Source organism: Marinobacter sp. M5B, assembly GCF_042604615.1.
Taxonomy (GTDB): domain Bacteria; phylum Pseudomonadota; class Gammaproteobacteria; order Pseudomonadales; family Oleiphilaceae; genus Marinobacter; species Marinobacter salarius.
In genome coordinates this window covers 2,882,784-3,336,846 of record NZ_CP156894.1, presented here as the reverse complement: position 1 = coordinate 3,336,846, position 454,063 = coordinate 2,882,784, and the positions used below count along the sequence as shown (strand labels likewise).

414 protein-coding genes, 6 tRNA genes and 1 pseudogene (2 of these 421 only partly in view) are annotated in these 454,063 nt (G+C 57.1%); 258 read left to right on the top strand and 163 right to left on the bottom strand.

Annotation, left to right across the window (positions count from 1 at the left end; genetic code table 11):
- Positions 1–1,753 carry the 5' end (the start) of a DUF1631 family protein gene (locus AAGD24_RS15140; RefSeq protein WP_305936652.1) on the bottom strand. Its footprint begins 1,949 nt before the window's first position, so only the first 1,753 of its 3,702 coding nucleotides appear in the window; its start codon is at positions 1,751–1,753; its stop codon lies beyond the left edge, outside the window.
- A gap of 208 nt (positions 1,754–1,961) precedes the next feature.
- On the opposite strand from AAGD24_RS15140, the gene AAGD24_RS15135 reads away from it, so the two are divergent.
- The 3 genes from AAGD24_RS15135 to AAGD24_RS15125 all read left to right on the top strand — a co-directional run bounded on the left by AAGD24_RS15135 (position 1,962) and on the right by AAGD24_RS15125 (position 4,654).
- Positions 1,962–2,747, top strand: a complete 786-nt coding sequence (locus AAGD24_RS15135; protein WP_075197018.1) for an ABC transporter substrate-binding protein — start codon at positions 1,962–1,964, stop codon at positions 2,745–2,747.
- Between the two features lie 104 nt (positions 2,748–2,851).
- On the top strand, positions 2,852–3,574 hold the full coding sequence (locus tag AAGD24_RS15130) for a hypothetical protein (protein WP_036209409.1): 723 nt from the start codon (positions 2,852–2,854) through the stop codon (positions 3,572–3,574).
- Positions 3,575–3,586: 12 nt separating this feature from the next.
- Positions 3,587–4,654 (top strand): peptidoglycan -binding protein, encoded by a 1,068-nt coding sequence (locus tag AAGD24_RS15125; protein ID WP_379865545.1) that lies wholly within the window; start codon positions 3,587–3,589, stop codon positions 4,652–4,654.
- 13 nt (positions 4,655–4,667) lie between these two features.
- Here AAGD24_RS15125 and AAGD24_RS15120 read toward each other — a convergent pair whose 3' ends face one another.
- Positions 4,668–5,333, bottom strand: a complete 666-nt coding sequence (locus AAGD24_RS15120) for a hypothetical protein (RefSeq protein WP_379865544.1) — start codon at positions 5,331–5,333, stop codon at positions 4,668–4,670.
- 235 nt (positions 5,334–5,568) lie between these two features.
- On the opposite strand from AAGD24_RS15120, the gene AAGD24_RS15115 reads away from it, so the two are divergent.
- Positions 5,569–6,357, top strand: coding sequence for a TSUP family transporter (locus AAGD24_RS15115; protein WP_278367792.1), 789 nt, complete (start codon positions 5,569–5,571; stop codon positions 6,355–6,357).
- Here the strand turns inward: AAGD24_RS15115 and AAGD24_RS15110 are convergent.
- Positions 6,354–7,139: a ZIP family metal transporter gene (locus AAGD24_RS15110; protein ID WP_036209419.1), complete on the bottom strand. Its 786-nt coding sequence runs from the start codon at positions 7,137–7,139 to the stop codon at positions 6,354–6,356. The genes AAGD24_RS15115 and AAGD24_RS15110 overlap by 4 nt on opposite strands.
- 134 nt (positions 7,140–7,273) lie before the next feature.
- On the opposite strand from AAGD24_RS15110, the gene AAGD24_RS15105 reads away from it, so the two are divergent.
- A complete protein-coding gene (locus AAGD24_RS15105; RefSeq protein ID WP_041334184.1) occupies positions 7,274–8,146 on the top strand; it encodes a diacylglycerol kinase family protein in 873 nt (290 codons plus the stop codon).
- 12 nt (positions 8,147–8,158) lie between these two features.
- Here AAGD24_RS15105 and AAGD24_RS15100 read toward each other — a convergent pair whose 3' ends face one another.
- A complete protein-coding gene (locus AAGD24_RS15100; RefSeq protein WP_041334185.1) occupies positions 8,159–8,965 on the bottom strand; it encodes a DUF1338 domain-containing protein in 807 nt (268 codons plus the stop codon).
- The gene (locus AAGD24_RS15095; RefSeq protein ID WP_082040547.1) at positions 8,952–10,082 is read right to left on the bottom strand and encodes an arginine N-succinyltransferase; all 1,131 of its coding nucleotides are present in this window, start codon (positions 10,080–10,082) and stop codon (positions 8,952–8,954) included. The genes AAGD24_RS15100 and AAGD24_RS15095 overlap by 14 nt, the downstream gene beginning before the upstream one ends.
- Positions 10,083–10,212: 130 nt before the next feature.
- On the opposite strand from AAGD24_RS15095, the gene AAGD24_RS15090 reads away from it, so the two are divergent.
- Both AAGD24_RS15090 and AAGD24_RS15085 read left to right on the top strand, forming a co-directional pair.
- Positions 10,213–10,641 carry an Lrp/AsnC family transcriptional regulator gene (locus AAGD24_RS15090; RefSeq protein WP_040474313.1) on the top strand — a complete coding sequence of 143 codons (429 nt, stop codon included), beginning with the start codon at positions 10,213–10,215 and terminating at the stop codon, positions 10,639–10,641.
- A gap of 624 nt (positions 10,642–11,265) precedes the next feature.
- Entirely contained in the window at positions 11,266–12,813 is a 1,548-nt protein-coding gene (locus tag AAGD24_RS15085) for a heme peroxidase family protein (protein ID WP_085679639.1), read from the top strand.
- Positions 12,814–12,877: 64 nt separating this feature from the next.
- On the opposite strand, the gene AAGD24_RS15080 is transcribed toward AAGD24_RS15085, so the two are convergent.
- Positions 12,878–13,153, bottom strand: a complete 276-nt coding sequence (locus AAGD24_RS15080; protein WP_007152627.1) for a YebG family protein — start codon at positions 13,151–13,153, stop codon at positions 12,878–12,880.
- A gap of 206 nt (positions 13,154–13,359) precedes the next feature.
- Between AAGD24_RS15080 and AAGD24_RS15075 the strand changes: the two genes are divergently transcribed.
- From AAGD24_RS15075 to AAGD24_RS15060, 4 genes are read left to right on the top strand one after another with little or no spacing between them, the layout of a single operon-like run.
- Positions 13,360–13,962, top strand: coding sequence for a LemA family protein (locus AAGD24_RS15075; RefSeq protein WP_164732149.1), 603 nt, complete (start codon positions 13,360–13,362; stop codon positions 13,960–13,962).
- The gene (locus tag AAGD24_RS15070) at positions 13,962–14,717 is read left to right on the top strand and encodes a YgcG family protein (protein WP_136633678.1); all 756 of its coding nucleotides are present in this window, start codon (positions 13,962–13,964) and stop codon (positions 14,715–14,717) included. Before AAGD24_RS15075 ends, AAGD24_RS15070 begins: the two co-directional genes overlap by 1 nt.
- Positions 14,718–14,776: 59 nt before the next feature.
- Positions 14,777–15,406 carry a TPM domain-containing protein gene (locus AAGD24_RS15065; RefSeq protein ID WP_136633679.1) on the top strand — a complete coding sequence of 210 codons (630 nt, stop codon included), beginning with the start codon at positions 14,777–14,779 and terminating at the stop codon, positions 15,404–15,406.
- Positions 15,407–15,456: 50 nt separating this feature from the next.
- Positions 15,457–16,713: a DUF5610 domain-containing protein gene (locus AAGD24_RS15060; protein WP_379865540.1), complete on the top strand. Its 1,257-nt coding sequence runs from the start codon at positions 15,457–15,459 to the stop codon at positions 16,711–16,713.
- A 4-nt stretch (positions 16,714–16,717) separates the two neighbouring features.
- Here AAGD24_RS15060 and AAGD24_RS15055 read toward each other — a convergent pair whose 3' ends face one another.
- A complete protein-coding gene (locus tag AAGD24_RS15055) occupies positions 16,718–17,632 on the bottom strand; it encodes a glutathione S-transferase family protein (RefSeq protein ID WP_379865538.1) in 915 nt (304 codons plus the stop codon).
- A gap of 208 nt (positions 17,633–17,840) precedes the next feature.
- Between AAGD24_RS15055 and AAGD24_RS15050 the strand changes: the two genes are divergently transcribed.
- Positions 17,841–19,523, top strand: a complete 1,683-nt coding sequence (locus AAGD24_RS15050; RefSeq protein WP_036209447.1) for an AMP-binding protein — start codon at positions 17,841–17,843, stop codon at positions 19,521–19,523.
- Positions 19,524–19,616: 93 nt separating this feature from the next.
- Here the strand turns inward: AAGD24_RS15050 and AAGD24_RS15045 are convergent, their stop codons facing one another.
- Entirely contained in the window at positions 19,617–19,814 is a 198-nt protein-coding gene (locus AAGD24_RS15045) for a hypothetical protein (RefSeq protein ID WP_036209452.1), read from the bottom strand.
- 126 nt (positions 19,815–19,940) lie between these two features.
- Here AAGD24_RS15045 and AAGD24_RS15040 point away from each other — a divergent pair, with 126 nt between their 5' ends.
- Positions 19,941–20,834 (top strand): LysR family transcriptional regulator, encoded by an 894-nt coding sequence (locus tag AAGD24_RS15040; protein WP_036209455.1) that lies wholly within the window; start codon positions 19,941–19,943, stop codon positions 20,832–20,834.
- 20 nt (positions 20,835–20,854) lie between these two features.
- On the opposite strand, the gene AAGD24_RS15035 is transcribed toward AAGD24_RS15040, so the two are convergent.
- Positions 20,855–21,508, bottom strand: a complete 654-nt coding sequence (locus tag AAGD24_RS15035; protein WP_075197031.1) for a lysozyme-like domain containing protein — start codon at positions 21,506–21,508, stop codon at positions 20,855–20,857.
- A gap of 204 nt (positions 21,509–21,712) precedes the next feature.
- On the opposite strand from AAGD24_RS15035, the gene AAGD24_RS15030 reads away from it, so the two are divergent.
- Together AAGD24_RS15030 and AAGD24_RS15025 are read left to right on the top strand one after the other, a co-directional pair.
- Positions 21,713–22,531: a DUF2059 domain-containing protein gene (locus AAGD24_RS15030; RefSeq protein WP_136633335.1), complete on the top strand. Its 819-nt coding sequence runs from the start codon at positions 21,713–21,715 to the stop codon at positions 22,529–22,531.
- Positions 22,532–22,605: 74 nt separating this feature from the next.
- Positions 22,606–23,784, top strand: a complete 1,179-nt coding sequence (locus AAGD24_RS15025; RefSeq protein WP_136633336.1) for a Xaa-Pro peptidase family protein — start codon at positions 22,606–22,608, stop codon at positions 23,782–23,784.
- Between the two features lie 13 nt (positions 23,785–23,797).
- Here the strand turns inward: AAGD24_RS15025 and AAGD24_RS15020 are convergent, their stop codons facing one another.
- The 3 genes from AAGD24_RS15020 to AAGD24_RS15010 all read right to left on the bottom strand — a co-directional run bounded on the left by AAGD24_RS15020 (position 23,798) and on the right by AAGD24_RS15010 (position 25,904).
- Positions 23,798–24,577 carry a substrate-binding periplasmic protein gene (locus tag AAGD24_RS15020; protein WP_379865535.1) on the bottom strand — a complete coding sequence of 260 codons (780 nt, stop codon included), beginning with the start codon at positions 24,575–24,577 and terminating at the stop codon, positions 23,798–23,800.
- Between the two features lie 92 nt (positions 24,578–24,669).
- Positions 24,670–25,626: a succinyl-CoA synthetase subunit beta gene (locus AAGD24_RS15015; protein ID WP_379865534.1), complete on the bottom strand. Its 957-nt coding sequence runs from the start codon at positions 25,624–25,626 to the stop codon at positions 24,670–24,672.
- Positions 25,626–25,904 carry a peptidylprolyl isomerase gene (locus AAGD24_RS15010; protein WP_036209475.1) on the bottom strand — a complete coding sequence of 93 codons (279 nt, stop codon included), beginning with the start codon at positions 25,902–25,904 and terminating at the stop codon, positions 25,626–25,628. Before AAGD24_RS15010 ends, AAGD24_RS15015 begins: the two co-directional genes overlap by 1 nt.
- Before the next feature lie 192 nt (positions 25,905–26,096).
- Between AAGD24_RS15010 and AAGD24_RS15005 the strand changes: the two genes are divergently transcribed.
- Complete coding sequence (locus AAGD24_RS15005; protein WP_036209478.1) at positions 26,097–27,683, top strand: ABC-F family ATPase; 1,587 nt, start codon at positions 26,097–26,099, stop codon at positions 27,681–27,683.
- On the opposite strand, the gene AAGD24_RS15000 is transcribed toward AAGD24_RS15005, so the two are convergent.
- On the bottom strand, positions 27,674–28,579 hold the full coding sequence (locus tag AAGD24_RS15000) for a haloalkane dehalogenase (RefSeq protein ID WP_075197035.1): 906 nt from the start codon (positions 28,577–28,579) through the stop codon (positions 27,674–27,676). The genes AAGD24_RS15005 and AAGD24_RS15000 overlap by 10 nt on opposite strands.
- 165 nt (positions 28,580–28,744) lie before the next feature.
- Here AAGD24_RS15000 and AAGD24_RS14995 point away from each other — a divergent pair, with 165 nt between their 5' ends.
- Positions 28,745–29,293, top strand: coding sequence for a DUF1415 domain-containing protein (locus tag AAGD24_RS14995; RefSeq protein ID WP_126811899.1), 549 nt, complete (start codon positions 28,745–28,747; stop codon positions 29,291–29,293).
- A 130-nt stretch (positions 29,294–29,423) separates the two neighbouring features.
- On the top strand, positions 29,424–30,038 hold the full coding sequence (locus tag AAGD24_RS14990) for a LysE family translocator (protein ID WP_041332348.1): 615 nt from the start codon (positions 29,424–29,426) through the stop codon (positions 30,036–30,038).
- A 61-nt stretch (positions 30,039–30,099) separates the two neighbouring features.
- Here AAGD24_RS14990 and AAGD24_RS14985 read toward each other — a convergent pair whose 3' ends face one another.
- Positions 30,100–30,528, bottom strand: coding sequence for an organic hydroperoxide resistance protein (locus AAGD24_RS14985; protein WP_075197036.1), 429 nt, complete (start codon positions 30,526–30,528; stop codon positions 30,100–30,102).
- A gap of 235 nt (positions 30,529–30,763) precedes the next feature.
- Here AAGD24_RS14985 and AAGD24_RS14980 point away from each other — a divergent pair, with 235 nt between their 5' ends.
- From AAGD24_RS14980 to AAGD24_RS14970, 3 genes are read left to right on the top strand one after another with little or no spacing between them, the layout of a single operon-like run.
- Positions 30,764–31,618: an NAD-dependent protein deacetylase gene (locus AAGD24_RS14980; RefSeq protein ID WP_199480696.1), complete on the top strand. Its 855-nt coding sequence runs from the start codon at positions 30,764–30,766 to the stop codon at positions 31,616–31,618.
- 53 nt (positions 31,619–31,671) lie between these two features.
- Positions 31,672–32,415, top strand: coding sequence for an AzlC family ABC transporter permease (locus AAGD24_RS14975; RefSeq protein ID WP_075197038.1), 744 nt, complete (start codon positions 31,672–31,674; stop codon positions 32,413–32,415).
- On the top strand, positions 32,412–32,735 hold the full coding sequence (locus AAGD24_RS14970; RefSeq protein ID WP_036209492.1) for an AzlD family protein: 324 nt from the start codon (positions 32,412–32,414) through the stop codon (positions 32,733–32,735). The genes AAGD24_RS14975 and AAGD24_RS14970 overlap by 4 nt, the downstream gene beginning before the upstream one ends.
- A 90-nt stretch (positions 32,736–32,825) precedes the next feature.
- Here AAGD24_RS14970 and AAGD24_RS14965 read toward each other — a convergent pair whose 3' ends face one another.
- The gene (locus tag AAGD24_RS14965) at positions 32,826–33,683 is read right to left on the bottom strand and encodes a DUF3750 domain-containing protein (protein WP_379865530.1); all 858 of its coding nucleotides are present in this window, start codon (positions 33,681–33,683) and stop codon (positions 32,826–32,828) included.
- Between the two features lie 193 nt (positions 33,684–33,876).
- On the opposite strand from AAGD24_RS14965, the gene AAGD24_RS14960 reads away from it, so the two are divergent.
- From AAGD24_RS14960 to AAGD24_RS14950, 3 genes are read left to right on the top strand one after another with little or no spacing between them, the layout of a single operon-like run.
- The gene (locus AAGD24_RS14960; protein ID WP_379865528.1) at positions 33,877–34,092 is read left to right on the top strand and encodes a dodecin; all 216 of its coding nucleotides are present in this window, start codon (positions 33,877–33,879) and stop codon (positions 34,090–34,092) included.
- A 49-nt stretch (positions 34,093–34,141) separates the two neighbouring features.
- Complete coding sequence (locus AAGD24_RS14955) at positions 34,142–34,690, top strand: isochorismatase family protein (RefSeq protein WP_379865526.1); 549 nt, start codon at positions 34,142–34,144, stop codon at positions 34,688–34,690.
- Positions 34,684–36,039 (top strand): nicotinate phosphoribosyltransferase, encoded by a 1,356-nt coding sequence (locus tag AAGD24_RS14950; protein ID WP_379865524.1) that lies wholly within the window; start codon positions 34,684–34,686, stop codon positions 36,037–36,039. The genes AAGD24_RS14955 and AAGD24_RS14950 overlap by 7 nt, the downstream gene beginning before the upstream one ends.
- Positions 36,040–36,077: 38 nt before the next feature.
- On the opposite strand, the gene AAGD24_RS14945 is transcribed toward AAGD24_RS14950, so the two are convergent.
- Genes AAGD24_RS14945 through AAGD24_RS14935 form a run of 3 tightly spaced genes read right to left on the bottom strand, consistent with a single transcriptional unit; the run spans position 36,078 to position 38,369 of the window.
- A complete protein-coding gene (locus AAGD24_RS14945; protein ID WP_379865522.1) occupies positions 36,078–36,743 on the bottom strand; it encodes a hypothetical protein in 666 nt (221 codons plus the stop codon).
- 41 nt (positions 36,744–36,784) lie between these two features.
- Positions 36,785–37,954, bottom strand: coding sequence for a GNAT family N-acetyltransferase (locus AAGD24_RS14940; RefSeq protein ID WP_379865520.1), 1,170 nt, complete (start codon positions 37,952–37,954; stop codon positions 36,785–36,787).
- 55 nt (positions 37,955–38,009) lie between these two features.
- A complete protein-coding gene (locus AAGD24_RS14935; RefSeq protein WP_085679673.1) occupies positions 38,010–38,369 on the bottom strand; it encodes a Spy/CpxP family protein refolding chaperone in 360 nt (119 codons plus the stop codon).
- Between the two features lie 189 nt (positions 38,370–38,558).
- On the opposite strand from AAGD24_RS14935, the gene AAGD24_RS14930 reads away from it, so the two are divergent.
- From AAGD24_RS14930 to AAGD24_RS14905, 6 genes are all read left to right on the top strand, one after another.
- Positions 38,559–39,245 carry a response regulator transcription factor gene (locus tag AAGD24_RS14930; RefSeq protein WP_036209506.1) on the top strand — a complete coding sequence of 229 codons (687 nt, stop codon included), beginning with the start codon at positions 38,559–38,561 and terminating at the stop codon, positions 39,243–39,245.
- Positions 39,242–40,564: a HAMP domain-containing sensor histidine kinase gene (locus AAGD24_RS14925; protein WP_085679676.1), complete on the top strand. Its 1,323-nt coding sequence runs from the start codon at positions 39,242–39,244 to the stop codon at positions 40,562–40,564. The genes AAGD24_RS14930 and AAGD24_RS14925 overlap by 4 nt, the downstream gene beginning before the upstream one ends.
- A 58-nt stretch (positions 40,565–40,622) precedes the next feature.
- On the top strand, positions 40,623–41,228 hold the full coding sequence (locus AAGD24_RS14920; RefSeq protein WP_085679679.1) for a YigZ family protein: 606 nt from the start codon (positions 40,623–40,625) through the stop codon (positions 41,226–41,228).
- A gap of 78 nt (positions 41,229–41,306) precedes the next feature.
- Positions 41,307–41,831: a DUF4136 domain-containing protein gene (locus AAGD24_RS14915; protein ID WP_075197047.1), complete on the top strand. Its 525-nt coding sequence runs from the start codon at positions 41,307–41,309 to the stop codon at positions 41,829–41,831.
- Between the two features lie 37 nt (positions 41,832–41,868).
- Complete coding sequence (locus tag AAGD24_RS14910; protein WP_036209515.1) at positions 41,869–42,222, top strand: translation initiation factor Sui1; 354 nt, start codon at positions 41,869–41,871, stop codon at positions 42,220–42,222.
- A 60-nt stretch (positions 42,223–42,282) separates the two neighbouring features.
- Entirely contained in the window at positions 42,283–43,536 is a 1,254-nt protein-coding gene (locus AAGD24_RS14905; RefSeq protein ID WP_379865518.1) for a D-amino acid dehydrogenase, read from the top strand.
- Here the strand turns inward: AAGD24_RS14905 and AAGD24_RS14900 are convergent.
- The 9 genes from AAGD24_RS14900 to AAGD24_RS14860 all read right to left on the bottom strand — a co-directional run bounded on the left by AAGD24_RS14900 (position 43,533) and on the right by AAGD24_RS14860 (position 52,662).
- The gene (locus AAGD24_RS14900) at positions 43,533–45,182 is read right to left on the bottom strand and encodes a fatty acid--CoA ligase (protein WP_379865516.1); all 1,650 of its coding nucleotides are present in this window, start codon (positions 45,180–45,182) and stop codon (positions 43,533–43,535) included. The genes AAGD24_RS14905 and AAGD24_RS14900 overlap by 4 nt on opposite strands.
- A 185-nt stretch (positions 45,183–45,367) precedes the next feature.
- Positions 45,368–45,649 carry a pyrimidine/purine nucleoside phosphorylase gene (locus tag AAGD24_RS14895; protein WP_007154483.1) on the bottom strand — a complete coding sequence of 94 codons (282 nt, stop codon included), beginning with the start codon at positions 45,647–45,649 and terminating at the stop codon, positions 45,368–45,370.
- A 72-nt stretch (positions 45,650–45,721) separates the two neighbouring features.
- Positions 45,722–46,054 (bottom strand): Na+/H+ antiporter subunit G, encoded by a 333-nt coding sequence (locus AAGD24_RS14890; protein WP_085679686.1) that lies wholly within the window; start codon positions 46,052–46,054, stop codon positions 45,722–45,724.
- Positions 46,055–46,093: 39 nt separating this feature from the next.
- Positions 46,094–46,363: a K+/H+ antiporter subunit F gene (locus tag AAGD24_RS14885; RefSeq protein WP_085679689.1), complete on the bottom strand. Its 270-nt coding sequence runs from the start codon at positions 46,361–46,363 to the stop codon at positions 46,094–46,096.
- Complete coding sequence (locus AAGD24_RS14880; RefSeq protein WP_379865514.1) at positions 46,360–46,848, bottom strand: Na+/H+ antiporter subunit E; 489 nt, start codon at positions 46,846–46,848, stop codon at positions 46,360–46,362. Before AAGD24_RS14880 ends, AAGD24_RS14885 begins: the two co-directional genes overlap by 4 nt.
- Entirely contained in the window at positions 46,848–48,365 is a 1,518-nt protein-coding gene (locus tag AAGD24_RS14875; protein WP_075197053.1) for a monovalent cation/H+ antiporter subunit D, read from the bottom strand. Before AAGD24_RS14875 ends, AAGD24_RS14880 begins: the two co-directional genes overlap by 1 nt.
- Positions 48,362–48,733: a Na+/H+ antiporter subunit C gene (locus AAGD24_RS14870; protein ID WP_075197054.1), complete on the bottom strand. Its 372-nt coding sequence runs from the start codon at positions 48,731–48,733 to the stop codon at positions 48,362–48,364. The genes AAGD24_RS14875 and AAGD24_RS14870 overlap by 4 nt, the downstream gene beginning before the upstream one ends.
- The gene (locus tag AAGD24_RS14865; protein WP_136634037.1) at positions 48,733–51,540 is read right to left on the bottom strand and encodes a monovalent cation/H+ antiporter subunit A; all 2,808 of its coding nucleotides are present in this window, start codon (positions 51,538–51,540) and stop codon (positions 48,733–48,735) included. The genes AAGD24_RS14870 and AAGD24_RS14865 overlap by 1 nt, the downstream gene beginning before the upstream one ends.
- Positions 51,541–51,849: 309 nt before the next feature.
- The gene (locus AAGD24_RS14860; protein WP_075197056.1) at positions 51,850–52,662 is read right to left on the bottom strand and encodes a crotonase/enoyl-CoA hydratase family protein; all 813 of its coding nucleotides are present in this window, start codon (positions 52,660–52,662) and stop codon (positions 51,850–51,852) included.
- Positions 52,663–52,776: 114 nt separating this feature from the next.
- Here AAGD24_RS14860 and AAGD24_RS14855 point away from each other — a divergent pair, with 114 nt between their 5' ends.
- A complete protein-coding gene (locus AAGD24_RS14855; protein ID WP_379865512.1) occupies positions 52,777–54,831 on the top strand; it encodes an FAD-dependent oxidoreductase in 2,055 nt (684 codons plus the stop codon).
- An 89-nt stretch (positions 54,832–54,920) separates the two neighbouring features.
- Here AAGD24_RS14855 and AAGD24_RS14850 read toward each other — a convergent pair whose 3' ends face one another.
- Both AAGD24_RS14850 and AAGD24_RS14845 read right to left on the bottom strand, forming a co-directional pair.
- Complete coding sequence (locus AAGD24_RS14850) at positions 54,921–55,085, bottom strand: hypothetical protein (protein ID WP_007154474.1); 165 nt, start codon at positions 55,083–55,085, stop codon at positions 54,921–54,923.
- Positions 55,086–55,199: 114 nt separating this feature from the next.
- A complete protein-coding gene (locus AAGD24_RS14845) occupies positions 55,200–56,195 on the bottom strand; it encodes a GlxA family transcriptional regulator (protein ID WP_379865510.1) in 996 nt (331 codons plus the stop codon).
- A 270-nt stretch (positions 56,196–56,465) separates the two neighbouring features.
- Between AAGD24_RS14845 and AAGD24_RS14840 the strand changes: the two genes are divergently transcribed.
- The 6 genes from AAGD24_RS14840 (at position 56,466) to AAGD24_RS14815 (ending at position 63,572) form a co-directional block, all read left to right on the top strand.
- Positions 56,466–58,268 carry an acyl-CoA dehydrogenase gene (locus AAGD24_RS14840; protein WP_379865508.1) on the top strand — a complete coding sequence of 601 codons (1,803 nt, stop codon included), beginning with the start codon at positions 56,466–56,468 and terminating at the stop codon, positions 58,266–58,268.
- A gap of 111 nt (positions 58,269–58,379) precedes the next feature.
- The gene (locus tag AAGD24_RS14835) at positions 58,380–58,640 is read left to right on the top strand and encodes a hypothetical protein (RefSeq protein ID WP_041332374.1); all 261 of its coding nucleotides are present in this window, start codon (positions 58,380–58,382) and stop codon (positions 58,638–58,640) included.
- 134 nt (positions 58,641–58,774) lie between these two features.
- Positions 58,775–59,077: a hypothetical protein gene (locus AAGD24_RS14830; protein WP_228209881.1), complete on the top strand. Its 303-nt coding sequence runs from the start codon at positions 58,775–58,777 to the stop codon at positions 59,075–59,077.
- 152 nt (positions 59,078–59,229) lie between these two features.
- Positions 59,230–61,260, top strand: coding sequence for a PhoX family phosphatase (locus AAGD24_RS14825; protein ID WP_228209880.1), 2,031 nt, complete (start codon positions 59,230–59,232; stop codon positions 61,258–61,260).
- Positions 61,261–61,494: 234 nt separating this feature from the next.
- Positions 61,495–63,135 (top strand): methyl-accepting chemotaxis protein, encoded by a 1,641-nt coding sequence (locus AAGD24_RS14820; RefSeq protein WP_085679710.1) that lies wholly within the window; start codon positions 61,495–61,497, stop codon positions 63,133–63,135.
- 65 nt (positions 63,136–63,200) lie between these two features.
- Positions 63,201–63,572, top strand: a complete 372-nt coding sequence (locus AAGD24_RS14815) for a hypothetical protein (protein WP_075197060.1) — start codon at positions 63,201–63,203, stop codon at positions 63,570–63,572.
- Here AAGD24_RS14815 and AAGD24_RS14810 read toward each other — a convergent pair.
- The 5 genes from AAGD24_RS14810 to AAGD24_RS14790 all read right to left on the bottom strand — a co-directional run bounded on the left by AAGD24_RS14810 (position 63,566) and on the right by AAGD24_RS14790 (position 69,944).
- Positions 63,566–64,882 carry an MFS transporter gene (locus tag AAGD24_RS14810; protein ID WP_075197061.1) on the bottom strand — a complete coding sequence of 439 codons (1,317 nt, stop codon included), beginning with the start codon at positions 64,880–64,882 and terminating at the stop codon, positions 63,566–63,568. The genes AAGD24_RS14815 and AAGD24_RS14810 overlap by 7 nt on opposite strands.
- 85 nt (positions 64,883–64,967) lie before the next feature.
- Complete coding sequence (locus AAGD24_RS14805) at positions 64,968–66,089, bottom strand: DUF1513 domain-containing protein (RefSeq protein ID WP_305936670.1); 1,122 nt, start codon at positions 66,087–66,089, stop codon at positions 64,968–64,970.
- On the bottom strand, positions 66,089–67,132 hold the full coding sequence (locus tag AAGD24_RS14800) for an imelysin family protein (protein WP_379865505.1): 1,044 nt from the start codon (positions 67,130–67,132) through the stop codon (positions 66,089–66,091). The genes AAGD24_RS14805 and AAGD24_RS14800 overlap by 1 nt, the downstream gene beginning before the upstream one ends.
- Positions 67,133–67,141: 9 nt before the next feature.
- Positions 67,142–68,560, bottom strand: coding sequence for a di-heme oxidoredictase family protein (locus AAGD24_RS14795; protein ID WP_075197064.1), 1,419 nt, complete (start codon positions 68,558–68,560; stop codon positions 67,142–67,144).
- A 55-nt stretch (positions 68,561–68,615) separates the two neighbouring features.
- Positions 68,616–69,944, bottom strand: coding sequence for an imelysin family protein (locus tag AAGD24_RS14790; RefSeq protein WP_379865503.1), 1,329 nt, complete (start codon positions 69,942–69,944; stop codon positions 68,616–68,618).
- Between the two features lie 187 nt (positions 69,945–70,131).
- Here AAGD24_RS14790 and AAGD24_RS14785 point away from each other — a divergent pair, with 187 nt between their 5' ends.
- Complete coding sequence (locus AAGD24_RS14785; protein ID WP_379865502.1) at positions 70,132–70,974, top strand: 23S rRNA (adenine(2030)-N(6))-methyltransferase RlmJ; 843 nt, start codon at positions 70,132–70,134, stop codon at positions 70,972–70,974.
- A 2-nt stretch (positions 70,975–70,976) separates the two neighbouring features.
- On the opposite strand, the gene dctP is transcribed toward AAGD24_RS14785, so the two are convergent.
- Complete coding sequence (gene dctP, locus AAGD24_RS14780) at positions 70,977–72,068, bottom strand: TRAP transporter substrate-binding protein DctP (RefSeq protein ID WP_087148973.1); 1,092 nt, start codon at positions 72,066–72,068, stop codon at positions 70,977–70,979.
- A 141-nt stretch (positions 72,069–72,209) separates the two neighbouring features.
- The gene (locus AAGD24_RS14775) at positions 72,210–72,608 is read right to left on the bottom strand and encodes a DUF4168 domain-containing protein (RefSeq protein ID WP_036209594.1); all 399 of its coding nucleotides are present in this window, start codon (positions 72,606–72,608) and stop codon (positions 72,210–72,212) included.
- A 241-nt stretch (positions 72,609–72,849) separates the two neighbouring features.
- Here AAGD24_RS14775 and AAGD24_RS14770 point away from each other — a divergent pair, with 241 nt between their 5' ends.
- From AAGD24_RS14770 to AAGD24_RS14755, 4 genes are read left to right on the top strand one after another with little or no spacing between them, the layout of a single operon-like run.
- Positions 72,850–74,352, top strand: a complete 1,503-nt coding sequence (locus AAGD24_RS14770) for an ATP-binding protein (protein ID WP_226909943.1) — start codon at positions 72,850–72,852, stop codon at positions 74,350–74,352.
- Entirely contained in the window at positions 74,342–75,727 is a 1,386-nt protein-coding gene (locus AAGD24_RS14765; RefSeq protein WP_091640904.1) for a sigma-54 dependent transcriptional regulator, read from the top strand. The genes AAGD24_RS14770 and AAGD24_RS14765 overlap by 11 nt, the downstream gene beginning before the upstream one ends.
- Positions 75,720–76,625: a DMT family transporter gene (locus AAGD24_RS14760; protein ID WP_036209597.1), complete on the top strand. Its 906-nt coding sequence runs from the start codon at positions 75,720–75,722 to the stop codon at positions 76,623–76,625. The genes AAGD24_RS14765 and AAGD24_RS14760 overlap by 8 nt, the downstream gene beginning before the upstream one ends.
- The gene (locus AAGD24_RS14755; RefSeq protein ID WP_085679728.1) at positions 76,622–76,912 is read left to right on the top strand and encodes a GIY-YIG nuclease family protein; all 291 of its coding nucleotides are present in this window, start codon (positions 76,622–76,624) and stop codon (positions 76,910–76,912) included. The genes AAGD24_RS14760 and AAGD24_RS14755 overlap by 4 nt, the downstream gene beginning before the upstream one ends.
- Here the strand turns inward: AAGD24_RS14755 and AAGD24_RS14750 are convergent.
- Positions 76,887–77,780, bottom strand: coding sequence for an alpha/beta hydrolase (locus tag AAGD24_RS14750; protein ID WP_085679731.1), 894 nt, complete (start codon positions 77,778–77,780; stop codon positions 76,887–76,889). The genes AAGD24_RS14755 and AAGD24_RS14750 overlap by 26 nt on opposite strands.
- A gap of 98 nt (positions 77,781–77,878) precedes the next feature.
- On the opposite strand from AAGD24_RS14750, the gene AAGD24_RS14745 reads away from it, so the two are divergent.
- The 3 genes from AAGD24_RS14745 (at position 77,879) to AAGD24_RS14735 (ending at position 81,193) form a co-directional block, all read left to right on the top strand.
- Positions 77,879–78,898, top strand: a complete 1,020-nt coding sequence (locus AAGD24_RS14745; protein WP_036209603.1) for an alpha/beta hydrolase — start codon at positions 77,879–77,881, stop codon at positions 78,896–78,898.
- A 63-nt stretch (positions 78,899–78,961) separates the two neighbouring features.
- Positions 78,962–79,618, top strand: a complete 657-nt coding sequence (locus AAGD24_RS14740; protein ID WP_036210301.1) for an OmpA family protein — start codon at positions 78,962–78,964, stop codon at positions 79,616–79,618.
- Between the two features lie 282 nt (positions 79,619–79,900).
- A complete protein-coding gene (locus AAGD24_RS14735; protein WP_379865498.1) occupies positions 79,901–81,193 on the top strand; it encodes a S8 family peptidase in 1,293 nt (430 codons plus the stop codon).
- 44 nt (positions 81,194–81,237) lie between these two features.
- Here AAGD24_RS14735 and AAGD24_RS14730 read toward each other — a convergent pair whose 3' ends face one another.
- Together AAGD24_RS14730 and serA are read right to left on the bottom strand one after the other, a co-directional pair.
- Positions 81,238–81,522 carry a hypothetical protein gene (locus tag AAGD24_RS14730; protein WP_007154450.1) on the bottom strand — a complete coding sequence of 95 codons (285 nt, stop codon included), beginning with the start codon at positions 81,520–81,522 and terminating at the stop codon, positions 81,238–81,240.
- A gap of 199 nt (positions 81,523–81,721) precedes the next feature.
- Positions 81,722–82,951 carry a phosphoglycerate dehydrogenase gene (gene serA / locus AAGD24_RS14725; RefSeq protein ID WP_036209606.1) on the bottom strand — a complete coding sequence of 410 codons (1,230 nt, stop codon included), beginning with the start codon at positions 82,949–82,951 and terminating at the stop codon, positions 81,722–81,724.
- A gap of 180 nt (positions 82,952–83,131) precedes the next feature.
- Between serA and AAGD24_RS14720 the strand changes: the two genes are divergently transcribed.
- From AAGD24_RS14720 to AAGD24_RS14710, 3 genes are read left to right on the top strand one after another with little or no spacing between them, the layout of a single operon-like run.
- Positions 83,132–84,535, top strand: coding sequence for an FAD-binding oxidoreductase (locus tag AAGD24_RS14720; RefSeq protein WP_036209609.1), 1,404 nt, complete (start codon positions 83,132–83,134; stop codon positions 84,533–84,535).
- A 44-nt stretch (positions 84,536–84,579) separates the two neighbouring features.
- Positions 84,580–85,086: a DUF2244 domain-containing protein gene (locus AAGD24_RS14715; protein WP_126811951.1), complete on the top strand. Its 507-nt coding sequence runs from the start codon at positions 84,580–84,582 to the stop codon at positions 85,084–85,086.
- Positions 85,087–85,118: 32 nt separating this feature from the next.
- Complete coding sequence (locus AAGD24_RS14710; protein ID WP_041332385.1) at positions 85,119–85,799, top strand: NAD-dependent deacylase; 681 nt, start codon at positions 85,119–85,121, stop codon at positions 85,797–85,799.
- Here AAGD24_RS14710 and AAGD24_RS14705 read toward each other — a convergent pair.
- The 5 genes from AAGD24_RS14705 to AAGD24_RS14685 form a co-directional block, all read right to left on the bottom strand.
- Complete coding sequence (locus AAGD24_RS14705; RefSeq protein WP_091640919.1) at positions 85,794–87,101, bottom strand: AarF/ABC1/UbiB kinase family protein; 1,308 nt, start codon at positions 87,099–87,101, stop codon at positions 85,794–85,796. The two genes, AAGD24_RS14710 and AAGD24_RS14705, sit on opposite strands and share 6 nt — an antisense overlap.
- 62 nt (positions 87,102–87,163) lie before the next feature.
- Entirely contained in the window at positions 87,164–87,826 is a 663-nt protein-coding gene (locus AAGD24_RS14700; RefSeq protein ID WP_126811953.1) for a fumarylacetoacetate hydrolase family protein, read from the bottom strand.
- 42 nt (positions 87,827–87,868) lie between these two features.
- A complete protein-coding gene (locus AAGD24_RS14695; protein WP_036209624.1) occupies positions 87,869–88,411 on the bottom strand; it encodes an adenine phosphoribosyltransferase in 543 nt (180 codons plus the stop codon).
- A 27-nt stretch (positions 88,412–88,438) separates the two neighbouring features.
- Positions 88,439–89,737 (bottom strand): NCS2 family permease, encoded by a 1,299-nt coding sequence (locus tag AAGD24_RS14690; protein ID WP_228209873.1) that lies wholly within the window; start codon positions 89,735–89,737, stop codon positions 88,439–88,441.
- A gap of 127 nt (positions 89,738–89,864) precedes the next feature.
- Positions 89,865–90,485, bottom strand: a complete 621-nt coding sequence (locus AAGD24_RS14685) for a trimeric intracellular cation channel family protein (protein ID WP_041332388.1) — start codon at positions 90,483–90,485, stop codon at positions 89,865–89,867.
- Between the two features lie 291 nt (positions 90,486–90,776).
- Between AAGD24_RS14685 and AAGD24_RS14680 the strand changes: the two genes are divergently transcribed.
- Positions 90,777–91,757 (top strand): NADPH:quinone oxidoreductase family protein, encoded by a 981-nt coding sequence (locus AAGD24_RS14680; protein ID WP_036209634.1) that lies wholly within the window; start codon positions 90,777–90,779, stop codon positions 91,755–91,757.
- A gap of 179 nt (positions 91,758–91,936) precedes the next feature.
- Here the strand turns inward: AAGD24_RS14680 and AAGD24_RS14675 are convergent, their stop codons facing one another.
- The 8 genes from AAGD24_RS14675 to AAGD24_RS14640 form a co-directional block, all read right to left on the bottom strand.
- Positions 91,937–93,766: a long-chain-acyl-CoA synthetase gene (locus tag AAGD24_RS14675; RefSeq protein ID WP_379865494.1), complete on the bottom strand. Its 1,830-nt coding sequence runs from the start codon at positions 93,764–93,766 to the stop codon at positions 91,937–91,939.
- Between the two features lie 71 nt (positions 93,767–93,837).
- The gene (locus tag AAGD24_RS14670; RefSeq protein WP_379865493.1) at positions 93,838–94,665 is read right to left on the bottom strand and encodes an SDR family oxidoreductase; all 828 of its coding nucleotides are present in this window, start codon (positions 94,663–94,665) and stop codon (positions 93,838–93,840) included.
- The gene (locus tag AAGD24_RS14665; protein WP_379867358.1) at positions 94,662–96,656 is read right to left on the bottom strand and encodes an acetyl/propionyl/methylcrotonyl-CoA carboxylase subunit alpha; all 1,995 of its coding nucleotides are present in this window, start codon (positions 96,654–96,656) and stop codon (positions 94,662–94,664) included. Before AAGD24_RS14665 ends, AAGD24_RS14670 begins: the two co-directional genes overlap by 4 nt.
- A 321-nt stretch (positions 96,657–96,977) precedes the next feature.
- Positions 96,978–97,796 carry an enoyl-CoA hydratase/isomerase family protein gene (locus AAGD24_RS14660; RefSeq protein ID WP_151982694.1) on the bottom strand — a complete coding sequence of 273 codons (819 nt, stop codon included), beginning with the start codon at positions 97,794–97,796 and terminating at the stop codon, positions 96,978–96,980.
- A gap of 174 nt (positions 97,797–97,970) precedes the next feature.
- Complete coding sequence (locus AAGD24_RS14655; protein ID WP_085679755.1) at positions 97,971–99,131, bottom strand: acyl-CoA dehydrogenase family protein; 1,161 nt, start codon at positions 99,129–99,131, stop codon at positions 97,971–97,973.
- Positions 99,132–99,397: 266 nt separating this feature from the next.
- Positions 99,398–101,014, bottom strand: coding sequence for an acyl-CoA carboxylase subunit beta (locus tag AAGD24_RS14650; protein WP_379865491.1), 1,617 nt, complete (start codon positions 101,012–101,014; stop codon positions 99,398–99,400).
- 10 nt (positions 101,015–101,024) lie between these two features.
- The gene (locus AAGD24_RS14645; RefSeq protein ID WP_151982688.1) at positions 101,025–101,891 is read right to left on the bottom strand and encodes an SDR family oxidoreductase; all 867 of its coding nucleotides are present in this window, start codon (positions 101,889–101,891) and stop codon (positions 101,025–101,027) included.
- Between the two features lie 153 nt (positions 101,892–102,044).
- The gene (locus AAGD24_RS14640) at positions 102,045–103,850 is read right to left on the bottom strand and encodes an acyclic terpene utilization AtuA family protein (RefSeq protein WP_151982686.1); all 1,806 of its coding nucleotides are present in this window, start codon (positions 103,848–103,850) and stop codon (positions 102,045–102,047) included.
- 171 nt (positions 103,851–104,021) lie between these two features.
- Here AAGD24_RS14640 and AAGD24_RS14635 point away from each other — a divergent pair, with 171 nt between their 5' ends.
- From AAGD24_RS14635 to AAGD24_RS14600, 8 genes are all read left to right on the top strand, one after another.
- Positions 104,022–104,639, top strand: a complete 618-nt coding sequence (locus tag AAGD24_RS14635) for a TetR/AcrR family transcriptional regulator (protein ID WP_036209652.1) — start codon at positions 104,022–104,024, stop codon at positions 104,637–104,639.
- Positions 104,640–104,899: 260 nt separating this feature from the next.
- A complete protein-coding gene (locus AAGD24_RS14630) occupies positions 104,900–105,961 on the top strand; it encodes a hypothetical protein (RefSeq protein WP_036210312.1) in 1,062 nt (353 codons plus the stop codon).
- Positions 105,962–106,019: 58 nt separating this feature from the next.
- Complete coding sequence (locus AAGD24_RS14625; protein ID WP_036209655.1) at positions 106,020–107,030, top strand: putative solute-binding protein; 1,011 nt, start codon at positions 106,020–106,022, stop codon at positions 107,028–107,030.
- 16 nt (positions 107,031–107,046) lie between these two features.
- Positions 107,047–109,098, top strand: a complete 2,052-nt coding sequence (locus AAGD24_RS14620) for a TRAP transporter large permease subunit (RefSeq protein ID WP_379865488.1) — start codon at positions 107,047–107,049, stop codon at positions 109,096–109,098.
- A 177-nt stretch (positions 109,099–109,275) separates the two neighbouring features.
- Positions 109,276–111,915, top strand: a complete 2,640-nt coding sequence (locus tag AAGD24_RS14615; RefSeq protein ID WP_379865486.1) for a S8 family serine peptidase — start codon at positions 109,276–109,278, stop codon at positions 111,913–111,915.
- The gene (locus AAGD24_RS14610; RefSeq protein WP_075196546.1) at positions 111,912–112,403 is read left to right on the top strand and encodes a protease complex subunit PrcB family protein; all 492 of its coding nucleotides are present in this window, start codon (positions 111,912–111,914) and stop codon (positions 112,401–112,403) included. The genes AAGD24_RS14615 and AAGD24_RS14610 overlap by 4 nt, the downstream gene beginning before the upstream one ends.
- A gap of 114 nt (positions 112,404–112,517) precedes the next feature.
- A complete protein-coding gene (gene parE, locus AAGD24_RS14605) occupies positions 112,518–114,413 on the top strand; it encodes a DNA topoisomerase IV subunit B (RefSeq protein WP_091640957.1) in 1,896 nt (631 codons plus the stop codon).
- A gap of 101 nt (positions 114,414–114,514) precedes the next feature.
- Positions 114,515–116,290 (top strand): SLC13 family permease, encoded by a 1,776-nt coding sequence (locus tag AAGD24_RS14600; RefSeq protein ID WP_379865484.1) that lies wholly within the window; start codon positions 114,515–114,517, stop codon positions 116,288–116,290.
- Here AAGD24_RS14600 and AAGD24_RS14595 read toward each other — a convergent pair.
- Positions 116,277–117,572, bottom strand: a complete 1,296-nt coding sequence (locus tag AAGD24_RS14595) for an EAL domain-containing protein (RefSeq protein WP_036209674.1) — start codon at positions 117,570–117,572, stop codon at positions 116,277–116,279. The genes AAGD24_RS14600 and AAGD24_RS14595 overlap by 14 nt on opposite strands.
- A gap of 553 nt (positions 117,573–118,125) precedes the next feature.
- Between AAGD24_RS14595 and AAGD24_RS14590 the strand changes: the two genes are divergently transcribed.
- Both AAGD24_RS14590 and AAGD24_RS14585 read left to right on the top strand, forming a co-directional pair.
- Positions 118,126–118,686 (top strand): cytochrome b, encoded by a 561-nt coding sequence (locus AAGD24_RS14590; protein WP_036209677.1) that lies wholly within the window; start codon positions 118,126–118,128, stop codon positions 118,684–118,686.
- Positions 118,687–118,739: 53 nt separating this feature from the next.
- Complete coding sequence (locus AAGD24_RS14585) at positions 118,740–119,321, top strand: YceI family protein (protein ID WP_036209679.1); 582 nt, start codon at positions 118,740–118,742, stop codon at positions 119,319–119,321.
- 62 nt (positions 119,322–119,383) lie between these two features.
- Here the strand turns inward: AAGD24_RS14585 and AAGD24_RS14580 are convergent, their stop codons facing one another.
- Positions 119,384–121,021 carry a methyl-accepting chemotaxis protein gene (locus AAGD24_RS14580; RefSeq protein WP_151982682.1) on the bottom strand — a complete coding sequence of 546 codons (1,638 nt, stop codon included), beginning with the start codon at positions 121,019–121,021 and terminating at the stop codon, positions 119,384–119,386.
- A gap of 105 nt (positions 121,022–121,126) precedes the next feature.
- A complete protein-coding gene (locus tag AAGD24_RS14575) occupies positions 121,127–121,366 on the bottom strand; it encodes a hypothetical protein (RefSeq protein WP_036209682.1) in 240 nt (79 codons plus the stop codon).
- A 210-nt stretch (positions 121,367–121,576) separates the two neighbouring features.
- Here AAGD24_RS14575 and parC point away from each other — a divergent pair, with 210 nt between their 5' ends.
- Together parC and serB are read left to right on the top strand one after the other, a co-directional pair.
- Positions 121,577–123,901 (top strand): DNA topoisomerase IV subunit A, encoded by a 2,325-nt coding sequence (gene parC, locus AAGD24_RS14570; protein WP_036209686.1) that lies wholly within the window; start codon positions 121,577–121,579, stop codon positions 123,899–123,901.
- On the top strand, positions 123,894–125,117 hold the full coding sequence (serB, locus tag AAGD24_RS14565) for a phosphoserine phosphatase SerB (RefSeq protein ID WP_136633265.1): 1,224 nt from the start codon (positions 123,894–123,896) through the stop codon (positions 125,115–125,117). Before parC ends, serB begins: the two co-directional genes overlap by 8 nt.
- 39 nt (positions 125,118–125,156) lie before the next feature.
- On the opposite strand, the gene AAGD24_RS14560 is transcribed toward serB, so the two are convergent.
- The 3 genes from AAGD24_RS14560 to epmB form a co-directional block, all read right to left on the bottom strand.
- On the bottom strand, positions 125,157–127,244 hold the full coding sequence (locus tag AAGD24_RS14560) for an EAL domain-containing protein (protein ID WP_199480383.1): 2,088 nt from the start codon (positions 127,242–127,244) through the stop codon (positions 125,157–125,159).
- Positions 127,245–127,403: 159 nt separating this feature from the next.
- A complete protein-coding gene (locus AAGD24_RS14555; protein ID WP_136632987.1) occupies positions 127,404–129,206 on the bottom strand; it encodes a GTPase in 1,803 nt (600 codons plus the stop codon).
- Between the two features lie 226 nt (positions 129,207–129,432).
- The gene (epmB, locus tag AAGD24_RS14550; protein WP_127401725.1) at positions 129,433–130,473 is read right to left on the bottom strand and encodes an EF-P beta-lysylation protein EpmB; all 1,041 of its coding nucleotides are present in this window, start codon (positions 130,471–130,473) and stop codon (positions 129,433–129,435) included.
- Positions 130,474–130,518: 45 nt separating this feature from the next.
- On the opposite strand from epmB, the gene efp reads away from it, so the two are divergent.
- Together efp and epmA are read left to right on the top strand one after the other, a co-directional pair.
- Positions 130,519–131,094, top strand: a complete 576-nt coding sequence (efp, locus tag AAGD24_RS14545; RefSeq protein WP_036209698.1) for an elongation factor P — start codon at positions 130,519–130,521, stop codon at positions 131,092–131,094.
- An 11-nt stretch (positions 131,095–131,105) separates the two neighbouring features.
- Positions 131,106–132,080: an EF-P lysine aminoacylase EpmA gene (gene epmA / locus AAGD24_RS14540; protein WP_036209701.1), complete on the top strand. Its 975-nt coding sequence runs from the start codon at positions 131,106–131,108 to the stop codon at positions 132,078–132,080.
- Here epmA and asd read toward each other — a convergent pair.
- Positions 132,052–132,930, bottom strand: coding sequence for an archaetidylserine decarboxylase (gene asd, locus AAGD24_RS14535; protein ID WP_126811982.1), 879 nt, complete (start codon positions 132,928–132,930; stop codon positions 132,052–132,054). The two genes, epmA and asd, sit on opposite strands and share 29 nt — an antisense overlap.
- Positions 132,931–133,110: 180 nt before the next feature.
- Between asd and motA the strand changes: the two genes are divergently transcribed.
- Both motA and motB read left to right on the top strand, forming a co-directional pair.
- Positions 133,111–133,962 (top strand): flagellar motor stator protein MotA, encoded by an 852-nt coding sequence (gene motA, locus AAGD24_RS14530; RefSeq protein WP_199480382.1) that lies wholly within the window; start codon positions 133,111–133,113, stop codon positions 133,960–133,962.
- A gap of 29 nt (positions 133,963–133,991) precedes the next feature.
- Positions 133,992–134,951, top strand: coding sequence for a flagellar motor protein MotB (gene motB / locus AAGD24_RS14525; RefSeq protein ID WP_075196536.1), 960 nt, complete (start codon positions 133,992–133,994; stop codon positions 134,949–134,951).
- A 6-nt stretch (positions 134,952–134,957) separates the two neighbouring features.
- On the opposite strand, the gene rsgA is transcribed toward motB, so the two are convergent.
- Positions 134,958–136,013 carry a small ribosomal subunit biogenesis GTPase RsgA gene (gene rsgA, locus AAGD24_RS14520; protein WP_091640967.1) on the bottom strand — a complete coding sequence of 352 codons (1,056 nt, stop codon included), beginning with the start codon at positions 136,011–136,013 and terminating at the stop codon, positions 134,958–134,960.
- A 257-nt stretch (positions 136,014–136,270) separates the two neighbouring features.
- On the opposite strand from rsgA, the gene orn reads away from it, so the two are divergent.
- Complete coding sequence (orn, locus tag AAGD24_RS14515; protein WP_036209714.1) at positions 136,271–136,813, top strand: oligoribonuclease; 543 nt, start codon at positions 136,271–136,273, stop codon at positions 136,811–136,813.
- 17 nt (positions 136,814–136,830) lie between these two features.
- On the opposite strand, the gene queG is transcribed toward orn, so the two are convergent.
- Entirely contained in the window at positions 136,831–137,895 is a 1,065-nt protein-coding gene (gene queG, locus AAGD24_RS14510; RefSeq protein WP_036209717.1) for a tRNA epoxyqueuosine(34) reductase QueG, read from the bottom strand.
- A gap of 155 nt (positions 137,896–138,050) precedes the next feature.
- On the opposite strand from queG, the gene AAGD24_RS14505 reads away from it, so the two are divergent.
- The 11 genes from AAGD24_RS14505 to AAGD24_RS14455 all read left to right on the top strand — a co-directional run bounded on the left by AAGD24_RS14505 (position 138,051) and on the right by AAGD24_RS14455 (position 151,100).
- A complete protein-coding gene (locus AAGD24_RS14505; protein WP_075196534.1) occupies positions 138,051–139,622 on the top strand; it encodes a bifunctional ADP-dependent NAD(P)H-hydrate dehydratase/NAD(P)H-hydrate epimerase in 1,572 nt (523 codons plus the stop codon).
- Complete coding sequence (gene tsaE / locus AAGD24_RS14500) at positions 139,622–140,128, top strand: tRNA (adenosine(37)-N6)-threonylcarbamoyltransferase complex ATPase subunit type 1 TsaE (RefSeq protein ID WP_075196533.1); 507 nt, start codon at positions 139,622–139,624, stop codon at positions 140,126–140,128. The genes AAGD24_RS14505 and tsaE overlap by 1 nt, the downstream gene beginning before the upstream one ends.
- Before the next feature lie 34 nt (positions 140,129–140,162).
- Positions 140,163–141,518 (top strand): N-acetylmuramoyl-L-alanine amidase, encoded by a 1,356-nt coding sequence (locus AAGD24_RS14495; RefSeq protein WP_041332406.1) that lies wholly within the window; start codon positions 140,163–140,165, stop codon positions 141,516–141,518.
- Positions 141,519–141,537: 19 nt separating this feature from the next.
- The gene (mutL, locus tag AAGD24_RS14490; RefSeq protein WP_075196532.1) at positions 141,538–143,448 is read left to right on the top strand and encodes a DNA mismatch repair endonuclease MutL; all 1,911 of its coding nucleotides are present in this window, start codon (positions 141,538–141,540) and stop codon (positions 143,446–143,448) included.
- A gap of 7 nt (positions 143,449–143,455) precedes the next feature.
- The gene (gene miaA, locus AAGD24_RS14485; RefSeq protein ID WP_127401720.1) at positions 143,456–144,499 is read left to right on the top strand and encodes a tRNA (adenosine(37)-N6)-dimethylallyltransferase MiaA; all 1,044 of its coding nucleotides are present in this window, start codon (positions 143,456–143,458) and stop codon (positions 144,497–144,499) included.
- Positions 144,500–144,539: 40 nt separating this feature from the next.
- Positions 144,540–144,788, top strand: coding sequence for an RNA chaperone Hfq (gene hfq, locus AAGD24_RS14480; protein ID WP_007154829.1), 249 nt, complete (start codon positions 144,540–144,542; stop codon positions 144,786–144,788).
- 119 nt (positions 144,789–144,907) lie between these two features.
- On the top strand, positions 144,908–146,206 hold the full coding sequence (hflX, locus tag AAGD24_RS14475) for a ribosome rescue GTPase HflX (protein WP_036209734.1): 1,299 nt from the start codon (positions 144,908–144,910) through the stop codon (positions 146,204–146,206).
- A gap of 78 nt (positions 146,207–146,284) precedes the next feature.
- Positions 146,285–147,478 carry an FtsH protease activity modulator HflK gene (hflK, locus tag AAGD24_RS14470; RefSeq protein WP_041332407.1) on the top strand — a complete coding sequence of 398 codons (1,194 nt, stop codon included), beginning with the start codon at positions 146,285–146,287 and terminating at the stop codon, positions 147,476–147,478.
- 2 nt (positions 147,479–147,480) lie between these two features.
- Positions 147,481–148,356, top strand: a complete 876-nt coding sequence (gene hflC / locus AAGD24_RS14465; protein ID WP_041336347.1) for a protease modulator HflC — start codon at positions 147,481–147,483, stop codon at positions 148,354–148,356.
- 184 nt (positions 148,357–148,540) lie between these two features.
- Positions 148,541–149,722 (top strand): ATP phosphoribosyltransferase regulatory subunit, encoded by a 1,182-nt coding sequence (locus AAGD24_RS14460; protein WP_036209740.1) that lies wholly within the window; start codon positions 148,541–148,543, stop codon positions 149,720–149,722.
- Between the two features lie 82 nt (positions 149,723–149,804).
- Positions 149,805–151,100 (top strand): adenylosuccinate synthase, encoded by a 1,296-nt coding sequence (locus AAGD24_RS14455; protein WP_036209743.1) that lies wholly within the window; start codon positions 149,805–149,807, stop codon positions 151,098–151,100.
- Between the two features lie 25 nt (positions 151,101–151,125).
- Here the strand turns inward: AAGD24_RS14455 and cmoB are convergent, their stop codons facing one another.
- From cmoB to AAGD24_RS14430, 5 genes are read right to left on the bottom strand one after another with little or no spacing between them, the layout of a single operon-like run.
- Positions 151,126–152,121: a tRNA 5-methoxyuridine(34)/uridine 5-oxyacetic acid(34) synthase CmoB gene (gene cmoB, locus AAGD24_RS14450; protein WP_085679786.1), complete on the bottom strand. Its 996-nt coding sequence runs from the start codon at positions 152,119–152,121 to the stop codon at positions 151,126–151,128.
- Between the two features lie 11 nt (positions 152,122–152,132).
- Positions 152,133–152,888, bottom strand: a complete 756-nt coding sequence (cmoA, locus tag AAGD24_RS14445; RefSeq protein ID WP_036209747.1) for a carboxy-S-adenosyl-L-methionine synthase CmoA — start codon at positions 152,886–152,888, stop codon at positions 152,133–152,135.
- Positions 152,881–153,252, bottom strand: coding sequence for a kinase (locus AAGD24_RS14440; RefSeq protein ID WP_075196529.1), 372 nt, complete (start codon positions 153,250–153,252; stop codon positions 152,881–152,883). Before AAGD24_RS14440 ends, cmoA begins: the two co-directional genes overlap by 8 nt.
- A 33-nt stretch (positions 153,253–153,285) precedes the next feature.
- Positions 153,286–154,287: a serine/threonine protein kinase gene (locus AAGD24_RS14435; protein WP_127401719.1), complete on the bottom strand. Its 1,002-nt coding sequence runs from the start codon at positions 154,285–154,287 to the stop codon at positions 153,286–153,288.
- A gap of 9 nt (positions 154,288–154,296) precedes the next feature.
- On the bottom strand, positions 154,297–154,719 hold the full coding sequence (locus AAGD24_RS14430; RefSeq protein ID WP_007154819.1) for a hypothetical protein: 423 nt from the start codon (positions 154,717–154,719) through the stop codon (positions 154,297–154,299).
- A gap of 145 nt (positions 154,720–154,864) precedes the next feature.
- On the opposite strand from AAGD24_RS14430, the gene AAGD24_RS14425 reads away from it, so the two are divergent.
- Entirely contained in the window at positions 154,865–155,980 is a 1,116-nt protein-coding gene (locus AAGD24_RS14425; protein ID WP_085681973.1) for an NAD(P)/FAD-dependent oxidoreductase, read from the top strand.
- Positions 155,981–155,995: 15 nt separating this feature from the next.
- Here AAGD24_RS14425 and AAGD24_RS14420 read toward each other — a convergent pair whose 3' ends face one another.
- Positions 155,996–156,775 (bottom strand): ComF family protein, encoded by a 780-nt coding sequence (locus AAGD24_RS14420; protein WP_075196527.1) that lies wholly within the window; start codon positions 156,773–156,775, stop codon positions 155,996–155,998.
- Between the two features lie 49 nt (positions 156,776–156,824).
- On the opposite strand from AAGD24_RS14420, the gene bioB reads away from it, so the two are divergent.
- The 9 genes from bioB (at position 156,825) to AAGD24_RS14375 (ending at position 166,540) form a co-directional block, all read left to right on the top strand.
- Positions 156,825–157,931: a biotin synthase BioB gene (gene bioB, locus AAGD24_RS14415; protein ID WP_143071122.1), complete on the top strand. Its 1,107-nt coding sequence runs from the start codon at positions 156,825–156,827 to the stop codon at positions 157,929–157,931.
- 28 nt (positions 157,932–157,959) lie between these two features.
- Positions 157,960–159,138, top strand: coding sequence for an 8-amino-7-oxononanoate synthase (gene bioF / locus AAGD24_RS14410; RefSeq protein ID WP_127401718.1), 1,179 nt, complete (start codon positions 157,960–157,962; stop codon positions 159,136–159,138).
- On the top strand, positions 159,135–159,887 hold the full coding sequence (locus AAGD24_RS14405; RefSeq protein ID WP_127401717.1) for an alpha/beta fold hydrolase: 753 nt from the start codon (positions 159,135–159,137) through the stop codon (positions 159,885–159,887). The genes bioF and AAGD24_RS14405 overlap by 4 nt, the downstream gene beginning before the upstream one ends.
- The gene (gene bioC / locus AAGD24_RS14400) at positions 159,875–160,699 is read left to right on the top strand and encodes a malonyl-ACP O-methyltransferase BioC (protein ID WP_127401716.1); all 825 of its coding nucleotides are present in this window, start codon (positions 159,875–159,877) and stop codon (positions 160,697–160,699) included. The genes AAGD24_RS14405 and bioC overlap by 13 nt, the downstream gene beginning before the upstream one ends.
- 19 nt (positions 160,700–160,718) lie before the next feature.
- A complete protein-coding gene (bioD, locus tag AAGD24_RS14395; RefSeq protein WP_127401715.1) occupies positions 160,719–161,411 on the top strand; it encodes a dethiobiotin synthase in 693 nt (230 codons plus the stop codon).
- A 51-nt stretch (positions 161,412–161,462) separates the two neighbouring features.
- Positions 161,463–161,708, top strand: coding sequence for a flagellar biosynthesis protein FlgE (locus tag AAGD24_RS14390; protein WP_127401714.1), 246 nt, complete (start codon positions 161,463–161,465; stop codon positions 161,706–161,708).
- Between the two features lie 88 nt (positions 161,709–161,796).
- Positions 161,797–162,498 carry a putative metalloprotease CJM1_0395 family protein gene (locus tag AAGD24_RS14385; protein WP_226909942.1) on the top strand — a complete coding sequence of 234 codons (702 nt, stop codon included), beginning with the start codon at positions 161,797–161,799 and terminating at the stop codon, positions 162,496–162,498.
- Between the two features lie 237 nt (positions 162,499–162,735).
- Entirely contained in the window at positions 162,736–164,535 is a 1,800-nt protein-coding gene (locus AAGD24_RS14380) for an acyl-CoA dehydrogenase C-terminal domain-containing protein (protein WP_036209767.1), read from the top strand.
- Between the two features lie 214 nt (positions 164,536–164,749).
- The gene (locus tag AAGD24_RS14375; protein WP_075196522.1) at positions 164,750–166,540 is read left to right on the top strand and encodes an acyl-CoA dehydrogenase C-terminal domain-containing protein; all 1,791 of its coding nucleotides are present in this window, start codon (positions 164,750–164,752) and stop codon (positions 166,538–166,540) included.
- A 66-nt stretch (positions 166,541–166,606) separates the two neighbouring features.
- On the opposite strand, the gene AAGD24_RS14370 is transcribed toward AAGD24_RS14375, so the two are convergent.
- The 5 genes from AAGD24_RS14370 to leuS all read right to left on the bottom strand — a co-directional run bounded on the left by AAGD24_RS14370 (position 166,607) and on the right by leuS (position 171,945).
- Positions 166,607–167,242, bottom strand: a complete 636-nt coding sequence (locus AAGD24_RS14370) for an endonuclease (protein ID WP_036209771.1) — start codon at positions 167,240–167,242, stop codon at positions 166,607–166,609.
- Positions 167,243–167,430: 188 nt separating this feature from the next.
- The gene (locus tag AAGD24_RS14365; RefSeq protein ID WP_007154806.1) at positions 167,431–167,694 is read right to left on the bottom strand and encodes a hypothetical protein; all 264 of its coding nucleotides are present in this window, start codon (positions 167,692–167,694) and stop codon (positions 167,431–167,433) included.
- An 87-nt stretch (positions 167,695–167,781) separates the two neighbouring features.
- Entirely contained in the window at positions 167,782–168,789 is a 1,008-nt protein-coding gene (gene holA / locus AAGD24_RS14360) for a DNA polymerase III subunit delta (RefSeq protein WP_041332415.1), read from the bottom strand.
- Positions 168,786–169,358: an LPS assembly lipoprotein LptE gene (gene lptE, locus AAGD24_RS14355; RefSeq protein WP_036209774.1), complete on the bottom strand. Its 573-nt coding sequence runs from the start codon at positions 169,356–169,358 to the stop codon at positions 168,786–168,788. The genes holA and lptE overlap by 4 nt, the downstream gene beginning before the upstream one ends.
- Before the next feature lies 1 nt (position 169,359).
- A complete protein-coding gene (leuS, locus tag AAGD24_RS14350) occupies positions 169,360–171,945 on the bottom strand; it encodes a leucine--tRNA ligase (RefSeq protein WP_199480392.1) in 2,586 nt (861 codons plus the stop codon).
- A 287-nt stretch (positions 171,946–172,232) separates the two neighbouring features.
- Here leuS and AAGD24_RS14345 point away from each other — a divergent pair, with 287 nt between their 5' ends.
- Entirely contained in the window at positions 172,233–172,781 is a 549-nt protein-coding gene (locus AAGD24_RS14345) for a zinc ribbon-containing protein (RefSeq protein WP_007154802.1), read from the top strand.
- Between the two features lie 174 nt (positions 172,782–172,955).
- Here the strand turns inward: AAGD24_RS14345 and lnt are convergent, their stop codons facing one another.
- The 5 genes from lnt to miaB form a co-directional block, all read right to left on the bottom strand.
- A complete protein-coding gene (lnt, locus tag AAGD24_RS14340) occupies positions 172,956–174,506 on the bottom strand; it encodes an apolipoprotein N-acyltransferase (RefSeq protein ID WP_136633632.1) in 1,551 nt (516 codons plus the stop codon).
- Complete coding sequence (locus AAGD24_RS14335) at positions 174,496–175,347, bottom strand: HlyC/CorC family transporter (protein WP_036209781.1); 852 nt, start codon at positions 175,345–175,347, stop codon at positions 174,496–174,498. Before AAGD24_RS14335 ends, lnt begins: the two co-directional genes overlap by 11 nt.
- Positions 175,344–175,817 carry an rRNA maturation RNase YbeY gene (gene ybeY / locus AAGD24_RS14330; RefSeq protein WP_036209787.1) on the bottom strand — a complete coding sequence of 158 codons (474 nt, stop codon included), beginning with the start codon at positions 175,815–175,817 and terminating at the stop codon, positions 175,344–175,346. The genes AAGD24_RS14335 and ybeY overlap by 4 nt, the downstream gene beginning before the upstream one ends.
- Complete coding sequence (locus AAGD24_RS14325) at positions 175,814–176,797, bottom strand: PhoH family protein (protein ID WP_136633631.1); 984 nt, start codon at positions 176,795–176,797, stop codon at positions 175,814–175,816. The genes ybeY and AAGD24_RS14325 overlap by 4 nt, the downstream gene beginning before the upstream one ends.
- Before the next feature lie 178 nt (positions 176,798–176,975).
- Positions 176,976–178,322, bottom strand: a complete 1,347-nt coding sequence (miaB, locus tag AAGD24_RS14320; protein WP_041332420.1) for a tRNA (N6-isopentenyl adenosine(37)-C2)-methylthiotransferase MiaB — start codon at positions 178,320–178,322, stop codon at positions 176,976–176,978.
- 175 nt (positions 178,323–178,497) lie between these two features.
- Here miaB and trmH point away from each other — a divergent pair, with 175 nt between their 5' ends.
- The gene (gene trmH / locus AAGD24_RS14315) at positions 178,498–179,238 is read left to right on the top strand and encodes a tRNA (guanosine(18)-2'-O)-methyltransferase TrmH (protein WP_136633419.1); all 741 of its coding nucleotides are present in this window, start codon (positions 178,498–178,500) and stop codon (positions 179,236–179,238) included.
- 178 nt (positions 179,239–179,416) lie between these two features.
- Here the strand turns inward: trmH and AAGD24_RS14310 are convergent, their stop codons facing one another.
- The 4 genes from AAGD24_RS14310 to AAGD24_RS14295 all read right to left on the bottom strand — a co-directional run bounded on the left by AAGD24_RS14310 (position 179,417) and on the right by AAGD24_RS14295 (position 183,733).
- Positions 179,417–180,433: a nucleoid-associated protein gene (locus tag AAGD24_RS14310; RefSeq protein ID WP_075196518.1), complete on the bottom strand. Its 1,017-nt coding sequence runs from the start codon at positions 180,431–180,433 to the stop codon at positions 179,417–179,419.
- Positions 180,434–180,597: 164 nt separating this feature from the next.
- Positions 180,598–182,256 (bottom strand): sulfate adenylyltransferase subunit CysN, encoded by a 1,659-nt coding sequence (gene cysN, locus AAGD24_RS14305; RefSeq protein ID WP_036209812.1) that lies wholly within the window; start codon positions 182,254–182,256, stop codon positions 180,598–180,600.
- A gap of 1 nt (position 182,257) precedes the next feature.
- A complete protein-coding gene (gene cysD / locus AAGD24_RS14300) occupies positions 182,258–183,166 on the bottom strand; it encodes a sulfate adenylyltransferase subunit CysD (protein WP_036209815.1) in 909 nt (302 codons plus the stop codon).
- A 162-nt stretch (positions 183,167–183,328) separates the two neighbouring features.
- Positions 183,329–183,733: a PilZ domain-containing protein gene (locus tag AAGD24_RS14295; RefSeq protein WP_036209818.1), complete on the bottom strand. Its 405-nt coding sequence runs from the start codon at positions 183,731–183,733 to the stop codon at positions 183,329–183,331.
- 414 nt (positions 183,734–184,147) lie between these two features.
- Here AAGD24_RS14295 and rimO point away from each other — a divergent pair, with 414 nt between their 5' ends.
- Positions 184,148–185,494 carry a 30S ribosomal protein S12 methylthiotransferase RimO gene (gene rimO / locus AAGD24_RS14290; protein ID WP_379865469.1) on the top strand — a complete coding sequence of 449 codons (1,347 nt, stop codon included), beginning with the start codon at positions 184,148–184,150 and terminating at the stop codon, positions 185,492–185,494.
- 53 nt (positions 185,495–185,547) lie between these two features.
- Here the strand turns inward: rimO and gatB are convergent, their stop codons facing one another.
- The 3 genes from gatB to gatC are packed head-to-tail and all read right to left on the bottom strand — an operon-like array spanning position 185,548 to position 188,812.
- A complete protein-coding gene (gene gatB / locus AAGD24_RS14285; RefSeq protein WP_379865468.1) occupies positions 185,548–186,999 on the bottom strand; it encodes an Asp-tRNA(Asn)/Glu-tRNA(Gln) amidotransferase subunit GatB in 1,452 nt (483 codons plus the stop codon).
- Between the two features lie 21 nt (positions 187,000–187,020).
- Positions 187,021–188,478, bottom strand: a complete 1,458-nt coding sequence (gene gatA, locus AAGD24_RS14280) for an Asp-tRNA(Asn)/Glu-tRNA(Gln) amidotransferase subunit GatA (protein WP_036209833.1) — start codon at positions 188,476–188,478, stop codon at positions 187,021–187,023.
- A gap of 46 nt (positions 188,479–188,524) precedes the next feature.
- The gene (gene gatC / locus AAGD24_RS14275) at positions 188,525–188,812 is read right to left on the bottom strand and encodes an Asp-tRNA(Asn)/Glu-tRNA(Gln) amidotransferase subunit GatC (protein WP_127401706.1); all 288 of its coding nucleotides are present in this window, start codon (positions 188,810–188,812) and stop codon (positions 188,525–188,527) included.
- Positions 188,813–189,189: 377 nt separating this feature from the next.
- Here gatC and AAGD24_RS14270 point away from each other — a divergent pair, with 377 nt between their 5' ends.
- From AAGD24_RS14270 to AAGD24_RS14240, 7 genes are all read left to right on the top strand, one after another.
- On the top strand, positions 189,190–190,230 hold the full coding sequence (locus tag AAGD24_RS14270) for a rod shape-determining protein (protein WP_036210335.1): 1,041 nt from the start codon (positions 189,190–189,192) through the stop codon (positions 190,228–190,230).
- A gap of 168 nt (positions 190,231–190,398) precedes the next feature.
- Entirely contained in the window at positions 190,399–191,241 is an 843-nt protein-coding gene (mreC, locus tag AAGD24_RS14265) for a rod shape-determining protein MreC (protein ID WP_252971559.1), read from the top strand.
- Positions 191,241–191,717 (top strand): rod shape-determining protein MreD, encoded by a 477-nt coding sequence (mreD, locus tag AAGD24_RS14260; RefSeq protein ID WP_036209841.1) that lies wholly within the window; start codon positions 191,241–191,243, stop codon positions 191,715–191,717. Before mreC ends, mreD begins: the two co-directional genes overlap by 1 nt.
- A gap of 14 nt (positions 191,718–191,731) precedes the next feature.
- Entirely contained in the window at positions 191,732–192,337 is a 606-nt protein-coding gene (locus AAGD24_RS14255; RefSeq protein ID WP_036209844.1) for a nucleoside triphosphate pyrophosphatase, read from the top strand.
- Positions 192,330–193,811, top strand: coding sequence for a ribonuclease G (rng, locus tag AAGD24_RS14250; protein ID WP_036209846.1), 1,482 nt, complete (start codon positions 192,330–192,332; stop codon positions 193,809–193,811). The genes AAGD24_RS14255 and rng overlap by 8 nt, the downstream gene beginning before the upstream one ends.
- Positions 193,812–193,866: 55 nt before the next feature.
- Positions 193,867–197,586 carry a YhdP family protein gene (locus tag AAGD24_RS14245; protein ID WP_379865465.1) on the top strand — a complete coding sequence of 1,240 codons (3,720 nt, stop codon included), beginning with the start codon at positions 193,867–193,869 and terminating at the stop codon, positions 197,584–197,586.
- Between the two features lie 22 nt (positions 197,587–197,608).
- A complete protein-coding gene (locus AAGD24_RS14240) occupies positions 197,609–198,469 on the top strand; it encodes a carbon-nitrogen hydrolase family protein (RefSeq protein WP_051947036.1) in 861 nt (286 codons plus the stop codon).
- On the opposite strand, the gene yjgA is transcribed toward AAGD24_RS14240, so the two are convergent.
- The 12 genes from yjgA to AAGD24_RS14180 all read right to left on the bottom strand — a co-directional run bounded on the left by yjgA (position 198,466) and on the right by AAGD24_RS14180 (position 207,809).
- Complete coding sequence (yjgA, locus tag AAGD24_RS14235) at positions 198,466–198,996, bottom strand: ribosome biogenesis factor YjgA (RefSeq protein ID WP_036209854.1); 531 nt, start codon at positions 198,994–198,996, stop codon at positions 198,466–198,468. The genes AAGD24_RS14240 and yjgA overlap by 4 nt on opposite strands.
- A 26-nt stretch (positions 198,997–199,022) precedes the next feature.
- On the bottom strand, positions 199,023–200,384 hold the full coding sequence (gene mgtE / locus AAGD24_RS14230; RefSeq protein ID WP_007155323.1) for a magnesium transporter: 1,362 nt from the start codon (positions 200,382–200,384) through the stop codon (positions 199,023–199,025).
- A gap of 112 nt (positions 200,385–200,496) precedes the next feature.
- Positions 200,497–200,766, bottom strand: coding sequence for an HPr family phosphocarrier protein (locus AAGD24_RS14225; protein ID WP_036209856.1), 270 nt, complete (start codon positions 200,764–200,766; stop codon positions 200,497–200,499).
- A gap of 7 nt (positions 200,767–200,773) precedes the next feature.
- Entirely contained in the window at positions 200,774–201,655 is an 882-nt protein-coding gene (gene rapZ / locus AAGD24_RS14220; protein ID WP_036209858.1) for an RNase adapter RapZ, read from the bottom strand.
- A 28-nt stretch (positions 201,656–201,683) separates the two neighbouring features.
- Entirely contained in the window at positions 201,684–202,154 is a 471-nt protein-coding gene (gene ptsN / locus AAGD24_RS14215; protein ID WP_036209861.1) for a PTS IIA-like nitrogen regulatory protein PtsN, read from the bottom strand.
- A gap of 95 nt (positions 202,155–202,249) precedes the next feature.
- Positions 202,250–202,558 carry a ribosome hibernation promoting factor gene (gene hpf, locus AAGD24_RS14210; RefSeq protein WP_007155319.1) on the bottom strand — a complete coding sequence of 103 codons (309 nt, stop codon included), beginning with the start codon at positions 202,556–202,558 and terminating at the stop codon, positions 202,250–202,252.
- Positions 202,559–202,682: 124 nt separating this feature from the next.
- Complete coding sequence (locus tag AAGD24_RS14205; RefSeq protein ID WP_075196569.1) at positions 202,683–204,209, bottom strand: RNA polymerase factor sigma-54; 1,527 nt, start codon at positions 204,207–204,209, stop codon at positions 202,683–202,685.
- 152 nt (positions 204,210–204,361) lie between these two features.
- Positions 204,362–205,087 (bottom strand): LPS export ABC transporter ATP-binding protein, encoded by a 726-nt coding sequence (gene lptB, locus AAGD24_RS14200; RefSeq protein ID WP_075196507.1) that lies wholly within the window; start codon positions 205,085–205,087, stop codon positions 204,362–204,364.
- The gene (lptA, locus tag AAGD24_RS14195; protein ID WP_075196506.1) at positions 205,065–205,598 is read right to left on the bottom strand and encodes a lipopolysaccharide transport periplasmic protein LptA; all 534 of its coding nucleotides are present in this window, start codon (positions 205,596–205,598) and stop codon (positions 205,065–205,067) included. The genes lptB and lptA overlap by 23 nt, the downstream gene beginning before the upstream one ends.
- An 82-nt stretch (positions 205,599–205,680) precedes the next feature.
- A complete protein-coding gene (gene lptC / locus AAGD24_RS14190) occupies positions 205,681–206,271 on the bottom strand; it encodes an LPS export ABC transporter periplasmic protein LptC (RefSeq protein ID WP_075196505.1) in 591 nt (196 codons plus the stop codon).
- Positions 206,272–206,829, bottom strand: a complete 558-nt coding sequence (locus AAGD24_RS14185) for an HAD family hydrolase (RefSeq protein ID WP_036209871.1) — start codon at positions 206,827–206,829, stop codon at positions 206,272–206,274.
- On the bottom strand, positions 206,829–207,809 hold the full coding sequence (locus tag AAGD24_RS14180) for a KpsF/GutQ family sugar-phosphate isomerase (RefSeq protein ID WP_036209873.1): 981 nt from the start codon (positions 207,807–207,809) through the stop codon (positions 206,829–206,831). Before AAGD24_RS14180 ends, AAGD24_RS14185 begins: the two co-directional genes overlap by 1 nt.
- A 226-nt stretch (positions 207,810–208,035) precedes the next feature.
- Between AAGD24_RS14180 and AAGD24_RS14175 the strand changes: the two genes are divergently transcribed.
- The 11 genes from AAGD24_RS14175 to AAGD24_RS14125 all read left to right on the top strand — a co-directional run bounded on the left by AAGD24_RS14175 (position 208,036) and on the right by AAGD24_RS14125 (position 216,722).
- On the top strand, positions 208,036–208,848 hold the full coding sequence (locus AAGD24_RS14175) for an ATP-binding cassette domain-containing protein (RefSeq protein ID WP_036209875.1): 813 nt from the start codon (positions 208,036–208,038) through the stop codon (positions 208,846–208,848).
- Positions 208,848–209,627, top strand: coding sequence for a lipid asymmetry maintenance ABC transporter permease subunit MlaE (gene mlaE, locus AAGD24_RS14170; protein WP_178380808.1), 780 nt, complete (start codon positions 208,848–208,850; stop codon positions 209,625–209,627). Before AAGD24_RS14175 ends, mlaE begins: the two co-directional genes overlap by 1 nt.
- Positions 209,628–209,665: 38 nt before the next feature.
- A complete protein-coding gene (gene mlaD / locus AAGD24_RS14165) occupies positions 209,666–210,121 on the top strand; it encodes an outer membrane lipid asymmetry maintenance protein MlaD (protein WP_007155310.1) in 456 nt (151 codons plus the stop codon).
- A gap of 26 nt (positions 210,122–210,147) precedes the next feature.
- Positions 210,148–210,801, top strand: a complete 654-nt coding sequence (locus AAGD24_RS14160) for a phospholipid-binding protein MlaC (protein WP_036210348.1) — start codon at positions 210,148–210,150, stop codon at positions 210,799–210,801.
- Positions 210,798–211,139: a lipid asymmetry maintenance protein MlaB gene (locus AAGD24_RS14155; RefSeq protein WP_036209883.1), complete on the top strand. Its 342-nt coding sequence runs from the start codon at positions 210,798–210,800 to the stop codon at positions 211,137–211,139. Before AAGD24_RS14160 ends, AAGD24_RS14155 begins: the two co-directional genes overlap by 4 nt.
- A 60-nt stretch (positions 211,140–211,199) precedes the next feature.
- Positions 211,200–211,442, top strand: a complete 243-nt coding sequence (locus AAGD24_RS14150; RefSeq protein WP_036209886.1) for a BolA family protein — start codon at positions 211,200–211,202, stop codon at positions 211,440–211,442.
- Between the two features lie 27 nt (positions 211,443–211,469).
- A complete protein-coding gene (gene murA / locus AAGD24_RS14145; protein ID WP_036209888.1) occupies positions 211,470–212,732 on the top strand; it encodes a UDP-N-acetylglucosamine 1-carboxyvinyltransferase in 1,263 nt (420 codons plus the stop codon).
- A 22-nt stretch (positions 212,733–212,754) separates the two neighbouring features.
- The gene (gene hisG, locus AAGD24_RS14140; protein WP_091641007.1) at positions 212,755–213,402 is read left to right on the top strand and encodes an ATP phosphoribosyltransferase; all 648 of its coding nucleotides are present in this window, start codon (positions 212,755–212,757) and stop codon (positions 213,400–213,402) included.
- Positions 213,403–213,573: 171 nt separating this feature from the next.
- Positions 213,574–214,896 (top strand): histidinol dehydrogenase, encoded by a 1,323-nt coding sequence (gene hisD, locus AAGD24_RS14135; protein WP_213479559.1) that lies wholly within the window; start codon positions 213,574–213,576, stop codon positions 214,894–214,896.
- Complete coding sequence (gene hisC / locus AAGD24_RS14130; RefSeq protein WP_075196501.1) at positions 214,889–215,944, top strand: histidinol-phosphate transaminase; 1,056 nt, start codon at positions 214,889–214,891, stop codon at positions 215,942–215,944. Before hisD ends, hisC begins: the two co-directional genes overlap by 8 nt.
- 34 nt (positions 215,945–215,978) lie before the next feature.
- Positions 215,979–216,722, top strand: coding sequence for a Nif3-like dinuclear metal center hexameric protein (locus AAGD24_RS14125; protein WP_036209901.1), 744 nt, complete (start codon positions 215,979–215,981; stop codon positions 216,720–216,722).
- A gap of 3 nt (positions 216,723–216,725) precedes the next feature.
- On the opposite strand, the gene AAGD24_RS14120 is transcribed toward AAGD24_RS14125, so the two are convergent.
- Complete coding sequence (locus tag AAGD24_RS14120; RefSeq protein WP_007155665.1) at positions 216,726–217,163, bottom strand: YhcB family protein; 438 nt, start codon at positions 217,161–217,163, stop codon at positions 216,726–216,728.
- 264 nt (positions 217,164–217,427) lie between these two features.
- Between AAGD24_RS14120 and zapE the strand changes: the two genes are divergently transcribed.
- The 5 genes from zapE to AAGD24_RS14095 all read left to right on the top strand — a co-directional run bounded on the left by zapE (position 217,428) and on the right by AAGD24_RS14095 (position 226,276).
- Entirely contained in the window at positions 217,428–218,525 is a 1,098-nt protein-coding gene (zapE, locus tag AAGD24_RS14115; protein ID WP_177190585.1) for a cell division protein ZapE, read from the top strand.
- A gap of 65 nt (positions 218,526–218,590) precedes the next feature.
- Positions 218,591–219,775 carry a thiolase family protein gene (locus tag AAGD24_RS14110; RefSeq protein WP_136633035.1) on the top strand — a complete coding sequence of 395 codons (1,185 nt, stop codon included), beginning with the start codon at positions 218,591–218,593 and terminating at the stop codon, positions 219,773–219,775.
- Positions 219,776–220,002: 227 nt separating this feature from the next.
- Positions 220,003–221,895: a DUF1302 domain-containing protein gene (locus tag AAGD24_RS14105; RefSeq protein WP_379865458.1), complete on the top strand. Its 1,893-nt coding sequence runs from the start codon at positions 220,003–220,005 to the stop codon at positions 221,893–221,895.
- A 33-nt stretch (positions 221,896–221,928) separates the two neighbouring features.
- Complete coding sequence (locus tag AAGD24_RS14100; protein ID WP_213479562.1) at positions 221,929–223,290, top strand: DUF1329 domain-containing protein; 1,362 nt, start codon at positions 221,929–221,931, stop codon at positions 223,288–223,290.
- A gap of 289 nt (positions 223,291–223,579) precedes the next feature.
- Entirely contained in the window at positions 223,580–226,276 is a 2,697-nt protein-coding gene (locus AAGD24_RS14095) for a LuxR C-terminal-related transcriptional regulator (protein WP_379865456.1), read from the top strand.
- A gap of 17 nt (positions 226,277–226,293) precedes the next feature.
- Here AAGD24_RS14095 and AAGD24_RS14090 read toward each other — a convergent pair whose 3' ends face one another.
- The 11 genes from AAGD24_RS14090 to pilB form a co-directional block, all read right to left on the bottom strand.
- Positions 226,294–227,190 carry an acyltransferase gene (locus tag AAGD24_RS14090; protein WP_036209915.1) on the bottom strand — a complete coding sequence of 299 codons (897 nt, stop codon included), beginning with the start codon at positions 227,188–227,190 and terminating at the stop codon, positions 226,294–226,296.
- A gap of 49 nt (positions 227,191–227,239) precedes the next feature.
- Positions 227,240–228,166 (bottom strand): glucosaminidase domain-containing protein, encoded by a 927-nt coding sequence (locus tag AAGD24_RS14085; RefSeq protein WP_379865454.1) that lies wholly within the window; start codon positions 228,164–228,166, stop codon positions 227,240–227,242.
- A gap of 78 nt (positions 228,167–228,244) precedes the next feature.
- Positions 228,245–230,446, bottom strand: a complete 2,202-nt coding sequence (locus tag AAGD24_RS14080; RefSeq protein WP_379865452.1) for a hypothetical protein — start codon at positions 230,444–230,446, stop codon at positions 228,245–228,247.
- Between the two features lie 154 nt (positions 230,447–230,600).
- Positions 230,601–231,155, bottom strand: coding sequence for a YfaZ family outer membrane protein (locus AAGD24_RS14075; protein ID WP_036209917.1), 555 nt, complete (start codon positions 231,153–231,155; stop codon positions 230,601–230,603).
- A gap of 101 nt (positions 231,156–231,256) precedes the next feature.
- On the bottom strand, positions 231,257–231,445 hold the full coding sequence (gene yacG / locus AAGD24_RS14070) for a DNA gyrase inhibitor YacG (protein WP_036209919.1): 189 nt from the start codon (positions 231,443–231,445) through the stop codon (positions 231,257–231,259).
- Between the two features lie 20 nt (positions 231,446–231,465).
- Complete coding sequence (locus AAGD24_RS14065) at positions 231,466–233,826, bottom strand: response regulator (protein WP_227662347.1); 2,361 nt, start codon at positions 233,824–233,826, stop codon at positions 231,466–231,468.
- A gap of 32 nt (positions 233,827–233,858) precedes the next feature.
- Positions 233,859–234,605 (bottom strand): tRNA (N6-threonylcarbamoyladenosine(37)-N6)-methyltransferase TrmO, encoded by a 747-nt coding sequence (gene tsaA / locus AAGD24_RS14060; RefSeq protein ID WP_036209925.1) that lies wholly within the window; start codon positions 234,603–234,605, stop codon positions 233,859–233,861.
- Positions 234,606–234,610: 5 nt separating this feature from the next.
- Entirely contained in the window at positions 234,611–235,213 is a 603-nt protein-coding gene (coaE, locus tag AAGD24_RS14055) for a dephospho-CoA kinase (RefSeq protein WP_379865449.1), read from the bottom strand.
- On the bottom strand, positions 235,214–236,089 hold the full coding sequence (locus AAGD24_RS14050) for a prepilin peptidase (RefSeq protein WP_379865447.1): 876 nt from the start codon (positions 236,087–236,089) through the stop codon (positions 235,214–235,216).
- Positions 236,090–236,174: 85 nt separating this feature from the next.
- Positions 236,175–237,395, bottom strand: a complete 1,221-nt coding sequence (locus tag AAGD24_RS14045; RefSeq protein WP_126812063.1) for a type II secretion system F family protein — start codon at positions 237,393–237,395, stop codon at positions 236,175–236,177.
- A 2-nt stretch (positions 237,396–237,397) separates the two neighbouring features.
- Positions 237,398–239,113: a type IV-A pilus assembly ATPase PilB gene (gene pilB / locus AAGD24_RS14040; RefSeq protein ID WP_085679891.1), complete on the bottom strand. Its 1,716-nt coding sequence runs from the start codon at positions 239,111–239,113 to the stop codon at positions 237,398–237,400.
- A gap of 399 nt (positions 239,114–239,512) precedes the next feature.
- Between pilB and AAGD24_RS14035 the strand changes: the two genes are divergently transcribed.
- The 3 genes from AAGD24_RS14035 to AAGD24_RS14025 all read left to right on the top strand — a co-directional run bounded on the left by AAGD24_RS14035 (position 239,513) and on the right by AAGD24_RS14025 (position 242,144).
- Positions 239,513–240,001 carry a pilin gene (locus tag AAGD24_RS14035; RefSeq protein ID WP_379867355.1) on the top strand — a complete coding sequence of 163 codons (489 nt, stop codon included), beginning with the start codon at positions 239,513–239,515 and terminating at the stop codon, positions 239,999–240,001.
- A gap of 122 nt (positions 240,002–240,123) precedes the next feature.
- Positions 240,124–241,641 (top strand): O-antigen ligase family protein, encoded by a 1,518-nt coding sequence (locus AAGD24_RS14030; protein ID WP_379865445.1) that lies wholly within the window; start codon positions 240,124–240,126, stop codon positions 241,639–241,641.
- Between the two features lie 59 nt (positions 241,642–241,700).
- Complete coding sequence (locus AAGD24_RS14025; RefSeq protein ID WP_379865443.1) at positions 241,701–242,144, top strand: pilin; 444 nt, start codon at positions 241,701–241,703, stop codon at positions 242,142–242,144.
- A gap of 58 nt (positions 242,145–242,202) precedes the next feature.
- Here AAGD24_RS14025 and AAGD24_RS14020 read toward each other — a convergent pair.
- A pseudogene (locus AAGD24_RS14020) lies at positions 242,203–243,124 on the bottom strand (MBL fold metallo-hydrolase RNA specificity domain-containing protein); the annotation flags it as partial.
- A gap of 131 nt (positions 243,125–243,255) precedes the next feature.
- On the opposite strand from AAGD24_RS14020, the gene cysQ reads away from it, so the two are divergent.
- From cysQ to AAGD24_RS13880, 28 genes are all read left to right on the top strand, one after another.
- A complete protein-coding gene (gene cysQ / locus AAGD24_RS14015) occupies positions 243,256–244,023 on the top strand; it encodes a 3'(2'),5'-bisphosphate nucleotidase CysQ (protein WP_379865442.1) in 768 nt (255 codons plus the stop codon).
- Positions 244,020–244,514, top strand: coding sequence for a transcription/translation regulatory transformer protein RfaH (gene rfaH / locus AAGD24_RS14010; RefSeq protein WP_379865440.1), 495 nt, complete (start codon positions 244,020–244,022; stop codon positions 244,512–244,514). The genes cysQ and rfaH overlap by 4 nt, the downstream gene beginning before the upstream one ends.
- Before the next feature lie 245 nt (positions 244,515–244,759).
- The gene (locus AAGD24_RS14005) at positions 244,760–246,253 is read left to right on the top strand and encodes a capsule assembly Wzi family protein (protein ID WP_379865438.1); all 1,494 of its coding nucleotides are present in this window, start codon (positions 244,760–244,762) and stop codon (positions 246,251–246,253) included.
- A gap of 16 nt (positions 246,254–246,269) precedes the next feature.
- Positions 246,270–248,768 carry an SLBB domain-containing protein gene (locus AAGD24_RS14000; RefSeq protein ID WP_379865436.1) on the top strand — a complete coding sequence of 833 codons (2,499 nt, stop codon included), beginning with the start codon at positions 246,270–246,272 and terminating at the stop codon, positions 248,766–248,768.
- Positions 248,768–249,733: a Wzz/FepE/Etk N-terminal domain-containing protein gene (locus tag AAGD24_RS13995; RefSeq protein ID WP_379865435.1), complete on the top strand. Its 966-nt coding sequence runs from the start codon at positions 248,768–248,770 to the stop codon at positions 249,731–249,733. The genes AAGD24_RS14000 and AAGD24_RS13995 overlap by 1 nt, the downstream gene beginning before the upstream one ends.
- A gap of 88 nt (positions 249,734–249,821) precedes the next feature.
- Positions 249,822–250,874, top strand: coding sequence for a dTDP-glucose 4,6-dehydratase (gene rfbB, locus AAGD24_RS13990; RefSeq protein WP_379865433.1), 1,053 nt, complete (start codon positions 249,822–249,824; stop codon positions 250,872–250,874).
- On the top strand, positions 250,871–251,743 hold the full coding sequence (gene rfbA / locus AAGD24_RS13985) for a glucose-1-phosphate thymidylyltransferase RfbA (RefSeq protein ID WP_379865431.1): 873 nt from the start codon (positions 250,871–250,873) through the stop codon (positions 251,741–251,743). Before rfbB ends, rfbA begins: the two co-directional genes overlap by 4 nt.
- Entirely contained in the window at positions 251,740–252,840 is a 1,101-nt protein-coding gene (locus tag AAGD24_RS13980; RefSeq protein WP_379865429.1) for a DegT/DnrJ/EryC1/StrS family aminotransferase, read from the top strand. The genes rfbA and AAGD24_RS13980 overlap by 4 nt, the downstream gene beginning before the upstream one ends.
- A 35-nt stretch (positions 252,841–252,875) precedes the next feature.
- Positions 252,876–253,790 carry a hypothetical protein gene (locus tag AAGD24_RS13975; protein WP_379865428.1) on the top strand — a complete coding sequence of 305 codons (915 nt, stop codon included), beginning with the start codon at positions 252,876–252,878 and terminating at the stop codon, positions 253,788–253,790.
- Positions 253,791–253,798: 8 nt separating this feature from the next.
- Positions 253,799–254,371 (top strand): hypothetical protein, encoded by a 573-nt coding sequence (locus AAGD24_RS13970; protein ID WP_379865426.1) that lies wholly within the window; start codon positions 253,799–253,801, stop codon positions 254,369–254,371.
- Positions 254,372–254,396: 25 nt separating this feature from the next.
- On the top strand, positions 254,397–255,326 hold the full coding sequence (locus AAGD24_RS13965; protein WP_379865424.1) for a ketoacyl-ACP synthase III: 930 nt from the start codon (positions 254,397–254,399) through the stop codon (positions 255,324–255,326).
- A gap of 11 nt (positions 255,327–255,337) precedes the next feature.
- The gene (locus tag AAGD24_RS13960) at positions 255,338–255,571 is read left to right on the top strand and encodes a phosphopantetheine-binding protein (protein WP_379865423.1); all 234 of its coding nucleotides are present in this window, start codon (positions 255,338–255,340) and stop codon (positions 255,569–255,571) included.
- A gap of 97 nt (positions 255,572–255,668) precedes the next feature.
- A complete protein-coding gene (locus tag AAGD24_RS13955; RefSeq protein WP_379865421.1) occupies positions 255,669–255,869 on the top strand; it encodes a hypothetical protein in 201 nt (66 codons plus the stop codon).
- 277 nt (positions 255,870–256,146) lie between these two features.
- Positions 256,147–257,316: a TDP-N-acetylfucosamine:lipid II N-acetylfucosaminyltransferase gene (locus AAGD24_RS13950; protein ID WP_379865420.1), complete on the top strand. Its 1,170-nt coding sequence runs from the start codon at positions 256,147–256,149 to the stop codon at positions 257,314–257,316.
- On the top strand, positions 257,316–258,746 hold the full coding sequence (locus AAGD24_RS13945; protein WP_379865418.1) for a lipopolysaccharide biosynthesis protein: 1,431 nt from the start codon (positions 257,316–257,318) through the stop codon (positions 258,744–258,746). Before AAGD24_RS13950 ends, AAGD24_RS13945 begins: the two co-directional genes overlap by 1 nt.
- A gap of 25 nt (positions 258,747–258,771) precedes the next feature.
- On the top strand, positions 258,772–259,581 hold the full coding sequence (locus AAGD24_RS13940) for a sulfotransferase family protein (protein ID WP_379865416.1): 810 nt from the start codon (positions 258,772–258,774) through the stop codon (positions 259,579–259,581).
- Between the two features lie 430 nt (positions 259,582–260,011).
- Complete coding sequence (locus tag AAGD24_RS13935; RefSeq protein ID WP_379865415.1) at positions 260,012–260,992, top strand: glycosyltransferase family 2 protein; 981 nt, start codon at positions 260,012–260,014, stop codon at positions 260,990–260,992.
- The gene (locus AAGD24_RS13930; RefSeq protein ID WP_379865413.1) at positions 260,970–262,313 is read left to right on the top strand and encodes an O-antigen polymerase; all 1,344 of its coding nucleotides are present in this window, start codon (positions 260,970–260,972) and stop codon (positions 262,311–262,313) included. The genes AAGD24_RS13935 and AAGD24_RS13930 overlap by 23 nt, the downstream gene beginning before the upstream one ends.
- Positions 262,314–262,364: 51 nt before the next feature.
- Positions 262,365–263,537: a glycosyltransferase gene (locus tag AAGD24_RS13925; protein WP_379865411.1), complete on the top strand. Its 1,173-nt coding sequence runs from the start codon at positions 262,365–262,367 to the stop codon at positions 263,535–263,537.
- Positions 263,538–264,069: 532 nt separating this feature from the next.
- A complete protein-coding gene (locus tag AAGD24_RS13920; protein WP_379865409.1) occupies positions 264,070–265,236 on the top strand; it encodes a glycosyltransferase family 4 protein in 1,167 nt (388 codons plus the stop codon).
- Positions 265,237–265,260: 24 nt separating this feature from the next.
- On the top strand, positions 265,261–266,232 hold the full coding sequence (locus AAGD24_RS13915) for a UDP-glucose 4-epimerase family protein (protein WP_379865408.1): 972 nt from the start codon (positions 265,261–265,263) through the stop codon (positions 266,230–266,232).
- Positions 266,233–266,234: 2 nt separating this feature from the next.
- Positions 266,235–266,792, top strand: coding sequence for a sugar transferase (locus tag AAGD24_RS13910; protein ID WP_379865406.1), 558 nt, complete (start codon positions 266,235–266,237; stop codon positions 266,790–266,792).
- Positions 266,793–267,000: 208 nt separating this feature from the next.
- Positions 267,001–268,941 carry a polysaccharide biosynthesis protein gene (locus tag AAGD24_RS13905; RefSeq protein ID WP_379865404.1) on the top strand — a complete coding sequence of 647 codons (1,941 nt, stop codon included), beginning with the start codon at positions 267,001–267,003 and terminating at the stop codon, positions 268,939–268,941.
- Between the two features lie 33 nt (positions 268,942–268,974).
- A complete protein-coding gene (cysC, locus tag AAGD24_RS13900; RefSeq protein ID WP_036210023.1) occupies positions 268,975–269,595 on the top strand; it encodes an adenylyl-sulfate kinase in 621 nt (206 codons plus the stop codon).
- Between the two features lie 6 nt (positions 269,596–269,601).
- Complete coding sequence (locus AAGD24_RS13895) at positions 269,602–271,371, top strand: SLC13 family permease (RefSeq protein WP_075196464.1); 1,770 nt, start codon at positions 269,602–269,604, stop codon at positions 271,369–271,371.
- 55 nt (positions 271,372–271,426) lie between these two features.
- Positions 271,427–272,824, top strand: a complete 1,398-nt coding sequence (locus AAGD24_RS13890) for an MBL fold metallo-hydrolase RNA specificity domain-containing protein (protein ID WP_379865402.1) — start codon at positions 271,427–271,429, stop codon at positions 272,822–272,824.
- A 34-nt stretch (positions 272,825–272,858) separates the two neighbouring features.
- Positions 272,859–274,121, top strand: coding sequence for a Vi polysaccharide biosynthesis UDP-N-acetylglucosamine C-6 dehydrogenase TviB (gene tviB / locus AAGD24_RS13885; protein WP_379865400.1), 1,263 nt, complete (start codon positions 272,859–272,861; stop codon positions 274,119–274,121).
- Between the two features lie 241 nt (positions 274,122–274,362).
- Positions 274,363–274,731, top strand: a complete 369-nt coding sequence (locus AAGD24_RS13880) for a histone-like nucleoid-structuring protein, MvaT/MvaU family (protein ID WP_007154106.1) — start codon at positions 274,363–274,365, stop codon at positions 274,729–274,731.
- Between the two features lie 49 nt (positions 274,732–274,780).
- Here the strand turns inward: AAGD24_RS13880 and AAGD24_RS13875 are convergent, their stop codons facing one another.
- The gene (locus tag AAGD24_RS13875; RefSeq protein WP_075196461.1) at positions 274,781–275,746 is read right to left on the bottom strand and encodes a sensor domain-containing diguanylate cyclase; all 966 of its coding nucleotides are present in this window, start codon (positions 275,744–275,746) and stop codon (positions 274,781–274,783) included.
- 2 nt (positions 275,747–275,748) lie between these two features.
- Positions 275,749–276,777, bottom strand: coding sequence for a response regulator (locus AAGD24_RS13870; RefSeq protein WP_036210039.1), 1,029 nt, complete (start codon positions 276,775–276,777; stop codon positions 275,749–275,751).
- A gap of 146 nt (positions 276,778–276,923) precedes the next feature.
- On the opposite strand from AAGD24_RS13870, the gene AAGD24_RS13865 reads away from it, so the two are divergent.
- Positions 276,924–277,784 (top strand): hypothetical protein, encoded by an 861-nt coding sequence (locus AAGD24_RS13865; protein ID WP_036210042.1) that lies wholly within the window; start codon positions 276,924–276,926, stop codon positions 277,782–277,784.
- A gap of 49 nt (positions 277,785–277,833) precedes the next feature.
- A complete protein-coding gene (gene sbcB / locus AAGD24_RS13860; protein WP_269400038.1) occupies positions 277,834–279,279 on the top strand; it encodes an exodeoxyribonuclease I in 1,446 nt (481 codons plus the stop codon).
- On the opposite strand, the gene AAGD24_RS13855 is transcribed toward sbcB, so the two are convergent.
- Positions 279,276–281,273, bottom strand: coding sequence for a tetratricopeptide repeat protein (locus tag AAGD24_RS13855; protein WP_075196459.1), 1,998 nt, complete (start codon positions 281,271–281,273; stop codon positions 279,276–279,278). The two genes, sbcB and AAGD24_RS13855, sit on opposite strands and share 4 nt — an antisense overlap.
- A 34-nt stretch (positions 281,274–281,307) precedes the next feature.
- Complete coding sequence (locus tag AAGD24_RS13850) at positions 281,308–282,819, bottom strand: flagellin (protein WP_075196458.1); 1,512 nt, start codon at positions 282,817–282,819, stop codon at positions 281,308–281,310.
- A gap of 382 nt (positions 282,820–283,201) precedes the next feature.
- Between AAGD24_RS13850 and AAGD24_RS13845 the strand changes: the two genes are divergently transcribed.
- The 5 genes from AAGD24_RS13845 to AAGD24_RS13825 all read left to right on the top strand — a co-directional run bounded on the left by AAGD24_RS13845 (position 283,202) and on the right by AAGD24_RS13825 (position 289,221).
- Entirely contained in the window at positions 283,202–284,704 is a 1,503-nt protein-coding gene (locus tag AAGD24_RS13845; RefSeq protein WP_007154099.1) for a flagellin, read from the top strand.
- Between the two features lie 71 nt (positions 284,705–284,775).
- Positions 284,776–285,216, top strand: a complete 441-nt coding sequence (locus tag AAGD24_RS13840) for a flagellar protein FlaG (protein WP_041332462.1) — start codon at positions 284,776–284,778, stop codon at positions 285,214–285,216.
- 182 nt (positions 285,217–285,398) lie between these two features.
- The gene (fliD, locus tag AAGD24_RS13835) at positions 285,399–287,390 is read left to right on the top strand and encodes a flagellar filament capping protein FliD (RefSeq protein WP_085679976.1); all 1,992 of its coding nucleotides are present in this window, start codon (positions 285,399–285,401) and stop codon (positions 287,388–287,390) included.
- 36 nt (positions 287,391–287,426) lie between these two features.
- A complete protein-coding gene (fliS, locus tag AAGD24_RS13830) occupies positions 287,427–287,828 on the top strand; it encodes a flagellar export chaperone FliS (protein WP_007154096.1) in 402 nt (133 codons plus the stop codon).
- 181 nt (positions 287,829–288,009) lie between these two features.
- The gene (locus AAGD24_RS13825) at positions 288,010–289,221 is read left to right on the top strand and encodes an argininosuccinate synthase (protein ID WP_036210071.1); all 1,212 of its coding nucleotides are present in this window, start codon (positions 288,010–288,012) and stop codon (positions 289,219–289,221) included.
- Here the strand turns inward: AAGD24_RS13825 and AAGD24_RS13820 are convergent.
- Both AAGD24_RS13820 and AAGD24_RS13815 read right to left on the bottom strand, forming a co-directional pair.
- Positions 289,218–290,243, bottom strand: a complete 1,026-nt coding sequence (locus tag AAGD24_RS13820; protein ID WP_075196456.1) for an AraC family transcriptional regulator — start codon at positions 290,241–290,243, stop codon at positions 289,218–289,220. The two genes, AAGD24_RS13825 and AAGD24_RS13820, sit on opposite strands and share 4 nt — an antisense overlap.
- A gap of 283 nt (positions 290,244–290,526) precedes the next feature.
- Positions 290,527–291,495 (bottom strand): response regulator, encoded by a 969-nt coding sequence (locus AAGD24_RS13815; protein WP_007155700.1) that lies wholly within the window; start codon positions 291,493–291,495, stop codon positions 290,527–290,529.
- A gap of 146 nt (positions 291,496–291,641) precedes the next feature.
- On the opposite strand from AAGD24_RS13815, the gene AAGD24_RS13810 reads away from it, so the two are divergent.
- Genes AAGD24_RS13810 through AAGD24_RS13800 form a run of 3 tightly spaced genes read left to right on the top strand, consistent with a single transcriptional unit; the run spans position 291,642 to position 293,833 of the window.
- Positions 291,642–292,124: a YajQ family cyclic di-GMP-binding protein gene (locus tag AAGD24_RS13810; RefSeq protein ID WP_036210083.1), complete on the top strand. Its 483-nt coding sequence runs from the start codon at positions 291,642–291,644 to the stop codon at positions 292,122–292,124.
- A 15-nt stretch (positions 292,125–292,139) separates the two neighbouring features.
- On the top strand, positions 292,140–293,525 hold the full coding sequence (locus tag AAGD24_RS13805) for an AmpG family muropeptide MFS transporter (RefSeq protein WP_379867353.1): 1,386 nt from the start codon (positions 292,140–292,142) through the stop codon (positions 293,523–293,525).
- A complete protein-coding gene (locus tag AAGD24_RS13800; protein WP_085679988.1) occupies positions 293,522–293,833 on the top strand; it encodes an MGMT family protein in 312 nt (103 codons plus the stop codon). The genes AAGD24_RS13805 and AAGD24_RS13800 overlap by 4 nt, the downstream gene beginning before the upstream one ends.
- Before the next feature lie 176 nt (positions 293,834–294,009).
- Here AAGD24_RS13800 and AAGD24_RS13795 read toward each other — a convergent pair whose 3' ends face one another.
- Positions 294,010–294,771 carry an SDR family oxidoreductase gene (locus AAGD24_RS13795; protein WP_075196453.1) on the bottom strand — a complete coding sequence of 254 codons (762 nt, stop codon included), beginning with the start codon at positions 294,769–294,771 and terminating at the stop codon, positions 294,010–294,012.
- 97 nt (positions 294,772–294,868) lie between these two features.
- On the opposite strand from AAGD24_RS13795, the gene AAGD24_RS13790 reads away from it, so the two are divergent.
- From AAGD24_RS13790 to gspD, 6 genes are all read left to right on the top strand, one after another.
- Positions 294,869–295,456 (top strand): FxsA family protein, encoded by a 588-nt coding sequence (locus AAGD24_RS13790; RefSeq protein WP_036210095.1) that lies wholly within the window; start codon positions 294,869–294,871, stop codon positions 295,454–295,456.
- A gap of 162 nt (positions 295,457–295,618) precedes the next feature.
- On the top strand, positions 295,619–295,906 hold the full coding sequence (gene groES / locus AAGD24_RS13785) for a co-chaperone GroES (RefSeq protein WP_007155569.1): 288 nt from the start codon (positions 295,619–295,621) through the stop codon (positions 295,904–295,906).
- Positions 295,907–295,971: 65 nt separating this feature from the next.
- A complete protein-coding gene (groL, locus tag AAGD24_RS13780) occupies positions 295,972–297,624 on the top strand; it encodes a chaperonin GroEL (RefSeq protein WP_036210097.1) in 1,653 nt (550 codons plus the stop codon).
- Positions 297,625–297,790: 166 nt separating this feature from the next.
- The gene (gene gspN / locus AAGD24_RS13775) at positions 297,791–298,585 is read left to right on the top strand and encodes a type II secretion system protein N (RefSeq protein ID WP_075196452.1); all 795 of its coding nucleotides are present in this window, start codon (positions 297,791–297,793) and stop codon (positions 298,583–298,585) included.
- Positions 298,586–298,590: 5 nt separating this feature from the next.
- Positions 298,591–299,442: a type II secretion system protein N gene (locus AAGD24_RS13770; RefSeq protein ID WP_036210102.1), complete on the top strand. Its 852-nt coding sequence runs from the start codon at positions 298,591–298,593 to the stop codon at positions 299,440–299,442.
- 32 nt (positions 299,443–299,474) lie between these two features.
- A complete protein-coding gene (gspD, locus tag AAGD24_RS13765; protein WP_336146470.1) occupies positions 299,475–301,427 on the top strand; it encodes a type II secretion system secretin GspD in 1,953 nt (650 codons plus the stop codon).
- Between the two features lie 18 nt (positions 301,428–301,445).
- Here gspD and AAGD24_RS13760 read toward each other — a convergent pair whose 3' ends face one another.
- The 6 genes from AAGD24_RS13760 to purE form a co-directional block, all read right to left on the bottom strand.
- A complete protein-coding gene (locus AAGD24_RS13760; RefSeq protein ID WP_379865394.1) occupies positions 301,446–303,422 on the bottom strand; it encodes a M48 family metallopeptidase in 1,977 nt (658 codons plus the stop codon).
- An 11-nt stretch (positions 303,423–303,433) separates the two neighbouring features.
- Positions 303,434–304,021, bottom strand: coding sequence for a LemA family protein (locus tag AAGD24_RS13755; protein WP_289599985.1), 588 nt, complete (start codon positions 304,019–304,021; stop codon positions 303,434–303,436).
- 38 nt (positions 304,022–304,059) lie between these two features.
- On the bottom strand, positions 304,060–306,120 hold the full coding sequence (locus tag AAGD24_RS13750) for a putative bifunctional diguanylate cyclase/phosphodiesterase (protein WP_379865392.1): 2,061 nt from the start codon (positions 306,118–306,120) through the stop codon (positions 304,060–304,062).
- A gap of 258 nt (positions 306,121–306,378) precedes the next feature.
- Positions 306,379–306,957 carry a superoxide dismutase [Fe] gene (gene sodB, locus AAGD24_RS13745; protein ID WP_036210113.1) on the bottom strand — a complete coding sequence of 193 codons (579 nt, stop codon included), beginning with the start codon at positions 306,955–306,957 and terminating at the stop codon, positions 306,379–306,381.
- 98 nt (positions 306,958–307,055) lie between these two features.
- Positions 307,056–308,171, bottom strand: a complete 1,116-nt coding sequence (locus AAGD24_RS13740; RefSeq protein WP_379865390.1) for a 5-(carboxyamino)imidazole ribonucleotide synthase — start codon at positions 308,169–308,171, stop codon at positions 307,056–307,058.
- Positions 308,172–308,349: 178 nt separating this feature from the next.
- A complete protein-coding gene (gene purE / locus AAGD24_RS13735) occupies positions 308,350–308,841 on the bottom strand; it encodes a 5-(carboxyamino)imidazole ribonucleotide mutase (protein ID WP_036210119.1) in 492 nt (163 codons plus the stop codon).
- Positions 308,842–309,020: 179 nt separating this feature from the next.
- On the opposite strand from purE, the gene AAGD24_RS13730 reads away from it, so the two are divergent.
- The 5 genes from AAGD24_RS13730 (at position 309,021) to AAGD24_RS13710 (ending at position 311,840) form a co-directional block, all read left to right on the top strand.
- A complete protein-coding gene (locus AAGD24_RS13730) occupies positions 309,021–309,980 on the top strand; it encodes a hypothetical protein (RefSeq protein ID WP_091641020.1) in 960 nt (319 codons plus the stop codon).
- Positions 309,981–310,176: 196 nt separating this feature from the next.
- Positions 310,177–311,016 carry a DUF2846 domain-containing protein gene (locus AAGD24_RS13725; RefSeq protein WP_379867351.1) on the top strand — a complete coding sequence of 280 codons (840 nt, stop codon included), beginning with the start codon at positions 310,177–310,179 and terminating at the stop codon, positions 311,014–311,016.
- 506 nt (positions 311,017–311,522) lie between these two features.
- Positions 311,523–311,598, top strand: a tRNA-Val gene (locus tag AAGD24_RS13720).
- Between the two features lie 69 nt (positions 311,599–311,667).
- A tRNA-Asp gene (locus tag AAGD24_RS13715) sits at positions 311,668–311,744 on the top strand.
- Between the two features lie 20 nt (positions 311,745–311,764).
- Positions 311,765–311,840, top strand: a tRNA-Val gene (locus tag AAGD24_RS13710).
- A gap of 13 nt (positions 311,841–311,853) precedes the next feature.
- On the opposite strand, the gene AAGD24_RS13705 is transcribed toward AAGD24_RS13710, so the two are convergent.
- Positions 311,854–313,260, bottom strand: coding sequence for a 3-oxoacyl-ACP reductase (locus AAGD24_RS13705; RefSeq protein ID WP_151982574.1), 1,407 nt, complete (start codon positions 313,258–313,260; stop codon positions 311,854–311,856).
- 166 nt (positions 313,261–313,426) lie between these two features.
- Here AAGD24_RS13705 and AAGD24_RS13700 point away from each other — a divergent pair, with 166 nt between their 5' ends.
- The 7 genes from AAGD24_RS13700 to nhaD all read left to right on the top strand — a co-directional run bounded on the left by AAGD24_RS13700 (position 313,427) and on the right by nhaD (position 320,904).
- Positions 313,427–314,764, top strand: coding sequence for an acetyl-CoA C-acetyltransferase (locus tag AAGD24_RS13700; RefSeq protein WP_075196447.1), 1,338 nt, complete (start codon positions 313,427–313,429; stop codon positions 314,762–314,764).
- Positions 314,765–314,865: 101 nt separating this feature from the next.
- Positions 314,866–314,942: transfer RNA gene (locus AAGD24_RS13695), tRNA-Met, on the top strand.
- Between the two features lie 153 nt (positions 314,943–315,095).
- On the top strand, positions 315,096–315,428 hold the full coding sequence (locus AAGD24_RS13690) for a hypothetical protein (RefSeq protein ID WP_126812161.1): 333 nt from the start codon (positions 315,096–315,098) through the stop codon (positions 315,426–315,428).
- Positions 315,429–315,510: 82 nt separating this feature from the next.
- Positions 315,511–316,113, top strand: coding sequence for a CBS domain-containing protein (locus AAGD24_RS13685; protein ID WP_151982570.1), 603 nt, complete (start codon positions 315,511–315,513; stop codon positions 316,111–316,113).
- A 77-nt stretch (positions 316,114–316,190) separates the two neighbouring features.
- Positions 316,191–317,612, top strand: a complete 1,422-nt coding sequence (locus tag AAGD24_RS13680; protein ID WP_036204758.1) for an acetyl-CoA carboxylase biotin carboxylase subunit — start codon at positions 316,191–316,193, stop codon at positions 317,610–317,612.
- Between the two features lie 20 nt (positions 317,613–317,632).
- The gene (gene oadA / locus AAGD24_RS13675; protein ID WP_036204760.1) at positions 317,633–319,429 is read left to right on the top strand and encodes a sodium-extruding oxaloacetate decarboxylase subunit alpha; all 1,797 of its coding nucleotides are present in this window, start codon (positions 317,633–317,635) and stop codon (positions 319,427–319,429) included.
- Between the two features lie 59 nt (positions 319,430–319,488).
- Positions 319,489–320,904, top strand: a complete 1,416-nt coding sequence (gene nhaD / locus AAGD24_RS13670; protein ID WP_041335954.1) for a sodium:proton antiporter NhaD — start codon at positions 319,489–319,491, stop codon at positions 320,902–320,904.
- On the opposite strand, the gene AAGD24_RS13665 is transcribed toward nhaD, so the two are convergent.
- The 4 genes from AAGD24_RS13665 to AAGD24_RS13650 all read right to left on the bottom strand — a co-directional run bounded on the left by AAGD24_RS13665 (position 320,894) and on the right by AAGD24_RS13650 (position 326,173).
- On the bottom strand, positions 320,894–322,375 hold the full coding sequence (locus AAGD24_RS13665) for an amidase (protein ID WP_085680020.1): 1,482 nt from the start codon (positions 322,373–322,375) through the stop codon (positions 320,894–320,896). The two genes, nhaD and AAGD24_RS13665, sit on opposite strands and share 11 nt — an antisense overlap.
- A 30-nt stretch (positions 322,376–322,405) precedes the next feature.
- The gene (locus AAGD24_RS13660; protein WP_041335958.1) at positions 322,406–323,413 is read right to left on the bottom strand and encodes a hypothetical protein; all 1,008 of its coding nucleotides are present in this window, start codon (positions 323,411–323,413) and stop codon (positions 322,406–322,408) included.
- 224 nt (positions 323,414–323,637) lie between these two features.
- A complete protein-coding gene (locus AAGD24_RS13655; protein ID WP_085680023.1) occupies positions 323,638–324,846 on the bottom strand; it encodes an acyl-CoA dehydrogenase family protein in 1,209 nt (402 codons plus the stop codon).
- Positions 324,847–324,868: 22 nt separating this feature from the next.
- Positions 324,869–326,173 (bottom strand): acyl-CoA dehydrogenase family protein, encoded by a 1,305-nt coding sequence (locus AAGD24_RS13650; protein ID WP_085680026.1) that lies wholly within the window; start codon positions 326,171–326,173, stop codon positions 324,869–324,871.
- A 293-nt stretch (positions 326,174–326,466) separates the two neighbouring features.
- Here AAGD24_RS13650 and AAGD24_RS13645 point away from each other — a divergent pair, with 293 nt between their 5' ends.
- The gene (locus AAGD24_RS13645) at positions 326,467–328,173 is read left to right on the top strand and encodes an autotransporter assembly complex family protein (RefSeq protein WP_197061290.1); all 1,707 of its coding nucleotides are present in this window, start codon (positions 326,467–326,469) and stop codon (positions 328,171–328,173) included.
- The gene (locus AAGD24_RS13640) at positions 328,170–331,913 is read left to right on the top strand and encodes a translocation/assembly module TamB domain-containing protein (RefSeq protein WP_379865386.1); all 3,744 of its coding nucleotides are present in this window, start codon (positions 328,170–328,172) and stop codon (positions 331,911–331,913) included. The genes AAGD24_RS13645 and AAGD24_RS13640 overlap by 4 nt, the downstream gene beginning before the upstream one ends.
- Positions 331,914–331,922: 9 nt before the next feature.
- Here the strand turns inward: AAGD24_RS13640 and AAGD24_RS13635 are convergent, their stop codons facing one another.
- Complete coding sequence (locus tag AAGD24_RS13635; protein ID WP_036204779.1) at positions 331,923–332,609, bottom strand: SIMPL domain-containing protein; 687 nt, start codon at positions 332,607–332,609, stop codon at positions 331,923–331,925.
- Positions 332,610–332,621: 12 nt separating this feature from the next.
- On the opposite strand from AAGD24_RS13635, the gene AAGD24_RS13630 reads away from it, so the two are divergent.
- A complete protein-coding gene (locus AAGD24_RS13630; protein ID WP_007155194.1) occupies positions 332,622–332,822 on the top strand; it encodes a hypothetical protein in 201 nt (66 codons plus the stop codon).
- Here AAGD24_RS13630 and AAGD24_RS13625 read toward each other — a convergent pair.
- Positions 332,807–333,574, bottom strand: a complete 768-nt coding sequence (locus AAGD24_RS13625) for a gamma-glutamyl-gamma-aminobutyrate hydrolase family protein (RefSeq protein WP_036204783.1) — start codon at positions 333,572–333,574, stop codon at positions 332,807–332,809. The two genes, AAGD24_RS13630 and AAGD24_RS13625, sit on opposite strands and share 16 nt — an antisense overlap.
- Positions 333,567–334,562: an amidoligase family protein gene (locus AAGD24_RS13620; protein WP_036204785.1), complete on the bottom strand. Its 996-nt coding sequence runs from the start codon at positions 334,560–334,562 to the stop codon at positions 333,567–333,569. The genes AAGD24_RS13625 and AAGD24_RS13620 overlap by 8 nt, the downstream gene beginning before the upstream one ends.
- Positions 334,563–334,740: 178 nt before the next feature.
- On the opposite strand from AAGD24_RS13620, the gene lexA reads away from it, so the two are divergent.
- Both lexA and AAGD24_RS13610 read left to right on the top strand, forming a co-directional pair.
- Positions 334,741–335,349, top strand: a complete 609-nt coding sequence (gene lexA / locus AAGD24_RS13615; RefSeq protein ID WP_036204787.1) for a transcriptional repressor LexA — start codon at positions 334,741–334,743, stop codon at positions 335,347–335,349.
- Between the two features lie 165 nt (positions 335,350–335,514).
- Positions 335,515–335,925 carry a cell division inhibitor SulA gene (locus tag AAGD24_RS13610; protein ID WP_371915653.1) on the top strand — a complete coding sequence of 137 codons (411 nt, stop codon included), beginning with the start codon at positions 335,515–335,517 and terminating at the stop codon, positions 335,923–335,925.
- A gap of 3 nt (positions 335,926–335,928) precedes the next feature.
- Here the strand turns inward: AAGD24_RS13610 and AAGD24_RS13605 are convergent, their stop codons facing one another.
- Both AAGD24_RS13605 and AAGD24_RS13600 read right to left on the bottom strand, forming a co-directional pair.
- Positions 335,929–336,189, bottom strand: a complete 261-nt coding sequence (locus tag AAGD24_RS13605) for a hypothetical protein (protein ID WP_007155189.1) — start codon at positions 336,187–336,189, stop codon at positions 335,929–335,931.
- A 51-nt stretch (positions 336,190–336,240) separates the two neighbouring features.
- Complete coding sequence (locus AAGD24_RS13600; RefSeq protein ID WP_379865383.1) at positions 336,241–336,717, bottom strand: DUF6586 family protein; 477 nt, start codon at positions 336,715–336,717, stop codon at positions 336,241–336,243.
- Positions 336,718–336,977: 260 nt separating this feature from the next.
- Between AAGD24_RS13600 and AAGD24_RS13595 the strand changes: the two genes are divergently transcribed.
- The 23 genes from AAGD24_RS13595 to flhB all read left to right on the top strand — a co-directional run bounded on the left by AAGD24_RS13595 (position 336,978) and on the right by flhB (position 358,885).
- Complete coding sequence (locus AAGD24_RS13595; RefSeq protein ID WP_036204795.1) at positions 336,978–338,336, top strand: DUF1329 domain-containing protein; 1,359 nt, start codon at positions 336,978–336,980, stop codon at positions 338,334–338,336.
- Between the two features lie 66 nt (positions 338,337–338,402).
- Entirely contained in the window at positions 338,403–338,729 is a 327-nt protein-coding gene (locus AAGD24_RS13590; RefSeq protein WP_379865381.1) for an SOS cell division inhibitor, read from the top strand.
- A gap of 71 nt (positions 338,730–338,800) precedes the next feature.
- A complete protein-coding gene (locus AAGD24_RS13585; RefSeq protein WP_036204813.1) occupies positions 338,801–340,252 on the top strand; it encodes a sigma-54 dependent transcriptional regulator in 1,452 nt (483 codons plus the stop codon).
- Positions 340,253–340,476: 224 nt separating this feature from the next.
- Positions 340,477–341,745, top strand: a complete 1,269-nt coding sequence (locus AAGD24_RS13580) for a PAS domain-containing sensor histidine kinase (RefSeq protein WP_085680029.1) — start codon at positions 340,477–340,479, stop codon at positions 341,743–341,745.
- Between the two features lie 12 nt (positions 341,746–341,757).
- Entirely contained in the window at positions 341,758–343,224 is a 1,467-nt protein-coding gene (locus AAGD24_RS13575) for a sigma-54 dependent transcriptional regulator (RefSeq protein ID WP_041335984.1), read from the top strand.
- 217 nt (positions 343,225–343,441) lie between these two features.
- Complete coding sequence (fliE, locus tag AAGD24_RS13570; RefSeq protein ID WP_036204822.1) at positions 343,442–343,810, top strand: flagellar hook-basal body complex protein FliE; 369 nt, start codon at positions 343,442–343,444, stop codon at positions 343,808–343,810.
- A 15-nt stretch (positions 343,811–343,825) separates the two neighbouring features.
- Positions 343,826–345,523 carry a flagellar basal-body MS-ring/collar protein FliF gene (fliF, locus tag AAGD24_RS13565; RefSeq protein ID WP_036204825.1) on the top strand — a complete coding sequence of 566 codons (1,698 nt, stop codon included), beginning with the start codon at positions 343,826–343,828 and terminating at the stop codon, positions 345,521–345,523.
- Positions 345,516–346,556, top strand: coding sequence for a flagellar motor switch protein FliG (gene fliG / locus AAGD24_RS13560; RefSeq protein ID WP_041333672.1), 1,041 nt, complete (start codon positions 345,516–345,518; stop codon positions 346,554–346,556). The genes fliF and fliG overlap by 8 nt, the downstream gene beginning before the upstream one ends.
- Entirely contained in the window at positions 346,556–347,407 is an 852-nt protein-coding gene (locus tag AAGD24_RS13555; protein ID WP_036204831.1) for a flagellar assembly protein FliH, read from the top strand. The genes fliG and AAGD24_RS13555 overlap by 1 nt, the downstream gene beginning before the upstream one ends.
- Positions 347,379–348,770 (top strand): flagellar protein export ATPase FliI, encoded by a 1,392-nt coding sequence (gene fliI, locus AAGD24_RS13550; RefSeq protein ID WP_227517887.1) that lies wholly within the window; start codon positions 347,379–347,381, stop codon positions 348,768–348,770. Before AAGD24_RS13555 ends, fliI begins: the two co-directional genes overlap by 29 nt.
- Complete coding sequence (gene fliJ / locus AAGD24_RS13545; RefSeq protein ID WP_036204835.1) at positions 348,770–349,210, top strand: flagellar export protein FliJ; 441 nt, start codon at positions 348,770–348,772, stop codon at positions 349,208–349,210. The genes fliI and fliJ overlap by 1 nt, the downstream gene beginning before the upstream one ends.
- A gap of 124 nt (positions 349,211–349,334) precedes the next feature.
- A complete protein-coding gene (locus AAGD24_RS13540) occupies positions 349,335–349,640 on the top strand; it encodes an STAS domain-containing protein (RefSeq protein WP_036204837.1) in 306 nt (101 codons plus the stop codon).
- Positions 349,641–349,672: 32 nt separating this feature from the next.
- A complete protein-coding gene (locus AAGD24_RS13535; protein WP_379865377.1) occupies positions 349,673–351,439 on the top strand; it encodes a SpoIIE family protein phosphatase in 1,767 nt (588 codons plus the stop codon).
- The gene (locus AAGD24_RS13530; RefSeq protein WP_036204841.1) at positions 351,436–351,780 is read left to right on the top strand and encodes an Hpt domain-containing protein; all 345 of its coding nucleotides are present in this window, start codon (positions 351,436–351,438) and stop codon (positions 351,778–351,780) included. The genes AAGD24_RS13535 and AAGD24_RS13530 overlap by 4 nt, the downstream gene beginning before the upstream one ends.
- A gap of 129 nt (positions 351,781–351,909) precedes the next feature.
- Positions 351,910–353,127, top strand: a complete 1,218-nt coding sequence (locus AAGD24_RS13525; protein WP_036204843.1) for a flagellar hook-length control protein FliK — start codon at positions 351,910–351,912, stop codon at positions 353,125–353,127.
- A 167-nt stretch (positions 353,128–353,294) separates the two neighbouring features.
- Positions 353,295–353,804 (top strand): flagellar basal body-associated protein FliL, encoded by a 510-nt coding sequence (gene fliL / locus AAGD24_RS13520; RefSeq protein WP_036204845.1) that lies wholly within the window; start codon positions 353,295–353,297, stop codon positions 353,802–353,804.
- Between the two features lie 103 nt (positions 353,805–353,907).
- Positions 353,908–354,906, top strand: coding sequence for a flagellar motor switch protein FliM (gene fliM / locus AAGD24_RS13515; protein ID WP_007155171.1), 999 nt, complete (start codon positions 353,908–353,910; stop codon positions 354,904–354,906).
- The gene (gene fliN, locus AAGD24_RS13510) at positions 354,899–355,414 is read left to right on the top strand and encodes a flagellar motor switch protein FliN (protein ID WP_228209794.1); all 516 of its coding nucleotides are present in this window, start codon (positions 354,899–354,901) and stop codon (positions 355,412–355,414) included. Before fliM ends, fliN begins: the two co-directional genes overlap by 8 nt.
- Positions 355,415–355,478: 64 nt before the next feature.
- Positions 355,479–355,895: a flagellar biosynthetic protein FliO gene (gene fliO / locus AAGD24_RS13505; protein WP_051946792.1), complete on the top strand. Its 417-nt coding sequence runs from the start codon at positions 355,479–355,481 to the stop codon at positions 355,893–355,895.
- A 1-nt stretch (position 355,896) separates the two neighbouring features.
- Entirely contained in the window at positions 355,897–356,661 is a 765-nt protein-coding gene (fliP, locus tag AAGD24_RS13500; protein WP_051946660.1) for a flagellar type III secretion system pore protein FliP, read from the top strand.
- A gap of 13 nt (positions 356,662–356,674) precedes the next feature.
- Positions 356,675–356,944 (top strand): flagellar biosynthesis protein FliQ, encoded by a 270-nt coding sequence (gene fliQ, locus AAGD24_RS13495; RefSeq protein ID WP_007155167.1) that lies wholly within the window; start codon positions 356,675–356,677, stop codon positions 356,942–356,944.
- 6 nt (positions 356,945–356,950) lie between these two features.
- A complete protein-coding gene (fliR, locus tag AAGD24_RS13490; RefSeq protein ID WP_036204848.1) occupies positions 356,951–357,733 on the top strand; it encodes a flagellar biosynthetic protein FliR in 783 nt (260 codons plus the stop codon).
- 15 nt (positions 357,734–357,748) lie between these two features.
- Positions 357,749–358,885: a flagellar biosynthesis protein FlhB gene (flhB, locus tag AAGD24_RS13485; RefSeq protein ID WP_036204851.1), complete on the top strand. Its 1,137-nt coding sequence runs from the start codon at positions 357,749–357,751 to the stop codon at positions 358,883–358,885.
- A gap of 380 nt (positions 358,886–359,265) precedes the next feature.
- Here flhB and AAGD24_RS13480 read toward each other — a convergent pair whose 3' ends face one another.
- From AAGD24_RS13480 to upp, 3 genes are read right to left on the bottom strand one after another with little or no spacing between them, the layout of a single operon-like run.
- Positions 359,266–360,141: a class I SAM-dependent methyltransferase gene (locus AAGD24_RS13480; protein WP_379865374.1), complete on the bottom strand. Its 876-nt coding sequence runs from the start codon at positions 360,139–360,141 to the stop codon at positions 359,266–359,268.
- Positions 360,122–361,378 carry a uracil-xanthine permease family protein gene (locus tag AAGD24_RS13475; RefSeq protein WP_007153962.1) on the bottom strand — a complete coding sequence of 419 codons (1,257 nt, stop codon included), beginning with the start codon at positions 361,376–361,378 and terminating at the stop codon, positions 360,122–360,124. The genes AAGD24_RS13480 and AAGD24_RS13475 overlap by 20 nt, the downstream gene beginning before the upstream one ends.
- A gap of 2 nt (positions 361,379–361,380) precedes the next feature.
- Positions 361,381–362,019 carry a uracil phosphoribosyltransferase gene (gene upp, locus AAGD24_RS13470; RefSeq protein WP_036204856.1) on the bottom strand — a complete coding sequence of 213 codons (639 nt, stop codon included), beginning with the start codon at positions 362,017–362,019 and terminating at the stop codon, positions 361,381–361,383.
- 225 nt (positions 362,020–362,244) lie between these two features.
- Between upp and flhA the strand changes: the two genes are divergently transcribed.
- From flhA to AAGD24_RS13400, 14 genes are all read left to right on the top strand, one after another.
- Positions 362,245–364,419 (top strand): flagellar biosynthesis protein FlhA, encoded by a 2,175-nt coding sequence (gene flhA, locus AAGD24_RS13465; RefSeq protein WP_036204858.1) that lies wholly within the window; start codon positions 362,245–362,247, stop codon positions 364,417–364,419.
- Between the two features lie 60 nt (positions 364,420–364,479).
- Entirely contained in the window at positions 364,480–365,775 is a 1,296-nt protein-coding gene (gene flhF / locus AAGD24_RS13460) for a flagellar biosynthesis protein FlhF (RefSeq protein WP_007153959.1), read from the top strand.
- A gap of 46 nt (positions 365,776–365,821) precedes the next feature.
- Entirely contained in the window at positions 365,822–366,634 is an 813-nt protein-coding gene (locus AAGD24_RS13455) for a MinD/ParA family protein (protein ID WP_036204860.1), read from the top strand.
- A 30-nt stretch (positions 366,635–366,664) separates the two neighbouring features.
- Positions 366,665–367,396 carry an RNA polymerase sigma factor FliA gene (locus tag AAGD24_RS13450; RefSeq protein ID WP_036204862.1) on the top strand — a complete coding sequence of 244 codons (732 nt, stop codon included), beginning with the start codon at positions 366,665–366,667 and terminating at the stop codon, positions 367,394–367,396.
- Between the two features lie 176 nt (positions 367,397–367,572).
- Positions 367,573–367,956: a chemotaxis response regulator CheY gene (gene cheY, locus AAGD24_RS13445; RefSeq protein ID WP_036204864.1), complete on the top strand. Its 384-nt coding sequence runs from the start codon at positions 367,573–367,575 to the stop codon at positions 367,954–367,956.
- 21 nt (positions 367,957–367,977) lie between these two features.
- Entirely contained in the window at positions 367,978–368,766 is a 789-nt protein-coding gene (locus AAGD24_RS13440) for a protein phosphatase CheZ (protein ID WP_036204866.1), read from the top strand.
- A 17-nt stretch (positions 368,767–368,783) separates the two neighbouring features.
- A complete protein-coding gene (locus AAGD24_RS13435) occupies positions 368,784–370,946 on the top strand; it encodes a chemotaxis protein CheW (RefSeq protein ID WP_379865371.1) in 2,163 nt (720 codons plus the stop codon).
- 32 nt (positions 370,947–370,978) lie between these two features.
- Positions 370,979–372,124, top strand: a complete 1,146-nt coding sequence (locus AAGD24_RS13430) for a chemotaxis response regulator protein-glutamate methylesterase (protein ID WP_305936738.1) — start codon at positions 370,979–370,981, stop codon at positions 372,122–372,124.
- Entirely contained in the window at positions 372,124–372,861 is a 738-nt protein-coding gene (locus AAGD24_RS13425; protein WP_007153952.1) for a flagellar motor protein, read from the top strand. The genes AAGD24_RS13430 and AAGD24_RS13425 overlap by 1 nt, the downstream gene beginning before the upstream one ends.
- A gap of 28 nt (positions 372,862–372,889) precedes the next feature.
- Positions 372,890–373,672, top strand: a complete 783-nt coding sequence (gene motD / locus AAGD24_RS13420; RefSeq protein ID WP_091641069.1) for a flagellar motor protein MotD — start codon at positions 372,890–372,892, stop codon at positions 373,670–373,672.
- Positions 373,673–373,918: 246 nt separating this feature from the next.
- On the top strand, positions 373,919–374,716 hold the full coding sequence (locus tag AAGD24_RS13415) for a ParA family protein (RefSeq protein ID WP_041336586.1): 798 nt from the start codon (positions 373,919–373,921) through the stop codon (positions 374,714–374,716).
- Positions 374,709–375,497, top strand: coding sequence for a chemotaxis protein CheW (locus tag AAGD24_RS13410; RefSeq protein ID WP_379865369.1), 789 nt, complete (start codon positions 374,709–374,711; stop codon positions 375,495–375,497). Before AAGD24_RS13415 ends, AAGD24_RS13410 begins: the two co-directional genes overlap by 8 nt.
- Positions 375,498–375,629: 132 nt before the next feature.
- Positions 375,630–376,118, top strand: coding sequence for a chemotaxis protein CheW (locus tag AAGD24_RS13405; protein ID WP_007153948.1), 489 nt, complete (start codon positions 375,630–375,632; stop codon positions 376,116–376,118).
- A gap of 68 nt (positions 376,119–376,186) precedes the next feature.
- The gene (locus AAGD24_RS13400; protein ID WP_007153947.1) at positions 376,187–376,579 is read left to right on the top strand and encodes a DUF2802 domain-containing protein; all 393 of its coding nucleotides are present in this window, start codon (positions 376,187–376,189) and stop codon (positions 376,577–376,579) included.
- A 17-nt stretch (positions 376,580–376,596) separates the two neighbouring features.
- Here AAGD24_RS13400 and AAGD24_RS13395 read toward each other — a convergent pair whose 3' ends face one another.
- Together AAGD24_RS13395 and AAGD24_RS13390 are read right to left on the bottom strand one after the other, a co-directional pair.
- Complete coding sequence (locus AAGD24_RS13395) at positions 376,597–376,899, bottom strand: EscU/YscU/HrcU family type III secretion system export apparatus switch protein (RefSeq protein ID WP_075194746.1); 303 nt, start codon at positions 376,897–376,899, stop codon at positions 376,597–376,599.
- Positions 376,896–378,269: a flagellar hook-length control protein FliK gene (locus AAGD24_RS13390; RefSeq protein ID WP_228209790.1), complete on the bottom strand. Its 1,374-nt coding sequence runs from the start codon at positions 378,267–378,269 to the stop codon at positions 376,896–376,898. Before AAGD24_RS13390 ends, AAGD24_RS13395 begins: the two co-directional genes overlap by 4 nt.
- Before the next feature lie 109 nt (positions 378,270–378,378).
- On the opposite strand from AAGD24_RS13390, the gene ccmA reads away from it, so the two are divergent.
- Genes ccmA through ccmI form a run of 9 tightly spaced genes read left to right on the top strand, consistent with a single transcriptional unit; the run spans position 378,379 to position 385,603 of the window.
- Positions 378,379–379,017 (top strand): cytochrome c biogenesis heme-transporting ATPase CcmA, encoded by a 639-nt coding sequence (gene ccmA / locus AAGD24_RS13385; protein WP_228209789.1) that lies wholly within the window; start codon positions 378,379–378,381, stop codon positions 379,015–379,017.
- Positions 379,001–379,732: a heme exporter protein CcmB gene (gene ccmB, locus AAGD24_RS13380; protein ID WP_374700661.1), complete on the top strand. Its 732-nt coding sequence runs from the start codon at positions 379,001–379,003 to the stop codon at positions 379,730–379,732. Before ccmA ends, ccmB begins: the two co-directional genes overlap by 17 nt.
- Before the next feature lie 21 nt (positions 379,733–379,753).
- Positions 379,754–380,497: a heme ABC transporter permease gene (locus AAGD24_RS13375; protein WP_085680044.1), complete on the top strand. Its 744-nt coding sequence runs from the start codon at positions 379,754–379,756 to the stop codon at positions 380,495–380,497.
- Positions 380,498–380,501: 4 nt separating this feature from the next.
- Positions 380,502–380,729, top strand: a complete 228-nt coding sequence (ccmD, locus tag AAGD24_RS13370; RefSeq protein WP_036204894.1) for a heme exporter protein CcmD — start codon at positions 380,502–380,504, stop codon at positions 380,727–380,729.
- 14 nt (positions 380,730–380,743) lie between these two features.
- Complete coding sequence (gene ccmE / locus AAGD24_RS13365; RefSeq protein WP_036204897.1) at positions 380,744–381,220, top strand: cytochrome c maturation protein CcmE; 477 nt, start codon at positions 380,744–380,746, stop codon at positions 381,218–381,220.
- A gap of 38 nt (positions 381,221–381,258) precedes the next feature.
- Positions 381,259–383,271 (top strand): heme lyase CcmF/NrfE family subunit, encoded by a 2,013-nt coding sequence (locus tag AAGD24_RS13360; RefSeq protein WP_228209787.1) that lies wholly within the window; start codon positions 381,259–381,261, stop codon positions 383,269–383,271.
- Entirely contained in the window at positions 383,268–383,804 is a 537-nt protein-coding gene (locus AAGD24_RS13355) for a DsbE family thiol:disulfide interchange protein (RefSeq protein ID WP_199447870.1), read from the top strand. Before AAGD24_RS13360 ends, AAGD24_RS13355 begins: the two co-directional genes overlap by 4 nt.
- A complete protein-coding gene (locus AAGD24_RS13350) occupies positions 383,804–384,283 on the top strand; it encodes a cytochrome c-type biogenesis protein (protein ID WP_075194752.1) in 480 nt (159 codons plus the stop codon). Before AAGD24_RS13355 ends, AAGD24_RS13350 begins: the two co-directional genes overlap by 1 nt.
- Before the next feature lie 42 nt (positions 384,284–384,325).
- A complete protein-coding gene (ccmI, locus tag AAGD24_RS13345; protein ID WP_228209786.1) occupies positions 384,326–385,603 on the top strand; it encodes a c-type cytochrome biogenesis protein CcmI in 1,278 nt (425 codons plus the stop codon).
- Positions 385,604–385,607: 4 nt separating this feature from the next.
- Here ccmI and AAGD24_RS13340 read toward each other — a convergent pair whose 3' ends face one another.
- From AAGD24_RS13340 to AAGD24_RS13315, 6 genes are read right to left on the bottom strand one after another with little or no spacing between them, the layout of a single operon-like run.
- Positions 385,608–387,359 (bottom strand): BatD family protein, encoded by a 1,752-nt coding sequence (locus AAGD24_RS13340; RefSeq protein ID WP_228209785.1) that lies wholly within the window; start codon positions 387,357–387,359, stop codon positions 385,608–385,610.
- Positions 387,353–389,164 (bottom strand): VWA domain-containing protein, encoded by a 1,812-nt coding sequence (locus tag AAGD24_RS13335; protein ID WP_228209784.1) that lies wholly within the window; start codon positions 389,162–389,164, stop codon positions 387,353–387,355. The genes AAGD24_RS13340 and AAGD24_RS13335 overlap by 7 nt, the downstream gene beginning before the upstream one ends.
- Positions 389,157–390,179: a VWA domain-containing protein gene (locus tag AAGD24_RS13330; protein WP_151982531.1), complete on the bottom strand. Its 1,023-nt coding sequence runs from the start codon at positions 390,177–390,179 to the stop codon at positions 389,157–389,159. Before AAGD24_RS13330 ends, AAGD24_RS13335 begins: the two co-directional genes overlap by 8 nt.
- Positions 390,173–390,643: a DUF4381 domain-containing protein gene (locus AAGD24_RS13325; RefSeq protein ID WP_228209783.1), complete on the bottom strand. Its 471-nt coding sequence runs from the start codon at positions 390,641–390,643 to the stop codon at positions 390,173–390,175. Before AAGD24_RS13325 ends, AAGD24_RS13330 begins: the two co-directional genes overlap by 7 nt.
- A gap of 19 nt (positions 390,644–390,662) precedes the next feature.
- Positions 390,663–391,607, bottom strand: coding sequence for a DUF58 domain-containing protein (locus AAGD24_RS13320; RefSeq protein ID WP_379867349.1), 945 nt, complete (start codon positions 391,605–391,607; stop codon positions 390,663–390,665).
- A gap of 10 nt (positions 391,608–391,617) precedes the next feature.
- Positions 391,618–392,580, bottom strand: a complete 963-nt coding sequence (locus tag AAGD24_RS13315; RefSeq protein WP_036204929.1) for a MoxR family ATPase — start codon at positions 392,578–392,580, stop codon at positions 391,618–391,620.
- A 144-nt stretch (positions 392,581–392,724) separates the two neighbouring features.
- Here AAGD24_RS13315 and AAGD24_RS13310 point away from each other — a divergent pair, with 144 nt between their 5' ends.
- From AAGD24_RS13310 to AAGD24_RS13285, 6 genes are all read left to right on the top strand, one after another.
- Entirely contained in the window at positions 392,725–397,611 is a 4,887-nt protein-coding gene (locus AAGD24_RS13310; RefSeq protein WP_036204931.1) for an NAD-glutamate dehydrogenase, read from the top strand.
- Between the two features lie 65 nt (positions 397,612–397,676).
- On the top strand, positions 397,677–398,354 hold the full coding sequence (can, locus tag AAGD24_RS13305) for a carbonate dehydratase (RefSeq protein WP_036204933.1): 678 nt from the start codon (positions 397,677–397,679) through the stop codon (positions 398,352–398,354).
- 124 nt (positions 398,355–398,478) lie between these two features.
- Positions 398,479–398,652, top strand: coding sequence for a hypothetical protein (locus AAGD24_RS13300; RefSeq protein WP_197061291.1), 174 nt, complete (start codon positions 398,479–398,481; stop codon positions 398,650–398,652).
- Between the two features lie 107 nt (positions 398,653–398,759).
- Entirely contained in the window at positions 398,760–399,806 is a 1,047-nt protein-coding gene (locus AAGD24_RS13295; protein WP_036204936.1) for a class I SAM-dependent methyltransferase, read from the top strand.
- 82 nt (positions 399,807–399,888) lie between these two features.
- The gene (locus AAGD24_RS13290; RefSeq protein WP_041333720.1) at positions 399,889–400,740 is read left to right on the top strand and encodes a UDP-2,3-diacylglucosamine diphosphatase; all 852 of its coding nucleotides are present in this window, start codon (positions 399,889–399,891) and stop codon (positions 400,738–400,740) included.
- 164 nt (positions 400,741–400,904) lie between these two features.
- Complete coding sequence (locus AAGD24_RS13285; protein ID WP_269400132.1) at positions 400,905–402,047, top strand: class I SAM-dependent methyltransferase; 1,143 nt, start codon at positions 400,905–400,907, stop codon at positions 402,045–402,047.
- Here AAGD24_RS13285 and AAGD24_RS13280 read toward each other — a convergent pair.
- On the bottom strand, positions 402,026–402,640 hold the full coding sequence (locus tag AAGD24_RS13280) for a riboflavin synthase (protein WP_041333724.1): 615 nt from the start codon (positions 402,638–402,640) through the stop codon (positions 402,026–402,028). The genes AAGD24_RS13285 and AAGD24_RS13280 overlap by 22 nt on opposite strands.
- A gap of 229 nt (positions 402,641–402,869) precedes the next feature.
- On the opposite strand from AAGD24_RS13280, the gene AAGD24_RS13275 reads away from it, so the two are divergent.
- From AAGD24_RS13275 to AAGD24_RS13255, 5 genes are all read left to right on the top strand, one after another.
- Positions 402,870–403,790, top strand: coding sequence for a hypothetical protein (locus AAGD24_RS13275; protein ID WP_085680056.1), 921 nt, complete (start codon positions 402,870–402,872; stop codon positions 403,788–403,790).
- 61 nt (positions 403,791–403,851) lie between these two features.
- On the top strand, positions 403,852–404,526 hold the full coding sequence (locus tag AAGD24_RS13270; protein WP_007153921.1) for a TetR/AcrR family transcriptional regulator: 675 nt from the start codon (positions 403,852–403,854) through the stop codon (positions 404,524–404,526).
- 57 nt (positions 404,527–404,583) lie between these two features.
- Positions 404,584–405,090: a L,D-transpeptidase gene (locus AAGD24_RS13265; RefSeq protein ID WP_082040526.1), complete on the top strand. Its 507-nt coding sequence runs from the start codon at positions 404,584–404,586 to the stop codon at positions 405,088–405,090.
- Between the two features lie 47 nt (positions 405,091–405,137).
- Positions 405,138–406,391: a mechanosensitive ion channel family protein gene (locus AAGD24_RS13260; RefSeq protein ID WP_036204949.1), complete on the top strand. Its 1,254-nt coding sequence runs from the start codon at positions 405,138–405,140 to the stop codon at positions 406,389–406,391.
- 2 nt (positions 406,392–406,393) lie between these two features.
- Positions 406,394–407,176, top strand: coding sequence for an S-methyl-5'-thioinosine phosphorylase (locus AAGD24_RS13255; protein WP_126812205.1), 783 nt, complete (start codon positions 406,394–406,396; stop codon positions 407,174–407,176).
- Here the strand turns inward: AAGD24_RS13255 and AAGD24_RS13250 are convergent.
- Together AAGD24_RS13250 and mfd are read right to left on the bottom strand one after the other, a co-directional pair.
- Positions 407,157–408,074: a CsiV family protein gene (locus AAGD24_RS13250; RefSeq protein WP_126812207.1), complete on the bottom strand. Its 918-nt coding sequence runs from the start codon at positions 408,072–408,074 to the stop codon at positions 407,157–407,159. The genes AAGD24_RS13255 and AAGD24_RS13250 overlap by 20 nt on opposite strands.
- A 46-nt stretch (positions 408,075–408,120) precedes the next feature.
- Complete coding sequence (gene mfd, locus AAGD24_RS13245) at positions 408,121–411,630, bottom strand: transcription-repair coupling factor (protein WP_379865359.1); 3,510 nt, start codon at positions 411,628–411,630, stop codon at positions 408,121–408,123.
- Positions 411,631–411,889: 259 nt separating this feature from the next.
- Between mfd and AAGD24_RS13240 the strand changes: the two genes are divergently transcribed.
- The 10 genes from AAGD24_RS13240 to sthA all read left to right on the top strand — a co-directional run bounded on the left by AAGD24_RS13240 (position 411,890) and on the right by sthA (position 422,366).
- The gene (locus AAGD24_RS13240; protein ID WP_369810894.1) at positions 411,890–413,293 is read left to right on the top strand and encodes a glyceraldehyde-3-phosphate dehydrogenase; all 1,404 of its coding nucleotides are present in this window, start codon (positions 411,890–411,892) and stop codon (positions 413,291–413,293) included.
- 345 nt (positions 413,294–413,638) lie between these two features.
- Positions 413,639–414,985, top strand: a complete 1,347-nt coding sequence (locus AAGD24_RS13235) for a Na(+)-translocating NADH-quinone reductase subunit A (protein ID WP_036204959.1) — start codon at positions 413,639–413,641, stop codon at positions 414,983–414,985.
- A 4-nt stretch (positions 414,986–414,989) separates the two neighbouring features.
- The gene (locus AAGD24_RS13230) at positions 414,990–416,195 is read left to right on the top strand and encodes an NADH:ubiquinone reductase (Na(+)-transporting) subunit B (RefSeq protein WP_036204961.1); all 1,206 of its coding nucleotides are present in this window, start codon (positions 414,990–414,992) and stop codon (positions 416,193–416,195) included.
- Positions 416,188–416,991 (top strand): Na(+)-translocating NADH-quinone reductase subunit C, encoded by an 804-nt coding sequence (locus tag AAGD24_RS13225; RefSeq protein ID WP_036204962.1) that lies wholly within the window; start codon positions 416,188–416,190, stop codon positions 416,989–416,991. Before AAGD24_RS13230 ends, AAGD24_RS13225 begins: the two co-directional genes overlap by 8 nt.
- Positions 416,992–416,993: 2 nt before the next feature.
- Entirely contained in the window at positions 416,994–417,659 is a 666-nt protein-coding gene (locus tag AAGD24_RS13220) for an NADH:ubiquinone reductase (Na(+)-transporting) subunit D (protein ID WP_007153910.1), read from the top strand.
- Entirely contained in the window at positions 417,659–418,267 is a 609-nt protein-coding gene (gene nqrE / locus AAGD24_RS13215) for an NADH:ubiquinone reductase (Na(+)-transporting) subunit E (protein WP_007153909.1), read from the top strand. The genes AAGD24_RS13220 and nqrE overlap by 1 nt, the downstream gene beginning before the upstream one ends.
- Before the next feature lie 37 nt (positions 418,268–418,304).
- Entirely contained in the window at positions 418,305–419,531 is a 1,227-nt protein-coding gene (gene nqrF / locus AAGD24_RS13210; protein ID WP_036204964.1) for an NADH:ubiquinone reductase (Na(+)-transporting) subunit F, read from the top strand.
- Positions 419,532–419,540: 9 nt separating this feature from the next.
- Positions 419,541–420,590 (top strand): FAD:protein FMN transferase, encoded by a 1,050-nt coding sequence (locus AAGD24_RS13205; protein ID WP_379865355.1) that lies wholly within the window; start codon positions 419,541–419,543, stop codon positions 420,588–420,590.
- A gap of 12 nt (positions 420,591–420,602) precedes the next feature.
- Positions 420,603–420,851: a (Na+)-NQR maturation NqrM gene (gene nqrM / locus AAGD24_RS13200; RefSeq protein WP_036204968.1), complete on the top strand. Its 249-nt coding sequence runs from the start codon at positions 420,603–420,605 to the stop codon at positions 420,849–420,851.
- Between the two features lie 123 nt (positions 420,852–420,974).
- Positions 420,975–422,366: a Si-specific NAD(P)(+) transhydrogenase gene (sthA, locus tag AAGD24_RS13195; RefSeq protein WP_036204970.1), complete on the top strand. Its 1,392-nt coding sequence runs from the start codon at positions 420,975–420,977 to the stop codon at positions 422,364–422,366.
- On the opposite strand, the gene AAGD24_RS13190 is transcribed toward sthA, so the two are convergent.
- From AAGD24_RS13190 to dusA, 5 genes are all read right to left on the bottom strand, one after another.
- The gene (locus tag AAGD24_RS13190) at positions 422,363–423,163 is read right to left on the bottom strand and encodes a glycerophosphodiester phosphodiesterase (RefSeq protein WP_379865353.1); all 801 of its coding nucleotides are present in this window, start codon (positions 423,161–423,163) and stop codon (positions 422,363–422,365) included. The two genes, sthA and AAGD24_RS13190, sit on opposite strands and share 4 nt — an antisense overlap.
- Positions 423,160–424,287, bottom strand: a complete 1,128-nt coding sequence (locus AAGD24_RS13185) for a 3-deoxy-7-phosphoheptulonate synthase (RefSeq protein WP_007153903.1) — start codon at positions 424,285–424,287, stop codon at positions 423,160–423,162. The genes AAGD24_RS13190 and AAGD24_RS13185 overlap by 4 nt, the downstream gene beginning before the upstream one ends.
- 16 nt (positions 424,288–424,303) lie before the next feature.
- Entirely contained in the window at positions 424,304–424,750 is a 447-nt protein-coding gene (locus AAGD24_RS13180; protein WP_041333737.1) for a TerB family tellurite resistance protein, read from the bottom strand.
- Between the two features lie 34 nt (positions 424,751–424,784).
- Positions 424,785–425,750, bottom strand: a complete 966-nt coding sequence (gene tal, locus AAGD24_RS13175) for a transaldolase (RefSeq protein WP_126812216.1) — start codon at positions 425,748–425,750, stop codon at positions 424,785–424,787.
- A gap of 120 nt (positions 425,751–425,870) precedes the next feature.
- Positions 425,871–426,893, bottom strand: a complete 1,023-nt coding sequence (gene dusA / locus AAGD24_RS13170; protein ID WP_036205838.1) for a tRNA dihydrouridine(20/20a) synthase DusA — start codon at positions 426,891–426,893, stop codon at positions 425,871–425,873.
- 245 nt (positions 426,894–427,138) lie between these two features.
- On the opposite strand from dusA, the gene AAGD24_RS13165 reads away from it, so the two are divergent.
- Both AAGD24_RS13165 and AAGD24_RS13160 read left to right on the top strand, forming a co-directional pair.
- Positions 427,139–427,918, top strand: a complete 780-nt coding sequence (locus AAGD24_RS13165; RefSeq protein ID WP_085680064.1) for a CLCA_X family protein — start codon at positions 427,139–427,141, stop codon at positions 427,916–427,918.
- Positions 427,919–427,959: 41 nt separating this feature from the next.
- Positions 427,960–428,730, top strand: a complete 771-nt coding sequence (locus AAGD24_RS13160) for an SDR family oxidoreductase (protein WP_041333741.1) — start codon at positions 427,960–427,962, stop codon at positions 428,728–428,730.
- A gap of 32 nt (positions 428,731–428,762) precedes the next feature.
- On the opposite strand, the gene AAGD24_RS13155 is transcribed toward AAGD24_RS13160, so the two are convergent.
- A complete protein-coding gene (locus AAGD24_RS13155; RefSeq protein WP_075194767.1) occupies positions 428,763–429,101 on the bottom strand; it encodes a hypothetical protein in 339 nt (112 codons plus the stop codon).
- Between the two features lie 194 nt (positions 429,102–429,295).
- Between AAGD24_RS13155 and AAGD24_RS13150 the strand changes: the two genes are divergently transcribed.
- Positions 429,296–430,210: an AEC family transporter gene (locus tag AAGD24_RS13150; protein WP_075194768.1), complete on the top strand. Its 915-nt coding sequence runs from the start codon at positions 429,296–429,298 to the stop codon at positions 430,208–430,210.
- On the opposite strand, the gene AAGD24_RS13145 is transcribed toward AAGD24_RS13150, so the two are convergent.
- A complete protein-coding gene (locus AAGD24_RS13145) occupies positions 430,190–431,167 on the bottom strand; it encodes a zinc ABC transporter substrate-binding protein (protein ID WP_085680066.1) in 978 nt (325 codons plus the stop codon). The two genes, AAGD24_RS13150 and AAGD24_RS13145, sit on opposite strands and share 21 nt — an antisense overlap.
- Before the next feature lie 162 nt (positions 431,168–431,329).
- On the opposite strand from AAGD24_RS13145, the gene gltX reads away from it, so the two are divergent.
- The 3 genes from gltX (at position 431,330) to AAGD24_RS13130 (ending at position 433,085) form a co-directional block, all read left to right on the top strand.
- Positions 431,330–432,814, top strand: coding sequence for a glutamate--tRNA ligase (gene gltX, locus AAGD24_RS13140; RefSeq protein WP_036204988.1), 1,485 nt, complete (start codon positions 431,330–431,332; stop codon positions 432,812–432,814).
- 112 nt (positions 432,815–432,926) lie between these two features.
- Positions 432,927–433,002: transfer RNA gene (locus AAGD24_RS13135), tRNA-Ala, on the top strand.
- A 7-nt stretch (positions 433,003–433,009) separates the two neighbouring features.
- A tRNA-Glu gene (locus AAGD24_RS13130) sits at positions 433,010–433,085 on the top strand.
- Positions 433,086–433,166: 81 nt separating this feature from the next.
- On the opposite strand, the gene AAGD24_RS13125 is transcribed toward AAGD24_RS13130, so the two are convergent.
- On the bottom strand, positions 433,167–434,018 hold the full coding sequence (locus tag AAGD24_RS13125; protein ID WP_085680068.1) for a 6-carboxytetrahydropterin synthase: 852 nt from the start codon (positions 434,016–434,018) through the stop codon (positions 433,167–433,169).
- Positions 434,019–434,092: 74 nt separating this feature from the next.
- Here AAGD24_RS13125 and AAGD24_RS13120 point away from each other — a divergent pair, with 74 nt between their 5' ends.
- The gene (locus AAGD24_RS13120; protein WP_341456172.1) at positions 434,093–434,728 is read left to right on the top strand and encodes a nucleotidyltransferase family protein; all 636 of its coding nucleotides are present in this window, start codon (positions 434,093–434,095) and stop codon (positions 434,726–434,728) included.
- A gap of 237 nt (positions 434,729–434,965) precedes the next feature.
- Positions 434,966–435,712, top strand: a complete 747-nt coding sequence (locus AAGD24_RS13115; protein WP_036204995.1) for a hypothetical protein — start codon at positions 434,966–434,968, stop codon at positions 435,710–435,712.
- Between the two features lie 61 nt (positions 435,713–435,773).
- Here AAGD24_RS13115 and AAGD24_RS13110 read toward each other — a convergent pair whose 3' ends face one another.
- The 3 genes from AAGD24_RS13110 to AAGD24_RS13100 all read right to left on the bottom strand — a co-directional run bounded on the left by AAGD24_RS13110 (position 435,774) and on the right by AAGD24_RS13100 (position 438,972).
- Positions 435,774–436,871, bottom strand: a complete 1,098-nt coding sequence (locus AAGD24_RS13110; protein ID WP_041333750.1) for a response regulator — start codon at positions 436,869–436,871, stop codon at positions 435,774–435,776.
- 49 nt (positions 436,872–436,920) lie between these two features.
- Positions 436,921–438,291, bottom strand: a complete 1,371-nt coding sequence (locus tag AAGD24_RS13105) for an MORN repeat-containing protein (RefSeq protein WP_075194775.1) — start codon at positions 438,289–438,291, stop codon at positions 436,921–436,923.
- 159 nt (positions 438,292–438,450) lie between these two features.
- The gene (locus tag AAGD24_RS13100; RefSeq protein WP_226909934.1) at positions 438,451–438,972 is read right to left on the bottom strand and encodes a hypothetical protein; all 522 of its coding nucleotides are present in this window, start codon (positions 438,970–438,972) and stop codon (positions 438,451–438,453) included.
- 98 nt (positions 438,973–439,070) lie between these two features.
- On the opposite strand from AAGD24_RS13100, the gene AAGD24_RS13095 reads away from it, so the two are divergent.
- A complete protein-coding gene (locus AAGD24_RS13095; RefSeq protein ID WP_085680077.1) occupies positions 439,071–441,995 on the top strand; it encodes an insulinase family protein in 2,925 nt (974 codons plus the stop codon).
- Positions 441,996–442,070: 75 nt separating this feature from the next.
- Here the strand turns inward: AAGD24_RS13095 and AAGD24_RS13090 are convergent, their stop codons facing one another.
- Positions 442,071–442,886, bottom strand: a complete 816-nt coding sequence (locus tag AAGD24_RS13090; RefSeq protein WP_007154087.1) for a pyruvate, water dikinase regulatory protein — start codon at positions 442,884–442,886, stop codon at positions 442,071–442,073.
- A 210-nt stretch (positions 442,887–443,096) separates the two neighbouring features.
- Between AAGD24_RS13090 and ppsA the strand changes: the two genes are divergently transcribed.
- Positions 443,097–445,433 carry a phosphoenolpyruvate synthase gene (ppsA, locus tag AAGD24_RS13085; protein WP_379867347.1) on the top strand — a complete coding sequence of 779 codons (2,337 nt, stop codon included), beginning with the start codon at positions 443,097–443,099 and terminating at the stop codon, positions 445,431–445,433.
- A 25-nt stretch (positions 445,434–445,458) separates the two neighbouring features.
- The gene (gene rraA, locus AAGD24_RS13080; protein WP_036205000.1) at positions 445,459–445,941 is read left to right on the top strand and encodes a ribonuclease E activity regulator RraA; all 483 of its coding nucleotides are present in this window, start codon (positions 445,459–445,461) and stop codon (positions 445,939–445,941) included.
- 64 nt (positions 445,942–446,005) lie between these two features.
- Here rraA and AAGD24_RS13075 read toward each other — a convergent pair whose 3' ends face one another.
- From AAGD24_RS13075 to AAGD24_RS13065, 3 genes are all read right to left on the bottom strand, one after another.
- Complete coding sequence (locus tag AAGD24_RS13075; RefSeq protein WP_226909933.1) at positions 446,006–446,308, bottom strand: PilZ domain-containing protein; 303 nt, start codon at positions 446,306–446,308, stop codon at positions 446,006–446,008.
- A gap of 181 nt (positions 446,309–446,489) precedes the next feature.
- Positions 446,490–447,161: a TIGR04211 family SH3 domain-containing protein gene (locus AAGD24_RS13070; RefSeq protein WP_036205846.1), complete on the bottom strand. Its 672-nt coding sequence runs from the start codon at positions 447,159–447,161 to the stop codon at positions 446,490–446,492.
- A 117-nt stretch (positions 447,162–447,278) separates the two neighbouring features.
- A complete protein-coding gene (locus AAGD24_RS13065; RefSeq protein ID WP_007154082.1) occupies positions 447,279–447,578 on the bottom strand; it encodes a YciI family protein in 300 nt (99 codons plus the stop codon).
- Positions 447,579–447,664: 86 nt separating this feature from the next.
- Here AAGD24_RS13065 and AAGD24_RS13060 point away from each other — a divergent pair, with 86 nt between their 5' ends.
- Entirely contained in the window at positions 447,665–448,543 is an 879-nt protein-coding gene (locus tag AAGD24_RS13060; protein ID WP_075194777.1) for a PHP domain-containing protein, read from the top strand.
- Here the strand turns inward: AAGD24_RS13060 and AAGD24_RS13055 are convergent.
- On the bottom strand, positions 448,540–449,079 hold the full coding sequence (locus tag AAGD24_RS13055; RefSeq protein ID WP_007154080.1) for a YecA family protein: 540 nt from the start codon (positions 449,077–449,079) through the stop codon (positions 448,540–448,542). The genes AAGD24_RS13060 and AAGD24_RS13055 overlap by 4 nt on opposite strands.
- 3 nt (positions 449,080–449,082) lie before the next feature.
- Positions 449,083–452,265: a ribonuclease E gene (gene rne / locus AAGD24_RS13050; protein WP_379865346.1), complete on the bottom strand. Its 3,183-nt coding sequence runs from the start codon at positions 452,263–452,265 to the stop codon at positions 449,083–449,085.
- Between the two features lie 704 nt (positions 452,266–452,969).
- Between rne and rluC the strand changes: the two genes are divergently transcribed.
- Both rluC and AAGD24_RS13040 read left to right on the top strand, forming a co-directional pair.
- The gene (gene rluC / locus AAGD24_RS13045; RefSeq protein WP_198324934.1) at positions 452,970–453,911 is read left to right on the top strand and encodes a 23S rRNA pseudouridine(955/2504/2580) synthase RluC; all 942 of its coding nucleotides are present in this window, start codon (positions 452,970–452,972) and stop codon (positions 453,909–453,911) included.
- A 50-nt stretch (positions 453,912–453,961) separates the two neighbouring features.
- Positions 453,962–454,063: the beginning of an HAD family hydrolase gene (locus AAGD24_RS13040; RefSeq protein ID WP_085680086.1), read on the top strand. 546 nt of this gene lie beyond the right edge of the window; only the first 102 of its 648 coding nucleotides appear in the window; the start codon lies at positions 453,962–453,964; its stop codon lies off the right edge, out of view.

Here is a 454,063-nt window from a genome sequence, read left to right as displayed (position 1 = left end):
GCACGGCTTTATCCGCCAGGATCATGTTCAGGCGTCGCTGCACGCCGAGCCGCGTCTGCCGCAGTCGCTCCTTGCCTTCCAGGGTCTTGGCGATACGTTCGGAGTTCCTCAGGAACGATTGTTCCTGGCGTTCTACCAGGCCCTGCAACCGGGTACCGATGGACCTGTAAAACGCTTCATCCCGTTCTTCCGTCTGGATGAGTTCATCGATAATCCCCGTCACCGTCTGTTCCAGGTTGCGGCTTGAACTCCGCTCGGCCAGGCAGAGGCGCATAAGATCGTTGACGATGGTCCTGGCCGGGTGGTTGTCGCGATCCAGGAATTCAGAGGTATCGAGCAGGACCTCCAGAACCGGAAGTCTCAACTGTTCAAGCTGTTCCCTCAGCGTTCTGTTCAGCCCCTGTTCATGCTCCAGTGGGGCGAACAGACGATCCACGAGGGTGACTTTGTCCCACGTACCGTCATCAAGTGCCTGTTCCAGATCCGGATTGGAGGATGCCAGGTTTCGAATGGCCTCCTCCATGCTGGGGCCCGGCTCGCCCAGCACCTTGCGCAGATCATCTCTGTGCGGTCGCAGTTCGGCGGTAAACTGTGGGTTGGTGCGTGGCCAGGTATCCCGCAGGTTACCCGGATCCTGTTGCAGGCTCATGAGGCGCAGTAACGAACGCCCAGGGGCAGAGGCGGGTGCCGCGGGGGGCGTGGAATCTACCACCGATGCTTCAGGATGGGGCGTCTCCGTTGGTGCTTCCCGGGCCTTATTGGATTCCCTCAGTGACCAGTTGGAAGGCAAGCTGGTCAGATCGAGCGCCAGCAGGCCCGCTGCACGAAGGTCGCGGTTCAGCGACTCTGCGGCTCGGGGCCAGAGGTCATCCAGCACGGTCTCGAAAGCAAGGTAGAGCGTGCCGCGATGCTGTCGGGCAATACCGAGTCGATCAATGGCGAATTGCAGACAGGTGCACAGTGACAGTGGTGAAAGAGGGTTGCTGCGGTCGTTGATATCGCAGGAAAAAAGCTGGTTGAGCAACTGGCTGAGCACGAACAGCGTATTGGTGTGTTTGCTGGCGAGCTCGGATGCCACCATCTGGAGTTCCAGCCAGTCCTCAAAAACATGCTGCTCCACGACCCTGAGTTCGCCGTTTTGGCTGTCGTTGTCCTTACTCGGGTTGAGCTGGTGGTCGAACGCTTGGAACTGCAGCGTAAAATCCCGGTATATCTGCTCCCCCCGACTGTTGAAGATAAAGCGCATGTCCTTCAGACGGGTGATCTCACGCACTTCCGCCGCTTGTTCAAGGTCGTCCCCGATACCCTCGCAGGCGTGGTCGATGAAGTCGGCTACCAGGGTGCCCAGCAGGCGCCGGGTGTGTTTTTGGTAGGTATCTCGCAACGACGGCAAGCTGGCGGAGGGTGGGGTGAGCTGATCAGGAATCCTTTGTGGCAAGCGTCGCAGATATTCAATGGTTTCCGCGTCGTGGGGATCACTGGTCATCCGCACACTGTCCCCAGCGGCAGCTTGTAGACCACCACTCACACGCGTGGGGTGATTGCCGTCAAACAGAAATAGTTCGGCGGGAGTGTGGTCCGACCCATTCAGGTGTTGTATCAGACCAGGCGAAGTGAGGTTCGCCAGTGTCAGTTGGGCGCCGTCGTCGCCGGACGAGGCCGCGACCAGTTCACATCCACAAGGAATAAAACCGCGAACAACGATGAGAGCGTTTTGACGGAGGCCGGTGATACGGGTCTGGCTTTCTGTCATAAACGGGGTCCCTGGGCAGGCCGGCTGCCAACAATTCCATAAACATGCATTCAGATTTTACACTTCTTCACACCTCACGGTAGACCAGTTTCAGCGGAAAATCTGTTTATTCCGATGGATAAGGTATTGACGGGTGTATTGGCATTATTGCTCAAAGTGACTAGCCTAAACTACCAATACCCCTACCCATTGCGACGAGGACAAAAGCATGCCAGCCAAACCAGGCCCAGAAATGACCGGCCCGTTGAAGTTCATTAGACCGGTCTTGCAAGGCCTCCTTATGCTGGCGGTGGTGTCGTCGGCCGTTGCTGACGAGAAGCTGTATATCTTCACCGAGAACTACCCACCCTATAACGCGTCAACCACGGGGCAGGGCTTCGCCCATAATGAAGACGATATCACCGGTATCTGTACCGATATGGTTAAAACCATGATGGAGCGGGTGGACTACGAATACGTCATGAAGATGCGGGACTGGAGCCGTGCCTACGAATGGGTCCAGGGGCGGGAGAACCATGCTCTGTTCTGCACCGCCAGAACCGAGGAGCGGGAAGACGAGTTTCAGTGGGTCGGCCCGCTGGCGTCGATCAAGTGGACCCTGTTTGCCGCGCCCGATTCCAACATCCAGTTGGAGTCCCTCGAAGGTGCCCGGCAGTACAAGATTGCCGGGTACAAGGGTGACGTCATGTCGGACTATCTGGTGAGTGAGGGGTTTGATCTGGTCATGAATGTGTCCGGTGAGCAGAATCCTCGCCGTTTGGTGCTGGGCCAGGCCGACCTTTGGGTGACAGATGGTCTCGTGGGGCCTCTGGTGGCGGAGGAAGAGCACGACATCACTGGCCTGAAACCGGTTCTCGTTTTCCGTGAGACGCCGATGTACCTGGCGGTCAGCAACGAAACGGCCCCGGCCATTGTGGAGGACCTTCAGGCAGCGCTTGATGAAGCGCGAGACAGCGGCGCCCTGGACAGTATCGCTCAACGCTACGAGCCTTGAGCGGTGGTAACAAATCCTTAACGCAACCAGTGGGGTTGTGGACAGCAGTAATGGCAAGCTTGTGCTAGCTTTTAACGTGTTTCCCGACGAATGCGGTGGCGTTAATGAGCAATCCCAAGCATACCCTTTTCTGGATGACGCTGTTCCTGGTGGTCGTTGTGGTGGTTTGTGCATTGATCCACAAACCATTGCAGGCCGCGTTTATGGCGAACTGGGTGTTCAACCTGTTAATTGTTTGCGTGCTCCTGGTTGGCATTGCCATCACCTATCGTCAGGTGTTCGTGCTGTTTCCGGAGTTGCGCTGGATTGCGCAGTTTCGCACCGGCAACGCCGGACTCTCTGTATTGCAGGAACCCCGTCTGCTGAAGCCGCTGGCGCGACAGTTGGATGATGACTCCAAGCGTGACCGCTTCTCGTTGTCCACCATGTCATTGCGTACGGTGCTGGATGGCATCCACAGCCGCATGGACGAACAGCGGGAAATCACCCGCTATTTCATCAGTCTTCTCATCTTTCTGGGATTGCTGGGCACCTTCTGGGGCCTGCTTGGAACCATCAATTCCGTGGGCGCCGTCATTGTAAACCTGGACATGAGCCAGGAGGATTTCGGCAAGGTGTTTGCCGGCCTGCAGTCTGGGCTGCTGGAACCCCTGGAGGGTATGGGCACGGCGTTCAGTTCCTCCTTGCTGGGGCTTGGCGGTTCATTGGTCCTGGGTTTTCTGGATATCCAGGCGGGCCACGCCCAGAACCGGTTTTACGACGGCCTGGAGGAATGGCTGACTGGCGTAACCAATCTCGTGGACCGGGTTGACGATGATCCGCGATAGCAGGCCCATCCCATGATCGGTTCCCGGCGTCGAACCCGCAGCAGCATCAACGTATGGCCCGGATACGTCGATGCACTGTCGGCATTACTGATGTTGATTATCTTCATGCTGTTGATCTACGTGGTCAGCCAGCTGTACCTGTCGCAAACCCTCTCGGATCGGGATTCGGAACTGGCCAGGCTCAACAGCCGCTTGCAGGAGATTTCCCGGTTGCTCGGTCTTGAGCAGGAAGAGACCGCCGCCCTGGAGAACGAGATGGCCGCGGTCCAGAACCGCTTCAGCGAAAGCCTTGCGATGAACGATACACTTCGTGAGGAGCTGGAGGAGGAGAAGGCCCAGCGGTTGGAGCAACAATACAATGCTGAGGCCCAGGCCCTTCGGGTTGAGGATCTTGGCAAGGCCGTCGCCAGGGCGGAGTCGGAGTTGGAGGATGAAGAGCAACTGACGGCCTCCCAGCGTTCGATTATCCAGCAGCTGTCGAACCAGATTGCGGCGCTGCAGGCGCAGCTCGGCCGCATCACCGCTGCGTTGCGGTTACAGGAGGACCTCACGGCCGAGAAGGAAGCCGAACTGGAAGAGGTGGGAAAGCGCCTGAATACATTGCTTGCCGAACGAGTCAATGAACTGGAACGCTATCAGTCTGAGTTCTTTGGCAGGTTGCGGGATATCCTGCAGGATAACGAGAATATCCGCATTGTCGGCGATCGCTTCCTGTTACCTTCGGAATTGCTGTTTGCCTCCGGCTCCGCCAGCCTTGGGCAGGAGGGCCAACAGGAGCTGGACAAGCTGGCAGAAGTGCTGCTGGACGTGGTGGACGCCATTCCGGAGGATATCGACTGGATTCTGCGCATCGATGGCCACACCGACCGGGTTCCCATCAATACCGAAGCGTTTCCCTCGAACTGGGAGCTTTCCACCGCCAGGGCCGTGGCCGTAGTGCGCTACCTCGCCTCTGAAGGTGTTCCCCAGAACCGCATGGTGGCTGCCGGTTTCGGGGAATTTTTTCCGGTTGCTTCGGGCGGTTCTGCCGAGGCGCTGCGACAGAACCGACGTATCGAGATCAAGCTGACGGACCGTTAAATGCCAGAGGCTGTCAGCCCGTCCGCCCGAAGAAACGTTCGAAGAACCCGGTTTCCCGCACGTCGGGAATGGGCAGATCGGCGTTGTCCTCGAGTGCCTTGCGCCAGAACCGCTCGGGGTCGTCGAGGTGCGCAACTTTTTCCCGTTCCTGTGCGCTGTAGGAATTATGGTCCCCACTGAGCCCGTGTTCCATGAGTTCCTGTTCCCAGAGATACAGGGCGCAACGAACAACGCGTAGCAGCCTGTTATAGCTGTCTCTGCTGATGGTAATGGCCAGCTCGGCGGTCAGGTTGATATGCGCCTGAAGGGTGGCCATTTCCTCTTTGTCGAAAACAATACGGTGGCCCGTGCCTTTCTTGCAGGCCATACAGGTTTTTTCCAGGGATTTGATGCCTTCTGGCATGTCTCGATGGCCGAAGTCCTGCTTCTGCTTGTCGTCGACCGGGGCGGGGATCCAGCCATACTGGGGTGAGCGGGCCACGATATGGCCGGGAACATCGCGCCGGTAGGGCGGGAGTTCCGAAGTATCACTGTAGCCGTCAAACTCGATTCGCATCCACGACGCCATCGTCCGGTGGCGCAACATCATGGCCAGGGTGATGGCTGAGGGCATGATCTCCTCAAGTGATTCTCCGTCGTCCCGGAGCCGTTCGTCCAGATGATCAACTGCTGCTGACATGGCTGTTCTCCATTTACCACGGGCAGAAGGGCCCACCTCCTGCCTGGCTGTTGTTCTTGTCGGAAATTCTGTCCGGCGGCTTTACCGGAAGCATTGATTAAAAACTAGGCGCTTTCTGTCATTTCTTCCGTTGTAGAAAAGTAGCCAGTTTGTTACTGGAAGTAAGGGCTTCCCGGCAGGTATGCTCATACACCTTTGTATTCGCGAACCTGGCTCCCGGAACCTCGATACCTCTATGTCTGACTTGGCGTTGTACCAGTATGTCCTGATTGGCCTGATTTTTATCTGGAGCGGGTTTGTCCGTTCCGGGCTGGGATTCGGCGGGGCGGTGCTTTCACTGCCTTTCCTACTGCTGGTGCTGGACGACCCGCTGGTGTTCCTGCCCATCATTGCAGTGCACCTGTTGGTGTTTTCCTCCCTGACCATCTGGATGAATAATCGCAAGTCGTCGGGTACGGGTGATGATGACGCGGCGGTCGTGGGTACGGTCGATTGGCATTATCTCTGGCGGATTCTGGCGATCATGATCGTGCCCAAGCTGATCGGGGTGTTCGGACTGATCACACTGCCGTCAGAGATCATGAGCACGATTATCTTTGTGATCGTGTCCCTGTACTCCATCTCCTACATCCTTGACCGGCCTTTTCGCAGCGGCAGCCGGACTGTGGACGCGGTGTTTCTGATGGTGGGCGGCTACATCAGTGGTACGTCCCTGATTGGTGCCCCGCTGATTATTGCCGTTGTGGCGCAGCATCTGCCGAAAGAGCGCCTGCGGGACACCCTGTTCGCACTCTGGTTCATCCTGGTGGTGATCAAAATGGCGGCGTTTATCTGGGTGGGCGTCGACCTGCAGCTGATCCACCACCTGTGGCTGTTACCCTGCGCTGCCATTGGTCATGTCATCGGACTTTACGTTCACGACCGCATGCTGAAGGCGGAAACACCGATCTTCTTCCGGGTGCTGGGCGTTGTGCTGTTGATCGTCAGCAGCATCGGTATGGCGAGGGTGTTGTTTCCCGGCTAACCCAGCGTGGCGTCAAGGAACATCATGATGACGAAACCGCCCAGAAGCGAGAAGGTGGCCAGGGTCTTGAAGCGGCCACGATGGGTCTCGGGGATGATCTCATCACTGATAATGAACAGCATGGCACCGGCCGCGAAGCCGAGGGTCCACGGCATGATGGGTTCTGCCAGCCATACCATGGTGCTGCCGAAAAGCCCGCCAACGGGCTCGAGCAGCCCGGTCAGCACCGCGATCCCGAAGGATTTCAGGCGTGAGTGCTCGATGGCCAGCAGGGAGACGGCCACGGCCAGGCCTTCGGGGATGTTCTGAAGCCCAATGCCCACCGCCAGGGCCACCCCATTACCGATGTCACCACCGGCAAACCCGACGCCAACGGCCATGCCTTCAGGGAAGTTGTGCAGGGCAATGGCGATGATGAACAGCCATATCCGGCGTATACGTGCGCTGTCAGGGCCTTCCCGGCCCAGGGTGAAGTGTTCGTGGGGTAGCCGCTGATGAATGCTGAAGAGCAGGCCTGCGCCCATGAGAAGACCGGCGATAACCATCAACGCGGCGCTCCAGGTAGCGCCGGTGAGCTCCTCGCCGTATTCGATGCCCGGGAGTAGTAGCGAGAAGAACGACGCCGCCAGCATGACCCCCGCAGCTGCGCTGAGCATGCCGTCCTGCAGCTGTGGCGTGAGCTTTCTGACCAGGAATACACCCAGGGCGCCGACACCTGTCCCAAGGCCTGCCAGCAGGCTGGCAATCGACCCCAGCCAGACAACATTGACATCTTCCAGCATCGGTCTCCCTTAGTTCGTCGGTGGCGGCGTTACAGCGCCGTTAAACCTTGACCATGTTGATGGCAAGTTCCGCTACCATGGCTTATACCTTAGTACGTCAAAAATCCAAAACAGACTCAGGAAGACGGTATGCAATGGTTTACTGGTTGATGGCCAACCCCAACGCCGGGGAAAAGGACAATCGTGGCGCTGAGTTCTGGCGAAATTACCTGGAAAGTGCGGGCATTGTCGATATCCGGGATTGCAGTCTTGACGATAAGAGCTGGACCGAAGAGGTGGGCCCCAGGGACTTCATCCTCGCGGCTGGAGGCGATGGCTCAGTAAATGCGGCGGCCGGTTTTTGTCTCGATACCGGCGCTACCCTCGCGGTTCTGCCTTCCGGGACCGCCAATGATTTTGCCCGCAACCTGGGGCTGCCTGACGATCCCCAGCATGTTTGCAATCTGGTCTCGGCAGGACGGACCCGTATGCTGGACGTAGCCACCACCGATAACGGTCTGTTTCTGAACGTGGCTCATATCGGACTCGGCACATTGCCGGTTCGAGAGTCGTCGGCGGACGCCAAACGACTTCTCGGTCGCTTCAGCTATGGCGTAGCGTTGCTGCAGAAACTGCGGGTGTATCGGGGTTTCCATGGCCTCATCGAAACCGAGAAGGGAACCGTAGCCGGGCGATGGCTGACCATTGCGGTGTCCTCCGGTGCCTTTTTCGGCGGTGGCAACGAGATTCCCCAGGCGTCGGCAGGGGATGGTCAATTGGATGTCGTGGCCGTGAGGCCGCGTTCGCTGTTCCAGCTTTTCATGACTTTTTTGACGGTGCGGTTGAGCCGTAACTCTCCGAAACGAACCAGCACAGTGGTTCACCTCAAAAGCCCGACCGTGTCGATCACCACCCGTTCGCGCCGAACGGTCACCATGGATGGGGACATCGCCGGCGATACACCACTTCGTGCTCAATGCAGGCCAGCCTGCCTGAAGGTCATCTGTGAGGAACTGGTAACGACCTGAAGGCTTTGTCCTTCAGGTTCGGCTGTCCGTGCTCTCGAAAATCTTGTCCGCCGAGGCGGCAACAAAGCCACTGTAGAGCTCTCCGTCAGGCTTGGCATAGCGACGTGCGAACTCGTAGAAGCAGCTTGGTATGGCCGCCGTCTGATCCGTAAACCGGACGTCGGCGCGGTCCGCCATGGTGGAAGATTGTTCCAGCAGCTCTTCCGGAGAGCCTTTGATCTCACCTCCGGAACTGTTCACACGGTAACCGTTGTCTTTGAGGGTCTGATTGATTTCAGCCACGGTTTTGAATCGGCTGAGATGATTGATGCTCACCGTAAAGTGGTTGGCCCGATAACCCCAAGCCGCTACCCAGGCCGCGTATTCACTTTCCTCCAGCAGGGTCTGGTAGGTGGCGTGGTCGACATCCCAGTGACGACCGGAATAGAGAAAGTCGTCCCGGGTGACGGCGGTAGGGTCCATCTGGCTCACCAGGCCTTCCACAATGGATTGCAGCGACCCGGAACACTGATCAACCAGCAATTCGGAAATGAACACCTTGGGGGCAGTCGGATCTGGATGCTCGTAGTGTTTTGCGTACAGTTTCTTGGCGTCGAAGTGATAGTCGCCGCCTTCGTGATATCCCAGCGCCAGGAAGTGCGCGGCCAGTTTGTCCAGGTTTACCTTCTCGATGTTGAAGGTACGCAGGGCAATGTGGTCATTCACAATTTCGCCGCCCTGGGTGTCATCCAGCAACCGGTGGATATCCTGTGCCGAGGGTGTCACCTCGCAGTAATTGTCCCAAAGGTGGCGGAACAAAGTATCTCTATCGGTGTGCATGGATGGCCTCCTGTTGTTGGCGCAGTGGAATGGCTGTGGTCGCAGCTCCGCTCTGTGCGGCTGCAAGTTCCATGAAACGGACTTCTCCATCGTTGCGCAGATTAAGCGACTTTGCCAGTGCTGCCGGTACCTGCAGGAGATTGTGAGCAGGCAGGTATCGGGCAGCACTGGTGACGGTGGCGCGGAAATTCGCCGTTTCGGTATTGGTGATGGCCAACAGTCGGCCCTGGCCACCCCGGTTCCATTCCTCGAGCGTCGGTCGCACATCATCAACAATCTGGATACGGCAGCCGACGGACGTCGATACCGAGCGGATATCGGCCAGTCTCGCCTCAACGGTCGGGCCGGCATCAAACAGATCCACGTAACCATTATGGCGGAACCCTTCGGCTTCGAGCATGGCGAGGGCCGGACGGGTTTGCGGGTGTACCTGCCCGATAACAGCGCGGGCGTTTTCGTCCATCAAATGGGTGTAGAGCGGGTGTCGGGGCATCAGGTCGGCGATAAAGCCGTTGTCGCCCGTGCCCACCATGCGTGTCACCGTGCTGAAATCAAGATCCACGAAATGGGTCCGCAACCAATCCCAGAAGGGCGACTGCCCGCCTTCGTCCGAGATGCCCCGCATTTCAGCGATGACAGTCTCAGCAAAACGCTGCGGATGCTGGGCCATAAACAGAAAGCGAACCCGGGAGAGCAGCTTGCCCGCGTGCGCCCGCCGAAACCTGGGCCGCAAAAACAGTGTGCAGATCTCGCTGCAACCGGTGTAATGATTGCACATGTTGAGGACTTCCAGTCGGCGGAGCAGATTCAGTTCCGGCGAGTGGTGAACGACCTGGCTGCGATGATAATGATACAGAGGGCGTCGGATGCCTACAGAGGCTTCAATACCGGTGGTACCCATGATTTCGCCGGTTTCCGGGTCTTCCAACACGAACAGATAGCCTTCGTCGCCTGGGGTACCGGTATGGCGGTTAAAACTGTCCATGGAATGACGGATTTTCTGGGTCAGGAAATCACGGTCATCGACCAGTGAGGTGAAACCGGGGCCGGATTCCACGGCAATCTGCTGCAGAGCGGCGAGGTCTGAGAGGGCAACCGGGCGGATAATCATAGACATGTCCTCATCTGCTGACCGCTGGAAGCGGAGAGTGGCAGGGCCAGTATGATGGGGTGTAGTGCCATTTTGTAGCGTCAAAAAATGATAAATGATGATATATTATGGCAATTTGACCAGGAATGATGTCGATATGATCAGCAAGCAGGACCAAAGGCTACTATTACACCTGCGCCAGAATGCCCGTTGCAGTGTCTCGGACCTGGCCAGGGCACTGGACCTGTCGCGCTCAACGGTGCAGAACCGCATTGCAAAGCTCGAAGCGAGTGGCGTGATTCGCGGGTATTCCGTTGAGCTTGGAGGCGAGTATACGGCAACCCAGGTGGAGGCCCATGTGTCGATCAAGGTTTTCCAGAAGCTGACGGCTCGAACCAACGCAGCCCTGGAACAGATCAGCCAGGTATCCCAGTTGTATTCTGTCAGCGGCGAGTATGATCTGATTGCCATCGTCCAGGCTCAGTCCCTGGAGGAGCTGAGTGCGGTTCTGGACGAAATCGGCAATCTTGAGGGTGTGGAGCGAACCAATTCGGCGGTGGTTCTGGAGACGCGTTTCAGGCGTTGATACCAGTATTTCCGGAAATGGTTTGTAAAAGCTGTAATGAGTTTCAACATCTTTGCATATGCGACATATCGTCTGAGTGTTGATTCCTCGCCCAGGTCTGTACCCATTCAGGTGGCTGATTTTACGGGGCAATGCTATTTAGGGCTGAGATAGGGGCTGGTCATTAGAGCTCGAAGTGGAAAACGCCAAGGGCGTTCGGCTAAAAAGTGTCAGATTTTGATACGTAGGGTGTAAAGCAAACCAGAAAACTCTGTAAATGTGTTTAAAGTGCAGTGATTGTGTTGGCTCCTGTCTGCAAAAATCTCAAATCCGTACTTTTTCGTGCTCTCCTGAAAAAATTCCGTCGTCACCCGCTGTCAGCAATGTATGCAGGCGTGCTGTTTTCCGGCGGTCGTGGAAGTTGTCCAATGTTGGCTGTCGGTCCTGAATGTGCCTGGCTGTTGTTGTTAACTGCCTGTTTGAGCATGGGATTCCGATGGGCCCGTAGTTCGGTTTTTTCACTTGATATCTCGCTGGCATGGAAGCTGCTATTTCCCTGGGGCTCGTCGCGAAGGGCACGACGCCCTGGCCGTTGTTCGCGGCTTCGACGGTCTGAGGACCTGATAGTCCAAATGGGAGAGAGGAATGAATATCAAGGAAACGTTCGAAACGAGCGAAAAAACGTACAAGAAAGTCAACATGTGTCCCGGCCATGGCATGGGCGGACGGCACCCGTCACGCAAGGGGCTTGACCAGTTATCCGGCCACGATGACCCAGGCATGTTTGGTCGTATGTTTCCGGGCCTGTCGGCCCTGGATGTGCCAGACAACAAGTTACAGGCGCTGGCGGAAGCCATGCTGGATCCCGATCCGACGGACAGTTCACTGGACAATCCGGGCATTCCGGGCGGTTACACCTACTTTGGCCAGTTTGTCGACCACGACATCACGCTCGATCTGAGCTCTTTGTCCGATAAGAAAAGGGACCCGCTGGGACTGGAGAACTTCCGTACCCCGGCGCTGGACCTGGATAATGTCTATGGTCTCGGCCCTGACGGCTCACCCCATCTGTATGCCAGGAACCCGGCGGACCCTTCGCAACGTGGTCCCAAGTTGGTGATTGGCCGGAACATCAACGTCGATTTTGGTGGCATCACCGGCGATTTTGCCAACGACCTTCCCCGCAGCCCGGAAGGCGTGGCATTGATTGGTGACCCGCGCAACGATGAAAACCTGCTGGTTGCGCAGACCCACCTGGCCTTCCTGAAGTTCCATAACGCTGTGTGTGACAAGCTGCAGAGCGAGGGCGTAGCGGCTGAACAGCTCCTGACTGAAGCCAGGAAAACCGTGACTTACCACTATCAGTGGATGGTGCTCCACGACTGGATGGAGCGTCTGTGCGGGGAAGGTGCGACCGACCGAATTCTCAACGATGGCCGGCAGTACTACCGGTTCAAGAAAACCCCTTACATGCCGGTGGAGTTTTCAGTGGCGGCCTATCGTTTGGGGCACAGCATGGTGCGCCAGCGCTATAGCCACAACCGGATCTTCGCTGATACCGGTTTTGATCTGTTGTTTGCGTTCTCCGGACTGTCTGGGGACATTATTGGAAATCTCGCACCGCAGCCTCCCACCGGGCCAACGCCAGTCAGTGTGTTGCCCAGCAACTGGATTATCGACTGGCGGCGCTTCCACGACCTTGACCGTCCATCGTCGATGCCATTCAATCCGTCGCGGAAACTGGACCCGTTGTTGGTGGAGGAACTTCATAATCTGCCGGGTGGTGGCGGTAACCTGGCTTTCCGTAATCTCAAGCGCGGCGTGAGCCTGGGCTTGCCCTCCGGCCAGGATGTGGCCCGTGAAATGGGCGTAGCCAATGCGTTGACTGCCGATGAAATTGCGACCGGGCCGGATGGCGAGGAAGCCAAGCGCCAGGGGCTGCATGAGTCAACACCGCTGTGGTACTACATCCTGAAGGAAGCGCAGGTGAAAGAGGCCGGTGACCGGCTGGGCCCGGTTGGGGCAGCCATCGTGTCCGAGGTGTTCGTGGGGTTGATCCACGGTGATCAGCAGTCGTTCCTCTGGCAGGAGGGCAAAGACTGGAAACCATCCCTGCCGGCAGCCACGCCAGGAACCTTCACCATGGCGGATATGTTGAGGTTTATTGGGGATATCAATCCCCTGGGAGACTGATCCGCGCAGACGTACCGAGGCGGGGAGGCGTGTGGTGAATGAGCGCCTCCCCGCCCATTCTGGGTTATGCGTCGGTGGTTTCGTTCAGCAATGAGGGTTTTTTCAGGGCCTTGGCGAACAGGTCCTTTTCCTCGGCAATGGCGAGTGCCGCTTTTTCCGCCATGGCTTCATCCAGGCCCTCAACTCGCGCCTGTAGAAACTGGGTGATTTCCTCGGCCAGTTCCAGGACTTTGTCCCGGGCATCGGCTTCCGCTTTGGACGAGAAGAGCATTGTGTCGGGGTGTTTCAGTGCCATCTCCAGTCCATCCCTCTCCGAGTAATACAGCGCTTGTACGGCCATGACGTTCTCCAGTGTGTTCCCGCACGTTGTCGTGTCTGGTGGGGTTCATTGAATCTGCGGTGAGTATACTTAAGGCATCTGTATATGTATACAGTGTTTTCGGCCGCCTGGGCGGCAGATGTCGGGCGGAAAAATGTGATAGTGTCTTAGGCCGACGATGACCAGACCCACCATCAAGGAACCGATACGCTATGCACGACCGACCCATGGCCAGCCCAGGCCGAACGCCCTTTCAGCTTGCTGCTCTGGCCTTGCTGGCCATGCTGCTCACCGGCTGCGGCATCAACAACATTCCAACGTATGACGAGCAGGTTAAATCAGCCTGGGCGCAGGTGGAGAACCAGTACCAGAGGCGGGCGGATCTGGTGCCGAACCTCGTTGAAACGGTGAAAGGTTTTGCGGATCAGGAACAGGAAACCCTGACAGCAGTCACCGAAGCGCGTTCAAAGGCGACCTCTATTCAGGTCGACGAAAGCATTCTCAACAACCCCGAGAAGCTGAAACAGTTCCAGCAGGTTCAGGGTGAACTCAGCAGTGCGCTCAGCCGCCTGATGGCGGTTTCAGAGCGCTACCCGGATCTGAAGTCAAACCAGAACTTCCTGGCGTTGCAGTCGCAACTGGAAGGTACGGAGAACCGTATCTCGGTCGCAAGGCGTGACTTTATCCAGGCGGTTGAACGCTACAATACGGAAATCCGGACCTTTCCAGGCCGTCTCTGGCACAGCATGCTTTACAGCGACCTTGAGTTGAGGGCCAACTTCGAGGCCACTACCCCCGATGCCCAGGAAGCGCCACAGGTGGAGTTCTGATGCCTGTTCGTTTCCACCCCGTTATCGTTTTTCTGGCCTTGATTGTGCTGTGCCAGGCCAATGCCCTGGCGCAATCCACTCCTGATTTCCCCGACCTGACCGGTCGCGTGGTGGACCGCGCCGACATGCTGCCCGCCAAAGTTGAACGTCGCCTCAGCCAGATGCTTGAGGCCCACGAGCAGTCAACGACCGAACAGGTGGTTGTGGTGACGCTGCCGAACCTTCAGGGCTATGCCATTGAAGACTTTGGCTACCAGTTGGGTCGTCACTGGGGAATTGGCCAGGAAGGTGAAGACAACGGTGCGTTGCTGTTGGTAGCCAAGGATGAGCGGCGGATTCGCATCGAGGTTGGCTACGGCCTCGAAGGTCGACTGACCGACGCCACATCCGCCACGATTATTAATCAGATCATTACCCCGGCGTTCAGGCAGGGGGATTTTGCCACCGGCATTGCCAACGGTGCTGCGGCCATGGTTCAGGTATTGGGTGGTGAGCCACTTGCGGTTCCGAAGTCCAGTCGCCAGGCAGCCAAAGACGATCGGCCCCATCCGGCGTTGGGCATCCTGTTTTTCGTCATTGTGCTGATTGCGTTCTTTAGAGGCGGTGTCGGCGGGGGCCGTGGTGGCCGCAGTGCCCTGCTGGCCGGTGCGCTCGCTGGTGGTCTTGGTGGAGGTCGCGGCGGCGGTTTTGGCGGTGGTGGCTTCAGCGGCGGAGGCGGTGGCTTCGGCGGCGGTGGTGCCTCCGGCGGTTGGTAAACCAGCGACTCAACGCGAGTAGACAGCGAACCTATTGATTCAGCAACACCGGAACGAACATGACGACGTTACTAACAGACAGTGAGCAACAACAGGTGGCTTCGGCCATCACAGAGGTGGAGCGTGAGACCGACGCGGAACTGGTAACGGTTCTTGCCGCAGCCTCCGATGATTATTCCTATATCCCCCTGCTCTGGGCCGGGGTTATTGCACTACTGGTGCCCGGAGCGATCAATTACTTTACCGGTTCGCTGGGCGCGGACTGGTTGCTGGTGGTTCAGTGGGTGACCTTTATCCTGTTATGCCTGTTGTTTCGGTTTCCGGGTGTGGGGCATCATCTGGTTCCAAAGGCTGTTCGCTTCTGGCGGGCGTCCAACATGGCCCGGCGGCAATTCCTGGAGCAGGATCTTCATCACACCCAGGGCGGCGTTGGCATGCTGATTTTCGTCTCGGAAGCGGAACACTATGTTGAAATTCTGGTGGATCAGGGCATTGCCGATAAGGTCAGCGACGGCGTTTGGGAAGAGATTGTCGGCACCTTTACCAACCAGGTTCGCAGTGGCGACACCCTGGCCGGCTTTCTCGGTTGCATCGAAAGTTGCGGCCAGCACCTGCGGGAGCAGTTGCCCGCAACCCGCGAGAAAAACGAATTGCCTAATCATCTGGTGCTAATACCGAAACGTTCTTAATGCCTGCCGCCGGTCTGCCGATAAACAGGGGCAGGCTGCGGAAGCATCCCATGTCCTGCCTGCAGACAGCGCTGATGAGGGGTGAGGGTATGGTTTCTCCAATTAATATTCCCGGTTCCGGAATGCCAGGTCGCTCCGGCGCGGAGCCATCGGGAAGCCGGTCGACAAACAATGCCCCCGAGCCTACCAAGGTCCGGGAACAGGGCAGGGGGGCGATCCGCACGCCCGAGGATGCTATTAACGCACTTCGAAGCAGGCTTGAACAACAGCTTCAGCAACGACTCGGGGCATCCGGCCCCGATGCATCTGCCTCCACCCGAAATCGATTCGAACCGCCGACAGCCGCCGACGTGGCCAGCCGCGTGCTGGGCTTCGTCCAGCAGCGCCTGCAAAAGGAAGCGGCTGCCGGTGCAGACTCGGAGCGCCTGGCAGGCCTGCTTTCCGATGCACGCCGTGGTGTTGAGCAGGGGTTCTCCGAGGCGCGGGAGCAGATCGAAGCCCTGGGGTTGATGACGGACACATTGAATCGTGATATCGGCGACAGCTTCACGCGCATCCAGGACGGTTTGTCTGATCTGGAGTCGCGGTATCTGCAAAACGGGATGCCGTCAGAGAGCCGGGTAGCAGCGGCGATGGTGGAGAGCGCCAGCAAAGAGTCTTTTGCGTTTGAGGTCACCACCCGTGACGGCGACCGTGTGACCGTTCGCATGGAGGAGCAACGCTACTCGGCAATGTCGGCAAGTGCCCGCGAGAGTGATGGCGTCCGGTCTGAAGAAGTACGCTCGGCCAGCCTGTTTTCGGGGCGTTATGCGTTCTCGGTGGAGGGCAGTCTGGATGACGGCGAGAAGGCCGCGCTCGCGGATCTTTTTGGCAAAGTGCAGCAAGTGTCTGGCCGTTTTTTCGACGGCGATATCCAGGGTGCCTTTCAAGCGGCCCAGTCGTTGAGACTGGGCGGGGATGAACTGGCGAGCTTCAGCCTGAACCTCTCTGCTACCCGGATGGTGTCTGCCGCTGCTTACGAGTCTGTATCCCGTGAGCCTTCATCCGAGCCCTCCGCAAACATGCAGTTGCGACCGCTTGGCAGTCTCGCCCGGGATATCCAGGGGCTTGCTCAGGAGTCGGTTGCCAAAGGCATGGACCTTCAGGCAATGGAAGGGCTCATGCAGGAACTGCTGGACGATATCCAGCGGCTCCAGGACGAGCGGGGCGGCGAAAACAAACCCGCGCCGCGCTCGTTAATGGATGATTTCCTGTCGTCAGTGTTGGCCGCTTTCGAAAGTGCCGGCCAGAAGGGCGAGCCGGCTTGAGGCATCAGGCCGGCTTGATTGCATAACCCTGTTTCGGGAAGTGGACATGGACCTGCCCGACACGCGCGTGGGAACGCTCCAGAGTCAGGGTTTGCTCATCTGCGAACACCAGGCGTCCTGCGACCGGGTCGCGCCCGTAGTCATCGGGTGCGACTTCGACCTTCTTTCCTGTTAACTCATTACCACCGGCAGACTCAATGGCTCGCGGCGTTTCATTGCGGGCAATGTCCAATGCCTGGTCAGCGGTGATTTCACTAGGTTTGCCGTGTCCGAAGGCTTTCATTCGCTCCAGCCACGCTGCCACGTTGGGAGCGTCCCGCAGCCAGGGTTTGCCCGCCAGATCGCAGACAAACCACAGGCCATGGTAGGCCGAAAAATCAGCGATGCAGGGAGTATCGCCGAACAAGAAGTCTTTCTCCAGCATCGACTCCATGGTTTCGATGTGCGCCATAACCTTGGCTTTTGCCTGCGGCCCTCGTACCGCTTTCACGCGGGACTTTGTGCCCATGGTGATGCGGTCCTTGAGGAAGCGTAAGGCGTTCAGCAGCGACGTGTCGCGGATCAGCTTTCGCAGCATGCGGCCATCGCTGGCGGCAATCACGCAGGCAAGAAACACCTCAAGGTCCGTGGTGTGCACAAAGTCGATGACTGCTTGCGGCTGGTTGGCCAGGCTCAATTCCGGTTTGCCACTCAGGCGTGCGATTTCGTCAGCGATGGCGCGGCTGTCGCAGAACACATCGGCGCCACTCTGGGCCACGGGAACTTTGCGGTAACCACCCGCCAGCGCGGAAAGCATAGGCCGGGGCGGCATTTCCCGGACGATAACAGACTGCCAGGAAAGGCCGGCGTAGCCGAGCATGGCCCTAACCTTTTCGGAAAAAGGCGACATGGCGTAGTGGTACAGAATGAACTCTTGCATGGGGAAACCCATCCTTATTTGGCAATGTTATCTGGCGCGATCCGGGAGGTTACCCTGCAATCCTGTCGGGCGAAAGGCCGGGAGTTGTCCGTGTGGGCCAGCTGGCCCGTCACCATCGCCCAGGCTTGAGGAAACGGGAAATACAGGTACTATGCTTTAGTTGCCCAAAAATAACGTCAGAAAAGACGACAACAATAAGGAGCCCTTGATGGCTGCAGACAGCAACAAGCAAACGTCCCTCCACTGCCTGTATTACTGGGCAAAGCAAACCCCCGACAAGGTATACCTGACCCAGCCATTTCCGGATGGCACCACCGAAGACATTACCTGGAAACAGGCCGCCGACCAGGTGTCCCGGATGTCGGCTCACTTGGCAACACTGGGCCTGCCGGAACGCAGCAATGTCGCCATTCTTGGCAAGAACAGTGCGCACTGGATCCTGTCAGACCTCGCCATATGGGCTGCCGGCCACGTTTCAGTTCCGCTATATCCGACGCTCAATGGTGAGACAGCTGCGTATGTGCTGGAGCACAGTGAAGCGAAACTGCTGTTCCTGGGGAAGTTGGACGGCAAGGCGGACGGCTGGAACGATATCAAGGGCCACATTCCCGGAGACCTGCCGGTTATTTCTTTGCCGATGTCGCCCCGGGACGACACGCCGAAATGGCTGGACGTTATCGCCCAGCAGCAGCCGGCCGAACCCAGCTTGCCGGACCCTGATGACCTGGCCACCCTGGTTTATACGTCTGGAAGCACCGGTCGCCCGAAAGGCGTTATGCACAGTTTTCGCACCATGATTTCCGTCGCCGATGGGCTGCAGCAGATATTCCCTGTCACCCAGGATGAAAGAATGCTTTCCTATCTGCCTCTTGCCCATGTTGCTGAACGTGCGGCGGTGGAAACCCAGTCGCTTTATTACGGATTCCACCTGTATTTTGCCAATTCCCTGGACACCTTCCAGGAAGATCTGCAAAGAGCCCGGCCGACCCTGTTCTTCTCGGTGCCCAGGCTGTGGATGAAGTTCTACCTGGCCATCAACAGCAAGTTGCCGCCGAAGAAGCAGAAGGTGCTGTTCAATATTCCGGTACTGAACAAACTGGTGAAAAAGAAGGTATTGAAGCAGTTGGGCCTGGATCACTGCCGTGCGGCCCTCACGGGGGCGGCACCGCTCTCGGGTGAAATTATTGGTTGGTACAGGAACCTTGGGCTGGAGCTGCTGGAGGTGTATGGGATGTCGGAAAACTTCGGCTATTCTCATGCCAATCGCCCGGGCCGGGCCAAGGTGGGTACCGTGGGTGTCACCAATCCTGGTGCGGAGCATCGTCTGGCTGAGAATGGCGAAGTGCAGGTCAAGAGCCCCGGCCAGATGCTGGGCTACTATAAGAACGAAGAGAAAACCCGCGAGGACGTTACCGAGGATGGCTTCCTTAAAACCGGGGATATGGGAGAGATCGACAGCGAGGGGTATCTGCGCATCACTGGCCGCGTGAAGGATCTTTTCAAAACCTCCAAGGGCAAGTATGTGGTGCCAGTGCCCATCGAAAGCCGTTTTAATCATCCCAAGGCAGAGGTTGTGTGCGTGGCGGGAGCCAACCAACCTCAGCCCTGCCTGATGGTACTGTTATCCGAAGAAGCACGGGAAGCGCTGGAAGCAGGAGGCAGTCGTGATGAGCTGGAGAGGGAGCTGGCTGCGGAGCTGGACGCCGTTAACAGTGGGTGCGAGGCTCATGAGAAGCTGGCGTTCGTGGTGGTGGTGAAAGAACCCTGGACCATGGAAAACGGTATGCTCACACCCACCATGAAGATCAAGCGAAATGTGATCGAGGACTTCTACAACCGCAAAATGGACGAGTGGTTTGGCAAGAAGCAAAAGGTGATCTGGGAGTTCTGATCCCCAAAACGAAAACACCGGTGAGCCTGGATATCCAGGGCCACCGGTGTTTTCGAAATCTGTCTTCCCTTACTTTCCCATACAGGGACGGGCTTAGTGCTCGCCCTGCATCATCTGGGGCATCTCCGGCGACGCGGTTGCTGCCCTCTTTCTCCAGGAATTCATCTTCCGGCTGATAACCTGTACGGCTTGCTTTGCAGCTGCACGGGTATATTGGCGCCTGACCTCAGTACTGTTGTGGAGGATACTGGACGGCAGCGGGTGTACGGTTGCGATATGGTCTTGAGTCATAGCGCCTTCCTCCTTATCTGGTGGATTAAAATATTGGTTAGCTGACTATATAAAGAAGTTTACGGCTTCGTATTTGCAGTTTAAATACGTTAAACTCCGTACTCACGTTGCAAATATGCAGTATCTATGGATTGGGATTATCTTCGATATATACACGCCCTGGCAATAGGGGGAACCCTTGCCAAAGCCGGTGAGATACTGGGCGTTCACCAGACCACGGTGCTTCGTCGCCTGGATCAGATGGAAGAGCAGATGGGCGTTCAGTTCTTTGAGCGCAACCGGGATGGTCTGCAACTCACACCCGTGGGTGAAACCGCATTCCGCGAAGCTGAAAGGCTGGCCGCCGATATGGAAAATCTTGAACGGCAGTTGGTCGGGCAGGATTCAGCGCCCGTCGGTAAGGTCCGGTTGGCGGCCACCGACACCATGGTGAATGCCCTTATCAGTCCGATGATTGCAGAGCTCGTCCGGGAATACCCGGACATCGAACTGGAAGTGCTCACCGACAACGATGTGCTGAACCTGAGCCACCGCGAGGCAGACCTGACACTGCGTCCGGTAAACAAACCCCAGGCCACACTGGAAGGGGAGCGCATAGGCACGATCGAGTCGGCCATCTACGCTGCTACCAGCTACCGTAAGCGTCATACCGACCTGGACCTTGAGCATTCGCCGGAGCAGGCGCTCTGGATTCTGCCGGATGAGAGCTTCAGCCACCTGGCGACGGGGCGGTGGTATCGCAAGCACCTGAAGAACGCGTCGTCCATCATCCGTTGCAACAGTCTCCAGGCAATGCACGCCCTGGCGCGGGCCGGGGCAGGGCTGGCGGCATTACCCTGCTACTTGGGCGACAGTACCAAGGAGCTGACGCGCCTGTCGGAGCCACTTGAAGGCGAGGGCGTTGACCTGTGGCTGATGGTGAATCACGACACGCAACAGATGGCACGGGTACGGATTGTAATGGAGTTCCTGACCGCCAGGCTGACCCAACTGACACCCCAGGTGGAAGGCGAGAGCTGACGCCGAATCATTGTCTGGGCTTACCAGTCACCACAGAAGGGCCAGAACTGGTAGAAACGCCAGCACTGGAATTCTTCCTCGCAGGTCTGGAGCTGGCGGTCATAGCGGAAGGCCCGGTTCTGGACCCGAGTGGCCAATGACCTTACCTCCGGCTTGGCGAGGTAGCTCTGTCGCTGGTAGCCGGTCCTGCCTTCGTGGTAGGCGAGGTAAAGTTTCTCGGGGCTGGTGAGAGGAATGCCCACTTCTCTGCGGGTCAGGTGGTTATACCAGCCCACGAAATCGAGTGCGTATTTCATGTTGGTTCGTACCACGGACAGACCGTCTCCGTTTGCGGCCAGGTACTCGGCCCACGCCGGGTCGAGCGCCTGGGCGTAGCCGTAGGCGGATGTTGGCCGGCGCCAGGGAATGAACCCCAGCAGGCGGGTCCGTGGTGGACGGGCATGACTGCGAAACGACGATTCGTAGTAAACAAAAGCCATCTGCGTTGCAATCGGGGTGCCCCAGCGCTCCCGTGAACGGCTGGCATAGTCGTACCATACTGGATGCTCACGGAAGATCTCACAGACGTCGTCCGGGTTTGCCGGTGGGTCTGGCTCCAGCAGGCTGAAACGCATGATGGCGACAATGGCGATTGCCAGCCCCAAGCCCAGTGTTGGCAGGCCATACCACCGCATTCGGGACTTCCAGATTTTCACCCGGTTGCTTTTAAGTCGTCCAGGTCGTCTGTTTTTCGGTCGATTACGGCGTTTCTTCATGGGCGGGACCGGGCCCTGTCACTCCATACTACAAAATGGTCATCTGTTACTGGCCGGCTTTGCTTGCAGCTCTCGCCAGCTCCATGGCATAACAGACCCTCGTTATCAGAGGATACTAGGTTCATGCGCACACTATCCCAAGTTAAACCGGCATTACTTTTTCTTTTGCTGGTCTGTGGTTCTGCCACCGCAAGCCCTTTGGCGGACTCGGTGCTCCGGGTGTCGCCCATTGATGAGGTTGTCGCCCAGTACCCGGCGATGATGAGCCAGGGCATCCGCCAGGGCCTGAAACAAAGCGGGCGGGTTGAGCCGTTTGTTGCCAACACCATCAGCAGTGTTGTGAGTAATGCGTTCAGTGTTGCCGAGATTCGCGCGCGGCTGATAGAAGACCTGGACCAGGGGCTCAGCGAGGGGCAGTTGAACTCGGTACTGGCCTGGTATGAAACGCCGCTGGCGGAGAAAATTTCCAAGGCCGAGGTGGCCGCCTCCAACCCCGACTCCTGGAAGCAGGTGGAAGCCAATGCCGCGGCGTTGCAGGAGGAATACAAGGGCAGCGAAAGGGCCAAACTGTTTACCCGCTTTGACCGGGCTGCCCGTGCAACGGAGAGTGCCGTGGATACCACCGTCGCTGTCCAATTGGGTTTAGCCTCTGCCATGGCAGCGTTCAACGGTAGCAAAGGCCCAACCTTCGAACAGCTTCAGCAACAGATCGAGAACCAGCGTGGCATGTTGCGGGGCATGGTTGCCCAGCAGGTCTACGATGGCTACCTCTACACCTATCAGGATCTCAGCTCTTCCGAGTTGAAGAAGTACATTGAGTTCCTCGAAAGTGATGCCGGCTCGGCATTCACCCGCGTGGTCACCAACAGCGTTCAGCGCTCGATCACGGACCCTGTGGAGTCCATAGGGAACCAGTTGGGGCGCTTTTTTAATCGGCGGTGACACCGCGAAAGATTGAAAAGCCCCTGTTTTGGGTCCAGTCTCCAGTAGTCACTTTCCGTAACGGAGACGGCCCCATGGATTTCAATGCCTACCAGCAAACCCTGGCCACCGAACTCAGGGGCCGGGAATGCCCCTTTCCTGAGGCGGAGTACCAGCAGCGTCTCAAACACCTTCGCTCCAGGATGCATGCGGACGGTCTCGGAGCTGTTCTGTTAACCGACCCGTCCGATCTGTTTTATCTGACCGGTTACAGTACCTTTGAAGTCTCCGTTCACGTCGCACTGGTGGTCACCGCCGATACGCTTACCCTTCAAGTGCCCTCCATCGAAACCGGTCCCGCCATGGTTACCACACGGGTCGATCACGTTATCGGTTACCGTTGGGAAGGTGTGGGCGATGTGTTGGATCCCCTGGCACACGCGCTGATAGGGCATGGCGGAAAGGTCGGCGTTGACTACTGGCATGGCTCGCTCCGCCAGGGGGTCCTGGAAGGGCTCAAACAGCGACTCCCGGACACACAGTTTGTGGATGCTTCAGGCCTGTTGAAAAGCATCCGTATTGTGAAATCAGCGGCCGAAATTGATTGCCTGCGGCACAGCGCCCGCATAACGGGGCAGGGCATCGAAGCCGCAGCAGCGGCCATCCGCCCCGGGATGACCGACAACGACATAGCGGCCATCGGCGCAGAAAGCCTTCTGGCGGGCGGCAGTGAATTCATGAGTATGCAGCCTATCGTAACGGTGGGGCTGCGCAGCAGTGTCATCCATACCAATCACAAGCGGTGCAGGATCGAAGGCGGCGATACGGTGTTCCTCGAATTTGGTGCTGCCTGGCAACGTTACACGGCACCGATGATGCGTACGCTGGTGGCAGGTCATCCCTCGGCGAGGATGCGGGCCGTTTTTGACGGCTGCCGTCGCGTGGTGGATGTCCTCAAGGCATCCATGGTGCCAGGCCGAACCTTCGATTCCGCCGCCAGGGCTGCGGAGCAGGTTATGGCTCCACTGGCCAGTGAGGTGTTTTTCTCCGGGGTGTTTGGCTACACGGTGGGGGCGCAGTTTCCTCCTTCATGGGTGGAGGGCTCCGGTTTTATAGCCCGGGGAGAGTCGACGGTGTTCCAGCCGGGAATGGTGTTCCACCTGCCCATATGCCTCAGGATTCCGGGGCAATGGGGCATGGGTTGCAGCGATACGGTACTGGTGGGAGAGCATGGTGGTGAACCGCTGACGGCCAACCCCTGGCGGCTCGACTGAGTTCAGCCCGCTGTTATCTCACTTTGTTCAATGATGCCTGGGGCCTGGTTTCAAAATAGGTGTCGTAGCGGCCATTTTCACGGAATATCTGCAGGCGCCTGTTGAATACCTCTAGCAGGGCTTGTGTCCGCGGTTCGTTGGCTGGAAACAGCAGGAAGCTTTGATTCTCCAGAATGGGCTCCGGGTGGTGGGTAATCCGGCGGGCTTCCTGTGGGTCTGTTTCCCGGCGAAGAATGTAGTAGCCGACGTTGATTTCTTCCGGGAAAGCATCAATCCGGCCAAACAGCAGGCGGCGGAAATTAAGTTCCGTGGAGGCGACCCATTCCACATTCAGGATACCGCTCTCGATTGCACTATCGAACTCGGGGCCGTAGCTGTACCCGATGCTTCCCCCAAGTTTAAGGTTGGCAAGGTCCTGCATCTGGTTCCATTCAATGGGCGTGTCCTTGCGATAGAACAGCACGAAGCGTTCGTTCATCACCGGTTCACTGTAGATAAAATCTTTCTGTCGGTCGGCGGTGTGCATCCAGATTGCAGTGGCGTCGTGCTGGCCAATTGCGGCTTCCCGATAGGCGCGTTTCCAGGGCCGGAAGTGAAACTCCACTTTGTAACCTTCCGCAGCGAAGATGTCCCTGACCAGTCGTGCAACTGTGCCTTGACCAGGCTCGCTTTCCACGAAAAAAGGAGGCCAGTCGCCAACGCTAATGCTCAATGGTCGCTCACCATCATTCGCTAATGCCAGAGTTGACCACAACGCAACCAGCGCAACGAAATACGCTTTTAAAGCTTTCATGCAATCGCCTACGCAAAGATACTGCACAAATAGGCAAGGGGATACCTTACGGACGCTTCTCCTTTTGATAGTAGACCAGGGATGATGATCCGTCATTCCAGCCGAATGTCACGCAGATAGAGGGTTTTGGGTTCCGGCAACGCAACCGTGAACAGAATTAGCCGTCTGATGGCCTGCATATTCATTGATCGGCTTTCGGGGGCTGCCTTGATCCTGTCGAGGTCCAGTTTGAATTGGTTGGGGCCGGGAGTCAGGGGAAGGCGAGTGTTGAAGCGGTCATTGTAGTTGTTGTCGCCCAGGTCATGCTCCATGTCGTTGATTCTCAAAATCATCGGCAATGGGTGGTCCTGAGGGTTGTACAAGTCGATGACGAGGCGGTCATAGTCGCGCCAGTCTTCGGGTAAATTGTGTAGGGAAACTCCGGAATAATGCGCTGTGGACAGGGATATCCTGAGTGCGCGCTTGTGGGCGTCTATGGCATGGTCGGTTACGGGTGCTATGACGCCATCCCAGAATGGTGAGGGATCTGGCTGGCGGAAGTCGTAGAGTGCCGGCAGCAGTTGGCTGACGTGGTACTGCTGAATGGCGACCCTTGCCGTGGCACCGATTTCGGCGGCCAGTAGCGCAGCCACGATGAGCCTCAGTGGCCAGATCACCGGCCGTGACTTCCGGGTGAGTGAGGCCCGTGGCCGCAACGCCAGGATGGTCCATACGCCCACTTGGTTGCGTAGGATATCCTGCCAGTCCATCTGGCGGCTGGTTCCGTGTTGTAGCAGTTCGATACCGGTGCCAAGCAGGAGTACGGCAAGTGTGCCGATGCCCCAGAGAGTCCAGCCCGTCCAGATCCGCCAGGGCTGAATGGCGAGGGTCAGCAGAGCAAAGAACAGAATATGCCCGAGATTCCAGGCTGATTTGAACAACGGCCCGTCGGACCAACCGGGGCCGCCGACAAAAAACAGAGGGGCAATCAGAATCATGCCCGCAAAAGCCAGATACCGGAGTATCTGGGTATTGCGGGCGGGCCGGTACGCTGGCAGGTTTAAAGCCATCAGCTCCGGCTGGTCACTTCCAGCAGGTGGTAGCCAAACTGGGTTTTCACCGGGCCGAGCACCTTGTTCACTTCACCACTGAAAACCACCTTGTCGAATTCCGGAACCATCTGGCCCGGGCCGAAAGCGCCCAAGTCGCCGCCGTTGCGGCCTGAGGGGCAGGATGAATGTTGCTTCGCCACTTCTGCGAAGTCCTGGCCGCCTTCAATGGCTTTCTTCAGTTCTTCACATTTTGCTTCGCTGTCTACAAGGATGTGACGCGCGGTTGCCTGTGTCATGGTGTGTTTCCTTTTTTCGAATGAGGATCATGTTGCGATCACCGAGGGTGAAATGCTGCCCGCACTGGGCCGTTGAGGCAAGCGCTTTTTATCCGTGTTTCTGCTGTCTCACGGTTTTGGCCACAAACCTGTACAATGCCGGCTTTTCCTTCGCCGGCCCGTGCCCGGTCTTCACTCTCAGCAGGTCTATTCTTGATATCCACCGCGAACATTACCATGCAGTTCGGGGCCAAACCCCTTTTCGAAAATGTGTCCGTCAAATTCGGCAATGGCAACCGCTACGGTCTGATCGGCGCCAATGGCTGCGGCAAGTCCACGTTCATGAAAATCCTTGGCGGCGACCTGGAACCGTCGGCCGGCCAGGTCATGGTGGACCAGAATCAGCGGCTGGGTAAGCTGCGCCAGGACCAGTTTGCCTACGAGGACTGCTCGGTGATTGATACGGTCATTATGGGCCACGAAGAGCTCTGGCGTGTAAAAGCCGAGCGTGATCGTATCTACTCGCTCGCTGAAATGAGCGAGGAAGACGGCATGGCCGTGGCGGACCTGGAAGTGCAATTCGCCGAGATGGACGGCTATACCGCCGATGCCCGCGCTGGCGAACTGCTGCTGGGCCTGGATATTCCCCTGGAACAGCACAACGGCCCCATGAGCGCTGTTGCGCCGGGCTGGAAACTGCGTGTTCTGCTGGCCCAGGCGTTGTTCTCTGATCCTGATATCCTGCTTCTGGACGAGCCCACCAACCATCTGGACATCAATACCATTCGCTGGCTGGAAAACATCCTGGTGGCTCGCAACAGCACCATGATCATTATTTCCCACGACCGCCACTTCCTGAACAGCGTGTGCACACACATGGCGGATCTGGATTATGGCGAGCTTCGGCTGTTCCCTGGCAATTACGATGAATACATGACCGCTGCCACCCAGGCCCGCGAGCGCATGCTGTCGGATAACGCCAAGAAGAAAGCCCAGATTGCCGAGTTGCAGCAGTTTGTCAGTCGCTTTTCTGCCAACGCTTCCAAAGCCAAGCAGGCAACCTCCCGCGCCCGTCAGATCGACAAGATCCAGTTGGAGGAGGTCAAACCGTCCAGTCGGGTAAGCCCGTTCATCCGGTTTGAGCAAACCAAGAAGCTGCATCGACAGGCGGTAACGCTGAAGGAATTTACCAAGGGCTTCGATGGCAAGCCCCTGTTCGACAAAATGAACCTTCAGATCGAAGCGGGTGAGCGAGTGGCCATCATCGGGCCCAACGGCATTGGCAAAACTACTCTGATGCAGTGTATGGCCGGCGCCATGACGCCTGACAGCGGCGATGTTAAGTGGACCGACAGTGCCCAGGTCGGCTACTACGCCCAGGATCACGGCGCCGACTTTGATGAGGACATGGATCTGACCGAGTGGATGTCGCAATGGACCACCGGCGGAGAACAACTGGTTCGGGGAACCCTCGGCCGCATGTTGTTCTCAGGGGATGATATCGGTAAATCGGTGAAGGTCATTTCGGGCGGAGAGCAGGGCCGTATGCTGTTCGGTAAGCTGATCCTGGAAAAGCCCAACGTCATGCTGATGGACGAGCCCACCAACCACCTGGACATGGAATCCATCGAGGCCCTGAACCTGGCGCTGGAAAATTACCCGGGCACGCTGGTGTTTGTCAGCCATGACCGGGAGTTCGTGTCATCCCTTGCCACCCGAATTATTGAACTGAAGGCCGACGGCATAACCGACTTCAGCGGCAGTTACGATGACTACCTGCGAAGCCAGGGTTATGTCTGATCGCTTTCGTCCAGGCGAGCCAGCAGGGTATTGATCGCCCCCGCAAACTCAACCGGTGAGTCTTCCTGCAGGAAGTGTCCGCCGGTGAGAGTAGTGTGGGGCTGGCCCTTTGCGCCGGGAATTCTCTCCTGCATATAACGGTCGCCGCCCCGGGTGATCGGGTCGCCGTTGCTGAAGGTGGTCAGGAACGGCTTCTTCCACTGCTCCAGAACCTTCCAGGCCTCGCGATTGGCTTCGCTGGCAGGGTTGTCCGGTGTCACCGGCACCAGTTTCGGAAAAGCGCGAGCACCCGCCTTGTACTTCTTGTTGGGGAATGGCGCATCGTAGGCTCGACGCTCGTCGGGCCCCAGGGTGCGAAAGCTTCCGGTATTGATAATGCGGGCAATGGGAAACCAGGGGCTGTACAGCGCGAAGTTCTTCCACAACTGGAACGCTTTTGGCACGGGCTGGTCGCCGGTAGGCAGCATGCCATTACCCACAACGATGGCACGGAACCGCTCCGGATTTTCCGCCGCCAGTCTCAGGCCGAGAAGAGATCCCCAGTCCTGGCATACGAGGGTGATGTTCTGCAGGTCAGTCTGTTCCAGAAACGCCTGCATCCAGTCCATATGGCTCTGGTAACTGTAGGCGTTGATATCCGTGGGTTTGTCGGATTTGCCAAAACCGATCAGGTCTGGCGCGATCACCCGGTGCCCTGCCGCTGCGCAGATGGGAATCATGTGGCGGTAGAGGTACGACCAGGAAGGTTCGCCGTGCATCATCAGCACCGGGCTGGCGTCCGAGGGGCCTTCATCGACGTAATGCATGCGCAGTCCGTCGACCTCCACGTAGTGAGGGGCGAAGGGATAATCCAACAGGCGTTCAAATCGTTTGTCAGGTGTTCGCAGCGCGTTCATCGTGTTCTCCGGCAGCCATCGGTCACGGAATTATTGTAAGCTTGCTTAACGTATCATGACTTGCGCTGGCTGTGTCGGTCCTTTCAGGTCCTTTTCAGTCTTGTTCGGCGCTCGGGCAGCATTTTCGCCATCCTTTCCCCGCTTTTAACGTATGGGAGTTTCAACTTGGAGTGTAATACCGTTCTGGCCGCCACGCGGCGGTGGGTGTCAGAGGTGGTCATTGGTCTCAACTTGTGCCCGTTTGCCCGTCGGGAGTTGGTGAATGAGCGCATTCGATTTGTGGCGACGGATGCCAACTCGGAGGAGGGGCTGTTAACTGCACTGCAGGAAGAAATGATGCATCTGGACCAACATCCGGAGGTTGAGACAACGCTGCTTGTGCATCCCGACGTGCTGACGGACTTTATGGACTACAACGATTTTCTCGACGCAGCCGACGGCCTTCTTGTGCATCTCGAGCTGGACGGGGAGTATCAGATTGCCAGTTTTCATCCCGACTATCAGTTTGGCGGCACCAGTACGGCTGACGCCGAAAATTACACCAATCGCTCTCCTTACCCGATGCTGCACCTGCTGAGGGAACGCAGCCTTGAGCGCGCCATCGCCGGCTATCCCGGAACAGAATCGATACCGGAGCAGAACGTTGAGCTAATGAATCGATTGGGTGCAGACCACATGCGCAACCTGCTTATCCGGACTTTGTCCCCTGGATAAGAGCTCTAACGGGTAATGAATCGCTCAACTGTTATGGTCAAAAAACCACACTTCTGAATCTGTTTCACTGGCGGCCCGCTTTGTAGGATTGACGAGTAACGAATCGGTAACAGGGAGCTCGGCAGGGAACATGGAGATCGTATTAAGCGTATTGCTCTTCGCGCTGGTGTCGACGGTAACGCCAGGCCCGAACAACATCATGATCATGACATCGGGCGTCAATTTCGGGGTGTGGCGAACGCTACCTCACTACCTGGGTATCTGCTTTGGTTTTCCCGCCATGGTGGTAGCGATCAGCCTGGGCCTGGGGAAAGTGTTTGAAGCATTTCCGCAGTTACACCTGGTGATCAAGGTTCTTGGTATAACCTATTTGCTGTATCTCGCCTGGCGAATCGCGACCACAGCCACAGAGATCGACGGTGAGAAAACCAGCAAGCCGTTGTCGTTCCTTCAGGCGGCGGCTTTCCAGTGGGTGAATCCCAAAGCCTGGGTCATGGCGGTTGGCGCTTTGGCGACGTTCACCACGGTCAGTAGTGGCGAGGTGCTGCAGCAGTCGTTCTGGATCGGGCTGACCTTTTTGCTGGTCAGCGTGCCCTGTGTCGGTAGCTGGATGCTTGGCGGGGCAGGATTGCGGAAATTGTTGCGCAAGCCGTTATATCGAAGGATGTTCAACTGGAGCATGGGCGCGCTGCTTGCACTGTCGGTAATTCCCATGCTCTCGGTGGAAACCGCAAAGCTGGTCTAGCCGGTTCCTGACAGCGGGCAGGTAGCCCGCTGTCAGATTTCGGTGATCGACCAGGTCGATATCAATCCACCCGGGTCAATGTCACATCGATGTTGCCACGGGTGGCGTTGGAGTAGGGGCACACCTGGTGAGCTGCATCAATCAGCTGCTTGGCCTGTTGATCGTCCATGCCCGGCAGAGAGATTTTCAGTTCCACCTCAATCCCGAAGCCTCCGGGAATCTGGCCAATGCCGACTACACCCTCAATGGACGCATCTTCTGGCATGGGAAGCTTGTCCCGGCCAGCGACGAATTTCATGGCACCGATGAAGCACGCAGAATAACCGGCCGCGAACAACTGCTCCGGGTTGGAGCCTTTGCCGCCGGCACCACCCATTTCTTTCGGTGTTGTCAGCTCAACATCGAGGACGCCGTCCGAGGAGATGGCACGGCCGTCACGGCCGCCGGTAGCTTCTGCTGACGCGCGATAAACAACCTGTTCAATAGACATGTTTTCGACTCTCCTTCGTGCGCATTACAACGCATCGTGTGTTGATGACTTCATTTCGTCTTTAATGGTTGCACAAAATTAAATTTTGCACAATGCAAATAGAATATTGTGCCCTCTTCAGAATCTTTTCCGGTTGTTACCATTGGCAGCGGTGGATTTGCTCCCTAAAGTAGAGGAGTTCCCAACGAGTGTGAGTGTGATGCCTGTCATTCAAAAACCTGTTAAAGGCGTAACAATGCCGGCCGCTGACCAGCCACTGGAGCTGCATTCTCCCGAGCAGGCGGGGGCCATGCTGGCGGAATTCATCCACCGGCATCCTGACCTGATGATATTGACGGGAGCCGGCGTCAGTACCGATTCCGGCATTCCTGACTATCGGGATGGCGATGGCGCGTGGAAGCGCAAACAACCGGTCCAGCATCAGGACTTTATGACGAGCACGATGGTTCGCCAGCGTTACTGGGGGCGAAGCCTCATTGGTTGGCCAATCATTCGCAACGCCAGGCCCAACATCGCGCATCATCGTGTTGCCGAGTTGGAACTTCGCCGCTACAGCCGGCTGCTTGTCACCCAGAACGTGGATCGCCTGCATCAGCAGGCGGGTAGCCGTTCGGTAACGGATTTGCACGGCAGGGCTGACGAGGTTGTCTGCATGGATTGCGGATATCGCTGCAAGCGCGACGAGGTCCACGAGCGTTGCGCGGACATGAACCCGACTTTTGGGCACTATTCCGCCGGCGCCGCGCCGGATGGTGATGCCGATCTGGAAGTGGACTTTTCTGAGTTTCGCATCGCGGACTGCCCCTGTTGCGACGGCATTCTGAAACCGGATGTGGTGTTTTTCGGCGACTACGTGCCCAAAGACCGGGTGACGTCCACACTGGACACGCTCAAGACGTGTGATGGCCTGTTGGTGATCGGCTCTTCGCTGATGGTCTATTCCGGATTTCGATTTTGTCGCTATGCCAAAGAATGGGGTAAACCCATGGCGACACTGAACCTGGGCCGTACCCGAGCCGATTCACTGGTGGACCTGAAGCTTAACGCGGGCATCAGTGACACCCTGGCCTACACCCTCGGCCAGCTCTGACTCTTCGGCATCTACCTATACGCATCTGAAGCTGGTTTCATTAGCTTGCTTAGATGAACGTTCATACATATTCCTACCAGCTTCAACCCGAAAAAGTCCGCGCGGAGTTTTTCCGGCTTCTTCCCATCTCGTTATTTGTGGTGGCCTTTGGTGCTGCCTTCGGATTGGCGGCCATCCAGAAAGGATTGGAGCCACTGCAGGCAATACTCATGAGCACCACGGTATTTGCGGGCGCTTCCCAGTTTGCCGCTGTCGATATGTGGGGTAGCGAGGTGTCGCTGATTCCTTTGATGGCCGTCGTGTTCGCCATTAATTCCCGCCATCTGCTGATGGGGGCCTCCCTGTACCCCATGCTCAGGGATGTGTCCCCGGGTCGGCGCTATGGCTTACTGCTGCTCCTGACCGACGCCAACTGGGCCGTGTCCGCGCAGGAATACCAGAGTGGTAAACGGAACCTGGAGGTTATCCTCGGCGGTGGTCTTGTGCTGTGGGTGGCGTGGATTATCGGAACCTGGCTGGGGGTTTATTTCGGTGGCCTGCTGCAGAATCCCAAGTCTCTGGGCCTGGATATGGTGCTGGGTTGCTTCCTGCTGGCCATGGCACTCGGCGGCAACAAATCCCCCCGAACCCTGGTGGCCTGGACCGTCGCGGCAACCTCATCGCTGGCCGCCTGGAAATGGCTACCGCCCAATACCCACGTGGTTGTCGGTGCGTTGGCAGGTGGCGCTATTGGTTTTTTCTGGATGGAAAAGAAGACTGAAGCACCGGAATCTGTTGAAGAGGGACGTTCATCATGACGGTTGAAACCACGGTTGCTGGCACTCTGGCCCTGATCGCCATCATGACGCTTGTCACCCTGGCGACTCGCTTCGGCGGTGTGTTCCTGATGTCGTTCGTAACGATCAACCCGCGCATCGAAAGCTTCATCAACACCATGGCCAGTTCGGTGCTGATCGCGATCATCGTCCCCATGGCGGTAAGCGGCGATGCCGGCTCATTGGCAGCACTGGTTGTCACCGCTGTTATTATGCTGGCAACGAAGAAGCCTCTCCCCGCTATCGCAGCCGGTATCGCTGCAGCAGGGCTAGTCCGCTATGCAGGAATCACCGCGCTCTAGGGTTTTCCTCCGAATCAGGCCGAGGCAGGGCAGGTCTCCCAAAAATGTGCGGAGCCATGGATGGCGGAGCCCAAGCGTACATGGATGTATTCAAAGCGTTTTTTGGGAGACCTGCCCTGCCTCGGCCGCCTCAGCGGCACCAGTTTGAGGCACAGCGTCGGTCTCAGGCTCAGAGTTCGAGCCAGACGGTTCATGCATCGGATTGGTGCTGCGGAACGCCAATTCGCCGACTCCGGGGAGTTTGATGCCAAGCGCCAACGGGTTGATGCCCATCGAGAGCCCCAGAATGTTCAATTCCAGTCCTTCCCGAACACCGGCCAGAATACCAAAATAACCACCGAGCGATAGTTGATAACCGCTGCCGCCAGGTACCTCGGACACAACGCCATTTCCCAGATAATCCTTGCCAATCGCGTGGTTGGGCAGGGCCACGTCCATTTCCGGAATCTGACGGATCACCCAGGCGACGAAGGTGTTGCTGTTGGGGCCGGGCCAGGCGGTGTATTCCGTTGGGTATGGGTAGCGGTCAATCACCTCATTCAGCTGATCAATAATCCGCTCGGCCTGCTCACCGCGGATATCCGCAATCAACGTCGGCGGCGCGCCATACCAGGCACGATCCGGGTCGTCTGGCCGGGACTGGACCACGTAGTGACGCCAGCCCGTGACTTCATGAACATAATAGCCATCGGCGCCCGTCTCTTTGGTGCTGATCCAGGTATGCAATGAGAAATACCCCCGCCAGTTATAGGCACGGGCCCCGTAGACCTGAACCACCGCCGCTTGCTCCTGCTCCGGGCGCGGGGCAATGCCCGCGCTGGAGCGGTCTGTCGTTCGCCAGCTCCCTGAGTCTTGGAGGCCGGCGCAGGCGGCCAGGAACAGCGGGCCGGCGAGCAGAAGTGACAGTGTCAGGGTGAAACCGATAAAACAGCGTTTGAAGGTTTTCATCTGAATCCGGAAACGTTGAATGACCCATGTTTTGCGATGGTACGACGAAAGAAACTCAGAGTTCATTCATGCCGTAAAGTTCCCGTCGCCCGTGCTCTTGGTCATTTGATGGTCACGGTTTACTGGTATACGCTGAAAATACAGGCATTCGAAGCACTTGCCTGACACTTACAGCCTTGGAACAGGAGGCGTCATGTCCGACCATCATGTTTACAAGAAGGTGGAAGTGGTTGGCTCTTCGAAGAAAAGTATCGAGGATGCCATTGAGAATGCGATTGCCGAATGCGGCAAGAATCTTCGCAACATCGAATGGTTCGAGGTGCAGGAGACGCGCGGCCATGTGGTCGACGGAAAAGTCGGACACTATCAGGTCGTGCTCAAGATAGGCTTCAAGATTGAGGGAAGCTGACATCCGGTGATCTGAGCAAATTTTTGGTAAAACCATGGGAGGTATTCTTATGGGCACTGGACCAAATGCTCTGTTACTGGTTGATGTTCAAAATGATTTCTGCGAAGGCGGCAGCCTGGCGGTGCCTGGCAGTGATGACATTTTTCCGGCGATCAACGGATGGATCGACAAGGCCCAGTCGTCTGGATGGCCGATTCTTGCCAGCCGGGATTGGCATCCGGTGGATCACATAAGTTTCAGTGATCGCGGTGGGCCCTGGCCCGTCCATTGCGTTCAGGACACCCCCGGGGCCGAGTTTCATCGAAACATGGCACTGCCTGACTCGGCCATCCGGGTGAGCAAGGGCACCGCATTCGATACCGATGCCTATTCCGCGTTCGACGCTACCCAGCTGGACAGCTACCTGCGCCGCCACGGCATTCATCGGCTGTTTGTAGCCGGGCTTGCACTGGACGTGTGTGTCCAGGCGACCGTGAGGGATGCGTTGAAGCTCGGCTTCGAGGTTGAGCTCATTACCGATGGAACACGGGCCGTTCAGGCTGAAAACGCCCCAGCGGTTTTCAAACAACTGGAAGAGGAGGGCGCGGAACTGTGCTGAAACACCCCCCGGTTGTAAAAGGGACTGACCTGCCTCTGCTGGTGGATCTGTATGAGCTGGCTATGGCCCAGGCGTACTGGTCCGAAGGCATGAACGAGAACGGGGTTTTCAGTCTTTTCTTTCGCACACTTCCTGAGAACCGTAATTTCGTTCTTGCCTGTGGCCAGCAGCACGTGGCCCATATTATTGAATCTCTCGCCTTTACCGACGAACACATAAAGCGCCTGGAATCCCTGGGCAGGTTCCAACCCCGGTTTCTGGACTGGCTGCGGGAATTCCGCTTCAGTGGTTCTGTACATGCGATTGCGGAAGGAACGCCGGTATTCCCTCAGGAACCCTTGCTGGAAGTGGAGGGGCCTGTTGCCGAGGTTCAGTTGCTGGAAAGCCTGGTGATGAACTACGTGCATCTGGAGACTGTGCTGGCCTCCAAGGCGGTCCGCCTGATATTTGCGGCGCAAGGCCGGCCGGTCGTCGACTTCGGGATGCGCCGCACCCATGGTATGGACGCGGCACACCGAGGTGTGCGCGCGTACCGATTCGCCGGCCTGGCCGGAACCAGCAATGTCCTGGCAGGCCTGGATTTCAACATGCCGGTATACGGCACCATGGCACACAGCTTCGTTCAAGCCTGTACAAGTGAGATGGAGGCGTTCAGAACCTATGCCCGGCTCTACCCGGGCACAACACTGCTGGTTGATACCTATGACACCCGCTCGGCGGTGGCGAGGATCATCGATTGGCTGCAAGAAGAACCGGAGGTGCGCATTGGTGGTATCCGCCTGGATTCCGGCGACCTTGCCTCGGAGGCTGCTGAATGTCGGCGTATGCTGGATGAGGCGGGCCTTGGCGATGTAAAAATCATGGCGAGCGGCGGTCTGGATGAATACAAGATCGCGACACTTGTCTCCGACAACGCCCCCATCGACGGCTTCGGTGTTGGCACTGCCATCGGGGCCTCGAACGACGAGCCGGCATTGGAGCTTGCCTTCAAGCTTACGGAGTACGCGGACCTGCCAAGAATGAAAAACTCCCCTGGCAAGCAGTCGTTCCCAGGCCGCAAGCAGGTCTACCGTCGCCTTGACCCGAACGGCCGCCTCGCGCAGGACGTCGTTGCCGGCCGGGACGAAGTGTTTGATGGCGAGCCGCTGTTGAAGCCGGTCATGAAGCGAGGCCTGATCATCGAAGGCGCCATTCCGACACTGGATAGTCAGGTGGACAATGCGAAGCGGGCGTTGGATGCCCTGCCGAGCCAGTTTCGCTCGCTGGAGCCTGCACATGAAAATCCGGTTGTGATCAGCGACTTTCTCAGGGCATTGCAGCGGGACACGCTGGCAAAGGTTCGGGGCTGACTGAAAGGCAGAGGTGCGAGATTCCGCGTGGCCCGGGATTACCGAAGCATGCGCCGTCTGATGGCGCCAACCAACTGGTTCAGCAGTTCGCGGGATTGGCCCTCGTAAAGCGTGTGAAACTTTTCTTTCTGCACCTCTCGTTCATGGCTGGTGTTCGACGACAGGGAATCCTTGCGCAGATCCATGAAGTGGCAGGCGGCCAGATGGGCTTTTATATGGTTGTCAATCAGTTGCGTAATGAGCCCATCGACGTCGTCATGGCAAAAGGGGCGTACGCGATTGAGGGTACTGCGTGCGTCCAGTGCCGCCTTGCGGGCTTCCAGACGTAATTCGCCGGCCGGTTCATCAGACTCCACAGAACGCAGGAACATGCCCAGCTTGTCGTGCAATAGCCAGACCAGAGGCCAGATGGCTTCGTAAGCGGCCTTTTCAGCAGAGAACTGCTCACTGGCAATCGGGTTTCTTCCGGCTTTCGTGGAGTCGGGGCCATTGAACTGGGACACGCGTATTTCGTCCATGTCATGCCACAGGCTTTCGACGCGCTGCTTCACGGTGTCACTCTGTTCAGCCGCGGCCCGCCTGGCGGCCCGCCTGGCGGCGGAGGCCGAAAACAGGGCGACAATTGCCACAACGAGTGCGGCAATTGCGATGAAGAACGTCAGCTGTGTTGTCGCGAGAAAGTCGAAAAGGTAGTCCATGTCCATGGCTGCCCGCTCCGGTAAGTGTCTGCACGACCCCTGGCTCGCTACTGGTTCTGCTCGGTCTGTCTGAATGGCAGCGCCTGCAGGGCATCTTCAGTATAGGCCATGACATGCTCCGCTTCTTCGCTGGTAAACCTTTCGATGGCGTCGCGAAAACCGGGGTGCATAACGCCATGCCAGGAATGGGTGATCACCGGCTCAAACCCCCGAACCAGTTTGTGCTCCCCCTGCGCGCCAGCATCGAAGCGTGCCAACCCCAGCTGTATGGCCAGTTCAATGCCTTGATAGTAGCAGGTTTCAAAATGCAGGTGGTCGAATTCCTCCAGGCAACCCCAGTAGCGCCCGTAGAGCGTATCCTCGCCCGTCAGGAATAGCGCACCGGCGATCATCTCACCCTCTTTTACCGCCATGACAAGGTGAAGATGCTCCGCTTGGCGGTCTTTCAGCAGGCGGAATAAGGCCTTGTTCAGGTATGGCCGCTGGCCCCGTTTCAGGTAGGTGGCCTGGTAAAATACGTGGAAGGCCGCGAGCACGTTATCCGGGATATCGTCTCCCGAAAAATGTCGGAATGAAATGCCCTGATCCGCAACCTGTCTTCTTTCCTTGCGGATTGATTTGCGCTTGCGCGACGTCAGCCGGGCGAGGAAATCCTCAAAGGTGTTGTACTCGTGGTTGTGCCAGTGGAACTGGCAGCCGATCCTGTGCAGTTGATCGTTCCTGTCCAGCAGTGCCTGGTCCTGGCGATCCGGGAATAGCAGGTGCCAGGAGTGGGCCCCCAGGCGTGTGGTGATGGCATCCAGCGCATCGTGGATTCGTGCGGGCGTCATCCATTGGCGAAGGGTTTCCGAAAACAACAGCCGTGGCCCCTGGCAGGGTGTGAACGGGATGGCAATCAGCAGCTTGGGATAGTAATCCATGCCATAGCGCTGATAGGCATCGGCCCAGGCCCAGTCGAAGACGTATTCTCCCATGGAGTGAGCTTTCAGGTAGGCCGGAGCCACTCCGGCAAGCCGATTGTCCAGGTAGAACGCCAGATGGGCCGGTTGCCAGCCTGTCGCGGTGTTTGTGCAGCCAGACTCTTCCAGTGCAAGCAGAAACTCGTGTTGAAGAAAGGGGTTATAACGGCCGACAAACCCGTTCCAGTCTTGCGGATGGATGTCATCAATCGACTGGACGGGGCGGATTGTCAGTTCTGCGGTACCGGGTTCTGGCATGGTCGGGGCTTCTCCGTGGTTTACCCAGTACCATACGTCAGAACCCGGCCTGTGATCACTGCTCGGAAGTGCTGTTTTCCATGTCTTTGCAGCGCTTTTCCATTTTCTTTTGCCGTTTTTCCATCTTGGCGCTGTGTTTCTCTCGCCTTTCCTCGTGGATCTCGTCCCAGATCTCGCGTTGCTCGTCGGTCAGTTTCAGGCGATCCGCCATGTCGTTGCGGTGCTCTGCCCATTTTGCCTGGCGCTTTTCGTCATTGAACCAGCCTTTGCCCTCGCGCATGTTCTCGCACATCTCGGCTTTGTCGTGTTTGCCGCGGTGGTGTTCGCCGTGGTCCGAGGCCATCGCCATTGGGCTGGTCAAAAGAGTTGCTGCGATCAACGCGCTGGCAATGCGTCCGGAAGTGATGTGTTTCATTGGGTGTTCTCCTGTGTTGTAAATGAGCCTGCTCCAGCAGGCCCGGTCTGAACTCACAGGGACTATGCTAGCGGAGGACGGTGTCAGGCGGCGTCAGCGAACTGTAAAGGTTATGCAAAGGAAAATGATGCAAATCAGTGGGCTTGTGGGAGCGTGTTAGACTGCATTCAGTCACAACGGAGGATTGCCATGCAGAACCGGGTGCTGTTGGTTGAAGACGACGAGGAGTTGCGGGAACTGCTGTCCCGCTATCTGACCAATCAGGGCTTCACCGTAAGAGAAGCCGCAAACGGTCAGGATGGATTGTCACTGGCGCTGGGGCAACACTGCGACCTGGTGGTGCTCGATATCATGTTGCCGGATATCAGCGGCCTGGAAGTGCTGCGTCAGTTAAGGGCAAAAACCCATCTTCCCGTTGTACTGCTGACGGCCCGTGGCGATGAGACGGATCGAATCGTGGGTTTTGAGGTTGGCGCGGATGATTACATACCCAAACCCTGCAACCCCCGGGAACTGATCGCTCGGCTACAGGCGCTGCTTCGCCGTGTTGCCTGGGATCAGGAAGTGGGAACGGATGAATCAAGGGCATACGGCGACTTGCGGGTCGAGCCGGTTCATCGTCGAATCTACCACAACAACGTGGCACTGGATCTGACCGCTACGGAATACGAAGTGTTGCAGGTACTGCTCGCCCACGCAGGCAGTGTGGTACGCAAGACGGATCTTATGCAGTGGGCTCTGGGCCGTCGGCTGGAAGCCTATGATCGTACCCTGGATATGCACATCAGCAACCTCCGGAAAAAATTGGGCAACGACGACCCGCCCCGAATCGAAACCGTACGCGGGCTGGGCTATAGCTATCGGGTGCCGGCATGACCCGGCGGCTCAGGTTTCCTCTGTTCTGGCGGATATTCCTGTCGATCTGGCTGGCTATGGCGGTCACAGTGCTGATGAGCAATGTGGCAACCCGTGCCCTGATGGAACGGGAGCGAATGGCCATCGAACGACAGGTCGGTCTGCGGGAGCTGGCGCTGGAGGCTCTGGTGGTCAGGGAAAACGAGGGCCGCGGCGCTGCCTGGCGCTTCCTTAAGGAGCAGGGGCGTAGCCTGGACCTTCACCTGTCGCTGATAGACGCGGATCGCAACGACGGCGACCTGCCTTCATCCATCCGCGAGCGGATGAAGTCGGGGGGGTGGCACCGGCAGAAACCGGCGGTTATTGAGGTCGGCGAAGACCATCGTCTGGTGGCCTGGCCCCGCCTGGATGGCGAGGGCTGGCTTGATCCCAAGTTGTTCCGTCTCCTGGAACTGGGGCTGGCGTTCGTTATCATCACGCTTGCCTGTTGGTGGATTGCGCGTCTGGTTTCCCGCCCCCTTAAACATATGGAATCCACCGCTCGTGCCATTGCTGGAGGGGACAATGCGCTTCGGGTCAGTGATCGCATCGCGAGTCGACGGGACGAGGTGGGTGCTTTGGCGACAGCCTTCAATGCCATGACCCAGCAACTGTGCAGTTTGCTCGATCGCCAGACACACCTGTTGCGTGATATATCTCACGACCTCCGAACCCCCCTGACGCGGCAACGGATTGCCATTGAGCTGGCCAGTGACGGTAGCGTGGATGCGGATCTGCTGGCCTCGATCCTGCGGCAGAACGAACGTCTGGAAGCGATGACCTCCCAGATCCTGACGCTCTACCGGGTCTCGGAGCAAGGAGGCGATATCGAGCGGGAAGCCGTGCAGCCAGTCGTGGTGATCAATGACGTTCTGAGGGATGCGGCGGACTACGCCGAGCACCGGGGAGTGGATTGCCAGCTTATGGTGGATGAGGGCTGCCGCAACACGTCGTTGTTAGGGGATCGCGGGCTCATCCAGCGTGCGCTGGACAATGTCCTTCAGAATGCCCTGGATCATACGCCGCCGGGAAAGAATGTGCATGTCGCGCTGCGCTGTGATCAACGGCACTTGTTGGTGGAAATACGGGATGAAGGCCCAGGTGTGCCTGAAGACGTTCTGCCCCATCTCTTTGAGCCCTTCTACAGGGCTGACAAGTCCCGCGGGGGCAAGGGGTGGGGGCTTGGTCTGGCTATTGCGAGGGACATTGTTGCCATCCATGACGGCCGGATAGAAGCGCTCAATGGCGAGCCGGGCGGTTTGATGGTGGTGTTGAGATTTCCGCTCTTTACCTCTGGGTGAAGAGGATAGAAAGGCTTGCTGTTGGCCTCATGATGGCTGTGTGTCAGGAACTGGTTTTATGTCCAAGGATTACCCGATACCCGCTGGCTTTCTTGAGCGGGAGACAGAGATCAAAAAGAGTCGGTTTATTGCCCGGGTTGCGCCGGTGTCGTCCCGGGATGAGGTCAAGGTCTGGCTTGAACAGGCCCGGAACGAACACCCGGATGCCCGTCATATCTGCTGGGCTTATCAGATAGGCCGGCCCGGCGCGGCCGCTGAAGCCGCCATGAACGACGATGGCGAACCATCAGGAACGGCCGGTAAGCCCATTCTCAGTGTCATTCAGCACAAGGACCTGGGAGACGTGCTGGTGATGGTGATACGGTATTTTGGAGGTATCAAACTCGGGGCTGGCGGCCTCGTCAGGGCCTACGCAGGAGCAACCGAAGCTGTCCTTTCGGGGGTTGAAAGGGTGATTCAGCAACCCATGTCACAAGTAACGGTGACGATGACCTTCGCAGATGAGCAGCCACTCAGGCATTGGTGTGACCAAAACGGTGCCGAGATTGGCAACGTTGGGTACAGCGCCGGTGTAACGGCTGACGTGAGCCTGGTGGAAGAGCGGAATCAGGAATTTATGGCGTTTTGCGAGAGCCGGGGTATGGGTTACCGTTTTGACAGCTAAGGAACCATTTGCGAAACGCTTCGTGTCGACTGTGCGTATACTTTAATAAATGAAGTATGGAAAGAGGCAACCAAGATTATGAAAGCTATCGTTGTGTCCCTGTTTTTGATGGCCCTGACGGGCTGCGCAAGCAACGTAGTCACCGACTACGATTCCAACGCGGTCTTCGGTAACTACAGTTCCTGGGCATTTGCACCGAAGGGCGAGGACCAGTCTTTCACCTCGCTTGATGGTGGTCGGATAGAGAGTGCGGTTGAGCGAGAGCTGAACCGAAAGGCCATGCGTAAAGTGGGCGAAAGCGAGGCGGATCTGCTTGTCACCTGGCAGGTGGTTGAGGAGGAGCGTCTCGAGCGCAGCGGTGTTGGGCTCGGTTTCGGTTTCGGCAGTGGTAACTTTGGCTGGGGGCTGTCGTCGGCTCCACCAGTGCGTGAAATCCAGGAAGGCAAGCTGGTGGTGGAGCTGGTAGACACGGAGACTGATCGTGTCGTCTGGCGCGCAGCAAGCCGGCGCTATCTGAATGAGAACCAGGCAACCGAGTCGCGGCGGGAGCTGATCGACGAGATTGTCGCGGACATGTTCGAAAAATACCCTCCCGGGGCGTGAGTGTCTCAACAGGGCTCTTAAACAACATGAGGACGTTATGAAGAATCGTTCTGGGGGACTGGTGTTCTCCACGGAACAGGGGCGTATGTGCCCGGACTGTCGCCACCCCGTTGATGAATGTGTTTGCGGGGCACCGGCTCGCCCCTCCGGTGATGGCGTTGTGCGCGTCAGTCGGGAAACCAAGGGGCGCAAAGGAAAGGGCGTTACCTTGATTACCGGTATTCCGATGGACGACAAGGAACTGAAAGCGTTCGCGAAGGTGTTGAAAGCCCGATGCGGAACCGGCGGCACGGTGAAAGAAGGCACCGTGGAGATCCAGGGTGATCAGCGAGACCTGCTGGTGCCCCTTTTGAAGGAAAAAGGTTGGACGGTGAAACGGTCCGGTGGCTGACATTGTATACCCACATGTATACTATGTAGTGTTCTGAACTTGTTCAACCGGAGAAAATGGATGCACGTACTGGTGCTGGGTGCAGGTGTTGTTGGTGTTACAAGCGCATGGTTCCTGAGGCAGCAGGGATATGACGTGACGGTAGTGGACCGGCAAAATCAGGCAGGCACCGAAACCAGTTATGCCAACGGCGGCCAGATATCGGTATCCCACGCCGAGCCCTGGGCCAATCCTTCTGCCCCCTTGAAGCTACTTAAATGGCTGGTCCGGTCCGATGCACCGCTGCTTTTTCGTCCCCGCCTGGACCCGGTCCAGTGGCGCTGGGCGATGGCTTTCCTGAAGCAGTGCACGGCTTCCCGGGCGGCTTACAACCTTCGGCAGATCGTGAATCTGGGGATCTACAGCCGCGCTCATTTACAAGCGTTGCGCCAGGATATCGGCATTGAATACGACCACCTCGAGAGAGGCATCCTGCATTTCTACACCAATCCTGAGGAGTTCGAATCGGCCCTGAGGCCAGCCCGCATGATGCGAGAACTGGGGTGTGATCGACAGGTGATTGACACCAACAAGGCCGTCGAACTGGAACCCGCCCTGGCTCCAGTTAAAGAACGGATTGCCGGCGCCACGTACACCGCGGAAGATGAATCCGGTGATGCCCGTCGATTCACTCAGTCCCTGGCGAAAAAGGCTGAGGAAGCCGGTGTGGAGTTCCTCTACAACAGCGAGATCCTGGGGTTCGAAAACACCCAGGATCGTGTTCTCGGAGTCAATGTTATACGTGAAGGTCGCCACCAGATCCTTCGTGCCGACAACTACGTGCTGTGCCTGGGTAGCTTCAGCGCTATCCTGGCTCGAAAACTGGGCCTGACTCTGAACATTTACCCAGCGAAAGGCTACTCCATTACGGTGCCGGTGAAGAGTGAGGCCGCTGCCTTCAACGTCAGCCTTACCGACGATGAATACAAGCTGGTGTACTCAAGACTGGGCGACCGCATACGGGTCGCAGGCACCGCGGAACTGAGCGGCTACAACCGGGCACTGAACCTGACCCGCTGCCGAACGATCGTCCGGCGCACCGCAGAGTTGATGCCCGATGCGGGGCACTGGGAAAGGGCCGAGTTCTGGGCCGGATTGCGTCCGGCGACCCCCTCCAATGTGCCCTACATCGGAAAGAGCCACTTCGGCAACCTCTACCTGAACACCGGCCACGGCACGTTGGGGTGGACACATTCCTGTGGTTCCGCGGCCGCTTTGACGGACATTGTGGCTGGTCGCACCCCCGATGTGGATTTTGCATTTACCGGGCTTTAGTGTTCCTGCAACTGATCCCGAATCAGTTTCTTGTTGATCTTGCCAACGCTGGTTTTCGGTATGTCGTCGACGAAATCAATCTGGTTCGGAATGGCCCACTTATTGATCTCACCGGAATCCACGAACTGCTTCAGGTGGTTCTGGATATCGTCCAATGACGCTTCCTCTCCCGGCTTCAGGGTAACCAGTGCGTGGGGCCGTTCGCCCCATTTCTCGTCGGGCACACCCACCACCGCTGCACCGGCGACGGCTGGATGCTGACTGATCAGGTTTTCCAGATCCAGGGAGGACAGCCATTCACCGCCGGTTTTGATGACATCTTTGATGCGGTCCTTGATCAGCAGCGTGTTGTCTGGCTCCAGACTTGCCACGTCACCCGTGTGCAGCCAGCCACCTTGCCAGAGCTCCTCGCCTTTCTCCGGCTCCTTGAAGTAACTCTGGGTCAGCCACGGTGCCCGGGCAACCACTTCGCCCTTGGCCTCGCCGTCGTGGGGGACCGGTTCGCCCTCCGGATTCACGATTTCCAGTTCCACCATGGGCACGGCAATACCGGTCTTGATGCGCTTGGAGGTCTGCTGCTCCAGGGGCAGTTCCAGATCCTCTGCTGTCAGGTGAGTGGTGCTGAGAAGCGGGCAGGTTTCCGACATGCCGTACCCCGTGTACATGGATACGCCCAGCTTCGCCCCGGCGTCACATAGGCCGCGCGTAAGGGCGCTGCCACCGATCAGTACGTGCCAGTTGCTGAGGTCGGCCGTCTTGATGGATTCGGTTGCCATCATCATCTGCATGACCGTCGGCACACAGTGGGAGAAGGTCACCTTGTGCTCCTTGAGGAGGTCTACCAGCAGTTCCGGTTCATAGCGTCCGGGGTAGACCTGTTTTATGCCCAACATGGTGGCCGCGTAGGGCACGCCCCAGGCGTGTACATGGAACATGGGGGTCACGGGCATGTAAACGGACGAGGACCTCAGTAGCGGCATCTCATCATACGCAGACAAAGAGCCGGTCATGGCCAGCGTATGGAGAACGAGCTGGCGGTGACTGAAGAAAACACCCTTTGGATTCCCGGTGGTGCCGGTGGTGTAGAAGGTGGTGGCAACGCTGTTTTCGTCGAAGTCCGGGAAGTCGAACGTTGTACCGGCCTTGGCAAGCAGTTGTTCGTATTCGCCGAGTGATGGCAGTGATGTGGTTTTCGCTTGTGCCTCGTCACTCAGTTGGATGTAGTGTTTGACTGTTTTGATCTCGTCCTTCACACCTTCCAGGATGGGCAGGAAGTCATCGTGGACCATCACCAGGTCGTCTTCTGCATGGTTCATGGTGTAGACGATCTGCTCGGGCGACAGGCGTACGTTCACCGTATGCAGCACGGCGCCAATCATCGGGATGGCAAAGAAGCATTCCAGGTACCGGGGCGTATCCCAGTCCATCACAGCAACGGTATCGCCCGGTTTGACACCCGCGTCGGTGAGGGCGTTGGCCAGTCGGTTGATACGTTCAACCAGGTCGGTATAGGTGTACTTGCTGCGGTTGGCGTAAACGATTTCCTGTTCGGGAGAGTACCGGGGGCCGGAAAGAAGCAGTTGTTTGATCAGCAGTGGGTATTGGTGAGCGTTGTCTGCCGGCTTCAGGATGCGGGTCTGTGCCATGGTTCGGTGCCTCTCTCAATTGTTTAATTTATAACGAGAAGAGGGGTAAATCTGACACAGTTTCTGGCTTACGGAAACCTTTAGGCGAGAAAAAAGCGCAGATCCGGTGCAGCGGGATTCAAATGGCCCGCTGGTCCCGGTCTGCGCTCTCGATGGGGTGTTCGCGAGAGGTTATTCGCGAGAAATTATTCGTAAGTGCAGAGGTAGGCCGTGTCGATGTCAGTCCGGGCCTTGAAGCTGGCCTGTCCCGCCACTTCAAAAAACTCGCCGGAACCGTAGGTCATCCATTCTTCCATGCCAGGCAGGAGAACGGTCAATACGCCACTGATCACCGTCATGGTTTCTTTCTTGCTGGTACCAAACTCATACTCGCCCGGGCTGATCACGCCCACGGTAGCTGGAAGACTGGAGGTCTGGAAGGCGATGGATTTGGCCTTGCCGTCGAAATACTCGTTAACTTTCAGCATGGGATACGCTCCTCAAAATTGTGGGAGCCTACTATACGGGAATTTTGTGCAACTCCAATGACAAATTTGCCGTTACTGGTCCCAGGTATTTCCACGCGTGTTGTCGGTTGTGGATACGCCGATATGCATCGCCGCCTTTGCCAGTATGTTGGCGCTCACTGGAGCGGTCAGGAAAAGGAACACGGTGATGAGCACTTCGGCAATGCCTATACCTTCTCCTTTGCTGCTGAAGTAGATGACTGAGCCCAACACAATGGCGCCTACGCCCACGGTGGTGGCCTTCGTTGGGCCATGCAGACGTGTGTAGAAGTCAGGTAGTCGAGCCAGGCCAATGGCGCCGACCAGGGTGAAAAAACCACCGACGAGCAGTAACAGTGCAATGGCGTATTCGGCAATGGGACTCATAACGGGGAACCTCTGGTCACAGGATGCTTGCCTTGTAGGTTATTCAATCACGCTGCCGCGCTTCAGGTATTTGGCCATCGCCACGGTACCGACGAAGCCCATCACGGCGATCAGCAATGCGGCTTCAAGATACAGGCGTGTACCCAGCGTTATTCCGAGCAGGACAATCAGCGCGATAGCATTGATGTACAGGGTGTCCAGCGCCAGTACCCGATCCGGTGCATCTGGCCCTTTGATCAGTCGATAGACATTCAGTATCGCCGCCAGGACAACCATGGCAATGGTGACGTACAGCGCGATGGTAATCATTGAAACATCTCCTTCAGGCGTGCCTCGTAGCGGGTGCGGATCGCGTTGATCACCTCGTCGTCGCTCTCGGCGTCAAGAGCATGGATTAGCAGCAATGTTCTGTCGTCACTGACATCGGCGCTGACGGTTCCCGGTGTCAGGGAAATAGTGCTGGCCAGCATGGAAATGGCCAGGGGGTGCGTCAACTCCAGGGGATAGGAGACCAGTATCGGCCTGGGGTCGCGGCCGCTGAGTATCAGGCGGGCGACGGAAACGCTGGACACCAGGATATCGTAGAGGACAAGGACCAGATACGGCGGCAGCTTCCAGGGACGCGCGAAGAAGGGAGGGTCCGGCCAGAAGCCGCGGGTCAATTGTGGAATTATCCAGGCCAGGACCAGCCCCATGACAACACTGGCGCCAGAAACGCCGTCACTCAGGAACTGCCAGACGGTAAACAGGATGAGGCTGAGGTATGGCTGTGGAAAGCTCAGGCGGTCAAGCATTACTTTTCCTCCCCAACCATGGGTTTGCTCAGGATTTCTGTGTAGGCACTGGTGTCATGGAGCTGTGCCGCCGTATCTTCGGCGTAGCGGCTGATTGGCCCTGCCAGGATGACCATCACGATACTCAGAGAAATCAACGCGCTTGCCGATACAGACAGGGATGGTGTCAGCTTTTGAGGTTCTTCAATATGACCTTCCACGTTGCGCCAGAACACGATACTGCCTGCGCGGCTGTAGGCGATCAGCGTGAAAAAGCTGCCAATCAGCAACACGCTCCAAAGCCAGGCAACATCCGACTCGGTCACTGCCGACTTGAGAATCAGCAACTTGGCAAAAAATCCACTGAGGGGCGGCAGGCCCACGGCAGCCACCGCCCCCATCAGGAATAGCACACTCAGGAAGGTGCGGTTGGCGATCCGTGGCGCAGTGACAATTTTGTCCTGGGCGCTGCCACGTTGGCCATCAACGAGATCGGCCACCAGGAACAGGCCACCGGCCACCCAGGTGGTGTTGAGCAGATAGAATAATGCAGCGGATGTGCCGGCCACCGTGCCAAACGAAATGGCGGCAAGCAGCGTCCCGACTGAGATAATCACCTGCCAGGCAATCAGTTTCCTCAGGCTCGCGGCACCCAGGGCCCCGATGACCCCCATGGTCAGAGTGATCAGCGCCAATGGGAAGAGCCAGTCCATACCCAGGCCCGACAGCTCACCTGCCTGGTTGCCAAAGATCAGGGTGAAGACGCGGATAATGGCGTAGATACCCACCTTGGTCATGACCGCAAACAAGGCTGCGACCGGCGCTGTGGCGTTGGAATAGGCGCCGGGTAACCAGAAGCAGAGCGGCAGGATGGCGGCTTTCAGGCCAAAAACCACCAGCAACATCATGCCGCCGGCTTTCACCAGGGGAAGGTTCTCTTCGGCCACCTGCGGAATCTTGACCGCCAGATCTGCCATGTTGAGTGTTCCCGTTACGCTGTAAATCATGCCAACGGCGATCAGGAAGACGGCAGAGCCCGCGAGATTCAGAACCACATAATGCAGGCCAGGAACGGTTCGGCTGGTGCCTTCGCCATGCATCAGCAAGCCATAGGAGGCAATCAGCAGAACCTCGAACGCAACGAAGAGATTGAACAGATCACCCGTGAGGAAGGCGATGTTCAGGCCAAGTAGCTGAAAAAGGAACAGCCCGTGGAACTGACGGCTGCTCTCGTCGGTACCACCGATGGCATAAATGTGACAAAACAGCGCCAGCACCGCGGTCATGACGAGCATCAGAGCCGCGAGCCGGTCCAGCACCAAAACGATACCGAATGGTGGTTGCCAGTTACCAAAGGCATAGAGGCGATAACTACCGTCGTCGGCGAGAACAAGAAGGACGATCGCAGCAACGAGCATCAGCACTGTGGTGGCAATGGCGAGCGTCCGCCTCAAGGCGATGGGCGCGTATCCCATAAAAGCCTGCAATATGCCGCCGATCAGCGGAATCAGTATGGGAGCAGTCAGCCAGTGGTTCATGTGTTGGCGCCCTCCTGCTCCTGCTTTTGCACAGTGCTGTCCTGTTCTGGAACGCGGCCGTTGACATGGTCGTCGTTGTTGTCGGCAAGACTGCGCAACGACAGCACAACGACGAAGGCGGTCATGGCGAAACCGATCACAATGGCGGTCAGCACCAGTGCCTGGGGCAGGGGGTCGGAATAGGTTTCCGCGCTGCCGATGATGGGCTGGCCACCGGTCGCCAGCCGTCCTGACGAGAACAGGAACAGGTTAACGCCGTAAGACAACATGGTCAGGCCCACCACAACGGGAAAGGTGCGGGCTCTGAGCATCAGGTAAACCCCGGAGGCAGTCAAAGCCCCGATGACCACCGCGAATGCAAGCTCCATTATGAGCCCTCCTTATAGTTGGTACTCTTGATGGCCGAATGGGGCGACAGGCGACCAACGCTGGTCAGTGCCAGCAGTGTGGCGCCGATGACGGTCAGATAGACGCCGAGATCGAAGATTAGCGCCGAGGCGACCTCGAACTTTCCAACCACAGGCCAGTAAACGTAGTCGAACGTGGATGTGAGGAACGGATAGCCGAATGCGAAACTGCCAGCCCCGGCGATCAGTGCAAACAGCAGCCCCAGGCCGATGACGTTGTGGTAGCGGATTGAAATACGGCCCTGGGTCCAGGACATCCCGCTGGCAATGTATTGCAGGATCAACGCCACCGCAGTGATCAATCCGGCGATGAAGCCGCCACCCGGCATGTTGTGGCCGCGCAGGAATATATAGGCGGAGATCATCAGGGCCAATGGCAGCATCGGCCTGGCAATCTGCTGCAGCATCATCGGGTACGCATCCCGCGTCCAGGGATGGCCCTGGCCGTCACCCGGAGGCGGGGTCAGGTCGACATTGCGCAGCATTGCGTAAATGCCCAGTGCCGCAATGCCCAGAACCGTGATCTCACCGAGGGTATCGAAGCCACGGAAGTCCACAAGAATGACGTTGACCACGTTGGTGCCACCGCCGCCGGGTTTGCTGTTCTCGAGGAAAAACTCCGAAATGGACGTAAACGGCTGTGTCAGCATGGCCAGAGTAATGAGTGTCATACCGATACCAGCCGCGCCAGCGATCAGAATATCCCTGATGCGGCGGCCTTTCGGCGTCTCGATTGGCGTCCAGGACGGCATGTAGTACAGCGCCAGCATCAGCAGGACAATCGTTACCACTTCAACCGACAACTGCGTCATCGCCAGATCCGGAGCTGAGAAGCGGGCAAAGCCGAGGGCAACAAGAAGCCCGACGACGCTGAGCAAAACCAGCGCAAAGAACCGGTCACGATGCACTGCCGCCGTACCCAGGGCCGCAACCACCAGGATGGCAACACCGATAAGCGTGGGCCAGTCCACCGGGCTGAGCCCATTGCTGCCAATGGCAATCCCCAGGTCCCAGAGCGGGAGCACGGCAACAGCAATCACACTGACGATCAGCAACATGGTGTAGCGCTGCAGTGAGCCGTTCTCGATGTAGGCGGTAACGGTATGGGCAGTGTCCGAAATTCGGCTAACGATGGCCTCGAAGACCGCTTTTTCATCAATTTCCTTGAAACGGGCGTGGAAATCGAAAAACCGCTGGCGCTGGGTATACATCAACAGGCCCCCGAAGAAGGCCACAAAACTCATCAGCAACGGCAGGTTAAAGCCGTGAACAACCGTCAGGTGATACTCGGGAACGTCGCCACCCAGAGTGGCAGACGCTGCAGCATAGAGCAGTGGGCCGACGGAGAACGCCGGGAACATGCCAACCATCAGGCAGGCGAAGACCAGGATCTCAACCGGTATCTTCATGTACCTTGGCGGCTCATGGGGCGGAAAGATAGGCAGGTTGACGGGCCGACCGTTGAAAAACACGTCGTGGATGAACCGCGCCGAGTAGGCAACGGCAAATATGCCGGCCAGTGTTGCAATAAGCGGAGGCAGATAGGCCCACAGGCCGGGAAGATTCAGTTCCAGGGCTTCGGCGAAGAACATCTCCTTGCTCAGGAAACCATTGAGCAGCGGCACACCCGCCATCGACGCTGCTGCCACCATGGCCAGCGTGGCGGTATGAGGCATGTAGCGCCAGAGGCCATTGATCCTGCGCATGTCCCGGGTGCCGGTCTCATGGTCAATAATGCCGGCGGCCATAAACAGGGACGCCTTGAATATTGCGTGGTTGATCACGTGAAAGACCGCGGCGACGGCAGCCAGCTGGGTCCCCATACCGAACAGCAGGGTGATCAGGCCAAGATGACTGACCGTTGAATGAGCCAGGAGGCCTTTCAGATCATGCTTGAACATGGCGACATAGGCGCCAATCAGCAGCGTGGCCATGCCGGTAAAGCTCACCATGTAGAACCACTGTTCGGTGCCGGCGAGGGCCGGGTAAAGCCGGGCCATCAGGAAAATGCCGGCTTTCACCATGGTGGCTGAATGCAGATAGGCCGAAACAGGTGTCGGCGCCTGCATGGCGTGGGGTAGCCAGAAGTGGAACGGGAACTGTGCGGACTTGGTGAACGCGCCCAGCAGTACCAGCGTCAGTGCCACCGGGTACATGCTGTGGTTCTTGATCAGATCCCCGGCGGCGAGAACGTCCTCCAGCTCATAGCTGCCCACGATGTTGCCAATCAGCAGAATGCCTGCCAGCAGTGCCAGGCCGCCACCGCCAGTGACGGCCAGCGCCATCCTTGCCCCGCGGCGGGCGTCCTTCTTGTGAGTCCAGAAGCTGATCAACAGGAACGATGTCAGGCTGGTCAACTCCCAGAAAACCATCATCAGCAACAGGTTGCTCGACAACACGATGCCAAGCATGGAGCCTTTGAAGCACAGCAGAAGCGCGTAGAACTTACCGACGTTCTCGTGGGGCTTCAGGTAGTAGCGGGCGTACAGGATGATCAATAGCCCGATAATCAGGATCAGCAGGGTAAAAAGCAGCGATAGGCCGTCCAGGCGAAAGCTGAAAGACAGCCCGATGGCTGGCAGCCACTCGGTGGTGTGCTGCACGATGCCGCCGTCGGCCAGGATTGCCCAATGGGGGTATAGTGCCGCCAATCCAATGATGGCAGGGACACAGGAAATGACAGCAATTGCCGTGCGTCCGCCCTGGGCGAACAGCGGAGCCGCCAGGGCTCCCAGAAACGGCAGTAAAACGACCAGCGGTAGCGACATCGCAACCTCTTGTTGGCTTTCTTCTTTATGGATGGAGAAGCAAATGTTGCCTGAGTTTAGCCCCCGGTGTCCGTGCTTGCACGGGCAACCATATGAATGGTGGCCAGGATATCAGCAGTGATGGGGTGGATCCGGGAAGTAGGGCAAGCTGCCGCGATGCTTCTTTGCATCAGCAGCGACCGGTGAAAAGCCGGGATGTGTATTAGCCAGGGACCTTGCGGTCGTCATGGTTGCTCCGATAATCAGTTACCCTGGCTGATGATACGTGGCCGTCTACGCAGGTCAAGTACGCTGACCATTTATCCGCGTTCAGAAATCACGGCGGTCCTGGTAGGGTTTGTCGGGAGAGCCGGAATTCCGGGCAACGGCAATGCGCTGGTTAGCCCGCCCGAGTACCTTCTTCTGCAGCTTTGTTTCCCAGTCCAGTGCGGTTCTGTCGGTGGCGTTCCAGCTGCGGTTGAACAACAGCTTGCTGGCGGCGACGGCGTCTGGCGAGCGCTCGGCCAGCTCGCGGGCGAAGTTCATTGCTTCTGCCATGGGATCGTCGCTAACGCGGCTGACCAGGCCCATGGCTTTTGCTTCCGTGCCGTCGAATCGTCGCGCGGTCATGGTCAGTTCCTTGGCCAGATCAATGGGCACCAGTTCCCGCAGGGTCACCGTCAGGCTCATGTCTGGGATCAGCCCCCACTTGCTCTCCATGATGGAGAATTCGCAGTCGCTGGTGGAAAACCGAAAGTCGGCACCCAGCGCAATCTGGAAACCACCACCGAAACAGTAGCCATGGGTAACCGCAATTACCGGTGCCGGCACATCCCGCCATAAATAACCGACATTCTGGGCAAGGTTGCTGATCCTGCGGCCAGGTTTGACCAGCAGCTTGAGGAAATTCACCGGATTCTTCGACACGGTCTTCACATCCAGCCCGGAGCAGAAAGCGTCTCCGGCACCGTTCAGTATGATGGCGCGCACACTGCGGTCTTTCTTCAGGGTTTTGGCCGCCCTGGTGATCGCCTCGAACATGGGCATGTCCAGACCGTTGTATTTATCCGGCCGGTTCAGGGTCACGATGGCGATACCGTCCTCAATCGTGATCAGTACCCGTTCAGAATCGCGTGTGCTCATAGTGTGGGTTCCATGTCATACGTTAGTCGTAGGCCGCTATGCTACCATGTTGCCTCCTGATGAAAACGTCCGCATGAGACGAGACGACCAGACGACCAATCAAAGAGAAACAACATGACCGCAGCCTATCCGAACCTGCTGAAACCCCTCGACCTGGGTTTCACCGAGTTGAAAAACCGCGTGCTTATGGGCTCCATGCATACTGGCCTGGAAGACCGGTTCTGGAACATCCACAAGCTTGCCCGTTATTTTGCCGAGCGTGCGGAAGGCGGAGTGGGGCTGATGGTTACCGGGGGCTTTTCACCCAACTTTGTCGGCCAGCTTTCGCCCCTGGCGTCCACCATGAACCATCGTGGCACCGCCATGCTTCACCGTCATGTCACCAGTGAAGTTCATGACGCTGGCGGCAAGATCTGCCTGCAACTGCTTCATGCCGGTCGCTATGGCTACCAGCCGTTCAGCGTATCCGCCTCGGCCACCAAGGCGCCGATTACGCCGTTCAAAGCTCGCGCGCTCTCCACCAAGGGGGTCGATAAGCAGATTGATGACTTCGTCAGCGCCGCGAAACTGGCGAAACTGGCCCGTTATGACGGCGTTGAGGTTATGGGATCGGAAGGGTATTTCATTAACCAGTTCCTGTGTGAGAGAACCAATAAGCGTACTGACAAATGGGGCGGACCGTTCGAGAACCGCATGCAGTTGCCGGTGGAGATCGTTCGCCGCATGCGGGAAGCGGTCGGCCCCGAGTTCATTATCATTTACCGCCTGTCGATGCTGGACCTTGTAGAAGGCGGGCAGACCTGGGACCAGGTGGTGCAATTGGGCAAGGCCATCGAAAAAGCCGGTGCCACCATTATCAATACCGGTATCGGCTGGCACGAAGCCCGAGTGCCAACGATCGTGACGTCGGTGCCACGGGGCGGTTTTGCGGATGTGACCGCCAAGTTTTACGGCGAAGTGGACATTCCCGTGTGCACCACCAACCGCATCAACACCCCGGAAAAAGGCGAGGAAATCCTCGCGGCGGGCAAGGCGGATATGGTGTCCATGGCGCGGCCATTTCTGGCGGATTCGGAATTTGTGCGCAAGGCCGAGCAGAACCGTAGCGACGAAATCAACACCTGTATTGCCTGCAACCAGGCCTGTCTGGATCACGTGTTCCAGCTCAAGCGGGCGTCCTGCCTGGTGAACCCGCGCGCCTGTCACGAAACCGAACTGGTCCTGACGGTGGCTCCGGTCAGCCGCCGCGTGGCGGTGGTCGGAGCCGGTCCTGCCGGTTTGGCCGCCGCGACCACTGCCGCCAAGCGGGGTCACAAAGTGACGCTGTTTGAAGCGGATGACAAAATTGGCGGCCAGTTCAACTACGCCAAGCGCATCCCCGGGAAGGAAGAGTTCTATGAAACGCTGCGTTACTACCAGCGCCAGATCGAAATCCTGGGTATTGAACTGAAGCTCAATACCCGCGTGGATGCCGATGTATTGGGAGAGCAGGGCTTTGACGATGTGATCATCGCCACGGGCGTGAAACCGCGTACGCCAAGAATTGATGGTATCGACCACCCGAAGGTGCTCGGTTACCTCGATGTTCTGCGCCACAACAAGCCGGTAGGCCAGTCGGTAGCGGTGATAGGTGCCGGTGGTATCGGCTTCGATGTCAGCGAGTTCCTCACTCACGAATTCGGTCATCACCCCGAGGGAGAGCAGGTCAGCATGGCAGACTGGCAGGCTGAGTGGGGCGTTGATCCGCAATTCGACGGGCCCGGCGGCCTGGCTGAGCGCAAGCCGACATCGTCACCCCGCAAGATCTACCTGATGCAGCGGAAAACCAGCAAAGTCGGCGGTGGTCTGGGCAAGACCTCTGGCTGGGTACATCGCAACAGCCTCAAGCACCGTGACGTTGAGATGCTGAGAGGGTGTAGTTACGAGAAGATTGATGATGACGGTCTGCATATCACGCTCTCCGACAAGGACGGTAAGGTCACGGAGAGTAAGGTTCTGGCGGTAGACAACGTCATCATATGCGCAGGTCAGGAGCCATTCCGGGCGTTGTTTGATGATTTGGTCAATCGGGGTATTCAGACCCACCTGATAGGTGGTGCGGACGTGGCCGAAGAGCTGGACGCCAAGCGTGCTATTCGGCAGGGGACGGAAGTGGCTGCCCGGATATGACCGGGTGGACAATTTTGGTCATAAAGTGATCATCTTGATCATTTGTGACCCGTTTTGGCGTCAGTCATCGTTACGGTGACTGACCCGGGTTACCGAATGGCTTTCAGAGCCTCGCTGATGGCGTCTGCCTCGGCGGACAAAACCCGATAGCGAAGGCTATCGGCCTGCTGGCTGGCCTGAAGTAGCTGTTTCTGCTTCATGTCGTAAAGGCGACTGAGCAGTGCGCATTGCTGGTTTTTTTGCGGTGCGTTCATGGTATTACCCTCCACAGGGAGTAGCCTGTGTCAGTTATTTTTACGTTTTGCCTCGGCTTTTGGCCTTGTATTGAAAACTAAGCATAACCCGGGCCAAAAGCGCTCAGGCTCGGGTTACCTTCCGAATCTCGCCCGATAAATGCCGGGCGCCAGGCCGGTATGCTTCCTGAACAGGCGGCTGAACGAACTGACATCTTCATAACCGACCAGCCGCGTGACTTCTTCAACCGCCACCCGCGAATTCTCCAGATGCTGCCGGGCCGCCTCTATTCTCAGAATCTGCAGGTAACTGGTGGGGGTGTCCCCGGTTGCCGCTTTGAACCGACGAATCAGCGAACGCTCCGTTAGATCGGCGAATGCGGCAAGGGCTTGCAGCGTCACCGGCCGGGTGTAGTTCACATCCAGCCAGTCCTGCAGTTTCAGAATCGCGGCATCGGAATGATAGCGCCGGGCCTGTAGCGCTCCATAAGGCGCCTGGCTGGTCCGCCCGGCATCAATAACAAACGCCTTCGCCAGTTCACGCGCCACCTTCGCCCCGGCGTAGCGTTCCACCAGATACACCCCCAGATCCCACCACGCCATACCACCGCCGGCACAGGCAATGTGCCCATCCACTGTAATCAGCTTTTCCGGCTGCAGGTCTACCCCGGGAAAGCGTTTTCTGAACTGGTTGCTGAACCCCCAGTGCGTCGTCGCCTGCCGCCCGTCCAGCAACCCGGCCTCCGCCAGCAGAAACGCCCCCGTGCAGTTACTGGCCAAGCGGACCTGTCCGGTTGGCGCCTCCCGAAAGCCGCCGAGCCAGTCAACCAACCCGGGATTGGCCTTCAGAACCTGCGCAATCGGCGCGCCAATCGTGGGAACAATGACCAGGTCTGCCTGCGAATTACCGGTGGGAATGTCCCGCCAGTCCCCATCGGCCATCAATGTTATCCCATTGATACACCGACAGGGCCGACCACCCTCGGTCAGCAATTGAGTGGTGAACTGCTGCTCCGGAGGCGTATCGTTGATGCGTGCCCAGGTTACCCCCGCCAGTCGAAACAGGTCGATAACCCCCGTAATCGCACTGGCAAGCGCCCCATCAAACCCAATAACAGAAACCGTTCGCATACCACCTCCAAATCAGGGCGCCAGCCGGGAAGACCCTCCCGGGACTGTCGGCAGCAAGGATGCTGCCGTCAAGCGTACACGGACGTATTCACCGCGTGTCCCGGGAGGGTCTTCCCGGTTGGTGCCCGTCTGCCGAGCACCACAAGCCGCGCATTCACAAAAGGAGACCTGGAATAAAAGTGGCAATTTTAACCATGATTATGTCATTAACGCCGGTTTCAACAAAAACAACCGTATGAGAGGCTATACGCCATAAACAGGAGACCCGAAATGACCGACACCCTGATTGACCGCCGCGACCTGGCGTTCCAACTCTACGAAGTACTCGACACCGAAAGCCTCAGCGAACGCGAGCGCTTTAGCGAACACAGCCGCGACACCTTCGACGCCGTCATCGAAACCGCCGACAAAATCGCCCGTGACAAATTCGCTACCCACAACAGCGCCGCCGACAAAGACGAGCCAAAATTCGTCGACGGCCAGGTGGAAATGCTGCCTCAGGTCAAAGAAGCCTTTGACGCCTACGCCGATGCCGGCTTCATTGCCGGGCGCTACGACTACGAACTGGGTGGCATGCAACTCCCCGAATCTGTCATGGCAGCGTGTAACGGCTTCTTCACCGCCGCTAACCCGGGCACTGCGGGTTACCCGTTCCTCACCACCGCTGCCGCCAACCTGATCCGCGTGTTCGGCAACGACCAGCAGAAAAGCACCTTCCTGCCACACATGCTCAGCGGCCGCTTCACCGGCACAATGGCCCTGACCGAGCCCCACGCCGGCTCGTCACTGGCTGATATCCGCACCTCCGCCACGCCGACTGACGACGGTCATTACCTGATCAAAGGCGCCAAGATCTACATCTCCGGCGGCGAACAGTCCCTCACCGAAAACATCGTTCACATGGTGCTGGCGAAGGTCAAAGGCGCCCCGGCAGGTGTAAAAGGCATCTCCCTGTTTATCGTGCCGAAATTCATCGTGGATGAAGAAGGCCACGCGACTGAACGTAACGGCGTGAACCTGGCCGGCCTGATTCACAAGCTGGGCTACCGCGGGACCACGTCAACGGCGCTCAGTTTTGGTGACGACGCACCCTGCCATGGCTATCTGGTGGGCGAGCCCCACCAGGGCCTGAAGTACATGTTCCAGATGATGAACGAAGCCCGTGTGGGCGTCGGCTTCGGCGCCGCCGTGATTGGTTATCGTGGCTACAATCACAGTCTGGAATACGCCAAGGACCGCCTGCAGGGCCGCAAGCCGTCAGAAAAGAACCCGGAGGCACCCCAGGTTCCCATCATTGAGCATGCCGATGTGCGACGCATGCTGCTGGCCCAGAAAGCCTACAGTGAAGGTGGCCTGGCGCTGTGCCTATACGGCGCACGCCTGATGGACGACCAGCACACCCATCCGGACGAGCAGAAGCGGATGGAAGCCGGCAAGTTGCTGGATCTGCTAACGCCAGTCATCAAGGCCTGGCCATCCGAGTTCGGCCCGAAGGCCAACGACCTGGCAATCCAGGTCTATGGCGGTGCCGGTTACACCCGGGAATACCCGGTGGAGCAGTGCTGGCGGGATAATCGCCTGAACCCGATTCACGAAGGCACCAACGGCATCCAGGCGCTGGACCTGCTGGGTCGTAAGATCTGGCAGGATCAGAGCCACGGCCTGCAGTTGCTGATGCAGGAAATGCAGGTGGACCTGGAAGCCGCCACCACCGATCGGTGCCAGCAATGGGCGCTGTCCCTCAGTGAAACCCTGCAGCAAGCAGTGAAAGTGACCCAGAGTCTGGGTAAATCCCTGATGTCGGAGGATCCCGACCGGGTGTTGGCCAACGCGTCCTGCTACCTGCACTTGTTCGGACATATCATCGTATCCTGGATGTGGCTGCGTCAGGCCAACGCCGCCGCCAAGGCCCTCGGTTCTGCCAACAGCGACGAAGAAAGGAACTTCTACCAGGGCAAGCTGCAGGCCGCCCAGTACTTCTTCCATTGGGAGTTGCCTACTGTGGCACAGGATCTGGTGCTGCTCCGCAACCAGGACGACACCTGCATGAACATGAAGTCGGAGTGGTTCTGAAACTGGCGGACTGACACAATCTAAACCAGACTGTAGGCTGGCCCCGGAACGCAGGTTTCAGCGTACCGGGGCGCTTTCCTATCCTGCTGCATCCACAGGGAAGAAGCTGCCATGACGTCGGGACACGCCTCCAATGCCTATCGCCCGGTACGCTGTGAAATTCACAGTTTGCTCCGGGAGTATCTGACCTCTTCAAAACTGGCCGAGATTGTCTATCGCGACGATGCCGGTCAGATCTGTACGACCCACGATGTCATCCGCGATCTCTTCAGTCGCGCTGGCCAGGAGTTTGTTTTTCTTGGGCGGGGGCACATGGTTCGCCTTGATCACGTGCTGACACTGGACGGTAAGGTCGTAGCCGGAGCCAATTAATGGCTACAGGTTATTGCTTTCGCTAACTTATTGTCGCTGCTAACAAAAACGTAATTCCCAAGTAATTGTGCCCGCTCCGTCACGGCCGTAGACTTGTCGCTGTTGTTTTCACACGCCAAAGAAAGGACACAGTTATGAACAAGCTGACACTGAGCGCACTGGCACTGCTGCTGACGCTGGGCCTTGCGGCCTGCAGCCAGGATGACAACGAAGGCGTCGATCTCGAGGAAGCCGGCGACAACGTTGAGGAAATGGCGGATGACGCTGGCGATGCGGTCGAAGAGACCTACGAAGATGCCACCGGCCAGAATGACAGCGCCTGGGACGAAACCAAGGACGCTGCTGGAGATGCCGCCGAAGAAACTGGCGAAGCAATGGAAGAGACCGGTGAGGAAATGGGCGAAGCCGCTGAGGAAGCCGGCGACTCCATGCAATAAGATTGCGTCTGTGGCCTGCCCTTTATGGGCAGGCTTTTTTGGTTGTAAGAAATTGTTAAAGAAACTGTCTTTTTACTGTCTGAAATCTGTCACCTAACCCACCGACACTGTTCTCTCGAAAACCAATAACCCACCCGAGAGAGAGCAGGACCATGGCAAAGCATGACCTGGATCCCAACTACCTGGATCCCAATTACGAGCCCGTCGTCAACCATTCAAGCAACACGCCCTTTCATCAGGTCCTCGCGGCCCGTATGCAGCGCCGTACCGTTATGAAAGGTTCCGTTGGCGCCGCGTTGGCCAGCGTTATGGGGTTGGGCCTGGCTGGCTGTGGCAGTGATGACGACGATGACAACGGTTCCTCCACAGGGGGAAGTTCCGCCAATACGGATCTTGGTTTCAAGGCGGTTGCCGTATCCAGCGACAATGAAGTCGTTGTTCCCGAGGGTTACTCATCCGTGGCTTTTCTTCCCTGGGGCACCCCGATCACCGGATCCTATCCCGAGTATAAAGCCGATGGCACCAATACCGGTGCCGATCAGGAACAGCAGGTTGGAATGCACCACGATGGTCTCCATTTCTTCCCGATTGACCAGAAGGCCGGTGGCAACAGCTCAACGGAAGGCCTGTTGGTGATGAACCATGAGTACATCGAGCAGGACTTCATTCATGCCAATGGCCCGACCAATGCTGCTGATAACGGTGGCGTGCGACCCGCCGATGAGGTTCGCAAGGAAATTGCCGCTCACGGTGTGTCTGTCGTTCACATCAAGCGTGACACCGACGGTACCTGGGACGTCGTCTTCGGCAGCCCATTCAATCGTCGCATTACCGGCAACACCGAGATGGACATTCGTGGCCCGGTACGTGGTTACAGCAAGCTGGTCACAACCTACAGTCCCGACGCGACCGAAACTCGCGGCACCCTGAACAACTGTGCGATGGGCCCAACGCCCTGGGGCACCTATCTGGCCGCAGAAGAGAATTGGCACGGTTACTTTGCCAATAGCGATGCGACCCAGCCTCGCGAGCAGACCAGACATGGTGTTGGCAGCTCCAGCCGATACGACTGGGAGTTGGCAGACAGTGCGGCCGACCAATATGTGCGGTTCAATGTGAGCACGACCGGAGCGGCGGCTACAGATGATTATCGCAACGAAGCCAACACCTACGGCTTCATGGTTGAAATTGATCCGTTTACGCCGGAAAGCAAGCCCCAGAAACGCACTGCGTTGGGACGCTTTGGTCACGAGGGCGTCATCTTTGCGCCGGCGAAGGAAGGTGAGCCGGTGGTGTGTTACTCCGGTGACGATTCCCGTTTCGAGTACATCTACAAGTTTGTGTCGTCTCAGCCCTACTACGCCGCGACGGCCGGTGGCTACCTGTTGGATGAGGGTACCCTGTACGTTGCCCGCTTCAACGAGGATGGCTCTGGTGACTGGCTGGCGCTGGATCTGGACGACGCGGATTTCGCCAGCAAGATTGCTGCGGCTGAAGGCGGCATGGTCGGCGATATCCAGTTCGACGGTTTTGAGAACCAGGCTGATGTTCTGCTGAATACCCGCCTCGCAGCCGATATTGCCGGCGCTACGACGATGGACCGCCCGGAGTGGGGTGCCGTTGATCCCAACTCTGGCGAGGTCTATTTCACCCTGACAAACAACTCGAACCGGGGCCAGCCAGGGTTCGACGACGTCAACGCCGCCAACCCGAACTCTCCCAATGCCACCGGCCACATCATTCGCTGGACTGAAGAAGGTAGCGATCACACGGCTACCAGCTTTGACTGGGACATCTTTGTCTTCGCCGGCGAGCAGGGTACGGAAACTGTTGTCGATGGTGAGGCCGTCGTCTCCCTGAACGATGATAATATTTTCAACAGCCCGGATGGCCTCTGGTTTGACTACAATGGCCGGCTGTGGATCCAGACCGATGGCTCTGATGCTGACCCGTACTTCAACAACATGATGCTGGCCGCCAATCCGGAGACACGCGAAATCAAGCGCTTCTTCGTCGGGCCCCAAGGTTGTGAAGTAACTGGCGTTGTCAGCACACCGGACGTTAAGACCATGTTCGTGAACATCCAGCACCCGGATGGTAACTGGCCGAACGCGGCCGAGTCCCGTCCCCGCGACGCCACTGTTATCGTAACCAAGGACGATGGCGGTGTGATAGGCGCCTGATCGCCTGATAGAGGCGCCACGGGCGCACACCGACAAGAGCCAGCCGTAACGCCGGATTCTTCCAACAGGACGTCTCCGGCGTTACGGCTTTTTTGTTTCAGTTTTTCATCGATCTGCCGTAAAACCAGTATTGGTCAACTAAAGTAGCAGTTATAAGTAAAGGTCAATTCTTTACTCTCACGAGTAATCGTCAAAAAAGATGCATTCACTAATAATGAAAATAAAGAGGTGGATATGGGTTTGCTCAGTCGGCCTGTTCTGGTTGTGGGGGTGTCAGTCGCCGTTGTCGTCGCCTTTGGGGCTTTCCTGGTGGCGCCGTTGATAGGGTTGGATAGCGCGTCGCTGGTGGCGGGCGTGGTTATTGGCCTGGTCGTCGCCACCGCGTATCTGGTGTTACGCGTTCTGGAACCGGTTGAACGTTCCATCAAGCAGCTCAACGCCGGTAAGCTGCCAGCGGATAGTCCGCTGGGCAAACAGTGTGCAAGCCTCCTTGCGGACGCCAAAGCAGGGCGGGCACTGGTGGAAACCCTGTCCGGCAGTGCCGATAAAAGTGCCATTTCTGCGGCCCAGGTGTCCCACGCGGCCGACCAACTAAAAAACCGCCTGGATCGACAGGTCAGTGAAACTGCACAGATGGCGGAGTACGCGGGTCAGATTACCGAGAGTGTGCGTGAATCCGCCCAGCAGGCCACCGATGCTGCGACCATGGCTCTGCAGAACCGTCAGGTGAGCGTTGAGGGCCGTGATGCGCTGACCTCTGCCATCAATAGCGTGCGAGCCGTGCACGAGCAGTCCAGCGAGAACCTCAGATTAATTCAGGAACTGAACGAGAAATCCAACAAGATCCAGGGTGTCACCACCACCATTCAGGGCATCGCGGAACAAACCAACCTGCTGGCCTTGAACGCGGCAATTGAAGCCGCTCGTGCCGGCGACCAGGGGCGGGGCTTTGCGGTGGTTGCCGACGAGGTCAGGCAATTGGCCGGGCGAACCGCGCAGGCAACCGGTGAGGTGGCCGAAACGCTGCAGGAAATACGTTCCGATACCTCCCTGATTGTTTCGCGGATCGAGGACCTGGCCAAGAGCGTTGAATCCGGCTTGGAGTCAGTTGAAAGCGTTGGCGAGCGCCTTGATCAGATTCGTGATCAGTCTGACCGTGTGCAGCAGCAGGTGGCGCGCATTGCCGAGATTGACCAGAACAACGAGCAGAGCCTGCAGCAGGTATCGTCGGCCATTGAAACGGTTCGGGATCAGATTACCGAGAGCGATACCAGCGTTGCGTCGCTTGCCCAGCAGGCAGCGACACTGATGGAACTGGCGGAAGAGGCCAACGCGGCATTTGCGTTGAACAGCGATGAAAGCTATCACCGCTTCTTCTACGACCAGGCCCGGCAGGGTGCGGACCGGATTGGAAAGCTCTTTGAAAAAGCGGTTCGCGATGGGCAACTGGCAGAAAGCGCCCTGTTTGATAAGCAAAGAACCCCCATTCCCAAGACCGATCCACAGAAGTATTCCAGCAGCTTTGATCGGTTCACCGATCAGCAACTGCCCACCGTTCAGGAAGCGGTGAAAGGGGCCCACCCGTCGATGGTCTTCGCGATTGCCGCCGCGCCGGATGGCTATGTGCCGACCCACAACCGTGATTTCGCCCATGCGCCAACGGGCGACCCGAAAGTGGATCTGGTAAAGAGTCGCAGCAAACGGCTGTTTAACGACCGCACCGGCGCTCGGTGTGGCAGCCATACCCAGAATATGCTGCTACAGACCTACCGCCGGGATACTGGCGAGGTTATGCATGACCTGTCAGTGCCGATCTACGTGAATGGCAAGCACTGGGGTGGCTTCCGCCTGGGTTACAAACCGGACAACCGCTAAGTTCCAGCGGTTTCCGGCTCCTGTTGCTGTGATACACTGCGGGTGTGGAGCCAGAGGAGAGTGACTTGTCCGAGCACGAATACATCCCCGCCAATGCAGACCCCATAGCACGACGTGAAGAGCCAGGCCGCAACCTGGCGGTGCTGGTTTATATCCTGCAGGCGCTGTCGTTCTTTGTCGGTGGCATTACCGGCCTGGTGGGTGTGATCATCAATTACGTCAAGCTCGATGACGTAAAGAGCACCTGGATAGAGCCTCATTTCCGTTGGCAGATACGAACCTTCTGGATCGGGCTGTTATGGACAGTGATTGGCATCGTGACGACGCCACTGATCATTGGCTGGTTTGTGTTACTGGGCATCTCCATCTGGATCATCTACCGCATTGTGAAAGGCGCCCTGGCGTTGAACGACGGGAAGCCACCGGAACCTCACTGATCCTCGGTCACTTCCCTTAACCGGGTGGCGCTGATGGCGCCGGCCAGCCCCATGGCGCCCAGCGTCAGTATCACCGCCACGTCGGATATCATCGATACCAGCGCTGTCAGCCCGCCCGTTGCCAGTAACAGCACCCCAATAACGGTATTGCTCACGGAGGTATAGTCGGTGCGTTTGTTGCCGCCTGCCATATCGACCAGATACGTTTTACGTCCCAGTCGAACCCCCGCATGCGCAATGCTCAGCACGAAGAACCCGGCGGGATAGAACCAGATGCTGGAGGTTGCTTCGCCGGCAAACAAAGCGGTCAGGCCCACCGTCAGGCAAGCGCCACTGGCGACAATGGCACCGCGAATCATTACCCGACGGCTGGACTCGTCCGCCATCCAACCCCACACGCTGGCGCTGATGGAACTGGCGAGGCTGCTCGCCAGCAGAAAGACGCCCAGAAGCCACCCGGTATCAGAGTTTTTCTGGGCGAGCACGACAAAGTAAGGCGACGCCAGCGCTGAGCACAACAGCAGGGCGCGGGTAATCACGAAGTGCCGGAAGGGCACGTCATCCCTGAGAAGGGACAGGCTTTTGAACGCGTCCCCAAGCGCATTGCCGCCACCGCCGGTTTCGCCCTCGTATTCATCAACAGAGGCGAATAGAAAGCCGGCAATAACCCAGAGGCAGGCAGCCAACAGGAGCAGGAGGGTGTAGAAAAGTACGCCAGGGTCACCCCGGTTCCAGAACAGCAAGGCGGTGAGGATGACTGTTGCGGTCCCACCGATGGTGGAGGCCAGGCCAGACAGCCGCCCTCGGCGTTTCTTCGGGATGCATTTCCCCTGCACGTCCTTCATGGACACCGAGCAGAACCCCCGGGCCAGGGAAAACAGCACCAATGCGCCCACCACGCCGGCGCCCGCGGCGTAGCCCTCCAGGAACCAGACGCTCGCCGCCATGCCCAGAACACTGGCCGCCTGGCCAAAGCTTCCCAGGGTCCAGAACCATTTGCGTACAGGCTTGCGCCGGACCCAGGCACCGATCACCATTTGCGGAATCATTGAGCCGGACTCCCGGATCGGAACCAGCCAGGCCACCAGGGCAGGCGCTCCGATAGCGCTCAAAAGCCAGGCCAGCACGGTCTTGGGGCTGATCAGCAAGTCACCAAGTTTGGTTAGCACATTGCTGCCGAGGATCAGGAAGAAGTTGCGTGGCACCTCCCGGCAGGCTTCATCGGGGATGTCCGTGCAGACCCGGGCGTCTTCTTCGTTGGCAATCAGGCTGTAAACCTGGTCGAGGGTGTCCTTGTTTCTGGCGGGCAAGTTGCCGTCCTCCTGAACAAATGGCTCATAAGGATACCAGCTAAGGCGAGTTGCCTTAAGGCAGGAGGGCCGCGTTGCGGGTGATTCAGACCAGGTGGTGGTCCCACTGGACCGGCAGATCGGCGATTTGCCGTGACTGATTGTCCTGCCCCAGGCGCACCAGTTTTCCGCGTCCGGAGGAGATCAGGAAATCGCCTCCTGCCAAAGCCTGGACGCCAGCGCAGTCGGGTATGGACGCCCTGGCCAGCAGTTCGCCAGTGATGCCATTGAACACCACGGCGGTGCCGCCCACTGGCGACGCGGCAGCGACAAGGTCGTTCTCGGGATGGGCAACAACGCTGGCGATGTAGTTGGCCAGTGCTGCCTGGGTATCCTCTTCGAATCGGATTTCCTGAAGCTCACCGCCTTCCAGCCGCGCGATGAGGGCGGGGGACTCGTGAAGGGGCCCCTGGTACTGGTAGGCAACGTACACCCGGCCGTTCGAACCGGTACTGACATGACGGGCGCTTTGCTGGTGATGGGCAGGGTTGAACCGCCCAATAATCCGACCGCTGCGGCGGTTCATCAGGATCAGCGCGGGTTCCATGGTGTCGAGGTTCAGCTTGAGGCGATCGTAGTCCGGGTGGGTCAGTATGCCGCCCAGGCCAATCACCAGGGTTTCCCCATCTGGATGCAGTGTCAGCTCATGGGGGCCAATGCCCTGAAGCTCAAAGGTATCGACCCGCTGATAATTCTGCTCCGCGTCATAGACGGCAATAATGCCTTGCCCCGGCTCGTAGCGGCTGGCGGTGACATAGAGCCAGCGGCCGTCGGGGGAGAACACTCCGTGACCGACAAAGTGTTCCCCGGAAGCGGCTTTGACGCGATGTGTCCTGTTGCCGCTGTGGGCGTCGAACCTGTAAAACGCCCAGCCGGGCCGGCGTTCGAAGAAGATGACCTGAGAGCCATCCGGGCGTGCACATCCGCTGTGGCAACGGGTGTCGACCGGTGACTCCCATATGAGGTGACCTTTGCGGTTGATGGCACTAATGCCGAACTTACCCCCGGGCAGTCCCACGGCGCCGACGTATTGATCTGGCGCGTAATCCGCTTTTCGAGGCAGCAGACTGCAGCCGGACAGGGTGGCTGCCAGTCCTCCGGCCATCCCCGCTTTCAGTAGTTGTCTGCGGTTGATAAGTGCACCTCCGGGTTGCCTGTTGCTGCTCATCAGTCGCCGTCGCTGGAATTGAAGCCGCGAATGACGCCGAGTTCAACCGCTGCCTGGTCATTGATCAGAGTGGTTAACTGGGAAACGTCAACGTAGAAGCCCTGGAGCAGGGAAAAGGCATCGTCATTGGAAAGCAGCTCAGTCATGGGGCGATGGAGTTCCGGGAAGTGCTCCAGAACGTCCTTGAACTGGTTTTCAATTCGTGGACCCAGTTGCGGTTGTTCGCTTTCCTTTAGCAGCTGTGTCAGGCCCGGCAGGAAAGACTGCTCCAGGCCATGGATGGTTGCTTCCATGGTCTTCAGGCTACGGCTGCTACGCCAGGCATCGGCGGCGTAGACAGAACGTTTGCCATTCCCACGGAGCCCCATTGGCTGGGCAAGCCGGCGATCCTCCAGAATCTCCAGGGCCGCCATGCCGGCCCGGATGGTGGTGTCGCGGTATTGTTCCGTGGCCAGGTAATCCTTGCGGAACGTCTGCCATTGATCACGGAGTTGCTGGCTATTGGTTTCGATGTGGCCGGCAACCGCTCTCAGCAGGCCGCAGGTCTTTTCCGCGGGTAGGGCATTGTCGCTGGCGTTCAATGGTTCGTCGTACAACAGGTACTCCAGCATGGGAAAACCCTGTACGGCCACGCCGGACTCGGCGATGACCTCACCCGATATCGGGTCTTCCGAGTTCAGCAGGTAGCTGGCTTTGCGGGCAATGAGGTTTTTCGGGTCGGGCCAGAACTGGAACTGCCAGGCAAGGTTGTCGTTCTCCACCGGGCCAAAATCCACAAAACGGACACGCTGCCACGCCAGGAAGGTGTCCAGCCAGGCTTGCTCAAGGGTATCGCGTGCCGCCTGTTCCGGCGCGCTGCAGTAGTCGACAGCCGCAACGGACAAGTCGCCCGCTTCGGCCGCCAGAGACTGGTAACCTGCGAGAATTCCCTGGTGCCATTGTTGTGTCGCGTTGCTGTTCGTTTCAGTCTGGCTGGCAGCCATCCCAGCAATTGGAACCAGTATCAGCGCGGCAATACCCACGGCTTTCGTTAATGGTCGCATGGCGTGTCCTCAGAGAGAGTTCAGGAAATCCAGGAGTGCCTCCCGGTCTTCGACGGGCATCTGACGGTAACGTTCAGCTGCCGGCCCGGCCTCGCCCCCGTGCCAGAGCACGGCTTCTTCGAGTGTTCGCGCCCGCCCGTCGTGGAGGAACCCGGACTGCGGATTGACCCGTTGAGCCAGGCCGATTCCCCAGAGCGGGGGTGTCCGCCATTCGTTGCCGTTGGCCAGGAATTCATCCCGACCATCGGCAAGCGCCGGACCCATGTCATGCAGGAGCAGATCGGTATAGGGCCATATGGTCTGGTTGCTGAGGTCCGGGCGGTCCGGGGCGATGCCGGTAGTGTGCCTTGGTGTATGACAGCCGGCGCAGCCGGTTTCATTGAACAGTTCCGCACCTTGTTGAACGGACACATTGTCCAGGTCACGGCGTGCCGGTACTGCCAGGCTTTTGGCATAGAAGGTCACGAAGTTGCTCACCTTGTCGCTCACTTCGGGGCTGCCGCCGTTGGCGAAGCGCCCACAGTTCTGCTCGGGCGTACAGTCGGTTGCCGGTTTGAGGGTGGACGTCAGCCCCATGTCGCCAGCAAATGCCCCCATGCTTTGTTGATGAACGTTTGGTTCGGCGGCTTTCCAGCCGAATCGACCTGGCACGGTTTGCTGGCTGTCCAGGTCCCAGACTTGATTGAGTTTGCCGGAGAGGCCGTCGTTGTCCGTATCCTCCGGATCCGCCAGTGCTTGCAGGTCTTCAAGCGGTATGGCTTCCAGCAGACCCATGCCGATCATCTGCGGAGCCACCCGCGGAGACACCAACAGGTCTTCCGGGAGTGGGCCATAGTTAGGGTTCTCGATCCGGTAGACCGGTTTTCGTAGTTCTATTTCGGTGCCGTCCGACAGCGTCTCTGTCACCGATTCCCAGTCGATCACCAGATCGGCTTCAGGTTTGGCGGCCGGCAGGGCGGCGGTTTGCAACTGGCTGCCGTACACGGGGGCCGGTTTGAATCCGTGGGTCTTCAGGATATCCGCATCCTGCTCGGGATCGGCTGGCACGGCGAGGCGGAGGAACAGCGATATAGGTTTGTCGTCAGCGCCGGGAGGATGTCCACGGCCATCCTTTATGTGACAGCCCTGGCAGGAGTTGGTGTTGAACAGTGGCCCCAGTCCGTCGCGGGCATCCGTGCTGGCAGGGGCTTCGACCCAGGGGTTGCGGAAGAAACTGTTGCCGACACTGAAATCCAGGCGCCTGGTCATGGACAGGTTAGCCTGGGGCAGGGAATAGGCATTGTGATCGAACTGATCCACTGTGCCTTCGCCCCCCGTCTTGACCGTCGCCTGGATCGGATAAGGTTCCTGGGCGGCAGCCATGGCGAAGGCCGCTGCTACGGCCACTCCCGAAAACAAGGTCAGCAGTAGCAGGGGGCGTTGGCGCATGGTTTCTCTACAACGTATCGTTACTTTTTAGTGGATAAGCTAGTTAGTGGATCAGCTAGAAGGTATGGCCGGCGTCATCAGGCTTGAGTGAGTCGATGCCCAGTTCGCGGGCGGCCTGTTCAATGGAACCGGTTTGTGCCACCAGCGCCATAATCGCGCCGTTTACGATCTCCGCGCCTTTCTCATTGCCTGGCGCGATCATCATATCGAATTTCATCGGCTCTGACTCGGCTTCGGCACTGGATTTCATGGTTTGCAGCGCCCCCATCGACTCTTCGAACTGCTGGCTCAGTGTCTCGTTCAGTTCCGGGTTGAGCTCGGCAACCAGCTCGGACAGGGAAGGACCGGTCAGTTCAGAACCGTCAATCCGGGTGTAGCTGCCGGAGTAGATGTTGGCCACGCCCTGGCCGTTGTAGTAATGGGAGTTGTGGGTGTTGTCGCTGAAGCAGTCGTGCTCATCCTCGTAGGAATTGGCTTCCAGGGCGACTTTCATGCGCTCACCGGCAAGTTCACCCAGAGACAGGGAGCCCATGCCGAAGAACATTTTCTGGATGGCGGCGTCCGGTGCTTCGGCGAGCAGCTGGGAGCGGTAGTTGTCTTCCTGGCCGGGTGCCCATTGTGCAACCATCCATTCGAGATCGGTGATCAACAGATCGGTCGCGGCATCCAGGTAGGCGGCGCGGCGGTCGCAATTGCCGTGGGTGCACTCCTCGCCCTGGGCGTAGTCCGTCGCAGGACGCTGTCCGGCGCCGCGATCGAAGCCGTGCATGTCCTGGCCCCACAGCAGGAATTCAATAGCATGGTATCCGGTGGCCACGTTGGCCTCCGAGCCTCCGATTTCGTTCAGCTCCGCCAGCAGGTCTGGTGTCAGGCTGGAAGCGTCGACCGTCGTGCCACCAATATTGATTTCCGTGCTGGCAACAATGTTTGCCGTAGCGCCCTCGTTGCCCAATTCGTACTGGTAGCCGTCTTCCTTTACGTAATCGATCAGGCCTTCGTCCAGCGGCCAGGCATTCAGTTGCCCTTCCCAGTCATCAACCACGGCGTTACCAAAGCGGAACACCTCAGTCTGCTGATAGGGCACCCGGGAAGCCAGCCAGGCCTGTTTTGCCTTTTGCAGATTTTCTTCGGCCGGGCTTTCCAGGAAGGTGTCTATTGTGCTGTCGAGGGACTGTGCGGCGGTCAGTGCGTCTTCAAAGTTTGCATGGGCCAGGTCGGCGTAGTGTTCCACGACATCGGATTTGCTGATGGCTTCTGCTGCCGCCGGCTCTTCGGCTGCCGAGGATGTGGATGCGGTTTCGTCGCCGCTACTGCAGGCCGTCAGTAGCGTCGCGGAGATAGCGAACGCCAGGGGAATGCGTGATGCGTTTGAGAGCAGGGCCATTTCGATGTCCTTTCGCTGTTAATTAAATAAAACGTATTGTTATTCGCATTATAGAGAGCGGGTGGGCGGTTGCAACGAATGTGAGAATGATTTTCAATTTTGTTGACTTGGCTGGGGATAGTTAGAAATGTTTGCCAACTCTGCTCCTGCTGTAGCCTAATGGTGCCCCTTTCGTCAGGAGTCTGTAATGCTGAGTTACCTCCATGCGTTTCATGCCGGTAATTTTGCCGATGTTCACAAGCACGCTGCCTTAACGCTTGCGGTCAGGATGATGCAGGCCAAATCGTCTGCTATCGCCTGCTTCGATACTCATGCCGGTAGTGCCAGCTACGATCTTGCGGGAGATAGGGCGCTTAAAACCGGTGAAGCCGCTGCAGGGATCCAGAAGCTTTGGCCACTTCGAGCCGAGCTGCATTCCGACGACTGGCAGGCCGTCCTGGCTGGGTTGGCCTCGGGGGAGGGGAAGGACGGGCAATTGGCGAGCTATCCGGGGTCGCCGCGCTGGTTCCTCCGTTACCTGCGGGAGCAGGACACCCTGACCGCCTTCGAGTTGCACCCCGCCGAAGGCGAAACCCTGGGGCAGTGGGCTGCCGGGCATTCCCGGGTCAAGGTCTTTCAGGAGGATGGATTAAAGGGGTTGCTTCGCCATCTGCCGCCCAGGCAACCAAGGTTGCTGGTGCTGACGGACCCTTCATACGAGATCAAAAGCGACTATGAAGAAGTGGCGAACACCTTGGCGCGAGCGTGGCAGAAATGCCGTCATGGCGTGTATCTGATCTGGTATCCGATTCTGGCGGGTTTCCCCCACAAGCGATTAAAGGATGCGGTGTCTGATGGGCCCGTGCGCAAGGTGTTGTGCAGCGAAGTTGCACTCAACCGGGCCCCGCAACGCGGAATGTCCGGGTCCGGAGTGCTGGTGGTGAACCCGCCCTGGGGGTTCGACACCCGGCTTGCGGAGATGATGGATACGGTTTCCAGTGATCGCTGTCTGGGCCTGTCATCGAACAGCAACTGGCTGGTGCCTGAATAGCGCTATTGGGCGGTCGTATCCTTTGCTGGTATTGCGGACTCTGTTGTGCTGACCATTGTCAGGAGTTGGTCCAGGATGGCTGCTCCACGCTCACCAGCCATACGTATATAGGCCTTGCGGGCCGGTAGGCTGGCCTCACGGAAGCGGTCCCGCTCCTCCTCGGTCAATTCAACCACACGGATGCTGCTGTTTTCCTTGATGGTATCGAGACGGCTTGCATTGAGTTCAGCCTGTACCTCGTAAGCCAGCGGTGCGATCTCATCCATAGCATCTTCCAGCCAGAGTTTCTGGTCTTCGGGAAGGGCGTCAAACCACGACGTATTGGAAACCACGGAGGTGACAAACTGGGCAGGTCTGGCAAACGTCATCACACCCTGGACTTCGTAGAATCCCATCTCTTCAATGGCGAAAACAGGGTTGGCCTGCCCGTCAATGCGGCGTAACTGAAGGTCGCTGTAGACCTGCGAAAAAGGAACCTGGCTGGTTGTCGCGCCATAGGTTTTATAGGTCTCTTCAGCGATGTCCGACGTCATGGTGCGGATAGTGAGTCCGTCGAAGTCCGCGGGGCTCCGCAAGGGCTTGTTGGCGGTCCAGACCATCCAACCCTCAGGTACGAAACCGTGAAGCTTGAGGCCCTGCTCCTCGTAAGGCTCGTGGAACAGTTGCTTCAAATCATCGCTGGCAAGGACGCCACGATTCACCTCTTCGTCATCAGACAACAGATAATGGAGGGTGAACACGCCCACCTCGGGAATAACGTTGGCCAGGTGGCCGGGGGAGGCGAAAGCGAGATGGACGGAGCCTTCCCGGGCGAGATCCGTCAGTTGGAGTGACGTGCCAATAGAGCCATAGGGAAAAACATCAACGAGGATGTTGCCATCAGAGATACGCTCGATACGGTCCTTGAATTCAAGGGCATAACGGTGTTGGACGCTGCCTTCAATTTCCTCAAGGGCAAAGCGCCAGGTAACGGGGTAGGATGGCTTCTCATCATTGTCACCGCTGGACACCGGTGCGGGGCTGTCTGAACATCCTGCCAGGACAAGCATAACCGTCAAGAGCAATGGGGTTAGCCCGCGGCAGAATCTTCGCATGGTTTGTCTCCATTGGTCTCTACAAAATCATGCCGACAAGATACCACAATCAACGTTGATTATGGCCATCGCGACCTCGTTTGCAGAATCAAAAAGGCCCTGCAATAGCAGGGCCTGAAGCAACCAATGTGGGGAAGCCGCTTACATCAGTGCATCAACGCGATTCCGAACCTGAGGTTCACTGTTGTAAGCGGTGGCGATGGAATTGTAGGTGGGGATATCCATGCCGGAATCCTCAATCACTGTGACCATTTCATCGTTGGCTTCCATCTGCAGTTCCTGGGCCTTTTTCTGGGAATCAGCCGCTTCGATTTTTTCCATGTATTCATCACGGATATTGTTGATACCTTCCTGGGCCTCAACGAACTGCTTCAGTTCCGCGTCGGTAAAGTTGGTTTTCTGGGTGCCGGCGGAGGCGGGATCACTGTATCCGCCGTTGGGATTGGTGGCTTCAGGACTTTGCTGGTTTTCCTGTGCCAGTACGGGGCCTGCTGCCAGCAGTGCCAGGGATGCGGTCAGTGAAATGAGAAGTTTATTCATGGCGTTCTCCTTTTGCGTTGAAGGGACTGCACGGTGTCATCGAATGCAGTCTGACGTTGAAAGGAATGCGATTCCTCGAACGTTGGTGTTGCTTAATCAAGCTCTGTGCCAGCTTTTTATTTTTATGAAAAGCTAGAAAAAACAGTGATTTGGATATGTGTGAGCGTTACCTTTGCGTAATGTGCGTTGTGGCTAAATGTCACATGTGGCATACCTGTGTGACACTTTGTCGGAGCACGTTATGAAAACGCCTGTATCAAGAGCGCGGGACATGTTTCGCTCGCTGCGCCTGACCTTGGTGCTGAGCATGGTTGTACCGTTGATGGTATTCAGCGGCGTCGCCATTTATGTGGGGCTCGGTGCGGTCGAGCGTAATCTGAATGACCGTTTGCGGGAAGATCTGGAGCTTGTGGCCCGGGCGGTCAGTGGTCCATTGTCCCAGGCCATGTCCGATGGCGATGAAATTGTTCTGGGGGAGTCGCTGAAATCCATCTTCCGCATCGGCCGGGTGTTTGGTGCCTCAGTGTTTGATGAAGACGGGCAGCAGATCGCCAGCCTCGGTGTGGCGGACAGTGATGTTACGCGGAGCGACAGTGCCGAACGCGCGATAGCCAGTGGCAAGCTGGACGGAGCGTTTCGTAGGGTCGACGGGGTGTCAGTCTTCTCACAATTCACGCCGCTGGTTGCCCCGGACGGTCGAATTCAGGGGTTGCTTCAGGTAACCCGAAAGCGTAGCGATTTCCATGAGTTGGTGGCATCAAGCCGAATCTGGGCCGTCAGTATCTGGTCGGTGGTGTCGTTGATGGTCATTCTGGTGGTTGTTCTGGGGCACTATGGTGCCGTCGGTCGCCATGTCAGCCGGCTGTTGGAATTGATGGAGCGGATGGCCCCCGGCCGCTGGCAGATTGATGGACCTCCCGCGGGGCCGAGGGAGCTGAGACAGATCCACGAGGGGTTGCAAGACATGGGCGCCCGTATGGCGGTTGCGGAAAATGAAATCCGGGAGAGCGTTGAACGCGAGCGGGAACTGTCAGAGAAGCTGAAGTATCAGGAAAAGGTCGCCATGATCGGGCGGGTTGCCGGTGGCGTTGCCCATGAGCTGGGTGCGCCGCTGAATGTCATCCAGGGTCGCGCCAATATCCTTGGGCGGGGCGACCTGGCAGATAGCGACCGACGACACCTGAAGGATATCGAACATCAGGTCGAGCGGATGACATTGATTATCCAGCAGTTGCTCGATTGTTTTCGCCATGTGCCGGACTCCCGCCGGGAAACCGACCTGGCGGCGACGGCTCGCGATCTGACCGCGCGGGTATGCGACGAGCCCAAGTGCCATGGCGTTGAGATCTGTACCGATATTCCGGAGGCCAGCGCCGGCGTTCTGGCCGAGCCAACCCGTCTCGAAATGGCCTGCCTGAACCTGGTCCGCAACGCGTGCCAAGCGGCTCGCTCGCGGGTGATCGTGTCTGTTATTCCCCTCGACGGATACTGGGAGTTGCGGGTGGATGATGATGGCCCGGGTATCGATGATTCGCTGCGGGAGCGGATTTTCGAGCCTTTTTTCAGTACTCGTGCGGCGGGTGAGGGAACCGGTCTGGGGCTTGCGGTGGTCGGCAGTGTAATCAAGGAGCATGGTGGTCGGATTGAGGTTGGCACGAACGCGAACGGCGGGTGCCGGATGTCAACGTTCTGGCCAGTGTATGAGAAACGAGTGGACTCGACGGAGGCCCATCATGAAAGCTAGGCCCGCTTTGATCATGCTGGTGGAAGACGACGCCAGTTTGCGGACGCTTCTGTCAGAGGAGCTTGAGGTGGATGGTTATGCGGTACGCAGTGCTGCAACCGTTGAGGAAGGCTGCAATGGGTTGCGGGAATGGCGCCCGGACCTGATTGTGTCGGACCTTCGATTGCCAGACGGCGACGGCCTGGCAATACTACGGAAGCTGCAGGCGGAAGGCCATTCGGTTCCCTTTATCATCATCACAGCCTTCGGCACGGTTGACCAGGCGGTAGAGGCGCTTAAGGCCGGTGCCGATGACTTTCTCACCAAACCACTGTCAACCGACCATCTTCGCTTGAAGATCAAGCGCCTGCTGGCCCATGCGGCGGTGACCAGTGAACTCGCACGTTACAAATCCCAGAGTGAAAGCGACAGTGCGCTGGGGCTGGTGGGCGAGAGCCGGGCGATGGAGCGTTTGAGGAACGAAATACGACAGGTGGCCCGTAGCCAGGCGGCCGTCCTGGTAAGTGGCGAGAGCGGCACCGGCAAGGAACTGGTCGCCAGGGCCATTCACGACGAGAGCGAGCGCCGGCAAGGACCGTTTATACCAGTCAACTGCGCGGGCATACCCCATGAGCTGATGGAAAGCGAGTTTTTCGGCCACGAAGCCGGTGCTTTTACCGGCGCAAAATCCGCCCGCAGGGGGCTGTTTGCCGAAGCGGATGGAGGCACGCTGCTGCTGGACGAAATTGGCGAGATGCCGCTCGCTCTTCAGGCGAAATTGTTGCGTGTGCTGCAGGAAGGCACGATTAAGCCGGTGGGTTCTGACCACGAAGAGGCCGTCAATGTGCGTGTTATTGCCGCTACCCATCAGGACCTGGTCAGGGCCGTGGAACAGGGTGGCTTCCGCGAGGACCTTTACTATCGCCTGGAAACCCTGACCTTGATGGTGCCGCCATTAAGGGAGCGGGATGACGATGTGGATCTGCTTGCCATGCATTTCCTGCGGGATTCCGCCCGGCGTCACCAGCGCGGATTCCTGCAGCTGGGCGAAGTGGCTGCGCGAATGTTGGCGGATTATCCGTTTCCCGGCAATGTCCGGGAACTGGCCAGCGCGATTGAACGGGCCGTGACCTTTTGCGACGGTGATGTGGTGTTGCCGGAACATCTGCCGGCCCGTATCCGCAAGCGCCAGACAGAGTCTGCTGAGGGCCGGCCGGTGCTGCCATCAGGAAACCTGGCGGATTGGCCCACGTTGGAGCAGGTCCAGCAGGACTATGTTGTGCGTGTTATTGATGCGGTGGAAGGCAATAAACGCCGTGCGGCCCAGATACTCGGGGTAAACCGGCGTACGCTCTATCGCTGGCTTGATGCGGAAAAGGACACTGCTCATGACTAACCAGAAACAGGCAATGCTTTACGGCCTTGGAACGGTATTGCTCTGGTCAACAGTGGCCACTGCGTTCAAGTTGTCATTGCGGGAATTGACCCCGGTCCAGATGCTGGTGGTCGCCTGTTCCGCGTCGGTAATAGTGATGGCGCTTATTCTGGTCGCACAACGACGGTGGCACCTGGTCTTTGAACTGTCGCGCCGCCAATATCTGCAGTCTTTCGGTATGGGGCTTATCAATCCCTGCCTGTACTATTTCCTGCTGTTTGGTGCGTTCGACCGGCTGCCTGCCCAGGAGGCGCAACCCCTGAACTACACCTGGGCGCTGGTGCTGGCCTACCTGTCGGTGCCCTTCCTGGGACAGCGACTGCGGCGTGCCGATATCATCGCCGGATTGATTTGCTACAGCGGGGTCGTCGTTATCGCAACCCGTGGCGATGTGTTGTCGTTAACGTTCTCCGACCCTCTTGGTGTGGGCCTGGCCATCGGCAGCACCCTGGTCTGGGCGTCCTACTGGATTATCGCGACTCGGGATACCCGGGATCCGGTGGTCGGTCTGTTCCTGAATTTTCTCTGCGGTCTTCCGGTGATCGTGGTGATTTGCGGGGTGACGGACGGTTTCGATTTCAACCCCACAACAGGCCTGTTGGCGGCCACCTACGTGGGTGTGTTCGAAATGGGAATTGCCTTTGTGCTCTGGTCCTACGCCATGAAGAAGGCGGAAAATACCGCCAGGGTGAGTAACCTCATCTTTATCTCACCGTTCCTGTCGCTGGTGTTCATCTATTTCATTCTTGGCGAGATCATTCTGCCATCCACATACGTTGGCCTGGTGTTGATCGTTGCGGGGCTGTGGATTCAGCAACGTAAAACCCGGGAGACAATGGCGAGGGCTTCATCGGTATGAGCCAGTGGTTCATCTACATGGTACGGACCGCCAAAGGGGCTCTTTACACGGGGATCACAACCGATGTAGCGCGGCGCTTTGCCGAACACCAGGCCGGTGCACCAAAAGGGGCCCGTAGCCTGAGGGGCAAAGGGCCCCTTGAGCTCGCATTTTCCGCCGAGACGACAGACAGGGCGACGGCGTCGAAACTTGAGTGGCAGATCAAACAATGGCCGCGCAGGCAGAAGGAAGCGCTGATTCGTGGGGAGGTTGTCCTCCCGGTCAACTCGACAGATGCTGGCGTATAAACGTGCCAGCGGTTTGCAGGGCCTCGGTGGCGCGGTCCAGTTGCCCCGCGTGGACCTGGAAAACGTGCCAGAGACCGTTATAGATTTCCAGGCGTGTATCGACACTGTCACGGCTGGCCGCGTTCGCCAGGCGCCGGGCATCATTCAGCAGGATTTCCTGGCTGCCCACCTGTATCAGCAACGGCGGAAGGCCGGAAAGGTCGCCAAATACGGGTGAAACGAGAGGCTCGGACGGTGGTGTGTTGCCGCAGTACAGGCGCGCGGACTTGTCGATCCACGGCTTCTGTAGAACCGGCTCGCATTCAGGCGCGTAAAGGTGTTGGTGGGAAAGATCAGTCCAGGGCGACAGCACCATCAGCGACGAGGGCAAGGGCAGGCCTTTGTCGCGTAGGCGCATGGCCAGGGCTACGGCGAGTCCGCCGCCGGCTGAGTCGCCCGCGAGGCATAGGGTTGCAGGCGGATGCCCTTCGTCCAGCAAGGCGCGGTAAACCATTTCGGCATCGTCCAGTGCCGCGGGGAAGGGGTTCTCCGGTGCCAGTCGGTAGTCGGGAGTAACCACCATCGCGCCACTGAATTTCGACAGGTGGCCGGTTATTCCCTTGTGCGTTTTTGGCGAGCCTATGATGTAACCACCGCCATGGAAATACAGTATGACCCCGTGAGGGTTGTCGCTGTGACAGACTCGGGTGATCGAAAGCCCTTCTGCCTGGATGTCTTCAAACCGGGTGCCACGTGGCGGAATCGATGTCAGGTAGGCCTTGCTGATCAACCGGCGTTGCAGGGCAACGGGAATCGCGGGGTGCAGCAGGGGACGAACGAGTCGGTTCATGGTCTGGCGCAGGCCGGCTTCCAGGGCGGTTTGTATCATCGGCAACTCCGGGGTTGTGGTGTGCTAATCTAAGCACCAAGCTTAATGCAGACACACGGCTATTTTCATACCCATTCATGACAGGCGTTTAACTCTACGTGTACTGGAAAACAGATACCATAGAAATTCCGAACTGGGACAGGGCGTCGTTACTTGAGCGAATGTCGCCCTTCGAGCCTGAAAGCCAGGAACAACTCAGCGAGGATATGGTGGCCTACTGCCGGTTCTACGGCCTCGATCTCTGGGTAGAGCACCCGGAGGTCAGCTATCGCCAGGGTTATGTGATGGCGGACCGGCACCAGGTGATGGTCCACTATTTTCGCCTTCCGGATCAGTGCAAGCCCCGGGGCACGGTGTTTATCCTGCATGGCTACTTTGACCATGTAGGGCTATACAGCCAGTTGATCGACCGTTGCCTGGGTGCGGGCTTTGATGTGCTCGCCTATGATCAGCCCGGGCACGGGCTGTCCAGTGGCACACCAGCGGCGATTGGTAGTTTTCTCGAGTATCAGGCCGTGCTGACGGATGTCATGGCCAGTGTAAGGCGTCACGTGCGGGCGCCCTGGTATGCGGTCGGGCAGAGTACGGGCGGGGCTATCCTGATTGACTACCTGCTGACCAACCATCACGACCGGGAAACCTCGGACTTTCGTAGGGTGGTACTGCTGGCACCGTTGATCAGGCCGATGGGGTGGCTGGGTGCCAAAGTTCTGCACAGCCTGGTAAAGCCCTTTATATCGCGATGGCGACGGGCGTTTGGGGCCAACAGTGGAAACTCGCGTTTCCTGAAGTTCCTCAGGGACTACGATCCGCTCCAGGCCAGGGCCGTACATGTGGACTGGGTTTCTGCATTACGGCAGTGGGTACCGCATATTGAGTCCGCCCGCCCGGTCGATTTTCCGATTACCGTGGTGCAGGGGGAAAAGGACCTGACTGTAGACTGGCAGCACAATCTGCGGATTATCCGCAATAAATTTTCCTCCGTGGAGGAACTCCGGATACCGGATGGGCGTCATCATCTAGTAAACGAAGCCCAGGATTTACAGGCAACCGTATTCAATACCATTGTGGATACGTTTGAAAACGACCATGACGGGTCTCTGTCTGAGGCCAGTTAAGGAAAGCCAATGGCGGCATCATGCCGCGAACAGTCATACCTTGGAAAGACTTTGGAGAATGCCGTGAAGAAAACGATTGTAGCTTTTGCCGTCGCCACCGTGGGTCTTGGCGGCTGTATGACATACGATCCTTACACCGGTGAGGAAAAAACCTCTAGCGCCACGAAAGGCAGCATTATCGGGGCCATTGGTGGTGCCGCCGTCGGCGCTGCAACCTCCAGCAGCAGTGACCGTGGCAAAGGCGCACTGATTGGTGCCGCATCCGGTGCGGCCATTGGTGGTGGTATCGGTTATTACATGGACAAGCAGGAAGCGCAGTTGCGCCGCAAACTCGAGGGTTCCGGTGTTCGCGTTGTACGCAATGGTGACGAAATTGAACTGGTCATGCCGGGCAACATTACCTTCGACGTCAACCAGTCCTCCATCAAGCCGTCGTTCAGCAACACGCTGGAATCCGTGGCGCTGGTACTGAAGGAATTCGACAAGACCATCATTCAGATCGAAGGCCATACCGATAGCACTGGCTCGCGGGATTACAACCAGTTGTTGAGTGAGCGCCGCGCTGGGTCAGTCAGGGATTTCCTTTTGAATCAGGGTATCGCACCCAAGAGGACCCGTGCGACAGGTTATGGCCCGCGCTACCCGATTGCCTCCAACGACACTGAAAGCGGACGTGAACAGAATCGTCGCGTCGAGCTGACACTGGTTCCCATGCAGTAACATCAGCCCAGGCTGAATCAGCGACTCCGGATCATGCTCGCGTCCGGAGCCGCTTCCCTCCCTTTTTGCTCCTTCCCCATTCTGCCATCAGCTTCAATCGTCAACATCGGCCTTTGTGCATTAAAGGTTGTTTAAGAGAGCCGAATTGGCCTCATCTGACCTGAATCGCCCTTCAATGCATGGAACGGTGAAGGGGAATGTCCCGTGGTGGAACATAAGGCTCTATGTTGTCCGTTCCCGGTGAGCCTCAATCATGGAAAATGAGCAAATGGGAGATCTGCTTTGACAACAACGATCACAAAAACAATTGGTTTTACCCTCAGTGTTCTCTTGGCCGCCCCGGCCTTCGCAGAACTGTCGGATGGTGTCGGCCTGACGGGCACTTCGGAAGCCTCCGAATCCGCGCTTCAGCCGGGAGATCGCATACCGGGGCGCTATATCCTCACACTGGCCCCGTCGATTCCTGACATGCTGGGGCTTGCCGACCTGCAGGCAAGCGTCGAATCGCTTCTGGTGGCCGTAGGTGGTGGTGATATTCTGCATGTATACCGAACTGCGATGACCGGTGCGGCGGTCACGATGACAGAGCCGCAGGCAGCACTGTTGTCATCCCTGCCTGGCGTGCTGGCAGTTGAGCCCGACCAGGTTGTTGCCGCAAATGCGGTGACGGAGGGTGATGCCACCTGGGGGCTGGACAGGATCGATCAGCCGGTGCTCCCCCTGGATGAGCAATATAGCTACCCGTCCTCTGCCGGTAACGGAGTCAGTGTCTATATCATCGACACAGGTCTGCGGGATAGCCACGATGAGTTTGCCGGACGGGTGATTGAAGGCCGTAACTTTGCGGTGAACGATACGGGCTTGCTGGGGTTGGGTGGGTTGCCGTTGATCGGCCCGATCGTCAACATTGGTGGCGAGACTGACCCGGAAGACACCACAGACTGCAATGGTCACGGGACCCATGTCGCCAGTACCGCAACTGGCACCGTCTATGGCGTTGCCAAGAACGCATCCATCTCGGCCGTGCGGGTGTTGGATTGCTCCGGTGCCGGTTCTAACGCGGATGTGATCGCAGGTGTTGACTGGGTGGCTGAGAACCATCAGGCGCCGGCCGTTGCCAATATGTCCCTTGGTGGAGGAAATTCAGACGCTCTGGACGATGCCGTGCGTGGTGCGATAGAGCAGGGAGTGACGTTCGTCGTGGCCGCCGGTAACAGCGATGCTGACGCCTGTTCCGGCTCTCCAAATCGGGTTGCATCAGCGGTAACCGTAGGAAGCACTACCCGCGAGGATCAACGATCGTCGTTTTCCAACCACGGAGAATGTCTGGACCTGTTTGCCCCGGGGTCTGACATCACCGCGGCCTGGTACCAGGAGGACGATGAAGTAAACACCATCAGCGGGACCTCTATGGCATCGCCACACGTAGCGGGCAGCGTTGCCCTGATCCTGGGGGCTGAACCCGATCTGTCACCGGCATCGGTCAGCACCAGGCTGGACGAGCTGGCGACCAGAAATGTACTTGGGAGTATTGAAGAGGGCTCTCCCAATCGTCTGCTAAGAGTGCCGCAGTAATGCTTGAGGGCCGGAACGATCCCGTTCCGGCCATTTATCGTTTCCTAGTTCTTCCCGCCGGGAAGCCACTCGTCAATCCTTGCCTTCAGGTCCCGCAACTGGTCTTCCCCTGAATCCCGGATTTCCGAAATCTTCTTGCGTGCTTCTTCGACGTGTTCTTCCAGCGCCTGAATGCGCTCGGAGAAATCTTTCTGGATTTCAGCCTCTGCCTGGTCGTCCTGGGCTTTTGCCATCCTTTCTTCAGCATCGGCCTGCAGGCTCTGGATCTGTTTGCTCCAGTACTCGGTCTGGGTTTCCAGTTTTTTCTGCAATGACTCCTTCAGTGACATGGAATGCTCCTTGGAGTGAATGTTGGATGCAATGTTAAAGCTTTCACTTCCATCATGGCTGCATCTGATGACATCTCAAGGTCAAGTGCCCTAAAAGAGGATTAATAAGAGGTCATGTGCGGGAGTTGGCCTGTTTGGCCATAAAAAAGCCGGGACCTGTTGGCCCCGGCTTCTTTGTGGTGCTGAAACACCGTCTGGATCAGAACAGCACGCGGCAGCGGATGGTGCCTTTGACTTTCAGCAGTTTCTCAAGTGCCAACTCGCCGTACTCCTTGTCGACGTCGATCACCACGTAACCAATGTCTTCCTTGGTTTGCAGGTACTGGCCACAGATGTTGATGCCGTTTTCCGAGAACACCTGGTTGATTTCCGACATCACGCCCGGCACGTTTTCGTGGATGTGCAGCAGGCGGTGCTGGTTCGGATGTGAGGGCAGGGCCACTTCCGGGAAGTTCACGGAAGAGACAGACGTGCCGTTGTCGCTGTACATGGCCAGCTTTTCTGCCACTTCGCGGCCAATGTTTTCCTGTGCCTCAATGGTGGAGCCACCGACGTGCGGAGTCAGGATCACGTTGTCGAACTCGCGCAGTGGAGAGATGAACTCTTCATTGTTGGACTTGGGTTCAACGGGGAAGACATCAATGGCGGCGCCCAGGAGCTTGCCACTGCCCAGGGCATCGGCCAGGGCGTCAATGTCTACCACGGTACCCCTGGAAGCGTTCATCAGGATGCTGCCCGGCTTCATCTGGGCAAACTGCTCGGCCTTGAACATGTACTTGGTGGACGGCGTTTCGGGAACGTGCAGGCTGATCACATCGCAGGTGTTGAGCAGCTCCTGCAGGGTGCCTACCTGGGTGGCATTGCCGATGGACAGTTTGGACACCACGTCGTAGAAGTACACGTCCATGCCCAGGCCTTCGGCCAGCACGCTGAACTGGGTGCCGATGTTGCCATAACCGATGATGCCGAGCTTCTTGCCACGGATTTCGTAGCTGTCCTTGGCGGACTTCAGCCATTCACCACGGTGGGCCTTGGCGTTTTTCTCAGGTACGCCGCGCAGCAACAGAATCGCCTGGGCCAGAACCAGCTCCGCCACACTGCGGGTGTTGGAGAAAGGTGCGTTGAAAACAGCGATACCGCGACGGGTGGCCGCCTGAAGGTCAACCTGGTTGGTGCCAATGCAGAAACAGCCCACCGCTACCAGCTTCTGGGCAGCGTCGAATACCTTCTCGGTCAGCTGGGTGCGTGAGCGGATACCCACGAAATGAGCGTCGGCGATTTTCTCCACCAGCTCGTCTTCGGCCAGTGAATGAGTCAGGAATTCGATGTTGGTATAGCCTGCGGCGTTCAGGGTATCAATGGCGGACTGGTGCACGCCTTCCAGCAGCAGGATGCGGATTTTGCTCTTTTCAAGAGACGTATTTGACATGGGCTTGCTTCCGAACCTTTCGTCACATGAAATGACCCGTGAGGACCGCTGTTGGCGGGCGGGCTCACAGAACAGGGGCGGTATGATACCATAAACGCAGATTTTCACAGCGCGTCGGACCACCTGAATCAACTCTGCCTACCGGCGCCCTGATTAACCCTTTGCGAGACCGGACTATCCATGAATCCTGAACAGATCGTTGCCTCCCTCAAAGCCCTGATGGAAGCGGGCCAGACCCCCGGAAAAGTGCTGACTGACGCGGCCGACCTGGAAAATTACGGCAAGGACTGGACGAAGATCTATCCACCCAAGCCCGTGGCCATTGTTTTGCCCAAGACGACGGAACAGGTGCAGGCGCTGGTGAGGTTTGCCAACGAGAACCAGGTGGCTCTGGTGCCTTCTGGTGGGCGCACCGGCCTGAGTGCCGGAGCCGTGGCGGCCAATGGTGAGGTTGTGGTGGCGTTTGACAACATGAACCAGATTCTGGACTTCAGCGCCAGCGATCGCACCGTGAAGTGTCAGGCCGGGGTAGTGACGGAACAACTGCAGACCTACGCCGAAGACAACGGCTTGTATTATCCCGTGGATTTCGCCTCGGCCGGTTCCAGCCAGCTTGGCGGCAACCTCTCCACCAACGCCGGTGGTATCAAGGTAATCCGCTACGGCATGAGCCGGGACTGGGTGGCTGGTCTGAAAGTGGTCACCGGCAAGGGGGATATCCTCGATCTGAACAAAGATCTGGCGAAGAACAACACCGGGTACGACCTGCGCCATCTGTTTATCGGCGCGGAAGGCACTCTCGGATTTATTACCGAGGCCACCATGAAGCTCTCTCGCAAGCCGGATAATCTGACCGTGCTGGTGCTGGGCCTGAACGACCTGACCAACACCATGGACGTGCTGCAGGCGTTCCAGAAGCAGATCGATCTGACCGCCTACGAGTTCTTCTCCCATCAGGCCATGGGGCATGTACTGGCCCATGGCCAGGTGCAGGCGCCGTTCGAAACCGAGGCTCCGTACTACGCGCTGCTGGAATTTGAGGCGGTGTCCGACCAGGTGATGGACGATGCCATGGCGCTGTTCGAACAGTGCGTGGAAAACGGCTGGGTGCTGGACGGCGTTATCAGCCAGAGCGAAACCCAGGCCCTGAACCTTTGGCAACTGCGGGAGCGCATTTCAGAGTCCATTGCACCGCGTACGCCGTATAAGAACGATATCTCTGTGGTGGTTTCCAAGGTGCCAGGGTTCCTGCAGGAAATCGACGCGGTGGTCACCGAGCACTACCCGGATTTCGAGATTATCTGGTTCGGCCACATCGGCGACGGCAACTTGCACCTGAACATCCTCAAACCGGAAGACCTGGCCAAAGAGGATTTCTTTGAGAAATGCCAACAGGTGAACAAATGGGTCTTCGAGATTGTCGAACGTTATCAGGGCAGTGTGTCTGCCGAGCATGGTGTCGGCATGACCAAGAAGCCGTATCTGGAGTACACGCGCAGCGCCGCTGAAATTGCCTACCTGAGGGGCATCAAGCAGGTGTTCGACCCCAAGGGTGTGATGAACCCCGGCAAGATATTTGACTGAAGGCGTTCAGGCGATGCGGGTGGTGGCTCCTGGGAGCGACCTGAATGGTAGAGCAGCTTTCCGAGTGTGAAGGCGACTGTTTTCTCCTGACCCCCAACCGGTCCATGAACTGGCGGGGCAATATCCGCATTTGGCTTGCGGCTGTGTTGCTTTCGCTGGTTATTTCCACTGGCATGCTACTGGCCGGAGCATGGCCGGTATTGCCGTTCGCGGGTCTTGAGTTGACCGCATTGGCGGCGGCGTTCTACTACACTTCCCGTCAGTGCCAGAGGCGCGAAGTGCTCACGTTCGCACCGGAGCTGATCCGCCTGGAAAAAGGCCTGACCCAGAAGGAGCGGGAATGGGAGCTGCCCCGGCGCCACACCCGCGTATGGCAGGACATGCCACGCCATCCCTGGACTCCCCCAAAGCTTCACCTGCAGTTCCGGGGCGAGGAAATTTCCCTCGCACCCTTCCTCAATATCGATGACACCGAGGAACTGGTTGCTATCCTGGAGAGGCATGGGCTGAGGGTGGAAAAACGGCGCAGGCCGGAGAAGCGCTGGTTCTGACTACATTCATCTGACAATCAAAGTGTTGCTGTATGAAAGATCACATCGTTGTGCTCAGCGGCGCCGGTATGAGCGCCGAAAGCGGACTCTCCACGTTTCGCGATAATGGCGGCCTGTGGGAACAACACAGTGTCTATGATGTGGCGACGCCAGAAGCCTTTGCCCGAAACCAGGAACTGGTGCTGCGCTTCTACAACGAACGCCGGCGGCAGTTGAAGTCGGCACAACCAAATGACGCCCACCGCTTGCTGGCGGAACTGGAGCAGCATTACCGGGTAACGATCATTACCCAGAACGTGGACAACCTGCATGAGCGGGGCGGCTCCAGCAATGTTATACACCTGCACGGCGAACTCACCAAAGCCCGCAGTTCGACGCATCCGGAACTGATTTACGACATCGGATTCAACGACATACAGCCTGGAGATACCTGTGATCGCGGCTCCCAGCTTCGGCCGCACATCGTATGGTTCGGCGAGGAAGTGCCGATGATCGAGGCCGCAGCGGAGATCGTGCCCACCGCAGATCATCTGCTGATTGTGGGCACGTCCCTGCAAGTCTACCCCGCAGCCGGGCTGGTGGATCTGGTGAATTTCGATGTGCCGGTAACGGTCATCGATCCTGGTGAACCGGCGAGCCTTTCGAGGGCGAAGGTTATTCGCAAGGGCGCCGGTGAGGGCGTTGCGGAGTGGATGAAGGGGCTGGGGTTATAACGCCAGATACTCCTCGAGTTCTTCCCGAAATGCTGCTTGCACCCCCAAACGCTTCATCATCCAGTAATGGCCGGCAATCATTCGGTCAATGAAGATGCTCTCTACCGGCGGCTTGAAGTAGTCCAGGTACTTGAACACGGTGGTGGTTTTTGCAGCGACGTCCTTGTGCAACTCAGACTCGGCAAAGTCGTAGGGGGTGTCACTGTCAAAGGGCTGAATCAGAATGTCCCGCCACATGGCATAGTAGGCTTCGTCCACCGCCGGCTGTGATTCCACGCGAGCACCAAGGGCGATCAGGTGGCGATCCAGGGCGGCGTAATCCTCTTCCAGGGCGGAGACCAGGGCGTTGCGATAGGCCTCGACGATTTCCGGCTTCAGCTTTTTCACGCAACCAAAGTCATAAAGGATGATGGTGCCATCGGGCCGGTAGGCGAAATTGCCGGCGTGGGGGTCGCCATGGATGCACTGGTAGCGGAAAAGCTGGTCCGCCATCATGGTGAAGATGCGGTGCCCGATCAGGTTGATGGTGTCCTGATCGTATCTTGCGGGGGTTACCTCGCTGATATGGTCGCCTTCCACCAGCTCCATGGTCAGTACCCGCCGGGACGAGTGGCTGGCAAAGACGGTCGGGATCTCGATCCAGTCGTCACTGGCATGGAATGCCTGGAATTCCTTCAGGTTGCGGGCCTCGTTCTCGTAATCCAGTTCCTCTTTGAGCCGCACCCGGATTTCGCCGAACAGCTGGTCGACGTGCTCTTTCGGCATTTTCAGCAGGCCGCCCAGTTTCAGGGCCATTCGTAGCTGTTTCAGGTCGCTGTCGCAGGATTCGTCCACGCCGGGGTACTGAACCTTGACGATGACATCGGTGCCGTCGTGCAGGCGGGCCCGGTGAACCTGACCGATGGACGCCGCTGCGTAGGGTTTTTCCTGCAGGTATTCGAACAGTTCTGACACCGGTTTGCCCAGTTCGCTCTCCACCTGACCGACAATTACCTCGAACGGCATGGGCGGAGCCTCTTTCTGAAGCCGCTCAAGGGCATCCGAGAATTCCCGGGGCAGAAAGTCCTGGGTCTGGGAGGCAATCTGGCCGACTTTCATGACCGCGCCCTTGAGCTCACCCAGGGTATCGACAATCTGGTCCGCCATGCGGGTATAGCTCTCAGAGCGGGCGCCCTCGTTGTCTTCCTCGCTGCGGAATATCCGGCGCGCACGCTGCCCGGCATACTGACCGGCCACGGACGCCGTCATGCCTGCCAGTCTGAAGAATCGTCCGCTGCGTGTGGTAACCGGTTTCTTTGCCATGCCTGTTATACGTCCTGAAGAGCCGATGGACCTGAGGAGGATCGCAATGTCCCATGCCCAGCCTAGAGCACGGTGGTCTCCACAAACAAGGCGTCTTCCAGTTCCAGAGACAATATCTGGCCGGATTCCAGGGGGCCAACGCCTTTTGGTGTACCGGTAAGAACCACATCGCCGGGCATCAGGGTGAATTGGGTGCTCATGTGGGCGATCAATGGCACGATCGGGTTCAGCATATCCCGGGTATCACCGGTTTGCTGGCGTTCGCGGTTGATGTCGAGGGTAAAGGTGAGATGGTCTCGGCGGAGACGGTCGATACACACGAAGGGCGACAGTGGGCAGGCACCGTCAAAGGCCTTGGCGCGTTCCCAGGGCTGGCCTTTCTCTTTGAGCCGGGATTGCACGTCTCGCAGCGTCAGGTCCAGCGCCAGGCCGTAGCCAAGGATAGCGGCTTCGGCGTCGCTGGCCGACGCATTGGTCAGTGGGCGGCCGATCAGCACGGCCAGCTCGGTTTCAAAATGAACCGCGCCCTGGTTGCGTGGGAAGTCCAGGGGGCGGGTGATGTGCACCGCGGAGGTTGCCGGTTTGATAAACAGCAGGGGCTCATCCGGAACCGGGTTGTTCAGCTCCCGGGCATGTTCCGCATAGTTACGACCGATGCAGACAATTTTGCCCAAGGGCAGGTTAACCGGTGTTCCGTCTTTCCAGTGGTGCTGATAGTCAGGCATGGCCGCTCCCGTCGTGCGTTATGGAAGGGAGCGAGACGCTCCCTAATCACCCTCAAAAGAGCAAACAGTATAAACCTTCAACTCCTCTTCCTGCAGCTTGCGTGAGCCCCCCAGGTCGGGGAGGTCAATCATGGCAGCCACTTCGACGATCTCGGCGCCAATTCTGCGAATGAGCCGTGAGGCGGCCAGCATGGTGCCGCCGGTGGCGATCAGGTCGTCCACCAGCACCACGTTGTCGCCGGGCTTGAAGGCGTCCTTGTGCAGTTCCACCGAGGCGGTGCCGTACTCCAGTTCGTAGTCTTCCACCAGGGTATCGAACGGCAGCTTGCCTTTCTTGCGGATCAGTACCAACGAGGCGTTCAGCTCATAGGCCAGGGCTGAGCCGATGATAAAACCACGGGCATCTACGGCGGCAACGGCATCAATATCGTGGCCGTGGTAGCGGTGAACGAAGGCATCAATCAGCTTGCGGAACGCGGTGCGGTCCTGGAGCACGGTGGTGATGTCGCGGAAGGCGACGCCTGGCTTGGGCCAGTCTGGCACGGTGCGAATGGCTTTCTTGATGCTTTCTGAAAAATAGTCCATAGCGTGTCCAAGCGCTGAAAGCGCAGCTTAGGCTGCGTCCAGGAAAATGAATTTCAGGATAAAGACCAAGGCGATGATGACCACGCTGGGGTTCAGGTCCGACCAGCGGCCGCTCAAGGCCTTGAGGATGGCATAGGTAACGAAGCCCAGGGCAATGCCGTTGGCGATCGAGAAGGTCAGCGGCATCATCAGGGCGGTTACCACTGCCGGTGCGGCTTCGGTGACGTCGTCCCATTCGATCAGCTTCAGGCCGCTGGCCATCAGCACCGCGACATAAAGAAGCGCCGGAGCGGTGGCGTAAGCCGGAATAATACTGGCAATGGGCGAGAGCAGCAGGCACGCCATGAACAGCGCCGCGACGACCACAGCGGTCAGGCCGGTGCGGCCACCGGCGGAGATGCCGGCGGTGGATTCGATGTAGCTGGTGGTGGTGGAGGTGCCGAGGGCAGCGCCGGACATGGTGGCTACGGAATCGGACATCAGCGCGCGGCCTAGCCGTGGCAGTTTGCCGTCCTTGTCCAGCAGGCCACCGCGCTGGGCGGCGCCGATGAGGGTGCCGGAGGTGTCAAACAGGTCTACAAACAGAAAGGCGAAAATCACGCTGATCATGCCAATGTTCAGCGCGCCTGCGAGGTCCAGCTGCATGAAGGTCGGCGCCAGACTTGGGGGCGCGGATGCAAAACCATCGTACTCCACCATGCCCAGCCCCATGGCTGCTGCTGTCACGGCAATGATCCCGATCATCACCGCACCGGTGATCTTGCGGAAGGACAGAGCACAGATCAGCACGAAACCGCCGAAGAACAACAGGCTCTCGGCCACTTTTACGTCACCCAGACCAACCAGGGTGGCGGGGTTATCAATCACGATGCCGGCATTTTTCAGCGCGATCAGGGCCAGAAAGAAGCCAATGCCGGCGGAGATGCCGAAACGCAGGGACATGGGAATGCTGTTGATGATCCATTCCCGGACTTTGAAGATACTCAGCAGGAAGAAAATAAAGCCGGAAATGAAGACAGCACCCAAGGCCACCTGCCAGCTATAGCCCATGCCGCCAACAACGGTGAACGAGAAGAACGCGTTCAGGCCCATGCCCGGCGCCAGCGCGATCGGGTAGTTGGCCCAAAGCCCCATGATCAGGGTGCCAATGGTGGCCGCCAGGCAGGTCGCTACGAATACCGCGCCGAAGTCCATGCCGGTAGCGGAGAGAATGCTGGGATTGACCACGATGATGTAAGCCATGGTCAGGAAGGTGGTAAAGCCCGCAAGTACCTCTTTGCGAACTGTGGTGCCATTAGCCTGGAGCTTGAATAGTCGTTCTAGCATGACGTATGCCTGCCTTACAGGGTGCTGAATGGGGGTTGAATGAACCGGTTTCAGGAATTGGGTGAAAAAACGGCAATGTTACCGGCTGGAGGCGAGAACGCCAAGGGACGATTGATCATCGGTAGCCTCATTGCACTGTTCGCCTGTCCCGCTGGAGGCGGATGTCGAAGCGCACAGCCAGCAGTCGGGTGATGAAAATAAACAAGAGGCCAATGGTCATGGCCAGGGATTCGCTCTCCAGCAGCCACTGGCAAACAAAGTATAGCCAACAGCCGGCGAAGGATATGGACGCGTAGATCTGGTCTTTGCGGAAAATCAACGGCACCTCATTGCAGAAGGTGTCACGCAGGGCACCACCAAAAGTACCGGTCATCACGCCCAGGAGTGACGCCACAAACCAGGAATGGCCCAGGTCCAGAGCCAACTGCGCGCCGAGGATTGTGAAAACACCCAGGCCGAGGGCATCAGGAAGCAGGATGCGCGATTCGCGGATACGCTCGACACGGTGCCAGTAGCTGAACACAACGGCCATGCAGAGGATCAGGATAGGTTGCTCCTGATGCTTGATCCAGTACAACGGGTGATTATCCATCATCAGGTCACGAAGGGTTCCTCCCCCCAGGGCGGTCACGAAGCCGATGGTGAAAACGCCCACCGGGTCCATGTTCTTGGATCGGGCGATCAACATGCCGGAGATCGCAAAGGCAATCACACCGGTCATTTCCAGCACGTAAATTATGTCAAACATCTCTGGCCCTAAGCCGCGTATTGCGAGCGCTGTGATCCGTTCCCGCTTTTTGAAGCGTGTTTGAGGCATATCTTGAAGCTGTTACGCGTATTGAGCAATGACTATGTCTCTGATTCGTCTGGCCTATGCCAGTGAGTCATTTTTCCGATCAGAATAAGCCCTGCTAATCCGGAGAGATTAGATTTCTTTATTTGCTTCATGATCCGACTCTGTTTAGGTTGATAACCATCCATTGATGTTGTCCTCTATCGACCGTCCAAATATCGACTGTCCTACAACGGAGTCACGAATATGAGAGCTATCCTCTGTAAGGAATACGGCCCGGCGGAGACGCTGGTGATTGAAGATGTCACCAGCCCCGTCGTGAAAGGTCACGGGGTCAAGGTGCGCGTTAAGGCCGCCGGCCTGAACTTCCCGGATACCCTGATCATTGAAGGCAAGTACCAGCTCAAGCCCACCATGCCGTTTTCTCCCGGTGGAGAGATGTCTGGCGAGGTAATTGAAGTCGGCGAGAAAGTTACTCGCTTCAAGCCGGGCGACCGGGTTGCCGGCCTCACCGGCTACGGTGCCTTTGCCGAAGAGGTGGTTGTCCCGGAGCAGAACATCCTGCCCATTCCCGAATCCATGTCCGACGAAAAAGCGGCTGCTTTTTCCATGGTCTATGGAACTTCGTATTACGCTCTCAAGCAACGCGCCAATATCCAGCCGGGGGAAACCCTGTTGGTGTTGGGTGCCAGCGGCGGTGTTGGCCTGGCAACGGTGGAACTGGGTAAAGCTATGGGCGCCCATGTGATTGCGGCAGCCAGTACGGCAGAGAAGCTGGCGGTGGCGAAAGAGGCCGGTGCCGACGAGCTGATCAACTACACCGAAGAGCCGTTGAAAGACGCGGTTAAGCGCCTGACCAACAGTAAGGGCGTGGATGTGATCTACGATCCGGTCGGCGGTGATTTTACGGAGCAGGCGTTGCGCGCCATGGCCTGGAACGGCCGTCACCTGATCATCGGCTTCGCGGCTGGCGATATCCCCAAGATTCCGGCGAACCTGACGCTGCTGAAAGGCTGTTCCGTTGTTGGTGTCTTCTGGGGCAGCTTCACCCAGCGTGAGCCTCAGAACAGCGCCCAGAACATGATGGAGCTGCTGAAGCTGTTCTCCGAAGGAAAGATCAATCCGCGAATCAGTGAAGTCTATGACTTCGAGGACTATGAGAAGGCTCTCGGGGCGCTGACCGGTCGGACTGCTACGGGTAAGGTTGTCCTTAAGGTCGGTTCTTAAGGCCGGCCCCCAGCCTGTTTGTTTCGGTGGATGCATCGGTGGGGAGCCCCTCCCAAAAAACGCTTCAAGCACATCCATGTGCGCTTGGGCTCCGCCATCCATGGCTCCGCACATTTTTGGGAGGGGCTCCCCACCGATGCAGGCAAGGCATGGGAGGTATGCCTTAGATCCAGAAAATCTCAGAACCGAACTTTTCCGGCATCAATCTCTGTAACCAGCTCGGAGGTCAACCGGGTATAACCATCTGTACCGGGTAACCAGGCGTAAACTTCCTCCCCAGGCTTGTCGATGGAATAACCGGCTTTCTGGATGTCCACCTTGCGGTACTTGAAGGTCCCCGTTTTCTCGATGGCACTGGTTACCCGCACAAACACCGGAATCGCATAGGGCGGCAGGTTGTCGCTCAGGTATCGGAACAGTCGGTTCACATCAAATGCCTGGCCATTGGCATGGGGAACCAGCGTTACCATGCCGGCCTTGCCGTTGGTGCCCGGGATCTCCACCCCATAGACAATGGCTTCCTCCACCATATTGGAACCGTCGATGATGTTCTCCACCTCGGTGGTGGATACGTTTTCCCCTTTCCAACGAAAAGTGTCGCCCATACGGTCCACGAACTGCAGGTGTCCGCAGCCGATTTCTTTTAGCACGTCACCGGTGTTGAACCACTGGTCGCCTTTCTTGAAGGCGTCCCGCAGGATCGATTTTTCCGTGGCTTCTTTCTGGGTATAACCCTCGAAGGACCACTTCTTGGTGATCTCGCCGATCAGCAGGCCCGGCTCGCCCTTTTCGACTTCCTGCATGAATCCGCTGTCGTTCCGAACCGGGTCGCGGGTGCCGTCGTGGAATTTGACCAGTTTGTAGGGGGCGGTGGAAAAGCCAACGGTGTTGTCCAGGTTGAAGAAATTGCTGAAGCCGATGTTGCCCTCGCTGGAGGCATAGAGTTCCGCCACGGTTTCGATGCCAAAGCGTCCCTTGAACTCCTTCCAGATGGACGGGCGCAGGCCGTTGCCGATCATCTTGGTGAGGTTGTGATTGCGGTCCTGTTCGCTGGGGGGCTGATTCAGCAGGTAACGGCAGAGTTCGCCCACGTAGCCGAAAGTGGTTGCCTGGAAATACCGTACGTCGTCCCAGAACGCGCTGGCGGAGAATTTTCGACGCAGGGCAATGGCAGAGCCACCGGCCATCACGGATCCCCAGCACACCAGCAGGGCGGTGCCGTGGTAAAGGGGTAGGGTGCAGTAAAGGACATCGTCCGGTTTCATGTCCAGGGACATCATGCCGAACCCGCCGTAGGCTTTCATAAACTTGCGGTGGCTGCCCGGCGCCGCCTTGGGTAAGCCAGTGGTGCCGGAGGTGAACAGGTAGATGGCGGTGTCACCCATGGTGGGCGGATCGGCCGGCTTGGGGGCCGTATTCCGATGGGCGCTGACCTTTGTCGCCATGTTCACATAGCCCTTCGGTGCATCGCCGAAGATGTTCATGGTGTTGGTATCGGCCAGGAACAGGAATGGGTTGGGGTGGCTGGTCCTGATATCGGCTTTCACGCCGTCAAAGGCCTCCACCAGTTCCTCGCCCACAACGACCATTTTAGGACTGACCAGATTGATGCTGTGTTCCAGTACGCGCCCCTTCTGGGAGGTGTTGAGCATGGCACAGGCCACGCCCACCTTGGCGGCACCGGCGACCACGGCGAGCAGCTCCGGGCGGTTTTCCAGGAATACGGCGATGGTATCGCCCCGGATAAGGCCCTCTGTCTTCAGGAAACCGGCAATGCGGTTGGCCCAACCGTTGAATTCCCGCCAGGTAATGCTGCGGTCTTCGAACAGGATGGCCGGGCGGTGTCCGTACTTTTCGGCGTTGCGGTCCACCAGGATGCCAAGGGTCAGGTCCTTGTTCTCGTTTTTGACCGAGTAGTAGTAATAGCCCTTGGCAATGGCGGGAAATCGCCGGAGTATGCCCGGCAGGCTGCGAGCAATGTCACGTGGGGATACGTTGTCCTGGGTCATGGGGTCATCCGTCAGGGTCAGTGTGAAACGTTGTTGTTTGTTTTGCCCCCGGACAACGAATGGCTCCGGGGTTAATCCAGAAACAGGTCCGGCAGCAGGGGCTTGTCGCCTGGCTGGTACCGGTAGTGTTCGAAATCCGTTACGCCGTCGGCCCTGAGCACGTCCTCATCGATCAGGGACTGCCCGGTCATTGCCCCGGCAGGACGGCTGAGGACGCTCAGTGCGGCGTCCGCCATGATGTCTGGCTTGCGGCCCTGGGCCATCATTTGCGGGCCGCCCACTTCAAACTCAATGGCGGCCGTGGCGATTAACGTTTTAGGCCACAGGGTGTTCACTGAAACCCCGTAACGCCGAAACTCCTCGGCCATACCCATGCTCAGCATGGTCATGGCGTACTTGGTGGTGGTGTAGGGCCCATACTGGGCGAACCACCGGGTATCCAAATTCAAAGGCGGCGACAGGCTCAGGATATGGGCCTGGTCGGACTCCTTCAGCCAGGGCAATGCCGCCTGACCGCAGAGGAATACGGCGCGAGCGTTGACCTGATGCATCAGGTCGTACCGGCTGACCTTCAGGTTCTCGACGCCGGTCAGTTTGATGGCGCCCGCGTTGTTTACCAGCGCATCAATGCCGCCAAAATGGTTCGCAGCTTCATCTATCCGCTGGCGCACCAGTTTTTCGTCTCGCACATCCAGCACCAGTGGCAGGGCCTGGCCACCTGCCTGTCGAATTTCCTCCGCCACGCTGTGTATCGTGCCTGGCAGCTTTGGATGCGGTTCGTCGGATTTTGCGCCGATCACCACATTGGCACCTTCTCGGGCACAGGCAAGGGCGATGGCTCGCCCGATGCCCCGGCTGCCTCCGGTTATAAAAACGGTTCTGTTCTTCATTGTGCTCATTGTCCGGCCTCCTCTGAGGTGGCGTCTGTGGCAGTGATCTCTACCAGTAACTGGCTGCGTTTTACCTGGTCGCCTTTGGTGGCCAGTATCTCGCCGACCGTGCCATCGCGGTCGGCTTTTACCGGATGCTCCATCTTCATGGCCTCCAGGATGACCAGGGTGTCGCCCTGTTTCACCGCCTGGCCGGCCTGAACCAGAACATCAATAATGGCGCCGTCCATGGTGGCCTTGATACGGCCACTGCCGCTGGCGGCGGCACCGCTGGCCGGCTGGTGGGTCACGTCACGCACTGCCAGTGCCTGCCCGAACGCCTGCAAATATAGGTGATCGCCCTGGCGGTGATATTGGCATCGCTGACGAACGCCGTTGTCGATAATGCATAACAGGCCATCGCCCATGCTTTCAAGGTCGAGCTCGTATTGCTCTTCGCCCAGGGTCACGGTGACATGATTGCCGGCGCGGCGGACCAGCAGTTCCAGGGTTTTATCGCCGGTATCCAGTTTCATCGGACTGACGGTCGAGGGTGCGTTGCTCCAGGCATTATTGAGGTTGGCCCGAACGTCAGGACGGCCTGAATTGCCATGGCTGAACACGCAGGCTGCCAACGCGAGCTCGCGGATGCTGATGTCTTTTGGTGCCAGGGATGGATCATCTCTGAACGCCTGTTGCAGGAAGGCGGTGGTGGCCTCGCCTTCGCCGAAGGTGTCGTCCGCGATGATGCGGCTCAGGAAATAACGGTTGGTGGTCACACCGAATACAGTGGTGTCTTCCAGCGCCCTGAGCAGTCGACGACGGGCTTCGTTGCGATTGGCCCCCCAGGCGATCACCTTGGCCAGCATGGGATCATAGTGAGGCGTAATCGAGTCCCCGGAGCGCACGCCGGTATCACACCGCAACCCTTCGCCTTCCGCAGGCTGGAACTGGTGCAGCGGCCCGGTTTGCGGTGTGAAGCCGTTGGCTGGGTCTTCTGCGTAAAGGCGCACTTCAATGGCATGGCCGTTCAGCTGGATCTGGTCCTGTGTTAGTGGCAGCGCCAGGCCCTCGGCCACGGAAAGCTGCCAGGCCACCAGGTCCTGCCCGGTAATGAGTTCGGTCACGGGGTGCTCCACCTGCAGGCGGGTGTTCATTTCCAGGAAGTAGAAGTTGCGGTCCTTGTCGACGAGGAACTCGACCGTACCAGCACCTTCATAGCCACAGGCCAGCGCCGCCTTCACGGCAGCTTCGCCCATGGCCTGGCGCAGTTCGGGTGTTACAAACGGAGAGGGTGCCTCTTCGACGACTTTCTGATGGCGCCGCTGAACTGAACAGTCCCGTTCACCGAGATACACCGCGTTACCGTGTTGGTCTGCAAATATCTGGATTTCGATATGGCGGGGTTCAATAACCGCCTTCTCCAGAATCAGCTCACCATCGCCAAAGGCCTGCTTGGCTTCGGAGCGAGCCCGCTGAATGTTATCGGCCAGTTCCGCTGCCTTTTCCACCAGACGCATACCACGGCCACCCCCGCCGGCAGAGGCCTTGATCATCAATGGGTAGCCGATATTTTCGGCGGCGTTGATGAGTTCTTCGTCGCTGGCATTGTCGCCCTCGAACCCCGGCACCACCGGCACACCGGCTTCCTGCATGGCAATCTTCGATCGCCGCTTACTGCCCATCAGCTCAATAGCCGCCTCCGGTGGCCCGACAAACACCAGGCCGGCGTCTTTGCAGGCCCTGGCAAACCCGGAATTCTCCGACAGGAACCCGTACCCCGGATGCACACAATCCGCCCCGGTTTTCCGCGCCGCCTCAATAATCGCCTCTGCGTTCAAATACGACGCCGATACCTGAGCCGGTCCGATACACACCGCCTCGTCGGCCAATTCCACGTGCAGGGCCTTGGCGTCTGCCTCGGAATACACTGCCACCGTCCGGTATCCCAGCGACTTCGCGGTTTTGATCACCCTTACGGCGATTTCGCCTCGGTTCGCTATCAGGAGCTTTTTTAGCATTTTTGCTGGTCTCATGGTTGGGTGGTTATCCGCTTTGGTGGGAGGGAGGCCCTGGTTCAGGACACGCCGTGAATACGTCCATGTAGGCCCCTAAAAAACATCCATGTTTTTTAGGGGCCTGAACCAGGGCCTCCCTCCCACCAAAGCTCCTTCCAACTGTTGTAATTGCATGTCTTTTTTTATGAGCGTTTTGCACGGTGTCTGGGGTCGGGGTTGATCCGGCTTTCCGGGACCGTCAAAAACATGGATGTTTTTGTCGAGCGTACAGGGACGTATTCACCGCGTGTCCCGGAAAGCCGGATCAATCCCGACCCTCCACCATCAGTCTGACTTGGCCCAAGAAGCCGGCCGTTTCTGCATAAACGCAAGAGTCCCCTCGGAACCCTCGTCACTGCGAATCGCCTCGGCAAACTTCCCGGCAGCACTGTCCAGAAGCCCACTCATCGACTCGTGACCAACGCGGTGCAACAACGCCTTGGTCTGGGCCGTCGCATTCGGCGCGCACTGCTGTACCCGGTCAACCGCATGGCCGAGCAACTCATCAATCTCAACTTCAGACTCCGCCACCTGGTGAACAATCCCCAGCCGGCACGCCTCATCCGCGTCCACTCGCAGCCCCAGCAACGCCAACCGACGCGCCTGCGTCAGCCCGATGCGCTCCACCACAAACGGCGCAATCTGCGCGGGAATGACTCCCAGGGTCGTCTCCGGCATACCAAACTTGGCTGTCGGCCCGGCAATCGCCACATCCGACACACAGGCCAATCCAAAACCGCCGCCCATCACCGCACCCTCGGTGACTGCAATCACCACCTTCGACGACTCGTTCACCTGTTGAATCATCTGGCCGAACGCCCGGTTCAACCGGTAGAAAGGATCTTCCTCACCCTCGGAAGGCTTCTGCCCCCGGGCACCGGCCATGTCCTTGATATCCCCGCCGGCGCAAAAGTGGCCACCGGCTCCGCGAATCACCACGGCACGAATGCTGGCGTCGTTCTCAACCTGACTGAACACCGTCGACAGTTCCGCCACCATCTGCAGGCTCATGGCGTTCCGAACGTCCGGCCGGTTGATGGTGACGTGAAGGGCAGGCCCCTGTTTCTCCAGAACTAGCGTTTCGCAATGTGGTAATTGATCCATGTTCGACTCCAAGAAAGTTGTCCGGGGACCGGTGCGTGGGTGGGAAGGCTTTTCCGGGACCGTCAAAAACATGGATGTTTTTGTCGAGCGTACAGGGACGTATTCACCGCGTGTCCCGGAAAAGCCTTCCCACCCATGTGCCGGTCCTTTCTCCCAATGCCAAAATCCAAAAAATCAGTCCCGCTGCTTACCAGGCAAAGTCCCCATCATCTTGCAGATAATCCCCAACATGATTTCGTCAGCACCGCCGCCAATCGACACCAGCCGCACATCCCGGAACGCACGGGACAGCGGGTTCTCCCACATGTAACCATTGCCCCCCCAGTACTGCAGGCAACTGTCCGTCACCTCACGCCCAAGCCGGCCAGCCTTCAGCTTGGCCATTGACGCCAGCTTGGTCACATCCTTGCCTTCCACATGCAGCTCACAGGCTTGATAGGTGAGGGCACGCAGGGCTTCCACTTCGGTTTGCAACTCTGCCAGGCGGAAGTGAATCACCTGGTTGTTGATCAACGGCTGCCCGAACGTTTTGCGCTCGCGGCAGTATTCAATGGTCTTGTTGATACAGAGCTCCAGCGCCTTGATCACGTTGGCCGCGCCCCACATCCGTTCCTCCTGGAACTGCAACATCTGCATCATGAACCCGGTGCCTTCCGCACCGATGCGATAACGCTGCGGCACTCGCACATCGTCAAAGAAAATCTGCGCGGTCTCGGAAGAGCGCATGCCCAGCTTGTTCAAATGTGGGCTGAAGGAAATGCCCGGCGTGTTCATGGGCACAACGATGAGCGATTTGTTCTTGTGGGGCTTGTCGTCGGAGGTGTTGGCCAGCAGGCAGATAAAGTCGGCTTTGGGGCTGTTGGTGATCCACATCTTGGAGCCGTTGATGACGTAGTCATCGCCGTCCTGCTTTGCGGTGGTTTTCATTCCCGCCACGTCAGAACCGGCGGCGACTTCGCTGACGCCGATACAGCCCACCATGTCACCGGCAATGGCCGGGGCAAGGAAGGTCCGTTTGAGTTCGTCAGAGCCAAAGCGTGAAATGGCCGGGGTGCACATATCTGTCTGCACACCTATTGCCAGCGGCACGCCACCACAATGGGCGGTGCCCAGTTCTTCTGCCGCCACCAGGTTGTAGCTGTAATCCAGGCCCATGCCGCCGTACTCTTCCGGCTTCTGGATGCCCAGCAAGCCCAGGTTGCCGAGCTTCTTGAAGATATCGTGAATCGGGAACTCGCCGGCTTCTTCCCATTCGTCGCAGTGGGGATTGATTTCCTTCTCCACGAAATCGCGGACGGTTTTTCTGAGGGCTTCGTGTTCGGCTGTGAATTTCACGTTTTTGTTCTCCTGATTGATTGTTAGCCCGTGCCTATTTGGTGATGGTGCACATTCTCTAGCTTGGGTGGCGGCTGTGTGGGCGGGCCTTCAGAAACACGCTCCTTCGGCACATCCATGTGACGCTCGGGCTCCGCCATCCATGGCTCCGCACGGTTTCTGAAGGCCCGCCCACACCGCCGCTTTGTTTATAAATTCGTTGCTTCCTGCAGGGCGTTTTTTGGGAGGCCTCCCGCTCCGGGGCCAACCACCATGACTAAGCTCCCCTAGAGGCGGGCAACGCCAAATGAATTAGGCCGCAACTGCCGAACCTCAGCCTCCCGACAAACCGACAGCACCAACGCCAGAACCCGCCGGGTATCCCGCGGATCTATCAGCCCGTCGTCCCACAACCGAGCTGTACCGAACAGGGCCGTAGAGCCGTCTTCCAGTTTCTTGGCCGTGGCCTGCTCCAGGAAATCCAGCGTTTTCGGATCTGGTTCCAGGCCGCCCCGGCGCTGTTTGTCCTCGGCCACAATTCGCATCACCTTGCCCGCCTGAGCAGGGCCCATGACCGCCGTGCGGCTGTTGGGCCAGGCGAAGATGAAACGTGGGTCCAGGCCGCGGCCACACATCGCGTAGTTACCTGCACCATAGGAACCGCCGATCACAATTGCGACCTTGGGCACCCGGCAATTCGCCACCGCCTGGATCATCTTTGAGCCGTGTTTGATGATGCCGTTCTGTTCCGAATGGGTGCCGACCATGAACCCCGTGGTGTTATGCAGGAACAGCAACGGCGTGCCCGCCTGGTCGCAGAGCTGGATAAACTGCGCTGCCTTGGTAGCGCCGGCAGGCGTGATCGGGCCGTTGTTGCCGATGATGCCCACCGAGTGGCCTTCAATGCGGATGGTGCCGCACACGGTCTGGTCGTCGTAGCCGTTCTTGAAATCCATGAACTTCGAGCCATCGGCTATGCGGGCGAGGATTTCACGCACGTCATAAGGCTTCTTGGCGTCGCTGGGAATAACGCCCAGCAACTCTTCGGCTGGGTAGAGCGGCTCTTCCCATTCCGGCTCCCGCGACGGGGGCAACTGCTCGTTCCAGGGCAGGGCTTCGAGCACATTGCGGGCGTGGCGAATGCCGTCGGCGTCGTCCTCGGCCAAGTATTCCGCCGTGCCGGCCACTTCTGCATGCATCTGCGCGCCGCCGAGTTCTTCATCGGTAGCGACTTCGCCGGTGGCCGCTTTCAGCAGGGGAGGGCCCGCCAGGAACATCTTGGCCTGTTCGCGAACCACAATCACATAGTCCGACAGCCCCGGCTGATAGGCACCGCCGGCGGTCGCATTGCCATGAACCACCGTAACCTGCGGAATGCCAGCGGCGGACATGCGTGCCTGATTGGCGAAACCGCGAGCGCCCAGCACGAAAATGTCCGTGGCGTAGTTCAGGTTGGCGCCGCCGCTTTCAGACAGCGACACCACTGGCAGCTTGTTCTCCATGGCAATTTGTTGCAGCCGCAGGGTCTTGTCCAGCCCCGCCGGCGTAATGGTGCCGCCCTTGATGGCGCTGTTGCTGGCCACCACCAGGCAGCGAACACCGCTAACCGTGCCAATGCCGGCAATAATGCCGCCACCGGACAGGCTGCCGTCCTTGTCGTCATGCATCTTGTAGCCGGCCAGGGAGCACAGCTCCAGGAACGGCGTACCACGATCCAGCAGGCGATTGATTCGGTCACGGGGCAACAGTTTCCCGCGCTTGATGAGCTTCTCCCGCGCCGCTTCCGCCAGATCAAGAACCTTCTGCTCCACATCGCGGAAGGTGGCAATGTGCGCCTCCATCACCTCCGCGTTTGCGCGAAAGTCATCCGACTGGGGATTTACGGTGGACTCCAGTACCTGCATCGAATTCTCCTCAGTCGTCACTCAACACTTTTGGCGTGACTGCCCGGTGGAACCCATTAAAGGGCTCATTGTTCTTCGCTTTCGGGAACGGCCAAACCCGGCCCCCCTGGGACGCGGCACCGTCAATTCGCAGGCAATCCCCACTGATAAACGCCGCCGCCGGGCTCAACAGAAAACAAATCGCTGCACTGACCTCGGACTCCGTCCCCATTCGCTTAAGAGGCACGTTATCCCCGAGGCTACGAATCCACTGCTTCATATGTTCGGGATAGTTATCCATCCCACTGGAGGCAATCCAGCCCGGTGCCACAGCGTTCACCCGAACCCCGGAGCAACCCCACTCAACTGCAGCGGTCTGGGTAAAATTCACCATCCCTGCCCGGGCAGCGCCGGAATGCCCCATGCCAGGCATGCCGCCCCACATGTCCGCCACAATGTTCACGATGGCGCCGCCGGTTTTTGACAACAGCTGATTGTAGGCTTCACGGGCAATGAGAAAGCCCCCAGTAAGATTCGTGCGAACCACCGTCTCCCAACCTTTCTGGTTGATGTTTGCCAGCGGCGACGGAAACTGACCCCCGGCGTTATTCACGACGCCGTTCAGCCCGCCATGTTCCTCAATGATGGCCGTGACGGTCGCCTTTACAGACTCTTCCTCACGGATGTCGCACACGTGAGCGGAAGCAATACCACCGTCATCGGTAATCTCTGCTTTCACCGCCTCAACCTTCTCAGCCTTCCGCCCAACCAGAGCGACCCTCGCCCCAAGCGCAGCAAGTTCATGAGCGGTACAACGCCCAATTCCGGAACCACCCCCGGTAACGATAAAAACCTGATCCCGAAAGAGATTCGGGTGAAAAACAGACTGATAGCTCATAACAAGAGGCCCTTTTCAAATGTTCGGGCGCTCTGGTGGGAGGATATGTCCGGGACCGTCAAAAACATGGATGTTTTTGTCGAGCGTACAGGGACGTATTTACCGCGTGTCCCGGACATATCCTTCCACCAGAGTGCATGCACCAATGTAAAATCAATCAAGCAGTTCAGCACGAACCGGAACAGGGAACTCAAGCAACTGCTGGGCAAACGCCTTCCCCTGCGGATCAATCCGCAAGCTGGCAACACCCCCGCCACCGAGACTGTGCTCCAACAGGAAATTAAAGGCCTGAAACCCCGGCAACGCCCAACGGGTCACCCGACCATGCGCAGGGTGTAGCGTATGGGCCATCCATTCCGCCACAGCCAACTCCGTCAACGCCGCCTCAATAAACGGCACAAACTCCGCCTTGCGGGCAATCACCCCGATATTGGTGTGATCCCCCTTGTCACCACTGCGCGCCCAGGCCAGTTGAATCAAAGGCACTGTGGTATCCGTGGCCGGAGCGGCCGCACTGGCAGACTGCTCAATCAGCTGGCTTGGCTCGAACCCGCCGTCAGTAGCCACGTCTACCGTCTGCTTGTCGCCACCAAGATCCACGGCAACGGATACCTCCGTTTTCGGAACCAGGCACGAATACAACCGAATCTTCGGCCACACGGTCGGCCGTCCACCCACAATGCCCGTAATCCCAGGTGCCATCCCTGTCGCCGCTTGGGCGATTTCCCGGGAAAACAGCACCAGCGCTTCCTTCTTGAGGTGGGCCGTGCTGATCTTCACCACCACCTCTCGACATTCTCCCATACGTCCCTGAGCGCCGTAGGTGGCCTCGGTGCCTAATAGTTCGATGCTGGTTTCTGTGTAGTCCGGCAAGCCCCGCTCACTGAACATCCGCGAGGTTTTGGCCAGGATCGCCTCGGCGACTGTCCGGGCCTTGGCCTTCGCATCCATGCCTGCCAACAAGAAGGTTACCGTGCACTTGAAACCGTCCGGCCAGGTGCCGGATACCTTATAGCTGTCCGTGGGGGGAAGCCCCTTGGCGCCAGAAACCCGAACCTCGTCCGTTGCCACTTCCTCAAGGGAGACCCCGGTAAAATCACAGGTCACATCCGGCAGCAGGTAAGCTCTCGGGTCGCCGATTTCATAGACCAACTGTTCCGCCACCGTGCCCCGGGACACTTTGCCCCCGGTACCTTGCGGCTTGGTCATGATGAAATCCCCGGTGGCGGAGACTTCTGCAATCGGAAAGCCCATATCGGCATAACCCTCGGCTACATCTTCCCAGTCGGTAAAGTTACCGCCCGTGGATTGCGCGCCGCATTCCAGTAAGTGCCCGGCCAGGCTGCCCTGGGCAAGCTTGTCGTAATCGCTCCAGCGCCAGCCAAATTCATGCACCAGAGGCGCCAGCACCAGGGCGCTGTCGGCAACCCGGCCGGTGATAACAATGTCCGCACCCTGTTCCAGTGCTGCGACCAATCCCGGAGCGCCCAAGTAGGCGTTCAGGCTGACCAGCATCGGCGGCATTGGCTGTGCGGTGGTCATCTCGGTGATGCCGGCATCGGCCAGTTGCTTCTTTTTCGGCAGAAGGTCATCACCCAGCACCAGGGCGATCTTCATATCCAAGCCGGCTTTTTCGCACAAAGCCTGCAGAGCATCGCGGCAGGCGACGGGATTGACGCCACCGGCGTTCGCCAATACCCGGATGCCTTTCTGTTTGATCTCACCCAGCAAGGGGCCCATCACCGTTTGTACGAAGTCGCGGGCGTAACCCTGGCTTGGGTCCTTCATCTTCTGCCCCGCCATGATGGACATGGTGATTTCCGCCAGATAGTCCGCCACCAGGTAATCAATATTGCCCTTGTGGACCAGTTGGGCGGCAGCCGTTTCGGTGTCGCCCCAGAAGGCGGCAGAGCAGCCAATACGGACGGTTTGTGGCCTGGAGATGTCGGAATCTGGCATGTCTTCACCTTGTTGACGGAAGCCGCAAAGTGCTTTCAGAGACCCTTACAGGGTCGCTTTTAGCGGAGATTGTCTATCATGCGGTTGACGATACCAAGCAAGCGCTTGGTTTGTAAACAGGCAAATTCGGGATAGAATGGGCGCTCTTCTGTTCCCTGGCTGGAAAACACTGTGAATCAAGACTCTATCCTGCGCTCACTGGTTGCCGACAACCTGGTTTCCGATCCCGCCGGAGCCCGTGGCCGGCTTCTCCACGAGGCCGCAAAGCTGTTTCGTGACAAGGGTTATGAGCGGACCACCGTCAGGGATCTGGCCGCCGCCGTTGGCATTCAGTCCGGTAGCCTGTTCCACCACTTCCGCACCAAGGAAGAAATCCTCAAGGCCGTCATGGTGGAGACCATTCGTCTCAACACAGCCCTGATGCAGGCTGCGGTGGATGCGGCCAGTACCCATCGTGACAAGTTGCAGGCGCTGATTCGCGCTGAACTGGAGTCCATCAACGGGCAGACCGGGGAGGCCATGGCAGTGCTGGTGTTCGAGTGGCGTAGCCTGTCCGAGGAATCCCAGGCTTACGTCCTTGAGCTTCGGGATATCTACGAGCAGTTGTGGTTGGATGTGCTGGAGACCTTGCGTCAGGACGGCGTGCTGGCGGCAGATCCCTTTGTGGTGCGCCGTATGCTCACGGGCGCCCTGAGTTGGACAGTGACATGGTATCGGCCTGATGGTGGCCTGACCCTGGATGATTTGACGGCGCAGGTGGTTGCAATGATGGGTTTAACGACGCCCTGAATCGGATAACCCGGCGTTAAATGCCGATGGTGGTACAAATGTCTCAATTGTAATTTTTTACATAACTTATTGTTTTAAAGAGATTAAAAGATAATTTCCTCTCGTCTATGTGGGCCATTGGCCTGATCGGCATAACCAAATCGGCAATCCAGCCATTTTTGTCTGACAAGATTCAACGCATTCTTGCCCTCGTCAAAGATGAACGGGACAGTGATTGCGATCGCCCCCGACCTATAAAAACAATGCAAACAGGACGAACTATGAACTCCTCACTGGTGAATTCCTTTGGGCATGCCCTCAACGTTCGCAGCCGTCACCTGCTTCTTCTTGTGGTGACGTTTCTGGCCGGTTGCTCGGCCAACCCTATCTACACTACAACGGGTGTGGTGCTCTCCAATTACTCCGAGGGGGAAGCAACCCCTTACGTCATGCAGATGTCCGATCCGCAAATGGCCTGTGCGTTGGGTGAGGGCGTTGACCCGCTGTTGTACTCGTTTTCCCGCGTGACCGAGGCGCCTGAGAGCACCGGTTCCCTGTTGATGCTGCTGGCCGCGAACTGCTCTGAATACAAGGCATGGGAAGCGGAACTGGAATACCTGCGCGCTGACTTTGCCGGTGATGTACCTGCCGCAAAAGACGCGCGGGAGAAAGCAAAGCGGCTGAATGCCCGAACCGCCAAGCGTCGCTATGTCGCCTATCAGCGCGCCATGGCGGCCTATGACTTTGACCCGGCCGCAAAGGAATTCGAGTGTCCGTTCCTGTTCGATGACCAGGAGGAGCTGACTTTCCTGCTGGGCCTGCTGACCGGCATGCAGGCCATCGTGAACGACGCCAACTCCGGTGCCATGGCAGGGGTTCCCCGCAATATTGCGCCCCGGGCGGAGCGTGCCGCCGAATGCCTGGATAACGAAAAATGGGGCGGTTTACCGAATGCCATACGCGGCATGGTGTGGTTGCTGTTGCCGGACACCCGCCCCAGCCTGTCTCCGGATCCCTGGGAAGTGCTTGAGGATAGCTCCCGCCTGGGGGTTGAATCGGGTATACGGGCGTCCATGGCTCTTGAGGCCGTGGCTGCAGAGACGTTTGGTCGCCCGGAGGTGCTCAAGGATGTCATCGCGCGGTTCGCCGACGCGGATGGAGAGATCAAAGTATGGGCTGAGTATCGCCTGGTAGACGAGATCGCCCGAGACGTCATTCAGTTCTCGTCCGATAAGCATTGGACAGCGAACTACGGCTACCGCACGCCCCGTACCTATTTCGGAAGACTGAGCCCGGAACGGCTCGAAGAGCCTGAAACCATGGATCTGGACGGCCTGCTCTAAGCAGGCCCTCGACTCACTGTAATTACCTACAAACACAAGAAAGACCCGGAGGTCATTCATGATCCGTAAATCCCTTGCTGCCCTTTCTTTTGCTGCAGTTGCTCCGATGGCCGCCGCACAGTCTGTGACGATGTGCGTTTTCGATGTGATCGGCGCAAACGGTGATATGTACAACATGGTCAAAGACTATGCGCTGGAAATGAAAGCCCATGGGGTTGATTTTGAACTGCGCCCCTACACTGACGAAGGGGTTGCCGTGGGTGATTTCAATTCCGGACAATGCGACGCCGTCGCCGCTACGGATCTTCGGACCCGCCCGTTCAACCGATTTACCGGCAGCATCAGCGCCGTTGGCGCGATCCCGACCTATGACGATCTGAAAACAACCCTCGCCACGCTTGCGCAGGCCAAGGCAGCGCCCTTGATGAAACAGGGCGACTATGAGGTGCTGGGCATTGTTCCGGCGGGTGCAGGCTACCTGTTCGTCAATGACCGTAGCATTGATACCGCTGGTGAACTGGCCGGCAAGCGCATGGCCACACTGGATTACCAGAAGGACGCCATCCACATGGTCAACCATGTGAAAGCGACGGTTGTACCCTCCGACATCACCAACTTTGCCGGCAAGTTCAACAATGGCTCGGTGGATACGGCTTACGCACCGGCGTTTGCCTACGAAGCTCTGGAACTCTACAAGGGCATTGGTGAAGACGGTGGCATCGTTGATTATCCGCTGGCGCAACTGACCATCCAGGTCATTGCCCGAGACGATGTGCTCGACGACGACACGGCTCAGAAGTCCCGTGAAGTTGCCTGGGGGATGTACGGCCAGGCCATGGACCTGATTCAGCGGCAGGAGTCCGCCATTCCGGAGGAAAAGTGGATCCGTATTCCCGATGCTGACATCGAAGGCTATCAGGAGATGTTTCGGGAAAACCGCCTGCAGCTTCGGGATGGAACCGATGGTGCCAATAAGGTCTATCACCCGAAGATGATGAGCCTGCTCAGCAAAATCCGTTGCTCCAGCAATCCCGGTGCCTCCGAGTGCACAGCGCCTGACCGCGAATAATAAAGGCTGACCCTCCATGAACTGGCGAGCATTATCAGCGGCAGGCCCGAAAACGCTGTACCCCGTGCATCGATTGCACGGGGTTATCCTCCTGCTGCTCCTTATCTTTACGCTTCTTCTGGGTATGGGAAACTCACTCCACTCGCGCATGCTGTGGGTGGGGGAGCAGACCTGGCCGAACTACTACCTGCTGGACCCGGACGCCACGGAGCCGACCTGCACGTTGTCCATGGATGTGGATGCAGAGGTCAGGAAACGTGTCGAGGCCTACGAGCCAGATCCGGACGATCTTTTCAGCTCGCCGCCGGACCCGGATGCGATCCGCAAGTCCCTGGAAAAAAACCTGGCACTCTGCCAGCAGAAGCATCGCCTCTATGAAGAAAACCAGGAGCATGCCACCGAGGCGTTGGCAGTTTACAAGGCGGTTGAACAGGGCTTTGCGGATTTCCTGCTGGATAATATCGAGCTCACCAAGTTCCTGTTTATCGCCATGTTTGCCATGGCTGCGGCGATTTCGGCCTTCGACGCCGATCACATAGCCCTGCGATTGCCGCGCAACCGGTCAGAGTGGCGTCTGAGCCAGGGCATGCAGTTTGTGGTCAATGGCCTGATGGTGTACTCCCTGTTCTCTTACGTGGGCAAGTTATCCTCTTCGCCGGGCTCGGAAGGCACCGCTTTGCTGCAATACGCCTGGGCGGCAGTCTTCGGGCTGTTCATGGTGATCAACCTGATGCGGTTTGTGTCGGTGCCGTCTCGAATGAGGCCGGGATCACTGGCGGCGTCCTCCGGCCTGGTACTGCCGCTGTATTGCGCAATGGGCCTGATCGCGATGAGTTATTTCTTCTTCGTGGACGGCTACTCGTCCGGCCTGGCGATCTATTTCGGTATGATGACCAACCTGTCATCGATGTTTATCAACATCGGGCTCTATGTGCTTGTGGGCATGGCGCTGAAGCAGACTCGCATTCCGGACCTGCTGTTGAACGTCATCAAACCTTACCATCTGCCCGCGCCCATGCTGGCCTCGGTGATGATATTCGCGACCGCTTTTCCCACTGCGTTTACTGGCGCCTCGGGGATTTTCATCCTGGCCGTGGGTGGTGTCGTCTACGATGAAATGCGCAAGAGTGGAGCAGGGCGACAGCTATCGCTGGCTACCACGGCCATGTCCGGCAGCTTGGGGGTGGTTCTTAATCCCTGTTTGCTGATCGTGGTTGTGGCGGCGCTGAACAAGGAAGTGACCACCTCCGAAATGTACGGCTGGGGTTTCTGGGTGTTTATTATGTCGGCCACTCTGTTCTCTGTGGTTGTCTGTAAAACCCAGGGCAACTGGAAGCCTCGCCCGGCTCCGGGGGCATTCCGTAAATCGCTGGCGCAGCTTCGCCCCCTGGTGCCTTATGCCATCGTTACCGCGGTGGTTATCCTGGCCATCTGGGTCGTTCTCGGTTTGGGATTCAATGAGTACAGCGCGCCGATGATCCTGCCGCTGGTGATGCTGGCGCTGGTCTATCTCGATTCGGGCAAGGATCCCAACGAACAGGGCCAATCCCGGGTGCGTGCTTTTTGTATGCGCACAACGGCGGCCGCCAGTGACTCTGCCGTACACATCGGCGCACTGCTGGCGCTGATTGGTTTCTCTATCTGTCTCGGGGGCATCCTGGAACGTTCCGATGTGGTGCACGCATTGTTCCCGGAAAACCTGACCAGCCCCTGGATCGCCATGTTGGTGATTGTGGTTATGCTCACCATTATCGGCATGGTGATGGACCCGTTCGGCGCGGTCATCCTGGTGTCGGCCACCATCGCGCAGCCCGCCATCCAGTTGGGTATCGACCCGCTGCACTTCTGGATCGTGTGCCTGGTGGCGTTTGAACTGGGCTACCTGAGCCCGCCGGTGGCACTGAACCATCTGCTGACACGGCAGGTGGTAGGTGAAACCGAGGTGTTGGCCGCTGAGCGCACGGGTTCGTTCTGGCATCGCTATGAGAGACTGTTGTTGCCACTGGTGGTGATGGGACCGACATTGCTGACGGCGGCGTTCGTGCCTCTGTTTTTCTACGCACTGTAGATATAGAGCCTCGGAGACACCGACGCGAAACCGCCTGTGGGGTAACCTGCAGGCGGTTTTTTGCATCCGATTATGGGTTTGGAACGTAATCGGTTTCATAGGCGTTTAATGAGTACCATACTGAAAGCATATGGTGTCGTTCTCGCACTTCTAAGTTGTCGTCCTTGTGAGCCCATTATGATTCGGACTGTTCCTGTTACTGCTGGTTTGATCTCGTTTACATTGCTGTTCGCAGGCTGCGGCGGTGGTGGATCCGGTGGTAGCAGTGAGGCGCAACCCGATCTGAGTGGGGTGATTGACATCGAGAGCGGTACACGGGTGGACTCCGATACCGCAGATGATCGTCGTGTTGACCTTGCCACCGCCAATAACACGGCCGTGTCTGCCCAGACTCTGCCGCCGGGCGCAACGGTGGGTGGCTATCTGAGTTCTGGCTCCGATACCTACGCAAATTTTTTCCAGTACTTTGAAGATGCCGTTGATGTCTACGCCGTAGACCTGTCACCCGGAGACCGCGTCTCTTTTCAGGTGTTCAGTTCTCCGGAGGATCTCCTGCCCGCTGGCGCAGCGGCGCCGGAGCGTTCTCTTCGGATACTGAAACAGCAGGCGGGAACCGTTGTGGAAGTGGCGTCTCAGTCTGCTTCGGGTGATCTGCGACCGCTGGTCGAGGTGCTCGACGACACTTTCGAGCCCGGCTCTCACCTGGTGGAAGTCAGTACCACCAGCGGTATTCCATTTCGGTACGTGCTGTCGCTGGCAGGTGAGGGAACAGCCAGCGTGATGAACACCAGCTACTCGACGCCGCCATTCATGATTGATGAAGCCGTAGTCACCCTCGCGCCAGCCTCGGGGAACCAGCCAGTGATCGCAGCGATGGCGACGTCACAGCGCAGGGAACTGGGTCGAGGTGCCTGGCTGTTGCGCCGTGACCGGCCACGAAACCTGGCAACCATGTCGTCCGGGCAGCGAGAAAGTGCGCGTCAGGAAACCCTGGAATGGGTCAGGGAGTTGCAGCAACAGCCCGGTGTGACATCGGCGGAGCCGAACTACCTCTATTCCTCCCAACAAGTGTCCCCGGACAATGATCCACTCTACAGTCGCCAATGGAGTCTGCCGCTGATTCAAACGCCGTTGGCCTGGCAGGCCGCACCGAGTGCGGGTGCAGATATTGGTATCGCGGTCATGGATACCGGCGTATTCCGCTCGCCACCGACGGCGACGGGCGACTGGCATCCGGACTTGAGCGCCAATGTGCAACTGATCCCAGGGCAGATCATGGATTACGTATCGGGTGATCTGGATATTGATCGGGAGGACAGTGGCCAACGTGACACAAACCCCGCCGACCCGGGTGACGGCAAGGCCCGGAGCAGTAATTTCCACGGAACCCATGTGGCAGGTATTGCCGCTGCCGTTGATAACACCCAGGGTGTCGTCGGGGTTTCGCCGGGGGCCACTATCTATCCGGTACGGGTGCTCGGGCGTGACGGTGTAGGGTCGTCCGCTGACCTGATTGACGCCCTGAACTGGGCAGCCGGCCGGAATGAAATAGATGTGATTAATCTCAGTCTCGGTGGGCTTGGCCCAAGCAACGCGCTCAAGCAGGCGATCGACGCCGCCTGGAATGGTGGCAACGGCAAACTGATTGTTGCCGCTGCTGGCAACCAGGGCACGGACGAGCCTACCTACCCCGCTGCCTATCCCAACGTTGTCGGAGTGGGGGCTGTAGACGGCGGAAGTGTGCGTGCCTCGTATTCCAACGTTGGCCAGTCCGTCGACGTGGTTGCTCCGGGTGGTGATGCAAGCAGGGATGCCAATCAGGACGGTACGGCCGATGTCATTGTCAGCGGCTGGGGGCGCGACGATACGGGCTCATTCGAGCCGGGATACGCTGGCCTGCAGGGCACCTCAATGGCGGCACCTCATGTGGCGGGCGTTTACGCCCTGATGAAGGCGGAAGTGCCGACCCTTACCCCTGCCGGATTTCAGAGTTTCCTGGTAAATGGTGACCTTACGGACGATGTGGGGCCCGCGTTTGAATACGGAGCGGGGCAGATCAACGCACTGGCAGCGATGGATGCGGCGCTGGACGGCAATTTCCCAATCACTCTTGGTTCCTCGCCCACCGCTATACAGTTCAATGCTGCGGTGCTTAGTGAACAGCTGGTATTTTCGACCTACCCCGAAGGGGAGAGCGTCACCATCACAGACGTGGACCCTGGTGCGCCATGGCTTGATGTGAGTGAACCCAGCGATGCGCGACCGTTGTCACTGACAGTGACCGCAGACCCTACGCAACTGGGGGGTGACGGGCGCTACATGGCAACGCTGGTGATTACCTATCAAGCAGACGGCGCACCTGCTGCAACGCTTATGATTCCGGTATCTCTCAGCCTGGGTAGTTCATCGGATGAACGGAACGCAGGCCGACACTATGTATTGCTGGTCAGTGCGGACGACGAGCGCGATACTCTTGAGCAGGCCGTTGTCTCCGCCTCCCGGGGGCGGTACGAATTTGCGTTTGACGAGGTTGAGGCCGGTGAGTATTTCCTGGTTGCCGGCAGCGACATGGACAACAACGGGCTGATTTGTGAAAACGGCGAGGCCTGTGCCGAATATCCGGTCAATGGGTTACCTGAAAAAATCGTTATTGGCGAAGAACCGGTAGGCGGGGTAAGGTTGAGTACCAGTTTTCGTCGGCCCACCATTACCTCCCTGGGTCTGCCCAGAGTGGGCTTTGAGGGGTATCGCCTGAGATCAGGCCCGAAGTCAAAAACTGGCGGTGAGCCGATCCGCAACGTGGAGAATACCCGTTGACCTACCGTTTTACGCTGCTACCACTCTGTGTACTCGTGCTCAGTCTGATCACAGGCTGTGCGATCAATCGCTCGGCGACCGCTGATGGTGCGCCTCTGGCGAGACAGGTCACTGAGTCCGATCACTGTGGGCTCACGGCGCCGGGACTGGTCTATGTGTCCAGTGCCGGAGATCTGGACAAGCTTGCCCAACTGCCCTCCGGAAACCTGGCGCTGAGCATGCTTCGCGCCATTGATTTCAATGAGGAACATCTGGTGTTGGTGGGGCTGGGGCAGAAAACCACTGGCGGCTACGGCCTGACACTGACGTCATCCGAGATCGTAGACGATGTTCTGGAGTTGGCGGTCAAGGTCAGGCGGCCGGCGGCAGACGCCATGGTAACCCAGGCGTTGACCACACCCTGTGCAGTGATCGCCATCAGCCCCGAAGAGTGGGAGCAGTTGCGGGTGTCCGGGGAAGGCCTCGGGCGTTTCTCGCGACAGCGTTAACGGCGCCGGGGCCGTGCTGATCCACACCAGCACAAAACAACCGTTGATCTTTCCCTGCGAATCCCTAAGCTATGGGCCAGTTTTATAACAAACCCGTGGAGTCGCTTCCTTCCCATGAGCCAGAAACAGTACAACGCCGATGCCATTGAAGTTCTGAGTGGTCTGGACCCTGTCCGCAAACGCCCAGGCATGTACACCGATACCAGTCGGCCCAACCATCTGGCTCAGGAAGTCATTGATAACAGTGTCGACGAAGCGCTGGCGGGGCACGCCCGCAGGATCGATGTCGTCCTGCACAGCGATGGTTCCCTGAGCGTGGAAGACGACGGCCGCGGGATGCCGGTCGACATGCACAAGGAACATGGGGTTCCGGGTGTGGAGCTGATTCTGACCCGCCTCCACGCCGGCGGTAAATTCTCCCAGGGTAACTACAACTTTTCCGGTGGCCTGCATGGGGTAGGTGTCTCGGTGGTCAACGCCCTGTCGACGCTCCTTGAGGTTTCCATCAAGCGTGATGGGCAACTGCACCGGATGACCTTCGCCAACGGCCACAAGAAGACGGAACTAACAGTTGTCGACTCTGTGGGCAAGCGGAACACCGGTACCCGATTGAAGTTCACCCCGGACCCAAGCTACTTCGACAGCCCGAAATTTTCCGTCAGCCGTTTGCGCCACAACCTGCGCGCCAAGGCCGTTCTCTGTCCCGGCCTGAACGTCACTTTCCTGCAGGAACACACCGGTGATAAAGATGAATGGTGCTACGAGGGCGGTTTGCGGGACTACCTGCGCACCGAGCTTGCCGACATCGAAGCCGTACCGCTGGAGCCGTTCACGGGCAGCTTTTCCGGCAACAAGGAAGCGGTGGACTGGGCGTTCCAGTGGTTGCCGGAAGGTGGCGAAGCGGTTATGGAGAGTTACGTTAACCTGATTCCGACCGCCCAGGGCGGCACCCACGTGAACGGCCTGCGTACCGGCCTGCTGGAGGCCATGAGGGAGTTCTGTGAGTTCCGTAACCTGTTGCCCCGGGGCGTCAAGTTGTCTCCTGAAGACATCTGGGAACGCTGCGCCTATGTGTTGTCCTTCAAGATGCAGGAACCCCAGTTTTCCGGCCAGACAAAGGAACGGTTGTCCTCCCGGGAAGCTGCCGCGTTTATTTCCGGTGTGGTGAAGGACGCGTTCAGCTTGTGGCTGAATCAGCATACGGACATTGCTGAAGCACTCGCTGAATTGTTCATCAGCAATGCCCAGCGTCGTCTCAGGGCCAGCAAGAAAGTGGCCCGCAAAAAGGTCACATCCGGTCCGGCTTTGCCCGGAAAACTGGCGGATTGTTCCGGCAGCGACACCAACCGCTCGGAACTCTTTCTGGTTGAGGGTGACTCCGCCGGCGGCTCCGCGAAACAGGCTCGTGACCGTGAATTTCAGGCGGTCATGCCCCTGCGAGGCAAGATCCTCAACACCTGGGAAGTGGACTCCAGCGAAATTCTTGCTTCCCAGGAAGTCCATGACATTGCCGTTGCCATTGGGGTAGATCCTGGCTCCGACAAACTGGAAGGCCTGCGTTACAACAAGATCTGCATCCTGGCGGACGCTGACTCCGATGGCCTACACATCGCCACCCTGTTGTGCGCGTTGTTCGTCAAGCATTTCCGACCGGTGGTTGCTGCCGGCCACGTATTTGTTGCCATGCCCCCGCTGTATCGTGTTGATTTGGGAAAGGAAACTTTTTACGCCCTTGATGAGCACGAAAAGCAGGGCATTATCGACCGGCTGGCGGCCGAAAACCGTCGCGGCAAGATTTCCGTTACCCGTTTCAAGGGCCTGGGCGAGATGAATCCGCTCCAGTTGCGGGAGACGACAATGGCGCCGGATACCCGCCGGCTGGTGATGCTGACCATTGAAGACGGCGACGATACCGACAGCCGCATGGACATGCTGCTGGGTAAAAAGCGGGCGTCTGACCGCCGCACCTGGCTGGAGACTTACGGAAATATGGCGGATATCGAAGTCTGAATCGTCCTATATTTCTTCTGGTGCTTTAAACAGCATCCTTTATTCTTTCTAAGTATTCGGCAAACTCGTTATCCTGCCCCTTTTATCCAAAGGACCACCAGATGGATTGGCAGGGCTGGTTTGCATTAAGCCTTACGGGTGTGGCGTTATTATTGATGAGTGTCGGGCGGTTCGGCCCGCATCTCGTCATGCTGGGTGTACTCATCGTTCTCAGTGCCAGCGGCATTATCAGTGCCGATCAGGCCCTTGCCGGATTCAGTAACAGTGGATTGATCACGGTGGTTGCCATGTTCGTGGTGGCGGCGGGCATTCACCATTCCGGTGGAGTAGACCTGGTTGTCCATCACCTGCTCAGGTCACCTCGTACGGTGCGCTCGGCCCAGGCCCGCATCGCATTCCCTGTCGCGTTGCTGAGCGGCTTCCTCAACAACACCCCGGTAGTGGCCACCATGATTCCCGCGGTCCATGCCTGGTCCCGCAAGATTGGCATATCACCCTCGAAACTGATGATCCCCCTGAGTTACTCCGCCATTCTGGGTGGTACCCTCACCCTGATTGGCACCAGCACCAACCTGGTGGTCAATGGCCAGTACCAGCAATTGACCGGGGAGGGCGGTTTCTCGATTTTTTCCATCACCGCCGTTGGGTTGCCGGTTGTTGTGATCGGCTTGGCTGTCATGCTTCTGGTGTTACCGAGGGCGCTTCCGGATCGTAAGGACCAGCAGAAGTTCGGTTCCATGCGGGAGTTCACCCTGGAGGTGGCAGTTGCCTTTGATGGGCCGTTGGTGGGCAAGAGTGTCGGAGAGGCCGGGCTGCGTGAGTTGGAGAGGCTGTACCTCGTCGAGATTGAGCGGGATGGCAGCGTTGTTACGGCGGTACCTTCGGAAGAACGCCTTCGAGGCGGTGACCGGTTGGTCTTTGCTGGCGATACCCAGGCTATTTCCGATCTGCTGCGAATCAACGGTATTGTCCCTTCGGTACACGATGATGAGCCAAGCCTGAGTAAAGACCGGGCAGAGCGCCGGCTGGTTGAAGCCGCGCTGTCCCCGCAGTCGGAAGTGCTGGGTCTGACCATCCGGGATGCCCGTTTTCGGGATCGCTATGGCGCGGTGGTATTGGCAGTCGCCCGGGGTGGTGAGCGGGTGTCGGGCAATCTCGGCAATATTCGTCTGAAAACCGGCGACGTTCTGTTGCTGGAGGCACGTCCCGCTTTTGTCAGTCGTCAGCGATACGCCAAGGACTTCCTGCTGATCAACGACCTGGAAACCGAAACACCCCGCCATGACCGTGCCTATCTGTCCTGGGGCATCCTGCTGGTGCTCGTGGGCGCTGCCGCTTTTGGGGCATTGAGCATGCTGAACGCCGCACTGATGGGGGCGGCCCTGATGGTTCTTAGCGGTTGCTGTTCCGTCGGTCAGGCGCAGAAAGCGGTGGATGTACCAGTGATGCTTACAATTGCTGCGTCATTTGCCTTAGGGGCTGCGCTTCAGGAAACCGGGGCTGCAGGTTATGTTGCGACGGGCATTCTGGAGGTGAGCAGTGGTCACCCACTGCTGACCATCCTGCTGGTGTACTTCGCGGTATCGGCGCTGACCGAGGTCATTACCAACAACGCAGCCGCAGTGTTGGTACTACCCATTGTACTGTCAATGACAACGGCCCTGGGGATCGCGTCAGAGCCCTATGTTATCGCCGTGATGATGGCGGCATCCGCCAGTTTTGCCACACCACTGGGCTACCAGACCAATATGATGGTGTTTGGGCCAGGGGGATACCGGTTTATGGACTTCGTAAAAGTAGGCCTGCCGATGAACCTGTTTATCGGGCTGGTGACCGTCGGCGTGATCTCGGTGGTCTACGGGATCAGCCTTTCCTGAGGGCGGTTTCGGTAGGGTTGGCGAGAATGTCGCAGCAAAGAACCCTCAGCTCGCCCTTGTGGTAGTAACCGAGGGACAGGGTAACGCACATGTATGCGCCGGTAATACAGAGGTAGGGCGCGGTTATATGAACATGGCCTGGCTGGGCAATGGCCTGGCGTAGATACTGTTGGCGATACCAGTCGGCACTGGTGGTGCTTTCCAGCGGCCGGAATCGAGGGTCCAGGCCCCGGGCTGTGGCGTCCGATACCATGGTGTCATCAATTTGTACGCCGTTGGCATCGACCAGGTAACACCGCGACACCGCAGGATGATTCAGCAGGCTACTGCATGCCTCGTTCATCGGCATGCCCTGCGAGAGTGTGTCTACGGCACTACGAAAGAAATCCTCGAAGTAGGAAATCAGTTGCTGTGTTGGGTCTCTCGTTATCCGGTTTTTGCTCTTATAGTCTCTCAGTAACCCGTCCAGGTCCGTCACTTTGTGGGGAATGTCCGCCAGGGCAGTACTTGGCCTGCTGAAATAGAATCCCTGGACAAAATCAACGCCCGCGTCGATAGCAATCATTGCCTGGTCGTGAGTTTCCACGCCTTCAAGGAGCACTAGGCACCCAGACTGATGCAGCAAAGAGACGATGCCGTTGAGTATCTGTCTGGCCTTGTGGTCGTCTGTGGCCCGAGTCAGAAGCTTACGGTCCAGCTTCACGATATCCGGTGACAGGTTCCAGATGCGCTCAAAGTTGGAATGCCCAGCACCAAAGTCATCGATAGCGGTCAGGCAGCCCAGCTGTTGGTAGTAGGCAACGGTTTCACGCAGTCGTTCTGCATCGTCCGTTGGCTGCTCCACAATCTCCATCACGATGCGATGGGGAGGCAGGCCCGTTTTCTTCAACAGTTCGCCGAAAAAGCTGTCGGCACGGTTGCCAGCTGAAACCACACGGGGAGATACGTTCAGGAACAGCCAATTCAGCTGGTCCTGGAATCCGGAATAGTTGCTGATGTGCAGGTATCGGCAAAGGCGATCAAGCAGCAGGTTTTCGGCGTCAGAGCTCGGTAGCTCGAACAAATGAAGGGGTAATACCGCAGCATTATCGGTATCAAAGGCGCGAATCAGCGCTTCGTAGCCGACAACCCGTTTGTGGGAAATACTGAATATTGGCTGCAGCGCCGTTCGTAAAGTCAGGCCCTGGTAGTCGGCCGTCCATGATTCCCCCTCCCTGGTTAACATAGGCGACAGCACATCAACTTCCGGTGCGGTCATCTGCTCTGGGAGGGTTCGCGACATAGGCCTTTTCTGGTCCGGATAAACGAAAACATCGGGAAAGCCTGTGGCAGCCCGATCTGTTGATCCTGGTCGCATTTCGTTGACTTATAGGAAAGTAAATCAGTCAGCACGAACAGGATGGTCTAGATAGACAGAAGAGTGCCAAAAACAGCGGGTTATTACCACTATTTCATGTAAAAACAGGCAACGTCAGGCGGCAATGCGCAGGTGGGTGAGCAGGACCGGTGTCCGGCAGCTCCGGTGGGAGCTGCAGGGAATCAGTTGTTGCTGGGTACTGCGACGGATTCGTCGAATTCAAGTTCCATGTTTATTCCTCTCGTTCACTGAGTGACCCGAACCGGGTAAATGAAGTATGTAAAAAGTTTATCGTACCCATTGTTTTCCACAATCCGTAAAACCCGTATCAGACCAAAGGTATAAGGGATCGTACGTATGGGGTTGTTCATCAGAAAATCTGATCTTCGTCTCCAAAACATTTTGATTGGTTTTGTGCGGGGCTCTTCCTAAACTGTTGGGATCTTGTCTGGTATCAGGGAGTGGGACGTTAAGCGTCATGCAGGTACGCAATTCGAGCAGTAATTTTGGTGTGGTATCCGTAGCCATTCATTGGCTGGTGGCTGTAGCGGTGTTTGGCCTATTCGGGCTGGGTTACTGGATGGTGGATCTATCCTATTACGACGACTGGTATCGCACCGGCCCGGATATCCATAGAAGTATCGGTATATTGCTGCTGTTGGTCATGCTGTTTCGCCTGGTGTGGCGACTGTTCAATCCGCTGCCGCGTGCACTCCCGAGCCATAGCCGACTGGAAGTGTTGGCCGCTCATGGCGCACACTCTCTGCTCTATGTGCTGATTTTTGTTGCTATGGCCAGTGGGTATCTCATTTCGACGGCGGATGGGTCCTCAATAAGTGTGTTCAACTGGTTTGATGTGCCTTCGGTGACCGGCCAGATTAAGGGGATGGAGGACACCGCCGGGCTTGTCCATTACTGGTCTACCTGGGCACTTGTCGTGCTTGCCGGGGTACACGGTCTGGCTGCGGTTAAGCATCATCTGATTGACCGGGACGACACCCTTCGACGCATGTTGGGTTCAGGCCGCCGCCAATCGTAATTCAGACTATCGATTCAATCGTGCCTACGGGCTGTTTAAACAAGGAGATGAACATGAAAAAATTGCTGCTTGCATCTGCGGTTGCACTTGCGGTGTCTGGCGGAGCCCAGGCATCCGAGCACAGTGGAACCTATGCTTTTGATACCAAGGGTTCCCACCAGTTTATTACGTTCAAGATTTCCCATCTGGGCTATAGCTGGTTGTATGGTCGGTTCAACGATTTCGATGGTGAATTTGTCTACGATGCACAAAACCCGGCGAACAGTTCCGTTGAAGTTGCCGTGGACACATCCAGCGTTGATTCCAACCACGCCGAGCGTGACAAGCACCTGCGCTCGGAAGACTTCCTGTACGTTGACGAATTCCCTGAGGCCACGTTCAAGAGTAAAAGAGTGGTTGTGGACGATGAGGGCGAGGCCGATATCGTCGGTGACCTGACCCTGCGTGGTGTGACGAAAGAGGTCACCCTGGACGTGGAAATGCTCGGGCATGGTGACGATCCATGGGGTGGTTACCGCATGGGGTTTGAAGCTGAAACCGAATTCAAGTTGACGGACTTCGGTATCCCCATGGATCTGGGCAAGGCGTCTGAAACGGTTGAGATGATCATTTCTGTCGAAGGCATTCGCCAGTAAAAGCTTTCTAAATGCCGCCTTCAGGTTTTAGTCCGGAGGCGGCAATGCTCCTTCCTTCAAATTCACACCTTGAACCGGCCTGTCTGCTGCTCAAGTTCCCTGGCATAGCCATCCAGCGATTCGCTAATGCGGTCGATGCTGCCTGAGCGCGTCATGCTCTCTGACGCCAGATCATTGATTTCAGTCACGCTTCGGTTGATTTCGTCAATTACCTGGGTTTGTTCCTCGGTGGCTGAAGCCACGCTGGTGTTCATGTCGCTGATATCCGCCATGGATTCGAGGATGCCCTGAAGCTCCGCCTCCGCCTCCGTGGCCAGCTTTTCAGTTTCCACCGCTTCCTTGCTGCCGGTCTCCATCACCGCAACGATATCGGCAACGCCGGTCTGCAGGGCAGTGATCATGGCCTGGATATCTTCCGTGGATTGTTGGGTGCGCTTGGCCAGGGTGCGAACCTCATCGGCCACAACCGCAAACCCCCGTCCCTGTTCGCCGGCCCGGGCGGCCTCGATGGCGGCGTTGAGGGCGAGCAGATTGGTCTGGTCTGCAATCTCGCGGATAACATCCAGTACCGAGGTGATGTTCTCCGAGTCCTGTGACAGCTTGCGTATAACCTCCACCGCCTTGGAAATCTGCGCCGCCAGTCGCTGTACCTGGACGGAGGAGTTGCGAATGATGGTGGCCCCGTTGCGGCCTTTTTCCTGGGCGTGTTTGGTAATGTCGGCCGCACGTGATGCATTGCCCGCCACTTCTTCAATGGCGCTTTGCATCTCATTGATGGCCGTGGCGACCATGGAGATAGCATCTGTTTGCCGTGTTATCCCGTCGCTGTTGTCGCGCGCCGCACTGGACAGCTCGGATGCGCCCGAGCCAAGTTGCTTGCTGAGGTCCTGGATGGAGCCGATCATGGCCTGGAGGTTTTCCAGCACCTGATTAAAGCTCGTGGCCAGTTTGCCGAGGTCATCGTCCATTTCCACGGGAATGCGTTGTGTGAGGTCTCCTTCGCCCCGGGCAATGTTGTCAAGTTGCTTCCTTAGCACACCAACGGACGCAATAATCATCCGGAGGAACACGATAAACAGAAGAATGCCGGCTATGACAGCGCTGGCGGTGATGACCAGTATAAAGGCCGAGCTGGCAGCCCCCTCCTGAGATGCTTCGTTGGCTACAATCTGAGCCTGCTCATCGGCGTGAACCCCCACCTGGTCGTAGTAATCCCTGAGCTCACTGAACAGCGGGTTGCTTTGTTCAGTCAGTAGCCTGTGCCCCGCGGCGGGGTCTCCTGACTGTGCAGTCCGCATGGACTCTCGAGCGGTCTCCAGCCAGAGGTCATAGGTTTTGCGAAAACTCTCGGTTTTCTCGGAGATACCAGTGCCTTGCAGGCGTTCTATCGCTTTCTCCAGCCTCTCCAGTGCTTGGTCAGCGTTTTCCTCGAAGTCAGCCTGATGCTGGTCCGGAGATTCATTGTTCTCCGTTGCGCTGATAAAAGACATTTGCGCGACCAGGGCCTGATAAAGGTCTCGATCGCCGTTGAGCGCTTCGCTTACGGCGGGAAGATAACGTTCGGAGAGCGTATCTGTGTCGGATACCAGATTCCGTGCCGTCAAGACGCTAAAAAGACCGATGACGATCAAAGCGATGGCGGAAATTGCGAAAGGTAAAGCGATCTTGGCTCTCAGGCCTAAGGAATTCTTGAAATTCATCTTTCCTTCCTGCTTTTCTGAAGACGCGTTTAGTCAGGATAGCATCGGAAAGAAGGTTGTCAGTGTTAGCGGGTTGCTTATGAGGTGTGGTTGGCAGGAATACCCTTAAAGCGTATCAGGGGACTCCTGGGCCGATTGTCCGTTCCGGCAGAGATGGCGCTGGCGCCAGAACTGGGCAAAGAAAATAACCAGTCCGATGAGCAACCCCGCCCACAGGTAAGGGCCCGCCAGTTGGAAAGTGCCGGTTATGGCAAACTCCACCAAGAGCATCAGGGTAAGAGCAAGAACAGCGTTCACCATGGCCGTAATCAGCGCCTGCCCACAGGCTTTCAGGTTGGGTCTCATAGTTCTCCACTCGTGGATGTCGTGAAACGGATCATCGTTTACTGATGGCGAGCATACGGTGAGGGTTACACTCTCTCCATGCGGGAATTCCGCTATTGGAAAATCCACGGGGTGTTGGTGTATCCGTCCCCGCCTCCATATAATGTGCAGTCCCGGCTTAGGCCGGGATAACCAGCGGAATTCATATCAGGCAATAACAAAGGGGCATCCATGCCAGAGTTTCAGACCACGGATGAAGGCTTTGAGCGGGTTTCATTGCGGGACTACACCGAAAAGGCCTACCTCGACTACTCCATGTACGTCATTCTGGACAGGGCGTTGCCCAACGTCGGAGACGGACTGAAGCCGGTGCAGCGGCGTATTATCTACGCCATGTCCGAGCTTGGTTTGAAATCCACCTCAAAGTATAAGAAGTCTGCCCGTACGGTGGGCGATGTCCTGGGTAAATTTCACCCCCATGGCGACAGTGCCTGCTACGAAGCCATGGTGTTGATGGCTCAGCCGTTTTCCTATCGCTACCCACTGGTGGATGGCCAGGGCAACTGGGGCGCGCCTGACGACCCCAAATCTTTCGCGGCCATGCGTTATACAGAATCCCGTCTCGCGAAATTCGCGGATGTCCTTCTCAGCGAGCTGGGGCAGGGCACAGTGGACTGGGTGCCAAACTTTGATGGCACCATGGACGAGCCTTCAGTATTGCCCGCGAGGCTGCCTCACGTACTTTTGAACGGCACCACCGGTATTGCCGTGGGTATGGCAACGGACATCCCGCCGCACAATGTCCGGGAGGTGGCAGCGGCCTGTGTAAGGCTGCTTGACCAGCCGGAGGCCACCACCGATGACCTGTGTGAGCATGTCCAGGGGCCAGACTTTCCCACCTACGCGGAGATCATTACGCCTCGCAAGGATATTCGCCAGATGTACGAGACCGGCCGGGGCTCGCTAAGAATGCGGGCGCGCTGGATTAATGAGAGCGGGGAAATCGTGGTGACCGACCTGCCTCATCAGGTCTCCGGGAACCGGGTGCTGGAGCAGATCGCCCAGCAGATGCAGACCAAAAAGCTGCCCATGGTCGCGGACCTGCGCGACGAATCCGACCATGAGAACCCGACCCGGCTGGTGATCGTTCCACGCTCCAATCGTGTGGATCAAGAAGGGCTGATGGCCCACCTGTTTGCCAGCACGGATCTGGAGAAAACCTATCGGGTGAATATCAACGTCATCGGCAATGACGGCCGCCCGGGCGTGAAGGGCCTGCGCGAAATGCTGACGGAGTGGCTCAGCTTCCGTCGCACCACCGTCACCCGGCGCCTGCAGCACAGGTTGGATAAGGTCCTGGCGCGTCTGCATATTCTTGAAGGCCTGTTGGTGGCCTATCTGAACATCGATGAAGTTATCGCGATTATCCGCTACGAAGATAAACCCAAAGCAGAGTTGATGTCCCGCTTCGGGCTGTCCGGAGAGCAGGCTGAAGCCATTCTTGAGTTGAAGTTGCGTCACCTGGCCAAGCTTGAGGAAATGAAAATCCGTGGCGAGCAGGACGAGCTGTCGGCTGAGCGGGATGAGCTGCAGGCGATTCTTGGCTCCGAGGACCGCCTGCGGGAGCTGATCAAGGACGAATTGCTGGCGGATGCGGAAACCTATGGGGATGATCGTCGTTCACCCATTGTCGAGCGCCGGGAAGCCAGGGCCTTCAGCGAAACCGAATTGGTTTCCAACGATCCGGTCACAGTCGTGTTGTCGGAGAAGGGCTGGGTCCGTGCTGCCAAGGGCCATGATATTGAGCCGGAAGGGCTCAGCTACAAGGCGGGTGACAGTTTTGCCATGGCTGCCAAGGGGCGTAATAACCAGCAGGCGGTATTCCTGGACTCCACGGGGCGGGCTTACTCCCTGGTCGCCCATACGTTTCCATCTGCGCGGGGGCAGGGCGAGCCTCTGAGTGGCCGTATCAATCCGCCGTCGGGAGCAACGTTCTCTGGGTTGCTGATGGGCGATCCAGCGCGGAAGGTGTTGTTGGTTACCGATGGCGGTTACGGATTCGTGACCTCCCTAAATGACATGATCAGCAAAAACCGCAACGGCAAGGCCGTGGTGTCGGTACCGAAAGGGGCGAAGATCATGTCGCCGGTGGTGGTGCCCGGCTCGGACAAGCCGCTTTATCTGGGCGCCATTTCCAATGAAGGACGGATGCTGGTGTTCCCGCTGAGCGAGCTGCCGGAGCTGGCCAAAGGCAAGGGTAACAAGATCATCAGCATTCCCTCGGCGCGGGTTCAGAACCGGGAAGAGTATGTGGTGGCTGTTGCCGTTTTCGCTGAGGACGACCAATTGGAGATTCGTGCCGGCAAGCGCAAGATGGGCCTTCAGTTCAGCGATCTGGAGCACTACCTGGGCGAGCGTGGCCGCCGTGGTCATAAACTGCCTCGCGGGCTTCAGAGAGTGGATGCGATAGATGTGATTCAGTCAGCCAGCAATGCGGCAGGCGTTTCCGATGCAGACAGCGTTGCCAATGCAGAGGAGCAGCCTGACAGTGAGTGAACTGGTTCTGATTAACGTTTCGGGGCGCGACAAGCCGGGCCTGACGTCGGAGATAACCGGCATCATGGGACAGTACGATGTGCGTATTCTGGATATCGGCCAGGCGGTGATCCATGACCACCTGACCTGGGGTATCCTGATCGAGATCCCCGATGAGTCCAAATCCTCACCGGTGATTCGCGACCTTCTGTTCCGACTGCATGCGCTGGATCTGCAGGTGCGTTTTGCGCCGATTACGATCGAGGAGTATCAGCAGTGGGCGGAGGGGCGTAACCGCGCCTGTTACATCGTCACGCTGCTGTCGCGGGATATCAAGGCCGAGCAAATTGCGCGGGTGTCTGCGATTACCGCTCGCCATGGCCTGAACATCGATAACATCAGCCGGCTTTCTGCCCGCCCGTCGCTGAATTCCTCCGAGAACCGCATTGCCTGCGTGGAATTTTCTGTCCGTGGCACACCATCTGATCTCGAACAGCTGCGCTCCGACTTCCTGCATATCGCCGGAGAGATGAACGTGGATATTGCCTTCCAGGAGGACTCCATCTTCCGCCGTAATCGACGGCTTGTCGTGTTCGATATGGATTCCACCCTGATCGACGCCGAAGTGATCGACGAACTGGCTTTGGAAGCCGGCGTTGGGGCGCAGGTGGCGGAGATCACCGAGCGAGCTATGCAGGGTGAGCTGGATTTCGGGCAGAGCTTTGCAGAGCGTCTGGCGCTTCTCCAGGGGTTGGATGAATCCGTGCTTGAGGGCATCGCCGCCCGCCTGAATCTAACCGAAGGTGCGGAACACCTGATACTGAGCCTGAAATCCCTGGGCTACCGAACGGCGATACTGTCTGGTGGCTTCACCTACTTTGCTCGCCATCTGCAGAAAAAACTCGGGATTGACTATGTGTACGCCAACGAGCTGGAAATTGAAAACGGCAAGGTGACGGGCAGGGTGTCGGGCCAGATTGTTGATGGCAAGCGCAAGGCGGAACTGCTTCAGGAAATTGCGGAACGCGAGCATATTTCACGGGAACAGGTCATTGCGGTGGGTGATGGTGCCAATGATCTGCCCATGCTAAGCCAGGCGGGGCTCGGGGTGGCTTTTCGGGCCAAACCCCTGGTCAAGGAATCCGCACGGCATTCGATTTCGACGCTGGGGCTGGATGCGATCCTCTACCTGATCGGGTTCAGGGAAAGCGACAGTCTGCAGGCCCGGGAAAGGTAGCAGAACGCGCGGCATGGGAGGGCTATGCCGCGCGATTCTTCAGTGGTCACCGAAGTCGTAGTTCATCTCCGGAACCGGGGCCTGCAGATAATAGCCCTGGATGTAGTTCACTCCAGCCTGCCACAGGGTTGCAAGCACGCTGGCGTTCTCGACCAGAGGCACGATGGTCAGCTTGCCTGCACTCTGCAGGCTCTTGACCATTTCCTTGACCTCTTCCTTGGCGTCGTCCTTCTTCTGAAGTTCTTCAGTAAAGGAACCGTCGATCTTCACGTAATCCACGTCGATATGCTTCAGGGTATTGAACGGATTCAGAGCGCACCCGAACTGGCAGATCGAGACCTTGCAGTGCAGCTCGTGAACCGCCTTGGCGAACTCTTTGGCCTGTTTCATGTAGTTGTTGGCATCACCTTCGCGTATCTGGAAGATCAGTGAGTCGCCCGGCAGGCGAGCTGCCTTCAGGGCCACGCTCAGCCAGGGGGTAAAGGTTTTGTCTTCCAGGGTCTCTGCCGTCACGTTCAGGAACAGGCGGGTATCGTGCCCGCGCGATCGATGGCTGGAAAGCTGCTTGATGGTCTGCAGAATCACCCAGCGGTCAATCTTGATAGCCATCTCCGAGGGGCCAACGGGCGGCAGGAAGTCGTACGGTGAGACTTCCTCGTTGTCCTTGTTCAACATCCTGACGAAGGCCTCGTAGTGTTCTTCACCCTCGCCGCGTAGATTGATAATGGGTTGGAAAAGCAGCTTGAAGCGATTGTCATCCAGGGCTTTCTGGATGGCATCGACCGAGTTGCTTTCATCCATGGCCTCGTAATCTGCCGGGTTGTACACCAGAACGCCGTTGCCCTGCTCATGGCCCGGCTTTTTCTTCAGCTCCGATGAGGCGGTGTGGGCCCGGCCCATCAGGTCCGGTGCCTTGGGTGCATTCTCGGTAATCGCGGCAACGCCGATGCTGAGAGTCAGTTGTACCGTGCGGCCGTTGATGTCGAACAGATGGTCTTCGACCTTCTTGCGAATGGCTTCACATTGCTCCGCCATGGCTTTCTCTTCGCACGGCTGGCACAGCAGGCAGAAGGCGTCGTCGCTGAGGCGGGCGAGGACCATATTCTCCGGCGCCTGCTCCTTCAGCAGAGTAGCCAGGTCGCCAAGCATCAGGTCGGCGCCGGCAATGCCCACCTGACCTTTCAGGCTCATGAAGTTGTCCAGGGCGATATAGGCCAGTGCACCAGTCTTGTTGTCCTTGCCAGCCGTCGCAATCGTTTGGCCCAAGGCATCCATCAGGTATTGACGGTTGAACAGGCCGGTTAGCAGGTCCTGGCTGCTGATCTGACGAATCTTCTCTTCCAGCTCCGCGTCGCTGTGCTCTGGCTGGATCACGATCTGGGTGCAGGTCTCACCATCATACGTCGCTGCGGATACCGACATGGTGACGCTGAGTTCCTGGTCGTCACTGCGGCGGGCGACGCAGTTCATGGTCATGCCATCCTCACCACTATCGGCGAAGGATTTCATGAACTCCTTGTATTTTTCCTGGCTTTCCGGTGTCAGGGTGTCGAGCACAGGGATGCAGATCAGGTCGTCGATGTCGTCGTAGCCCAGGAACTCCATGTACGATTGGTTGGCGTAGATGTGCATGCCATCGTTAATGTAGGCGATGGCGTCCTTGGAACTTTCCAGCAGAAGCTGGCAGCGTTGTTCAGATTCCCGTAGGTGGGATTCGAGAGTCCTGCGACGCCGCCGATCCTCCAGGGCGCTCAGCTCCCGGTTAACCACCAGCACCAACTGATCCGTGTTCTCGAACGGAACCGTGTCCTGTCCACCGGCTTTCATAATGGAGACTGTGCGCTCGCGATTGAATTCGCCGGTCAGGAGAACGAACGGAATGTCCTTGTCCAAGCGCCGAATCATCGCCAGGGCGCCATCTGCGCCGAACTCCTGTTCAACATCGTCGCGCGCTAAAAGCAGGTCCCAGTTACCCGTTTTCAGGGTTTCTTCAAGGTCTTCCTCGGACGTGATGCGATGGGCTCGCGTGGCTTTGCCCGAGTTTCGGAGCAGGCTGACCAGGGTCTCGGCGTCGTTCTGGGACGGATCAAGGATGAGCAGGTGTACGGTTGCGTTCTTTTTCTGCATTTCGTCAGATGTCTCGTGATACACGTTGGCTGTGCCGACACCTGTCGTAGAACTCAGAGCACGGGGCCGGCTTTCACTAACGCTGAATGATGCAGGGGTTACCGGTTAATAACAACCCTTCGGGCGGGTTCATAAGCGCCCGTTCACAGTAACGGTGCGCTATAGCGAGGGCCATAGTGAGTCGAACTCGTCTTCACTGGTGCCTGCCTCCGGCGGATTGCCGCCGGCTGGCGTTACACTGGCGCTCTGAAGCTTGAGTTCAAACTGACTGACACTGCCGGTCGCTGAAATCTTGCGGGACAGTGTGCCCTGATCTTCCCGACCGTCATGAAGCAATGAAATCCGGCTGCCGGACTGGAACGGAAGTCGCGGTGTGATTAGGGTTGCTGCCTGGTTAACGACGCTGATTTCCGGTAGCAAGAGGCCGCGCAGGTACTCGCTGCTGTTGCCAATTTTCTGAATCAGTCTTACGCCGCATGGCGCCGCACTGGGGGCCAAAAGCTCAATGCCAACCTGTGTGCCCTGGTTGCGAACCTGTCTTATCCAGCGCACAACCGCTACGCTCCAGGGGTGGTTTGACTGCTCGCGAACGCCGAGAACCTCGCCCGCCTGAAGGGAGGAGGGGACGTTGGTCTCCCACGCGGCGCAGTATCCGCCGGGACTGGTGTTCACCAGCAGTGCATGGTGGCGCTTGGGTTTTCTTCGATCACTTTCACTGTCTGGTGTGGCGCCAATACTGTTACGGAAGTTGATTGGCGTATCTGCCGATTGCAATGGCTCGTCGTTGGGCCCGGCGTCATGGGCGCCGGCCCAGGCATCCTGTTTCTGCCGGGACGAGCGCAGGAACATGTTGTCGTCGCCGTTCTGGTTGTCGTTGCCGCTGACAAACTCGTTGAACGTTTTTTCGCCGGCCACGTAATAATGGGTTGCGGTCAGGCCTACGCATATCTCGAGCGTGCCCTGACTGGCAATGCGATTGAAGTTGCGCTTGGCAAGGATGCCGAGCGCCTGGCTCAGGTGAGTCAGAAGTGTGTCGCCAATGCGGGAGGGCAGCTCAAGTTCGCTGGACCCACCATCCCGTCTGTTGCGGGCGTGCAAGGCGTCCGTGATCTGTTCTGATAATTCCCGAGTGTCGAAGTTGTAGCAGTCGTTACCCGGCTTTTGTTCCAGCAGGCTGCGGTAGACCGGCGAGGTGTCCCGCTCCATGTTTACCACGAACAGGCTGTCGTTATCGGTTTCGGGTCCGCAGGAAACCAGGTGGGTCCAGTTCTCGAACAGCTCGTAAACCTGCGCCAACTCGCCTTGCCGGAGTTGATTGGGGCGGGCGCAGCCTAGCAGCAGGATGCGCTTGTAGCAGTCTTCCACGGAGCTTCCACGGCGATGGGTCAGAGTATCGTCGTCGACGGACAGCCCCTGAATCTTGTTGCGATGGGCGAATCGGAAAAGTCGATGACATTCCAGCCAACTTTGCGCAGGGCTTGGGCAATACAGTTGATGGGCCCTTACGATCGTAGCCGCCAACTCTGAGATGGCGCGGTGAATCGCTGTCGAGACCGCCTTGCGATTTTTGTCTAGGCCGCCGTTGTCCAGGAACTCAAGCACACACAGTTTGTAGCCGCTGGCGGCATGGAGCTGCAGGGCTTGGGACAGATTGGCAACCTTGCGCTGTTTTTCCGGTAGGGCAACGGCCAAGCCAAGGTAGTGGCGAGACAGTTCGGAGCAGACGAAGTGAATCTTCGGGCGAATCAGTTCCAGCAGTTGCAGCCGCTGCTGAGGCGCGATAAACAGATGATTGAGTTCAATGATGGCGTGATAGAGCTGCCGGGAAGCTTCCCCAATATTCGCCATTGGTAACTGGTTTACCCAGTCCCTGAAGGCTTTGGGGGAAGTCTGGCAAAAAGAGAGACTTGCCGTCTTCTGTTCAGGAACGCGGAGATCGGGCTTCAGAATCATGCCTTCCATGCTATCACGCCAATTGTCTGGACCACGGTAGGTACTCCGGGTTGCACCACGAACTACAGGCGTATCTTGGTAACGCCTGCGTGTTTTAATCGGAAAACGCCGCGAATATCGGTTTTTATTGTTATCGCTTTCTGCACTGTAAAATAGCAAACGCACAACAAAAAGCGAGAAAAGCACGAGTTGACAATGTTTAACAAGTAAAATTGGGCCAACATTGCCAAATGGGTCACGCAAACAGGTCCAATGGTGTTTTCCCAGGCTGGCCCGGAATCTCCCTGACAAGCCTGGGTACCAGGAAACCTGGCAGCACTGTGATCAGTTGCCGTACCAGGTCCCGAGCCTTGTCGTCACTAACTTCGAAGTGGTGGGCGCCGGCCACTGGGTCGAAGGCATGGAGGTAATAGGGCAGTACACCGCACTCGAACAATCGCTCGCTGAGTTCCGCCAACACTCTGGCGTTGTCGTTCACGCCTTTCAATATCACGCTCTGGTTCAGCAATGTGACGCCCGCGGCTTTCAGTCGCCCGAGGGCCTGTTGCGTGTCGGCATCCAGTTCGGCGGGATGATTGACGTGGATGACAACGACAGCCTGCAGGCGTGAGCCCGAGAGCCACGCGATCAGCGAATCAGACACCCTCTGGGGGATGACGACGGGCAGTCGGGTATGGACTCTCAGCCTGCGGATGTGTGGGATGGCTGCCAGTGCCTCCGCCCAGGCCGACAGCAGCCGGTCATTCGCCACCAGCGGGTCGCCCCCGCTGAAAATCACTTCGTTTATGCGAGTATCGTCGGAGAGGGCCTTGAGGGCCTGCGACCGGTCCTCCGGCGACAGTCGGTGGTCCTCGTAGGGGAAGTGGCGGCGGAAGCAGTAGCGACAGTTGATGGCGCATTGCCCGGTCACCATTAACAGGGCGCGGCTATCATACTTGCGAATCAGCCCGGTCGCTGGCATCGAGCCACTTTCCTGAAGTGGGTCGGAGACAAACCCGGGATAGGTGTCTGCTTCGGACGATAAAGGCAGCACCTGACGTAGCAGGGGGTCGTCGGGATCGCCCCTCGTGATTCGATTCAGATAGGGTTCGGGTACCCGTATGGGGAACAATCGGTGGCCTTCGTCCGCGCCATGGAGCCAAGCTGCCGGGTCAAGGTCAAGCCGGCGCAGGAGGGCATCCGGCGTAGTGACGGACTCCGAGAGCAGTCGCTGCCAGCTGTGATCAGCGTGATCGACGGGGCGGGCTTCTATACGGGTGGCGGTTCGCTGTATCATAGCCAGCTTCGAATTTCCAAAAGCATCGTTTCAGGTGATAATTTCATGGCTTCATATTCTACCAACGAATTCCGTGGCGGTCTTAAGGTTTTGCTGGACGGCGACCCCTGCATCATTCTCGAGAACGAATTCGTAAAGCCCGGCAAAGGGCAGGCATTCAACCGGGTAAAACTGCGTAACCTGATGACCAACCGGCAGTGGGAACGCACTTTCAAATCCGGCGAGAGTCTGGAAGCTGCTGACGTGATCGATCTGGAAATGGAGTACCTGTATACCGATGGCGAATTCTGGCACTTCATGAAAACCGACGGGTCTTTCGAGCAGTTTCCGGCGGATGCCAAGGCGGTTGGTGACTCGCTTAAATGGCTGAAAGAGCAGGATGTTTATACCGTAACGCTCTATAACGGCGCGCCTCTGACAGTCTCCCCGCCCAACTTTGTCGAGTTGGAAGTGGTGGACACGGATCCGGGTATGAAAGGCGATACCGCCCAGGGTGGCTCCAAGCCGGCGACGCTTTCCACGGGTGCCGTTGTCAACGTGCCACTATTTATCACCATTGGTGAAGTGCTCAAGGTGGACACTCGCTCCGGTGAATACGTCAACCGGGTCAAAAACAGCTGATTGGAGCCCTGGTGACTGACTCCCTTCAGTGGCGGCCCTCGGCTTCACAGGTGGCTCTTAAAAGCCGCGCACAACAGCTTGCCTGGGTGCGTGGCTTTTTTGCGCAACGTGATGTGATGGAAGTCGAGACGCCCGTGCTTGGCCGGCATGGTGTTACTGATATCAATATTGACAGTATCTCCGCGAATCCCGCCTCGATCGGAGTCCGCCCAGCGGGCGGGTGGCTGCAGACATCCCCGGAATATCACATGAAACGGATGCTGGCGGCTGGATCCGGCCCTATTTATCAGATCGCCCGGGTGTTTCGCGACGGTGAGTTCGGGCGGCGACACAACCCTGAGTTTTCCCTGCTTGAATGGTACCGGCCCGGTTTTACGGATGTCGATCTGATGGAAGAGGTCTCCGAGTTGGTTTGTGGCTGGCTGGGTTGTGAGCCGCCACGCACCATGGATTATCGCGATGCGTTTGTCCGGTTCGCGGGTATTGATCCGTTTTTGGCCGGTAATGACGAGTTGTCAGAGCGTTGCGAACAATGGATGGAACCATCCCAGCTGGATGGCCTCTCTCGTGACGATTATCTGGATCTGCTGATGAGCTCTCAGGTGGAGCCGGCACTGGCGGGCGTTGGGCCGGTATTCGTGACCGGTTATCCGGAGTCCCAGGCTGCACTGGCCCGTGTGTCTGAACGGTCCGGGGTGCGGCAGGCTCATCGTTTCGAGCTCTACGTGGGCGGTGTGGAGCTGTGCAATGGCTACTGGGAACTGACCGATCCCGACGAGCAGAGGCGTCGGTTTGAGGCGGACAACCAGGCTCGCCGCAGAGTGGGAAAGCCCGAGATGCCCATCGACCAGTCGTTCATGGCGGCCCTGGAGTCGGGGGTGCCCGATTGTTCCGGAGTGGCCTTGGGCCTGGACCGCCTGTTGATGCTGAAGTTGGGGCTTGATGAGTTGGCCGGCGTTATTGCGTTCCCGGCTGACCGGTGTTGATGTCGCCGAAAGCTTCACCCATGCGCACCGTACCGCCTGCTACCTGATTGGCGTTCCATTTCACAGCGCCCTTGGGCATAACCATGATCACCGTTGAGCCCAGGCGGAACCGTCCCATTTCCTCGCCTTTTTCAAACTGGATGGGTGTTTTGAGGCTGTCATAGCGACTCTCGGAAACCTCACCCCCGCCGGGTGCCACGACGCCAGCCCAGGTCGTCTCGACACTGCCCACGATCATTGCGCCGACCAGCACCAGGGCCATTGGGCCTGCGGGGGTGTCGAATAGACAGGCAACCCGCTCATTTCGGGCGAACAGGTTGGGCACGTTCTCCGCGGTGGTCGGGTTGACGGAAAACAGCTTGCCGGGAACGTACACCATTTCCCGGAGTGTGCCGGCCAGCGGCATATGAATGCGGTGATAGTCCTTAGGGGAGAGGTAGATGGTGGCGAATTCGCCATCGGTAAAGCTTGCCGCCCGCTCCTCATCGCCACCGAGCAGTTCGTTGAGGCTGAAGGATTGGCCCTTGGCCTGGAATACCCGATCATTGCTGACTTGACCCAGTTGGCTGATGGCGCCGTCAACGGGACTGACCAGAGTGCTTTCTCGCTCGTCCACGGGCCTCAGGCCGGGTTTCAGGGCGCGGGTAAAAAAGGCGTTGAAGCTTGCATAGGCCGCCGGGTCCGGTTCCAGCGCTTCGTTCATATTGACGCCATAGCGGCCGATGAACCACTTCACCACACGATCCTTTAGCCCGGGCATGCTTTCATTGTCCGCAAGTCGGCCCGCAAGGCGTGAAACCGCGAGTTGCGGCGTTATGTACTGGCTCATTACAAACAGCTTGTCGAACATTGGAAAGTGATCCTTGGCGCTCAAAGGCGCGAAGTTTAACAAATCGCGGGGTGTGTATAGAAATTGTTTCATATCTTCGCGGTTCGGTCCGCTGCTTGCTATTATCTGTGCAGGCCGGCCAGGTGGCTCCGCTTCAGGCGCCTAGCCTGACAGAAATCATAGAAGGTGTGTTCTCAATCCATGCTACTCATAATCGGTGCAGTCATTGTCATTGCCAGCGTCCTCGGGGGCTATGTCCTCCATGGTGGTAATCTTCTGGTGTTATGGCAGCCCACGGAAATACTCATTATCGGCGGCGCTGCAGTGGGGTCATTCATCATTGCCAACCCCCTGCACACCATCAAGGAAGTGGCGAAAGGTGTCCTCAGCCAACTGACGGGTTCTCCCTACAACAAGTCCTTTTACATGGATTTGCTCAGCCTGATGTACGAGGTTTTCGACAAATCCAGGAAACAGGGTGTGATGGCCATCGAGGAAGACATCGACAATCCGGAGTCAAGCCAGATCTTCAGCCGTTACCCCGCCATTATTAAGTCGAAGTACCTGCTGGCCTTTATCACCGACTACCTGAGAATTATCAGTTCCGGGAACATGGCAACCCATGAGCTCGAAGGCATGATGGAAAATGAGATCGAGAGTCGTCAGCACGAACTTGAAGAGCCAGCCCACGCTGTCAACAAGATAGCCGATGCTCTGCCAGGCCTCGGGATTGTCGCAGCCGTGCTCGGTATTGTTATCACCATGAACTTCCTGAGTGAGGGCCCTGAAAGAATTGGCCTCAGCGTGGCGGCGGCGCTGGTGGGAACGTTCCTCGGAATCTGGATGGGGTATGGCTTCGTTGGCCCCACCTCCATTGCCATGGAGCACACCGCCAAATACGAGATCAAAGCCTACGAATGCGCCAAATCCGCAATCGTTGCCACCGTGTCGGGCCAGGCGCCGCAGATGGCCATCGAGTTCGGCCGCAAGGCCCTGCCGTCGGATAAGCGGCCCGGGTTTCAGGAACTCAACGACCACGTGCGTTCAAAATAGTCTGAGCAAGAGCCGTCAGGAGCAGTTTCTTGGAAGAACAGCCAATCATCGTAAAGAGAAAAAAGAAAGTTGCGGCTGGGCACCACGGCGGTTCATGGAAAGTGGCTTTCGCCGATTTCGCTACCGCCATGATGGCGTTTTTTCTCGTGCTCTGGCTGACCGCAACGGCGTCTCCTGAACAGATTCGTGCTGTGGAAGGTTACTTCAAGGACCCGGTCGGGTTTACTGAGGGTGGGTCTCCCAATCCGGTGGATCTTGAGGGCAGTGCCTCGGTGATCAACGAAAGCAGCGAGGACATCGAGCGCAGCGATATCCAGATCGAAGACCAGGTTGTGGAGGAGCTGGCGCAGACTCTGGAGCAGCGGCAGATGGAGGAGCTCTTTCAGGACCTTCAGGACCGTATAGAGCAGAGCGAAACCCTTCAGGAGTTCAAAGATCAGCTGCTGATCGATATCACCAGCGAGGGCCTGCGTATTCAGATCGTCGACCGCTCACAGCGCCCCATGTTTGACAGTGGTCGGGCCGAGCTCAAGTATTATTCTCAAGATATCCTGTTTGAGCTTGCCAAGACTCTCGGCACCGTCAACAACAAACTGAGCATTACCGGCCATACCGACTCCACGCCCTTCAGCGGTCGCCCGGGTTACACCAACTGGGAATTGTCGGCGGACCGGGCCAACACGGCTCGCAGAGCGCTCGTTGCAGGCGGTGTCAGGCAGGAGCAAATTGGCCGGGTTGTGGGGCTGAGCGATTCGGTGCTGTTTGATCAGGACGATCCTCAGGCGCCGGTTAATCGTCGTATTTCCATTATCGTGATGAACAAAAAGACAGCGGCTGGCATCCAGAGCAATGCCAGTCGATCGGGTGAGCCCTTGATTGACCTGACTGCCCCCTCTGAAGAGCAGCAGCAGGAGGCAATGAAACGGCTGGAAGAAGGCAGCTGGGCGGAAGAGAAGGAAGAACCCAAGCCCGGAGAGCTGAACTGGTAAGCCGGTTCAGTCGGCTTTCAGTCCCCGTGACTGCTGTTCCGCCATATCCTGAAGAATCCGGTTGAAGCTTTTCAGTCGCTCCGTGCTGATGCGACCATCCTCGGCAGCCTGCGCAATGGCACAGCCGGGGTCACCCATATGGCTGCAATTGCGGAACTTGCAGTGACCGATCAGGTCTCGTATCTCCCGGAAGCCGTACTCGATCTCTTGTGGTGTCATGTGCCACAGTCCGAACTCCCGGATACCCGGCGAATCGATGAGGTCGCCTCCGCAGTTGAGGTGAAAAAGTTTGGCGGTCGTGGTGGTGTGAACCCCTTTCCCGGTGCTCTCCGAGACCGCGCCTACCCGGATCGATGCTTCCGGCAATAACGTCTGGATAATGGACGATTTGCCAACTCCCGATTGACCCACGAATACGCTAGTCTGACCTTTTACCAGGTCTTCAACCCTAACCGCCTGCTCACCCTCCAGGGTTTTTGCGGAGGTGCGTTCTATTCGATATCCGAGCTTTTCGTAGCGAGCCAGAAGTTGGTCGATTGCTTCCCGATTCTGGTCAGTCACCAGGTCGGTCTTGTTGAGCAGGATGATGACCGGAATGTCTGTGCTCTCGGCCGCCACCAGATAACGATCAATCAGGTTGTCGTGGGGTTCCGGTTCGGGGGCGATCACAAGGATGATGTAGTCAATATTGGCAGCGACGGGCTTGAGTGCGCCGAAGTTGTCGGGCCGTTGCAGTAGGGTGTGACGGTCGCAACGCGCCACAATGACGCCGGTATTGTCGCTGCCTGGGCGCCAGATCACCTTGTCGCCAGTTACCAGGCTGTCGATGTTCGCTCTCACAAAGCAGCGCAGCACCGTGCCGGTGTCTTCCCCCTCCAGGGCTTCCACGTCGAGTTGCTGGCCGTAGTGAGCGATAACAAGGCCTTGTTGCTCCGGGCCGAGATCACCAGCGTCCAGCTTTTCGCTGATGGATTCTTCTTTCTTCGCCGCCCGTGCAGCCCGCTCCTGCTGAATTTTCTTGATGCGCCACTGCTGCTGCTTGTTGAGTCGACGTTTAGCCATATCGTGGGTCGGTTAATTCCTGCTGGGAAATGGTGATTGCTGTAACATCATACGTGAATGATTTCGTCAGAGCCTGTTTGTTCTGTCGGGATTGGCCGATATATTACCAATATTACGAGGGTGGCCGGTCACTGCTTCCCGGGAGCGTCTGAAACCAGGGATGGTTTCAGTCGAGCGCACATGGATGTGCTTGTAGCGTATCCCGGGAAGCAGTGACCGGCCACCCATGCACGCATTGGAAGGCTGGGAGTCACCGAATGCCAGAAGCCAACTACCTTGTCTGGATTGACCTGGAAATGACGGGGTTAGACCCGGAAAAAGAGCGCATCATCGAGATAGCAACCATCGTTACGGATTCTGAATTGAACACGATTGAAGAAGGGCCGGTGATTGCCGTTCACCAATCAGACAAACTGCTCAGTGAAATGGACGAGTGGTGCACGCGGACCCATGGCGAAAGCGGACTGACCCAGCGGGTAAAGGACAGTAAGTACGGCGAGATCGATGCCGAACAGAAAACCCTGGAATTCCTGCAGCGGTATCTCGAGCCGGGGCAGTCCCCATTATGTGGCAATAGCATCGGCCAGGATCGTCGCTTCCTGGTGAAGTACATGCCGGAACTGGAAGCCTTCTTTCACTACCGCAATCTGGATGTGAGTACCATCAAGGAGCTGGCGAGGCGCTGGCGGCCGGATGTGCTGGACGGGGTGAAGAAGAAAGGCAGTCACCTGGCGTTGGACGACATTCGCGACTCCATAGAGGAGCTGCGGCATTACCGGGAACACTTTTTCCAACTGTAGGCCGCGGCGCTTTCAAGCTATAGGCCGTGCCTGCGAAGGGCCCAGTGCACATGCTCCCGAACCATCTCTGACGGAAAGTCAGCCCGCTGTTTTAGGGCTTCGATCACTGGGATGGTTGAAGGCGCATTGCCAAGGCCCACCGCCAGGTTCCTCAGCCATCCCTCGTAACCGGTGCGGCGGATGGCGGAGCCTTCAGTGCGTTTGAGGAATTGTTCTTCCGTCCAGAGGAACAGCGTAGCCAATTCGCTGTTGTCCAGGCCATGGCGGGGCTGGAAGTCTTTTTCCGCCGTTGGCTTGCTGAACTTGTTCCAGGGGCAGACCAGTTGGCAGTCGTCACAACCGAACACGCGGTTACCCATTTTGGGGCGCAGTTCTTCCGGAATGCTGCCCTTGAGTTCAATGGTGAGGTAGCTGATGCATTTGCGGGCATCGAGTTTGTGGGGGCCTTCAAAGGCATCTGTGGGGCAGATGTCCAGGCACGCGGCGCAACTGCCGCAATGTTCCTTTTCAAACGGTTCGTCCAGCGGTAATGGCGCGCTGGTAAAGATTTCTCCGAGGAAGAAAAACGACCCCGCTTTTGGATGAATCAGCATGTTGTTCTTGCCAATCCAGCCCAGGCCCGCGCGCTGGGCAAGGGCCCTTTCGAGCACAGGAGCGCTGTCTACGAAAGCTCTGTAATCGTATCCCGATACTGCCTCGTCAATGCGTTTTGCCAGGGTCGCCAGTCGTTTGCGCATCAGCTTGTGATAGTCACGCCCAGTGGCATAGCGGGTAATGTAGGCCTTCTCGGGGTTAGTGAGTATTCGCCCCGGGTTATCGGGCGCAGGCAGGTAGTCCAGCCGCACGGAAATGACTCTTTGCGTTCCTTCCACCAGTGAGGTGGGGGTATAGCGTTTGTCGCCATGATCTTCCATATACGACATTTCGCCGTGAAAACCCTTGCGGAGCCAGTCCTTCAGGCGAGCTCCGTGAGCACCGGTGTCCGGGAGGGTAATGCCGACATCACTAAAGCCGAGTTCCCGGGCCCAGGATTGGATATGTTCCGGCAGATGTTCGAGGTTTTGATCGATCGATTCGGTCATGGAGTGCCAGTCGAGTGGCAACCGGTTTTCCCGGCGGCCCGAAGGGTAATGAAGTTTAATTTGATTAAGTTATGACCTTTTCCGCTGTTTTGCTATTCTTTACAGGTATCTGGCCGATTTTCTTAATCCGAATTCTTTAGCGGGAGCCGATTTTCATGCCCCTGTCTGGTGGTCATAGTTTACCAGAAGACCTCTACTCCGCCGATGCGGTGAGGGAGATTGATCGCTATGTAATTGATCAACAAGGGGTTGACGGATTTGACCTGATGCAGGCCGCAGCCGCCGGTGCGTTTCGCAGGCTGGTACGCAACTGGCCTGAGCCGGGCCGGGTTCTGGTGCTGTGTGGCGCCGGCAACAATGGCGGTGACGGCTATTTGGTGGCGGCCAATGCCGTACGCCATGGTTTGGATGTGGACTGTATTGCCGTTGCGCCGACGGGAAAATTATCTGGTGATGCCCGCAAGGCCTGGCAAAAATCCGTGGCCGATGGGGTAAAAGTGCGGGAACTTGCGGATCTTGGTAGCGGCGATGCGCAGCGATCAATTGCCAGCGTCGGTTTAATCGTGGACGCCATGTTGGGAACCGGCGTAACAGGCGCTCCCAGGGAGCCCTTTGCGGCGATGATCGACGCGTGCAATGAGGCGCCTGCGCCCGTAATGGCGATTGATTTGCCGTCCGGCCTGAACGCAACCACTGGAGCGGTGGTCGGACAGGCGATACGGGCTGATGCAACAGTGACCTTTATTGGGCTCAAGGCCGGACTGTTTACGGGGCAGGGGGCTGAGTGTGGGGGTGACATCCTGTTCGAGTCCCTGGATACCGATGACTGGGCCTCCGAGAGCGGTCAGCAGCCTTTTGCTCGCCGGGTTGACTGGCGGTCGATTCGTTCGGTCATCCCCAGGCGATCAAGAACCGCGCATAAGGGTCGTTTCGGGCACGTGCTCGTGGTGGCCGGGGACCGGGGTTTTGGCGGTGCCGGCCTGTTGGCAGCCGAAGCAGCGGCAAGAGCCGGTGCCGGACTGGTTACGCTGGCCACGCGCCCGGAATACGTCTCACCGGCCCTCGCGCGCTGTCCATCGGTCATGGTGCAGGGGCTGATTCATGGTTCTGAACTGCCGCCGTTGATTGAAGCGGCGGATGTCATAGTCTGTGGTCCGGGCATCGGCCAGGGTGCCTGGGGGCAGCAGATGCTCCAGCAGGTGGTTGCGAGCGGTAAGCCGAGGGTGCTCGATGCAGATGCCCTCAACCTGATGGCCTCAAGGGTGGCGCAGCCGGCACACAATCATATCCTTACCCCGCATCCTGGAGAGGCGGCGCGGCTTCTGGCGTGTGATGTGGCGGAAATTGAAGAGGATCGTGTAGGCGCTGCCGGGCGAATCTCTCAGATGTTTGGCGGAGTTGTGCTACTTAAGGGGGCCGGAACGGTGGTGGCAGGCGGAGGTGCAGTGCCGGACGTTGTCAGCGGCAGTAACCCTGGCATGGCGACTGGTGGCATGGGGGATGTTCTTTCGGGCGTGCTGGGTAGTTTGTACGCTCAACTGAAGGATGCCCGTGTTGCAACCTCGGCAGGCGCTGCATTGCATCTGGCGGCTGCGGACCTGGCGTCGGAAACCCGCGGTTATATGGGGCTGTTGCCGATGGATGTTATTGAGGCCCTGTCACAGGTATTGGTGGATTCTGAGCGCTGGCCGGATCGTCGTTCGGTTGGCGGTGGTGGAGACGAATGATGGACGTTGCAGCGCAGGAGCTCTCGCTGTTCCTGAAGGATGAGGTGGCAACAGAAAACCTTGGAAGGGGGCTCGCTACCGTTGTGGTTCAGGCCGGACAGGGAGCCACTGTATTTCTCGAGGGCAACCTGGGTACGGGAAAGACGACCCTGAGCCGTGGAGTCATGCGTGGCCTTGGCCATGACGGGGCTGTTAAAAGTCCGACCTACACCATTGTGGAGCCGTATGAGCACCTGAGCCCTCCCGCTTACCACTTCGACCTATACAGATTGGGTGATCCGGAGGAGCTGGAGTACATGGGTATACGTGATTACTTTCAGGGCCAGAGCCTTTGTTTGATTGAGTGGCCCGAGCGGGGTCAGGGAATCCTTCCGGATCCTGACCTTTGGATACGCTTGAGTGTCAGTGGAGATGGGCGTAAAGCGCTTGTCTCGGCGGCAACGGCTGTGGGTGTGGGGCTGCAGGCCAGGCTTGCGGCAATACCGTTGTCGAGTGTTCGAGGTTAATTATGTGTGATCAGTGCAGGTGGGCAGGAAAATGATGGCAAGAATGTTCTCCAGATGGTGCCTGGCCGGTAGTGTAATGCTGACTCTGTTGTTTCCTATGGCAGCAATGGCGGGCGTTAACGTGGAAGGCGTGAGGATCTGGCCCGCGCCGGACCATACCCGGCTGGTGCTGGATGTTGCCGACAAGATTGATCACAAGGTGTTTGCCCTTTCCGGGCCTTCGCGCCTGGTGATTGACCTTGAGAACACGACGCTCAAGGCCGATTTTGACAAGCTCGATCTCTCGGGCAGTCCCGTAAAGCGTATCCGCAGCGCCCCGCGCAACGGTAATGATCTTCGGGTAGTGCTCGATCTGAAGAGTGACATCAAGCCGCGCAGCTTTCAGCTCGAACCCAATCAGCAGTACGGTCACCGGTTGGTCGTTGACCTGATTGACGAAGGTGGTCTGAAGGCTCGAAAGCCTTCGGAGCCAACTGTCACCGAAAACGCCAACGGCAAGCGGGATATTATCGTGGTGGTTGATGCCGGCCACGGCGGCGAAGACCCGGGAGCAATCGGCCCCCGGGGCACCCGAGAAAAGGACGTGGTGTTGAGAATGTCGAAAACCCTGGCGGAATTGATCGACGCCAAGCCGGGTTATACCGCCAAGCTAACCCGTACCGGTGACTACTACATCGATTTGCGTAGCCGCACACTGCTGGCCCGGAAGCACAACGCCGACCTGTTTGTGTCGGTCCACGCCGATGCCTTTCGCACGCCTCAGCCCCGTGGTGCTTCGGTGTTTGCGTTGTCACAGCGGGGTGCCACCAGTGAAACCGCCCGCTGGCTGGCCAAGACCGAGAACCGCTCAGACCTGATCGGGGGTGCCGGTGGGGTGTCCCTTGATGGTCGAGATGACATGCTGGCGGGTGTGCTGCTGGACCTCTCCATGACCGCCAGCATCAATTCCAGCCTCGGTGTCGGGGACTCTATCCTCGGCAGGCTTGGCAGTGTCGCCAAGCTTCACAAGAAAGGCGTTGAGCAGGCTGCGTTTGCGGTGCTGAAATCACCGGATATTCCATCGGTTCTCGTTGAGGCGGGATTCATCTCGAACCCGAAGGAAGAGCAGAACCTTTCCAGTGCCTGGTATCGTGAAAAACTGTCCCAGGCGGTGTTTCGGGGTATCGATGACTACTTCCAGAAAACGCCCCCGCCAGGCACGTTGCTGGCGTGGCAGAAGCAGAACGGCCGTGGCGATGGCAGTGTCAGTCAGTACCGGATTCGCCGGGGGGATACGCTCTCAGGTGTCGCTCGGGAGAACCAGACAACCGTCAGCGAACTGATGCAGTATAACGGCCTCAATGATGACCGTGTTATGGTAGGGCAAACCATTCGTATTCCTGCATCCTGACACGAGGTCCCCTGGTAACATGCCCTCCATTCGATTACTGACGCCCCGCCTGGCCAACCAGATTGCTGCCGGTGAGGTGGTTGAGCGCCCGGCTTCGGTCGTGAAAGAACTGGTAGAAAATGCGCTCGATGCCGGTGCCCGCCGGGTCGATATCGAGGTGGAGCAGGGGGGTGTCAAGCTGATCCGGGTACGTGACGACGGCATGGGCATAGACGAGACGGACCTTCCCCTTGCGCTCAGCCGTCATGCCACCAGCAAGATTGAAAATCTCGAAGACCTTGAAGCAGTGGCGTCCCTTGGTTTCCGGGGGGAGGCCCTGGCCAGTATCAGTTCCGTTTCCAGGCTGGCACTGACATCACGCACAGAGCGCCAGGAGGCGGCCTCAAAGGTAGAAGTGGAAGGGCGCGACATGGACGCCAGTATTTCCCCGGCGGCCCATCCGGTGGGCACGACGGTGGAGGTCCGGGACCTGTTCTTTAACACGCCCGCCCGACGCAAGTTTCTCCGTACGGAGAAGACCGAGTTCAACCATGTTGAAGAATGCATTCGCCGCCAGGCCCTGAGCCGTTTCGACACCGGTTTTACGCTTCGACATAACCAGCGTGTGGTCCAGAGCCTCAGGCCGGCTGAGAATCCGCTGGACCGGGAGCGGCGGATTGGCTCTCTATGCGGTCAGCAGTTTATCGACAACGCCGTGGTGATTGATGCTGAGGCTACGGGATTGAAACTTTGGGGTTGGGTTGCCCTGCCGACCTTTTCCCGCAGTCAGGCGGATTTGCAGTACTTTTTTGTCAACGGGCGGGTGATACGGGACCGGCTGGTAGCGCATGCCGTGCGCCAGGCTTATCGGGATGTGCTTTACAACAACCGTCACCCGGCGTTCGTGTTGTATCTGGAGGTTGATCCCGCGAACGTGGACGTGAATGTTCACCCCACCAAGCACGAAGTGCGTTTCCGCGATGGGCGCCTGGTTCACGATTTTATTTTCCGGACGCTTCACAAGGCGCTGGCAGATGTACGCCCGGATGATCATCTCAAGGGAGCGGTAGCCCAGTCCCACGGTCGGGAGGCCGGTACGGCAACCGGTGGTTTTGGCGTTCAGGCTGCCATGCCGGGTGTCAATCACCAGCCCGCCTCCGATCCGTTTACAGGTTCCGGCGGCAGCCCGCAGCATGCCGGGTTCTCAGGGAGCCCGAGGCCCCCGCAGCCTGAATGGCAGGCCCGCGATCAAATGGCGTTCTACCAGTCCCTGAACGGGGGCGGTGGAACCGGGGCGCAGCCCGCGATGGCTGACTCCGGTGATCTGGCCGTTGCGGCGCCTACGCCACCGCAGGACAGCGGTGATGAGCCGCCGCTTGGCTACGCCATTGCCCAACTGCACGGAATTTATATCCTGGCCCAGAGCCGTCAGGGCATGATCGTGGTGGATATGCACGCGGCCCATGAACGTATTACCTATGAGCGTATGAAGCGTGCGCTGGAGGCGCAGGACCTCAAGAGTCAGCCGCTGCTGGTGCCGGTTTCCCTGGCTGTCAGCCAGAAAGAGGCGGCATTGGCGGAGACTCATGGTGAAGAGCTTTTGCAGTTGGGATTGAGGGTGGAGCGCATTGGCCCCGAAACTCTCGCTGTGCGGCAGGTGCCTGCGCTGTTGCGGGGGGCGGACACCGAGCAATTGGTTCGGGATGTGCTGTCTGACCTGATTGAGAACGGCGAAAGCGACCGTGTGGAGGCGGTGATACATGAGTTGCTTGGTACCATGGCATGTCATGGTTCCGTGCGTGCCAATCGGCAACTGACCATTCCGGAAATGAATACCCTGTTGCGGGACATGGAGGCCACCGAGCGCAGTGGTCAGTGCAACCATGGTCGGCCCACCTGGACTGTGGTCACCCTCTCGGAGCTGGACAAATTATTCCTGCGCGGGCGTTAACACCGGTATGACGGCATCAACCGCTAAAGGCACCAAGCCCATGGCCATATGCCTGATGGGCCCGACTGCCTCGGGCAAGACCGACCTGGCCATCGAGCTCTGTCGCCACCTGCCCTGCGATATCATCAGTGTTGATTCGGCGATGATCTACCGGGGTATGGATATTGGAACCGCCAAGCCCTCGCACGAGGAGCTCTCCCAGGCGCCACACCGGTTAATTGATATCTGCGACCCGGCGGAAACATACTCGGCAGCGGACTTCCGTCGCGATGCCCTGCGTGAAATGAACGACATTGTGTCAGCGGGGCGGATTCCGTTGTTGGTGGGTGGCACCATGATGTACTTCAAGGCATTGCTGCATGGTATGTCCAACCTGCCGTCTGCTGATCCAGTCGTCCGGGAGGCCCTTGAGCAGGAGGCGAAGGAGCGAGGCTGGGGTGCCCTTCACCAGGAGCTGGAGCGACAGGACCCTGTGGCGGCGGGTCTCATTCATCAGAATAACCGGCAGCGACTTATTCGGGCACTTGAGGTGATTCGTCTGACGGGACGGCCGATTTCCTCAATATGGCAGGACAAGGCGAGCAGAGGCCAGGCAGAGAACCGTCAGAACAGCGATGGCATTGAGGATTACACCTATTTCACCCAATGGCAGGCAGACGAATCGCCGTCTCTTCCGTATACTGTAGTGCAGCTTGCGATGGCTCCCGCCGAGAGGCGGGTGCTCCATGAAAGAATAGCCCTGCGTTTCAACGCCATGCTGAATGCGGGTTTTCTTGATGAGGTCAGGGCGCTGAAGGCCAGGGGTGATCTGAATGCTGGCCTGCCCTCCATGCGTTGTGTCGGATATCGTCAGGGCTGGGCACATCTGGCCGGTGATTATGATTACGACACCATGGTAGACAAGGGCGTTGCTGCTACCCGGCAGCTTGCCAAGCGACAGCTGACCTGGTTGCGAAAGTGGTCCGATGTGGACTGGTTGGATAGTGGCGACAAACTTATGTCCGACACTGCCTTGAAAATTATTGAGTTTCGCACCACATTTAACAATTGAAGTTGACGATCTGCCTTTACTTATAAACAGGAGAAAACACATGTCAAAAGGGCACTCTCTACAAGACCCTTACCTTAATGCATTACGCAAGGAACGCATTCCGGTTTCCATCTTTCTGGTCAATGGTATCAAGCTTCAGGGCCAGATCGAGTCTTTTGACCAGTTCGTGATTTTGCTGAAAAACACTGTCAGCCAGATGGTCTATAAGCATGCCATTTCCACTGTGGTGCCCGCGCGGAACGTTCGTATTCCGCCACAGGCTCCGGGCGGAGAAGAATCTGAAGACTGATTTATCCGGGCACACCGGTGTTGTTACCCGCGCTCCCGAAGGGCCCGAAAAGGCTCCCAGGGCCGCGGGTGTTTGTTTTGGTGACAGGTGCAGTCTGACTGATTTGGAGTTGTTACTACTTGTTTGAGCGTCCCGACGTTGGTGAACGGGCGATTCTCGTTCATATCGAGTTTTCCTCACACGAAGAAGCTGAGGATCTGGGCGAGTTCCGTGAACTGGTCTGGTCTGCCGGTGTCGAACCCGTAGGTGTTGTCACCGGCTCGCGCAAGCAGCCCAGCCCGAGACTGTTTGTCGGCGAGGGGAAGCTGGAAGAAATTCGTGATGCCGTGACCGCCAACGAAGCGGATGTGGTGCTTTTCAATCACGCACTCAGCCCCAGCCAGGAACGAAACATTGAGCGTGAGCTGAGCTGTCGTGTGCTCGATCGCACGGGCGTCATCCTGGATATTTTCGCTCAGCGTGCTCGCACCCATGAAGGTAAGCTTCAGGTGGAACTGGCTCAACTTGAGCATATGTCGACCCGCCTTATTCGGGGTTGGACGCACCTTGAGCGCCAGAAGGGTGGTATCGGGTTGCGTGGCCCGGGTGAAACCCAGTTGGAGACGGATCGGCGGTTGCTGCGGGAGCGTATCAAGTCCATTCATCGCCGCCTTGAAAAGGTCCGTAAACAGCGTAACCAGGGTCGCCGGGCCCGGATGCGTGCGGATATTCCAACCGTCTCACTGGTGGGCTACACCAACGCGGGCAAGTCCACGCTGTTTAACCGCATAACAACGTCAACCGTTTACGCGGCGGATCAGCTGTTTGCGACCCTGGACCCGACGCTGAGGCGCCTGGAACTTCCTGACATTGGCCCGGTCGTAATGGCCGACACTGTCGGCTTTATCCGTCATCTTCCCCACAAGCTGGTTGAAGCCTTCCGTGCCACCCTGGAAGAAACCACCGAAGCCTCAATTCTGCTCCACATAATCGACTGCCACGATCACCGGCGTGACGAGAACATGGAGCAGGTGGAAGAAGTGCTGGCAGAAATAGGTGCTGACGAGATTCCGGTGTTGCAGGTTTTCAACAAGATCGACCTGCTGGATAACTTCCAGCCGCGGGTTGAGCGCAACGAAGATGGCGTTCCCGTGCGTGTCTGGGTTTCTGCGGTCACCGGGGAAGGTCTTGAAGGCCTGTTTGATACCATCGTCGAACGATTGGCGGAGGACGTGATCCATCAATTCGTACTGCTGGGCCCGACGGACGGCAAGTTGCGGGCGCTTTTGCATGAAGCGGGCTCTGTCGTGACGGAAAGTCACCGCGATAGCGGGGATTCGGTACTGGAAGTACGCCTTCAGCATCGTGACTGGTTACAGCTTTTGAGCCGCGCTGGCGTGCGCGAAAATGATGTAAGGCTTGAAGAACAACGTACATAGGCCGGCTGTGCTATTGCCGGGGCGCTTATAAATCCCTAGTATTTGCAGCCATTCGATTAGTTTGGAACGGAGAACACTATGGCCTGGAATGAACCGGGTGGAAACCGCAACGACAATGACCCCTGGGGTACTGGTGGTGGTCGTGGCGGAAATGACCAGGGCCCACCGGACCTGGACGAGGCGCTAAAAAAGGGTCTCGACAAGCTCAATCGCTTGCTGGGTGGCAAGGGCAACAAGTCCGGAGGCAGTGGCGGCAGTTCGTCCTCGGGTGGCGCCGGCGGTTTTGGTGCCATCCTGGCGTTGGCGGCCATCATTTTTGCCGGATACGTGGTCTTTCAATCGTTCTACACCGTGAACGAGCAGGAGCGTGCGGTTGTGCTTCGCTTTGGCGAGTTCAGTCGTACTGAAACGCCGGGTCTGCGCTTCAAGGTTCCGTTGATCGATAGCGTTTATCTGGTCCGGGTGACGAACGTCCGGAATGCGGAATCTACAGGCCAGATGCTGACACAGGACGAGAACCTCGTCTCTGTCGACCTTCAGGTCCAGTATCGTGTTGGTGATGCTCAGGCTTATGTGCTGAACGTCCGTGATTCCAACCAGGCATTGGCGTTTGCTACTGACAGCGCCTTGCGCCATGAAGTTGGTAGCTCAACACTTGATGACGTGTTGACGGAAGGTCGTGCCGAGTTGGCCGTTCGCGTGGAGCAGCGCCTGCAGAGCTTCCTGGAAGAATACGGCACTGGCTTGACCATTGTCCGTGTAAACGTCGAGAGCACTCAGCCACCCGATGCGGTGCAGGATGCCTTCCGTGAAGTGCAGCGCGCCCGTGAGGACGAGCAGCAGGTCAAGGAAGAAGCTGAAACCTACCGCAATAAAGTGGTCCCCGAGGCTCGTGGCCGGGCACAGCGCTTGACCGAGGAAGCGGCGGCCTACAAGGAAGAAGTGATTGAGCGTGCCCGTGGTGAAACCTCACGTTTCCTGGCGGTTCTTGGTGTGTATCAGACTGCGCCGGAAGTCACTCGCGAGCGTATGTACATCCAGGCGCTTGAAGGGGTTCTGTCGAATACCAGCAAAGTGCTGGTGGACACCCAGAGCAGCGACAATATGATGTACCTGCCTCTGGATAGGCTGACTAACCGTTCCGGTGCCAGCACCGGCAGCCAGAGCGGTTCCGGAAGCTCCGGCAGTGACATCGACATCAAGACCCTGTCAGATCAGGTGATTCAGGAGCTGCGTGGCAGGCAGGATAGTGGCGTTCGGAGGAGCAGATAATGATGGGACCCAAAAGTATTGTGGGCCTTGCAGGCGCCCTGATTGTCGTACTGGTTACGCTCTCCAGTGTTTACATTATCCCGGAAACCCATCGTGGCGTGCTGCTGCGGTTCGGTGAGTTGATCGAAACGGATATTTCAGCCGGGCTTCACTTCAAGGTGCCGGTCATTGATCAGGTCCGGGAATTCGACATCCGATTGCTGACAACGGATCTTCCATCGCGTCAGTATTTGACCATCGAGAAGAAGCCGCTGGACGTCGATTCCTACATCGCCTGGAAAATCCGCAACGTGGATCAGTTCTACCGGGCCACTGGTGGTGACGAATACCGCGCCTCCGAGCTGCTGTTGTCTCGCGTGGATAACGGCCTTCGGGATGAGTTCGGTGTTCGGACCATGGTCGAGGTCGTTTCCGGCCAGCGTGACGAGCTGATGCACACCCTGCGTGACCGGGTGAACGAAACGTCGCTCAAGGAATTTGGCATTGAAGTGGTGGATATCCGCGTCAAAGCCATTGAATTCCCGGGGCAGGTGAGCCAGAACGTCTATCGTCGAATGGCGACCGAGCGCGAGAAACTGGCGCAGGAATTCCGCTCCCGCGGTCGCGAGTTGGCGGAGGGTATTCGCGCGGATGCTGATCGCCAGCGCACCGTTATCCTGGCGGAAGCCTTTGCCAAGGCTGAGGAAATGCGTGGTGAAGGTGATGCTCAGGCCGCCCAGATCTATGCCGATGCCTATGGGTCTAACAGCGAGTTCTATAGCTTCTACCGCAGTCTGGAAGCCTATCAGAACACCTTTGCCAATGAAGACGACATCATGGTCATCGACACTGATAGCGACTTCTTGAAGTTCCTGAAGGACCCTCAGGGAAACCGCTAACCACGACGATGGTAGTGACAAAACCGGAATACCTCGGTATTCCGGTTTTTTTGTGTCTGCCAACAGTGTAAAATTCTGCCGGTTTTGGTTCGGGTTTTTATCTTTCCCCGAGCATCGCCCTAAATCCTGTGCACTCTCGCGGCAAGAAGCTTCCGCCCCGGGACAGAACGGACAACCGAATCTCATGACAGTATCTGATCGCTGGCTACTGCCTGATGGCGTGGAAGACATCCTTCCGCCATTGGCTGGACAGATTGAATCCCTGCGCCGGGATGTAATGGATACCTGCCAGCGTTGGGGTTACCAGCTGGTTATCCCGCCGTTGATCGAATACCTCGAATCACTTTTTACGGGCACCGGGCACGACCTGGAGCTTCAGACCTTCAAGCTGACTGATCAGCTGACCGGCCGGATGATGGGGCTGCGTGCGGACATGACGCCGCAGGCAGCACGCATTGATGCCCATACCCTTGGCCAGGAAGGTATTACGCGGCTGTGTTATGCCGGCCATGTGCTCCACACCCGACCGCGCCATATGCTGACAGGGCGCACGCCCATCCAGGCGGGTTGCGAGCTGTTTGGTAGCGCCTCCGAATCGGCGGATCTGGAAGTGATCAGCCTGATGCTTGAAACCCTGCGTGTATCGGGTTTGCCCAGAATCCATCTGGATCTTGCCCATGTCGCGATCTACGAGACATTGGTTGGAGAGGCCGGGTTTGATCGCGATACCGGCGCGGCCATCTTTGATGCCATGGCCCGTAAGTCTGTGCCGGAACTGGATGAATTGCTGGGCGGGTGCCCACCGGGTTCTGCTGGCGGCATGCTCAGAGAGCTGGCCAGAGTCAGCGGTGGGAAGGATGCCCTGCGTGAGGCAAAGCGCATTCTTGAAGGGGCGCCGGAACCGCTTCGTCAGGCGCTGGATCAACTGGATCGAGTGGCGGATATGCTGTCCGCGAGCTATCCAGAGGTAAGCTTCGGGTTCGATTTTTGTGAGCTTCGAGGATACAACTACCATACCGGGCTGGTGTTTGCGGCCTATGTGCCGGGGCATGGTGACGCGGTTGCCAAGGGCGGTCGCTACGATGCCATTGGCAGTGATTTCGGCCGTGCACGTCCGGCGACGGGCTTTAGTCTTGATATCCGTGCGCTGGTCTCACTTGGTCAGCGAACCGGCCGCGCTGGCAAGGCCATATGGGCGCCAGCCACCGAAGATCCTGCGCTGGATGGCGTGATTTCCGGCCTGCGGATGACGGAGACGGTTATCCGCGCCCTGCCGGAAGACGAGGGCGTTGATCCTGGCACGCGCAATTGCGATCGTGCCCTGGTGAAGCGAGACGGCCAGTGGGTCGTGGAGCAGTTGGACTGATGACCTTCGGGGTCGGGCCACTCATTTACAGGTAAACCTGCGGGCACCCCATCAATTGGCGGGGCCGCACTGAGAGAGAGTCATGGGTAAAAACGTTGTAGTGCTGGGCACCCAGTGGGGTGATGAAGGAAAAGGCAAGATTGTTGACCTGCTGACCGATAAGGTTGCGGCGGTGGTGCGCTTTCAGGGCGGCCACAATGCCGGCCATACCCTGGTTATTGAAGGTAAGAAAACCGCCCTTCATCTGATTCCGTCTGGCATTCTTCGCCAGAATGTCCAGTGCCTGATTGGCAACGGCGTCGTGCTCTCTCCGGAAGCGTTGCTGAAGGAAGTCCGCGAACTCGAAGGCAATGGGGTTGCTGTGCGGGAGCGTTTGAAGATCAGTCTGGCGTGCCCGGTCATCCTCAAGACCCATGTTCGTATCGATCAGGCGCGCGAGCGAGCGCGAGGTGTCGACAAAATTGGCACCACCGGTCGCGGTATCGGGCCGGCCTACGAAGACAAGGTTTCACGCCGTGGGATTCGCGTTGGAGATCTGTGTGACCCGAAGAGCTTTGAAGAGAAGCTCCGGGAAATCATGTCGTACCATAACTTCGTGTTGACCGAGTACTTCAAGGAAGAGCCCGAAGACATTGATCAGGCGTTTTCCGAACTGATGACCATGGGCGAGGAAATTCTGCCCATGTCTGCCGACGTCACGGATATCCTCCATGACCTTCGCAAGCGCGGCGAACACATCCTCTTTGAAGGTGCGCAGGGCTCGCTGCTGGACATTGATCTGGGTACCTACCCGTACGTCACCTCCTCAAATACCACGGCTGGCGGCACGGCTACCGGGTCTGGTTTTGGGCCGTTGTTCCTGGATTACGTGCTGGGGATCACCAAGGCCTACACCACTCGTGTCGGTTCCGGTCCGTTCCCGACCGAGCTGTTTGACGATATGGGCCATCACCTGGCGGTCAAGGGCAACGAGATTGGCACCACCACCGGGCGTTCACGCCGTTGTGGCTGGTTTGATGCGGTTGCACTGCGCCACGCCATCCAGATCAACAGCGTATCGGGCATCTGCCTGACCAAGCTGGACGTGCTCGATGGCATGGATACGGTGAAGGTGTGCATTGGCTACAAAACGCCTAACGGGGAGATTACCCGCCCGCCGATCGGTTGCGATACCTACAAGGACATTGAGCCGGTGTATGCGGATCTTCCGGGTTGGCAGGAGAGCACGGTCGGGCTGACAGGCCTGGACCAGTTACCGGAGAACGCCAGGGCCTATATCCGTTTCCTGGAAGAGCAGATCGAAGCACCGATCGATATCATTTCCACCGGTCCTGACCGGGTAGAGACGGTCATTCTGCGCCACCCCTTCGGCGAGTAACCTTCCTGGGTTGTCGCGGACACCTTCAGGGCTTGTCCGCGATAACCGTCGCCCTTTTCGGACCCGGATAACCTTCCACGGTCTTCGTTGGGTCGTCCGGGTCGAGAAAGTCCTGCAGCGACTGGAATTGCATCCAGTCAGTGCTGCGTTGCTCCTCGATCGTGGTTTCTGTCACATCCACCACGCGGGCGTTGCAAAAACCGGTTCGGTCCAGCCAGCGCAACAGAGTGTCGCAGCTGGGCAGGAACCAGACGTTGCGCATCTGGCCGTAGCGGTCCTCCGGCATCAGGCTGTAACCTTCCGGCCCATCCGCTATCAGCGTTTCCAGCACCAGTTCGCCACCCGGGCGGAGTGTGTCTTTCAGTTCCAGTAAGTGATCAAGTGGTGAGCGACGGTGGTAGAGCACACCCATTGAGAAAGTGGTGTCGAATGCTTCCAGCTTTGGCGGCAGATCCTCTACGCGCACCGGGAGCAGATCAATGCGCTGCTCCTGGCCTGCATACTGTTTGACGCTGAGAAACTGGAACAGGAATAACAGTCCTGGGTCGATGCCAATCACCCGGCCGGCTCCTTCGCCCAGCATGCGCCAACAGTGATAGCCAGAGCCGCAACCGACATCCAGTATCTGCCGACCACTCAGGTCTGACAGGTAGGGAGCGACGCGGTCCCATTTCCAGTCAGAACGCCATTCGGTATCGATATAGGTGCCAAAGAATTCGAACGGGCCCTTACGCCAGGGCATCAGTCCTCGCAGCCCTTCTTCGAGCTTTGCACGGTCTTCTGTGCTGAGGGGCTGGTCGGAGTTCAGGGTAATGGCCGACTGGTTCAGGTTCGCCGTGGCATCACCAATGTGGGGCAGGGTGTCCAGAGCCCGGTTCCATCGGGCAATATCCCCATGAGGGTTGTCGTCAAAGCGCTTTTGTAGCTGTTGCTGCAGTTGCTTTCGCCAGCGCTCAAGGCCACGGCTATCAAGATCGTCAAGCAGCGGGGCAAAGCACCCCTGCCAGTTGAAGGTCGTCATGGAGGCTCCGTTCAGTGCGATTTAATGGCGAGCATGGAGACAAAGTTGAAACACTGGTACCACACCATAACCTGACTAAATCCTGCGTTTATCAGTCTCTCACGGTGTTCGGCCAGGGTTTCCGGTATCAGTACCTGTTCCAGGGCGGAACGCTTCTGACTGATCTCCAGGTCGGAATAGCCGTTGGCCCGTTTGAACTCGTGATGGAGTTGGGTCTGTGTCGATTGCTCGGAATCGGATTCAAAGCGAATTTTCTCGGAGAGGATCAGTACTCCGCCGGGCAGTGTGGCGTCGGCGATGCGAGCCATCAGTTCTGCGCGTCTGTCTGGCGCCACGAACTGCAGTGTGAAGTTCAGGGTGGTCACCGACGCGTTCTCAATCGGGGTGTCGAGGATGTCCTCGCACCGCAGCGAAACCGGCAATGGGTGGTCGTCCAGAGCAATATAATGCTCGCAACGCTCAATCATGGCAGCCGAGTTGTCCACGCCTGTAAGGGTGCAGTCGCGGTCCCCAATGCCATGGCGCATGGCCAGAGTGGAGGCGCCGAGAGAGCAGCCGAGATCGTAGCAGTGACTGCCCGGGCGGGCATACTGTTCGGTGATCACTTCAATCATCGGAATAATCGTGGTGTAACCCGGTACTGAGCGCCGGATCATGTCCGGAAATACCCGAGCCACCGATGTGTCAAACCGGAATTCTCCGGTTTCCCGTTCAGTGGCGAACAGACGGTCCAGCGCCTGGCCCGGTTTTTTGTTCCTGTCAGCCATTGTCTGCTGGCTCCTGGCCCTCATTGACAGGCCTGTCGTGTGCGGGTGTCGGGCCTCGGCTGCAGCGTACGCCCCGGTTCTTGTAATCAACGAGGATGCCCCGGAACTCCGGGTCCACATCGGCGGCGATGGCCAGATACCCCTGTTCGCAGACAGCGTGGAGTTCCGATGACTTGGGCGACATGCGGAACTCTTCGCCAGGTTTGATGTGAACGGCCTCAAATTCCCCCACCGGCACATGATCCTTATTCTCGGCATGATCAATCCGCCCGCTGGCCTCCAAAACCACGATGGTAACGATGATGGTGGCAATGGCAGTGACAATCAGGCTGCGGACGGTAAATCGGGCCTCACTTTGGCTCATCGGTTGGTCTCCGGTCTGTCGGTAATAGTGGCCTCAATATTGGCCGGGTACATGAATGGAAGGGGCCTGTAGCGCCGCCAGTTGTTCCCGAAGTGACAGGATCTGGTCGGACCAGAAACGCGGCTGGGCAAACCAGGGGAAGAAACGCGGGAAGGCCGGGTCGTCCCAGCGCTTGGCCAGCCAGGTGCAGTGGGAAATCTGCCGGAAGCAGCGCATGGGTTCAATCAGATGACGCTCACGACGATTGAAATCGCGGAACATCTCGTAGCCTTCCAGTAGTTCACCAAATTGCTGGCCACGTTCAACGTCATCACCGTTCAGTAACAGCCACAAATCCTGAATCGCAGGCCCGGTACGGCAATCGTCCAGGTCGACAAACAGCATCTGTTCCTCGCGGCAGAGGATGTTGCCGGCGTGGCAGTCACCATGAATTCTCAGGGAGTGCACCTCGCCAGCGTCATCGATCCGACGGGCGCAGTGGTCGACAAGATCGGGAATCAGCGAGTCCCACGCTGGCCGAAGGTCATCTGGAATCCAGCGGTTTTCCGTAAGGAACCGATTGTTATCCTCAATGCCCGAAAGAATCGACATAACCGGGCGATGGTTGAAGGGCTCAGTGTCACCGATATTGTGGAGCTGGCCCAGCCACTGGCCGAGGCGGTACAGGGTATCTGTCACGCTGGTGTCGGGCGCCTGCCCGCCCCGCTGCTGAAATACGGCAAACAGAAAGTCCCCGCAACGGCCCAGTGTATCGCCGGAGGGCATAGCCATGGGCGCCACGACCGGAATATCGGCGTTGAGCAACTGGACGGTAAACTGATGTTCTTCCCGGATCTGGGCTTCGCTCCAGCGCCCCGGACGGTAAAACTTGGCGATTATCGGTGGCTGGTCTTCAATACCAATCTGGTAAACACGGTTCTCGTAGCTGTTGAGGGCAAACAGGCGTCCACTGACCACAAATCCGGCGTCTTCCAGGGCATCAAGAATGGTATCGGGGGTAAGGGCGTCGTAAGGATGGCTGGAGGTTTCGGTCATAAATAAGGTTTAGTATCTCGAATTCTGTTGGGACTTCATGCTGGCGAGGTGATACCAGTTTTCGTCCAGTTCCCATCGCACCCGATCAATGCCAGACGCGCTGAGGACGATGTTGCCTGCCTGGGCCTGGACCTGGGCCAGTTCACGCTCGGCCCGTTGCCAGTCACGATCATTGTCTCCCAGGTTACGCATGCTCGGAAAAATGGTGGTGAGTGCTTCGTGCGTCGAGGTTTCATGGGAGCGCAGTGAGCTCATGATGGCGGTCCCTCCTTCAACCCGGAGAACGCGATGCTGATAAGGATAGTTGGCCACCATTTCATCGGCCTTCAGTGCCTGGTTCAGGCTGATGACTTCAAAGCCTCGCCAGCCAAGCCAGCCAACAAATATGGCCGCCACCAGCATTACAATAATAAACTGCTTCCTGTCAGACATCGGTTCCCTGCTCCGTGCACTCAATTCACGGCCAAGTATAACGTTTCGGGGGCGACACCGTAATGCGATTCGGGCTTTTTAGCCAACGAGCGTGTTGGTGATGCTGACAAACGATCGAAACACAACGCGGGTGACGTTAAAGCAGATGACAGGGCGAGACATAGTACAGGCAGATACCGTGGTCGTCGGTGCCGGCATTGTCGGCCTCGCAGTGGCCAGGACGCTGGCCAAGCAGGGCAGGGAGGTGCTGGTGCTGGAATCCGGCGCTCACTTTGGCGAAGGGGTGTCGTCCCGCAATAGTGAGGTTATCCATGCTGGGATCTACTATCCCGAGGACTCCCTCAAGGCCCGGTTGTGTGTTCGTGGTCGTCGGATGTTGTATGAGTACTGTCAGACCCGTGGCATCGACCACCGCAAAACCGGCAAGTGGATTGTGGCCAATGGCGCGTCGCAGGTGGAGAGGCTCGACACTATCGCCAGTCAGGCCCTTCGCAACGGTGTTCCGCTCCAGCGGGTAACCCGCAGGGCCCTGCGGGTGTCTCTGCCGGACGTGACCGCCCAGGAGGCGTTGTACTCACCGGAAACGGGCATTGTAGACAGTCATGGTGTGATGCTGTCGTTGCTGGGAGAGCTGGAGGACTACGGTGGCCATTTGGTCCGCCAGGCGCCTGTAGAACATGCGGCGACCTGTGACGGAGAGCATCGGTTGCAGGTTGGAGGGCCGGCGCCCTGTGAGCTCAGGGCGCAACGGGTGGTGAACGCAGCCGGCCTCGGAGCAGTACCATTGGCCACGAGCTGGCAGGGAGTGCCAGCGGATATCGCGCCCCGCCAGTGGCTGGCCCGAGGTGTCTACTTCAGCTATTCCGGTCGCCACCCCTTCCGTTCATTGGTATACCCGATCCCTGAACCAGGCGGCCTCGGCGTTCACCTGACGCTTGATCTAGCGGGCCAGGCTCGATTCGGGCCCGATGTTGAATGGATAGAGCGAGTGGACCTCTCGGTTGACCCCGGTCGGGCAAGGTCGTTTGCTGAAAGTATTCGCCGTTGGTGGCCAGCATTGGACGAGTCCCGCCTGCAGCCCGCCTATGCCGGCATTCGTCCCAAGCTTGCTGGCCCGGATGGTGGGTTTGCGGATTTCCGGATCGCCGGAGAACGTCGGCACGGTGTTGCCGGACTGGTGCACCTGTTCGGCATTGAGTCGCCGGGATTAACGGCTGCTTTGGCCATTGCGGATGAAGTGGCAGGGCAGCTCGCCGACTAATGCGTTTGCATACCTTTATCCGGGGGTTCTTGCCAGCGCCCAGATCTGAACCTCCCTGGCGCCGGCCTCAAGCAGCACTTCAGTCAGGCTTCGTGCAGTGGCGCCGGTGGTGACCACGTCATCAACGATGGCAATGCTGGCCGGTGGTATACGGGTAACCTGGTAGATTCCCCGCAGGTTGGCCAGGCGCTCTTCGCGGTTCAGTCCTCGTTGTGGCCGGGTGCGCCGGTTCCTGACGACAAGGTCAGCGCTCCAGGGAATGCCCGATTGACGGCTGATGTGCTCTGCAATATCCGCCGCTTGATTGAATCCTCGTTTTCGTCGACGGGCCGGATGCATCGGGCTGGCCAGAAGCAGGTCCGGCGTGCGTTCAGGATGGGTCTCCAGCATCAATGTCAGATGAGTGCTCAGATCCTGGATCAGGGGGCGGGCATAGGCGCGTTGGCCATTGTATTTGTAGCGCTGGACCATACCGTCAACCGGGAATCGATAGCGCCAGGGCGCGACGATTCGGCTGAAGGGCGGTGGGTCTTTCAGGCACTGACCGCAGATGAGTTCATCGCCAGCGTAGGCGATAGGCAGTGCGCAGCAGCGGCAGTGCGAGTGGTTGGCGGGCAAGTCCTGCCGGCAGGGAGTGCAGAGCCCGAAATGGGCATGCGGTTCCAGGCAGGCCACGCATTGCCCGCCGCGCAGCTGAAATAAGCCCTTGATGCTGATTTGAGCGCGCGGAATCCGTTTCGCGCTGTTAACCTTTGGTGTCATCAAGGTTGACAGCGATTTCAGTCCCTTTATCATCTGTTCAATCCGTAAACCAGAATCCCGGTAAAGTTAACAGGACTGAATCATGACTGCCACCGCACACGCCGATGCACCCTCTATAGCGCCTTCTGCCGCGCCTTCTACCTCACCGCGCCACGATTGGACCATGCAGGAAGCCCGTGCGTTGTTCGAACTGCCATTCAATGACCTGGTGTTCCGGGCTCAGAGCGTCCATCGTGAGCATTTCGACCCGAATGAAGTGCAGATCAGCACGCTCCTGTCCATCAAGACCGGTGCCTGCCCGGAGGACTGTAAATACTGTCCCCAGAGCGGTCATTACAACACCGGCCTGGAAAAGGAAAAACTGCTGGAAATTGAAAAAGTGGTTGCTGAAGCCAAGGCCGCCAAGGCAAAGGGCGCGTCCCGTTTCTGTATGGGGGCGGCCTGGCGTAGCCCGTCGAAGAAAAACATGGAATATGTCGTGGATATGGTGCGCCAGGTTAAATCCCTGGGCCTGGAAACCTGCATGACCCTCGGCATGTTGGAGCAGGAACAGGCCGACGAGCTGGCCGAAGCCGGGCTGGATTACTACAACCACAATCTGGATACGTCCGAAAAGTACTACAGCCATATCATTACCACCCGCACCTATCAGGACCGGCTGGACACCCTCGAGAATGTCCGTAATGCAGGCATGAAAGTATGCTGCGGCGGCATCGTGGGCATGGGCGAAGACCCTGACGATCGTGCTGGCCTTCTGGTTCAGTTGGCGAATCTGCCCCACCATCCGGAGAGCGTGCCGGTGAACATGCTGGTGAAGGTGGCAGGAACGCCGATGGAAAATGTGGAAGATCTGGACCCGTTCGACTTTATCCGTACCATCGCTGTTGCTCGGATCATGATGCCTGCCTCGCACGTGCGATTGTCTGCGGGCCGTGAAAATATGAATGAGCAGATGCAGTCCCTGTGCTTCCTCGCTGGTGCGAACTCGATTTTCTATGGCGAGAAGCTGCTGACGACCGCCAACCCCGAGGCGGATGCGGACCGCGAGTTGTTCAAGCGTCTGGGCATTCGGCCTGAAGAGCGCGAGCAGTCCTGCACCGAACAGGAAGCGGAAGAAGCTATCGTTGAAGCGGTCGAATACGAACAGACCCGTCACATGTTCTACGATGCCACCCGTGAGTCTGCATAGGCAGGCAGCATGTCTGTGAGGGCTGGCCATGCGTGACTTTGCAGCAGAGCTGGAAGAGCGAAAACAGGCGGGGCTATACCGTACCCGCCGCCAGATCAGCGGCCCCCAGCAGCCCGCGTTGGTTTCCGATGGCGTGCCGCTACTGTCGTTCTGCAGCAACGATTACCTGGGGCTGGCGAATCACCCCGGGATTATCAAGGCTGCCACTGAGGCCATGCCAAACACCGGTTTTGGCGGTGCCGCTTCGCATCTGATTTGCGGTCACCACGATGCCCACCACCAACTGGAACTGCGGCTAGCGGAATTTACCCGCCGCAGTGCTGCGCTGTTTTTTTCGACCGGCTACATGGCCAATATGGGCGTTATCTCTGCGCTGGCTGGCCGTGGCGATACCATCTTCTCTGATCGCCTGAACCATGCCTCCATCATCGATGGTTGTGTTCTCAGCCGCGCCAGGGTGCGTCGTTATCGCCACGGTGATATGAGTGCCCTGACTGACATGCTTGCCGCTACCGGTGGCCACAAGTTGGTGGTGACAGACGGCGTATTCAGCATGGACGGGGATATCGCACCATTGAGGGAGTTGGCGGCACTGTGCCGGGCGCACGAGGCCCTTCTGGTGGTGGATGACGCCCATGGTTTGGGCGTCCTGGGGCCCCAGGGGCGGGGCAGCCTGATGGAGCAGGGATTGTCCGAGGAGGACGTGCCCATATTGATCGGCACCCTGGGAAAGGCTGTGGGCACCAGTGGCGCCTTTGTGGCTGGCCCGCAGCTGTTGATGGATTTCCTGGTACAGAAGGCCCGCACCTATATCTACACCACCGCCATGCCTCCGGCCATCGCTCTGGCCACCTGTGCCAGCTTTGACCTGATCGAACGGGAAGATAGCCGTCGCAGTCACCTGCAGATGCTGATCTCAGAGTTTCGCCAGGAGGCATCGGCACTGGGCTATGAGTTGATGCCATCGCGCACACCAATTCAGCCAATCATGGTGGGCGACAACTGGGCAGCCCTGGCATTGAGCCAGGCCCTGGAGGAGAGGGGGCTAATGGTTACGGCGATCAGGCCGCCGACTGTGCCGGAAGGCCAGGCTCGTTTGCGGGTCACCTTCAGCGCTGCGCACTCTTCGGAAGACCTGGCAACGTTGCTGTCCGCATTGGCGGACTGCCGTTCACTACTGAACAGGCCCTCTGCAGAGGTGGTATGAACGCTGTGGAATCACGAATCCCGCTGGTGGTTGTGGGTGGTTGGGGTGTCGATGCCGCCATGTTGCTTCCGTTGTTTGATCGTTGGCCAGGGGAGATTCATCTGATATCGCTGAACGACGCCCTGATGTCCCGATGCGACTCGGTCACGGGGGTGGCGGATTATCTGCTGGAGCGTTATCCGTGCCCGTCAGTTTGGGCGGGTTGGTCCCAGGGGGCGCAGGTGGTAATGGCGGCTGCCTCACGCAGTTGTCCCCAGGTCCGCAAGGCAATCACTCTGGCGGGGTTTCCCCGCTTTGTGGCTGGGGAGCAGGGGTCCACAGGGATGGAAGTGGATACTTTTGAGACATTCCGGGAACAGGTGTCGCAAAACGCCGGCCTTGCCTGGCGGCGCTTTCAGCGACTTTTGATTCACGGCAGCCATGATGAGTCGCAAGCCCGGCAGGAACTGCGCCCCTGGCTTGCGCGAGGGCCTTCTGTCAGCGACGTGAACCTGGTTCGGGGCCTGGACTGGTTGGGCAGCGAAGATCAGCGGTCTCTGTGGGGTGCTTTACCAGTGCCGACGCTGCATCTTCAGGCGAGCAACGATGTGGTCGTTGAATGTTGGGAGCACTCGTTTCATCCGTCTCCAGCCGCCAAGGTCGTTAGGGTAGCCGGTATGACCCATTGGCCTCGAGGGCAGGCGCTTTCGCGTTGCCATGACGAAATCCTTCAGTTTGTTTTCGGCAAGGAGGTTGAATGGACCCTGTAACATCCAATATCCACGACTGGGTGCCTCCGAAATCCACAATTGCCCGCGATTTCGGCTCAGCTTCCCATACCTACAATCCCGCTGCCCGGCTGCAGCGCTATATGGGCCAGGTCTTGCTGGACCAGTTGAAGGAAGGGCTGCATCAGGCCCAAAGCGCAGATGGACTCCAGATACTCGATCTGGGTAGCGGCACTGGGTGGTTTACAGGGCAGTTGGCGTCGATTCCGGGGAGCCAGGTGACCGGCGTTGATATTGCTGCGGGAATGCTTCGTTACGCCCGATCTGCCAACCCGAGCGGCATTCGGTGGATCGAGGCGGATGCCGAGGCGTTGCCGTTGCCGGATAACAGTGTGGACGTGGTCTTCAGCAATTTGATGATTCAGTGGTGCCGTGACCCGGCCGGTGTGCTTGCTGAATGCCGCCGGGTTCTGCGCCCAGGCGGTCGGCTACTGGTGTCGACATTGCTGGAGGGTACCCTCGACGAACTTCGGGAAGCATGGCACCGGGCAGACCCCGGGCACCAGCATGTGAATCGTTTTGAATCGGAAGCGCGTTTTCGGGAGCAGGCATTTGAAACGCTCCCGGCTCCGCAACTTGCGATCGAGACCATTTCACTGGATTATCCCTCGCCGCTGGCTCTGCTGGCGGAGCTCAAGGCTATCGGCGCCGGGTACAAAGGCGCCTCGCGGCGGCAAAGCGCGACCGCGCCTGGCCGTTTGCGGGCCATGTGCCGTTATTATCCGCGAGACGGGGAACGCCGGATACAGGCCACTTACACATCGGCATGGCTGGGTTGCCGTCTGCCGGACTGACATGGGGATTCATTGATCTATGGCCAGAAAGAGTTACTTTGTGACGGGTACCGACACCGGCGTGGGGAAAACGCTGGTGTCTGCTGCGATTCTTGAGGCGGCCGCTACCCTGGGGAAGAAAACGCTTGCGATGAAACCGGTGGCGTCTGGTTGCGACGAAACACCGGAGGGGCTGCGCAATGAAGATGCGCTGATACTGATGGAGTCCATGTCGGAACCGTTGCCTTACGATCAGGTGAACCCGGTAGCCTTACAGCCCGCCATCGCGCCCCATGTGGCAGCTGCCCAGGCGGGTCGGCACCTCACGGCGGAACGGCTGGTCGGATTTTGCCGCGGGTTGCAGATGCGTCCCGCGGATTTACTGTTGGTGGAGGGTGCCGGCGGCTGGCGGGTACCACTCAATGATCGTGAAACATACGCCGCCATGCCTGTCGCTCTGGGTATGCCTGTCATTATGGTGGTACCCCTGAAACTGGGCTGTATCAACCATGCACTGTTAACCGCTGAAGCTATCCGCCGTGATGGCTTGCCTGTCGCAGGCTGGGTGGCCAATCGGCCGGACCCCACGGCCATGAACTGTGAGCAGGAAACCCTCGATTATCTGATTCAGAACCTGCCCGCGCCATGCCTGGGGGTGTTGCCATGGCAGAAGCGTGCCGACCCGAAGGAGCTGGCCGAAGCCCTGGATGTTGCCGTTTTGTTTGAAAATTGACCAAATTTGTGGCTTACTGGTGTCAATATATGGTCATTGGGCTGCGCGGTTATGATCAGCAATACATTAGGCATTGGTATTCAGGGTATCCAGGACGGCATGCAAGGCATGGAAAATGCCGCCCGCAGGATTGCCCGTGGCGGTGTTGATGGCCCCCAGGGCACGGCAGAAGGTGTCGGTGGCCTCGCGGAACCGATCATTGATCTGAAACTGTACGAGCGCAGCGTTGAAGCCTCGGCCCAGGTAGTGAAAACCGCCGACGAAACCCTGGGAACGCTTCTGGATATTACTGCCTGAACCCTCTCAGGGCGTCCGAGCCCTGTTCAGGTCCTTTGGATTCGACGGCCAGTCTGCTGACATGATGATTTCGGGCTCCCTTCCGTCAATGGCTCCTGCCTTTCCTGCGCCTTCCGTTGGCTCGGGAGACGCAGCTGCGGGTGCCCCTCTCCGGCCATCTTCGGATGAATCACCTTCATCTCGAACATCTCCTGAAACCTCCGGGTCCGGCCGCGTAGCTGACGATAATGCTGCGGAGGATCGTACCCGCTCGCAGGGTTCCAGCGTAGAGGATGCTCAGGGCCTGGATGAGGCAGAGCTGAAACAGCTTACGGAACTGAAAGCCAGGGACCGTGAGGTTCGTGCCCATGAGGCAGCCCATCAGGCGGTTGGCGGCCAGTACGCCGGTTCCATTTCCTACGTCTATGAACGGGGCCCCGACGGTGCCCAGTACGCTGTTGGTGGCGAGGTCTCGATCAGCACCTCGCCCGTGCGGGGAGATCCCCAGGCGACAATCGATAAAATGCGTGTGGTCAGGGCCGCAGCGTTGGCGCCGGCAGAGCCTTCCCCACAAGACCGGGCAGTGGCGGCAGAGGCCATGCAGTTGATGCTGCAGGCACAAGCTGAACTCTCCTCAGAGTTGGGTCGCACTGACGAGTCCGGGCAATCTGAAGTGTCCGAGGACCAGGCGGGTGACGAAAGCAGTGCAAAGCAGTCGCAGGAAGCGACGAATGCCTATCAGGTCATCTCCGGCGTCGGGAGCAATGATGTAAGCGCCAATCCCTCTTCATCCTTCCGGGCAACAGCCTGAAAACAAGCTGCTTTTTAGTCTAAAACCTCCCCGTGTGCTTAAGCCATCGGTACACATTCGCGACAAAACACAACACAAATTTTGATTGCGCCTATTGACAATTCTGTGCCTCTAAACGTATGTTTCAAACAAGTGTTTTATTGGCGTTCAGCTTCTCTTGCTGAGCGTATGAGTAAATCCCGAGGCTGAGTGTTGTGACCGTGTCGCAGCTGAGACCGAAAACCTGAGGTGGATTCCATGCCTGACTACAAAGCGCCCCTGCGTGACATTAAATTCGTAATGAACGAGCTGCTGGACAGCGAGCAGCACTACGCCAATCTGGAAGGCGCCGAAGATGCAACTCCGGATATGGTCGATGCCATCATCGGGGAAGGTGCCAAGTTCTGTGAGCAGGTTCTGTCTCCGCTGAACCAGGTGGGCGATAAAGAAGGCTGCACCTGGAGCGAAGACGGCGTGAAAACGCCAACCGGCTTCAAAGAGGCCTATCAGCAGTACGTGGAAGGCGGCTGGCCGTCCATGACCGCTGATCCCAACTATGGTGGCCAGGGCCTGCCGCACTCCCTTGGCCTGGTAATGAGCGAGATGGTGGGTACCGCCAACTGGTCCTGGGGCATGTATCCCGGCCTCAGCCACGGTGCGACCAACACCATTGAAGCCCACGGCACTGAAGAGCAGAAGCAGACTTACCTCACCAAGCTGATCAGCGGTGAGTGGACCGGCACCATGTGTCTGACCGAGCCTCATTGCGGTTCCGACCTGGGCACGCTGCGTTCTAAGGCCGAGCCCAATGCAGACGGCACCTACAGCATCACCGGCACCAAGATCTTCATTTCCGCTGGTGAGCATGACATGGCCGAAAACATCGTCCACATTGTGCTGGCCCGGCTGCCAGGCGCTCCTGAAGGTACCAAGGGCATTTCCCTGTTTATCGTGCCCAAGCTTCTGCCGAATGACGACGGCTCTTCCGGTGAGCGCAATGCCGTTTCCTGTGGTTCCATCGAGCACAAGATGGGTATTCACGGCAACGCCACTTGTGTGATGAATTTCGACGGCGCCAAAGGCTGGCTGATCGGGCCTGAGAACAGGGGCCTGAACTGCATGTTCACCTTTATGAATACGGCGCGTATTGGTACCGCGATCCAGGGTCTGGGTGCTGCTGAGCTTGGCTTCCAGGGCTCCCTGGCCTACGCCAAAGACCGTCTGGCCATGCGCTCGCTGAGTGGTCCGAAGAACCCCGAGGGTATCGCTGACCCGATTATCGTTCACCCGGATGTTCGTCGCATGCTGCTGAGCCAGAAAGCGGTTGCAGAAGGCGCCCGTGCTCTGATTTACCTGACCGCACAGCAGGCTGATATCGTTCACAGCGGTAAGACCGAGGAAGATCGCAAAGCGGCTGATGAAGCCCTGGGCTTCCTCACCCCGATCGCCAAGGCGTTCCTGACCGAGATCGGTTACGAAGCAGCCAACCTGGGTATGCAGGTATTCGGTGGTCACGGGTTTATCTCCGAGTGGGGTATGGAGCAGAACGTTCGTGATTCCCGTATCGGCATGATCTATGAAGGCACCACCGGTATTCAGGCGCTGGATCTTCTCGGTCGCAAAGTACTGATGACCCAAGGTGAATCCCTGAAAGGTTTCACCAAGCAGGTTCACGTGTTCTGCAAGGAAAACGCCGACAACGAGCAGTTGAAAGAATTCGTTGAGCCGTTGGCCGCCATGAACAAGGAGTGGGGCGAACTGACCACCAAGGTTGGCATGTCCGCCATGAAGAACCGCGAAGAAGTTGGCGCGGCCTCCGTGGACTACCTGATGTACTCCGGTTACGCTGTTTTCGCCTATCTTTGGGCCCGTATGGCCAAGGTGGCGCTGGACAAGATGGTGGAAGGTACCACCGAGGAAATGTTCTATAACGCCAAGGTTCAGACAGCGCGCTTCTACTTCAAGCGCATGCTGCCGCGGGCCAAAGGGCATGCGGAAAGCATGCTGGCGGGCTCAGACAGCCTGATGGACATGCCGGAAGAAGCCTTCGCCCTCTAAGGCGGGTTTCACGGAACTCTAAAAGCCCGCTCTCCCAGGAGGCGGGCTTTTTTGATGACATGGCCGCCGGTGCTCCATGAGTTGGGGGCTCCGATAGGGTAGAATAGGCCACCATAAATATAACCTGTGCGGACACATAGCCGAGGAAGTGATCAGGGCCGAAGGTCCATCGTTGTTCACTTCGCAGACTGACTGAATTGTGGAGAGTTTTGAGATGGCTGATTATCAGGCACCTTTACGTGACATGCGCTTTGTCCTGAATGAAGTATTTGATGCGCCGGCTCTTTGGGCGTCTCTGCCCAAAGTGGCAGAGAACGTTGACCCGGACACTGCCGATGCCATTCTGGAAGAAGCCGGTAAGATTACCAGTGGTGTGCTGGCTCCTCTGAACCGCGAGGGCGATGAGCAAGGCTGTAAGTGGAATGACGGCGACGTGTCCACACCCGAGGGGTTTCGCGAGGCCTACCAGACCATCGTTGAGGGTGGCTGGAACGGCCTGGGCGGCAACCCGGAGTTTGGCGGTATGGGCATGCCAAAAACTCTGGTTGCCCAGTTTGAGGAGATGATGCAGGCGGCCAACATGGCCTTTGGCCTAGCCCCGATGCTGACGGCGGGCGCCTGCCTGGCCCTGGACGCCCATGGCAGTCAGGAGCTCAAGGAAAAATACCTGCCTAATATGTACGCGGGTACCTGGTCAGGCGCTATGGACCTGACGGAACCTCATGCGGGCACGGATCTGGGGATTATCCGCACCAAGGCCGAGCCTAATGGCGATGGCTCCTTCAGTGTAACGGGCACCAAGATTTTCATTACTTGGGGCGAGCACGACATGGCGGAGAACATCATCCACCTGGTGTTGGCGAAGCTGCCGGATGCGCCCAAGGGCCCCAAGGGGATTTCCCTGTTTTTGGTGCCCAAGTTTGCAGTCAACGAAGACGGCTCCCTTGGCGAGCGCAATAGCCTGAGCTGCGGTTCCCTCGAGAAAAAAATGGGCATCAAGGGGTCCGCTACTTGCGTGATGAACTTCGACGGCGCCAGGGGCTGGCTGGTTGGCGAGGAGAACAAGGGACTGGCCGCCATGTTCACCATGATGAACTATGAGCGTCTGGGCGTGGGCATCCAGGGTGTTGGTGCTGCTGAAGCATCGCTGCAGAGTGCTCGTGAATACGCTCTGGAGCGTATCCAGAGCCGAGCTCCCACGGGTGCCCAGCAGCCGGAAAAAGCTGCGGACCCGATCCTGGTCCACCCTGATGTGCGCCGCATGCTGCTAACCATGAAAGGGTATGTGGAAGGAGGGCGCGCGTTCTCTACCTATGTTGCTCAGTGGCTGGATATCGCCAAGTATTCCGACGATGACGAGCGCCGCAAGCATGCCGAGGGCATGGTGGCGCTGTTGACACCGGTAGCGAAGGCTTTCCTGACCGATCGTGGCCTGGACGCTTGTATCATGGGCCAGCAGGTTTTCGGCGGTCACGGCTTTATCCGGGAGTGGGGCCAGGAACAACTGGTTCGCGACTGCCGCATAACGCAGATCTACGAAGGCACGAACGGCATCCAGGCGCTGGACCTGATGGGTCGGAAAGTGGTCGGCAGCCAGGGCAAGCTTTATGAGCTATTTGCTGAGGACGTGGCCACCTTCATCGAGGAAAACAGCAGCGACGAAAACCTGCGCCCCTACCTGGAGCCACTGGCAGCAGCATTTGAGCGCCTGTCGGATGTGACTGAGCATGTGATCAAGCAGGCTGGGGATAACCCGGACGCTGTGGGCGCGGCCTCCGTGGACTACCTCGACCTGTTTGGCCTGACAGCTCTTGGCTATATGTGGGCCAAAATGGTTAAAGTGGCGGCACCGAAGGCCGATGGCGACACCTCCGGCTTCTACACCGGCAAGGTGAAGAGCGCACGCTTCTATTTCGACCGATTGCTGCCGAAGACCGTCGCACTGGCTGAGGGCATTCGCAGTGGTAGCGACTCAATGATGGCGCTGACGGCTGAGGAGTTCTGAGTAGTCAGCAGTGAACAAAAAAGGCAGGCCCGCGGGCCTGCCTTTTGTGCTGCTCTATATACTCGCTTACAGGTTTTCTATCCGGCCCGGATCAAGGACAAACGGATTTTCGTTACCCTGGATGTCGGCCACCTGGCGATGGCGGACAAGCTCTCGATCATCCGGTGGATCGATCTGGTTCCAGCTCTTGAACACCCGGGAAGCGCCTGCCCAGGGCAGGTCATAGGTGTCCACCATATAGGCAACCGTGCGGGCGATATCGCCTTTTACCTTTTGCGGGGGTTCAAAAAACTGCGCGCTCTCGCGAATTCCGCACTCGTCCGGGCTGCTTGCATTGCCCAATTCTTCGTAAATCGCGTTTCTCCGGGACATTTCAATGCGACTGCGCACGGGGACCATGTTATGAAGGTCCGATGCAATCTGCCGGTATCTGTCGTCATCGTCGCATTGGCTGCTGGTGCCGCACCCAAGTGCATTGCGAACTTCTGCCAGAGGGTAGACATAGCCTTCCGTAAGGACAAAGCCTTTACTTTTGAAGGGTGTGTCACAGAAGAAGGAGTTGCCGCCCTGGGCATAAAGGTTGCCCCAGAACTCGTTTTTTACAACGGTGTCCGGGTCACTGAAGCGGGTGTTCTGGCTGATGACGAGAGACGGGATAAGCAAGGCCGCCAGTGCGACCAAAACAACGTTTTTAGTTTTCATAGGCCATTTATACCTCTCAGCGCGTGACAGCGCCTTTGCTGATCGGGCCAGGAAAGGAAGTGGTTAGATCTGGCCGGTCAGAAAAATGACGGTTTATTCATTTATAATTGAGAAGTATGACACAGAGGCTTCAAAGGGAGAGAGCCTCTGTGTGGCTATTTGTTGCATTATGTTAACTGGTTAACACTTCACTTCTTTCGGTTGCGCAGATTCTGGTAACCCGTTCTCAAATCTTCGCCCAGCTTATGAGCGGTCTGGCGAGCCTCTTTTGATGCATCTTCGGCGTCGTGAAGGATGTGATCGAGTTTGCTCCGAAACCGTTCCCAGTCCTTCTCCAGATCGTCCCACTCGTCTTTCACGTCTTCATGGGCCAGATGCATCTGAACCCGTGCTTCGTCACGGTACTGTTTAATCTTTTCGGACAGTTTTTTCAGTTCGTCCTGGAAGCTCATATCACGCACCTCCTTTAACAGTTAACAACTATACGATGCTACTGAATATCGAAAACTGTCAAGCCGGATGACGGCCATTTCGCGGAGTCAGGCGGGTCTTGCAAGCAAGGTGATCAGGTCTTGCAGGTAATGCCAGGGGGAGAGCGTATCAAAGCCTTTGGCGGCCCTGTCGGTGGTGCTGCATAGTTCCAGTGCGGTATTGAGCTGGTGGCGGTTCAGGCGTCTCGCCGCTTGTTCAACGGCCTTTGCGCGCTGGGGCTGGAACACGCCGCGCTTCTTGAGGAAGCCGGCAGTATTCTCCCGTTTGGCCGCGGCGATATTCAGCTCCATGGTGAGGTTCAGGTCCCGTGTCAGTACCGCCAGCAATCCCAGCGGGTTCTCGCCTTCCTGCTGCAGTACCCCGACGATTTTGCGAGCGTGGGCGGCCCGGCCCGCGAGGAGTTCTGTCACCAGCTCAAAACCGTTGAAGCGGGAGCTGTCCTGAACAGCCTGTTCGACGGTGTCTTCGTCGATGGTGGCGCCGGTGCCCAATAACGCCAGGCGATCCAGTTCCTGACTTGCCGCCAGGAGGTTGCCCTCGAGGCGTTCCGCCAGGATGTCCAGTGCGCCGCGGGTAAGGCTGAGGCCATGGTTGCGAGCCCGCTGTTGCAGCCAACCCGGGAATTTATCAGTATCAATGGGCCATACCGGCACGTGTACGCCTTTGTCCTGCAATTCCTTGTACCACTTCCGGCGGGTTTCGGCGGCATCCAGCCGTGCGCTGATCAGTAGCAGCACAATGTCGTCAGGAGGATTCTGCAGCACGCTTTCAAGAACGGCGCGGCCATCACCCAATTTGCCGGTAGGCAGGTGTATTTCGATACGGCGTTTTTCGGCAAACAGCGATAGCGCACCAAACTCCTCGCCCACGCGGTTCCAGTCCAGCTGCTGGTCGGCGTGGAAGGTTACCCGGTCCTGATAGCCCGCTTCCCGCGCAGTCTTCCGGATCTGGTCGCAGCATTCCTGAACCAGTAGGGGCTCATCGCCTGACACCAGGTAAACAGGTGACAAGCCTTTCTGGAGAAGCTGGGGTAGCTGGTGGGCCTGGGTCTTCATGGTTGGCCACTGTCTTGATCGCGGGTCTGTTCCGCTTCCTGTTTCAGCCGGTCAATGCGATCCCGGTCAAGGGGCGCCAGGCGAAAGATAATTTGCTGGGCCAGTCGGTCATAGAGTTGCTCCTGGAGGGCTTCCTCTTCCCTTTGCTTGGCCAGCACATTGGATTCGTCGTAGCGATAGGTTTCACTGCTATTCAAGTCGGTTGGGGCGATCAGAGGAACCTTGTCGGAGGTCAAAACCTCAATATCGACCGTTTGCCGCAACGTATACTCGGCAGCCGCGGCGCGCACGGTGATGGCGCTGGCACGACGTTCCCGGCGGAAATTGCTGATGTTGAGCACATAATCGGCTTTTTCGGAGGGCTGAAGGTCGATGTTGCCCAGAGACAGCTGTTCCTTCACCGAGCCACACAGCTGTTCTGGCACATCGCCGGAGCAATCAACAGCCAGCGGCTGCAATGCGGACGACACCGGCGGGGCGCCCCGTAGCTGAAACCCGCACCCTGACACCAGAAGTGACAGGGCGAGACCAGCCGGAAGTATCTTGGGTAGGCTCGCCGGGAGGTTCATATCAGTTCGCCACCACGTTCACCAGTTTACCGGGCACAACGATGACCTTTCGCACGGTTTTGCCCTCGGTGAAACGGACAACGTTCTCGTTCTCGAGTGCCAGAGCTTCCAGTGCGCTCTTCTCGATGTTCGCTGGGACGTCGGCTTTTGCCCTGACTTTGCCATTCACCTGCAGGACAACCTGAATCTCGCTGCGAACCATGGCGTCCTTGTCCGCCTCCGGCCAGGGTGCGTCAACCACAGGCTCGTCGTGACCCAGTGCGTGCCACAACTGGTGACAGATATGGGGAACGATTGGAGACAGGACGAGTACCGCGGTATCCAGCGCTTCCTGGCGAACCGCCAGGCTCTGGGGCTCATTGTCGGTCAGTTTGCTGACATCGTTGAGCAGTTCCATCACCGCTGCGATGGAGGTGTTGAACGTCAACCGTCGGCTGACATCGTCGCTCACCTTGGCAATAGTCTCATGGGTCTTGCGACGAAGATTGCGCTGACCTTCACTGAGGCCGGTGGTATCCAGGGCAGGAACCATTCCGCTTTCAGTGTGTTCGCTGACCATACGCCACAGGCGTTTGAGGAAACGGTGGGCACCCTCAACACCGCTGTCGGACCATTCCAGTGACTGCTCTGGAGGCGCCGCAAACATCATGAACAGACGCACGGTATCGGCACCGTGCTCATCGATAATAGCCTGGGGGTCAATGCCGTTGTTCTTGGACTTGGACATCTTGGTGACACCACCGGCCACCACCGGTTGTCCGTCGTCCTTGTGAACGGCGCGCACGACCTGACCCTTGTCGTCTTTCTCAGTAACGACATCCGCTGGCGAGATCCAGATTTTTGCACCGTTATCGTCTTCACGATAATAGGTTTCGGCCAGCACCATGCCCTGGCACAGAAGGCGGTTAAAGGGCTCGGAACTGTTGACCAGCCCCACATCCCGCAGCAGCTTATGGAAGAAGCGCGCATAAAGCAGGTGCAGAATGGCGTGCTCGATGCCGCCGATATATTGATCCACCGGCAGCCAGTAGTTGGCGGCAGCCGGGTCCAGCATGCCCTTGTCGTAGTTGGGGCTGCAGAAGCGGGCGTAGTACCAGGACGACTCCATAAAGGTGTCAAAGGTGTCTGTTTCCAGCGTGGCCGGTTGGCCTTCAAAGCTGGTCTTTGCCCATTCCGGATCTGCCTTGATGGGAGATTGGACGCCGTCCATCTCCACGTCTTCGGGCAGTGTGATCGGCAACTGATCGTCCGGTACCGGGCGTTCGGTGCCATCGTCCAGGGTCATCATCGGGATTGGAGCGCCCCAGTAGCGTTGGCGCGACACGCCCCAGTCCCGCAGGCGATAGTTGACCGTGCGCTTGCCAATACTGCTTTCTTCCAGATGATCGGCGATTGCGTCAAACGCCTCGGCACTGGTCAGGCCGTTGTACTTTCCAGAGGATACCAGAACACCTTTTTCGGTGAAGGCGCGCTCCTGAACATCGATTTCGCGGCTGTCTGTGGCGGCGATAACCTGCTTTATGGGCAGGCGATACTTGAGCGCGAACTCGTGGTCACGGTCATCATGGCCGGGCACCGCCATCAATGCGCCAGTGCCATACTCCATGAGCACGAAGTTGGCGACGTAAACGGGAATCTCTTCCTGCGTCAGCGGGTGAATGGCCTTGTAACCGGTATCAATGCCTTTCTTTTCCATGGTTGCCATATCGGCTTCGGCAACCTTGCTGTTACGGCACTGCTCGACAAATTCAGCAACCTCGCGATAGCGCTCGGAAGCGGCCTTGGCAATGGGGTGCTCGGCGGCCACGGCCATGTAAGTCACGCCCATGAGCGTGTCCGGGCGGGTGGTGTAGACGTCCAGCGCGTCCTCGCGGCCTTTGAGGGGGAAGGTCAGCTCGGTACCCACGGATTTGCCAATCCAGTTACGCTGCATGGTCTTGACCTGCTCAGGCCAGTCCTCCAGCTCGTCCAGATCATTCAGCAATTCTTCGGCGTAGTCGGTAATGCGGATAAACCACTGGGGAATCTTTTTCTGCTCGACCAACGCGCCGGAGCGCCAGCCACGGCCATCAACCACCTGTTCATTGGCCAGCACCGTCTGGTCGATTGGATCCCAGTTGACGGTGGACATCTTCTTGTACACCAGGCCTTTTTCGTAAAGGCGGGCGAAGAACCATTGCTCCCAGCGGTAATAATCCGGCTTGCACGTCGCCAGCTCGCGGTTCCAGTCGTAACCGAAGCCCAATTGCTTGAGCTGGTTTTTCATGTAGGCAATATTGGCGTGGGTCCACTTCGCCGGCGCGGTCTTATTGGCAATGGCGGCGTTCTCAGCGGGCAGACCGAACGCGTCCCAGCCCATGGGCTGCATGACGTTCTTGCCCTGCATACGCTGGTAACGGGAAATGACGTCGCCGATGGTGTAGTTGCGCACGTGCCCCATGTGCAGTTTGCCGCTGGGGTAGGGGAACATGGACAGGCAGTAGTATTTGGGTTTGCCCGGTTCTTCCTTCACCGTAAACGTGTTGTTTTCTTCCCAATAGGTACGGGCTTGTTGTTCAACATCGCGCGGATTGTATTGCTGGTCCATTCCTGCCATTACCAAAGTTACCCTTTATCAGACCGTATCAAAAAAGATGTGCGAAGAGGCCGGACATTCTAACGCACACAAGGCTTAACAGGTAGTCTGCCAATTTGCCGATACTGTGCCATGCTTGGGGTGAAGGCGGGCAGGTGCGGCTGACTGGGACACGCCGTGAATACGTCCCTGTAGGCTCGTAAAAAACATCCCTGTTTTTGTCAAGCGTACAGGGATGTATTCACAGCGTGCCCTGATCAGCCATAGCCACTCCGACCGTACACCATGAGGGAGCAGTCATGACCGAACCAGAACGCAATCATCTCTCAGGCAGGGCTCTCGAGGCCTACGACCGCATGCTGGAGCGGGTCCAGGCCCGGCTCAGTGATATGGAGAATACCACTCGCGATACCCTGAAAGAGGAAATCGAGCGGGCGGTGGAGTTTGAGTATGAACTAGCAGAGATGACCCGCGAAGAAGCGGACCTGCTTGGCGCGTATCTGCAGCGGGACCTCGAACACCTGCTGCATTTCGTGGAAGAAACCGGCGAAGGCCTGAAGGAATGGTTGCAACTGGATATCTCACTGCTCGAGCACCAGTTGGCGGATATGCTGTTCTCGGTAGCGGACAAAACCCGACTGGATACGCTGGAGCTGAACCAGAAATTGGAAAACCACGAGCCTAGCCAGTATATCAGCGGCGAAGTGGCCACGGCCGGCATGTTCAAATGCCTGAACTGCAGCCACATGCGCTGCCTGACCGCAACCAGCCATCTGGAACCCTGTGACGCCTGCGGCTCCCACTACTACGAACGCGTCACCAGCCGCTGGCCACGGAAGTCAGAATAGATACAGGCCGAGCAAAAGGCGTTCAGCACAGAACCGGAGCGGCCATGGGGTGGGGGTCCCTTTTCTGCCAGAAAAAGGTGTCCGAGCAAAGCGAGTTCTTTTTCCAAAGAAAAGGGCCCCCACCCCGTGGCCAGGCGCCATTCAGGCAGGCTGCGAACCCGCCCCCAGGATAAATCAGTTCCGCGGAATCACCCGCTCCCGAACAAACACAATAAGAATCGCCGCCAGCGTCAACACCGGCCAGGACCCGGATTGCATGTAGGGCGTATTGCCCTCAGCCGCATAGACCTCACCTGTCATTACCGCACGCTCAAACTGCGGGATGGTTTCGGTGATCTGGCCCTTCTCGTCAATAATGGCCGTTACACCATTATTCGTGCCCCTCAGCATATAACGACCGGTTTCCAGTGCCCGCATGCGGGCGATTTGTAGGTGTTGCAGCGGGCCAATGGAATCGCCAAACCAGCCATCGTTGCTGATGGTCAGCAGCATGCCACTGTTGCGGGCATTGGTGGCGACGAAGTCCGGGTAAGCCACTTCGTAGCAAATAAACGGCATGATCCTGATGCCATTGGCCTCAAGTGGCGACTGATTGGAAGGGCCGCGACTGAAACTGGACATGGGCAGGTCAAAAAAGCCGATCAGACCGCGAAGCCACTGCTGGAGCGGCACATACTCACCGAAAGGCACCAGCTTCTGCTTATGGTAGATGCCGCCGCCGCTACCGATGGCCATGATGCTGTTGTGGTACGTAAAGTCTTCAATGCGGTCACTGAAGCCGTACCAGGGGATGCCGGTAATCAGTGTGCTGCTCTCTCCCAGTTCCTCACCGATGTGGTCGATGATTTTGCCAGCCTGGTCCTGGGGAATCGGAATAGCGGTTTCCGGCCACAGAATCAGGTCGGTATCCCAGTGGCCTTCAGTCAGCTCCAGGTATGCGACGATCTGGTCCCGGAGGAAGTCCGGGTCCCACTTGATTTGCTGGGGAATGTTGCCCTGCATCGCGACAAACGTGGTTGGTTCTGTCTGCAGGGTCGTCCATTGTGCCTGGGAAAAGGCCGGGCCGGTTACCCAGGGCAGCAGCACCACACCTGCGATGAGCGCCGTGCTGGCATGGCGGGCTTTCCGGGTCAGCCACCAACAGCCTGGAATTGCGCAGCCGGTTACCGTCACCCAGAACGTAAGCCCGTGAACGCCCGTTAAGGGGGCGAAGCCGGCCAGAGGCCCATCAACGTGGGCGGTGCCCAGGTACAGCCAGGGAAACCCTGTCAGTAGCCAGCCCCGGACCCAGTCACAGAGTATCCACACCGCCGGAAACAGGATCAGCCGCCTGACCGCGTTGTTTTTGGCAAGTTTTCCCCAGGCCCAGAACGCCAGACCATGGAAAAGAGCGAGTCCCGACACAAAAATAACGGTGAGTATGATCGCGAGTGGAACGGACGTATTGCCGTGTTCACTGATGCTGATGTAGACCCAGCTTGCGCCGGTACCGAACAGCCCCAATCCGACCAGCCAGCCAGCCCGAAACAGCTTTTGCGGGGCGAGCGGCAGGCAGCAAAACAGTATCAGCGCGACCGACAACGGCCCCAGCCACCACCAGTTAAAGGGTGAAAAGGTGAGTGTTTGCAAGGCCCCGGCAACGAGCAGAGTGGCCGCTCGCAGCCAGGCGTGCTCGGACAGGGCGGATGTCAGTTCGGAGGTTCGGGCCGTTGTATTACTGGTCATCACCACGCGTTACCTGCAGCAGACGGATAACACGGTTATCGGCGTTGGCAATGGTGAACTGCAATCCGCCAAACTCAACCGACTCGCCCCGTCTGGGCAGATGGCCGAATTCCTTGAGTACAACGCCGCCAATGGTGTCGAACTCCTCTTCGTCCAGCTCGGTCTCGAAGAATTCGTTAAAGTCGTCGACGGGGGTGACGGCCTTCACGGCGTATGTGCCATCGCCGCGGGCCTTGATGTGGGTTTCCTCGTCGAAGTCATGTTCGTCTTCGATTTCGCCCACGATCTGTTCCAGCACATCCTCAATGGTGATCAGGCCGGCTGTACCACCGTATTCGTCAACCACAATGGCCATGTGGTTGCGGGTTTCCTTGAACTCTTTTAATAGCTGGTTCAGGCGCTTGCTCTCCGGTACGAACGTGGGAGGGCGAAGAATCTCGCGGATGCGGGTCCAGTTGAGGTCGTTGTTCAGGGCCAGAGGGAGCAGGTCCTTGGCGAGCAGTACGCCAATGACATCGTCCTGGCTGTCGCCAATGACCGGGAAGCGGCTATGGGCAGATGAAATGATTTCGCCCAGGAACTCTTTCGGGTCCTGGGATGCCTTGACGGTGACCATCTGGGAGCGGGGAATCATGATTTCATCCACCCGCATGTCGATCACCTGCATGGCACCTTCGATGATGCTCATGGCATCGGTATCGATGATTTCCTGGGACTCGGCGTCCCGCAGGATTTCCAGCACGTCCTCGACGGACTCAGGCCCGCTGGAGAAGGCCTGTGATATACGCTCCAGCCAGGACTTGTTGCTGCCCTGACTGCGACTCGACTGATCGTCGTTCATGAGTCTTTTTCCGTTTCCTCTGTCTCGTAAGGATTGCTGAACCCGAGCTGCGCAAGCAGCCGGATCTCGAGGGCTTCCATGACCTCGGCATCATTGTCTTCAATGTGGTCGTAGCCCTGAAGGTGCAGCATACCGTGCACCACCATATGGGCCCAGTGTTCCGTCAGTGTTTTATGCTGCTCGGCTGCTTCTTTTTCAACAACCGGGGCACAAATGATCAGATCACCGGCCAACGGAACCGTTATACCGGCTGGCGCCTCAAATGGGAAGGACAGTACATTGGTTGGCCCTGATTTCCCGCGATACTGGCTGTTCAGCTCGGCGCTCTCATCACTGGCAACGATACGGATCGTCACCTCGGATGGATTCTCACCCAACCATGCGGCCCGGGCCCAGCGCTCAAACTCGATGTCATCTGGCGCCTCGGGTACCTCGATGGCCCGCTGCAAGTCCACTGTCAGTTCACTCACTGGCCTGTGGCGCTCCCGTCGTCAAAGGAATCGTAAGCCTCGACAATCCGCTGCACCAATGGGTGACGCACCACATCGCGGGCCTCGAACCGTGTGAAGCCAATACCGGACACCTTGCTCAGCACACCGGCCGCATGGATCAGGCCGGAATTCTGCCCGCGGGGAAGATCCACCTGGGTGGTGTCACCGGTGATCACGGCAGTGGAACCAAACCCGATCCGTGTCAGGAACATCTTCATCTGTTCGCGGGTGGTATTCTGGCTCTCATCCAGAATGATGAACGAATTATTGAGCGTGCGGCCGCGCATGAAAGCTAGCGGCGCGATCTCAATCACGCTTTTTTCGATCAGCCGCGTTACATGATCAAAGCCCAGCATTTCGTAGAGGGCGTCGTAGAGGGGGCGCAGGTAAGGGTCCACCTTCTGGGCCAGGTCACCCGGCAGGAAGCCGAGTTTTTCGCCGGCTTCCACGGCCGGCCGGACCAGCAGGATGCGCTTCACCTGTTCGTCTTTCAGTGCCTCAACTGCGCACGCCACCGCCAGCCAGGTTTTGCCGGTACCGGCGGGGCCAATGCCAAAATTCACATCGTGGGTACGGATGTTGTGCACGTATTTCTGCTGGTTCTCGCCTCTGGGCTTGGCCTGCAGTTTCGGGGTTTTGATGACGGTGACGGCGCCCTTGTAGGGCACATCCTCCGCCAGCCGTTCGAACCCGGTCTCGCGGATAAACAGGTGAACCATGTCCGGCGAGATATCATCGTTGGCTTCGGTTTCCCGATAAAGGTGCCGGACAACTTCCGTAGCGGCTGCCACGTGTTCAGTTTCACCTTCCACCCGGAAATGATGGCCACGGCGGCCAATTTTGACGTTCATGCGCCGCTCAATGTGCTTCAGGTGCTCATCAAACTGGCCGCAGAGGGTGGTCAGCCGGCGTTGGTCTACCGGGTGTAGGTCGAATTGTCGGTGATCGTTGGCGTTCAAAAGTGCTCCGTTTGTTTACTCCCGTGGATTCAGGGAGCGGGTATGTCATGAATTGTGCAATCGGGCGCTGGCCGGAGGACTATTCCAAAAAACGCCCGTGAATACGTCCATGTAGGGCTCGGTCGCGCCATCCCCACCACTCGCCATTCACCAAACCCGAGACGCGTGGGGCCCAGGTTTAATACATCCCGGAACCCACAGGAACCCCGCGAAGAGAATTAGGCAGAGCCTCCCGAATCTCCACATCAATAAAGTGCCCAACCACCTCCGGATTCTCATGCCGGAAGTTCACAATACGGTTGTTCTCGGTACGGCCCGCGTATTCACCGGGGTCCTTCTTGGACAAGCCTGTTACCAGAATACGCTGCGTCGTGCCGACCATCTTGCGACTGATGTCCATCACATTCTGGTTCAGCCGGTCCTGGAGAATGCTCAAGCGCTGCTTCTTCACCTCCAGTGGCGTGTCATCCGGCAGGTCCGCCGCCGGAGTGCCGGGCCGGGCGCTGTAGATGAAGCTGAACGACATATCGAAGCCAATATCGTTGATCAGCTTCATAGTGTCCTCGAAATCCTTCTCGGTTTCCCCCGGGAAGCCAATGATGAAATCCGAGGAGAAGCTGATGTCCGGGCGAATCTTGCGCAGGCGGCGAAGTTTGGACTTGTACTCCAGAGCTGTATGGCCGCGCTTCATGGCTGCCAGTATCCGATCTGAGCCACTTTGCACTGGCAGGTGCAGGTGGCTGACCAGCTCTGGTACCTGCTCATAGGCCTCGATCAGTGAGTCCGAAAACTCCACCGGGTGTGAGGTGGTATACCGGATACGGTCAATGCCGTCGATGGTGGCGATCAGGGTCACTAGCTCCGCCATGTCCATCACGTCGCCATCGTGGGTTTCGCCGCGGTAGGCATTAACGTTCTGGCCCAGCAGGTTTACCTCACGCACGCCCTGGCTGGCCAGGTGGGCGACTTCCGCGATCACGTCGTCCACCGGCCGACTGACTTCCTCGCCACGGGTGTAGGGCACCACGCAGAAGGTGCAGTATTTGCTGCAGCCTTCCATGATGGACACAAATGCGGACGGGCCGTCGGCACCGGGATCAGGCAAGTTGTCGAACTTCTCGATTTCCGGAAAGCTGACATCTACCACGCCAACGCCATTACCCTTGGCGCGGACTTCGGTGATCATATCCGGCAGGCGATGCAGGGTTTGCGGCCCGAAGACCATGTCCACGTAGGGTGCCCGGTCGATGATAGCCTGGCCTTCCTGGCTGGCCACGCAACCGCCTACACCGATGATCAGGTCCGGTTTGCTGTTTTTCAGTTTCTTCCAGCGACCCAGCTGGTGGAACACTTTTTCCTGCGCTTTTTCGCGGATTGAGCAGGTGTTTAGCAACAGGATGTCGGCGTCGTCCGGCGAGTCGGTCATTTCGACGGTTTCGCCGGTGCGAAGCAGGTCTGCCATACGTGATGAGTCGTACTCGTTCATCTGGCAGCCATGGGTCTTGATGTACAGCTTCTTGGCCATGATTCTCAACGTGCTTGGTGTGTGATTTGCGCCGGAAGGTTGGGAGTGGCGCTTAAAAAAGTTAGCTGCACATTATAACGGGGTGATCAATCGGCAACCACCTTTGTCTCGGCAATCCTCTAAATCGCTTGTGGTAGTATTGGTTTTTCCAATTTTTTAGAACGCTCAAACAATCATGACTCCCGAACGCCTGGCCCGAATCAAACAAACCCTGGATACTCGCCAGCCCGATCTCAGCGTCCTCACCGACCAGGTCCACAAACCCCGCAATCTGTCGGCCATCATCCGCTCCTGCGATGCGTTTGGTCTTGCCAGCATGCACGTGGTCTGGCCGCGGGAAGGTTTCCGTGCCTTCCGAAAAACCGCCGGCGGCAGCTACAACTGGGTCACCACCCACACGCACCCCACCATGGACGATGCGGTTTCGGAGCTGAAAGGGCGGGGCCACAAACTCTACGCCGCCCAATTGTCGGAAAGAGCGATTGATTACCGGGAAGCGGATTTCACCGTGCCCTGCACGGTGATCATGGGTAATGAAGTAGATGGTGTCAGCGACAGCGCTGCCGAACAGGCTGACGAGCACATTGTGATCCCCATGATGGGCATGGTGGAGTCCCTGAACGTGTCGTCCGCCTGTGCGATTATTCTGTCCGAAGCACAACGGCAGAGGAAACAGGCAGGCCTGTATGCCCACCAGAGGCTACCAGACGATGAATACAACCGTCTGCTGTTCTGCTGGTGCCAGCCGGTCGTAAAACGCTACTGCGACGACCGCAACCTGCCATACCCGCCTATAGACCCGGAAACCGGTGAATTAGTCGACGGCGTAGGCTGGATGCAGGAAGTCCGAAAGCTGCGAGCCAACCGTCCGAGGTGGACTGATAAAACAGAATCAGCCGCCAACGAACCTCAATAAAAGGATTAACCACAGTCGATTGATCGGTCACGGTGTGGGGTAGCATTTTCTGCCGGAAAAAGGTGTCCGAGCGCAGCGAGTTCTTTTTCCAGAAGAAAATGCTACCCCATGGCGGGACCAGCCCCAAGAGTTCTAAGTCTAGAAGGTCAGCCCCCAAAGTCATCAGGTCAGTGAGCTGCTATTCCTCCCGGCCTTCAAGATAACGTTGCAGCTGCTCCCGCAACGCCTTAGGCAACCGCGTAATCGTCAATGCGTCGTTGTCACGGTCATAGTAAACCGCCTGATTCACCAGATCCGAAGAGAACGACACGCTCATACCACCACCTGAGCCCGCAATCCGAACCAGCTTCTTCACCTTACGGTGATCCGGATGCAACACCCCGCTTTCCGGCAGCTCGGCAGTCTCACTGGCAAACTCCTTGAAACGCTGAGGCTCGTTCTCATCCAGGTAGCCCGACAATGCCTCGATGGCCACCGGCTCGCCCAACGCATGCTGCTCCTTCGAGAACTCATAGGCTCGCGCCCGAATCTTGCCTGCCTCTTCCGGTTCGGATGATTTGGCAAAGGCTTCCACGGCATCCATGAACGTCAGCGTCTCTTTCTCCACATCCACCTGATTGGTGAAACCGCATAGCTTGATGAACAGGTCACCGCCTTCCCCGGAACCACGAGCGTGGACCAGCGTAAGATAGTTCTCGCCGGCGTTGTCACCCAGCCAGTCATCCAATTCCACGCGCACCGCCAGATTCAGCCGCGACAGGCTCAGGATGTCCGTCGCGTCCAACGTTTGCTGGGCATCAAAACGCATGGCGCTGTCGTTTTCCAGGATAAACAGATAAACCACCTCCGCATCCGCGAGGGCTTCGTGGACAATCATCAGGTGCCCCTCAAATTCCTCCTGGGCGCTGTTCAGCAGTTCTTGCCATTGCCCAAAAAGACGGTCAGTCATCGACGCAAAGCTTTGCTTGTCCTCCCGGTAGTCCTTCAGCCAGCTGCTAAACGGACTTTCACCGATGTCCTCGGAAAAGCGACCGTATTTCTTGCCGGGCTTGCTGTTGAACAGGCGCTTCATCTGCTTGTGAAGCGCCTCATAGTCGCCACCCGGCTCGGCCAACGCCTCGCCGGGACGAACCCGCGCCGGCTGTCCGGGCTGATACTGGCTGGCGAAGAGAGTGCGGAGCTGTTTGATGGCCATGGAGTCAAGAGTCCCTTGGTTAATAGAACGTGTAGGAGGCTGAGGGTAAACCTTCAGGGGTTGGGATTGTAATGGTTTTTATAGGGCTGTGGGATCAGCCCCAAAACGAAGAAGCCCCCAAGGCCTAAGACCATGGGGGCTATCCTCAAGTCCCAAAAGCGAGGTTAAACCCGCTTATGCCGCATCAGGTCCTGAATCAGTGAAGTCACCGCTTCAGTGATCTCCTTGTCATCGTCTGCAGAAACAGACGCCGATGCCACATCCGCACCCAGGTTCACCGCAATGGCAATCAGGCCATGGGCACTGACCACCTGCGCTGCGCGCCGACGGTCTTCGGCATTGCCGGCATTGTCCTCGCTGAGGACAACGGAGGTCTTGCCCTGATCGAACAGCGCCCGTTCAACTGCCAGGGCCAGCGCCGTGGCCTGCTTGCCGTTACAGGCAATAATGGCAGGCTTCTGCGCCAGACGGCGCTCGCGCTCTTCGCTGGTCACCGGGTCCAGCGACTCAACCGTGCCTGCAGTGCCGGCAATCATACCCGCACCGATCGTCACGTTGGTCAGCCGATCAATCACAATGAAGCTGCCCGTGGCGTGGTTGCGCTGATAGGCATCAAACGCAATGGGCTGGCTCAGGGTCAGCTCGCACAGTCCGATTTCGTTCAGCTGAAGCGCAGACGGGTTGTCGTTCTTCTCCAGCGTGTTGACGTCGGTCTGGTGATGAATCTTTTTGACGGTAGCCGAGGTAAACGTCGGGCCGAGCTTGATGTCGTAAAGGCGACCGGTTTCCAGCGGGCCGTCCGTCATCCAGACAATGTTGGCGGTGAAGCGGTTGCCCACTTCTGGCTCATCCTCAGCCTTGACCAGCATATCGCCTCGGCTGACATCGATTTCATCGGTGAGCGTCAGTGTGACCGCCTGGTCGATATAGGCTTCTTCCAGGTTGCCATCAAACGTCACAATGTCTTTGATTGCGCTGGTGCGTCGTGAAGGCAAGGCCATCACTTTGTCGCCGGGGCGCACAACACCAGAGGCTATGGTGCCGCAGAAACCGCGGAAGTTCAGGTTCGGGCGCGTCACGTACTGGACGGGGAAGCGGAAGTGCTCCAGATTTTTGTCGTGGGATACTTCCACCGTCTCCAGAATGTCCATCAGGGGCTGGCCGTCGAACCAGGGTGTGTTCTCACTCCTGTTAACGACGTTGTCGCCTTCGAGGGCAGACAATGGCACGAAGCGAATATCCTTCAGGCCAAGCTGATTGGCAAACGCCAGGTAGTCGTCCTTGATTTCATTGAAGCGTTCTTCGCTGAAATCAACCAGATCCATTTTGTTCACTGCGACCACGATGTGGCGAATGCCAAGCAGAGAGGCAATGTAAGAGTGGCGGCGGGTCTGGGTCAGAACGCCGTGGCGCGCATCGATCATCAGGATCGCAACTTGAGCCGTCGATGCCCCTGTCGCCATGTTGCGAGTGTACTGCTCGTGGCCGGGGGTGTCTGCGATGATGAACTTGCGTTTATCAGTGGAAAAAAAGCGATAGGCAACATCAATAGTGATACCTTGTTCCCGCTCGGCCTGCAGGCCGTCGACCAGAAGGGCAAGGTCCAGCTTTTCGCCCGTTGTGCCCATCTTGGCGCTGTCACTTTTCAGGCTCGCCATATGATCTTCATAGATCATCTTGGTATCGTGCAGCAGGCGACCAATAAGGGTGCTCTTGCCGTCGTCCACACTGCCGCAGGTGAGTAGGCGCAGCAGTTCCTTGTTTTCGTGTTGCTTCAGGTAGGCCTGAATATCTTCCGCAATCAGATCAGACTGGTGTGCCATCTTAGAAATACCCTTCCCGCTTTTTCTGTTCCATGGAGCCGGCCGAATCGTGGTCGATCACGCGGCCCTGACGTTCGGAGCTGGTTGCCAGCAACATCTCCTGGATGATCTCCGGCAGCGTGTCTGCCTCGGATTCGATGGCGCCGGTCAGTGGGTAACAGCCCAGGGTGCGGAAACGAATGGATTTCATCATCGGCTTTTCGCCTTCTTTCAAAGGCATGCGGTCGTCGTCCACCATGATCAGCGTGCCATCGCGTTCCACGACGGGCCGCTTGGCGGAGTAGTAAAGTGGCACGATTTCAATGTTTTCGAGGTAGATGTACTGCCAGATATCCAGCTCGGTCCAGTTGGACAGCGGGAATACCCGGATGCTCTCGCCTTTGTTGATCTTGCCGTTGTAGATGTTCCAGAGCTCAGGACGTTGGTTCTTTGGGTCCCAGCGGTGGTACTCGTCACGGAAGGAATAGACGCGCTCCTTGGCACGGGATTTTTCCTCGTCCCGGCGAGCGCCGCCGAAAGCAGCATCAAACTTGTACTTGTCCAGGGCCTGTTTGAGGGCCTGGGTTTTCATCACGTCGGTATGCTTGGCGCTGCCGTGAGTAAAGGGGCCGATGCCCTGTTTGATCCCGTCCTCGTTCTTGTGGACGATCAGGTCCAGGCCATACTCTTTTGCTTTGCGGTCCCGGAATTCAATCATCTGCTTGAACTTCCAGGTGGTGTCCACGTGTAAGAGCGGGAAGGGCAGCTTGCCGGGATGAAAGGCTTTGCGGGCCAGGTGCAGCATTACTGCGGAGTCTTTCCCGATGGAATAGAGCATGACCGGGTTGTCGAACTCGGCTGCAACTTCCCGGATGATGTGGATGCTTTCAGCTTCCAGCTGTTTGAGATGCGTCAGGTTGTAAGTGGTCATCGTGTCCTGTTACCGCTTTGCGTGCCTCCGGATTCGATAGAGGCTGGGCGTGTGAATGCCGCAATGATACCAGATCAGGCCATGGCATAAGAAGTCGGGTAACTAGAGTTTACTGCTATAACAATATAGCGGCAGGAAAGGCTGGAGGGTAAAACTTCCGAGTTAGTGCGACGAGGTGGAAAGCAGTTTGCTGACGTAGTTGTTCACGTAGTCGAAACCATTGCCTTCGAACTCCGAAAACTGGATGCCGAGCTGGAACTGGTCGCGGGCAATTCGTCGCATGTGGACAATGTTGCCTCCGGCGATCACAGAAACGGGTTGGTTGGCAACAACCGGCACAGAGAATGTCGTTGTTACGGATATCCAGTTTCCGGGTGCCGGTGTTTTCTGGCCGGGAACCAGTTTTCTCACAGAGTCCTGATCACAGAGGACCATCAGGCCGGTTCGGGAAATGTTGGAGACTTTACAGGTAAGGCAGCTGCCGTCGGTTTTTTCAATCCGTGCTTCGGTAGCGACATCGACGCGTTGTTGGTTGCGTAGGTTTGGCTTGGCGGCAACTGGTTTCATAGTCACTCTTCTTGCATCTCTGGTTTCAAAGCAGGCAGCCTTACCCATCGTTCAATCCTTTATTATTTTTACTCGCTGCCTTCTTTCCAGGCACGCTTTCTATACACACGAGAAAGCCAGCCAATTGTCATAAATCTGCAATATGGCGAGTGCGAAAAACAGCAAGCGCTTGTTGTTTCGATCTTAACTTCCTGAAAGTCTAGTTGTTTGTTTGGTGATCAGCAAGTTGCCTGTCGCCAAAACTGTCAGATTTGTGAACTGAATGTGAGCGTGGTGTCACCAATATCGATTCGGAGCGCTCGCGATCAGGCGGATACGAAGGACAGCTGTTACTTACGGTGTCGGATTGGCTGCGGTAAACTACGCACCAACATCCACCGGGGCCGCCAACGGCTCCACGATTTCGTGCAGGTTATGACAAACAAGATTTCATCCGTTCCCGCAGGCAGCGGAAAAGTGGGTTTTATCAGTCTTGGCTGCCCCAAGGCCCTGGTTGATTCCGAGCGCATCCTGACCCAGCTTCGGCTGGACGGCTACGATGTGGTACCGACCTATAACGACGCTGATATCGTCGTGGTGAACACCTGTGGCTTTATAGATGCCGCCAAGCAGGAGTCCCTTGATGCCATTGGTGAAGCAATCAATGAAAATGGCAAGGTCATCGTAACCGGTTGCATGGGTGTTGAAGCGGACAAGATACGTGACACTCACCCGGGTGTTCTCGCCGTGTCCGGCCCGCACGCCTACGAAGCAGTTGTGGGAGCGGTGCACCAGTTTGTGCCGCCGAACAAGCAACACGATCCGTTTACGGACCTGGTGCCTCCTCAGGGCATCAAACTGACCCCCCGGCATTATGCATACCTGAAAATTTCCGAAGGCTGTAACCACCGATGCACCTTCTGCATCATCCCGTCCATGCGCGGCGACCTAGTCAGTCGCCCGATTGGTGACGTGATGGACGAGGCCAAGCGCCTGGTGGACGCTGGCGTAAAAGAGCTTCTGGTGATCTCCCAGGACACCTCTGCATACGGTGTCGACACCAAGTACCGTACCGGATTCTGGCAGGGCCGCCCGCTAAAGACCAAGATGCAGTCCCTGTGTGAGGCGTTGGGTGAAATGGGCGTTTGGGTGCGCCTGCATTACGTTTATCCCTATCCGCACGTGGACGATGTGATCCCGCTGATGGCGGAGGGCAAAATCCTGCCGTACCTGGATATCCCGTTCCAGCACGCCAGCCCGAAAGTGCTCAAGGCCATGAAGCGCCCGGCCCACGACAGCAAGACGCTGGAACGCATTCGCAAGTGGCGTGACATCTGCCCGGAGCTCACCATCCGTTCCACCTTTATTGTCGGTTTTCCCGGCGAAACAGAGGAAGATTTCCAGTACCTGCTGGATTGGCTGGATGAGGCTCAGCTTGATCGTGTCGGAGCCTTCAAATACAGCCCGGTGGAAGGTGCGAGGGCGAACGAGATCGAAGGTGCCGTTCCGGAAGAGGTGAAGGAAGAGCGCTTGGCCCGGTTCATGGAAAAACAGGCTGAAATATCAGCGGCCCGATTGCAGGCCAAAATCGGCCAGACTATTGACGTTGTCATCGACGAAGTCGATGAAGAAGGCGCCATCGGCCGCTCCAAGGCGGATGCGCCGGAGATTGACGGCATGGTTTACCTCAACGACGAAACCAATCTTGTTCCCGGGCAGATTGTTCAGGCTGCGGTCGAGCATGCGGATGAGCATGATCTATGGGGTCGGCTTGTTCGGTAGCCTCCCACCGAGGCCTCCCCCAAACCAAACAGTCTGGGGCCGCAGCCAGAGGGTCAGCCCCCCAGTTTCTTCACCAGAATCTCATTAAACAGCTTCGGATTGCCCTGGCCCTTGGAGGCCTTCATCAGCGGCCCCATGAACCCGCCGAGCATCTTCTTCTGCTTCTTGGGGTCGGATTCCTGCTGGTACTGGGCCACCTGATCCGGCATGGAGGCCAGAACCTCGTCCACCATCTTCTCAAGCTCGCCAGTGTCTGACACCTGCTTCAGGCCCTTGGCATCGATGATCGCATCCACGTTGTCATTTTCGCCGGCCCAGAGCGCCTCGAACACTTTCTTGGCACCCGCCGATGAAATCGTGTTGTCCGCGACGCGCACCACCAGATCCCCAAGCTGCTCGCCGGAAATCGGTGAGTCGGCAACAGATTTTTCCTCCGCATTCAGACGTGCGGAGAATTCGCCCTGAACCCAGTTGGAAGCCAACTTGGCGTCCTTCCCGCGATCAGCGGCGGCTTCGAAGAATGCGGCCAGTTTCGAGTCGCCAGCCAGTAGTCCAGCATCGTAGTCGTTCAGGCCGTAGTGCTCCTTGAAGCGGGCCTTGCGGGCATCCGGAAGTTCCGGGAGGCTGTTGCGGGCTTCGTCGATAAAGGCGTCGTCGATTTCCACCGGCAGCAGGTCCGGGCAGGGGAAGTAGCGGTAATCGTTGGCTTCTTCCTTGGTGCGCATAGAGCGGGACTCGTCCCGGTCGCCATTGTACAGGCGGGTTTCCTGAACAATGGTGCCACCGTCCTCGAGAATGTCCATCTGCCGCTCGACTTCGTGGGCAATGGCCTGCTCCATGAAGCGGAAGGAGTTCAGGTTCTTGGTTTCGGTACGGGTGCCCAGGGTATCGGAACCCTTGGGCTTGAGTGAGATGTTCACGTCAAAGCGCATGGAGCCCTGTGACATGTCACCGTCACAGATGCCCAGGGACGTGACAATGCCGTGGAGTTTCTTGGCAAAGGCGACAGCCTCATCGGCATTGGTCATGTCGGGTTCAGTGACCACCTCAATCAGCGGCGTGCCTGCGCGGTTCAGGTCGATGCCCGTCATGCCGTGGAAATCCTCATGGAGAGATTTTCCGGCATCCTCTTCCAGGTGGGCATGGTGAATACGCACCCGCTTGGATTCGCCGCTGGCCAGATCGATATCCACATAGCCGGGGCCGACAATTGGGCGCTCCAGTTGGGTTGTCTGGTAGCCCTTGGGCAGGTCCGGGTAGAAATAGTTCTTCCGTTCGAACACTGAGCGGCGTTCAATCTCGGCGTTGACCGCCAGGCCAAACATCACCGCGTAGCGGAATGCCTGCTCGTTCGGCACTGGCAGCGCGCCCGGCATGGCCAGGTCAACGGCATTGGCCTGGGTGTTGGGTTCGGCACCATAGGCGGTGCTGGAGCCGGAAAAAATCTTGGTTTTGGTGGCGAGCTGAACGTGAATCTCCAGCCCGATCACAATGTCCCATTGCATAGTCGTTCTCCTGTATCGGGCTTATTGCGGTTCGCGCTGGTGCCAGTCGGTCACCTGCTGAAATTGATGGGCGGCGTTCAACAAGCGAGCTTCGGAGAAGTAATCCCCAATAATCTGCAGGCCTACTGGAAGCCCATCCACAAACCCGGCTGGAACGGACATGGCGGGGATGCCCGCCAGGTTGATGGCAATGGTAAACACGTCCTCCAGGTACATGGTCACCGGGTCGCTGGTTTTCTCGCCCTGTATAAAAGCCGGGGAGGGCGTGGTCGGGCTCATCAGCACATCCACTTCCTTGAAGGCGTTAATGAAGTCCTGCTGGATCAGCCGACGAACCTTCTGGGCTTTCAGATAATAGGCGTCGAAGTAACCGGCGGACAGGGCGTAGGTGCCCACCAGAATCCGCCGCTTGACCTCGGTGCCGAAACCTTCGGCCCGGGTGCGTGTGTACATGTCCAGCAGGTCTTTCGGGTCTTCGCAGCGGTAGCCATAACGGGCGCCGTCAAAACGGGACAAGTTGGCCGAGGCCTCGGCCGGGGCGATAACATAGTAGGCCGCGATGGCGAGGTCAGCGTGGGGAAGGGACACTTCCTTTACCGTGGCACCGAGCTTCTCGTACTCCCGGATAGCACCCCGAACTTGTTCTTCCATGGCGGCACTGAGGTTGCCAGCGAAGTATTCCTTCGGCAGCCCGATGCGTAACCCTGTCAACGGCTCGTTCAGCGTTGCGGTATAGTCCGGAACGTCACGGTCAATGGAGGTGGAGTCCTTGGGGTCAAAGCCCGCCATTACATTCAGCATCAGCGCATTGTCTTCGGCTGTGCGGGCCATGGTGCCACCCTGGTCCAGGCTCGAAGCAAAGGCAATCATGCCGTAACGGGACACCCGACCATAGGTTGGTTTCAGCCCGGTCACGCCACACAGCGCGGCCGGTTGACGAATGGACCCGCCGGTATCCGTGGCTGTCGCCGCGGGCACCAGCCGCGCTGCAACCGCCGCCGCGGAGCCGCCGGAAGAACCACCCGGAACCCGCTTCTCGCCCTGGCTCAGACCCCAGGGGTTGGCAGTGGCGCCAAAGTAGCTGGACTCGGTAGACGACCCCATGGCGAACTCGTCCATGTTGGTCTTACCCAGGCACACAGCGCCCGCCTTGCGGAAATTTTCCGTGACCGTTGCATCGTAGGGTGGCACAAAATTCGCCAGCATCTTCGAGCCACAAGTGGTCGCCACGCCATTGGTGCAGAATATGTCCTTGTGGGCGAAGGGCACGCCCGTCCAGGGTGTCGCCTTACCCGCTGCCCGTTGCTCGTCTGCCGCATGGGCGTCGGCCAGGGCCTGTTCTTCCGTAATGGTGATAAAGCTGTTGAGCTGCTCGTCTTCCTTTTCAAGGCGGCCCAGGAACTGCCGGGTCAGCTCCACGCTGGAAATCTTGCCGCTTTCCAGCTCTCGGGAAAGCTCTGCTACGGATTTGTTATGCATGATACGTCCTGTTTACGTCGCTGTTCGTCGGGTCACTCGATGCCCTTTATTCAATCACTCGGGGAACCAGATAGAGGCCATTCTCGGTAGCCGGCGCAATCGCCTGGAAAGACTCCCGTTCATTGGTTTCCGTCACCTCATCCGGGCGCAGGCGCTGGACGGCATCCAAGGGGTGGGCCATGGGCGCCACCGAATCGGTATCCGCCGCGCTCAACTGGTCCACCAGATCCAGGATATTGCCCAGATCCTTTTCCAGCGCTGAAACCTGTTCCTCGTCCACCCGAATGCGGGCGAGCACAGCGACTTTCTCAATGTCCTTGCGGGAAATGGTCACGCTTCCTCCCATATATATGAAGTTTCAGTAACTTAAATGCGCGCTTTATATCAACTGAAGTTTGCACGGATGATGAGGGTGCTTGAGAGACGGCCTTCCAAAACTGTGCGGAGCCATGGATGGCGGAGCCCAAGCGCCACACGGACGTGCTTGAGCGTGTTTTGGAAGGCTGTCTCTCAAGCGCCCATGCACCCAAGTTCAAAAAGAAAGCGCTATGGTAACAGATTCAAACAATCGCGGGAGGGGCCAAAACAAAGGAGAAAAGCGCGAAAGGCGCCTCGGGAGCCCCGATGGTGCCTTGCCTGCGGGGGTGCTCACTGCTAAAGTTGCCGCATCATTTTTGCGACTGCAACTCTCAGGTTGAAACTACACGAATGTTGATCAAAAGACTCCGAGGTTTATTTTCCAGCGACCTGTCCATCGACCTGGGCACCGCCAACACCCTTATATACGTGCGCGAACGCGGTATCGTACTCAACGAGCCCTCCGTTGTAGCCATCCGCACCTCTGGCTCACAGAAAATGGTCGCAGCCGTCGGCGCCGAAGCCAAGCGCATGCTTGGCCGCACACCGGGAAACATCACCGCCATCCGTCCGATGAAAGACGGTGTGATCGCAGATTTCGTGGTTACCGAGAAAATGCTCCAGCACTTCATCCACAAGGTGCATGAGAACAGCTTTATCACCCCAAGCCCCCGCGTACTGGTTTGCGTTCCCAGCAAATCCACCCAGGTAGAGCGTAAGGCTATCCGTGAATCCGCCCTGGGAGCTGGTGCCAGGGAAGTGTTCCTGATTGAAGAGCCGATGGCGGCGGCCATTGGTGCTGGCCTGCCGGTGGAGGAAGCCAGCGGTTCCATGATTGTGGACATCGGCGGTGGCACCACCGAAATCGCTATCATCTCCCTGAATGGCATTGTGTACGCCGAGTCTGTTCGTACCGGTGGCGACAAGTTCGATGAAGCGATCGTTACCTACGTTCGCCGCAACTACGGCAGCCTGATCGGTGACTCCACTGCAGAGCGCATCAAACACGAAATTGGTTGTGCCTATGAGGGGTTGGATATCCGCGAGATCGACGTTCGCGGCCGCAACCTTGCAGAGGGCGTGCCCCGGGCGTTTACCCTGAACAGCGAGGAAATCCTCGACGCGCTCCAGGAATCCCTGGCGCAGATCGTCCAGACAGTGAAAAGCGCCCTGGAACAGTCGCCACCAGAGTTGGCGTCTGATATCGCCGAGCGTGGCATTGTGCTTACGGGTGGTGGTGCGTTGCTGCGCGGTTTGGATAAACTGATCAGCGAGGAAACCGGCCTGCCGGTGATTATTGCGGAAGACCCGCTGACCTGTGTCGCCCGTGGTGGCGGCAAGGCGCTGGAAGTGATTGATCGTGGCGGAATCGGAATGTTCTCCCAGGAGGGCTGACCTTGACTCCGGCTTTACGCCCCGACATTGCCTTTACCCGGCCGCCGCTCGTGAATGATCACGGCGGCGGTTGTCGTATGGACACCTGCATGGAGTGCGGGAGGGTGAGCTATTAAAACCATCTTTGTCCAAGGCCCCGTTCCCGGTTTCAGGCTGCTACTGGTTATTGTGCTCTCTGCGATACTGATTGTTGCGGATGCCCGCTTCGATCAGGTAACGCCGGTTCGCAGCGCGATCGGTACCGGCCTTGCCCCGGTTCACTGGCTTGGCAATGCACCCTCCGAATTCAGCGACTGGGTCGCCAGCCTGTTTACCACCCGTGAAGACCTCCAGGAAGAAAACGAAGCGCTGCGTGCTCGCTTGCTGATACTGGAGCGCCGGGCGCTCAAATATGCCGCCCTGGCCTCAGAAAACAACGAACTGCGCAAGCTGATGAACTCCTCAGAAGTCCTTGATGACCGGGTCATAGTTGGCGAAATAGTCGGTGTTTCACCGGACCCGTTCTCTCACGAAGTGGTGATCAACAAAGGCAGTCGCGACGGTGTTGTGGTCGGCCAGGCTATTCTGGATGCCAACGGCCTGATGGGGCAGGTCCAACAAACCAGCAGTTTTACCTCACGGGTTCTATTGGTATCGGACAGCAGCCACGCGGTGCCTGTGGAAGTGGTTCGCAACGGCTTGCGAGCTATCCTGCTTGGAAATGGGGACACCAGCACGCTTGAATTGGTGCATGTGCCGGATACCGCCGATATTCGCGAAGGGGATCTGTTGGTCAGCTCCGGGTTGGGGGGGCGTTTTCCCAAGGGCTACCCGGTGGCGGAAGTGGACCAGATTTCCAAGGAGCCGGGTGAACCGTTTGTGAAAATTCGTGCTACGCCAATGGCGGAACTGAACCGGAGTCGTCTGGTGTTGGTTGTGTTTTCACCGGAACAGGACGACGCCACGAATGACGCTGAAAGCTCGCCCGAAGGCTCCGATGCTGGATCACCAGAACAGGATGGGGTGCGCTAATGCTGTCGGTGATCAGTTATCCCGTTTTTGCCCTGAGCGTTTTGTTTGCCCTGGTGCTCAGCAGTTCGCTGTTTCCGCTGGGCTGGTTTGAGTTCCGGCCGGAATGGCTGGGCCTGATTGTGTTCTACTGGACATTCCGGGCACCGGCCCAGTTCGGTATCCTGTTGGCCTGGTGCCTCGGTCTGCTGCTGGACGTACTGGAAGCCACCCCGCTGGGCGTGAATGCCCTGGCCATGGGTGTTATTGCGTTCCTGGTGCTGACCATTCACCAGCGGCTGCGTATGTACCCTTTGCCGCAGCAGTGCCTGATGGTGTTCCTGTTGTTGGGTATCAACCAGATGCTGGTGCATTTTATCAAGCAGACACTGGGAGCTGACAGCTCCGGTTTCAGCTACTTGTGGCCGGCGCTGACCAGTGCTCTGGTCTGGCCGGTGTTGTGTGTGTTGCTGGATAACCTGAATCGCAAGCTTGGCTAGGATTGGAGGGCGCTATGCAGTCTATTGTTCTTGCCTCAGCGTCTCCTCGAAGAGCCGAACTGTTAAGGCAGATCGGTCTGTCGTTCCTGGTTCAGCCGGCGGATATTGACGAAACGCCCGCGAGCAACGAGTCAGCCGAACACTATGTCGAACGCCTTGCCCGGGAAAAGGCTCTGGCGGGAAGTGCTTCCAAGCCTGGCTGCCTGGTGATTGGTTCGGACACCTCGGTTGTACTGGAGGGCCGGATCCTGGGCAAGCCAGACACCACCGGCGATGCGACCGTTATGTTACAGGCGCTCTCGGGAACCACCCATCAGGTCATGACCGGTGTTGCTGTGGTTCACAAGGGTATTTGTGAGTCGCGCCTGGTGATAGCGAATGTTCGTTTCCGCGAGCTGCTGGCGGCGGAAATCGAGGCCTATGTGGCAACTGGTGAGCCCATGGATAAAGCGGGCGGCTATGGCATTCAGGGGCGGGGTGGTATTTTTGTAGAGGAACTCCGAGGCAGTTACAGCGCCGTAGTGGGACTGCCCCTGCAGGAAACCGCAGCATTACTGGCCGGTGCCGGATACCCGGTATGGGAAACCTGGAACAGCAGGCAGGAGAGCCGCAATGAGTGAAGAAATACTGATCAATGTGACCCCGGTGGAAACCCGGGTGGCGCTCGTGGAGAACGGTATGCTCCAGGAGGCCTACATTGAGCGCACCAGCCGCAAGGGCATCGTGGGCAACATTTACAAGGGCAAGGTGGTTCGTGTATTGCCCGGCATGGAGGCGGCATTTGTAGACATCGGCCTGGAACGTGCGGCGTTTATTCATGCCTCTGATGTCGTCACCAGTCAGCAGCCGGCCAGCGAAGCCCCCGAGACACCGAAAACGGTTCCGGATATCCGCACCCTGCTCCGAGAAGGGCAGTCCCTCGTGGTTCAGGTCACCAAGGACCCCATTGGAACCAAGGGTGCACGGCTGACCACCCAGCTATCCATCCCCTCGCGCTATCTGGTATTCATGCCTGGCGTCCGTCATGTTGGTATTTCCCAGCGAATTGAAGATGAGACCGAACGTTCACGGTTGAAGTCACTGGTTGAAGAGGGTGCTGCCGCAGAACCGGACATCTCTGGCGGCTACATTATTCGCACCGCTGCAGAGGCTGCCTCGGAAGATGACCTGATCGGCGATATGACCTACCTGCACCGTCTGAACCAGGCCATTGAGGAGCGCATTACCCGAAGTCAGGCGCCTTCGGTGGTGTATCAGGATCTTCCCCTGTTTATCCGCACCATTCGCGACCTGATTCGTCCACAGACTGAGAAGGTGCGCATCGATAGTCGGGAAAGCCACCAGCGGGTGATGGAGTTTGTTGAGGAGTTTGTGACCGAGTTTTCCGACAAGGTCGAGTATTACCCGGGCGAACGTCCCATTTTTGACCTGTATTCCGTTGAGGATGAAATTCAGAAAGCCCTCAGTCGCAAGGTCCAGCTCAAATCCGGTGGCTACGTGATCATCGACCAGACCGAAGCGATGACCACGATCGATATCAACACCGGCGCGTTTGTGGGGCACCGCAATCTGGAAGAAACCATTTTCAAGACCAACCTCGAGGCGGCCCGTGCCATTAGTCGCCAGCTCAGGTTAAGGAATCTCGGTGGTATTATCATCATCGATTTCATCGATATGGAGGATTCCGAGCACCAGCGCCAGGTCCACCGAATGCTGGAGAAAATGCTGGAGCGGGATCACGCCAAAACGAAGATTACCGGGGTTTCCGAGCTCGGATTGGTGGAAATGACCCGTAAGCGCACCACCGAAAGCCTTGGTCAGATTTTATGTGAGCCTTGCCCCATCTGTGATGGACGCGGCTTTCTCAAGACCAGCGAAACGGTCTGTTATGAAGTATTCCGTGAAATTCTCAGGGTCAATCGCGCCTATGACGCGGAAAGCTATCTGGTGATGGCGTCCCAGAGCGTGGTGGATCGGCTGTTGGATGAAGAGTCCGACAACGTGGCAGACCTTGAGACGTTTATCAGCAAAACCATCCGTTTTCAGGTTGAGCCATTCTACAGTCAGGAGCAGTATGATGTGGTACTGCTGTAACGCCGGCCCGGCAGGCATTGGTTAGGCGTGGCGATTACCCCTGATGGCATCCAGTGTGGCTGATCAAACTCTGAAACATCTGTTACTTCGAATCGTCTCGGGCGCCGCCAGTCTGATCTGGTGGTTGTTGCTGGCGGTCGTCGTCCTGCTTGCACTTTATGCCGGAATAGGGCGCCAGGTTACTCAGAACATCAACGAATATCGCTCTTCGATTGAACAACGGTTGTCGTCTGAGCTGGGCCAGCCGGTCAGTATTGGTTCGCTTTCCTCTAGCTGGAACTGGCTGGATCCAACCATTGTCGCCCGCGATATCGTGGTCGTCTCCGAAAACGACCGTAGTGACGTTGCCGGGTCACTGAAGAGCGTCCGCATTGGCCTCGATTTTCTCGCCTCGCTCATGCGCCTGCGTATTGTGTTCGCTGATTTTGACGCCGATGGGCTGGAACTGACGATCAACCAGACTCCGAGGGGGGCGGTGACCGTCGAAGGTGTCGATATTCCCGATCCCGTGGCAAGCGACCTTGAACTCTGGCTGGATATTGCCGGCGAATGGCTGTCCGACCCTTCCGTCAAGATTACACGCCTGGACCTTGGTATTCGCGACGCCAATGGCACCCTGCGGCATGTAGAGGTGCCCCAGTTGGACCTGATCTACCGGCGCGGGCTGTTTCATGCATCAGGCCGTGCCATGCGGCCGGGAACGACCGAACAACTGGCCAGCTTCGAGCTGGTTGGTCGGCACTTCTTCCGTGGTGACTTCACGGGGCAGGTTTATGCAGATATTAACTCCGGCCGGTTGTTTGATGGACTCGCAGAGGAGTACGCCTGGCGGAACATTCGGGCGGAAGGTTTTGATCTCGGAGGTCAGGTCTGGATGACGTTTCGGGATGGGCACATCGAGCAAGTCAGTGGCAACCTGGAAACGCCGTATCTGCAACTCGGTGTCGGTCTCCAATCCCTGGCTCCACTAGAGAACATCAGGGCGAAATTTGGTTGGCGCAAGCACGACACGTTGGGCGAGCGTGAGCCAGAATCGGCGGCTAAGCCCTGGTACGCCACCGGTGAGTTTCACGTAAAGGAACTTGAGTGGGAGTGGAACGGCAATATGGTTTCTCCGTTCAGCCTCCGGTTCAGTCATCGCGACGGGGGCCGAAGATTGATCGCTGATGCGCTTCCACTCCAACCCCTTAGACGGTTGGTCGCAGGCATGAACCTGTTGCCAGGCAGGGCTGAAAGGGCCCTTGAGAATTATCGCCCCACCGGCCGCCTGGACCGGGTGATGCTTAATCTGCCCACGGATGATAGCGGTGGCTTTGAGCTGACGGCAGCGTTGAACAATATTGGCGTCAGGGCCCATGACGGTGCGCCGGGTGTGTCTGGTCTTGATGGTAGCCTGGTTATTGACCGGGAAGGCGGTTTCGTCAGAGTGAACAGCGAGGGGCTGTCACTCGGTTTTCCGGAGCTGTTCCGGGGGTTCTGGAGCCTCCGCGACGTCCGCGCAGGTGTGGCCTGGCGTTTTGAGGGAGGGGTAACCCGCGTATACGCGGATGATATCCGTATGGTTTATGGCGCCAACACCCGGCTGACAGGTGCCTTTGACCTGCGAATGGATCAGGGCGGGGAGGACAATTTGGGGCTGAGGGTCGGTGTGCGGGATGGTACGGCCGATATGCTTGCCGACTTCGTGCCAATGAAGGTTGTCGACCCTGACCTCTACCAATGGCTGACGACGTCGATCACCAAGGCCGATATCTCCAGCGGTGAGTTTTACGGTCATGGCCAGATTGATCGTGACGCCCCGGAAAATTCTTTCTCGTCCTCAATGGTTTACCGATTCGAAGAAGCCAGTATCCGCTACGACGAGCGATGGCCCGAGGTGGCGGATGCCAGTGGTGAAGTCTTTATTCAGGATGGTCGCACCCGGGTCGACATCCGCGCAGGACGAACGGGAGGGCTGGAACTGGAGCCCGGCGAGGTGAGGGTTGTCCCGGAGGGTGAGGATATTCAGGTGTACGTCGATGCGTCAGCCCCGGTTCCCGGGTCAGCGTTGGCTTTCTGGATGGACAACAGCCCCCTGGGTGAGCTGGCGGGAGAAGCAGGGCGGAGCATCGTCCTGGATGGCGATTTTCACCTGGATCTCGGGCTTGGTTTGCCATTGATATCCGATGCGCCGCCCACCATCAACGCCAGCGTCAGAGCCGATTCCGGTACCCTGACTTATCCCGAAGCCGATCTACAGTGGACCCAGGTCAATGGGGAGCTGGGGTTTAACAGCGATGAGGGATTTTCCGAGAACCCCCTGCAGGCTCGGTTTATGGGAGCTCCGGTCACGGTTCTGATGCGGCGGAGTGAGAACGGTCAATCGCTCAATATCCGTCAATATGGTCGCCTTGACGTTCGCCAGCTCCTGGATCGAACTGAGTTGCCGGAGGGCATGGACATGGGGCTCAGTGGCGACATTGGCTACCAGGCAACGTTGGACGTCTCAACGGACACCGCTTCTGCCGTTACGCTGTATTCGGATCTGGCCGGGCTCTCGGTTGACTGGCCTGAACCGCTGGCAAAAGACATTGATGATGAAGCGCCCCTGAGGGTAACAGTCACGCCCCGACAAGAGTCCGGCGTTGATATGTCAGTCGACTGGCAAGATCGCGCCAACCTGGATATGACCTGGGAGTCGGGAATGGTAGACGTTGCCCTGAACGAACTGTTTCTGGGCGACCGCCAACTGACTGATATTACGGTGTCTGCGCGGCAAAGTGACAGTGAGTGGTTGATCACTACCGACTCGGAATGGGCGTCAGGCCATGTGCTCTGGCCCCAGGACGATCGACCGGTCAGCGTCGACTTTGAGCGCCTGATGCTCTCCAGGGGCAATAGTGAGTCGGGCGATGAACAGGAGCCCGAACAGCAGGCACAGACATTCCGTGACCTGGGCCTCGGCAACTGGCCGGACGTGGATGTCCGTATTGCCGCTCTCAACATGGATGGGGAAAACGCCGGTAGCTGGTCGTTCCAACTGAGGCCCGAAGCCACACAACTGCTAGTACAGGACATTGTTGGCACTCTCAAATCCTTGACCCTGACCGGGGAGCTGTCCTGGAGCATTGCAGCCGGGCGGGAAATCACCCGTTTTACCGGTGATATCAACGGTAAGTCGCTGGCAGACCTGGACACCTTGGTTGGCGCTGAGATTCCCTTCCGCAGCAAGAACACGGCCGTCAAGCTTGATATTGACTGGCCCGGCCGCCCGGATCAGTTTGACGTTTCGGGCCTTAGTGGCTCGGTCAGTGTGCGTTTTGATGACGGTGTCATCCTTGAGGGCAACAATACGGCTCAGCTGTTCCGGGTGTTCAACCTGCTCAATGCTGACACGCTCTGGCGACGCCTGAAGCTCGATTTCTCCGATCTGTACGAAGCGGGTGTCGCCTTCGATGCCATCTCCGGCAAGGCCAGCATGATTAACGGCCTGCTGACGTTGGATCCAGAGCTGCAGGTGGTAGGGCCTTCCGGCGCGTTCAAGCTGACGGGCACCTCCAACATGATTGAGGAAACCCTCGATATGAGAATGGTGGTGGTGTTGCCTCTGACCCAGAACCTGCCACTGGCCGCTTTGTTAATGGGGGCAGGTGCTCCGATTGGCGGCGCGTTGTTTGTTCTCGACAAAGTGTTGGGTGATCCATTGAGCAAACTCACCAGTGCGACCTATAGTGTAAGTGGAAGCTGGGACGAACCAGACGTTCGACTGAGGCGGGTATTCGATACCGGCAATTGATGGTTTTGGCAGGAGGGCCGTAATGTCAACGCAAAGAGACAATCCCGTCAAATGGCAGGCAAGTCGGGTAGCGGCGATACAGATGGTGAGTACCCATGACATCGCCGCCAACCTCAACGAGGCAGCAAGACTGCTGAAGGAGGCGGCCGACGCAGGTGCCAGCATTGCAGTGCTGCCTGAAAACTTTGCGGTACTGGCCACAAAACAGATGATCGGCTGTGGCCGCCGGGAAGCGGAACCGGACAACGTGATTCGGCAATTCCTCGCACAGCAGGCGACCGAACTTGGCATCTGGGTGGTCGGTGGTTCGCTACCCATTGCGGCGAGGCCGGACTGGTCCACTGTGACCGATCGGGTTCGTGCCTGCTGCTATGTCTACGATGACCGGGGCCGTGAGGTTGCCCGCTACGACAAGATTCATCTTTTTGACGCCACCGTTGAAGATGCCCAGGGGCAGTATCGTGAGTCGGATACCTTCGAGCCGGGTGAAGACGTGGTTGTGATTGATACACCGGCAGGCCGACTCGGCATGGCCATCTGTTACGACCTGCGCTTTCCCGAGCTGTTCCGACAGCTCAGGGAGCAGGACGCAGAATGGGTGTCCCTGCCCAGTGCCTTTACCTGGTATACCGGTGACGCCCACTGGCATGCGCTGATACGTGCCCGTGCGATTGAGAATCAGTTCTGGCTTGTGGCAGCGGCCCAGGGTGGGCAGAACAGTGAGCGCCGGCGCACCTATGGGCACAGCGCGATCGTCGATCCCTGGGGCCGAATACTATCCGAGATCGATGAAGGGCCGGGTGTCGTCGTTGGAGAGCTTGATCGCGAAACACTCAAGGACATCCGCACACGGATGCCCGTCTGGGAGCACCGGAGACTTTAGTTTCCGGCGGCTTCCGCGTCGTCGATGCACTCTCTGAGGTAGCGAAACAGCTTTCGTGGCTGGCCGGTATTCTTTTCTTTCTGCACGTCCCGGCGAGCGTTGCGCGCGAGGTTGCGCAGATGCTGTATATCCGCCGTTGTGCAGTAGTTCAGGAATTCGCCGACGGCCGAGTCGCCTTCCTCAATCATCCGGTCTCGCCAACGTTCAGCAAGGTGATGTCGGCGGGTGTGCTCTTCGCTTCCGGCATCGAAAGCATCAATGGCTCGAGTCAGCCCTTCCGGGTCGTCTTCCTGGCGGATAATCTTGCCGATGTACTGCAGGTGGCGGCGACGGGCTTCGTTCTGGCGAATGCGACGGGATTCCTCGATGGCCGCCCGCAGGGTGTCGCTGATCGGCAGGGTATTGAGCTGATCGTTACTCAGATCCAGCATACGCCTGCCAAGATCCTGCAACTGGTGCATTTCGCGCTTGAGTTGGGATTTGCTCGGGCCGAGGTATTCCGGGGCGTCGTCTTGGGAGTCGTTCATTTTCAGTCCGTGTTGTCGGATACAGGTTATCCGTAGAATATCGTCGCCAGACCAAGGAAGGCCATAAAGCCGACCACATCCGTGACCGTTGTCAGTATAACGCTACCGGCCAGTGCCGGATCAATGTTGCGGGACTTCAGGAACAGAGGTAGCACGGTGCCCACGAGTGCCGCAGCGATCAGGTTGATAATCAGCGCGGCGGCGATAATGGCGCCAATCATGATGTCGCTGAACCAGAGGGTTGCCGCTGACGCAACCACCACTGCCCAGAGCAATCCGTTCAGGGCACCCGCAATAAATTCGCGGTTTAGCAGCCAGCCCACGTTGGCGCCACTGATTTGTCCCACGGCCATGCCACGGATGACCAGGGTCAGGGTCTGACTGCCGGCAATGCCGCCCATGGATGCCACGATGGGCATCAATACCGCCAGCGCCACAACCTTTTCGATGGTCGCCTCAAACAGCCCGATCACGGCCGAAGCGGTAAAGGCCGTAAGCAGGTTGATGCCCAGCCACACGGCCCTGCGCCGGGTGGTCTTCAGAATCGGTGCGAAGGTGTCTTCGTCTTCATCAAGACCGGCCATGCTCATCAGGGAGTGGTCTGCGTCTTCGCGAATAACGTCAACCACGTCATCGATGGTGATTCGGCCCAGGAGTCGGCCTTCCTCACTGACCACGGGTGCTGAGATCAGGTCGTACCGTTCGAACAGGGTTGCCACCTTGGTGTCGGACAGCGTAACCGGTATCGGTTCGATGTCCGTGTCCATCACCTCCCGCACGGTTGCCGCCGGGTTGGATACGAGCATTTTGGTGATAGGCAACATGCCGATGAACTCGTCGCGTCGGCTGACCACGATAAGACTATCCGTCATCGGCGGCAGGTTGCGATGACGGCGCAGGTAGCGCAAAACCACGTCGATACTGATGTCCGGGCGCACCGTAATGGTGTCCGTGTTCATCAGGCCGCCGGCGGTATCTTCCGGGTAGGAGAGGACTTCTTCGACACGTTGGCGATCCTGCTCGTCCATGGTGTCCAGGACTTCCTGGATGACCGTGTCGGGCAACTGCTGCAGTAAGTCGGCCAGATCGTCCGACTCGAAATCCTCGATGATGTCAGCCAGTTCCTGAGCGTTCAGCTGGCTCAGGAAGTAACCTCGGATATCGTCATTCAGATACTGGAGGACTTCGCCTTCAAGCTGCTTGTCGACCAGGTTCCAGAGCAGGGCACGCTGGCGGGGTGGTGATGACTCCAGCAGGTGGGCGATGTCACTGGGGCTCAGGCCGCCATTCAGGATGCGGGCAACCTGTTTCAGGGCGCCACTGTCCAGCGCTTCGCTCAGGGAGCGAAGGCGTTGGCGCGCTTGGCTTTTCTCCAGAATATCGGTCATGGATCACCCACGGTCAGAAAACCCTCGTATTATAGCGGAGTTAGGCAACATAGGTGAGGAAGAGTTGTAGGTGAATGCCGTAGACGGGCAAGGATGTCCAGTGTGGAGGTGGTTATTCGCCTTCCCCGAAGTAGTCGTTGATCAGCGTAACCAGCGCATCGACAGCTTCGGACTCATCCGGACCGTCTACAATCAGCTCTACCTCTGATCCCTGGCTGGCGGCGAGCATCATGACTGGCATGATGCTTTTGGCGTCCACCTGTCGCCCTTTGCGGCTGATCTGAATGCTGCTGTCGAATTCAGATGCCTTGCCCACCAGTTTGGCTGCGGCCCGGGCATGGAGCCCAAGTTTGTTGATGATGGTAATGGGGCGGCGGATCATAGGCGGTTCAGCTTTCCCTGCTTTGCAGGTGGGGCAGTTCGGTGTGGCGAACCTGCACATTGCTGTATTTGCCCGAGAAATAGCGGCCGAGCTGGTCGCAGATATAAACCGAGCGATGCTGGCCACCGGTGCAGCCGATGGATATGGTCATATAGCTGCGGTTGCTGTCTGCGAACGAGGGTAGCCAGTTTTCCAGGAATTGGGTCAGGTCTTCGACCATCTTACGGCTCAACGGCTCCTTTTCCAGGAAATCGATAACCGGCTGGTCGGTGCCCACAAACTGCCGAAGGCTGGTGTCCCAATAGGGATTGGGCAGGCAGCGCACATCGAACACATAGTCCGAATCCAACGGCACGCCGTGCTTGAATCCGAATGACTGGAATAGCAGTGCCAGTTCCTGGTGGCGCCTGCCCGCGACTCGTTGCTTTACCATATCCCGGAGCTCGTACATGGACAGCCCCGTGGTGTCGATGTAGAGGTCTGCCAGCTTGGAAAGCGGCTCCAGAAGCTTCTTTTCGTTACCGATGGCCTCCCTCAGGGAGGTCTTGTCATCACTCAGTGGATGCTTTCGGCGCGTGGCATGGAAGCGCTGCAGAAGAGACTGTTCATCGGCGTCGAGATAGATGATCTCGATGGTTACGCCAGTATCCTGAAGGCTGCGGTAGATATCCTCGAAGTTGCTCAATTCTCCGGAAAGGTTACGGGCATCGATGCTGACCGCCATCTTTCCCAGCCGGCTGGGAGAGTTCTGGTTGGTGGCTTCCTGTGTGAGGGGGAACAGGAGGCCAATGGGCAGGTTGTCAATGCAGTAAAAGCCCAGGTCTTCCAGAACATGTAACGCGGTACTTTTCCCGGAACCTGATCGGCCGCTGACGATGATCAGTTTCATAGCCCGTTCACCTTGGATGTGGAGTTGTTCAGCTTGTTTCGGCTGTCATCCGGCGATAGAGAGAGCCTGCATCAGTGCACTGACGCAGCTGGTCGCAGAATGCACGTTCGTTGAACTTCTCAGCAAGTTGGCTCAAAAGCTCAAGATGCTCGCTGGTGGCTTCCTTGGGGACAATCAAGGTGAAGACGAGGTCCACCGGCTGGTTGTCAATAGCATCGAACGCAACGCCTTCTTCCAGGGTCAGCAAAACGCCAACCACGTGATCCAGCCCTTCCAGTCTGCAGTGGGGGATCGCGATGCCCTGTCCGATACCCGTGCTCCCCAGTCGCTCCCGTGCGACCAGATTAGTGAATATCTGGGTGTCGCTGAGCAAAGCGTCGTGTTGCTGGATCTGCTCGGCAATGGTTTCCATAACCCGCTTTTTGCTGGAGGCAGGCACCCGGCAAAGGGTTAGCTCCGGCGCGAGAATGTTCTCGATAGTCAGGGATGTGTCGGTCATGAATCGACTGCATTTCCGTAAAAAAAGGCTGCGGCACGTGTTGCATGGTTAGCCAGTGCCGCAGCTCGATTAACTGTCATGCCGGGGGCGTCGTCCTAGCGGGCGCCGTTCCCGTGCATCCGGTCTACGTTCTTTTCCTTGTGCTTCAGGATCTGCCTGTCCAGCTTGTCTACCAGTGCATCAATGGCAGCGTACATATCGCTGTTTTCGGCCTTTGCGTGAATCTCACCACCTATCACGTGAAGCGTAGCTTCCGCCATCTGGCGCACTTTTTCCACCTCAAGGGTAACCTGGCAATTGCTGATATGGTCGAAGTGCCGCTCAAGCTTTTCAAATTTGCCTGATACGTAATCTTTCAGTGCGGGAGTCAGTTCTACGTGATGGCCTGAAATATTGAGTTGCATAGGCTTCTCCTGTTTTCAGCTTGCCGGCACCCGTTAGGATACCGGCTGTGTGCCACAGCGTTATGCTGCAGGCGGTATACTTTCAGGAAAGGGCTCTCCCCGTGAGGCCGGGAACAGACGCTTCCTACACCAATCGCTTTCGCTCGTTGGACGGAGGAATGTGCATTGCCTCGCGATACTTGGCCACGGTTCGTCTAGCCACCTTGATACCCTGGTCTCCTAGCATGGCTGCAATTTTGCTATCGCTCAATGGCTTTTTCGGAGTTTCCGTTGCAATCAGCTTCTTGATCATCGCGCGGATTGCCGTGGATGAGCACTCTCCACCCTCGTCGGTACTGACATGGCTCGAGAAAAAATACTTAAGTTCAAATATGCCCCGCGGCGTGTGCATGTATTTCTGGGTGGTGACCCTTGAAATGGTCGACTCGTGCATTTCCACCGCCTGGGCAATATCCGAGAGAATCAATGGTTTCATGGCTTCCTCGCCATGATCCAGGAATCCCTGCTGGTGCTCGACAATGCGCGTGGCCACCTTAAGCAGGGTTTCGTTGCGGCTCTGCAGGCTCTTGATGAACCACTTTGCCTCCTGCAACTGGTCCCGCAGGTAGGTGTTGTCAGCACTGCTGTCCGCACGCTTTATAAGAGAAGCATAGCTTGCATTCACACGAATGCGCGGTGCAATTTCAGGATTCAGTTCCACGCGCCAGCGTTCATTGTGCTTGCGCACGATCACATCCGGGATGACGTAGTCTGGCTCGGCCTGATCCAGGGTGTCGCCGGGACGGGGGTTTAACCCGGTAATAAGTGCCAGAACGTCCCGTAGCTGCTCTTCTTTCAGGCGGCTGCGGCGTAACAGCTGGGCGTAATCACGGTTACCCAGCAGGTTTATGTAGTGGGTAATCACCAGTCGCGCCTGAGCCAGCCAGGGTGTTTCCGGGGGCAGCTGATTCAGCTGGATCAGCAGGCATTCCTGCAGATTACGGGCGAACACGCCGGGTGGATCGAAGTGCTGCAGGCGATGAAGAACGGCTTCCACTTCGTCCAGTTCCAGCGGGTCTTCGTCGGATTCGTCCACCATGCCTGAATGAATTTCTTCAAGCGGAGAGGTCAGGTAGCCATGGTTATCAACCGCATCCATCAGGGCATGGGCGATGGCCTGATCCCGCTCGCTCATGGGCGTCAGGTTCAGTTGCCATTCCAGGTGGTCCTGGAGCGTTTCGGTGGGGGAGTTACGGGTTTCGAAGTCGTGGTCGTTTTCGTCGTCGTTACGGGCTGCTGACGCGGGGGCTGACTGGTAAATGTCATCCCAGGCGGTGTCGACGGGAAGATCGTCGGGAATGGTGTCGGGACTGTCCGTTTCTGATGACCAGTCAGGTCCGTTTTCGGATTCGTCCCACTCAGTAGCGGTGTCTGAAGCGGTGTTGGATTCCTCGGTTGACGCCGTTTCAGACGACTCGTTGTCACTGTCCGTTGATTCCGGATTCTGGTTGTCGTCGTCTTCGGAGGTTTCCAGCATTGGGTTGGATTCCAATGCCTGCTGGATTTCCTGCTGGAGGTCCAGGGTGGAGAGCTGCAGAAGCCTGATAGCCTGTTGCAGCTGGGGCGTCATGGTCAGGCTTTGGCCCAGCTTTAACTGTAGTGAGGCTTTCATAACCATGGTTCAGAATCCGTCACTCGGTCTCTCTCTTCCGTCACTCAGGCTCTCTCTTTACGTCATCAGGGCGCTTTCTGGAGCCGGGGTTGCACAAAAACTCTTTGTATGCTGGCTACTTGCCGCACCAAGCAAGTTCTTTGCCGAGTGTACTACAGGCGAAACTCGTTGCCCAGATACACTTCCTTGACCTGCTGGTTGGCCAGTATATCGTCCGAATTACCAGAGGCAATGATGTGGCCGCCGCTGACAATGTAGGCATTCTCGCAGATGTCGAGGGTTTCCCGCACGTTGTGGTCGGTGATCAGTACGCCGATGCCCTTGTCCCGCAAGTGTCGGATGATTTGCTTGATGTCGCTCACGGAGATCGGGTCGACTCCGGCGAAGGGTTCGTCCAGCAGGATGAACGCCGGCTCCATCGCCAGCGCCCGGGCAATTTCCACCCGTCGTCGCTCGCCGCCTGACAGGGCCATGCCGACGCTATCGCGGATGTGGGTAATGTGAAACTCTTCAAGCAGTTCCTCTAACTTGGCCTCCCGGTCAGCGCGTTTGAGTTCGCGGCGGGTTTCCAGGATCGCCAGTATGTTGTCGCGTACGGTAAGCTTGCGGAACACGGATGCTTCCTGGGGCAGGTACCCGATTCCCTTGCGGGCACGACCATGCATGGGCAGCGGCGTTATGTCCTGATTGTCGATGGTGATTCGACCGTTGTCGGCGGGAACCAGGCCAACAATCATGTAGAAACACGTCGTTTTGCCCGCGCCATTGGGGCCGAGTAAGCCGACGATCTCGCCACTGCGAATTTCCAGGGAAACGTCGATGACGACCTTCTTCTGTTTGTAGCTTTTTGCGAGGTTACTGGCCCTGAGAACTGCCATCGATATCCTGTCCGTTAGGGTTGTTATCTGGATTGCTACCGGCGTTGCCGCGCGGCTGGATGACCATTTCGACGCGACCGCTGCCATCGCCCTGGTCAGCAGAGCCTTCTGCGGTCACCACGCGTTCGGCGCTGTCATAATGAATGACGTCGCCCCGGAACAGGTTGCCGCCCTGTTCGATCACAGCTTCGCGCTGAAAGGTAACCCGGTTGTCGGAGGCGGACCAGGTGATCGTTAGCGCACGGGCGTCGGTTTCGCCCTGGCCTTCCATGGCAGGCTGGCGGTAGCGTGCCGGGGTACCGGTGGCTTCAATGCGGCTGACGCCATTCTCATCCCGGTGGAGTACAACTTTGTCCGCCATAAGGTTGGCATCGCCCTGGCTCATTTCAACCGAGCCGGTATAGGTTGCAATGCCCTGGCCTTCGTCGAGCCGCGCGTTGTCGGCATTGACCCTGATGGGTTGGTCAGACTCAAGATCAAAGGCCGCGGCGAACGGCATGCCCACGGTCATTGTCAGCGCCAGGACAATCGCTGAGACTGCCGGGCGCGATGCCACCGGTTGGTGCCTATTGCGGTGAGGGTTGGGCATGAATTTACTTGCCGGTCTCATAGCGTCCTTCCACGTCAGAGTCGAGTTCGAGGATTCGGTCATCAATCCATGCCTTCATGCCGGTTGCGCGGGTCAGGCTGAACGAGTCGGTCAGTTCCACCGGGGCGTCTGTGTAAACAGTACGCTCTGTGTTATCCAGTGTCAGCGTTGACGTGGTTAATGTCAGGGGGCGCCCACCTTGGGCTTGCTGGGACACCCGAACATCCCCCGTCAAGTGGACCAGGTCGTCAGCTTCCATGAATTGGCCTTTGTTGGCCTGGACTTGCCAGGGTGCGTTGCCGGGGTCGCCGTAGAGCGTCGCATTCGGCGATTCCATAATGGTTTCGTTGCGGGCCTCGAATTGCTCGATACGTGGGCTTTCGAAGTGTGCGGTAAGCCGCCCGGTCTCGTCGAAAGACAGATAGCGACCATTGACCACGAAACCGTCTGGTTCCGATTCGCCTCTCAGCGCGGCGGCATCCACCGGCTCTGATGACTCGTCACTTTGCCAGAGCAGGAAAAACAGTGCCACTATCGTGACAGCCAGCCCTAGGGTTCGTACCCAGGGCCGGGTAAAGAGGGCTTCAGCGGCCATTCAGTCCTGCTCCAGGTAGGGTTGCAGGCTTGCGTTGAGCTGCCCGCAGGCGCAGAGCAGCAGTTCGCAGGCTTCACGGACCGCGCCGCTACCCCCTGCGGCCGACGTGCAAAAATCCGCGTGCTGGCGCACCAGCCAGTAGCCGTTGGGTACTGTTATGCCCAGTCCGGCGTAACGGATTGCGGGCAGGTCCGGCAGGTCATCACCCATGTAGGCAATCTGGTGTGGCGCGATCTCCAGCCTTGCCGCCAGTTCCCGCAGGGCGATTTTCTTGTCCTCTCGGCCTTGCATCAGGTGTGGGATGCCGAGGTCATTCATGCGTTTCTCTGTCAGCGGCGAGCGCCGTCCGGTAATGACGGCAACGTTGATGCCAGCAGCCATAACCTGTTTGATGCCCAGGCCGTCGAGAATGTTGAACCCTTTCATTTCATCGCCTGAAGCGCTGAACAGCAGCGTGCCGTCGGTCATGATGCCGTCCACATCCAGGGCCAGCAGGCGAATGGCAGCGGCTTTTTCAATCAGCTCCGCTGGCCATTGAGGGCGCAGAGTGTCGGCCATCAGATCACTCCCGCCCGCAACAGGTCGTGCATGTTGATAGCGCCGGTCAGTTTGCCGTCACGATTGATGACGGGCAGGGCGTTGATCTTCAGCTCTTCCATCATGTTCAGTGCCTCGGCGGCCAGTTGGTCATCGTGGATCACACGACCGTTGCGGGTCATGGCCTCGGCAATCGGCGTGTTGTGAATGTCCACGGAGCGGTCCAGGGTGCGGCGCAGGTCGCCGTCTGTAAATACACCGACCAGGTCGCCCTCGGCATTAATGACCGTCGTCATACCCAGCCCCTTGCGGGAAATCTCCAGCAATGCGCCGCTGAGGGTGGTGTCTTCCTGCACTCGGGGGATCTGGTCCCCAGTGTGCATAATATCGCTGACACGCAGCAGCAACCTGCGGCCCAGACTGCCACCGGGGTGTGAGAGCGCAAAGTCTTCGGTGCTGAACCCCCGGGCTTCAAGCAGTGCCACGGCCAGGGCATCGCCCATCACCAAAGTGGCCGTGGTGCTGGAGGTGGGGGCCAGGCCAAGAGGACAGGCCTCCTGGGCGACACTGATATCCAGGTTGGCAACGGCCTCCCGAGCCAGGGTGGAGTTCTCGTTGCCTGTCATGCTGATCAGCGGGGCTCCCATGCGCTTTATTAACGGCAAAATGGTCAGCACTTCGCTGGTGTTGCCGCTGTTGGAAATGCCCAGGACCACGTCCTGACTGGTGATCATGCCCAGGTCACCGTGGCTGGCCTCGCCCGGGTGTACGAAGAACGAGGGCGTTCCGGTGCTGGCGAGGGTGGCAGCGATCTTGTTGCCGATATGGCCGGATTTGCCCATGCCGGTCACGACAACACGCCCCTTGCACGCCATGATTACTTCGCAGGCGCGGACGAAACGGTCATCAATCCGGTCGGTCAGAGCGTGAATGGCCTCACGCTCGATCTCGATGGCTCGGAGGGCGGATTCTTTGAAGGTCTGGCTGGTTTCGGTGTTCATCTGGCTTCCGGGTTCGAAATGTTGATGCTTTCGTCGTGACAAAAGTATATCACTTCAAGGGCTTTGGCTGCCCTTCATGACAAGACGTTCAGCAAAACTGATCATTGACATCAGTTCATTTTGTGAAGGATGGATTGAGGTTCACGGCAGGTTGACATAATGTAGCGCACTCATTAAAGGCTGGGAATGCGGGTTCACCGACACTCAGGCGGTTTTGGAAGCAGGTATGGACACATCCCCCTACATTGAATTGAGAGACGTGGTTTTCAGTCGCGGGAATCGTCGTATCTTTGATGGCGTCAGCCTGGACATTCCCCGCGGCAAGATTACCGCCATCATGGGGCCGAGTGGCACTGGCAAGACTACCTTGTTGCGGCTGATCGGCGGCCAGCTGAAACCAGATTCGGGCAGCATATTCGTAGCGGGGGAGAACGTTCCTCAGCTCAAGCGCAAGGCGCTTTACCGTCTGCGGGAAAAGATGGGGATGCTGTTCCAGAGTGGAGCGCTGTTCACGGATCTCAGTGTCTTTGAAAACGTGGCGTTCCCGCTCAGGGTTCATACCACCTTGCCGGAGGACATGATCCGCGACATCGTTCTAATGAAGCTCGAAGCTGTGGGGCTTCGCGGAGCCCGGGATCTGATGCCGGCAGAGCTGTCAGGTGGTATGACCCGGCGCGTGGCCCTGGCCCGCAGCATCGCGCTGGACCCTGAGCTGATCATGTACGACGAGCCCTTTACCGGCCAGGATCCGATTGCCATGGGTGTGCTGGTGAAGCTGATCCGGGATCTCAACAGCTCCATGGGCCTGACCAGTGTGCTGGTATCCCATGATGTGCCGGAGTCCCTGAGTATCTGCCACTACGCCTGTATCGTTGCGGACGGTCGTATTATCGGCGACGGCACGCCCGAGGAATTGAGGGCGCACCCATCGGAGCAGGTTCAGCAGTTCCTGCGTGGTCATCCGGATGGTCCGGTGCCGTTCCACTATCCGGCTGCCGATGCGGCTCAGGACTGGAGTGTTGCCGGGAGGGGGGATTGATGGACCGGCTGGCGGCTTTTGGCCGATTGGGGATGAACGTGATTGCATCGCTGGGCCGCTCCGGGCGTTTCCTTGTCGGTGCCCTGGCAGGTGTTCCGCGGCCCTCGGTTGGTTTTCCGCTGTTGCTGAAGCAACTTTACTCGGTCGGAGTTCTGTCCCTGGCCATCATTGTGGTGTCCGGCCTGTTTATCGGGATGGTTCTGGGGTTGCAGGGATACACCATTCTCAGTGACTACGGGTCTGAGGCCGCGATCGGTCAGATGATTGCCCTGACTCTGGTGCGGGAATTGGGCCCCGTAGTGACTGCGCTGTTGTTTGCCGGCCGTGCGGGTTCCGCACTAACGGCGGAAATCGGGTTGATGAAAGCCACCGAGCAGCTTTCCAGCATGGAAATGATGGGTGTTGATCCGCTGCGTCGGGTGATTGCCCCGCGGTTGTGGGCGGGCTTTATCTCAGTGCCCGTGCTGGCTGCGGTGTTCTCGGTGGTTGGTATCTGGGGCGGCATGCTCGTGGGTGTGGAGTGGCTGGGCGTGTTTGAAGGCTCTTTCTGGGGCAACATGCAGTCTTCCGTAAGCTTCACCGCCGATGTTCTGAACGGTGTCGTCAAGAGCCTCGTGTTCGGGTTCGTCTGTACCTGGATTGCGGTCTATCAGGGTTACGACTGTGTGCCCACCTCAGCTGGTATCAGTGCCGCAACCACGAAAACCGTGGTGTATTCGTCGCTGGCCGTACTCGGGCTGGATTTTGTGCTTACCGCCGTCATGTTTGGTGACTTCTGACCGCGGTATACTGAAACGTCAGGAAACAGGGGGCCGGAATGGCACAGAGAACAACAGAAGTGATTGTGGGGCTGTTCATGATCGCAGGCATCGCCGCCATAATGTTCCTGGCGTTGCAGGTCAGCGGGCTGACACCGAAGGCCCCGGAAAGTTCGTACACGCTCTACGCCAATTTTAACGACGCTGGCGGGCTGACGCCCCGGGCAAAAGTGTCCATGGCTGGTGTCACGGTCGGCAAGATCCGGGAGATAACCCTGAATCGGGAAACCTACCAGGCCCGCGTGACCATTGATGTTAATGCCAGTGTGGATAATATTCCGGCGGACAGCTCAGCAGTAATACGTACATCCGGGCTGCTTGGTGAACAGTACATTGATATATCGGTGGGCGGTGATATGGAGTCCCTGGGGGACGGGGATACCTTCTATTCCACACAATCCGCCATGAATCTTGAGCGGCTCATATCCAACTTTGCCTCCGGGCAGTCACAATGAAAGAAAGTGGTTCACGGGAGAAAACCATGGTTCTGATCAGACATAGCCTGATGATTGTTGCGTTGCTGATGGTGGCGCTGGCAGCACCGGCCCACGCCGGACCAGAGGAGGACCTCCGCACGTATGTGGATAAAAATACCCAGCGCCTGGTCGACAAGCTCCATCAGGAAAAGGGCCTGTACGAGCAGAATCCACAGGCGTTTTATCGGAGCATGGATCAGGAGCTGAAGAACTTCGTCGACTTTCGCCGAATTGCCGCCCGGGTCATGGGTCGCTATGCAAGGCAGGCATCACCGGAGCAGCGCGACGAGTTTGTTGAGAAGTTCAAGCGCAGTCTTTTCGACAGTTACGCTCAGGCTCTGGTGAGTGCTGACGATTTTACCATCGAGGTAAAGGAAGCCACGATCAACCCGAATGACGACGGTCGGGCGTCTGTGCGTATGGAGGTGATCAGTGCCTCTGGCAACCGCTACCCTGTGACTTATTCCATGTACGAAACGGATGAAGGTCGCTGGATGATGGAAAACGTGATCGTCGAAGGTGTGAACATCGGGCTGGCTTTCCGTGATCGTTTCAGCCAGGAGATGGAGAAGAGCGGCGGCAAGGTCCAGGCTGTTATCAACGACTGGGGCGATGCAGTGGAATCGCTGAATCTCGAAGGTGAAGTCGACAAATCATGAATGCGAGCCGGCCCGTGGTGACTCTTGATGGCGACACGCTATTGGTGAGCGGCGCGGTTGATCCGCTCACCGTGATTTCTGTCAGGCAGGAAGGCGAGAAGTGGATACGGGCGAGCAAGGCGGATTTACAGGTGGACCTGTCCGCCATGGGCACCGCGCACAGCGTGGTGCTGTCTCTGCTGCTGTGTTGGCACCGCCTTGCAGTTGCCCGCAGTCAGGCTCTGCGATTTACCGGCGTAAGTGAACGGCTGAACTCTTTGGCGGCCCTGAGCGGCCTTGATCGCCATTTGCCGGGTTTTTCCGCCCAGTCCTCTTCTGAAAACCTGCACCATAGCTGACCCGAATGCCATAATTGGTTACAATCTCGCCCCTGATTTAAAAACGCCCGAGGATTATTTATGGAAGCCACCGAAGTTGCCGAGTTGGTTAAAGAGGCGCTGCCCGGCTGTGAGGTCGAAGTGCAGGTCGATGGCAATCACTATCTTGTTGTTGTAGTGGGCGATGTATTCGAGGGTTTGCCAACCATCAAACGGCAGCAACTGATCAACAAGGCGCTGTTCCAGCACATTCTGGACGGTACCATTCATGCCCTGCACCCCAAGGCCTTTACACCGGCTGAATGGGCCGCGCGCCAGGGCTGACACGCCCGCAAACTACAGGACACCATTGTGGACAAACTTCTGATCAGAGGCCGCAAGCCTCTCGATGGCGAAATCCGGATTTCCGGCGCCAAGAACGCCGCCCTACCGATTCTGGCTGCCACCCTGTTGGCGGATGAGCCGGTGACCGTGGGCAACCTGCCGCACCTGAACGACATCACCACGATGATCGAGCTGCTGGGCCGCATGGGTGTGGAACTGATGATCGACGAAAAAATGAGCGTCGAAGTTCACGCCAACACCATCAAGCAGTTCCATGCGCCCTACGAGCTGGTGAAAACCATGCGGGCCTCGATCCTGGTGTTAGGGCCGTTGGTAGCGCACTTTGGTGAAGCGGAAGTGTCCCTGCCGGGTGGCTGTGCCATCGGTAGCCGGCCGGTGAACCTGCACATTCATGGCCTGGAACAGATGGGCGCCGACATCAAGGTCGAAAACGGTTATATCAAGGCAAAGACCAATGGCCGCCTGAAAGGCGCGCACATCTTCCTGGACACGGTGACCGTCACCGGTACGGAAAACCTGATGATGGCTGCCGCGTTGGCCGATGGTAAAACCATCCTGGAAAACGCTGCCCGGGAACCGGAAGTGGTGGATCTCGCTGAATGCCTGATCGCCATGGGTGCTGACATCAAGGGTCATGGCTCCGCAACGATTGAGATCAACGGTGTCGAGCGTTTGCATGGCTGTCACTACGATGTGCTGCCGGATCGCGTCGAAACCGGCACCTACCTGGTTGCAGCAGCAGCTACCCGTGGCCGGGTCAAGCTCAAGGATACCCGCGAGGATCTGCTGGAAGCGGTCCTGCTGAAGCTGGAAGAGGCCGGTGCCCACATTGATACGGGCAAGGACTGGATTTCGCTGGATATGAAAGGCAATCAGCCAAAAGCGGTTAGCCTACGCACAGCGCCATACCCTGCGTTTCCGACCGATATGCAAGCGCAGTTTGCGGCGATGAACGCGGTATCCGAAGGCACTGGCACCATCGTGGAAACGGTTTTCGAGAACCGGTTCATGCACCTGCAGGAACTGATCCGCATGGGTGCGGACATTACTCTTGAGGGCAACGCGGCGATCATCAAGGGCGTGGATCACCTCACCGGTGCCCCGGTGATGGCAACGGACCTGCGGGCGTCCGCGAGCCTGGTCATTGCCGGGCTGGTGGCGGATGGAGACACCATCGTTGATCGCATCTACCACATCGACCGTGGCTACGAGTGTATCGAAGAAAAATTGCAGCTGTTGGGTGCCAGTATCCGCCGCCTGCCAGCCTGAACACATTGAACCGGAAAGACGCATGACCGATTCCATCACCATCGCGCTGTCGAAGGGGCGAATCCTCGACGAGACCCTGCCGCTGTTAAGAGAAGCGGGTATCGAGCTGGTCGACGATGTTAAGAAGTCCCGGAAACTGGTGTTTCCCACCACGGACCCGAACGTACGGGTTTTGATCCTTCGGGCCACCGACGTGCCCACCTATGTGCAATACGGTGGAGCGGATCTGGGGGTAACCGGTAAGGATGTGCTGATGGAGCACGGCGGTGAGGGGCTGTATGAGCCGCTGGACCTGAATATTTCCCGGTGTCGGTTGATGACGGCCGGGAAGAAAGACTGCAAAGCGCCAGAGGGCCGTTTGCGTGTGGCGACCAAGTTCGTAAACTTGGCTCGGCGCTATTACGCGGCCCAGGGGCGGCAGGCCGATATCATCAAGCTCTATGGTGCGATGGAGCTTGCTCCGATTCTCGGGCTCGCCGACGAGATTGTCGATATCGTTGATACCGGCAATACCTTGAAAGCGAATGGTCTTGAGGCTCGCGAGCTGATTGAAAACATCAGTTCTCGCCTTGTGGTTAACCGTGCCTCGATGAAGATGAAACACCGGGGCATTAATCCCATAATTGAGAAAATGTCGATCGCCGTTGAAAAAAGGCGAGCTTCAGAGTAAGAAGCACTCAGGGACGGCTTTCCAAAACACGCTCCTTCGGCACGTCCATGTGACGCTTGGACTTCGCCATCCATGGCTCCGTACAGTTTTGGAAAGCCGTCCCTGATCACTTCCCATGCCAAGGCGTTGCCTTAAACACAAAGAGTAAACAATCCGAAACAGGATTTAGTGATGACCGATATCAGCATCAGACGATTGAACGCTTCCGACAGTGACTTTGACAGTGCGCTGGCCAAGCTATTGGCGTGGGAAGACAGTGTGGATCATCAGGTGAATGAGTCGGTTCGTCATATCCTGCATGAGGTGAAAACCCGTGGGGATGCTGCGGTTCTGGAGTTTACCGAGAAGTTTGATCGCTTGAAGGTTGGCACTGTTGCTGAGCTGGAAATGGGGCAGGAGCGGTTGCTGCAGGCGCTGGAGGCTATTCCCCAGGGGCAGCGTGTTGCCCTTGAGAAGGCCGCCGAGCGGGTGCGTGACTATCACGAGCGCCAGAATCAGACGTCCTGGCAGTATAAAGACGATGACGGCACTGTACTCGGTCAGAAGGTCACGCCGCTGGATCGGGCAGGGCTGTATGTGCCCGGTGGCAAGGCTGCCTATCCCTCCTCCGTGCTAATGAACGCCATCCCGGCTAAGGTCGCGGGCGTGGGCGAGGTGATCATGGTGGTTCCTACGCCGGATGGTGTGGTGAACGATATGGTTCTCGCCGCTGCGGCGATTGCCGGTGTGGATCGTGTGTTCTGTGTGGGCGGTGCCCAGGCGGTGGGTGCCTTGGCCTACGGCACACAGACCATTCCTGCCGTCGATAAGATTGTTGGGCCGGGCAATATTTTTGTCGCTACCGCCAAGCGAGAGGTGTTCGGAACCGTTGGTATCGACATGATTGCCGGTCCTTCGGAGATTCTGGTGATTTGTGACGGCGAGACTGACCCAGACTGGATTGCCATGGATTTGTTCTCTCAGGCCGAGCACGATGAGCAGGCTCAGTCCATTCTTATCAGTCCCGATGCCGATTTCCTGGATGCCGTGGAAGCCAGCATCAACAAGCTGCTGCCGACCATGGAGCGGGCCGACATCATCGCTACCTCGATGACGGATCGAGCTGCACTGATTCACGTGGCCGACTTGTCGGAAGCGGCTCGCGTTTCCAATCGTATTGCGCCGGAGCACCTGGAGCTTTCGGTGGAAGATCCGGAAAATCTGGTGGACGAGATTCGCCATGCCGGTGCCATCTTTATGGGGCGCTATACGGCGGAGGCGCTGGGCGATTATTGCGCCGGGCCGAACCATGTGTTGCCGACGTCCGGGACGGCGCGTTTCTCCTCTCCTCTGGGGGTTTATGACTTCCAGAAACGGTCGTCCCTGATTGGTTTTTCTGCAGCCGGTGCCGACAAGATGGGGCGAGTTGCCTCTGTTCTGGCGCGTGGAGAAGGGTTAACGGCTCACGCCCGTTCTGCAGAGTATCGGGTTCGGGAGGGCCAGTCAGATGAGTAAGTTCTGGAGTTCACGGGTCAAAGAGTTGGTCCCCTATGTACCGGGGGAGCAGCCGAAAATGGCCAACCTCGTGAAACTGAATACCAACGAAAACCCTTTCGGCCCGTCTCCGAAGGTGATCGAGGCGATCAACACGGAACTGAATGACAGCCTTCGGCTTTATCCGGACCCCGAAAGTGAAGCTCTGAAAAGCACCATCGCGAATTACTATGGCGTGCAGGGCGAGCAGGTTTTCCTCGGTAACGGTTCCGACGAAGTGCTGGCACACATCTTTTATGGTCTGTTCCAGCACGGTGAGCCCGTGTTGTACCCCGATATCACCTACAGTTTTTATCCGGTGTATTGCGGCCTCTACAACATCGAAGGCAAGACCGTACCGCTGACCGACAGCTTTGAGATTGATCCCAAGGACTATAAGCAGCCGAACGGCGGCATCATCTTCCCCAATCCCAATGCGCCCACTGGGCGTTACCTGGCGCTGGATAAGGTTGAGGCTATCGTCGCCGCCAATCCCGACCGGGTCGTGGTTGTGGATGAAGCCTATGTGGATTTCGGCGGCGAGAGTGCGATCAAGCTGGTGGGGAAATATCCCAATCTGCTGGTCTGCCAAACGCTGTCCAAGGCCCGTTCCCTGGCCGGGTTGCGCGTCGGTTTCGCCATCGGCAGCCCGGAGGTCATCGAAGCCCTGAACCGCGTCAAGAACAGCTTTAACTCTTATCCTATTGACCGCCTGGCTCAGGTCGGCGCCATTGCAGCATTCGAGGATGAAGACTGGTTTCGAGCCACCTGCGAAGGCGTCATTGGCGAGCGAGGGTGGGTTACCTCGAAACTGGAAGCCTTGGGGTTCGATGTATTGCCCTCAAAGGCCAACTTTATTCTTGCGCGCCACCCGGATCATGCCGGTGAGGCGTTGGCGAAGGGGCTTCGGGAGAAGGGGGTTATCGTGCGTCACTTCAATAAGCCCCGCATCTCGGACTTCCTGCGCATCACCATCGGCACGGCGGACCAGAACAAGCGACTGGTCGAGTGCCTTAAACCGTTGGTGTAACACGAGACATTCAAGGCAAACCCACGGAGGCAGCATGGCTTCACGCAATGAGATACTCCGCACACTGAACGACTGGTTGGCCCCGCAAGACTTCAAGGACTATTGCCCTAATGGCCTGCAGGTCGAGGGCACTGAAGAGGTCCGTACCATAGTAAGTGGCGTCACGGCTTCCCGGGCGCTCGTGGACGCGGCGATCGAAGCCGATGCCGACATGATTCTGGTGCATCACGGGTATTTCTGGAAAGGTGAGGATCAGGCCATCCGTGGCATGAAACGGGACAGGATCAAGCGCCTGCTGGAGCACGATATCAATCTGGTTGCTTACCACCTGCCGTTGGACGATCACCCTGAGTATGGCAACAATCGGCAGTTGGCCGACGTGTTGGGTATTCTCAATCCCCGGCCACTGGGCGGACTTGTGTGGCAGGGCGAACTGAGCGCCCCGATGGCGCCCCGGGCGTTCGCGGAGTTGATCGGAGAGCGTCTGGCCCGTGCTCCGCTTTGGGTCGGGGACGGCTCCGCAGAGATTTCCCGGGTCGGCTGGTGTACCGGTGCAGCTCAGGGGTTCATTGGCAGCGCCTTGGAAGCCGGGCTGGATGCTTACATCAGTGGCGAGATTTCAGAACCCACTACCCATACTGCCCGGGAATGCGGTATTCATTACTACGCAGCTGGCCATCACGCCACTGAGCGGTATGGCGTTCAGGCCCTGGGGCGGGCCCTGGAGCAAGCATTTGGGGTAAGTCACCGGTTTATCGACTGCGATAACCCGGTGTAAGCGTCAGGCTTTCTGCTGCTTTTCGGCCAGGCCAAAGTCTTCGGCGAGGGTGCCTTTCTCCTGGGGGTCGCTCTTGGGGGCGTAGTCCCGGGGTGGCTCTGCATCATCCTTGCTGGCGGCGCCTTCCAGACGCGCCTTGGCGTTCTCTTTCTCGAGCTCCAACAGCCAGTCTTCGTCGTTGCACAGGCGGTTAGCGCCCCGCGCCATGTGCTGATTTACGTCCCGGTAGGTGTCGTTGAAGCGGCGCAGCAGATGCGCAGATTCCATAAAATGCTCGTTCACTTGCGCCTGATAGCGTGTGTACTCGTTTCTCAGCTCCTCGATCTGCTGTTCAGCCCGGCGCTGCCGCAGCGTAGAGCCCTGACCAGACCGGCCAACCAGTACTCCGATGACAATGCCGACAATCAATGCGGCGATGGCTGCCAGAATCAGGTTTGTCATAAGCTGTATGATCCTTTTAATGAATAGGAATTCCTTCCCGAAGTATACCGTCCCAAGGCCCGTTCACGCACGATTGCCTCGTGCGCCAATCGTCGTATTGCGTCGTATGTCTGGCTCGCCCCCGCTGTTGCAGCGGTTTCTCAGGGTGTTGAACGTGGCGAAAAAAGCCAAAATCGGCCACAATACGCCGCCGTTATGAATGACCATACTTCGGGAAACGCCTTAATGACACCCCAAAAGCGAATCCGTATGACCACTACCCATATGACCCCATGGGAACGATACCAGCAGGACCTTGAGCGGCCCGAGTTTCACAAAGACCCGGCCCAGGAAGATGCGGTCCGCCGTTTGCAGTCACTTTACGACAAACTGGTGGCGGCGGAAAGGGAGCGTGACAAACCGATGGTCAAACTTCGCCTCAAGTTCAAGAAGGGCAAAGAAGATCCGGTGAAGGGTTTGTATTTCTGGGGCGGCGTGGGTCGCGGTAAAACTTACCTCATGGATACGTTCTATGAAGCTCTGCCCTTTGATCGCAAGATGCGGGTGCACTTCCACCGGTTTATGCAGCGTGTTCACAAGGAACTGAAAAGCCTGAAAGGCGAGAAAAACCCGTTGGATATCGTGGCGAAAATGTTTGCGGACGAAACCCGGGTGATTTGCTTTGACGAATTTTTTGTCTCTGACATCGGTGACGCCATGATACTGGCAACGTTGATGGATGGTCTGTTCAGCCGTGGTGTGACCTTGGTTTGTACCTCCAATATCGTGCCTGACGGGCTTTACAAGGATGGCCTGCAGCGTGCCCGCTTCCTGCCCGCCATCGCGCTGGTCAAGAAACACACCGAGGTGGTGAATGTGGATGGCGGTGTGGATTATCGCCTGAGAACCCTGGAACAGGCTGAGCTGTACCACTTTCCCCTGGATGAGGATGCCGACAAGAGCCTTCAGAAAAGTTACGACGGGCTTGCGCTTGAGGCGGGCAGCCACAGCCTGGAGTTGGATATCAACGGCCGAAAGCTGACTGCCCTCAGCCACGCCGATGACGTGGTCTGGTTTGATTTCAAGACTCTGTGCGATGGCCCGCGCAGCCAGAACGACTACATCGAGCTGGCGCGGGAGTTCCATGCAGTGATTATCAGCAATGTCCCGGTGCTGGGAAAAGACAAGGACGATCAGGCCCGGCGATTCATAAACATGATTGACGAATTTTACGATCGCAACGTCAAGGTGATCATTTCCGCAGAAGCTTCGATTACGGACCTGTATGCCGGCGGGCGGCTAGGGTTTGAGTTTGAGCGCACGGAGTCCCGGTTGCTGGAAATGCAATCCAGGGAATACCTCGAGGCACCTCACAAGGCCTGATAGGCGTCGGACTAAACGAAGTCCAATCTGATAACGAACTACCCAAACTATAGAGAGATCAAGCAATGAGCACAGACAACGTCGTCATCGTCAGCGGTGTGCGCACCCCCATGGGCGGATTCCAGGGCAGTCTAGCCGCGGTTTCCGCGCCGGAGCTGGGCGCTATCAGTATTGCCGAAGCTATCCGCCGTGCCGGCTTGCAGCCGGCAGACGTGCAGGAAGTGATCATGGGCAATGTCCTGCCGGCAGGGCTCAAGCAAGGGCCGGCTCGCCAGGCAATGCGCCAGGCAGGGCTACCGGACAGCACTGGTGCCACTACGATCAATAAGCTTTGCGGTTCGGGCATGAAAGCCGCCATGTTTGCCCACGATGTGATCAAGGCCGGCACCAACGATATTATGGTTGCCGGTGGTATGGAGAGCATGTCCAATGCACCGTACATTCTTCAGGGTGTTCGCAGTGGTTACCGCATGGGGCCTGGCCAGGCGCCTCAGGACCATATGTTCCTGGACGGCCTTGAAGACGCGGAAACCGGTCGGCTGATGGGGGCTTTCGCTCAGGAAATGGCCGACAAGAAAGGCTACACCCGGGAAGAGATGGACGAATACGCGATTACCTCCCTGACCCGGGCCAAGAGAGCCATTGAAGAAGGGCTGCTGAAAGATGAAATCATCCCGGTTACCGTCAAAACCCGCAAAGGCGAGGTAGTGGTTGAGGACGACGAGCAACCCCACAACGCCAACATCGAAAAGATCCCGAGCCTGCGCCCGGCCTTTGCCAAAGACGGCACGGTCACCGCGGCCAATGCCTCGTCAATATCGGATGGAGCCTCTGCACTGGTGTTGATGCGTGAATCCGAAGCCGAAAAGCGCGGCCTTAAACCCTTGGCACGGATTGTTGCCCATAGCACCCAGTCCCAGCATCCGTCGGAATTTACCTGTGCTCCGGTGGGTGCCATCGAAACCCTTTTCGCCAAAACCGGCTGGACAAAAGACGACGTGGACCTGTTTGAGATCAACGAAGCCTTCGCCATGGTGGCGATGATGCCCATCCGCGAACTCGGCCTGGACCCGGAGAAGGTTAATATCCACGGCGGCGCCTGCGCCCAGGGCCATCCGGTGGGCTCCACCGGCTCCCGCCTGCTGGTGACGCTGATGCACTCCCTCAAGCACTACGGCAAGAAGAAGGGCGTTGCAGCACTGTGTATTGGTGGTGGCGAAGCAACGGCGATGGCTATTGAATTGCTGTGATTTGTGCCGGCTGGTTGCATCCAAATTTGTTGACTATAGTGAGTCAGTGCGAGGGAAGTCTGCCGCAGAGAGGGGCGTAATCGTAAAATCATACTTTTGACTGATCAAAGCGTTCGATGGCGTTAGCTATAGTGCCAACATCACGAGCACTGTGCATGAAGCCTCCAAACATCGTGAACACCAATAATCAGAGCAGCGACTCAGAACAACAATGGAGTAGCCTTCCAATGACAAGAAAAACACATCAATGGCAGCAGTGGACCAAGTTGCCGCTGGCCGTAGCGGTTGCAGCCGGAGTATCCGGGCAGGCAGCTGCCTATTCATTTTACGTGGGGGATGTGGAAGCCTCTTTCAATACGACGCTGTCGGCGGGCATTGGCTGGCGTACCGAGTCACAGGACCGAAGGTTGATTGCCCAGGGTAACTTGGGGCCACAGTTTGCAAACACCACTGTTGGTGCGTCCACCAACAACTATGATGACGGTAACCTCAACTTCGAGAAAGGGGATACCTACTCCAAAATCGTCAAAGGCAACAGCGAGCTGTTCCTCAACTACAACGTAGACAGCGACACGCTGACTCGCGTTGGTGGTTTTGTGCGTGGTCGGTACTGGTATGACTTCGAACTGAAAGATGAGAACCGGGCCGTGGACCCCGTCGGTCAGCGCCGTGAACTGAACGACGAAGCCAAAGATAATGCCTCTGGCGGTGAAATCCTTGACGCCTACGTATTCTCGGACTGGTACTTTGGTAATGTTCCGGTCAGTCTCCGTTACGGCAAGCAGGTGTTGAGCTGGGGTGAAAGTACGTTCATCCAGGGCGGTATCAATACCATTAACCCGGTCGACGTACCTGCCTTCCGGGCACCAGGCTCCGAACTAAAAGACGCGCTGTTGCCTGTTGAAATGTTCTATGCCTCGGCGGGTATTACGGAAAACGTGACTGTTGAAGCGTTTGTGCAAGCTGACTGGGAGCCGGTTCGCCCAGATGATTGTGGCACATTCTTCTCGACAAACGACTTTGCCGCTGACGGCTGTGGCCCGGTTTTGTTGGCCGGTCAGTTGCCTGATTCCCAAGCGGCGGCGCAGGGGTTCATTGCTCCTCGTCTGGCGGACCGTGAGGCGGACTCCAAAGACCAGTTTGGTGTCGCGCTGCGCTGGTATGTGCCAGCCCTGAACGACTCAGAGCTTGGTTTCTACTACATCAAGTACAACAGCCGTCTGCCGTATGTCAGTGGCTTGGTGAACAACCCGTCTTCACCCAGCGGCAGTCAGCAAAATGATCCGAGCAAACCGAACTCCACGTTTCCGAGCTACTTTATTGAGTATCCTGAAAACATCAATCTCTATGGTATCAGTATCAACACCACGACCCCAGGTGGTTGGTCTCTGGGGGCTGAATATAGCTTCCGTGACAACGTGCCTCTGCAGTGGAATGCTTTCGAACTGATATATGGCGGTCTTCAGAAGAGAGGGCCAAATGATGAAATATTGAGCCTTCTGGAGCGGCAGCGTCTTGAAGAAGCCAATGGCGGAAACTTGGCCGGTACGGCTGTGGACGGTTACGATCGTTTTAATGTCTCCCAGGCTCAGTTCACGCTGATTAAGTTCTTTGATCAGGTCATGGGGGCAAGTCGCCTCTCCCTGATCACTGAATTTGGTGCTACCTACGTTCACGATCTTCCGGACGAAGATGAAGCCCGTTACGGTCGCTCGGGTACGTTCGGTGTAGGTACTATTCCGTCGAGCGTTGGTGATCTCTGTGAAGGTGCTGGTGGGAATCCGCCAGAGAATATCAACGTCAGCTACTGCAACAACGAGGGCTTTACGACTTCCTTCTCCTGGGGCTACCGCACGCGCCTGGTTTGGGACTACCCGAACGCAATCGCTGGTATCAACCTGTCGCCGCAGTTGGCCTGGAGCCATGACGTTCAGGGTTATGCGCCGCAGCCTGGTGGTAACTTCAACGAAGGCAACAAGGCTATCGGCCTGTCACTTCAGGGTGTATACCAAAACCGTATAACCGGTAATATCGGTTACACAAACTTTTTCGGTGGCAAGCCGTATAACGAGTTGACCGACCGTGATTTCGTGAGTGCGAGCGTTTCCTACTCATTCTGATTCGGCCTGAATTCGTTTAACGAGGTAATTTAAATGAAACTGAACAAGAAGCTACTGGCCACTGGCATTCTGTCCGCAACGTTGATTGCGGGTAACGCCTTTGGCGCGGTTTCCGCACAGGAAGCGGCCAAGCTCGGTGACTCGCTTACGCCAATGGGTGCTGAGAAGGCGGGTAACGGGGGCGCTATTCCGGCCTGGGATGGAGGTCTGACGACACCTCCTGCCGGGTACAAAAACGATGGTATCTACGTGAACCCGTTCCCGAACGAGGAGCCAAAGTTCACTATCAACCAGAGCAACGTTGACCAGTATGCGGAGAACCTGTCCCCGGGGCAGGTCGCAATGATCAAGCGTTATGACGAATACGTGATGCCGGTATACGAGACACACCGTTCCGCTGCATACCCGGAACAGGTCATGAAGGATACCGTTGACAACGCCACGAGTGTGGAATTGATCAAGAATGGTAATGGCCTGGGTAACTACCAGACGGCTACGCCATTCCCGATTCCACGGAATGGCCTGGAAGTTATCTGGAACCACATCACCCGCTATCGCGGTGGTTCCGTTCAACGCAACGTAGGGCAGGTGACTCCGACAGAAGACGGCGCCTTCAGCGTTGTGAAATTCCAGGACGAACTGACGTGGAAAACCTATCTGGAAGACTATGAGGCGGGGCAGGACCCGAACGTACTGTTCTACTTCAAGCAGGCCATCACCGCCCCGGCCCGCCTTGCTGGTAACGTACTGCTGGTTCACGAAACCATCGACCAGGTTGAGGAACCGCGTCGCGCATGGGTATACAACGCCGGTCAGCGTCGTGTACGCCGCGCCCCGCAGGTTGCCTATGACGGCCCGGGTACCGCTGCGGACGGCATGCGTACCTCCGACAACTTTGATATGTTCAACGGCGCGCCTGACCGTTACAACTGGGAGCTGGTTGGCAAGAAGGAAATGTACATTCCGTACAACTCCTACAAGCTGGTCGACCGAAGCCTGGACTATGACGAAATCATCAAGGCCGGCCATATCAACCAGAATCTGACCCGCTATGAGCTGCACCGTGTCTGGCACGTGCGTGCCACACTGAAGGACGGTGAGCGTCATATCTACGCCCAGCGTGACTTCTATATCGATGAAGACTCCTGGCAGGCGGCAGTAATCGATCATTACGATGGTCGTGGAGAACTGTGGCGTGTGGCAGAAGCGCACAGCATGCAGTTCTATGATCAGATCGTTCCCTGGTACGCCATTGAAACCCTGTACGACCTGCTGTCTGGACGGTATCTGGTTCTGGGTTTGACCAACGAAGAATCCAACCCTTACGAGTTTGGGGTTGATCGCATGTCACGTGACTACACACCCGCTGCTCTGCGTCGTGCAGGTACGCGGTAAGTCACCGTTATCCGGGAGCAATCCCGGCTGACTGGAAAGCGGTGGACCCTTGGGTCCGCCGCTTTTTTGTTAAAGTCCTTGAATTTCCTCGAATGTTGGGAATTTGCCGGTATTTCGTTATCTTCCCGTCAAATTTTTGCAGCCTACCCCTGATTTGGTTTAACCTCTCCCTACTAATACTAAAGGCGTACCCGATGCAGGGCGCCGCAGCAACGACAAAGCAGAGATCACATTTGCCGGATAAGGGCCCATCGGGCTCATAGATTCCGGGCTTTCAACGGGGCAAAGAGTGAAACCATTCGATGATGGCCGTGCGGCCAATGATGAGTTCCAGTCAACATTAGGCGGCACTCATCGTGGCGAGCTGATCAGGGATTTGTTGCGCCAGCGGGTACGGATGCCGGAGCCCGTTCCGAATTATCTCAAAAGAACAGCGCTGACCGAGAAACTGACCTCAGTAATAACGCCGGGCTCAGCCCTGTTGCTTGAGGCACCGTCCGGTTATGGAAAAACCCATGCCCTGAGTGCGGCGTTCCGTGAAACCTCCCGTAGCCCCGACACCCTCCGATGGCTGGCTTTGACCGGGCAGGAAAATGATGCCGGGCGACTGTTGGCCTTGCTTGAAATCGCGTTGACACCGCCCGGTGCCACCTCACGACCGTCAGGGCAACAGAAAGCTTCCAGCAATACGGATGCGCTTGCCCTACTATTGTCCGATGCTCACTGGAGCGACTCGGACCGCGACAGTGTGCTCGTGATTGATAACGTTGGCACTGTCGCCAATCCGGCAGCCATCGCCCTGCTTCAGCAGCTGGTTGAGAACATCCCTTCTGGTCTGGCGCTGGTGATGGTGTCCAGAAAGCCGCTGCCATTTGAGACCCACACATTCGAACTGGAAGGCCGATTCAATAGAATCGGCGCGGATTCCCTTGAGCTGACAAGGCTGGAAACGTTCGAGTTCTTCCACGCTGCGATCGACCGTAATCAACTGACCACGGTTGCTGTGGAGCATCTGTTTTCGTTGACTGAGGGATGGATTACGCCTTTGGGGTTGTACCAGCGGGAACTGGACTCCGCGCCGGAATCCCGATTGCCGATACAGGAAACCTTCAGTGTTGAGCGTTTTCTCAGGGATGCTGTGCTGATTCATTTAACGCCTGGTCAACAGCGTTCTCTGAGAATCATGGCGGAAATGGAGATCGTCTCGGACGAACTGTTCCTGTCATTGGCTGATGCTGGGTGTGATCATGCCTTTCGACCCTCTGCGGCTTCGGAAAGCGGTATCCCGCTGCGTCCATTGCCGGGTCGTGGGCGCTGGTTCCGCCTGAACCCTTTGCTTCACGACTGGTTACAGACGCCGGCCCTTGATGAGTCGCAGGAGCGTGCTCTGAAAGCCAGTCGCTGGTTTAGCGACCGTCATCAGTTTCCCGAGGCACTGCGCTATGCGCTGGTCAGCGGCAGTCTTGAGGAATCAGTCCGGATAGCCTCCGAAGGCTCAGAGGCTTTGTTGATTGGCCAGGATACCGCGTCATTGCTTCGGCTTCGCCGGTCGTTGCCGTCGGGGCTGCTGGAGAAAAGCGCGCGTCTGAAGATTGTCTACGGTTGGGTCCATGCCATCGGTGGCCAGTTCAGGCAGGCAAGAATGTTGATCAACGATCTCGATAATGGCGAGCGTCCCGAACTTGCTGGCCGGGTCGATGCGCTCAGGGCCTTTATTCTCCGCGGCGAGGGCAGTGTTGATGAGGCCCTGATGGTCGCAGACAGAGCCCTGCAGGCGGAGGAGTTGTCTACTCAGGGCCAGCTGGTGACGCAGCTGGTTCGTTCCAGTGCGCTATGCGCCGCTGGCAGGTTTGGCGATGCCCGGGAGGCCAATCGCATTGCCGCAAGGCTGGCTCGAGAGGCTGGAGACGCTGGTTCGGAAGTTCTGGCAGTCTATGCCCACGCACGGATCGAGCTTGGCAAGGGATCGTTGAAACACGCAGAGCAACTGCTGCGCACTGGTCTGGATACCGCCATGAACGAGTCATCGCGGCCCGCACGTGTTGGCGAAACACGCCTACAGCTAAATCTGGTGATGGTGCTTTGGCACCAGGGACGACAGGCGGAAGCAGATCGCCTGTTGGTGACCTGTGTTCGCCATGCAGAGCAAACCCGCGATCTTGGGTTGCTGCTGGCCATGGCGCTGAGGGTGTTGATTTGCCGCACCCAGAATCGGATGGACGATGCGTTTGCCTGGATTGGTCGTGCCGAGCGAACCATGCAGTCGTGGCAGGTCGACGAGTCCGTCTATGTGCCTGTGCTTGAGGCTCTGAAAATCAGCGGCTGGCTGGCTCTGGGTCAGACGGACACGGCGGCACAGGCTATGGAACGGCTCAAGCCATGGCGGGAGGTGAATTGCGTGCCGGAAATGTTCCCAATGATGCCTGGCATGCTGCAATGCCTGCAGGCGAGGATCGAACTGGCGCGGGGTGATGACATCAAGGCTGCTGAAACCGTCCGGAACATTCGGGACAACGGCGGGGAGACATTGCCTTTCGGTTTGGACTTATATTCCAGGCTGCTGGAAAGTGTCCTTAGCTGGCGCCAGAAAGGCCCTTCCGCTGCCCAGAAAATACTGACCGCCACTATAGCCATGGCAGGAGAAGAGCACTACATCAGCCCCTTCGCGGAGCTGAGGGGAGAGCTTCAGGAACTGCTTGAGAAAACCTGGACCCAGCTGCCAGATGCGCCATTTGTCGACGCAATAGGGAGGCTTTACGGTCTCACCGATATGAAAGAGCACGCGTCTCTGGCTGAGCCTATCAGCGACCGGGAGCAAGGAGTGCTTGAGTTGATTGCCCAGGGGTTGTCGAACCAGGACATTGCCGACCGCCTTCACATCTCGTTGCACACGGTCAAAACCCATGCTCGTCGTATCAACGCCAAGCTCGAGGTGAAGTCACGCACGCAGGCCATCGTCCGCGCCCGTGAACTGGGGTTGCTATAGTGAAAACACTGTAACGTTCAGCCAGTCTGCTTCAGCTCGTCTATAAGAGCGTCCTTTTCTTCCCATACCTGGCTTACCCAACGCTGGAAGTCCGCCCGTATTTCACGGTTGTTTTCGTAGTCCATGCCCAGGAAACGGTGTGGAATTTCTCGCGTTCGAATATCAACCACAATCCGTTGGATCCGCCCGCACAGGTAATCCCAAATGCCGGACTTGCCGTCCGGATATACGATGGTCACATCCAGCATGGTGTGCAGGGACTCGCCCATGGCTTCCAGTACAAAGGCCGTACCGCCTGCGCGAGGCCTTAGCAGGTGTTTGTGGGGCGAATTCTGACTCTGGTGTTTGGCCGGTGTGAGTCGTGTACCTTCCATGAAGTTGAAAATGGTCACTGGTGTATACCGGAACTTCTCACAGGCGGCTCGAGTGGCTTCCACGTCCTTGCCCTTCAATTCCGGACGCCGGGCTATCTGCTCCTTGGTGTGGCGTCGCATGAAGGGGAAGTCCAGCGCCCACCAGGCCACGCCCAGCAAGGGTACCCAGATCAATTGCTGTTTGAGGAAAAATTTCAATAGCGGGATGCGGCTGTTCAATACGTGTTGGATGGCCGGAATGTCGGCCCAGCTCTGATGGTTGCAGGTGACGAAGTACCAGTGTTCGCGGCTCAGGCCCTCAGCGCCGCGGACATCCCACTCGATGTTGTGAAGTACGTCAGCCAGCACATTGTTGAAGCCAATCCAGAACCACGCGATGCGGTTCAGAACGATGGTGCAGCCTTTGCGAACCGAAGGCGTCGGGATCAACAACTTGATCACGGCAAACACCATCAGGATCGGGAATAGCCAAAGGGTGTTAAGAACAATACAAAGCACTGCGAGCACGCCTTTGACGGGTGCGGGCAAGAACCTGGACATTGACCGATGTCTCCGGAATACGATTTAGCTTGGTTGTGTGATGGCGGTGTCAGCCTTCGCTACTGGTTTCGTCAGCGGTGGTGGCACCGGGCAACAGTGCCTGCTCCTGTTTTGCCGCAGCCAACTCCAAGAGTTCCTGGGAGTTAGCCCCCTGAACAATAGCCTGGAAGTCGTCATCATAATAATCCAGGTTGTTGTGGCGGATCATGTTTCTAATCTCCTCCACATAATCTTCACCGCGCTCGGAATACCCCAGCAAACCGGCAGCAAGGCTTGGACCACTGGCGATATCATCACGATTACGGGCTTTCAGGCGAATGTCCCTGAGCAACTGGTAGGTTGGATGGCGATTCAGGTTCTGAATGTACGAACGCACAGATCGGTAAGGCGAGGAGAAGCTTGCCACTTCATGACTGGCACCCTCAACTCGCCCCCGGGGCACCAGACCGCAGCCCTGCGAGAAACACCAATGTCCGAACAGGTTGTTGCCTCTACGTGCAAAACGGGAGGTGCCCCAAGCGGATTCATTGGCGGCCTGAGCCAGCACCAGCGAGGGCGGAATCACATCGAGGCGGTTTTTCAGGCGTCGGAACATGGTTTCGCTGCCGGGTTCTTCATCAACCCTCAAGCGCTCGGCCTGGCTTTTCAACCAGGAAAGTTCCGATTTGCTGAGTTCGTCCTTGCCGGCCAGGCTGTCGAGGTAATCACGCTCGATCAGAATACGGGAGTTTGCCAGCACGATACGTGGATACAGGAACGAGAAAAACGCGGCTTTCTTCTCGGTGGTATCACGGTAGGCGGAGAAATCCGGCAAGTCCGCTCGTGACCAACCAGGGAGTGAGGGCAGTTTGGCCAGGGCGACATCCGAGTCCTCGGCGTCGCGGTCGTGGTCTGGGTCAGGAGTGTGCAGTATGCCCCACAAACCAAAAACCATCAGCGGAACTATCAACCACAGTGCCCGGATACCAGAAGACATAAAACCTCTCGTTACAATCGATATGACAGCAATTATAACAGGTTATACGCCAACGTCGCCCGGGTGGTTTGCTCCCCGCTATTCTGGCAGGCGTGTCGCCATGAGCAACCCCAGCACCTCTTCCTGGCCCTCTGTCTGCCTGAGTTGCAGGAAAAACTGATCCTGATCGCTGGTGAAAAAGCCGTCCAGCGTCAGGCTGCCCGCACTAAACGTTGCAGCCCCGGTGTTGCTGGCCGTGTACGCCAGGGATACCGTTCCGGGTGACTGTGCCTGCGGAGTGGAGACCGATTCGGCATTGACTTGATGGACAACCTCGAGCGTCCGGCCCTCCAGACGGGCGCTGCCGGAAGATTCAATCACCAGCAGGGCGTTATCGAAATGCATCAGCCGGTTGCTGGCCTGCTCCATTCCCACCCCCACGCCCTGAAGGCGGTAGCGCCCCTGGCTGGGTGGAGAGGCATTGGCCTGCTCGGCAGCCACCAGAATTCCATCACCAATAGCATTGGTGTCCAGGTTGAAGGCCATCAGCGAACCGTTCGGCGTTGATGCGCCGACGGCGATATCCGGCTTCTCATCCAGGCCGGAGGCACTGTCGCGGTCCAGATTCAGGCGCCCGTTACTGACGATACGGTTTCCACTGTTTGGGTCGTAAACCCGGGACTGACGCTCACTGATGACCCAGTTGGCGTCCCGCTGGCCGGGGTTGTCTGCCGGCACAGAAACAGTGACGTTCCCCGTGTTGTCCCTGCGCAGGGAGGTGGTCGCCATGGTCTGGGTGACGGATGGGCCACTGATCTGCCAGTTTCCCACGCCGGCTTCTACCACGAAGGGCTGGTTCTCATCGCCCATGCGGGTGGACAGGTAAGCCACGTTGTAGTTGCGGCCATCCAGTTTCTGGCGCTCGAATCCTTCTTTCCTGAGCAGGTTCAGTTCAAACACGGACAGGTAGTGATCTTCCAGTGTCCGCTCGCGCTTCAATTCACCGCTCTCCGAGCGAAGTTCAATCGCTTTCCCGGCGCTGAAATACCCACTAAGGACTCGATCGGGCTGTTCGGCGCCGCCACCGACGTATGCGCTCATGAAATAGGGGTTGCGGGTCCAGCCGATGATCCGGGAGCTACCACGGCCGGTGATGCTCTGGTAAAGGGCGCGACCGGCCAGCAGGCGGGTTTCGTCCTCCACGGTGGCGGCGCCAGGCGAGGATGAGTGGGTATTCAGATCCCAGGCCGGGCGGTCGAAGAACTCGTTGCCATCGGCATGTATCAGGGCCCGGCGATCATAGGGGATATCGCTGGCCAGGTTGGTGACTCGAATATTGAAGGCGTCGAGGGAGGTTAACGTCATGCCCGGGTAAACATAGCCGGTACCGTTCTGGTCGGTTGTGGTTTCCTCGCGGGCGATCCGCACGCCCCATTGGCCGGAGCCGGCAATGCTGGACTCGAGAAACGTTTGCCCCAATTCGACGCCCCAGAACACTGAATTGTAGTTCGCGGCGCTGGCTTCTATCTTGCCGGAGGAGCTTTCTCCCAATAGTGCGTAATCGGCCATAGCGTCCACATATCGGGTGAAATCTCCCCGTTCCTCTAGCAGGTCGAGTGCTCCGTCGACATCCAGATTGCCGGGGATATTGATTTCAAAATCATGGACCTGATCGGCGAGCGTGGGCCAGACGTACTTGTTCAAGCACAGTGAGCCATTGACGTCGTTCACACAGTCCATGATCTGAGAGAACTCGCCGGAGCTGTAGAGGTCCAGCGAGTTGGTCACGAGGTACTCCGAAAACGGGTTTACTTTCACGTCCCGGTCTTCATCGGCCGCCAGTGATCGCATGCGGCTGTTGCCATAAGTGGCTTCGATAACGACATTGGGTCCTATCGGTCGTCCATTCTCAAAACGGATGACGGTTCGCCCGCTGTCTTCCCGGCGGGACCGAGTCTCTACGGAGCCGAGCTCGCGGAGGGTCTGATCGGTCAGGTAAACCCGAATGGTGTCGGGCTCCACAATCCTTAGGTTGCGGCGCGTCAACTCACCACCTGGTGCAACGGATTCCGGCACCTCCATGGTAATCCGCACTTCATCTTTGGCCAGGCCGGACGCATTGTTGGAATCGCCGGTTGAGCCGGGCGTGAAGTCATCGATCGCGTTTTTTGTCGGCGGGAAGCTGTTTCCCCGGCCTGCCACGTCGTCGTTCGCGTCGCCACTACCGTCACAGCCGATCATCAACGTAACAGTGGACAGAGTGAATACAGCGGTGAAGGTCCGTGCAGCTAGGTGAAACATAGGGTTGTCCATGCCAGATAAAACGTTCCAGAAGCGTGAGCCAGAAGTCTATCAAGTTGGCAAGGCACAAAGAGTGAGGAAGGGCACGAAATGGGGAGCGGTAACCCCGCCCTGGTAGAGGCGGGCAGGGTTACTCTGCGGGATCAGGACCTGATCAGAAGAAGATCTTCATACCGGCCATAACGCCCTCATCCAGGTTCAGGTCACCACGACCGTCAAAGTCGGTATTCAGGTAGCGGTAACCGGCAAACACCTCGGCGTTGCGGATAACACGGTAGCTGCCGCGAAGCTCAAGGCTGGTGAGGTCATCGGAATCGCCAAAGGCAAGGATGCTGGGCGCGTAGTGAAGCCCGCCGGTGAATGACAACCCGGGTACGTTGGGTACATTCACGGTGGCAAAGCCGCCGAGAGCTACGGCGCCGCCGTCCAGCCGATCATCATCCCATCCGAAGGCGCGAACACCAATGCCCGCTGTGGTGGGAAGGTTGCCAATGGCCGTGCGGCCCTGGGCGTGGAAATCCACGTTGCCGATGTGACGGCTGCCTTCGTGATAGGTATAGCCGGTGCCGACCTGGATGTCGGAATTGGTGCCGAAGAAGTTGACCTGGCCCTTGACCGAGTCGTTGGTCAGGCTCAGGTCCACATCGGAGGCGTATACAGGTGCTGCCGCAAGTGACAGAACGATAAGGGGAATTCGGGACGCTTTCATTCTTCGACCTTCTTAATGTTTGAATGTAACCGCCGGAATGTTAACGGTCCGGCCCAAGTGGCTCAACTTAAAACGGGTTAAGGGCGGGTTAATGCGGGCGATCAATGGGTGGTTGTGTCGCCGCCCTGATCCAGATCGTCGGGGGACGCATTTTCTGCGGGAACACGATATTCCTCATTGGCCCAGGCGCCCAGATCAATCAGTTTACAGCGTTCGGAGCAGAAAGGGCGAAACGGGTTATTCTCATTCCATTCCGCGGACTTTTTACAGGTGGGACATTCTACGTTCATGGTGGCCTTGTGTCGGGTATTCAGGTGGATGCGGAGGCTTGGCAGTATTGTTCCAGAACCGCCCGCAACATTTCAATATTGACCGGCTTTGCAACAAACGAGTCCATGCCTGCCTCGCGGCAGCGCTCTTCATCCTTTTCCATAGCGCTTGCAGTCAGCGCCACCACAGGTACCCGATTACGGTTGTGGTCCTTCTCCCATTGGCGCAGGCGGCGAGTGGCCTCGAAACCATCCACCCGGGGCATCACACAATCCATGAAAATCAAATCAAAAGGGTGCCATTGCCAGAGACTGGAGGCGGCTTCGCCGTCATTCGCCGTCATCACATCACAGCCCAACTTTTCCAGCAGCCGGCGGGTGAGGGTGCGGTTGACCGGGTTATCTTCCACCAACAGAACTTTCATGCGGCCGCAGGGTAATTCCTGGCGGCGGGTATTGTCACTGACGGCTTGCAGGGAAAACCGGGTCAGGAAGCGACGTTCGTTACGGACGGAATCCGAAAACAGTTGGTGCAGGATAGGGGTCAGGCACGATTCCCGCAGGGACTTGCTCAGGAAGGCATCGGCGCCGGCCTGCCGGAAGTGCTCTGCATCCCCCCGCTGGGGGTTGGACGACAGAATCAATAGCCGTGTATGGCCCCATTCCGGGTTGCTACGGATCTGTCGGCACAACAGGTCACTGTCCATATCCGGTACAAACCCGTCCAGCACCAAGGCATCAAAGGGCTTGTGGTTGTCCGAGGCCAACCGCAATGAGGTCAGTGCCTCGCCGGCGGATTTCACTGCTTCGATATCCAACTCGTGGCGCGAAAGCATTTCCAGGGTGATCTTGCGGGACAGTTCATAGGAGTCCACCACCAGAATGTGCCGCCCGCGGATCATGCTGGTATCCGGTCGACCGCGGGCGGCGCTCTCTGGCGCAACCTGCAGGCTGAGCTCCATCCAGAAGGTGGAGCCCTCGCCGGGTTTACTCTCAAGATCCAGTGAGCCGTCCATCAACTGAACCAGCTGGCGACAAATGGTCAGGCCCAGGCCTGCACCCGGCAATTGTCGCTGAAAACGCTGACCGAGCTGAACGTAGGGCTCGTACACCAGCGGTATGTCCTCGGGGTTGATCCCCACGCCCGTGTCTTCAACCGCCACCCGAAGTCGTACGTTGTTATCCCGCCGACCCAGCACCTCGATGCTGATCAGCACGTGCCCGGAGTCGGTAAACTTGATGGCGTTGGATGTCATGTTGAGCAGAATCTGCCTCAGCCGTACCGGATCACCTTTCAGGGCCCAGGGCAGGTTCTCGTCAATTCGCAGTTCCAGCGCCAGACCCTTTTCCCGAGCCCGTGCACCCAGCATATGCACCAGATCATTCAAGGTGTCGCGAAGGTCAAAGGGAATGTCATCCAGCACCAGCTTGCCGGCTTCCATACTGGAGATGTCCAGCAGGTCATTGATAATGGCCGACAATCCCTCCGAAGCGTTGAGCAGGGTGTGGACATATTCCCGCTGGTCCTGATCGAGGGGGGTATCTGACAGGAGATTGGCGTAGCCCAGCACCGATTGCAGCGGAATGCGCAACTCATGGCTGACGTTGGCCAGGAACTGATTCTTGGCATGGTTTGCCCGCACGGCTTGATCTCGTTCATCCTGGGATTGGATGGAGGTCTGGCGCAGGGAGCGGGTGTCTTCCAGCAGCTGCAGGCGCATGGTGTTCAGCGCCTGTTCCAGCTCACTCAGTTCGTCACCCCGCTTTGGGGGCTTGCGTCGAAGCCTCAGCGGTTCAATCAATGCGTCCAGGTTAAGCCGGGCGGCGTAGTCGGCAATCGATTCCAGATGACGGGAAAGGGTGAGCCGAACAATGACCAGAAGCCCGAGAGTGCCCAGCATCACGATCATCGACTGGAACAGCAGTGTGAGCAGCGCCCGGTCCATCAACTCGTTGTAGACGGTTTCCACAGACGACGTCACAGTCAAGGTGCCCATGGCTTCCGGGTTATTGAAGGACGCGCGATTGAACACCAGGGGGAAGGATTGGCTGATCACCCGGCCATCCGGATAGGTACCCGTGTTGAACTCCTCGCCAGCGGCTGTGATCACCCGGGCATGCTGGATAACCGGAATGGCGCGCATGTCATCCAGGCTGTTGGCAACCTCGCTATAGTTCATCAACCAGAGGTTGTTGCTCATACTGCCGGCAACCAGTTCCGCAGCGCGTTCCTGGGTGCTGCGCAACTCTTCGGTTCTGCGCTCAAACTCGCCAATCATCTGAACGCCGGTGGCAGCCAGCGACAGGATCAGGCTGAACAACAGAACATATACCAGCAGCCTGGCAGCCAGTGGCCGTACACCTATTCGTCTGAATAACCGGATCGGAGGCAAGGCACGCATTCCCTGTGTCGAAAAATCAACCGATCTGCAGTTTAACAGACCGTTAGCACTTCGACACGTTCCTGTGATTCATCATGGACAAAGCGGAAGCGCACGTTCAGATCGTACAAATGCGCTCCGTATATCCGTTCTTCATCCCGGCCACGCCGGAACGACGGGCGAGGGTCGTAGCTCACCACATCTTCTATCAAGTCTCGGAAATCCGGATACTGATCCGCTGGCAAGGCTGCGAGCTGTTGGTCAGCCTCATTCAGGAACACTACCGGTAGACGATCGGTCGGTGCGGACTCCGCCCAACCCAGGGTGGCTTCCGGGACTGAATCTGCAAATGGCAGATAGGGCTTGATGTCCAGGATGGGGGTGCCGTCGATAAGATCGTGGTCCCCAATCCGCAACACCAGGCGACCGCCCGCGTCCCGCGTCAGTCCTTCGTTTCGCACGACTGACAGCCCCAAGCTGTTGGGGCGGAAAGGTGACCGGCTGGCGAACACACCTATCTTTTTGTTGCCTCCCAGCCGGGGTGGCCGAACCACCGGCCGCCATTCCGCCCGTACCGCCTCATGGAACTGGAACGTCAGCCACAGGTGACTGGCCGTCTCCAACCCCCGGAACGCATCCTCGCGATCGAAGGGCGATTGGATGATCAGGTCAGCGTGGGCAAAGCGGGTCAGTCCTGGTTGTCGGGGTACACCAAACTTGTCCCGGAAGCAGGAACGGGTAATAGCGATGGGGGTCAGCGTCAAGGCATCAACGGCGGGGCGGGAGGGGTGTCGGCTCATAGACACTAGCGCCCAAAGGCTGCCAGGAACGTCTGGTGTAACTGTTCAACCTGACGCTCAACATCCATTATAGCCAGGTTGTTGTCCACCACGTCATCGGCTTTCCGGAGTCGTTGTTCTCGCGGCATCTGAGCGGCGATGATGCGTTCAACCTGCTCTCTGTCGTTGGTATCCCTGGCCATGGTTCTCTGGATCTGCACATCGACCGGCACATCCACCACGACGACTTTCTCGACCAGCTCATGCTGGTCGGTTTCCAACAACAAAGGCGACACCAGAAGCACATAGGGTAGGGAATAGTTATCCGGACGCAGTTGCCGCATCAGCTCCTCACGGATCACCGGGTGCAACAGCCTCTCGAGCCAAGCGCGCTCCTCCGGCGCATCGAATACGATTCGCCTCAGCGCCGCACGGTCCAGGCCGCCACCCGGCAGCAAGATCTCCTGCCCAAAATGCTCCGCAACCTTTTCAAGGGCAGGTGTGCCGGGTTCGACGACTTCGCGGGCAACATCATCCGCATCCACCCAGTGCACTCCCAGTGCTCCGAACAGCCGCGCGACCGTGGATTTGCCAGAACCGATTCCGCCGGTAAGGCCTACGACTGCCATTCAAACCCCCAGATAGGTAAACCAGGCTGCCTGAATTTCTGCCCCAAACCAAAGGCAGAGCAAACCCGCTGCCGCCAAATAGGGCCCGAACGGAATTGGCACTTCGCGGCCGTGCTTGCGGAACACCATCAAACTAATCCCCACAACGGCACCGACCAAAGACGACAACAAAATCACCGCCGGCAGCAATTCCCAGCCTAACCAAGCGCCCAGCGCCGCCAATAACTTGAAATCGCCGTGGCCCATGCCCTCCTTGCCGGTTACCAACTTGAACAACCAGTACACCGACCAGAGGGAGAGATAGCCCGCTACCGCACCCCAGAACGCGCTGCTGAATTCCGTCAGCACACCGAAATAATTCAGTATCAGCCCGAGCCACATGAGGGGCAGCGTCATGCTGTCTGGCAACAACTGGGTGTCGAAATCAATCACGGTCAGTGCGATCAATACCCACACCAACAGCAGAGACCATAATGCAGCCTCAGATGGCCCCATGACCAGAATGGTCACCACCGAAAACAGCGCGGTAATTGCCTCAATCATTGGGTATCGCGGTGAAATGCCCGTTTTGCAGGACGCGCACTTGCCGCCCAAAACCAGGTAGCTGATGACCGGGACGTTTTCCCAGGCGCGAATGCTGTGGCCGCAAGAAGGGCAGGTGGAGGCAGGTTTGGAGAGCGTAATCGGCTCATCGTTCTTGCGTTGCTCGTCTGATAGCTCCAGGAACTCTTCGCATTGGCAGCGCCAGTCCTGCTGCATCATCTTCGGCAGGCGAAGGATCACCACATTCAGGAAGCTACCGATGCAGAGGGAGAAGAAAATGACTGCGGTATAGAGAAGCCAGGGCGTGGCCAGGAACGTATCAACGGAAATCATCAAAACTCTCAATCTGTGCCATTAAAGCCCCCCTCCCATTGCGGAAGAGGGGTGGGGAGAGGGGTTGGTGAAAGGAAGGGCGTGATCAGCCAACCACCTGACCCATCTGGAAGATCGGCAGGTACATAGCGATGATCAAGCCGCCTACGAGTACGCCCAGTACCGCCATGATGATCGGCTCCAGCAGGGCTGTGAGGTTGTCGACCATGTCATCCACCACCGCTTCGTAATGGACGGCGACTTTCTCCAGCATTTCATCCAGGTTACCGGATTCTTCACCAATGGCAGTCAATTGCACTGCCATAACCGGGAACACATCCTGTTGGCGCATGGTGGCCTGTAATTGGGTACCGCTCGAAACATCGTTTTTTATTCGCTGGATAGCATCCCGATAAACGGCGTTGCCGGTCGCGCCGGCAACGGAGTCGAGCGCATCAACGAGCGGAACACCAGCCGCAAAGGTCGTGGAAAGTACGCGCCCAAACTTGGCAACGGCCGACTTATCCAGGATTTCGCCCACAACGGGCAGTTTCAGCACATATTTATCGACGAGATCCGAGAATTTCTGAGATCGTCGAATAGCTTCCTTGAACAGAAAGATAGTGCCGACAATGCCGAGTAAAACCACAAACCACCAAGTCTGAAGCCATTCCGACAACCGGACCACCATCTGTGTAAATACGGGCAGGTCCGCACCAAAGCCCTTAAACAGGCTTTCGAACTGGGGTACCACTTTAACCAGCAGGATGGCCGTCACAATGATAGCAACGACGACGATAGCGGCTGGGTAGGTCATGGCTTTTTTGACTTTCTTCTTGAGGATCTCCGTTTTCTCAAGATAGGTCGCGATGCGATCCAGCATGCTCTCCAGAGCACCCGCCTTTTCGCCAGAGTCCACGAGGTTGCAGTACAGATCATCAAAGTGCCTGGGGTACTTTTTCAGTGCGCCTGCAAAGCTCGTACCCGAAGAAATATCGTTACGGATGTTGGTAACCAACTCCTGAAGGCCCCTGTTCTCAAGGCCGTCAGCCACAATATCGAAACTCTGAACCAGTGGCACGCCAGCCTTCATCATGGTGGCGAGCTGGCGGGTAAGCATGGCGATGTCGAAAGGCGTGATCTTTTTGCTGCCGCCAAACAGGGGTTTTGGTTTCTTTTTCACCTTGTCTGGAATAATGCCCTGCTTACGCAACTGGGCCTTCACCAAAGCCAGGTTGGTGCCAGACACCTCGCCCTTGGTTTTGTTGCCCTTGCGGTCTTTGCCTTCCCAGACGAACGCCTGAAGTTTCTCTGCTTTCTCTGCCATGCTTAATCCTTCGTCACGCGGTTGGCTTCCTCAAGACTGGTCACGCCCTCAATGACTTTTTTGAGGGCAGACTGCCGCAAGTTCGGGAAGCCTTCGGCCTGTGCCTGCTTTGCAATTTTAATCGAACTGGCTTCTTCCATAATCATGTTCGCCAGCTCGTCGGTAATCTTGACCACCTCGTAAATCCCGACGCGGCCTTTATATCCACCATTGCATTTATCACAGCCCTTGGGACGGTACAACGTGAACCCTGTATCAATTTGTTCCTGTGTGAACCCCTCCGCTAAAAGCACGTCTTTGGGGATGTCGGCAGGTTGTCTACAAGAGTTACAAAGCCGACGGCCCAGTCGCTGGGCAATGATCAGGCTCACCGATGTGGCGATGTTGAAGGAGGGGACGCCCATGTTCATCATGCGCGTGAGCGTTTCCGCAGCACTGTTGGTGTGCAGGGTCGAGAGCACCAGGTGCCCTGTTTGTGCCGCTTTGATAGCAATGTTGGCCGTTTCCAGGTCGCGAATCTCACCCACCATGATGATGTCCGGGTCCTGGCGGAGGAAGGCTCTCAATGCCTCCGCAAAGCCGAGGCCCACCCTGGTATTGACGTTGACCTGGTTGATGCCTTCCAGGTTGATTTCCGCAGGGTCTTCGGCTGTGGAGATGTTCCTTTCTGGTGTGTTCAGTATGTTCAGGCCGGTATAAAGGGAAACCGTCTTGCCTGAGCCGGTGGGCCCCGTCACCAGTATCATTCCCTGTGGCTGCTCAAGGGCGTCCAGGTACAGTTGTTTCTGTTCTTCCTCATAACCCAGGACATCGATGCCGAGCTTCGCCTGACTTGGGTCCAGAATTCGCAGAACGATCTTTTCTCCCCACAGTGTCGGCAGAGTATTGACCCGGAAGTCGATGGCCTTGGTCTTGGACAGCTTCATCTTGATCCGGCCGTCCTGGGGGACCCGGCGCTCCGAGATATCCAGCTGCGCCATGATTTTTACCCGGGCAGAAATCTTCGGGGCCAGCTTGATGGAGGGCCGCGACATTTCTTTCAGAATGCCGTCGGTGCGGTATCGAACCCGATAGGTTTTCTCATAGGGTTCAAAGTGAACGTCCGAGGCCCCCCCGCGAATGGCGTCAAGAAGCATCTTGTTCACGTACTTCACGATGGGGGCATCGTCTACTTCGCTCGTCGCGGCAACGGCATCGTCTTCCTGGTCGCCGCCTTCCGTTTCAACGCCTTCAAGGTCGGCGTCATCCAGATCACCCATCGACGTATCGTGGGACTCAAGATACTTGTCGATGGCTTCCCGGAGCTTGGCGTCGTCAACCAGGATGGCGTCTGTACTCAGGCCGGTATTAAACTTGATTTCGTCCAACGCCTGGATGTTGGTCGGGTCGGAGACCGCAATAAACAGCCGGTTCCCACGTTTATAGAGCGGCAGGGCATTGTGTTTTCGTATCAGTTTTTCGTCTACGACCTTATCGGGCATCATCTCCGGCATAAAGGCGTTGAGATCGAGAACCGAAACACCGAACTCCATCGCAGCGGAGAAGGCGAGCCCTCCGCTGTTCGCCAGGTTGTTCTGTACCAGGTAGGTAATGAGTGGAATGCGGTTGTGGGATGCTTGAAGAAAGGCATCTTTCGCGGTGGATTCATCAATAAGCCCGTCATCGACGAAGCGTCTCGCCAGGCCCGTAAGCGTTACATTGCTTTTATTGGTAGACATAAATTGTGTAAAAAACGCTGCCTAAGTGTCTGAAACGGATGTTGGTCTGATGAAGTGAGTTTAGATGGCTGGCAACGGTTTGGAAAGGTGTGCGCTCAATGAAGTGGTCTCCATGTCTTGAAAGCTCGACGCACAGGGGTGCGTCATCTGACAATAATTGTCACCCAGTGACGCATGAGGGCATCGACTAGACCGCATTTGTCTGGGTGATAGATTTCACAATGTTTTATAAATTGCTGATACCAATAGGTTTGTGCTTGGTGCGGCTTAGTTGGCACGAGCAATGCTTAACGAAGCTCAGGCTCTAGATACCGGTCACGGGGTGCGACTCCGCCGGGCCCGGGCCGTATCGAGTGGATTAACGACAAATACAGAGGTCGACTAATGAAGAACATTCAAATGAATCACGCCCAGAAAGGTTTCACACTGATCGAATTGATGATCGTTGTTGCGATCATCGGTATCCTGGCCGCTGTTGCTATTCCTCAGTACCAGGACTACACCGCACGTACACAGGTTTCCCGTGTAGTTGGTGAAGTTAACGCGCTGAAATCGAGCGCCGAGAGCATCTTCAACAGCGGTGGTCAGATTGGTAATGCTGACGATCTGACAACCACTCCACGCACCATTGGTCTTGGTTGGACCGGTTCCAACTTGGTTGACGATACCAACGGTACGGCTGGTGATGGCCTAGCTATCACTAACCCCGCTGCGGCCGACATGTCTTACAATGTTGTTTTGGGTACTGATGCTTCTGGCGCAGTCGCTGGCGCAACGATCACAGTTAGTCGTTCTATCAGTGGTGCATGGTCCTGTGCGATTACCAACGGTGACCCGACCAAAGGTTGGAAAGACTCTTACGCACCGGCTGGTTGTCCTCACAGCTAAGTTGAACTGCCGTGCAGCTTGAAAAGCTGTAAGTCAGGAATACGCGAGAACCCCGCCATCCGGCGGGGTTTTTTGTGTATATTCATAAAGCTACGTTTCGACTTGGCAGGGAGAGAATGCGAGTGACTTATTCAAAGTTAAAATGGTGCGCATCTGATTTGGTTCGTCCGAACTCTTATAGCTTCCTGGCCTATTTTCTTCTACCTGTATTTATTGCAGTTTTTTTGATTTCGTTATTTCCAGATTTCCTACCCACCGTGTTCGGTGCCTATTCTGATCAGAGATTCTTTCAGCTAGGTCTATTGCTGGTTTCTGCTGTCGTGGCGCTGGTGTGGGCTCCCTCGACGGGTGAAAGCCAGAGGCTGATTTCCTCCAACTGGCCGGTTTTTCTTGTGTCGGCGGCGTTTCTGTTGCTCACGACTCCCAATTCATCTGGAGAGCATGCCTGGGTTGAACCCGGCATGTATGCGCTGTATTTCGCGTCTTTTGCGCTGATGGGCTGGCGGATTCACGAACAAGGCATATCCCAGTTTGCGGCAGTGGCGCTGGTCTATGTAGCGACGATTGGATGCTTTTTCTACGCAGCCATGACAATGACGGTTTATTTCTTCGCCATCGCAGATGAATTTTCTGAACTGACGGATATTATTCCTTGGGGTTTCGTCAATATGCGTTACTGGAGTCATATTGCGACCTGGTTGTTGCCAATACTGCCTTTGGCACTATTGTATGGCTCTTTTAGTAAGAACAGGTTATGGCATATCGGTGTCAGTTTTACGGCCGCGATCTGGTGGTGGATGATTTTTATGACCACTGCTAGGGGTTCTATGTTAAGCATTGCTCTGGCAGGCTTGGTGGTCTGTCTGTTGTTCGGCAGGGTAGCCTTTCCCTGGCTAGTAATCTCCTTTCGATTCATTGTGTTTGGTGGTCTGGCTTGGCTCTTGTTTTCCTTGGCGATCCCCAGTTTTGGCGCGGAGGATGTAACGGTCCGTACTCTTCACGCTGGGGGATCAGGACGTATACCGCTTTGGCTTGAGGCCTGGCATATGAGTTTGCACAACTTTCCGTTTGGAATGGGGGCTCAATCCTGGATCACTCACCAGGCAATCAGCGAAGGTTTTCCGAGTAGTAAAAGGCTGGGACACCCCCACAACATGTACCTGATGTGGGCAGCTGAATATGGCTGGCTGCTGCTTGCTGCAGTGGGGATTCTGATCGCGATGACATTGAGAAACCTCGTCACCAAAGCCGGGCAGATTCGGACCTGTGCCTACAAGCAGCCTGAAGTGTTGATTGCTTTTACCGCGTCTGCTATCGCAGGGCTTACGCACGCCGGCTTTTCCGCAGTCTTTATTATTCCCGCATCCATGCTTGTGGGCTTTCTTGTGCTGTCGGTTTTTTGGTCCTTAATTTTACGCCAGCCTTCCCGAGCAAAAGAACTATCGAAGCAGGGAGGGTCGACCACCACTCACGTGGTGCTTGCAATGGCCATAACCCTCGGCGGAGTCATGTGGTTCACGCAGGTTTGGGAATACCATCAGGCGATGGTCGCCGATTTGATTCAGTACGAAGAAAGACCCAATGCTGCGTACTGGCCAAGATTCTGGTTCCACGGAAATTTCCCGCGCCCCGAAGGTTAAGTTATTCTGGCCCAATGCTTGCATTGGCATGGTCATGCTTGATTTTCTGGAAGGTAACCATGTCTAAGAAGCACCAAGGCTTTACGCTGATCGAATTGATGATTGTCGTCGCAATCATCGGCATTATTGCTGCCATTGCAATACCCAGTTATCACGGTCATGTTATGAAATCCCAGGTAAATCGGACGCTTGGCGAGCTGGCTTCCTATAAGTCCGCAGTTGAAGAGCGATTAGCGCATGGAGCGACGGTCGACAATTCGGACATCGGCTATTCGCCATCATCCTTAACAACGGGCATTCCAGCGGTGGATATTGCGGTGTTGAATCCTGACGGTTCTGGTCACATCCAGGTGACCATGGGCGGCAATGCGCATAGTGACTTGGCGGGTGTGGTTATCCGTATGGAGCGGTCGGTAGCCGGGAATTGGCAATGCGTCATTGACCCAAGCAGTGCCCCTAATTGGAAGGGTCGGTATAGTCCCAATGGATGTACGGTGATCTGATTGCTTAGATGAAGTTGTGGATAGGGGGGGGGCGCATGCCCCCTCTCGAATTCACGAGTTATACCTCCATCTCGTCAAATAAGTCGGCCACCTCAACATCCCACCCAAACCTATCCCGTACCCGTTTTCGCATAACATCACTCGCCAAGGCCTCACCGTGGGTAATGTACACCTTTTGAGGGTTCAGGCTGCCGGCCCCGAGCCACTGTAGAATCTCGTTGTAGTCCCCATGTGCAGACAGCGACTCCAGGTTATAAACCTCCGCCTTAACCGGCCAGTACTCCCCGTGAATCTTCACCGATTCCGCCCCCTTCACAAGCGCATCGCCACGCGTGCCCGGTGCCTGGAACCCTGCAAACACAATACTGTTCCGTGGATTGGGTAGTAGTGTTTTCAGGTGGTGCAATACCCGCCCGCCACTGGCCATACCGCTGGCGGAAACGATCATGCAAGGATAGCGTACGCTGTTGAGTTCGATGGATTCCTCAACCGTCCGAACAAACTCGGTGTTCTCATCGATCATCCCGCACTGGGCGGCGTTGAGCTTGTGCTCCTTGTGGTGTCGGGAGAAGATCTCCGTGGCTTTGATCGCCATGGGGCTGTTCAGGTAGATCGGCATCTTTGGTATCCGGCCTTCCGCCATGATCTTGTGGATAAGATACAAAAGCATCTGTGCGCGCCCGACGGCAAAAGAGGGAATGAGCACAATACCACCGCGCCCTGCTGTTTTGGTGACAATGTCGGCCAGTTCGGACTCCGGTCGCTGTCCGCATGCAGCCTGTCGCCATAGGTCGATTCGTACGCGAATCCATACCTTTTACTGGTTCGAAGCGTTCGTGATAGTGCAGGGGCTGGAACTGCTTCAGCGCTTCTTTTGCGCCTTTCACCGTAGACAAAAGCTCCGGCTTCTCGTGCTTTGAGAACCCCTTTCTGAAAGCATATTTGGCGTCTTCCTCCTGCAGATAGCCGCTGTTGTCGATGTGTGCGCGTGCCCGCACCACCGAGGAATTGCAGTTTCATGAGAGGCGCCCCGTATTCTTTTTGATGTGTTACATCACTATCGCCCATAATAGCGCAAACGTAATTGACCTAACGCAGGAAGCCGACCCTCATGCACTACAGTTCCATCCTCCCCGATGTCCTGAAAATCGCAGACGCCGCCAGCGAAAAGGTGCTCAGCATCTACATGACGGACTTCAAGGTCGATTTTAAGGCGGACGAGTCGCCGATTACTGCGGCAGACGTCGCCAGCCATCGGGTGATTGTGGCAGGCCTGCGAAACCTCAGCCACGATATCCCCGTGCTTTCAGAAGAGGGTGCAGAGATTCCCTGGAGCGAGCGCAAACAGTGGCGACGCTTCTGGCTGATTGACCCGATTGATGGCACCAAGGACTTTACTCAGCGCACCGGTGAATTCACCGTAAACATCGCATTGATCGAAAACGGCGAACCCATTCTCGGTGTGGTCACAGCGCCAGCGTTAAAGGAAGCCTACTGGGGCCTGAAAGGCGAGGGCGCCTACAAGCGGGACCGCACTGGCCGCACCCGGCGGATCAGTGTGGTCGAGCCCGGCGAAACGAAACGTGTTGTGGCCAGCAAGAACCACCTGAACGACGAAACCAACGCCTTTATCGACAAGCTGGGCGCCCATGAACTGGTGCAGGCAGGCAGTTCCCTCAAGTTCTGCAAAATCGCCGAAGGCCATGCGGACATTTACCCAAGGCTGGGGCCAACTTGTGAGTGGGATACCGGTGCAGCTCACGCCGTGCTTTCGGCCGCCGGAGGTAAGGTGGAAACCTTGGAAGGCAAGCCTTTACAGTATGGCAAGGAAGAGGTACTAAACCCGCACTTCATTGCCGCTGGCAATTGGTACAAATGACCTGGTACGCATTGCAGCACAAACCCAGCCAGGGTGACCGCGCCCTGACTCATCTGCAAAATCAGGGCATCGCCTGCTTCTACCCGAAAATCACGGTGGAAAAAATCAAGGCTGGCAAGCGCACCAAAAAGCTGGAGCCACTGTTCCCCGGCTATCTGTTCGTGAACCTGGAGCAAACGGATCCCATGTGGGCCAAGCTACGCTCCACGAGAGGCATACTGCGGATTGTCAGCTTTGCCAATAAACCGGCCGCCATTTCGGACGATGTCATACAGCACATTGAAGACAGCCTGCACACCGTTGCGGAGCAGGGCGGCATCAAAACCGGACAGGCCGTGGATCTGGAAGACGGACCCTTTAAGGGTATTGGTGCCATTTTCCAAGCTTACGACGGCGAAGAGCGTGCCATTGTGCTGATCAGCTTTATGCAAAAGCAGCAAATGGTTAAAGTTTCCTTGTCGACAATTCGGCCCCGAGGATTGGATGAGTAAAACGTAATCAGACAAATTCCCGCCTAATGTCCATGCATTCACTACACTTTAACGAGACTTAACACTCTATCGGCGGGTCAAGCCCTGTGTCCGGACTTTTGTCACTTGCGTGTCATATTGGATGCCGTAAAATCGTCACGCTTTTGACACAGATGCTTCATCAACCGACAGGGATACAGTTGGGATTGGGTTGTTCCCTCCGTGTTGTTCGTTTTTCCTGTCATTTTTCAGAAAGTTGCCGGTATATGACCTTAAAACACTGGACTTTGGTCGGTGGGGCGGTAGCGTGCCTGATTGCCGCCACGTATTCTTCTGCGGCCTTTTCGGCACCCTGGCTGAAACCTGGCGACAACCGTGCCCGCTTTGCCCTGCAAAAACTGGCGGACAGGGGGCACCTGAACCGCACAACCTCCACCTGGCCGGTGATGATGGGCACGGTACACAGCGGCTTGGGCCAGGGCACTGGCAGCGACGCATCGGCCATTGGCGGCCCGCTGGCCTATATCAAGTTCGAAATGGACGAGCAGGGCAAACAGGGCTGGCGCGCGGAATACGAACTGGGCGCCACTAGCGAACCGACGTTTGTAAGAGGCTTTCAGGCCGGCCCCCGTGAAACGGCGGAGACAAGCTTCAATGTGCAATGGCAAGGTGAATCCTGGGCCTTCGGGGTAAAACCCGCCTTTGCTGCCAATCCGGAAGACGATGAATCCCTGCGCCTGGACGGCTCCTACCTTGCCGCCACTGCTGGCAATTGGGTGTTCGGCGCCGGGGCTATCGACCGCTGGTGGGGCCCGGGTTGGCAAAGCAGTTTGATTCTCTCCAACAACGCCCGCCCCATACCCGCAGTATGGCTGAACCGTAAGGACGCCGCAGAGCCGGAAACGAGCTGGTTGAAATGGATTGGCCCCTGGCAGTTCACCACCTTCGCTGGGCAACTGGAAAGCGAGCGCGCGGTGCCGGAAGCCAAGATGATCGGCATGCGCCTGACGGTAAGGCCCATCGACGGGCTGGATATCGGCTTCTCCCGCGCGATCATGTTCGGTGGCGAAGGCCGGCCGGAAGGCGCCTCCACCATCTGGAACGCCCTGGTCGGCCGCGACAATGGTCAACTGGAAGAGAATGATCCCGGAAACCAATTAGCCAGCATTGACGCGCGCTACGGCTTTTCCATTGGCGACCAGGCCATGGGTGTCTATGGCCAGATGATGGGCGAAGATGAAGCAGGTGCCTTTCCGGCTCGCAAATCCTGGTTATTGGGCACCGATTGGACTACCCAGTTGTTAGAGAGTGACCAGCAATGGTTTGTAGAGTACGCCAACACGTTGGCCGATGACTTTCTGGGTAATGCTATGCCCAACATCACCTACAACCATTCCCGCTATCAAAGCGGTTACCGCCACAAAGGTCGCAGCATGGGCTCCACTTTCGATGGCGATGCCGAAACTCTGATGATCGGCGCATTCAACTTTTTTCCGGATGGCCGTAACCTGTCGGCGTCTGTAAGCTATCTGGATCTCAATAAAGATGGTCAGAACCGTGCGATTGTAACTGACGACGACATATTCTATACCGTCCCGGATGGCAACCAAACGGCCGCTATGGTATCCGTGGGTTACGGTACACAATTTCTCAACGGCTGGTTGGACCTTACGGCCCAGGCCACCGACAAAAAGATAGAATTCATCAGCGGCGAGAAAGACCAATGGTCTGTTGGCGCCGCCTGGCGCTACCGCTTCTAAAAAACGGATTTACTAAGTGAACCTGACCAAACGACTATTAATGTCACTGGCGCTTGTGTTGCCAGTTACCACCGCTGCCCAATCCATTAGCCAGTCCCAGATTGAACAGTTCAAGAGCATGCCACGGGCACAGCAGGAGGCCTTGGCGCGCCAATACGGGGTAGATCTGGATTCCATTGCCGGCTCTGCAAGCCAGCAAAACCAGCGGCCACAGAACGTGAACGTGGTAGAGCCGGTTGACGCCATTTCCGATGAAGAGAGGGAGCGTGCCCGGCAAGAGCAGGACAATAATGAAGAGCAGGACCGCAAGAACGGCGGCCTGAAGCCTTATGGGTACGATCTGTTCGTTGGAAGCCCCACAACATTTGCGCCAGTGACGGAAATTCCCATTCCCAACGACTACACCCTGGGGCCTGGCGATATACTGCGGGTACAGCTCTGGGGCAAGGAAAACCAGCAACTGGAGCTGCCCGTTTCCCGGGATGGCACCATTAGCTTTCCGCAGTCAGGCCCCCAAACCGTTGCGGGTCTGACGTTTGATCAAGCCAGGGAGCAGATTAAGAAAAGGGTCTCCGAGCAGTACATCGGCGTGCAGGCGAGTGTTTCTTTGGGAGAGCTGCGCAGCATGCGGGTGTTTGTGCTGGGGGAGGCCAGAAATGCCGGTTCCTACACCGTCAGCTCCCTCTCCACCATCACCAATGCTCTTTACGTTTCCGGCGGTATCAAGCGCACTGGCTCCCTGCGCAAGATTCAACACAAGCGAGACGGCGAACTGATCGGCGAACTGGACCTGTACGACCTGCTACTGGCGGGCGACACCTCCGATGACAATCGTCTGCAACCCGGAGATGTAATTTTCATCCCTCCGGTTGGAGACCGTGTAGGCATAGACGGTGAAGTCTACCGCCCCGCGCTCTATGAGCTGAAAAATGGCACCAACCTTCAGGAACTGGTGAATCTGGCTGGCGGCCTTACACCGCAGGCCTATCCGCAGCTGGTGCGTATTGAGCGGAACAATGACGACTTCCTGCGCATCATCGCCGAAGCCAATCTCACCACCGCAAAAGGCAAGCAGGCAAAGGTCAAACCCGGTGACCGCATAGAAGTGGCCTCCATCTCCGACATCACTGGGCAATATGTGGAAGTGAAAGGGGCGGCCACCCGCCCCGGCAAGTTCGCCTGGGTTCCCGGCATGCGAGTAAGCTCGGTGATCAATAATCTGGACACCGACCTAGTGCCAGTGGCTGACCAGCGGTATGCCGCCCTTGTTCGCACCGATCCAAAGACCGACGAAGTATCCGTGCTGAACCTTCGGCTGCGTGACGCCATTCAGAACCCCGGAAGCGAACAGGACATACTGCTCGAAGAACAAGATCGCCTGCTGATCTTCTCAGATGCTGGCAAAGTAGATGGCGGGGAAGAAGGCCGTAACTTTACCAGGCAACAATTATTCAGCCCAGTACTGCAAAGGCTCAAAGCCCAGGCCAAACCAGGCGCCCCACAACAGACGATTCAGGTGACTGGCCCGGTACGCTACCCGGGCGAATACCCTTTGCCTGCCTCAAGGCAGGTAGCAGATGCAATATACGTAGCCGGCGGCCTTAAAGACTCCGCTTCTCTCTATACCGCCGAACTGGCGCGCTTCGGTGTGGACGACGAAGGCACCGGTAAAACCAGGATCCAGAACCTGAACCTGCAGGCCGTGATGGAAGGCCAGGCCTCTGTCACCCTCAAAAGCCGGGATCGCTTGCTGATCAAATCCATACCGGAATTTGCTCGAGCCAAAACCATTGAGCTGAATGGAGAGATCCGCTACCCCGGTCAGTACACCATTCGCAACGGAGAAACCCTTGGCGATGTCATCAAACGCGCAGGCGGCCTTACCGACAATGCCTTCCCGGAAGGCGCTGTATTTACCCGCGAAAAACTACGCCAACTGGAAGCCCAGCGCCTACGTGAAGCGGAAGAAAGGCTGCAGGGCGACCTGGTAGGTGTGCAATTGGAAGGCGACGATTTCGGAGGCGAGAATGCCAAACGCACCCAACAGGTTCAGGATCTATTGGAAGAAGTGCAGGACTCCCGCCCCGTCGGCCGAATGGTGATCAACCTCGCATCGGTTGTGGAGAGCGATGACTACCAGCCCATCCGTCTTCAGGATGGTGACACGTTGACCGTTCCTGTCATCCCTCAATCAGTCAGCGTATTTGGTGAAGTACAGTTTCCCACCAGTCACCTTCACACGCAGGGGCTAACCGTGGATGACTACCTCGATCGTAGTGGCGGCCCAACCCGCCAAGCGGATCAGGAAAGGGTGTACGTGGTGAAGGCCGACGGCTCGGTGATGCTGCCAGAGAAAAGTCGCTGGTTTGGTGGCCGCAGCCAGCAACTGGCACCGGGTGACACCATTATTGTGCCCATTGATGTGGACAGGCTGAACCAGTTGGAGCTATGGACTAACGTGAGTCAGATTGTTTATCAGATGGCGTTGGGTGCAGCGGCTGTGGGGAACCTTTAATGAGTGAGCAAACCACAACGTACCAACAACGTTCTGAACTGCTGCAGTATCCGGATGATGAAATCGACCTTAGGGAGTTGTTCGTAACACTTTGGGCTGGTAAATGGATAATCATCCTGATCACTACACTCTTTGCCGCCGGCGGTGTTGCTTACGCCCTTAGCAAGCCGGACATATACCAAGCGAACGCACTGCTCGCGCCCGCAGATGGCGAAAATGGGGGCCGCCTTGGTGGTCAATTAGGCAGCCTGGCCAGTCTTGCTGGCGTTAGTATCGGAAGGGATGGGGCCAACAAGACAGTCATCGCCAAAGAAGTACTTCAGTCGAGAGCGTTTCTGACTGACTTCATTGATCGCCATCAACTCGCGGCTTCACTCATGGCGACGAAGGAGTGGAATACCCAGCAGGCAAAGTGGGTCTATAATCGTGAAATCTACAACCCTGAAAATGGTGAATGGGGTAAAGGTGACGATGGCAAAAGTTTAAAGCCAACCAGTTGGGACCTTGTAAAAAAATTCAAGGGAGGCCATTTGAGTGTTGTTGAAAATAAAGACAACGGGATGATCACCGTAAGTGTGAAAAGCCGCTCTCCAGTGGCTGCAATGCATTGGACCGAGTGGTTGGTCAAAGACATCAACGAACGTATGCGAGCTCAAGATATTGAAGATGCGGAAGCCAGCATCAGATACCTCAAAGACAAGCTTGATGAAACGAACATTGCAGGTATGCAGCAGGTGTTTTATCAACTGATAGAAAGTGAAACACGTACAGTGATGTTGGCAAACGCGCAACAAGAATACGTTTTCAAAACCGTAGATCCAGCCGTCGTTCCCCAAGAAAAAAGCGAACCCAAGCGAGCATTGATCGCTGTGGTTGCCACCATGCTGGGCGGAATGCTAGGCGTATTCATCGTTTTCGTCCGAGCGTTCATCCCCAGTGGTAAAGATGAGCCTGAGAAAACGTAGGTCGGATAGAGCAAAGCGAAATCCGATAACTCAGAGCAAAACCGGACACTCGAAGCATCAAACACCATCAGCAAATAACGACCCATCTATGAAACTCCTGATAACCGGCGGCGCCGGCTTCATAGGCTCCGCAGTCATCCGTCACATTATCAACAACACCAACGATGATGTGGTCAACCTGGACAAGCTCACTTATGCCGGCAATCTCGAAAGCCTGGAAGAAGTCAGCGAAAGCAGCCGCTATGTCTTTGAGCAAGTCGACATCTGCAATCGAGCCAAAGTAGACCGTGTACTGGCTGTGCATCAACCAGACGCCATCATGCATCTGGCGGCTGAAAGCCACGTAGACCGCTCCATAGACGGTCCTGCAGCCTTCATTGAAACCAACATAGTCGGAACCTACACCCTACTGGAAGCTGCTCGTCAATACTGGAATGATCTGGATGCGGAGCGTCGCGAGAACTTCCGCTTTCACCATATCTCCACCGACGAGGTTTATGGTGATCTTGAAGGCACCAATGATCTTTTTACCGAGACCACTTCCTACGCCCCGAGCAGCCCATATAGCGCTAGTAAGGCCAGCTCCGACCACTTGGCTCGAGCCTGGCAGCGCACCTACGGGCTCCCGGTTCTGGTAACCAACTGCAGCAACAACTATGGCCCCTATCACTTCCCGGAAAAGCTCATCCCATTAGTTACCCTAAACGCCTTGGAGAGCAAGCCCCTCCCTGTCTACGGCAAAGGCGACCAGATCCGCGACTGGCTTTACGTAGAAGACCACGCCCGCGCGCTGTATAAGGTGGTCACCGAAGGCAAGCCAGGCGAAACCTACAATATCGGCGGCCACAACGAAAAGCAGAACATTGAAGTAGTCCAGACCATCTGCGATATCCTCCAGGAACTACGCCCTCAGGAAAATAACTACCGGGATCTGATCACCCACGTAAAAGATCGTCCGGGCCATGACCTTCGATACGCCATAGATGCCAGCAAAATTCAGCGGGAACTTGGCTGGTCCCCGGAAGAAACCTTCGAAACCGGCATCCGCAAAACCGTCGAGTGGTACCTCAACAACCTCGATTGGTGTCAACGTGTACAGGACGGCAGTTATCAAAGAGAACGTCTGGGAGCAGCACTATGAAAGGGATAGTCCTGGCAGGCGGTTCCGGAACACGCCTCTACCCGATAACACTGGGCACCTCCAAACAGCTCCTGCCGGTGTACGACAAACCCATGATCTACTACCCGCTCTCCGTACTCATGCTGGCGGGCATCCGGGACATCCTCATCATCACCACCCCGGAAGATCAGGCAAACTTCAAACGCGCCCTCGGAACGGGCGAACAGTTCGGCATAAACCTGAGCTACGAAGTACAGCCAACCCCAGATGGCCTTGCCCAGGCGTTTATCATTGGCGAAGAGTTCATAGGCAGCAGCAACGTATGCCTGGTATTGGGTGATAACATTTTCTATGGTCAAGGCTTTACCCCAAAGCTAAAGCAAGCTGCACAGCGCTCTGAAGGGGCCACCGTATTTGGATATCAGGTAAAAGACCCGGAGCGCTTCGGAGTAGTGGAGTTTGATGACAACAAGCGAGCCATCTCCATTGAGGAAAAGCCGGAAAAGCCAAAGTCCCACTACGCGGTCACTGGCCTTTATTTCTACGACAACATCGTGGTAGAAATCGCCAAACAGGTAAAACCCAGTCACCGTGGCGAACTGGAAATCTCCGACATAAATCGCGCCTACCTGGAGCAGGGCAAGCTTAACGTGGAACTGCTTGGCCGTGGTTTTGCCTGGCTGGATACCGGAACACATGAAAGTCTGCTGGAAGCCGCGCAGTTTGTGGAAACGATTGAAAAGCGGCAAGGCTACAAGATTGCCTGTCTGGAAGAAATCGCGTTCAACCAGGAATGGTTAAGCAAGGAACAATTGCAAGCCCAAGCCGATCAATTGAAGAAAAATGGTTATGGCGACTACTTGCAGGATATTCTGGAAGACACTCTATGATCCCGGTAACCAAGCCATACCTCCCGAGTCGGGAAAAGTTGAACCAATACATAGACGGAATCTACGAGCGCCAATGGTTAACTAATAACGGACAACTAGTTCAGCAGCTCACTCAAAGACTGAAAGAGCATCTGGGTGTGGAAAACCTTCTGCTGGTATCCAATGGCACCTTGGCGTTACAAATCGCCTACCGCGCTCTGAATGTCAGTGATGCAACCCCCGGCGCACAGCCGGAAGCTATCACCCCCCCTTTTACCTTCATCGCCACCGCCAGTTCCCTGAAGTGGGATGGCATACGGCCAGTATTTGCAGACATCGACCCAAATACCTGGTGTTTGAACCCGAGTAATATCGAAGCGGCTATTAACCCCATGACTCGTGCGATCGTGCCGGTGCACGTATTCGGCAACGCCTGCGATGTAGAAACCATCGGCGCCATCGCCCGAAAGCGCAACCTGAAAGTCATCTACGATGCGTCACATGCCTTCGGTGTGAACTATAAAGGCGAAAGCCTGCTTAAACATGGCGACGCCGCCACCCTAAGCTTCCACGCCACCAAGTTTTTTCACACAGGCGAGGGCGGGGCCATTATCTTTAAGCGCAAGGTAGATCTAGAACGGGCGAAGAATATAATCAACTTCGGCATCACCGGGCCTGAGAGTATTGAAGAGCTAGGCATCAACGCCAAGATGAACGAATTACAGGCGGCGATGGGTTTGTGTGTGCTGGATGAAATTGAACAAATCAGCGCAGATCGCCAAGCCGTTAGTGAGGCCTACGACCGTCTTCTCGAGGGCAATCTTCAGAAACAGATTATTCAAGCTGGTGCTAGCCATAACCATGCCTACTATCCGGTTGCATTGGGAGATGAGGCGCAGGTAGTCCAGCTTATGTCTTCACTTCGTGATTCGGGTGTCCATGCGCGCCGTTATTTCTATCCGTCCTTGGATTCAGTGGTTTCTCTGGATGCACAGTCAACGGTGTGTTCCGAGTCGAGAAAGCTCTCTGAGCGCATTGTCTGTTTGCCAATTTATTCCGGCTTGAGGACTGAAGAGGTTGAGATGATATCCAAGAAGGTTTTGGAGGTTACTCGATGATAGATCGGCCAACAGGTGCCTTTTTCAGGACACCGGTGAAATCTTCAAAAATCGTCGCCTTTCTTGAGGCGATGGGTGGCCCGATCAAACTTGCCGGTGCGGAAGACCTAGAATTGACGGGCACCTGTGATTCCCGTGCCGGTGGCCATAAGCAACTGGTGTTTGCTAATTCCGAGAATTATGGCAAAGGCGTAGATTTAACAGGCTCCTTTGTTTTGACAGATGAATTGCCGGATAAATCAATCCAAGGCTCCAATCAGTTCTGTGTGGTCTCAGATCCCAGAGCTGCGTTTATGGATGTGCTTACGTGGTTGATTGGTTCCACAGGCGTAGATGCCCATTGGTGTGGCTACACGGATGATGCTGCGGTCTCGAGTGAGGCGCAGGTTGCAAGCTCAGCCGTTATCGAACATGGCGTCGAAGTAGGTGCGGGCAGCGTCATTTGTGCCGGGGCCGTTATCAAGCGTGGTACACGGATTGGCAGGAACACCGTCGTTCGGGAGAACGTTGTGATTGGCAGCGACGGGGTGACAGTGTATCGGGCGGCTGATGGCCGATTGCTCAAATTTCCCCATGTGGGGGGTGTGTCTATTGGCGACAACACTGAAATAGGTGCAAATGCTGTGATTGCCGGTGGCATTCTAGCCCCAACGTTTATCGGGACCGATGTGGTGATCGGTAATCTGTGCAACGTAGGTCATGGCGCAGTTGTCGAGTATGGGGTCTGGATGTCCGTAGGGTCATTGCTTGGTGGTCATACCACGGTGAACGCTGGAGCGACCATCGCAATGGGCGCTAGTGTTCGGGACAATCTGGTAATCGGCGCAGAGGCATCGCTGGGTATGGGCAGTGTTGTGGTCAAAAATGTTGAGCCCAACCATTCAATGTTCGGCAATCCTGCTAGGCGCATGGTAGGCCTGAAAACCGGCCCCAAACGATCGATAGGTTAGGAGTTGTTATGTCGGAAGTGCTGAAATTCGTGTTCAAGGGCAACCGAAACTATATCCAAGGAACCAGTTTGTTTAATGCGTTGGTTGAGGTAGCCGATCAGAGAGGATTGGCGGAATGCAATATCAATGTGTCATTTAAACATATGATCCACAACCCAGTTTGCATTCTGGAGGAACGGGCGCCAACAGCAGCGGATGCGGTAGTCGCTAAAATAACCGAGCCTGACGGCGAGAGTTACTCGCTCTGTATCAATGCAGCGATTGAAACTGAAGAAGCGGTGCGACAGGGGTTTGATGAGCCGGAAGCCTGCCGTGGCTCTATTGTCGGGGATAGGTCTATCGTTCAGAACAACCCCCACCATGCGGACAGAATTGAACTGCTCGTATCGCTCTGCAAGAAAATGCACCAGCACTGCGTGGATAGCTCCAAGAAATGGCTTTTCTCCCGATATGATGGTCGACTCCCAATTCCGGCTATGGATAAAGTGGAGCTTCGCATCACCAGACAGGTGGGCACACGGCTAACCTGCAGCGATGTCCTGGTCAATGGCGAGAAAATCGCTGACATGTACTTTTCTTGACACATCAGAACAATAGGAGCCACTCATGTTAGGGATTCAGTCGGTAGCGAGTCATCTCCCGAAAGGCCGAGTCGATAATCTGAAGCAGGCAGACCGGTTTGAAACAGATCGCGAGTTTGTCGAGCAAAAAATCGGCGTCGCAACTCTGCCTCGGTTTGAAGAGACAGATAGCGTTGTTAGTGCAAGCGTTGCAGCCTTTGATCGCCTGTGTGAAGAAGAGAATATTGATAAGTCAAAGATCGAGTGCGTGGTTCTGTGTACTCAAAACCCGGACAACGGCGGTTTGCCGCACAACTCAGCTCTGGTTCACGCTGCTCTGGAACTACCGGAAGAATGCGCATGCTTTGATATCGGGCTCGGATGCTCCGGGTATGTATACGGTCTAAGTGTGATTCAGTCATTTATGGCTGCGAACGGGATGAAAAAGGGGTTGCTCTTTACCTGCGATCCTTATTCCCGAATTCTTGATCCGGAAGATAAAAACACTTGCCTTCTGTTTGGTGATGCCGCATCTGTTACGTTGATCAGCGACACCCCGCGTTACACGCTGGCTACAGCGAAATTCTCAACGAAAGGTGCTGGTAGCGAGGCTCTCCAGAAGACTACTCGTGGCCTGGAAATGAACGGCCGAGCTGTGTTCAACTTTGCTTTGCAGGATGTGCCAAAGCAGATCAAACGTACGCTGGCATCTGCGGACTTGACTGCTGAGGAAGTTGACCTGTTTTTGCTGCATCAAGGCAGCCGTTTTATGCTGGAAAACACCATAAAGAGAGCAGGCATACCAGTTGAGAAGGCCCCCATCAGGCTCTCCGAAACCGGCAACACTGTCTCGTCGTCTATCCCGCTCCTGCTGGAGACAGAACTGGATAACAGCCCTCGAAGACTTCTTATGTCAGGCTTCGGTGTTGGGTTGTCTTGGGCGACCGCAATTTATGAAGAAGTAAAACCAAGCTAATAGGAAACATTATGAACCGCGAAGAAGCTGTAAAAATCGTTATGTCCATGCTGGAAAAGAATGTTCAAGACCTCGAAATGTCTGAAGACAAGATGGGCGAGACACTTGTGGGCCTGGGTGTGGATTCACTGGATGTGATGTTGGTGATTATGGATGTGGGTGAGGCTGCTGGGGTTTCTATCAGTGATGATGAGGCTGAGGGGTTGGATACGCCTGAGAAGATTGTTGAATTTATTTTGAAATGATAATTCCCAATTATCGAGCAGCGGCGAAGGGCCAATCTGGCGGGTTAACGGGACGAACAAAACGCTCTAGCGAACACCTTGGAGAAACCTGTTCGCCATGAAAGCCTTGATTATGAACCAGCATATTCCGGAGCTGACTGAACAGTTCGATAAGCCCTTGGTCATCTGGGTCACCGCGACCCGATCTTCAAAATCCGGCCTGTACTGGAAGCCCGAAAGCGCCAGTACGGTGATATCAGCACCTGGTACTCATAAGAATACCCGCACCTCGAAGACCTGGATCCCCTTGATTTCGTAGCTGGCCGAAACGCTGCAATCAACCGATCAATAGAGCATGACATTGCTACATTACCTAAACATAAGAAGCTGGTTGTTCAGTATGAAGACTTCTATCAACGGCCAGAGTATTACTTTAATGAAATCACAAATCGACTGGTGGAGCAGGGTGCTATGATTGCTGAGCGAGAACCCACACACTTTTGGAAAACTTTGTTTTCCAACTCGAATCGCTGGAGGCTGGAAGGATACTCGCAGGAGGATGCGGAGAGGGTTTATAAGGCAGTGAGCACTGATAATTGAAACTTCTTCATCTTATTCGTGACGAGAAATTTCCAGACTCAGCATATGAACTCTTCGAAGCAGTTGCTCCGGGCCAAAATACGTTCATGCTGGTTGGAACCTCTGAGCCCATTGTCCACCTCAAGAAGGTCAAACCTGTTCGCGTGTTCAAATACGCATTCTGGAGCGCTAAGTTCGTTCGATCTTTTGAGCGTTATGACGCTATTATCCTCCATTCATTGCAACCATTCGCCCTAGAGCTGTTAGCTCGGCTAAATACCAATACACCAGTGGTTTGGATCGGGATGGGTTATGATTACTATGATCTATTGACCTCTAGTCCTTCCGATTTGCTAAAGCCAGAAACCTTGGCGATTCACGGCCCAACAGCATCACGGTTAAAAAAAACACCAAAGCAGCTTTTCGCAGGTGCGCTCAATAGGGTTCTACACCCCAATGCCATCCGGAAGCAGTCGCTGGTAAGGAAAATTGATCTATTTGCGCCAGTGCTGCAAAGCGAATATGCACTGTTGAAACAGGTTTTGGGCGACAAGAAATTTCCAGAGTTCGTCCGCTGGAATTACGGTAAAATCGCTGACCTGGTAGATGGTAAGCTGGGTCACAAAGATATTACTGGTAAGAATATTCTTATAGGCAACAGTGCGACCCCCACCAACAATCAAATAGACGTTTTCAGAACGCTGGCAGAGGCAGGGATTCCGAGAGGTTCAATGATAATTGCGCCTCTTAGCTACGGCAAAGCAGACTATCGGGAAAAAGTGATCGGAGAAGGGAAAAGGCTTTTTGGTGATCAGTTCAGGCCTGTAACTGAATTCATGGAGCTGGATGAATACATCGAGTTGCTCAGCACCTGCTCTAGCGTAATTATGAATCATTTGCGACAGCAAGGGGCTGGAAGCCTATTCATTGCTCTGTACATGGGGGCAAAAGTTTATCTCGATGCACGTAACCCTCTATATGCAGAGTTCAAGAGCACTGGCCTTACGGTAAGCTCGGTGGATGCACTTTTTGGAGATTCCGCAACATTGGACCAGCCTCTGCAGTCATCACTTGTTGTCAGGCAGCGGGAGATTATTAGGGCAACCAGAGGGCGAGCCGCCTTTGAGCGATGTACTGAAAATCTTATTGCCGAAGTTGTCCGCGTCAAAAAAGAGAAAGCAGTGTAATGTCCCTTGGTAAAAGAACCTCTGCTGCTGTGATTTGGAGCTTTGGCGAACAACTCGCCAGGCGGGGCGTTGGCATAATGGTTACGCTGTTGCTTGCCAGGTTCTTGGTGCCAGAAGATTTCGGTCTTGTTGCCATGATGACAGTGTTTCTGGCCTTGGGGCAGTCTCTTATGGACTCGGGGTTCCGGCAGGCTTTGATACGGCTGCCCGAGATCACCGAAACAGAATATTCGACTGCTTTCTTCGCTAATTTGGTGCTAGGGCTGGTGGCTTACTTCATTCTATTTGCTGCTGCTCCGGCAATTGCAGCGTTTTATGAAGAAACCCGGTTGATAGGGCTGATACGAGTCGCTTCTCTAGCGATCATTATAAACTCATTCCAAGTGGTTCAGGTGGCCAGCCTCAGCCGCGAACTGAACTTCAAGGCGCAGATGCAAGCGGGTTTACCTGCGAGCATTATCTCCGGAGCTATTGCCGTTGCTCTCGCCTATTTAGACTTCGGTGTTTGGGCATTGGTGGTTCAGACGTTGCTTGGGGCGATTATCCATACCGCGTTACTTTGGTGGCGGCACGGCTGGCGACCCACGAACCGCTTCAGCTTGATCTCTGCGAAGGGTATGTATAAATTTGGTTATAAGTTATTTTTCTCCCAGAGCTTGGAAATTCTATTCCAGAATATATATCCCTTGGTGATCGCCAAGCTATTTACGGCGTCGACTGCCGGTTTGTACTTCTTTGCAGACAGGATTCGTGAGTTAGTTGTCAGCCAGTTTTTACACTCGATTCAAGCCGTAACCTTTCCTGCTCTAGCAAAAAAGCAGTCGAATCCGGCGGAGTTGAAAGATGCCTATCGTCGAGTAATCCGAGTCATCATGGCCTTGTATGTGCCTTTGGTGGGCGGGTTGATTCTGATCTCCCCCTGGCTCTTTGAGTTGTTGTTCCCCGATGAATGGTACCCCGCACACCGTTATCTTCAAATACTTAGCCTTGCGGCCCTGCTCTACCCGATTCATTCACTGAACCTGAATATTCTCAGGGTGCTGGGGCGATCGGACATCCTATTGACTTTACAGGTACTCAAGAAAGTAGTGACGACTGTAGTTTTAGCTACCACTGCGCAGATTGGGATAGAAGCAGTGCTTTGGGGCCAGGTTGTTCAGTCATTGATTTTTTATTTTCCAAACAAATACTACTCAGATCGCTTGATAGGTTACTCCTTCGTTGAACAGTTTAAAGACATTAGCCTTTACTATGCAGCTTCAGCCCTGATTTTCGCAGTTTCTATGTGGGTAGTTTCACAGGTTGGTCTGGGTGCACTTTTAAGTCTCGTGCTGGCTTTCTGCGTATTTTCCAGTTTATATATCTGTGTGATTTTAATGTTGGATAAACCGCTGGTTAGCGAGGTGCTAAAAGTTGTTGGAAAGGCTTAGTGAAATTTTGAGAAAAGTCGTCGTCATGCTAAAGCTGGTTACTGTAAGGGCGGTTCAGGGAATTCGTGAAGCCCACAAGCAGCACGTACTCACTCAGCTGAGGGAAACTGAACCTGTGTTTATTCTTGGCGTTCAAAAGTCTGGTACTACTGCGATAGCAGCACTTTTGGCCGAAGCCTCCGGTGTGTCCGCAACACTAGACATCACTCGTGCAATAAACCGCCCTGGTGCAAAGATTCTTCGAAAGTACGGTGTAGAAAGGTTTGACGATTTTGTATACCGGTATAGAAAAGAGTTCAAACGAAAAATTGTAAAAGAGCCCGGGTTAACATTTGATTATGAAAGCCTGAAAGAGATCTTCCCGAAAGCGCGCTTTTTGATGATCATGCGGGAGCCAAAGGATAATATTCGCAGCATTCTTGATCGGCTAAAGATACCAGGAAACCGGAAATGGCTTGATCCCAAAGAGTGGCCAGAGTTGAATAAATCACCGGCTTGGCGAATAAACCTGGATTCCTCGTGGTTAGGTCACTGGCCGGAATCGTACGTGGATTCATTGGCTTACCGTTGGAGATTGTCTGCAGAAACTTATTTCAAACATCCAGAAGCTTTCATCCTAATCCGTTACGAAGATTTTTTAGGTGACAAAAAAGGTACTGTTGAGAGGTTGGCTAAAAGTCTGGGATTTAGTTTAACCTCAGATGTCGCAGGCAAGGTTGACAACCAGTATCAGCATAAGGGCCAGAGAGTTACGGATTACGACCAGTATTTTGGGAGTAACTTAGCCTTTATTCGTCGACAATGCGGGGATTTGGCGACACGTTTAGGTTACTGACGCGCCTTAAATGGACTGTGTGAAAGTGGAACGAAGATAGCTTGATCTTATAGAGCAGGTCATTGGTTACGGCAAGGGCCGCTATCGCAGCCTTGCCAAGAAAAACAGTCGACTGTATTTGCTCGCAGCGTTCAGCAACCTGCTGATTGGAGTAAAATATATGCTGGCCAAGGGGCAGCGGGCAAGAAGCATATAAATTATGGGAAAATAGGGTTTAAATTTGCGAATTTTGCCGGCGAAAAACAAGATAAGCAAAACCAGCGGTTGTTCAGGCCTTCCTTAAGTATGTTTCCGCTTATTATAAAATGAAAATGTTAGTAAAACGTTGAATAAATCCGTTAGAAAATACATTTTTTCAAATGTATTTTCTCGCCCCGTTTGGTCAAAATCTAAAAATCTAGAAGCTTAAGAATTAGTGAGAAAAGTGAAAATGAAAAGTAAAGGTAAACCACCGTTTTTTTCTGTTGTGATACCTGTTTACAATAAAGAGTCACATATCGCCAGATCCATTAACTCGGTTCTTAATCAGACCTTTAAAGATTTTGAGTTAATTGTAATCTGTGACCCCTCTACTGATAACAGCAACGGAGAGGTTGATAAGTTTGATGATCCTCGTATTCAGGTTCTCTACCGAGATGAGCCGGGCCCAGGAGGTTATGCTGCGCGCAACCTTGGTATCAAGCAAGCAAAATCAGAATGGATAGCATTTCTAGATGCAGATGATGAATGGTATTCAAATTATTTAGAGCTCGCACACGAAAGAGCGAAAAAATTCAAAACGAATATAATCTGTTTTTCCTATGAAGTTATTGGTGCAAAAAATCATCAAGATAGATTGATTTCGGCCTGCATCGATAAAGATATGGTGTCGAGCAGAGTTGAAGTTTTAAATATATTGAAAGATAAAGATGTGTTCCATGCAAATGTTATATTAATTAAAAAATACGTTCTGGAAAAGATTGGGAGTTTCCCATCTGGCAAGAAGTATAAAAGAGGCGGAGATGTTGACACATGGCTTAGAGCGGTATTGGCTGAAGAAAATGTATTATTTTGTCCTGAAGTTACTTCCTTTTATAATGTTGAAAATAGTGGTGTTATATCTGATAAAAAAAATGCGCTTTCTCCACAGCCGGTAGTCGATACCGTTTCTGAAGTTTTGCCTTCAATTGAGGATGAAAAACTAAATAAATACCTAAAAAAGTTGTCAAATAGGAAAAGCATATCGCGTATATACGATCTGAAGTTAATAGGTGAGTTTAAGCTAGTTGAGCTCAAAAAAATATATTTTAGCGAGTTAGAGCTGAAGCAGTTTCTGAGGATGGCCTTAATAACTGTCCTCCCTGTGTCAGTATACGACCTATGTAGAAATAATTTAAGGTTTTTATATAGTGTTAATTGTAAGAAAGAATAATTTTGTAACATCTGTCGTTGGCATTATTGTAATATTTATTGCTGCTTCAACGAACAGTATATTTTTGTTGCTGCTTCTGTTCTATGCTTATGCCGCGCTAGTGATCTATTTAAATAATAATGGCACTTTATCTGACCCAAGATTGCTGTTAGTTGGATTCTTCACTTTTTATTCTACATTTTTTGCAATTAGAGTGTACATAACGGGGTATTCAGTACTAAGAATAGATGAATATTTGGTCGCATTGAGCCTGAAATATCAGCTTTTCGGTTTGGTTATTTTTGTAGTTTCGCTAAATTTTATTTTATTTTCTGAGAAAAAAGTTTTTCACGTAGATGATTTCTATTTGTCTCGACCCCGTAAATCTTTGAGTTCTAGTTCGGAGAAAATGTTTTTTGGATTTTTAATTCCTTTGGTTTTCCTGAGTTTTTATTTTACTTTTCAATCTGGAGCTAACAGCAAGATAGAAGCAAATCAGTTGAATCCTATTAAAGTGATTTCTGATTTTATATTTTGGGTTTTGATTGCTATAGCAGCTCTTAGGGCTATTAGGCTAAAAGCTGGTTTAATTAAGGACTTATGGCTTTGTTTATTTACACTTACGTGCTTCTTTTACCTCATCGTTACTGGCGAGCGCGATATTTTCTTTAGACTTATTTTCATTCTTCTAGTTGTCCATTTTGATAAGAAAAGAAATGCTAGTTTTCTATTTTTATTGTCGTTAATGCTCTCCGTGGCTCTTCTGGTTCCTGTTACGCAAGCATTCAAGGCCGTATTATTGTCAGGAAACCTGAGTTTAAAAAGTTTCGGGCTTTTTTCAATTTTCTCTAATGAATTCATTTCGGCTGGCCGAAACTTTTATTCTTTAGTTTTATTTGGTGTGGAGCACAGCGCCGAGTACCTTGGAAATGATATTTTAAGAGCATTTTTGCCAAGTCCGATAGCAGTAGATCTTGGTGTTCAGAGCACTGGTTCATGGTTTGGTTCGCATTACAGGGTTGAAAATGATTTCTCAGGTTCAACCGGATGGGGATTCACGCTAATTGGTCAAGGGTATCTGGTTGGTGGTTTTATCGGTATTGCTATAATTAGCTTTATATACGCGTTAATTATTGGCACCTTATACAATTATAGAACTGTTTCAATTTATTGGTACGTATTTTATCTGTTTGCACTGGCAACTAGTATTTATATTTTGAGGGCTGATTTAGCTAATCTTTTATCCCAGACGTTAAAGATAGGCGGATTGACTGTTTTTGGGCTTTTCATTGCTCATCGAATTTTTGTTCTTTGGCATGAAAATAAGATGAGCTCAGTTTAATTATTGTTTAGGCTCGTCTTGTCGGCTCATTTTATGTATTAGGATTTCTTCATGGGAAAAAATTTACTATTTGTTCATGATCATATTTTTACCAAGAAAAACGGTTTAGTTTATTCGGCTGCCGCCTTCCCATCTGATTCTTGGTGTAGATACCTTGATTTTTTTGATTCGGTTAAAGTGGTTGGTCGACATGCTAGTCGAAATAGGGATGTTGGTGGGCTCGTCTTATCATCGAAGGATAACGTTGACTTTTTTTTTGTTGAGGCTCCGCCTTCAAGGGTATTTGGGTTTATTTGCCGTAGGCGAAATGCGAGAAAAATAATTCGCTCACTCCTAGCCTCTAGTTCAGCCCTTGTCGCCAGACTTCCTAGTGAAAATGGATATGTTGCTATTGCACTTGCTAGACAGGCGAGAATACCGATTGCAGTTGAGGTGGTTGGATGTGCTCTGGACGCTTATAATAATTACGGAGGTGTTTTAGCAAAGCTATACGCCCCAATTGCCTATTATAAGATGCGTAGGTCTGTAGCAAGAGCGTCCCAGGTGCTATATGTTACTTCTGAGTATCTGCAAAATAGATATCCAGCGTGCCATGAAACGTTTAAGATCTCAGCATCTAATGTGAATCTTCCCAGCGACTTCTACCCAGAAAAACATTTGTCAGAGAGAATATTTAAATGTAACGAAAAGCTTACCTTAGGTCTTATTGGTAATTATAAGACTAATTATAAAGGTGTGGATGTGGCTGTTCGGTCTGTTGCTTACCTCAGATCGCTCGGGTTGGATGTTTCGCTAAGGATATTGGGGGCGGGTGATTCCTCATCTTATCGCCTTCTCTGTAGAGAGTTGTCTGTTGATGAATATGTCGATTTTTGCGGACCTCTTCCAAATGGTAGGCCAGTTTTAGAATGGCTTGAAAAAGTTGATATATATATTCAGCCAAGTCGTACGGAGGGTTTACCTCGTTCTTTAGTTGAAGCGATGAGTCAAGGTAAACCCTGCTTTGGTGCTAATGTTGGTGGTATACCTGAGCTTTTGTCAGATAGCTATATACATCGTGTAGGAGACCCGGAAGACCTCGGTAACAAAATTATTGCAGCATTGAGGAGGAATCATCTGAAAAGTTTCGATGTTATTAATTATGAAAGTAGTCTCCAGTTTGCATATGATAAAGTAAGTGAAAGGAGATATGAATTCTTTAAAAGGCTGTCTAATAAATCATGATTGGTAAATCTATCTTCTACCAGGTTCGTTTTGCTCTGCCGGTTTGGGCGATTCTTTGCATAACCTCAATTTTGCCCGACAACAGGTTTGCTATTCGAATCAGGGGGGCATTAGTTTCGTTTCTTCTCCCTGGACGGCCCGCTAAACTTCGCCTTGGCCGAGACGTTACGTTGCTTGGGCTTGATCACCTATTCCTGGGTGATGATGTCTATATTGCTAAAGGGTGTTGGTTGAATGCCTTGGGAGGAATGAAAATAAGATCGGAGGTACAATTTGGACCCTACGTTGTAGCGGTCACCACGAAGCATACTCTGAAGAATGGCTCTGTCTCCCAAGGAAGCACCGTTTTTGAGTCCGTGGAAGTAGGGGCCGGTAGCTGGGTTGCGTCTCACGTAACCTTGGCGGCCGGTAGCGTCGTACCTAATGCGTCTGTTATAGCAGCGAATTCCGTGGTCGCTGGTGTACTCCAGCAGCCAGGCCTTTATGCAGGTGCTCCGGCGAAATATCTGAAATCTCTATGAGGTTGTATTGTTTGAAAGCTAAACCTTGTCTAAAAATTTGTTTTGTTCTTACGGATCCCATTAATCTTCATTCCTTGTATCGTAATCAGTTTTCGTATCTCACCTCTCGTTCTGTATCGGTCACGGCAATAGCCTCGCCTGGTCCGGAGCATGAATGGATACAAGAACAAGGAGCGAAGTCGATACCTATTAAGATTGCTCGTAATCCGGAATTGTTTTCCGATTTGGTTTCGCTGATAAAAATTTGGTTTTTCTTTTTATTTAATCGTTTCGATATAGTTGTTGTTTCTACTCCCAAAGCATCACTTCTAGGTGCTTTGGCTGCAAGGCTATCTTTTCAGAGCCGCTTAATTTTTATGATTCGTGGGCGGGCCTATGAAAATATGTTTGGCTTTAAGCGTCGCCTATTTAGGTTTTTCGATATATTGGTCTGTCGCCTCAGCCATCGAGTCCAAAGTATTTCTAAAGAGCTTGCAAATAAGTACGTTGATGAGGGTATCTGTCCACGCCATAAGATCATTGTGTTGGGGTTGGGGTCTAGTAATGGTGTTGATCTTTCGAAGTTTTCTCCGAGGCTTTATTTGCACAAGAAGAACGCCATTCGAACGAATCTTTCAATTGATGAAGAGGCGTTCGTGTTTATGTTCTGTGGCAGGATTAGGCGTGATAAAGGTATAAATGAACTTGTTGGAGCTTTCAGGCGATTTACGTCTGATCTACGTGGCGGAGCCAACTCGATTCTTTTGATCGTTGGTCGTTACGAAGATTTCGATCCACTTAATACTGATACGCGTTCTTTTCTAGAAAATAGCCCCCAGATTCGTTTTGTTCAATGGGCGAGATACGTTGAGCAGTACTTCAGCATTGCTGACGTTTTCGTTTTTCCGTCTTATCGTGAAGGGTTCGGAAATGTGGCCTTGGAAGCCAGTGCCATGGAACTTCCGGTTATTGCTTTCGATGTAGTTGGTTGCCGGGAGGCCGTTGAGGCGGATAGAAGTGGCCTCCTCGTTGAAGCTTTCAACGAGGAGGCACTTTTCGAAGCCATGATCGATTTATACCAAGATTCTGACTTGCGGCAAAGGCTAGGCAAGTATGGCAGAGAGCGTATCGAGAGGTATTTTGATAGCGAGTTAGTCTGGGCTCGACTCCTCGATTTTTATAGAGAAGTCGCATCGTGACGATTTTTATAAATAGGTAATAGCGTGGCTGAGAATGCACTTCGAAATGTTCTTGTTACGGGATCGAATGGTTTTGTTGGCCGGCACCTGATTAGCGGTCTATGTGAACACGGGCTGTATAACGTTCGAGGGGCCGTCCGACAGGTAGCTGGTTTATCTAACAGTGGTATTGACACCGTTATGGTCGGTGATATGGACGCTCATACTGGATGGAAGTCGGCTTTGCACAACGTGGATGTTGTGATTCATACGGCTGCTCGCGTTCATGTGATGGACGACAACGCTAGAGACCCACTTGGTGAGTTTCGAGAAGTAAATGTGCGGGGAACTCTTAACCTCGCACAACAGGCAGCGGACAACGGAGTTAAACGCCTGATCTTTATCAGTTCGATAAAGGTAAACGGTGAGGAAACTAGCGCTGGTATGCCGTATACGGCAGGTGATACACCAGCTCCCGAGGATCCTTATGGAATCTCTAAACTTGAGGCAGAGCAAGGGCTTTTGGCTATTGCGGAGGAAACTGGAATTGAAGTAGTGATCATACGACCGCCACTTGTCTATGGTCCCGGTGTGAAAGGAAATTTTTCTAGTTTGATGAAGTTTGTGGGTAAGGGGATGCCTCTTCCGCTTGGCGCGGTTCACAACAAAAGATCACTTGTAGCCTGCACCAATTTAGTAGATTTCATAATCCGATGTATAGATCATCCCTCAGCCGCAAATCAGGTATTTTTGGTCAGCGACGGTGAAGATCTTTCAACAACAGAGTTGTTGAAGGCTCTTTCCACTGCTGCTGGTAGACATCCCCGACTAATTCCCATACCTCACGCGCTGCTTAACTTTGGTGCTACGGTGTTAGGTAAGAAACGCATCGCTAGTAGAGTCCTGGGTTCTTTACAGGTTGATATTTCGAAGAACAGCGAACTGCTTGACTGGGTCCCGAAGGCGAAAGTAGAAGAAGAGCTGAAGCGTTGTTTTACCTTTACTAAGGAGAACTAAACGTGATTCGCCTTCTGGATATCTTGTGTTCATTTATTGGGTTGATCGTTGGATTGCCCTTATTATTGGTGGTTTACGTCGTCGGTTTGTTCGACACAGGTTCACCAATCTTCCTTCAGGAGAGGGTAGGACGTAATAAGAAGCCATTTATTCTTGTGAAGTTCCGTACAATGAAAAAGGACACTGCGGCCATTGCCAGTCACCTGGCCAGCGTCGATGCGATTACCACGTTCGGGCGCTTCCTGCGTCGAACAAAGCTGGATGAGTTGCCCCAGTTATGGAATGTGCTCAGAGGCGAGATGAGTTTGGTTGGGCCTCGGCCCTGCTTGTTTAACCAAGAAGAGCTGATAGTAGAAAGGGAGCAGCGGGGTGTTTTGGCTGCGCGTCCTGGGATTACTGGGCTAGCCCAAGTCAAAGATATCGATATGTCGACCCCGCAGCTCTTGGCAGAGACAGACCAGAAAATGTTAGAGAATTTAACGGTGGGTGCGTACTTTAAGTACATCTTTATGACAGTTGGAGGCAAGGGAGCTGGCGACAGGGTTCCTGGAAGGGATTAGGTGCCAGAGGGTTTCGAATGTTTAATTCCGTGTTACCTGCGGGGCCGTCCTATAATGTTGGAAGTGCCGTTCTGTGTGCATTGAAATCTTGGTTTATTGATGGCAACGAATGGTGATGGGCAATGGACAGTGAGTTCCAATCTCGATGGAAGCGGGAGGTAACCCTGTGAGCAGGAGCAGGCTGGCAAAGCGTGGAGACAGTAATTTCTTGATTAGGGCATTTCTTAATCTTCCCAGATTTCAAAAGCGGGTCGTGTCCGTTCTGTCGGATGCGTTCTTTCTGTTTTTTGCCATATGGGCTGCTTTCGCCTTGCGCCTTGAGCAGCATCTTTGGTTGCCTACCCGAGAACAACTCACGATTGCTGCCATTACAGTGGTGTTTACCATCGGTGTGTTCATTCGCCTGGGGCTTTATCGGGCGGTTATCCGTTATCTGGGTGACCGGGCTTTCCTCACAATAATCTACGGGGTGATTGCTTCCAGCGTTGCCCTGATTACCTTGGGCTACCTGTTGCAGGTGTTTGTACCTCGCTCGGTGCCCATCATCTACGGCGCTCTTGCTTTTCTATTTGTTAGTGGCACCCGCCTGGGTGTGCGGATGATCGTGAACCATCCCAAGCAGATGGCGAAAGAAGCGGTTGCCATCGTGGGTGCGGGCGAAACAGGCATGCAACTGGCATCCGCTCTGGAGCAGGGCACCGAGTACCGGCCTGTCGTTTTTGTGTCATTTGACCGAGCGAACCATAAGTCCATGATCAATGGCTTGCCCGTCGTCAGCATTAACCACATCGCCAAGCATATGCCGAAGCACCAAGTGCAGCGGATTCTGCTGGCGCTGGATGAAGGTACGCAAATTGATCGCAAGAAACTGCTGAAGCAGCTTGAGCCATTGTCGATCCCGGTCCAAACCGTTCCTTCCATGTCGGAACTGGTGGCGGGCCAGGCGCGGATTAATGACATCAGGGATCTGGAGATTGAAGACCTGCTGGGGCGAGACCCGGTTCGGCCGGACTCTGCCGTTGTAGCCAAGAGTCTGTACCAAAAATCCGTGATGGTCACTGGCGCGGGCGGTTCGATTGGCTCAGAGTTGTGCCGCCAGATTATTCGTCATCGTCCGCGCGCGTTGGTGCTGTTCGAACAGTCCGAGTTTTCTCTGTACGCCATTGAGAGGGAGCTGAGTTCCATCAATCGGGTGGAGGGACTAGGAGTAGAGTTGCATCCCTTACTCGGTAATGTGGGGCATCGGCGCCGCTGCGAGTCTGCCATGAGGGCGTTTGGTGTGCAGACGGTCTACCACGCAGCCGCCTATAAGCACGTACCCTTGGTTGAACACAATGTAATAGAAGGCGTGCAGAATAACGTGTTTGGCACCTGGCACACGGCTGAAGCCGCTATTGCAGCCGGTGTTGAGCGTTTTGTGCTGATTTCCACGGATAAGGCGGTTCGCCCCACCAACGTGATGGGGGCTAGCAAGCGGCTGGCGGAACTGGTGCTGCAGGCGTTGGCACAGCGGCAGAAAAAGACGGTATTCTCCATGGTGCGTTTCGGCAACGTGCTCGGTTCTTCCGGTTCCGTGGTGCCGTTATTTCGGGATCAGATTCGCGATGGTGGCCCGGTTACCGTTACCCATCCGGACATTATCCGGTACTTCATGACCATTCCTGAAGCCAGCCAACTGGTTCTCCAGGCCGGCAGTATCGGCCTGGGTGGCGAGGTGTTTGTGCTTGATATGGGCGAGCCGGTGAAGATTGCGGACCTGGCCCGCAAGATGATTCACCTGATGGGGCTGGAAGAGAAAACGGAAAGCAATCCCGCAGGTGATATTGAGGTGACCTTTAGCGGCCTTCGCCCTGGGGAAAAGCTGTATGAAGAACTGTTGATTGGTGACGATCCGCAAGGTACTTCGCACCCACGAATCATGATGGCACGGGAAGTTTATCTTCCCTGGGAGCAGGTAGAAGACTTCCTCAGTCAGTTGCAGCGGGCGAGCCAGGCATTCGATTGCAGCGCGATTATCGAAGTACTTAAGAATGCCAAAACGGGTTACGCGCCCAACGGCAACCTGGAGGACCTGGTGTGGTGTAACGGGCAGTCCGATGTTGTGGATGCGGATCGCCAGGGGGATAAAGTGCACCGGTTGTCGGTGTAAGAAAATACGTTTCAAGAGCAAGGTTGCTGTTTCATGTCTGAAAATATCGTCTGGCATCACCAGAAAGTCACCCGGGCGGACCGCGCTTCCATCAAGAACCAGAGCCCGTGTCTGTTGTGGTTTACGGGCCTGAGTGGTTCCGGCAAGTCCACCATTGCCAATGCTCTGGATGTTGCCTTGTTTGAGCGCGGTTACCACACGTTCCTGCTGGATGGCGATAACGTGCGCCACGGCCTGAACAGGGATCTGGGGTTTTCTGATGAAGACCGGGTTGAAAACATCCGCCGTATTGGAGAGGTGAGTAAGTTGTTCACCGATTCCGGCGTGATTGTTCTCAGTGCGTTTATCTCACCCTTCACCAGTGATAGGCGCTTGGTGCGTAACCTGTTCCCGGCGGGTGAGTTCATTGAGGTGTTCATGGATACCCCGCTTCAGACGTGTGAAGAGCGGGATCCAAAGGGTCTTTATGAAAAGGCCAGGGCGGGAAAGATCAAACACTTTACGGGTATCGATTCCCCCTATGAGGCGCCTGAACGCCCGGAAGTGCGCCTGGATACGTCGCAGATGTCGGTGGATGATTGTGTGAATCGCTTGATCAGTTACCTGCTGGACCGGCAATTGATCTTTACGTCGCCACAAGCCACCGGAGCGTAAGCGCCTATGGCGTGGGAAGCCATTGTTACCCTGCTTACCTTGTTCTCGGTTCTGGCAGCATTGGTGATTACACGGGTGTCGGCCGATCTGGTGCTGATGGCGGCCCTGGCGTTCCTGTTGATTACCGGCATCCTGGGGCCGGCTGACGCGTTGGCAGGGTTTGCAAACCCGGGCGTGATTACCATTGCAACGCTCTATGTGGTAGCCGCCGGCCTGAAAGAAACCGGGGCCGTTCAGTGGATTGCCCGTTTGCTACTCGGGCATCCGAAAACCGAGAAAGGCGCGCAGCTTCGGATGCTCGCGCCGACTGGTATCCTCAGCGGTTTCATGAACAATACGGCCGTTGTGGCGATGTTCATCCCCGCCATTCAGGACTGGGCCCAGCGCCTGGGTATTCCATCCTCACGCCTTCTCTTACCCTTGAGCTACGCCGCCATTCTGGGCGGCACCTGCACGTTGATTGGTACCAGCACCAACCTGGTGGTGGATGGCATGCTGCAGGCGCGCCTGGGTATTAATCTGGGGTTGTTTGAGTTGGCCTGGGTGGGCGTGCCGCTGTTGTTGGTGGGTGGATGCTATTTGGTGCTGGTGGCATCTCGCATATTGCCGGACCGGGGAGGCATGCGGGAGGAACTGGAGCAGGTTCGGGAATACGGCGTAGAGGTGGAAGTGGACGCCGCTGGCCCGTTGGTGGGCAAAACCGTGGCTCAGGCTGGTTTGCGTGCACTGAATTACGGTTACCTGACGGAGATCGACCGGGGTGGCCGGCTGATTACGGCGGTGGAGCCGGATCGGATGCTGCAACCGGGGGATAGGTTGTATTTTGTGGGCGCGCCGGAATGCGCCAGTGAGTTGCGTCGGATTCAAGGCCTGAAACCAGCCCATGCCAGTATCCAGAAACTGGATCTGGCGAACCATCAGCGCTGCCTGGTGGAAGTGGTGCTGGGACAGGAATTCACGGCCCTGGGGAAGACCGTGCGGGAAAGCCGTTTCCGTACTCGCTTTAACGCCGCGATTCTCTCAGTTTCGCGTGAGGGGAGTAGGGTGCCTGGTAAACTGGGTGATATCACCTTCCGGATGGGCGATACCCTTTTATTGGAGGCCAGTCACCAATTTGTAGAGCAGTACCGCTTCCGCCGGGACTTTTTGTTGGTCAGCGCCCTGAACGATTCCACGCCACCGGATTTTCACCGGGCGCCCCGGGCGCTGGGAATCTTGTTGTTGATGGTTGTGGCCAGTGCTACCGGGCTATTACAGATTATAGAGGCGGCCTTCCTGGCCGCGGGCGCAATGATTGTCACTGGGTGCATTACGGCCAGCCGTGCCCGCCGTAGTGTGGATTTGCCAGTACTGGTGGTGATTTCGGCCTCTTTTGCGCTAGGCAATGCCATGACGGAAACCGGTGGGGCCGAGTGGGTAGCCTCCAGCCTGCTGGGCCTGTTCGGCCCGCTCACGCCCTGGCTCGCTCTGGCGTTGGTGTATATCCTCACCGCTGCCTTTACCGAAGCTATCACCAACAACGCGGCAGCGGTGCTTATGTTTCCGATTGCGTTGGCGGTGTCTGAACAATTAGGCGTTCATTTCCTGCCGTTTGCCGTGGCCGTAATGTTCGCTGCTTCGGCGTCGTTTATTACGCCTCTGGGTTATCAGACCAATCTCATGGTTTATGGCCCCGGCCGCTACCAGTTTATGGATTACGTGCGTTTGGGCTTTCCGTTGAGCCTGCTCGTAGGCTCAACCGCTATCGGTTTGATCCCGTTTGTCTGGGGATTTTGAGCTGTTTGGGAATATACTGGCAGAAAGCGAATTGTGAATAACAAGGATGTGTTGAATGATCGATATAAAACACCACGGAGCGGTGTCAGGTGTAACCGGTTCTTGCCACGAGTTGGTCGTTGGCAGTTCCGGTATTCTGATTGATTGCGGCCTGTTCCAGGGTGCGGAAGCCGGTAACGGCGCGAGTGCGTCGAATCTCGCCATTGATTTCTCCATTAGCCATATCCGTGCGCTGGTGGTTACCCATGTGCACATCGACCACGTCGGTCGCATTCCCTATCTTCTGGCTGCCGGGTTTGACGGGCCGATTATCTGTTCGGAGCCATCGGCCATTATGTTGCCGGAGATTCTTGAGGATGCCCTGAAGATTGGCTTCACCCGAGACCGGGCCCTGATTGAGAGGGTGCTTGGGTTGATTCGATCCCGTCTTGTGCCGGTGCCCTACGAGCAATGGCATTCGGTGTTCGATGGCAAGGATGAGTCGCTTTCCGTTCGGTTGCAGAGGGCCGGGCATATTCTTGGTTCGGCTTATGTGGAGTGCGAAGCGGAGAGCGATGGTGAGTTCGAGCGTGTCGTGTTCAGTGGTGATCTTGGGGCTTCCCATGCGCCACTGTTGCCTGAGCCACAGCCGCCGGAGCGTGCTGACAGGTTGGTGATTGAAAGCACCTACGGCGATAAGGACCACGAGAGCCGGGAAGAGCGTCGTTATCGTCTCAAGGCGGTGCTGGAGCACGCCCTTGAGGACGGCGGGACGGTTCTGGTGCCGGCGTTCAGTATTGGGCGTACTCAGGATCTGCTGTACGAAATTGAAAGTCTGATTCATGAGTTCGGCAGCGATGACGTCGCGCCGGACTTGCCTTGGCGGGATCTCGAGATCGTTGTGGACTCGCCTCTGGCCGCCACTTTTACCCGTATCTACCGGGACCTCAAGCCTTTTTGGGACGCTGAAGCCACCGAATTGGTCAGTCAGGGCAGGCACCCGCTCTCGTTCGAACAACTTACGCTGATCAACAGCCATGAAGACCACCTCAATGCCGTGGATTATCTGGCAAAGTCACACCGCCCCTGCGTGGTGCTTGCTGGCTCTGGCATGTGTGCAGGGGGCAGGGTGGTGAACTACCTGAAGGCTATGCTGGCGGATGAACGCAACGATGTGTTGTTTGTGGGCTATCAGGCTACGGGCACGCCGGGCAGGGATATTCTCACCTATGGGCCTCGTGGTGGCTGGGTGGAGTTTGACGGCCAGCGTTACGATATTCGCGCCCGGGTTCATCAAGTGGGTGGTTACTCCGCCCATGCGGGGCAATCGGATTTGCTGCGGTTCGTAAGCGGAATTGAGTCGCCACCAACGGAGGTCAGGATTGTGCATGGTGATGCGAAAGCCAAAGAATCGTTGAAAAGCCAATTTCATTCCGCCGGACTAACGGGGATAATGATCCCAGGTTTGGCGTAAACCAGTTATTTGTTATTAAAGGATTGTTGGAATCATGAAAAAGATCGCCGTCGTCGGCCTGGGATATGTCGGTTTGCCTTTGGCCGCCGCATTTGGGGAAAAGCGGGACGTTGTTGGTTTTGATATCAACGTAAAGCGAATAGCCGAACTAAAAGATGGCGTGGATTTTACCCGTGAGGTTTCCCGCGAAGAGCTGGCGGCTTCAAAAGGGTTGTCGTTTGCCGACTCCCTGGACGGTATTCGCGATTGCCAGATCTATATTGTGACGGTTCCCACACCAATTGATGAGTTCAAATCCCCGGACTTAACACCGCTGGTGAAAGCCAGTGAGAGTGTGGGGAGCGTGCTCAAGCATGGCGATATTGTTATTTATGAGTCCACGGTTTATCCGGGGGCAACGGAAGAAGTCTGCGTTCCCATTCTGGAAAAAGTATCTGGCCTTGTTTTCAATCAGGACTTCCACGCCGGTTACAGCCCCGAGCGGATTAACCCGGGTGATAAAGAACATCGTGTTACCACCATTAAAAAGGTAACTTCCGGCTCTACGCCGGCCATCGCCGATGAAGTGGACGCGATTTATGCCGGTATTATTACCGCTGGTACTCACAAGGCCAGTTCCATTAAGGTGGCCGAGGCTGCCAAGGTGATTGAGAATACCCAGCGTGATTTGAACATTGCGCTAATGAATGAGTTATCAATGATTTTTTCCAAGCTTAAAATTGATACTCACGAAGTGATTGCTGCCGCATCGACCAAGTGGAATTTCCTCCCGTTCAAACCGGGATTGGTTGGCGGGCACTGTATTGGCGTGGACCCTTACTATCTGACTCACAAGGCCCAGGCCATTGGCTATCATCCGGAAATTATCCTGTCTGGCCGCCGCGTCAACGACAACATGGGCCCGTATGCAGCGTCTGAATTGGTGAAGGCGATGATCAAGGCTGGGCATACGGTTGCCAACGCTCGAGTGTTGATCATGGGCTTTACTTTTAAGGAGAACTGCCCCGATTTACGTAATACTCGCGTTATTGATGTGGTTAAGGAGTTGTCTGAATTTGGTTGCAAGGTGGATGTAACGGATTGCTGGGCCGACAATGAAGAGGCTGAGCACGAATACGGAATCACATTGAACCAGAATCCGGAAAAAGCCCAGTACGATGCGTTACTTCTAGCGGTTCCGCATAGAGAGTATGTGGCGAGATCGTCCCATGATTTACGCGAATATATGAAGGACAATGGGGTTTTGTTTGATCTGAAAGGTGTATTGCCACTGGGTGAAGCTGATTTGCGTTTATAAACGCTTTGGCTATTTAAATAAAAAACCAGCCTGCGGGCTGGTTTTTTTTGGGTTACTTTTCCGTAAATGAATTATTTTGCCATGGCCTGTTTTATGGATTACTATTTCCCGTGACTTTCAGTCATAACCGTCATATTCAAAAATTATCCATTCGCAGGTTCCGTGCTTGGTTGTCTGAACTAATTGCGGTCTTCGAATATCGGCAAATCAATAGCAGTTATTTAAATAAGGGTTTGTATCCATGGCAAAGATTAACGATTACTACCAGAAAAAACAGCTTATGGAAAAGCTCTCTGAAGAACTGGCGAAACTGGAGCAGGACCAGGCGCTGAAAAGCGAGCTTGAGTTTGAAAACAAGGTTCGCGACCTGATGAAGAAGTATGACAAGTCGCCAAAAGACGTTCTGCAGATTCTGGGCGCCATTGATCCGTCCATTTCAGGCGCTAAGGCCGACACAGCCAGCGGCAGCCGCCCCAAACGCCCCATGAAGACCTACAAGAACCCGAACACCGGTGAAGTGGTCAAGACGCGTGGTGGGAACCACAAGGTATTGAACGAGTGGCGCCAGAAGCATGGAAAAGAAACTGTGCAGAGCTGGCAGCAGGACTGATTGAGTCGTTTTTAACGTGGTGTCGGATTACGGCTTTGCGTAATCCGACCTACGATTGCTCCCCGAATACCACCACACGGTTTCTTCCCCCTTCCTTGGCGGCGTACAACGCTTCATCCGCCTGTTGTAACCACTGCATATGATTCTCCGGCCTATCCGTTAATGGCGCGATGCCAATGCTGACGGTGTACTGAATCGGCGCTGCCGTGGTCTGAACCGTGCTGTTCTGTATGGCTTCCCTTATGCGCTCGCAAATCACCCTGGCGCCTTCGGCATCGGTTTCCGGCAGGATGATGCCGAATTCCTCGCCACCATAGCGGCCGGGGCTGTCTGACTGGCGCAGGTTGTCTTTCATAACCTTGGCGGTGTACTTGATGACTTCGTCACCCGCCAGGTGGCCGTAGGTATCGTTCACCGCTTTGAAGTGGTCTATGTCGAACATGATCAGGCAGGTGTTGTGACCATAACGACGGTAGCGTTCGTATTCGGCGTCGATCAGGTTTTCCCAGGTACCACGGTTGAGCAGACCGGTCAGGCGGTCGGTCATGCTCAGCTTGGCCAGTTGTTCGTTGGCGGTTTCCAGTGCCCGTTTGCTGGTGGCGATGTCGGTGACGTCGTAGACCATCAGGCAGATTTTCTCGACCTGGCCGTCTGGCCCGGAGAGGGGGCTGATGGTCAGATTCTGGTACATGAAGTCTTCGGTGCCGGTTATCGGGCGTGTGTTGCGAAAGCGGAACAGGTAAGGGCGCTGTTCCCAGGAGGTGAATGCCCGGGTGTTTAGCATGGCGACTGAGTCGACCTTGCGGGTCAGCCATGCTTTGGGGATGTCCGGGAACACGTCAAACAGAACCTGCTCGCGAATCTTGCTGGCGGTGATGCCGCTATGGTGTTCCATGAAGCCATTCCAGGCCTGCACGCGAAAGTCCAGGTCCAGAACCACCAGGCCGACTTCCACCGATTCCAGCATGTCCACCAGCCAGTGGAAGGTGCTTGCTCCGATCTCTTTAATGGCCATGGTTAATCCACCAGGTACTGTAGTCGTTGTTCAAGGAAGGGCACTGAATCTTCTGTCAGCAATACCAGCATGTCACAACTGATCTCCCGGTCTTCCAGTTCATAGCTGATTTCAATACACAGCAGCTTTTCGTGGCGAGTACTGTGGTGTTCCAGCAGGTCTCCGATCTGTCTATGCTGTCCCAGGACGGTTGGGTGACCAAGACCGAGTTTAAGATCCAGCTGGTCGCCAATGCCTTTGAGGAAGGCGCCAAACAGGATGCTGGACATGTCCATGAGCACCTCTACCTGAATGCTTTCGGTGTCCATGTCCTCGTAATGGAGCAGTTCGGCCATATCGTTGAAGCTGGCGTCGGCAAACAGAAGAAGGGCCTCCCCCGCAATACCAGCGCCGGTGAATCCCTGGCAGACAGCGGAGTAGTTGCTGTCCGCCTGGGCGGCTGAAATCGCCATGCTGAGCTCCGAGCGGGCAATCATTTCCACCCGGGGGATGGGCTGTTTGACGAATACCCGCAGCAGTCTTGCCAGCAAGTCGGACGAACGGCCCATGGCAACGTTGGCGATTTCCTGGAGATAGTCGTTCAGGCTAATCGGTGCGCTGGTTGAAGTGGTGTTGGTGGTATCGGCCGAAGCGCTCTGCTCGTGGTCTTCAACCAGATCCTCAGGGCGCAGAAAGCCGTAGTCCTGCAGCAGCTTTAAAACCAGGTCGGTGTCCGTAGGCTTTTTTATGAATTCGATGGCGCCGAGCTTGCGGACTCGAGCCCGCGCTTCCGGTTGGATGTCGCCGGAAACGACGATCGTCAACACGGGAAGATCCTCTTTCCTGATGGCGTCCAGAACCTCGTAGCCATCCATTTCCGGCATATTGAGGTCCAGAAACAGCAATTCGCCGGCACCGGCACGGAGCTTTTCCAGAGCATTGCGGCCATCAAATGCGAAGGTAACTTCAGCGTTCCAGTTTTTGGGTAAAGCGCGCGCCATTTGTTTTCGGGCGAGAGAGGAATCGTCGCAGATAAGAACGCGGGTGGTCATGGGGGCTCCGTTTATTATTTAACCCCAGTATAGCAGTGCCTGAAGTGAATTCTATGCCCTGTGAACTATCTCACTCTATTGGCTCGGCAGCCTGGGATATAGTGCTCCTGCGGTCATAATAAGAATTGATTCAGAGACACAACACTATGAGACAGGATGCTTGTTGGTATGCTGTCCCTCTCACCATCTGTCTGGGTATGTCGCCTGTTGCCCTGGCAGAGTTGGAGCCTATTTCCGAACAGGAAATGAGCCAGGTGCAAGGGCAGGCAATGATGACGGTGGATCATGTGGATGGAGTAAACCACCGGTTTACCCGCGTGACACTGGGGGTAGACGCAGAAACCCGGCTGAACGCCGACGGTGTGGTGATGGGCGGGGATGATTCCGGCGCCGATCTCGATATCAAGAATTTCGCGCTCGGCCACTACGTGCGCGACGACACCCGTGTCCAGATCGACGGCAACACTTACAACGTGGACGAGGTGGTTCCGTTTGAGGGTGTTGAACCCTATCTTGAACTGGCTGAACGGGATGGTCAGCTCTCCGGTTTCCGCTTTGGTCTGAACCAGGCTCGGGGCACACTTTCTGGCGAGATCGCCAGCTTCAGTGGCAACCTGAACCTGAAAATTAACGATGCAGACGGCAACCCGGTGGACGCCATGCTGTTCGATGATGCAGGAGTGGCCACCAATCACCGGGCAACCCAGATCGGTCTGGCGGGTGAAGACGGAACCTGCAGTCAATGTGTCCCGCTGACCAATCTGCTGTCCATGGATATTGGTGTGGACAATGGAGATGGCACGGTTGGCTTTACGGAAGACCTGTTCCTGGCGTTCCAGCGTGAGTCTGTGGACTGGCAGGACCTGGGAGGCCCTGGCGCCATTCAGGGGCCTGAAGGCGTGTTCCTGAATCTGCCCACCAGCATGACGCTGGACATGCAGACACTGCAGAATGGTGTTCAGCGGGAGCGCACGCATTACGTGGATCGCGGTACCGGGATGTTTTGATTACACTACCCTGCATTCGACCGATTCACGCAATGCAGGAGTTCTCTCGGTGATCCGTTCTTTCTACTGGCACGACTACGAAACCTTTGGTGTCGACCCCATACACGATCGCCCCTCCCAGTTTGCCGGGGTGCGCACCGATGCGGATCTGAACATCATCGAAGACCCGCTGATCATCTACTGCGCACCGGCTGACGACTACGTGCCCTCGCCAGAAGCCTGCCTGATTACCGGCATTACCCCGCAAAAGGCATTGGAAGACGGTTTTCCCGAGGCGGAGTTTATTGCACAGATCAACGAGGCCTTCAGCCAGCCTGGCACTTGCGCCGTGGGTTACAATAGCCTGCGCTTCGATGACGAAGTGTCCCGCCATACCCTGTACCGTAACCTTCGTGACCCTTATGCCAGAGAATGGCAGAACGGCAATTCCCGCTGGGATATCATCGACATGGTGCGCCTGACCTACGCGTTGCGACCAGAGGGTATTCAATGGCCAAAGAAGGAAGACGGCAGCCCCAGTTTCAAGTTGGAAGAACTCACGGTCGCCAACGGCATTGCCCATGAAGCCGCTCACGATGCTCTGTCGGATGTAGAGGCTACCATCGCGGTGGCAAAGCTGATCAAGGAAAAGCAGCCAAAGCTGTTTGAGTTTGTGCTGCAAAACAAGGACAAGCACTCCGCCCGCGCCATGCTGGATACTGCCAGTATGAAGCCAGTGTTCCACATTTCCGCAAAGTACCCGGCCACCCGTGGTTGCTGCGCAATGGTGGCGCCATTGGCTGATCACCCCACCAACAAGAACCTGGTGATCGTGTACGACCTGCGCGAAGACCCAAGCGAGTTGATTCACGCTACGCCTGAGCAGATCCGTGAGCGGGTATTTACTTCCCAGGCGGAGTTAGGGGAGGGCACCAGCCGTTTTCCACTCAAAGGCGTGCAACTGAACAAGTGCCCGGTACTGGCCCCCGCCACCATGCTGAAATCCCTCTCTGAGGAGCGGCTTGCCGAGCTGGAACTGGACGGCGACAAGCTGCGTGAGCACCTGGCCATTTTGCGCAAGGCGCCGGATCTGCCAGCCCGAATCGCTCAGGCCTTCGATCACCCCCATGAAGGTGACCTGACGGATCCGGACGAACAGCTTTACGCTGGCGGTTTTATCAGCAAAACCGACCGCGAGAAGCTCAACTGGCTATTGCAACAGCCGGTAGAAACCCTGGGAGAGCAGGAAGTACGGTTTGAGGATGGTCGTCTGGAAGAAATGGTGTTTCGCTATCGCGCCAGGAATTACCCCAATACGCTGATATCCGAAGAGCAGGAGAAGTGGGAAGTCTTTCGTCAGCAGCGGCTGATGCAGCCCAAGAAAGGGTGGCGGTCTCTGGAGGAGTTCTTCAAGATTTTGCAGAATCTTGCCGCTGATCCGGAGCTTACGCCGGAAAAGCGGCATGTTCTGGAAGAGCTTCACCTCTATGGTGAATCCCTGATTCCTTACGTCTAGCGCCGGCGCTGGAAGTACACGGACAGGCCTTGACCCATCAAGCTTTGCACCTCGCTTCCCAGAGCCTCAGCCTGGATCTGTTTCTGTACAGGCTTGGTGGCGAGGCTGTGGCCGTCGGTGTCCCGGGCTTTTGCCAGTTTCCAGTCCACTTCGTTGCTGAGCAGCGCCATCAGCTCTTTTAGCTGCCTGGAATCCTGCTCACTGAACCAACGGTCGCGGCAGCCACCCAGGCCGTAGAAGTCGGTTTCGGCAACCAAGGATTGCCACATCGGATCCTGCCGATTGGTCAGTACCATCCGTCGGAGTTGACGCAGGGCCGTACGTGTCGGTTTGAGGTCGTGTTGGGAGATCAGGCGGCGGATCTGTTTGTCGCCATCGGTCTGTTCGTTGACGGCGGTGTGCATATGGACAACAGCACCGTTGCCGGTCGCTGAACTCACCAGGGCTGCGAGGGACACCTCGGTCATGCTTGTTGACGGCAGGCGCCCGATTTCGATCCAGTGCACCTTGTGGTCATCGGCGACGAATTGCTGGGCGATGGACCAGGGCCAGAACACGATGTTGCTGATGCCCATCTCGCCCGCGAGTCGCGTTGCCTTGGCAACGTTGGCCAGGGATTCATCCACGGCGATTACTTCCACGTCTTTCAGGTAGTGCGCCAGTTCCATGGCGCGCTGGCCGGACTGGGCGCCACACACCATGATTCGGATCGTTTCCGGCAATTGCTCGGTACTCATGCCCAGCTCGGTCGCCATTATGGCTTTCAGGCTGGTTTCGGAGCGATAGGCAAGTTTCGACCAGTTGGGCCAGGCCTGGGGCACATCGGTTTTCTCCAGACAAAGCTCGGCTGATTTCTCGTCGAAATTCTGTTTGATGGCCTCTTCCGACGCGCGGTTATAGTAGCTCGCGGCCATCATCCCCTGCATGGCAACCGGCCAGTCCACCAGGTTCCAGCGGCCAAGGTGTACAGCATACTTCTGATGGAACAGAGCGCCGTACATGGCACTGATGATCAGCGAACCGATCATGCCATCCTGTTGCTCGCCCATGGCAAGTTGGGCGCAAATGCTGTCGTTGATGGCTGAGGCCAGCCGTTCTTCGTCGTCCTCCGCGGTCAGGGCGTAACCGGTGCGATCGGCGTAGACCGCCAGGGCCAGTGCCAGCGGTTGAAGTTCGTCCCGCAGTTCAACAGTCTGTGCGACTTCCGCGATAATCGCCCGGCGCAGCAGGGTGGCCAGCTCTTCCACGGCTGGGTCTGGCATCAGGGTTTTTTCCAGTGCCAGGATCAGCAGTTCGTCCTCGCTGGCGGCGTCCAGAGCGACTTGAGCATTCGGGTTTTCCAGATCGTATTGCTGGCGGATGATGGCGCCTACGAAACGGCCGATTTCCTGGTGGGGCAGGCCGTCATGTCGCAGCAAAAGGATAGCGTCGCGGGCCAGTTTGGTGTCAGCCCTTTTCACATCCAGATGCTCCGCACAGGTCAGCATGCCACTATAGATAGACGGCCATTCCAGGCCCATTTCCAGCAGTTTGCGGTAGTGCAGGTAGGCTACGTCGAACTGGCCCTGAAGGCGCTTGGCATGGGCGACTCCGCCGAAAGCGGCGGCGGATTGCCGGTCCATTTCCAGGGCCTGGATGAAATACTGCTCCGCCAGGGCCGGGCGCTCGGACTTGATTGCCCAGTAGCCCAGGTTGGTGAACTGCTGGGGCTGTGCCGGGTCATGGCTCAAGCTGTCCGTGAACAGGGTGTGTGCCTTATCAAGTGCCCCTTCGTCCATTTCCACACGCCCCATCAAGCCCAGCGCGCCTGCGTTACCGGGTTCCTGCGCCAGAACCTCATTCAGGTAGTCACGGCATTCCTGCCGCGCCTTGAGACGCTGAACCAGCGATGTCGGGCTGTTTGACTCGGCATAAGCCAGGTTTGCCTGCAGCAGTAGCCGTGCAATGTGGGCTTTTTGTGCGTCTGTGGCATGGATGTTGTGCTGTGCTTGCATGGGGCTACCCCTTTGACTCTGTGACGAAACCCGATTAACCCTGCAGCAACTGCAGAACCTGCTGTGGCCTTGCGTTGGCCTGGGCCAATACCGACAAGCCGGCCTGCTGCAGCACCTGGGTGCGGGCGAGTTCTGCGGATTCGGCGGCAAAGTCTGCATCACGAATCCGTGAACGCGCGGCCGACAGGTTCTCAGAGGTCGTGCTCAGGTTGGCAATGGTCGACTCGAGTCGATTCTGGGCAGCGCCCAGGTCGGCACGAATGCCACTGATGGTTTCCAATGCCGCATCCACAACTGCGAGTGCGCTGGTTGCGCCGTCAACGGTGCTTATATCGATACCTGCCACTTCTTCAGGCGTAGAGCCGGCGGCGGTATTCTGTGCACTGTTCAGGACGCTGCCTGCGGCCAGGGTGGCGTCAGACGTCGCGGCGAAGCTAACGGACGAGTCCAGCGTCAACTCACCGGCAATCCGTGTGGCATTAGCGCCACCACTTGTCAGTTCGATGGCGCTCGGGTCGCCGCTACCCTGTACCGCCAACTGTTGAGAGCCGGCAGCGGTAAAGTCTTCGATAGTGATGTCTTTACCCTGTTCCTGAATCAGCGTGATACTGCCGTCGTTAGCAACTTCCGCGGTAATGCCGGTCTTACCAGACGCGGCGTTCACCTCACGTGCAATCGCTGAGAGGTCGTTTGCATCGGTGATCTGCGCGGAAATGGTCGCTGAGCTGCTCCCATTGGAAAGGGTGAGCGACACGGTTTGAGGCACGGCGATTGGCGTGGTAGCGGTGTTGCTCAGGGTCGCCGATGTTCTTGCCGTCGCGTTCACACCCGTCGTGGCACCGATGTCGTTGATGGCTGCGGCGATGTCTTCTGCCGTGTCACCTGCTGTAATGGGCACCACCTGGCTGTCCAACGAGCTGGAAATGGTGAGATTCTGCGTGGCGATCGTGTTTTGTGCGGGTAACGTCGCATTCGCTGCGGTTGTTGAACCGGTGCCCTGGTTCAGGGTTGCGTTGGCCGCGTCGAGCGTGTTGTTGGCCAGGTCGGCGGTTCGGGCGCCTTCGATGGAAACGGCGATGCTCTGGTTTTCATTGGCGCCAGCCTGGAATTTTTGGGCCTGGAAGGTGCCGTCCAGGAGTTTCAGCCCGTTGAACTCGGTGGTAGTGGCAATGCGCTCCAGCTCGCCTTTTAGCTGGTTTACTTCGGACTGCAGGGCCTTCCTGTCAGATGCGGAGTTCGTTGCGTTGGCGGATTGTACCGCCAGTTCCCGAATGCGCTGCAGGATGTTCCCGGATTCGCCCAGCGCGCCTTCAGCAGTCTGAGCCAGAGAAATACCGTCGTTGGCGTTTCGAATGGCCTGGTTGAGGCCTTTGATCTGCGATGTGAATCGCTCAGAGATGGCAAGCCCGGCAGCGTCGTCCTTGGCGGAGTTGATGCGCAGGCCGGATGACAGCCGCTGCAGGGCAACGTTGGAGTCTTCCTGTGAAGTGTTCAGGTTTCGCTGAGCATTCAGCGACGCGATATTGGTGTTGATGATCTGAGGCATAACATTTCTCCCTGCTCAGAGATGCCGGTAACCCGGTGCCCGATCAAAATGGACGCCTTGCCGGCGGAAGTTCATTTAATTGCCGTTTTGCAGGGAGGTAAGCGAAGGTTGTGCCAGTTTCGGAATTTTGTTTTTAAGGCATTGATTAGTAGTGGTTTTATTGGTCTGTTTTGACGTCTGGAGCATGAGTCCAATCGTCAACATGTAGCGGTATAAGGAAGACTATTGCCGCTTTTACATTCCCTTACAAAATACCGTTAATTTTTTCTAAAGGTACGGACGGGGGCGCCGTTAAGCGCAATAACAGGGAGGCGCTCCCAAACTGAAAATGGGCGCCATTCCTTTTCCATGAAATAACGACATATGTCGAAGGAGAAGCAATATGGCTCTCGGTATTAACACTAACGTTGCGTCACTGTCAGCTCAGAACCAGCTGAACAAATCCCAGGAGCTTTCTAACCAAGCTCTGGAGCGTCTGTCATCCGGCCTGCGTATCAACTCCGCCAAGGACGATGCTGCTGGCCTTGCAATTTCGACCCGTTTTCAGTCCCAGATCTCTGGTCTGAACGTTGCGCAGCGTAACGCCAACGACGGTATTTCTCTGGCTCAGACTGCTGAAGGTGCTCTGGAAGAAACCACCAACATCCTGCAGCGTATCCGTGAGCTGTCTGTTCAGTCGGCCAACTCGACCAACTCTTCTTCTGACCGCTCTGCACTTCAGGGCGAAGTAAACCAGCTGAAGCAAGAGCTTGACCGTATTGCCGGTACTACCCAGTTTAACGGCCTCAACCTTCTGGATGGCAGCTTCACTGCTCAGTCATTCCAGGTTGGTGCCAACGCTAACCAGACCATCTCAGTATCCGTGACCGGTGCTCGTGGTGCCGACCTTGGTAACAACACCGTATCCGGTGAAAGTGATACCACTGTCAGCCAGGGCACAGGTTCTGTTGCGGTAGCTGCGGCTGATGTGGCAACGGTTGCCAACAACACCATTGCTACACAGAACATCACCGTTTCTGGAACTGAAGGCTCTGAGGTCATTGGTATTACCCAGGGCGATACTGCAGAAGCGATTGCGGCTGCTGTTAACGCTGAAACCGGCACGACTGGTGTAACGGCTACTGCATCGACCACGGCAACCCTCGCTGGTCTGTCTGACGATGGTACGGTTTCCTTCACGCTTGGTAGTGGTGGCGACACAGCGACCATCTCCGCAGCGGTAACTACCACTGACCTGGGTGCGCTGGCCAAAGCGATCAACGATACCTCAGGCACCACTGGTGTTACGGCTGAAGCAAACGGTGGCGAAATCACACTGACCCAGGCTGATGGTAAAGACATCCGTCTGCAGGACTTTGCCAACTCAGGTAACGCTACCGGTACCGCCACGCTGCAGGGCAGTGGTGATCCAAGTGCGGTTACTTTGACCGCTGGCAGCACTGACAGCACGATTGCTTCTGGTTCTGTTGAGTTCGCTTCATCCGGTGCGTTCTCGGTCAGTTCCTCGGTTGCCGAGACCGCTGGTAGCATTCTGAACGTTGCAGCAGACACCGTGGTTGGTTCTAACCTCCAGTCAGTGTCTTCTATCGACATCGGTACTGTTGCAGGCGCTAACAGCGCAATCGAGATTGCAGATGCGGCTCTTGAGCAGATCAGTGGTATCCGCGCCGACCTGGGTGCTGCCCAGAACCGGTTTGAATCCACAATCGCCAACCTGAGCACAACTGCCGAAAACCTGTCGGCCGCTAACAGCCGGATTCTGGATGCAGACTTCGCATCTGAAACTGCTAAGCTGTCCAAGGCGCAGGTTCTCCAGCAGGCTGGTATCTCTGTACTGGCGCAGGCGAATGCCCGCCCGCAGCAGGTTCTGTCCCTCCTGCAGTAACAGGGGCATAACGGCAAGGCCGGGGTCTTTGGGCCCCGGTTTACTGCTGTATGAGGATAGCGAGGTGAGCTATGAATGGCGTTAACCTGAATGGCCCGGATTTGAAGCTGATTCGTTCCAGCGAGCAAGCTCCGGCTCGGGCAATTTCGTCATCTCAGGCCGAAGGCAGGAATGCCTCCGCCCTGACTGCACCTTCATCACCTGGTCTTGCTGAGCGTTCGGAGTTGTTGTCCGGGGCTCAGGAACTTTCGAAAGCTGAGAGGCTCGAAAGGCGCAGTGAGGCACAGAAAGAGAAATTGGATGATGCCGTGTCTCAACTGAACGATTTCGTTCAGACGGTCCAGAGGGATTTGCAGTTTGAAGTGGATAACGAGCGGGGACAGACGATCGTCAAGGTCGTCGATCAGTCCACCCAAGAGGTTATTCGGCAAATTCCGGATGAAGTTGCGTTGAGGTTGGCAGAAAACTTGCAGCAGGATGAACCGCTGACGTTATTCAACACGAAGGTCTAGAGTTTGCCGCTCTTGGCCTGACGTTGAAAACGGTTGTTCAGCACCGCCGCACCCGAAAGGGGCCGGCGGTGTTTTGCTTACATGTGGTTACAAAATTGGTCGGTAGAAAAGGCAAAGTTTTGCCGCTTCAGGCCGATATATGGAATAGCATTGGAAATTGCCCTCCTGAGGAGGCACATACTATGGCAAATATATCATCGTTGGGTATCGGGTCTGGTGTTCTGACCTCCGAGTTGGTCGATCAGTTGGTGCAAGCGGAACGGGCACCGACGGAAAATCGTTTGGCTCAGAAAACCGAGCGCACCCAGGCGCTGATTTCTGCCTATGGCACGCTTCGCAGCGCAGTAACAGAGCTGCGCCTTCCAATGCGGCAATTGAGTGCTCCAGATAATCTCAAAGCCTTTTCTGCAACGTCGTCCAACGAAGACGTTGCTGTGTCTGTGGACAGCTCCAAGGCTAACCGCGGTACTTACAGTGTCGATGTGACAAGTCTCGCCAGCGCTCAGGCGCTCGCGTCGCGTGATGTATTCGCGGATCGCGACAAGACCAGTGTTGGCCAGGGAACAATGACGCTTTCTGTTGGTGACAATACCACCAATATTGTTATAGACAGCAGTAACGACACGTTGCAGGGCCTGGCAAACGCAATCAACGATTCTGATGCAGGGGTTTCAGCGGGCGTAATCGATACCGGTAGTGGTTTCCAGCTCGTGCTATCGGCAGACGAAACCGGTACGGCAAACGCCGTTAGTATTTCCGTATCGGGCGACAGCGCCGGCACGGATACCGATGCCCAGGGGCTTTCCCGTTTTGCGTTTAACACATCAATGGATGCGGGCGCCGGTCTCAATGAGACAATCGCCGCGTCGGACGCCGTGATGAGTATCAATGGCGTAGAGGTTACCCGTTCTACCAATAGTTTTGAGAACGTCATTGATGGTTTGACATTTGATCTGACTGCCACTGGTACGTCCACGGTTAAGGTTGAACAGGATCTCGGTGCGGTAGCAGACCGTGTCCAGGGCTTTGTCGAGAAATTTAATGGCCTGCAGGAAACCATTGATGCGCTGGCAGGATTCAATGCAGAGAGCGGTAGCGGAAGCCTTCTGACTGGCGATAGCGTTATTCGGGGTATTCAGAACCAACTCCGCCAAGTGCTGACCCGCGTTGTTCCCGGGCTTGAAGATGCAAGTGTCCGAAGTCTGGCGGATGTGGGTATTACCACAAATTTCGAGACTGGCTCTCTGGAATTTGACCGCGAAGAGTTCATGGCGCAGTTAAAGGCTAATCCGGACGATGTCACGGCTTTGTTTGCCGAACAGGGCAGGGCTACCGACAGCCAGGTAGAGTTTGTTCGCAGTGGTGTAAACACCGAACCTGGAACCTATGATATCAACGTGACCCAGGCTGCGACCCAAGGCACGCTTGCCGGGAATGCCGCAGCCACTTTTCCCGTTACTATTGACGGAACAAATGATGAGTTTTCACTGCTGGTTAATGGTGATACCTCCGTTAACCTTCAGCTTACACAGCAGACTTACAACAGTGCACAGGATCTGGTTGACGAGATTCAGGCTCAGCTTAATAGCAACAACGCGCTGAACGCGTCAGATGGGTCCGTTCAGGTGAGCCTGGGGGCTGGGGATGAGCTGGTTTTCTCTTCCTCCACCTACGGCAGCGAGTCTTCGGTCACCTTGTCGTCCGCTGAAAGCGCGGCTACGTTTGGATTGGATGCCGCCACAAGCACGGATGGCCTCGATGTTGCGGGTACCATTGACGGAAGAACAGCTGAAGGCGAAGGGCAAACACTGTTTCTGGGCGAAAACAGCGGTGCTGCGTCTGGGCTCCAGGTACAAATATTGGGCGATCAGACTGGAAGTCGAGGCTCGATACAATTTATTGAAGGTGTTGGCGAACGTACGGTTGATCTGATCACCAACTTTGTCGGTGCCGATGGTGCAATTGATACCAGAACCGAGAGCCTGAACCGCGATCTGGAGCGAATTCAGGAAAATCAGATTCGGCTGGAAGAGAGAATTACAGCCTATCGAGAGCGCTTGGTGAGTCAATTCACAGCTGCGGACTCATTGATCTCGCAACTGAACAGTACACAGGACTTTGTGAGCCAGCAGCTTGCTGCGCTGGCACCACAGAATAATCGCAATAACAATTGATGTTTATTGCACGAAAAGCGAATAAAGAGGTCACTTATGAACGGTTTACAGGCTTACCAACGCGTAAACGCCCAAACCAGCATTACGGATGCCGATCCTCACAAGCTGATCCAGCTTCTTTACAACGGAGCGTTGGAACGCATTAACATGGCCAAAGCCAGGATGCAGGCGAAGGATTTTGAGGGCAAAGGCCGATTGATTTCCAAAGCGATTGAAATCATCGGTGGCCTCCGTGGCTTTCTGGATTTCGAGAAGGGTGGCGATCTGGCCGTGCGCCTGGAATCGCTTTATGACTACATGGAGCGGACCCTTTTTGAAGCGAATGCCAAGAATGACGTCGCTAAGCTTGATGAAGTCGCGGACCTTCTGCGCTCAATCAAAGACGGCTGGGATGGCATCCGCGAAGAGGCTACCTCCAAGCAACAGCAGGCTGTCTGAATACGACGTTCTGGTGTGAATACCGTGCATTCTATCCAAGATGCCACCTGGCGCCCTGCCGGGGGCATCCGCGGCCAGTAACGAGGTCGCCCTCTTGCCCCAATAGCCATTCCCCCCGCTGTCCCGTACAATACGCCCCTTATTTTTAATACATCCATTCTGTTCAGTCTGGAGCAAGGGCATGTCTGATATTAAAAAGGTGGTTCTGGCGTATTCCGGTGGCCTGGATACCTCGGTAATCGTTCGCTGGTTGCAGGATACCTATGAGTGTGAGGTGGTGACGTTCACCGCCGACATCGGCCAGGGCGAGGAAGTTGAGCCGGCGCGTGAGAAAGCGAAAGCGCTCGGCGTGAAGGAAATCTACATTGAGGACCTGCGCGAGGAATTCGTTCGTGACTACGTGTTCCCGATGTTCCGCGCCAACACCATCTACGAAGGGGAGTACCTGCTGGGTACCTCCATCGCACGCCCGCTGATCTCCCGTCGTTTGATTGAGATTGCCAACGAAACCGGTGCGGACGCGATTTCCCACGGCGCTACCGGCAAGGGCAATGATCAGGTTCGTTTCGAGTTAGGTGCCTACGCGCTGAAGCCAGGTGTGAAGGTGATTGCACCCTGGCGTGAGTGGGATCTGAATTCCCGTGAGAAGCTGCTGGCTTATTGCGACGAGCGCAACATTCCGGTGGAGAAGAAGAAGGGCAAGAGCCCGTATTCCATGGATGCCAACTTGCTGCATATCTCTTATGAAGGCATCAACCTGGAGGATCCCTGGGCGGAAGCCGAGGAAGATATGTGGCGCTGGAGTGTGTCTCCGGAAGCAGCGCCCGACACGCCTTCCTATATCGAAGTGACCTATGAGAAAGGCGATATCGTGGCGATTGATGGCCAGGCCATGAAGCCTCACGAGGTGCTTGAACATCTGAACAAGGTCGCCGGCGAGAACGGGATTGGTCGTCTGGACATTGTTGAGAACCGTTATGTGGGTATGAAATCCCGCGGTTGTTACGAAACTCCGGGCGGCACCATCATGCTGCGCGCCCACCGTGCGATTGAGTCCATCACCCTGGACCGCGAAGTGGCGCACCTGAAGGACAGCATCATGCCGCGTTATGCGGAGGTGATTTACAACGGTTACTGGTGGTCCCCTGAGCGGGAAGCGCTGCAGGCGCTGATCGACCAGACCCAGACTTATGTAAACGGTACCGTGCGCCTGAAGCTCTACAAGGGCAACGTGGATGTGGTTGGGCGTAAGTCTGACGATTCATTGTTCGATGAGAAGATTGCGACCTTCGAGGAAGACCAGGGCGCCTACGATCAGAAGGATGCTGAAGGCTTTATCAAGCTGAATGCGCTTCGGTTGAGGATTGCGGCTGGCAAGGGTCGCAAGCTTTAAGTGGCCTCCCGTGACGCCCGGAACTCTCCGGGCGTCTTCCCCGTCTCTGCTTTGAACTTTCGGTGAAACGACGTTGTTTCGCTGTACCCCAGCCTCAACGCTATCTCCGGAATGCCCAGTTCGCTGTTCGTCAAAAAATCTTCCGCCATTGCCTGTCTTACCTCGTCCAGCAACTGCTGATACGAAACACCTTCCTGGCTAAGTTTTCTCTGCAGCGTTCGGCTGGTCATACCCAGATGGTCTGCGACCATGTCCTGGCGGGTGATGCCGTGCATCAACTGTTTGCGAATGCTGTGTTTAACCCGGTTGGTGAGGGCTGTGTCGGTTTCCAGGGTGGCCAGTTGGCTGAGGGCGTGGGCTTCCAGGGTTTTTCGCAGCAGTGGGTCAGGCTGGCGTAGGGGAGTGCCCAGCAGGTCTTTGTGCAGAACAATGGCATCTTCGTTGGAACGAAAACGTACCGGGCAGCCCCAGCGTTCCGTGTAGGCGCTCTCCAACTCCGGCCCGGGGGAAGGGTGTTCGAGGTGTACTTCCACTGGCGAGGCGGCGTTGTTGTCGGCCAGCCACCGGGCGTAGTTGATCCAGGAGGCGAAGACGTTGTCCACCATCTGGGGGCGAACGACCGGGTCGGTGTAGTTGCAGGCCCAGATCAGTTTGATGTGATCGCCGCTACCCGCAATTTGCGTCGTTCCCATGTCGCCGACCAGTTTCTCGAACGGGGCTATACGAGCTACTGCTTCTCCCAGCGTGGCGGAGCTCATGGTGATATACCCGAGAACACTGTAGGACCCCGGTTGCACGAAGTCACCGGTTTCAAGGCCGAGGATGGGGTTATTGCTTTGTTCACAAAGCAGCCGTATGAATGCCTGGAACTGCTCGCCGTTTATACGCTCGTCGTCGGTCTGGAGAATCGACGCATCAAGCCCGGCGTTGCTGAACAGTGCTGAGGTATCCAGGCCTTGGGCATTGGCGGCGCGGACATATTGTCTTAGGGCTGCTACGGAGGCGGTTCCGAGGGTCTTCATGATTACGGCAACGTCTTGGGGTTATTGTTGCCATCAGTATAACGGAAGCAGAAAAGAAAAAAGCCAGCTAAGAAGCTGGCTTAAAAACAAGGAAAGAACGAAAGTGCCTGAAAAATTCGTTAATTCTGCGGACTTTCCCCATTTGGCGGCGGAGGTACTACTCGGCTCCTCCGCCATGGGGGATAATGCTTAAATCCACAATTTCAGAATAGGGCTTTCGCTCATGGAAGTCTGTTTGTGATGTGTGTCGCAGTGTTACGTAGCGTAATCCGACACTCTTCCTTCAGGCTTTCTCAAGCTCTGGCCTGGTCTCGGTAAACCGCCGGGTCTCATAGGCATCTACCAAGCCTTGAACTGCTGCACGCTCCATCTCCTGAACCGAGGGGGTGCCGTTTTGGGCGTCCGCCCTGCAAAGCACCATGCCTGCCTCAACCGAGATGTAACCCGCCGTGGTTTTCAGAGCTTTGTGGTTAATGCCGTCGAATACGCGGCGAAAAGCTGTTGTGGAGCAATGATCGCTGTTTGGGAAGTGAGCGATAATCGCGTACTGGTTGTCGCCCACGCGGCACAGGGAGTCCATGGGCCGGATCAGGTGGCTCAGGCGGCGGGCGATGCCAACGGCCAGCTCACTCATCACCGAGGGAGCGTGCTTACGCTTGAGTTCCTGCCAGTTGCGAATGCCGCACAGCACATAGGCAGAAGCACCGCCTCGGGATTCCGCCTGCCGCAGGCATTTGCCCAGCTTATTCCGGGCATAACGGTTGTTGCAGAGGCCCGTTTCAAGATCAATGATGTTGCTGCTTTCCAGTTCGCGGTTGTTCTCGATCAACAGGGAATTGGCGCGCAGCAGGGTGTTCTGGCGGTCTGCCATGCGGTCGGCCGCGAAAATCCTTGGAATCAGCTGCTTGGTCATGTCCGATTTATAGATGAAATCGTCGACGCCCCGGTCGAATGCTTCTGACAGGGCCTCCACGCTCTCCCGGGCGGTGAGCAGGATCACGTAGGTGTAGTGGTTGTTCTGCTCATCCTGCTGGCGGACCTGATCGGTCAGCTCCAGCCCGTCCATCTCCGGCATCAACCAGTCGGCAATCAGCACACTGACCGGGCGTTGGTCAATAAACTCAAGCGCGGCAGGGGCATTGTTGGCGATTCGTACGTCGCGGTACCCTGCATTGCGGAGGGTTCGGCCCACCACCATACTGCTGAATTTGGCGTCGTCTACCACGAGGATGGGAAGATCAAGATTTGGCATTGTTAACTACTACTCACCAGTCCATTGTCAGATGCGGTGCCGGCCCGGTCTTGGTATGCTTTGGCACCTTGCGCAACCAGAAGGGCACCAGTATAGCGTTTTGTACGTGCCCTGACGTGGATAATTGTAAAAAGTGAGAACACATCATGCCTTCTTTTGACATCGTTTCTGAAATCGACATGCACGAAGTCACCAACGCCGTGGACCAGGCCAAGCGCGAGCTGGGCAATCGCTGGGACTTCAAGAACGTGGACGCGGACATCGAACTGGACGACAAAGGCATCACCATCAGCGCCGAACAGGAATTCCAGTTGGAGCAGTTGATGGACATGCTGCGCATGGCCTTCGCCAAGCGCAATATCGATTCCCGGGCGTTGTCCGAAGACGGAGAAAGCAAAGCCGGCAAACTGGTCAAGCAGCATCTGCAATTGAAGCAGGGAATCGAAACCGACATGGCCAAGAAGATCGTTAAAATGATTAAGGACGGTAAGCTCAAGGTCCAGGCCAGCATCGAAGGTGACAAGGTAAGGGTAAAAGGGAAAAAACGCGACGACCTGCAAACGGCGATTGCGCTGTTAAAGGAAGCCGAGCTGGATATTCCACTGCAGTTCAATAATTTCCGCGACTGAACCGGGAGCCACACCATTTTATCCGGCAACACCCTGGCGTTACTTAAGGAAACCCTCCACACCTACACTCGTTGGCAGGTCATTGCGCTCCTGTTTCTGGGGTTTTCGGCCGGCCTGCCGTTCCTGCTGGTGTTCTCCACCCTGAACGCAAGGCTGGCGGATGTCGGGGTGGAAACGGCCACCATCGGTTTTTTCAGTTGGCTGGGCATAACCTATTCCATCAAGGTGTTCTGGGCGCCGGTGGTGGACCGGTTGAAACTGCCGTTTCTCGACAGGCTGCTGGGCAAGCGCCGGAGTTGGATATTATTGGCTCAGGCGGGCATCGCAACGGGCCTGTACCTCATGGCCCACGTGGACGCCACCGTGGCACCGGAGATGATGGCGTTCTGCGGTTTGCTGGTGGCTTTCTCGTCCGCCACCCAGGACGTGGCGATTGATGCCTACCGGATTGAAGTGGCGGAAGAGCGGTTGCAGGCGGCACTGGCGGCCACCTATATCTTCGGCTACCGGCTGGCTTTGCTGGTCGCCGGGGCCGGGGCCTTGTATCTTGCGGAGTTCTGGTCCTGGCAGGTGTCTTACGAAGTGATGGCGCTGCTTGTTGGAGTAGGCATGGTGACGGTACTCATCGTGCGGGAACCCAGGGTCAATCACTACGCCGCCGCCCAGGACATCGCCGACAAAATTGAGCATGAGGCGAGTAAGCGCACCCACCTCAACCCCCGCCTGGCTCGATTCATCGGATGGTTCTACGCTGCCATCGCTGGGCCCTTCCTGGACTTCTTCCGTCGCTACAAGGAACTCGCCATCCTGATCCTGGTGATGGTCGCTGTGTATCGCATCTCCGACATCGCCATGGGGGTTATGGCAAACCCCTTCTATCTGGATTTCATGGGCTTCTCGAAAACCCAGGTGGCCGACGTCACCAAAATCTTCGGCTTCTTCATGACCATCACCGGCTCTCTGGTGGGTGGTGTACTCGTAGTACGGTACGGCGTACGTCGCATCCTGCTGGCCGGCGCCATCATGACCGCCGCCACCAACCTGCTTTTCGTCGTTCTGGCACAATACCCGCCCAACATTGTCACCCTTGCACTGGTGGTCAGTGCCGACAATCTCAGTGGCGGCATCGCCAATGTGGCATTGATAGCCTGGCTGTCCAGCATGACCAGCGCGGCCTTCACCGCTACCCAGTACGCCCTGTTCAGCTCCCTGATGACACTGCCCGGAAAATTCATCGGCGGCTTCTCCGGCATCGTCGTGGCCGGATTCGGTTACGCAGAATTCTTCCTGGTTGCCGGCATAATGGGCGTTCCCGCCATACTGCTGGCCATATACATGATGCGCAAAGGCGAACGCCTGGACGCCCTGGCACCGCGGAACGAAGCTGTTGAGTCGTCATGACCGAACCCACCAAAGACCAGAAAATCTGGCAGGTTGTTGCCGCTATCCCCCCTGGCTGCGTAGCCAGCTACGGCCAGATCGCAGATATGGCCGGCCTGGGCCGGCAGGCCCGGTATATTGGTAAAGCTTTGGGAAAACTCCCAGAAGGGCACGCCATTCCCTGGTATCGCGTGATCAGAAGCAATGGCCAGATCGCATTCCCCATCGGCAGCGAGGCTTTTGAGACGCAAGCCCAGAGCTTGCGGGAGGAAGGAGTCGTCGTTGTAGATGGACGAATATCAATGAAGCAGTTCGGCTGGCGCCCGTAGTTTATTGGGTTGATATACATCGGAGTACAGTCGGGCAGGGGGTGGTGCCAAATTTTTCTGCCAGAAAAAGATGTCCGAGCAAAGCGAGTTCTTTTTCCAAGAAAAATTTGGCACCACCCCCTAGCCAGCCCCCAAACCCTTCAGGCTAGGTAGCAGAGAGGGGCAAAGCTCAAAACCTACAGCCGAAGCGCCCCATCAACCTCAATCATCCGCCCCGACATATAGTCATTCTCAAAAATAAACGCCGCCGCAGACGCAATCTCCTCCGGCTTACCCATACGCTTCAAGGGAATACCAGCGGTCATCTTCTCAAGGGCTTCCGGTTTCATCGAAGCCGTCATCTCAGTCTCGATAAAGCCAGGCGCAATCCCCATGCACCGAATGCCATAACGGGCAAGCTCCTTGGCCCACACCGGCACCAACGCCGAAACCCCCGCCTTGGCGGCAGAATAATTGCTCTGGCCCATATTCCCGGCACGGGAAATCGACGCAATGTTGATAATCGCACCCTGATCGCCATTCTTGATCATCTGCGTAGACGCCTCACGGCCGCACAGGAAAACCCCCGTCAGATTCACATCAATCACCGACTGCCACTGCGACAGCTCCATGCGCTTCTCAACCTGGCCGTCCTTAACCTTCACCATCAGCCCATCCCGAAGGATGCCAGCGTTGTTAATCAACCCATTAAGCTGACCAAAATCCGCTACGATAGCCTCAAATGTCTGCTCGACATCGTCTTCCTTGGCAACATTGCAGATATAGGTTCTGGCATCGCCACCGGCTTTCTTACAGGCGGCTGCAGCCTCTTCCAGCTTCTCCGGCATCAGATCAATCAGCGCCAGACGAGCCCCTTTGGCTGCCAGATACTCAGCCATGGCTCGGCCCAAACCCTGGCCGCCGCCAGTAATTGCGATCACGGAATCTTGAAGTTTCATGTTTTGCCCTAAGGTTAAGCATTAGCGGAAGCGGCGAGTATATCAGAGGTTTTTACGGTCGCAGCAACCAGACCAACGCTCATCCACGGAGGCTCCCTTGGGCATTTTTCTGTTTTTATTCATTGTCATGCCCATCGTCGAAATGACGATATTGATCAAAGTTGGCACCATGATTGGCGCCCTGAATACCATTGGCCTTGTCCTCTTGACGGCCATCATTGGTGCCGCGCTGCTGAGGCAGCAAGGGCTCGCCACCTTGTTGAAAGCCAATCAGAGGCTCAATAGTGGTGAGTTGCCAGCGAAGGAAGTGGCGGAAGGCCTGATTCTGGCCGTGGGCGGCGCCCTGCTGCTGACGCCGGGATTCGTCACCGACACCATTGGCTTCCTTTGCCTGATTCCGGGCACCCGCCACTGGTTCGCCGCCCAGGCCCTGAAGCGAATGGTGGTGGCCGGCCAGTCCGGCGGTTTCACATTTACCGCAGGCCAGCAGGGGCCTTTCCAGGGGCAGGGGCCCTTTGGCGGCCGCGAAGGGCCGTTCGGGCGTCAAAATCCTTTCGACAGGAACGATGACATTATTGAAGGGGAATACCGCGACGAAACCGAGCGCGACTACGATCGCCTGAACCGGAATACCGAAGGCCGAGAGGATAGTGATCACGGCGATGGCGGTCCGAAAAAAAACTGAAAAATTTTTCAGGGGAAGTGTTGAAAACGCATCGGCCACCCCCACATAGGTCTCACAAGTTCGCTGCGGGCTAATAACCGCTGTAAAACAGTTGGTTAAAAGCCCCGGCTTTTAACGCAACCATCATTGCCAAACCTAACCTGACATTGGAGATATCGAGCAATGAAAATTCGTCCGCTACACGATCGTGTTGTCGTGCGCCGTAAGGAAGAAGAAGAGAAAACAGCTGGTGGCATCGTACTGCCGGGTAATGCCAAAGAGAAGCCGTCCCAGGGTGAAGTTATCGCCGTAGGAAATGGCCGTATTCTCGACAATGGCGAAACCCGTGCGCTGGCGGTAAAGGTGGGTGACACCGTGGTCTTTGGCCAGTACGCCGGTAACACCGTAAAGGTTGACGGCGAAGACCTGCTCATCATGAGCGAAAACGACATTTTCGGCGTTCTCGAGTAAGCGCTCGGTTACGCAGCAATCCGATTGAACGATTGAATTGGGTTTAACGAACAGGAATAGATGACATGGCAGCAAAAGACGTTAGATTCGGTGACAGCGCCCGTAAACGCATGGTTCAGGGTGTCAACATCCTGGCGGACGCAGTTAAGGTAACCTTGGGCCCGAAAGGCCGCAACGTTGTTCTGGACAAGTCCTTCGGCGCACCAACCGTCACCAAGGACGGCGTATCCGTCGCCAAGGAAATCGAGCTGAAAGACAAGTTCGAGAACATGGGTGCCCAGATGGTCAAGGAAGTTGCTTCCCAGGCCAATGATACCGCCGGTGACGGCACCACCACGGCGACCGTTCTGGCACAGGCCATTGTTCGTGAGGGCATCAAGGCCGTTACTGCCGGCATGAACCCGATGGACCTCAAACGTGGCATCGACAAGGCGACAATCGCAGCAGTACAGGCCATCCGTGACCTGTCCAAGCCCTGTGACGACAGCCGCAACATTGCCCAGGTAGGCACGATCTCCGCCAACGGCGACGAGACCATCGGCCAGCTCATCGCAGACGCGATGGAGAAAGTGGGTAAGGAAGGCGTTATCACCGTTGAGGAAGGCCGTGGCCTGGAAGACGAGCTGGACGTAGTGGAAGGCATGCAGTTTGACCGTGGCTTCCTGTCTCCGTACTTCATCAACAACCAGGAAAACATGTCCACCGAACTGGATGACCCGTACATCCTGCTGGTTGACAAGAAGATCTCCAACATCCGTGAGCTTCTGCCCGTTCTGGAATCTGTGGCCAAGGCTGGTAAGCCTTTGCAGATTATTGCTGAAGACATCGAAGGTGAAGCGTTGGCGACCCTGGTCGTGAACAATATGCGCGGCATTGTGAAAGTAAATGCTGTAAAAGCACCCGGCTTCGGTGACCGCCGCAAGGAAATGCTGCAGGACATCGCTATTCTGACTGGCGGCACTGTTATTTCCGAAGAAGTCGGCCTGTCTCTGGAAAACACCACCATTGATGACCTGGGTACTGCCAAGCGCGTCAACGTCACCAAGGAAAACACCACCATTATTGGCGGTGCTGGTGCTCAGGGTGATATCGAAGCCCGCGTTGAGCAGATCCGTAAGCAGATTGAAGACAGCTCTTCCGACTACGACAAGGAAAAGCTCCAGGAGCGCGTGGCCAAGCTGGCTGGCGGTGTAGCCGTCATCAAGGTTGGCGCCGGTTCTGAAGTGGAAATGAAAGAGAAGAAGGCCCGCGTTGAAGACGCTCTGCACTCCACCCGCGCTGCGGTTGAAGAGGGCATTGTGCCGGGCGGCGGTGTCACCCTGATTCGCGCCATCGCGGCTCTGGACAAGGTTGATGCCATCAACGAAGAGCAGAAGGCGGGCGTTAACATCCTGCGCCGTGCCATGGAAGCTCCGCTGCGCCAGATCGTGACCAACGCCGGTGGTGAAGCCTCCGTTGTTGTGAACAAGATCATGGAAGGCGAAGGTGCCTATGGCTATAACGCCTCTACCGAAGCGTTCGGTGACATGCTGGAAATGGGTATCCTTGACCCGGCCAAAGTGACCCGTTCCGCGCTGCAGGCAGCTGCTTCCGTGGCTTCCCTGATCATCACCACTGAGGCGATGATTGCGGACGAGCCGGAAGAAGAAGGCGCCGGCGGCGGTATGCCGGACATGGGTGGCATGGGCGGAATGGGAGGCATGGGCGGCATGATGTAATGCCGACCGGACCCGGACCAATTCTCAATTTCTGAGGAATGGCCCCATAAACCCGGAAAACCCCGCATTGGTTCACACCGATGCGGGGTTTTTTGTTTTTTTGTCATGAACTTGCGAAATGGCTTTGCTAGACTCGGCAACCGGCCATTTATCTTTGTGACACTGTATGAGCGAAACCCCAGCAAAAGCCTTTCTCAGACCCGGCAAAGTGTTCCTGCTGACCTTGGCCGGTGTGCTGGTTTATCTGGTGGCGCTGGTGGTTCTCGTACCGGCCGGATGGCTTTGGCATCAGGCGTCTGCCTATGTTGCGCTTCCGCCGGAAGTCCAGGTCAGTCAGGTGTCTGGCAGGGTCTGGTCAGGCGCTGCCGGCGTGGTGGTCGCCGGTTATCCTGTGAGGCTTGAGTGGCGGCTGGGCATGCCGTCCGTTTCTGGATTATCGTTACCCGTCGATTTTTCAGTGTCGTCGTCACAGTCTTCCGTGGATGGCAATGTTAGTCTCGGATGGCAGGGGGCAGGCACCCTCAACGCCAGTGGCCATCTGGCAGTCGCTGAATTTGAGGACCTGATCCGACGCAGCGGTGGAGCAGTCATCGAAGGTGACGTCACCATTGATCGATTGGTGTTGTCGTGGCAGGACAACCGCGTGACCCAGGCCGACGGCGTTGGCCGCTGGGCAGGAGGCCAGGTTACCTGGCCCATGGGGAATAATATTGGCCAGGCAGATTTCCCGCCCATGCTGGCGACGATGGACAGTACGGCCGATGGCGTTGCGCTGGTCATCTCGGAGCAGGGCGGCGATGGCCCCGCGGCGGATGCCGAGATTCGCTGGAACGGTATGATGGAGTTGCGAGTCTATAAACGCATGATCGACCTGGCCGACCAACCCTGGCCAGATTCTGCTAACCCCAGTGATGTCGTCTTCAGGGTCAAGCAGCCCTTGATTCCGGGAGGTGCTCTGTGACAGCAATGGCGGCTGTTATCGGTAGCCGGCGACTGCCCCGGTTGCTGGCCAATTTGTTACTGGCGGGCCTCGTGGTTTATGTTGCCCTGGTACTGGCGCAGACAACCTGGCTCATCGCCTGGGATGACCGCCCGGTGGCCATGGCACCCGCCTCTGACAGCCGCGCGAGCGCTTCAGGTGGCGGCCGATTACAGCCACTGGCGGCCCATCAGGTGTTTGGCAGGGCGGAAGAACAAACCCGTGTCGCAGAAGTGGTACGCCGGTCGGCACCGGAAACCAGGCTCAACCTCAGGCTTGAAGGTGTGCTGGTGGCAGAGCGCCCGGAGGACTCCGGTGCTATAGTTGCGGGAAGCAATGGAGTAACTGAGCACTATCGTGTGGGTGAGGTCTTGCCCGGTAACGCCGAACTGGCGGAAGTGGAACCAGGCCGGGTGCTGATTCGCAGGAATGGGCAATACGAAACCCTGACGTTTGAAGAACAGCTTTCCACTGGCCTGGTTGAGGGCGTGGAAGAAGATTTGGCGGAACCGGCGTCTTCGCCGGAGCAGTTCCTGAGTGAAGCACGGGAACAGCTTGATTCCCAGGGAGTTGCGGCGCTTGCACCATACGGGCTGAGCCCGACCGGGGAGGGAGGTACGTCCGGTTATGTGTACGATGGTTCCAATGCCATGCTCAATGCTGTCAACCTCAGGGCCGGTGACGTCATCACTGCCGTCAATGGCCAGCGGCTGGGGGATCTTGAGCAGGATATGATGCTTTTTGAGAATTGGCGGTCTGAGCCGCAATTGGAAATAGAAATTGAACGGGACGGATCCATTCTGACCGTGAGCTATGCCATACCTGAACAGTGGCGATGAACGGATTTAACGATACAGGACAATAACGCCAGATGCTTAACCACAGATCCAAATTATTCCGGGCCTTTGTTCTGGCCCTGCTGATGCCCCTGATGTCTGTTGCTTACGGGCAGGAAACGGAGACCTGGCGACTGAACCTCAAGGACGCCGACATTCGCGCCTTTGTGACCCAGGTGGCCGATATCACCGGCTACAGCTTTGTTGTGGATCCACGGGTGAAGGGAAAGGTGACCGTCCTGTCCAGTGCCCCCATGAACAAGGACGAGATTTACGACCTGTTCCTGGCCGTGTTGCAGGTGCATGGCTTCACCGCCATTCCCGGTGAGGAAGTGATCAAGGTGGTTCAGCAGGTGGACGCCAAACAATCCGCTGAGTCGCTGGAGCGGTTTACGGAGGTGCCCTCAGAGCAGCTGATTACCCGTGTTATTCAGATCGATAACGCCAATGCCCTCGAACTGGTGCCCATCCTGCGCCCGCTCGTGGCCAAGTATGGCCACCTGGCGGGGGTGGCGGCCGCCAATGCCCTGATCGTCAGCGACCACTCTTCCAATATCCAGCGCATCGAACAGATTGTGAGAGAGCTCGACAGTCCGTCCAAATACGAGGTGGAGGTGATCCAGCTCGAAGAGGCCTGGGTGGGCGATATGGTCGAGTTGCTGCAGGAACTGGCTCCGGCGGAATTGGGCCAGGGTGGTGGCGATAACGCTGCCCGCAAGTACAGCGTAACGGCCGATGAGCGCAGCAACCGGCTTATTCTCAGGGGTGATGAAACCTTCCGTGACAAGATGAGGGAGCTGATCAGGAAGCTGGACCAGCCCTCGGCCACCGGCGGCACGACCAAGGTCATTCGCCTGAGCCACGCGGACGCGGAGAATCTCACTGAAATTCTCAAGGGCGTGATGGGTGAGGTGGCCAAGGAATCCTCTGGGGGCACCGGTGGCGCTGGCGGCAGTACCGGGAGCGGACGTAACACCAACTTTTCCGTTTTCGCCGACGAGGGGCTGAACGCGCTTGTGGTACGCGGTGAACCGTCGATGATGCAGGAAGCTGAAATGATCGTTAAGGCCCTGGATGTTCGCCGTGCCCAGGTAATGATTGAGGCGGCCATCGTCGAAATCAGCGACGAGCTGGGGCAGGATCTTGGTGTTCAGTTGGCGCTGGGGGATGAATCCGGCGAGTCTACGCCAGTAGCCGGCACTAACTTCAACAACGTCGGCCGAAGCCTGGGCGACGTATTGGGTGCGATCCTTTCTGATTCGGTGATTGCACCGGCCACCGGCGGTATTACCATTGGCGCAGGCCAGCGGAATGAAAACGGCGTTTCCTGGGGCGTGCTGCTGCAGGCTCTGTCGACCTCGGCGGCGGCAAATCTGCTGTCTACTCCCAGTATCATTACCCTGGATAACCAGGAATCCGAAATCATCGTTGGCCAGAACGTACCTTTCCGTACCGGTCAGTCCACTGTCACAGGTGACGGTACAACCAACCCATTTACCACGATTGAGCGTCGCGATATCGGTCTCACCCTGAAGGTGACACCCACTATCAGCGCCGATGGTCTTGTACGGTTGGTGGTGGAGCAGACCACCGAGAATATTGGTGACAGCGTGGAGTCCGCCTCCGATATCATTACCAACAAGCGTGAAATCAAGACTACGGTCCTGGCAGATGATGGCGAAACCATCGTTCTGGGTGGTTTGACGACCGATGATTTGCAGGTGAATAAGAGTAAGGTTCCCCTGCTGGGCGACATCCCGGTGTTGGGGCGTCTGTTTTCCTCCGAATCCGAGCGCCGGGTGAAACGCAACCTGCTGGTATTCCTGCGCCCGACGATCATGCTTGGCAAGGCCGATGCTGTAGCCGCCACGGATGAGAAGTTCCAGAGCCTGTGGGAGATCAATCTCGGTGTGCGCAAGAAGCTGGGCCTGCCAGACCCGGAAAGACCGCCAACGAAAGACTCGCTGTTCCGGCCTCAGCCTGACTGATCGGCCAAGGGGCTGATCTCAGGCTGCCAGTGGCGGCATCGGGCAGTCCAGTTGATCCGCCACCAGGCGGATCAACTCATATTCCGTGGTCTTGATCTCTCCATCCGCAAGCACGCAATGGCCGCAAGCGTCGAGAATTGCCGGTTTTAGCAGCGGCGACAGGGTGTTCAGCACCAAAAGCGCATCCCGCAGATGCTTGATCGACACCGTCTCCAGAAGTTCCGGCTCCTTAGGTCCGTCGGTAAAACCTGCCATCGCCTCAGTGAACAGTCCCTGGCTGTCGATGCCCTGACGAGCACCCGCCCGGGCCATCAGGCTGAACAGCACTTGCAACTCGTCGGTTACTGTCCGGTAGCTGCGGTGTCGTACCGGAACCGGGCGGGCCGAGTCTCCCGCCAGGTGGCGGCGAAGAAAGGTATGCATGGCCAGTTCGTAGAGGCTCAGACGGTTGTCTGCCCTGATCAACACCTCTGTACACGACATTAACTGGTTGCGCTCGTCCGGATCGAGCTTTCTCAGGGCCGGCATGGCCAGTTCCAGCGCCGGGAATCGTACTGCCTCGCCCAGTGAGGTAAGGGCGGGCAGCAGTTTGTTCAACAGGTCGGCGTTGGGCGCAAAGAGGGCGTTGGTGGTGACCAGCGCCAGCCGTTTCTGTTGCGATGACTCAGGAAGCTGGTAGATCAGTAGCGCATAGCACAGCTGAATGGCGCCGGCCCGGGTGTAAAGCAGGTTGCGAAATGTTGATGGCAGTCGGTTGAGAAGGTCCACGGCATAGTCTTCGCTGCGTTTGTTGACGGTGCCTACCGTTGTTGAGATATCTGCCGATGGCCGGGTATTCAGGGGCGATGTGGAGGCGCGAGGGCTGGCTGCGCTGAAGCCGGAAACCGCTCCATGGGCCGTATCTGCACTGGTTTCGGAGGTTTGGTGCGAGCCCATGGATCGAAGGGCACTTCCCGGTTCGCTGTCTCTAAGCCTGCTGCGAAGGCGGGCAAACATACCCGGCTGGATGGCTTCGATACGCTCCTGAACCGGAGGGTGGGACGCCAGCAATGCTGCAAATTTCATGCGTGCGCTTTCGCCAAAACACATGTGGTTCATGTCACTGGCATGGCTGGTGGTGTCCAGATAGCCCCCTTTGAGGCCAATCTTGAACAGCGCGCCGGCAATGCCTTCGGGGTTACGGGTGAATTGTACCGAGGAGGCATCCGCCAGCATTTCCCGTTGCCGTGATACCGCGGACTGAATCAGTCTTCCGAAGAATACGCCCACATAGCCGATTACCAGCAGCGCCAAACCTACCAGCCCGAAAACAGCCTGGCCCCGACGGTCACGGGATGAGTGGCTGGATACATGGGAGCGGTGGAAGGATGCCCTGAGCAGGAAGGCACCGATCTGTCCGATCATCAGGATGCCGGCCAGGATGGCGATCAAACGGACGTTCAGACGCATATCGCCGTTGAGAACATGGCTGAACTCGTGGCCAACGACGCCCTGGAGCTCATCACGGGTGAGTTGTGTCAGGGCCCCATGGGTCACCACCATGACCGCCTCGCCGGGCGTATAGCCGGCCACAAAGGCGTTGATGCCGGTCTCGTGGTCCATCACGTAAAGCTCGGGCACACTGATGCCGCTGGCGATGGACATTTCTTCTACGATATTGCGAAGCCTGCGCTCGTCGGTGTCCCTGGTGGCGGGGTCAATCGCACGGGCGCCGACCATTTTTGCAACACGCTCGCCACCGCCCGACAGGTCCGCCCAGCGGATCAGAGAGCCAATACCGATCAGGGCAACGACCGCTATCGCTGTATACAGCCCATGGCGGCTCAGTAGCCAGTCGGCAAACGCCAGCCCGGTGTATTCGCTGCGGGTTACCAGATAACCCACCAGACAAACCAGGAGCGTGATGATCACGACCGCGGCCAGAAACAGAGCCACCAGCAAGCCCGTGTTGCGACGGGCGCTGGCCTGGCGCTGGAAAAAACCGGGATGTGCCATGGCAACGGGCCTCAGAAGGCGACTTTCGGCGCCTGACGGGCCTCAGGAGATTCCAGCTCCAGCTGGGAGGAAGGTTTGAAAGCGAACAGTCCGGCCACGATGTTGTTGGGGAACTGTTCACGGAAAATGTTGTAGCCCATGACGCCATCGTTGTAGGCCTGGCGAGCAAAGGAAACCCGGTTCTCTGTGCTGGAAAGCTCTTCCATCAACTGCTGGATGGTTTCGTTGGCTTTAAGCTCTGGGTAGTTTTCCGCCACGGCGTAAAAGTTGGCGAGCGCTTTGGAGAGCATGTTCTCGGCGCTTCCCAGGCGCTGGATTTTGCCTCCATCTGCTGGGTCGCCCGCAGCGTCCTTCTGAGCGCTGACCGCATTATTCCGGGCTTCCATCACTTCGGTAAGGGTGTTGCGCTCGTGGGAAAGGTAGGCCTTGGCCGATTCCACCAGGTTGGGAATCAGGTCGTGGCGGCGCTGGAGTTGAACATCAATCTGGGCAAATCCGTTCTTGAACTGGTTTCTCAGAGATACCAGGCGGTTGTAGATAAACACGATGTAGACAACAACGATTGCAATAACAATCAGGCCGATCAGTGTGGTTCCCATGGGCGGCTCCTTGCGTTCCTGGTGGGGTGACTCAGTGGTCAGACATTATTTTCGACAATTTTGTTGTGAAAGCCAGCAACAAATACCTCGAAATCGTGGGGTTTGAGCGGCTTGCTGAAGTAGTAGCCCTGGGCCAGTTTGCAGCCACGCTGCGCGAGGTAGTATTCCTGTTCCGCGGTCTCAACGCCTTCAGCCACTACCGTTAGATTCAGACTCTTGCCAAGGTCGATGATGGTGTTGGCAATGCGGGTGTCTTCCTCGTTGACAAGCAGGTCATGAATGAACTGCTTGTCGATTTTCAGATGCTGGACCGGCATGCGCTTGAGGTAGGTCAGGGAAGAGTAACCGGTACCGAAATCATCCACCGCTATGCTGATGCCCGCTTTATGCAGGCGTTTCAGCTTCTTCACGGCGTCTTCCAGATTGGTCATGAAACTGGTTTCGGTCACTTCCAGTTCAAGACGTCCGGCGGGGATGTTGTGGCGTTTCAGGGTATCCAGAATCTCGTCCACGATGTGGTTCTGACGTAATTGTACCGCTGAAAGGTTGATCGCAATGCGCAGGGGCATGCCGTCTCTGGCCCAGCGCGCCGCCTGCCAGCAGGCCTGATCCAGAACCCACTGGCCGATTTCCACGATACTGCCGTTCATCTCGGCCACCGGTATGAAGTGATCCGGTGGCACAAGGCCCTTCTCTGGATGTTCCCAGCGAATCAGCGCTTCCGCCCCGATAATCCGGTGGGTTTCCAGGTTGATCTGTGGTTGGTAAACCAAGTGGAACTGCTGGTTGTGGAGCGCGATGGAGAGATCTTTCTCAAGCTGTTTACGTTCACGAATTTCCTGGTCAACGCTGGCAACGTAGAACTGGAAATAATTGTGTCCGCCTTCCTTGGCCAGGGCCATGGTTTGTTCGGCGTTTTGCAGCAACCTGTCGGCTTGACTCGCGTCTCCTGGAAATAGGGCGATGCCGAGGGTGGCGGTCATGGTGATGGTCTGCTCATCGAAGATCATCGGGCTGCTTAGGGTGGCCAGTATACGGTCGGCAGTGTCGGCGGCCTGAAATCCGTCTCTCAATCCCTTCTCCACCACAACAAACTGGTCGCTGCCCAGTCGGGCGATGGTAAAGCGCGTACCGCCGAGCTTCTGCGTAAGGCGATCGGCCACGGTTTGCAGGATCATGTCGCCGGTGCGGAAACCGCACTGCTCGTTGATGGACTTGAAGTCATCGATGCCACAACAGATCAGTGACAGGACCAAGTTGTCATCACTGGCGTCTGCAATATCGGCCTGGAGCAACTCCATGAAGGTGTCTCGGCTGGGCAGGCCGGTTAGCTGATCGTACCTTGAGAGCCGGGTAACACGATCTTCTGCTTCCCGGTGGCGGGTCTGGCTGTCGCCAATCGCAACCAGGAGGTTGTTGGTGGCGTTGACCCAAAGGCCCAATTCATCTTTCTGATGGCCGTGAGGCAGGTGAATCAGATTGTCATCGGGGTGATCCGGGTTGACCTGTTTAACAGAGCGTACAATTCGTAGCAGTGGGCGCGTCAGCAGTAGATGGAAAACCACAAACAGCACCATTCCGAGAATGACGGCAATAGCGATGCCGGAGGCGAAGGTGATGGAGGCGCGCTCAAGCCAGGTTCGGGCAGCCGGACCGGTGTCGTACTTTAGCTCAAGGTAACCGTAAACATTGCCGGTGCCAGTGTCCCGGGAAAGCTCTTTGCGATAGTAACGTTCAGATTCAAAAATCGGGTCCGTAATCCGGCGGGAGGCGCTTTCCTTTAAAGGGCGGTTACGGCTGCCGAGAGGTTCGCCGTCGGGGTGGGTAATGCGTGCGACACGCATGGCTTCCTGAGCAAAGAGGCCGTCGACCACCTGTTGGGCAAGGTCAGCATCGATACTGAAAACGGCCTGGGTTGATGCGTCCTTGACCAGTGCCATGGTTTGCCGCGCCTGATCATCGAGAGACTGCGATACCCGTCCGGCATCAAGGATGACCTGCACGGTGCTGACGATGACCCCACTAATTAACGCCACGGCGAGTACCCATCGCAGCACCCGGTACCCCAGGCGATGTTCTACCTCATAAGAATTTTGCATGGAGGCCTGTTTGATTCGTTCCAACTGAATGAGACCCGGTATCGCTCACCTGGGGCAAAGGGGCTCTCGGCTGACATATTCTTTTTCAAGTATGGTTCAGTTTTTACCTACTGTACCCAGTATCGGCAATTCTTCCAGATAATTCAGGCTACGGGTGTATCAATTTGTAAGATCGTTTGTATCACAGATACGAAAACGCCCGCGAAGTGCGGGCGTTTTTGCGTGCAGGTTGTGGCCTGCAAGGTATCCGAAGCGCTGTTATGCCAGGTTTTCGTTGACGAAATCCCAGTTAACCAGTTTCCAGAACGCTTCCAGATAATTCGGACGGGAATTGCGATAGTCGATGTAGTACGCGTGTTCCCAGACGTCGACCGTCAGTACCGGCTTGTCGGCGGTTGTCAGCGGCGTTTCGGCATTGCTGGTATTAACAATGGCAACGCTGCCGTCGGCCTTCTTCACCAGCCAGGTCCAGCCTGAACCGAAGTTGTTGGCGGCCTTGTCGTTAAATTCTTTCTTGAAGTCTTCGAAAGAACCAAAGGCTTTTTCGATCGCGTCCTTGGCTGCTCCTGTAGGCTCACCACCACCGTTCGGGCTCAGGCAATGCCAGTAAAAGGTGTGGTTCCAGACCTGGGCAGCGTTGTTGAACAGTGGGCCGCTGGCGCTCTTGATAATGTCTTCGAGCGATTTGTTGGCGTTGTCGGTGCCTTCGACCAGACCGTTGAGCTTGGTTACGTAAGTGTTGTGGTGCTTGCCGTAATGGTACTCAAGAGTCTCCTGAGAGATGTGTGGTTCCAGTGCGTTCTTTTCATAGGGCAGTGCGGGAAGTTCAAATGCCATGAGGTCGTTCTCCCTGATTCTCTCTGTTTATGTGTATGTAAGCCATTATTAAATATAGGGGCGCTTTGAGTTATATCAACCCCTTGTGTGCACCCTGCCTACTGCTCGGACAGGGTGCTTTTAAACTCTGGACAACCGGGTAAAAACTGGGCGCAGTTCTTTACCCGCCAGACCAATTCTTCGTAGCTGTCCGCCAGAACGGTCACATGGCCAAGTTTCCGGCCCGGGCGCTCGCCTTTATTGTAGAGGTGTACATGAGCGTAAGGCAGTTCAAGGATTCGTTCAATGTCGCCATGCTCGGCAATAATGTTGATCATGCAGCTGACACCGCGAGCGTCGGTGCTTCCCAAGGGGTGGCCGCTCACGGCGCGGATGTGGTTCTCGAACTGGCTGGTCATGGCACCCTCGATGGTCCAGTGCCCAGAGTTGTGGACCCGCGGTGCCATTTCGTTGGCGACCAGACCTTCGGCGGTTTCAAAGAGTTCAAGCGTTAGTACGCCGACGTAATTCAGTTCGTTCAGCAGCGCCTTGATGTAACGTTCTGCGTCTTCCTGGACATGTTTTTCCAGCTTTGGTGCCGGAGCAATGGAATAACGCAGGATGCCTTCGTGATGAGCGTTTTCCGCCATCGGATAGAAGGCCAGTTCGCCATCCTCGGCACGCACGGCAATAATGGAGACTTCGCGGCGAAACTCGACGAATTTCTCGACGATCAGACGCGGATGACCAATGGATTTCCAGGCCTCTGCTGCGTCTTCCGGTGAACGAAGAACTGCCTGTCCCTTGCCGTCATAACCTTCGGTGTTGGATTTGGCAACCACCGGGCAACCGAGTTCTTCGGCAGCGGCCTGCAATGACTCTGCGGTGTCTGCAATTCTCCATTCTGGTGTGGGAATGCCAAGCTCGCCAAAGAGCGTCTTTTCAGCTTCTCGATTCTGGCAAACCTGCAGCGCTCGGGGGCAGGGGTGAACCGGCTTTTCTTTGGCAATTCGCTCTGCTACGTCCACCGGCAAGTGTTCGAACTCATAGGTGACCCGATCTACCCGGGAAATGAGGTCGTCCAGGTATTGACCGTCTCGATCAATAATCACTTCACCCAGCCCGGCACTGGGATTACCTGACATATCATAGAAAACAAACGTCTTGGCCAACGGGTAGCCAGCCAGAGCCAACATCCGGCCAAGCTGACCGGCCCCTAAAACACCAATTCTCATTCGTTGTCTCCTGCCTTTAATTAGGCATCTGCATTAGTTCGGGGAGTGGGTGGGGGATGCTTTCCAAAACTGTGCGGAGCCATGGATGGCGGAGCCCAAGCGCCACATGGATGTGCCGCAAGGAGCGTGTTTTGGAAAGCATCCCCCACCCGCTCGTACACCAAAGTCCGATTCCTGATTATTGATCGCTGGGATCAGGATTATCCAGGATTGTCTGTGTCTGTGTAGCGCGAAACTCATCGACCGCTATACGGACATCGTCCTTGAATGTACCGATAATCTGAGCCGCCAGCAGGCCAGCGTTAGTGGCACCGGCTTTACCAATTGCCAGGGTGCCAACCGCAATGCCGCCGGGCATTTGTACGATGGACAGCAGCGAATCAAGACCGTTGAGTGCTTTGGACTGGACGGGAACACCAAGGACCGGCAGTGACGTTTGTGACGCGACCATGCCAGGCAGGTGAGCAGCACCGCCCGCGCCTGCAATGATCACCTTCAGGCCCCGATCAGAGGCAGTCTTGGCATAATCAAACAGCAAATCCGGCGTACGGTGGGCAGAGACAACCTTCGTCTCGTAAGGCACGCCCAGCTTGTCCAGCATCTCGGCGGCGTGTTCCATGGTGGGCCAGTCAGACTTCGAGCCCATGATGAGTCCTACAAGCGGCTGCATATGCAACAGTCCTGATATGTGAGAAAGCCGGACATTGTATGTAAGGCCCCGTGGCCATGCAAACAGTCGATGGCCAGGGAGCGCATACTGTCAGCTCTCCTGGCCGTCATTTTGCTGAGTCGCAAGGTACGGGTATTATCGTGCTTTATTAACGTTACCGTCCATATACCGGAGCTGTTATGGAACCAATCCGTCCAGATGATGATGAAGTACGTACCGGCGTGCCCGGCAATAAAGTGGAAGAGCGCAAAAAACGCCAAGCACCCGTGCCAGAGTCGGCCGGTAATGGCGGCCCGGGCAAACCTGCTGGAAAACGCCGGAAAACATCTGGCGGTGGTGGTTCGGGCCGCAGTGCAGTGTTGTTGATCGCGCTGTTGATTGTTGCCGGAGCGGCGGGCGCTGGCTGGTATCAGCAAGAGCAGCGTATACAGGCACTGGAAGGTCAGCTGGAAGAAGCGGATTACTGGGCGCGCCAAAGCAAACTGGCGCTGGCCCGGTTTGAGGGGGAACTTTCCGAGACCGGCGAGAACCTGCAGGAGAAAGGGCAATCCATTGAAGACACGCTGGCGTCCCACAAGGAACGCCTCAATACGGCTGACAGCGAGATCGCCAAGCTGTGGGGGGTTGCTAATGACCGCAACCGCAAGCGGCTCGACGACCACCAGGCCAGGTTGGAATCTTTGAGGTCAGATGTGGATAGCGGCAACAGCCAGCGGGAAGCATTGTCTGCCTCGGTCAAGGAGCTGGAGGCAACGGTGTCCTCCAGGCTGGACAAGGTTCAATCGGACTTTGAGCGGCAGCTTACCGCCGTTCGCGAAACTGGCCAGGAGAATGCCTCACAATTGACGAAGCTGGATGAATCCCTGGCCGGAGTGGACAAGCTGGTAGAGCGCCAGCTGTTGCGTTTCGAGCGAGAGCAAAACCTCACCATTGATGGCCTGGAAAGCCGTATTGCAGCGCTGGAAAAGGCCACCAATAACCTGTCCAGCGGCAGCCAGCTGGATGCCGTTCGCAAAGATCTGGCGGGGCTGAGGGAAACCGTGTCTTCGATTGACTCTTCGCGGGCGCAATTAACCTCAAGGCTGGTTCGCCTGTCGGAAGAGGTCAATGATCTGCGCTCGCGGATGTCCGGCCAATAGAAGGCGGCTGCGAACGGGTACGCAGGCACAGCAGGGCAAGCAGGGCCTGCTGTGCTTTGTAACAGTTTGTATTCATCCCTTGCGGTAGCTCTCAGTTCCGCGAGATTGCAGTTGTTATGATCGGGACAACTCGCGAAAGGATGAAGAGTGCACAACAATGACAACCCGATTTCTTTTTCCCGGTTTTCCCCGGCCAATGGCGGCCGTATTTGTGGCTTTGCTGTTGGTTTCTGGTGCCGGCTGCACGGTGTACCAGTCCATCGGTAAAAGCGTTGGCTCGTTTTTGCACCCGGTATCCGGGCACGATTTCGTTCATATCGGCAATGATGAGTGGGATCGCAGCAATGCGGTTCTCTATTTCTACCGCACCCATTCCCAGTGGGCTGCGGACGAGATCGAGGCGCCAAGCGTTTACATAGACGACCACCACTATTTCAATATTCGAAACGACAGTTTTACCTGGCTTGAAGTTGCCCCTGGCGAGCGGCATATCGCCATCCGCCGGCCACTGCTGGGGCTTGAGGGGCTCAATTCGTTCAGCCTGAGCCTGATTGCAGACGCCACGCTCAAGGTCGAACCCGGAAGGGTGTATTACCTGCGCTATAACGAGTTGCAAGAGCCGGAGAGTAACCATCCGGAACTCGCCGAGGACCACCCCCTGAGGTCTGGCGACTTGCAGCTCGTGACCCGTGACTACGCCATGCAGGCCAAAGAAATTGTCTCCACGCGTTTTCTGAATAGTGATTTGCTTGCCCCTAATCACGCTGCGACCTCCATTGTTGAGGTGAATGAGGACGCAGACTACGAGCGCAATCTGGTTCTTCTGGAAGAGGAGCGAGCGGCTGAAATCGAGCGCCTGAGAGAACAGGGGAAGTATGACGAAACGCCTTGGTACTGGCCCTTTGGCGGTGGCCCTACGGTGCCTCTTGAAAGCGATCGTCGATTGCGGGAACTGGAGCGGGAGTATGCGGCGTTGGAACAGGAGCGGGAGCGTCGGGAAGAGGCAGAATCCGGTGGCGGTTGGTGGATATTCTAACGTCGCCGATCTGGTGTACTGCGAATTGTTGTTTCCGGTTTCGGTTACTAGACTGTGAGGTGTCCGTATTCAGAGGGTTGCCGGATCATGTCGCTGAGAGATTCATTACAACTAACGTTTCGCCGGCTTTCCGGAGAATTGCTTCCCGAGGCACTGGAAAACGCAGGCCACCGGATAGCTAGCCTCAGAAAACGTCTTGATCATCTCAATTGCTCGCTGGCGGAGCGGGCATTGCCTGCGGATCGAAAGTCGCGTGTGAACGAGCTGTCACTTGATCACAAGGCGAGGAAGGCAGGACAGAAAGCCACTCGGTTGAAGTCTGTGAAGGCGGCAAAGAAAACCGGGAGTGATAAACAGGCTTGATTGAAAATTGTACATTTTTTAGCGAGTTGCAGGTTTTTTGAGAAAAACTCCGGAAAAAATTTGACACCGCCAGACAAATGCTTAAAATGCGCGTCTCACTTGGTTGAGACAGCAACGCTGACTCACCAGTGTGCTGTAAAAGTGGGCGGTTAGCTCAGCTGGGAGAGCATCGCCCTTACAAGGCGAGGGTCACTGGTTCGATCCCAGTACCGCCCACCACTTTTCAGCATCACCGGGCCACCCCGCCCGGTTTCAGGTCCCTAAGGCCGATCAGGCCGGGATTGATGCGGAGCGGTAGTTCAGCTGGTTAGAATACCGGCCTGTCACGCCGGGGGTCGCGGGTTCGAGTCCCGTCCGCTCCGCCATTTTTTTGTTTCCAGATCCCGGGTGGTTAGCTCAGCTGGGAGAGCATCGCCCTTACAAGGCGAGGGTCACTGGTTCGATCCCAGTACCACCCACCATTTTCCCCCCTCGTTATTTTCCAATCAACGATTGCCCGCAAACCCGAACAACGTTCCCGTTCACGCCGTTTGATGCAGGATTGCAGTACCACGCAATAGCCTCGGCCACGTCGACTGGCAAACCGCCCTGAGACAAGCTGTTCATGCGCCGGCCGGCCTCGCGAATGGTAATCGGCATAGCGGCCGTCATCTGGGTTTCGATGAACCCGGGCGCTATCGCGTTGATGGTCACGCCGTTTTTCACCTGTTTTGCCATCGCCTCTACATAGCCGATCACGCCGCACTTGGCGGTGGAGTAATTGGTCTGGCCAAAGTTGCCAGCAATGCCGCTGATGGAGGAAATGCAGACAATGCGTCCGTTTTCACGCAGCAGCTCCTGGTGCATCAGCTCTTCGTCGATCAGTTCCTCGGCGGTCAGGTTCACGGCAATGGTCATATCCCAGAAATGCTCGGGCATGTTGCCCAGGGTTTTGTCACGGGTGATGCCGGCGTTGTGGATGACCAGATCAATGCCTTCGAAATGTTCCTTCACAAAGTCTGCAATCTGTTTTGGCGCTTTCTCATCCGTAATATCACACGCCATCGCCTTACCCTTGATGGGGGCCATAACTTTCTGCAGGTCCTCAAGGGCCGGTGGGATATCCAGGCCAATGACCGTGGCGCCATCCCGCGACAGGGTTTCGGCAATAGACGCGCCAATGCCGCGGGACGCACCGGTTACCAGTGCAATCTTTCCGGCCAGCGGCGCGACAGGGTTGCTGGCGTGAGCGGTCGCTCCCTTACTGATGCGGGTTACCTGGCCAGAGACATAGGCCGATCGGGGCGATAAAAAGAACCGGATGCTGGACTCCAGTTGCTGTTCGGCGCCGGGGGCCATCCACAGTAGGTTCGCGGTAGCTCCTTTCTTGCCGACTTCCTTGCCGACACTGCGCACGAAGCCTTCCAGTGCCTGATGGGCAGCGGCCTTGGCGGGTTGGCGACAGGTGCTTGGGTCCTGGCCTATCACCAGCACTCGACCGTTGCCCGCCAGCTTGCGGATGGTGGGGTGAAAGAAATCGTAAACCGCTTTCAGATCGGTGGTGTCTTTCATACCCGTGGCATCAAACACCAGGGCGGAGAATTTGCGATCAATGTCCGCGTTCAGGGGCAAGGCTTCGGCCTTGTTGCCGCTTTTGGCAGAATCGTTCAGAGTATCCATGGCGCTGGCATGAAAGAGTTTTGCGGCGCTGGCGCCCAGCACCTTTCCAATCGTCGAGATAGCTTTGCTGCTGTTGGCAGCGCCGATCAGCACGTCGCCCTCAATAAACGGCTGGTCCGCGCGCTTCCAGCGTTTCAGGGGAACCGGGGCGGGCAGCCCCAGGGACTGGGCGGCGGTCTTGCCAAACGGAGTATTGACGAACTTGAGATAGCGATCAGACATGGCATTTTCCTTTTGCGAAACGAATATCGGCGTACAGGTTAAAGAATCCGGCCGCTTTTGAATTGACTCAATGCCCTGTTACGGTTGTCAGGGATGCCAATGAGCCGGGCCCGGTTGGCGCTAGACTGCAACGCAACGGATACACTCGTTTAAACAGGACATCATCATGGCACAGGCACCGAAAAGCACCCAAAAGAAAACGTCGACGGCAAAGAAGACCACGGCCGCTAAAAGCGATATCCGCCGGGTTGCCATTATTGGTGGCAACCGGGTTCCTTTTGCCCGCTCCAATACCGCGTATAGCAAGGTCAGCAACCAGGAGTTGCTGACCAGTGCGCTGCGAGGACTGGTTGATCGCTTCGGGCTGGAGGGGCAGCGCCTTGGAGAGGTCGTTGCTGGCGCGGTTATCAAACACTCCAGGGATTTTAACCTGACCCGGGAATCCGCGCTGAGTAGCGGCCTGGCGCCGGAAACACCCGCCTACGATATCCAGCAGGCCTGCGGTACGGGGCTCGAAGCGGCCATTCTGGTGGCCAACAAGATTGCGTTAGGGCAGATCGAGTGCGGCATCGCTGGCGGCACTGATACCACGTCGGATGCGCCGATTGGGGTAGGCGAGGGTCTGCGTGAAATTCTTCTGGATCTGAATCGGGCCAAGACAGCCGGAGAACGCCTGAAAGTGCTCAGTCGTTTTCGTCCGAGCCATCTGAAACCGGAAATTCCGCAAAACGGCGAACCCAGAACGGGGTTGTCCATGGGGGGGCACTGTCAGATTACCGCACGCGAGTGGTCCATCCCCCGCGACGAGCAGGACAAGCTGGCCTATGAGAGCCATCAGAAACTGGCATCCGCGTATGATGAAGGTTTTTTCAAGGATCTGATGACCCCACTGGCAGGCCTGGAGAAAGACAACATTCTGCGCCCGGACACGACCCTTGAAAAGCTGGCGACGCTCAAGCCCGTATTTGATCGTGAGAACGGCACCATGACCGCCGCCAACAGCACTGCGCTGACGGATGGTGCCTCCTGTGTGCTGCTGGCCAGCGAAGAGTGGGCAAAAGCCAACAACATGGAGATCAAGGCGTACCTGACGTTCTCCGAGGTGGCTGCAGTGGACTTCGTCGACAAGAAGGAGGGCCTGCTGATGGCACCTGCTTACGCCGTGCCACGCATGCTGGAAAAAGCCGGGCTGACGCTGCAGGATTTCGACTTCTACGAAATCCATGAAGCGTTCGCCGCCCAGGTGCTCTCCACCCTGAAGGCCTGGGAAGACCCTGCGTTCTGCAAGGACCGGTTGGGTCTGGAAAAGCCGCTGGGGAGCATTGATCGAAACAAACTGAACGTCAAGGGCAGCAGTCTGGCCACCGGCCATCCCTTCGCGGCGACCGGTGGGCGTATCGTGGCCACTCTGGCGAAGCTGCTGGAAGAGAAAGGCAGTGGCCGTGGCCTGATCTCCATCTGCGCCGCAGGGGGGCAGGGGGTGACGGCCATACTTGAGCGGTAAGTTGGCGAAAAAATTCATTTTTCCCTTTGACAGGCGCATCAACGCCCCGTACTATGCGCACCTCGTTGATCGGGGCCTTACCCGGTTAACCACCAGTTTGATGCGGGGTGGAGCAGTCTGGTAGCTCGTCGGGCTCATAACCCGAAGGTCGTAGGTTCGAATCCTGCCCCCGCTACCATATCAATAAGGGCCGGTCTTTGACCGGCCCTTATTCGTTTCAGGACACGCTTTTCCCGTATCGGCCACGAAAGCTTGCATTGCCACCATCCCCTGAGGTTATCATTAGCCGTCGCCTTTGCATTAGTTAGGCAACTACTAACACGGTGAAATGATGCCCCGTCGCTCCGAACACACATTCAGTCTGTCTGGCAACCTCGTTGCGTTGCTGGCACTGATATTTGTTGTCTGGACATCGGTTACCGTTGCGCTCCCCACCCTGGATGATCCTGTTGCCACCACTGTCGCGCTGAGCGATTGGCAAGGCAGTTCCGAATCCTCAGAAGGGGCCTCGTCACCCGGCGATGTGTCGTCGCTGTCGCCCACATTCGTTTATCCACCGTCGGCGTTAACGTCCCGCGCCCTTCACCAGTTGGCCTTTGACGGCCCCCCCAGAAGAATTCTCAGTTACCCAGGCCAGTCACAGGCACCTCCCTCCCAGCTATAGACATTCGAACTGATTCAGGCGCTGCTGCCCCTGCGTGGGTGCCCCGCGCCTGGAGAAATGGTCTTTAGCCAGGAGAATTGCCATGGGCAATCAATCAAGCGTTCAAGCGTCCCTGTCTGCCGGAGCCAGATACCGGCTTGTTTCACCGGAAGACGAGGACACCCTCACCAATGACGCCGCCGCGTCGGAGCTGTTGAAGGACTTCACCAGGCAAGCCCCGGTGATCGTCCGGTCATCGCGAGAGATCCAGGAGGTCAAGAAGACACTGGATGTTTCCGGAGAAACCTTTTGTGTGGTTATCAATCGAAATGATGAGGTGGTCGGAATATTGACCCTGAAGGATCTGATCGGTTCCTGGCCCATGAGTCTCGCCAACCAGCGTGGAAGTACCATCGCCGACATTGTTGCGCGGGACATCATGCGGCCGGTATGGCGCTTACCAACGATAGAGCTCGGTAAGCTTCAGGACCTGAAAATTGATGAATTAATCACCATTTTCAAGGGGCTTCATTCGGACTATCTTTTGGTAATGGACACTGTCGCCGTTGGGGCAGAGGAGCAGGTCATTTGCGGGCTGCTGTCCGCTGACGAGCTTAGCCGGCGCCTTGGTATTCGAGTGACCCCTGATCCCGGCCCGGGATCTTTTTCCGATATCGTTCATGCGGTGCGGAAAAACCCCGGGTAGAAGAACGCAACGCTGCAGCCTGCCGTTGCGGGTTGCAGCTTTCTTCCGTTAATGACTATTACTTGAAGGAAGCTTCCATGGCCATTAAAAAAGTGCTCATCGCCAATCGCGGCGAAATTGCCGTTCGCATTGCGCGGGCCTGCAAGGAGTTGGGCATTCGGTCTGTCGCTGTTTATTCAGAGGCGGACCAGTACTCCTTGCATGTCAAGAAAGCGGATGAGTCCTATCAGATCAGTAAGGACCCGCTCAGCGGTTACCTGAATCCCCATCATCTCGTGAACCTGGCGGTCGAAACTGGCTGTGATGCTCTGCATCCGGGTTACGGCTTTCTTTCCGAGAATGCCGAGTTAGCAGCCATCTGCCAGCAGCGGGGGGTAACGTTTGTCGGCCCGTCATCCGAGGCGATCAGTGCCATGGGCGACAAGACCCAGGCCCGCAAGACCGCCATTGCCGCAGGTGTCCCCGTTACACCGGGTTCGGAAGGCAACCTGGATGACGTCGAAGATGCCGTACGCCAGGCGGAGGACGTTGGCTACCCGGTTATGCTCAAAGCCACGTCCGGTGGTGGTGGCCGGGGCATTCGTCGTTGCGATAATGAGAAAGAGTTGCGGCAGAACTACGAGCGAGTGATTTCCGAGGCCACCAAGGCCTTTGGCAGTGCCGAGGTTTTCCTGGAGAAGTGCATCATTGAGCCTCGTCATATTGAAGTGCAGGTATTAGCGGATCATCACGGCAATGTGGTGCACCTGTATGAGCGAGACTGCTCCATCCAGCGCCGTAACCAGAAGCTGATCGAAGTGGCACCATCGCCACAGTTAAGTGAGGAGCAGCGAGAAACTATTGGTAACCTGGCCATCCAGGTTACCCGCCAATGCGGTTACGTGAATGCTGGCACGGTAGAGTTCCTGCTCGACCACGACGACAGCTTCTATTTTATGGAGATGAACACGCGGGTGCAGGTGGAGCACACGATCACCGAGGAAATCACCGGCATCGACATCATCAAATCGCAGATCCGAATCGCGGCGGGCGAGCCGCTGGAGTTTTCCCAGGCCGACATCAGTTATCGCGGTTTCGCTGCTCAATTTCGCATTAACGCGGAAGACCCGAAAAACGGGTTTCTGCCCAGCTTTGGTCGCATCAGTCGCTATTATTCCGCCGGCGGCCCGGGTGTGCGCACAGATGCCGCCATGTACACCGGCTACGAGATTCCCCCTTACTACGATTCCATGTGCGCCAAGCTGATTGTCTGGGCGCGGGAATGGCCGGAACTGGTGGCCCGTTCCCGCAGAGCGCTCAGCGACATGGCTATCTACGGGGTACACACCACGATTCCTTACTACCAGCAGATCCTGAACCACCCGGATTTCCAGGCCGGCACGTTTAATACCGGTTTCGTGGAGCGCAATCCGCAGTTGTTGGAGTACAGCGACAAATCCCGACCGGAATCCATTGCCACGGCCGTTGCTGCCGCCATCGCAGCCCAGGCTGGCCTGTAACACGAATATTGGAGAGCACCATGAGTAAGAGAAAAATTCACATCACCGACGTCATCCTGCGGGATGCCCATCAGTCCCTGATCGCCACGCGTATGCGCACCGAGGACATGCTGCCGGCCTGTGAATGGCTGGATCAGGCCGGCTACTGGTCACTGGAATGCTGGGGCGGCGCCACGTTTGATGCCTGTGTGCGATTCCTTAAGGAAGACCCATGGGAGCGCCTGCGTACCCTGCGTAAGGCTCTACCCAACACCCGTCTGCAAATGCTGTTGCGCGGTCAGAATCTGCTCGGGTACCGCCACTACGGCGACGATGTGGTGGAGGCGTTTGTTGAAAAGGCCGCGGAAAACGGCATCGATGTGTTCCGTATTTTTGATGCGCTGAATGACGTGCGCAATCTGGAGACCAGCATTAAAGCCGTGAAGAAGGCCGGCAAGCATGCCCAGGGTACGCTGTGCTACACGGTCAGCCCGGTGCACGACGTGAAAACCTTCCTGGCTCAGGCCGAGACCATGGCAGACATGGGTGCTGACAGTATCGCTATCAAGGATATGGCGGGCCTGCTGACGCCAGCGGTGACCGCCGAGCTGGTCAGCGGCCTGAAGAAGAACCTCAAACTGCCGGTATTCCTGCACTCCCATGCCACGTCGGGCATGGCGCCCATGTGCCAGTGGGCGGCATTGGAGGCCGGTGTGGATCATATCGATACCGCGCTGTCGGCGTTTGCGGGTGGGACCAGCCATCCGCCGACCGAATCGTTGGTGGCTGCGTTGCATGATGCTGGCTGTGAAACCGGCCTCAACCTCGAGTTGCTGGACAAGGCCACCCGCCATTTCCGCGAAGTTCGCAAGAAATACCATCAGTTCGAGAGTGACTACAATGGGGTGGATACTTCCGTACTCCTGTCCCAGGTGCCCGGTGGCATGATGTCCAACCTGGCGAATCAGCTAAAAGAGCAGGGCGCCCTCGACCGGATTCAGGATGTGTTCGAGGAAATCCCCCGGGTGCGTAAAGACCTGGGATACCCTCCGCTGGTGACGCCCACTTCACAGATCGTCGGCACCCAGGCAGTAATCAATGTGTTGGGCGGCAAGCGTTACGACACCATCACCAATGAGGTGAAGAAATACATGCAGGGCTGGTATGGCAAGGCGCCTGCAGAGGTGGACGCACAGCTGCAACGCCGCGCTGTGGGCAAGGAAGAGTTGATTGAAGAGCGCCCGGCCAACCTGATTCCAAAGGAGTTTTCCGAACTGCGCAAGGAGCTGGGTGATCTCGCCGAGAGCGAGGAAGACGTACTGACCTACGCCATGTTCCCGGACCAGGCCCGCACGTACCTGGAGCAACGCCGCGACGGCACCTTGCAGCCGGAAGCCCTGGAGCCCATCGCCAACGGTAAGACCGGCGGCAGTGTGTCCACTGAATTCCGGATCACGGTGCACGGTGAAAGTTACGATATTCATGTGACCGGTGCCAATCCGGTGAGCGAGACCGAGCGCCGGTTCTACATGACAGTGGACGGCGTGCCCGAGGAAATTCAGTTGGAATCCCAGGGCGAAGCTTCTGAAAATACCCGCAAGGGTGGTCGTGCCAGAGCCACCGGAGAAGGCCAGGTGACCACCACCATGCCGGGCAACATCGTTGATGTGCTGGTGAGCGAGGGTGACGAGGTATCCGCCGGTGACGCGGTGCTGATCATCGAAGCCATGAAAATGGAAACCGAGGTTAAAGCCACCAAGTCTGGTATCGTCAAGGCGGTGAATATCTCGAAAGGCGACCGGGTAGCGCCTGGTGAGAGCCTGATCGAAATCGAATAACCAAACCCCCCGGGACGATCGTCCCGGGCACTCCATCGCAGTTGGGAGCACCCCCTCGAATGAAGTCGATCTTGCTGTCGTTAGCGGCCGTGTTGTCGCTGGCGCCCGGACCGGTGTGGGCAAATGCCGACCGGGCCGTGGATCTTATTTCCCACCCTGTGGGCTACATTGCCATCGCGATTTTCGTAGTCGCGTATCTATTGGTCATTCTGGAAGAACGGATTCACCTGGCCAAATCCAAGCCGATGCTGATCGCGGCAGGGTTGATCTGGATACTCGTGGCCCTGGCATACCGCGCCGCGGGCGCCAATGGCGAAGTGGAAGAAGCCATACGGCATAATTTCCTGGAATACGCGGAACTGTTCTTCTTCCTCCTGGTGGCGATGACGTACATCAATGCCATGCTGGAGCGCGGTGTCTTCGACCAGTTGCGGATATGGCTGCTTGGCAAGGGCTTTGGTTACCGGCGTCTGTTCTGGATCACCGGTATCCTGGCGTTCTGTCTGTCACCGGTCGCGGACAACCTGACCACGGCTCTGATCATGTGTGCCGTGGTGATGGCCGTGGGCCGGGACAGCGCCAAATTTGTGTCCCTGTCCTGTATCAATATTGTGGTGGGCGCCAACGCGGGCGGGGCGTTTAGCCCGTTCGGCGACATCACTACACTGATGGTCTGGCAGAAAGGCATACTCCCGTTCCAGGACTTCTTCCAGCTGTTGCTGCCTTCCATCGTCAACTTCCTGGTGCCGGCGGCGTTGATGCATCTGGCTTTGCCGAAGGGCCAGCCGTCATCACCTGAGTCGTTCGGGAACGTTATTCGCCCGGGCGGGCTCGTCATCTGCGCTCTGTTCCTGCTGACCATCGCCACCGCCATCAGTTTTCATCAGTTCCTGCACATTCCACCGGTGTTCGGCATGATGACGGGGCTCGGTTACCTGAAGATTTTTGGGTTCTATCTCAAACGCCATGAGGAATATCACTGGAACGAGGGCTTTGAGTCCCCACCGGGAGATAGCTCGGGTGACCGGACCCAGGGACGTCGTGCTTTTGACGTCTTTTCCCACATTGCCCGGTCGGAGTGGGACACTCTGTTCTTCTTCTACGGGGTGATTATGGCGGTCGGCGGCCTGGGCTTCATTGGTTATCTCGGCATGATATCGGCCACGCTGTACGGCGATCTGGGGCCCACCGTTGCTAATGTCATGATCGGAGTGATCTCTGCGCTGGTCGACAACATTCCGGTGATGTTTGCGGTGCTGACCATGAACCCGGCCATGCCGGATTATCAATGGCTGCTGGTTACGCTGACTGCTGGCGTTGGTGGCAGCCTCTTGTCCATAGGCTCTGCTGCGGGCGTCGCACTGATGGGACAGGCCAGGGGGCAGTATACGTTTCTCAGTCACCTGAAATGGACACCGGCAATTGCGCTGGGTTACGGGGCCAGTATCTGGGTGCACTTTATGGTCAATGGCTGAGGTCCGGCGGCTGCTGGAAGCCGGCAAGTCCGCTGGCTTCCAGCAGCTCTGCGAATCGGATCGTCGTCAGGTCCATCCCCGGCGCACCGATGACCTGCACATTGAACGGCAACCCATCCGCTGTTTTTCCAATAGGAACGGAGGTAGCGGGCAGCCCGAGCAAGGTAGCCAGGGCAATCCAGCAGAACTGGTCCATGTACGCCCTGGGCTGACCTGCAACGGTGATCTGCCGCTTGAACACCGGATTGCTGTGATCGTGGCGAATGGCCGTGGTTGGGGTGATCGGCGTTAATAGCACATCGAATTCGTCGAACAGGGTAGTGATTTCGGCCCTCATCTTCTCCCGCATTTCGCTCCAGGCCATCCACTGGTGTACCGGCTGGTTCACGCCGCGGCCGTATTCTCCGATGAAGGCCGTGACAGGGCCAAACAGGTGTAGCCAGCGTTCAAGCCGGGAGATCCACATCATTTGCCGGCGTTGGGCCGGTTTCATGGACGTGCTGAGAAGGCTGCCCAGTAAGTTGAAATAGGCAGGCAGGATGTGTTCCAGGTTGAGTAGTTGATGCTGGGCTTCGGCAACCAGTGCTCCATTGCTTTCCAGTGTCCGCCCGAGCTGTTGGTAGCCGTTCAGTAATTCGTCGTCGATGGGGCACAGCGGGTCTTTCAGCCAAAGGCCCACGCGTGTCTGTTCCAGAGAATGAATGGTGGCCGGTGCCATGGCCAGTTGCCAGCTGTTGCGTTCCCGTTCTGCGGGGCCGGCAATCACGTTCAGCAGCAGTTCCAGATCCTTTGCCGAGCGCGCCAATGGCCCGCCTTCGGCCAGGTCCGGCCGCGACTCTGTGCCCGGAGGCCCTGGAATGTGACCACGGAAGGAGACCAGGGCACGGGAAGGCTTGTGCCCGAAAACGCCGCAGAAATGCGCCGGTGTGCGGATGGAACCCGCGAGATCACTGCCCACTTCCAACGGTGTCATGCCTGCCGCAAGCGCTGCGGCAGCGCCCCCGGATGAGCCGCCGGGGGTATGTGCCAGGTTGTGGGGGTTGTTGGTGACACCGAAGAGCTTGTTGTAACTTTGGAGGTCGGTGGCGTAAATGGGGACGTTGGTCTTCCCCAGGATGATCGCACCGGCGTCTTCCAGGCGCTGGACCACGTCGGCGTGTTTTGTCGGGATGTAGTCTTTCAGCGCGGGTGCACCGGCGGTACAGGCCATGCCGGCAACCTCCCAGGTGTCTTTCAGGGTGAGTGGCAGCCCATGCAAAGCGCCCAGTGTCTCACCTTGTGCCTGTACCTCATCGGCTTGCCGGGCTTTCTCCAGGGCTTTCTCTTCATCGAGCGTCACCACGGCATTGATGGTGTCATTGCACTGGCGAATTCTGTTCAGGAAGGCCTGAGTGACGTCCACACTGGTTAGCTCCCCGTTTTTAAGGTCGCTAATCAATTCGGCGGCAGAACGGTAGTGCAGTGGTTCCATGAAAACCTCGATGTTGTTGGCAGGTTCAGCTCAGGTCAGTTCGCTACGCCAGTGTTTGACCCTGACCTGGCTTTTGACGGCATCCAGCACTTCGACAATCAGGTTGATCAGGGCTTCGTTGTGTTCGTCGTTCTCGTCTTCGTTATCGGGCGATGGCAGGAATACGTTGACGATGTCTTCGATGAACGCGTGGTTGGATGCGGAAGCAAGGTCTTCCAGAATCTGGTGAATCACGTTGGCGACGATGTCCCCCACGGCTTCTTCCAGGGTTTCCTGGATGGTTGGGCCGACGACGGGCAGGTACTTCAGCCTCGACAACTCCAGGTTCTGTTTGAGGGCGTTGTCGACGCGGGTTTCCAGGTAGCTTCGCAGGGCGCCGCGATTGGGGATGTACCCTTCCCGTGCTGCTTCCGCAACCCGTTGTGATACCCAGTCGGATAGCATTTCCCGCCTTGGGTAGAGGATGTCGTTCTGAATGCGCTCGAACAAGGGTGAGCCCTTGCGAATCTCGTCTTGAGCACCGGTGAGCACTTTGATGACGATGCGGTCGGAGAGCTCTTCCATGAAGGCTTCGTAGTAGAAGTTGAAGAACTGGAAGGCTCGGGTCTGGGTGACGTCGATCACTTTGTACTGGTGCAGCCGGTAGATGATGGAGATAACCCGCAGTATCCGCAGGAAGCGGAAGCTGCCAACGGGGATGCAGCCGATGATGTCGTACCAGTGGATGAACGGGTAGAAGTACCAGCGGTCGTAGACTTTGGCCTTGATGGCGTAGCCCCAGCGCACGACGAACTCGGTCAGGAAGATGCTGACGAAGATGAGGTCGTAGAACAGGAAGTTTTCGTGGATGGGCTGGTAGAGTTCTTTGACAAGCGGTGCGTGTTCAGCGAGCAGGTTCTGGACACCGGTGAAGTTGTAGATGGAGTCGAAGATGATGAAGGCCAGGTTGATGATAAGCAGGCCTAGCATCAGGAAGTCTATGATGAACCAGATGAGTTGGTGGCTGGTTTTCAGGTTTTCTCGGTTTATCTTCAGCATTCATCAATCCAGGACTTCGAGTTTGGAGTCTGCAGCGGATGTATCGCTTCTCCCCAGACACGCCGTTAACCCATCCATGGGGGCTCGGCATTGCCATCCTTGGCAATGCACGGTCTGGGGAGAAGCGATACATCCGCTGCGATCAGGCTCTGAGATGCCCGCCCTCCTGTTGAGAAAAACGGGTTGCACCTGCCTGATTTTTCGACGCTTTCGTACAGGTTAGCTTATTTCAGCTCTGCCGACGACTTACCGAGCAGTCTCCTGGCGATGATCAGTAGCTGGATCTGTTGGGTGCCTTCAAAGATGTCGAGAATCTTTGAGTCCCTGGCCCATTTTTCCAGTAGTTCAGTTTCGCCGTAGCCAAGGCTGCCGCAGAGTTCGACGCAGCGCAGGGTGACCACGTTGCCCACGCGGCCAGCTTTGGCTTTGGCGATGGAGGCTTCCTTGGAGTTGGGCAGGCCGTTGTCGGCCATCCAGGCGGCGCGGAGGGTTAGGAGCCGGGCCGCTTCGAGTTCGGCTTCCATCAGTTGCAGTTCGCGGGTGACGGCGGGTTGGGTCCAGGTCTGGTGGTGGTATTCCAGGTCGGTGCCGGTTAATGCGATGAGTTCGCGGGTTTTCTGCAGGGCGGCGCTGGCGACGCCTATGGCCATGCCGGCGACGACGGGGCGGGTGTTGTCGAAGGTTTGCATGGCACCGGCGAAGCCTTTTTCGACGCTGACGTCGGGGTCGCCCAGGAGGTTTTCTTTGGGAATGCGGCAGTTGTCGAAGCGGATGGCGGCGGTGTCGGAAGCGCGGATGCCGAGTTTTTTCTCCAGACGTTCGACGGTCATGCCGGCGGTACCTTTTTCCACCACGAAGGATTTGATGGCGGCGCGACCTTTGTTGCGATCGAGGGTGGCCCAGACCACGACGGCGTCGGCACGTTCTCCGGCGGTGACGTAGATTTTTTCGCCGTTTAGGATGTATTCGTCGCCGTCTTCGGTGGCGGTGGTACGGATGGCGGCGGAGTCGGAGCCGGCGCCGGGTTCGGTGATGGCCATGGCGGCCCAGGTGTTGCCCAGGCGGGCGAGTTGTTCTTCGTTGGCAACGGCGGCAATGGCTGAGTTGCCGAGGCCCTGTCGGGGGATGGACAGGGCCAGGCCGACGTCGCCCCAGCACAGTTCGGTCAGCCCCAGAACGGTTTTCATGTTGGTGCCGTTACGATTACCGCCCCCGCCGTTGCTTTCGGAGCGGGCCAGTTTTCCGGCGCCGGTGCCACCATCGGCCGCGCCGTCGTTCATGCCGTCCATGATGGAGGCAAGCAGGTCGAGTTCCTTGGGGTATTCGTGTTCCGCCCGATCGTATTTGCGGGATATTGGGCGAAACACCTCCCGGGCCACTTGTTGTGCCTGATTGATCAGAGGAGAAAATTTCTTCGGTATCTCGAGATTCATCAGAGGTGTCCTTACGTTTTGATCAGGCGTGAAGGCCGCCGCTCAGGGTGGAGATGGAGCGAAGGTCGCGATACCAGCGCTCGACCGGATGTTCCTTGACGAAGCCATGCCCGCCCAGCAGTTGAACGCCGTTGGTGCCGATCTCCATGGCTTTTTCGTTGCACAGTAACCGGGCCAGGGATGTTTCACGGTGCGTTGATAAGCCTTGCTCCAGTCGGCTGGCGGCGCGCCAGGTGAGCATGCGCATGCTGTCGGTTTCTATGGCGAGGTTGCTGATCATGAACGCCACGGACTGGCGGTGGCTGATGGGTTCTCCGAACGCCTCCCGTTCGTTGCAGTAGGGGATAACGTAGTCGAGAACGGCCTGTGATGTGCCGATGGCAAGCCCGCAACGGAGCAACGAGCCGCAGTCCAGGAACGCTTGGTAGTCGAAATCGTTGTCGCCCAGCAGGGCGTCAGGAGACAATTCAACGTTATCGAGCCGCAACTGGACAGGCGCGGAGGCTCTCAGCCCCATGCCCGGGTCGGGTTTGGCCTGGATGCCTGTCACGCCGGCTTCCACGATGAACAGCCGTGGTCGGCCATGCAGTTCCGCGGCAATCAATAGCAGGTCTGCACTGGCGCCGAGGACCACGCTGCTTTTCAGGCCGTTGAGGGTGTAGCCGGTTGCGGTTTCGATGGCGGTGGTCTGCAGCCTGTTCGGGTCAAACAGGGGCATGGGCTCGTCAATAGCAATGGTGGCTGTGGGCGGCGCGTCGTCGCAGAACGCTGGCAGGTATCGGCTCTGCTGTTCCCCGGTGCCCCAGCGGGTGATGGCCTGGGCGACACTGAACGGCGACAGGAGTGCGGTTGCGATGCCCATGTCGCCCCAGGCCAGTTGTTCGGCAATCAGCACGCTGGTCACGGGAGACTGATGTTCCGCCACGCCGCCAAAGGCTTCCGGTACTGCGTACAGGCCAAGGCCAAGCTCGGATGTGGCCGCTGTGACGGTTTCCGGTATTTCCCCGGCTTCATCCGCGTCTGAGGCCGCCGGTCTGATCCGATCCTCTGCCAGCCTGCGGAGCATGTCGGTGATCATCTGTTGGTCATCGGTCAGGGAGAGGTCGAACAGATCCCCGGGTATGCGATTCGGCAATTGCTTGCGGGGCAGCCAGTTGTTCACGCGCTTGAACTCCCGGCCAGCGTGAGCAAGGGTGCGAAACCCGGCACGGGTGCCGTGATAGGCGGTTCTTTCCAAAGACTGACGCAGTCCCAGCCGGTCCAGCATTGGGTTGGCCGCAAGACGATTCATCATCGACAGGGCGAGGCCGACGGGGGTGCGTGTCATACGTTCTCTCCTGGCCATACATTTTCTCCTGGCTAACGCCGCCCGTTTCCGGTTGTCTGGCGATCCGATGCAGTGGGTGTCACGCGATCATGGGGGCATCGGGCATCCTCGCCATTGGCATAGAGCGCATTACAGGCAGGCAAGATGGTCAATTGCCATGGATTAAACGGACCGCTACCCGGTACACTCATACTGCCAACGCGCCTTTTCACCCACTTTCACTGAAGTAATGCTGCTTGATGCGTTCCCACATTAGACCTCTGTTTCTACGCCCTGTCGGGATCGTCTGGCTGATGATGCTGGCAACACCGGGATTGACCTGGGCGCAGCAGGTGGAGGTCAACGTGGAGGGGGACTATCCGCAGCTTCAGGATAATGCGGAAGCCTTCCTGGGTGAGGTTGAGGGCCGCAGTGCCGGAAGCCTTAGACGATACGCCAGCACCGCCGAAGCACAAGTGGAAGAGGCGCTCCGTGCGCTGGGCTACTACAGCCCGATGATTCAGTGGGAAGTGGTCGAACAGCCCGGCGATGACGAAACACCCGCTCGCCTGGTATTGACCGTGCAGCCCGGCGAACCCATTCGCGTCCGTTCCCGGCAGGTGTCCATCGAAGGCCCGGCCAGTCGGGACCCCGATTTCGTGGGAACCCTGCCGGAAAAGCCATCGGAGGGGGATGTGCTGAATCACGGTCAGTACAGCACGTTGCGGCAGACCATCCAGAACCGAGCCACCCGGCTGGGGTATTTTGATGGTGAGTTCACCACCCGCCGGCTGGAAGTCAACCCGGAACAGCACACTGCGGATATTTCCCTGGTCTTTCGCAGTGGCGTGCGATATCGCCTGGGCGAAGTGAGCTTCAAGGAAGGGCATGGCTTCGAGGAGCAGTTGCTTGAGCAATTCGTACGTTTTGAGCCCGGTGAGATCTATCACGCCGACAAGGTTGCGAGGCTAAGCGGCGACCTCTCCAACAGCGGTTATTTTTCCGGTGTGGACATTGACGCATCGCCTGGTAAAGCCGAGGACGGAGTGATACCCGTGTCGGTGGACCTGACCACTCGTCCTCCGCGCTCGGTTGCTGCCGGTGTCGGTTTCTCCACGGATGTGGGACCGCGTTTCAGCGGTAACTGGCGGGAGCACTGGATCAACCCCATGGGCCATCGCCGTGGCGCGCAGACGGAACTTTCGGCGCCGCGTCAAAACGTGGGCGCCTGGTACGAGTTGCCCCTTGATCCTCCCATGACCGATTCCATTCGCCTTTCCGCCGGCTATCAGCGGGAGGATATTGAGGACGTCGAGTCTGAGCTGCTTACCCTTGGCCAGCAGTGGAAACACCAGCTCGATAACGGCTGGTTGCAGGTTGCCTCGATCCGCTGGGAAGGTGAGCGTTTTCGCATCGGCGATGATGACCCCGAGCAGAGCAGTCTGTTGCTGCCGGGGCTTGGGTATTCGAAACTGCAGGCGGACTCGCCGTTGGATCCATCCCGGGGATATCGTATCCAGTTCGATGTGACCGGCTCTCACCGTGCCGTCATCTCCGATGTGGATATTCTCCATGCCAATGTTCTGGTAAAGGGCCTCTACACCCTGGCGGACAACCACCGTTTTCTGTCCCGGTTCCAGTTTGGTGGCGTGGCCACCAATCGCTTCTCGGATGTGCCGCCGTCATTGCGGTTCTTTGCCGGTGGCGACCAGACGGTGCGGGGGTATGGCTATGAGACGCTGTCACCCCGGAACAGCGAGGATGTGGCCATTGGTGGCCGTTACCTGATGGTAGGCAGTGTCGAGTATCAGTACGAGTTTACCGAAAACTGGCGGGTCGCGGCGTTTGTTGACGAAGGCAACGCCATGGATGACCTGTCGGACCCTCTGGCGACGGGTGCCGGCGTGGGCATTCGCTGGATCAGCCCGGTCGGGCCGCTGCGCCTGGACGTCGCCAAGGGCCTGGATCCCGAGTTTGGCGGTGAGTGGCGCGTTCACTTTTCCATGGGGCCGGAGTTATGAGCGACGAAGCGAAAACTCCAACACCAAAACGGTCAAAACGCCTGAGAAACGGGTTGTTGATAGCGCTGGCCGTTATTGTCCTGCTACCGCTGTTACTGCTTGGGGTGTTGGTGCTGGCGCTGCGTTCGGAAACCGGTACAGCCTGGGTGATTGATCAGGTTCCCGGCCTCGAGGTTGAGCAGGGGCAGGGTTCGTTGCTGGGGCAGTGGCAGGCAGCCTCCCTGACATGGCAAGGCTACGGTGTTGGGCTAAAGGTAGAGTCGCCAGTTGTTGACTGGTCGCCCACCTGCCTGTTCAACAAACAGCTCTGTCTGGAGCGACTCCTGGCGGACAGCATTGATCTGACTCTGCAGCCATCCGGCGAGCCCAAAGAAGACAGCGGTGATATCAGTCTACCCAGTGTCGACCTTCCGTTGGGGCTGGTGGTCCGGGACGTGAACCTTGGTCCCTTTACGCTCAACGATGCCAAGGTCTGGGACCGGCTCCAGCTCAAGGCTCAGGGTTCCGGTTCGGACTGGCATCTGCAGAACCTCGCCTTTGTTCGGGACGATATCAGTATTGATGCCTCCGGCAGGCTCCAGACCCGGGGCGACTGGCCGCTGGATCTGGAGGTTGGGCTGATGCTCCCGCCCCCGTATGGCGCTGATTGGCAATTGGCACTCAATCTGACCGGGAGCGCTGCAGACCTGAGAGTTAAGGGCCAGAGCAGCGGTTATCTTGATGCCACGCTGGCTGGCCGGGTGGCGCCGCTGGACAGCGCCCTGCCGGCGGAACTGACCGTTCGTTCCAGCCGGTTCGTCCCGGCGGAGGGGTTACCGAAAACCCTGGTGCTGACAGACACCGTGGTTGCCTTGAAAGGCAGCCTTGAGAACGGTTTCCGCTCGGACTCCCGCACCGTGCTGCCCGGATCGACAGGCGATATACCCTTGTCATTGAAGGGGTTGGTGACTACAGAAGGCCTCGATGGATTGGAGCTCGTGTTGACCGGCCCCGGGACTACTGAGGCTGAGACGGGCCGCCTCCTCGTCACCGGCAACGTGAGCTGGGAGCAGGCGCTTCAGGCAGACGCCAAGGTCAGTCTCGACGCTTTTCCCTGGTACAGCCTGATTCCGGATTTTGAACAGCCGCCGGTCACATTGCGCCAATTCAACGGCGACGTTCAATACCAGGGGGGAGCCTATCAGGCGAGCATTGACGCCAGTGTCAGCGGCCCCATGGGCGACGCCGATATGGCGGGGGATCTTGAGGGTGACCTGGAGTCCGTTGCGTTGACGAACCTGCGCGTTAATACCGGCGCGGGTTTTCTCGGCGGCCGTGCGGACGTGGCGTTCGCTGATCAGTTGTCCTGGGATGCAAGCCTGACGCTGGACAGCTTTAACCCTGGTTTCTGGCTTCCCGCCCTGGAAGCGAGCCTGAGCGGCGACGTGGATACCAGCGGACGTCTGCAGGAGGAAGGAACGCCTACGCTGCAGGCAAAATGGGACCTTTCCGGAAGTTGGCAGGCCAATGAGGCGCTGATACGAGGTGCGCTGGACAGTGATGCCGGTAACTGGACATTGTCGGACCTGGAGCTTGAGGTAGGGGACAACCGGGTGACCGGCCAGGGCCGATGGGGACAACAGATTAACGGCAACCTGGAACTGAACCTGCCTGCGCCGGAAACCTTCCTGCCGGGGCTGGCGGGTTCGGTCAACGGTACGGCCTCGGTTTCCGGCACCGTGGACCAACCCCGTGGCAAGGTAACACTCACTGGCAGCGACCTGGCATGGCAGGATCAATTGAGTCTGTCCAGCCTGGACCTGACGGCCACGCTGCGCGAAGGGTTCAACATCCAGGCGGACCTTCGGGGAAAGGAAGTTCGGTATGGCGAACAGCTACTGGAAGACTTGTCGCTGGCACTGACGGGAACTCGGGATGATCACCAACTCAGGCTAAACGCCCGCCACAAAGAGGCGGAGTTGTCGCTGTTGCTGGCCGGAGACGCCTCGGAAAGCTGGAATGCCTGGGTGGGTGCGCTTGAGCAGGGGCAAATCAGTGTGCCTGCCCAAGGCCAGCAATGGACCCTGTCAGAGTCCGCGGCCCTCGAGTATACCGAAGCGGGCAAGCTCACGTTGGGACAGCACTGCTGGCAGTGGCAACAGGCGTCTGTCTGTGCCGAGGACCAGACTCTGCTCCCGACTCAAGATATCGCCTATCGCATTGAAAATTTCCCGACCACGGCACTCTCCCCGCTGTTGCCGGACACCCTGCGTTGGGACGCAACGCTGAATGCTGACCTGCAAGTGGTCATGACGGAAGATGGGCCGGATGGTGAAGTATCCATCGACGCTGGTTCCGGCGAGTTTGAAGTGCAGGTGAGGGACGAATGGGAGAGCCTGAGCTACAACACCTTCACCACCCGCCTGAGTTTGAAGCCGAATGTGGCGGAGCTGGACCTGCAGTTGCAGGGGCCCGATATTGGTAATCTCTCGGTCGGCATGTCGGTCGACCCGGATAATGATGCCCGTGAAGTCGATGGGCAATTCAGCATCGAAGGCCTGGATATCGCCATGGCTGGCATATTTGCCGGGCTGGAGGTTGTTGAGGGAGAGCTCAATGGCGAGGGGACACTGTCTGGGCCGCTAATGAAGCCAGCTGTAAACGGCGAGCTTGCGCTCTCTGGCGGTCACATTGCCGATCCACGGTTACCGATTCCGCTTGAGGATCTGGTGGTCAGCCTGGAGTTGAAAGGATATAGCGCGGATTTGTCCGGACGTTGGCGCAGCAATGAACGCGGAAGCGGCAACATAGAAGGGTCATTGGCCTGGGAGGCGGAACCGTCGGTGGAAGTGCGGCTGACCGGTGACCGTTTGCCCTTCAATTACGAGCCGTACGCCCAAGTGGAGCTGGTGCCGGATATCACTATCGCCTACGAAGGCGGCGATCTGTCGGTTTCCGGTAACCTGAACGTACCCCGGGGCACGATCGAAATTCGCGAGCTGCCCGCCCAGGCCGTGTCCGTATCCGAGGACGAGGTTATCGTCGGTGCTGAGGAGAAGGAAGGCGGGCTCCGCACTCTCAATATGGACGTCACTGTCGTGGTGGGTGAGGACGAGGTCAGCTTTAGTGGTTTCGGTGTCACCGGTAACCTTGAGGGGACACTGCGTATCGGCAACAACCTGGATACCCGAGGTGCCCTGCAGCTTGTTGAAGGCCGGTATGAGGCCTACGGTCAGGAGCTCGACCTGCGCCGGGCCAGGCTGGTGTTTGTGGGGCCACTGTCAGAACCGTACCTGGACATCGAGGCAGTGCGGCGTGTGGACAACGTGGTGGCCGGTATCCGCCTCAGCGGCCCGGTGAGCTCGCCCCGGACCGAAGTGTTTTCTGAACCGGAAATGCCTCAGACCGATGCGCTCTCGTATGTGATCCTCGGCCGGGCACCGCAAAGTCGTGGTGATGAGGGGCAAATGAGCAGGGCAGCCATATCGCTGGGGCTGACTCAGGCTAACAAGGTAACCCAGGGTATTGGCGAGGAATTCGGAATACGCAATCTGACGCTGGAGGCGGAAGGTTCAGGGGATGAATCGGCAGTAGTGGCCAGTGGTTACCTGACGGATGAACTCAGCATCCGCTACGGTGTCGGCATCTTCCAGCCCATCACCACGGTGGCGCTACGTTACGATATCGGACGTTACTTCTATCTGGAGGCTGCCAGTGGCCTGGCAGCCTCCCTGGATATATTCTATACGCGGGACTTCTGAGCGGGTGATTTACTCCAGTTCAAAAGTCGCGCTAACCCGGGCCTCCAGTTCACGGGAACCGACCGCTGAGACAGCGTCCGAGGCGCCTCGCATTTCCGCCATCATTGGCATCGGGGGTTGATGGCCACCATCGACGTTGATGGTCATCACCTCTCCGCACTGTTTGTCCAGTTCCCGGGCAACAAATTCGCAGCGTGATTTCGCATCCGCAATGGCGCCCGCCAGGGCCTGTTTACGCAAACCGACTTCATCGGAATGAAAAAACTGATGGGGACCGACGTTGTAGTCCATACCCAGTGATTGCGCCTGTGCAAGAATCGGGTTGAGCAGAGAGAGGTCATCGATGGTGAAGCTGACCGTTTGCGAAGCCACGGCCACTCGTCGGGGCTCCTCGTGACGCTCTGGTGAGGGAATCGAACGGCTGTAAAGGTTCAACGAGGCGTCGCTGTAGGATTTGAGCCGGTCGCGGAAGTCCTCGATGCTCTCCCGCCACTTCTCCATCTGCTCGTTGACTTCCTCAGTGGCTGTCTCGGGAAGCTTGTGCTCGGCGCGGGCGGTGAACTGCAGCCGTGCGCTGTCTGGCGTATACTTGACTGAGGCCTGACCGCTCAGGCTGACTTCTGCTGCTGATGCGCCCAGGGGAAACAGAATCAGGGCCGTGGAGGCCAGCAGGTATCGATGGACGTTGTGGAACATAGTTGGATCTCCATGTTATTGCACGAGAATCAGGTCAGGTTGACGCCCCGGGAGCGTGATATCCTGTTCAGGCTGACCGGGAGCGACCCCCATTATGTGACCACCCGCGAGCAACTGAAAGAGTGGGCGGCCCGTTATTTGACGGCTCTGCCCGACGATGCTCGGGAAATTCGTGAAATTAAGGCCGTGTTGCAGCGTTATCTGCCATTTTGAGCGGTATTCTCATCATCTTCTCCGGCGGCTTCGACGGGTTCATCCAGCCGAATCAGCTTCCTGTCTTCCGCAGCCTGCACGAAATGGCTGAAAATCCGCCGGTGGCCGCCATGATAAAGCAGGTACTCCGGGTGCCACTGGATGCCCATTAGCCATTGCCCACGTGTATTTTCTATCGCTTGCACAAACGAGTCGTTGTCCACGGCGACAACGCGGAGATGTGTGCCCAGTTTTTTGATGCTCTGGCTGTGGATGCGGTTCGCGCCAATCACCGGGCTGCGCATCACCTCTCCCAGGCGGCTGTCACTGACGACCCGAACAGTCTGTAGCGGTAACAGTAACGGCCGGTGGCGGGTGTTCACCCGCAGAGGTGTCACGTTCTGGCACAAAGATCCGCCGCGAAAAATATTGATAAACTGGGCGCCGCGGCAGATACCCAGTACCGGGATGTTCAATTCTTCAGCACGGGACAGCAGACGAACATCGGTTTCGTCGCGGCGCACGTCATACCGGGCGGTGACCTGGGGAGTCTGGCCGTACCGCGAAGGGTGCACGTGGGTACCACCGGAGAGCACAAGGCCGTCGAGCAACGAGACGTCCACCTTCGAACCCGGGCGGATAAAATGGGTTCGCGCACCGTGGAGGCGCAGCGCGAAGGTGATCAGCCGGTGGGCGAGGCTGCGGCGTGCCGGGCCGCTGATGCCAATCGTAAGGCCCGGATGTTCAGGCTTATCTACCGGGCTTTCAGACATAGTTCCCGGACCGAAGCCACTGGTCAGACGTGTCTAACCAGCTGTGGGTCAGGTTATGGAGGCTCAGTTTGCGACTGTTGCGAAACTCCGTAACCAGTTTCGATAAGTCATCAGCGTTGGCCACCAGCTGTTCCAGCACAATCCAGTCATTCCAAACCGTGGAAAAATGCCAGTCAGGGTTATCAATGTCGCAGTCGGGTAGCCGGTAATGCAGCGTTGGCCGGCTTTTGATGCGCTCATCCTCCACATATTCTGCGAGCAAATCGCTGTTCAGGTGTGCGAACAGCGGGAGCAGGTCCAGGGCCTTGTTGCGGGTTGGATTGTAATGCAGGTAGTCCCGCATTAATTGCTCCATGTCCGGCGCATAATCCTCTGAAATCAGAAGGTCAATGTAGGTGCTGCTCCAGGGTTCAATGTAGCTGGTCAGCTTACGGCTGAAATCGATCTGGTGGCGTGCCTTCAGCCACTCGTAGAGCGCAGCGAAGGCCCGCAGGTAGCGCACCAGCGTTGTGGCTCTGAGGTCCGGTAGCTCCGGGTTCAATTGCAAACCAAAGGCATAATAGAGCGCCTCCCGGCTGCCGAGTGCGCCTGCTCTTCGCAGCTCATCGCAAAGTGTCTCTATGCGTTCCAGCTTACTGAAAGCCAGCGGAGGGCTGACGATCTCCAGGGGCACGATTTTCTCGGCGGCTGCGTCGATCACGCTCATGGCCTGGCCGCCAAGTTCCCTGACGGACTCGGGAAGACGCTCGTCGGCCAGATCAAGGTCCTTTATCGGGTCCGAATCCAGTTCGATGGTAAAGTCACCGAGTTCCGTTTCAACCTCGGACACATAGCGCGCAACAGACTTTCCGGTACCTCCCAGCAGTTTTGCGGACAGCGAGACGAGATCTTCGTAACCGAGGCCGGACAACTCAATTTCAACGCCAACTCTGCGTTCCTTGCCATCATCCGTCTTGAGGATGTCCGGTAACCTACATCTGTTGCTCATTCAGGCGACTCCCTATCTTGGTTGCGATTACCTTAACACAGTCATACGTCAGGGCGTGGTGGACGGGCCACCCAGTGCGGCTCAAGGAAAAATTGCGTTTACAGGGTTTACACTGGATAAAACACTGTATATAGTCAAATCACTGTATATAAAAACAGGGCTAACCGGGGCAACCTAAATGAAGCTGACAGCTAGGCAGACACAGGTACTGGATATTATTCGTCGCTACCTTGACGAGACTGGGTATCCGCCGACCCGTGCAGAAATCGCGGCGGAACTTGGGTTTCGTTCTGCCAATGCCGCAGAAGAACATCTGCGGGCACTGGCCCGAAAAGGCGCCATCGAGATGGTGCCGGGAGCCAGCCGGGGAATACGTCTTCCCGATGTAGAGGCTGATCTTGGTTTGCCAGTGATCGGTCAGGTGGCGGCCGGTAGCCCCATACTGGCCCAGGAGCATATCGAAGACCATTGCACCCTGCAGCCTGAATTTTTCTCGCCCTCGGCGGATTATTTGCTCAGGGTACGCGGCATGAGCATGAAGGACATTGGCATCCTTGACGGCGACCTGTTGGCGGTGCACCGCACCCACGATGTGCACAACGGACAAGTGGTTGTGGCGAGGGTAGGTGAGGAAGTCACGGTCAAACGGTTCCGTAAGGAAGGCTCGAAAGTGTACTTGATCGCCGAGAACGAGGAATTCGAACCCATAGAAGTGGATCTGACAGAACAGGAACTCTTCATTGAGGGGCTCGGCGTCGGGGTCATACGGCGCTCGGACCTTCACTGACACCCCCAGGGTGTCCGGACATATCCGGCTGTGTTTCGTTGAGTGTTGAACACCGCGGGCGCGGCTTAACGGCAGGTGAGGCTTATTATGGAACAACTCAGCTTTAATCAGAATCTGGCTTATGCTCACGGAGGCGGCAGGTTTGTCGGTTCAGAGGTTGCCGGTATGAGCGACCATGATACCGTCAGGGCGCCTGCTGTCAGGAGTCGCCCAGCCAAACCGGCAGGCAATGTGACCGAAATCATTTTGCCCGAAGGGCAGGTTGAGAACTTCCAGCTATTGCTACCGATGCTTACGCAGTTGAATCAGGAGAAGCGTTGGTTAGCCTGGATTGATCCGCCCCAAAGCCTTGTCAGTAAGTGGCAGACCATGCGTGGCATCGTTGCAGGCGAACTGTTGGTGTTGAGGTCTACTCCTGACTACCCAGCCGGGGAGCTTGCCGAGCGAGCACTGAGCGCAGGCACCTGTCACGCTGTGGTCATGTGGACCCACAAGCTCGGGCGCGAAGCGCTCGCGTCACTGGAGCAGGCTTCGGCTCGGGGTAACAGTCATGGTGTGGTGCTGCGCCAGCGCTGATCGTCAATGAAGTGTGTAGGAGGGCCGGATGTCCTGAGTGTCCGGCTCTTCGTCTTCCCAGTCGATATCATGGGCAACGTTACCGACGGCCTCAATACCGGCTGCAATCATGGCCTTGGCCACGTTCATGTCCCGGTCTTCCATCATCTCCCTGGCTTCCGTCGAAAATGATATCTGGACCAGTGGTGCACTGTCGTCGTCGATGCGGCGAAGCGCATAGTCTCCGTTGCTCAGTTGTACAATCTCGAAAAACGATGGTGACATTAAGTTAGCCTTTCAGTTCATTCCTGTTGGGTCCGGCAACGCCGTGGTTCATTACCATTCGCTGTGCCGATCCTCGAGGATATCGATAAAGTGTTTCATCGCGCCCAGAGTGGTTTCCAGAGCCTGCTTTGAGCGATCCGGGCCGGTGTCAGCTGCAACCGCAATCACGTTTTCATTGCTGACCGTTTTTCGGGTCACCGGGGGATTGCCCTGATGACGCTCAAGCTGCTCGAGATGACTCCACCAACTCCGCCCGTCACTGGCCAGCTGCTCCAGTTCTGTCATTTCCGGGCTGTGGGTTCCGATCAGCTCATCCAGTGCCTCAAGGTCATCAGGCTGGCTATGTTTGTGCTGATACACCCTGGCGATCATTACCAGCGTCAGTTTTCGAGCCCTCAGCCCTAGCTCTATGCTGCCTTGCAGCAGGGCTTCTTTCGTTGGAACGGTGTCGCTGTGCTCCAGCTGCCCCAACAGGTTGCGAGCCAGGAATATTTTCTGGGAAACCAATGAATGCCACTGCGAAGCCATGGTAGTACCTGAGAGCGGTTCACTGCTGTGCGATGAATTAATCGCCAACTATAACATTTTTCATTGTGAATTTCTCCTCCCACCGTTGGTTTGGTGGTTTTGACAAGAAACTACAAAGATTCACTTGAAACGGTCGTTTGAATTTGGCAAAAAGGCGCCCCGATTGAATAACATTTGATCGCCTGTTGTTGTTTCCGGCGTAGGCATGCCAAACCGCGAATGACACATGGGTTGATCGGTTACCTTGGAGGTAGAAGGGAATGCGGAACCAATGGGTCACGGGTTTTACAGTGGCATTGTTTGGGTTGTCAGGCGTTGCGTTGGCAAAGGTCAGTGAATCCGAAGCTCAGCGGCTGGCTAGCGAACTGACTCCAGTTGGAGCTGAGCGGCAGGGCAATGCCTCTGGCAGCATTCCGGCGTGGACAGGTGGGCTAACCAAGCCGCCCGCTAGTTGGAAACCGGGGCAGGTGGAAACCAACCCGTTTCCCGAGGATGAGCCTCTGTTTGTTATTACCGGCGCGAATGTGGATCTATATCGCGACAAGCTGACCGACGGACACATCCGTATGCTTGAGCAATATGGCCCGGAATTTGTGATGCCGGTGTACCAGACCCGTCGTACCGCGGCCTTCCCGGAAGATGTGTACGAAAAGTCCCGGGAGAATGCCCGCAGCGCGGAACTTCTGGCGAACGGAAACGGTGTGCGTGACACCATCATGACCAGCCCCTTCCCGATTCCAAAGAATGGCCTGGAGGTGATCTGGAACCACATCCTGCGTTATCGCGGAGAGGAACTGTCGTTCCGTAGCGCTTCAGCGACGCCCCAGGTGAACGGTTCCTACAACCAGGTTGTTAACCAGTACGACTATTACTTTGCCTACAGCCGCCGCGGCGCGAACCTCGCCGATATCGATAACAAGATTTTTTACCTGAAAACCGACACCATCGCACCATCCAGTCTCGCGGGCACCATCACTCTGGTTCATGAAACCCTGGATCAGATTCGCTCACCCCGGCTCGCGTGGCGATACGATGCCGGCTCAAGGCGGCTGCGCCGGTCACCGAACCTGGCCTATGAAACCGATCTGCCGAACTCTTCATCCCTCCGCTCGGTTGATCAGAAAGACATGTACAATGGCGCCCCTAACCAGTACGACTGGGAGCTGAAAGGCAAGCGTGAGATCTTCGTGCCCTACAATGCCTACAAGCTTCACGACGCGGATGTCCAGCCGGACGATGTCATTCGGCCACAGCACATCAACCAGGAGTTGGCCCGATACGAGCTACATCGGGTATGGGTTGTCGAAGCGAAACTGCGGACCGGTATCAGTCATATCTATTCCCGCAGGGTGTTCTACGTCGACGAAGATAGCTGGCAGATTCTTGCCACGGAGGAGTACGACAGCAATGATGAACTCTGGCGGGTGTCCGAAGCTCACAACATCAGCTACTACAGTGAGCCGGTATTCTGGACTACCATGGAGATGACTTACGATCTGAACGCCCAGCGCTATTACATCGATGGTCTGGATAACGGCTTCCCCGCCTATGATTTCGAGCCTGGCTTCCGTGGTAATCAGTTTTCTGCCTCGGCAGCCCGGAGAGCAGCCCGCCGCTGATGACTGGCAGCCCCGGGCCGGTCGAGGCACGGGGCGCTACCGGACCGTTTTCAAGGAGATGCAATTATGTCGGTACCGGAACAGCTAGAGGCAGTGGATACCTTGGTTGAACACCTGAAGACCGCGCTTGCGGAGAAGAACTGGGACGAACTGTCCCGTCTGAATGAGCTGGTCAAACCGACGATCGAGCCGGTTATGGCGGCCCTTGAGGCCGGCGATCTGAGCCCTGAGCCAATCAGGGAAAGGCTGGCAGCCCTGCAGACATTCTGTGATCGTGCCAATATTTCGGCAAATGAAGCCAAGGCGGAAGCCCAGAAAGCGCTGAAAGGGGTGAACCAGAACCGCAGCGCGGCAAAAGCCTATCAAAACGTCTCGTTAAATCGGCCAAAATAGCGTCATAAAATTGACTCAGGCCCACTTACAGTCTTAAATACCGCACAAATCCCCGCAAGAGATTCGTTTGGATGTCGAAGAATAACAAGGTGCTGGTGCTCAGCGAGGACGATGCGAAAAGACGTGACATTTCTACCATTCTTGAGTTTATCGGCGAAGAGGGCATTGTCGTTGGGGCCGATGCCCATTCACTGCTGAGCAGCGGTGACGCTGAGGATCTGGAGTCAATTTCCGTTGCCGTTGTTAACGGCGAGGACGATGGCGTGACCGCAGTGATTTCAACCGTGTGCGAGGTCGCTCAGGGGGTGCCTTTGCTGTTGGTTGGCGACCCTGATCTGGCGGGCCTCTCCGACGACGAGACAAGCCGGGTAATTGCCCGCATGGAATGGCCGCTTAACTACACCAAATTCGTGGACTCGCTCTACCGTGCACAGATCTACCGGGATCAGTTTGCACGTTCCCGTGAACGGGGGCAGCAACGTGGTCTGCAGCTTTTCCGTAGCCTTGTTGGTACGAGTCGAAAAGTGCAATCGGTACGCCAATTAATGGAGCAGGTGGCCGACAAGGATGTGAGTGTGCTAATTACTGGCGAGTCGGGAACGGGCAAGGAAGTGGTGGCGCGAAACCTCCATTACCATTCCTCTCGTCGCGACAAGCCCTTCGTGCCGGTCAACTGCGGTGCCATTCCAGCGGAATTACTGGAAAGCGAATTGTTCGGGCACGAGAAGGGCGCGTTCACCGGCGCGATCACGTCGCGGGTAGGTCGGTTTGAAATGGCCGAGGGGGGCACCCTGTTTCTAGACGAGATCGGCGACATGCCGTTGAACATGCAGGTCAAGATTCTGCGGGTTCTGCAGGAACGCACTTATGAGCGTGTTGGCAGTAACCGGACTCAGTCAGCCGACGTCAGGGTCATTGCCGCGACTCATAAACATCTCGAAGACATGATTGAAACGGGCGATTTCCGTGAAGATCTCTATTACCGCCTGAACGTTTTCCCCATTGAAATGCCCGCTTTACGTGACCGGGTGGAAGACATTCCGCTGTTGATCAATGAATTGATTTCGCGGATGGAGAAAGAAAAGCGGGGCTCCCTCAGGCTGAACTCGGCTGCGATCATGAGTCTTTGCCGCCACGACTGGCCCGGGAATGTTCGCGAACTGGCGAATCTGGTGGAGCGGTTGGCGATTATGCACCCCTACGGTGTCATTGGGGTTCAGGAGTTGCCCAAGAAGTTCCGTTACGTGGACGATTACGACGAGAACCGGCCAGTGGAAGACTCCGGTATGCCCTCTGGCATTCCCGGGCTGGTGGGGCTGGATGCGCCGGCTCTGCTGCCGGTGAACGGCATCGACCTGAAGGACTACCTGTCCAATCTTGAAAGGCAGTTGATTCAGCAGGCGCTGGATGAAGCCGGAGGAGTAGTGGCCCGGGCAGCCGAAAAGCTTCGGATTCGTCGAACGACGCTGGTTGAGAAGGTCCGGAAGTATGGACTTCGGGATGAGGAGTCCGAGGAGAGCTGATCAATCCCCCAAAGAATCGGTTTCTGATGGCGTCAAAGGTTTGTAACCTTCGGCGCCATCGCTGTTTTTAGGCGACGGAAACCCGTCGTATGCCTTTCCTCTGTTTTTCCTTCCTGTTGAAAAATAAACAAAATTTAAAGTTGGCACAGTGCTGGCTTAGTCTCGTCCAAACGATCCATCCGATTGGTACGGGCCGGGGGTTAGTCCGGTCAGAGGGCGAGTTTATGAGTCAGTTACAGTTTGTGGGTTTGTCGTCAGCAAAGGCGTCTGCCAATGCGGCTGCCGATGTCAATGACAAGGTGACGGCGTTGTTCCCGGAGCAGGACGATGAGGCTGTGGGGACAGCGTTGGAGCTGTTTAATCAGATGTCCCGACAGATCACTGATTCCTACCGCACTCTTGAGTCCCGTGTTAATCAGTTGTCCGGGGAGCTGTCCGCGGAATCCCAGCAGCGCCAGGCGGAGCTGGAGCAGAAAGAGGAGCTGGCAGACCGGCTCTCGACGCTTCTGCATGCGCTACCGGCCGGGGTTGTGGTGCTCGACAGCCAGGGGGTGGTGACGCAGACCAATCCGGCGGCGATCACGTTGTTGGGGGAGCCTCTTGGTGGAGAGCGGTGGGTGGATGTTATCCGCCGCTGTTTTGCGCCCCGCCGCGACGATGGCCACGAAGTGTCACTCAAGGATGGCCGTCGTGTCAGTATTGAAATTCGTACCATGGAAAACCAGCCGGGGCAGTTGATCCTGCTGACGGACCTGACTGAAACCCGTCATTTGCAGTCTCAGCTCGCCCATGCCCAGCGGCTTTCCGCCATGGGCAAGATGGTGGCCTCCCTGGCTCATCAAATTCGTACACCGCTGTCGGCTGCCATTCTGTATGGCGGGCACCTCAGCCAGGAAGACCTGGACGAGGAGATGCGTCAGCGTTGTGCCTCACGGTTGATGTCCCGCTTGACGCACCTGGAGCAGCAGGTGCGTGACATGCTTATTTTCGCCCGGGGCGAGACGCGGTTGGCAGAGGAATTGTCTGCCGACACCCTGGTTCAGGCGCTGGCTTCCGCGCTGGAAGGATTGAAGCTCCCTGCCGGTGTGTCGGTGGGGTTGAGTGACCAGGTCAATAGCGCCGCGCTGATGTGCAATCGTGATGCTCTGGTGGGTGCCTGTACCAACCTAGTGAACAACAGCGTGGAGGCCGGGGCGACGAACGTTGAAGTTGCCGTTGTGTCCGTTGACGAGGAACTGGTGGTGCGCGTGAGTGATAACGGTCCTGGGTTTACCACGGAGCAGGCAAGTCAATTGCTGGAAGCGTTCTATACCACCAAATCCCACGGCACCGGCTTGGGCCTCGCCGTGGTCCAGGCGGTGGTGAAAGCGCACCAGGGTCGTTTCTCGATTGATGCGCCTGCCGCCGGAGGTGCTGTTGCCATCATTTCCCTGCCATTGATGCGTTCGTTGTCGACGGGTGACCGTCGGCAGCAGCCATCAAAGAATGACTGATCGGAGGCTATTATGGCCAAAGCCCAAATTCTGATTGTTGAGGATGACCAGGATCTTCGAGAAGCGCTGGTTACCACCCTTGAGCTGGCAAAGTTTCGCGTGCGTGAAGCCGCCAATGCGGAGCAGGCCCTGGCGAAGCTGGCTGAGTCGCCGGTGGATATGGTTGTCAGTGATGTGAACATGCCTGGAATGTCCGGTCACGATTTGCTGCATGAAATACAAAGACGGTACCCCGGCCTGCCGACCATGCTGATCACCGCCTATGGTCAGATCAGCCATGCGGTGTCCGCGATGCAGTCCGGTGCCATCGACTACCTGGTCAAACCGTTCGAGCCATCAGTGCTTGTGGATGCGGTGACCAGAGTGGTCGGCGGCGGCCGCCAGAAAAGTGTCGACCAGCCCGTTGCGGAAGATCCGATCAGCAAACGGATGTTCCAACTGGCGGCGAAGGTGGCAGCCAGTGACTCGACGGTGATGATTTCCGGGGAAAGTGGAACCGGTAAAGAGGTGTTGGCGCGCTATATTCACCAGCAGTCTCCCAGGTCAGACCAGGCGTTCGTGGCGATCAACTGCGCGGCAATTCCCGAGAATATGCTGGAGGCCATCCTGTTTGGCCACGAGAAGGGTGCCTTTACCGGTGCGGTTGCATCCTCCCCGGGCAAGTTCGAGCAGGCCAACGGTGGCACCATCCTGCTGGATGAGATTTCGGAAATGGATCCTGGCCTGCAATCCAAGCTGTTGCGGGTGCTGCAGGAGCGCGAGGTTGAGCGGGTCGGTGGTCGCAAGACCATCGCCCTGGATGTACGGGTTATTGCCACCACCAACCGGGATCTGTCCGATTACGTGCGGGAAAACAAATTCCGTGAAGACCTGTACTACCGGCTGACGGTCTTCCCCATGCACTGGCAGCCACTGCGCGAACGTACACTGGATATCATGCCGCTGGCGAATGCATTGCTGAAAAATCATTGCCGCAAGATGAAATTGACCGGCGTGACCTTCGCGCCCGACGCCAGAGATGCGCTGATGGGTCATCAATGGCCGGGCAACGTTCGCGAGCTGGACAACGCGATACAGCGGGCGCTGGTCTTGCACCAGGGGAATGTCATCCATGCTGGTGACCTTTGCCTGGAACTCGGAATTACCGGGCGTATGGAAAGTGGCCCCGCCGGCACGACATCTCCGGCCTCTCCACACCCAGTCGTTTCCGAATCCGGGGCTGAGTCACCTGATCGGGACGCTCAGGATACCTATGCTGAGGAAAGCCTGTCGGGTCTCGGAGCGCTATCTTCCACGTCACTGGGTGATGAAGTCCGACAGCGTGAATTCCGGATTATCATCCAAACGTTGAAAAAAGAGCGTGGTCGACGCAACCGGGCGGCGGAGCAGTTGGGTATCAGCCCGCGCACGCTCCGATACAAACTGGCCCAGATGCGCGATGCCGGCATCGATCTGGATGCAGAGCTGGCCGCCGCCTGACCACAGCCAACAGGCTCCTTCGTTCGGCACCCAAGGGTGCCGTTTTTTGTGCCCACGTCAAAAGACCGTCGCTGTCTTTCGCCTTTCTCTCCGATTGTTAATTAACATTATGAAAATTAACAAATTAATTATGTTGGCCTGCGGTTTGCTTTGACCTGTTCAGATATGTCCAGGTCAATGGCTTGCCCATTTATACGGCGGGCCGGGAGAGTGAATCATGGTTCAGCGTGCTGACATCAACAGTGTCCTTTCAGAAATTCGCAATATGCGCTCGCAGATGATGGAGAATCAGCGGGTTGAACAGGACAACAACATTCGCGGACGGATGGACGGGCCGTCCAAGGTCCAGGAAACCTCCGACACTCCCAAATTCAGCGACATGCTCAGCCAGGCTGTGGGTTCTGTGAACGAACTCCAGCAAACATCCAGTGATATGAAGACGGCGTATGAAATGGGCGATCCGAACATGGATATCTCCCGCGTCATGATCGCGTCTGAAAAAGCATCCATCTCCTTCGAGGCATTGACCCAGGTCCGTAACCGGGTGGTGAAGGCCTACGAAGACATCATGAATATGCCGGTTTGATAGCGGAGCGGACCCATGGCCAGCGTACCTGCTGAAACCTCATCCTCGAATATGCCCGCGGCGCGGGGAGACGATACCGGCGAGAGCCGTAGCGACCTGATTTTCGGCTTCAACCGGTTGAACCTGCTGCGACAGGTGGGCCTGATGGTGGGGCTTGCCGCCAGTGTTGCCCTTGGCGTTGCCGTGGTTCTCTGGGCCCAGGAGCCCAATTACCAGCCTGTGGTGGGGGATATGTCCGGCTACAACCCACAGGATGTCACGACCATTCTTGATGCCAACAACATCGACTACCGTATGGATCCACGCACAGGCGCATTGCTGGTGCCCTCCGATGAGGTCTATAACGCCCGCCTGAAACTTGCAGCAGAGGGCGTGACGGACGAGCAGACCATGGGCTACGAACTGCTGGACCAGGACCGTGGCCTTGGAACCTCTCAGTTTATGGAAACCATCAGTTTCCGCCGTGGCCTGGAAGGCGAGCTGGCACGAACGATTGGCAGCATGCGCACGGTTCGTGCCGCTCGGGTTCATCTGGCGATTCCGGAGCGCTCGGTGTTTGTCCGCGACGCGCGCACGCCGACAGCGTCCGTGTTCCTTGAAGTAATTGCCGGTCGTCGCCTGGAGCAGGAGCAGATTGCCTCGATCGTGAACCTGGTTGCCGGCAGCATTCCGGAAATGAGCAAGGACAATGTGACCGTGGTCGACCAGAGTGGAAACCTGCTCACCGGTCGTGAGGACGGCGGTGACAGCCAGCAGATTGAAGACCAGTACGATTACACCTCCCGCGTTGAGGATCGCCTGGCTCGTCGGGTTGCCTCCATGGTCAGGCCGGTGGTGGGCGACGGTCGTTTCCGTGCGGAAGTGACGGCGGATCTCGATTTCTCCTCGGTGGAACAGGCTGAGGAGCTGTTCAATCCCGAACAGCAAGCTGTGCGCAGCGAGCGCCAGATGTCCGAGCGGCGTGCCGGTGGCGGCGCCAGTGGAATCCCCGGCGCCCTGTCCAACCAGCCGCCCGCTCAGCCGACAGTTCCGGAACAGGCAACCGCCGATGACGAGGGCAACGTCCAGGCGCCGCCGGTGAACGTGCGTGAAGAGTCGACCCGAAACTACGAAATGGACCGCACCGTCAGCTATATCCGCCAGGAACTTGGCCGCATAAAACGTTTGTCGGTAGCCTTGGCGGTTGATGACATGAAAGTGGTGGATCCCCAGACCGGCGAAGTCAGCTATGAACCCTGGCCGGAACAGGAACTGCAGCGCCTGACCATGCTGGTACGCGATGCCGTGGGGTATTCGGCCGCCCGGGGTGACAGTGTTACGGTGATGAACACTGCGTTCGCCGCCGAAGAGCAGATCGAGTTTGAAGCACCGGCGTTCTGGGAGCAGCCGTGGTTCTGGGACCTGATGAAGCAGGTGCTCGCAGGCCTGGTCATTCTGGTTCTGGTTCTGGGCCTGTTGCGACCCACCTTGAAAAGTCTGTCCGGCGGTGGCCGCAGCGAACGCAGGGGTGACTCCGACGACGGCTATGACGGCCTTGATGGCATCGAAGGCGGCGACGCTCTGCGCGAAGCCATGCATTCACAGGACGATCTGCTTTTGCCCGGCGCGACAGACAGCTATGATAGACAATTGAATGCACTGAAAGGCCTGATTGCGGAAGACCCCGCAAGGGTCTCCCAGGTGATGCGCCAGTGGGTGAATGTCGATGACTGATGAGAACAACCGCCAGCCTGATGCGGCGCAAAAGCCCCAGCGCAAGATTCCGCGGGTGGAGCAGGCGGCAATCCTGCTGATGTCACTGGGCGAAAACGACGCTGCCGAAGTGCTCAAGCACATGGGGCCGAAAGAGGTCCAGCGGGTTGGCGTGGCCATGGCCCAGATGAAAGACGTCAGCAAGGACGACGTTACCTATGTCCTGAACCAGTTTGTCGAGGCTGTTGGCGGCCAGACCGGGCTGGGGGTTGGCAATGATGATTACATTCGCACCATGCTCACCCAGGCCTTGGGGGACGACAAGGCCTCCAGCCTGATCGACCGTATCCTTATTGGTGGCAACACCACCGGCCTGGATACCCTGAAGTGGATGGAACCCCGTGCGGTGGGCGATATTATCCGTTACGAGCACCCCCAGATTCAGGCCATCGTTATTTCCTACCTCGATCCGGACCAGGCCGCGGAGATCCTCGGCACTCTGGACGACAAGGTGCGCCTGGATGTAATGATGCGGGTGGCTTCGCTGGAAAGTATCCAGCCGCAGGCACTGCAGGAACTCAACGATATCCTCGAGAAGCAGTTCTCCGGTGGCTCAGCGGCCCAGACCAGCCGCATCGGCGGGGTCAAACGGGCGGCTGACATCATGAACTTCATGGACCGCAGCGTTGAAGGCGGCCTGATGGATTCCATCAAGGACATGGACCCGGACCTGGCGTCCACAATCGAGGACTTGATGTTTGTCTTCGATAACCTCAAGGACATTGACGACCGTGGTATTCAGGCGTTGCTGCGGGAAGTGTCTTCCGAGGTGCTGGTCGTCGCGCTCAAGGGCGCCGATGACGCCGTTCAGGAGAAAATCTTCAAGAACATGTCCAAGCGGGCCGCAGAACTTCTGCAGGATGACCTGGAGGCCAAGGGGCCGGTACGGGTCAGTGAAGTGGAGTCTGCCCAGAAGGACATTATTACCATTGCCCGTCGTATGGCTGAAGCTGGTGAGATCACCCTTGGCGGTGCTGGGGAAGAAATGATGTGATGAAAGATCCCCGTCGCAACCTCGATCGCATTCCCAAGGAAAACCTCACGGCCTACGAGCGTTGGGAGCTTCCGCTGTTGGATGCGCGCGGCAATGAAATCGCGCAGGAAGAAGACCGCGACGTAAAGCCGTTGACCGCCGCCGATATTGAGGAGATCCGCCAGGCGGCCCGTGAAGACGGTCATGCGGAAGGCCGTGACGCAGGGTATCAGGCGGGGCTGAGTGAAGGTCGTGAGCAGGGGCACCGGGAAGGCTTTGAAGCAGGGCTTGCCGAGGGCCGCGAGCAGGGCGCGGAGGAAGGCCTGGCGGACACCCGCAAGGAGGTGGATGCCAAGCTGGACCGACTGGAGCATTTGCTTGGCGAATTACTGGAACCAATCAAACGCCATGAAGACGAGGTGGAAACGGCGTTGGTCAATCTGACGACCGTTCTTGCGCGCTCCGTGGTGTTCCGGGAGCTGTCGTTGGATTCTTCCCACATTACCGACGTGGTCCGCAAGGCGATGACGGCGCTACCATCTACAACGGAAAACGTGCGCATCCATATTCATCCGGATGACTATCAATGGGTCAGTGAGGTTGCCGACAGGTTCGAGGCGGCGACCTCCATTGTCGAAGATGCTTCTGTTCTCCGGGGCGGTTGCAAGCTGGAAACCCGCCACAGCCTGGTGGACTTCACGGTGGAAAAACGCTTCCAGAAGGCCGTTCAGGGCATGCTGGACCGCCAACTGGACACCGAATCCGCCGGTGAGGGGGAAGAGCTTGATGCCATGATGGGCGATCTGACCGACTTCCGGCACGATGTGCTTGACTCCGACGAGGATGAAGGCCATGACAGCACACCTGGCTGAACGCCTGACACGACTGCAGGATTACTTTACCGAAGACCCCCAGCCGGAACTGTCCGGGCGGCTGACGCGCATGGTAGGCCTTACCCTGGAATGTGTGGGTTGCCCCATGGTGGTCGGCGACCGCTGCGTGATTACCGGGCAGGGCGCCGGCACCGTGGAAGCGGAAGTGGTGGGTTTTGAGGATGACCGTGTCTATCTGATGCCGCTTACGGCCATAGAGGGGTTGCGCCCTGGAGCCAGGGTGGTGCCGTTGTCGGTGGCCAGCCGGGTGCCGGTCGGCCCGGAGTTGCTGGGGCGGGTGGTCAACGGCAACGGCGAGCCACTGGACGGCAAGGGCCCGCTGCAGGCGGAAGCCCGCGTGTCTCTCAGTGGCGATATCATCAACCCGCTGGACCGTGCGCCGGTGCGTCAGTCCATGGATGTGGGTATCCGGGCTATCAATTCACTGATGACCGTCGGCCAGGGGCAGCGCCTGGGCCTCTTTGCCGGCAGCGGCGTTGGCAAGAGTGTTCTCTTGGGTATGATGACCCGCTTCACCAACGCGGATATCACGGTGGTTGGCCTGATCGGCGAACGGGGCCGTGAGGTTAAAGAGTTCATTGAGGATATCCTTGGGGACGAAGGGCTTGCCCGCTCTGTTGTGGTTGCCTCCCCCGCCGATGACTCACCACTGATGCGCCTGCGTGCTGCCATGCTGACCACCCGAATTGCGGAATACTACCGGGATCAGGGCAAGCGGGTATTGCTGTTGATGGATTCATTGACCCGCTATGCACAGGCCCAGCGGGAAATTGCCCTGGCCGTCGGCGAGCCTCCAGCCACCAAGGGCTATCCGCCTTCGGTTTTCGCCAAATTGCCGCAACTGGTTGAGCGTACCGGCAATGGCAGGCCTGGTGGTGGCTCTATTACTGCATTCTATACCGTACTGACGGAAGGCGATGACCAGCAGGATCCTATCGCGGACGCCGCGCGGGCGATCCTGGATGGCCACATTGTGCTGTCCCGGCGATTGGCGGAAGAAGGCCATTACCCCGCCATCGATGTGGAGGCGTCCATCAGCCGGGTAATGCCGCAGGTGACCGAGACCGAACATTTTGCCCGCGCCCAGCGCTTCAAACAGGTCTACTCCCGCTATCAGCAGGCCAGGGACCTGATCAGTGTCGGGGCCTATGTAAAAGGATCAGATCCTGAAACCGATTTTGCCATCACCCATATCGGCAACATGGGACAGTTCCTCCAGCAGGGGTTGAACGAAAGCGCTCCGTTGGAGGACAGCATCCAGCAGTTGCTTGCGGTGGTGCCGGAAAGACGCTCTCCCGATCGCCCCAAGACCCCGCCACAGGCCGATGGAGGTGGTAGGTGATGCTCAGGTCCCAGCGCCTTTCGGTCGTGCTCACTCTGGAAGAACGTAAAGAAAAGGCCGCCCTGGAAAAAATGGCGGAAGCACAGCAGCATCATGAAGCCCAGCGCCAGCAGATAGAAAACCTTGAGCGGTATCAGCGGGAATACCGGGAACAGATCCGCAGTAGCCAGAAAGGTGTGGTGTCTGTTGCTCGCCTCCAGGGCTGGCAGGCGTTTATAGCCCAGTTGGATCAGGTGATTGTGCAACAGCAGAAACTGCTGACACAGGCGGCAGAACGGCTCCAGGCATGCCGGGAAGAATGGCAGAGGGCCTGGGAGCGGCGCCGGGGAATGGAAAAGTACATTGAAACCTGTCGCCGGCACGAGCAGCGGGAGCAGGATGTCAGGGAACAGAAGCAAATGGACGAAGCCGCCGGGCGGATACTGGCGAGGCGGCGCTGATCGGGTTGCCAAATGGCAAACGGCGGATGCAAATTCGGTGTTGTAAGCTATCCTTTATGACAGGGTGCCCTGGGCACACCTGTCATTTCCCGTTACCCGGCACGCATACCATGGAGGCTCCGGAATGCCGATTCATACGCATCGCAGTGACGATGGCCAGACCCTGACCATAAAAATTGAAGGGCGTTTCGATTTCAGCACCCATCAGGCGTTTCGTGATGCGTACGAACATGGCGACGAAAAGGTGAGCTGCTTTGTCGTCGATCTTTCGGACACCACCTACCTCGACAGTTCCGCCCTTGGCATGTTGCTGTTGCTGCGTGACTACGCGGGGGGTGACCGTGCCCGGATTCGCATCGAAAACTGCAACAGCGATGTGCGTCGTATTCTGTCAATCTCCAACTTTGAACAATTGTTCGCGATTCGCTGAATCACCCGGGGAAGACGTCACGGAGGCCCGATGTGGATGATCCACTCCCAGAAAACCGGCCACTCCGGATTCTCATTGCCGATGACAGCCACAGTGATCGTCTGATACTCAAAACCCTGTTGCGCCGCCTTGGTCACGAGGTTGAAGACGCCGAAAACGGACTGGAAGCCGTCAATATTTTCGGCAAGTCCGCGCCAGACATCGTCCTGCTGGATGCATTGATGCCGGTTATGGATGGAATGGAGGCCGCCCGCCAGATCAAGGTGCTGGCGGGAGAGCAGTTGGTTCCCCTGATTTTCCTGACATCACTGTCGGACGCCGGCGCCCTGGCTCGTTGCCTGGAGGCTGGCGGCGACGATTTTCTGACCAAACCCTACAATCGCATCATCATTGAAGCCAAGATTAACGCCTTCAATCGCATGCGGTTGATGCACCGCACCCTGAGCCATCACCGGGATCTGATTCGCGAACGCAACAGCACGCTATTGGAAGAGCAGAAGGTTGCGAAGCGGGTGTTTGACAACGTTGCCCATACCGGTTGTCTGGACGCGCCCAATATCCGCTTTCATGCGTCGCCAATGTCAATTTTCAACGGCGACGTGCTGTTCGCCTGTCCACGCCCGGCTGGCGGCATGCAAATACTGATTGGGGATTTCACTGGTCATGGCCTGCCGGCCGCCATCGGCGCCATGCCCGTGGCGGAAATTTTCTACGGCATGACCAGCAAGGGATTCAGTGGCAGCGATGTACTCCGGGAGATCAACCAGAAACTGGGCCGGATACTGCCCACCGGAATGTTCTGTTGTGCAGCCATGATCCAGGCGGATTTTCACCTGAACCAGCTGCAGATCTGGAATGGAGGGCTCCCTGACGGAGTGTTACTGAGAAAGGATGGAGCGCGTGAAACCATTGTTTCACGGCACCTGCCCTTGGGGGTGCTCGGCAGTGCACGGTTTGATGCGGGTATGGATGTGTTCCATACCGAGCCGGGTGATACCTTGCTGATGATGACAGACGGTGTGATGGAGGCTGAGAACCATCAGGGTGAGATGTATGGAGAGCAGCGCCTTGCCCGCTCTCTCGACGAAATGAGCCGACAGGGGTCACCGTTTGAAACCATTATGGCCGGCATTCGTACCTTTACCGGAAATCAGCCTGAACAGGACGACCTGACGTTGATCAGCCTGCGAATGGCGGAAGACGCGGAACTGGTTGGTATTTCCGATCGACTGCCCCAGTCCGCACTGGAGGGGCCGTCGGAGTGGCGCTGTGTGTACGAGGTTCAGGATCGAACCCTGGGGCAGTTCAGCCCCCTGCCTTTGCTGCTGCATATCTGCATGGAGGTGCCGGGGCTGCGCCGGAAGAGTGGCGAGATATATACGCTGTTGTCTGAGCTGTACAGCAACGCACTGGAACACGGTGTGCTTGGCTTGTGCTCGGACTGGAAGGCGACACCCGACGGATTCGGGCACTACTACGCTGAACGTGAGCGGAGGCTGGCCGATGTGGCGGGCCACTTTATACGCTTTACGTTGACCCATACCATGACAGACAGGGGCGGGCAGCTGGTTATTGTCTGCGAAGACAGTGGCAGTGGCTTTGATTTCAGCAGTGTGCGTCCGGAGGCCGAAGATGAGCGCCGCTATTCAGGCAGAGGTTTGCTGTTGTTACAAAAAATTGGGCGTTCCCTGAATTACCGGGAACATGGCACCAAGGCTGAAATTGTATATGATTGGTATTTTTCTGAGGTTACTGGCCGTGAGGGCAGTATCACCCAACAACCAGGGGGTTGGTCATGACGGACAAACCACACCTTGATGAAGAAGCGTTGGCCGAGTTGCAGGAAGTCATGGAGAATGAGTTCGACATTCTGATCAATACTTACCTCCATGATTCCTCTGACCGTATTGCGCATCTGCGGTCGGCACTGGAAAAATCGGATGCTGACGCGTTCGCAAAATCCGCTCACAGCTTCAAAGGCAGTTGCATCAATATTGGTGCCCCTCGACTGGGCGAACTTTGTTTCGAGGCGGAGAAGGCGGGCCGCGACAATCAATTGTCACAGGCCGGAGCAATGCTCGACGACATCGAGAATGAATTCCGACAGGTTGAGGGCACACTCAAGCGTTTTATTGCGTGACGTGAACGAATGGCATCGCTTTTGCTTTGATATCGTACAGGTGCGCTGAAAAGCAGGATTAGCGCACTGAAAGGGCGTCTGCAGCGTTCAGATTCCACCGTCATCCAGTAAAAGCGGCAAGAGGTTGCCATGTCCCAAATGGTTCTTCCCCAGGCTTCCCCACAGGGTCCACAGGCCGATAACGGTTCGAAAAGCGTCTCAGGCAATCGGGAAAAAAACGGCGATAGTCCTTTTGATTCCGTGTCTCGTGAGGAGCAGCAACGAATCGATCGAAAACAGGCTGAAAAGCGTGATCAGGCTCGGGCCGAGGATACTGGCCGTGCCGACCAGGCCGGCCGGGACAAAAGCGAAAGCAAACCCGCCGATGACCCTGAGGAACCGCGAACCAATGCCCAGGCTGACAACTCGGAGGTTCAGGGCAAGGAAGGGGCTCCGGAAAAACCGACTGCAGAAAAAGAGGAGGCCGCTCCATCTGGGGAAGCTGAGTCTCCATCGTTAGCGGATCAGGAGGCGCCGAAGGAGGTTGTTCCCCTGACATTCGCTGAACTTCAGGCTCTGCTGATGCCGGCGGGGGGGAACACCACGGCAGTGTCGGGCGGCAACCCGGGTGCCGGTAGTGGCGCACTGCCGGGTGTGCAAGCATTTGCCGGAATGATTGCAGGCCTGCCTGGCAATACCGCAGGCAAACAGGCCCTGTCGACAGTGCAGGGAAGTGGTTCAGGCGCTGCGCCGGGCCTGGCATTGACCGACGCTTTGTTGTCGGGTGTGGCGGCAGACGCATCGCGTCCTCAGGAAACCCCATCGCTGCAAGGCGCGGTGCGCTTCCAGGCCGCTGCAGAGTTGGCTAACCAGCAGCTGGCCAATCCGAATACGGCAAAGCTGCCTGCAGAGGTCGCCAACTTGCGAGGGTATACCACCTCTATTGATGTACCGGTCAGTCACGCGGAGTGGGGGGACAAGCTCGTCGGAAAGCTGACCTGGCTGACAGCACGAAATATGTCTGTCGCCGAAATACATCTCACACCGCCTGATATGGGGCCCATGGAAGTCAGGGTTCAGGTTCAGCAGGAGCAGGCACACATTACCGTTCATTCCGCCAACCCGGCCGTGCGGGACCAGCTTGAACTGCACAGCCACCGTCTCAGGGACATGCTGAGTGAGCAGGGACTGTCACTGGACCAGTTTGACGTCAGTGATTCATCGCAGCAGCAAGCCGGCGAGGACAATGCCGGGGAGGGCAGCAAGGATGAGAGGGCAGTACTTGCCGATGGCGGACTGGACGAACAGGATCTTCCATCTGAATCCCTTGATCTGACCTGGAAAGGCGAAGTTGATATCTTCGCCTGACCTCGGCACCCCTTCACCTGATGATTCTGCATCACTCTCCCTTTGCCCATCCTCCCCAGCAACGCTAAACTGCTGTTCTGATAGGGAGGATGGGGTTATCTGGCCCGTCCTTTGCTTAAACCTCTTTATAACCGTTCCGGTTGACGGATTTCTGGCAGACCTACGTTATGGCTGAAAACAATGCGCCCCCTGAGGCGCCGGCAAAGAAAGGCAAGCTCAAACTGATACTGATGCTGACCGTGGTGATTGTTCTGGCGGTCGGGTTGTCAGTCGTTGGTACCATGTGGTTTCTGGGCGGTGGCATCCCGGGCATGGCTGATGCAGAACAGGAAGACAGCTCGGAGCAGGTTGAAGTGTTTGTGCCCAGCACCTACACGGTGCTGGAGAAGGCTCTGGTCACGACAGTGCAGGCCGAAGGGCGGCAACGCTATGCCCAGGTATATCTGGCTTTCGAGGCTCAGGACCCGGCAGCACTGGCTGCGGCTAACCAGCATATGCCGTTGCTTCGCAGCAAACTGATCGGCGTACTCGGTGGCAGGGACTTTAACGAGTTACAGACGCCGGAAGGCCGGAAGGCGCTGGCCGATGATATGCTGGCGACCGTTAACAGCGCGCTAGAACAGGAAGGGGAGCCGCCCTTGCTGGCCGTGCTGTTCAGGAACTTTGTCGTTCAGTAGAGAATGCGTTAGAAATGCATTAGCAATGTACTAGAGACAATCTAGGGCAAGCTAAAGAATGCAACAGCGCCCGGTAGGGCGGACATCACAGGCAGAGAAACGTATGCAGGACTTACTGTCACAGGACGAAATTGACGCGCTCCTCCATGGTGTGGATGACGGCGACATTGATACCTATGATGAAACCGACGAAGCCGGTATCAAGTCCTACGACCTTGCCAGCCAGGACCGCATTGTCCGTGGCAGGATGCCCACACTGGAAATGATCAACGAGCGTTTCGCCCGCTATACCCGGATCAGCCTGTTCAATCTGTTGCGCCGCAACGCCGATGTGTCCACCGGTGGTGTTCAGATCATGAAGTTCGGCGAGTACATCCACACCCTGTACGTGCCCACCAGCCTCAACCTCTGCAAGGTTCGCCCGCTTCGGGGGACTTCGCTGTTTGTGCTGGACGCCAAGCTGGTCTTCAAGCTGGTGGACAACTTCTTCGGCGGGGAAGGCCGACACGCCAAAATCGAGGGCCGCGAATTTACCCCGACGGAAACCCGTATCGTACAGATGGTGCTTGACCAGGTGTTTCATGACATGCGGGAAGCCTGGCATGCGGTGTTGAAGGTGGATTTCGAGTACCTCAGTTCCGAAGTCAACCCGGCCATGGCCAACATCGTCAGCCCCAGTGAGGTGGTGGTTGTGAGCACCTTCCACATTGAGCTTGATGGTGGTGGTGGCGAGCTGCACATGGCGCTGCCGTACTCCATGATTGAACCCATAAGGGATGTGCTGGACGCTGGCGTCCAGAGCGACATTGACGACGTGGATGAACGCTGGGTCAGTGCGCTTCAGGAAGATATCAAGGACGTGAATGTTCCCATTAACACCACGGTTTGCCGCCGACGCATTTCTCTTCGCGATATTGCCAAACTGAAGGAAGGTGACATCATCCCCGTGGAAATCCCCGAGTTACTGACCCTGACTGCCAATGGCATTCCGGTCTACAAAGCCACGATGGGAACCCGTGATGGCAAGCTGGCGCTAAGGATTCATGACCGGGCGACGGTGCCCAAAGTGAAAAAACAACTGAAGGTGGGACGCAATGGCTGACGACGATAAGAAAGACGAGCAGGAACTCAGCGAAGACGAGAAGCTTGCCGCCGAGTGGGAATCGGCCATGGAAGAGTCGGGGGATGCCGACGAAGATGGCCGCGAGGACGAATGGGCTGCGGCCATGGCAGAGGCTGGAGAAACCGACGACGATGACGGCAGCGACGACGCCAAAGATGATGTCCGTGCGGCACCTATGGAAGAGTTTCCGGAGGGATCGAACTTCAGCCAGGGCACTGGTCCCGCACCGGACCTGGATGTCATCCTCGATATTCCCGTGACCATTTCCATGGAAGTGGGTAACACCCAGATTCCGATTCGCAACCTGTTGCAGTTGAATCAGGGCTCGGTCATTGAACTGGACCGGCTGGCGGGTGAGCCGCTGGACGTGCTGGTCAATGGCACCCTGATTGCCCACGGCGAAGTGGTCATGGTGAACGAGAAGTTCGGCATCCGCCTGACGGACGTCATCAGCCCCGGCGAACGCATTAAGCGGTTGCAGAAATAGGATGGTGCGGGTGCATCGTTCTGCTGTCCGTTATGGCGTTCCCGGCGTGTTACTGGCGGCCTTTATGCCTGCCTTGACGCGCGCTCAGGAGCAGGAAGGGCCGGCCCGGGAAGTTGCCAGCGCACCGGATACCGTGGCCACCATGCTGACGCTGGGCGTGGGCCTGCTGGCGGTGATTGCCATTATCTTTGGTTGTGCCTGGATTGTGCGTCGCATGAGCGGGATGACGGGCGGCAACACCCGGGCTATCAAGGTGGTCTCGGTGATGCCCATGGGCACGCGTGAGCGGATTGCCCTGGTCGAAGTCGGTGGCAAACAGATTCTGATTGGTGTTACGCCTTCAGCCATTCGCACTTTGCATGTGTTTGATGAACCGGTCGTCAGTGCCGGTGATCCTGTGTCCAGTGATTTCGCCCGTAAACTCCAGGGCATGATCGGGAAATCCTGGGGCTCCGGTTCTTCATCGAAGGAAGGTTCCTGACATGGCGGTACCTGTGTCCGGGCGCATCCTGGCGTTACTGACCCTTTTCATTCTTACGGCCTGGGCGCCCACTGCGCTGGCGGATATACCCGGTATTCCAGCCTTTACGGTAACGCCGGGCGAGGAAGAGGGCGTTCAGGAATACTCCGTATCCCTGCAAATCCTGGCGCTGATGACGGCGCTGACGTTCCTGCCTGCCATGCTGATGATGATGACATCGTTCACCCGCATCATCGTGGTGTTCGCAATCCTGCGTCAGGCTCTTGGGCTGCAGTCCACGCCTTCCAACCAAATCCTTCTCGGCCTGACACTGTTCCTGACCATCTTCATCATGAAGCCGGTCCTGGAAGAGGTGAACGAAGTGGCTCTGCAGCCGTACATGCAGGAAGAACTCAGCTCGTTGGAGGCGGTTGAGCAGGCCAGTCAGCCCTTCCGGAAGTTCATGCTGGCACAAACCCGGGAGAGCGACCTGGGCCTGTTCATGCGTATCGCCGACGAAGAATACGACACCGCTGAAGACGTCTCTTTTTGGGTGCTGCTGCCGGCCTTCGTGACCAGCGAACTGAAAACCGCGTTCCAGATCGGATTCATCCTGTTTATTCCGTTTCTGATTATCGACATGGTGGTCGCCAGCGTACTGATGGCGATGGGTATGATGATGTTGTCTCCGATCATCATTTCACTACCGTTCAAAATCATGCTGTTTGTGCTGGTGGACGGCTGGGCCCTGATCATGGGCACGCTGGCCGCCAGTTACGGGATATAGGGGAGAGCCGACCATGACACCCGAAACCGTTATCGACATTCTGCGTGAAGCTCTGTGGATGATCGTGCTGTTGGCAAGCCTGATTATTGGGCCAGGCCTGGTGATTGGTCTTGTGGTCAGTACCTTCCAGGCCGCCACCCAGATCAACGAACAGACCCTCAGCTTCCTGCCCCGGCTGCTGGTGACACTGATCACCATTATCGTTGCTGGTCCGTGGATGCTGACCCAGCTCCTTGATCATGCAAACCGGCTGATCACCAGCATTCCTTACCTGATCGGCTGACCCGGCATGCCCACGGAGATATCAGCCGACCTGATCAACCAGTGGGTAGGTCAACACCTGTGGCCGCTGTTCCGGCTGGCCAGCTTCATGATGGTCATTCCCTTTATCGGCACCCAGCTTGTCCCGGCACGGGTTCGTTTAGGGCTCGCTCTTATTATCACTATCCTGGTAGTGCCCATGATCCCGCCCGTGCCCCAGGTGGATGCATTCAGTGCTGACGGGGTTGTGATCACCTTGCAGCAGATCCTCATCGGTGTGGGTATGGGGTTTGCCCTGACGGCCCTGTTCCAGCTGTTTGTTGTGGCCGGCCAGATGATCGCCATGCAAATGGGGCTTGGTTTTGCCTCCATGGTTGATCCGGCCAACGGCGTGAGTGTGCCGGTGCTGGCGCAGATCTACACCATCACCATTACTTTGCTGTATCTGGCGATGAACGGGCACCTGGTGGCGTTCGAAGTTTTCATAGAGAGCTTCCGTACCATCCCCATTGGCCTGGAAGGTTTGGGGCAGACTGGTGTGTGGCAGCTTGCCCATCGCATCAGCTGGATATTTGTGTCCGCTATATTGCTGGCCCTTCCTGCTGTCACTGCCGTGTTTATCGTGAATATTTCCTTTGGGGTTATGACACGTGCTGCTCCCCAGATGAACATTTTTGCCCTGGGTTTTCCGATTGGCCTGATTTTTGGATTATTTGCCATATGGGTGCTGCACGCCAATTTTCTGCCACATTTCGAGCAGTACACCCGGGAGACGTTTGAGTTCATGCGCAACCTGCAAGGGCAGCCTTAGTAGCGACGGAAAACCATGGCCGAAGAAAACGACAACAGCCAGGAAAAAACCGAAGAGGCCACCCCCCGAAGGCTTGAGAAAGCCAGGGAGGACGGCCAGACTGCGCGTTCCAAGGAACTGGCGACCATGGCTGTTCTGTTGGCTGGTGCCGGCGGCCTGCTGATGTTTGGCGCGTCAATGGGCGCTTCCCTGGAAAGTATCATGCGCGACAGCTTCGTGTTGGAGCGCTCCGCCATCTTCGACACCCGGCATATGAGCGTCCAGCTGATTGCCTCCACCAAGGAGGCCGCCCTGTCCCTGGCGCCCTTGCTGATCCTCTTGCTCGTCGCTGCAGTCGCGGGCTCGATTGGTATTGGTGGTCTGCTGGTCAGCGGAAAAGCCATCGCCCCCAAGCTCAATAGAATGGACCCTCTCAAAGGTCTCAAGCGCATGTTCTCCATGCGTTCGCTGATTGAACTGGTCAAAGCCATCCTGAAAGTCGGCCTGGTGATGGCGGTAGCGATCCTGATATTGAACCTGCGTACGGATGACCTGCTTAGCATCGCTGAAGAGCCTGCGAGATCGGCCATGGAGCATGTTGTGTGGACCATGGCCTGGAGCTTTTTCATCCTTGCCTGTGCCACCATCGTCATTGCCGCGATCGACGTGCCGTTCCAGATCTTTGATCACCAGAAAAAGCTGCGCATGACCAAGCAGGAGGTGAAAGACGAATACAAGGATACGGAAGGCAAGCCGGAAGTGAAGGGCAAGATCCGTCAGTTGCAGCGTGAGATGGCTCAGCGTCGGATGATGCAGGATGTGCCGGGTGCGGATGTGGTGATCACTAACCCGACGCATTATGCGGTGGCGTTGAAGTACGATCAAAAGAAGATGGCGGCGCCGATTGTGGTGGCGAAAGGGTCGGACGAAACGGCTTTCAAGATCATGGAGATTGCCCGCGAGAACAAGGTGGAGATTCTCCGCACGCCACCTTTGGCGCGGGCGGTTTACCACAACACTGACATCGGGGGTGAAATCCCGGATGGTCTGTACATGGCGATCGCCCAGGTGCTTGCCTATGTGTTCCAGCTTCGTCAATTCCGTAAGGGACGGGGCGAGAAGCCCCAGATGCCGAAGTTTCCGATTCCTTCGGATTTGCGGCGCGATGTTTAGCTTAGTGCTGGCCTGCTGTCCGTTGCCTGCTGCCTAGCCTGATGGTTTGGGGGAGGTGGCTCTGCGGGTGGGCTGCCCAAAACACGCTCCTTCGGCACATCCATGTGACGCTTGGACTCCGCCATCCATGGCTCCGTACAGTTTTGGGCAGCCCACCCGCAGAGCCACTTCTGTCATCACAGATATCACAATAGGACCAATCTGATTACTTACTTTGCTTGCGATATCGATGTTGCCCGAGAGGGTGTGGGGAAGGGACTCCCAAAAACGTGGAGCGCCATGGATGGCGCGACCGAGCCTTACAGGGACGTATTCACGGGCGTTTTTTGGGAGTCCCTTTCGCACACCCGCTAACGCCAAACCGGAAGGCTAAAAGCAGGTTACACCGAGGCCTCAATAACCCGAACCATAGGATCACGGCGGCTCTCCGGAATTGGAAGTTGGCCGTAGAGGTCAGCAGGGTTGTGGACGGTAACGGAGGGAAAGCCGCAGGCACCGAAGTGCTTAGCCGCTTGTTGATCGTGCAGGAAATGGAAGCTGACATCACTGCGGGTAACCGTGCTGAGCAGTCCGCCGAGGGATTTCAGGGCACCGCGTAACAGCGGCTGGTTCGGCATCAGGTAGCTTTCAGACAGGTAGACCGAACCCGGGCGCTGTTGCAGCAGTGCCGCCAGGCGTTTCCAGAATTCGGAAATAACCGGCAAGGAAAAATAACTGGTCAGTCCTTCGGTGACGACAACCACCGGTTCTTTGCTGTCGAACGCTCTCGCGAAAACCGCCTCCAGTGTCTGTTCACCGGATTCCGCCAGGATATCGATGGGCATTACCTGATGGTGATCGCCCAGGCGGCCGGAGGCCAGGAGTCGTGCGGCTTTTTTGGTGGCCATGTCGGGGAGGTCGGCTTCCACCATATGGAGGTGTGGGTGTTTTTCCCGCAAGCGGATGCCCCTTGGAGACATTCCGCAGGCAATTTCCAGAACCTGGGTGACGCCACGCTCGAGGGCCTGTTCGATCAGGTGATCGATGATCAGGTGACGCTGCAGCAGGAAGGTGCGGATGTTGCCGCCGATGAGTGTTTTGCTGCCGACCTCGAAGGGCGTCATCAGGTGATACAGGCAGCGCCCCTGATCCGTTGCAAGCACGTCGTCGGAAAGGCCGTACCGGTGCCATACGGCACCGGTATAGAGGGCGGTAAAGCTGATGCCGGAGCTGTCAGCCATTTTCATGGGTCGGCCGTCAGTGGGTGTCTTTCTCATGAATCCTTGCGCCCCATGCTTCGCCTTTGCCTGGCAGGATCAGGTTGAGGGCTATGGCAACCACCGCGCAAAGGGCGATGCCCTCCAGGTTACCAATCGCCATGCCACCAATCCCGAAGACCAGAGTGACGGCAACGATGACCAGGTTGCGTGCCTGCGACAGGTCGACCTGGTGACGAATCAGGGTATTCAGACCGACAACGGCAATAGAGCCGAACAGCAGGCACAGGATGCCGCCCATCACCGGCGCCGGGATGGTTTGCAGTGCTGCGCCGAACTTGCCGATGAACGCCAGCACGATGGCAATGCACGCCGCCCAGATCATGACTTTGGGATTAAAGTTCTTGGTCAGCACCACCGCGCCCGTAACCTCTGAATAGGTGGTGTTGGGTGGGCCACCAAGGGCTGAGGCAGCACTGGTGGCAAGGCCATCGCCCAGCAGGGTGCGGTGCAGGCCGGGCTTCTCCAGATAGTTTTTGCGGGTAACGGTACCGATGGCGAGGATGTCGCCAATGTGTTCAATGGCCGGTGCGATGGCCACGGGAATCATGAACAGGATGGCTGCCCAGCTGAACTCCGGCGCCACAAAGTTGGGGATGGCGAACCAGGGCGCGTTGGTGATGGGTGACAGGTCCACGATGCCGGCAAAGGCCGACAGAATGTACCCGACAATAATGCCGAACATGATCGGGATCAGGCGGAAGATGCCGCTGGACCAGACAGCCATAATCACGGTCACGGCCAGGGAGATCATCGCAATCCAGATAGCGGTGTCGTAGGGCACCAGTTGTTGCGCGCCATCACCGGTGCGGCCAGAAGCCATGTGGACAGCCACCGGCGCCAGGCCAAGGCCGATGACCATGATCACCGGACCGATGACCACCGGGGGCAGCAGGCGGGTGATGAAACCGGTACCGCGCAGACGTACCGCGCCACTCAAAATGATATAGAGGATGCCCGCAGCCATCAGGCCACCGAGTGTCTCCTCAAGGCCGAAGCGCCCCTTGGCGGCAATGATCGGGGCGATAAAGGCGAAGGATGAAGCCAGGAAAATGGGAATCTGGCCGCCGGTGACGATGTGGAAAATCAGTGTGCCAATACCGGCAGTGAACAACGCAACGTTGGGGTCGAGGCCGGTAATCAGAGGCATCAGTACCAGTGCGCCAAAAGCCACCAGCAGCATCTGTGAGCCGGCAATGGCCTGTTTCCAGACCGGGTCGGTGCTATGGTCCTGCATGATTAAACGTCCTTCTGCTTGGTGCCGAAGATTTTGTCGCCGGCGTCGCCAAGCCCCGGAAGGATGTAGCCTTTTTCATTCAGCCTGTCATCGATTGATGCGGTGTAGATCGACACATCTGGATGTTTCTCCAGCACCTTTTCCACGCCTTCCGGCGCTGCAACCAGAACCAGGGCGCGGATCTCGTTGCTACCGGCTTTCTTCAGCAGGTCGATGGTAGAGATCATGGAACCGCCGGTGGCCAGCATGGGGTCGATGATCATCGCCATGCGCTCATCCAGTTCGCCTACCAGCTTTTCAAGATAGGTGCTGGCTTCCAGGGTTTCCTCGTTGCGTACCTGGCCCACGACGCTTACCCGGGCACCAGGAATCAGGGTGAGCACGCCGTCCAGCATACCGAGGCCGGCCCGCAGGATTGGCACGATGGTGATTTTCTTGCCCTGGATCTGTTCAATTTCCACCGGGCCCGCCCAGCCTTCAATAGTTTTCTTCTGCAGCGAGAAGTCTTTGGTGGCCTCGTACGTCAACAGGGCACCGACTTCCTGAGCCAGCTCCCGGAAATTCTTGGTGCTGATGTCTGAGCGGCGCATCAGGCCGAGTTTATGGCGGATAAGGGGGTGCTTGACCTCGTGAATTGGCATGGGCTCACCTTTGCGTCTGGGTCGATGATGTGGTTGTGGGCGCAGTAAAGACGCCAGCAAATGGCGCAAGGATACCGTATCTTGCCGAGTCCGTCAGGCGCGGTGACAAGAAAAGCCGTAAGGGGTGGTACGGATCTTGCGAATACCCCGTCAAACGATGCGTCTGCGTCAAAAAAACGACCCGCACACCCCTGCGGTTAACCGCCAATCGGAGAGTTTCCCGGCATGGACCGAGCGCTAGTCCTCAATAATGTCAAATCCCTGACGCGGGGTAATATCGGCATTCCCGTGATGTTGATGGGATTGCTGGGCATGATGATTCTGCCCATGCCGGCGTTCATGCTGGACGTTTTCTTTACCTTCAACATCACCTTGTCGATCGTGATCCTGTTGGTGTGTGTCTACGCCTTGCGGCCGATGGAGTTTGCCTCCTTCCCGACCGTTTTGTTGGTGGCAACACTGTTGAGGCTGGCGCTCAACGTTGCCTCCACGCGGATTGTTCTGCTCAACGGCCATGAGGGCGGTGATGCGGCCGGTAAGGTGATCGAATCGTTCGGCGCGGTCCTCATCGGCGGTAACTACGCGGTTGGCCTGGTGGTCTTCGCCATTCTCATGATCATCAACTTCCTGGTGGTCACCAAAGGTGCCGGCCGGGTGTCGGAAGTTAGCGCGCGTTTCACCCTGGATGCCATGCCGGGTAAGCAGATGGCTATCGATGCCGACCTTAATGCCGGTCTTATCAACCAGGAAGAAGCCAAGCATCGCCGGGCTGAAATCGCCCAGGAGGCCGATTTCTACGGCTCCATGGACGGCGCCAGTAAATTTGTCAAGGGCGACGCCATTGCCGGCCTGTTGATCCTGGCCATCAACCTGATCGGTGGCATTGCCATCGGTATGCTTCAGCACAGTCTCGATTTTGGTACCGCTACACAGAACTATGCACTACTGACCATTGGTGACGGCCTAGTGGCACAGATTCCGTCACTGCTGCTGTCGACGTCTGCAGCGATCATGGTTACCCGGGTAACGTCCAGCCAGGACATGGGCGGGCAGATACTGCAACAAATGTTCAACGCTCCCAAGGCGCTGGGTATCGCTGCCGTTATCCTCATCATCCTTGGCCTGATTCCTGGCATGCCGCACGTGGCATTCCTTGGTCTGGGCGCGATTGCCGGTGGTATTGCCTGGTACATATGGCAACAGGAGCGCCAGACCGTTGAGGAAGATGGTGTGTTCCCGGTCCGGGGCGGTGGTGCCCGTCCGGCAGGCCCGGGGCGCGACCTGCCGCCCGGTGGTGAGGGCGGTGAACACAGTGCCCAGCTGCCGCCGCCGGGGGAAACCCGGGAACTCGGTTGGGACGATGTGGCCACCGTGGATGTCGTGGGCCTGGAGGTGGGCTATCGCCTGATTCCCCTGGTGGATAAGTCCCAGGGTGGTCAGCTTCTCAGCCGCATCAAGGGCGTTCGCAAAAAGCTCTCACAGGATCTGGGCTTCCTGATGCCTTCGGTCCATATTCGCGACAACCTCGACCTGATGCCCAATGTTTATCGCATCACCCTGATGGGGGTGACCATTGCCGAGGCAGAAATCCATCCGGACCGTGAACTGGCGATAGACCCAGGTCAGGTGTTCGGCAAGATCGAGGGGATAGAGGGCAAAGACCCCGCCTTTGGCCTGGACGCCAGTTGGATCGAACCGGACAAGAAAGACCAGGCACAGACCCTCGGTTATACCGTCGTGGACGCCAGTACCGTAGTGGCAACACACCTCAACCAGATCCTCCAGAAACACGCCCACGAACTGCTTGGCCATGAGGAAGTCCAGAAGTGGCTGGAACAGCTCGAGAAAGTATCTCCAAAGCTGGCGGAAGAACTGGTACCCACCACCATTTCCATCAGCCTGCTGCTGAAGGTGCTGCAGAACCTGCTGAAAGAGGAAGTGCCGATCCGTGACATGCGCTCTATTGCCGAAGCGATCGTGAACGTTCATCCGAAGAGCCAGGACCCGAAGCTGCTGACCACGGTTGCCCGCCAGTCACTGCGCCGGATGATTGTCCAGAGTATCTGTGGCAACGACACAGAGATCCCGGTGATCACTCTGGATCCAGACTTGGAACAGTTATTGCTGAAGTCAATGCAGCAGAGTCAACAATCCGGCGGTCAGGAAGACATCGGGCTGGTGCTGGAGCCAAATATGGTTGAGAAGCTTCAGAGGTCGCTCCAGGACAGCGTTCAGCGCCAGGAGATGTTGGGCAAGCCGGCGATTCTATTGGTTTCAGGGCCCTTGCGCCCGGTACTGGCGAAGTTTGCCAGCTACGGAGTAGAGCGTCTGCATGTACTGTCGTACCAGGAAATTCCGGATAACAAACAGATCACTATTGTCGCATCCGTCGGTCAGTAAAGGCCGCGGCTGGAAAGGCGGAAGGCGCTGGAAAGCGCTGACCGGGGAGGAAGCATCATTATGAAAGTTAAGCGGTTTTTTGCCCAAAGCATGGCAGAGGCACTGCGTCAGGTGCGGGATCAGATGGGTCCCGATGCCGTAATCCTTTCCAATCGTCGTGTGGATGGTGGCGTCGAAATTGTGACAGCGCTCGATTATGACGAAAATATGGCGCGCCAACGCCTCGGTGACGCTGCGCGGGAAGCCACCAATGGCTCACGACTGGCCGAAATGCAGGCGGAACAGCATCGCCGCCTGGAGGACGAACTCGGCCGCTCTCGCGATCGTATTCGGGAAGTGCGGGAAAAGCGCGCGACCTATGGTAATGCGGTTGGGGGTGGGGACTTCGGCCACGCTGGCTTGTCGAAAGAATCGCTGGCCGACGATGACATGGTGGTTGAAGAGCCTACCGCTGCCAGTGCTGCCTATTCCGGAGAACTGGCGCAAATGCGTGCGGAGATCAGTTCCCTTCGTGACCTGGTCAGTGCCCGGAATGGCGGTGAACCCGAACAAACAGCGGTGAACGCAGTACAGCAGAGGCTGTCTGAGAGGTTGCAGGAGTTTGGTCTCGGGCTGGAGCTCGCCAACTCTCTGTCCCGGCGCCACCGCGCAGGCCGGCTTGAGGATGGCTGGAAGCAGTCTCTGAAAATGCTGGCCGCCGGTGTGAAGACCGCGCGTACTGAATGGGCGGATGAGGGCGGTGTTTACGCCCTGGTGGGCCCAACCGGGTCCGGCAAGACGACGACCATCGGCAAGCTGGCCGCGCACTATGTGCTGCGCCACGGTGCCGACTCTCTGGCGCTGGTCACCACCGATCGCTATCGGGTCGCGGCCCATGAGCAACTATTTGTATTCGGGCGCATACTGAACGTTCCAGTTCGGGTTGTGGACGAAACCCATTCCCTGGACGACATACTGGACGAACTGTCGGACCGGCACCTGGTGTTGATTGATACCGCTGGCCTGACCAGCACCGACAAGGGCTACGAGGAGCAGCTTATGGAGCTGGCTCGCAGTCACCATCGGATTCGAACCCATCTGGTGGTTTCGGCAACCAGTCAGCCGCGCATCATGAAATCCGTTTGGCATTGCTATAAGATGGCAAATCTTACGGGTTGTGTGATGACCAAAATCGATGAAGCACTGACCCTGGGTGAATCGCTGGGATTCGTCATGGAAACGGGATTGCCGGTGGCGTATTACACCGACGGGCAGAAAATCCCGGAAGACCTGCACCACGCTGAGTCCATTCCGCTGGTGCGGTTGGCCGTGGAGAGGCTGAAGAAACTCCAGCAGCAACAGGCAGTCGCTGTTTAAAAACAACACAGCCTGCGGTTAAACGCGGCAAGAGATCAGAGTCAGTATGAGCAAACCACATCCGGTACAGGTGATTGCCGTTTCCGGCGGGAAAGGGGGCGTTGGCAAGAGCAACGTATCAGTGAACCTTGGCATCGCCCTAGCACAAATGGGACGGCGGGTGGTGCTGCTCGATGCCGACCTGGGCCTTGCCAACATTGACGTTCTGCTTGGCATTACCGCCAATCGTAATATCCAGGACGTCATCGCCGGGGAATGTGACCTTCGGGATGTGTTGGTCAACGGCCCCGGTGGCATCAAAATCGTGCCCGCGTCCTCAGGTACCCAACGCATGACCCAGCTTTCCAATCTGGAGCACGCTGGCCTGATCAACGCGTTCAGCGAACTGGGTGACCAGATCGATGTGCTGATCGTTGATACCGCTGCGGGTATTTCCGAATCGGTGGTCAGTTTCCTCCGAGCCTCACAGGAACTATTACTGGTTGTCTGTGATGAACCTACCTCTATCACCGATGCCTACGCCCTTATAAAGCTTATGAACCGGGATTACGGCACCAACCGCTTCCGTATACTGGCCAATCAGGTCAGGAATGAGCAGGAAGGTCGCCATCTGTTTGAAAAACTGACCCGGGTTACCGAGCGCTTTCTTGATGTGGCACTACAATATGTGGGTATGGTGCCGTATGACGAGGCCGTAAAAAAAGCGGTACAGCGCCAACGTGCCGTGCTGGATGCCTATCCGCGGGCAAAAGCATCGTTGGCGATCAAGAGCCTCGCGGAGAAAGTGGATAGCTGGCCGCTGCCATCATCGCCCCGGGGACATCTGGAATTCTTTGTGGAGCGGCTCGTCGAAGTCTGATTTTGATCCTGTCACTGAATAGCCGGATACATGACATTGGCGAAAGAACTTGGAACCTACAACCGGACGGGTACACGAGGACCTTCCCAGCTCGTTGAGGAGCAGGCCCCGCTGGTCAAAAAAATAGCGCTTCACCTCATGGCGCGGCTGCCGGCATCTGTCCAACTGGATGACCTTATGCAGGCAGGCATGATTGGCTTGTTGGAAGCTGCACAGCGATACAGTTCCGACAAGGGGGCTACCTTTGAGACATACGCCGGGATCCGGATTCGCGGAGCCATGGTAGATGAAATTCGCAAAGGTGACTGGGTACCCCGATCCGTCCACAGGAACTCCCGCCGCATTGCCAAAGCCATCAAGGCTGTCGAGGACCGCCTGGGTCGGGAAGCTCAAGACTCGGAAGTAGCCGAGGAGCTGGGGCTGGACCTCGACGAATACTATTCCTCCCTGAGCGATGCTAACAGTGGCCGACTTTTTAGCCTGGATGAGCTCAATGAATCCGGCGAGCTGCCGATAGAAGAAACAGAGGACAGTGATAACCCGTTGGATGGCTTGGCGTCTGACAACTTCCGGAAGAGCCTGGCAGCTGCGATTGGTGACCTGCCCGAGCGAGAAAAGCTGGTGCTCAGCCTTTACTATCAGGAAGAATTGAACCTGAAGGAAATTGGTGCTGTGTTGGGTGTCAGTGAAAGCCGGGTCAGCCAGATTCACAGCCAGGCCGCGCTCCGTCTGCGGGGGCGTCTTACTGGTTGGCAGAGCTGAACAGGCCGCCAGTCCCATTGAACGGCGTTACCAGGCATTCTTTACTGTAGCCTTTTGGTAACCGGTGCTTTACAACCGGCTCAAAGGCCACACAATAAGCGGTTAAACTACCGGCCTGCTAGACTGTGAGCCGGAAGCCAAAAACGAATTCCGGGCGTTTTTAACTGGAGGTCCCATTGGACAAGAACATGAAAATCCTGATTGTGGATGACTTCTCCACAATGCGACGGATCATTAAGAACCTGCTTCGCGATCTCGGTTTTACCAACACTGACGAAGCAGACGACGGCAATACAGCACTGCCTATGCTCAGGAGCGGCAAATACGATTTTCTGGTAACCGACTGGAATATGCCAGGGATGTCCGGACTCGATCTGCTCAAGGAAGTCCGTGCCGATGACAGCCTGAAAACCCTGCCTGTGCTCATGGTGACCGCCGAGGCGAAGCGCGACCAGATTGTCGCTGCTGCGCAGGCCGGTGTGAACGGCTACGTGGTCAAGCCCTTCACGGCAGCCGTACTCAAGGAGAAGATTGAGAAGATCTTCGAACGCATCCAGTAATTCAGAGGTCGGACGGCTCCCATGAGCAATAGAAAAAAAGACCCACAGGGGCTCGACCCGGAGGTCACGGAGAAACTCCGCAGCCAGGCGGCCGAGTTGGTTGAACAGGTCAACGCCGGGGACTATGGCCGCGCGATGACGCTGATCAATGAATTGAGCGAGGTGAGGGACCAGAGCCTGTATCGGGAAGTCGGCCGCTTGACCCGCAGCCTCCACGAGGCGATCCGCAATTTCCAGATCGATCCCCGTAACGCCGAACAGTCAGAAGCTCTGTCGAAGATGACCGATGCGTCGGATCGCCTTGAGTACGTGGTTCAGATGACCGGTAAAGCGGCCAATCGGACCATGGATCTGGTTGAGGAGGCTATGCCCAAGGCCAGCGCCCTCCGCGACGAGGCCGCCGAGCTGAGAGACCAGTGGCAGAAACTGCGTCGCCGCGAGATGGCGCCGGCTGAATTTCGTGAGCTCTATGCCCGTATCGACACGTTTTTCGTGACCCTGAATACCGATGCCGGGGCGATGTACGACAACTTGTCGGAAATTCTTCTGGCCCAGGATTTCCAGGACCTCACTGGGCAGGTGATCCAAAAGGTCACCACTCTGGTTAAAGAGGTGGAAGAGCATCTGTTGAGCCTGGTAGTGATGGCGAGTCATGTGGACCAGATGACCGGCACCGTGCATGAACTGGAAGAGCGGGAAAAGATATCGGCGGAACAGGGTGTTGGTCCACAGATCAAGGCCGAAGAACGCGAAGACGTAGTATCGGGACAGGACGATGTTGATGATCTTCTGTCCAGTCTCGGTTTCTGAGTAAGAGAGGGTAACGCATGGCGCTTGATGCCGATGAAGAGATCCTGCAGGACTTCCTTGTTGAGGCAGGCGAGATACTCGAAAAGCTGTCGGAGCAACTGGTCGACCTGGAACAAAACCCGGACGACAGCGATCTGCTCAACGCCATCTTCCGAGGCTTTCACACCGTAAAAGGCGGCGCTGGGTTTCTGCAACTCGATGCCCTGGTGAACTGCTGTCATTCCGCGGAGAACGTCTTCGATATCCTGCGCAACCACAAGCGCAAGGTGGACTCGGAACTGATGGACGTGGTGCTGGAAGCCCTGGATCACGTCAATGCCATGTTTGAACAGGTTCGCCACCACGAGGAACCGACGCCAGCTCCCGAGGAACTGATTGCCGCTCTGGACGCATTGGCGCAGCCGGCAGGGGAGTCGTCGCCAGCAAACGCAGCGGTCGCTCGCGAAGAACAGAACGAGAGCAATGAAGCCAGTTCTGGAGACGATGGCGGTGATATTACCGACGACGAATTCGAGCGGTTGCTGGATGCCCTGGAAGAGGAAAAGACCAGCGCTCCGGTTTCCAGTGACGACGGCAATGAATTTTCAGGCGGTGACGGAGGGAGCGGAGACGACATCTCCGATGATGAATTCGAGGCCCTGCTGGACCAATTGCATGGCAAGGGACAGTTCTCAGGCCCGCCTGAAACCGGCAACACAGCCCCTGACAGCCAGGATGCCTCGGGCGACAAGGTTACCAGTGATGAGGCCAGTGACAGCAAGGGTGGCGACGACCTGATTTCGGACGACGAGTTCGAAAAGTTGCTGGATGACCTGCACGGCAAGGGTGGTAGCCCTACGGCAGAAACTGCCAAGCCGGCCCCTGGGCCTGCTGCAAAGCAGCCGTCGGCCACGTCTCCCAGTGCCAAGGCTGACAAGCCCGCGCAACCGACTGGTAAGCCCGAAAAAGCGCCTGCGGATAATGGCAAGGCAGGCGTAACGCCCGCGATGCCGGCACGGGATGCGAATGCACCAGTGGCTGAAACTTCGGTGCGGGTGGATACCAAGCGCCTGGACGACATCATGAACATGGTGGGTGAACTGGTGTTGGTGCGTAACCGGTTGCAGCGTCTGGGCGCCCAGAGTGAAGACGAGCATATGCACAAAGCCGTCTCCAACCTGGACGTGGTGACCACCGATCTTCAGTCAGCGGTGATGGCAACGCGGATGCAGCCCATCAAGAAAGTATTTGGCCGCTTCCCGCGGGTGGTTCGCGACCTGGCACGCAGCCTGAAGAAAGAAATCAACCTTGAGATGCACGGCGAAGAGACCGACCTGGACAAAAACCTGGTCGAGGCGCTGTCCGATCCTCTGGTCCATCTTGTTCGCAACTCGGTTGATCACGGTATAGAGGCACCCGATATTCGTGAAAAGGCGGGCAAGCCTCGTCAGGGTCGTGTGACGCTGTCGGCTGAGCAGGAAGGCGACCACATCCTGTTGTCCATCGAAGACGACGGTGCTGGTATGGATCCGGATGTACTGCGCCGAAAAGCGGTCGAAAAGGGCATCTACGAACAGGATGCCGCTGACCGACTGACCAACACCGAGTGCTACAACCTGATTTTCTCCGCCGGGTTCTCCACCAAGGATCAAATATCGGATGTGTCCGGTCGTGGCGTTGGCATGGACGTGGTGAAAACCAAGATCAGTCAGCTCAACGGGCAGCTGAGCGTCGAGTCGGAGCTGGGCAAAGGGTCTCGCATCGTCATCAAGGTGCCGCTGACCCTGGCCATCATGCCTACCCTGATGATCATGCTTGGCGACCAATCCTTCGCGCTGCCACTGGTGAACGTGGTCGAGATTTTCCATCTGGACCTCAGCAAGAAGAACATTGTGGATGGCCGTGAATGCATCGTGGTTCGAGACAAAGTCTTCCCGTTGTTCCACATCAAGCGATGGCTGGTCAAAGGCGCCGCTGGGCAGCCGGAACCAGAAAACGCCCACGTGGTTATCGTGGCGATGGGAACGCGGCGCGTCGGTTTTGTGGTGGATCAGCTGATCGGGCAGGAAGAGGTGGTGATCAAGCCCCTGGGCCGGGCCCTTCAGGGAACGCCGGGTATGGCGGGTGCGACCATCACTGGCGACGGTCGTATTGCACTCATTATTGATGTTCCGAGCCTGCTGCAAAACTACGGCAAATAACGTTGCGGCGGGCCCAGGTTTAGGAGAAATGGATGACGGTTTCTGTCCTGGTCGTTGATGATTCAGGTTTTTTCCGCAAGCGACTGACGGAAATCCTGACCGCTTCCGGTCAGATCAAGGTGGTTGGCGTGGCCACCAATGGGCGCGAAGGTGTCGAGCTGGCTGAAAAGCTGAGGCCTGACGTCATCACCATGGACTACGAGATGCCCGTCATGGATGGTATCAGCGCCGTCCGTGAGATCATGAAGCGACATCCGGCGCCGGTATTGATGTTCTCCTCTCTCACCTACGAGGGTGCCCGGGTGACCCTGGATGCCCTTGAGGCAGGTGCCGTTGATTTCCTGCCCAAGAATTTTGAGGAAATTGCCCGGGATTCCAGTCAGCTTCAAAAAATACTCATTGAGCGTGTACTGGATGTCGCTGGCAGTCGCCCTGGTGCAAAACCGTCGGCGCCGCCTCCCACCGCTCCGCCTCCTTCGCCCCGTAGCCCTGCACCGGCAAGGCGCAGCGTGCCCGAGCGGCCGGCGGTACCGGACAGGTCCTCTCGCCCCAGCGCCTCAGAGCCTGAAGCACCGGCCCGTCGTTCGATTCGCCGCGGGCCTGCTAAACACTACAGTGTGGTTGCCATCGGCACGTCCACCGGCGGCCCGGTGGCCTTGCAACGTGTACTAATGGCGTTACCGGCCGGGTTTCCCGCGCCTGTGGTGCTCGTTCAGCATATGCCAGCCAGTTTTACCCCGGCGTTTGCCGAGCGCCTGAACAAGCTGTGCCAGATTCAGGTACGCCAGGCTGAAGACGGCGAAATGCTGAAGCCGGGCGTTGCGTTGCTTGCCCCCGGGGGCAAGCAGATGATGATTGAAAACCGGGGTGGCCAGGGCAGGGTCAGGATTCTTCCCGGAGATGACCGGCTTAACTACAAGCCCTGTGTGGATGTGACGTTCGGCTCCCTGGCCAGGAGTTTTCCCGGCAAGACCCTGGGCCTGATCCTGACGGGTATGGGCTCGGATGGAAAGGAAGGCTGTCGCCTGATGAAGCAGTCAGGCTCCGATATCTGGTCCCAGGACGAAAAAACCTCGGTGATCTACGGTATGCCCATGGCCGTGGCCAAGGCCGGGTTGTCTGACGAAATCCTTGCGCTCGATGACATTGGTCCCCGCCTGGCGGATGGGGTGAGCTGATGGATATTCTCAGCCTGCTGGGCGTCATTCTTGCCTTTGTGGCGATTCTCGGTGGAAACCTGCTGGAAGGTGGCGCCATCAGCTCGCTGTTCAATGGCCCGGCCGCGCTGATCGTGATTGGTGGTACGCTTGCAGCCACTATTCTCCAGACCTCCTGGCCGCTGTTAAAGCGGGCCTTTTCCCAGGTGCGCTGGGTGTTCTTTCCCCCCTACATCAGTCTGGAAGATGGTATCGGCAAAGTCATCGACTGGAGCGTCAAGGCCCGTAAGCAGGGTTTGCTGGGGCTGGAAGGGTTGGCTGAGAAGGAATCTGAGCGCTTTGCCCGTAAAGGGCTGCAACTGCTGGTGGATGGCGCTGAGACAGAAACCATCCGTAGCATTATGGAGGTGGACCTGGAGTCCCGTGAACAGCGGGATCTGGAGTCCGCCCGGGTGTTTGAGGCCATGGGTGGCTATTCGCCGACCATTGGCATCATTGGCGCGGTGATGGGGCTTATTCAGGTGATGACCAACCTCGAAGACCCCCAGTCACTTGGCAGCGGTATCGCCACTGCGTTCGTGGCCACCATCTATGGTGTTGCTCTGGCGAACCTGCTGTTCTTCCCGGTTGCCAACAAGTTGCGAGGCATTCTGCGGGAACGCACCCGTTATGAAGACATGATGATCGACGGCATCATCGCCATTGCCGATGGCGAGAACCCTAAATCCATCGAGCTGCGCCTGCGGGGCTTCCTGTAGTGCCGGCACCTGGCTGAGGGGTAAGCTGATGAGACGACGCAGGCAGCAGGATGACGATCTTCACAACAAGGAACGCTGGCTGATTTCCTACGCCGACTTCATCACCTTGTTGTTCGCGTTCTTTGTCGTGATGTATTCCGTGTCGTCGGTGAACGAGGGCAAGTACAAGGTGCTCTCTGAAACTCTGACTGGCGTCTTCAATGCCCCCCAGCGCTCCTTTCAGCCTATCGAAGTGGGTGATCAGCCCCGACGTTCGACGCCGCAGGCGGCCGAGGATGTGATTAACCCGCCGGTGACCGAAGCTCCGCAAAATCCCTCCATGAGTGCAGAAGGGCGCACCGAGGCGCTGCGTGCCATGGCGGACCAGTTGGCTTTGGAGTTTGACGAACTGATCAATCAGGGTGTGGTTACACTGGAAACCAGCGACGAGTGGTTGGAGCTCAGTCTCCGCAACAGCCTGCTATTTGGTAGTGGTGATGCCGAGCCCCATTACGATGCCTTCGACGTGGTGGAGAAAATCGCTGCTGTACTCCGCAACCGGGATAACGCGATCCGGGTTGAGGGCTTCACGGATAACCGCCCGATAAACACCAGTGCCTTCCCCTCCAACTGGGAGCTGTCCGCTGCGCGATCAGCGGCGGTTGTGCGCATGTTGTCGATGGAGGGTGTTGAGGCCGAACGGCTGGCCGCTGTTGGTTACGGTGAGCACCAACCGGTGGCCCGCAACGATACCGAGGAAGGCCGCCGTCGCAATCGACGCGTGGTCCTGCTGATCTCCCGCGACGCCAGTATCCGTGGCGCGATGCGATAACACCTTTCTGATCATCACGTTGCGGAGTCATGGCGGAAGGTGCCTATAGGCGAGTTGGCACAATATCTGTATTAACGTCTGTACATCTTTAGATCCCGGCAAGCGCTTGCCGGATTGTTTTCAAGTTGAACGGATCGTGGCCGATAACTCGTTATGCGTGCGACGTTTCCGGAACGGGTATTTCTGGAGAATCAGTGTGGTGACGAGGTTGGCGATGAATTTGGTGACGGATATGGAGTGCACAGCGTGCGCATCTGGGCAGTAGCCAATCAAAAAGGCGGTGTGGGCAAAACCACATCGGTTGTCGCCCTGGGTGGCCTCTTGGCCGAGAGCGGCAAGCGCGTTCTGGTGGTGGACCTGGACCCTCACGGATCATTGACCAGCTGGTTCGGGTACGACCCGGATACCATTGCCCACAGTGTGTTCGATCTGTTCCAGCACCAGGGTAAAGTACCGGATGGTTTGCCGGCCCAGTTGATTACCGAAACCAGCTGTCCGGGGCTATCCCTGTTGCCGGCCAGCACAGCGCTGGCAACTCTCGAACGGAGAATGGTCGGTGTTGAAGGCATGGGACTGATTGTATCCCGGGCCCTGACCCAGTTGTGGGACGATTTCGACTACGTCCTGCTGGACAACACCCCATCGCTCGGCGTGCTGATGGTGAACGCGCTTGCCGCCGCACAACACCTGATCATTCCGGTTCAGACCGAGTTTCTTGCCATCAAAGGCCTTGAGCGAATGCTGCACACGCTCACCATGATCATGCGCTCCCAGAAGAACCAGCTTTCCTACACCATTGTACCGACGCTGTTTGACCGGCGAACGCAGGCATCGGTAAAAAGTCTTAACCAGTTGAGAAAGACCCACAGCGATACGCTATGGCGCTTCGCCATTCCAGTGGACACCAAGTTCCGCGATGCCAGCCAGGCCGGGATTACCCCATCATCCATGGATGCTGAAACCCATGGTGTTCGGGGATATGCCCGCCTGCTGAGTGATCTACAGGAAATAACACGCTCGGTGGCGGAGCGTCGGCATGGCTGACAAAAAAATGACACAGGTGGCGGACCCTGGCTCCGCCATTGCCAGCTATCTGGACGAACTGCTGCATACGGCGACAGATAGCGCTCTGCGTGAGGAACCGGAACCGCCAAAACCGGTGGCTCGTGAACGCACTCGCATCGCGCTGAAGCCTGCGCCCATTGTGGCCCGTCCGGTCGCGGAGGCGAAGTCTGAGTTGCCAAAGCCGGTAACACCGGCCCCGGTGGCGGAAAAAGCACCGGAGGTGGAGTCGCCCCCGGTTGAGCACAAACAGGCCGCCGATATTCCGTCGCCTCCTGAGGTGGAGCCCCCGGGGCGGCCGGAATGGTCAGACAAACCGTTCGAATGCCTGATCTTCACGGTGGCAGGGCTGCAGCTGGCGGTGCCGTTGATACTGCTCGGCGCCATTCATCGAATAGAAGAGCCGGTGAAGCCGATCCCCGGCAGCCCCCGCTGGTATATGGGCATGCGCCCGGACCGGGAACGTAATCTCAGAGTGGTGGATACGGCGGAATGGATTATGGCGGGCCGGGCACCGGAGGACGCACGGGACAACTATCGCTTCGTGATCCGGCTGGACAGCAGTGAGTGGGGGTTGGCCTGTGACGATGTCGCGCAGTCGTTTACCCTGAAACCGGATGAAGTACGCTGGCGGACGGCCCGCAGCAAGCGACCTTGGCTGGCGGGCACGGTCATCGACCACATGTGCGCACTGATTGATGTTAAAACCATGGCGGACTTGCTGGTCCGGGCTGAGCGGGAACACCACCTCGACCTGAGTTAGCAATTTCCGGTTACCGAATGAAACCGTGCTCTGCTGGCACGGTTTGTGCCCTGAACTATAGTATTGGGCACTGATGATGAATTTTTGACGATCAGGCTGCCCGCCGGGCAGCCGAACAGGAGATACAAGGCTATGGCATCCCCGAGCGGACAGCAAAATCAGGCCCAGGATGATCAGGTACTGCAGTACGTGACCTTCAGGCTGGATGACGAAACCTATGGCATTGACGTCATGCAGATTCAGGAAGTGTTGCGATACACCGAGATTGCGCCGGTTCCAGGTGCCCCGGATTACGTTCTGGGCATCATCAACCTGCGGGGCAATGTGGTCACCGTTATCGACACCCGCCGTCGCTTTGGCCTGGCGGATGCGGAAGTCACTGACGCGACACGCATTGTGGTCATGGAGTCGTCCAACCAGGTGATGGGTATCCTGGTGGATTCGGTTGCCGAGGTGGTGTACCTGAAAGCCAGTGAAATTGAGACCGCGCCCAATGTGGGGAACGAGGAAAGCGCCAAGTTCATCCAGGGGGTGTGTAACAAGAACGGCGAACTGATCATATTGGTCGAGTTCGACAAGATGTTGTCAGACCACGAATGGGCTGAAATCTCCTCACTGTAATGCCGGCTTTGGCCGGACAGCAGGCTGGATGGACGCCCCGTGGTTTCAACTAACCGAGGACGTCCATCATGTTTGCAGAAATCTCTTCCCTGGCCCCGTGGCTTCTGACAGCCGCTGCCCTGTGCCTACTGTTCGCCCAGGGTATGATGCTACGCCGTGAAAACCGAAAACTTCGGGAGCAAATGAAAGAGCGCTGCGAAACCCTTGGCCGCGAGCTCCACGCAACAGCCAGTGGCAGTATGGGGGTTGGGCAGCGAGTGGTCACCTGCGAGCGCCAGCTTCATGAATTGCGCGGTATGCTTGACGAAATGCGCCAGAACGATCCGTTAAGGATTTCCTACGATGAGGCCTCAAGGTTAGTGGACCTGGGGGCGGATATCGACGACCTGATGAATACCTGTGGCATTTCACGGCCGGAAGCCGAACTGGTATCAGCGCTCCGCAAGCGCCAGGCGGCCTGACCTAAGGGTTTATCTGTCTAATCTTCACGGGGCCGTCCGGCGTCCTCTGGCGTACGGCCCTGAAGATTGAAGGCAAAGGCAAGAATTTCAGCCACCACCCGGTAGAGTGTCTCCGGGATTTCGTCGTTCAGTTCCAGTCGCGCCAGTATGCTGGCCAGCTCCGGATTTTCGTACAGCGGCACATTATGCTCACGGGCAATGCGGATGATTTCCTCCGCCAGTTCGTGGGTACCGCTCGCCGCAATGACTGGAGCCCGTTCGCCATCGTATTTCAGTGCCACCGCCGCCGGTGAATCTGTGTTTTGATGATCTTTTCTCATACCCGCGTGTCCACCAGCCGGTGCTCAAGACGGGTGTTTGCACCCCTTGGTGTCCCTCTCCGGCACTCCAGGTCCACCACATCCAGGCCGATATCCGAAAGGCCCTTTCGTAATTGCGGCAGATCTTCCCGCACCTGACGCAGCGTGGACTGCTTCTCCGCCCACACCTGCGCAGACACCTGATCCTGCCGCAGCGATACATCAAAATGCAAAGGCCCGGCCTCATCCAGATCCATGGCCAGTGAAAGACGCCATTCCGTTGCCCGGGGGGTGCCAGAGGTTTTCTGGCCGCTGTCTGCCGGATCCTGTTCGATTCGCAACTGGGCGATCCGTGGTTCGTTGTTGGGGTTCAGCCAGGGGAGCTCAAGCAGCATGGTTGATACCGGTGTTGGCGCCTCGGCGGTGGTCCGTGTGGAGAGTATCTGGCTGTGTAACTGATTCACGGTAATACGATTGAGCATGCCAGCCAGCAGCCTGAGCATTTGCCCAGCTGTGGGTTCGGCAGACCCCTGTGGTGGCGGAGGTGGAAACGTATTGGGGAACTGAAGCGGTGCCTGCACCAGTTCCGGACTTGCCAGCGGTGTAAAGCGGTTGAAGGCGTCGGGGCCGCTCCCCTGTTGTGCGAGCAAGGCGGTAATCACCCGGCCGATAGCCAGCTTGAGATCGGGTAGGGCGGCCTGGGGCGCCCTCGCCAGCCGCGATTCGGCGAACAGCCCGCTTTCCTCGACCCACTGCCGCAACTGGCCGGCCGCACCGGGTTGAGTTCCGGCACCTGGCGTCAGTGACTGGCTGGACGGCAGCCGTGATATCAGTTGTTCAATAGCCTGCCTCACCGGTTGGGGAAGTGGCTGTGGTGGATTGTTGATGGGGGTTCCAGTGGGCGCAACGCTGTCGGGTCTCGCACCGCCGGTCAGCGTTGTCAGAATTCTGGCAAGGCCGGCATCAACGGACTGTTGCCAGGGCAGGCGCTGCGCCAGCGCCCGGGAGATCGTGGTTTCCGGCGCCTGGGCCAGCTTCCCCATCAGTTGCAGTTCATTGCCCGCACGCATGATCTTGACCCAGTCACCGGTTTCCAGGGATGTGTCTCCAATAGCCGCCTGAACGGTCAGCGACTGGCCGCGAACTTCCAGCAACAACTGCGCGCCGGCAGAGGATTGTCGGTTGATCACGTCTGCCACCCGAGCGAGTGTTGCCTCGCGATTGGCAAGCTTGAGCTGGTCGAGCTGCACACGGGCAGAGGCCGCGTCCAGTACCGCCGAAGGTTGTCCGCTGGCTGGCCGCTGAGCGATCGGCACCGGTGACTCGGTTTTGGGTGGTGGTGTGGGGTTACCGTTTGGTAATTTCATTGCCACTGATTTGATGTCAGACAAGAGTATTCCTGAGGCGCTTTCGCTATAATACGCCCCGCCGGTAAGTATTGCCTTTCCGAACGTCTGAACCCTCCGGGTCAGTAAAGTATACACCAGCTCTGGGGCCCCGATGTCTGAGCCGTTACTACAGGCTGTCAATCTGCAATGTGAGCGTGATGACCGGATACTGTTCCGGGATCTCTCTGTCTCCATACTGCCCGGTACTCTGACCCGTGTCGAGGGGCCTAACGGCTCTGGCAAGACTACGTTGCTTAGAATTCTTGCCGGACTGAACGACAGTTACAGTGGTGACCTGCTCTGGCGAGGAAGGCCTCGTCATACCTACCGGGAGGAATTCCTCCGCAATATGCTCTACCTTGGCCATCGCCCGGGTATCAAACCGTTGCTTACCCCCATGGAAAATCTCCGCGCCCTGATGGCCGGGCGTCGGTATGTGACCGATAAGGTGCTCTGGCAGGCATTGGAAGGCACCGGCCTGGGTGGTTTCCAGAACGTACCCAGTCGTAACCTTTCCGCCGGGCAGCAACGTCGGGTGGCACTCGCCAGATTACTGGTTGCAGATGAACCCCTGTGGATTCTGGATGAGATATTTACCGCCATTGATGCCCACGGTGTGGCTGCTCTCGAGCGATTGCTGGTGGACCGGATCGCAAGTGGTGGCGCGATCGTAGTGACCACACACCACGACCTTAATCTGCCTTCGATGCACCGAATTACCCTGGGGAGCAGTCATGACCATGGTCTCTGAAGCCAGGCTTCCTGTTCGTACACCGGAGGAGTCGGTAAGCGTATTGTCGGCCATGAAAGCCGTATTCTCGCGGGATCTGAAAACCGCCTTTCGCCAGCCCCAGGATTTGCTCAATCCGCTACTGTTTTTCGTCATGGTCGTAACGCTTTTCCCCCTCGGGGTTAGCCCCGAAGTATCATTCCTGCGGGAGGCGGGTAGCGGTATCCTGTGGGTTGCGGCCTTGCTGTCCGTGTTATTGTCACTGGATCATCTTTTCCGTCATGATTTCGACGACGGCACGCTTGAGCAACTGGTATTGCAGCCCCAGCCGCTGTTTTTGTTAGTACTGGCGAAGTCACTGGCCCATTGGGTACTCACTGGCCTGCCACTGGTGATGCTGGCGCCTGTTCTGGGGGTGATGGTGCATCTTGAGGGGAACTCTGTTGCCATTCTGTGTCTAACGCTGCTGATCGGAACACCGGTCCTCAGCTTGATCGGTTCCATTGGTGCGGCATTGACCCTCGGACTGAGATCGGCAGGCGTGCTCTTGTCCCTGCTGATCATTCCGCTGTACATTCCGGTGCTGATTTTTGGCACAGGCACGGTAATGGCTGCGTCTGAGAGCGCGCCGGTGGGTGGACAGCTCGCGTTGATGGGGGCGTTTCTGGTGTTGGCGCTGACACTGGCGCCGTTTGCATCGGCGGCGGCCCTGAGGATCAGTCTGTCCAACAGTTAAAGGTAAAAAGGTAACAACCTGATGTGGCAAATCTTTCACAAGCTGGGGTCGCCAAAATGGTTCTTCGGCATTGCCTCAACACTGATGCCCTGGCTGCTTGTGGTGGGGGCAGCCCTGTTGTTGACCGGTATTGTCTGGGGGTTGGGGTTTGCGCCACAGGATTACCTGCAGGGTAATAGTTATCGCATCATTTTCATTCACGTACCGTCTGCGTTTCTGGCCCAGTCGGTGTATATCATGATGGCCGTTGCGGCGTTGGTTACGCTGGTTTGGCGTATGAAACTGGCCGATGTTTTCGTCAAGGCCGTGGCACCGGTTGGTGCAGTGTTGACCTTCCTGGCCCTGTTTACCGGTGCGGTTTGGGGTAAGCCCACCTGGGGAACCTGGTGGATCTGGGATGCCCGGCTTACCTCGATGCTGATCTTGCTGTTTCTTTATTTTGGGGTGATGGCGTTGGGAGCGGCCATCTCCGATGAGAAATCCTCGGCACGTGCCGTTGCCGTGCTGGTACTGGTGGGAGTGGTCAATATACCGATCATCAAGTATTCCGTGGAGTGGTGGAATACCCTGCACCAGCCAGCGACGTTCAAGCTCACGGAAAAGCCCAGTATGCCCGCGGAAATGTGGGTGCCCCTGTTGCTCTCGGTATTGGGGCTTTATCTGATATTTGGCTGGCTCGCCTGTCTGCGTATGCAGACCAACATTTTGGCGCGTGAAGGCCGCACCCGCTGGGTAAAAGAACTGGTTCAGGCACGGGAGAACTGACGCAATGGCCTTCGACTCTTTTGGTGCTTTTCTGGCGATGGGCGGCCACGGCCCGTATGTCTGGGCATGCTATGCGGTTTTTTTCCTGCTGATGGGAGTCATGACGTGGTGGTCGCTGCGTCAGCGGCGGGTCGTAATCGCGCAACAGCGACGCCGTATGGCCCCCGCTCCGTCGGTGGACGAGCGCCCGGCGGCGGCCAGCTTTACCCGAATCGAATCTTCTCAAGACTGACTGGTAGATCAAACATGCACCCGATCCGAAAAAAACGGCTTACCATTGTCCTTTTTCTCCTTGTCGGGGTGTCGGTGGCCGTGGCCCTGACGACCTACGCGCTGCGGCAGAATATCAACCTGTTTTACGACCCAAGCCAAATTGCCGCTGGCGAAGCGCCGGTGGACGTCCGCATCCGTGCCGGCGGCATGGTGGAAGAAGGGACTGTGCAGCGTGATCCGGAAAGCCTGAAAGTGGAGTTCAAGGTAACGGACTTTACCTCATCGGTATTGGTGGAATACACCGGGATCCTGCCGGACCTGTTTGCCGAAGGGCAGGGCGTTGTCGCCATGGGGCGCATGGACGGTAATGGCCGTTTTGTCGCGGACCAGGTGCTGGCAAAGCACGACGAGAATTACATGCCACCGGAAGTGAACGACGCCCTGGAAAAGGCCGCCGGCAAGCGGGCTGCCATGCCTGGAACAGCCGGTGAATCCAGCGCCGGTTACTAGCGTTGCTGGCCCACGTTTAAGAGAGTTGGAGAATCCTGATGTATCCGGAACTCGGACAGATCGCCCTGATACTCGCGCTGTTGCTGGCAGTGCTCCTTTCCGTGGTCCCCCTGGTGGGCTCGGTGACGGGGCGTGACCAATTGCTGGCCTTCGCCCGGCCGCTGTCAGCGGGCCTGTTCGTCTTCGTTGCCCTGGCCTTTGGTCTTCTGACTCACGCGTTTGTGACCGATGACTTTTCCGTGGCCTATGTCGCCAACAACAGCAATAGCATGTTGCCCTGGTACTACAAATTCAGCGCGGTTTGGGGCGGCCATGAAGGCTCACTGTTGCTCTGGGTGCTGATGCTCGTTGGCTGGACGCTGGCGGTCGCCATATTCAGCCGGCGCCTGCCGTCGGTGATGGTGTCCCAGGTGTTGTCGGTGCTTGGTATGGTCACGGTGGGCTTCCTGTTGTTTACCATCATGACCTCCAATCCTTTCGATCGTACGCTCCCCAATGTGCCGGCCGATGGCGCCGACCTGAACCCGCTGTTGCAGGATTTCGGGCTGATCGTGCATCCACCCATGTTGTACATGGGGTATGTGGGCTTCTCCGTGGCTTTTGCCTTTGCCATTGCCGCGCTGATCAATGGCAAACTGGATGCGGCCTGGGCTCGTTGGTCCCGCCCCTGGACCACAGTGGCCTGGGCTTTCCTTTCCCTGGGCATTGCCCTGGGTAGCTGGTGGGCCTATTACGAACTGGGTTGGGGCGGCTGGTGGTTCTGGGACCCGGTCGAGAATGCCTCGCTGCTGCCCTGGTTGTCGGGAACGGCGCTGATGCACAGTCTGGCCGTCACCGAGAAGCGCGGCGTATTCAAGAGTTGGACCGTGCTGCTGGCCATCGTAACCTTCGCCCTGAGCCTGCTGGGAACCTTCCTGGTGCGTTCCGGGGTGCTGACCTCTGTCCACGCCTTCGCCTCAGACCCCGACCGGGGGACATTCCTGCTGGCGCTACTGGCGATTACGATTGTTTCGAGCTTGACCCTGTACGCGTTCAGGGCGCCGGTGGTGCATGTGCGCTCCCGTTACGGCAGCCTGTCCCGTGAAATCTTCCTGCTGATGAACAATGTGTTGTTGGTTGCCGCAACCCTGTTGGTGTTGGTGGGGACTCTTTATCCATTGGTTCTGGACTACCTGGACATGGGGCGGCTATCCATCGGTGAACCCTTCTTCAATCTAACCTTCAGCCCCCTTGGAATTGCCGCCGGCTTGCTGTTGGGGGCAGGTATATTCTCCCGCTGGAAGAAAACCGACGGCGGCTGGCTGGGCCGCAAACTGCTGTGGCCGTTGGCTGTCAGTATGATCGGGACCAGTGCTGTGCTGGTTGGGTACGGCAAGTTTGAGCCCTGGGCGTTTGGGGGCCTGTTCTCAGCGATGTGGATTACGGTGGCCACCTTTTGGGATCTCTGGGAAAAGTCCGGGTCACGGAAGGGGCGCCTCCACGGCCTCAGGCGTCAATCCCGCAGTTACTACGGCATGGTGTTCGGGCATCTGGGGCTGGCCATCACCATGGCGGGTGCGACGGTCGCCTCCAACTACGGTATCGAGCGGGACGTACGCATGTCGCCCGGGGACACCGCGATGGTCGGTGATTATCGGGTTGCGTTTGCCGAAATTGGCAACCGAAGAGGGCAGAACTTCACCGCGGAATACGGCCGTTTTGAGGTTTACGATTCGGATGGCGGTCTGATATCCACGCTATACCCGGAGAAGCGCCGATACATGGTTCAACGTAACACCATGACCGAGGCTGGTATTGACGGCGGTCTGTTCCGGGATATTTTTGTCGCCATCGGTGAACGGGTGTCTGACGATGCCTGGGCGATCCGGCTTCAATACAAACCGCTGGTCCGCTGGTTGTGGTTGGGGGCGCTGTTTATGGCCGCTGGTGGCTTCCTGGCCATTTCGGACCGCCGCTATCGCATTCGCGGCAAGGTTGCGGAAAACGGTAAGGCCAAGGCACCGAACGCAGGCGGTGAGTGCGGCGCAGACCCGGCAGGAGCGGCGTCATGAAGCGGCTGCTGCTGTTCACGCCGTTGATCCTCGCTGTGGTACTCGGAGTGGTCCTGTTCGCCGGTATTGGCAAAGACCCCAACAAACTCGAGTCGGCGTTGATCGGCAAACCGGTGCCCGAGTTTTTGTTGACGGATCTCCACAACGAAAGTCGCGAGCTGACTCGTGAGGTTTTTGAAGGGCATGTGTCCCTGCTGAATGTCTGGGGTACTTGGTGCCCGGCCTGCCGGGATGAGCATGGTGATCTGGTCTGGCTGGCGGAAGAGAAAGGCGTGCGTATCGTTGGCCTTAACTATAAGGACAACCGGGATGATGCCCTGGTCTGGCTTGATCGGTTGGGCGACCCGTATCAGGTGTCGATCTACGATCCCCGTGGCAGCCTCGGGTTTGACCTGGGGGTTTATGGCGCGCCGGAAACCTATGTCATTGATGCGGAAGGTATTGTGCGTTACCGCCATGTTGGCGTGGTCAACGAAAAAGTATGGGAGCAGGACATCAAGCCCATCGTCGATCGGTTCAGGGAGAAGATCTGATGTGGCGCCCGGTGTTTGCATGGCTGTTACTGATGACAATTGCGCCGATGTCGGTAGCGGATGCCCGCGACGTTTACGGGTTTGATACGCAGGCGCAGGAGCAGAGGTTCCAGACCCTGATTTCGGAGTTGCGTTGCCCGAAGTGCCAGAACCAGAACATCGCCGATTCCAATGCGCCGATTTCCAAGGACATGCGCGACGAGGTGTACCGGATGATGTCTGATGGCGCCAGCAACGAGGAAATTGTCGGAGCACTGGTCGACCGCTTTGGTGAATTCGTGCGATACAAGCCGGAGGTGGATAGCCGCACCATCCTGCTGTGGGCAACGCCAGCCATCGTCGTCCTGGGTGGCCTGATGGTGGTGGCCGGGATTGTCATCCGTTCCCGCAGGGCCGGACAGGACGAGCCAGCCCTAACCGACGAAGAGCGTGCACGGGCATCCAGAATGCTCGATGGCGATGACTCCAGCCGCACCTGACTTCAAACAACACTCTTTCTCAACCGGATTAATGACCGTTCTATGACACAGACCTTCTGGCTGACGGCCGCTGTATTAATCGTACTTGCCCTGGCGTTTGTGGTGGCGCCGTTGTTCCTGCACCGTTCCGGCCGGCGCGCGGAAATGGATCTGCGCAACCAGAACCTGCTGGCATATCGCAGCCGAATGGCGGAACTGGATCGCGAGTTTGAAGCCGGCGCGCTGGACGAGGAAAGCTATCAACAGCTCCGGGAAGAGCTGGCCGGCAGCATGCTTGATGATGTCCCGGATGCTGAGCGTGGTGTTATTGCTTCACCGGATCGGGCCAGGGGCGGGAAAAGCGCCATCGTCATTGCGATTGCCAGCCTCGCGGTTATTCCCGCCGCTGCGGTATACCTGTACGGACAGTGGGGCGCCATGGACGACGTCGAGCAGTTCCGCGCCATGCAGGAAATGATGGCAGCCGACAGCGATCGCCTGGGCCAGATGCAGGAACTGACGGCCCAGCTTCGCGAGCGGTTGGAGGACAATCCGGAGAACACCGAGGGCTGGGCTATGCTGGGGCGTAGCTATATGCGCATTGAGCAGTATGAGGATGCGGCGTGGGCCTTCGAACGGCTGGCAGAGAGTATCGAGGATGATGAGAACGGCAAAGCTGTTGCCTGGGGATTGTCAGCCCAGGCTGCATTTTTCCTGAGTGAGGGTGACCTCAACCCAGAGGTGTCGAACGCCATTGAAAAAGCCAGATCGCTGAATCCCGACGAGGTCAACTCCCTAGGCCTGCTCGGCATCCATGCCTTCAGCCAGCAGAACTTTGAGGAGGCGATCCGGTATTGGGAGCGCATTGTGTCGGTGGCGCCCAATCATCCCCAGATTGCGTCCATCCGCCAGGGCATTGAACAGGCCTATCAGCGCCTGGGTCGGGAGATGCCGCAGGAGCAGCCGTCAGAGGTATCCGGGGCCGGCGTAACCGTCCAGGTGGAAATAGACGAAGCATTCCAGGGCGAGATTCCTGACGACACCACCCTGTTTGTTCTGGCGCGTCGCGCGAATGTTCAGGGCGGGCCACCTCTGGCTGTGGCACGGCTGAGTGCGGGCCAGTTGCCGATGGAGATCCGATTGGACGACCGCTTCAATATGTCCGCGAATGCAAAGCTGTCGGAGGCGGGTGAAGTGCGCCTGCAAGCGCGCCTGTCGCGCTCTGGCAACGCCAGGCCCCAGGCGGGTGACTGGCAGGGCGAGGTGGATCAGCCGGTGCCAGTGGGTGAAGGCGAAAACGAGCCTGTCACCCTGGTAATTGACACCCAACTGGTGCAGTAATCTGTCACCGGCTGGTGCTCAGGCCCTGCGGGTAGAGCGGCGGCAGCTGATCCCCGGGAGCTGACTCACTGGCGGTTCCGCGCACGCGGATCAGCGCTGCCACAAGCCGTTCTCCCTGCCAGGGCTCCGACGTAGCCGATTCACCGGGTGTCCCGAACAATCGCTGCTGAAGCTGTTCGATCTCGGCGGCCAGTTCCGTGTCGTCCAGAAACCGGTTCACATCCGTTACGCTTTGGAAAGTGCGTTCCGGATGCCTTTGAGACATCCAGCGTACAAGCAGGTCGGTCGTTTTGGGCGATCCCGCCTGCGCTGCCTCGCACAGATCCCGGAATAGCACCTTTTCCCGGTTGTCTCCCTGACTCGCCACGACCTTGCCAGCACTGGTGCGACGCCTGCTGTACCACCAGGCCGCCAGTGTGATCAGCCAACCCACCAGAGCGGCCAGTGTGGCCAACGGCCAGAAGCCAGCGCCGGATTCCCCGTCAGTCTCACCTGATACCGGGTCATTGTTGGTCCTGGTGTCCGTTTCCGATGCGTCTTCCGGATTACTAGGCACCGAGTCGATCTGGCCGGGTATCCCCTCAACGACCAGTGTATGTGGCGGAATAACCGCTACTTTTTCGCTGTCGCTTTCAGTATCCCACCAGGGGATCCGGATCTCGGGCAAGGTTAATTTTCCAGGCTGCACTGGTACCAGTGCCGTGGTCTGGGTCAGTGTCGAAGTCAGCCCTTCGGTGCCGGGTGTGGTCGTGCGCTCGGGCTTTTCCGGGTAAGCCCGTATGCTATCGGGCGTCTGTTCCGGGAACGGCGGCAGCGATTCGGCAGGCAGGCCCTCCGTCCTCATGGTGAGGCTTCTGGTAAGGTTCTGGCCCGCTGTCAGGTTCTGGTTTCGTGGCAGTCCGGACTGGGTCAGCTCCAGCGTGCGGGCGGGCAACCAGGTGTCTCCGCTGAATTCCGCTGGCACACCCTTGACGGTGATATCAAACAGGTTGGCGCTGTCGCGGAGAAACTTCAATTGGCCCTGTTCATTCCGGGCCTGGCCCTCAAAGCGGATGGGCTGCAGACTGAGTTGTCCTTCTCTTTGGGGAAACAATGCGTAACGGCGCTCAACCACACGATAGCGAACACCGTCCCGGTAGCGGGTGTACTCGTTCTGCTTGCCCAGCGATTCGACAATGGCATTCGGGTGCTCCGGTTCGGAGAGCTCGCCGCGAATGAGGTTGCCGGTGAAAAACAGCTTGATGGTGAGCACCAGCTGTTCCTGAACGTACACTTCGTCCTTGTCCGCGGCCAGCTCGATAAAGCTGTCTCTTTGGGCCTCGGTCTCCTGATCGGGTGGGGTGCCGCTGATAACCTCAATGGTGACGGGGGTTGAACGGGAATCTCGGAAGCTCAGGGGCGGAATGGTCAATTCACCGGTCTTTTTGGGCGCGAGCTGGTACGTCCATGTGATCTCGCCCACCATTTCATTGTTGACGGTGCGAATGGAGTATTGCTGGTTGCGGGCGAGAATTTCGAAGTCGTCTTCTACCTTTTCGATGTCCGGTTTTGGCAGACTCGACAAGTCGAAATCGAACAGGTTTCCCAGATTGATATCGATTTTGGTGCTGCCCTTGACGCTCAGGGTAAGCACTTCGCCCTCGTAAAGACGGGTTCTGTCGGGTTCGACGGTCAGATCGTTGGCTGCCATGGCCGGTCCTGCCATGGTGACAAGCAGCAGTATCAGAATAAACGGACCGGTCAGCCGGCTTACCATGGTGTATCGCCCTCGTCAGATGGTGTTTCTCGTTCCTGGTATTGTTGCAGGAATTTGCGCCTCAACAGTCCGCCCGGATTATCGGGCACGCGCCGGAGCCATTGTTCCTGTCCCTGGGTCAGCGGGGAAGTATCAAGCTCCGCCGGTGCCCTGGATGTTTGTCCGTCGCTCGCTGAAGCGTCGGCATCACGTTGGCGTTGTTGAGCGCTCTCCTCCTGCTTTTCCTGTTGGTCGCTTTGGCCGTTCCGTTGGCTATCCTCTGGCTCGTTCTTTTGCTGTCCATTGTGTTGATTATCCGGCTGGTTCTGCCCGGCCTGATCTGACGGGTCGCCGTCCTGGTTCTGAGTATCCGACCCATTCTGTGAGTTCTGCTGGTTACCCTGCTGCTGTTGATTGCCGTCCTGATCTGACGATTCACTGCCGTCCCCGCTGGATTGGTTCTGTTGCTGCTCCAGCAGCTGTTTCACCAGGTCACGGTTGAACAAGGCGTCTTCATGTCCAGGTTGCATCGCCAGCACATTCTCGTAGGCCTCGAGCGCTTCTTCCAGCTTGCCGGCACGGGCCAGGGCGTTGCCGCGGTTGTAGCTTGCCCTGGGCGTGTCTTCGCTGGCGAACGCGCCCGCTGCGGACTCATAGTCACCTGAGCGATAGAGTGCGCTACCACGCCACTGGGGATTGTCGAGAATCCTGGCTGCCTGTTCCGGGTCTTCTTCGATCAGCGCGGGCGCACGCTGATCCTCCCGGGACCAAAGGGCGTCCCAGTCCATGGCCATTGCGGGACGTGGGGTGAGGGGCAAAAGTGTTAGCAGTACCGCCACCATGGCACCGCGACGCCAGCCGAGCAATGCCAGTGGCGCGGCCAGCCACAATAGCCAGTAGCCATCATCCTGCCAGCGGTTGACCGTCAGGTCGCGCTCGCTGTCTTGCCAGTTGTCCGAGTCAATGGGGCGCAGCTCCAGGCTGCGGATGTCCTCGTCCGTAATGGTCAGGCTATGACTGTCTCCACCATTGCTTTTCGCCAGTTCCGCCATGCCTGCGGGGTCCGCACGGGTAATCACGATGTCGCCGCCATCACGAATGAATCCTTGGCGTGCCAGCGGTATTGGACCACCCTCTGAAGTACCAACGGTCAGGGTGCTGAGCGCGAACCGACTGCCCGTCAGGGTATCGCTGATGCGAGGAAGGTAACGCTCGTCCACATTGTCTGCAATCAGTAACAGTCGCCCCGTCCCCGGGGCGCCCTGTTCCAGCAGGTCAAGGCCACGTTGTATGCCGAGATCGGTTCGGTTTCCTGCAGCTGGCATGATCACCGGTTCGAGAACCTCCAGCATGCCCTCGATGGTATTGCTGTCATCCGTCAGCGGTGTGACCGCATGAGCGTCCGCGGCATAGACCACCAGGGCGGTCAGGCTTCCCTCCCGTGCTTTCAGAATATCGCGAATCTTGCGCTTGGCCACAGTTAGGCGGTCGGGCGTTACATCGGTGGCAAGCATTGACAGCGACAGGTCCAGCACGATAACAAGGCTGTCATTCTGTTGTTGCAGTGGCGTGGGCGCCTTGCGCCACGACGGGCCGGCGAGGGCAACGGCAAGCACCACGAGGGCGGCAACGACCGGCAATACGGGCGAGCGTTTTTGACCGCCCGCTGCACCAGATTGACTGATCAGTGGGCGCAGCAGTTGCGGCGGTATCACGCGGCTCCAGCCACTGTCGCTCTGGCGGACGCGTTTGAATACCAGCGGCAGGACAAGGGCGACAAGAAGTAACAGCAGCCACAGTGGGCGCAGGAAGTGAAAATCAGCCATGGTTCCCTCCCCGTGCGTTGTTTCTGGTCTCAAGCCGGTTGCTGGCCACTCTGGCGCCCTGGAGTAGCAGCCAGATCAGGACGGCAATCCCGGCGGGCCAGACGTACAGTTCAGTCACCGGTCGATAGTGTTTGCCTTCCAGTTCGATGGGTTCGAGCTGGTTGATGCTTTCGTAGATCAGTTCCAGCTCGGGCAGACTGCGGGCCCGGAAGTACTCACCGCCGGTCTGCTGGGCAATTCGCGTCAGCAAACCTTCATCGAGGTCGCGGGATGGGTTGACCCGGCGCGAGCCGAGCAGCCCACGCTGGACCATGGTTTCGGCACCAATCCCGATGGTGTAGATGCGTACGCCAGCGGCTTTTGCAATCTCCGCCGCCTTGTCCGGCGCGATCTCACCAGCGGTGTTGGCGCCATCGGTCAGCAAGATCACCACGCGTTGTTCCTGGGGGCGATCACGAAGGCGTTTGACCGCCAGACCAAGGGCGTCGCCGATGGCCGTGGCCCGCCCGGCCATGCCGATACCGGCTTCATGCAGCAGCGTGCGAACGGTGGCGAGGTCAAAGGTCAGCGGCGCCTGGATATAGGGTTCCGTACCGAACAACAGCAGCCCCAGGCGGTCACCTTCACGGCGCTGGATAAAGTCATCCAGCACGCGCTTCACCGCCTGTAGTCGGTTTATGCTGCGGCCCTGGATGACCATGTCCTGTTCGTCCATTGACGGGGAAATATCCACTGCCAGAAGCAGGTCACGACCGCTGACCGGCAACTGTACCTGTTCGCCGACGTGTTGGGGGCGCGCCAGGGCCACGACCAGCAGCAGCCAGATCAGCAACAGTGCCAGTTGCTGCCAAAGGGGGGCGTGGCTGCCGCTACGGCTGACACCCGGCAGGTCCGACAACCAATGCCCGACCGGAAAAACAGGTGCCTCCACAGTCTGAGCACTGCGTTTGCGTAAACGGATTATCAGGGGCACCAGAGCCAGTAGCAGGGCCCATGGAAACGCAAGGCTCAGCATTTTTGGCCTCCCAGCCAGACACGGGCGAACGCGATAGCATCACTGGTATGGCACTCGGGGGTTGGTTGCCAACTGCTGTTCACCATGGCTTCCACCACCGGGCGTGAGGCAATGCGATCCTTCGGGCTGGTTTCCAGAAGAAAGCGAACCCAGGGTTCGCCGGACAGGGATTCCGGGAGGCGTTCAGGGTAGCGGATACGCGCGGCTTGTTTCAGTAGAGCGTTCAGCGCGCCGAACCATTGGCTGTTGGGTGTTGCGGCCTGCTCCAGTCGGTTCAATTCTGTAATGGCGGTTTTCAGCCAGCGGTTTTTGCGCCGTTTTCGTCGGATCAGCACAAACGCCAGAATGCCCAGGGCAATTGCGATAGCCATCAGCAACCACCAGCCGGGCGCCGGTGGCCAGAAGCCTCCGGATTGTGGCAGGTGAATGTCTCTGAGCTGGCTCAGTGGGTCCTGTTGAATCATGGGGTCTTTGCGGTTCCTGTCATCCGATGTGCCCCCGGGGGCCAAGCAGTGCCTGCAACGCCAACGCTGGCTGATCGCCGGTCATGACGCTGGCGGGTTGTACCCCCGACGTTCGAAAGCACTCCTCAAGGGCCTCTGTATGCTGGCGAACCTTGTCCGCATAGGCCCTCTGGAAGCGGGGGTTGCTGCTATCGAACCACACCGGTCCGTCTTCGCCGGCAATGGCGAAACGACCGCTTTCAGGTAACTTCAGCTCCAATGGGTCAACAACTCTCAGTGCGCTGACCGTGTTGTGACGTGCCAGTGAACCGAGTAGCCGCGACGTTTCTGAGGTAATGGTCAGGAAGTCACTGATGACGAAAATGCGGCTACCGGTGTGGGCCACACGGCGAGCTTCCCGCAGGGCGGTATCCAGGGGGGCGTTTTCCACGCCGGCGGCCGCAACGGCGCTTGAGTCGCGCGTGCTTCTTTGCAGCCTTGCCACGGTGTCGAGGAACTGCAGTACCGATTTCTTGCGCCGCGCCGGGCGCTGTACGGTGAGTTCGTTGCCGTTGAAAACGATTCCTCCCACCTGATCGCCAGACCAAAGGGCAAGCCAGGCCAGGATACCGGCAATCTGGGCGCCGCGGACCTGTTTGTAGGCACCGGTGCTGGCGAAAAACAGTGAAGGCCCGAGGTCGCAAAGCAGGAGCACGGGGCGCTCGCGCTCTTCCTCGTAGAGCTTTGTGTGCGGCGACTGCCGTCGGGCGGTCACCCGCCAGTCGATGCTGCGGATATCGTCCCCGGGCTGATACTGGCGCACTTCAGCAAAGGCCATGCCCCGCCCGCGCCGGGGAGAGCGTTGCAGGCCGGCCTGCCGGGATCTTACCGGACGCGCAGCAGGCAACTTCAATGCGCGGGCATCTGCCTGCAGGCGAATGAGACCGGAAAGGGGAATATGAGTCGCTGGCTCTTCGGGCGTCATGGTCACGGTGTCAGGCTGTTACCGGAACGCGGTCTATCAGGCGCTGGATAATAGCATCTGCAGTCAGGCCTTCGGCTTCGGCTTCGAAGGTCAGCAAAATACGATGGCGAAGAACGTCGAAGGCAATGTTCCGCACATCGTCCGGGCTGACGTAGTCCCGTCCTTCCAGCCACGCCATGGCTCTGGCGCAGCGGTCCAGCGCGATGGTGCCTCGTGGGCTGGCTCCGAAGGCAGTCCAGCGGGCCAGTTCCGGGTCGAGTGACGCCGGGTCACGGGTGGCCAGCACCAAAGCCAGCAGGTATTGCTCGACGGGCTCTGACATATAGATGTCGGAAACCGCATGCCGGGCTTCGAAAACCTGGTCGGCCGTCAGGCGGACTTCAGCGGCCACCTGCCCACGGCGGTAGTCGTTGCGCGCCAGGTGAAGAATCTCTTTTTCGGCCACGGCGGACGGATAGTCAATCACTACATGCATCAGGAACCGGTCGAGCTGGGCTTCAGGCAGGGGGTAGGTGCCTTCCTGTTCGATGGGGTTCTGGGTGGCCATTACCATGAACAGGCGATCCAGCGGGAAGGTGCGCATGCCGACACTGACCTGGCGTTCGCCCATGGCTTCGAGCAACGCTGACTGTACCTTGGCCGGCGCCCGGTTAATTTCATCGGCCAGCACCAGGTTATGGAAGATCGGGCCATGCTGGAACTCGAATTGCCCGGTTTCGGCTCGGTAGATCTCACTGCCGGTGACGTCGGATGGCAGCAGGTCCGGGGTGAACTGGATACGGTGAAAGTCGCCTTCGAGGTGGTCGGCGAGGGCCTTGATGGCGGTGGTTTTTGCCAGGCCGGGAGCGCCCTCAACCAGCAGGTGGCCATCGGCCAACAGGGCAATCAGCAAACGGTCCACCAGTTTTTCCTGGCCAATAATCCTTTTTGCTAACTGAGACCTGAGCTCTCCAAACGTATGCTGTAATGCCATGGGGGGTGTCCACTCCTACTGCAGAGACGGTTCGCGTAAGTAGATGCCGCAGTTTTCGCATCTGTGGGGCAAAAATCAAGGCTTTGACTATGCTTATGTGACGGTACACCGATTACGTTTATTTCACACTCACAGAGGTCGACTATGAATGCGCTGACGATCGCCAGCAAGGAACAGTTTTTCCAACAGCTGGACGAAGCTTTCGCTGAAAAAATAGCGAAAACCGAAGCGAAAAAGATCAGTGAATTCGCGAAGCAGCATTATGCTCACATTCCTCTTGAAGAACTTATAAGTCGACGATTTTCCGATACCTATGGGGCTATCCTCGCGGCCTGGCAATTTCTTCAGAAACGGTCCGCCGAGGAAACCCCTGTGTCCGTGTTCAATCCGGACCTCGAAAGTGATGGCTGGCAGTCAACGCATACTGTCATTTTTATTCTTCATCCGAACATGCCGTTTCTAATCGATTCCCTGCGAATTGCCATTAACCAGCGGGAAATCGGTACCCACTCGATTCAGCACTCCATACTTCAGGTGGAGCGGGACACTCAGGGCAAACTGAAAAAACTGCATCCTCCGAAAAAGAAGTCCGCCAATGCCAGCTACGAGGCGTTCATTGTGCTGGAGATTGACCGGCATAGCAGCCCGGAAGACCTGAGATCGCTTGAAGAGGTGCTGCAAACCATTCTTCATGAAGTCCGAATAGCGGTCAGTGACTTTCCGATTGTGACTGAAAAAGTCAATGAAATCAGCCGAGAGCTGGATAATACCACGGCCGGTATCGACGAGGAGGAAAAGGAAGAGGCGAAGGCCTTCCTGGCGTGGCTGGTCAAGGACCACTTCACCTTCCTCGGCTACGACGAATACGATTTTGCCAAGGACAAGAGCGGGCTGGTGGTCCGCCGTGTGGAGAATTCCGAACTGGGCATCCTGCGGGTGAACAACGAGCGCCCGGATCGTGTTCGGCTCAATGAATTGCCACAGCGCACCCGGCATGAAATGACCCGCACCGATGATATCTTCATTTTCGCGAAGTCGGCCCAGCGTTCACGGGTTCACCGTCCGGCCTATCCGGACTACATCGCCGTCAAGAAGTTCAACAGCAAGGGCGAGGTGGTCGGCGAGCGCCGTTTCCTGGGGTTGTATACCTCACGGGTCTACAACGAACGCCCGGATGAAATCCCCCTGCTGCGCCGCAAGTTCCAGACGGTCATGCGGCGGTCGGGGTTCCTGCGTGATGACTACGCGGGCAAGGAGCTGGATCAGATCCTCACGGTGTATCCCCGGGACGAACTGTTCCAGATAGAGCCGGGCGAGCTGCTGTCCGTCGCCAAGAGCATTCTCTACATTCAGGAACGTCGTCGTATCGAGCTGTTCATGCGGGAAGACGTGTATGGCCAGTTCGTGACCTGCCTGGCGTTCTTCCCCCGGGATATCTACAACACCGAGTTGCGCCTGAAGGTCGAACAGGAGTTGCTGGAGACCCTGGGTGCCGAAGACATCGAATTTGTGACCCACTTTTCCGAATCGGTTCTGGCGCGGGTGCAGTTCACGATACGGGTGCCCCAGGTGGAAAACCGGCAGCTTCCGATTTCCGAGATTCGTGACAAGGTGATCGGGCTGGCACAGTCCTGGCGTGATGGCCTGCTGGAAGCGCTGACCGAGGCCTATGGCGAAGAGCAGGGTAACGAGATGTTCCGCGTGTACTCTGGCGGTTTCCCTGCCAGTTACAAAGACATGTTCTCGCCCCGGCGTGCTGCCATTGATCTTGAGCATATCTCCGGTGCAGCTGAGGAAAAGCATCTCACCATGAGCTTCTATCGGGCTCTGGAAGAGGATGAGAGTACGCTTCACTTTAAGCTTTTCTACCCGGATGAGCCGCTGCCGCTGTCCGATGTGATGCCCATATTCGACAATCTGGGTTTCCGGGTGATCGGCGAGCACCCCTTTGAAGTCAGTGACCGGAAAGGCAAGACCGTATGGATACACGACTTCACCCTGCAGGCGCACAGTGGGAAAGTGGTGGATATCCATCGTATCCGGCCTATTTTCGAGGATCTGTTCCGTCGCGTGTGGTACGGCGATGCCGAGAACGACGCCTTCAACAGGCTGCTGCTGTCCTCCTACATGAGCTGGCGGGAGATCGCCTTGCTGCGGACCTTCGCCCGTTACATGCGTCAGATCCGCTTTTCCAACAGCCAGACCTTTATCTCCAACACCCTGGTCAACCATGTGGACCTGACGCGGTTGTTGCTGGAATTCTTTGAGGTGCGCTTCAATCCGGAGCGTTACCAGAGCGAGGGCAAAAGTGCGGCTGCGCAACAGAAGCTTGAGATCGAGTTCAACGCCGGGCTGGATGAGGTAGAGAACCTGAGTGAAGACCGGGTCCTGCGCCTGTTCCTGGAGCTGATGCAGGCTACCCTGCGTACCAACTATTACCAGCCCGACGGCGAAGGTAAGACAAAGCCCTATATCAGTGTGAAATTCGACCCCTCCCGCATTCCGGATATGCCGCTGCCCATGCCCATGTTCGAGATTTTCGTCTACTCACCGCGGGTTGAGGGCGTGCATCTGCGTGGTGGCAAGGTGGCCCGAGGGGGCTTGCGCTGGTCCGACCGTTTCGAGGACTATCGCACCGAGATTCTCGGGCTGGTGAAAGCCCAGCAGGTCAAGAACGCGGTGATCGTGCCAGTCGGTGCCAAGGGCGGTTTCGTGGCTAAACGCCTTCCGGACATGTCGGATCGCGAGGCCTTTCAGGCCGAGGGTATCGAGGCCTATAAAACGTTCATCCGTGGCCTGCTGGACATTACCGACAACCTGGTGGACGCCGGTATCCAGCCGCCAGCGTCGGTGATTCGTCACGATGAGGATGACCATTACCTGGTTGTGGCTGCGGACAAGGGGACTGCAACTTTCTCGGACATCGCCAATGGTCTGGCCGCGGAGTATGGCTTCTGGATGGGGGATGCTTTTGCCTCCGGTGGCAGCAACGGTTATGACCACAAGAAAATGGGCATAACCGCCCGTGGTGCCTGGGTGTCCGTGGAACGCCATTTTCGCGAGCTGGGCATCAACCCGGCCCTGGATGAGTTCACCGCCATCGGTATCGGTGATATGGCGGGAGACGTGTTCGGCAACGGCCTGCTTTCATCGGAAAAGACAAAGTTGGTCGCCGCCTTCAACCATGTGCATATTTTTATCGATCCGGCTCCGGACGCGGCGAAAAGCTACAAAGAGCGTAAGCGTTTGTTCGAGCTACCACGCTCGTCCTGGACTGATTACGACACCAGCCTGATTTCCAAAGGTGGTGGCATCTTTAATCGCAGCGCCAAATCCATTCCAGTCAGCCCGGAAATGAAGAAACTACTGGGGATTAAATCCGACCGGGTGCCGCCCAACATGTTGATTACCCACATTCTGAAGGCCCAGGCTGACCTGCTTTGGGTGGGTGGCATTGGAACCTACGTCAAGGGTCAGGGCGAGTCCCACGGGGACGTTGGGGACAAGGCCAACGATGCGGTTCGTATCAACGGTTCTGAGCTGCGCTGCAAGATTGTGGGCGAAGGTGGGAACCTGGGCCTGACGCAGTTCGGGCGTATCGAGTTCGCGCTACGCGGCGGCCGGCTCAATACCGACTTCATCGACAACTCCGGCGGTGTGGATTGCTCCGACCACGAAGTGAACATGAAGATCCTCCTGAACCAGGCGGTTGCGATGGGGGATCTAACGGATAAACAGCGCAACATCATGCTGGAGGAAATGACGGATGATGTGGCCGCCCTGGTGCTCAAGAACAATTATCGGCAGACCCAGGCCATCAGTATTGCCAGTGTGGGGGCCATTACCCGGCTCGAAGAATACCGCCGGCTGATGAACACCATGGAAAGCGAGGGCAAGCTGAATCGCAGTCTGGAATTCCTGCCTGACGACGAAACCCTGTCCGAGCGTAAGCTGGACAAGAAAGGGTTAACCCGTCCGGAACTGTCCGTGCTGATTTCCTACGTCAAGGGGGATCTGAAGCAGACCCTGATCGACAGCAGTTTGCCGGATGAGCCCCTGTTGGCTGGGGAAATGTACAAGGTGTTTCCTCAGGACCTGACCCGCAAGTTCTCCAAAGAGCTGGGTGAGCACCAATTGCGCCGTGAGATCATTGCGACGCAGATTGCCAACGACATGGTCAACCACATGGGGATCACCTTCGTGGAGCGGTTGAAGCAGTCAACCGGGGCCGACGCGGCGTCGATTGCGTTGGCCTGGATCATCGCTCGTGATGTCTTCCGGCTGGACACTTGGTGGGACAAGGTGGAATACCTGGATTACTTTATCCCGGCCAAGGTTCAGATGGATCTGATGGGTGACCTGATGCGACTGATTCGCCGAGCTGTTCGCTGGCTGCTGCGCAACCGCCGGGCAGAACTTGGTATTCAGAGCCATATGGAGCGTTTCGCCGACAGCGTCTGGAAGATCACGGCCGACCTGCCGGATTATCTCGGCGAACAGGCTTGTGCTGATTGGAAAAAACGCCATAACGAACTGGTCGAGTCTGGCTTGCCGGAAGATCTGGCCTCTGTGGCGGCAGGTACCAGCTACCTCTATTCGTCTCTCGGCATCATCGAGGCCCGCGAGGCAACGGGCATGCCTCTGAAAACCGTCGCCAATCTCTATTACGATCTCGGCGACAAGCTGGACCTGAACTGGTTTGCCAACGCCATTGCTGCCCTGGTGCCCGCGTCTCACTGGCAGGCCCTTGCGAGGGAGAGTTTCCGTGAGGACCTGGATTGGCAACAGAGGGCGTTGACCACGGGTGTACTCAGGCTGGCTGCCAAGCCTGGGGATGTCAGCGGTGCTGTTGATAACTGGATGGCGCGGCACAGCACCATGATAAGCCGCTGGAAGTCCATGCTGACGGAACTCAAAGGGGTGCGTGAACCGGAATATGCGATGTTTTCCGTGGCGTTGCGAGAGCTACTGGATCTGGCTCAGAGCACCATGCACGAACATCACGACTCCGACCTGACTCAGACCAGTTGATGATTGATTTATGTCGCGGATTGCCGTTCAATTCTGGGCAATGTTGATCATTAGGAGGAGGTTTGATGGGGCAGCTTGATCATTTGCTGGACAATAACAAGGCCTGGGCCGATGGCATCAAGAGCCAGGACCCCCAGTTTTTTGACCGCCTGTCCAACCAGCAGGCACCAGAGTACCTCTGGATTGGCTGCGCGGACAGTCGGGTACCGGCCAATCAGATTGTTGACCTGATGCCTGGTGAGCTGTTTGTGCACCGAAACGTGGCCAATGTGGTGGTACACACAGACTTTAATTGCCTATCGGTACTTCAGTTCGCCGTTGACGTGCTTAAGGTCAAGCATGTCCTCGTCGTTGGTCATTATGGCTGCGGGGGAGTTAAGGCGGCCCTGAACAATGAGGGCTTTGGCGTGATTTCGAACTGGTTGCGGCATGTTCAGGACGTTCGAGACAAACACCAGGGCATTCTTGATGGCCTGGCGACCGATCAGGACCGCGTGGACCGCCTGTGCGAGTTGAACGTGGTGGAGCAGGTTGGCCATGTCTGTCAAAACAACATTGTGCAGGAGGCCTGGCGTCGTGGGCAGGCGTTGACCGTGCACGGATTCGTCTACGACGTGGCCGACGGCATCCTTCGGGATATGGGGCTGTCCATTAGCTCCGAGGCCGATCACGAGGCAGTCAAACAAAACAGCATTGATGAACTGGTGTTGAGGCCGGTTCGTGCGGGTCGCCATAAAAATTGACGCAAAAAATGTCAAATTGTGTCAATTATTCGTGACAGGCGTCACTTTCTGACCCGGCACGTCATCACAGTTAACCTCCTGAAGGATTGTTACACTGAATTCGTAACATATCAGGAGGTTAACCATGCGAGAGATCGTTCAAAAAGCGCTCAGTGCCATGAGTCAGCGCAAAACGACGCAGTCCACCCAGGCTCGTCGCCGCACCAGTGAAGCGACGCCGCAGCCGGAATCAGTGGAAGATTGGGGTATGTCGCCAGAAGACGCTTTGCGAGCCAACACGGTTGCCCGCTACAAGTAGGAGGCCGGAGTTGTAATCTGCCGGTTTCTGACCGCCCGGGCCAAGACTCAGGGCTCAATTCCGGTTAGAGTATCCCGCCTGATACGAACGCCGGGATACGCTGATCAATGTCTGCACTGCCTAATTCCCACGAAGTCCTGCTCAAGAACCAGAATCTGTTACGTGGTCGCCTGGCCATTATTGGCATGGTCGATCCCGCGTTGCTTCCCCGGTTGCCGGACCGGGGACTGACGATTTCCGAACACTTTGGCAATTACCAACAACTGCTGGCCGTCAGTGGCTGGACGGCGGCTTTTGGCTATGATGCGCCGGAGTTGTCATCGGGCATGGCCGATACCCTGGTGGTGTTCCTCCCCAAGGCCCGAGTTGAGTTGTCGGTAAGGCTTGAGTTGGCACTTTGGCTGGCGGCCGAAGGTGCTCGACTGGTCTTGGTGGGCGAAAAGAAAGAAGGTATTGCAGGCGCTGTGAAGCAGCTGAAGGAGTTTGCACCGCAAGCATCGAAGGCAGACAGTGCCCGCCACTGCCAGGTCTGGCAAGCCGATAGCCTGCCCAGGCGCCCAGTGTTTGACCTTCAACGTTGGCTTCAGTGGCATCCGGTTGAGTGCGAGGGAGTTGGCTTCAGGATGGCCGGCTTGCCGGGTATATTCAGTGACGGTGAGCTGGATGATGGTACCGCCATGCTGTTGCAAACCCTTGCTGACTCACCGCTGGAAAAAGGACCCGTGCTGGATTTTGCCTGCGGCGCAGGTGTTATCGGCACCTGGTTGCAGTTGCACCAACGAGCCACGGAGCAGGGCGTTTTTCCGGTCGACGGCGTAGACGTGCAGTTCCAGGCCGTTGCCTGTGCTCGTGCGACCTACCGGGAGGCGGGCGTGGATGGCTTGATTCACGCCTCCGACGGGTTGTCCGGCGTCGACGGCCGCTACGCTGCAGTTGTCACTAATCCGCCATTCCATACCGGTATCCGTACCGATACATCCATGACTGAGCGGTTCCTGCAGGGTGTGGCAAAGCACCTGGAGCCCGGCGGTGAGTTGCGCCTGGTGGCGAACACGTTTCTTCCCTATGAAGCACTGATCCGTCGTCACGTCGGGCCGGTTAAGACGATCGCCGGCGACCGACGCTTCACGGTGTGGAGCGCCCGCCGTCACTGAATTGTCGTCTGGCTGTCATACGGTCGTCATTGCCATCGGACAAGGTATGAATAATCCTTGAGCAGGCCGGTGGGGGAAGCCGATGCATCAGTACCGGAGCGTTTTCATTTCCGATGTTCACCTGGGATCCGCCGATTGTCAGGCGGACTACCTTCTGGATTTTCTCGACAACGTCAGCTGCGAGACCCTGTACCTGGTCGGGGATATCGTTGATCTGATCGCTATGCAACGGCGGGTGCACTTCCCGGAAAGCCATCAGGCGGTTGTGAGGCGGTTTATGGCTATTGCCGCTGCCGGCACGCGGGTGGTTTATGTGCCTGGCAATCACGATGAATTTCTGCGGCACTTCTGCGGCCAGACGTTGGCAGGTATCGAGTTGAAGCAAAAAGCCATTCACACGACGGCGGACGGTCGCCGGTTCGTGGTCTGCCATGGCGACCAGTTTGATCAGGTGGTGCGCTGCAGCCCCTTGATGCTGCTGGTAGGCGATAGGGCTCATGGCCTTCTGCTGCGCCTGAACCGCTGGTTCAATGCCTGGCGGCGCTTACGCCGCAAGCCATACTGGTCCCTGGCGGCCTGGGTCAAAAGCCGTATCGGCAAGGCGCGGTCATTCATTCGACGCTTCGAACTGGCTGCTCTGACGGCGGCAGAACGCGGACACTATGACGGTTTTATATGTGGTCACATCCACTCCGCTGGCTTTCTGCGCAGTCAGGAAGGACTCTACTGCAACGACGGTGACTGGGTGGAACACTGTACGGCGCTGGTGGAGAGGCACGATGGTAAGCTGGATATCCTGCACTGGTCCGAACAGCCGGGCATCCTTGCTTCGGAGCCTGCACAGCCCGCCCCTGAGTTCAGCGGCGGCCAGCGCCCCGTCATCGACGTTCTGTCGCCTGCGTTTATCGAAAGCATCAATGCGACGCCAAAATAGCGGTTTTTTTCGGGCATAAAAAAGCCCCTGGGGTGAGGGGCAAGAAGGTTTGCTACCACAACAAACGGAGCAACCTGAAATCGTTCTTTCAGAGTAGGGTTAATTTCTAGAGTAATCAGCCTAGAATGTCCGCAGTTTTCTGAATGACGATGCGGATGCCTAAAATGACAAGTGAGGTTCTAACATTCAGTGGCGGGCGCTTGCCCCTGAAACGCCCCGGTGGAGGCCACACCCTTCGGGCCTGGGACGCCGCTGATGAGCAGTTGCTGGAGCAGGTTCTGGAGCGTTGCACGCCGCAGAGCCACCCACGGGTGTTGATCATTGACGACCAGTTTGGGGCTTTAACCCTGGGTCTGGCGCCTTTCTTCCCTGTTTCCTTTGCCGATAGCTGTCTCCTCTCTAAATCCCTGGTTATTAATGCTCCGGCCGATCTGTCTATTCCGGCACCAAAGAGCTGGCTGGAGCTGCCGGAAGGGCCCTTCGATCTTGTTGTTATGAGGATTCCCCGGCAACTGGACTACCTGGCGTGCCTGTTGCGGTGGGTGAACAGCGTTCTGTCACCCGAAGGCAAGCTGATTGCCGGTGGCATGATCAAGCACCTGCCGTCACACAGCGCTGATGTGTTTGGGGAACTGGTCAACACCCGGGAAGTCTGTCCCGCGCGCAAAAAAGCGAGGGTGGTGGTTGCTGCCCGGGGTGAGGATACGTTGCGGGAGTGGCCGGATTTCTGGCGGGGATACAGGTTGTCGTCCCGGTACGAGCTATCGGGTATGCCAGCGGTGTTCGCCAGAGCAAAGCTGGATATCGGTTCGCGGTTGCTGCTGCCGGTCATTGAGCGGAAGATTGCGGATCTCGCCCCTGGAGCACGGGTACTGGATCTGGCTTGCGGAAACGGTGTGCTTGGGCTGACGGCCCTGGCCCGCAATCCGGCGCTTGAGATTGCGTTCGCGGACGTTTCCAGTCAGGCGGTTGCCAGCGCACGTCAAAATATCCTGACGGCTTTCCCGGACGCTGTCGCGAGCTTTTATCACAGTGATGGTATTCCGGAGGCGGCTGACCGTTATGATCTGGTGCTGTTAAACCCGCCATTTCATGAAGGCGGTGTGGTCGGTGACCATATTGCCCTTCGTCTCTTCAGTCAGGTGGCTCGGCACCTGTCCCCTGGCGGATATATGTTGCTGGTGGGGAATCGGCACCTGGGTTATCACCGCAGTCTCCGTCACTACTTTGGCCAGGTGCGACAACTCGATGCAGACCCAAAGTTTGTGGTGTTCGAAGCCTCTGTTCAGGAGGGTGGCCGGTCGTAACCCATGCGTGCCAGCGTATCAACGATGGTCTGGGTCTGACTGTCGATCTCGATGTTAACCCGGTCGCCGACCGTCATATCGGCAAAGGTGGTTGCCCGCAGGGTCTCGGGGATCAGGTGAACGTTGAAGCGATTATCATTGACGTCGCCAATGGTTAGGCTGGCGCCGTTGATGGCGATGTAGCCTTTGGGAAAGATATAGCGAGCCCATGCCTGCGGCACCTCGAATTCGATGGTGCAATTGTTCTCGGGGCGGTCGATCGCGACGATATCGGCCGTGGTGTGCACGTGGCCGGAGAGGAGGTGCCCGCCGATTTCGTCGCCTATCCTGGCCGCACGTTCGAAATTGATGCGATCCCCTGGCTTCAGCTTTCCCAGGGTGGTCAGGCGCAGCGTTTCCTGCATGGCATCGAAATAAAGATTCTGGCCTTCCTGTCGCGTTACCGTCAGGCAGGTGCCGTCGATGGACACTGACGCACCAATGGTCACGTTGTGAGCCTGATTTTCCGGAAAGCGGATGCTGAAGGTGCTCAGACCGGGCACGGCAGAAATCTCGTCAACGATGGCAATACCCTGAACAATGCCTGTAAACATGTCTCAACCTCGACGACTGGTGTCTGTAGCCGTATAGGGCCACACTTGATGGTCGCAAGGATAGCGATCCTGTGGGTCGGTGCCAAGCCATCGTGACCATCTCAGGTATGCTCAGGCACGCTCAGGCATGTCTCTGTGACTCAAGGATCCGGGCCGTTGGCCGATAAACGGTAAGGGCAGGGTGTCGACGACAGCTATTGGCCCGGTGATCCATGACGGACAATCAACCATGGCAGAGAACGAAAACGTACGTCAGAGAACCAGCGATACCGCGCGTGGAGGAGAGCCCTTGCTGCGTAGGGGGCGGCCCGCGGACCCTCATCCGGAAACGGGTGATGCGGGGCGGGTGGCCGGTGCTGCTACTGCTACTGGTGCTGAAGTTCCTGCCAACCGCCCCGAGCGGGGTGCAACGGCCTCTGCTGGCCGGCTTGAGACTGACGACATTCCAGCGAGCGATGAGTCTGTTAAGGAATCGTCGACGGGTGAGAGCCCTCAGAACATCGAAAAAACCCTGGCGGAGTCGCGTCAACGTAAGCTTCGTTTGATGCTGCGCCAGTGCGACCGTGTGTTGCTGCTGGATTTCGACTTGTTGGCTCTGCCTGACTGGCCGGATAATTACACGCTTGCTGCGGCCCGGCGAAATCGTGACATCTGGCTGTTTGGTGCGTTGTTGGCGGCGGTGGTTTTTCTCAGCGGTATGACCGGCTTTGTGCCAGCGTGGATTGCCGGCGGTGGTTTTGGTGCCTTTGTCATCATCCTGCTACTGGGAGTGCCAGGTGTTCGCCGCCTTTATACGTCGCGGCCCTCGTATCTGGATCTGGTCATCCGCCGTCAGAGGATGATTCGCGACGCACGCAAGCACATCGAACACCTGGAAGGGAAAGAGGGGCTGGTGTGGCAGTGTGCTCGTATGGCCGAGTTTAACTCGGCTCTGAAAGCGACCCGGTTCAGTGAACTGCTGGCATTATCCGAACGGCGGGTATTGGCTCGGAACCTGACCCGGCGGGAACATATTCGTCTTTATCTGATCTATCTTCTGGAGGCTGAGAAAGCTTACGGACGGGCACAGCAGGCTTTTTTCGAGGGGCACCAGCAGGCCATTGACCGGGGCTGGTCATCGGTAGCTGCAGAGCCGGGGGACAGAGCTTGACATAGCTGCCGGTCAAACGTATGTTTCAAACAGACGTTTGCTTAGAGGCACTGATAATAAAATGGCTCAGTCTGATACGGTTGACCGAATTCTTGATGCAGCGGAAGAGCTCTTCGCCGAGCGGGGGTTCTCCGAAACTTCCCTTCGCATGATTACCAGTAAGGCTAAGGTAAATCTCGCTGCTGTCAATTACCACTTTGGTTCTAAAAACGCCCTGATCCATGCGGTGTTTGCCCGCTTCCTGACGCCATTCTCCGCCACGCTGGAGGATGCGTTCGATGATCTGGAGGCGAAATGCGACGGCGAACCGCCAACGTTGAACCAGACTCTATGGGCGCTAACTGAAAGCGCAGTACGCATGCCGCAGCGCAATGAAAAAGGTATTTCCATATTCATGCGTTTGCTCGGCCTGGCCTATACGCAGTCCCAAGGCCATCTTCGGAAATTTCTTGAGCAGGAATATAGCCAGCCGTTCAGCCGCTTTATGCGCCTCCTCAAGGAAGCGACGCCGCAATTGTCCGCGGTCGACCGCTACTGGCGCATTCAGTTCATGCTTGGTGCGACAGCGTTTACCATGTCCAGCAGTGATGCCCTGCGGGATATTCTGCAGAACAAGCTGGGTGTGGAAACCACGGTCCAGGAAATTGCAGCACGACTTGTGCCCTTCCTGGCGGCAGGTATGCAGGCTGATGACGCCATGCTGGTGCCACCTGCCCATAAAACCTCGGTTGCCTGAGTCGCTCGCTCTCGGTTAGGCTTCCGGTTGGTTTGTTCACCGGGAGCCTGACGCCGCATGCCACGTAATCCTGTTTCCATACCTGTTCCCGGAATCGAGATCAGTCTCAATGCGCAAACGCTGACACTGTTTCCTGGCGACACATCAAAGCCTCTCTCCTATCCCGTTTCGACGGCACTTAATGGCCCCGGTGAGCGCCAGAGCAGTGGGTGCACGCCCACGGGCCGGCATTACGTGCGCGCGATGGTGGGTGATGGCCTTCCCCTGAATACCGTATTCATCGCCCGCCGGCCCACCGGGGAGGTTTATTCCGAACAATTGGCGCGTCAGTTTCCCGAACGTGACTGGATACTGTCCAGAATTATCTGGTTATGTGGGCTTGAGTCGGGGAGAAATCGGGGCTCCGGGGTCGATAGTTTTCGTCGGTTCATATACATTCACGGCACACCGGATACCGAACCCATGGGCGTTCCGCGCTCCCATGGTTGCATACGCATGAGGAATGCCGACGTTGCTGACCTATACGACCGTGTCTCGCCGGGCCTGCCCGTCACGATACGATAGCGCCGGCGGTTGTCACTAAACCGGTTGTCATCAAACCGAGGGAAACGATGATCGAAGAAGCACCTTCCATACTCAATACCTGGATTCAGGACTGGAATCTGCTGTCAGAGAGCTGGCGAGTGGGGCTCGTGGTTTTCGCTCTGGTGGCTGGCACCGCGGTGGTGGCCTACATTGCGAGTTTCATCGTGGGCGCCGTCGAACGACGTTTCCAGAAAACCGACAACCTCTGGGACGACGCACTGCTTCACGCTGCGCGGAAGCCAGTGGTCGCGTTCGTCTGGCTGCAGGGTGTGTATTGGGCGGCAGAGGTTGCTCACCACTACTCGGAAGCCGAAATCTTTTCAGTCAATCAAACCATTTTGCAGATTGGCTTTGTTTTCCTGCTGGTCTGGACGCTGCTTCGGCTGATCAAACAGGGGGAACAGATTCTCGCTTCTCCGCTGAAGATGAAAAAGCCGATGGATTACACCACGGTCAATGCGGTGAGCAAGCTGTCCCGGACCGTTGTTATCATCACCGCGGTATTGATTGCCATGCAATCCCTTGGTTACAGCATATCCGGGGTGCTGGCCTTTGGTGGTGTTGGTGGTATCGCTGTGGGCTTTGCCGCCAAGGATCTGCTGGCCAACTTTTTTGGCGGGTTCATTATCCATCTGGACAGGCCATTCAAGGTCGGCGACTGGGTTCGCTCTCCCGATCGTAATATCGAGGGCGTGGTGGAGCACATCGGCTGGCGGCTGACTACGATTCGCACCTTTGACAAGCGCCCGCTCTACGTGCCGAATGCTGCCTTTACGACCATTGCCGTAGAAAACCCCTCGCGCATGCACAACCGCCGTATCTCTGAAACCATTGGTATACGCTACGTGGATGTCAGTGGCATGGCTGAGGTTGTGGCGGACATCCGGTCCATGCTGGAGAACCACGAGGACATCGACCAGGACCAGACCCTGATCGTGAATTTCCTGGCCTTTAACGACTCGTCGCTGGATATCATGGTTTATACCTTTACCAAGACCATCGAATGGGTGAGGTTTCATGAGGTCAAGCAGGACGTACTGCTGAGGATTAGCGAGATCATTGAAAGCCATGGTGCCGAAGTTGCCTTTCCGACCCGCACGCTTCACCTGCCTGACGGGGTGCGTGTCGCGTCGAACGGCAAGCCGGCAAAAGGTCGTAGCGATTCGGATTCGTCAGATGAGGCCGTTGACGAAGATGTTGAACAGGGACGTGCGCCTGTTTCCGGAAGCGAACACTCTTCGGAAACACGTGGCGATAGTAACCAGGCGGACGGGGACTGATCATGGGTGTGAATAACCAAGTTGCCCCCGTGGGAATCATCGGGGGAACCGGGCTCACGACGTTGTCTGGGCTGGAAATCACGGGTGAGCGGGTTGTCGACACGCCCTGGGGTGAGCCGTCGTCGGTTTTGGTGGACGGCCTGCTCGGGGATCAGCCGGTGGTGTTCCTGTCTCGCCACGGAAACCCTCACCGTATTCCTCCGCATCAGGTGAACTATCGCGCCAATCTCCATGCGCTCCAGCAGGCGGGAGTACGTACGGTGGTCGGTGTTAATGCTGTTGGCGGGATCCATGCCGATATGGGGCCTGCCCATATCGTGATTCCCGATCAGATCATTGACTACACCTGGGGCAGGGCGAGTACGTTCTTTGAGGGCGAGTTGGAGGAAACCACGCACATTGACTTCACCTTCCCATATTCAGAGTTGGCCCGGGCGCTGTTGATTGATGCAGCTCGTACAGTGGGTTGTTCGTTCTCGGATTTCGGTGTTTACGGTGCAACACAGGGGCCCAGACTGGAGACCGCAGCGGAAGTACGTCGCCTTGAGCGGGACGGCTGTGACCTTGTCGGTATGACGGGAATGCCGGAAGCGGCTCTGGCGGCTGAACTGAAGATGAATTACGTGTGCCTGGCGCTGGTGGTTAACCGCGCGGCAGGGAAGTCGGATCACATCATAACGATGACTGAGATCGAGGTCGCTATCGACCAGGGCATGTCCGGCGTCAAGCGGATCCTCGAAATCGCCATTGGCGGGCTTGGAGCCCTTACTCCTCAATCTTCTTGAAAAACACCAGCACGCCAATGGTGGGGGAGTCGAGGAAATGGACTTCCTCGCTGCGCATGCGGCGTGTTTCCCGTATCCAGGTGATTAACTCCGCCTTTGGCTGACTGGCGCTGGAAACCTGCGTCTGATCTGCTCTTGCAATGTCGCCACCCGTTGCCATTGAGGCCAGCGAGTCCCGGGCTTCATCGTTTTCGAGGGCAGGCTGGTCATTGCCCGTAGCTTCCTGCCCAGCACCGTCGTCCATTGGCTGATTGTTACCGCTTGCCGTCGCTGCTTCGTCTGAACTCTGGCTGAGCGTGGTCTGTTGCAATGACAGGGGCTGCCAGTGGTTGAGGTGGACATCCACGTGGAGATAGCGTTGTCGATCGATGGTGATATGGCCTTCCACTTCCCGGAGCCCGGCATCGGCCAGCCAATCGCCAATAGCGACCTTCAGGGGTTCTCCGTCAAAGTCAGGGGGGAAAGACTGGTACCACCCTGTGGCCAGGAGTATCCGGAAGCGGCCACTGTTTTCCAGTCGGTTGGCGGCTGTCCGCAGGTGAAGCTGGCTTCGCGGGACCAACTGTCGGGTGGTTTCCGCGGTTCCGTTGCGATCCACGGCTCGAAGTATTTCGGTGATGTCCAGGTTGGTCGGCTCTGGAATTCGGTTGGCCATTTTCTCGTTGACATCGGCCGGATCGACGATCCTTTCGAGGATTACGAACTCAGCCCGGTAGTAGTCTTCACGGGGAGGCTGGGCCTGTGACGCAGCGTTGTCGCGTCCCTGTTCTTCGGATGTTGCGCCTGCGGCGGGCCCGGATGATTCCTGGCCTGACACCCAGGGTGACAGGGCCAGCAGGGCCGCCAGAAATAGGGCGCGTGTTCCGTACAACGGTTTACCGGGCGTTCGCAAGGGCATTGCTCCAATGTTCCTGTGATCATCAGGGGGCGCTGAACCGGTTGTTTCAGGAGGCCAGCTGCCCCAGCATGTCGGAAATGCCGTCGAGTTTACCACTGGTTGAGGCATCCTTCAGCCGGAAACGGAAACTGTTGGCGCCTTCCAGCCGATACTGGTCTGGCGAGGATTGCACTTTTTTAACCAGAACCAGCGGATCCACTGGCGTAGAACTGCCGAATTCCAGCCTGGCCCATTCTTTTCCGGCGTCCACCTTCACGATTCCCAGGGCTTCCGCGTGGATTCGGAGCTCGGACTGTCGAATCAGGTTTTTTGCCGGTTCCGGTAATAGTCCGAAGCGGTCGATCATTTCAACCTGAAGTTCTTTTAATCCATCTTTGTCGTTCACGCTGGCGATTCGCTTGTAAAGCATGAGCCGGTTGTGGACATCGGGCAGGTAATCCTCGGGGATCAGCGCTGGTATGCGAAGGTTCATTTCCGTGCCGTGGCTCAGCGGCAACTCGGCATTAGGCGTTCTGCCGTCGCGTATTGCTTCCACGGCTTCGTCCAGTAGCTGCATGTAAAGCGTAAAACCAATGCTTTCGATCTGGCCGCTTTGCTCTTCTCCCAGCAACTCCCCGGCGCCGCGAATTTCGAGGTCGTGGGTGGCCAGCATGAAGCCGGCACCCAGGTCCTGCGCTTCCGAGATGGCTTCAAGCCGCTTTTTCGCGTCGGCGGTGATGGACCGGGGTGGTGGTGTCAGCAGATAGGCGTAGGCCTGATGGTGAGAGCGCCCGACACGGCCGCGGAGCTGGTGCAGCTGTGCCAGCCCGAACTTGTCCGCGCGCTCGATGATAATGGTGTTGGCGCTGGGAATGTCGATGCCGGTTTCGATAATGGTGGTGCACACCAGCACGTTGAAGCGCTTGTGATAGAAGTCCGACATGATCTGTTCCAGCTCGCGCTCGCGCATCTGGCCATGGGCAACGCCCACGCGTGCTTCCGGGATCAGTTGGCGCAGATCCTCGGCGGTTTTCTCGATGGTGGCCACATCGTTGTGCAGGAAGTACACCTGGCCGCCCCGCAGCACCTCCCGCAGGATGGCTTCCTTGACCATGGCCTCGTCCCGCTGTCGCACAAAGGTTTTTACCGACAGGCGTCGCGCGGGGGGCGTGGCGATGATCGACAGATCCCGCAGGTGCCCCATGGCCATGTTGAGGGTGCGGGGGATCGGTGTGGCGGTCAGGTTCAGCATGTCCACCTCGGCACGCAGGGCCTTCAGACGTTCTTTCTGCTGGACGCCGAACCGGTGTTCTTCATCGATGATCACCAGGCCCAGGTTCTTGAACTTGATGTCACCCTGGAGCAGCTTGTGTGTGCCGATAACAATATCGGCTTTGCCGGCTTCGATGGCGGCCATCGCTTTGGTGGTTTGCCCGCCGCTCCGGAAACGGCTGAGTAGCTCGACATGGACGGCGGTATCCGAGAAGCGGTCGCGGAAGGATTCGTAATGCTGCTGCGCCAGCAGGGTGGTAGGCACCAGCACAGCGACCTGCTTGCCGGAGTATGTCGCCATGAAGGCAGCGCGCATGGCCACTTCGGTCTTGCCGAAGCCAACATCGCCACAGACCAGGCGGTCCATGGGTTTTTCACTGACCATGTCCTCGAACACAGCCTCAATGGCCGCCTGCTGGTCCGGGGTTTCCTCAAAGGGGAAACCGGCGGCGAAGGCACGGTAGGCTTCTTTGGGGTCTTCAAAGGCAAAGCCCTTGCGGGCCTCCCGGCGCGCGTAGACATCCAGTAGTTCCGCTGCAGTATCGCGGATTTTCTCCAGAGCCTTTTGTTTGGCGTTGCTCCAGCGATCCGTGCCCAGCTTGTGCAAAGGCGCGTGATCAGTATCCGAACCGGTATAGCGGGAAATCAGATGCAGGCTGGAAACCGGTACATAGAGTTTCGAGCCGCCGGCGTATTCCAGCATCAGGAATTCGCTGGCTTCGCCTTCAACGGTAATGGTTTCCAGGCCCTGATAGCGGCCAACGCCATGGTCTATATGAACCACCGGCGCGCCAATGCGTAGCTCGGACAGGTCCCGGTAGCCGGCATCGTCGGCCTCGGTTGGTTTCTCCCGGCGCCGCCGCTGCAGCACCCGTTCACCGAAGAGGGCTGTTTCCGTGATCAGGGCGAGGTGATGGTCAGGCAATAGCAACCCATATTCCATGGGTGCGACGGTAATGCCGAGGGTGGCGGACGGGTCGCTGACAAAGGCCTGCCAGTTTTCCAGAGTCGACAGTTTGAGGCCATGGTCGGCCAGGTTCTCAATCAGCGCCTCGCGTCGGCCAGAGGACTCCGCACAGATCAGGACCCGACCGTTGAACTCACTGATAAAGCGCTTGAGGCGCCCAGCCGGGTCTGCGGCACGGCCATCCATCGCAACATCGGGCATGACGTCGGTCTGGCAATTGCGGCCGCCGCTGGACTCGGTGGCTTCCATGGTCATTGTTACCCGGGGAAATCCCTTGAGCAGGCCGAACAGCTCGTCCTTCTGGAGGAAAAGTTCTGCTGGCGGCAGGATAGGGCGCATCCGATCGTGGCGACGGTCCTCGTAGCGTGCACGGGTGTCGGCGTCGAAGGCGCTGGCGGCCTCGTTAAGTCCGGATGCTGTGAATACCAGGGTTTCGCCGGGCAGGTAGTCAAAGAGCGTTGCCGTCTGGTCGAAGAACAGGGGTAGATAGTACTCGATCCCCGGCGGTGTAATGCTGTGGGTGACGTCCTGGTAGATCGGGGCGTCTTTATCGGCATGGGGAAACTGCTCAAACCACCGGTTACGGAACCCTGATCGGGCTTCTTTGTGCCAGGGAAATTCGTTGGCGGGCAACAGCTCAATGCGTTCGATTCGGTCGATCGAGCGCTGGGTTTCCGGATCAAAGGTTCGCAGTGTTTCAATTTCGTCATCGAACAGGTCGATGCGGTAGGGGCGGGTGGCGCCCATGGGGAAGATGTCCAGGATAGCCCCGCGCACCGCGTACTCGCCGTGTTCATAGACATTATCGGCGTGCCGGTAGCCGGCCGATTCCAGCTGCATGCGCCAGTTGTCGATATCCAGTGACTGGCCAACCTCAAGAAGCAGGGTGTTGCCCTGCAGGTAACTGACCGGCGGCAACCGGTGCATCAGGGTGCGGGCCGGCACCACCAGGACGCCGTGGTTTGTCGTTGGCAACCGGTGCAGGGCCCGGATGCGACGGGAGGTAATGTCCTGGTGTGGTGAAAACAGGTCGTAGGGCAGGGTTTCCCAATCCGGCAGCGACAGCAGCTCGAGGCCGTCCGGTGTGATGGCCGGTTGGTCTTCATCGGTGGGCAGGCCCAGATAGAATCGCATGGACTGCTCGAGGCGGATGGACTCCTCGGTGCTGCGGGTTATTACCAGTGTCAGGCCCTGATGGGCCCTGGCGCTCTCGCAGATGGCCAGGGCGTCGCTGCTGCCATGCAGTTGCCCCCAGATGCGGTGATCCGCAGCCTTGACAGGTGCGACCGGCGCAACCAGTGCGGTGTGTCTGTCGGAGTGGGCGGCGGCTTGCGTCATGGGCTGGTTCTTTCTCCTGGATGCATTGGGAGCCGGGGAGTGGCGAGGCGCGTATTCTACCGGCCAGAAGTGTCGCTGTCATGACAGCGGTCCAACAGTTACGAAAGGATTAACGGGGTGTATTTGCTGTCTGAGAAATAACGTTGGATAATACTGCCCCAATTTTCCAGGTTCCAACTGCAGAGGTTCAAGCGTGAGTCACGAACAGATCAACCAGCACCTGTCTAACTGGACGGAAAGAGAATCCACTGCGGAAGCCATGATTCCGCTGATCGGTCGCCTCTACCGTAAAAACAATGTGGTCACGTCCGTGTATGGCCGGTCCATTATCAACCAGTCGGTCATCGACATCATCCGCGCACACCGCTTCGTGCGTCAGGTTGAAGACAGCGAACTGTCCGTTCACAACACCCTGCCTATTCTGCAGGCGATGGACAAGATGGATCTCGGGCGTGGCCATGTCGATATTGGCAAGCTTGCGGTGAAGTTCAAGGAAGAAGGTGGGTCTCTTGACGACTTCCTCAAACGTGAGATTGGCCCGATTATCGGCGAGTACCAGACCCAGTCTCAGGAAGATGCCGAAAACGACACCAAGGATGTGGTGCTGTACGGTTTCGGACGGATCGGGCGGCTGCTGGCGCGGATCATGATCGAAAAGGCCGGTGGCGGCAACAACCTGCGCCTGCGCGCCATCGTGGTCCGTCAGGGTGGGGCAAGCAATGACCTCGAAAAGCGTGCCAGCCTGCTGCGCCGTGATTCGGTTCACGGTCCTTTCAACGGTACGATTACCGTGGATGAAGAGAACTCTGCGCTGATCGCCAATGGCAACTTTATCAAGGTGATCTACTCGCCGGGCCCTGATCAGGTGGATTACACCCAGTACGGTATCAACAATGCGATCGTCATTGATAACACGGGTATCTGGCGTGACGAGGCTGGTCTTGGGCTGCACCTGAAATCCAAGGGCGTCAGCCGGGTTTTGCTGACTGCGCCGGGCAAGGGCGATATCAAGAATATTGTTCACGGCATTAACAACGACTGGATCACCCGCGAAGACAGGATCCTGTCAGCGGCGTCCTGTACCACCAACGCCATTACGCCGGTGCTCAAGGCCATTTATGATGAGTATGGTGTTGAGGACGGTCATGTCGAGACGGTTCACTCCTACACTAACGACCAGAACCTGATCGATAACTACCACAAGGGTAGCCGTCGTGGTCGCAGTGCCCCACTAAACATGGTTATTACCGAAACCGGTGCTGCGAAGGCCGTCGCCAAGGCGCTTCCGGAGTTGAAGGGCAAGCTTTCCGGTAATGCCATTCGCGTTCCCACTCCGAACGTGTCCATGGCAATCCTCAATCTCAACCTGGAAAAAGACGTAACGGTGGAGGGTGTTAACGAATACCTTCGCGATATGGCGCTGCACTCCGAGCTGCAGAAGCAGATTGACTTCGTCAACTCGCCGGAAGTGGTTTCCACCGATTTTGTCGGTTCCCGCCATGCCGGCATTGTGGATGCGCAGGCCACCATCGCCAATGGCAAGCGCCTGATCCTCTACGTTTGGTATGACAATGAGGCTGGTTACAGCGCCCAGGTGATTCGCGTGGTTAATCAGATGGCGGGTGTTACCTATCCGATCTTCCCGAAGCGGGTTAGAGGCTGACGAGCCCAAAAGTGCTCTGAGGCAATTAAGAAACCCCGGTCGTTTTCGCGACCGGGGTTTCTTTTTGGGCCCATGTAAACCACTCTCTGATTACGTTAAGGCACAAACTCCGTAGGGTTTCTGGTGGAAATAGTATTCCTTAATCTCTATAATTGGCGCGATTTTGGGTACGTCTGACACCCGCTTCCCATCGCTTTTCCTTAACCGGATGCCTGGCTGTGATTAACGCCGGTGGATCCGTTGCCCTGGCGCCATCATTCGGTTCAGGCCGGATTGGCACAACTGGGCGGCACGCGTCGGGCGTTACAAATCCATCGAATAGTTTCTGATGATTGGATGAGGCTAATGATCAAGATCAAAAAAGGCCTGGATCTTCCCATCAGCGGCGCTCCTGAACAGACCATTACAGACGGCAAACCCGTTCGCCATGTGGCGTTGATCGGTTTTGACTACGTAGGCATGAAGCCAACGATGGCTGTGAAAGAAGGTGACCGTGTAAAGCGCGGCACGCTGCTGTTTACGGACAAGAAGACCGAAGGCGTTCGTTATACTTCACCGGCAGCCGGTGTGGTCAAGGAAATCAACCGCGGCGAGCGCCGTGTGTTTCAGTCGGTTGTCGTTGAAATCGACGGCGACGAAGCTGAGACCTTTGCGCGTTACGATGCGTCTGATGTTGCTGGTCTGGAGCGTCAGCAAGTCGTCGATAACCTGGTCGAGTCCGGGTTGTGGACAACCTTCAAGACCCGTCCCTACAGTAAGGTGCCTGCCATTGATACGGCGCCGCATTCCATCTTCGTGTCCGTCATGGACACTAACCCGCTGGCAGCAGATCCCACAGTGATCATCCGTGAAAACGGCGCGGCCTTCGAACAGGGACTGAAGATTCTCTCCAAGCTGACCACCGGTAAGGTGTTTGTGACCGGCAAGCCGGGCTCTGATGTGCCGGTTCCGTCTGACGACAGCGTGGAAGTTCAGCAGTTTGAGGGTGTTCATCCGGCGGGTAACGTAGGTACTCATATTCATTACCTCGATCCCATTGCCGGGGACAAAGTGGTATGGAGTATCGGCTACCAGGACGTCATTGATATCGCAAAACTGTTCGAGACCGGCGAGCTGTCGGTGAACCGTATTGTTGCGGTCGGTGGTCCGAAGGCCCTCAAGCCGCGCCTGATTCGTACCCGTGTCGGCGCCAACCTTGATGAACTTCTTGATGGTGAAATCGCCACGGACTGCGAGGTTCGCAAAATTTCCGGCTCTGTGTTTGGTGGTCGTCGTGGTGACGGGCCCTGTAACTACCTTGGTCGTTTCGCCAACCAGATCTCGGTTCTGGAAGAGGGCAACAAACGAGAGTTTATGGGCTGGCTGTCGCCGGGAGCCAACAAGTTCTCGGTTATGAACATCTACCTGTCCAAACTGGTCGGCGGAAAGCGGTTTGATATGACGACCACGACCAACGGCAGTGAGCGGGCGATGGTGCCAGTAGGGATGTACGAAAAGGTCATGCCTCTGGACATTCTGCCTACCCAGTTGTTGCGGTCTTTGATCGTGGGCGACACTGAAATGGCACAAAAACTGGGTGCGTTGGAGCTGGATGAAGAAGATCTGGCGCTGTGTACCTTCGTGTGCCCGGGTAAATACGAGTACGGTCCGATTCTCCGTGAGAACCTGACCAGAATCGAGATCGAGGGCTAAAACGATGGCAATCCGACAGTTTCTCGATGGTATCGAGCATCATTTCGAAAAAGGTGGCAAGTACGAGCGCTGGTATGCGCTTTACGAAGCGGTGGATACGATTTTCTATTCACCGGCTAGCGTGACATCCACTACCTCTCATGTGCGTGATGGTATTGATCTTAAACGCATCATGATTACGGTATGGCTGTGTACCTTCCCCGCAATGTTCTTCGGTATGTGGAACATTGGCTTCCAGGCCAACAGCTTCCTGGCTGAGAATCCTGACGCGCTGATGGGTGACGGTGGTCTGCGTACTGCCTTTATCAGTGCCCTGGCCGGCAATAATGCCGCCAGCATCTGGGACAACTTTGTCTACGGCATGGCGTACTTCGTACCCATTTACTTCGTCACCTTCGTGGTGGGCGGTTTCTGGGAAGTGCTATTTGCCACGGTACGTCGTCACGAAGTGAACGAAGGCTTCTTCGTGACATCCGTGCTGTTCGCGTTGATATGCCCGCCAACCATCCCGCTGTGGCAGGTTGCCCTTGGTATCACCTTCGGTGTGGTCATTGGCAAGGAAGTGTTTGGCGGCACCGGTAAGAACTTCCTGAACCCGGCCCTCACCGGTCGTGCGTTCCTGTATTTTGCCTATCCGGCCCAGATTTCCGGTGACACGGTATGGACGGCCGTCGACGGTTTCAGTGGCGCGACCGCGCTGAGCTGGGCTGCCAGTGGTGGCCTGGAAGCACTGGAAACCCAGATTGGCTGGATGTCAGCCTTTATGGGTTCGATTCAGGGCTCTATGGGTGAGACCTCAACGCTGGCGGTGTTGATCGGCGGCATTATCCTGCTGGTGATGAAAATCGCGTCCTATCGCATCGTCGGTGGCGTGTTGATCGGTATGATTGCCATGTCGCTGCTGCTGAACGTGATTGGCTCGGATACCAACCCAATGTTTGACGTGCCGGCACACTGGCATCTGGTGATGGGTGGCTTTGCCTTTGGCATGATGTTCATGGCGACCGATCCGGTGTCGGCGGCGATGACCAACACGGGTCGCTGGTGCTTCGGTATCCTGGTCGGCGTGATGACCGTACTGATTCGCGTGATCAACCCGGCGTTCCCGGAAGGCATCATGCTGGCAATTCTGTTTGCCAACCTCTTTGCACCGCTGATGGACCATTATGTGGTTCAGGCCAACATCAAACGGAGGCTTGCCCGTGGCTAAAGCTAAAGAAACTGTCTCCAGAACACTGATGGTTGCTCTGGTGCTGAGCGTTGCGTTTTCTGTCGTGGTATCGACAGCGGCGGTAATGCTTCGACCGGCGCAGATCCAGAACCAGAACCTGGACATTCGTTCCAACATCCTAGCGGCTGCCGGAATGCTGAAAGAGGGCGCAACGGCTGAAGAGATTGAGGAGACCTTCTCTCGCTTCGACGTTCGGTTGGTTGACCTCGAGTCCGGTGATTACGTTGATCCCGGGGCCGTTGGTGTGAAGGAGCCGATGAAGTACGACATGTACAAGGCGGCTTCTGATCCGTCCATGTCGGTCAATATTCCTGCATCGGAAGACAAGGCCGGCATCAAGCGCCGTCCGAACGTTGCCAAGATCTACACCCTGAGTGAAAACGGTGAACTGGTCAGGGTAGTCCTTCCGATCCATGGCTACGGTCTGTGGTCCACCCTTTACGGGTTCGTATCGCTTGAGGGCGATGCCAACACCATTGAGGGCCTGGGCTTCTATGACCACGCTGAAACTCCGGGGCTTGGTGGCGAGGTGGATAACCCCCGCTGGAAAAGCCAATGGGTCGGCAAGGAAGTGTACGGCGATGAGTTGGAAGAGCCGCAGATTCGCCTGGTCAAGGGTGGCGTGGGCGCCGGTGCATCCGACAAGGAGCACAAGGTAGATGCCCTGTCCGGTGCGACCCTGACGAGCCGAGGTGTTGAGCAGTTGGTCAACTACTGGATGGGTGACCGGGGCTTCGCACCGTACCTGAAAAAACTTCGTGAAGGGGAGGTCTGATCATGGCAGACGCTTCAGCCAAACAGGTTCTCTTCGAGCCGATATTCAGTAACAACCCTATTGCCTTGCAGATTCTCGGTATCTGCTCGGCACTGGCGGTGACCACCAGCATGAACGTAACCCTGGTTATGTGCATGGCGGTTATCGCGGTAACGGCCTTCTCTAACCTGGCCGTGTCGCTGGTTCGCACGCAGATTCCCGGTAGTATCCGGATTATCGTGCAAATGACCATTATCGCCTCCCTGGTTATCGTTGTTGATCAGGTCCTCAAGGCGTATGCCTACGAAATCAGTAAGCAGCTGTCGGTATTCGTTGGTTTGATCATCACCAACTGTATCGTCATGGGCCGTGCTGAGGGTTTCGCCATGAAGAACGGCCCCTGGCTGAGCTTCCTGGATGGCGTTGGTAACGGCATGGGCTATTCCGTTCTGCTTATTTTCGTGGCGTTCTTCCGGGAGCTGCTGGGCGCGGGATCGCTGTTCGGCGTGTCTCTGATGCCGGTCGTCAACGAGGGTGGTTGGTACATTCCCAACGGTCTGTTGCTGCTGCCGCCGAGTGCGTTCTTTATCATCGGCCTGGCGATCTGGGGTCTGCGTACCTGGAAGCCTGAGCAGGTAGAAGAAGCGGACTTCAAAATGTCCCGCCACACCGTTAAGGAGGCCTTCTGATGGAGCATTATATCAGCCTGATCCTGAAGGCCATCTTTGTTGAAAACATGGCGTTGGCCTTCTTCCTGGGGATGTGTACCTTCCTGGCGATCTCCAAGAAGATTGAAGCGGCCGCTGGCCTCGGTATTGCCGTTGTCGTGGTACTGACGATCACGGTGCCGGTGAACAACCTGCTCTACAACACTATCCTCAGGGAAGGTGCGTTGGACTGGGCGGGTCTACCGAATGTTGACCTGAGCTTTTTGGGCCTTATTACGTACATTGGTGTCATTGCGGCACTTATCCAGATCATGGAGATGGTTCTGGACAAGTATATGCCGGCTTTGTATGCCGCTCTTGGGGTGTTTTTGCCGCTGATTACGGTGAACTGCGCCATCCTGGGTGCATCACTGTTCATGGTCGAGCGGGACTACACCTTCAGTGAAAGCGTGGTTTACGGATTTGGTGCCGGTGTCGGCTGGGCGTTGGCCATACTCGCATTGGCCGGTATCCGCGAAAAGCTCAAATACAGCGATGTTCCCGAAGGGCTACGAGGCCTGGGTATCACCTTCATTACGGTTGGTTTGATGTCCCTCGGTTTTATGTCGTTCTCAGGTATTTCACTGTAATCAACCCGGTGATTCGGTTTAACGAAAAGGCGAGACCATGAATACAGAAATTATTCTCGGCGTGGTCATGTTCACCGTTATCGTGCTGGCCCTTGTCGCGGTCATTCTCGCGGCACGGTCCAGACTCGTAAGCACCGGTGATGTGACCATTGAAGTCAACGACGACCCAGAGCATACGCTGACAACGGAAGCCGGCGGCAAGTTGCTCGGAACCCTGGCCGGAAGTGGCATCTTCCTGTCCTCCGCCTGTGGCGGCGGCGGTACTTGCGCCCAGTGTAAGTGCAAGGTCCTGGAGGGTGGCGGTGCCATGTTGCCCACCGAAAAGACCCACTTCACCAATCGCGAGGAAAAGGAAGGCTGGCGCCTGTCCTGTCAGGTTCCGGTGAAGCAGGACATGAAAGTGGAAGTGCCAGAGGAGTTCTTTGGCGTCAAGAAGTGGGAATGTGAGGTTATCTCCAACCATAACGTGGCCACGTTCATCAAGGAACTGGTACTGAAGCTTCCCGAAGGTGAAGAAGTCGACTTCCGTGCCGGTGGTTACGTGCAGCTTGAGTGCCCCCCCTACGAAATCCCGTTCAAGGATTTCAAGATTGAGGAGGAGTTCCATGAAGATTGGGACAAGCACGATATCTGGCGTTACAAGGCCATCAACAAGGAGGAGACCATTCGCGCCTACTCTATGGCCAACTACCCGGAAGAGAAGGGTGTTCTCAAGTTCAACATCCGTATTGCCACGCCGCCTCCGGGCACGGATCATCCGCCGGGCATCATGTCATCCTACGTCTTCAACCTGAAGGCCGGTGACAAGGTGACGGTTATGGGGCCATTCGGTGAGTTCTTCGCCAAGAAGACCGAAGCTGAAATGGTGTTCATCGGCGGCGGTGCCGGTATGGCGCCCATGCGGTCCCATATCTTTGATCAGCTCAAGCGCCTGGAGTCCAAGCGTAAGATCAGTTTCTGGTACGGCGCACGAAGCGTCCGGGAGATGTTCTACGTCGAGGATTTCGACCAGCTGTCGGAAGAAAACGACAACTTCGAGTGGCATGTGGCTCTATCAGACCCGCAGCCAACCGATAACTGGGAAGGCGAGACCGGCTTCATCCATAACGTGCTCTATGAAAAATACCTGAAGGAGCACCCGGCTCCGGAGGACTGCGAGTACTATATGTGTGGGCCCCCAATCATGAACGCCTCGTGCATCAAGATGCTCAAGGATCTGGGTGTTGAGGACGAAAACATCATGCTGGATGACTTCGGGGGTTAATTAGCTCACATGACATTCAGCATGTTCCGACCCGTCAGGGTGGTTGCGGCCGGCGCCTTACTGGTGCTGGCCCTGGCCGCGCTGGCGGGTTGTTCGTTTGAGGAAGAGGAAAAAGTCTGGGAAATCGCCGGGCCGGTGTTTGGTACGCGTTATCATATCAACGTCGTATTGACGGACAATCCGGAGCGGCTGGAGAATCTGGCGCAAGGCATCGAAAAGGTTCTGGAAGGCGTGGACGCGTCGATGTCCACATGGCGTGAAGATTCCGAGCTTTCGCGCTTTAACCGTCTGGACGATCAGTCTGAGTGGGTGGAGATCTCAACGCCGCTCTACGAAGTGCTTGCAACAGCTGATCAGGTTTCCGAACTGACCGGTGGCGCTTTCGATGTCACCATTGGCCCGGTGGTCAATCTGTGGGGCTTTGGGCCGGATGCCCGTCCGGAGACGATCCCCAGCGACGATGAGCTCGCGGCCAGGATGGCAGCCACCGGTTACGGTAAACTGGACCTTCAGGCGGAGCCTCCGGCACTGAGAGCGAGTCCCAATCAATACATCGATCTGTCAGCCATTGCCAAGGGCTACGGCGTGGACGCGGTGGCCCGTTACCTGAAAGATGAAGGTATCGCCGCGTATCTTGTCGAAATAGGTGGCGAAGTTCAGGCTCATGGGCATAAGCCGGATGGTGAAGCATGGCGCCTGGCCATTGAGCAGCCGGTGTCGGAAATGCGTGAAATCAACCGTGTGGTTGCCCTTGACCGACATGCAATGGCAACCTCGGGTGACTATCGTAACTACTACGAATCGGATGGCCGCCGGTTTTCGCATACAATAGACCCGAAAGACGGTCGACCGATTAGCCATACATTGGCATCGGTAACGGTCATTTTGGATGACTGCATGACGGCAGATGCCCTCGCCACGGCCTTTAATGTGATGGGGCATGATCGGGCAAAGGCGCTTGCCACGCGTGAGAACATAGCTGCGTATTTTATTGTGCGGGGTGACAACGGGTTTGAAACGGATTACACGCCTGCGTTTTCCTCGTTCCTGACACATTGACGGAGAGACCTTATGGGTACTTTTCTGCTGGTCCTGATGATTGTCGTGCTGCTGGTTGCAGCGATGTCCGTCGGGGTAATTTTCGGCCGCAAGCCGATCAGTGGCACTTGCGGTGGCATTGGTGCCATGGGTATCAGCAAGTCCTGTGATATCTGTGGCGGCAACACCCAGAAGTGTGAAGAAGAAAACGAACGTCTTGCCAACGACGGCAAGTCCGCGGAGGCACTGACGTATGACGCCTCCCGCTCAGACGACCGCTGATCCGGCGTCCACCAACCTATAAAAATTCCGGGAGCTTCTGAAAAGCGCCTGCGCCCTGCCAGTGCGTGCCTGCAGGGTCTTTTCAGAGGCTCCCTCACGACGTAGATAAGGAGTCACTGCAGAATGGCAGAACATCATTACGACGTCGTCGTTATCGGCGCAGGCCCTTCGGGAGAAGGTGCAGCGATGAATGCGACGAAACACGGCAAGCGTGTCGCAATCATCGAAGATAAACCCACGGTTGGCGGCAACTGCACCCACTGGGGCACTATTCCTTCCAAAGCGTTGCGTCACTCGGTCAAGCAGATCATCACCTTTAATACCAACCAGATGTTCCGTGATATCGGCGAGCCACGCTGGTTTTCTTTTCCCCGTGTTTTGCAGAATGCACAGAAGGTGATCGGCAAGCAGGTCAAGTTGAGAACCCAGTTCTATGCACGGAACCGCGTGGATCTGATTAACGGCCGTGCCAGTTTTATCGATAGCAACCGGCTCGAGATACGGGGTAATAAATCCCATGAAGTCCTGCATTTCAAGCAGGCGATTATTGCAACGGGCTCTCGTCCGTACCTTCCGCCGGATGTAGACTTCCGTCACCATCGCATCTACAACTCAGATACCATTCTGAATCTGTCCCACACGCCCCGCACGCTGATTATTTATGGAGCGGGCGTCATTGGTTCGGAATACGCCTCGATTTTCGCCGGCCTGGGTGTGAAGGTGGACCTGATCAACCCGGGAAGCCGCTTGCTCACGTTCCTGGACGATGAGATTTCGGATGCTCTGAGTTATCACCTGCGCAATAACGGTGTGCTGGTTCGACACAACGAGGAGTATGAATCGGTCGATGGTGATGATCACGGGGTCGTGCTGTCGCTGAAGTCCGGCAAGAAAATCCGTGCGGATGCGTTTCTCTGGTGCAATGGCCGTAGCGGCAACACCGAAAAGCTGGGCCTGGACAACATCGGTCTGACGCCCAACGGCCGTGGACAGTTGGCGGTTGACGACCATTATCGGACTGAAGTGGAGAATGTCTACGCGGCCGGTGATGTGATTGGCTGGCCAAGCCTCGCCAGCGCCGCCTACGATCAGGGGCGCTCTGCATCCTCCGACATCGTGAAGGACGACTATTTCCGGCTGGTATCGGATGTGCCGACGGGTATCTATACCCTGCCGGAGATCAGCTCGGTGGGTAAAACCGAGCGGGAACTAACCGAAGCCAAGGTTCCCTACGAAGTGGGGCAGGCGTTCTTCAAGGACCTGGCGCGGGCCCAGATCACCGGGGACCCGGTTGGCATGCTCAAGATCCTGTTTCACCGCGAATCCCGTCAACTGCTGGGAATTCACTGTTTTGGCGACCAGGCCGCAGAAATCGTTCACATCGGCCAGGCCATCATGAATCAGGAAGGCGAGGCCAACTCCCTGAACTATTTCATCAATACGACCTTTAACTACCCGACCATGGCTGAGGCTTATCGGGTAGCGGCGCTCAACGGTCTCAATCGGATTTTCTAGCTGCTGATTGCGGGCCGAGTGCTGTCCGTGCTTTCCGCGCTCTCTTGGGGCGTTGGAAGGTGGAGAGCTGCTTTCGCGCGGTTGTCGAAGAACATCCGCGTGCTTGTCGGATAGTCGGTGATGATGCTATCGACGCCCTTGGCTTCAAGCTGAACCATGTCGTGAATGCGGTTTACCGTCCAGGTGGATACGTGCATGCCGCGCCTGTGGGCATCGTCAACGATGGCACTGGTGCAGATACGCCAGCCGATACAGAGAAAGTCGCAGTGCAAACGGGCTGCGGTATTGACCGGTCTCGGAAACTTCCGGTCCGTTACGAGTCCGATCCGCACCTTGCGGTCCCGGCGGCGGGCTTCCTGCAGGAACCAGCTGTCGGAGGAGGTAATGACCACCCGCTTGTAAAGATCGCGACGTTGAATGATTTCTGTCAGGCGATTGCACAGAATATTCAGTCGGTGACGGTTGTCTTTCTTTACCTCCAGTTGCAGGTGCTCGAAATCCGGGAATTCGTTGAGCAACGCCTCCAGAGTGGGAATGCCTGCTTTCCGCGGCCAGGCTGTGGTGTTGCGCCGGGCGTCCATGTCTGCCAGTTCGGATGCCGTGTAGTTGGCAACGTTGCCTTCCTCTCCGGTTGTGCGATCAACGGTCAGGTCGTGAATGACCATTGGCATACCATCTTTTGATAGAACCAGGTCAAGCTCAAAGTGCCGAACCCCGTGGCGGTAGGCGTGGGTAAAACCGGCCAGGGTATTTTCGGGGGCTTCCCCCTTAGCGCCCCTGTGTCCATACACGATCATTCTGGAGAAGATTCCTTCAGACGGTTATAGATTTGCTGGCGTTGCTTCCAGGTGTCATGGCACAGCTGAATGTCTTCCAGATACGCCGGTAGTTCCCGCATCAGCAGGGCCTGAGGGCCATCCACCAAGGCTTTCTCCGGCTTCGGGTGGAAGTCCACCAGTACCATGTTGGCGCCCGCTATCACGCCCTGTGCGGTTGCGTGCATGACATCCAGGACGCCGTCGGGTGCGCGTTCGCGGCTGCCGACTGAGTGGGATGGGTCAACGCATACCGGCATGCGGGTAAGGCGCTTTACCGCCGGGACATGGGCGAAGTCCACCATGTTGCGGTGGGGTTGCCCAGCCTCGGTCTTCATACCACGCAGGCAGAAAATCACATTGGCGTTGCCTTCGCTGGCCAGGTATTCGGCCGCGTTCAGAGATTCATTCAGGGTGATGCCGAAGCCGCGTTTAAGCAACACCGGGTAAGTGCTCTGGCGGCCAATGGCTTTGAGCAACTCAAAGTTTTGCGTGTTGCGCGTGCCTACCTGCAGCATGACACCGGTAGGGCGCCCCAGTTGCTCAAGGCAATGGTCGATCTCTTCAATGTGGCTCTCGTGGGTGATCTCCATGGCAATCACCTTGATGCCATGTTTGCCGGCTTTCTCAAACACCCAGGGCAGGCAACCCTTGCCGTGGCCCTGAAAGGAATACGGGTTGGTCCGGGGCTTGTAGGCGCCCATGCGGGTGCAAACCTGGCCATTGTCCTCAAGGGCCTGCATCATCTGCTCCACGTGCTCTGGCACGTCGACGGCGCACAGGCCGGCGAAAATGTTCAGGTTGGACTGGTCGAAGGTCACGCCGTTATAGGTAAAGCCACTCTGGCGCTTGTCGTCCTTGTGCCGCCCCAGAATCCGGTAGTCGTCGGAGATGCGTATCGCGCGCTCCACGGCAGGCAGGGCCTCGATCTCGTCCTTGTCCAGGGATTTGGTGTCGCCCAACAGGTACACCTCTGTCAGGCGCTGCTTGGCACCCTGGACTTCATGCACCCTGACCGATACCCCTGGCAGGTTCTCCAGAAAATGCATGGTTTGGCGATAGGCTTCACTGTCCAGCGCGGTATCCGGGTGGAGAATGGCTAACATACTTGCTCCTTGAGGTTCAGTCAGCGCCTTCAGCACGATGGCGGGCCTGCATGAACTCCCTGTGGTTAAGATGCAGCAGATCCGACATGCGGCGAATAAGGTGTTCCTCGTACTTGTCAATTCGGCCGTCAGCAAATGCAACCCGCCAGATGCTTTCAAGAAGTGCCTGTTTTTCTTCCTGACTCAACTGCTCGTTGATAAGGCCGGTAAACTCATAAAGGGAAGTGGCGTCGTCTGCCTGGTTGAGCGCATCCTGAAGGATCTCTTCGGCTTCGTCACGGGTGACCTGGTGCGCTTCAACCGCAAAGTTGACAATCGTCTTCAGTTCTTCGTCATCCTGATCGTTGTCGACCCTGGACAGCTGCACCATCAGCGCCGTGGCGGCCACCGCAAGCTGGTGGCTGTCAGGTTGTGTCGGTTCATCTTCGGGCGAGCCAAACAGGCTTTTCAGGCGCTCAATCATGGTGTCAGGAATCTCCTCCCGGTGGTGGCTGGTGTCAGGCGGCCTGGGACAGCCGGCGGACGCGGTTTTCAAGCTCTATCTGGTCGTTGGTAAAACGACGTATGCCATCGGCCAGTTTTTCCGTGGCCATGGCATCTTCATTGGACTCCCAGCGGAACAGGCGCTCATCAATGTCGCCTGGCCTGTCTGAGCTCTTTGCGCCCTCTGCGGACAACTGGCGTGTCAGCGCGCCGGAGTCGTTCTCCAGCTCCTGAAGCAGGGCCGGACTGATGGTCAGGCGGTCACAACCAGCCAGCATTTCAATTTCGCCGGTGTTGCGGAAACTGGCCCCCATCACCACCGTCTTGTAGCCATTGGCCTTGTAGTAGTTGTAGATGCGGGTTACCGACTGGACCCCGGGGTCTTCTGCCGCCGGGAAGGCATCACGCCCCGTGGCAGCCAGATGCCAGTCCAGGATACGGCCCACGAACGGCGAGATCAGGAAGGCGCCGGCATCGGCGCAGGCAGCGGCCTGGATATAAGAGAACAGCAGGGTGAGGTTGCAGTGTATACCCTCTTTCTCCAGCTGTTCAGCGGCGCGAATGCCTTCCCAGGTGGACGCAATCTTGATCAGCACCCGGCTGGTATCCATGCCGAGGTGGTCATACAGCTCGACCAGGCGACGTGCGCGGGTGAGGGTGGCATCGGTATCGAAGGACAACCGGGCATCCACTTCGGTTGAAACCACGCCAGGTATGCGCCCGAGAATCTGCTTGCCTGCGAGTACGGCCAGCATGTCAGTCGCGTAGGTCAGCTGCTCCGCATCGGAACCGCCGTGTTTGCGGGCGGCTGCCACGGCTTCGTCCAGCATCGGGCGGTAGGCCTCGGATGCCGCGGCCTTGAGAAGAAGCGACGGATTGGTGGTGGCGTCTTCCGGCTTCCACTGGGCAATGGCCTCCAGGTCCCCGGTGTCTGCAACCACCGTGGTCATGGCTTTCAGTTGTTCGAGCTTGCTGGTCATTCGTCCTGTCATCCTGATCGATTTGTTATTGATCGCCCGTTTGGCGGGCGCTTTGGGTCATACGCCTACAATAACGGGCCGCTCTGACAGGAACAAGGCAGTATTAAGGTAACAAGGTGCTCAGGCTGGCACTACCGTGGCCTCGGCAGGCTCGGGAACTTTCGCCATGGCCCGTTCGATGACTTCAATGCCGGACCCGGGCTTGTGGGCGTTCTCACTGATGTAGCGCCGGAACTGGCGACCCCCGGGCTGCCCGTGGAACAGGCCCATCAGGTGACGAGAGATGTGACTGAGGTAAACGCCACGGTCCAGTTCACTCTGAATGAATGGTAATACAGCTCGTAATGCTTCGTGCCGTGAAGAAATCGGCATGGGCTGCCCGAAAAACTCGGTATCCACGCCAGCCAGCAGCCAGGGGTTATGGTAGGCCTCGCGCCCCAGCATGACGCCGTCGGTATGTTCGAGGTGCTCCCGGCATTCGGCAAAGGTCTTGATACCACCGTTAATGATGATCTCAAGATGCGGGTAGCGGGCTTTAAGGCGATAGACCCAGTCGTATTTCAGCGGGGGTATGTCCCGGTTCTCTTTTGGGCTTAGACCTTCGAGAACGGCAATCCGGGCATGCACGATAAAGGTACGACAACCGGCCTGGGATACCTTCTCGATAAACTCACAAAGGTCATCCCAGGATTCACGGCCATCAATCCCGATACGGTGTTTGACGGTTACCGGCAGGCTGGTGGCGGCGATCATTGCCTGCACGCCCTCAGCCACTTTATCGGGGTGTGCCATCAGGCAGGCACCGATCATGTTGTTCTGTACCCGGTCGCTGGGGCAGCCCACGTTCAGGTTTACTTCATCAAACCCGTACTGTTCAGCCAGTTTGGCGCAATGGGCCAGTTCCTGCGGATTGCTGCCACCCAGTTGCAGCGCCAGCGGGTATTCCGTCGGGTCGTGCCGCAGAAATCGAGCGGTATCACCGTGGATCAGTGCGCCGGTCGTGACCATTTCGGTGTAGAGCAGGGTGTGCCGGCTGAGTTGGCGCGCCAGATAGCGATAATGGCTGGTGGTCCAGTCCATCATCGGGGCCACGCAGAAGCGGCGGGAGGGCTTCAGAGTGGGAGTTTCCTGGGGCGCGTTCATGTTCATTGACTGCTCAGTTATACCGTTCACAAGTGATTCGAGGGGGCACAGTTTATCAGGAAAACGCACCTTTTGGCGTGAGGGGGTGTGCGAAAGGTAGTGTAAACACGGATGTCGCGACTGGATTCACGAGTCGTTGACGTGGCGATCAATGCGCGACAAAATACTGTATAAATAATCAGTATTGGGTCGAAGGCATGCTCGATTCGGCCTTTCAAAATTTCAACCAGGCAGGTGGATCCGTCATGACTGGACAAGGCCCGGTATCTTTTGTTGACGTTAGGCGCCGGTTCGAATTCCGGAGCATTGAAGTGGGTCGTTGGGTTACACCGCCTGAACGGGACCGGGCGGCAGGCAGGTTCTATGAGGCTTTGTGCGATCTTATGAGTATCCTCCAGGGCCCGGAACATCTGATCTCGTTGCGTGGATCACTGGGGTTGCAGTACGGGATCGGCGGCCGGCCGGGCGTTGCCGCGCACTACATCCCTGCAACCCGACAATTGGCGCTTGCGAAGAATGCGGGGGCAGGAAGCCTGGCCCACGAATGGTTTCACGCTTTCGATCATTACATGGGGCATAAGGCGTTCCGCCGCCTGGGGAGTGGCGGATTCGCGTCCAGTGGTTGGCTGGATAGCGCTGACCAGAAGGAGCATCCTCTCAACAAACGATTGGGCGCCTGTTTTCAGGCCATCTTGCTGAATGAGGATGGTACCAGCCCCAGTTCGTTGTTTCAGTGTTCGAAGCGGGCGGATACGCAGATGAAGGTGCTTTATTACGCGAGGCCTGAAGAACTCTGTGCCCGGGCATTTGAAGCGTTTGTTGAAGACAGTCAGCCGCAGAGCAATTTTCTGGTCAGGGGGACCGTCTACTCTGACGAGGCCAGGGCAGGTCTTTATCCGAAAGGAAAGCAGCGCCAGCGAATCAACGACGCGTTTGAAGGCTACTTTATGGCACTGGGTGGAGCACTTTATCGTGAGCATGCTGAAGATGGCCCTGTTGGCCAATCTTTGTCGTCAACTTCCTGAGATCATCCACATTCGATCGATAACAAAGACAGGGTTGCCTCATGAACAACTGCATTTTTATCACTGGCGCTGCCGCCGGTATTGGCCGGGAGACCGCCCGTCTTTTTGCCTCCAAGGGATGGTTTGTCGGTGCTGCTGACCGGGATGAGGCGGCCCTGGCATCGCTTGAGAGTGAACTGGGGGATGATCGGTGCAGTACCCACATTGTGGACGTGGTGGACGAGACATCGGTCAGGCAGGGCCTGGCAGACTTTGCCAGTCGTACGGGTGGCCGGTTGAGGTTGCTTCACAATAATGCCGGCATTCTGAAAGTCGGCCCGTTCGAGAAGATCAATTTGGCCGCGCATCGGGCCGTGGTAGAGGTCAATGTGATTGGGCTGATGACGGTTCTGCACGGCGCCTTCCCGTATCTGAAGGCAACGCCGGGTGCCCAGGTGGTGAACATGAGCTCGGCATCTGCCGCCTATGGGATTCCGGACTTCGCGTCTTACTCCGCCAGCAAGCACGCCGTACGTGCGATGACCGAGGCTCTGGATATTGAATGGGAGCCACACGATATCCGCGTGTGTGATCTGATGCCTCCGTTCGTGAATACCGGCATGGTGCAGCAGAACGAGCAGGGATCCCGTTTATTTGAGCGCCTGGGTGTTAACCTGACTCCGGACGTCGTTGCAGCACAGGTGTGGGCTCAGGTCGAGCAGCCACGTCTGCACCGACCAGTTTCCATGCAGTTCCGGGCATTGTGGCCCATCGCCAAATCCGCGCCCACGTCCCTGACCCGGCGTGTGTTAAGAAAACTCTGGCGTCAGTAGTCTGCTTTTGGTCCGGATCACATCCCAGACGATCAACGCGGGTGGTTGGTGGCCTTTTCAATGTACCTTTGCTGCATCTGTTCGGAACCAAATGCCGGCAACGAAAGGGTGGGGCCACTAATATTCAATGGCTGTGGACTTGTCCCGGTTTGATCACGCAAGGGAGCACCCGCTGTCTGATCGAAATTTTGTTGCAGTGCATCCATGTTGCCAAGGCCTGCATTGGCATTCATTAGATCGTCTTCCGTCATAGCTGAAAAGCCGGCGCCGAGAGTGGAGGGAGTGGTTTTTGCCTTGTTACCCGCCGTTGTCTCGCCGAGGGCGTTAAACGAGGCAAGTGTGACGATAATCAGGCATCCACGGCGGAACATTGAAAGCATCCTTTTTTCAGATAATTAGCGATCTTAGGGTATTTATTGGTTGATCAGGCGACAAGCGCGGGCCGGCTGTCCTGGGACGTATGTCGCAAAAAGCATCACATTTCGCACTAAGCGCTATTTAGATGCATGCCATTGAGCTTTCTAATACGATACGGCGTTACTAACATCTGCGGAACGCTATTTATATGCCAGTAATGGTTCAGGCGCTGGTGCCTGTATTTGTATTGATTTTGTTGGGTTATCTGTTCCGGCGCTGGCATTTTCCAGGGGGCGACTTTTGGCCCCAGGCGGAGCGCTTCACCTACTACGTCCTTTTCCCGGCGATGTTGATCTTCAAGTTGGGCCAGGCTCAGGTGCCAGCGTCAGCCTACGGCGATATCCTCATTTTGATCGTTGCCATGCTGGCCGCAATGACCCTGTTGCTCATTGCGCTGCAATGGCTCTGGCGTTGGCCGGGGCCGGTATTTTCCTCGGTATTTCAGGGCGGTATCCGTTTCAATTCCTACGTGGCCCTGGCAACAGCCGGTATGTTGCTTGGGGATGACGGCCTGTCGCTGATTGCCATTGCCGTGGCAGTGAAAGTACCGTTGCTGAACCTGCTTTGCATCCTGATGTTCTCCGTGGTGGCGGGGCAGGGTGCGGTGAAGCTGAAGCCCGTATTCAAGGCTGTCGTCTCCAACCCTCTGATCATTGGTTCGGTGGTTGGGATGTTCTGGAGCTATTTTCAGATTGGCTTCCATCCACTGGTGGCAGGTATTCTCGAGCCATTAAGTGACCTTGCGTTGCCGCTGGGTTTGATGACGGTGGGTGCTGGCCTGCAGCTAAAGGCGCTACGCGGCGCCTCCATGCCATTCCTGGTGTCCTCGATGGCAAAGCTGGTAGGTTTCCCGCTGCTTACGGCAGGGTTGGCACTGCTGCTGGGCCTGGAAGGGATGATGGTTCAGGTGGCCATACTGCTGGCAGCGCTGCCAACAGCCACTTCTTCATACATCCTGGCGCGCCAGCTTGGTGGTGACGCGCCCTTGATGGCGGGCATCATCAGTGGCCAGACCTTGCTGGCCATGGTGACTATTCCCCTTCTACTTGGCATCCTCTGGTAAGCACTTGAGCACAGCGTCTGCAAGGCTCTGTTGAAAAGTGATGTAGCCGTCTTGATCGGTTTCAATATCGGTGGCGAGCGGGTCCCAGGTACTGAATGTTATGTCCAGACCTTCGGTGATTGAGCGCCACCATTGACGGTTGAACTGAGGCTCAGTCAGCAGGCAGGGTTGATTGGCGTTGCGCAGTTTTTCCTGGACTTCTGCGATGTGGCCGGCACCTGGAGACAGTTCCGGGTTCAGCGTCAGAATGCCTTCCAGGTTCATGTTGTAGTGTCCCACGAAGCGGGTGAATGCGTCGTGGTATGTGAAGAGATCAATGTCGCGAGCAGGATCCAGGCGTTGATTGATCGCTGTCTCGGTCTCGGCCATAGCCTGCTCGAAACGCGCCAGATTGGCGTCAAGCACGTGGGTGTCTGCACTTTTCAGGGTTGCGAGTACCCGGTGAATATCCCGCGCCATCTCAACCGCCAGGGCCGGATCCAGCCAAATGTGCGGATCCTCTCCGGAGCCGTGGTCGTGGTGATGGTCGTCATGACCGCCTGATTCTTCATGGTCGTCATGGTGGTTGTGATGTTCATGTTCGTCATGGTCACCGTGATTGTTGTCTGACTGCACTTCCGGCACGTTTTCGCCGTGCATGAGTGAATAGGTGCGATCCCGGAACTCGCTTCCGCCGAGCAGTCGGGTCAGGAAGGTTTCCATCTCAGGGCCCACCCAAAAAATGGCGTCAGCAGCTTCCAGTGCCCTGCGCTGTGAGGGTTTCATTGAGTAGTTGTGCGGGCTGGCGCCAGGCTGAACCAGCGTGGTGATTTCCACATCGTCAGTGGCTATGGCTTTCACCAGCAGTTCGATGGGCTTGAGGGAGGTGACAACCTGGGTGCTTGCCAGGGTGCTGGTGGATGCCAGGAGTGTGGCGGCACCCAATGCGATGAGGCCTGTAAAGCGGCTAGTGGTCATGTGACTGAGACTCTGGAAAATTAATGGTACGTTATAATATAACAATACGAGCGGCGAATGAAGAGGGCGATCGCCTGACCATGCGAAATCCGGCTGTGGCCGGTATAATGCATGGCTTTTAATGCATAGCCTTTTTCAGGCTGACACCATCAGGATGTTTTCATGACCGTACGTACCCGAATCGCACCGTCTCCCACCGGTGATCCCCACGTTGGCACCGCCTTCGTGGCGTTGTTTAACCTGTGCTTCGCCCGTCAGCACGGTGGCCAGTTCATCCTGCGGATTGAAGACACGGATCAGGTTCGCAGTACGCAGGAGTCTGAACAGGACATCCTGAATGCCTTGCGCTGGCTTGGGCTGGAGTGGGACGAAGGCCCTGACGTAGGTGGCCCCCATGGTCCCTACAGGCAATCAGAGCGGAAGGATTCGTATCGTCAATACGCGTTGGACCTTGTCACCCAGGGGCATGCGTTTTATTGCTTCCGCACACCTGAAGAGCTGGATGCCATTCGCGAAGAGCGTAAGGCTCAGGGCCTGAATCCAGGTATCAAGGGCAATCTGGAGCTGACTGAGGAAGAGGTCAAGCGTCGCCTGGATGCTGGTGACCCCTATGTTATCCGGATGAAAGTACCGGAAGACGGCGTTTGTGAAATCGACGATATGCTACGCGGCACCATCGAAATCGACTGGTCCCAGGTAGATAGTCAGATCCTGCTGAAATCCGACGGCATGCCCACCTACCACCTGGCCAATGTGGTTGACGATCACCTGATGGAAATCACCCACGTGTTGCGTGGAGAAGAGTGGATCAACTCTGCGCCCAAGCACAAATTGCTGTACGAATACTTTGGCTGGGACATGCCGGTACTGTGCCACCTGCCGCTACTGCGCAATCCGGATAAGAGCAAGCTGTCCAAGCGCAAGAACCCCACCAGCATCAACTTCTACGAGCGCATGGGATTCCTGCCGGAAGCGGTTACCAACTACCTGGGCCGTATGGGCTGGTCCATGCCGGATGAGCGCGAGAAATTCACCCTGGATGAAATGATCGAAAACTTCGACATCCAGCGGGTTTCCCTGGGCGGCCCGGTTTTCGACGTGGAAAAGCTGCGCTGGCTCAACGGTCAGTGGATCCGTGACGAACTCAGCGACGACCAGTTCGTCGAGCGCATGCGCCACTGGTGGTTCAACGAGCAGGCGCTGCGGGATCTGGTGCCTCACATCAAGGGCCGGGCGGAAGTGTTCAGTGATGTATCGCCGATGGCCTCGTTCATGTTCTCCGGCATGCTCAACCTCAAGCCGGAAGACTTCGGTCACAACAAGCTGGATGAAAGCCAGGTCAAGCGGGTGCTCCAGTTTACCCTGTGGAAGCTTGAAGCCCAGCGCCATTGGAGCAAAGAGAATATCTTTGCCGACGTTAAAGCTCTGGCCAAAGCCATGGAGCTGAAGATGGGTGATTTCATGTTCGCCATCTTCGTCGCTGTCGCCGGTACCCCTAACTCCTGGTCCGTTATGGACTCCATGGCTATCCTTGGTCCGGACATGACCCGGTCTCGCCTGCGCCATGCTCTTGAGGTAATGGGTGGATTCTCCAAGAAGGAAACCAAGCGGGTGGAAAAAGAATACGCGGCATTGCTGACGGAATAACCAATCTGTTGAATTAGTAAGCGACCAGAACAGGGATGTTCACGAAACTGAAAAAACGTTGGAAAAAAGGTTGACGCCCCAAGGGTCGATCCTTAATATACGCAGCCGTTGAGGGGCCATAGCTCAGCTGGGAGAGCGCAACACTGGCAGTGTTGAGGTCAGCGGTTCGATCCCGCTTGGCTCCACCAATTTCTAGTCCCCTTCGTCTAGTGGCCTAGGACTCCGCCCTTTCACGGCGGCAACAGGGGTTCGAACCCCCTAGGGGACGCCAATACGGCTCAACCGGTTTAGTCCGCCGGTAAGCCATCAAAAAAACCGCCTTCGGGCGGTTTTTTTGTGTCTGAAGGAAATGTCAGCGGGACGCTATAGCCCCTTTGCCGACGCCTTCATAGGCCTTGACACGAATGGCGTCCTCCGGAAACTCGGATTTCAACTGTCCGGCAATGTGCGCCGCAATAAGCTCCACTGTGGTGTCCGAATCCAGCATATAAACCCGGCTCTCCGGCAATGTCAGCGCAAATTCCCCCTGATTCGCCTCGTATTCAAAGGTGACGTACGCTGTGCCATCCTCGGCCACCCAGCGTTGGGTTACGTCCTCCTCGGAGCCCACATAGATATCCTGCCACCGCTTGGCCCATTGGTTCTCAAGATCCCGGTCTCTGTGCTCATTGCGGTCGATCCGAATAGGCGAGCGATGCCCATGGGCGATTCGCTGGCAATTACCCATGTGTTTCTTCAGGCCGTGAACATAGTGGTAGTAGGCCCCTTCAATCACATCTTCACGTAACTCAATATCCACATCCGTCACGTTTGCCGGCAAGACTGCCCGTAACTCCTGCTCCAACAGCCGGGCAACGGCAGATGGCACTACACGGTCAGACGACAGCCACACCACCGCTTGGTCCGGGGACCGATGAAGAATCCGGGTGCCGTCGGTCAGATGCCAGGTGAAGCTGTCTGGCTCATCCTCATTCCACTCAAGCCCCTTATAGGCTCTTGGGATCACCAGCCGGTGGTCCACGCGCTCGTCGATGACCCGTTTGATGGTGCGTTTGACGTTGCTGAAATCAAACACCATGCCTTGGTCATCCAGTTCGCCACCGAGCACCACATCCACAATCCAGCTTTCACCGACGAGCCCTCTGGAAGCATCCAGGTAGGCGAAGTCGATAACCGTTAGATTGTCTACGAAAAGGTGATTCATCGGAGGGGCCTGGCAAGAAAAGGTTGATTGATGCGCAGATTCTAGCAAAAATCCGCCAACGCTAGCAGCCTTGTATGACTTGCGTCAGGGGTAGCGAGGAGACCCAAGTACAAATGCACACTATTGCCGGTTCCGATTACCACGCTTTTCCTGTTCTACTCCTGGCGGCAGGAGCCTCCAGGCGTATGGGAAGGCCGAAGGCGCTACTTAAATTCAATGATGGCACGTTAATGGATCACGCTGTGTCCCAGGCCAAGCAATTGGGAGCGAACGTTACGGTTGTCTCTGGTTCTGGATACCCCTTGGTACGGTATCGATGTCGTAATCAGCCCTCTGCCTGGTGTTACACGCCTGATTGGGTATTTGGGATGGCTGCTTCATTGAAATCCGGGCTCCAGACTATAGGCCCACGAGCCAAGGGCGTATTTGTCACTCTTCTTGATCAACCGTTAGTTTCGGAGTCTGATCTTCGCTCTCTGGCATTTTGTGCGAGGCAAGAGGTGAGTGAGCCGTTTGCGGCAGATATCTACGGTAATCCCGGCGCTCCCGCCTACATACCCAGGCGCCTATGGAAAGAGATAATGATGCTGGAGGGTGATCGCGGTGCGGCTCGTATACTGACTCGTCATCAGGCCAAAACGCTTGCCATCAAGGGTGTTGAATCCGATGTGGATACGCCAGAGGATTGGAGGCGAATCCGCTACGATTAAGGCATTGCAGGTGCAGAGGATCTGTCTCTGGGCGGCCCAACGGTGTCAGGTTTTTATGCATATAGCGCTCGGATAGAAATCGAAAACACCCCTTACTCTATGAAACTCCGATGAATTGTGATTTTGGCGCGAGCTATGCTTTGGTCATGTGAGGAGGCTGGGGATTCGGCGTTGTCTCCGTGGTGGTTTGGGCATTGATCGAGCTCCCAGGCCAAAATCAAGCATGGAGGGTTAATCATGCATAACCTGACTAGAAACTCACTGACGCCTTGCCTGCTGGCATCGGCGTTACTCTTTTCCAGTGGCAACTCGTCTGCAGCGTTACTTGACGCTTTTGAAAACGGTGGATTCGAAGGTTATACCGGCAATACGAACTCATTCAACAGTGATGTGCCTCCCGGCTGGACTACAACAGAGGGTACGCCGGATGTGTTCAATGCTGGTACAACCATGAATAATTTCGCCTGGCAATCAAGCAGCACCGGCGGTGATTTTCTTCATGGTATTGGCTGGGATGGTCGAGCAGGATCGCCCTATGTGGAGAGTGCCTTGCAGGTTGGTCTCGAAGGGCTGGTTATTGGGCAGCAGTATGAGATTTCCTTTGAGCAGAGTATAAGCAATAGCGCGTTCTCCGAGGCAGGAGGTTATTGGGAGATCATCTTTGGGACAGAGAGTCAGAATTCCTCTGCTATGGAGATGCCCGACCTGGGCACAATCGCGGATTGGATGTGGGAAACCATGATTTTTACCGCGACTGCTGAGATCCAGACACTTGAAGTTATAGCGCATAGTACCTTTGGGCCAAGGGCCGACCTGGGCATAGACAGCTTTTTCCTGGGTGATCCGGGTACCAACCCGGACAATCCGGACACTCCAGATGTCCCTCCAACGGCATCTGTGCCGACTCCAGCAAGTCTTCCGTTGTTTGCGTTGGGGTTGACCGGGGTTCTGATAGCGGGATTGAGAAGACGTCGTCAGTGCTAAGAGCAGAAATACCGAGCCGGGTAACCCGGCTCGGTATTTCCGTCGTTTTGTTGTCCTGCCTTCAGGCGAACAACCCTGAAAGCCAGGCGATGCCCACCGCAAAAATACCAAGGCTGGCGGCCAGGCCGACGGTGTAGATGCGAGAGGTGGCGGAGCGCTGTTGTGCCACGAACAGGTCAATGGTGCGCTGGGCGATGTCCTCCGCGGTTTCCCGGGAAATTTCATGGGCCTGCTGGATGGCCTCGGATTGCAGGGTCTGCCAGAACTCGGTATCAATGGTTTGTACGCTGGTGATGTGATCCTTGAGTTCCGCCATGTGGTCACTGGTGAAGCCGGTATTGCGAGAGAGGTCTTTGCGCAGGTCAGCGAGTTCCCGGCCCAGGTTCAGGTTAACTTCCGCCGCCACGTCGTCACGCAGGTTGCGGGTGCGCTCTTCGATCATTTCGGTCACCGCGTTCAGGCGTTCCTCAACCGCGGTTTCCTGCTTTTTGCTGGATTCGTCCAGTACCCGCTTAAGATGGTCAAACTGCTCGTCGAACAGCGAGCTGAGTAACTCGTGCAGGCGGTTGTTAATGTGGGTTTTTACCGCTGAGCGGGCGATCTGTTCGATCAGATCGCTGGTCAGTGGGACAACCTGGGGGCCGCTGTTGTCGCTCGCGTGTAGCCCATCGTCGGCTTTTGGTGACATTTCCAGGGAGGCATCGGAGGGAATGTCGAGGATGTCATCGTCCAATTCATTTGGCTCAGCATCCAGTTCCGGCGGTTCGGGCAGATTGCCTTCGGTCACATCACTGTCGAGCTGGTCGAGAACGAGGCTAAGCCCCTCGGTGTGTGGGGGCTTGGTCAGAATGTTGTAAACGCCGAAGTTGCGGGCTTCCTCCATGAACGACGACGATTTCTTGGAGGTACACATAATGATGGGGATGGCGGCAGTGTCGGGGTTGCCCTTGATGGCCTTGGTGGCCTCCACACCGTTCATGCCCGGCATAAGGTGATCCATGAAAATCACGTCTGGACGTTGATGGGAGCTCAAAAAATCCAATGCCTCCTCTGCCGAGCCAGCCATGTTCACCTCCATGTCCCGGCCTTCCAGCAGTTTGCTCAGGGCAAATCGAGCCACTTTCGAGTCGTCTACCAGGAGTGCATTCTTGATCGCCATGTCACAACCTCAACCTTTACAGCGTGTGTGTTCATTATCGGGCCGGCGTTTACCAGCCTTCAAGTGTCGGGCACTGGGTGGCCCGGTAGCTTTTCTCCCGATAACAAACACCGGGTTCCTTGGTCCGGGCAGTAAATACCTCCCCGGCTGCCGTTGTCAGGCGTACCTGTCCATAGGGTTCGCCGTACCGGAAGGTCGCTTCAATCGAACTGCCATTGGGGTTCAGTAGCAGCCCTTTGCCGTGGAACGAGCCTTCAATATACTGGCCTTCGTATTTTTTTCCATCAGCGAAGACTTCCTTGCCGTTCCCGTGGAACTCGCCGTTGGAGAATTCCCCTTCGTAGTGGCGCCCGTCGGGGTAGGTAAGAGTGCCTTCACCATGGAATTCGTCATCCTTGAAGCCGCCGACATAGAGCATGCCGTCCGAGGTGGTGAGCGAGCCATGCCCGTTGAGCCTGCCGCCTGACCATTGTCCGGTGAGAATGTCGCCATTGGCCATGGTGAGCGTGCCCTGGCCGTCAAACTGGTCATTGCGGAACTGGCCGGTGTAGCGGGTGTCATCCGCGTCACGCCAGGTGCCTTCGCCATGACGCTGGCCTTTTTCCCAGTCGCCTTCATAGCGGCTGCCGTCCGGGAGCCAGGCGGTGCCCTTGCCGTCAAATTCGCCGTCCACGAAGTGCCCCTCATACCTGAGTCCGTCGGCGTCTTCGTAGGTGCCATCGCCGGTTTTGATGCCGCCAACCCAGGTACCGTCCCGGTACTCCACCCTCGTATAGGCCTCCAGTTTGCCCACCAGGGTTTTCTCATTGCCGGCGGCGATAGCCACGGTCTGTTGCCAGGGCTTGTAACCTTCCTTGCGGATGATGATGTCGTATTTGCCCGGCTCCAATTCCAGATCCAGCCGTGTGGCCCCGTGGTTCTTACCATTGATGGTGACGTTGTCGCCGACGACATTGGAGCGCAGGATCAGCAGCCCGGTTGTGGGAGGCTCTGGCGCATCGCTCCGAGCCTCCGTTTCCGGCATGGCAGACACTGGCTCTGCCATCGCCAGCATCTTGGGGTCTTCCGGCAGGTCGGGAACGGAAAAAGGCTCTGCGTTTATGCGGTTGGCGTCGGACGCGGTCTCGGAACCGTTGACTGGCGTCTCTCCGGATGCCGCCAGGGCATCGTTTTCCAAGGGCAGTTCGAGGTCGTTTTCGGCTACGTCTTCCCTGCTATTCGGCTGGTAAAGTTCGTCCGAACGCTGCGCGTCCACTGGGGTATCCATGGACGCACGGGCAATGGTCTCTTCGGTGTCCGGGGCGGTGGCTACCGGTTTCATGCCCCTGGACAGGTCATCGCGGACAGACGCAAAGCCTGCCGTCACCAGAAGCATCAGTGCCAGTGCGTTGACAAACAGGAGGGGTCTGAAATCGACCATGGACAACCTCTCAATTCTGCATTCGTGTAACTGCCAATGTTTCGCCCGTTTCATCGTCGTTGGTCAACGGGTATGAGGGATGGCACCGCTTCATCTTACCCAGTCGGGGCAATGTTATGTAACACAAAGTCACTGAAGTTCACGAGAATGCAGGACAAATCACACTTTGTCCGGAAGCTGGTCATGGTTGAGCTGTTCCCAGGAACGCATGTAGACGTCTGCTTCATATTCGTAGGGGGATTTGAACGGCGTTAGCACAAAATCGAAGACCAGAAAAAAGAACCCGATCGATGCCCAGGCGATGACCAGCGTGCTCAGGGTGTTTGCCTGAATTTCCGGGTTGGCGTCGACGAACCCTTCGAGCAACGGGATCAGGTCGGACGCCATGACCACCGGGTTGAAGCTGGAAAGTACAAAAGGTACCCAGAACGCGATGAAAACCGGAAAGAAACCAAAGGACCAGAGCACCCGGCGAAGCAGATACATACCGATGGCGCGCCAGTAACGCTGCCTTATTTCCGGAACGCGGCGTATGCGCTCCAGGTAGCGTCGGCGCTCGGCCCAATAGGCGGCCACCTCCGGAGCGTGGATGGCGCGGCGATTGCCGGCGGCCTGGTGGGCGGATCTGGCCGACTTTGGCGAAGCGTCCGATGTGTGGATTTCGTGGGGTTCGGTGGTCATGGCGTTGGGTACTGCCTTGTCGCTTCTGGTTAGTGCATGATAATAGAAAGTACGTGTTACCCTACAATCCCCATTTAGTTAAAGACAGGACAGTTTGAATGGCTGCAGTGATCGAAAACACCGTCCATCCGGCCTTTGAAAAGCTTCGCAGTCACCGGATCAGCACGCTGAACGTGACGGTCGAGGAATACCGTCACCGCAAAACCGGTGCCCGCCACTTGCACCTGGCGGCGGATAACGACGAAAACGTGTTCTTTGTGGCCCTGCGAACCTTTCCCATGGACTCCACCGGTGTTGCTCATATCCTGGAGCATACGGCGCTGTGTGGCAGCGAGCGTTTTCCGGTGCGCGATCCGTTTTTCATGATGATTCGCCGGTCCCTGAACACCTTTATGAATGCCTTTACCAGTAGTGACTGGACGGCTTATCCCTTCGCCAGCATGAACCGCAAGGATTTCGACAACCTGTTGACGGTTTATCTGGACTCGGTGTTCTTTTCCTCTCTGGACCCGCTGGACTTTGCCCAGGAAGGGCATCGCCTCGAATTCGATACGCCAGACGATCCGTCCACCGACCTGGTCTACCGCGGTGTGGTCTACAACGAAATGAAAGGCGCCATGAGTGCGCCCACGTCACAGCTGTGGCAGAACCTGTCCAGCCACCTGTTCCCGACCACCACCTACCACTACAACAGTGGTGGTGAGCCAGACCACATTGTAGATCTGAGCTACGACGACCTGTTGCGCTTCTACCGTCATCACTACCATCCCAGCAATGCGATCTTTGCGACCTACGGGGACATTCCAGCTCACGAGCATCATGAACGCTTCGAGGAGCTGGCTCTGAAGCGGTTTGATCGTCTGGATGTGGAGCTGCCGGTACGTGATGAGAAGCGGATGTTCTCGCCGGTGCGCGTCGACCAGAGTTACGCCGTCAGTGAGGGCGAGGAAACCGGCCACAAGACCCATATCGTGATGGGCTGGTTGCTGGGACACAGCTTTGACCTGCAGGAAAACCTGGAGGGGCAGCTGCTGGCCAGTGTTCTTCTGGAAAACAGTGCGTCGCCCCTGATGCGGGCGCTGGAAACCACCGATATTGGTCATTCGCCGTCTCCGATGTGCGGCCTGGAAGACTCCAACCGTGAAATGACCTTTGTCTGCGGCATTGAGGGCAGTGACCCGGAGAGGCAGGACGACCTTGAAGCGCTGATCGAACAGACGTTGGCGAAGGTAGTGGAAGAGGGCGTCAGTGAGGATCGCCTGGAAGCCATTTTGCACCAGTTGGAATTGCATCAGCGCGAGATTGCCGGCGATAGCTTCCCGTATGGCCTGCAACTGATCATGACCGCGATTTCGCCGATGGTCCATGGCGGCGATCCGGTTGAGCTCCTGGATTTGGAGCCGGTCCTGGCTGATATGCGGGAAAAAATCCGTGATCCTCAGTATGTGCCCGGCCTGATCCGCCGCAAACTGCTGGAAAATCCGCACCGCGTTACCCTCACGCTGCGTCCGGATGACAAGCTGGAGAGTCGTCGCCAGGCGGCAATTCGCGATGCCCTTGCCCGCCGCAAGGCCTCGTTGACTGACGAAGAGGTTCGCCAGATTATCGAGCGCGCCCAGGCCCTGGAAGAACGGCAGACACGGAAAGACGACGATTCCATCCTGCCGAAGGTTGACCTGACCGACGTTCCCCTGCAGTTGCCGGAACCCGAGGCGCGGTTCGCCGGCGACATGCCTGCGACCATTTATGCCCGTGGCACCAATGGTCTGGTGTACGAGCAGGTGATCCTGCCGGTACCGAACCTGATCGAGGAAGAACTGTTGTTGCTGCCGTACTACACCACCCTGATTCCGGAAGTGGGTTGCGGCGACTTGGATTACCTGCAGATGCAGGATCGTATTTCGGCGGAATCCGGTGGCATCAGTGCGTCCTTCTCCGCCAAGGGAAAAATCGACGATGTTCAGGATCTTGAGGGTTATATCGTCTTTAATGGCAAGGCGCTGGCTCGAAACCGCGAGGCGTTGACTCGCCTCCTGAACGACGTCTTTGATGGCGCCCGCTTTGATGAGAAGGAGCGGGTGCGGGAGCTGATTGCCCAGATTCGTTCCCGCCGCGAGCAGGCGGTTACAGGCAGTGGCCATGCGTTGGCCATGGGGGCGGCATCGCAGGGAATCAGCCCGGGTGCGTGGCTGTCGTTCCGTCTTGGGGGATTGGAAGCTATCCGTGGCGTCAAGGCGCTGGATAAGTCCCTCAGCGAACCGGCCGAGCTCGACAGATTCTGTGAGCGGCTTGCAGCACTGCACGAACGTATTCGGAACCAGTCCCGTCAATTCCTGCTGATCGGTGAGGAAGAGCAGCTGGACCCGATGCTGACGGAAATGAAGACCGTTTGGGGCGACTCCGGTGCGGGAGAGCAAGCAGCCTGGAAGCTTGAGCCCGTCAGTTATCAGGCGCGTCAGGCGTGGTTAACGTCAACCCAGGTGAACTTCTGCGCCAAAGCCTACAGCACGGTTGCAATCGACCACCCGGACGCAGCGGCACTGACCGTTTTGGGTGGTTTCCTGCGCAACGGCTACTTGCACCGGGCGATCCGTGAAAAGGGTGGCGCCTATGGCGGTGGAGCTGGCCAGGACAGCGTGAACGGCACGTTCCGTTTCTTTTCATACCGCGATCCCCGGTTGGGCGAGACGTTGGAGGATTTTGACAACGCCCTGAAGTGGCTGCAGACCGAGCAGCACGATCCTCAGGAGCTGGAAGAATCCATTCTCGGCGTGATCGGGCAACTGGATCGCCCACGGTCACCAGCTGGTGCAGCCCGCCATGCTTTCCACAATCGCCTGTTCGGCCGGACGCCCGAGCAGCGTGCGCGTTTCCGGGAACGGGTGTTGGCGGTGACCCTGGATGATATGAAACGAGTGGCCCGCGAGTGGTTGAAGCCGGGCAGCGCCAGTGTAGCGGTTGTCACCAGCTTCGAAAATCGTGATACCGCTGAAAAACTGGGGCTGGAAATCCAGGAGCTATAAGGCACCTGAAAGCACCCGAAAACGGAAGGCCGACGCTCATTAAGGGAGAGGGCGTCGGCCTTTTTGTTATCTGCTCTATCGGTTCCGTTTAAGCCCGGTGCTGACCATGATGCGCGTAGAGATTTCCTCCACGGAATACGCGGTTGTGTTGAGGTAAGGAATTCGTTCCCGGCGGTACATCAGCTCAATTTCCTCAATTTCATGCATGCACTGCTTCATGGATGAATAACGGGAGTTCGGTCTGCGTTCGTTGCGGATGGTTGCCAGCCGCTCCGGCTCGATGGTCAGCCCAAAAATTTTCTCCTTGTGAGGCCGCAGCGCAGCTGGCATTTGCTGGTCGTCCAGATCTTCCTCGGTTATGGGATAGTTGGCCGCCTTTACACCATATTGCAGGGCCAGATACAGGCAGGTGGGCGTCTTGCCGCTGCGAGAGGCGCCGACGAGAATCAGGTCTGCCTCGTCGTAATGACGCGTGCGGGCGCCGTCATCGTTATCCAGCGCAAAATTAACAGCATGGATGCGCCGTTCGTAGCTGCCTTCGTTGTTGATGGCGTGTGATTTGCCAACGGTATAGGACGACGAGGACTGCAGCTCCTGTTCCAATGGATTCAGGAAGGTACCGAAGATATCCACCATGAAACCGTTTGCGCCGGCGATAACATCGCGGATATCGCTATTAACGATGGTGTCGAAAACCAGCGGCCGCATGCCATCGATTTCCTCCGCTTTATTGATGCGCTTGACCATCTCCCGGGCTTTGTCAGCGTCATCAATATATGGCACCGTAATGCGTTCAAACTCAATTTTCTCAAATTGTGCCAGAAGGCTGTGCCCCAAGGCCTCGGCGGTCAGGCCGGTGCCATCGGATATAAAGAAAGCGGTTCGTTTCATGGTGTGCGGTCCGGCTCCGTATTTGGCGGCTACCCTAGGTAAATTCCACAGGTTACAGTATCATACACGCCAAGTTCGAGAGCCCGCAGTGGAGAATGCAGTAATTGCAGGGTTGAAATCAGCTCCACCTGTCCGGTTTGGCTCTTTGCTACAATGAATCAAGGGAGACACGCTTTGGAAGATTACATTATCTGGTTTGATCACCTGGGAATGTCAGACGTTGACCGGGTCGGGGGAAAGAATGCCTCCCTCGGTGAAATGATCAGTAATCTTGCCAACGCAGGTGTTACCGTTCCGGGTGGCTTTGCTACAACCGCTCACGCCTACCGTGAATTCCTGGCCAAAGACGGTCTTCGTGAAAAGATCGACAACGCTTTGGACGCTCTGGACATCAATGATGTGAACGAGTTGGCTCGGGTCGGCTCCGAAATTCGCCAGTGGATTCTTGATACGCCATTTCCGGACGCGCTGGAAAAGCCACTTGCGGACGCCTACGCAAAGCTACGTGACGGCAACGACAACCTCGCGGTGGCGGTGCGTTCGTCAGCCACTGCGGAAGATCTTCCGGATGCGTCATTTGCTGGCCAGCAGGAGACTTTCCTTAACGTTGTGGGCCTGGAACAGGTGCGGACGTCAGTAAAGGAGGTCTTCGCCTCCCTGTTCAATGACCGCGCCATTTCCTATCGTGTCCACCACGGTTTTGATCACAAACAGGTAGCCTTGTCTGCTGGCATTCAGAAAATGGTGCGCAGTGAGACCGCTGCCAGTGGCGTTATGTTCACCCTGGACACGGAATCCGGTTTCCGGGATGTCGTGTTTATCACCGGCTCCTACGGCCTGGGTGAAACGGTGGTGCAGGGTGCTGTGAACCCCGATGAATTCTACGTTCACAAGCCCACCCTCACGGCGGGCAAGCCTGCCGTTCTGCGCCGCAACCTGGGTAGCAAGGCCATCAAGATGGTTTACCACACTGACCCCGCCGCAGAGCAGTTTGTGGAAACGGTCAAGGTTGAACAGGACGAACGTAATCGCTTCTGCATCACTGACGCGGAAGTGGAAGAACTGGCCAAGCAGGCCATGATCATCGAAAAGCATTACCAGCGCCCGATGGACATTGAATGGGCGAAAGATGGCGACGACGGCCGTATCTACATTGTGCAGGCCCGTCCGGAAACCGTTAAGAGCCGCGCTTCGGCCAACGTGATGGAGCGCTATCTGCTCAATGAGACCGGCACCATCCTGGTGGAGGGCCGCAGTATCGGCCACAAGATTGGCAGTGGCCCGGTCAAGATCATCACCAGTATCAAGGAGATGGACCGCGTACAGGCGGGCGATGTTCTCGTTACGGATATGACCGACCCGGACTGGGAGCCGGTGATGAAGCGGGCGTCCGCCATCGTAACCGACCGCGGTGGGCGTACCTGCCATGCTGCCATTATCGCGCGGGAGCTTGGTATTCCGGCCGTGGTGGGCTGTGGCGATGCCACGGAGATTCTGAAAGACGGCCAGGAAGTGACGGTGTCCTGTGCCGAAGGCGACACCGGGATGATCTACGAGGGCAGCCTCGATTTTGAGCTGAAGGAAAACACGGTAGACTCCATGCCCGCCATACCGTTCAAAATCATGATGAACGTGGGTAACCCGGACCGGGCCTTCGACTTCCAGGCGTTACCCAATGAAGGTGTCGGCCTGGCGAGACTCGAGTTCATCATCAACCGCATGATTGGCGTTCACCCGAAGGCGCTGCTGAATTTTGACGGCCTGCCGCGAGATATTCGTCAGACGGTGGAGAAACGGATCTCCGGGTACAGCTCGCCGGTGGACTTCTACGTCGACAAGCTGGTCGAGGGAATATCCACCCTTGCCGCTGCCTTTGCGCCCAAGAAGGTGATTGTGCGGCTGTCCGACTTCAAGTCCAATGAATACGCCAACCTGATCGGCGGTACCCTTTACGAGCCCGATGAAGAAAACCCGATGCTGGGCTTCCGTGGTGCCTCCCGGTATATCTCCGAAACCTTCCGTGATTGTTTCGAGCTTGAATGCCGGGCGTTGAAGAAAGTCCGTAATGAAATGGGGCTGACCAACGTTGAGATCATGGTGCCTTTTGTCCGCACGGTGGGAGAAGCCGAGCAGGTGGTGAACCTGTTGGCGGAAAATGGTCTCAAGCGTGGCGAGAACGGATTGCGTGTGATCATGATGTGCGAGCTTCCCGCCAACGCCCTGTTGGCCGAGCAGTTCCTGGAGCACTTTGACGGCTTCTCGATTGGTTCTAACGACCTGACCCAGTTGACCCTGGGGCTGGACAGGGACTCCGGCATCATTGCCCACCTGTTTGACGAGCGGAATGACGCCGTCAAGGCGTTATTGGGCAGTGCTATCCAGGCCTGCAAGAAGGCCAATAAGTACATCGGTATCTGCGGCCAGGGGCCCTCGGATCATCCTGACCTGGCCAAATGGTTGATGGATCAGGGGATCGATTCCGTATCCCTGAATCCGGACTCGGTACTGGATACCTGGTTCTTCCTCGCGGACGAGAAAATCGACTGACCATTTCGAGAAAAGGAGCACGTGCGTGCCTATCGTAACCCCTGATCTGTGTGACGATTACCCCGAAATCCTGGTGGTAGAGCCGGGTTTCCGCAACTTTGGTGGCGTGGACGCCTTCGGGGGCGAGATCGTGACGGTGAAATGCTTTGAGGACAATTCCATCGTTAAGGAACAGGTTGCCCTGCCGGGTAACGGTCGTGTGATGGTTGTCGATGGTGGCGGATCAAAGCGGGCCGCTCTGCTGGGTGACATGCTGGCCGAGAAAGCGGCGGGTAATGGTTGGGCTGGCCTGGTGATCTATGGCTGCATTCGCGATGTAGATGTCATTGGAAAGACAGCCCTGGGAGTGCAGGCGCTGGGTACGCATCCGCGCAAGACCGAGAAGCGTGGAGTGGGTGATCTGGACGTGCCGGTCACCTTCGGAGGCGTGACCTTCCATCCTGGCCATTACATCTATGCCGATAACAACGGTATCGTGGTTTCCGAAAAGCCACTGAAGATCGACTGATACGGCCGTTTGCCCGGTAGTTCCCCCGTACTCTACCGGGCTACATTTCCCTTGACCGCACCGGTCAGCGTTTTACCTTTACAATCTCCATCCCCAGGAGAAACCCATCCCCGTCAGGAACACAGCGAAGCACGCGGCAGACCGTTTCGAATGGCGGGAATTGCTCGCTGGTGGAAGGTAGAAGGGTGTGGATTTCATCCCCTTCGGCAAACGCCCTTTCTACGTATAGCTGCATGCCAGTGCCGCTGAGATCCCGGCAAATGCCTGGAATCGCGACGCCATTGCTGTCTGTGAGTTCGATTTCCGAGTTCATTGTCATGCGGTGGAAATCGCGTTTTTCTGAATAGTCCTTCATGGTTTCAGACATCCCGGCACCTCGCGGTTGTTGTTTTGTTAGTTATAAATGCTAAGGGCGGAAGCGTCAAAGAATTCATGGGAATAAAAATTCGGGAAGCCCTTATATTTAGTATTTAGGTTTCCCGAATGACACTATATGTGGGTTTTCGAAGAGGCGCTTCCTCCAACGTCTCCCGCGATGGGGAGGTGTTCTATGCCCAGTTGTCCGTTTTCCGTGAAGGCTTGAGCAGCGGGATAACAAGGGCCAAAATCACCCCGAGCAGCACAAGGGCTGCACCCAGTAGCATGAAATCGGATTCCTTTTTGGCTTCCAGGCGCTCCTTTTCTGCAGTGAGCACTTCCAGGTCGTTGCGCAGCTTCTGGTTCTCTTCGCGAAGCTCGCTATTCCGCCGATTCAGATTGATGGAGTCCGAAGCGACTTCCTTGATATTACGAAGTTCTTCGCTGAGTCTTCCTGCGCGGGCTTCCAGGGACTCTTCCGAGCTCCTGAGTTCGTTCCGTTCCGTTGTGACTTCCTCAAGCTGCGTCCTGAGATTATTCAGTTCATTGCGGGCTTGTTCCAGTTGCCGGTTGGTGGCTTCCAGACGTTGGCGCGCAATAGGAGTGTCGGTGAGATAGCGTGACACCATCCAGCCTTCGATGCCGTCCGGCGTGCGTACACGGCTATACCCTGATTCCGATGTTTCCAGCAGCTCAAGCGAGGTTCCGCTCCGGACTCCTGAGTGCAGGATTCGGTACTGTGTCCCTTCACCACTTCGGATCGGAGCGTAGAGCGTGTCATCGACATAAACGGTTTTGGCGTGGGTTGACGTTGCAGCCACCATCAAAACGATAATGCAGGTAATCAGACGTAAAGGCGTCACTGGTTTTATTCCCTGGAACAGCGATTTAAGGCGCAATTTTGTCATAGATGCCGGGTCATACAAGGTGGAGTTCATTACAAAAAGCTCATGGTGCCAGGTGCAGGCAACCGTGCGCCCTCAGGGCAGTACAGCCTTGAAGGGTTTGACGATCACTTTCTGGTACACACCGGCATCCACGTAGGGGTCGGCATCGGCCCAGGCCTGGGCCGATGCCAATGAATCAAATTCGGCTACAACCAGGCTGCCGGTGAACCCTGCGTCACCGGGTTCCGGTGTGTCCAGGGCCGGGTGGGGACCCGCGACCAGAAGGCGGCCTTCGTCTCTGAGCAGCTTTAGCCGTTCAATGTGGGCAGGACGGGCAGAAGACCTCAGCGGCAGGCTGTTCTCGACATCTTCGCTGATGATGGCGTAGTACATGATATTCTCCGGATATTTACTGACACAGTGTAATACCTGGCTGGTACACTGGCGTTGATGGTATTTACTCTGAAATCGGGAAAGATGTGACTATAACCCAAGAAGCTGACTTCTGCATTGATCTGCATTGCCACACGACGGCGTCCGACGGCGCGCTGCCACCGAAGGAATTGGTCGCACGTGCGCACGCCAGAGGTGTTACCCACCTTGCCATAACAGATCACGATACCATCGCCGGGCTTGAAGAAGCATCGGAGGCCGCACGGGAGGCTGGTCTTACGCTGATCGCCGGTACCGAGCTGTCCTGCCTCTGGAAAAGTCACACCATACACGTAGTCGGGCTTGATTTTGACGTTGATGACGACCGTCTGAAGCAGGCATTGGAGCGGCAGAACACGAACCGTTGGTCCCGAGCCCGCACCATTACCGACAAGCTTTCAAAGCTGAAAATTGAAAACCTGCTCGAGAAGGCAACGGATAAGGCGGGCGGCGACGTGCCCGGTCGGCCTCATTTTGCCAGGGTGCTGGTGGAAGAGGGGGTGGTAAAGGATATCGCCCAGGCGTTCAAGCGCTACCTTGGAGCTGGCAAGGCGGGGGATGTAAAGGGTTTCTGGCCTGAATTGCCGGAGGTAGTCCGGTGGATTACGGAGGCCGGAGGTGTGGCCGTGCTGGCTCACCCCAGGAAGTACAAGCTTACCGCAACCAAACTGCGCGCGCTCGTTGCCGACTTCCGTCAGGCGGGAGGCCGGAGTATTGAAGTCTCAACGTCGGGGCAGTCCAGCGGTGATCTGGGCTTTTTGGCGGAACTGTGTCGTCGGGAAAACCTGCTTGCCTCCCAGGGCAGCGATTTCCATTTTCCCGGTGCACCCTGGTGTGAGCTTGGGGTCATCATGAAAATGCCAGACGGGCTTGAGCCTGTCTGGCATCATTTCAAACAACCGGCAGGGGTTCCCGCAGCGGTTTAATCCGGTGCGTGGAACAGCAGGTATAGGTCGGTCAGCGAGTCGGGAATGGCGTCCGCCATTTGCCGGGACAGTTTCTCGCTGTTGCGGACATTCTGGAAGTCTTCATCCTCGAACAGCCCAGACAGCGTGAGCATCGGCACCAGCAGGTCTGCGGTTTCCTCCTCGCCGGCTTCCAGCCAGGCTTCCTCATTCTCGAGGAAGGTGTCCACGAACCCGGCACACCAGTTCTCCAATGCATTCATCGGATCGCCATCTTCAGGTTCCGGCAACTCAAGGGGCTGGCCCATGTCCAGTGCGTGTGCCATATCCCTGCCGAGTTGCTCAACGGCCTGGCGGAACACATCCGGAACCTGGCCGCTGGGCGCCTGTTCGGCGCCCGTGGCCAGCCTGAAGATGTCTTCAGTGCTCAAGGATGTCGGGCCTACCACGCTGGCGCAGACAACCCCATGCAAACCGAAGAAATCCAGGGCCTCGTCGCCCCAGGGTTCTGCGAAAAGGATGTCTTCCAGCGCTTCGATGTCCGAATCTGATAGCATTCGTCAGTTACTCCTGGCCTTTTTGGCCTCTTCGGCTGCCCGCTGACGCTTACGGACTTCCCTCGGATCATTGTAGGCACGGCCCGGGGTTACCGGTACACTCACCTGCTCACTCGGCTTTTCTTGCTCAGCCGCGGGCTCAACCGGCTTCTCTGCAGGTTTTTGCGTTTCCTCTGCCTCGGAGGCCTCGGCTTTCGGTTCCGCCGCTGGTTTGCTGGTCGTTTCCTGCGGTTCTTTCACCGTATCCGCTGCTGCCGGCTCGCTCGCCGGGGTGGCGGTATCGGGTTGTTCCGCTTTCTCGGTTTTGGTTGCCGTCGGCTCAGCGTCAGCAGTGCTGTCGGCCTTGGATTCAGCCTTGGATTCCGCCTTGGGTTTGGTGTCAGCTTCTGTTGGTTGTGGCTTGGCATCCACTTCCTGCTTGGGGGTTTCGGCCTCTACCACGGCCTCTGGGGTTTCTTTGCCCGGAGTTGCCTTTTCAGCCTTGTCGGCCGTCGTCGCATCTGCGTCGGTGGGTTCAGCCTTCTTTTCAGCTGGTTTCCTGGATGACCGGCGTGGACGGGCAGGGCGTTTCGGCTTCTCCTCAGCAATAGTCTCGGACTCTGCTTCAGATTTCACTGCCTCATTGCCCGCGGTGTCCGGCTGGTCGGGCTTCGCGGTGCCAGACGTTGCCGGCTGCGGCTGTTTTTCGGGCGCTTTATTGGGCTCCGCACTTTCGGCCGTTGGTTCCGCAGGTTTCGTCGCCGATTTCTCGACCGGTGCTTCCGTCGCGCTTTCCGCTGACGTCGCTTCGACAGGCTTTTCAGCCACGCTTTCCGCCGGCTTCGGCTCTGCCGTATTGGCCGCGGCTACGTCCGGCTTTCCTGCGGGCTGAGTTGCAGGTTGCTTGTCGGTCTGCTCTTCCGGCTGAGTATCCTTCTGATGCCTTTCGCTGCGGGCGGACTTCCGATCTGCCGGTGTTGACGCCGGGTTTTCAGCAGGGGAGCCGTCGCGATTACGATTACGTCTTGGTTTGCGACGTTTTTCATCGGAGCCGGACTTGTCGGCGGCAGCGCTTTTCTGGGAACTGGTGTCCTGTTGTTCCTGACGGTCCTTCTGGTCCCTGCTGGTCTGGGGCTTGTTGCGCCCTTGCCCGCGTCCCTGGCCGTCTTTGCGGTTGCCATCCCTGCGGCTATCGGCTGTCTTGTCGGCGCTCTTGTCAGCACTTCCCTGCTGGCCCTGGCCACTGCGGCCCTGGTCGTCTCCGCGATTGCGGTTTGCACCTCGGTTACGTCCCCGGTTGTCATCGCTGCGGCTGCTGTCGCCACGATTGGCGCCGGCCTGACGGCGGTCAGCACCACTGCGATTTCCGGAGCGGTTGTCGTCGCGGGCCACCCTGGATTTACGACGGTCCTGGCGGTCCTGGGTACGGCGGTCGTCACGGTTGGAGCCGCTAGGCTGTTCCCGTTTCACTGGTGGTTCACCGATGACTTCCTCACCGCTGAAGAAATCCGCAATCTTGCGGCCAAGTTTGCGGAACAGGCCATCAGTCTGTTCGGCCGGGGTTTCTTGCGCTGCCTTTTCCGGGGCAGGTGCGGGCGCAACCGGGCGAATGGCTTTCACCGCTGCCTGTTCGCGGACCGGTGGCTGGGCAGCAGGGGCCTCGAAGATTTCTTCTTCCCGTTCACTGTATTCCTGAGCGACCTGGTAGCTCGATACATGCTCCACGCCGGTCTCATCGTCACGCATGCGCAGGATTTCGAAGTGAGGTGTTTCCATGTGAGGTGCGGGAACCACCACCACTTCTACTTCCTGGCGTGCTTCGATGTCGGCCAACTGCTTGCGCTTCTCGTTTAGCAGGAATGTGGCAACGGCGACGGGCACCACGGCACGGACCTGGCCGGTCTTTTCCTTGGAGGATTCCTCGTAGATCAGGCGCATGATGCTCAGGGCCAGAGACTCAATGCCCCTGATGGTGCCCTGGCCTTCACAGCGAGGGCAGACTTCGCTGCGGGTCTCGCCCAGGGATGGGCGCAAACGCTGGCGAGACATTTCAAGCAGGCCAAAGCGTGAAATCTTGCCCACTTGTACCCGGGCGCGGTCGATTTCCAGTGCTTCGCGCATCTTCTGCTCGACTTCGCGCTGGTGCTTGGCCGGGGTCATGTCGATAAAGTCGATCACGATCAGGCCGCCCATGTCCCTGAGACGCAGTTGGCGGGCAATCTCTTCCGCCGCTTCCAGGTTGGTCTGGAGCGCGGTTTCCTCAATGTCGTGGCCCTTGGTGGCACGGGAGGAGTTGATGTCAATGGACACCAGTGCCTCGGTGGGATCGATCACGATGGAGCCACCGGAGGGCAGCTTCACTTCACGCTGGAACGCGGTCTCGATCTGGCCTTCGATCTGGTAACGGCTGAACAGGGGGATTTCGTCCTTGTACAGCTTGATCTTGTTTTCGAACGAGGGCATGACGGCGCGAACGAAGTTCAATACATCCTCGTACACCGTTGCGGCGTCAATCAGTACCTCACCAATGTCCTGGCGAAGATAGTCGCGTACAGCGCGGATAATGACGTTGCTTTCCTGGTGAATAAGGAACGGCGCCTTGCGCTCACCGGCGGCCTGGGTAATGGCCTCCCAGAACTGGACGAGGTAGTCCAGGTCCCACTGCAGCTCTTCGGTGGTGCGGCCGATGCCGGCGGTACGAACGATGATGCCCATGGACTTGGGCACCTGTACATCGTTCATGGCCTCTTTCAGCTGCGCCCGCTCTTCACCTTCGATACGACGGGAAATGCCGCCGGCGCGAGGATTGTTGGGCATGAGCACGAGGTATCGGCCCGCAAGGGAGATAAAGGTGGTGAGGGCTGCACCCTTGTTGCCACGTTCTTCCTTATCCACCTGAATAATGACTTCCTGACCTTCGGCAACCACATCCTTGATGTTGATCTTGCCTTCAATCTGGCCGGGTGATTTCTTGAAATACTCCTTGGAGATTTCTTTGAGAGGAAGGAATCCGTGGCGTTCCGCGCCGAAGTCCACAAAAGCGGCTTCCAGGCTTGGCTCTACACGGGTTATGCGACCCTTGTAGATATTGGCTTTCTTCTGCTCACGGGAGCTGGATTCGATGTCGAGGTCAAACAGACGCTGGCCGTCAACCAGGGCTACGCGCAACTCTTCGGGATGAGTCGCATTGATCAGCATTCTTTTCATGGAAAGAAATGGTTCCTGTCGTTTGGTTTGGACAGAAAACCTGGGGAATAGCATCAGCGAAGCAGAACTTGCGTGCCGTGGGCCCCTTGTAACAGGGGTAATCCGACGGCCAGACGAATCAGATCCCTGCGGGGAATTTTCCCGGGGTTCCGAGGCCACCGCCGACGGTTCGCCTGCCTGTGGGCAGGAAAGAGTCGCTTTGGGTCAGAGTCTGTTGGCGCATGTTATCCGTTTTCAGGTTCACGCGGGTGCCTGGGTCTCACGTCGTATTCGTATGCTGGACGGCCCGGCCCTGCGTGCTGGTAATGATTCTTCGCGATGTCGCCCGACGGTTTTCCGTACGGTTTCTTGTTCCCCCGGCTTCTGGACAGTCGCTGTAATCAGCGTCTTCCGTTTTGGCCCGGGAGGATTTCAATCGCCGAGCCCGGTAATGATTGGGCTTTCGGCGTTCAAACTCTCAAATAGTGTCGGTATACTCCTGCCGCTCCGGCTTCTGGCATACTGGCCAGGCCGTAGACAAACGGCAGAGCACGCCGGAATATAACAGTATTCGCCGGCTCCTTCAATCCCGCAGGGTTTCCAGCGGTAAGGTATCCATGTCCAGATCGACCAGGCAAAAACGTCCCTCTTCGTCATCGCAGCCTGTCAGTGGCGAAAAGAGTAGCTCTGTGCCCGGCTCCAGAGGTGGCGAAATCAGGCAGGGTGTGCGAAAGGTGGTGGTTGATGAGGATAACCACGGTCAGCGCGTGGACAACTACCTGATGGCGCAGATCCGGGATGTACCGCGCAGTATCATCTATCGGATTATCCGCAAGGGCGAGGTGCGCGTGAACAAGGGCAGGGTGAAGCCCGACACCCGTCTGAATACGGGTGATGAGGTGCGCATTCCACCGGTTACCCGAAAGGAAAAGCCGGCGCAGGTAGTTCCAGGCTCCCGGGTTCAGGGGGTCATGCAGGACGCGGTGGTGTTTGAAAATGATCAGATGCTGGTGGTTAATAAGCCATCCGGTATAGCGGTTCACGGTGGTAGCGGGCTGGATTTCGGGCTGATCGAAGTCTTGCGGGCGGCGCGGCCGGAGGCCCGGTTTCTGGAGCTCGTGCATCGGCTTGATAGGGATACATCGGGGCTGGTGATGGTTGCAAAGAAGCGTTCTGCGTTGCGTTATCTGCAGGACGAGTTGCGTCACAAGCGTATTCGTAAGCATTATCATGCTCTGGTGGCGGGCGACTGGCCTGGGGCTGTCAGGAAGGTCAGCGAGCCGTTGCTGCGGTTTGAGCTTGGCTCCGGTGAGCGCCGTGTTCGCGTGGATGAGGCTGGAAAGGACTCTCTCACCCGCTTCCGGGTATTGGACTCCTTTTCAGGGTATACCCTGGTTGAGGCCTCACCGGTAACCGGTCGCACCCATCAGATCCGTGTTCACAGTGCCTGGGCGGGGCATCCGATTGCTGGCGATGACAAGTATATGGATGATGTAAGCCTGCGGGCATTTCGTTCCGCCGGCGGTCAGCGTTTAATGCTCCACGCCCGCGCCCTGGACTTTACGCTGCCCTCCACGGGAGAGCCAGTTCATCTTGAGGCTTCCTATGATGAGGCTTTCAGCGAACTCATGGCCAAGCTGGCGGCGCGCCGGAAGGCCTCCGAATAATCCGTTGTTCTGTGGTTCGCAAGCAGAATGACCGCACCAAGGTAGTATCAATGGACGTAAAGGTCGTGATTTTTGACTGGGACGGAACGCTGGTGGATTCCGTTGATCATATTGCCGACAGCCTTCATCAGGCGGCCACCGAGCTGGGGTAT

What these genes read in the sequence shown, in the direction of transcription:
- AAGD24_RS13880 (WP_007154106.1), top strand. Translation starts at nt 274,363, where the DNA reads ATGGCAAAGATTAACGATTACTACCAGAAAAAACAGCTTATGGAAAAG.
- AAGD24_RS13435 (WP_379865371.1), top strand. Translation starts at nt 368,784, where the DNA reads ATGGCGCTTGATGCCGATGAAGAGATCCTGCAGGACTTCCTTGTTGAG.
- AAGD24_RS13895 (WP_075196464.1), top strand. Translation starts at nt 269,602, where the DNA reads ATGGCGTGGGAAGCCATTGTTACCCTGCTTACCTTGTTCTCGGTTCTG.
- nqrM (WP_036204968.1), top strand. Translation starts at nt 420,603, where the DNA reads ATGGGTACTTTTCTGCTGGTCCTGATGATTGTCGTGCTGCTGGTTGCA.
- serA (WP_036209606.1), bottom strand. Translation starts at nt 82,951, where the DNA reads ATGTCAAATACGTCTCTTGAAAAGAGCAAAATCCGCATCCTGCTGCTG.
- AAGD24_RS13295 (WP_036204936.1), top strand. Translation starts at nt 398,760, where the DNA reads ATGTCTGCACTGCCTAATTCCCACGAAGTCCTGCTCAAGAACCAGAAT.
- AAGD24_RS13665 (WP_085680020.1), bottom strand. Translation starts at nt 322,375, where the DNA reads ATGGAACCACTGCACTACCGTTCTGCCGCCGAATTGATTAGCGACCTT.
- epmB (WP_127401725.1), bottom strand. Translation starts at nt 130,473, where the DNA reads ATGATACAGCGAACCGCCACCCGTATAGAAGCCCGCCCCGTCGATCAC.
- AAGD24_RS14420 (WP_075196527.1), bottom strand. Translation starts at nt 156,775, where the DNA reads ATGATAAAGGGACTGAAATCGCTGTCAACCTTGATGACACCAAAGGTT.
- AAGD24_RS14345 (WP_007154802.1), top strand. Translation starts at nt 172,233, where the DNA reads ATGACCGAACCAGAACGCAATCATCTCTCAGGCAGGGCTCTCGAGGCC.
- AAGD24_RS13575 (WP_041335984.1), top strand. Translation starts at nt 341,758, where the DNA reads ATGGCCAAAGCCCAAATTCTGATTGTTGAGGATGACCAGGATCTTCGA.
- AAGD24_RS15045 (WP_036209452.1), bottom strand. Translation starts at nt 19,814, where the DNA reads ATGACTCAAGACCATATCGCAACCGTACACCCGCTGCCGTCCAGTATC.
- AAGD24_RS13480 (WP_379865374.1), bottom strand. Translation starts at nt 360,141, where the DNA reads ATGAGAAAGACACCCACTGACGGCCGACCCATGAAAATGGCTGACAGC.
- AAGD24_RS14960 (WP_379865528.1), top strand. Translation starts at nt 33,877, where the DNA reads ATGTCCGACCATCATGTTTACAAGAAGGTGGAAGTGGTTGGCTCTTCG.
- AAGD24_RS13145 (WP_085680066.1), bottom strand. Translation starts at nt 431,167, where the DNA reads ATGACCACTAGCCGCTTTACAGGCCTCATCGCATTGGGTGCCGCCACA.
- mreD (WP_036209841.1), top strand. Translation starts at nt 191,241, where the DNA reads ATGCTGTCGGTGATCAGTTATCCCGTTTTTGCCCTGAGCGTTTTGTTT.
- AAGD24_RS13630 (WP_007155194.1), top strand. Translation starts at nt 332,622, where the DNA reads ATGTTATTGCACGAGAATCAGGTCAGGTTGACGCCCCGGGAGCGTGAT.
- gatB (WP_379865468.1), bottom strand. Translation starts at nt 186,999, where the DNA reads ATGCAATGGGACATTGTGATCGGGCTGGAGATTCACGTTCAGCTCGCC.
- gltX (WP_036204988.1), top strand. Translation starts at nt 431,330, where the DNA reads ATGACCGTACGTACCCGAATCGCACCGTCTCCCACCGGTGATCCCCAC.
- AAGD24_RS14955 (WP_379865526.1), top strand. Translation starts at nt 34,142, where the DNA reads ATGGGCACTGGACCAAATGCTCTGTTACTGGTTGATGTTCAAAATGAT.
- AAGD24_RS14175 (WP_036209875.1), top strand. Translation starts at nt 208,036, where the DNA reads ATGGACACATCCCCCTACATTGAATTGAGAGACGTGGTTTTCAGTCGC.
- AAGD24_RS14385 (WP_226909942.1), top strand. Translation starts at nt 161,797, where the DNA reads ATGGCTCCTGCCTTTCCTGCGCCTTCCGTTGGCTCGGGAGACGCAGCT.
- AAGD24_RS13965 (WP_379865424.1), top strand. Translation starts at nt 254,397, where the DNA reads ATGTTAGGGATTCAGTCGGTAGCGAGTCATCTCCCGAAAGGCCGAGTC.
- AAGD24_RS13725 (WP_379867351.1), top strand. Translation starts at nt 310,177, where the DNA reads ATGGCGGCCGTATTTGTGGCTTTGCTGTTGGTTTCTGGTGCCGGCTGC.
- AAGD24_RS14005 (WP_379865438.1), top strand. Translation starts at nt 244,760, where the DNA reads ATGACCTTAAAACACTGGACTTTGGTCGGTGGGGCGGTAGCGTGCCTG.
- AAGD24_RS14580 (WP_151982682.1), bottom strand. Translation starts at nt 121,021, where the DNA reads ATGAATTTCAAGAATTCCTTAGGCCTGAGAGCCAAGATCGCTTTACCT.
- coaE (WP_379865449.1), bottom strand. Translation starts at nt 235,213, where the DNA reads ATGGCAGTCGTAGGCCTTACCGGCGGAATCGGTTCTGGCAAATCCACG.
- AAGD24_RS14705 (WP_091640919.1), bottom strand. Translation starts at nt 87,101, where the DNA reads ATGGCAAAGAAACCGGTTACCACACGCAGCGGACGATTCTTCAGACTG.
- AAGD24_RS14675 (WP_379865494.1), bottom strand. Translation starts at nt 93,766, where the DNA reads ATGACCCAGGACAACGTATCCCCACGTGACATTGCTCGCAGCCTGCCG.
- zapE (WP_177190585.1), top strand. Translation starts at nt 217,428, where the DNA reads ATGACCCCATGGGAACGATACCAGCAGGACCTTGAGCGGCCCGAGTTT.
- AAGD24_RS13285 (WP_269400132.1), top strand. Translation starts at nt 400,905, where the DNA reads ATGACAAGTGAGGTTCTAACATTCAGTGGCGGGCGCTTGCCCCTGAAA.
- AAGD24_RS13680 (WP_036204758.1), top strand. Translation starts at nt 316,191, where the DNA reads ATGGCCATTAAAAAAGTGCTCATCGCCAATCGCGGCGAAATTGCCGTT.
- nqrE (WP_007153909.1), top strand. Translation starts at nt 417,659, where the DNA reads ATGGAGCATTATATCAGCCTGATCCTGAAGGCCATCTTTGTTGAAAAC.
- AAGD24_RS13360 (WP_228209787.1), top strand. Translation starts at nt 381,259, where the DNA reads ATGTATCCGGAACTCGGACAGATCGCCCTGATACTCGCGCTGTTGCTG.
- AAGD24_RS13970 (WP_379865426.1), top strand. Translation starts at nt 253,799, where the DNA reads ATGTCGGAAGTGCTGAAATTCGTGTTCAAGGGCAACCGAAACTATATC.
- gspN (WP_075196452.1), top strand. Translation starts at nt 297,791, where the DNA reads ATGAGCGAAACCCCAGCAAAAGCCTTTCTCAGACCCGGCAAAGTGTTC.
- AAGD24_RS14455 (WP_036209743.1), top strand. Translation starts at nt 149,805, where the DNA reads ATGGGTAAAAACGTTGTAGTGCTGGGCACCCAGTGGGGTGATGAAGGA.
- AAGD24_RS14800 (WP_379865505.1), bottom strand. Translation starts at nt 67,132, where the DNA reads ATGCGACCATTAACGAAAGCCGTGGGTATTGCCGCGCTGATACTGGTT.
- hflC (WP_041336347.1), top strand. Translation starts at nt 147,481, where the DNA reads ATGGGACCCAAAAGTATTGTGGGCCTTGCAGGCGCCCTGATTGTCGTA.
- mutL (WP_075196532.1), top strand. Translation starts at nt 141,538, where the DNA reads ATGCCCTCCATTCGATTACTGACGCCCCGCCTGGCCAACCAGATTGCT.
- AAGD24_RS14825 (WP_228209880.1), top strand. Translation starts at nt 59,230, where the DNA reads ATGGCAAAGCATGACCTGGATCCCAACTACCTGGATCCCAATTACGAG.
- AAGD24_RS13925 (WP_379865411.1), top strand. Translation starts at nt 262,365, where the DNA reads ATGGGAAAAAATTTACTATTTGTTCATGATCATATTTTTACCAAGAAA.
- AAGD24_RS13290 (WP_041333720.1), top strand. Translation starts at nt 399,889, where the DNA reads ATGCATCAGTACCGGAGCGTTTTCATTTCCGATGTTCACCTGGGATCC.
- AAGD24_RS14665 (WP_379867358.1), bottom strand. Translation starts at nt 96,656, where the DNA reads ATGCTAAAAAAGCTCCTGATAGCGAACCGAGGCGAAATCGCCGTAAGG.
- AAGD24_RS13065 (WP_007154082.1), bottom strand. Translation starts at nt 447,578, where the DNA reads ATGTACTACGCCATCATCAGCGAAGATGTCGAGAACAGCCTGCCGCTG.
- AAGD24_RS14980 (WP_199480696.1), top strand. Translation starts at nt 30,764, where the DNA reads ATGCCGGCCGCTGACCAGCCACTGGAGCTGCATTCTCCCGAGCAGGCG.
- AAGD24_RS14970 (WP_036209492.1), top strand. Translation starts at nt 32,412, where the DNA reads ATGACGGTTGAAACCACGGTTGCTGGCACTCTGGCCCTGATCGCCATC.
- fliF (WP_036204825.1), top strand. Translation starts at nt 343,826, where the DNA reads ATGGCCAGCGTACCTGCTGAAACCTCATCCTCGAATATGCCCGCGGCG.
- AAGD24_RS13110 (WP_041333750.1), bottom strand. Translation starts at nt 436,871, where the DNA reads ATGGCGATCAAGAATGCACTCCTGGTAGACGACTCGAAAGTGGCTCGA.
- AAGD24_RS13625 (WP_036204783.1), bottom strand. Translation starts at nt 333,574, where the DNA reads ATGTCTGAAAGCCCGGTAGATAAGCCTGAACATCCGGGCCTTACGATT.
- AAGD24_RS13820 (WP_075196456.1), bottom strand. Translation starts at nt 290,243, where the DNA reads ATGAAGACCCTCGGAACCGCCTCCGTAGCAGCCCTAAGACAATATGTC.
- AAGD24_RS14125 (WP_036209901.1), top strand. Translation starts at nt 215,979, where the DNA reads ATGGCTTCACGCAATGAGATACTCCGCACACTGAACGACTGGTTGGCC.
- AAGD24_RS14965 (WP_379865530.1), bottom strand. Translation starts at nt 33,683, where the DNA reads ATGAAAACCTTCAAACGCTGTTTTATCGGTTTCACCCTGACACTGTCA.
- queG (WP_036209717.1), bottom strand. Translation starts at nt 137,895, where the DNA reads ATGACCGAATCGATCGATCAAAACCTCGAACATCTGCCGGAACATATC.
- AAGD24_RS14380 (WP_036209767.1), top strand. Translation starts at nt 162,736, where the DNA reads ATGCCTGACTACAAAGCGCCCCTGCGTGACATTAAATTCGTAATGAAC.
- AAGD24_RS15110 (WP_036209419.1), bottom strand. Translation starts at nt 7,139, where the DNA reads ATGCTGGAAGATGTCAATGTTGTCTGGCTGGGGTCGATTGCCAGCCTG.
- AAGD24_RS14560 (WP_199480383.1), bottom strand. Translation starts at nt 127,244, where the DNA reads ATGCAGAAAAAGAACGCAACCGTACACCTGCTCATCCTTGATCCGTCC.
- AAGD24_RS14585 (WP_036209679.1), top strand. Translation starts at nt 118,740, where the DNA reads ATGAAAAAATTGCTGCTTGCATCTGCGGTTGCACTTGCGGTGTCTGGC.
- AAGD24_RS13355 (WP_199447870.1), top strand. Translation starts at nt 383,268, where the DNA reads ATGAAGCGGCTGCTGCTGTTCACGCCGTTGATCCTCGCTGTGGTACTC.
- fliQ (WP_007155167.1), top strand. Translation starts at nt 356,675, where the DNA reads ATGACACCCGAAACCGTTATCGACATTCTGCGTGAAGCTCTGTGGATG.
- AAGD24_RS14710 (WP_041332385.1), top strand. Translation starts at nt 85,119, where the DNA reads ATGAAAGATCACATCGTTGTGCTCAGCGGCGCCGGTATGAGCGCCGAA.
- AAGD24_RS14945 (WP_379865522.1), bottom strand. Translation starts at nt 36,743, where the DNA reads ATGGACATGGACTACCTTTTCGACTTTCTCGCGACAACACAGCTGACG.
- AAGD24_RS14700 (WP_126811953.1), bottom strand. Translation starts at nt 87,826, where the DNA reads ATGCCTGACTATCAGCACCACTGGAAAGACGGAACACCGGTTAACCTG.
- AAGD24_RS13640 (WP_379865386.1), top strand. Translation starts at nt 328,170, where the DNA reads ATGAGCGACGAAGCGAAAACTCCAACACCAAAACGGTCAAAACGCCTG.
- yacG (WP_036209919.1), bottom strand. Translation starts at nt 231,445, where the DNA reads ATGAACGTAGAATGTCCCACCTGTAAAAAGTCCGCGGAATGGAATGAG.
- AAGD24_RS13530 (WP_036204841.1), top strand. Translation starts at nt 351,436, where the DNA reads ATGACGGACAAACCACACCTTGATGAAGAAGCGTTGGCCGAGTTGCAG.
- hflK (WP_041332407.1), top strand. Translation starts at nt 146,285, where the DNA reads ATGGCCTGGAATGAACCGGGTGGAAACCGCAACGACAATGACCCCTGG.
- holA (WP_041332415.1), bottom strand. Translation starts at nt 168,789, where the DNA reads ATGAAGACCCAGGCCCACCAGCTACCCCAGCTTCTCCAGAAAGGCTTG.
- orn (WP_036209714.1), top strand. Translation starts at nt 136,271, where the DNA reads ATGCCAGAAGCCAACTACCTTGTCTGGATTGACCTGGAAATGACGGGG.
- AAGD24_RS15065 (WP_136633679.1), top strand. Translation starts at nt 14,777, where the DNA reads ATGACGACGTTACTAACAGACAGTGAGCAACAACAGGTGGCTTCGGCC.
- nqrF (WP_036204964.1), top strand. Translation starts at nt 418,305, where the DNA reads ATGAATACAGAAATTATTCTCGGCGTGGTCATGTTCACCGTTATCGTG.
- yjgA (WP_036209854.1), bottom strand. Translation starts at nt 198,996, where the DNA reads ATGAACGACTCCCAAGACGACGCCCCGGAATACCTCGGCCCGAGCAAA.
- AAGD24_RS14900 (WP_379865516.1), bottom strand. Translation starts at nt 45,182, where the DNA reads ATGGCACAGACCCGCATCCTGAAGCCGGCAGACAACGCTCACCAATAC.
- AAGD24_RS15080 (WP_007152627.1), bottom strand. Translation starts at nt 13,153, where the DNA reads ATGGCCGTACAAGCGCTGTATTACTCGGAGAGGGATGGACTGGAGATG.
- cmoA (WP_036209747.1), bottom strand. Translation starts at nt 152,888, where the DNA reads ATGGCTGACAGGAACAAAAAACCGGGCCAGGCGCTGGACCGTCTGTTC.
- AAGD24_RS13595 (WP_036204795.1), top strand. Translation starts at nt 336,978, where the DNA reads ATGCGGAACCAATGGGTCACGGGTTTTACAGTGGCATTGTTTGGGTTG.
- AAGD24_RS14755 (WP_085679728.1), top strand. Translation starts at nt 76,622, where the DNA reads ATGAGCCAGTGGTTCATCTACATGGTACGGACCGCCAAAGGGGCTCTT.
- AAGD24_RS13730 (WP_091641020.1), top strand. Translation starts at nt 309,021, where the DNA reads ATGGAACCAATCCGTCCAGATGATGATGAAGTACGTACCGGCGTGCCC.
- AAGD24_RS14595 (WP_036209674.1), bottom strand. Translation starts at nt 117,572, where the DNA reads ATGTCGCGAACCCTCCCAGAGCAGATGACCGCACCGGAAGTTGATGTG.
- AAGD24_RS14850 (WP_007154474.1), bottom strand. Translation starts at nt 55,085, where the DNA reads ATGAACGCACCGCAAAAAAACCAGCAATGCGCACTGCTCAGTCGCCTT.
- AAGD24_RS15055 (WP_379865538.1), bottom strand. Translation starts at nt 17,632, where the DNA reads ATGCAAGAGTTCATTCTGTACCACTACGCCATGTCGCCTTTTTCCGAA.
- AAGD24_RS13655 (WP_085680023.1), bottom strand. Translation starts at nt 324,846, where the DNA reads ATGAATCTCGAGATACCGAAGAAATTTTCTCCTCTGATCAATCAGGCA.
- rimO (WP_379865469.1), top strand. Translation starts at nt 184,148, where the DNA reads ATGACAAACAAGATTTCATCCGTTCCCGCAGGCAGCGGAAAAGTGGGT.
- AAGD24_RS15050 (WP_036209447.1), top strand. Translation starts at nt 17,841, where the DNA reads ATGGCTGCAGACAGCAACAAGCAAACGTCCCTCCACTGCCTGTATTAC.
- oadA (WP_036204760.1), top strand. Translation starts at nt 317,633, where the DNA reads ATGAGTAAGAGAAAAATTCACATCACCGACGTCATCCTGCGGGATGCC.
- AAGD24_RS13555 (WP_036204831.1), top strand. Translation starts at nt 346,556, where the DNA reads ATGAAAGATCCCCGTCGCAACCTCGATCGCATTCCCAAGGAAAACCTC.
- AAGD24_RS14910 (WP_036209515.1), top strand. Translation starts at nt 41,869, where the DNA reads ATGAAGAATCGTTCTGGGGGACTGGTGTTCTCCACGGAACAGGGGCGT.
- AAGD24_RS13945 (WP_379865418.1), top strand. Translation starts at nt 257,316, where the DNA reads ATGTCCCTTGGTAAAAGAACCTCTGCTGCTGTGATTTGGAGCTTTGGC.
- AAGD24_RS13440 (WP_036204866.1), top strand. Translation starts at nt 367,978, where the DNA reads ATGAGCAATAGAAAAAAAGACCCACAGGGGCTCGACCCGGAGGTCACG.
- AAGD24_RS14620 (WP_379865488.1), top strand. Translation starts at nt 107,047, where the DNA reads ATGAACTGGCGAGCATTATCAGCGGCAGGCCCGAAAACGCTGTACCCC.
- AAGD24_RS13340 (WP_228209785.1), bottom strand. Translation starts at nt 387,359, where the DNA reads ATGGTAAGCCGGCTGACCGGTCCGTTTATTCTGATACTGCTGCTTGTC.
- AAGD24_RS14430 (WP_007154819.1), bottom strand. Translation starts at nt 154,719, where the DNA reads ATGTCTGACAGGAAGCAGTTTATTATTGTAATGCTGGTGGCGGCCATA.
- AAGD24_RS15130 (WP_036209409.1), top strand. Translation starts at nt 2,852, where the DNA reads ATGAGCAATCCCAAGCATACCCTTTTCTGGATGACGCTGTTCCTGGTG.
- AAGD24_RS14575 (WP_036209682.1), bottom strand. Translation starts at nt 121,366, where the DNA reads ATGAGACCCAACCTGAAAGCCTGTGGGCAGGCGCTGATTACGGCCATG.
- AAGD24_RS14590 (WP_036209677.1), top strand. Translation starts at nt 118,126, where the DNA reads ATGCAGGTACGCAATTCGAGCAGTAATTTTGGTGTGGTATCCGTAGCC.
- AAGD24_RS13850 (WP_075196458.1), bottom strand. Translation starts at nt 282,819, where the DNA reads ATGCCTCAGATCATCAACACCAATATCGCGTCGCTGAATGCTCAGCGA.
- AAGD24_RS14730 (WP_007154450.1), bottom strand. Translation starts at nt 81,522, where the DNA reads ATGTCACTGAAGGAGTCATTGCAGAAAAAACTGGAAACCCAGACCGAG.
- AAGD24_RS14440 (WP_075196529.1), bottom strand. Translation starts at nt 153,252, where the DNA reads ATGAGCCAAAGTGAGGCCCGATTTACCGTCCGCAGCCTGATTGTCACT.
- AAGD24_RS14870 (WP_075197054.1), bottom strand. Translation starts at nt 48,733, where the DNA reads ATGGAGCTTGCATTCGCGGTGGTCATCGGGGCTTTGACTGCCTCCGGG.
- AAGD24_RS14680 (WP_036209634.1), top strand. Translation starts at nt 90,777, where the DNA reads ATGAGAGCTATCCTCTGTAAGGAATACGGCCCGGCGGAGACGCTGGTG.
- motD (WP_091641069.1), top strand. Translation starts at nt 372,890, where the DNA reads ATGAGACGACGCAGGCAGCAGGATGACGATCTTCACAACAAGGAACGC.
- AAGD24_RS14335 (WP_036209781.1), bottom strand. Translation starts at nt 175,347, where the DNA reads ATGAACGACGATCAGTCGAGTCGCAGTCAGGGCAGCAACAAGTCCTGG.
- AAGD24_RS13685 (WP_151982570.1), top strand. Translation starts at nt 315,511, where the DNA reads ATGGGCAATCAATCAAGCGTTCAAGCGTCCCTGTCTGCCGGAGCCAGA.
- lexA (WP_036204787.1), top strand. Translation starts at nt 334,741, where the DNA reads ATGAAGCTGACAGCTAGGCAGACACAGGTACTGGATATTATTCGTCGC.
- AAGD24_RS14720 (WP_036209609.1), top strand. Translation starts at nt 83,132, where the DNA reads ATGAATCCTGAACAGATCGTTGCCTCCCTCAAAGCCCTGATGGAAGCG.
- fliS (WP_007154096.1), top strand. Translation starts at nt 287,427, where the DNA reads ATGAACGGTTTACAGGCTTACCAACGCGTAAACGCCCAAACCAGCATT.
- AAGD24_RS14860 (WP_075197056.1), bottom strand. Translation starts at nt 52,662, where the DNA reads ATGAGCACACGCGATTCTGAACGGGTACTGATCACGATTGAGGACGGT.
- motA (WP_199480382.1), top strand. Translation starts at nt 133,111, where the DNA reads ATGCTACTCATAATCGGTGCAGTCATTGTCATTGCCAGCGTCCTCGGG.
- AAGD24_RS14555 (WP_136632987.1), bottom strand. Translation starts at nt 129,206, where the DNA reads ATGGAAGGCATGATTCTGAAGCCCGATCTCCGCGTTCCTGAACAGAAG.
- can (WP_036204933.1), top strand. Translation starts at nt 397,677, where the DNA reads ATGGGGCAGCTTGATCATTTGCTGGACAATAACAAGGCCTGGGCCGAT.
- AAGD24_RS13335 (WP_228209784.1), bottom strand. Translation starts at nt 389,164, where the DNA reads ATGGCTGATTTTCACTTCCTGCGCCCACTGTGGCTGCTGTTACTTCTT.
- AAGD24_RS13660 (WP_041335958.1), bottom strand. Translation starts at nt 323,413, where the DNA reads ATGCTGAAGATAAACCGAGAAAACCTGAAAACCAGCCACCAACTCATC.
- AAGD24_RS14855 (WP_379865512.1), top strand. Translation starts at nt 52,777, where the DNA reads ATGACCGCAGCCTATCCGAACCTGCTGAAACCCCTCGACCTGGGTTTC.
- mlaD (WP_007155310.1), top strand. Translation starts at nt 209,666, where the DNA reads ATGGCACAGAGAACAACAGAAGTGATTGTGGGGCTGTTCATGATCGCA.
- AAGD24_RS14295 (WP_036209818.1), bottom strand. Translation starts at nt 183,733, where the DNA reads ATGAAACCAGTTGCCGCCAAGCCAAACCTACGCAACCAACAACGCGTC.
- AAGD24_RS14105 (WP_379865458.1), top strand. Translation starts at nt 220,003, where the DNA reads ATGACAAGAAAAACACATCAATGGCAGCAGTGGACCAAGTTGCCGCTG.
- AAGD24_RS14065 (WP_227662347.1), bottom strand. Translation starts at nt 233,826, where the DNA reads ATGCGTGCCTTGCCTCCGATCCGGTTATTCAGACGAATAGGTGTACGG.
- lptA (WP_075196506.1), bottom strand. Translation starts at nt 205,598, where the DNA reads ATGACCGTGGGCATGCCGTTCGCCGCGGCCTTTGATCTTGAGTCTGAC.
- AAGD24_RS14880 (WP_379865514.1), bottom strand. Translation starts at nt 46,848, where the DNA reads ATGCTTGACCGCCTGAGCTTTCCACAGCCATACCTCAGCCTCATCCTG.
- AAGD24_RS14875 (WP_075197053.1), bottom strand. Translation starts at nt 48,365, where the DNA reads ATGAACCACTGGCTGACTGCTCCCATACTGATTCCGCTGATCGGCGGC.
- AAGD24_RS14640 (WP_151982686.1), bottom strand. Translation starts at nt 103,850, where the DNA reads ATGCCAGATTCCGACATCTCCAGGCCACAAACCGTCCGTATTGGCTGC.
- rapZ (WP_036209858.1), bottom strand. Translation starts at nt 201,655, where the DNA reads ATGAAACTGATCATCGTCAGCGGCCGATCAGGTTCCGGGAAAAGTACC.
- AAGD24_RS14795 (WP_075197064.1), bottom strand. Translation starts at nt 68,560, where the DNA reads ATGCGCCAACGCCCCCTGCTACTGCTGACCTTGTTTTCGGGAGTGGCC.
- AAGD24_RS14205 (WP_075196569.1), bottom strand. Translation starts at nt 204,209, where the DNA reads ATGAAAGCCTCACTACAGTTAAAGCTGGGCCAAAGCCTGACCATGACG.
- trmH (WP_136633419.1), top strand. Translation starts at nt 178,498, where the DNA reads ATGACTCCCGAACGCCTGGCCCGAATCAAACAAACCCTGGATACTCGC.
- AAGD24_RS15090 (WP_040474313.1), top strand. Translation starts at nt 10,213, where the DNA reads ATGATCAGCAAGCAGGACCAAAGGCTACTATTACACCTGCGCCAGAAT.
- lptE (WP_036209774.1), bottom strand. Translation starts at nt 169,358, where the DNA reads ATGAACCTCCCGGCGAGCCTACCCAAGATACTTCCGGCTGGTCTCGCC.
- AAGD24_RS15125 (WP_379865545.1), top strand. Translation starts at nt 3,587, where the DNA reads ATGATCGGTTCCCGGCGTCGAACCCGCAGCAGCATCAACGTATGGCCC.
- AAGD24_RS13475 (WP_007153962.1), bottom strand. Translation starts at nt 361,378, where the DNA reads ATGCAGGACCATAGCACCGACCCGGTCTGGAAACAGGCCATTGCCGGC.
- AAGD24_RS14310 (WP_075196518.1), bottom strand. Translation starts at nt 180,433, where the DNA reads ATGGCCATCAAACAGCTCCGCACTCTCTTCGCCAGCCAGTATCAGCCC.
- AAGD24_RS14180 (WP_036209873.1), bottom strand. Translation starts at nt 207,809, where the DNA reads ATGAACACCGAAACCAGCCAGACCTTCAAAGAATCCGCCCTCCGAGCC.
- nhaD (WP_041335954.1), top strand. Translation starts at nt 319,489, where the DNA reads ATGAAGTCGATCTTGCTGTCGTTAGCGGCCGTGTTGTCGCTGGCGCCC.
- AAGD24_RS14375 (WP_075196522.1), top strand. Translation starts at nt 164,750, where the DNA reads ATGGCTGATTATCAGGCACCTTTACGTGACATGCGCTTTGTCCTGAAT.
- efp (WP_036209698.1), top strand. Translation starts at nt 130,519, where the DNA reads ATGGCTTCATATTCTACCAACGAATTCCGTGGCGGTCTTAAGGTTTTG.
- AAGD24_RS14025 (WP_379865443.1), top strand. Translation starts at nt 241,701, where the DNA reads ATGTCTAAGAAGCACCAAGGCTTTACGCTGATCGAATTGATGATTGTC.
- AAGD24_RS13585 (WP_036204813.1), top strand. Translation starts at nt 338,801, where the DNA reads ATGTCGAAGAATAACAAGGTGCTGGTGCTCAGCGAGGACGATGCGAAA.
- fliP (WP_051946660.1), top strand. Translation starts at nt 355,897, where the DNA reads ATGGCGGTACCTGTGTCCGGGCGCATCCTGGCGTTACTGACCCTTTTC.
- fliE (WP_036204822.1), top strand. Translation starts at nt 343,442, where the DNA reads ATGGTTCAGCGTGCTGACATCAACAGTGTCCTTTCAGAAATTCGCAAT.
- tsaE (WP_075196533.1), top strand. Translation starts at nt 139,622, where the DNA reads ATGGACGTTGCAGCGCAGGAGCTCTCGCTGTTCCTGAAGGATGAGGTG.
- AAGD24_RS13635 (WP_036204779.1), bottom strand. Translation starts at nt 332,609, where the DNA reads ATGTTCCACAACGTCCATCGATACCTGCTGGCCTCCACGGCCCTGATT.
- AAGD24_RS13275 (WP_085680056.1), top strand. Translation starts at nt 402,870, where the DNA reads ATGGCAGAGAACGAAAACGTACGTCAGAGAACCAGCGATACCGCGCGT.
- cysD (WP_036209815.1), bottom strand. Translation starts at nt 183,166, where the DNA reads ATGACCACTTACAACCTGACGCATCTCAAACAGCTGGAAGCTGAAAGC.
- AAGD24_RS14670 (WP_379865493.1), bottom strand. Translation starts at nt 94,665, where the DNA reads ATGAGCACAATGAAGAACAGAACCGTTTTTATAACCGGAGGCAGCCGG.
- cysQ (WP_379865442.1), top strand. Translation starts at nt 243,256, where the DNA reads ATGCACTACAGTTCCATCCTCCCCGATGTCCTGAAAATCGCAGACGCC.
- AAGD24_RS15025 (WP_136633336.1), top strand. Translation starts at nt 22,606, where the DNA reads ATGGATTTCAATGCCTACCAGCAAACCCTGGCCACCGAACTCAGGGGC.
- AAGD24_RS13650 (WP_085680026.1), bottom strand. Translation starts at nt 326,173, where the DNA reads ATGACACGCACCCCCGTCGGCCTCGCCCTGTCGATGATGAATCGTCTT.
- ccmB (WP_374700661.1), top strand. Translation starts at nt 379,001, where the DNA reads ATGACCATGGTCTCTGAAGCCAGGCTTCCTGTTCGTACACCGGAGGAG.
- AAGD24_RS14505 (WP_075196534.1), top strand. Translation starts at nt 138,051, where the DNA reads ATGCCCCTGTCTGGTGGTCATAGTTTACCAGAAGACCTCTACTCCGCC.
- AAGD24_RS14890 (WP_085679686.1), bottom strand. Translation starts at nt 46,054, where the DNA reads ATGAGTCCCATTGCCGAATACGCCATTGCACTGTTACTGCTCGTCGGT.
- AAGD24_RS13770 (WP_036210102.1), top strand. Translation starts at nt 298,591, where the DNA reads ATGGCGGCTGTTATCGGTAGCCGGCGACTGCCCCGGTTGCTGGCCAAT.
- AAGD24_RS13890 (WP_379865402.1), top strand. Translation starts at nt 271,427, where the DNA reads ATGATCGATATAAAACACCACGGAGCGGTGTCAGGTGTAACCGGTTCT.
- AAGD24_RS15035 (WP_075197031.1), bottom strand. Translation starts at nt 21,508, where the DNA reads ATGCGGTGGTATGGCCTGCCAACACTGGGCTTGGGGCTGGCAATCGCC.
- AAGD24_RS13400 (WP_007153947.1), top strand. Translation starts at nt 376,187, where the DNA reads ATGTTTGCAGAAATCTCTTCCCTGGCCCCGTGGCTTCTGACAGCCGCT.
- AAGD24_RS13795 (WP_075196453.1), bottom strand. Translation starts at nt 294,771, where the DNA reads ATGAAACTTCAAGATTCCGTGATCGCAATTACTGGCGGCGGCCAGGGT.
- AAGD24_RS15000 (WP_075197035.1), bottom strand. Translation starts at nt 28,579, where the DNA reads ATGAACGCGCTGCGAACACCTGACAAACGATTTGAACGCCTGTTGGAT.
- AAGD24_RS14785 (WP_379865502.1), top strand. Translation starts at nt 70,132, where the DNA reads ATGCTGAGTTACCTCCATGCGTTTCATGCCGGTAATTTTGCCGATGTT.
- rfaH (WP_379865440.1), top strand. Translation starts at nt 244,020, where the DNA reads ATGACCTGGTACGCATTGCAGCACAAACCCAGCCAGGGTGACCGCGCC.
- AAGD24_RS14925 (WP_085679676.1), top strand. Translation starts at nt 39,242, where the DNA reads ATGACCCGGCGGCTCAGGTTTCCTCTGTTCTGGCGGATATTCCTGTCG.
- AAGD24_RS14990 (WP_041332348.1), top strand. Translation starts at nt 29,424, where the DNA reads ATGGAGATCGTATTAAGCGTATTGCTCTTCGCGCTGGTGTCGACGGTA.
- fliL (WP_036204845.1), top strand. Translation starts at nt 353,295, where the DNA reads ATGGCTGAAAACAATGCGCCCCCTGAGGCGCCGGCAAAGAAAGGCAAG.
- AAGD24_RS15120 (WP_379865544.1), bottom strand. Translation starts at nt 5,333, where the DNA reads ATGTCAGCAGCAGTTGATCATCTGGACGAACGGCTCCGGGACGACGGA.
- AAGD24_RS13705 (WP_151982574.1), bottom strand. Translation starts at nt 313,260, where the DNA reads ATGTCTGATCGCTATCTCAAGTTCGTCAATACTCCGTTTGGCAAGACC.
- groES (WP_007155569.1), top strand. Translation starts at nt 295,619, where the DNA reads ATGAAAATTCGTCCGCTACACGATCGTGTTGTCGTGCGCCGTAAGGAA.
- AAGD24_RS14050 (WP_379865447.1), bottom strand. Translation starts at nt 236,089, where the DNA reads ATGATTTCCGTTGATACGTTCCTGGCCACGCCCTGGCTTCTCTATACC.
- AAGD24_RS15075 (WP_164732149.1), top strand. Translation starts at nt 13,360, where the DNA reads ATGGCCAGCCCAGGCCGAACGCCCTTTCAGCTTGCTGCTCTGGCCTTG.
- sthA (WP_036204970.1), top strand. Translation starts at nt 420,975, where the DNA reads ATGGCAGAACATCATTACGACGTCGTCGTTATCGGCGCAGGCCCTTCG.
- AAGD24_RS13375 (WP_085680044.1), top strand. Translation starts at nt 379,754, where the DNA reads ATGTGGCAAATCTTTCACAAGCTGGGGTCGCCAAAATGGTTCTTCGGC.
- fliI (WP_227517887.1), top strand. Translation starts at nt 347,379, where the DNA reads ATGAAGGCCATGACAGCACACCTGGCTGAACGCCTGACACGACTGCAG.
- AAGD24_RS14840 (WP_379865508.1), top strand. Translation starts at nt 56,466, where the DNA reads ATGACCGACACCCTGATTGACCGCCGCGACCTGGCGTTCCAACTCTAC.
- ptsN (WP_036209861.1), bottom strand. Translation starts at nt 202,154, where the DNA reads ATGACCGACACATCCCTGACTATCGAGAACATTCTCGCGCCGGAGCTA.
- AAGD24_RS14370 (WP_036209771.1), bottom strand. Translation starts at nt 167,242, where the DNA reads ATGAAAACTAAAAACGTTGTTTTGGTCGCACTGGCGGCCTTGCTTATC.
- AAGD24_RS15040 (WP_036209455.1), top strand. Translation starts at nt 19,941, where the DNA reads ATGGATTGGGATTATCTTCGATATATACACGCCCTGGCAATAGGGGGA.
- AAGD24_RS14120 (WP_007155665.1), bottom strand. Translation starts at nt 217,163, where the DNA reads ATGACAAACCTGATTCTGGCAGCCATCGCCGCATTGATTGTCGGCATT.
- AAGD24_RS13875 (WP_075196461.1), bottom strand. Translation starts at nt 275,746, where the DNA reads ATGGCCATTAAAGAGATCGGAGCAAGCACCTTCCACTGGCTGGTGGAC.
- dusA (WP_036205838.1), bottom strand. Translation starts at nt 426,893, where the DNA reads ATGAACGCGCCCCAGGAAACTCCCACTCTGAAGCCCTCCCGCCGCTTC.
- AAGD24_RS13220 (WP_007153910.1), top strand. Translation starts at nt 416,994, where the DNA reads ATGGCAGACGCTTCAGCCAAACAGGTTCTCTTCGAGCCGATATTCAGT.
- AAGD24_RS13580 (WP_085680029.1), top strand. Translation starts at nt 340,477, where the DNA reads ATGAGTCAGTTACAGTTTGTGGGTTTGTCGTCAGCAAAGGCGTCTGCC.
- mlaE (WP_178380808.1), top strand. Translation starts at nt 208,848, where the DNA reads ATGGACCGGCTGGCGGCTTTTGGCCGATTGGGGATGAACGTGATTGCA.
- AAGD24_RS13425 (WP_007153952.1), top strand. Translation starts at nt 372,124, where the DNA reads ATGGATATTCTCAGCCTGCTGGGCGTCATTCTTGCCTTTGTGGCGATT.
- AAGD24_RS13105 (WP_075194775.1), bottom strand. Translation starts at nt 438,291, where the DNA reads ATGGTCGATTTCAGACCCCTCCTGTTTGTCAACGCACTGGCACTGATG.
- AAGD24_RS13590 (WP_379865381.1), top strand. Translation starts at nt 338,403, where the DNA reads ATGTCGGTACCGGAACAGCTAGAGGCAGTGGATACCTTGGTTGAACAC.
- gspD (WP_336146470.1), top strand. Translation starts at nt 299,475, where the DNA reads ATGCTTAACCACAGATCCAAATTATTCCGGGCCTTTGTTCTGGCCCTG.
- AAGD24_RS13180 (WP_041333737.1), bottom strand. Translation starts at nt 424,750, where the DNA reads ATGATTGAGCGCCTGAAAAGCCTGTTTGGCTCGCCCGAAGATGAACCG.
- AAGD24_RS14820 (WP_085679710.1), top strand. Translation starts at nt 61,495, where the DNA reads ATGGGTTTGCTCAGTCGGCCTGTTCTGGTTGTGGGGGTGTCAGTCGCC.
- AAGD24_RS14630 (WP_036210312.1), top strand. Translation starts at nt 104,900, where the DNA reads ATGAACTCCTCACTGGTGAATTCCTTTGGGCATGCCCTCAACGTTCGC.
- AAGD24_RS14645 (WP_151982688.1), bottom strand. Translation starts at nt 101,891, where the DNA reads ATGAGCTATCAGTCTGTTTTTCACCCGAATCTCTTTCGGGATCAGGTT.
- cysN (WP_036209812.1), bottom strand. Translation starts at nt 182,256, where the DNA reads ATGGCACACCAGTCTGATCTGATTGCGGAAGATATTCAGGCCTACCTG.
- AAGD24_RS14035 (WP_379867355.1), top strand. Translation starts at nt 239,513, where the DNA reads ATGAATCACGCCCAGAAAGGTTTCACACTGATCGAATTGATGATCGTT.
- AAGD24_RS14935 (WP_085679673.1), bottom strand. Translation starts at nt 38,369, where the DNA reads ATGAAACACATCACTTCCGGACGCATTGCCAGCGCGTTGATCGCAGCA.
- AAGD24_RS14390 (WP_127401714.1), top strand. Translation starts at nt 161,463, where the DNA reads ATGATCAGCAATACATTAGGCATTGGTATTCAGGGTATCCAGGACGGC.
- AAGD24_RS13450 (WP_036204862.1), top strand. Translation starts at nt 366,665, where the DNA reads ATGACATTGGCGAAAGAACTTGGAACCTACAACCGGACGGGTACACGA.
- AAGD24_RS13980 (WP_379865429.1), top strand. Translation starts at nt 251,740, where the DNA reads ATGATCCCGGTAACCAAGCCATACCTCCCGAGTCGGGAAAAGTTGAAC.
- miaA (WP_127401720.1), top strand. Translation starts at nt 143,456, where the DNA reads ATGACGGCATCAACCGCTAAAGGCACCAAGCCCATGGCCATATGCCTG.
- rsgA (WP_091640967.1), bottom strand. Translation starts at nt 136,013, where the DNA reads ATGGCTAAACGTCGACTCAACAAGCAGCAGCAGTGGCGCATCAAGAAA.
- gatA (WP_036209833.1), bottom strand. Translation starts at nt 188,478, where the DNA reads ATGCATAACAAATCCGTAGCAGAGCTTTCCCGAGAGCTGGAAAGCGGC.
- AAGD24_RS13855 (WP_075196459.1), bottom strand. Translation starts at nt 281,273, where the DNA reads ATGCAAGCACAGCACAACATCCATGCCACAGACGCACAAAAAGCCCAC.
- AAGD24_RS13810 (WP_036210083.1), top strand. Translation starts at nt 291,642, where the DNA reads ATGCCTTCTTTTGACATCGTTTCTGAAATCGACATGCACGAAGTCACC.
- hisD (WP_213479559.1), top strand. Translation starts at nt 213,574, where the DNA reads ATGACCGATATCAGCATCAGACGATTGAACGCTTCCGACAGTGACTTT.
- AAGD24_RS14975 (WP_075197038.1), top strand. Translation starts at nt 31,672, where the DNA reads ATGAACGTTCATACATATTCCTACCAGCTTCAACCCGAAAAAGTCCGC.
- AAGD24_RS13605 (WP_007155189.1), bottom strand. Translation starts at nt 336,189, where the DNA reads ATGTCACCATCGTTTTTCGAGATTGTACAACTGAGCAACGGAGACTAT.
- AAGD24_RS13935 (WP_379865415.1), top strand. Translation starts at nt 260,012, where the DNA reads ATGAAAAGTAAAGGTAAACCACCGTTTTTTTCTGTTGTGATACCTGTT.
- fliN (WP_228209794.1), top strand. Translation starts at nt 354,899, where the DNA reads ATGGCTGACGACGATAAGAAAGACGAGCAGGAACTCAGCGAAGACGAG.
- parC (WP_036209686.1), top strand. Translation starts at nt 121,577, where the DNA reads ATGCCAGAGTTTCAGACCACGGATGAAGGCTTTGAGCGGGTTTCATTG.
- AAGD24_RS13865 (WP_036210042.1), top strand. Translation starts at nt 276,924, where the DNA reads ATGAGACAGGATGCTTGTTGGTATGCTGTCCCTCTCACCATCTGTCTG.
- AAGD24_RS13325 (WP_228209783.1), bottom strand. Translation starts at nt 390,643, where the DNA reads ATGATTCAACAGGACCCACTGAGCCAGCTCAGAGACATTCACCTGCCA.
- AAGD24_RS14760 (WP_036209597.1), top strand. Translation starts at nt 75,720, where the DNA reads ATGACTAACCAGAAACAGGCAATGCTTTACGGCCTTGGAACGGTATTG.
- AAGD24_RS13690 (WP_126812161.1), top strand. Translation starts at nt 315,096, where the DNA reads ATGCCCCGTCGCTCCGAACACACATTCAGTCTGTCTGGCAACCTCGTT.
- bioD (WP_127401715.1), top strand. Translation starts at nt 160,719, where the DNA reads ATGGCCAGAAAGAGTTACTTTGTGACGGGTACCGACACCGGCGTGGGG.
- AAGD24_RS13455 (WP_036204860.1), top strand. Translation starts at nt 365,822, where the DNA reads ATGAGCAAACCACATCCGGTACAGGTGATTGCCGTTTCCGGCGGGAAA.
- AAGD24_RS14690 (WP_228209873.1), bottom strand. Translation starts at nt 89,737, where the DNA reads ATGCTAGAACGACTATTCAAGCTCCAGGCTAATGGCACCACAGTTCGC.
- AAGD24_RS14150 (WP_036209886.1), top strand. Translation starts at nt 211,200, where the DNA reads ATGGAAGCCACCGAAGTTGCCGAGTTGGTTAAAGAGGCGCTGCCCGGC.
- AAGD24_RS14985 (WP_075197036.1), bottom strand. Translation starts at nt 30,528, where the DNA reads ATGTCTATTGAACAGGTTGTTTATCGCGCGTCAGCAGAAGCTACCGGC.
- AAGD24_RS14905 (WP_379865518.1), top strand. Translation starts at nt 42,283, where the DNA reads ATGCACGTACTGGTGCTGGGTGCAGGTGTTGTTGGTGTTACAAGCGCA.
- AAGD24_RS15030 (WP_136633335.1), top strand. Translation starts at nt 21,713, where the DNA reads ATGCGCACACTATCCCAAGTTAAACCGGCATTACTTTTTCTTTTGCTG.
- cmoB (WP_085679786.1), bottom strand. Translation starts at nt 152,121, where the DNA reads ATGACGACCTTCAACTGGCAGGGGTGCTTTGCCCCGCTGCTTGACGAT.
- AAGD24_RS14750 (WP_085679731.1), bottom strand. Translation starts at nt 77,780, where the DNA reads ATGATACAAACCGCCCTGGAAGCCGGCCTGCGCCAGACCATGAACCGA.
- AAGD24_RS14695 (WP_036209624.1), bottom strand. Translation starts at nt 88,411, where the DNA reads ATGGACTATTTTTCAGAAAGCATCAAGAAAGCCATTCGCACCGTGCCA.
- AAGD24_RS14660 (WP_151982694.1), bottom strand. Translation starts at nt 97,796, where the DNA reads ATGGATCAATTACCACATTGCGAAACGCTAGTTCTGGAGAAACAGGGG.
- AAGD24_RS14830 (WP_228209881.1), top strand. Translation starts at nt 58,775, where the DNA reads ATGAACAAGCTGACACTGAGCGCACTGGCACTGCTGCTGACGCTGGGC.
- tviB (WP_379865400.1), top strand. Translation starts at nt 272,859, where the DNA reads ATGAAAAAGATCGCCGTCGTCGGCCTGGGATATGTCGGTTTGCCTTTG.
- AAGD24_RS14940 (WP_379865520.1), bottom strand. Translation starts at nt 37,954, where the DNA reads ATGCCAGAACCCGGTACCGCAGAACTGACAATCCGCCCCGTCCAGTCG.
- AAGD24_RS14155 (WP_036209883.1), top strand. Translation starts at nt 210,798, where the DNA reads ATGAATGCGAGCCGGCCCGTGGTGACTCTTGATGGCGACACGCTATTG.
- bioC (WP_127401716.1), top strand. Translation starts at nt 159,875, where the DNA reads ATGGACCCTGTAACATCCAATATCCACGACTGGGTGCCTCCGAAATCC.
- AAGD24_RS14365 (WP_007154806.1), bottom strand. Translation starts at nt 167,694, where the DNA reads ATGAGCTTCCAGGACGAACTGAAAAAACTGTCCGAAAAGATTAAACAG.
- AAGD24_RS13160 (WP_041333741.1), top strand. Translation starts at nt 427,960, where the DNA reads ATGAACAACTGCATTTTTATCACTGGCGCTGCCGCCGGTATTGGCCGG.
- AAGD24_RS13125 (WP_085680068.1), bottom strand. Translation starts at nt 434,018, where the DNA reads ATGAATCACCTTTTCGTAGACAATCTAACGGTTATCGACTTCGCCTAC.
- AAGD24_RS13185 (WP_007153903.1), bottom strand. Translation starts at nt 424,287, where the DNA reads ATGTTAGCCATTCTCCACCCGGATACCGCGCTGGACAGTGAAGCCTAT.
- tal (WP_126812216.1), bottom strand. Translation starts at nt 425,750, where the DNA reads ATGACCAGCAAGCTCGAACAACTGAAAGCCATGACCACGGTGGTTGCA.
- hfq (WP_007154829.1), top strand. Translation starts at nt 144,540, where the DNA reads ATGTCAAAAGGGCACTCTCTACAAGACCCTTACCTTAATGCATTACGC.
- AAGD24_RS14160 (WP_036210348.1), top strand. Translation starts at nt 210,148, where the DNA reads ATGGTTCTGATCAGACATAGCCTGATGATTGTTGCGTTGCTGATGGTG.
- AAGD24_RS14650 (WP_379865491.1), bottom strand. Translation starts at nt 101,014, where the DNA reads ATGCAGGTACTGGAGTCCACCGTAAATCCCCAGTCGGATGACTTTCGC.
- AAGD24_RS15105 (WP_041334184.1), top strand. Translation starts at nt 7,274, where the DNA reads ATGGTTTACTGGTTGATGGCCAACCCCAACGCCGGGGAAAAGGACAAT.
- AAGD24_RS15060 (WP_379865540.1), top strand. Translation starts at nt 15,457, where the DNA reads ATGTCCTGCCTGCAGACAGCGCTGATGAGGGGTGAGGGTATGGTTTCT.
- ppsA (WP_379867347.1), top strand. Translation starts at nt 443,097, where the DNA reads ATGTCAGACGTTGACCGGGTCGGGGGAAAGAATGCCTCCCTCGGTGAA.
- AAGD24_RS13840 (WP_041332462.1), top strand. Translation starts at nt 284,776, where the DNA reads ATGAATGGCGTTAACCTGAATGGCCCGGATTTGAAGCTGATTCGTTCC.
- AAGD24_RS13600 (WP_379865383.1), bottom strand. Translation starts at nt 336,717, where the DNA reads ATGGCTTCGCAGTGGCATTCATTGGTTTCCCAGAAAATATTCCTGGCT.
- AAGD24_RS14775 (WP_036209594.1), bottom strand. Translation starts at nt 72,608, where the DNA reads ATGAATAAACTTCTCATTTCACTGACCGCATCCCTGGCACTGCTGGCA.
- bioB (WP_143071122.1), top strand. Translation starts at nt 156,825, where the DNA reads ATGACTGCCACCGCACACGCCGATGCACCCTCTATAGCGCCTTCTGCC.
- AAGD24_RS14460 (WP_036209740.1), top strand. Translation starts at nt 148,541, where the DNA reads ATGACAGTATCTGATCGCTGGCTACTGCCTGATGGCGTGGAAGACATC.
- rne (WP_379865346.1), bottom strand. Translation starts at nt 452,265, where the DNA reads ATGAAAAGAATGCTGATCAATGCGACTCATCCCGAAGAGTTGCGCGTA.
- AAGD24_RS13055 (WP_007154080.1), bottom strand. Translation starts at nt 449,079, where the DNA reads ATGCTATCAGATTCGGACATCGAAGCGCTGGAAGACATCCTTTTCGCA.
- AAGD24_RS14225 (WP_036209856.1), bottom strand. Translation starts at nt 200,766, where the DNA reads ATGATCCGCCGCCCCATTACCATCATCAACAAACTTGGGCTCCATGCC.
- AAGD24_RS13310 (WP_036204931.1), top strand. Translation starts at nt 392,725, where the DNA reads ATGAATGCGCTGACGATCGCCAGCAAGGAACAGTTTTTCCAACAGCTG.
- AAGD24_RS13250 (WP_126812207.1), bottom strand. Translation starts at nt 408,074, where the DNA reads ATGCCCTTGCGAACGCCCGGTAAACCGTTGTACGGAACACGCGCCCTA.
- AAGD24_RS13205 (WP_379865355.1), top strand. Translation starts at nt 419,541, where the DNA reads ATGACATTCAGCATGTTCCGACCCGTCAGGGTGGTTGCGGCCGGCGCC.
- AAGD24_RS15085 (WP_085679639.1), top strand. Translation starts at nt 11,266, where the DNA reads ATGAATATCAAGGAAACGTTCGAAACGAGCGAAAAAACGTACAAGAAA.
- groL (WP_036210097.1), top strand. Translation starts at nt 295,972, where the DNA reads ATGGCAGCAAAAGACGTTAGATTCGGTGACAGCGCCCGTAAACGCATG.
- hisG (WP_091641007.1), top strand. Translation starts at nt 212,755, where the DNA reads ATGACCGATTCCATCACCATCGCGCTGTCGAAGGGGCGAATCCTCGAC.
- AAGD24_RS13280 (WP_041333724.1), bottom strand. Translation starts at nt 402,640, where the DNA reads ATGTTTACAGGCATTGTTCAGGGTATTGCCATCGTTGACGAGATTTCT.
- AAGD24_RS13800 (WP_085679988.1), top strand. Translation starts at nt 293,522, where the DNA reads ATGACCGAACCCACCAAAGACCAGAAAATCTGGCAGGTTGTTGCCGCT.
- AAGD24_RS13395 (WP_075194746.1), bottom strand. Translation starts at nt 376,899, where the DNA reads ATGAGAAAAGATCATCAAAACACAGATTCACCGGCGGCGGTGGCACTG.
- rfbB (WP_379865433.1), top strand. Translation starts at nt 249,822, where the DNA reads ATGAAACTCCTGATAACCGGCGGCGCCGGCTTCATAGGCTCCGCAGTC.
- AAGD24_RS14405 (WP_127401717.1), top strand. Translation starts at nt 159,135, where the DNA reads ATGAACGCTGTGGAATCACGAATCCCGCTGGTGGTTGTGGGTGGTTGG.
- AAGD24_RS13350 (WP_075194752.1), top strand. Translation starts at nt 383,804, where the DNA reads ATGTGGCGCCCGGTGTTTGCATGGCTGTTACTGATGACAATTGCGCCG.
- AAGD24_RS13320 (WP_379867349.1), bottom strand. Translation starts at nt 391,607, where the DNA reads ATGACGCCCGAAGAGCCAGCGACTCATATTCCCCTTTCCGGTCTCATT.
- lptB (WP_075196507.1), bottom strand. Translation starts at nt 205,087, where the DNA reads ATGGCAGTTCTCAGGGCCAGTAACCTCGCAAAAAGCTACAAACAGAAG.
- AAGD24_RS14085 (WP_379865454.1), bottom strand. Translation starts at nt 228,166, where the DNA reads ATGTCTTCTGGTATCCGGGCACTGTGGTTGATAGTTCCGCTGATGGTT.
- AAGD24_RS14615 (WP_379865486.1), top strand. Translation starts at nt 109,276, where the DNA reads ATGATTCGGACTGTTCCTGTTACTGCTGGTTTGATCTCGTTTACATTG.
- AAGD24_RS13165 (WP_085680064.1), top strand. Translation starts at nt 427,139, where the DNA reads ATGACTGGACAAGGCCCGGTATCTTTTGTTGACGTTAGGCGCCGGTTC.
- AAGD24_RS13410 (WP_379865369.1), top strand. Translation starts at nt 374,709, where the DNA reads ATGGCTGACAAAAAAATGACACAGGTGGCGGACCCTGGCTCCGCCATT.
- AAGD24_RS13815 (WP_007155700.1), bottom strand. Translation starts at nt 291,495, where the DNA reads ATGCCAAATCTTGATCTTCCCATCCTCGTGGTAGACGACGCCAAATTC.
- flhF (WP_007153959.1), top strand. Translation starts at nt 364,480, where the DNA reads ATGAAAGTTAAGCGGTTTTTTGCCCAAAGCATGGCAGAGGCACTGCGT.
- AAGD24_RS13845 (WP_007154099.1), top strand. Translation starts at nt 283,202, where the DNA reads ATGGCTCTCGGTATTAACACTAACGTTGCGTCACTGTCAGCTCAGAAC.
- AAGD24_RS13260 (WP_036204949.1), top strand. Translation starts at nt 405,138, where the DNA reads ATGATCGAAGAAGCACCTTCCATACTCAATACCTGGATTCAGGACTGG.
- AAGD24_RS13750 (WP_379865392.1), bottom strand. Translation starts at nt 306,120, where the DNA reads ATGCAAAATTCTTATGAGGTAGAACATCGCCTGGGGTACCGGGTGCTG.
- AAGD24_RS14715 (WP_126811951.1), top strand. Translation starts at nt 84,580, where the DNA reads ATGGTAGAGCAGCTTTCCGAGTGTGAAGGCGACTGTTTTCTCCTGACC.
- AAGD24_RS14255 (WP_036209844.1), top strand. Translation starts at nt 191,732, where the DNA reads ATGCAGTCTATTGTTCTTGCCTCAGCGTCTCCTCGAAGAGCCGAACTG.
- AAGD24_RS13825 (WP_036210071.1), top strand. Translation starts at nt 288,010, where the DNA reads ATGTCTGATATTAAAAAGGTGGTTCTGGCGTATTCCGGTGGCCTGGAT.
- upp (WP_036204856.1), bottom strand. Translation starts at nt 362,019, where the DNA reads ATGCCAATTCACGAGGTCAAGCACCCCCTTATCCGCCATAAACTCGGC.
- AAGD24_RS13240 (WP_369810894.1), top strand. Translation starts at nt 411,890, where the DNA reads ATGATTCCGCTGATCGGTCGCCTCTACCGTAAAAACAATGTGGTCACG.
- pilB (WP_085679891.1), bottom strand. Translation starts at nt 239,113, where the DNA reads ATGTCTACCAATAAAAGCAATGTAACGCTTACGGGCCTGGCGAGACGC.
- AAGD24_RS13265 (WP_082040526.1), top strand. Translation starts at nt 404,584, where the DNA reads ATGCCACGTAATCCTGTTTCCATACCTGTTCCCGGAATCGAGATCAGT.
- AAGD24_RS13620 (WP_036204785.1), bottom strand. Translation starts at nt 334,562, where the DNA reads ATGAGCAACAGATGTAGGTTACCGGACATCCTCAAGACGGATGATGGC.
- AAGD24_RS13755 (WP_289599985.1), bottom strand. Translation starts at nt 304,021, where the DNA reads ATGGGAACCACACTGATCGGCCTGATTGTTATTGCAATCGTTGTTGTC.
- AAGD24_RS15020 (WP_379865535.1), bottom strand. Translation starts at nt 24,577, where the DNA reads ATGAAAGCTTTAAAAGCGTATTTCGTTGCGCTGGTTGCGTTGTGGTCA.
- lnt (WP_136633632.1), bottom strand. Translation starts at nt 174,506, where the DNA reads ATGACCAGTAATACAACGGCCCGAACCTCCGAACTGACATCCGCCCTG.
- AAGD24_RS13430 (WP_305936738.1), top strand. Translation starts at nt 370,979, where the DNA reads ATGACGGTTTCTGTCCTGGTCGTTGATGATTCAGGTTTTTTCCGCAAG.
- AAGD24_RS14885 (WP_085679689.1), bottom strand. Translation starts at nt 46,363, where the DNA reads ATGATTACCATCGCGCTGTACGTCACCATTGCCATGGTTGTCCTGGCG.
- tsaA (WP_036209925.1), bottom strand. Translation starts at nt 234,605, where the DNA reads ATGAGCCGACACCCCTCCCGCCCCGCCGTTGATGCCTTGACGCTGACC.
- AAGD24_RS15135 (WP_075197018.1), top strand. Translation starts at nt 1,962, where the DNA reads ATGCCAGCCAAACCAGGCCCAGAAATGACCGGCCCGTTGAAGTTCATT.
- AAGD24_RS15010 (WP_036209475.1), bottom strand. Translation starts at nt 25,904, where the DNA reads ATGACACAGGCAACCGCGCGTCACATCCTTGTAGACAGCGAAGCAAAA.
- AAGD24_RS13120 (WP_341456172.1), top strand. Translation starts at nt 434,093, where the DNA reads ATGACTTGCGTCAGGGGTAGCGAGGAGACCCAAGTACAAATGCACACT.
- parE (WP_091640957.1), top strand. Translation starts at nt 112,518, where the DNA reads ATGAGCCAGAAACAGTACAACGCCGATGCCATTGAAGTTCTGAGTGGT.
- AAGD24_RS14845 (WP_379865510.1), bottom strand. Translation starts at nt 56,195, where the DNA reads ATGCGAACGGTTTCTGTTATTGGGTTTGATGGGGCGCTTGCCAGTGCG.
- asd (WP_126811982.1), bottom strand. Translation starts at nt 132,930, where the DNA reads ATGTTCGACAAGCTGTTTGTAATGAGCCAGTACATAACGCCGCAACTC.
- ccmE (WP_036204897.1), top strand. Translation starts at nt 380,744, where the DNA reads ATGCACCCGATCCGAAAAAAACGGCTTACCATTGTCCTTTTTCTCCTT.
- AAGD24_RS13525 (WP_036204843.1), top strand. Translation starts at nt 351,910, where the DNA reads ATGTCCCAAATGGTTCTTCCCCAGGCTTCCCCACAGGGTCCACAGGCC.
- AAGD24_RS13100 (WP_226909934.1), bottom strand. Translation starts at nt 438,972, where the DNA reads ATGACCACCGAACCCCACGAAATCCACACATCGGACGCTTCGCCAAAG.
- AAGD24_RS15095 (WP_082040547.1), bottom strand. Translation starts at nt 10,082, where the DNA reads ATGTCTATGATTATCCGCCCGGTTGCCCTCTCAGACCTCGCCGCTCTG.
- AAGD24_RS13075 (WP_226909933.1), bottom strand. Translation starts at nt 446,308, where the DNA reads ATGTCTGAAACCATGAAGGACTATTCAGAAAAACGCGATTTCCACCGC.
- lptC (WP_075196505.1), bottom strand. Translation starts at nt 206,271, where the DNA reads ATGGCCGCTGAAGCCCTCTTTACCCGGCCCTGGGTACGAACCCTAGGG.
- AAGD24_RS13255 (WP_126812205.1), top strand. Translation starts at nt 406,394, where the DNA reads ATGGGTGTGAATAACCAAGTTGCCCCCGTGGGAATCATCGGGGGAACC.
- AAGD24_RS13235 (WP_036204959.1), top strand. Translation starts at nt 413,639, where the DNA reads ATGATCAAGATCAAAAAAGGCCTGGATCTTCCCATCAGCGGCGCTCCT.
- AAGD24_RS15070 (WP_136633678.1), top strand. Translation starts at nt 13,962, where the DNA reads ATGCCTGTTCGTTTCCACCCCGTTATCGTTTTTCTGGCCTTGATTGTG.
- AAGD24_RS13150 (WP_075194768.1), top strand. Translation starts at nt 429,296, where the DNA reads ATGCCAGTAATGGTTCAGGCGCTGGTGCCTGTATTTGTATTGATTTTG.
- fliO (WP_051946792.1), top strand. Translation starts at nt 355,479, where the DNA reads ATGCCTGCCTTGACGCGCGCTCAGGAGCAGGAAGGGCCGGCCCGGGAA.
- AAGD24_RS13955 (WP_379865421.1), top strand. Translation starts at nt 255,669, where the DNA reads ATGAAAGCCTTGATTATGAACCAGCATATTCCGGAGCTGACTGAACAG.
- AAGD24_RS14835 (WP_041332374.1), top strand. Translation starts at nt 58,380, where the DNA reads ATGACGTCGGGACACGCCTCCAATGCCTATCGCCCGGTACGCTGTGAA.
- AAGD24_RS13740 (WP_379865390.1), bottom strand. Translation starts at nt 308,171, where the DNA reads ATGAGAATTGGTGTTTTAGGGGCCGGTCAGCTTGGCCGGATGTTGGCT.
- ccmI (WP_228209786.1), top strand. Translation starts at nt 384,326, where the DNA reads ATGACACAGACCTTCTGGCTGACGGCCGCTGTATTAATCGTACTTGCC.
- hpf (WP_007155319.1), bottom strand. Translation starts at nt 202,558, where the DNA reads ATGCAACTCAATATTTCAGGCCATCACGTAGAACTGACTCCCGCACTG.
- AAGD24_RS13330 (WP_151982531.1), bottom strand. Translation starts at nt 390,179, where the DNA reads ATGCTGAGCCTTGCGTTTCCATGGGCCCTGCTACTGGCTCTGGTGCCC.
- flhB (WP_036204851.1), top strand. Translation starts at nt 357,749, where the DNA reads ATGGCCGAAGAAAACGACAACAGCCAGGAAAAAACCGAAGAGGCCACC.
- fliJ (WP_036204835.1), top strand. Translation starts at nt 348,770, where the DNA reads ATGCTCAGGTCCCAGCGCCTTTCGGTCGTGCTCACTCTGGAAGAACGT.
- AAGD24_RS13870 (WP_036210039.1), bottom strand. Translation starts at nt 276,777, where the DNA reads ATGACCACCCGCGTTCTTATCTGCGACGATTCCTCTCTCGCCCGAAAA.
- AAGD24_RS14425 (WP_085681973.1), top strand. Translation starts at nt 154,865, where the DNA reads ATGACAGGGCGAGACATAGTACAGGCAGATACCGTGGTCGTCGGTGCC.
- AAGD24_RS13995 (WP_379865435.1), top strand. Translation starts at nt 248,768, where the DNA reads ATGAGTGAGCAAACCACAACGTACCAACAACGTTCTGAACTGCTGCAG.
- fliM (WP_007155171.1), top strand. Translation starts at nt 353,908, where the DNA reads ATGCAGGACTTACTGTCACAGGACGAAATTGACGCGCTCCTCCATGGT.
- AAGD24_RS14240 (WP_051947036.1), top strand. Translation starts at nt 197,609, where the DNA reads ATGTCAACGCAAAGAGACAATCCCGTCAAATGGCAGGCAAGTCGGGTA.
- leuS (WP_199480392.1), bottom strand. Translation starts at nt 171,945, where the DNA reads ATGGACCAGCAATACAATCCGCGCGATGTTGAACAACAAGCCCGTACC.
- AAGD24_RS15015 (WP_379865534.1), bottom strand. Translation starts at nt 25,626, where the DNA reads ATGGCTTTAAACCTGCCAGCGTACCGGCCCGCCCGCAATACCCAGATA.
- fliD (WP_085679976.1), top strand. Translation starts at nt 285,399, where the DNA reads ATGGCAAATATATCATCGTTGGGTATCGGGTCTGGTGTTCTGACCTCC.
- AAGD24_RS13300 (WP_197061291.1), top strand. Translation starts at nt 398,479, where the DNA reads ATGCGAGAGATCGTTCAAAAAGCGCTCAGTGCCATGAGTCAGCGCAAA.
- AAGD24_RS14080 (WP_379865452.1), bottom strand. Translation starts at nt 230,446, where the DNA reads ATGTTTCACCTAGCTGCACGGACCTTCACCGCTGTATTCACTCTGTCC.
- hisC (WP_075196501.1), top strand. Translation starts at nt 214,889, where the DNA reads ATGAGTAAGTTCTGGAGTTCACGGGTCAAAGAGTTGGTCCCCTATGTA.
- AAGD24_RS14435 (WP_127401719.1), bottom strand. Translation starts at nt 154,287, where the DNA reads ATGACCGAAACCTCCAGCCATCCTTACGACGCCCTTACCCCCGATACC.
- AAGD24_RS14805 (WP_305936670.1), bottom strand. Translation starts at nt 66,089, where the DNA reads ATGAGCAGCAACAGGCAACCCGGAGGTGCACTTATCAACCGCAGACAA.
- AAGD24_RS13155 (WP_075194767.1), bottom strand. Translation starts at nt 429,101, where the DNA reads ATGTTCCGCCGTGGATGCCTGATTATCGTCACACTTGCCTCGTTTAAC.
- miaB (WP_041332420.1), bottom strand. Translation starts at nt 178,322, where the DNA reads ATGGCCAAGAAGCTGTACATCAAGACCCATGGCTGCCAGATGAACGAG.
- AAGD24_RS13230 (WP_036204961.1), top strand. Translation starts at nt 414,990, where the DNA reads ATGGCAATCCGACAGTTTCTCGATGGTATCGAGCATCATTTCGAAAAA.
- mfd (WP_379865359.1), bottom strand. Translation starts at nt 411,630, where the DNA reads ATGACGCAAGCCGCCGCCCACTCCGACAGACACACCGCACTGGTTGCG.
- rng (WP_036209846.1), top strand. Translation starts at nt 192,330, where the DNA reads ATGAGTGAAGAAATACTGATCAATGTGACCCCGGTGGAAACCCGGGTG.
- AAGD24_RS14185 (WP_036209871.1), bottom strand. Translation starts at nt 206,829, where the DNA reads ATGGCCGACACTCTGCGCCCTCAATGGCCAGCGGAGCTGATTGAAAAA.
- AAGD24_RS13940 (WP_379865416.1), top strand. Translation starts at nt 258,772, where the DNA reads ATGCTAAAGCTGGTTACTGTAAGGGCGGTTCAGGGAATTCGTGAAGCC.
- AAGD24_RS15115 (WP_278367792.1), top strand. Translation starts at nt 5,569, where the DNA reads ATGTCTGACTTGGCGTTGTACCAGTATGTCCTGATTGGCCTGATTTTT.
- AAGD24_RS13095 (WP_085680077.1), top strand. Translation starts at nt 439,071, where the DNA reads ATGGCTGCAGTGATCGAAAACACCGTCCATCCGGCCTTTGAAAAGCTT.
- AAGD24_RS14930 (WP_036209506.1), top strand. Translation starts at nt 38,559, where the DNA reads ATGCAGAACCGGGTGCTGTTGGTTGAAGACGACGAGGAGTTGCGGGAA.
- AAGD24_RS13610 (WP_371915653.1), top strand. Translation starts at nt 335,515, where the DNA reads ATGAGCGACCATGATACCGTCAGGGCGCCTGCTGTCAGGAGTCGCCCA.
- AAGD24_RS15100 (WP_041334185.1), bottom strand. Translation starts at nt 8,965, where the DNA reads ATGCACACCGATAGAGATACTTTGTTCCGCCACCTTTGGGACAATTAC.
- AAGD24_RS14765 (WP_091640904.1), top strand. Translation starts at nt 74,342, where the DNA reads ATGAAAGCTAGGCCCGCTTTGATCATGCTGGTGGAAGACGACGCCAGT.
- rfbA (WP_379865431.1), top strand. Translation starts at nt 250,871, where the DNA reads ATGAAAGGGATAGTCCTGGCAGGCGGTTCCGGAACACGCCTCTACCCG.
- AAGD24_RS14920 (WP_085679679.1), top strand. Translation starts at nt 40,623, where the DNA reads ATGTCCAAGGATTACCCGATACCCGCTGGCTTTCTTGAGCGGGAGACA.
- flhA (WP_036204858.1), top strand. Translation starts at nt 362,245, where the DNA reads ATGGACCGAGCGCTAGTCCTCAATAATGTCAAATCCCTGACGCGGGGT.
- fliG (WP_041333672.1), top strand. Translation starts at nt 345,516, where the DNA reads ATGACTGATGAGAACAACCGCCAGCCTGATGCGGCGCAAAAGCCCCAG.
- sodB (WP_036210113.1), bottom strand. Translation starts at nt 306,957, where the DNA reads ATGGCATTTGAACTTCCCGCACTGCCCTATGAAAAGAACGCACTGGAA.
- AAGD24_RS13960 (WP_379865423.1), top strand. Translation starts at nt 255,338, where the DNA reads ATGAACCGCGAAGAAGCTGTAAAAATCGTTATGTCCATGCTGGAAAAG.
- AAGD24_RS14045 (WP_126812063.1), bottom strand. Translation starts at nt 237,395, where the DNA reads ATGGCAGAGAAAGCAGAGAAACTTCAGGCGTTCGTCTGGGAAGGCAAA.
- dctP (WP_087148973.1), bottom strand. Translation starts at nt 72,068, where the DNA reads ATGCGAAGATTCTGCCGCGGGCTAACCCCATTGCTCTTGACGGTTATG.
- AAGD24_RS13190 (WP_379865353.1), bottom strand. Translation starts at nt 423,163, where the DNA reads ATGATCGTGTATGGACACAGGGGCGCTAAGGGGGAAGCCCCCGAAAAT.
- AAGD24_RS14600 (WP_379865484.1), top strand. Translation starts at nt 114,515, where the DNA reads ATGGATTGGCAGGGCTGGTTTGCATTAAGCCTTACGGGTGTGGCGTTA.
- mgtE (WP_007155323.1), bottom strand. Translation starts at nt 200,384, where the DNA reads ATGACCGATATTCTGGAGAAAAGCCAAGCGCGCCAACGCCTTCGCTCC.
- fliR (WP_036204848.1), top strand. Translation starts at nt 356,951, where the DNA reads ATGCCCACGGAGATATCAGCCGACCTGATCAACCAGTGGGTAGGTCAA.
- AAGD24_RS13540 (WP_036204837.1), top strand. Translation starts at nt 349,335, where the DNA reads ATGCCGATTCATACGCATCGCAGTGACGATGGCCAGACCCTGACCATA.
- bioF (WP_127401718.1), top strand. Translation starts at nt 157,960, where the DNA reads ATGCGTGACTTTGCAGCAGAGCTGGAAGAGCGAAAACAGGCGGGGCTA.
- AAGD24_RS14110 (WP_136633035.1), top strand. Translation starts at nt 218,591, where the DNA reads ATGAGCACAGACAACGTCGTCATCGTCAGCGGTGTGCGCACCCCCATG.
- AAGD24_RS13115 (WP_036204995.1), top strand. Translation starts at nt 434,966, where the DNA reads ATGCATAACCTGACTAGAAACTCACTGACGCCTTGCCTGCTGGCATCG.
- AAGD24_RS14495 (WP_041332406.1), top strand. Translation starts at nt 140,163, where the DNA reads ATGGCAAGAATGTTCTCCAGATGGTGCCTGGCCGGTAGTGTAATGCTG.
- ccmA (WP_228209789.1), top strand. Translation starts at nt 378,379, where the DNA reads ATGTCTGAGCCGTTACTACAGGCTGTCAATCTGCAATGTGAGCGTGAT.
- cysC (WP_036210023.1), top strand. Translation starts at nt 268,975, where the DNA reads ATGTCTGAAAATATCGTCTGGCATCACCAGAAAGTCACCCGGGCGGAC.
- AAGD24_RS14625 (WP_036209655.1), top strand. Translation starts at nt 106,020, where the DNA reads ATGATCCGTAAATCCCTTGCTGCCCTTTCTTTTGCTGCAGTTGCTCCG.
- AAGD24_RS13760 (WP_379865394.1), bottom strand. Translation starts at nt 303,422, where the DNA reads ATGGCACATCCCGGTTTTTTCCAGCGCCAGGCCAGCGCCCGTCGCAAC.
- AAGD24_RS13700 (WP_075196447.1), top strand. Translation starts at nt 313,427, where the DNA reads ATGGCACAGGCACCGAAAAGCACCCAAAAGAAAACGTCGACGGCAAAG.
- AAGD24_RS14100 (WP_213479562.1), top strand. Translation starts at nt 221,929, where the DNA reads ATGAAACTGAACAAGAAGCTACTGGCCACTGGCATTCTGTCCGCAACG.
- AAGD24_RS14895 (WP_007154483.1), bottom strand. Translation starts at nt 45,649, where the DNA reads ATGCTGAAAGTTAACGAGTATTTCGACGGCAAGGCCAAATCCATCGCC.
- AAGD24_RS13405 (WP_007153948.1), top strand. Translation starts at nt 375,630, where the DNA reads ATGGCATCCCCGAGCGGACAGCAAAATCAGGCCCAGGATGATCAGGTA.
- AAGD24_RS13645 (WP_197061290.1), top strand. Translation starts at nt 326,467, where the DNA reads ATGATGCTGGCAACACCGGGATTGACCTGGGCGCAGCAGGTGGAGGTC.
- AAGD24_RS14865 (WP_136634037.1), bottom strand. Translation starts at nt 51,540, where the DNA reads ATGTCGCTACCGCTGGTCGTTTTACTGCCGTTTCTGGGAGCCCTGGCG.
- ccmD (WP_036204894.1), top strand. Translation starts at nt 380,502, where the DNA reads ATGGCCTTCGACTCTTTTGGTGCTTTTCTGGCGATGGGCGGCCACGGC.
- AAGD24_RS14075 (WP_036209917.1), bottom strand. Translation starts at nt 231,155, where the DNA reads ATGAAAGCGTCCCGAATTCCCCTTATCGTTCTGTCACTTGCGGCAGCA.
- AAGD24_RS14685 (WP_041332388.1), bottom strand. Translation starts at nt 90,485, where the DNA reads ATGTTTGACATAATTTACGTGCTGGAAATGACCGGTGTGATTGCCTTT.
- AAGD24_RS14790 (WP_379865503.1), bottom strand. Translation starts at nt 69,944, where the DNA reads ATGGCCCTGCTCTCAAACGCATCACGCATTCCCCTGGCGTTCGCTATC.
- AAGD24_RS13270 (WP_007153921.1), top strand. Translation starts at nt 403,852, where the DNA reads ATGGCTCAGTCTGATACGGTTGACCGAATTCTTGATGCAGCGGAAGAG.
- AAGD24_RS14915 (WP_075197047.1), top strand. Translation starts at nt 41,307, where the DNA reads ATGAAAGCTATCGTTGTGTCCCTGTTTTTGATGGCCCTGACGGGCTGC.
- purE (WP_036210119.1), bottom strand. Translation starts at nt 308,841, where the DNA reads ATGCAGCCGCTTGTAGGACTCATCATGGGCTCGAAGTCTGACTGGCCC.
- AAGD24_RS14090 (WP_036209915.1), bottom strand. Translation starts at nt 227,190, where the DNA reads ATGTCCAGGTTCTTGCCCGCACCCGTCAAAGGCGTGCTCGCAGTGCTT.
- AAGD24_RS13315 (WP_036204929.1), bottom strand. Translation starts at nt 392,580, where the DNA reads ATGGCATTACAGCATACGTTTGGAGAGCTCAGGTCTCAGTTAGCAAAA.
- AAGD24_RS14770 (WP_226909943.1), top strand. Translation starts at nt 72,850, where the DNA reads ATGAAAACGCCTGTATCAAGAGCGCGGGACATGTTTCGCTCGCTGCGC.
- AAGD24_RS13090 (WP_007154087.1), bottom strand. Translation starts at nt 442,886, where the DNA reads ATGAAACGAACCGCTTTCTTTATATCCGATGGCACCGGCCTGACCGCC.